This is a genomic window from Paenarthrobacter sp. A20, assembly GCF_024168825.1.
GTDB lineage: Bacteria > Actinomycetota > Actinomycetes > Actinomycetales > Micrococcaceae > Arthrobacter.
In genome coordinates, this window is sequence record NZ_JALJWH010000001.1 from 1 (window position 1) to 457,233 (window position 457,233).

The 457,233-nt window shown below is 63.1% G+C and carries 423 protein-coding genes, 1 tRNA gene, 6 rRNA genes, 2 pseudogenes and 3 riboswitches (1 of these 435 only partly in view); of the genes and pseudogenes, 242 read left to right on the forward strand and 190 right to left on the reverse strand.

The window, feature by feature from the left end:
- Positions 1-1,044, reverse strand: a 1,044-nt coding sequence (locus J3D46_RS00005) for an ABC transporter substrate-binding protein (protein WP_253464335.1), incomplete at its 3' end; no start/stop codon positions are given.
- A gap of 258 nt (positions 1,045-1,302) precedes the next feature.
- Here J3D46_RS00005 and J3D46_RS00010 point away from each other — a divergent pair.
- Positions 1,303-2,328 (forward strand): Gfo/Idh/MocA family protein, encoded by a 1,026-nt coding sequence (locus tag J3D46_RS00010; protein ID WP_253464338.1) that lies wholly within the window; start codon positions 1,303-1,305, stop codon positions 2,326-2,328.
- Here the strand turns inward: J3D46_RS00010 and J3D46_RS00015 are convergent.
- Complete coding sequence (locus tag J3D46_RS00015) at positions 2,325-3,824, reverse strand: sulfatase-like hydrolase/transferase (protein ID WP_253464341.1); 1,500 nt, start codon at positions 3,822-3,824, stop codon at positions 2,325-2,327. The two genes, J3D46_RS00010 and J3D46_RS00015, sit on opposite strands and share 4 nt — an antisense overlap.
- A 142-nt stretch (positions 3,825-3,966) precedes the next feature.
- Here J3D46_RS00015 and J3D46_RS00020 point away from each other — a divergent pair, with 142 nt between their 5' ends.
- The gene (locus J3D46_RS00020) at positions 3,967-5,151 is read left to right on the forward strand and encodes a substrate-binding domain-containing protein (protein WP_253464346.1); all 1,185 of its coding nucleotides are present in this window, start codon (positions 3,967-3,969) and stop codon (positions 5,149-5,151) included.
- 72 nt (positions 5,152-5,223) lie between these two features.
- Here the strand turns inward: J3D46_RS00020 and J3D46_RS00025 are convergent, their stop codons facing one another.
- Positions 5,224-7,596, reverse strand: a complete 2,373-nt coding sequence (locus tag J3D46_RS00025; protein ID WP_253464348.1) for a polysaccharide lyase 8 family protein — start codon at positions 7,594-7,596, stop codon at positions 5,224-5,226.
- 175 nt (positions 7,597-7,771) lie between these two features.
- Between J3D46_RS00025 and J3D46_RS00030 the strand changes: the two genes are divergently transcribed.
- From J3D46_RS00030 to J3D46_RS00070, 9 genes are all read left to right on the forward strand, one after another.
- Complete coding sequence (locus J3D46_RS00030) at positions 7,772-8,359, forward strand: DinB family protein (protein WP_253464349.1); 588 nt, start codon at positions 7,772-7,774, stop codon at positions 8,357-8,359.
- Positions 8,360-8,441: 82 nt separating this feature from the next.
- Positions 8,442-9,428: a phosphodiester glycosidase family protein gene (locus J3D46_RS00035; RefSeq protein ID WP_253464351.1), complete on the forward strand. Its 987-nt coding sequence runs from the start codon at positions 8,442-8,444 to the stop codon at positions 9,426-9,428.
- On the forward strand, positions 9,425-10,588 hold the full coding sequence (locus J3D46_RS00040; RefSeq protein ID WP_253464353.1) for a bifunctional glycosyltransferase family 2/GtrA family protein: 1,164 nt from the start codon (positions 9,425-9,427) through the stop codon (positions 10,586-10,588). The genes J3D46_RS00035 and J3D46_RS00040 overlap by 4 nt, the downstream gene beginning before the upstream one ends.
- Complete coding sequence (locus J3D46_RS00045) at positions 10,588-11,277, forward strand: DUF4956 domain-containing protein (protein ID WP_231341589.1); 690 nt, start codon at positions 10,588-10,590, stop codon at positions 11,275-11,277. Before J3D46_RS00040 ends, J3D46_RS00045 begins: the two co-directional genes overlap by 1 nt.
- A 23-nt stretch (positions 11,278-11,300) precedes the next feature.
- A complete protein-coding gene (locus J3D46_RS00050) occupies positions 11,301-12,062 on the forward strand; it encodes a polyphosphate polymerase domain-containing protein (protein WP_253469104.1) in 762 nt (253 codons plus the stop codon).
- A 30-nt stretch (positions 12,063-12,092) separates the two neighbouring features.
- Complete coding sequence (locus J3D46_RS00055; RefSeq protein ID WP_253464355.1) at positions 12,093-13,676, forward strand: carbohydrate-binding domain-containing protein; 1,584 nt, start codon at positions 12,093-12,095, stop codon at positions 13,674-13,676.
- A 203-nt stretch (positions 13,677-13,879) separates the two neighbouring features.
- The gene (locus J3D46_RS00060; RefSeq protein ID WP_253464356.1) at positions 13,880-14,380 is read left to right on the forward strand and encodes a sensor histidine kinase; all 501 of its coding nucleotides are present in this window, start codon (positions 13,880-13,882) and stop codon (positions 14,378-14,380) included.
- 106 nt (positions 14,381-14,486) lie between these two features.
- The gene (locus J3D46_RS00065) at positions 14,487-16,682 is read left to right on the forward strand and encodes a transglycosylase domain-containing protein (RefSeq protein ID WP_253464359.1); all 2,196 of its coding nucleotides are present in this window, start codon (positions 14,487-14,489) and stop codon (positions 16,680-16,682) included.
- Positions 16,683-16,818: 136 nt separating this feature from the next.
- A complete protein-coding gene (locus J3D46_RS00070; protein WP_253464362.1) occupies positions 16,819-18,885 on the forward strand; it encodes an FG-GAP-like repeat-containing protein in 2,067 nt (688 codons plus the stop codon).
- Positions 18,886-19,149: 264 nt separating this feature from the next.
- Here the strand turns inward: J3D46_RS00070 and J3D46_RS00080 are convergent, their stop codons facing one another.
- Positions 19,150-19,881: a glutamine amidotransferase gene (locus J3D46_RS00080; RefSeq protein WP_253464369.1), complete on the reverse strand. Its 732-nt coding sequence runs from the start codon at positions 19,879-19,881 to the stop codon at positions 19,150-19,152.
- 160 nt (positions 19,882-20,041) lie between these two features.
- Here J3D46_RS00080 and J3D46_RS00085 point away from each other — a divergent pair, with 160 nt between their 5' ends.
- Both J3D46_RS00085 and J3D46_RS00090 read left to right on the forward strand, forming a co-directional pair.
- On the forward strand, positions 20,042-21,268 hold the full coding sequence (locus J3D46_RS00085) for an MFS transporter (RefSeq protein WP_231341610.1): 1,227 nt from the start codon (positions 20,042-20,044) through the stop codon (positions 21,266-21,268).
- Positions 21,269-21,438: 170 nt separating this feature from the next.
- Positions 21,439-22,776: an ammonium transporter gene (locus J3D46_RS00090; protein ID WP_253464372.1), complete on the forward strand. Its 1,338-nt coding sequence runs from the start codon at positions 21,439-21,441 to the stop codon at positions 22,774-22,776.
- A gap of 81 nt (positions 22,777-22,857) precedes the next feature.
- On the opposite strand, the gene J3D46_RS00095 is transcribed toward J3D46_RS00090, so the two are convergent.
- Positions 22,858-23,454 (reverse strand): DUF1992 domain-containing protein, encoded by a 597-nt coding sequence (locus J3D46_RS00095; protein WP_253464375.1) that lies wholly within the window; start codon positions 23,452-23,454, stop codon positions 22,858-22,860.
- Between the two features lie 94 nt (positions 23,455-23,548).
- On the opposite strand from J3D46_RS00095, the gene J3D46_RS00100 reads away from it, so the two are divergent.
- On the forward strand, positions 23,549-24,133 hold the full coding sequence (locus tag J3D46_RS00100) for a hypothetical protein (RefSeq protein WP_253464378.1): 585 nt from the start codon (positions 23,549-23,551) through the stop codon (positions 24,131-24,133).
- A 116-nt stretch (positions 24,134-24,249) separates the two neighbouring features.
- Here J3D46_RS00100 and J3D46_RS00105 read toward each other — a convergent pair whose 3' ends face one another.
- A complete protein-coding gene (locus J3D46_RS00105) occupies positions 24,250-26,547 on the reverse strand; it encodes a bifunctional SulP family inorganic anion transporter/carbonic anhydrase (RefSeq protein ID WP_253464381.1) in 2,298 nt (765 codons plus the stop codon).
- 80 nt (positions 26,548-26,627) lie between these two features.
- Between J3D46_RS00105 and J3D46_RS00110 the strand changes: the two genes are divergently transcribed.
- From J3D46_RS00110 to J3D46_RS00125, 4 genes are read left to right on the forward strand one after another with little or no spacing between them, the layout of a single operon-like run.
- Entirely contained in the window at positions 26,628-26,774 is a 147-nt protein-coding gene (locus J3D46_RS00110) for a hypothetical protein (RefSeq protein WP_253464384.1), read from the forward strand.
- Between the two features lie 30 nt (positions 26,775-26,804).
- Positions 26,805-27,881 (forward strand): acyl-CoA dehydrogenase family protein, encoded by a 1,077-nt coding sequence (locus J3D46_RS00115; RefSeq protein WP_253464387.1) that lies wholly within the window; start codon positions 26,805-26,807, stop codon positions 27,879-27,881.
- Positions 27,875-29,233, forward strand: a complete 1,359-nt coding sequence (locus J3D46_RS00120) for a PIG-L family deacetylase (RefSeq protein WP_253464389.1) — start codon at positions 27,875-27,877, stop codon at positions 29,231-29,233. Before J3D46_RS00115 ends, J3D46_RS00120 begins: the two co-directional genes overlap by 7 nt.
- A complete protein-coding gene (locus J3D46_RS00125; protein WP_231343271.1) occupies positions 29,230-29,970 on the forward strand; it encodes a glycosyltransferase family 2 protein in 741 nt (246 codons plus the stop codon). Before J3D46_RS00120 ends, J3D46_RS00125 begins: the two co-directional genes overlap by 4 nt.
- Before the next feature lie 45 nt (positions 29,971-30,015).
- Here J3D46_RS00125 and J3D46_RS00130 read toward each other — a convergent pair whose 3' ends face one another.
- Positions 30,016-30,957 (reverse strand): LysR family transcriptional regulator, encoded by a 942-nt coding sequence (locus J3D46_RS00130; protein ID WP_231343272.1) that lies wholly within the window; start codon positions 30,955-30,957, stop codon positions 30,016-30,018.
- A gap of 120 nt (positions 30,958-31,077) precedes the next feature.
- Between J3D46_RS00130 and J3D46_RS00135 the strand changes: the two genes are divergently transcribed.
- Genes J3D46_RS00135 through J3D46_RS00145 form a run of 3 tightly spaced genes read left to right on the forward strand, consistent with a single transcriptional unit; the run spans position 31,078 to position 33,712 of the window.
- On the forward strand, positions 31,078-32,070 hold the full coding sequence (locus J3D46_RS00135) for a DUF1852 domain-containing protein (RefSeq protein ID WP_231343273.1): 993 nt from the start codon (positions 31,078-31,080) through the stop codon (positions 32,068-32,070).
- A 20-nt stretch (positions 32,071-32,090) separates the two neighbouring features.
- A complete protein-coding gene (locus J3D46_RS00140) occupies positions 32,091-33,137 on the forward strand; it encodes a methionine synthase (protein WP_253464391.1) in 1,047 nt (348 codons plus the stop codon).
- A 2-nt stretch (positions 33,138-33,139) separates the two neighbouring features.
- Positions 33,140-33,712: a flavin reductase family protein gene (locus tag J3D46_RS00145; protein ID WP_253464394.1), complete on the forward strand. Its 573-nt coding sequence runs from the start codon at positions 33,140-33,142 to the stop codon at positions 33,710-33,712.
- Between the two features lie 195 nt (positions 33,713-33,907).
- On the opposite strand, the gene J3D46_RS00150 is transcribed toward J3D46_RS00145, so the two are convergent.
- The 3 genes from J3D46_RS00150 to J3D46_RS00160 all read right to left on the reverse strand — a co-directional run bounded on the left by J3D46_RS00150 (position 33,908) and on the right by J3D46_RS00160 (position 35,448).
- Positions 33,908-34,486 (reverse strand): adenylate kinase, encoded by a 579-nt coding sequence (locus J3D46_RS00150; RefSeq protein WP_253464397.1) that lies wholly within the window; start codon positions 34,484-34,486, stop codon positions 33,908-33,910.
- A 102-nt stretch (positions 34,487-34,588) separates the two neighbouring features.
- Positions 34,589-35,086: an SRPBCC domain-containing protein gene (locus J3D46_RS00155; protein WP_253464402.1), complete on the reverse strand. Its 498-nt coding sequence runs from the start codon at positions 35,084-35,086 to the stop codon at positions 34,589-34,591.
- A complete protein-coding gene (locus tag J3D46_RS00160; protein ID WP_231341970.1) occupies positions 35,083-35,448 on the reverse strand; it encodes a metalloregulator ArsR/SmtB family transcription factor in 366 nt (121 codons plus the stop codon). Before J3D46_RS00160 ends, J3D46_RS00155 begins: the two co-directional genes overlap by 4 nt.
- A gap of 139 nt (positions 35,449-35,587) precedes the next feature.
- Here J3D46_RS00160 and J3D46_RS00165 point away from each other — a divergent pair, with 139 nt between their 5' ends.
- Positions 35,588-38,260 carry a Tat pathway signal sequence domain protein gene (locus J3D46_RS00165; RefSeq protein WP_253464405.1) on the forward strand — a complete coding sequence of 891 codons (2,673 nt, stop codon included), beginning with the start codon at positions 35,588-35,590 and terminating at the stop codon, positions 38,258-38,260.
- 19 nt (positions 38,261-38,279) lie between these two features.
- On the opposite strand, the gene J3D46_RS00170 is transcribed toward J3D46_RS00165, so the two are convergent.
- A complete protein-coding gene (locus tag J3D46_RS00170) occupies positions 38,280-39,158 on the reverse strand; it encodes a MurR/RpiR family transcriptional regulator (protein WP_159705853.1) in 879 nt (292 codons plus the stop codon).
- 108 nt (positions 39,159-39,266) lie between these two features.
- Between J3D46_RS00170 and J3D46_RS00175 the strand changes: the two genes are divergently transcribed.
- Genes J3D46_RS00175 through J3D46_RS00185 form a run of 3 tightly spaced genes read left to right on the forward strand, consistent with a single transcriptional unit; the run spans position 39,267 to position 42,388 of the window.
- Positions 39,267-40,655 carry an MFS transporter gene (locus tag J3D46_RS00175; protein ID WP_231341972.1) on the forward strand — a complete coding sequence of 463 codons (1,389 nt, stop codon included), beginning with the start codon at positions 39,267-39,269 and terminating at the stop codon, positions 40,653-40,655.
- A 5-nt stretch (positions 40,656-40,660) separates the two neighbouring features.
- Positions 40,661-41,155: a GAF domain-containing protein gene (locus J3D46_RS00180; RefSeq protein ID WP_253464409.1), complete on the forward strand. Its 495-nt coding sequence runs from the start codon at positions 40,661-40,663 to the stop codon at positions 41,153-41,155.
- On the forward strand, positions 41,156-42,388 hold the full coding sequence (locus tag J3D46_RS00185) for an amidohydrolase family protein (protein WP_253464412.1): 1,233 nt from the start codon (positions 41,156-41,158) through the stop codon (positions 42,386-42,388). It abuts the gene before it with no gap.
- An 83-nt stretch (positions 42,389-42,471) separates the two neighbouring features.
- Here J3D46_RS00185 and J3D46_RS00190 read toward each other — a convergent pair whose 3' ends face one another.
- A complete protein-coding gene (locus J3D46_RS00190; RefSeq protein WP_253464415.1) occupies positions 42,472-44,505 on the reverse strand; it encodes a rhamnogalacturonan lyase in 2,034 nt (677 codons plus the stop codon).
- A 586-nt stretch (positions 44,506-45,091) separates the two neighbouring features.
- Between J3D46_RS00190 and J3D46_RS00195 the strand changes: the two genes are divergently transcribed.
- The 3 genes from J3D46_RS00195 (at position 45,092) to J3D46_RS00205 (ending at position 46,826) form a co-directional block, all read left to right on the forward strand.
- Complete coding sequence (locus tag J3D46_RS00195) at positions 45,092-45,262, forward strand: hypothetical protein (protein WP_018778796.1); 171 nt, start codon at positions 45,092-45,094, stop codon at positions 45,260-45,262.
- A gap of 242 nt (positions 45,263-45,504) precedes the next feature.
- The gene (locus J3D46_RS00200; RefSeq protein ID WP_231342972.1) at positions 45,505-46,644 is read left to right on the forward strand and encodes a glycosyltransferase family 2 protein; all 1,140 of its coding nucleotides are present in this window, start codon (positions 45,505-45,507) and stop codon (positions 46,642-46,644) included.
- Positions 46,645-46,649: 5 nt separating this feature from the next.
- Positions 46,650-46,826, forward strand: a complete 177-nt coding sequence (locus tag J3D46_RS00205; RefSeq protein WP_200846855.1) for a hypothetical protein — start codon at positions 46,650-46,652, stop codon at positions 46,824-46,826.
- A 73-nt stretch (positions 46,827-46,899) separates the two neighbouring features.
- On the opposite strand, the gene J3D46_RS00210 is transcribed toward J3D46_RS00205, so the two are convergent.
- The gene (locus J3D46_RS00210; RefSeq protein ID WP_253464417.1) at positions 46,900-48,189 is read right to left on the reverse strand and encodes a hypothetical protein; all 1,290 of its coding nucleotides are present in this window, start codon (positions 48,187-48,189) and stop codon (positions 46,900-46,902) included.
- A 320-nt stretch (positions 48,190-48,509) separates the two neighbouring features.
- Between J3D46_RS00210 and J3D46_RS00215 the strand changes: the two genes are divergently transcribed.
- On the forward strand, positions 48,510-48,989 hold the full coding sequence (locus J3D46_RS00215; protein WP_253469106.1) for an NUDIX domain-containing protein: 480 nt from the start codon (positions 48,510-48,512) through the stop codon (positions 48,987-48,989).
- Here J3D46_RS00215 and J3D46_RS00220 read toward each other — a convergent pair.
- Positions 48,984-49,763 (reverse strand): SDR family NAD(P)-dependent oxidoreductase, encoded by a 780-nt coding sequence (locus J3D46_RS00220; RefSeq protein ID WP_253469108.1) that lies wholly within the window; start codon positions 49,761-49,763, stop codon positions 48,984-48,986. The genes J3D46_RS00215 and J3D46_RS00220 overlap by 6 nt on opposite strands.
- An 80-nt stretch (positions 49,764-49,843) precedes the next feature.
- On the opposite strand from J3D46_RS00220, the gene J3D46_RS00225 reads away from it, so the two are divergent.
- Positions 49,844-50,443 (forward strand): TetR family transcriptional regulator, encoded by a 600-nt coding sequence (locus J3D46_RS00225; protein WP_253464419.1) that lies wholly within the window; start codon positions 49,844-49,846, stop codon positions 50,441-50,443.
- On the opposite strand, the gene J3D46_RS00230 is transcribed toward J3D46_RS00225, so the two are convergent.
- Genes J3D46_RS00230 through J3D46_RS00240 form a run of 3 tightly spaced genes read right to left on the reverse strand, consistent with a single transcriptional unit; the run spans position 50,440 to position 51,899 of the window.
- On the reverse strand, positions 50,440-51,219 hold the full coding sequence (locus J3D46_RS00230) for an alpha/beta fold hydrolase (protein WP_253464422.1): 780 nt from the start codon (positions 51,217-51,219) through the stop codon (positions 50,440-50,442). The two genes, J3D46_RS00225 and J3D46_RS00230, sit on opposite strands and share 4 nt — an antisense overlap.
- Positions 51,220-51,273: 54 nt before the next feature.
- Positions 51,274-51,465, reverse strand: a complete 192-nt coding sequence (locus J3D46_RS00235; protein ID WP_231342967.1) for a helix-turn-helix transcriptional regulator — start codon at positions 51,463-51,465, stop codon at positions 51,274-51,276.
- The gene (locus tag J3D46_RS00240) at positions 51,462-51,899 is read right to left on the reverse strand and encodes a hypothetical protein (RefSeq protein ID WP_253464424.1); all 438 of its coding nucleotides are present in this window, start codon (positions 51,897-51,899) and stop codon (positions 51,462-51,464) included. Before J3D46_RS00240 ends, J3D46_RS00235 begins: the two co-directional genes overlap by 4 nt.
- Positions 51,900-51,963: 64 nt before the next feature.
- On the opposite strand from J3D46_RS00240, the gene J3D46_RS00245 reads away from it, so the two are divergent.
- Positions 51,964-52,536: an MOSC domain-containing protein gene (locus tag J3D46_RS00245; RefSeq protein WP_253464427.1), complete on the forward strand. Its 573-nt coding sequence runs from the start codon at positions 51,964-51,966 to the stop codon at positions 52,534-52,536.
- A gap of 98 nt (positions 52,537-52,634) precedes the next feature.
- Here the strand turns inward: J3D46_RS00245 and J3D46_RS00250 are convergent, their stop codons facing one another.
- Both J3D46_RS00250 and J3D46_RS00255 read right to left on the reverse strand, forming a co-directional pair.
- Complete coding sequence (locus J3D46_RS00250) at positions 52,635-54,605, reverse strand: ABC transporter ATP-binding protein (protein WP_305884635.1); 1,971 nt, start codon at positions 54,603-54,605, stop codon at positions 52,635-52,637.
- Complete coding sequence (locus J3D46_RS00255) at positions 54,602-56,335, reverse strand: ABC transporter ATP-binding protein (RefSeq protein WP_253464430.1); 1,734 nt, start codon at positions 56,333-56,335, stop codon at positions 54,602-54,604. Before J3D46_RS00255 ends, J3D46_RS00250 begins: the two co-directional genes overlap by 4 nt.
- Positions 56,336-56,598: 263 nt before the next feature.
- On the opposite strand from J3D46_RS00255, the gene J3D46_RS00260 reads away from it, so the two are divergent.
- A complete protein-coding gene (locus J3D46_RS00260; RefSeq protein WP_253464433.1) occupies positions 56,599-57,435 on the forward strand; it encodes an alpha/beta fold hydrolase in 837 nt (278 codons plus the stop codon).
- 50 nt (positions 57,436-57,485) lie between these two features.
- Here the strand turns inward: J3D46_RS00260 and J3D46_RS00265 are convergent, their stop codons facing one another.
- The 5 genes from J3D46_RS00265 to J3D46_RS00285 all read right to left on the reverse strand — a co-directional run bounded on the left by J3D46_RS00265 (position 57,486) and on the right by J3D46_RS00285 (position 62,043).
- Positions 57,486-59,012 carry a CYTH and CHAD domain-containing protein gene (locus J3D46_RS00265; RefSeq protein WP_253464435.1) on the reverse strand — a complete coding sequence of 509 codons (1,527 nt, stop codon included), beginning with the start codon at positions 59,010-59,012 and terminating at the stop codon, positions 57,486-57,488.
- 136 nt (positions 59,013-59,148) lie between these two features.
- The gene (locus J3D46_RS00270) at positions 59,149-59,652 is read right to left on the reverse strand and encodes an SRPBCC family protein (protein WP_231342956.1); all 504 of its coding nucleotides are present in this window, start codon (positions 59,650-59,652) and stop codon (positions 59,149-59,151) included.
- Positions 59,653-59,772: 120 nt separating this feature from the next.
- The gene (locus J3D46_RS00275) at positions 59,773-60,228 is read right to left on the reverse strand and encodes a hypothetical protein (RefSeq protein ID WP_231342954.1); all 456 of its coding nucleotides are present in this window, start codon (positions 60,226-60,228) and stop codon (positions 59,773-59,775) included.
- Positions 60,229-60,628: 400 nt separating this feature from the next.
- Positions 60,629-60,892 carry a hypothetical protein gene (locus J3D46_RS00280; protein WP_253464437.1) on the reverse strand — a complete coding sequence of 88 codons (264 nt, stop codon included), beginning with the start codon at positions 60,890-60,892 and terminating at the stop codon, positions 60,629-60,631.
- Between the two features lie 386 nt (positions 60,893-61,278).
- Positions 61,279-62,043 (reverse strand): IclR family transcriptional regulator, encoded by a 765-nt coding sequence (locus tag J3D46_RS00285; protein ID WP_253464441.1) that lies wholly within the window; start codon positions 62,041-62,043, stop codon positions 61,279-61,281.
- Between the two features lie 130 nt (positions 62,044-62,173).
- On the opposite strand from J3D46_RS00285, the gene J3D46_RS00290 reads away from it, so the two are divergent.
- The 4 genes from J3D46_RS00290 to J3D46_RS00305 all read left to right on the forward strand — a co-directional run bounded on the left by J3D46_RS00290 (position 62,174) and on the right by J3D46_RS00305 (position 65,546).
- A complete protein-coding gene (locus J3D46_RS00290; RefSeq protein ID WP_253464444.1) occupies positions 62,174-63,409 on the forward strand; it encodes a CaiB/BaiF CoA-transferase family protein in 1,236 nt (411 codons plus the stop codon).
- Complete coding sequence (locus tag J3D46_RS00295) at positions 63,406-64,239, forward strand: enoyl-CoA hydratase/isomerase family protein (protein WP_253464447.1); 834 nt, start codon at positions 63,406-63,408, stop codon at positions 64,237-64,239. Before J3D46_RS00290 ends, J3D46_RS00295 begins: the two co-directional genes overlap by 4 nt.
- Before the next feature lie 65 nt (positions 64,240-64,304).
- Entirely contained in the window at positions 64,305-64,901 is a 597-nt protein-coding gene (locus tag J3D46_RS00300) for an AAA family ATPase (RefSeq protein ID WP_253464450.1), read from the forward strand.
- 291 nt (positions 64,902-65,192) lie between these two features.
- Positions 65,193-65,546, forward strand: coding sequence for a hypothetical protein (locus J3D46_RS00305; protein WP_231343135.1), 354 nt, complete (start codon positions 65,193-65,195; stop codon positions 65,544-65,546).
- Here the strand turns inward: J3D46_RS00305 and J3D46_RS00310 are convergent.
- Positions 65,543-66,265, reverse strand: coding sequence for an NUDIX domain-containing protein (locus J3D46_RS00310; protein ID WP_253464453.1), 723 nt, complete (start codon positions 66,263-66,265; stop codon positions 65,543-65,545). The genes J3D46_RS00305 and J3D46_RS00310 overlap by 4 nt on opposite strands.
- A 106-nt stretch (positions 66,266-66,371) precedes the next feature.
- On the opposite strand from J3D46_RS00310, the gene J3D46_RS00315 reads away from it, so the two are divergent.
- The 5 genes and pseudogenes from J3D46_RS00315 to ggt all read left to right on the forward strand — a co-directional run bounded on the left by J3D46_RS00315 (position 66,372) and on the right by ggt (position 72,069).
- Complete coding sequence (locus tag J3D46_RS00315; RefSeq protein WP_253464455.1) at positions 66,372-67,388, forward strand: SPFH domain-containing protein; 1,017 nt, start codon at positions 66,372-66,374, stop codon at positions 67,386-67,388.
- Positions 67,389-67,397: 9 nt separating this feature from the next.
- Positions 67,398-68,300: a hypothetical protein gene (locus J3D46_RS00320; RefSeq protein WP_253464458.1), complete on the forward strand. Its 903-nt coding sequence runs from the start codon at positions 67,398-67,400 to the stop codon at positions 68,298-68,300.
- 158 nt (positions 68,301-68,458) lie between these two features.
- Positions 68,459-69,058, forward strand: a pseudogene (locus J3D46_RS00325) (restriction endonuclease); the annotation flags it as partial.
- A 126-nt stretch (positions 69,059-69,184) separates the two neighbouring features.
- On the forward strand, positions 69,185-70,126 hold the full coding sequence (locus tag J3D46_RS00330; protein ID WP_253464461.1) for a hypothetical protein: 942 nt from the start codon (positions 69,185-69,187) through the stop codon (positions 70,124-70,126).
- Between the two features lie 107 nt (positions 70,127-70,233).
- Entirely contained in the window at positions 70,234-72,069 is a 1,836-nt protein-coding gene (gene ggt / locus J3D46_RS00335; protein WP_253464463.1) for a gamma-glutamyltransferase, read from the forward strand.
- Between the two features lie 8 nt (positions 72,070-72,077).
- On the opposite strand, the gene J3D46_RS00340 is transcribed toward ggt, so the two are convergent.
- Positions 72,078-72,680, reverse strand: coding sequence for an NUDIX hydrolase (locus J3D46_RS00340; RefSeq protein WP_231343146.1), 603 nt, complete (start codon positions 72,678-72,680; stop codon positions 72,078-72,080).
- 339 nt (positions 72,681-73,019) lie between these two features.
- Here J3D46_RS00340 and J3D46_RS00345 point away from each other — a divergent pair, with 339 nt between their 5' ends.
- From J3D46_RS00345 to J3D46_RS00365, 5 genes are all read left to right on the forward strand, one after another.
- Positions 73,020-73,178 carry a hypothetical protein gene (locus J3D46_RS00345; RefSeq protein WP_231343151.1) on the forward strand — a complete coding sequence of 53 codons (159 nt, stop codon included), beginning with the start codon at positions 73,020-73,022 and terminating at the stop codon, positions 73,176-73,178.
- 7 nt (positions 73,179-73,185) lie between these two features.
- Entirely contained in the window at positions 73,186-73,335 is a 150-nt protein-coding gene (locus J3D46_RS00350; RefSeq protein ID WP_253464466.1) for a hypothetical protein, read from the forward strand.
- An 83-nt stretch (positions 73,336-73,418) separates the two neighbouring features.
- The gene (locus J3D46_RS00355; RefSeq protein ID WP_253464469.1) at positions 73,419-74,336 is read left to right on the forward strand and encodes an ABC transporter ATP-binding protein; all 918 of its coding nucleotides are present in this window, start codon (positions 73,419-73,421) and stop codon (positions 74,334-74,336) included.
- Between the two features lie 5 nt (positions 74,337-74,341).
- Positions 74,342-75,547 carry an ABC transporter permease gene (locus tag J3D46_RS00360; RefSeq protein WP_253464471.1) on the forward strand — a complete coding sequence of 402 codons (1,206 nt, stop codon included), beginning with the start codon at positions 74,342-74,344 and terminating at the stop codon, positions 75,545-75,547.
- A gap of 76 nt (positions 75,548-75,623) precedes the next feature.
- A complete protein-coding gene (locus J3D46_RS00365) occupies positions 75,624-76,022 on the forward strand; it encodes a hypothetical protein (protein WP_253464474.1) in 399 nt (132 codons plus the stop codon).
- A gap of 22 nt (positions 76,023-76,044) precedes the next feature.
- Here J3D46_RS00365 and J3D46_RS00370 read toward each other — a convergent pair whose 3' ends face one another.
- From J3D46_RS00370 to J3D46_RS00380, 3 genes are all read right to left on the reverse strand, one after another.
- On the reverse strand, positions 76,045-76,530 hold the full coding sequence (locus tag J3D46_RS00370; protein ID WP_253464476.1) for a DUF6301 family protein: 486 nt from the start codon (positions 76,528-76,530) through the stop codon (positions 76,045-76,047).
- Complete coding sequence (locus tag J3D46_RS00375; RefSeq protein ID WP_253464478.1) at positions 76,527-78,074, reverse strand: hypothetical protein; 1,548 nt, start codon at positions 78,072-78,074, stop codon at positions 76,527-76,529. The genes J3D46_RS00370 and J3D46_RS00375 overlap by 4 nt, the downstream gene beginning before the upstream one ends.
- Positions 78,075-78,518: 444 nt before the next feature.
- Positions 78,519-79,013, reverse strand: a complete 495-nt coding sequence (locus J3D46_RS00380; RefSeq protein ID WP_253464480.1) for a DUF6301 family protein — start codon at positions 79,011-79,013, stop codon at positions 78,519-78,521.
- Positions 79,014-79,221: 208 nt separating this feature from the next.
- Here J3D46_RS00380 and J3D46_RS00385 point away from each other — a divergent pair, with 208 nt between their 5' ends.
- Positions 79,222-79,548 carry a hypothetical protein gene (locus J3D46_RS00385; RefSeq protein WP_253464482.1) on the forward strand — a complete coding sequence of 109 codons (327 nt, stop codon included), beginning with the start codon at positions 79,222-79,224 and terminating at the stop codon, positions 79,546-79,548.
- Positions 79,549-79,690: 142 nt separating this feature from the next.
- Here the strand turns inward: J3D46_RS00385 and J3D46_RS00390 are convergent, their stop codons facing one another.
- Genes J3D46_RS00390 through J3D46_RS00400 form a run of 3 tightly spaced genes read right to left on the reverse strand, consistent with a single transcriptional unit; the run spans position 79,691 to position 83,384 of the window.
- Positions 79,691-81,013 (reverse strand): MFS transporter, encoded by a 1,323-nt coding sequence (locus tag J3D46_RS00390; RefSeq protein ID WP_253464484.1) that lies wholly within the window; start codon positions 81,011-81,013, stop codon positions 79,691-79,693.
- Complete coding sequence (locus tag J3D46_RS00395) at positions 81,010-82,602, reverse strand: acyl-CoA synthetase (protein ID WP_253464486.1); 1,593 nt, start codon at positions 82,600-82,602, stop codon at positions 81,010-81,012. The genes J3D46_RS00390 and J3D46_RS00395 overlap by 4 nt, the downstream gene beginning before the upstream one ends.
- 17 nt (positions 82,603-82,619) lie before the next feature.
- Positions 82,620-83,384, reverse strand: coding sequence for an enoyl-CoA hydratase/isomerase family protein (locus J3D46_RS00400; protein WP_253464488.1), 765 nt, complete (start codon positions 83,382-83,384; stop codon positions 82,620-82,622).
- A 116-nt stretch (positions 83,385-83,500) separates the two neighbouring features.
- On the opposite strand from J3D46_RS00400, the gene J3D46_RS00405 reads away from it, so the two are divergent.
- The 3 genes from J3D46_RS00405 (at position 83,501) to J3D46_RS00415 (ending at position 86,579) form a co-directional block, all read left to right on the forward strand.
- On the forward strand, positions 83,501-84,394 hold the full coding sequence (locus tag J3D46_RS00405; protein ID WP_231343090.1) for a LysR substrate-binding domain-containing protein: 894 nt from the start codon (positions 83,501-83,503) through the stop codon (positions 84,392-84,394).
- An 877-nt stretch (positions 84,395-85,271) separates the two neighbouring features.
- Complete coding sequence (locus tag J3D46_RS00410) at positions 85,272-85,709, forward strand: hypothetical protein (protein WP_253464502.1); 438 nt, start codon at positions 85,272-85,274, stop codon at positions 85,707-85,709.
- Positions 85,710-85,856: 147 nt separating this feature from the next.
- Positions 85,857-86,579: a hypothetical protein gene (locus J3D46_RS00415; protein ID WP_253464504.1), complete on the forward strand. Its 723-nt coding sequence runs from the start codon at positions 85,857-85,859 to the stop codon at positions 86,577-86,579.
- Positions 86,580-86,718: 139 nt separating this feature from the next.
- Here the strand turns inward: J3D46_RS00415 and J3D46_RS00420 are convergent, their stop codons facing one another.
- The 8 genes from J3D46_RS00420 to J3D46_RS00455 form a co-directional block, all read right to left on the reverse strand.
- A complete protein-coding gene (locus J3D46_RS00420; protein WP_253464506.1) occupies positions 86,719-86,904 on the reverse strand; it encodes a hypothetical protein in 186 nt (61 codons plus the stop codon).
- Positions 86,905-87,853: 949 nt separating this feature from the next.
- Positions 87,854-89,083, reverse strand: a complete 1,230-nt coding sequence (locus J3D46_RS00425; protein ID WP_231342697.1) for a Gfo/Idh/MocA family protein — start codon at positions 89,081-89,083, stop codon at positions 87,854-87,856.
- A 4-nt stretch (positions 89,084-89,087) separates the two neighbouring features.
- The gene (locus J3D46_RS00430; RefSeq protein ID WP_231342703.1) at positions 89,088-89,834 is read right to left on the reverse strand and encodes a ThuA domain-containing protein; all 747 of its coding nucleotides are present in this window, start codon (positions 89,832-89,834) and stop codon (positions 89,088-89,090) included.
- Between the two features lies 1 nt (position 89,835).
- Positions 89,836-90,939, reverse strand: coding sequence for a Gfo/Idh/MocA family protein (locus J3D46_RS00435; protein WP_253464508.1), 1,104 nt, complete (start codon positions 90,937-90,939; stop codon positions 89,836-89,838).
- Between the two features lie 59 nt (positions 90,940-90,998).
- A complete protein-coding gene (locus J3D46_RS00440; RefSeq protein WP_253464510.1) occupies positions 90,999-91,898 on the reverse strand; it encodes a carbohydrate ABC transporter permease in 900 nt (299 codons plus the stop codon).
- Positions 91,895-92,824: a carbohydrate ABC transporter permease gene (locus J3D46_RS00445; RefSeq protein ID WP_253464512.1), complete on the reverse strand. Its 930-nt coding sequence runs from the start codon at positions 92,822-92,824 to the stop codon at positions 91,895-91,897. The genes J3D46_RS00440 and J3D46_RS00445 overlap by 4 nt, the downstream gene beginning before the upstream one ends.
- 2 nt (positions 92,825-92,826) lie before the next feature.
- A complete protein-coding gene (locus tag J3D46_RS00450) occupies positions 92,827-94,155 on the reverse strand; it encodes an extracellular solute-binding protein (RefSeq protein ID WP_253464515.1) in 1,329 nt (442 codons plus the stop codon).
- A gap of 199 nt (positions 94,156-94,354) precedes the next feature.
- A complete protein-coding gene (locus J3D46_RS00455; protein WP_253464517.1) occupies positions 94,355-95,350 on the reverse strand; it encodes a LacI family DNA-binding transcriptional regulator in 996 nt (331 codons plus the stop codon).
- A 786-nt stretch (positions 95,351-96,136) separates the two neighbouring features.
- On the opposite strand from J3D46_RS00455, the gene J3D46_RS00460 reads away from it, so the two are divergent.
- Positions 96,137-97,156: a DUF262 domain-containing protein gene (locus J3D46_RS00460; protein WP_253464519.1), complete on the forward strand. Its 1,020-nt coding sequence runs from the start codon at positions 96,137-96,139 to the stop codon at positions 97,154-97,156.
- A 1-nt stretch (position 97,157) separates the two neighbouring features.
- The gene (locus J3D46_RS00465) at positions 97,158-98,168 is read left to right on the forward strand and encodes a GTP pyrophosphokinase family protein (RefSeq protein WP_253464521.1); all 1,011 of its coding nucleotides are present in this window, start codon (positions 97,158-97,160) and stop codon (positions 98,166-98,168) included.
- 53 nt (positions 98,169-98,221) lie between these two features.
- Here the strand turns inward: J3D46_RS00465 and J3D46_RS00470 are convergent, their stop codons facing one another.
- The 4 genes from J3D46_RS00470 to J3D46_RS00485 all read right to left on the reverse strand — a co-directional run bounded on the left by J3D46_RS00470 (position 98,222) and on the right by J3D46_RS00485 (position 101,393).
- On the reverse strand, positions 98,222-99,058 hold the full coding sequence (locus J3D46_RS00470; protein WP_253464524.1) for a hypothetical protein: 837 nt from the start codon (positions 99,056-99,058) through the stop codon (positions 98,222-98,224).
- Between the two features lie 28 nt (positions 99,059-99,086).
- Positions 99,087-100,478 (reverse strand): AAA family ATPase, encoded by a 1,392-nt coding sequence (locus tag J3D46_RS00475; RefSeq protein ID WP_253464527.1) that lies wholly within the window; start codon positions 100,476-100,478, stop codon positions 99,087-99,089.
- Between the two features lie 251 nt (positions 100,479-100,729).
- The gene (locus tag J3D46_RS00480) at positions 100,730-101,176 is read right to left on the reverse strand and encodes a hypothetical protein (RefSeq protein WP_253464530.1); all 447 of its coding nucleotides are present in this window, start codon (positions 101,174-101,176) and stop codon (positions 100,730-100,732) included.
- A 7-nt stretch (positions 101,177-101,183) separates the two neighbouring features.
- Positions 101,184-101,393 (reverse strand): hypothetical protein, encoded by a 210-nt coding sequence (locus J3D46_RS00485; RefSeq protein WP_253464533.1) that lies wholly within the window; start codon positions 101,391-101,393, stop codon positions 101,184-101,186.
- A gap of 508 nt (positions 101,394-101,901) precedes the next feature.
- Here J3D46_RS00485 and J3D46_RS00490 point away from each other — a divergent pair.
- The 14 genes from J3D46_RS00490 (at position 101,902) to J3D46_RS00555 (ending at position 115,678) form a co-directional block, all read left to right on the forward strand.
- Positions 101,902-102,705 (forward strand): hydroxypyruvate isomerase family protein, encoded by an 804-nt coding sequence (locus J3D46_RS00490; RefSeq protein ID WP_105692055.1) that lies wholly within the window; start codon positions 101,902-101,904, stop codon positions 102,703-102,705.
- 72 nt (positions 102,706-102,777) lie between these two features.
- On the forward strand, positions 102,778-103,713 hold the full coding sequence (locus J3D46_RS00495) for a 2-hydroxy-3-oxopropionate reductase (protein WP_256490917.1): 936 nt from the start codon (positions 102,778-102,780) through the stop codon (positions 103,711-103,713).
- A 132-nt stretch (positions 103,714-103,845) separates the two neighbouring features.
- Positions 103,846-105,621 carry a glyoxylate carboligase gene (gene gcl / locus J3D46_RS00500; protein WP_253464536.1) on the forward strand — a complete coding sequence of 592 codons (1,776 nt, stop codon included), beginning with the start codon at positions 103,846-103,848 and terminating at the stop codon, positions 105,619-105,621.
- A gap of 24 nt (positions 105,622-105,645) precedes the next feature.
- Entirely contained in the window at positions 105,646-106,815 is a 1,170-nt protein-coding gene (locus J3D46_RS00505; protein WP_253464538.1) for a glycerate kinase, read from the forward strand.
- Positions 106,808-108,157 (forward strand): allantoinase AllB, encoded by a 1,350-nt coding sequence (gene allB, locus J3D46_RS00510; protein WP_253464541.1) that lies wholly within the window; start codon positions 106,808-106,810, stop codon positions 108,155-108,157. The genes J3D46_RS00505 and allB overlap by 8 nt, the downstream gene beginning before the upstream one ends.
- Positions 108,158-108,167: 10 nt before the next feature.
- Positions 108,168-108,938, forward strand: coding sequence for a winged helix-turn-helix domain-containing protein (locus J3D46_RS00515; RefSeq protein ID WP_253464544.1), 771 nt, complete (start codon positions 108,168-108,170; stop codon positions 108,936-108,938).
- A 96-nt stretch (positions 108,939-109,034) separates the two neighbouring features.
- Entirely contained in the window at positions 109,035-109,502 is a 468-nt protein-coding gene (bcp, locus tag J3D46_RS00520) for a thioredoxin-dependent thiol peroxidase (RefSeq protein ID WP_253464546.1), read from the forward strand.
- Positions 109,503-109,648: 146 nt separating this feature from the next.
- On the forward strand, positions 109,649-110,767 hold the full coding sequence (locus J3D46_RS00525; RefSeq protein WP_253464548.1) for a PP2C family protein-serine/threonine phosphatase: 1,119 nt from the start codon (positions 109,649-109,651) through the stop codon (positions 110,765-110,767).
- Between the two features lie 18 nt (positions 110,768-110,785).
- Complete coding sequence (locus tag J3D46_RS00530; RefSeq protein WP_253464550.1) at positions 110,786-112,777, forward strand: glycosyltransferase family 2 protein; 1,992 nt, start codon at positions 110,786-110,788, stop codon at positions 112,775-112,777.
- On the forward strand, positions 112,767-113,099 hold the full coding sequence (locus J3D46_RS00535; RefSeq protein ID WP_159706254.1) for an STAS domain-containing protein: 333 nt from the start codon (positions 112,767-112,769) through the stop codon (positions 113,097-113,099). The genes J3D46_RS00530 and J3D46_RS00535 overlap by 11 nt, the downstream gene beginning before the upstream one ends.
- Complete coding sequence (locus J3D46_RS00540; RefSeq protein WP_231338313.1) at positions 113,092-113,511, forward strand: ATP-binding protein; 420 nt, start codon at positions 113,092-113,094, stop codon at positions 113,509-113,511. The genes J3D46_RS00535 and J3D46_RS00540 overlap by 8 nt, the downstream gene beginning before the upstream one ends.
- A 246-nt stretch (positions 113,512-113,757) precedes the next feature.
- A complete protein-coding gene (locus tag J3D46_RS00545) occupies positions 113,758-114,303 on the forward strand; it encodes a hypothetical protein (protein ID WP_253464552.1) in 546 nt (181 codons plus the stop codon).
- Positions 114,303-115,397: a C2 family cysteine protease gene (locus J3D46_RS00550; protein WP_253464554.1), complete on the forward strand. Its 1,095-nt coding sequence runs from the start codon at positions 114,303-114,305 to the stop codon at positions 115,395-115,397. Before J3D46_RS00545 ends, J3D46_RS00550 begins: the two co-directional genes overlap by 1 nt.
- Positions 115,398-115,405: 8 nt before the next feature.
- Positions 115,406-115,678: a hypothetical protein gene (locus J3D46_RS00555; protein WP_231338316.1), complete on the forward strand. Its 273-nt coding sequence runs from the start codon at positions 115,406-115,408 to the stop codon at positions 115,676-115,678.
- A gap of 99 nt (positions 115,679-115,777) precedes the next feature.
- Here the strand turns inward: J3D46_RS00555 and J3D46_RS00560 are convergent, their stop codons facing one another.
- A complete protein-coding gene (locus J3D46_RS00560; protein WP_253464556.1) occupies positions 115,778-116,872 on the reverse strand; it encodes an alanine--glyoxylate aminotransferase family protein in 1,095 nt (364 codons plus the stop codon).
- A 25-nt stretch (positions 116,873-116,897) separates the two neighbouring features.
- Complete coding sequence (locus J3D46_RS00565; protein ID WP_253464559.1) at positions 116,898-118,145, reverse strand: MFS transporter; 1,248 nt, start codon at positions 118,143-118,145, stop codon at positions 116,898-116,900.
- Between the two features lie 62 nt (positions 118,146-118,207).
- Between J3D46_RS00565 and J3D46_RS00570 the strand changes: the two genes are divergently transcribed.
- From J3D46_RS00570 to purM, 7 genes are all read left to right on the forward strand, one after another.
- Positions 118,208-118,669, forward strand: a complete 462-nt coding sequence (locus J3D46_RS00570) for a helix-turn-helix domain-containing protein (protein ID WP_253464562.1) — start codon at positions 118,208-118,210, stop codon at positions 118,667-118,669.
- Between the two features lie 86 nt (positions 118,670-118,755).
- Complete coding sequence (locus tag J3D46_RS00575; RefSeq protein ID WP_253464565.1) at positions 118,756-119,586, forward strand: phosphatase PAP2 family protein; 831 nt, start codon at positions 118,756-118,758, stop codon at positions 119,584-119,586.
- A 154-nt stretch (positions 119,587-119,740) separates the two neighbouring features.
- A complete protein-coding gene (uraD, locus tag J3D46_RS00580) occupies positions 119,741-120,250 on the forward strand; it encodes a 2-oxo-4-hydroxy-4-carboxy-5-ureidoimidazoline decarboxylase (protein ID WP_253464568.1) in 510 nt (169 codons plus the stop codon).
- On the forward strand, positions 120,247-120,588 hold the full coding sequence (gene uraH / locus J3D46_RS00585) for a hydroxyisourate hydrolase (RefSeq protein WP_017199951.1): 342 nt from the start codon (positions 120,247-120,249) through the stop codon (positions 120,586-120,588). The genes uraD and uraH overlap by 4 nt, the downstream gene beginning before the upstream one ends.
- An 89-nt stretch (positions 120,589-120,677) precedes the next feature.
- Entirely contained in the window at positions 120,678-121,010 is a 333-nt protein-coding gene (locus J3D46_RS00590; RefSeq protein WP_231338322.1) for a hypothetical protein, read from the forward strand.
- A gap of 135 nt (positions 121,011-121,145) precedes the next feature.
- Positions 121,146-122,777 (forward strand): amidophosphoribosyltransferase, encoded by a 1,632-nt coding sequence (gene purF / locus J3D46_RS00595; RefSeq protein WP_231338323.1) that lies wholly within the window; start codon positions 121,146-121,148, stop codon positions 122,775-122,777.
- Positions 122,774-123,922: a phosphoribosylformylglycinamidine cyclo-ligase gene (gene purM / locus J3D46_RS00600; protein ID WP_231338324.1), complete on the forward strand. Its 1,149-nt coding sequence runs from the start codon at positions 122,774-122,776 to the stop codon at positions 123,920-123,922. The genes purF and purM overlap by 4 nt, the downstream gene beginning before the upstream one ends.
- A 67-nt stretch (positions 123,923-123,989) precedes the next feature.
- Here purM and J3D46_RS00605 read toward each other — a convergent pair whose 3' ends face one another.
- The 3 genes from J3D46_RS00605 to J3D46_RS00615 form a co-directional block, all read right to left on the reverse strand.
- Positions 123,990-124,760 (reverse strand): VOC family protein, encoded by a 771-nt coding sequence (locus tag J3D46_RS00605; RefSeq protein WP_253464569.1) that lies wholly within the window; start codon positions 124,758-124,760, stop codon positions 123,990-123,992.
- A complete protein-coding gene (locus J3D46_RS00610) occupies positions 124,757-125,539 on the reverse strand; it encodes a VOC family protein (protein ID WP_253464571.1) in 783 nt (260 codons plus the stop codon). Before J3D46_RS00610 ends, J3D46_RS00605 begins: the two co-directional genes overlap by 4 nt.
- 184 nt (positions 125,540-125,723) lie before the next feature.
- Positions 125,724-125,948, reverse strand: coding sequence for a DUF3073 domain-containing protein (locus J3D46_RS00615; protein ID WP_024818182.1), 225 nt, complete (start codon positions 125,946-125,948; stop codon positions 125,724-125,726).
- Positions 125,949-126,190: 242 nt separating this feature from the next.
- On the opposite strand from J3D46_RS00615, the gene J3D46_RS00620 reads away from it, so the two are divergent.
- The gene (locus J3D46_RS00620) at positions 126,191-127,036 is read left to right on the forward strand and encodes a septum formation family protein (RefSeq protein ID WP_253464573.1); all 846 of its coding nucleotides are present in this window, start codon (positions 126,191-126,193) and stop codon (positions 127,034-127,036) included.
- Positions 127,037-127,050: 14 nt separating this feature from the next.
- Here the strand turns inward: J3D46_RS00620 and clpB are convergent, their stop codons facing one another.
- Positions 127,051-129,708: an ATP-dependent chaperone ClpB gene (clpB, locus tag J3D46_RS00625; protein WP_253464575.1), complete on the reverse strand. Its 2,658-nt coding sequence runs from the start codon at positions 129,706-129,708 to the stop codon at positions 127,051-127,053.
- 150 nt (positions 129,709-129,858) lie between these two features.
- On the opposite strand from clpB, the gene J3D46_RS00630 reads away from it, so the two are divergent.
- Positions 129,859-130,476 carry an MSMEG_1061 family FMN-dependent PPOX-type flavoprotein gene (locus J3D46_RS00630; protein ID WP_231338329.1) on the forward strand — a complete coding sequence of 206 codons (618 nt, stop codon included), beginning with the start codon at positions 129,859-129,861 and terminating at the stop codon, positions 130,474-130,476.
- 6 nt (positions 130,477-130,482) lie between these two features.
- Here J3D46_RS00630 and J3D46_RS00635 read toward each other — a convergent pair whose 3' ends face one another.
- From J3D46_RS00635 to J3D46_RS00650, 4 genes are read right to left on the reverse strand one after another with little or no spacing between them, the layout of a single operon-like run.
- A complete protein-coding gene (locus J3D46_RS00635) occupies positions 130,483-131,553 on the reverse strand; it encodes a sulfate/molybdate ABC transporter ATP-binding protein (RefSeq protein ID WP_231338330.1) in 1,071 nt (356 codons plus the stop codon).
- On the reverse strand, positions 131,550-132,362 hold the full coding sequence (locus tag J3D46_RS00640) for an ABC transporter permease (protein ID WP_253464576.1): 813 nt from the start codon (positions 132,360-132,362) through the stop codon (positions 131,550-131,552). The genes J3D46_RS00635 and J3D46_RS00640 overlap by 4 nt, the downstream gene beginning before the upstream one ends.
- A gap of 38 nt (positions 132,363-132,400) precedes the next feature.
- The gene (gene modA, locus J3D46_RS00645) at positions 132,401-133,207 is read right to left on the reverse strand and encodes a molybdate ABC transporter substrate-binding protein (RefSeq protein WP_253464578.1); all 807 of its coding nucleotides are present in this window, start codon (positions 133,205-133,207) and stop codon (positions 132,401-132,403) included.
- Positions 133,204-133,614 (reverse strand): molybdopterin-binding protein, encoded by a 411-nt coding sequence (locus tag J3D46_RS00650; RefSeq protein ID WP_231338333.1) that lies wholly within the window; start codon positions 133,612-133,614, stop codon positions 133,204-133,206. The genes modA and J3D46_RS00650 overlap by 4 nt, the downstream gene beginning before the upstream one ends.
- Before the next feature lie 231 nt (positions 133,615-133,845).
- On the opposite strand from J3D46_RS00650, the gene J3D46_RS00655 reads away from it, so the two are divergent.
- The 3 genes from J3D46_RS00655 (at position 133,846) to J3D46_RS00665 (ending at position 137,937) form a co-directional block, all read left to right on the forward strand.
- Positions 133,846-135,180, forward strand: a complete 1,335-nt coding sequence (locus tag J3D46_RS00655; protein WP_253464580.1) for an FAD-binding oxidoreductase — start codon at positions 133,846-133,848, stop codon at positions 135,178-135,180.
- 131 nt (positions 135,181-135,311) lie between these two features.
- Entirely contained in the window at positions 135,312-136,181 is an 870-nt protein-coding gene (locus J3D46_RS00660) for a DUF4031 domain-containing protein (protein WP_253464582.1), read from the forward strand.
- Between the two features lie 85 nt (positions 136,182-136,266).
- The gene (locus tag J3D46_RS00665) at positions 136,267-137,937 is read left to right on the forward strand and encodes an exo-alpha-sialidase (RefSeq protein WP_253464585.1); all 1,671 of its coding nucleotides are present in this window, start codon (positions 136,267-136,269) and stop codon (positions 137,935-137,937) included.
- Here J3D46_RS00665 and J3D46_RS00670 read toward each other — a convergent pair.
- The 3 genes from J3D46_RS00670 to J3D46_RS00680 form a co-directional block, all read right to left on the reverse strand.
- The gene (locus tag J3D46_RS00670) at positions 137,934-138,335 is read right to left on the reverse strand and encodes a YccF domain-containing protein (RefSeq protein ID WP_159706203.1); all 402 of its coding nucleotides are present in this window, start codon (positions 138,333-138,335) and stop codon (positions 137,934-137,936) included. The two genes, J3D46_RS00665 and J3D46_RS00670, sit on opposite strands and share 4 nt — an antisense overlap.
- 88 nt (positions 138,336-138,423) lie before the next feature.
- Positions 138,424-138,873, reverse strand: coding sequence for an SRPBCC domain-containing protein (locus tag J3D46_RS00675; RefSeq protein WP_231338337.1), 450 nt, complete (start codon positions 138,871-138,873; stop codon positions 138,424-138,426).
- Between the two features lie 234 nt (positions 138,874-139,107).
- Complete coding sequence (locus J3D46_RS00680) at positions 139,108-139,704, reverse strand: phosphoribosylanthranilate isomerase (protein ID WP_231338439.1); 597 nt, start codon at positions 139,702-139,704, stop codon at positions 139,108-139,110.
- A 97-nt stretch (positions 139,705-139,801) separates the two neighbouring features.
- On the opposite strand from J3D46_RS00680, the gene J3D46_RS00685 reads away from it, so the two are divergent.
- The 5 genes from J3D46_RS00685 to J3D46_RS00705 all read left to right on the forward strand — a co-directional run bounded on the left by J3D46_RS00685 (position 139,802) and on the right by J3D46_RS00705 (position 143,133).
- The gene (locus tag J3D46_RS00685; protein ID WP_231338338.1) at positions 139,802-140,428 is read left to right on the forward strand and encodes a HutD family protein; all 627 of its coding nucleotides are present in this window, start codon (positions 139,802-139,804) and stop codon (positions 140,426-140,428) included.
- Positions 140,429-140,485: 57 nt separating this feature from the next.
- Positions 140,486-140,551, forward strand: a riboswitch (guanidine-III (ykkC-III) riboswitch).
- A gap of 9 nt (positions 140,552-140,560) precedes the next feature.
- Positions 140,561-140,875, forward strand: coding sequence for a multidrug efflux SMR transporter (locus J3D46_RS00690; RefSeq protein ID WP_089596307.1), 315 nt, complete (start codon positions 140,561-140,563; stop codon positions 140,873-140,875).
- 2 nt (positions 140,876-140,877) lie between these two features.
- Complete coding sequence (locus tag J3D46_RS00695) at positions 140,878-141,252, forward strand: multidrug efflux SMR transporter (protein WP_256490918.1); 375 nt, start codon at positions 140,878-140,880, stop codon at positions 141,250-141,252.
- Positions 141,253-141,465: 213 nt separating this feature from the next.
- Positions 141,466-142,473, forward strand: a complete 1,008-nt coding sequence (locus J3D46_RS00700; RefSeq protein WP_231338339.1) for an aldo/keto reductase — start codon at positions 141,466-141,468, stop codon at positions 142,471-142,473.
- 9 nt (positions 142,474-142,482) lie between these two features.
- Entirely contained in the window at positions 142,483-143,133 is a 651-nt protein-coding gene (locus tag J3D46_RS00705) for an MBL fold metallo-hydrolase (RefSeq protein ID WP_231338340.1), read from the forward strand.
- 4 nt (positions 143,134-143,137) lie between these two features.
- On the opposite strand, the gene J3D46_RS00710 is transcribed toward J3D46_RS00705, so the two are convergent.
- Both J3D46_RS00710 and J3D46_RS00715 read right to left on the reverse strand, forming a co-directional pair.
- A complete protein-coding gene (locus tag J3D46_RS00710; RefSeq protein ID WP_231338341.1) occupies positions 143,138-144,859 on the reverse strand; it encodes a DEAD/DEAH box helicase in 1,722 nt (573 codons plus the stop codon).
- 351 nt (positions 144,860-145,210) lie between these two features.
- On the reverse strand, positions 145,211-146,611 hold the full coding sequence (locus tag J3D46_RS00715; RefSeq protein WP_231338342.1) for an MFS transporter: 1,401 nt from the start codon (positions 146,609-146,611) through the stop codon (positions 145,211-145,213).
- Positions 146,612-146,679: 68 nt separating this feature from the next.
- Here J3D46_RS00715 and soxR point away from each other — a divergent pair, with 68 nt between their 5' ends.
- Positions 146,680-147,135: a redox-sensitive transcriptional activator SoxR gene (gene soxR, locus J3D46_RS00720; RefSeq protein WP_231338343.1), complete on the forward strand. Its 456-nt coding sequence runs from the start codon at positions 146,680-146,682 to the stop codon at positions 147,133-147,135.
- Between the two features lie 45 nt (positions 147,136-147,180).
- Positions 147,181-147,891 (forward strand): cyclopropane-fatty-acyl-phospholipid synthase family protein, encoded by a 711-nt coding sequence (locus tag J3D46_RS00725; RefSeq protein ID WP_374110756.1) that lies wholly within the window; start codon positions 147,181-147,183, stop codon positions 147,889-147,891.
- Here J3D46_RS00725 and J3D46_RS00730 read toward each other — a convergent pair.
- Complete coding sequence (locus J3D46_RS00730; RefSeq protein ID WP_231338345.1) at positions 147,888-148,925, reverse strand: Lrp/AsnC family transcriptional regulator; 1,038 nt, start codon at positions 148,923-148,925, stop codon at positions 147,888-147,890. The genes J3D46_RS00725 and J3D46_RS00730 overlap by 4 nt on opposite strands.
- A 141-nt stretch (positions 148,926-149,066) precedes the next feature.
- Here J3D46_RS00730 and J3D46_RS00735 point away from each other — a divergent pair, with 141 nt between their 5' ends.
- Complete coding sequence (locus J3D46_RS00735) at positions 149,067-150,284, forward strand: M20 family metallopeptidase (RefSeq protein ID WP_231338346.1); 1,218 nt, start codon at positions 149,067-149,069, stop codon at positions 150,282-150,284.
- Positions 150,285-150,310: 26 nt separating this feature from the next.
- Complete coding sequence (locus J3D46_RS00740) at positions 150,311-151,603, forward strand: MFS transporter (protein ID WP_231338347.1); 1,293 nt, start codon at positions 150,311-150,313, stop codon at positions 151,601-151,603.
- Between the two features lie 76 nt (positions 151,604-151,679).
- Here the strand turns inward: J3D46_RS00740 and J3D46_RS00745 are convergent, their stop codons facing one another.
- Positions 151,680-152,957, reverse strand: coding sequence for an MFS transporter (locus tag J3D46_RS00745; RefSeq protein ID WP_231338348.1), 1,278 nt, complete (start codon positions 152,955-152,957; stop codon positions 151,680-151,682).
- A 549-nt stretch (positions 152,958-153,506) separates the two neighbouring features.
- Between J3D46_RS00745 and trmB the strand changes: the two genes are divergently transcribed.
- The 3 genes from trmB to J3D46_RS00760 are packed head-to-tail and all read left to right on the forward strand — an operon-like array spanning position 153,507 to position 155,335.
- Positions 153,507-154,412, forward strand: a complete 906-nt coding sequence (gene trmB, locus J3D46_RS00750; RefSeq protein WP_231338350.1) for a tRNA (guanosine(46)-N7)-methyltransferase TrmB — start codon at positions 153,507-153,509, stop codon at positions 154,410-154,412.
- A 21-nt stretch (positions 154,413-154,433) separates the two neighbouring features.
- The gene (locus J3D46_RS00755) at positions 154,434-154,826 is read left to right on the forward strand and encodes a hypothetical protein (protein WP_231338351.1); all 393 of its coding nucleotides are present in this window, start codon (positions 154,434-154,436) and stop codon (positions 154,824-154,826) included.
- Complete coding sequence (locus tag J3D46_RS00760) at positions 154,826-155,335, forward strand: type II toxin-antitoxin system RatA family toxin (RefSeq protein WP_231338352.1); 510 nt, start codon at positions 154,826-154,828, stop codon at positions 155,333-155,335. The genes J3D46_RS00755 and J3D46_RS00760 overlap by 1 nt, the downstream gene beginning before the upstream one ends.
- Before the next feature lie 5 nt (positions 155,336-155,340).
- On the opposite strand, the gene J3D46_RS00765 is transcribed toward J3D46_RS00760, so the two are convergent.
- Together J3D46_RS00765 and J3D46_RS00770 are read right to left on the reverse strand one after the other, a co-directional pair.
- Positions 155,341-156,015 carry a zf-HC2 domain-containing protein gene (locus tag J3D46_RS00765; RefSeq protein ID WP_231338353.1) on the reverse strand — a complete coding sequence of 225 codons (675 nt, stop codon included), beginning with the start codon at positions 156,013-156,015 and terminating at the stop codon, positions 155,341-155,343.
- Entirely contained in the window at positions 156,012-156,509 is a 498-nt protein-coding gene (locus tag J3D46_RS00770) for a sigma-70 family RNA polymerase sigma factor (RefSeq protein WP_231338354.1), read from the reverse strand. Before J3D46_RS00770 ends, J3D46_RS00765 begins: the two co-directional genes overlap by 4 nt.
- A 151-nt stretch (positions 156,510-156,660) precedes the next feature.
- Here J3D46_RS00770 and J3D46_RS00775 point away from each other — a divergent pair, with 151 nt between their 5' ends.
- Entirely contained in the window at positions 156,661-157,164 is a 504-nt protein-coding gene (locus J3D46_RS00775) for a hypothetical protein (protein ID WP_253464588.1), read from the forward strand.
- A gap of 105 nt (positions 157,165-157,269) precedes the next feature.
- Entirely contained in the window at positions 157,270-157,479 is a 210-nt protein-coding gene (locus tag J3D46_RS00780; protein ID WP_253464591.1) for a hypothetical protein, read from the forward strand.
- A gap of 84 nt (positions 157,480-157,563) precedes the next feature.
- On the opposite strand, the gene J3D46_RS00785 is transcribed toward J3D46_RS00780, so the two are convergent.
- Complete coding sequence (locus tag J3D46_RS00785; RefSeq protein ID WP_253464594.1) at positions 157,564-158,412, reverse strand: hypothetical protein; 849 nt, start codon at positions 158,410-158,412, stop codon at positions 157,564-157,566.
- Between the two features lie 165 nt (positions 158,413-158,577).
- Here J3D46_RS00785 and J3D46_RS00790 point away from each other — a divergent pair, with 165 nt between their 5' ends.
- The gene (locus J3D46_RS00790; RefSeq protein ID WP_253464597.1) at positions 158,578-162,027 is read left to right on the forward strand and encodes a DEAD/DEAH box helicase; all 3,450 of its coding nucleotides are present in this window, start codon (positions 158,578-158,580) and stop codon (positions 162,025-162,027) included.
- 24 nt (positions 162,028-162,051) lie between these two features.
- Here the strand turns inward: J3D46_RS00790 and J3D46_RS00795 are convergent, their stop codons facing one another.
- Positions 162,052-162,792 (reverse strand): alpha/beta fold hydrolase, encoded by a 741-nt coding sequence (locus J3D46_RS00795; RefSeq protein ID WP_253464600.1) that lies wholly within the window; start codon positions 162,790-162,792, stop codon positions 162,052-162,054.
- Positions 162,793-162,865: 73 nt separating this feature from the next.
- Here J3D46_RS00795 and J3D46_RS00800 point away from each other — a divergent pair, with 73 nt between their 5' ends.
- Positions 162,866-163,564, forward strand: coding sequence for a YafY family protein (locus J3D46_RS00800; protein WP_253464603.1), 699 nt, complete (start codon positions 162,866-162,868; stop codon positions 163,562-163,564).
- A 31-nt stretch (positions 163,565-163,595) separates the two neighbouring features.
- Here the strand turns inward: J3D46_RS00800 and J3D46_RS00805 are convergent, their stop codons facing one another.
- Positions 163,596-164,768: an MFS transporter gene (locus J3D46_RS00805; protein ID WP_231338361.1), complete on the reverse strand. Its 1,173-nt coding sequence runs from the start codon at positions 164,766-164,768 to the stop codon at positions 163,596-163,598.
- On the reverse strand, positions 164,765-165,430 hold the full coding sequence (locus J3D46_RS00810) for a GntR family transcriptional regulator (RefSeq protein ID WP_253464606.1): 666 nt from the start codon (positions 165,428-165,430) through the stop codon (positions 164,765-164,767). The genes J3D46_RS00805 and J3D46_RS00810 overlap by 4 nt, the downstream gene beginning before the upstream one ends.
- Positions 165,431-165,720: 290 nt before the next feature.
- Here J3D46_RS00810 and J3D46_RS00815 point away from each other — a divergent pair, with 290 nt between their 5' ends.
- Positions 165,721-169,239, forward strand: a complete 3,519-nt coding sequence (locus J3D46_RS00815) for a discoidin domain-containing protein (RefSeq protein ID WP_253464608.1) — start codon at positions 165,721-165,723, stop codon at positions 169,237-169,239.
- 124 nt (positions 169,240-169,363) lie between these two features.
- Here the strand turns inward: J3D46_RS00815 and J3D46_RS00820 are convergent, their stop codons facing one another.
- The 4 genes from J3D46_RS00820 to J3D46_RS00835 form a co-directional block, all read right to left on the reverse strand.
- The gene (locus J3D46_RS00820; RefSeq protein ID WP_253464611.1) at positions 169,364-170,164 is read right to left on the reverse strand and encodes a GNAT family N-acetyltransferase; all 801 of its coding nucleotides are present in this window, start codon (positions 170,162-170,164) and stop codon (positions 169,364-169,366) included.
- A gap of 82 nt (positions 170,165-170,246) precedes the next feature.
- A complete protein-coding gene (locus J3D46_RS00825; protein WP_253464614.1) occupies positions 170,247-172,154 on the reverse strand; it encodes a DUF2264 domain-containing protein in 1,908 nt (635 codons plus the stop codon).
- Complete coding sequence (locus J3D46_RS00830) at positions 172,154-173,302, reverse strand: LacI family DNA-binding transcriptional regulator (protein ID WP_253464617.1); 1,149 nt, start codon at positions 173,300-173,302, stop codon at positions 172,154-172,156. The genes J3D46_RS00825 and J3D46_RS00830 overlap by 1 nt, the downstream gene beginning before the upstream one ends.
- Positions 173,295-175,280 (reverse strand): heparinase II/III family protein, encoded by a 1,986-nt coding sequence (locus tag J3D46_RS00835; protein ID WP_253464620.1) that lies wholly within the window; start codon positions 175,278-175,280, stop codon positions 173,295-173,297. Before J3D46_RS00835 ends, J3D46_RS00830 begins: the two co-directional genes overlap by 8 nt.
- A gap of 162 nt (positions 175,281-175,442) precedes the next feature.
- On the opposite strand from J3D46_RS00835, the gene J3D46_RS00840 reads away from it, so the two are divergent.
- The 6 genes from J3D46_RS00840 (at position 175,443) to J3D46_RS00865 (ending at position 182,254) form a co-directional block, all read left to right on the forward strand.
- A complete protein-coding gene (locus tag J3D46_RS00840) occupies positions 175,443-176,456 on the forward strand; it encodes a hydroxyacid dehydrogenase (protein WP_253464623.1) in 1,014 nt (337 codons plus the stop codon).
- Between the two features lie 61 nt (positions 176,457-176,517).
- A complete protein-coding gene (locus J3D46_RS00845) occupies positions 176,518-177,798 on the forward strand; it encodes an ABC transporter substrate-binding protein (protein WP_231338369.1) in 1,281 nt (426 codons plus the stop codon).
- 114 nt (positions 177,799-177,912) lie between these two features.
- Positions 177,913-178,839, forward strand: a complete 927-nt coding sequence (locus tag J3D46_RS00850) for a carbohydrate ABC transporter permease (protein WP_089596338.1) — start codon at positions 177,913-177,915, stop codon at positions 178,837-178,839.
- A complete protein-coding gene (locus J3D46_RS00855; protein WP_231338370.1) occupies positions 178,839-179,780 on the forward strand; it encodes a carbohydrate ABC transporter permease in 942 nt (313 codons plus the stop codon). Before J3D46_RS00850 ends, J3D46_RS00855 begins: the two co-directional genes overlap by 1 nt.
- 5 nt (positions 179,781-179,785) lie before the next feature.
- Positions 179,786-180,484, forward strand: coding sequence for a DUF624 domain-containing protein (locus J3D46_RS00860; RefSeq protein WP_231338371.1), 699 nt, complete (start codon positions 179,786-179,788; stop codon positions 180,482-180,484).
- An 18-nt stretch (positions 180,485-180,502) separates the two neighbouring features.
- On the forward strand, positions 180,503-182,254 hold the full coding sequence (locus tag J3D46_RS00865) for a beta-galactosidase family protein (protein ID WP_231338372.1): 1,752 nt from the start codon (positions 180,503-180,505) through the stop codon (positions 182,252-182,254).
- A 217-nt stretch (positions 182,255-182,471) separates the two neighbouring features.
- Here J3D46_RS00865 and J3D46_RS00870 read toward each other — a convergent pair whose 3' ends face one another.
- From J3D46_RS00870 to J3D46_RS00880, 3 genes are all read right to left on the reverse strand, one after another.
- The gene (locus J3D46_RS00870) at positions 182,472-182,813 is read right to left on the reverse strand and encodes a hypothetical protein (protein ID WP_231338373.1); all 342 of its coding nucleotides are present in this window, start codon (positions 182,811-182,813) and stop codon (positions 182,472-182,474) included.
- A gap of 102 nt (positions 182,814-182,915) precedes the next feature.
- Entirely contained in the window at positions 182,916-184,634 is a 1,719-nt protein-coding gene (locus J3D46_RS00875; RefSeq protein ID WP_231338374.1) for an amidase, read from the reverse strand.
- Positions 184,634-185,692 (reverse strand): agmatine/peptidylarginine deiminase, encoded by a 1,059-nt coding sequence (locus J3D46_RS00880; protein ID WP_231338375.1) that lies wholly within the window; start codon positions 185,690-185,692, stop codon positions 184,634-184,636. Before J3D46_RS00880 ends, J3D46_RS00875 begins: the two co-directional genes overlap by 1 nt.
- 83 nt (positions 185,693-185,775) lie before the next feature.
- Between J3D46_RS00880 and J3D46_RS00885 the strand changes: the two genes are divergently transcribed.
- On the forward strand, positions 185,776-186,411 hold the full coding sequence (locus J3D46_RS00885) for a TetR/AcrR family transcriptional regulator (RefSeq protein WP_253464627.1): 636 nt from the start codon (positions 185,776-185,778) through the stop codon (positions 186,409-186,411).
- A gap of 17 nt (positions 186,412-186,428) precedes the next feature.
- Here J3D46_RS00885 and J3D46_RS00890 read toward each other — a convergent pair whose 3' ends face one another.
- Complete coding sequence (locus tag J3D46_RS00890; RefSeq protein ID WP_231338377.1) at positions 186,429-187,415, reverse strand: LacI family DNA-binding transcriptional regulator; 987 nt, start codon at positions 187,413-187,415, stop codon at positions 186,429-186,431.
- A 165-nt stretch (positions 187,416-187,580) separates the two neighbouring features.
- Between J3D46_RS00890 and J3D46_RS00895 the strand changes: the two genes are divergently transcribed.
- From J3D46_RS00895 to J3D46_RS00915, 5 genes are all read left to right on the forward strand, one after another.
- Entirely contained in the window at positions 187,581-187,796 is a 216-nt protein-coding gene (locus J3D46_RS00895; protein WP_231338378.1) for a hypothetical protein, read from the forward strand.
- Complete coding sequence (locus J3D46_RS00900) at positions 187,793-189,298, forward strand: sodium:solute symporter (protein ID WP_231338379.1); 1,506 nt, start codon at positions 187,793-187,795, stop codon at positions 189,296-189,298. Before J3D46_RS00895 ends, J3D46_RS00900 begins: the two co-directional genes overlap by 4 nt.
- A complete protein-coding gene (locus tag J3D46_RS00905; protein ID WP_231338380.1) occupies positions 189,295-190,899 on the forward strand; it encodes an amidohydrolase in 1,605 nt (534 codons plus the stop codon). The genes J3D46_RS00900 and J3D46_RS00905 overlap by 4 nt, the downstream gene beginning before the upstream one ends.
- 56 nt (positions 190,900-190,955) lie before the next feature.
- Positions 190,956-191,606, forward strand: coding sequence for a hypothetical protein (locus tag J3D46_RS00910; protein ID WP_231338381.1), 651 nt, complete (start codon positions 190,956-190,958; stop codon positions 191,604-191,606).
- A gap of 86 nt (positions 191,607-191,692) precedes the next feature.
- The gene (locus tag J3D46_RS00915) at positions 191,693-192,118 is read left to right on the forward strand and encodes a hypothetical protein (protein ID WP_231338382.1); all 426 of its coding nucleotides are present in this window, start codon (positions 191,693-191,695) and stop codon (positions 192,116-192,118) included.
- 53 nt (positions 192,119-192,171) lie between these two features.
- On the opposite strand, the gene J3D46_RS00920 is transcribed toward J3D46_RS00915, so the two are convergent.
- Positions 192,172-192,498: a DUF3040 domain-containing protein gene (locus tag J3D46_RS00920; protein WP_231338441.1), complete on the reverse strand. Its 327-nt coding sequence runs from the start codon at positions 192,496-192,498 to the stop codon at positions 192,172-192,174.
- A 230-nt stretch (positions 192,499-192,728) separates the two neighbouring features.
- Here J3D46_RS00920 and J3D46_RS00925 point away from each other — a divergent pair, with 230 nt between their 5' ends.
- Positions 192,729-193,130 carry a hypothetical protein gene (locus tag J3D46_RS00925; protein WP_231338383.1) on the forward strand — a complete coding sequence of 134 codons (402 nt, stop codon included), beginning with the start codon at positions 192,729-192,731 and terminating at the stop codon, positions 193,128-193,130.
- A gap of 9 nt (positions 193,131-193,139) precedes the next feature.
- On the opposite strand, the gene J3D46_RS00930 is transcribed toward J3D46_RS00925, so the two are convergent.
- The 9 genes from J3D46_RS00930 to J3D46_RS00970 all read right to left on the reverse strand — a co-directional run bounded on the left by J3D46_RS00930 (position 193,140) and on the right by J3D46_RS00970 (position 201,232).
- Positions 193,140-193,559, reverse strand: a complete 420-nt coding sequence (locus tag J3D46_RS00930) for a heat shock protein transcriptional repressor HspR (RefSeq protein ID WP_231338384.1) — start codon at positions 193,557-193,559, stop codon at positions 193,140-193,142.
- A gap of 10 nt (positions 193,560-193,569) precedes the next feature.
- Positions 193,570-194,550: a DnaJ C-terminal domain-containing protein gene (locus tag J3D46_RS00935; RefSeq protein WP_231338385.1), complete on the reverse strand. Its 981-nt coding sequence runs from the start codon at positions 194,548-194,550 to the stop codon at positions 193,570-193,572.
- Positions 194,551-194,739: 189 nt separating this feature from the next.
- Positions 194,740-195,399 carry a nucleotide exchange factor GrpE gene (locus J3D46_RS00940; RefSeq protein ID WP_231338386.1) on the reverse strand — a complete coding sequence of 220 codons (660 nt, stop codon included), beginning with the start codon at positions 195,397-195,399 and terminating at the stop codon, positions 194,740-194,742.
- Positions 195,400-195,401: 2 nt separating this feature from the next.
- A complete protein-coding gene (gene dnaK / locus J3D46_RS00945) occupies positions 195,402-197,267 on the reverse strand; it encodes a molecular chaperone DnaK (RefSeq protein ID WP_231338387.1) in 1,866 nt (621 codons plus the stop codon).
- Between the two features lie 356 nt (positions 197,268-197,623).
- Positions 197,624-197,854 carry a hypothetical protein gene (locus J3D46_RS00950; protein WP_024818250.1) on the reverse strand — a complete coding sequence of 77 codons (231 nt, stop codon included), beginning with the start codon at positions 197,852-197,854 and terminating at the stop codon, positions 197,624-197,626.
- 3 nt (positions 197,855-197,857) lie between these two features.
- Positions 197,858-198,664: a hypothetical protein gene (locus tag J3D46_RS00955; protein WP_231338388.1), complete on the reverse strand. Its 807-nt coding sequence runs from the start codon at positions 198,662-198,664 to the stop codon at positions 197,858-197,860.
- 136 nt (positions 198,665-198,800) lie between these two features.
- Positions 198,801-199,694, reverse strand: coding sequence for a DUF817 domain-containing protein (locus J3D46_RS00960; protein ID WP_231338389.1), 894 nt, complete (start codon positions 199,692-199,694; stop codon positions 198,801-198,803).
- Positions 199,687-200,478, reverse strand: a complete 792-nt coding sequence (locus J3D46_RS00965; RefSeq protein WP_231338390.1) for an oxygenase MpaB family protein — start codon at positions 200,476-200,478, stop codon at positions 199,687-199,689. Before J3D46_RS00965 ends, J3D46_RS00960 begins: the two co-directional genes overlap by 8 nt.
- A 16-nt stretch (positions 200,479-200,494) precedes the next feature.
- Positions 200,495-201,232: a TetR/AcrR family transcriptional regulator gene (locus tag J3D46_RS00970; protein WP_231338391.1), complete on the reverse strand. Its 738-nt coding sequence runs from the start codon at positions 201,230-201,232 to the stop codon at positions 200,495-200,497.
- 143 nt (positions 201,233-201,375) lie between these two features.
- Here J3D46_RS00970 and J3D46_RS00975 point away from each other — a divergent pair, with 143 nt between their 5' ends.
- On the forward strand, positions 201,376-202,314 hold the full coding sequence (locus J3D46_RS00975; RefSeq protein ID WP_231338392.1) for an NAD-dependent epimerase/dehydratase family protein: 939 nt from the start codon (positions 201,376-201,378) through the stop codon (positions 202,312-202,314).
- A 124-nt stretch (positions 202,315-202,438) separates the two neighbouring features.
- On the forward strand, positions 202,439-203,290 hold the full coding sequence (locus J3D46_RS00980; RefSeq protein WP_253464630.1) for a CPBP family intramembrane glutamic endopeptidase: 852 nt from the start codon (positions 202,439-202,441) through the stop codon (positions 203,288-203,290).
- Between the two features lie 19 nt (positions 203,291-203,309).
- On the opposite strand, the gene J3D46_RS00985 is transcribed toward J3D46_RS00980, so the two are convergent.
- On the reverse strand, positions 203,310-204,161 hold the full coding sequence (locus J3D46_RS00985; protein WP_231338394.1) for a phytanoyl-CoA dioxygenase family protein: 852 nt from the start codon (positions 204,159-204,161) through the stop codon (positions 203,310-203,312).
- 111 nt (positions 204,162-204,272) lie between these two features.
- Between J3D46_RS00985 and J3D46_RS00990 the strand changes: the two genes are divergently transcribed.
- Together J3D46_RS00990 and J3D46_RS00995 are read left to right on the forward strand one after the other, a co-directional pair.
- On the forward strand, positions 204,273-205,109 hold the full coding sequence (locus J3D46_RS00990) for an AraC family transcriptional regulator (RefSeq protein ID WP_231338395.1): 837 nt from the start codon (positions 204,273-204,275) through the stop codon (positions 205,107-205,109).
- Positions 205,110-205,278: 169 nt separating this feature from the next.
- A complete protein-coding gene (locus J3D46_RS00995) occupies positions 205,279-207,327 on the forward strand; it encodes a hypothetical protein (protein WP_231338396.1) in 2,049 nt (682 codons plus the stop codon).
- A 63-nt stretch (positions 207,328-207,390) separates the two neighbouring features.
- On the opposite strand, the gene J3D46_RS01000 is transcribed toward J3D46_RS00995, so the two are convergent.
- Positions 207,391-208,527, reverse strand: coding sequence for an ROK family transcriptional regulator (locus tag J3D46_RS01000; protein ID WP_231338397.1), 1,137 nt, complete (start codon positions 208,525-208,527; stop codon positions 207,391-207,393).
- Positions 208,528-208,661: 134 nt separating this feature from the next.
- Here J3D46_RS01000 and J3D46_RS01005 point away from each other — a divergent pair, with 134 nt between their 5' ends.
- The 8 genes from J3D46_RS01005 to J3D46_RS01040 all read left to right on the forward strand — a co-directional run bounded on the left by J3D46_RS01005 (position 208,662) and on the right by J3D46_RS01040 (position 216,989).
- On the forward strand, positions 208,662-209,708 hold the full coding sequence (locus tag J3D46_RS01005) for a hydroxyacid dehydrogenase (protein ID WP_231338398.1): 1,047 nt from the start codon (positions 208,662-208,664) through the stop codon (positions 209,706-209,708).
- A 2-nt stretch (positions 209,709-209,710) separates the two neighbouring features.
- Positions 209,711-211,057 carry a sulfatase gene (locus tag J3D46_RS01010; RefSeq protein WP_231338399.1) on the forward strand — a complete coding sequence of 449 codons (1,347 nt, stop codon included), beginning with the start codon at positions 209,711-209,713 and terminating at the stop codon, positions 211,055-211,057.
- Between the two features lie 5 nt (positions 211,058-211,062).
- A complete protein-coding gene (locus tag J3D46_RS01015; protein WP_231338400.1) occupies positions 211,063-212,349 on the forward strand; it encodes an extracellular solute-binding protein in 1,287 nt (428 codons plus the stop codon).
- Between the two features lie 29 nt (positions 212,350-212,378).
- Positions 212,379-213,335 carry a carbohydrate ABC transporter permease gene (locus J3D46_RS01020; RefSeq protein ID WP_231338401.1) on the forward strand — a complete coding sequence of 319 codons (957 nt, stop codon included), beginning with the start codon at positions 212,379-212,381 and terminating at the stop codon, positions 213,333-213,335.
- On the forward strand, positions 213,332-214,198 hold the full coding sequence (locus tag J3D46_RS01025) for a carbohydrate ABC transporter permease (protein ID WP_231338402.1): 867 nt from the start codon (positions 213,332-213,334) through the stop codon (positions 214,196-214,198). Before J3D46_RS01020 ends, J3D46_RS01025 begins: the two co-directional genes overlap by 4 nt.
- Positions 214,195-215,115, forward strand: coding sequence for a Gfo/Idh/MocA family protein (locus J3D46_RS01030; RefSeq protein WP_231338403.1), 921 nt, complete (start codon positions 214,195-214,197; stop codon positions 215,113-215,115). The genes J3D46_RS01025 and J3D46_RS01030 overlap by 4 nt, the downstream gene beginning before the upstream one ends.
- A gap of 79 nt (positions 215,116-215,194) precedes the next feature.
- On the forward strand, positions 215,195-216,163 hold the full coding sequence (locus tag J3D46_RS01035) for an ROK family protein (RefSeq protein WP_231338404.1): 969 nt from the start codon (positions 215,195-215,197) through the stop codon (positions 216,161-216,163).
- A gap of 34 nt (positions 216,164-216,197) precedes the next feature.
- Entirely contained in the window at positions 216,198-216,989 is a 792-nt protein-coding gene (locus J3D46_RS01040; RefSeq protein ID WP_231338405.1) for a glucosamine-6-phosphate deaminase, read from the forward strand.
- 245 nt (positions 216,990-217,234) lie between these two features.
- On the opposite strand, the gene J3D46_RS01045 is transcribed toward J3D46_RS01040, so the two are convergent.
- From J3D46_RS01045 to J3D46_RS01055, 3 genes are all read right to left on the reverse strand, one after another.
- Entirely contained in the window at positions 217,235-218,491 is a 1,257-nt protein-coding gene (locus tag J3D46_RS01045; RefSeq protein ID WP_231338406.1) for an AGE family epimerase/isomerase, read from the reverse strand.
- 189 nt (positions 218,492-218,680) lie between these two features.
- On the reverse strand, positions 218,681-219,463 hold the full coding sequence (locus J3D46_RS01050) for a DeoR/GlpR family DNA-binding transcription regulator (RefSeq protein ID WP_231338407.1): 783 nt from the start codon (positions 219,461-219,463) through the stop codon (positions 218,681-218,683).
- Between the two features lie 74 nt (positions 219,464-219,537).
- Positions 219,538-220,680: a Gfo/Idh/MocA family oxidoreductase gene (locus J3D46_RS01055; protein ID WP_308102684.1), complete on the reverse strand. Its 1,143-nt coding sequence runs from the start codon at positions 220,678-220,680 to the stop codon at positions 219,538-219,540.
- Positions 220,681-220,814: 134 nt separating this feature from the next.
- Here J3D46_RS01055 and J3D46_RS01060 point away from each other — a divergent pair, with 134 nt between their 5' ends.
- The 9 genes from J3D46_RS01060 (at position 220,815) to J3D46_RS01100 (ending at position 229,711) form a co-directional block, all read left to right on the forward strand.
- A complete protein-coding gene (locus J3D46_RS01060) occupies positions 220,815-221,714 on the forward strand; it encodes a PfkB family carbohydrate kinase (protein WP_231338409.1) in 900 nt (299 codons plus the stop codon).
- Between the two features lie 16 nt (positions 221,715-221,730).
- Positions 221,731-222,615, forward strand: a complete 885-nt coding sequence (locus tag J3D46_RS01065; RefSeq protein WP_231338410.1) for an aldolase — start codon at positions 221,731-221,733, stop codon at positions 222,613-222,615.
- A gap of 70 nt (positions 222,616-222,685) precedes the next feature.
- On the forward strand, positions 222,686-223,975 hold the full coding sequence (locus J3D46_RS01070; RefSeq protein WP_231338411.1) for an ABC transporter substrate-binding protein: 1,290 nt from the start codon (positions 222,686-222,688) through the stop codon (positions 223,973-223,975).
- Between the two features lie 47 nt (positions 223,976-224,022).
- Entirely contained in the window at positions 224,023-224,928 is a 906-nt protein-coding gene (locus tag J3D46_RS01075) for a carbohydrate ABC transporter permease (RefSeq protein ID WP_231338412.1), read from the forward strand.
- Positions 224,929-224,932: 4 nt separating this feature from the next.
- Positions 224,933-225,748, forward strand: coding sequence for a carbohydrate ABC transporter permease (locus J3D46_RS01080; protein ID WP_159706046.1), 816 nt, complete (start codon positions 224,933-224,935; stop codon positions 225,746-225,748).
- 58 nt (positions 225,749-225,806) lie between these two features.
- Positions 225,807-227,246, forward strand: coding sequence for an NAD-dependent succinate-semialdehyde dehydrogenase (locus J3D46_RS01085; protein WP_231338413.1), 1,440 nt, complete (start codon positions 225,807-225,809; stop codon positions 227,244-227,246).
- Positions 227,247-227,990: a sulfite exporter TauE/SafE family protein gene (locus tag J3D46_RS01090; protein WP_231338414.1), complete on the forward strand. Its 744-nt coding sequence runs from the start codon at positions 227,247-227,249 to the stop codon at positions 227,988-227,990. It begins immediately after the preceding gene.
- A 46-nt stretch (positions 227,991-228,036) separates the two neighbouring features.
- Positions 228,037-228,225: a hypothetical protein gene (locus J3D46_RS01095; protein WP_231338415.1), complete on the forward strand. Its 189-nt coding sequence runs from the start codon at positions 228,037-228,039 to the stop codon at positions 228,223-228,225.
- Positions 228,226-228,316: 91 nt separating this feature from the next.
- Positions 228,317-229,711: a phosphomannomutase/phosphoglucomutase gene (locus J3D46_RS01100; protein WP_231338416.1), complete on the forward strand. Its 1,395-nt coding sequence runs from the start codon at positions 228,317-228,319 to the stop codon at positions 229,709-229,711.
- A 70-nt stretch (positions 229,712-229,781) separates the two neighbouring features.
- Here J3D46_RS01100 and J3D46_RS01105 read toward each other — a convergent pair whose 3' ends face one another.
- The 5 genes from J3D46_RS01105 to J3D46_RS01125 all read right to left on the reverse strand — a co-directional run bounded on the left by J3D46_RS01105 (position 229,782) and on the right by J3D46_RS01125 (position 234,975).
- Entirely contained in the window at positions 229,782-230,978 is a 1,197-nt protein-coding gene (locus tag J3D46_RS01105; protein ID WP_231338417.1) for an amidohydrolase, read from the reverse strand.
- A 23-nt stretch (positions 230,979-231,001) separates the two neighbouring features.
- The gene (locus tag J3D46_RS01110; protein WP_253469112.1) at positions 231,002-231,754 is read right to left on the reverse strand and encodes an amino acid ABC transporter ATP-binding protein; all 753 of its coding nucleotides are present in this window, start codon (positions 231,752-231,754) and stop codon (positions 231,002-231,004) included.
- A 26-nt stretch (positions 231,755-231,780) separates the two neighbouring features.
- Positions 231,781-232,746, reverse strand: coding sequence for an amino acid ABC transporter permease (locus tag J3D46_RS01115; protein WP_231338418.1), 966 nt, complete (start codon positions 232,744-232,746; stop codon positions 231,781-231,783).
- 2 nt (positions 232,747-232,748) lie between these two features.
- A complete protein-coding gene (locus tag J3D46_RS01120; protein WP_231338419.1) occupies positions 232,749-233,684 on the reverse strand; it encodes an ABC transporter substrate-binding protein in 936 nt (311 codons plus the stop codon).
- Between the two features lie 88 nt (positions 233,685-233,772).
- Positions 233,773-234,975: an amidohydrolase gene (locus J3D46_RS01125; protein WP_253464633.1), complete on the reverse strand. Its 1,203-nt coding sequence runs from the start codon at positions 234,973-234,975 to the stop codon at positions 233,773-233,775.
- 411 nt (positions 234,976-235,386) lie between these two features.
- Here J3D46_RS01125 and J3D46_RS01130 point away from each other — a divergent pair, with 411 nt between their 5' ends.
- Positions 235,387-236,373, forward strand: a complete 987-nt coding sequence (locus J3D46_RS01130) for an ornithine cyclodeaminase family protein (protein ID WP_231338421.1) — start codon at positions 235,387-235,389, stop codon at positions 236,371-236,373.
- A gap of 22 nt (positions 236,374-236,395) precedes the next feature.
- Here the strand turns inward: J3D46_RS01130 and J3D46_RS01135 are convergent, their stop codons facing one another.
- Complete coding sequence (locus J3D46_RS01135) at positions 236,396-237,475, reverse strand: substrate-binding domain-containing protein (RefSeq protein ID WP_231338422.1); 1,080 nt, start codon at positions 237,473-237,475, stop codon at positions 236,396-236,398.
- A 129-nt stretch (positions 237,476-237,604) separates the two neighbouring features.
- Entirely contained in the window at positions 237,605-239,626 is a 2,022-nt protein-coding gene (locus J3D46_RS01140; RefSeq protein WP_231338423.1) for a PQQ-binding-like beta-propeller repeat protein, read from the reverse strand.
- Between the two features lie 288 nt (positions 239,627-239,914).
- On the opposite strand from J3D46_RS01140, the gene J3D46_RS01145 reads away from it, so the two are divergent.
- The 5 genes from J3D46_RS01145 (at position 239,915) to J3D46_RS01165 (ending at position 246,753) form a co-directional block, all read left to right on the forward strand.
- Positions 239,915-241,228 carry a sugar ABC transporter substrate-binding protein gene (locus J3D46_RS01145; RefSeq protein WP_231338424.1) on the forward strand — a complete coding sequence of 438 codons (1,314 nt, stop codon included), beginning with the start codon at positions 239,915-239,917 and terminating at the stop codon, positions 241,226-241,228.
- Between the two features lie 69 nt (positions 241,229-241,297).
- Positions 241,298-242,230 (forward strand): carbohydrate ABC transporter permease, encoded by a 933-nt coding sequence (locus J3D46_RS01150; RefSeq protein ID WP_231338425.1) that lies wholly within the window; start codon positions 241,298-241,300, stop codon positions 242,228-242,230.
- Positions 242,227-243,159, forward strand: coding sequence for a carbohydrate ABC transporter permease (locus tag J3D46_RS01155; RefSeq protein ID WP_231338426.1), 933 nt, complete (start codon positions 242,227-242,229; stop codon positions 243,157-243,159). The genes J3D46_RS01150 and J3D46_RS01155 overlap by 4 nt, the downstream gene beginning before the upstream one ends.
- Entirely contained in the window at positions 243,156-244,169 is a 1,014-nt protein-coding gene (locus J3D46_RS01160; RefSeq protein WP_231338427.1) for a hydroxyacid dehydrogenase, read from the forward strand. The genes J3D46_RS01155 and J3D46_RS01160 overlap by 4 nt, the downstream gene beginning before the upstream one ends.
- Positions 244,170-244,305: 136 nt before the next feature.
- The gene (locus J3D46_RS01165; RefSeq protein WP_231338428.1) at positions 244,306-246,753 is read left to right on the forward strand and encodes an HAD-IC family P-type ATPase; all 2,448 of its coding nucleotides are present in this window, start codon (positions 244,306-244,308) and stop codon (positions 246,751-246,753) included.
- Here the strand turns inward: J3D46_RS01165 and J3D46_RS01170 are convergent.
- The gene (locus J3D46_RS01170; protein ID WP_231338429.1) at positions 246,735-247,145 is read right to left on the reverse strand and encodes a hypothetical protein; all 411 of its coding nucleotides are present in this window, start codon (positions 247,143-247,145) and stop codon (positions 246,735-246,737) included. The two genes, J3D46_RS01165 and J3D46_RS01170, sit on opposite strands and share 19 nt — an antisense overlap.
- Positions 247,146-247,278: 133 nt before the next feature.
- Here J3D46_RS01170 and J3D46_RS01175 point away from each other — a divergent pair, with 133 nt between their 5' ends.
- The 3 genes from J3D46_RS01175 to J3D46_RS01185 all read left to right on the forward strand — a co-directional run bounded on the left by J3D46_RS01175 (position 247,279) and on the right by J3D46_RS01185 (position 250,899).
- Positions 247,279-248,859: an alkaline phosphatase gene (locus J3D46_RS01175; protein WP_231338430.1), complete on the forward strand. Its 1,581-nt coding sequence runs from the start codon at positions 247,279-247,281 to the stop codon at positions 248,857-248,859.
- A 476-nt stretch (positions 248,860-249,335) separates the two neighbouring features.
- Complete coding sequence (locus J3D46_RS01180; RefSeq protein ID WP_231338431.1) at positions 249,336-249,500, forward strand: putative toxin; 165 nt, start codon at positions 249,336-249,338, stop codon at positions 249,498-249,500.
- Positions 249,501-249,678: 178 nt separating this feature from the next.
- Positions 249,679-250,899, forward strand: a complete 1,221-nt coding sequence (locus J3D46_RS01185; RefSeq protein ID WP_231338432.1) for a hypothetical protein — start codon at positions 249,679-249,681, stop codon at positions 250,897-250,899.
- Between the two features lie 307 nt (positions 250,900-251,206).
- Here J3D46_RS01185 and J3D46_RS01190 read toward each other — a convergent pair whose 3' ends face one another.
- Together J3D46_RS01190 and J3D46_RS01195 are read right to left on the reverse strand one after the other, a co-directional pair.
- On the reverse strand, positions 251,207-251,980 hold the full coding sequence (locus J3D46_RS01190) for a hypothetical protein (protein ID WP_231338433.1): 774 nt from the start codon (positions 251,978-251,980) through the stop codon (positions 251,207-251,209).
- 502 nt (positions 251,981-252,482) lie between these two features.
- The gene (locus tag J3D46_RS01195; RefSeq protein ID WP_231338435.1) at positions 252,483-253,709 is read right to left on the reverse strand and encodes a hypothetical protein; all 1,227 of its coding nucleotides are present in this window, start codon (positions 253,707-253,709) and stop codon (positions 252,483-252,485) included.
- A 348-nt stretch (positions 253,710-254,057) separates the two neighbouring features.
- Between J3D46_RS01195 and J3D46_RS01200 the strand changes: the two genes are divergently transcribed.
- The 15 genes from J3D46_RS01200 (at position 254,058) to J3D46_RS01270 (ending at position 268,270) form a co-directional block, all read left to right on the forward strand.
- Positions 254,058-254,750, forward strand: coding sequence for a hypothetical protein (locus J3D46_RS01200; RefSeq protein WP_231338436.1), 693 nt, complete (start codon positions 254,058-254,060; stop codon positions 254,748-254,750).
- 29 nt (positions 254,751-254,779) lie between these two features.
- Positions 254,780-256,183 carry a phage tail sheath subtilisin-like domain-containing protein gene (locus tag J3D46_RS01205; RefSeq protein WP_231338437.1) on the forward strand — a complete coding sequence of 468 codons (1,404 nt, stop codon included), beginning with the start codon at positions 254,780-254,782 and terminating at the stop codon, positions 256,181-256,183.
- A 1-nt stretch (position 256,184) separates the two neighbouring features.
- On the forward strand, positions 256,185-256,664 hold the full coding sequence (locus J3D46_RS01210) for a phage tail protein (RefSeq protein ID WP_231338438.1): 480 nt from the start codon (positions 256,185-256,187) through the stop codon (positions 256,662-256,664).
- Positions 256,665-257,445: 781 nt separating this feature from the next.
- Positions 257,446-257,781, forward strand: coding sequence for a hypothetical protein (locus J3D46_RS01215; protein ID WP_253464636.1), 336 nt, complete (start codon positions 257,446-257,448; stop codon positions 257,779-257,781).
- Between the two features lies 1 nt (position 257,782).
- Entirely contained in the window at positions 257,783-258,541 is a 759-nt protein-coding gene (locus tag J3D46_RS01220; RefSeq protein WP_231338566.1) for a hypothetical protein, read from the forward strand.
- Positions 258,538-260,058: a phage baseplate assembly protein V gene (locus tag J3D46_RS01225; protein ID WP_231338565.1), complete on the forward strand. Its 1,521-nt coding sequence runs from the start codon at positions 258,538-258,540 to the stop codon at positions 260,056-260,058. Before J3D46_RS01220 ends, J3D46_RS01225 begins: the two co-directional genes overlap by 4 nt.
- A gap of 2 nt (positions 260,059-260,060) precedes the next feature.
- The gene (locus tag J3D46_RS01230; protein ID WP_231338564.1) at positions 260,061-260,399 is read left to right on the forward strand and encodes a hypothetical protein; all 339 of its coding nucleotides are present in this window, start codon (positions 260,061-260,063) and stop codon (positions 260,397-260,399) included.
- Positions 260,400-260,412: 13 nt separating this feature from the next.
- A complete protein-coding gene (locus J3D46_RS01235; protein ID WP_231338563.1) occupies positions 260,413-260,847 on the forward strand; it encodes a GPW/gp25 family protein in 435 nt (144 codons plus the stop codon).
- The gene (locus J3D46_RS01240; RefSeq protein ID WP_253464639.1) at positions 260,844-263,492 is read left to right on the forward strand and encodes a baseplate J/gp47 family protein; all 2,649 of its coding nucleotides are present in this window, start codon (positions 260,844-260,846) and stop codon (positions 263,490-263,492) included. The genes J3D46_RS01235 and J3D46_RS01240 overlap by 4 nt, the downstream gene beginning before the upstream one ends.
- Positions 263,485-264,021 carry a phage tail protein gene (locus J3D46_RS01245; protein WP_253464642.1) on the forward strand — a complete coding sequence of 179 codons (537 nt, stop codon included), beginning with the start codon at positions 263,485-263,487 and terminating at the stop codon, positions 264,019-264,021. The genes J3D46_RS01240 and J3D46_RS01245 overlap by 8 nt, the downstream gene beginning before the upstream one ends.
- Positions 264,014-264,490, forward strand: coding sequence for a hypothetical protein (locus tag J3D46_RS01250; RefSeq protein WP_231338560.1), 477 nt, complete (start codon positions 264,014-264,016; stop codon positions 264,488-264,490). The genes J3D46_RS01245 and J3D46_RS01250 overlap by 8 nt, the downstream gene beginning before the upstream one ends.
- A 54-nt stretch (positions 264,491-264,544) precedes the next feature.
- Entirely contained in the window at positions 264,545-265,480 is a 936-nt protein-coding gene (locus tag J3D46_RS01255; RefSeq protein ID WP_253464644.1) for a PASTA domain-containing protein, read from the forward strand.
- A gap of 43 nt (positions 265,481-265,523) precedes the next feature.
- Positions 265,524-266,759, forward strand: coding sequence for a pyridoxal phosphate-dependent aminotransferase (locus J3D46_RS01260; protein WP_231338558.1), 1,236 nt, complete (start codon positions 265,524-265,526; stop codon positions 266,757-266,759).
- Positions 266,760-266,897: 138 nt separating this feature from the next.
- On the forward strand, positions 266,898-267,356 hold the full coding sequence (locus J3D46_RS01265) for a carboxymuconolactone decarboxylase family protein (protein WP_253464647.1): 459 nt from the start codon (positions 266,898-266,900) through the stop codon (positions 267,354-267,356).
- A 17-nt stretch (positions 267,357-267,373) separates the two neighbouring features.
- The gene (locus J3D46_RS01270; protein WP_253464650.1) at positions 267,374-268,270 is read left to right on the forward strand and encodes a sigma-70 family RNA polymerase sigma factor; all 897 of its coding nucleotides are present in this window, start codon (positions 267,374-267,376) and stop codon (positions 268,268-268,270) included.
- Positions 268,271-268,273: 3 nt separating this feature from the next.
- Here J3D46_RS01270 and J3D46_RS01275 read toward each other — a convergent pair whose 3' ends face one another.
- The 3 genes from J3D46_RS01275 to J3D46_RS01285 form a co-directional block, all read right to left on the reverse strand.
- On the reverse strand, positions 268,274-269,086 hold the full coding sequence (locus J3D46_RS01275) for a hypothetical protein (RefSeq protein WP_253464653.1): 813 nt from the start codon (positions 269,084-269,086) through the stop codon (positions 268,274-268,276).
- Between the two features lie 130 nt (positions 269,087-269,216).
- Positions 269,217-269,654 carry a hypothetical protein gene (locus tag J3D46_RS01280; RefSeq protein ID WP_253464657.1) on the reverse strand — a complete coding sequence of 146 codons (438 nt, stop codon included), beginning with the start codon at positions 269,652-269,654 and terminating at the stop codon, positions 269,217-269,219.
- A gap of 2 nt (positions 269,655-269,656) precedes the next feature.
- Positions 269,657-271,636 carry a primary-amine oxidase gene (locus J3D46_RS01285; RefSeq protein WP_253464660.1) on the reverse strand — a complete coding sequence of 660 codons (1,980 nt, stop codon included), beginning with the start codon at positions 271,634-271,636 and terminating at the stop codon, positions 269,657-269,659.
- 122 nt (positions 271,637-271,758) lie between these two features.
- On the opposite strand from J3D46_RS01285, the gene J3D46_RS01290 reads away from it, so the two are divergent.
- From J3D46_RS01290 to J3D46_RS01300, 3 genes are all read left to right on the forward strand, one after another.
- Positions 271,759-272,349: a TetR/AcrR family transcriptional regulator gene (locus tag J3D46_RS01290; RefSeq protein ID WP_253464663.1), complete on the forward strand. Its 591-nt coding sequence runs from the start codon at positions 271,759-271,761 to the stop codon at positions 272,347-272,349.
- Positions 272,350-272,489: 140 nt separating this feature from the next.
- On the forward strand, positions 272,490-273,173 hold the full coding sequence (locus J3D46_RS01295) for a helix-turn-helix domain-containing protein (protein ID WP_253464666.1): 684 nt from the start codon (positions 272,490-272,492) through the stop codon (positions 273,171-273,173).
- A gap of 79 nt (positions 273,174-273,252) precedes the next feature.
- Positions 273,253-273,900 (forward strand): hypothetical protein, encoded by a 648-nt coding sequence (locus J3D46_RS01300; protein WP_253464669.1) that lies wholly within the window; start codon positions 273,253-273,255, stop codon positions 273,898-273,900.
- On the opposite strand, the gene J3D46_RS01305 is transcribed toward J3D46_RS01300, so the two are convergent.
- A complete protein-coding gene (locus J3D46_RS01305) occupies positions 273,890-274,531 on the reverse strand; it encodes a LysE family translocator (RefSeq protein WP_105692180.1) in 642 nt (213 codons plus the stop codon). The genes J3D46_RS01300 and J3D46_RS01305 overlap by 11 nt on opposite strands.
- 161 nt (positions 274,532-274,692) lie before the next feature.
- Here J3D46_RS01305 and J3D46_RS01310 point away from each other — a divergent pair, with 161 nt between their 5' ends.
- Complete coding sequence (locus tag J3D46_RS01310) at positions 274,693-276,105, forward strand: aldehyde dehydrogenase family protein (protein ID WP_253469114.1); 1,413 nt, start codon at positions 274,693-274,695, stop codon at positions 276,103-276,105.
- A gap of 42 nt (positions 276,106-276,147) precedes the next feature.
- On the opposite strand, the gene J3D46_RS01315 is transcribed toward J3D46_RS01310, so the two are convergent.
- Positions 276,148-276,393 (reverse strand): hypothetical protein, encoded by a 246-nt coding sequence (locus tag J3D46_RS01315; protein ID WP_253464672.1) that lies wholly within the window; start codon positions 276,391-276,393, stop codon positions 276,148-276,150.
- Between the two features lie 208 nt (positions 276,394-276,601).
- Here J3D46_RS01315 and J3D46_RS01320 point away from each other — a divergent pair, with 208 nt between their 5' ends.
- The 4 genes from J3D46_RS01320 (at position 276,602) to J3D46_RS01335 (ending at position 279,307) form a co-directional block, all read left to right on the forward strand.
- Positions 276,602-277,459 (forward strand): prephenate dehydratase, encoded by an 858-nt coding sequence (locus tag J3D46_RS01320; protein WP_231338547.1) that lies wholly within the window; start codon positions 276,602-276,604, stop codon positions 277,457-277,459.
- 82 nt (positions 277,460-277,541) lie between these two features.
- Entirely contained in the window at positions 277,542-277,868 is a 327-nt protein-coding gene (locus J3D46_RS01325) for a helix-turn-helix transcriptional regulator (protein ID WP_231338546.1), read from the forward strand.
- On the forward strand, positions 277,865-278,566 hold the full coding sequence (locus tag J3D46_RS01330) for a cation diffusion facilitator family transporter (protein ID WP_253464675.1): 702 nt from the start codon (positions 277,865-277,867) through the stop codon (positions 278,564-278,566). The genes J3D46_RS01325 and J3D46_RS01330 overlap by 4 nt, the downstream gene beginning before the upstream one ends.
- A 48-nt stretch (positions 278,567-278,614) precedes the next feature.
- Positions 278,615-279,307: a DsbA family protein gene (locus J3D46_RS01335; protein WP_253464678.1), complete on the forward strand. Its 693-nt coding sequence runs from the start codon at positions 278,615-278,617 to the stop codon at positions 279,305-279,307.
- A gap of 21 nt (positions 279,308-279,328) precedes the next feature.
- On the opposite strand, the gene J3D46_RS01340 is transcribed toward J3D46_RS01335, so the two are convergent.
- The 5 genes from J3D46_RS01340 to arsB form a co-directional block, all read right to left on the reverse strand.
- Positions 279,329-280,579, reverse strand: coding sequence for an Nramp family divalent metal transporter (locus tag J3D46_RS01340; RefSeq protein ID WP_231338543.1), 1,251 nt, complete (start codon positions 280,577-280,579; stop codon positions 279,329-279,331).
- A 105-nt stretch (positions 280,580-280,684) separates the two neighbouring features.
- A complete protein-coding gene (locus J3D46_RS01345; protein ID WP_253464680.1) occupies positions 280,685-282,073 on the reverse strand; it encodes an FAD-dependent oxidoreductase in 1,389 nt (462 codons plus the stop codon).
- Positions 282,074-282,117: 44 nt separating this feature from the next.
- A complete protein-coding gene (gene trxB / locus J3D46_RS01350) occupies positions 282,118-283,095 on the reverse strand; it encodes a thioredoxin-disulfide reductase (protein WP_231338541.1) in 978 nt (325 codons plus the stop codon).
- A gap of 23 nt (positions 283,096-283,118) precedes the next feature.
- The gene (locus J3D46_RS01355) at positions 283,119-283,541 is read right to left on the reverse strand and encodes an arsenate reductase ArsC (protein WP_253464683.1); all 423 of its coding nucleotides are present in this window, start codon (positions 283,539-283,541) and stop codon (positions 283,119-283,121) included.
- Between the two features lie 15 nt (positions 283,542-283,556).
- Positions 283,557-284,657 carry an ACR3 family arsenite efflux transporter gene (gene arsB, locus J3D46_RS01360; protein WP_308292014.1) on the reverse strand — a complete coding sequence of 367 codons (1,101 nt, stop codon included), beginning with the start codon at positions 284,655-284,657 and terminating at the stop codon, positions 283,557-283,559.
- Between the two features lie 113 nt (positions 284,658-284,770).
- Here arsB and J3D46_RS01365 point away from each other — a divergent pair, with 113 nt between their 5' ends.
- From J3D46_RS01365 to J3D46_RS01375, 3 genes are all read left to right on the forward strand, one after another.
- Complete coding sequence (locus J3D46_RS01365; protein WP_231338539.1) at positions 284,771-285,127, forward strand: metalloregulator ArsR/SmtB family transcription factor; 357 nt, start codon at positions 284,771-284,773, stop codon at positions 285,125-285,127.
- A 59-nt stretch (positions 285,128-285,186) separates the two neighbouring features.
- On the forward strand, positions 285,187-285,669 hold the full coding sequence (locus J3D46_RS01370; RefSeq protein ID WP_253469118.1) for a GNAT family N-acetyltransferase: 483 nt from the start codon (positions 285,187-285,189) through the stop codon (positions 285,667-285,669).
- A 156-nt stretch (positions 285,670-285,825) separates the two neighbouring features.
- Positions 285,826-287,376, forward strand: coding sequence for a PEP-utilizing enzyme (locus tag J3D46_RS01375; RefSeq protein ID WP_253464686.1), 1,551 nt, complete (start codon positions 285,826-285,828; stop codon positions 287,374-287,376).
- Here J3D46_RS01375 and J3D46_RS01380 read toward each other — a convergent pair.
- Positions 287,373-289,547: an MMPL family transporter gene (locus J3D46_RS01380; protein ID WP_253464689.1), complete on the reverse strand. Its 2,175-nt coding sequence runs from the start codon at positions 289,545-289,547 to the stop codon at positions 287,373-287,375. The genes J3D46_RS01375 and J3D46_RS01380 overlap by 4 nt on opposite strands.
- 167 nt (positions 289,548-289,714) lie before the next feature.
- Here J3D46_RS01380 and J3D46_RS01385 point away from each other — a divergent pair, with 167 nt between their 5' ends.
- From J3D46_RS01385 to J3D46_RS01405, 5 genes are all read left to right on the forward strand, one after another.
- Positions 289,715-290,239: a MarR family winged helix-turn-helix transcriptional regulator gene (locus tag J3D46_RS01385; protein WP_231338536.1), complete on the forward strand. Its 525-nt coding sequence runs from the start codon at positions 289,715-289,717 to the stop codon at positions 290,237-290,239.
- Positions 290,240-290,283: 44 nt separating this feature from the next.
- Complete coding sequence (locus J3D46_RS01390) at positions 290,284-291,099, forward strand: methyltransferase domain-containing protein (protein WP_231338535.1); 816 nt, start codon at positions 290,284-290,286, stop codon at positions 291,097-291,099.
- Between the two features lie 100 nt (positions 291,100-291,199).
- Positions 291,200-291,559, forward strand: a complete 360-nt coding sequence (locus J3D46_RS01395) for a YciI family protein (protein ID WP_105692194.1) — start codon at positions 291,200-291,202, stop codon at positions 291,557-291,559.
- A gap of 3 nt (positions 291,560-291,562) precedes the next feature.
- The gene (locus J3D46_RS01400; protein WP_253464692.1) at positions 291,563-292,789 is read left to right on the forward strand and encodes an RNA polymerase sigma factor; all 1,227 of its coding nucleotides are present in this window, start codon (positions 291,563-291,565) and stop codon (positions 292,787-292,789) included.
- Positions 292,790-292,807: 18 nt separating this feature from the next.
- Complete coding sequence (locus J3D46_RS01405; RefSeq protein WP_231338533.1) at positions 292,808-293,791, forward strand: aldo/keto reductase; 984 nt, start codon at positions 292,808-292,810, stop codon at positions 293,789-293,791.
- Positions 293,792-293,814: 23 nt separating this feature from the next.
- Here J3D46_RS01405 and J3D46_RS01410 read toward each other — a convergent pair whose 3' ends face one another.
- Positions 293,815-294,906: a DNA polymerase IV gene (locus J3D46_RS01410; protein ID WP_253469120.1), complete on the reverse strand. Its 1,092-nt coding sequence runs from the start codon at positions 294,904-294,906 to the stop codon at positions 293,815-293,817.
- 154 nt (positions 294,907-295,060) lie between these two features.
- Between J3D46_RS01410 and J3D46_RS01415 the strand changes: the two genes are divergently transcribed.
- Complete coding sequence (locus J3D46_RS01415) at positions 295,061-295,684, forward strand: LysE family transporter (RefSeq protein WP_253464695.1); 624 nt, start codon at positions 295,061-295,063, stop codon at positions 295,682-295,684.
- Between the two features lie 36 nt (positions 295,685-295,720).
- On the forward strand, positions 295,721-296,086 hold the full coding sequence (locus tag J3D46_RS01420; RefSeq protein ID WP_253464698.1) for a hypothetical protein: 366 nt from the start codon (positions 295,721-295,723) through the stop codon (positions 296,084-296,086).
- Here J3D46_RS01420 and J3D46_RS01425 read toward each other — a convergent pair.
- Entirely contained in the window at positions 296,070-297,104 is a 1,035-nt protein-coding gene (locus J3D46_RS01425; protein ID WP_253464700.1) for a LacI family DNA-binding transcriptional regulator, read from the reverse strand. The two genes, J3D46_RS01420 and J3D46_RS01425, sit on opposite strands and share 17 nt — an antisense overlap.
- Positions 297,105-297,265: 161 nt before the next feature.
- Between J3D46_RS01425 and J3D46_RS01430 the strand changes: the two genes are divergently transcribed.
- Genes J3D46_RS01430 through J3D46_RS01440 form a run of 3 tightly spaced genes read left to right on the forward strand, consistent with a single transcriptional unit; the run spans position 297,266 to position 300,710 of the window.
- Positions 297,266-298,315: a nucleoside hydrolase gene (locus tag J3D46_RS01430; protein ID WP_253464703.1), complete on the forward strand. Its 1,050-nt coding sequence runs from the start codon at positions 297,266-297,268 to the stop codon at positions 298,313-298,315.
- Positions 298,315-299,757, forward strand: a complete 1,443-nt coding sequence (locus J3D46_RS01435) for an MFS transporter (RefSeq protein ID WP_253464706.1) — start codon at positions 298,315-298,317, stop codon at positions 299,755-299,757. Before J3D46_RS01430 ends, J3D46_RS01435 begins: the two co-directional genes overlap by 1 nt.
- A complete protein-coding gene (locus tag J3D46_RS01440) occupies positions 299,754-300,710 on the forward strand; it encodes a ribokinase (RefSeq protein ID WP_253464709.1) in 957 nt (318 codons plus the stop codon). The genes J3D46_RS01435 and J3D46_RS01440 overlap by 4 nt, the downstream gene beginning before the upstream one ends.
- Before the next feature lie 79 nt (positions 300,711-300,789).
- Here the strand turns inward: J3D46_RS01440 and J3D46_RS01445 are convergent, their stop codons facing one another.
- Positions 300,790-301,089, reverse strand: a complete 300-nt coding sequence (locus J3D46_RS01445) for a hypothetical protein (RefSeq protein WP_231338527.1) — start codon at positions 301,087-301,089, stop codon at positions 300,790-300,792.
- A gap of 99 nt (positions 301,090-301,188) precedes the next feature.
- Here J3D46_RS01445 and J3D46_RS01450 point away from each other — a divergent pair, with 99 nt between their 5' ends.
- Positions 301,189-301,797, forward strand: coding sequence for a TetR/AcrR family transcriptional regulator (locus tag J3D46_RS01450; RefSeq protein ID WP_231338526.1), 609 nt, complete (start codon positions 301,189-301,191; stop codon positions 301,795-301,797).
- Between the two features lie 3 nt (positions 301,798-301,800).
- Here J3D46_RS01450 and J3D46_RS01455 read toward each other — a convergent pair whose 3' ends face one another.
- Positions 301,801-303,294, reverse strand: a complete 1,494-nt coding sequence (locus J3D46_RS01455; RefSeq protein WP_231338525.1) for a M60 family metallopeptidase — start codon at positions 303,292-303,294, stop codon at positions 301,801-301,803.
- 241 nt (positions 303,295-303,535) lie between these two features.
- Here J3D46_RS01455 and J3D46_RS01460 point away from each other — a divergent pair, with 241 nt between their 5' ends.
- Both J3D46_RS01460 and pabB read left to right on the forward strand, forming a co-directional pair.
- On the forward strand, positions 303,536-304,096 hold the full coding sequence (locus tag J3D46_RS01460) for a low molecular weight protein-tyrosine-phosphatase (protein ID WP_231338524.1): 561 nt from the start codon (positions 303,536-303,538) through the stop codon (positions 304,094-304,096).
- Entirely contained in the window at positions 304,093-306,129 is a 2,037-nt protein-coding gene (gene pabB / locus J3D46_RS01465; RefSeq protein ID WP_231338523.1) for an aminodeoxychorismate synthase component I, read from the forward strand. Before J3D46_RS01460 ends, pabB begins: the two co-directional genes overlap by 4 nt.
- Before the next feature lie 58 nt (positions 306,130-306,187).
- Here the strand turns inward: pabB and cls are convergent, their stop codons facing one another.
- Positions 306,188-307,660, reverse strand: coding sequence for a cardiolipin synthase (cls, locus tag J3D46_RS01470; RefSeq protein WP_253464711.1), 1,473 nt, complete (start codon positions 307,658-307,660; stop codon positions 306,188-306,190).
- 87 nt (positions 307,661-307,747) lie between these two features.
- On the opposite strand from cls, the gene J3D46_RS01475 reads away from it, so the two are divergent.
- Positions 307,748-308,689, forward strand: coding sequence for an aminodeoxychorismate lyase (locus tag J3D46_RS01475; RefSeq protein ID WP_231338521.1), 942 nt, complete (start codon positions 307,748-307,750; stop codon positions 308,687-308,689).
- A gap of 253 nt (positions 308,690-308,942) precedes the next feature.
- Positions 308,943-310,397: an amino acid permease gene (locus J3D46_RS01480; protein ID WP_231338520.1), complete on the forward strand. Its 1,455-nt coding sequence runs from the start codon at positions 308,943-308,945 to the stop codon at positions 310,395-310,397.
- On the opposite strand, the gene J3D46_RS01485 is transcribed toward J3D46_RS01480, so the two are convergent.
- The 4 genes from J3D46_RS01485 to J3D46_RS01500 all read right to left on the reverse strand — a co-directional run bounded on the left by J3D46_RS01485 (position 310,394) and on the right by J3D46_RS01500 (position 314,972).
- Complete coding sequence (locus J3D46_RS01485; protein ID WP_231338519.1) at positions 310,394-310,894, reverse strand: carboxymuconolactone decarboxylase family protein; 501 nt, start codon at positions 310,892-310,894, stop codon at positions 310,394-310,396. The genes J3D46_RS01480 and J3D46_RS01485 overlap by 4 nt on opposite strands.
- A 114-nt stretch (positions 310,895-311,008) precedes the next feature.
- Positions 311,009-312,070, reverse strand: coding sequence for a PLP-dependent cysteine synthase family protein (locus J3D46_RS01490; protein WP_253464714.1), 1,062 nt, complete (start codon positions 312,068-312,070; stop codon positions 311,009-311,011).
- Entirely contained in the window at positions 312,067-313,644 is a 1,578-nt protein-coding gene (locus J3D46_RS01495; RefSeq protein ID WP_231338517.1) for an aromatic amino acid ammonia-lyase, read from the reverse strand. The genes J3D46_RS01490 and J3D46_RS01495 overlap by 4 nt, the downstream gene beginning before the upstream one ends.
- The gene (locus J3D46_RS01500; RefSeq protein ID WP_308292036.1) at positions 313,644-314,972 is read right to left on the reverse strand and encodes an NtaA/DmoA family FMN-dependent monooxygenase; all 1,329 of its coding nucleotides are present in this window, start codon (positions 314,970-314,972) and stop codon (positions 313,644-313,646) included. Before J3D46_RS01500 ends, J3D46_RS01495 begins: the two co-directional genes overlap by 1 nt.
- A 152-nt stretch (positions 314,973-315,124) precedes the next feature.
- Here J3D46_RS01500 and J3D46_RS01505 point away from each other — a divergent pair, with 152 nt between their 5' ends.
- The 5 genes from J3D46_RS01505 (at position 315,125) to J3D46_RS01525 (ending at position 319,406) form a co-directional block, all read left to right on the forward strand.
- Positions 315,125-316,828, forward strand: coding sequence for a SulP family inorganic anion transporter (locus J3D46_RS01505; protein ID WP_253464721.1), 1,704 nt, complete (start codon positions 315,125-315,127; stop codon positions 316,826-316,828).
- Between the two features lie 86 nt (positions 316,829-316,914).
- A riboswitch (SAM riboswitch) is annotated at positions 316,915-317,026 on the forward strand.
- Positions 317,027-317,039: 13 nt separating this feature from the next.
- Positions 317,040-317,306, forward strand: a complete 267-nt coding sequence (locus tag J3D46_RS01510; protein WP_159708156.1) for a DUF1737 domain-containing protein — start codon at positions 317,040-317,042, stop codon at positions 317,304-317,306.
- Entirely contained in the window at positions 317,303-317,713 is a 411-nt protein-coding gene (locus J3D46_RS01515; RefSeq protein WP_231338514.1) for a rhodanese-like domain-containing protein, read from the forward strand. The genes J3D46_RS01510 and J3D46_RS01515 overlap by 4 nt, the downstream gene beginning before the upstream one ends.
- Positions 317,714-318,922, forward strand: a complete 1,209-nt coding sequence (locus J3D46_RS01520; RefSeq protein ID WP_231338513.1) for an O-succinylhomoserine sulfhydrylase — start codon at positions 317,714-317,716, stop codon at positions 318,920-318,922. It begins immediately after the preceding gene.
- A gap of 10 nt (positions 318,923-318,932) precedes the next feature.
- The gene (locus J3D46_RS01525) at positions 318,933-319,406 is read left to right on the forward strand and encodes a hypothetical protein (protein WP_231338512.1); all 474 of its coding nucleotides are present in this window, start codon (positions 318,933-318,935) and stop codon (positions 319,404-319,406) included.
- Here J3D46_RS01525 and J3D46_RS01530 read toward each other — a convergent pair.
- Together J3D46_RS01530 and J3D46_RS01535 are read right to left on the reverse strand one after the other, a co-directional pair.
- Positions 319,393-320,589: a glutamate--cysteine ligase gene (locus J3D46_RS01530; RefSeq protein ID WP_253464724.1), complete on the reverse strand. Its 1,197-nt coding sequence runs from the start codon at positions 320,587-320,589 to the stop codon at positions 319,393-319,395. The two genes, J3D46_RS01525 and J3D46_RS01530, sit on opposite strands and share 14 nt — an antisense overlap.
- Before the next feature lie 62 nt (positions 320,590-320,651).
- Entirely contained in the window at positions 320,652-322,175 is a 1,524-nt protein-coding gene (locus tag J3D46_RS01535) for a UDP-N-acetylglucosamine 1-carboxyvinyltransferase (protein ID WP_231338510.1), read from the reverse strand.
- Positions 322,176-322,385: 210 nt separating this feature from the next.
- Here J3D46_RS01535 and J3D46_RS01540 point away from each other — a divergent pair, with 210 nt between their 5' ends.
- Together J3D46_RS01540 and J3D46_RS01545 are read left to right on the forward strand one after the other, a co-directional pair.
- Complete coding sequence (locus J3D46_RS01540; RefSeq protein ID WP_231338509.1) at positions 322,386-323,330, forward strand: WXG100 family type VII secretion target; 945 nt, start codon at positions 322,386-322,388, stop codon at positions 323,328-323,330.
- 140 nt (positions 323,331-323,470) lie between these two features.
- Positions 323,471-323,821 carry a hypothetical protein gene (locus tag J3D46_RS01545; protein WP_231338508.1) on the forward strand — a complete coding sequence of 117 codons (351 nt, stop codon included), beginning with the start codon at positions 323,471-323,473 and terminating at the stop codon, positions 323,819-323,821.
- A gap of 30 nt (positions 323,822-323,851) precedes the next feature.
- Here J3D46_RS01545 and J3D46_RS01550 read toward each other — a convergent pair whose 3' ends face one another.
- A complete protein-coding gene (locus tag J3D46_RS01550) occupies positions 323,852-324,586 on the reverse strand; it encodes a siderophore-interacting protein (RefSeq protein WP_231338507.1) in 735 nt (244 codons plus the stop codon).
- Positions 324,587-324,687: 101 nt separating this feature from the next.
- Here J3D46_RS01550 and J3D46_RS01555 point away from each other — a divergent pair, with 101 nt between their 5' ends.
- Together J3D46_RS01555 and J3D46_RS01560 are read left to right on the forward strand one after the other, a co-directional pair.
- Positions 324,688-326,811, forward strand: coding sequence for a penicillin acylase family protein (locus tag J3D46_RS01555; protein WP_253464728.1), 2,124 nt, complete (start codon positions 324,688-324,690; stop codon positions 326,809-326,811).
- A 37-nt stretch (positions 326,812-326,848) separates the two neighbouring features.
- The gene (locus J3D46_RS01560) at positions 326,849-327,448 is read left to right on the forward strand and encodes a GNAT family N-acetyltransferase (protein WP_231338505.1); all 600 of its coding nucleotides are present in this window, start codon (positions 326,849-326,851) and stop codon (positions 327,446-327,448) included.
- An 86-nt stretch (positions 327,449-327,534) separates the two neighbouring features.
- On the opposite strand, the gene J3D46_RS01565 is transcribed toward J3D46_RS01560, so the two are convergent.
- From J3D46_RS01565 to J3D46_RS01575, 3 genes are read right to left on the reverse strand one after another with little or no spacing between them, the layout of a single operon-like run.
- The gene (locus J3D46_RS01565) at positions 327,535-328,329 is read right to left on the reverse strand and encodes an energy-coupling factor transporter transmembrane protein EcfT (protein ID WP_231338504.1); all 795 of its coding nucleotides are present in this window, start codon (positions 328,327-328,329) and stop codon (positions 327,535-327,537) included.
- Complete coding sequence (locus J3D46_RS01570; RefSeq protein ID WP_231338503.1) at positions 328,326-329,918, reverse strand: ABC transporter ATP-binding protein; 1,593 nt, start codon at positions 329,916-329,918, stop codon at positions 328,326-328,328. The genes J3D46_RS01565 and J3D46_RS01570 overlap by 4 nt, the downstream gene beginning before the upstream one ends.
- Positions 329,918-330,538: an ECF transporter S component gene (locus tag J3D46_RS01575; RefSeq protein WP_231338502.1), complete on the reverse strand. Its 621-nt coding sequence runs from the start codon at positions 330,536-330,538 to the stop codon at positions 329,918-329,920. Before J3D46_RS01575 ends, J3D46_RS01570 begins: the two co-directional genes overlap by 1 nt.
- 76 nt (positions 330,539-330,614) lie before the next feature.
- Positions 330,615-330,751: riboswitch (TPP riboswitch) on the reverse strand.
- A 233-nt stretch (positions 330,752-330,984) separates the two neighbouring features.
- Between J3D46_RS01575 and J3D46_RS01580 the strand changes: the two genes are divergently transcribed.
- Positions 330,985-331,677 carry an NUDIX hydrolase gene (locus J3D46_RS01580; protein ID WP_231338501.1) on the forward strand — a complete coding sequence of 231 codons (693 nt, stop codon included), beginning with the start codon at positions 330,985-330,987 and terminating at the stop codon, positions 331,675-331,677.
- 36 nt (positions 331,678-331,713) lie between these two features.
- Positions 331,714-331,974, forward strand: a complete 261-nt coding sequence (locus J3D46_RS01585) for a DUF4235 domain-containing protein (protein ID WP_231338500.1) — start codon at positions 331,714-331,716, stop codon at positions 331,972-331,974.
- Between the two features lie 85 nt (positions 331,975-332,059).
- Here the strand turns inward: J3D46_RS01585 and mnhG are convergent, their stop codons facing one another.
- From mnhG to J3D46_RS01615, 6 genes are read right to left on the reverse strand one after another with little or no spacing between them, the layout of a single operon-like run.
- Positions 332,060-332,452 (reverse strand): monovalent cation/H(+) antiporter subunit G, encoded by a 393-nt coding sequence (gene mnhG / locus J3D46_RS01590; protein ID WP_231338499.1) that lies wholly within the window; start codon positions 332,450-332,452, stop codon positions 332,060-332,062.
- Positions 332,442-332,720, reverse strand: coding sequence for a monovalent cation/H+ antiporter complex subunit F (locus tag J3D46_RS01595; RefSeq protein ID WP_159708190.1), 279 nt, complete (start codon positions 332,718-332,720; stop codon positions 332,442-332,444). Before J3D46_RS01595 ends, mnhG begins: the two co-directional genes overlap by 11 nt.
- Positions 332,717-333,283, reverse strand: coding sequence for a Na+/H+ antiporter subunit E (locus J3D46_RS01600; protein WP_231338498.1), 567 nt, complete (start codon positions 333,281-333,283; stop codon positions 332,717-332,719). Before J3D46_RS01600 ends, J3D46_RS01595 begins: the two co-directional genes overlap by 4 nt.
- Positions 333,280-334,863, reverse strand: coding sequence for a Na+/H+ antiporter subunit D (locus J3D46_RS01605; protein WP_231338497.1), 1,584 nt, complete (start codon positions 334,861-334,863; stop codon positions 333,280-333,282). The genes J3D46_RS01600 and J3D46_RS01605 overlap by 4 nt, the downstream gene beginning before the upstream one ends.
- Positions 334,860-335,360 carry a Na(+)/H(+) antiporter subunit C gene (locus J3D46_RS01610; RefSeq protein WP_231338496.1) on the reverse strand — a complete coding sequence of 167 codons (501 nt, stop codon included), beginning with the start codon at positions 335,358-335,360 and terminating at the stop codon, positions 334,860-334,862. The genes J3D46_RS01605 and J3D46_RS01610 overlap by 4 nt, the downstream gene beginning before the upstream one ends.
- Positions 335,357-338,374, reverse strand: a complete 3,018-nt coding sequence (locus J3D46_RS01615) for a Na+/H+ antiporter subunit A (protein ID WP_231338495.1) — start codon at positions 338,372-338,374, stop codon at positions 335,357-335,359. The genes J3D46_RS01610 and J3D46_RS01615 overlap by 4 nt, the downstream gene beginning before the upstream one ends.
- A gap of 203 nt (positions 338,375-338,577) precedes the next feature.
- Here J3D46_RS01615 and J3D46_RS01620 point away from each other — a divergent pair, with 203 nt between their 5' ends.
- The 3 genes from J3D46_RS01620 (at position 338,578) to J3D46_RS01630 (ending at position 341,735) form a co-directional block, all read left to right on the forward strand.
- The gene (locus J3D46_RS01620) at positions 338,578-339,981 is read left to right on the forward strand and encodes an MFS transporter (RefSeq protein WP_231338494.1); all 1,404 of its coding nucleotides are present in this window, start codon (positions 338,578-338,580) and stop codon (positions 339,979-339,981) included.
- A 66-nt stretch (positions 339,982-340,047) separates the two neighbouring features.
- Positions 340,048-340,530, forward strand: coding sequence for a cation:proton antiporter regulatory subunit (locus J3D46_RS01625; protein ID WP_089596429.1), 483 nt, complete (start codon positions 340,048-340,050; stop codon positions 340,528-340,530).
- Between the two features lie 5 nt (positions 340,531-340,535).
- Positions 340,536-341,735, forward strand: coding sequence for a cation:proton antiporter (locus J3D46_RS01630; RefSeq protein WP_231338493.1), 1,200 nt, complete (start codon positions 340,536-340,538; stop codon positions 341,733-341,735).
- An 82-nt stretch (positions 341,736-341,817) separates the two neighbouring features.
- Here the strand turns inward: J3D46_RS01630 and dcd are convergent, their stop codons facing one another.
- Positions 341,818-342,393, reverse strand: coding sequence for a dCTP deaminase (gene dcd / locus J3D46_RS01635; protein WP_011776299.1), 576 nt, complete (start codon positions 342,391-342,393; stop codon positions 341,818-341,820).
- Positions 342,394-342,533: 140 nt separating this feature from the next.
- Here dcd and J3D46_RS01640 point away from each other — a divergent pair, with 140 nt between their 5' ends.
- Positions 342,534-344,459, forward strand: a complete 1,926-nt coding sequence (locus J3D46_RS01640; protein WP_253464731.1) for a CAP domain-containing protein — start codon at positions 342,534-342,536, stop codon at positions 344,457-344,459.
- A gap of 4 nt (positions 344,460-344,463) precedes the next feature.
- On the opposite strand, the gene J3D46_RS01645 is transcribed toward J3D46_RS01640, so the two are convergent.
- On the reverse strand, positions 344,464-344,907 hold the full coding sequence (locus J3D46_RS01645) for a hypothetical protein (RefSeq protein WP_231338491.1): 444 nt from the start codon (positions 344,905-344,907) through the stop codon (positions 344,464-344,466).
- A gap of 262 nt (positions 344,908-345,169) precedes the next feature.
- On the opposite strand from J3D46_RS01645, the gene J3D46_RS01650 reads away from it, so the two are divergent.
- From J3D46_RS01650 to J3D46_RS01665, 5 genes are all read left to right on the forward strand, one after another.
- A complete protein-coding gene (locus tag J3D46_RS01650) occupies positions 345,170-346,624 on the forward strand; it encodes a D-alanyl-D-alanine carboxypeptidase family protein (RefSeq protein ID WP_253464734.1) in 1,455 nt (484 codons plus the stop codon).
- A gap of 79 nt (positions 346,625-346,703) precedes the next feature.
- Positions 346,704-346,774, forward strand: a tRNA-Gly gene (locus J3D46_RS01655).
- Positions 346,775-346,932: 158 nt separating this feature from the next.
- Positions 346,933-347,394 (forward strand): nuclear transport factor 2 family protein, encoded by a 462-nt coding sequence (locus J3D46_RS01660; protein WP_253464738.1) that lies wholly within the window; start codon positions 346,933-346,935, stop codon positions 347,392-347,394.
- 106 nt (positions 347,395-347,500) lie between these two features.
- Positions 347,501-347,635: a hypothetical protein gene (locus tag J3D46_RS24880; protein WP_011776304.1), complete on the forward strand. Its 135-nt coding sequence runs from the start codon at positions 347,501-347,503 to the stop codon at positions 347,633-347,635.
- Positions 347,632-348,789: a N(5)-(carboxyethyl)ornithine synthase gene (locus J3D46_RS01665; protein ID WP_253464741.1), complete on the forward strand. Its 1,158-nt coding sequence runs from the start codon at positions 347,632-347,634 to the stop codon at positions 348,787-348,789. Before J3D46_RS24880 ends, J3D46_RS01665 begins: the two co-directional genes overlap by 4 nt.
- A 68-nt stretch (positions 348,790-348,857) precedes the next feature.
- Here the strand turns inward: J3D46_RS01665 and J3D46_RS01670 are convergent, their stop codons facing one another.
- Complete coding sequence (locus J3D46_RS01670; protein ID WP_231338487.1) at positions 348,858-350,243, reverse strand: MFS transporter; 1,386 nt, start codon at positions 350,241-350,243, stop codon at positions 348,858-348,860.
- 166 nt (positions 350,244-350,409) lie between these two features.
- Between J3D46_RS01670 and J3D46_RS01675 the strand changes: the two genes are divergently transcribed.
- Positions 350,410-351,264 carry a LysR substrate-binding domain-containing protein gene (locus tag J3D46_RS01675; protein WP_024818365.1) on the forward strand — a complete coding sequence of 285 codons (855 nt, stop codon included), beginning with the start codon at positions 350,410-350,412 and terminating at the stop codon, positions 351,262-351,264.
- Here J3D46_RS01675 and J3D46_RS01680 read toward each other — a convergent pair.
- Positions 351,261-352,193 carry an SDR family oxidoreductase gene (locus tag J3D46_RS01680; RefSeq protein WP_253464743.1) on the reverse strand — a complete coding sequence of 311 codons (933 nt, stop codon included), beginning with the start codon at positions 352,191-352,193 and terminating at the stop codon, positions 351,261-351,263. The two genes, J3D46_RS01675 and J3D46_RS01680, sit on opposite strands and share 4 nt — an antisense overlap.
- 67 nt (positions 352,194-352,260) lie before the next feature.
- Between J3D46_RS01680 and J3D46_RS01685 the strand changes: the two genes are divergently transcribed.
- The gene (locus J3D46_RS01685; protein ID WP_231338485.1) at positions 352,261-352,617 is read left to right on the forward strand and encodes a metalloregulator ArsR/SmtB family transcription factor; all 357 of its coding nucleotides are present in this window, start codon (positions 352,261-352,263) and stop codon (positions 352,615-352,617) included.
- 160 nt (positions 352,618-352,777) lie between these two features.
- Positions 352,778-353,551, forward strand: a complete 774-nt coding sequence (locus J3D46_RS01690) for a sugar phosphate isomerase/epimerase (protein ID WP_253464746.1) — start codon at positions 352,778-352,780, stop codon at positions 353,549-353,551.
- Positions 353,552-353,563: 12 nt separating this feature from the next.
- Here J3D46_RS01690 and J3D46_RS01695 read toward each other — a convergent pair whose 3' ends face one another.
- Positions 353,564-354,328 carry an alpha/beta hydrolase gene (locus J3D46_RS01695; RefSeq protein WP_253464749.1) on the reverse strand — a complete coding sequence of 255 codons (765 nt, stop codon included), beginning with the start codon at positions 354,326-354,328 and terminating at the stop codon, positions 353,564-353,566.
- Positions 354,325-355,362, reverse strand: coding sequence for a LacI family DNA-binding transcriptional regulator (locus J3D46_RS01700; RefSeq protein ID WP_231338482.1), 1,038 nt, complete (start codon positions 355,360-355,362; stop codon positions 354,325-354,327). The genes J3D46_RS01695 and J3D46_RS01700 overlap by 4 nt, the downstream gene beginning before the upstream one ends.
- Positions 355,363-355,558: 196 nt before the next feature.
- Between J3D46_RS01700 and J3D46_RS01705 the strand changes: the two genes are divergently transcribed.
- The 4 genes from J3D46_RS01705 (at position 355,559) to J3D46_RS01720 (ending at position 359,908) form a co-directional block, all read left to right on the forward strand.
- Positions 355,559-356,728, forward strand: a complete 1,170-nt coding sequence (locus J3D46_RS01705; protein ID WP_253464751.1) for a Gfo/Idh/MocA family protein — start codon at positions 355,559-355,561, stop codon at positions 356,726-356,728.
- Positions 356,728-357,942 (forward strand): dihydrodipicolinate synthase family protein, encoded by a 1,215-nt coding sequence (locus J3D46_RS01710; protein ID WP_231338481.1) that lies wholly within the window; start codon positions 356,728-356,730, stop codon positions 357,940-357,942. The genes J3D46_RS01705 and J3D46_RS01710 overlap by 1 nt, the downstream gene beginning before the upstream one ends.
- Positions 357,939-358,781: a sugar phosphate isomerase/epimerase gene (locus J3D46_RS01715; RefSeq protein ID WP_253464753.1), complete on the forward strand. Its 843-nt coding sequence runs from the start codon at positions 357,939-357,941 to the stop codon at positions 358,779-358,781. The genes J3D46_RS01710 and J3D46_RS01715 overlap by 4 nt, the downstream gene beginning before the upstream one ends.
- A gap of 953 nt (positions 358,782-359,734) precedes the next feature.
- Positions 359,735-359,908 (forward strand): hypothetical protein, encoded by a 174-nt coding sequence (locus tag J3D46_RS01720; protein ID WP_231338479.1) that lies wholly within the window; start codon positions 359,735-359,737, stop codon positions 359,906-359,908.
- 4 nt (positions 359,909-359,912) lie between these two features.
- Here the strand turns inward: J3D46_RS01720 and J3D46_RS01725 are convergent, their stop codons facing one another.
- The 5 genes from J3D46_RS01725 to J3D46_RS01745 all read right to left on the reverse strand — a co-directional run bounded on the left by J3D46_RS01725 (position 359,913) and on the right by J3D46_RS01745 (position 363,434).
- Complete coding sequence (locus J3D46_RS01725) at positions 359,913-360,362, reverse strand: group II truncated hemoglobin (protein ID WP_231338478.1); 450 nt, start codon at positions 360,360-360,362, stop codon at positions 359,913-359,915.
- 78 nt (positions 360,363-360,440) lie between these two features.
- Complete coding sequence (locus tag J3D46_RS01730; RefSeq protein WP_253464757.1) at positions 360,441-360,665, reverse strand: hypothetical protein; 225 nt, start codon at positions 360,663-360,665, stop codon at positions 360,441-360,443.
- A 5-nt stretch (positions 360,666-360,670) separates the two neighbouring features.
- Positions 360,671-361,750: a YihY/virulence factor BrkB family protein gene (locus J3D46_RS01735; RefSeq protein ID WP_253464760.1), complete on the reverse strand. Its 1,080-nt coding sequence runs from the start codon at positions 361,748-361,750 to the stop codon at positions 360,671-360,673.
- 90 nt (positions 361,751-361,840) lie between these two features.
- Positions 361,841-362,272, reverse strand: a complete 432-nt coding sequence (locus J3D46_RS01740; RefSeq protein WP_374110757.1) for an ABC transporter permease — start codon at positions 362,270-362,272, stop codon at positions 361,841-361,843.
- Positions 362,229-363,434 (reverse strand): ROK family transcriptional regulator, encoded by a 1,206-nt coding sequence (locus tag J3D46_RS01745; RefSeq protein ID WP_231338473.1) that lies wholly within the window; start codon positions 363,432-363,434, stop codon positions 362,229-362,231. The genes J3D46_RS01740 and J3D46_RS01745 overlap by 44 nt, the downstream gene beginning before the upstream one ends.
- Before the next feature lie 143 nt (positions 363,435-363,577).
- Here J3D46_RS01745 and xylA point away from each other — a divergent pair, with 143 nt between their 5' ends.
- From xylA to J3D46_RS01780, 7 genes are all read left to right on the forward strand, one after another.
- Positions 363,578-364,765 (forward strand): xylose isomerase, encoded by a 1,188-nt coding sequence (xylA, locus tag J3D46_RS01750; RefSeq protein WP_231338472.1) that lies wholly within the window; start codon positions 363,578-363,580, stop codon positions 364,763-364,765.
- 89 nt (positions 364,766-364,854) lie between these two features.
- Positions 364,855-366,285, forward strand: a complete 1,431-nt coding sequence (locus J3D46_RS01755) for a xylulokinase (RefSeq protein ID WP_253464765.1) — start codon at positions 364,855-364,857, stop codon at positions 366,283-366,285.
- A 69-nt stretch (positions 366,286-366,354) separates the two neighbouring features.
- Positions 366,355-367,338 carry a LacI family DNA-binding transcriptional regulator gene (locus J3D46_RS01760; protein ID WP_253469123.1) on the forward strand — a complete coding sequence of 328 codons (984 nt, stop codon included), beginning with the start codon at positions 366,355-366,357 and terminating at the stop codon, positions 367,336-367,338.
- Between the two features lie 209 nt (positions 367,339-367,547).
- Positions 367,548-369,269 carry a ribulokinase gene (gene araB, locus J3D46_RS01765; RefSeq protein WP_231338470.1) on the forward strand — a complete coding sequence of 574 codons (1,722 nt, stop codon included), beginning with the start codon at positions 367,548-367,550 and terminating at the stop codon, positions 369,267-369,269.
- Complete coding sequence (locus J3D46_RS01770; protein WP_231338469.1) at positions 369,266-369,973, forward strand: L-ribulose-5-phosphate 4-epimerase; 708 nt, start codon at positions 369,266-369,268, stop codon at positions 369,971-369,973. Before araB ends, J3D46_RS01770 begins: the two co-directional genes overlap by 4 nt.
- 59 nt (positions 369,974-370,032) lie before the next feature.
- On the forward strand, positions 370,033-371,568 hold the full coding sequence (araA, locus tag J3D46_RS01775; protein ID WP_253469125.1) for an L-arabinose isomerase: 1,536 nt from the start codon (positions 370,033-370,035) through the stop codon (positions 371,566-371,568).
- Entirely contained in the window at positions 371,565-372,461 is an 897-nt protein-coding gene (locus J3D46_RS01780) for an aldose 1-epimerase family protein (RefSeq protein WP_253464768.1), read from the forward strand. Before araA ends, J3D46_RS01780 begins: the two co-directional genes overlap by 4 nt.
- Positions 372,462-372,541: 80 nt before the next feature.
- On the opposite strand, the gene J3D46_RS01785 is transcribed toward J3D46_RS01780, so the two are convergent.
- On the reverse strand, positions 372,542-373,558 hold the full coding sequence (locus J3D46_RS01785) for a LacI family DNA-binding transcriptional regulator (RefSeq protein ID WP_253464771.1): 1,017 nt from the start codon (positions 373,556-373,558) through the stop codon (positions 372,542-372,544).
- A 126-nt stretch (positions 373,559-373,684) separates the two neighbouring features.
- On the opposite strand from J3D46_RS01785, the gene J3D46_RS01790 reads away from it, so the two are divergent.
- The 7 genes from J3D46_RS01790 to J3D46_RS01820 all read left to right on the forward strand — a co-directional run bounded on the left by J3D46_RS01790 (position 373,685) and on the right by J3D46_RS01820 (position 381,986).
- Positions 373,685-374,092, forward strand: a complete 408-nt coding sequence (locus J3D46_RS01790) for an L-rhamnose mutarotase (RefSeq protein WP_253464774.1) — start codon at positions 373,685-373,687, stop codon at positions 374,090-374,092.
- Positions 374,089-375,255: an L-rhamnose isomerase gene (gene rhaI / locus J3D46_RS01795; RefSeq protein ID WP_253464776.1), complete on the forward strand. Its 1,167-nt coding sequence runs from the start codon at positions 374,089-374,091 to the stop codon at positions 375,253-375,255. The genes J3D46_RS01790 and rhaI overlap by 4 nt, the downstream gene beginning before the upstream one ends.
- A gap of 3 nt (positions 375,256-375,258) precedes the next feature.
- Positions 375,259-377,295 carry a bifunctional aldolase/short-chain dehydrogenase gene (locus J3D46_RS01800; RefSeq protein WP_253464779.1) on the forward strand — a complete coding sequence of 679 codons (2,037 nt, stop codon included), beginning with the start codon at positions 375,259-375,261 and terminating at the stop codon, positions 377,293-377,295.
- Between the two features lie 8 nt (positions 377,296-377,303).
- Positions 377,304-378,824, forward strand: a complete 1,521-nt coding sequence (locus tag J3D46_RS01805; RefSeq protein WP_253464780.1) for a rhamnulokinase family protein — start codon at positions 377,304-377,306, stop codon at positions 378,822-378,824.
- A gap of 173 nt (positions 378,825-378,997) precedes the next feature.
- Positions 378,998-380,350: an EAL domain-containing protein gene (locus tag J3D46_RS01810; RefSeq protein WP_253464782.1), complete on the forward strand. Its 1,353-nt coding sequence runs from the start codon at positions 378,998-379,000 to the stop codon at positions 380,348-380,350.
- Positions 380,351-380,443: 93 nt separating this feature from the next.
- Positions 380,444-380,875: an aspartate 1-decarboxylase gene (gene panD / locus J3D46_RS01815; RefSeq protein ID WP_024818390.1), complete on the forward strand. Its 432-nt coding sequence runs from the start codon at positions 380,444-380,446 to the stop codon at positions 380,873-380,875.
- Between the two features lie 184 nt (positions 380,876-381,059).
- Positions 381,060-381,986: an AEC family transporter gene (locus J3D46_RS01820; RefSeq protein ID WP_253464784.1), complete on the forward strand. Its 927-nt coding sequence runs from the start codon at positions 381,060-381,062 to the stop codon at positions 381,984-381,986.
- Between the two features lie 23 nt (positions 381,987-382,009).
- On the opposite strand, the gene J3D46_RS01825 is transcribed toward J3D46_RS01820, so the two are convergent.
- Together J3D46_RS01825 and J3D46_RS01830 are read right to left on the reverse strand one after the other, a co-directional pair.
- Entirely contained in the window at positions 382,010-384,646 is a 2,637-nt protein-coding gene (locus J3D46_RS01825; RefSeq protein ID WP_253464786.1) for a trehalase-like domain-containing protein, read from the reverse strand.
- 106 nt (positions 384,647-384,752) lie between these two features.
- Positions 384,753-385,742: an LLM class flavin-dependent oxidoreductase gene (locus J3D46_RS01830; protein ID WP_253464788.1), complete on the reverse strand. Its 990-nt coding sequence runs from the start codon at positions 385,740-385,742 to the stop codon at positions 384,753-384,755.
- Between the two features lie 281 nt (positions 385,743-386,023).
- On the opposite strand from J3D46_RS01830, the gene J3D46_RS01835 reads away from it, so the two are divergent.
- The gene (locus J3D46_RS01835) at positions 386,024-387,022 is read left to right on the forward strand and encodes an ABC transporter substrate-binding protein (RefSeq protein ID WP_231338458.1); all 999 of its coding nucleotides are present in this window, start codon (positions 386,024-386,026) and stop codon (positions 387,020-387,022) included.
- An 81-nt stretch (positions 387,023-387,103) separates the two neighbouring features.
- Here J3D46_RS01835 and J3D46_RS01840 read toward each other — a convergent pair whose 3' ends face one another.
- Positions 387,104-388,033 carry a threonine/serine dehydratase gene (locus tag J3D46_RS01840; protein ID WP_231338457.1) on the reverse strand — a complete coding sequence of 310 codons (930 nt, stop codon included), beginning with the start codon at positions 388,031-388,033 and terminating at the stop codon, positions 387,104-387,106.
- 79 nt (positions 388,034-388,112) lie between these two features.
- On the opposite strand from J3D46_RS01840, the gene J3D46_RS01845 reads away from it, so the two are divergent.
- On the forward strand, positions 388,113-388,562 hold the full coding sequence (locus J3D46_RS01845; RefSeq protein ID WP_231338456.1) for a GNAT family N-acetyltransferase: 450 nt from the start codon (positions 388,113-388,115) through the stop codon (positions 388,560-388,562).
- Between the two features lie 64 nt (positions 388,563-388,626).
- A complete protein-coding gene (locus tag J3D46_RS01850) occupies positions 388,627-389,829 on the forward strand; it encodes a VCBS repeat-containing protein (RefSeq protein ID WP_253464790.1) in 1,203 nt (400 codons plus the stop codon).
- Here the strand turns inward: J3D46_RS01850 and J3D46_RS01855 are convergent.
- From J3D46_RS01855 to J3D46_RS01890, 8 genes are read right to left on the reverse strand one after another with little or no spacing between them, the layout of a single operon-like run.
- Positions 389,826-389,987, reverse strand: a complete 162-nt coding sequence (locus tag J3D46_RS01855; protein WP_253464793.1) for a hypothetical protein — start codon at positions 389,985-389,987, stop codon at positions 389,826-389,828. The two genes, J3D46_RS01850 and J3D46_RS01855, sit on opposite strands and share 4 nt — an antisense overlap.
- Positions 389,984-391,330, reverse strand: a complete 1,347-nt coding sequence (locus tag J3D46_RS01860) for an NtaA/DmoA family FMN-dependent monooxygenase (protein ID WP_253464795.1) — start codon at positions 391,328-391,330, stop codon at positions 389,984-389,986. Before J3D46_RS01860 ends, J3D46_RS01855 begins: the two co-directional genes overlap by 4 nt.
- Positions 391,331-391,341: 11 nt before the next feature.
- Positions 391,342-392,400 (reverse strand): LLM class flavin-dependent oxidoreductase, encoded by a 1,059-nt coding sequence (locus J3D46_RS01865; protein ID WP_253464798.1) that lies wholly within the window; start codon positions 392,398-392,400, stop codon positions 391,342-391,344.
- Positions 392,397-393,224: a DUF1684 domain-containing protein gene (locus J3D46_RS01870; RefSeq protein ID WP_253464801.1), complete on the reverse strand. Its 828-nt coding sequence runs from the start codon at positions 393,222-393,224 to the stop codon at positions 392,397-392,399. Before J3D46_RS01870 ends, J3D46_RS01865 begins: the two co-directional genes overlap by 4 nt.
- Entirely contained in the window at positions 393,208-394,374 is a 1,167-nt protein-coding gene (locus J3D46_RS01875) for an LLM class flavin-dependent oxidoreductase (protein WP_253464803.1), read from the reverse strand. The genes J3D46_RS01870 and J3D46_RS01875 overlap by 17 nt, the downstream gene beginning before the upstream one ends.
- Positions 394,371-395,372 carry an ABC transporter substrate-binding protein gene (locus tag J3D46_RS01880; protein ID WP_231338449.1) on the reverse strand — a complete coding sequence of 334 codons (1,002 nt, stop codon included), beginning with the start codon at positions 395,370-395,372 and terminating at the stop codon, positions 394,371-394,373. Before J3D46_RS01880 ends, J3D46_RS01875 begins: the two co-directional genes overlap by 4 nt.
- Positions 395,373-395,380: 8 nt before the next feature.
- A complete protein-coding gene (locus tag J3D46_RS01885; RefSeq protein ID WP_253464805.1) occupies positions 395,381-396,310 on the reverse strand; it encodes an amino acid ABC transporter ATP-binding protein in 930 nt (309 codons plus the stop codon).
- On the reverse strand, positions 396,307-397,272 hold the full coding sequence (locus J3D46_RS01890) for an amino acid ABC transporter permease (protein ID WP_200846924.1): 966 nt from the start codon (positions 397,270-397,272) through the stop codon (positions 396,307-396,309). The genes J3D46_RS01885 and J3D46_RS01890 overlap by 4 nt, the downstream gene beginning before the upstream one ends.
- Before the next feature lie 289 nt (positions 397,273-397,561).
- Here J3D46_RS01890 and J3D46_RS01895 point away from each other — a divergent pair, with 289 nt between their 5' ends.
- The 4 genes from J3D46_RS01895 to J3D46_RS01910 all read left to right on the forward strand — a co-directional run bounded on the left by J3D46_RS01895 (position 397,562) and on the right by J3D46_RS01910 (position 402,926).
- Positions 397,562-399,499, forward strand: a complete 1,938-nt coding sequence (locus J3D46_RS01895; RefSeq protein ID WP_253464808.1) for an FAD/NAD(P)-binding domain-containing protein — start codon at positions 397,562-397,564, stop codon at positions 399,497-399,499.
- A gap of 57 nt (positions 399,500-399,556) precedes the next feature.
- Positions 399,557-400,075 carry a GNAT family N-acetyltransferase gene (locus J3D46_RS01900; protein WP_231338446.1) on the forward strand — a complete coding sequence of 173 codons (519 nt, stop codon included), beginning with the start codon at positions 399,557-399,559 and terminating at the stop codon, positions 400,073-400,075.
- 9 nt (positions 400,076-400,084) lie between these two features.
- A complete protein-coding gene (locus J3D46_RS01905) occupies positions 400,085-401,782 on the forward strand; it encodes a helicase HerA-like domain-containing protein (RefSeq protein ID WP_231338445.1) in 1,698 nt (565 codons plus the stop codon).
- Between the two features lie 115 nt (positions 401,783-401,897).
- Positions 401,898-402,926: a hypothetical protein gene (locus J3D46_RS01910; protein WP_253469128.1), complete on the forward strand. Its 1,029-nt coding sequence runs from the start codon at positions 401,898-401,900 to the stop codon at positions 402,924-402,926.
- Between the two features lie 115 nt (positions 402,927-403,041).
- On the opposite strand, the gene J3D46_RS01915 is transcribed toward J3D46_RS01910, so the two are convergent.
- The 3 genes from J3D46_RS01915 to J3D46_RS01925 form a co-directional block, all read right to left on the reverse strand.
- Complete coding sequence (locus tag J3D46_RS01915) at positions 403,042-405,015, reverse strand: NHL domain-containing thioredoxin family protein (RefSeq protein ID WP_253464838.1); 1,974 nt, start codon at positions 405,013-405,015, stop codon at positions 403,042-403,044.
- Positions 405,015-407,252, reverse strand: a complete 2,238-nt coding sequence (locus tag J3D46_RS01920) for a cytochrome c oxidase assembly protein (protein ID WP_374110758.1) — start codon at positions 407,250-407,252, stop codon at positions 405,015-405,017. The genes J3D46_RS01915 and J3D46_RS01920 overlap by 1 nt, the downstream gene beginning before the upstream one ends.
- 124 nt (positions 407,253-407,376) lie before the next feature.
- Entirely contained in the window at positions 407,377-407,664 is a 288-nt protein-coding gene (locus tag J3D46_RS01925; RefSeq protein WP_011776355.1) for an HU family DNA-binding protein, read from the reverse strand.
- A gap of 496 nt (positions 407,665-408,160) precedes the next feature.
- On the opposite strand from J3D46_RS01925, the gene J3D46_RS01930 reads away from it, so the two are divergent.
- Positions 408,161-409,150 carry a patatin-like phospholipase family protein gene (locus J3D46_RS01930; protein WP_231338443.1) on the forward strand — a complete coding sequence of 330 codons (990 nt, stop codon included), beginning with the start codon at positions 408,161-408,163 and terminating at the stop codon, positions 409,148-409,150.
- Between the two features lie 77 nt (positions 409,151-409,227).
- Here J3D46_RS01930 and rrf (J3D46_RS01935) read toward each other — a convergent pair.
- The 4 genes from rrf (J3D46_RS01935) to J3D46_RS01950 all read right to left on the reverse strand — a co-directional run bounded on the left by rrf (J3D46_RS01935) (position 409,228) and on the right by J3D46_RS01950 (position 416,130).
- Positions 409,228-409,344: ribosomal RNA gene (gene rrf, locus J3D46_RS01935) — 5S ribosomal RNA — on the reverse strand.
- Positions 409,345-409,489: 145 nt separating this feature from the next.
- Positions 409,490-412,634, reverse strand: a 23S ribosomal RNA gene (locus J3D46_RS01940).
- A 550-nt stretch (positions 412,635-413,184) separates the two neighbouring features.
- Positions 413,185-414,704, reverse strand: a 16S ribosomal RNA gene (locus tag J3D46_RS01945).
- Together the 16S, 23S and 5S rRNA genes form the textbook arrangement of a ribosomal RNA operon.
- Positions 414,705-415,179: 475 nt before the next feature.
- A complete protein-coding gene (locus J3D46_RS01950; protein ID WP_231343489.1) occupies positions 415,180-416,130 on the reverse strand; it encodes an RNA polymerase subunit sigma-70 in 951 nt (316 codons plus the stop codon).
- A gap of 91 nt (positions 416,131-416,221) precedes the next feature.
- On the opposite strand from J3D46_RS01950, the gene J3D46_RS01955 reads away from it, so the two are divergent.
- On the forward strand, positions 416,222-416,593 hold the full coding sequence (locus J3D46_RS01955) for a nuclear transport factor 2 family protein (RefSeq protein ID WP_231343488.1): 372 nt from the start codon (positions 416,222-416,224) through the stop codon (positions 416,591-416,593).
- Positions 416,594-416,723: 130 nt separating this feature from the next.
- Here J3D46_RS01955 and rrf (J3D46_RS01960) read toward each other — a convergent pair.
- The 6 genes from rrf (J3D46_RS01960) to rpmB form a co-directional block, all read right to left on the reverse strand.
- A 5S ribosomal RNA gene (gene rrf, locus J3D46_RS01960) occupies positions 416,724-416,840 on the reverse strand.
- Positions 416,841-416,985: 145 nt separating this feature from the next.
- Positions 416,986-420,130: ribosomal RNA gene (locus J3D46_RS01965) — 23S ribosomal RNA — on the reverse strand.
- Between the two features lie 550 nt (positions 420,131-420,680).
- Positions 420,681-422,200: ribosomal RNA gene (locus J3D46_RS01970) — 16S ribosomal RNA — on the reverse strand.
- 968 nt (positions 422,201-423,168) lie between these two features.
- Complete coding sequence (rpsN, locus tag J3D46_RS01975) at positions 423,169-423,474, reverse strand: 30S ribosomal protein S14 (RefSeq protein WP_011776360.1); 306 nt, start codon at positions 423,472-423,474, stop codon at positions 423,169-423,171.
- Positions 423,475-423,478: 4 nt separating this feature from the next.
- Entirely contained in the window at positions 423,479-423,646 is a 168-nt protein-coding gene (rpmG, locus tag J3D46_RS01980) for a 50S ribosomal protein L33 (protein WP_003798558.1), read from the reverse strand.
- A complete protein-coding gene (gene rpmB / locus J3D46_RS01985; RefSeq protein WP_011776361.1) occupies positions 423,646-423,882 on the reverse strand; it encodes a 50S ribosomal protein L28 in 237 nt (78 codons plus the stop codon). The genes rpmG and rpmB overlap by 1 nt, the downstream gene beginning before the upstream one ends.
- Before the next feature lie 395 nt (positions 423,883-424,277).
- Here rpmB and J3D46_RS01990 point away from each other — a divergent pair, with 395 nt between their 5' ends.
- The 3 genes from J3D46_RS01990 to J3D46_RS02000 are packed head-to-tail and all read left to right on the forward strand — an operon-like array spanning position 424,278 to position 427,022.
- Positions 424,278-425,738 (forward strand): ferric reductase-like transmembrane domain-containing protein, encoded by a 1,461-nt coding sequence (locus tag J3D46_RS01990; protein WP_231341724.1) that lies wholly within the window; start codon positions 424,278-424,280, stop codon positions 425,736-425,738.
- Complete coding sequence (locus tag J3D46_RS01995) at positions 425,735-426,247, forward strand: FMN-binding protein (RefSeq protein WP_231341725.1); 513 nt, start codon at positions 425,735-425,737, stop codon at positions 426,245-426,247. The genes J3D46_RS01990 and J3D46_RS01995 overlap by 4 nt, the downstream gene beginning before the upstream one ends.
- Positions 426,231-427,022 (forward strand): FAD:protein FMN transferase, encoded by a 792-nt coding sequence (locus tag J3D46_RS02000; protein ID WP_231341726.1) that lies wholly within the window; start codon positions 426,231-426,233, stop codon positions 427,020-427,022. The genes J3D46_RS01995 and J3D46_RS02000 overlap by 17 nt, the downstream gene beginning before the upstream one ends.
- On the opposite strand, the gene J3D46_RS02005 is transcribed toward J3D46_RS02000, so the two are convergent.
- The gene (locus tag J3D46_RS02005) at positions 427,019-427,783 is read right to left on the reverse strand and encodes an SGNH/GDSL hydrolase family protein (RefSeq protein WP_231341727.1); all 765 of its coding nucleotides are present in this window, start codon (positions 427,781-427,783) and stop codon (positions 427,019-427,021) included. The genes J3D46_RS02000 and J3D46_RS02005 overlap by 4 nt on opposite strands.
- A 53-nt stretch (positions 427,784-427,836) precedes the next feature.
- Positions 427,837-428,316, reverse strand: coding sequence for a MarR family winged helix-turn-helix transcriptional regulator (locus J3D46_RS02010; protein ID WP_091463442.1), 480 nt, complete (start codon positions 428,314-428,316; stop codon positions 427,837-427,839).
- 69 nt (positions 428,317-428,385) lie between these two features.
- On the opposite strand from J3D46_RS02010, the gene J3D46_RS02015 reads away from it, so the two are divergent.
- Complete coding sequence (locus J3D46_RS02015) at positions 428,386-428,673, forward strand: YciI family protein (protein WP_159708912.1); 288 nt, start codon at positions 428,386-428,388, stop codon at positions 428,671-428,673.
- On the opposite strand, the gene J3D46_RS02020 is transcribed toward J3D46_RS02015, so the two are convergent.
- The 7 genes from J3D46_RS02020 to J3D46_RS02050 form a co-directional block, all read right to left on the reverse strand.
- Positions 428,649-429,473, reverse strand: a complete 825-nt coding sequence (locus J3D46_RS02020; RefSeq protein ID WP_231341728.1) for an SGNH/GDSL hydrolase family protein — start codon at positions 429,471-429,473, stop codon at positions 428,649-428,651. The two genes, J3D46_RS02015 and J3D46_RS02020, sit on opposite strands and share 25 nt — an antisense overlap.
- Positions 429,470-430,300: an SGNH/GDSL hydrolase family protein gene (locus tag J3D46_RS02025; RefSeq protein ID WP_231341729.1), complete on the reverse strand. Its 831-nt coding sequence runs from the start codon at positions 430,298-430,300 to the stop codon at positions 429,470-429,472. The genes J3D46_RS02020 and J3D46_RS02025 overlap by 4 nt, the downstream gene beginning before the upstream one ends.
- Positions 430,301-430,502: 202 nt before the next feature.
- Positions 430,503-431,558, reverse strand: a complete 1,056-nt coding sequence (locus tag J3D46_RS02030) for a siderophore-interacting protein (RefSeq protein WP_231341730.1) — start codon at positions 431,556-431,558, stop codon at positions 430,503-430,505.
- Complete coding sequence (locus tag J3D46_RS02035) at positions 431,555-432,379, reverse strand: ABC transporter ATP-binding protein (RefSeq protein ID WP_231341731.1); 825 nt, start codon at positions 432,377-432,379, stop codon at positions 431,555-431,557. Before J3D46_RS02035 ends, J3D46_RS02030 begins: the two co-directional genes overlap by 4 nt.
- A 1-nt stretch (position 432,380) precedes the next feature.
- Positions 432,381-433,490, reverse strand: a complete 1,110-nt coding sequence (locus J3D46_RS02040) for an iron chelate uptake ABC transporter family permease subunit (protein ID WP_231341732.1) — start codon at positions 433,488-433,490, stop codon at positions 432,381-432,383.
- The gene (locus tag J3D46_RS02045) at positions 433,487-434,602 is read right to left on the reverse strand and encodes an iron ABC transporter permease (protein WP_231341733.1); all 1,116 of its coding nucleotides are present in this window, start codon (positions 434,600-434,602) and stop codon (positions 433,487-433,489) included. Before J3D46_RS02045 ends, J3D46_RS02040 begins: the two co-directional genes overlap by 4 nt.
- 5 nt (positions 434,603-434,607) lie before the next feature.
- Positions 434,608-435,678: an iron-siderophore ABC transporter substrate-binding protein gene (locus tag J3D46_RS02050; protein ID WP_231341734.1), complete on the reverse strand. Its 1,071-nt coding sequence runs from the start codon at positions 435,676-435,678 to the stop codon at positions 434,608-434,610.
- Positions 435,679-436,125: 447 nt separating this feature from the next.
- Here J3D46_RS02050 and J3D46_RS02055 point away from each other — a divergent pair, with 447 nt between their 5' ends.
- Positions 436,126-436,620: an FBP domain-containing protein gene (locus J3D46_RS02055; RefSeq protein ID WP_231341735.1), complete on the forward strand. Its 495-nt coding sequence runs from the start codon at positions 436,126-436,128 to the stop codon at positions 436,618-436,620.
- Between the two features lie 85 nt (positions 436,621-436,705).
- Here J3D46_RS02055 and J3D46_RS02060 read toward each other — a convergent pair whose 3' ends face one another.
- The 7 genes and pseudogenes from J3D46_RS02060 to J3D46_RS02090 all read right to left on the reverse strand — a co-directional run bounded on the left by J3D46_RS02060 (position 436,706) and on the right by J3D46_RS02090 (position 446,514).
- Positions 436,706-437,026 (reverse strand): 2Fe-2S iron-sulfur cluster-binding protein, encoded by a 321-nt coding sequence (locus J3D46_RS02060; protein WP_231341736.1) that lies wholly within the window; start codon positions 437,024-437,026, stop codon positions 436,706-436,708.
- A gap of 28 nt (positions 437,027-437,054) precedes the next feature.
- Complete coding sequence (locus J3D46_RS02065; protein WP_231341737.1) at positions 437,055-438,290, reverse strand: NAD(P)/FAD-dependent oxidoreductase; 1,236 nt, start codon at positions 438,288-438,290, stop codon at positions 437,055-437,057.
- Complete coding sequence (locus J3D46_RS02070) at positions 438,283-439,554, reverse strand: cytochrome P450 (RefSeq protein ID WP_231341738.1); 1,272 nt, start codon at positions 439,552-439,554, stop codon at positions 438,283-438,285. Before J3D46_RS02070 ends, J3D46_RS02065 begins: the two co-directional genes overlap by 8 nt.
- A 134-nt stretch (positions 439,555-439,688) precedes the next feature.
- Entirely contained in the window at positions 439,689-440,468 is a 780-nt protein-coding gene (locus J3D46_RS02075; RefSeq protein WP_231341739.1) for an IclR family transcriptional regulator, read from the reverse strand.
- Between the two features lie 22 nt (positions 440,469-440,490).
- On the reverse strand, positions 440,491-443,964 hold the full coding sequence (locus J3D46_RS02080; RefSeq protein WP_231341740.1) for an ATP-binding protein: 3,474 nt from the start codon (positions 443,962-443,964) through the stop codon (positions 440,491-440,493).
- 296 nt (positions 443,965-444,260) lie between these two features.
- Positions 444,261-445,064, reverse strand: a pseudogene (locus J3D46_RS02085) (DUF4194 domain-containing protein); the annotation flags it as partial.
- A complete protein-coding gene (locus tag J3D46_RS02090; RefSeq protein ID WP_231341741.1) occupies positions 445,057-446,514 on the reverse strand; it encodes a DUF3375 family protein in 1,458 nt (485 codons plus the stop codon). The gene J3D46_RS02090 and the pseudogene J3D46_RS02085, both read right to left, overlap by 8 nt.
- 247 nt (positions 446,515-446,761) lie before the next feature.
- Here J3D46_RS02090 and J3D46_RS02095 point away from each other — a divergent pair, with 247 nt between their 5' ends.
- Positions 446,762-447,064, forward strand: a complete 303-nt coding sequence (locus J3D46_RS02095; RefSeq protein ID WP_231341742.1) for a hypothetical protein — start codon at positions 446,762-446,764, stop codon at positions 447,062-447,064.
- A 62-nt stretch (positions 447,065-447,126) separates the two neighbouring features.
- Positions 447,127-449,091 carry an acyl-CoA dehydrogenase family protein gene (locus J3D46_RS02100; protein WP_231341743.1) on the forward strand — a complete coding sequence of 655 codons (1,965 nt, stop codon included), beginning with the start codon at positions 447,127-447,129 and terminating at the stop codon, positions 449,089-449,091.
- A 4-nt stretch (positions 449,092-449,095) separates the two neighbouring features.
- On the opposite strand, the gene J3D46_RS02105 is transcribed toward J3D46_RS02100, so the two are convergent.
- Positions 449,096-449,551: a YchJ family metal-binding protein gene (locus J3D46_RS02105; protein WP_231341744.1), complete on the reverse strand. Its 456-nt coding sequence runs from the start codon at positions 449,549-449,551 to the stop codon at positions 449,096-449,098.
- A gap of 135 nt (positions 449,552-449,686) precedes the next feature.
- Between J3D46_RS02105 and J3D46_RS02110 the strand changes: the two genes are divergently transcribed.
- On the forward strand, positions 449,687-450,580 hold the full coding sequence (locus J3D46_RS02110; protein ID WP_231341745.1) for a hypothetical protein: 894 nt from the start codon (positions 449,687-449,689) through the stop codon (positions 450,578-450,580).
- On the opposite strand, the gene J3D46_RS02115 is transcribed toward J3D46_RS02110, so the two are convergent.
- Both J3D46_RS02115 and J3D46_RS02120 read right to left on the reverse strand, forming a co-directional pair.
- Complete coding sequence (locus tag J3D46_RS02115; protein WP_231341746.1) at positions 450,577-451,092, reverse strand: hypothetical protein; 516 nt, start codon at positions 451,090-451,092, stop codon at positions 450,577-450,579. The genes J3D46_RS02110 and J3D46_RS02115 overlap by 4 nt on opposite strands.
- 64 nt (positions 451,093-451,156) lie before the next feature.
- Positions 451,157-451,648 (reverse strand): flavin reductase family protein, encoded by a 492-nt coding sequence (locus tag J3D46_RS02120; RefSeq protein ID WP_231341747.1) that lies wholly within the window; start codon positions 451,646-451,648, stop codon positions 451,157-451,159.
- 274 nt (positions 451,649-451,922) lie between these two features.
- Here J3D46_RS02120 and J3D46_RS02125 point away from each other — a divergent pair, with 274 nt between their 5' ends.
- The 3 genes from J3D46_RS02125 (at position 451,923) to J3D46_RS02135 (ending at position 454,681) form a co-directional block, all read left to right on the forward strand.
- Positions 451,923-452,957 (forward strand): aldo/keto reductase, encoded by a 1,035-nt coding sequence (locus J3D46_RS02125; protein ID WP_231341748.1) that lies wholly within the window; start codon positions 451,923-451,925, stop codon positions 452,955-452,957.
- Between the two features lie 164 nt (positions 452,958-453,121).
- The gene (locus J3D46_RS02130; protein WP_231341749.1) at positions 453,122-454,225 is read left to right on the forward strand and encodes a sulfite oxidase; all 1,104 of its coding nucleotides are present in this window, start codon (positions 453,122-453,124) and stop codon (positions 454,223-454,225) included.
- A gap of 78 nt (positions 454,226-454,303) precedes the next feature.
- Positions 454,304-454,681 (forward strand): RNA-binding S4 domain-containing protein, encoded by a 378-nt coding sequence (locus J3D46_RS02135; RefSeq protein ID WP_253464841.1) that lies wholly within the window; start codon positions 454,304-454,306, stop codon positions 454,679-454,681.
- A 199-nt stretch (positions 454,682-454,880) separates the two neighbouring features.
- On the opposite strand, the gene J3D46_RS24885 is transcribed toward J3D46_RS02135, so the two are convergent.
- Positions 454,881-455,015, reverse strand: a complete 135-nt coding sequence (locus J3D46_RS24885) for a hypothetical protein (RefSeq protein WP_256490922.1) — start codon at positions 455,013-455,015, stop codon at positions 454,881-454,883.
- 16 nt (positions 455,016-455,031) lie between these two features.
- Here J3D46_RS24885 and J3D46_RS02140 point away from each other — a divergent pair, with 16 nt between their 5' ends.
- A complete protein-coding gene (locus J3D46_RS02140; protein ID WP_253464843.1) occupies positions 455,032-455,460 on the forward strand; it encodes a DUF6318 family protein in 429 nt (142 codons plus the stop codon).
- 51 nt (positions 455,461-455,511) lie between these two features.
- A complete protein-coding gene (locus tag J3D46_RS02145; RefSeq protein WP_231343384.1) occupies positions 455,512-456,411 on the forward strand; it encodes a PKD domain-containing protein in 900 nt (299 codons plus the stop codon).
- Between the two features lie 22 nt (positions 456,412-456,433).
- Here the strand turns inward: J3D46_RS02145 and J3D46_RS02150 are convergent, their stop codons facing one another.
- Together J3D46_RS02150 and J3D46_RS02155 are read right to left on the reverse strand one after the other, a co-directional pair.
- Positions 456,434-456,895, reverse strand: a complete 462-nt coding sequence (locus J3D46_RS02150; RefSeq protein ID WP_231343383.1) for a DUF3817 domain-containing protein — start codon at positions 456,893-456,895, stop codon at positions 456,434-456,436.
- 37 nt (positions 456,896-456,932) lie between these two features.
- Positions 456,933-457,233: the final stretch of a hypothetical protein gene (locus J3D46_RS02155; RefSeq protein ID WP_231343382.1), read on the reverse strand. 335 nt of this gene lie beyond the right edge of the window; only the last 301 of its 636 coding nucleotides appear in the window; the start codon falls outside the window, past its right edge; it ends in the stop codon at positions 456,933-456,935.

A 457,233-nucleotide genomic window follows, 5' to 3' on the forward strand; every position in this document is an offset into this window, starting at 1 on the left:
CTGTGCGGGGACCTGGTTCTTGGACTTTGCCGGTACTGCGAAGCCGATGAAGTCCACACGGGCGCTGGCCGGCTTGTCGTCGATGGCCGGGAACTGGAAGGAAGAGTATTCGAATCCCGGGGCGGCGTAAGAACCGGTTTCGGTAGGCGTCCAGGAGCCGTTGAGGATCAGGGCCGCGTCGCCGTTTGCCCAAAGTTGCTGCTGCGCCGGAAACTTGCTCGCGTTGTAGCCACTGTTGAGGTATCCGCCGTTGACGAGGGTTTCAACCTTCCGGGCTGCTTCGAGCACTGAGGGGTCGTCCCAGCCTTCACCGGACTTGTCCTCAACAAGTGCCTTGAAACTGCCTGCACCCTTGAGCCGGAGCAGCGCCGTCACGAACCAGGTGGAGTTGTAGCCCGCAACGTCGCCGTCCGCCGCGATGGGAGCCGTTCCTCCAGCCTTCAGCTTGTCCAGGACCGCAATGAATTCATCCCAGGTAGCCGGCGGCTTGGCTTTGAGCTCCGGGTGCTTTGCGGCATCAAACCAGATGCCATCCGAGCTGACGCTGTAGGGAACCATCCACGGCTGTCCGTCTTCTCCCTTGAACACGCCATTGCTGGTGAACTTCTCCGGGATCACCGAACTGACCGTTTTGCCGTCCACCTCGTAGGAGTAGACCGACGTGAGCGGGCTCGCCTGGCCGGTTTCGCCAATCACGGGCGCTAGCTTTGCGAACGTTCCGTCCACCAGGTCCGGGACGTTGTTGGTGTTCAGCGCAGGGACGAGCTTCTCGGTGTTGCTGCGGCCCTGCCACTGGACACTGACTGTGGCTCCGGTTTCCTTTTCGAAATCGGCGATGGCGGCGGCGATGACCTTCTGCTGGGGCTCACCGTCTTTCCACATGGACCAGTAGTTGATGGTTTGGCCCGAAATGGAGCCGGAGATGTCCACGGCCTCGGCCGCGGTGGAGGCATCTGTGGCTCCACCGCATGCTGTGGTGGACAGGGCGAGTGCTGCACCCAACAGGGCGGCCAGCGGGCGAAGATGACGGGCTGTTTTGCCCATGGGAATCACCTTTCAAGTGAGGGGGAACCGGCCGGATGCGGTTCAGTGAGACGACTCTCACAGTCAGTGAAAGCAGGATTCAATGAGTACTTTTGAATGAGTCGGCACCGGTTACGGATCCCGGCGCGAACTGACCGAACCGGGGCCTGCAGTTCACTCCGATTAGGCATTTATTCCTCCTTTGGCGCTCCCCAACAATCAAGGTGATCAGCGCGGGCAGGCAGTGTCCGCGCTTCGGCTCCGAGCTAAAGAGGGAAATTGATACGACTGGGAATCATTGGCGCCGGTGCCGTGGCACACTTCCACGCCGAATCCGCTGGACGGATCAGCAACGTCCAACTGGCTGCAGTCTGCGACCTTCAAAGGGAACCGGCGGAAAGAGTTGCATCACCGTGGGGCGCCCAGGTCTATACCGACTATGTGGCGATGTTCGGCGAGGCTGGACTGGACGCAGTGATCATCAATACCCCGCATGCGCTGCATTTGGACATGGTGCTGGCCGCAGCCGAACACGGATTGCACGTCCTGGTGGAAAAACCCATGGCCACCACCGTGACCGACTGCGATCGCATGATCCAGGCCTGCCGCGACGCCGGAGTGTCCTTGGTCATCGGACAGATCCAGCATTTCCTGCCGGAGAAGCTGGCGGCCGAGGACGTGCTGGCTGGGGGCGAACTGGGCCAGGTCCGGATGATCCGCGACTACAGGACCACCGACTACCGCCCCGGCACCCGTCCGGAATGGTTCTTCAGCGAGGCCATGGCCGGCGGCGGGGCGCTGATGAACATCGGCGGCCATTGCCTTGACCGTTCCATCTGGTTCGGTGGGGCACCTGTCGAATCCCTCAATGCCTCCACTCTCAAACGCTTCGGTGTTCCGGTGGAAACGGACGGCGCCATCTCCCTGACGCTCCGCAATGGTGTCCATGTCAACGTCGTGGTTGTTTCCGACGCCACCCAGCGAATGGATGAGGTCCTCATCGTGTGCGAGCACGGCACAATTTCCTGCAGCCCGCACAGCGGAACGTTGGTCCGCAGCAACGGCACCACCCGCACCGTGTGGGAACCGCGGCCGCAGGATATCCAGGAGGGCTTCTTCCTGCAGTTGCAAGACTTCATCAGGGTGCTCGACGGCGGAACACCGAAAGTCAGCGTCGAACACGCCCGCCACATCGTGGAGGTGGTCCTGGCGTCCTACGCGGCCGCCGAGTCCGGTACCCCCTTGGTCATCAATGAGTCCGGCGACGCCACGAATGCCAAGAGGATCCTGAGCGAAGTTCCCTAGCCGGTGCTGCCGGCTGCGGCCGTGCCGTCCCAGTTAGGTGGCGTAAAGGCCCCCAAGGGATCCTCCAGCACGGACGCAGTCTGGCCTGCACCGGCCACCGGAAGCCAGCTTCCATCCAGCCCGGGGCCCGCATGGCGCTGGAACCACTCCTGGAGTTGGGCCCTCATCCCGGCCACACGCCCGGCGTGCGCCGGTTCATCCACAAGGTTTTCCCGTTCATCCGGATCAGCCGCAAGGTCGTACAGTTCGTGGGGGCCATGCGGGTACCGGTGCACATACTTCCACTCCGCACTGCGGATCATCCGGACCGGGCCGTATTCGTCAAAGACCACGACGGCGCGGTCCCCGGCAGCGGCGGGCCGCCCGCCGCCGTCGGGGTTCTCATCGCGCCCAGCCACTGCAGGGGCTGGCAGCCCGCGCAACAGCTCTGCGAAAGACTGCCCGGGACCGCGTTCGAAGGGCCGGACGTCCAGTCCTGCGAGTTCCAGAACGGTGGCGGCGACGTCGTAGGCGGACAGCAGCTCCGGGAGGACAACTCCTTCCTGGATCCGCCCCGGAAGCGCGAAGATCGCGGGGACTTTGACGGAGGAGTCGTAGACGTTCTGCGGGAAGGTCCCGTTGCCCTTTCCCCAGATGCCATGGTGGCCGCAGTTGAAGCCGTTGTCGCTGCTGAAGATGACAAGGGTGTTGTCCAGGATGCCCAGTCCTTCCAACCGGCGCAGGACCTCTCCGATCCCGGAGTCCATGGCGCTCACCGCCGCGAAGTAGCCCACCAAGGCGGCGCGGACGTCCGGCTCGCCGCCAATCGGCACACCATCCACGGTGGGCGTCCACGGGTGGAGGGGCTCCTGCGGACAGCTGGCGAACAGGCAGTCGCTGTAGAGCTCCTCGAATTCGGGCGGGTGCTGGTCCTTCCAGGGTTTGTGGGGTGCGGTGTAGTTGAGGGCGAGGAAGAAGGGCCCGGGCTCCCTCGAGGCTTCGTCAAGGAAGTCCAGTGCGTCGCGGGTAATCGCGTCCGTCAAGTATTCGGTGACGGACTCCCGGTGGCTGGTGCCGCCGTCGAACCTGTACATCACTGACCGGTCATAAGGGCTGCCGCCACCCTCCAAAGCGAACCAGTGGCTGAAGCCTTTCCTCGGCATATCGTTGGCGCCCAGGTGCCATTTTCCGGAGAGCCCCAAGGTGTAGCCGGCGTCCGCCAGGGCATCCGTGAAAAGGGGCTGCCCCCGCAGGTAATCCACTGCTTCGGGACCCGTTTCGACGCCCGCCAAATAATCGTGGACGCCGTGGCGTGAAGGGATATCACCGGTCATGAGGCTGGCGCGGGCCGGAGAACAGACAGGCGAAACGCAGAAGAAGTTCTCCAAACGCGTCCCGCGGGCGGCGAGGGCATCCAGGTTGGGAGTGTGGATCTCGGAGTTTCCGGCGCAACCCAGCGCCCAGGCACCTTGGTCGTCGCTGAGGATGAAGATGATGTTCGGCTTTTCGTTGGACACCCTATATTGCTACGCAGCCTCGAGGCGAGGAATCAATGAGCATTCCCCAGTACCTTGCAGATCGCCAAAATTAGTATCTAAATACTCCCTAAACAGTGGGGCAAGATGGGAGGAATCGTCCGTTCACAGGTGGAGTTTGATCATGCCAAGGAAGAACCTCGAGCCCGTCCAGGCTGAACCCGCCTCCGCAACCGTCCGCGACACGGCAAAGCAGAACCTGAAGTTCCAGAACCTCAGCGACAACCTGCGGCGTGGCATCCTGGCAGGGACGTGGGCTGTCGGAACCAAGTTGCCCACCGAGCAGCAACTGTCACTGGACACCGGGCTGTCGCTGACTACTGTGCGCCGGGCGTTCGAGGACCTGGTGGACAAAGGGCTGGTGGTCCGGCGGCAGGGTGCCGGAAGTTTCGTCGCCGCACCGCAGCGCTCGCAAAAGCGTTCCCGATACGTGATTGGTGTCCTCCTGCCGGACACCCAGCTTTACTACCCGCAGGTGCTGCAAGGCATCGAGGAACACCTGTCCTCCCGCGGCGCGAGCCTGCAGCTTTCCACCTACCACTACGACTTCACCCGGGAGAACGCCAGCATCGACTTCCTCCTGGACGCCGGCGTAGATGGGCTCATCCTGGTGCCTACGCTGACCGGCCTGGACAATCCCCAACAGCGGGTGGCCGAGCTCATGGCCCTGCCGGTCCCGGTGGTATTGCTGGAGCGGAGCCTGGACGATTTGGGGCCGGGAGACCGGACCGAACACGTCTGCTCGGATCACCAGGGCGGAGCGTACGACGCCGTGATGCACCTCCATCGCTTGGGTCACCGAAAGATTGGGCTGCTCACGCGGGCGAACGAGGCCGCGCGCAGCAGCAACCCAACCCAGGCCGCGGTGATCGCAGGGTATGCTGCCGCCGTCGAAGCGTTGGGACTGGACACAACCGGGCACTACGACATGGCGTTCAGCGCCACCAAGCCGGAATGGGAGGCGGATCAGGCCGAGCACATGTTCCGGCTTCTTGCAGGCAGCGGTGCAACGGCGGCTTTGGTGTTCGGCGACCGGGAAGCTGCCCTGTTGGAAGGGGCCGCGGGGAGGCACGGGATCCGCGTACCGGAGGACCTTGCGTTGGTTTCCTATGACGATGAAATGGCTGATCTCGCGCAGATTCCCCTCACTGCGGTGTCCCCTGCCAAGCATCGGCTCGGCGTGATGGCGGCCGATGTCCTGTTGCGCCGGTTGACCGAGGGCGACGCTTGCCCGCTGTACCAGATCCGTTTGCGGCCAAGGATCGTGGTTCGTGATTCCTGCGGGGCCAAGCTCGTTAGCCATCTCTAGTTCGTTGCGGGGCCTGCTCTGCATCCTTTTCAGGGCCAAATAGCTCGCAGAACAGGCCCCGCAACAAGGTTTCTAGCGGCGGAGCTTCACCACCCGTGCCTGCCCGCTGAGCCCGGTGGTGTCCAGCGTCAGGGTCGTCTTGCCCGCAGTGTCCGTTCCCAGCGTGCCCGCGCCTTCCAGCACGCTTGACCACGTGCCTTCCGGCAGGGTGAGCGTGAGGCTGGCCGCCTTTTGCGTTGGCTCGCTGACAGCCAGGCTCAGGACGTTGCCGTGCCGGGAAAACACCACGCATGCCGGGCCGGAGGCGCCAAGGTCGCCTGCCGTTCCGGGCTTCCAGAACGTCGCTGCGGTGGTCTTCTCGGCTGTGAATTCCACCGACTGCGCCGTGGCATCGTTGCGGATCACCACGTGCTTGTTCCCTTTCGCCAGCTTGCCGCACTCCTTCGCCGACGCCCCCGGGGCCACCAAGTAGGCGTAACTCTTCGGTCCAGCACCCGCACCGTGATCGACGTAGATGGTTGCGTAATTCCGCTGTTGCACGGTGGTGCTGCCGTTGATGTTCACTCCCGACCAGCTTCCGGAACGGCCTTCCCGGAGCACGGTGAGCTGCGAGGAATCGAGCACGGCATAGCCACCGAAACCTTCCAGGTGGACCCAGCGATCGTCACTCAGCACAGCAGCGTTGCCCGGCGTTGCCGCAATGGTGCCCGACGCCGTCGTGAGTGCATTGTTGCCTTGGTGGAGGTTGCGGTGGTCAACGATGCTTTCCACCCTGGCTCCGGAACTGGTGGTGATATCGGCGCCGAGGCAGACGGCGACGTCGCCGCTGACGAACCAGGACTTCCGGGCCGACAGGCCTGTGCGGCCGGGACCCACCAGGTGCTGTCCGACGGCGGCCACCTCACCAAGTGCGGCGGACCCGGTCCACTCATTGGCCGGGACGGCAGCACCCCATTCACCTTCCACCTTGTCCGGCAACGGGGTGGTGTCCACCGTGGTGCCGGGAAGGCGGTTGTAGTTGGCGGTGGCCCAGAAGGCGTCGTCGTACTGGCCCAGGTCCGCGGTGTGGAAGTAGGTCATGCCGGAACCGGTGTGATACCCGCGGTTGTTCTCCCCGTTGCCGCATTCGTACCAAGCGATGCGGTTACTGGCCATGGACAACGACAAAGCCCACCCGGTCCCCCGGTGGATGGTGCGGTCCATGGCCGGGAAGAGCCGGTGTCCCGGGGATTCAGGCACAGGCGCGACGCCGGCCGCCAGCAGCTCTTTGACCAGGGCCGTCCGGGGCACGCTCGCCCCAGTCAGGATGGGGCGATAAGTGTTGCGCGTGATCCAGCCGGCGCAGAGCCCCCGCCACCTGCTTGCCGTCGCGCTGTCCATGGCACGGGCCAGGAGCAGGATGGCTTCTATGCTGGTCGCGGCAAGGTCGTATCCCGTGTTCGCTTCGCGGCTGATGCTCCTGCCACGGACGGAATCGGCCATGGCTCCGTTGATGATGAGCGGCGCGAACGATCCCTCGACGGCGTCGAAGAAGATGCTGCGCGATGGGTCGGAGACCTCGAAGCCAGTGCCGCCAAGCAGTGCGAAGAGTTTGGACAGTCCGTTCAGCAGCACTACACCGTAGGAGCCCGTGTAAGGCGTAGTGCTGTGCTGGATGAAGGAGCCGTCCCGGAAGATTCCATCGCCGCTGGTGACGTACTGCCACACCTGGCTAAGGCCGGCGATGGCGTGCTGGAGCTTGGGCGTGTCCTCCCCGGCCAAGGACCGGATGATGATTCCCTGGCACAGGTCCACGCGGTTCGCTCCCACTGAGGTGATCTTGCCGCGCTTGGGCGGGAACTGCAGCCACGGGTCGGGGACAAAGTGATCGATCGCGGCAGAGTAGGCCTGGATCTCAGCGGCGGAGAGCTCGGCGTGAAGCAGCACCATGGTGTCGGCCAAGGCCCGGGGCACACCGATCTCCCACGACCACCAGTTGCCAACTTCTTCCTTGGCGTCGTTGTAGCAGAGCGTATTGGCGTCAGCGAGTCCCGCTTTGATGTCTGCCAGCACCGAGGCATCCCCAAACACCGCCGCGGTGGGTGTCGCCCAAGCCGTGGCGAGTTGGGAGAGGCGGGTGTACGTGGTGACCATTTCCGCGTCCTTGGCGAAGGACAGATCCGTGAAGACCGACGTCCGGCCGGGCGCACGGTTGAGCTTCGCCAAGGAGTCAGCTGCTTTGCTGTTCAGGGCCGTGATCGCTTTGGCGAAGTCCGGATCGCCGGCCTGGATGACATTTCGCCCGGTAATCTGGTCCACCCAGCGGGTTCGCAGCGCTGCGAATTGCGCGGCATCCGGTGCTGTTTCGGCCCATGCATTCCGGGCAAACATCGAGCTGACCACTGCTGCCAAAGACAGGGCACCGGCGCCCTGAAGAAGGGTCCTGCGAGGGAATTGAAGTGACAAGGAGTTGCTCCTAACACTCGTGGATGGGCATGGTCCGGCGTCTTTTGGCCGGTGCCCTCCACTGGCTTGCGTTGTAGTCAACGCGAGGTGGTAGGGAGGAATAAAGCAGTACCTTGCCTGCGCATCTGAACGTCGGGTCCCATTTCTGTCATGCCCCTTGGGTAGAGTGCTCCCCATGGATGACAAAGCGATGTTGCTCGGTTATTTGCGGCTCCGCAGGGCGGACCTGCTCGGAAAACTGGACGGCCTTGGCGAGTATGACGCCCGCAGGCCCATGACGCCCACGGGCACCAACCTGCTGGGCCTTGTGAAGCATGTGGCCAGCGTGGAGTTGGACTATTTCGGGGTGACCTTCGGGCGGCCAAGCGGCAGGGACATGCCCTGGCTGGCCGATGACGCCGAACCGGATTCCGATATGTGGGTACCCGTCACCGAGACGCGTGAGCAAATCCTGGAGCTGCACCACTTCTCGGCCAAGCACAGCGATGAGACCATCGAGTCCCTCCCCCTGGATGCTCCAGGTGTGGTGCCGTGGTGGTCGGAAGAGAAGAAGGACGTGACGCTCCACCAAATCCTGGTTCACATGTGCGTCGAGACAGCCCGCCACGCAGGACATGCAGACATCATCCGCGAGCTCATCGACGGCAGCATTGGGCAAAGGCCGGGGGATCCGAACATCCCGGGCCGTAACTCCGAAGAATGGGCAGCCCATCGCTACCGTATCGAGGAAGCAGCCCGGGAGGCTGACCGCCGCCACTACTGAACTTCCCGCCGCCCTGACCTTTCACAGCCCACGCTTATGTTGGGCAAACCTCCGGCGTAGCCTTGCTCCGTACAAATGAGGAATGACTCCTCCACAGACTGAAAACCGTAAGGGCGGCCGGACCCGGCGCGTCGTCGTCTCCGCCGTCCTGGCGGTCACTCTCTCTGCCGGGGGTGCCGCAGCCTGGGCCCTGGACCGTTTTGTTATTCCGCACGCACAGATCACCAACGTCTCCGAATACGAAGCCAGCCAGGCCGGCACTACGACAAACAGCTCGACCGATGAGACGTCCGCGGACACGTCCGCGAGCGCCGTGGTCACGGATACCTCCTACACCTCCGGCGATACGGGCGTCACCGTTTCCACGGTGACCACCGGCAGCGGCGACGACACCGTCACTTACTACGTTGCCGACGTCGTGCTTGATGACGCCACCACGCTGAAGTCGGCGTTCGCTGAGGATACCTACGGCGAAAACATCACGGAGAACACCTCTGCGATCGCCGAAGACCACAACGCTGTCTTCGCCATCAACGGCGACTACTACGGCTTCCGGGACACGGGCATCGTGATCCGCAACGGCGTGGTGTACCGGGACGAAGGTGCCCGACAGGGGCTCGCGTTCTACAAGGACGGCACCGTCAAGGTGTACGACGAAACCACCACCACTGCCGAGCAACTCATAGCCGACGGGGTCTGGAACACGCTCTCCTTCGGGCCGTCGCTGCTGGACAACGGCGAGATCGCTTCTGGCATCGAGGACGTGGAGGTGGATACCAACTTCGGCAACCACTCCATCCAGGGCGAGCAGCCACGCACCGCCGTGGGCGTCATCGACGACAACCACCTGGTGTTCGTGGTGGTCGATGGCCGCAGCCCGGGCTACTCCGCCGGTGTCACCATGACCGGCCTCGCGCAGATCATGAAGGACCTGGGCGCCACCACCGCGTACAACATCGACGGCGGCGGCTCCTCCACCATGTACTTCAACGGCTCGCTGGTGAACAACCCGCTCGGTGAGAACAAAGAGCGCGGCACCTCCGACATCCTCTACATCGCCCAGTCATGATCATCCTGATACCGGCCTACGAACCGGACCACCAGCTCATCAACCTCGTCCAAAAGCTCCAGGAAGCGGACCCGTGGCTGACCATCGTGGTGGTGGACGATGGCTCCGGACAGGACTTCCAGGACACGTTCGACGCCGCCGCCCGGCTGGGGTGCCATGTGCTCAGTTACGCCGTGAACGGCGGCAAGGGCCATGCGCTCAAGAGCGGTTTCGCCTTCATCGCGGAGCGCTTCCCGGGCCACGACGTTGTATGTGCCGACAGCGACGGACAACACGGGGTGGCCGATATCCTGGCCGTTGCCGACCGTGTCCGCCACGTCACGGCATCGATGGTCCTTGGCTGCCGGAACTTCAGCGGTGATGTGCCGGCCCGCAGCAAGTTTGGCAACACGGTGACCCGGGGGCTGTTCAGGCTCGCGACGGGTCAACGGATCACAGATACGCAAACCGGGCTCCGGGGCTACCGGGCTGACATGCTCCCGTGGCTTGTCTCGGTCCGCGGCCAGCGGTACGAGTACGAACTCAATCTGCTGCTCGAGGCTCAACAGGCCGGCTACGGCATCGACAGCGTGGAAATAGCCACGGTCTATCTGGACCACAACTCGGGATCGCACTTCAGGCCTGTGGCTGACTCGATCAGGATCTATGCGCCGTTGCTGAAGTTCCTCGGCTCGTCGCTGTCCGCGTTCGCGGTGGACCTGGCAATGTTCGTCATCCTCAGTGCCTTCACGGATTCGCTCCTGGTGGCGGTGGTGGGAGCCCGACTGGTCAGTGCCTCGGTGAATTTCATGGTCAACCGCCGGGTGGTGTTTGAGCACGGCAAGGACACCTCGCTCCGCGCCGCGGCTACGGGCTATGTGGCCTTGGTGATTGTCCTGCTGGCCGCCAACTACACCGCCATCTGGGCCCTCACCTCCATCTCGATTCCGGACCTGCCCGCCAAGATCCTCACGGAGGCCGCGCTGCTGTTTGTCAGCTATGCCGTGCAGCAGCGCTTCCTGTTCGTCCGCAAGTCCCGCGCCTCCGTAACGGCACGGGCCGTTCAGTCGGAGCCAGCCGCCCCTGAAACACATATCCCAGCCTTGGTCCCGGCACAGTTTCAGCACAGCATGACCGGGAAAAGTGGAAACCAATCCCCCAAGAGATTCCGGAGTAACTGATGAACACCATCATCCTCATCGCGGCAGACCTGGCCGCCATCACCATTTTGACGCTCGCCCTCTACCTCCGCCGGCACAGGCGTCGTGACTTGGTAGTTTCCTACCTCGGCATGAACGTCGGCGTCCTGGCAGTGGCAACGGCGTTGTCGGGTTCGGCCGCAGGGGTTGGCTTGGGACTTGGCTTGTTCGGTGTTCTCTCCATCATCCGGCTCCGTTCCACGGAACTCGCCCAGCACGAGGTGGCCTACTACTTCTCCGCTCTGGCACTGGGCTTGATCGCCGGCATCGGGGTGGAGCCGCTCTGGCTGACCCTGGCCCTCATGGCGCTGGTCCTCTTGGTGATGTTCGTCGGCGATAACCCACGGGTCCTCCCTGCCTACCGCCACCAGACCGTGGTCCTGGACCGTGCCATCAACAACGAACCAGAGCTTTACGCCCGGCTGGAGGAAGTCCTCAACGGTACGGTCCACTCGGCCACCATCCAGGAGCTGGACATGGTCAACGACAAGACGATCGTGGACGTCCGGTACGCTGTCCGCGCGCAGCAGCAGCCGCGACACGCAGAGCTTGGCTTCAACCAGCCCGCAGGCGCACTCTCCCCTGCACCCCAGGAACTGCCGGCACAGTCCACGCAGGAGCAGGCAACGCACGCCCAGCCGTCCGTGCCCACCTCGGCAGGTGTAGCGTGAGCCGCGTCGACGCCCAACCGATCATGCCGCAGCTGGGCGACCTGCCCGCCGTCGGACTTGAAGAACTCACCACGGAAGCCGCGCTGCTGACCCGGGTCGACCGAAAGTATCTGGTTCCGTCGGCGACTGCCCGCAAGATCCTCAGCACGTTCAGCGCTGAAGCCCGCGTCCTGGAAATGGACGGGAAGCGGACCTTCGACTACGACTCCGTGTACTTCGACACCCCCGGGTTGGACAGCTACATGCTGGCCGCCCATGGACGCCGCCGGCGGTTCAAGATCCGAACGCGGACCTATGTGGACAGCGCCGTCAGCTTCCTGGAGGTCAAGACCGAAGGCGCCCGGGAGGCAACGGTCAAGGAACGGATCCCCTATGAGTTGTCCGACCGGGACCGGTTGACCGAGGAAGGCCTGGCCTACATCAATGAAACCTTGGCAGCCACGATTGGCAATGTCAGGTTCGGACCGCTGGAGCCAGTCCTGTCCACGCGATACGACCGCACCACCTTGTTCCTTCCCGAATCAGGAAGCCGCGCGACCATCGATACCGACGTCACCTGGCAAAGCCCCGACGGCCACCCATGGATGTTGGACGACGCCGTAGTGGTGGAGACGAAGTCCGGCTCCGCCCCTGGCCCTTTAGACCGGCACTTGTGGGCACACGGCGTCCGGCCGTGCCGCATCTCGAAGTTCGCCACCGGCATGGCTGCACTCCATCCCGAGCTGCCGGCCAACCGCTGGAACCAAACCCTCCGGCGCCGGATGCCCCTGCGCCCCCTCCACTGATTTTCCCTCCACAGACTTAGGAATCCCACTATGCGCTCCTTCCGCACGTCCCTTTCCGTTGCCGCAGTCGCCTTGGCCATATCGTTGGCCGGCTGCTCCACGGCCGCCACCAACTCGACGTCCACCGGCATCACAGGCACGTCCACCACGACAACCACCACCCAGCAGGCAGTCACCGCAGCCACCATCGAAGAGGACACCCACTACGACAGCGACGACCTCACGTGGGACGCCGCAACGGAAGTGGCCATCAGCCTGGCCGACGGCGGCAGCAAAGTGACGTCGTCGTCCTCCACCGGCGTGGCGGTGGACGGCAACACCGTGACCATCAGCGCGGCCGGAACCTACCGCCTCAGCGGCTCGCTCAGCGACGGCCACATCGTGGTGGCCGCGGGAGAGGAAGATACGGTGCGGATCATTCTGGACGGCGTGGAACTGGGCAACTCCGCAGGTTCGCCTTTTGTAGTGCAGAGCGCGGACGAAGCAATCGTGTACTTGGAAGACGGCAGCACCAACACGTTGACCGATGCCACCACCTACGCCGACCAGGGCGAAGACGCCCCCAACGCGGCGCTCTATTCCACGGCCGACCTGACCATTGCCGGCACAGGATCCCTCACCGTCAACGGAAAATCCAACGACGGCATTGTCTCCAAGGACGGCCTGGTGCTGGCCGCCGGGAAAGTCACCGTTGACGCCGTGGACGACGGAATCCGCGGCAAGGACTACACGGTCCTGCTTGACGGCGCCTATCAGGTGACCGCCGGCGGGGACGGGGTGAAGGCGGACAACGACACGGACGAAGGCCGCGGTTGGCTGCTGGTGAGCGGTGGTTCCTTGACCGTCAACGCAGGCGACGACGGCGTGAAGGCCTTCAACACCCTGACCGTTTCCGGCGGTACCGTCACCGTGGCCGAATCCGAGGAAGGCTTGGAGGCGCAGCACATTTCCATCACCGGCGGCGACGTCACCGTCACAGCGAACGACGACGGCGTGAACGCCTCGGGCGGTTCGTCCACCAGTACCGATGGCGGCGCCGCGGCTGGTGGCGGCGGTCCCATGGGCGGCGGCGAGATGGCGGCCGGTGACTACACAGTGGACGTGTCCGGTGGAACGCTGACCATCAATTCCGAGGGCGATGGTTTGGACTCCAACGGCAGTGCCACCATTTCGGGCGGAACGGTGGTGGTCAATGGCCCCACCAAGGAAGGCAACGGCGCCTTGGACGTGAACGGCGAGCTGGTAGTCAGCGGCGGAACCGTGGCCGCAGCAGGCAGCGCGGGCATGGCGGTCACTCCGGGGACCTCGTCCACGCAGTCGGGCGTGCAACTGACCTTCAACTCCTCGGTATCGGCAGGCACTCCGGTGCACATTGTTGATTCCTCCGGCGCCGTAGTTGCCACTTTCGTCACCACCAAGACCATCGCGTCACTGGTGTACTCCTCCTCTGCCATCACCGATGGCGAAACGTACACGGTATATACGGGTGGCAGTGCCGATGCGAAGGCCGGTTTGACCACAGGATCCATCGACGGAGCCGAAGACCAGGGCACCGTAACGGCTGGTCAGTACACCCAGGCACAGGGCCCGGGCGGTGGCGGCGGCCGCTGGTAGGTCCGGTGGGCGGGGCGGAGCGCGATCAGCCCCGCCGTCGGGCGCTGCTGTGTCCCCCCGCACGAAGGTGGCCACCCCTGCAAGCCTCCCCCGCAAACTTGATGCGAACTTGAGCCAATCGAAAAGGTTCCTTGATATAGCGGCGCCACGCTGGAATCAGTCGAAGCACCAATACCGAGGGGTTTCGGCAACGAATCTCAAGTATGAAAGACATCGATGTGGGGGACGCAATGGAGCAGTCATCAGCACTAACCGAGGTGGTGTCCATCAAGGGCATCATCCAGGACCAGCACCCCGTGGACTTCTACGCATTGGGCGTCGCAGGATGCATCGACCGGCTCGCTGCACCGCTCCGCCTCAACGGAGTGAAGGTGCAATGGCACACCCCGCATCACGGCATCGAAATCTCATCCTCAGCCGCCGCGCTCCTGTATCACGTGGCGCAGGAGACCTTCAGCAACACCCTCAACTACGCCAACGCGAGCGAGCTCACTGTGCGCCTCAACGCCGTCTACCACGGCATCCAGCTCACCATCACGGACGACGGCAGCGGTTTTGAAATCCACGCCGCGCCCAGTGGCCGGCGGCACGGGTTTGGGCTGTTGCTGATGTCCATCGCAGTGCACGACGCCGGCGGGACAGTCGACATCGACTCTGCAGTCGGGCGGGGCACCAGCGTGAGGGTGACACTACCGCTGGATTGAGTCCGATTTGGGACCTGATTTGGGCTCCCAAGCATGGCCCAAGCGCGTTGCCGGACGTATTCTGTAGCTACTTTTCAGCCTGACATCCCGACGGAATGGCACGAAAATGGCGCAGAACAAGGGTCCCAAGCTCGGTCTCGGCAAGGTCCTCCTCAGGGTCTTCGGGTACTTCTTCATCAGCATTCTTTGCGGCGTGCTGATCTCCGGCCTGGTGGTGCCTGTCGTTGCTTTCACCAGCACCACTGTGGGCGGGTCGATCGGATTCTACGAGAGCCTGCCAAGCCAGCTGAACGTCGATTCGCCGTCGCTCTCCAGCACCGTGGTCACAGCGGACGGCCAGCACATCGCCACGTTTTACGCTGAGAACCGGGTAAAAGTTCCCCTTGATCAGATGTCTCCCTTCATCCGCGAGGCAATTGTCGCCATCGAAGACAACCGTTTCTATGACCATGCCGGTGTGGATGCGCAGGGCATTATCCGAGCGCTGAGCTCCAATCTGACCAAGGGAACCAGGCAAGGTGCCTCCACGCTGACACAGCAATACGTCACCAACGTGCTCAACGAATCGCGTCTGTCCGAGGGACGCCCTGAGGATGTGGTGCTCAGCGGCCAGAAGACCATGGGAGATAAGCTTCGCGAGGTCAAACTCGCACTGGAACTGGAGAAGCGGTTCAGCAAGGACCAGATCCTTGAGGGGTACCTGAATATTGTTTTCTTCAACCGGGACGCCTACGGCATTGAAGCGGCCTCCCGTTACTTCTTCAGCACGTCCGCAAAGGACCTGACCCTGCCGCAGGCCGCGCTCCTTGCCGGGCTGGTCAACGGGCCAAGCATCTACGACCCCACCGTTGACCCGGATGCGGCGTTGAACCGGCGCAACCTCGTCCTGGACCGGATGCTGGAGCAAGGCAAGATCACGGCGGTGGACCACGGTGTTGCGGTGGCCAGTCCTGTGGAGCTCAACATCACGCCTTCCTTGCAGGGTTGCGCGGGCGCGTCGATTGCCACCTACTTCTGCGACTATGTCTCCCACCTCATCCTCAATGACGAGACTTACGGTTCAACGGTCAATGAACGCGAGCGGTTGCTGTATCGCGGCGGACTCACCATCACCACCACTTTGGACAGCAGGCTCCAAGCCGCCGCGCAAGCTCAAGTGGACGCCTCCGCGGGCGACAATCCGGACAAGTGGGGCGCCGCCATGACGACTGTGCAGCCCGGCACCGGAAAGATCCTGGCGATGGCCCAGAACACGGTCTTCGTTCCACAAGAAGGAAAATACGATACCCAGCTGAACTTCAACGTGGATGCAAAGGACGGGAACGGCTACGACCTCAACGGCGCCGGAGGCTTCCAGCCAGGATCCACCATGAAGCCGTTCATCTATGCCGAGTGGCTCAACGAAGGCAAGAACCCAACCGCTGTCGTTGACGCTTCCCGCAGGGTTTACCCGGTAGGTTTCCCCTGGCGTTCCAGCTGCGGCAGGGTTTTGGGCGGTTACAGCAGCGCCCAGAAGGCCCAGAATCTCGGCGCAGACGATGACCTGCAGAACAACGATGCTGGCTACTACCGCCCGATGCCCATCAACTACGGCCTGTACAACTCCATCAACACCGCCACGTTCGCCACGGCCGCCCAGTTGGACTTCTGCGGCATCCAGAAAATGGTGGACACTGTCGGCCTGCACAGCGGGCTCGACAATGCTCCCGTGAACATGCACCAGATCGGCAACCTGCTGGGTTCCATCGGGGTTGCGCCGCTCGTCCTCGCGAGCGCCTACGCAACGTTCGCCAACGACGGGACCTACTGCGCACCCATCGCCATTACCGGGATCAGCGATGCCCAGGGCCGCCAGTTCGAAGCCCAGGCGCCCGAATGCCGTGAGGCCGTGAAACCGGCGGTGGCCAGGGGCGTCAATGCCGTTTTGCAGGACGTACTGAAGATGGGTTCCGGTGTGTGGATTGAGCCCAAGGTCCACACCAGGGTTCCCGTTGCCGCCAAGACCGGCACGTCCAACAACAACGGAGCCACGTGGGTGGCCGGCTACACCACCACCCTTGCAACGGCATCGTTCTTCGGGGATACGACGGCGGGGCAACAGCGTGCGGGACAAAACGTCACCATCAACGGCAGGTTCTACAAGTCCTTGGACGGTTACATGATCGCGGGCCCCCAGTGGGCGAACTACATGGTGGAAGCCACGGCCCTGTACCCGAGCGGGCCCTTCGCGGCGCCCGCTCCCCCGCCGGCGCCCGCGCCCGTCACCACGGTGCCCGCCGTCCCGCGCCTGACGGGACGGTAGCGCGAGCCCTGCGTTGCGCGGGGCCCACTCCACACGCAAATGGCTCAGGTAGACTTCGCGTGGGCCACGGCGGCCACATAATCCATGGGGGTAGACGGTGTATCGTTTCGGGACTTCTGTACGCGCTGGACTGTCTGTGACGATAGCTGTCAGTGCCGCACTTTTCGGATTCGCGGCACCAGCCTCAGCTGCCCTCCCGGTAACAGACGTAGCTACCGGCGATGGGCCCGAGCGTCTGGCAATCAATGAGGTGACCAACACGGTGTATGTTGCCAACCGCGGCGGCAACACCATCACGGTAATCGATGGAGCGAGCAACAACGCAAGCTCCATCACAGTAGGCGCCCATCCGTACGATGTTGCAGTCAACGAGGCCACCAACAAAATCTATGTTGCGAACTTCGGCGCAGACACTGTCTCAATAATTGATGGGATCACCGGTTCTGTCACGGCGGACATCGCTGTTGATGCGCCGTTGAGGCTAGCCGTCAACCCGAAGACCAACAAGATCTACGTATCGAACTACCAGAAGCCCTATGTCACAGTCATTGACGGCGGGACGGGGACCACCACCGTCATCCCAACGGCCGTGGGGCCGTCGAACATCGCGATCAACCAAGTGACCAACAAGATCTACGTAGCAAACTCCGGGGTTTCAAACGGCAAATCTGCCACCGTCATCGACGGAGCCACCAATATAGCTACTGATATCCCGATCCCCGGGAGCTACGCACCGGAGCTCATCGCAGTCAACCAGAAGACCAACAAGGTCTACGTGGCAGGTGGAGCCGGGCCCGTCGCCGTGATTGATGGGCAGACAAACGTTCCTTCCAACCTTGAGCAATACCGGATTGGCTTCGGCTTGGCGGTCAATGAGGTCACGAATAAGGCGTACGCCTCCATGGCCCATGTAGAGAGCCTCATGGTGGTTGGTGGCGAGGATGCCTTCTCGTACACAAAGCTTCCCACTTCCACCTATGCACTTGCCGTGGATGAGAAGCGGAACAAGATCTACGCGGCCGAGGCAAGCATGGGCGTGACCGTTGTGGACGGTGGAAGCGGCTACATCAGCCGTCTTGCCACCGGGGGATACTCGCCCACACAAATCGCGGTAAACGAAACTACCGGGCGGGTTTACGTCACCAACACGTACAGTGACAACGTCACGGTGATCGACGGCAACGACGCCGCGCCGTCCCTTACATCTGCACCTCCAGGCAAGGGCACGGTCGGCGTTCCGTACTCCCACACGTTCACAGCCACCGGCTCTCCTGAACCACGATTCACAGTTGCCGAAGGATCACTGCCCTTGGGCTTCAGACTGAACGATGAAACCGGCGAACTGACCGGCACACCTGAAGTTCCGGGGAACTACACTTTTCGCGTTTCTGCCGGCAACGGCATGACTCCGTCGGCAATATCGGACACGATTATGCTGCGCTTCGAGCGGGCAAAGAACGATTTCAACAGTGACCGGGCAGCGGACGTCCTGGTACGCAACGCCCGCGGTGAACTCAGCCTTTACACCGGTAACGGCAAGAGTGGATGGACCTGGGACTTCCGAACCGTTGGTTACGGCTGGAACGGCATGTCGGCCATGAACACCGGGGACTTCAATGCTGATGGCAATTCCGATGTCCTCGCAAGGGATACTTCGGGCACGCTGTGGATTTACCCGGGGGATGGAAAGGGCGGATGGGCGCCCCGGACCCAGGTTGGTCCCGGATGGAACGGCATGACAGCAGTTCTTGCCCCCGGTGACTTCAACCTGGACTCCAAGGAAGATCTCGTGGCCCGTGACTCGTCTGGAACCCTCTGGGAGTACAACCGCTCCTTTGACGGCACCTGGAGTGGCCCCTTCCAGATTGGTTCCGGTTGGAACAGCATGAATGCTATCGTGGCGCCAGGTGATTTCAACGGTGACAACTATCCCGACCTCTTGGGAAGGGACTCCTCCGGGAACCTCTGGCTCTACCCGAGGAAGGATGCCTACGGGTGGATGCCCCGGGTCCAGGTTGGCTCAGGATGGAACGGAATGACCACTATCCTCGGCGCCGGCGACTTCAACGGTGACGGCACCGCCGACGTTCACGCCATAGATGCTGCCGGCTCTCTATGGCTCTACCCAGGCAACGGGAAGGGTGGCTGGCTTCCGCGGGTACACCTCGGCACAGGCTGGAACTCGGTGACCGCTATCAGCTGACGTGCACGCCCACTCTTGAGTTGCTGGCCCGGGATCCGGGTGTAAGCCCCTCGGGGCTGGAGGCCACGGTGGCCCGGTTCAATTCCGACGCCGCCTTGGGCGTGGACACGGAGTTCGGCCGTGGCTCCACTCCTCAGGACCGTTTCCTCGGCGACGCCGGGAACACCCCCAATCCCTGCCTGGCACCTTTGCTGAGGGCACCGTTTTCGGCTGAAGTGGCCGCTCATCGGGAGACGCTGAACGCCCGGCGGCGCGACGTTATTGCTAGCGGGCGTAGCGCTCCGTGAAGTTCCTGAGCACGCGCATGGGCTCCGTCACGGACGACTGGCGTGCCGATTCTATGAGTTCATCGGCGGTGTGCGGGGGAAAGTAGCCGGAGTTCTTGTAGATGTTGATGCGGGTGATGAGACCGTCGGCATCCAATTCGGGGTGGAATTGCGTGGCGTAGAGGTTGTTCTTGATCCGGAACATATGCACGGGGCAGGCCGCCGAGCTGGCCAATAGCACGGCGTGTTCGGGTAGTTCGCTGCATGCTTCCTTGTGACCCACAAACGCCTCGAAGCTGTGCGGAACACCGCGAAGCATGGGGTCCCGCTCTCCCTCAGCAGTGAGCTTGATCTCCGTGGGCCCCACAGGTTCGCCAAAGCGACGATCGATCACAGCCCCCTGATGCACGCCAAGGGTCCCAACGCCGTAGCAGGCGCCCAGGAACGGGAAGTCCTCGGCCACAATCCGGTCCAGCAACGCCGAGAGCTCCGCTTCAACCCTTATCTGGGCTGCGCTCTTCTCCTCCACAGGATCGCTGGAGGTGTAAGGGCTGCCACCAACTATCACGCCTGAGTAGTCCAACAGATCCAGGGGCGGCAGCGGCCCGGATTCCAACCGAAGACGAACAAGCTCTTCCGGTTCCAGGCCGCAGTACCGGAGATAGGCCTGGTACTCGTCATCGGCTGCGGCGTCTTCAGCGCGGGTGGCCAGCAAAAGGAAGGGCTTCACAGGCCCAGTCTGCGCGAGGAATGCCTGACTGACAAAGTGTGTTGGAGCGAAGGGGGTTTCTGACAGAGACTCCCTCGCATCGCCGTGGCTGCATAACGTTGTAGGAACCCCCATGAAAAAATGACTCATCCTTGAGGAGCCACCTTTGAAGCAGGACCCTTTGGTCGTCGGTACGCAATCGCCCGAGGCGGCACCTGCTGCACCGCAACTCCCCAAGAAGATCCCGTGGGGTGGCCTTCTGGTCCTGGCTGCGGCCGGTTTCACCGCAGTGACAACCGAACTGCTCCCATCGGGACTGCTCCCCCAAATCAGCCGGGACCTCGGAGTGGACGAATCGGCGGTCGGTTCCCTGACTGCGGTGTACGCAGCAATCATCGTCTTCACCGCGCTGCCGTTGTCGCGCTTCCTCGCCGGAAGAGTGCCCCGGAAGACCCTGCTCATCGCTACCGTTCTGGCGTTTGCCCTCAGCAATGTCCTGCTCGCCCTGAGCCCCACCTTGGGTTGGGCGATTGGAGCCAGGCTCTTGGGCGGCATCGCCCACGGCATGCTGTGGTCCAGCATGGCGCCGTATGTGGCGCGCATCGTTCCCGCACACTCCGTGGGCAAGGCCATGGCCGTAGTCTTCAGCGGTAACAGCATCGCCCTGGCCGTCGGTGCTCCCATCGGAACGTTGATGGGTTCGCTCATGACCTGGCGGGCCTCGTTCCTGGTGCTCGCCGGGGTGGGTGCGCTCCTGGCAGTATTGGCCTTCTGGCTCCTCCCCGCCGCACACGATCCTGGCAACCAGAAGACCCCGTCGCTCCGCGCAGCCATGAAGCTGCCGGGGGTCATCGCCGTCGCCATCGCGTGGCCGCTTTTGCTGCTGGCCCACTTCACGCTCTTCACCTACGTTGCCCCATTCCTCCTCGCCTCCGGGCTGCCGGAATCCGCTACGAGCCTTTCCCTGTCAGTGGTGGGCATCGCCAGCCTGGTGGGAATCTGGATTGCCGGCATGACCGCGGATTCACGCCCGCGCTCCTCGGTGATTGCCGCCGTCGGACTCTTGACGCTTGCTTTCGCACTGCTGCCCGCGTTGGGCGGCACCTGGGTGGGCGCGTTCGGACTGATGACACTCTGGGGTATCGCATTCGGAGCGGTCGGCATCTACAACCAGGCGGCCATTCTCCGTGCCGGCGGTGAACATAAGGATGCCGCCAACGGCCTCACCGTGGTGACCATCCAACTGGGTATCGCCGTCGGGGCTGTGTACGGGGCCTTCGCCCTGACCACGGCGGGTGCCCAATGGGTGCCGTTGGCGGCCGCGATTCCCACTGCGATTGCCTTGGTGATCATCATCGCCAGCCGTCGCGGCGGCTATCCTGCCGGGGGTCGCGAGAAACGCCGTTAACATTCCCGAAACACGCTAGTGACGTGATCTTCACGAATCCGGGATTTCTGTAACTTACCTGCAACTTAGCTCTTCTGAGTCGGAAACATAGCTCACCGAATATTGATCGGGGGGCTAGCAAGGGCCGTGCAACAACGGCCCCGTTTCGGACACGCTTGAAGGGAACGCAGGTGGAGATCTCTGCGCAACACGTCTGGCTGATGTTGTCATCGGCAATGGTGCTATTCATGACCCCGGGCCTCGGCTTGTTCTACGGCGGCATGACCCGCGCCAAGGCAGCGCTCAACATGATCATGATGAGCTTCATCTCGGCGGGCATCGTGGGTGTCGTCTGGGTCCTGTGGGGCTACTCCATGACCACCGGCGACGGTTTCCTCGGCTTGTTCGGCAACCCGTTCGCGCACTTCGGGCTCCAGGACCTCATGGGCTCACCTGACCTCATCAAGGCAGGCTTCGCAGCAACGTTCGCCATCATCACCGTTGCCCTGATCAGCGGTGCGATCGCCGACCGCGCCAAGTTCGGCGCATGGGCACTGTTCGTGCCGATCTGGGTCACGGTGGTCTACTGCCCGCTGGCGTACATGATCTGGGGCGGTGGCCTGATGAGTGCAGGCGGCGCCCTCACTGAAATCTTCGGCCAGGTCATCGACTTCGCCGGTGGCGCAGTGGTTGAGGTCAGCTCCGGAACCGCCGCTTTCGTCCTCGCTTTGATCGTGGGAAAGCGTCACGGATTCGCCAAAGACCCCAACCACCGCCCGCACAACGTCCCGTTCATCATGATCGGCGCAGCCATTCTCTGGTTCGGCTGGTTCGGCTTCAACGGCGGTGCTGCCACCACGGTGGAGCAGGCAGGCCTCATCTGGGTCAACACCCTGGTCACCCCGGCCGCGGCTATGCTGAGCTGGCTCGTCGTAGAGAAGATCCGGCACGGACACCCGACTTCCCTTGGTGCGGCGTCCGGCGTAGTGGCCGGCCTCGTGGCGATCACCCCGTCCTGCGCCAACATCAGCCCGCTTGCCGCCCTGGGCTTGGGCCTCGTGGCCGGCGCCGCTTGCGCAGTGTTCGTTGACCTGAAATACAAGTTCGGCTTCGACGATTCCCTGGATGTTGTGGGCGTGCACTTCGGGGCCGGTGTCATAGGTACGTTGTCCTTGGGCTTCATCGCCCTGCCTGTGGACGGCGTTGGCGGCGGCCTCCTTTACGGTGGCGGTCCCCAGCAGCTCATTGCACAGACCATGGCCGTCCTGATCACCATTGCCCTCTCCGGCTTGGGCACCCTGGTCATCGGCCGGGCCATCCACAAGACCATCGGATTCCGCGTGGCCCACGAGCACGAAGTCACCGGTGTGGATCTCACCCAGCATGCCGAGTCCGCCTACGAGTTCGGCCTCACCGCGCACGGCCACTTCCGCCAGCAGCAGGCGCACCTGTACTCGATGCTGAGGCGGAAGCCAGAGCCCGTCTCCGAAGATACCCAGCCGAACGCCAAGGAAGACAGCTTCGCCTAACGGCACCATCAACAAACAGCAGCCGACGGCGGAACGTCAGTCCCGCCGTCGGCTGCTGTTGTGCGCCACCACCCAACTGGGTTAGCCGGAGCCGTTCCAAAGTCGCTGCCACCATGTTCGCTTGGTGTCCGGCGCGGGTTCGGGCTCAAGAGGAGCCACGGCTGCCCGGCGCTCACGCCAACGTTCCAGTTCACCGTCCACATCGCGGAGATTGGTGATCACCGGAGGGCCTCCCTGCAATTGCCGCCGTGCCTCGATCACGCGTTTGTTGAAATCCTCAAGAATGTCCCGGACCTGTTTGTCCGTGTACTGCTGGTCCAGCTTCGCGTCGAGTTCGGAGTCCTCGATCCGCAGCAAAATGGCCGGAGGGCCGATGCCGCTGAGCCGTTCGCGCTGGATGAGGCCTTTGACCCACCAGTCGGGATCGTAGTGCTCCCCCAGCCCTGGGATGGGTTTTCCCGCGTACTTGAGGTTGTCGAATTTGCCTTGCTGCATGGCGTCGCGGATCAGGTATTCAGCGCGGGCAGCGTCGTCCACCTTCCGGCGCTTGTCACGTTCCTCGGCATCCGCAGCTTCGAGCTCTGCGTCCTCCTGGGCACTGCCACCCCATCCACGCACTGCCCTTAGTTCCGCGCCACGCTCAAGCTTTCGCCTGAAGGCGTTGTTCCCGGCATTCACGTTCAGCCACCTCCCCGCCCGACAGCCCTCGCCTGCCGGACATCATGGATCTGGGTACAGTATTCCGCACGTTGGCGCCCGTTAGCATAGGGCGATGGAGTCCTTCACATGGTCCAAAGCCACCAACGAGTCCACAGAGACCAAGGTAGCCGTGCTCCTGCCGGGATCGGGGTACCCGGTTGAGGGCCCGGTCCTTTTCTGGGTTGGCGAAATGCTCGCGGCGTTGGGTTGGCATGTCCAAGCGGTCAGGTGGACTGCCGATGACGAGCCCGGAGTTGCCCCGCATGCTTTCGTGGCGCGGGCGGCGGAGCAGGCTTTTGCCGCCGCCCCCGCAGCAAGCCAGCGGTTGGTGGTTGCAAAGTCCTTCGGGACCTTGGCGATTCCTTGGGCCGAGGAAACACAGACGGCAGGTGTCTGGCTCACGCCGCTGCTGACAGACACGACTGTCCGGCAGACAATCAGCCACACGGACAAGGCCGACCTTTTCATCGGCGGATCCGAGGACAAACTCTGGGATGGTGGTCGAAAGTCGGAAACTACGGGGACGTTCGTGGAAATCCCGGGCGCAGACCATTCCCTCCAGATCCCGAATGACTGGCGGGCTTCGCAGGCGGCCCAAGCAAACGTGTTCGCGAAGATCGAGGAGTTTGTTAAGGGCCTACCGGACGCCGGCGCCTGAGCCCGTACCGCCACCACCCACTTTGAAGGCGAACCAGCCCCGACGCGCCGTCAGAGTGGCGTGTCGGGGCCTGTCCATAGCTCAAAGTTGGTGGTGGCGCACCGCAACCACAGGGTCTAACGGACAGCCATGCTCGGATCCAGCTGCTCGATTCCCTCAGGCGTCACCAGCACCACCCGGGCGGTGCAGATGTCATAGAACAACCCCGTGGCCTGCACGTGACCGGAAGCCAGGGCTGGACCGGTGACAGGGTGCTCCTCCAATTTGCGGAGCTGCAGAGCAATGTTCACCATGCTCAGTTGGTCGAGCCGGCTGTAGCCGTCGGCGTCGGTAGCGCGGGCAACAGGGTGGCCGGCGAGCAACGCCGAGTAGCTGGGACGCGCATGCTCCAGCCAGGAATCGAATCCCGCGCCCAGGGCAGGTGCAGAACCCTCAGCATCAGCAATGACGGCTTTCATCGCACCGCAATTGGAGTGCCCGCAGATCACGATCGAGTCCACGGACAACGCTTTGACTGCGAAGGACAGCGTTGAATCAATGGAGGCATCCCGGCCGTCGCTGCACACCACGTTGCCAATGTTGCGGAGCGTCAGGAGGTCACCCGGTCCGCTGCTGGTGATCAGGTTGGGGTTGACCCGTGAGTCGACGCAGGCAACAAACAGCGTGTCAGGGTTCTGTCCCTCGGTGAGGTCCTGAACCAGTGGCCTGACCTTGTCCGCGTGGCGACGGTGGTACTTGTCGATGCCCAGGAGGACTGACCGCAGCGGCAGCCGCCCGCCGTCGTCGTCCCCTGCCGGGGTGACCGCCTCAGCAGGCAGCCAGGACGTGCGCGGCGGCAGCGGGAATTCACGCGGATCCTGCCGCTGGGGAGTGTTGTCCTCAGCATCGGTGAAGGCGGTGGTTCCGTGTTCCTCCAGCACCACCGAGGCGCCGGTGTTGCGGTGCTGCTTCTGCCAGGCCACCAGCGCTTCGCGGAAGGCGTGGTCCAGGTAATCGGCGTTGAGTTCCACCACGGCGTCCTGGCCTTCGGGTATGGAATGGAGGACGCGGTTGAGCCGGGGCAGGGCGAAGAAGCTGCACGATCCGGCGATGGTGACGCGCCACGGCAGGGTCGAACCGGCGGGCGCGTGGGCATTGATCTGCGCCCGGAGAACGCGCCACAGCACACACAGGGCGGCGAGGGCCAGGCCGATCATGACGCCTTCGAGCAGGTTGAGGACCACGACGCACACCAGGGTGACGCTGTAAACCAGGAGCTCGCCGGTGCGGAGGCTGGTACGGATGTCGGCGACTTTGATGAGCTTCGCGCCGATGACCAGCAGGAGGCCGGCCAGCACGGACAGCGGAATGAGTTGGATGAGCCCGGCGAACAGGGCGGAGAAGACGAGGACCCAGACGCCGTGCAGGATGGCGGAGGTGCGGCTCGCGGCCCCGGCTTCAACATTGGTGGCGCTGCGGACGATCACGCCGGTCACCGGGAGGCCACCGAGCATGCCCGAGACAACGTTGGCGGAGCCTTGGCCCACCAGTTCGCGGTTGAGGTTGGTGCGCGCGCCGCCGTGCATTTTGTCGACGGCGACCGCTGACAGGAGCGATTCGATGCTCGCGATCAGGGCCACGGTAATGACGGCCATGCCCGCTGCGCGCCAGTTGCCGTCGGGCAGGCTTGGCAGTGCGATGGCGTCGAAGATGGAGCCGCTGAAACTGATGCGCTCAACGTTTGGAGCCACCGCCACGGACAGGGCAGTGACGGCGACGACGGCGGCCAGCGGGCCAGGCACTTTTCGCACCGCTGCCGGCAAGTACTTCCAGGCCATCAAGATGGCAACAACGGCAAGCCCCAGCAACGCCGAGTGCAGCTCCACGTTGGTGATGGCCGCTGGCAGGGCCGTTAGGTTTTCGACGGCGGACCCAGCAGCTTGGCCGCCGAGCAGCACGTGGAGTTGCTGCAGGATGATGGTGATGCCGATGCCGGCGAGCATCGCCTTGACCACCACGGGCGACACTGCCAGCGCGGCCCTGCCAATACGGCTGACACCCATGAGTAACTGCACGACGCCGGCGCCGACCGTGATGGCGCATGTCACCGCCCAGCCGAATTCGTCCACGAGACCGGCAACGACGACGGTCAGGCCGGCTGCGGGGCCGCTCACCTGCAGTGGGGAACCACCAAGGCTGCCTGCGACGATGCCGCCGACCGCTGCGGCGATGAGCCCGGCCATGACGGGGGCTCCGGAGGCGGCGGCAATGCCCAGGGAAAGAGGGAGTGCGACGAGGAAGACTACGAGGGATGCGGGAAGGTCCGCTCCGAGGTTGCTGAGGAAGCTTGGCTTGGCTGCAACATTGCCCGGGTTCTTTCCCGGCGGGCTGTGGGAGTCAGTGGGGACGGTTGCGGAATCGTTGGGCTGCGGCATGGTGATCCTTGAGCTTGGGAATGCTGACCCTTCCAAGCTACGGAACTTGTCACCGTTAATGACAACAAGATGTGACAAGCGTGACAAAAGCTGTGAAGATGCGCTTCATGTTGGGACCCACGGGAACTTTCGTGGGGGTGGAGCGCGTTGGGGCGTTCCGGGTCGTGAGCCAGGCTGACGACGGCGGGCACCTCCCGCCGTCGTTCATTTGCCTTCCGCACGCATAACCTAAGGTTACTTAGTTTAGGCTTGGCATCATGAGCAACACCGAATCCCAGTCCGTACGCATCAGTTCCGAGCCCGTTCAACTGCAGGCGCTCGAGCCCATGCTGGAAAAGGTGCGGGAAGCCGTGGGCGATGTCCCTGCACTGCTTGCCATCGCCAAGGAAATCGGGCTGACGGCCCCGAAGCCCGGCGAGGGAAACACCGCCAAGCTCTGGGAGCTCCTGGCATCAGTCACAGGCGTGGACGTGGCGGCCGGGCGGGTGCTTGAGCCTCACTTGGATGCCGTGGCGATTCTGGAGCAGGCCGGAAATCACAACCAGCCGGAGGGCGCCTGGGGTGTCTTCGCCGCCGAAGGCCCCGGCCTGAAGCTCGAGGCAAAACGCGACAACGCCGGGAATTACGTCCTCAACGGATCCAAACCGTGGTGCTCGCTCGCCGCCCAACTGGACGGTGCCGTGATCACAGCGCACACCGAGGACAACAACCGGGCCGCCTTCGCCGTGCACCTCAAAGACCCCGGAGTGTCCTGCGAAACACCGCCGTGGACCAGCCGCGGCCTCCAGGAAATTCCCAGCGGCACCGTCCACTTCGACCAAGTCCCCGCAACCCCTATTGGCGGAGAGAACTGGTATTTCAAGCGACCCGGCTTCGCGTGGGGAGGCATGGCCGTGGCCGCGTGCTGGCTGGGCGGAGCTGTCGCCGTGGCCCGTGACTTCAAGACCGCGCTGGCGAAGGGCGCCGACAACGGCAGGGAACCGGATCAAATCGCCCTCGCCTCCCTTGGCGAGGTGGACAGGATCATCACGTCCGTCACCGGGTACCTGGCCCAAGCGGCAGAGCGAATCGACGCCGGCGAACTGGACAGCGGCGCTGACACCAACGGCCCCAGCGCCTGGAGCGAAGCCCTGCGCATCCGCGGAACGGTAGCCGCCGCCGTCGAGCGTGTCCAAACAGTGGTGACGCAAAACCTCGGCCCCGCGCCGCTGGCGTTCAACGAAACGTACGGCAAGCGTATGGCAGACCTGTCCCTGTACATCCGGCAGCATCACGCCATGCGCGACGACGCCCAGCTGGGCGGGCTGACACTCAAGGGAGACCGGACATGGTGACGTTCTCGCACGCAGACACTGGTACGTCCGAGCAGCAATGGGCCGCGGCCGGGGTTGCTGCCCTCCCCGAATTACCGCTCGATACAGCCGAACTCGCGGCCCTGACCTTCGTGGTGGTGGCCGCGCATCCAGACGACGAAACGCTCGGCGCCGGCGGCTTTCTGGCCAGACTGCACGCGGCCGGGGCCGCGATCGAACTGGTCCTCTGCACCGCAGGCGAGGCATCGCATCCGGACTCGCAAACCACGACGCCGGAACAGCTTGCCGCTGTCAGGCTCACTGAATTCGACACGGCGGTGTCCGGGCTGGCACCCAGGGCGACCTGGCGGTTTCTGGAACTCCCGGATGGGCAATTGGCAGCAAACGCAGACCGCATAGAAGCGGCAGTTCGGGAGAACACCGCTGGGATACAGCCCGAAAACGTGGTCATCGTGGCCCCCTTTCGCGCCGACGGCCATACGGACCACGACACCCTTGGGACGGTCGCCGCGGACCTCGCAGCACAAGAAGGCTACGGACTTCTGGAATACCCCATTTGGTACTGGTTGTGGGCAGGAACTGGGGACACCGCCTGGAATGGTTGGGTACGCGTGCCCCTGAGCCAGGAAGAACAGCAAGCCAAGGCCAAAGCGATGCGCGCCCACGCCTCGCAAACGGAACCGCTGTCAGGGCGACCGGGCGATGAGACGCTGCTTTCCGGGACGTTCCTGGAGCACTTCGAACGGCCATGGGAAACGTTCGCCTGGCACCCCTCCCAGGCCGGCAACAACAGCGCCGCGGACGCCGAGCGGATCTTCGACGAGGTCCACCGCCGCGAAGAGGACCCTTGGAGCTACACCACCAGCTGGTACGAGCGCCGCAAACGGGCACTGACCCTGGCTGCCTTGCCCCGTGAAAGCTACGAGTCCGGATTGGAACTGGGCTGCTCCATCGGCACCCTCAGCGAAGAACTCGCCCGGCGTTGCCGGACATTCCTGGGAGTGGACGCCAGCAGTGCAGCCTTGGCCCAGGCAGCGGAGCGCCTCGCGACGTACCCGACAGCGGAGGTCAAACACCTGATTATGCCCCAGGAGTGGCCGGAGGGCTCGTTTGATCTGGTGGTCCTGTCAGAGACCGGCTACTACTTGTCACCGGAAGAACTCACCGAGCTCCTGGCTCGGATCCAGGCCTCCACCACGCCCGGCGGAACACTGCTTCTGTGCCATTGGCGGCATCCGATTTCCGGCTGGGAGTTGGACGCCGAGTCGGTGCATGCCATGGCCCGCACCCACCTCGGCTGGCCAACCCACGGGCTCTATCAGGAGAAGGACTTCATGCTGGAAGTCTTCACAGCACCGGACACTTCGCCATGACGGACCTTCAAACCATTACCAGCGTCATTGTGGTGATCCCGGCCCACAACGAGGACCGGCATATCGGCAAGGCCCTCGCGGCACTCAAGACAGCAGCGGACGCCTTGCAGCGGGAGCGACCGGGAACCAGCGTTTCCATCGTCGTGGTCCTGGACTGCTGCACGGACCGCTCCGCTGACATTACGGCAGCGTACGTTTCCGCCGACCCCCGTTTCGGCGCCGTGGACGTGAAAATGCGGAGTACCGGTGCCAGCCGCGACGCCGGCATCCGGGCCGCCTTGGACCGCATGCCCGGAGACGGAACAGCGACCACCTGGTTGGCGACCACCGATGCCGACTCCGCGGTCCCGGAACACTGGCTGGTGCGGCAAGTGGAGCTGGCCAACGCAGGAGCCGACGCCATCCTCGGCTCGGTTGAACCAGACCCCGACGACGTAGATCCGGCAGTACTGAGGCGCTGGCTGGAGCTACACCCGTTCCGCGAGGACCACCCCCACATCTATGGAGCCAACCTGGGCATCAGGGCTTCGGCGTATCTCGCGGCGGGCGGGTTCCCGAAGGTGCGGGCCCACGAAGACCGGGTCCTTGTGGAACAGCTCCGCGGCCAAAGATTCGTGGTCACCGCGACGGACACTACCAGGGTGGTGACCTCCGGGCGGATGCAGGCCCGCGCGCCGGAGGGTTTCGCGGCCTACCTTCGCACCTTGGGCGCGGAACTTCCGGCTGCGACGGGCTAAGTGTCCAATCACTGAAGGGGTAATGACCCGCCCGCTCAACTGCGGTCAGTCGAGCAGCGCTACGCCGAACTCAGCGACGACGGCCCGCAATTCCCTGAGGTAGTGCTGCGCTTGGTCGGTGAGCGGAATCGCTGCGTGGCCGATCCAGCCGATCTCGATGCGTTCGTCAACGTCGAGCGGGATGGCGACGATCTCCGGGTCGAGCTGCCCGCTGATGATGCCCGTCGAGATCGTGTAGCCGTGGAGCCCGATCATGAGGTTGAAGATCGTGGCACGGTCAGAGACCCGGATCTCCTGCTTACTGGACATGGTGGAGAGAATCTCCTCCGCGAAGTAAAAAGAGTTGTTCGCACCTTGATCGAAGGTTAGCCGCGGCAAGCCGGCGAGATCATCGAGGGTCGCACGCTCTTTTAAGGCGAGCGGGTTGTTTCGTGAAATGAAAATGTGCGGATCGGCGAGGAAAAGCGGAGTGAACGCGAGTCCGGATTCCCGGAGCAGCTTGTCGATGATCTTCCGGTTGAAATCGTTCCGGTAGAGGATGCCGATCTCGCTGCGCAGCGTTCGGACATCCTCGATGATGTCCCAGGTGCGGGACTCACGCAGCGAGAACTCGTATTCGGCCACATCAGAGGCCTTGACCATCCGGACGAAGGCGTCCACCGCGAACGAGTAGTGCTGCGTTGACACCCCGAGCAGGCGTCGCCTCGGTGGCCTGCCAAGGTAGCGCTGCTCGAGGAGAGCGAACTGCTCCACGACCTGCCTCGCGTAGCCGAGGAACTCTACCCCGTCGGCGGTGAGGGTTACCCCGCGGGCGGAGCGGACCAGGAGAGCACGGCCCACCCGGGCCTCAAGATCCTTCATCGCTGCGGACATTGTCGGCTGCGCAACGTAGAGAAGATCGGCAGCCGCGGAGATCGACCCCTCAGCGGCAACTTCAATAAAATAGCGGAGCTGCTGCAGGGTCAGTCCGCTCGAAAGCTGGGGCATAGGAAAAGTCTATATGAATGCATAGTAATGCCAAGTTACCCGATACCTTCGGGAAGGCTGCACCATGGATACATCACCTTCTGAAAGGCCGTCTCCGGCCCATCAACGGATTGGCAGCACATGGCAGACGACTTCACCTTCAGCATCAGCACGACCCGCTTCGACGAGGACTACTCCCCGTCGGAGGGCTCCCGGATCACGACGAATTTCGCCAACCTGGCGAGGGGCGAGCACCGCCAGGAGAACCTCCGCAACGCCTTGACCATGATTCGGCGCCGCTTCAACGATCTCGCAAGCTGGGACAACCCGGACCGGGACCGTTACACCCTCGAGCTTGAGATCGTTTCCGTGCAGATTGAGTTCACTGCGGAAGGTACGGATCAGCAGTTCCCGCTGTTCGAGGTTCTCGACATCCAGATCGTTGACCAGCTGAACGGGGTCCGCCACCAAGGGATCGTGGGGAACAACTTCTCCTCCTACGTCCGTGACTTCGACTTCAGCGTCGTGCTGCCAGCGGCAGCAGCGGAGTCAGGCAAACCCACCGTTCCCGGGGACTTCGGCGATCTTCACGGCAAACTGTTCCAGCAATTCCTCGATTCCCCGGCGTGCCAGGAACGCTTCCCGCAGCCGCCAGTGGTGTGCATCAGCGTCTCCACGAGCAAGACGTACCGGCGAACAGAGAACCGTCACCCGGTCCTGGGCGTCGAATACCAGCAGGACGAGTTCTCGCTGACGGACGCGTACTTCGCAAAGATGGGGCTGCAGGTCCGCTACTTCATGCCACGCGGCAGCGTAGCGCCGCTCGCCTTCTATTTCCGCGGCGACCTGCTCAACGACTACTCCAACCTCCAGCTCATCGGCACGATCAGCACCATGGAGACGTTCCAGAAGATCTACCGCCCGGAGGTCTACAACGCGAACTCCGCCGCCGCCGTCGTCTATCAGCCGAGCCTGGGAGAGCAGGATTACTCGCGGACCCAGATCGCCTACGACCGCGTCGAGCGCAGTCAGCTCGCGATCACTCAGGCGAAGTACACGGAGGAACACTTCATCACGCCCCACAAGGATCTATTGGACCAGTGGACCGCCAAATACCCCGCTCTCGTCAACTGACCCACGGAGAATCGTCAATCATGAACACACTTTTGCCCACCACCGTTGTCGGAAGCCTGCCGAAACCATCGTGGCTCGCACAGCCGGAAACTCTGTGGTCCCCGTGGAAGCTGGACGGAGATACGTTGATTGAGGGCAAGCAGGATGCGCTGCGCATTGCCATCCACGAGCAGAGCCGACGCGGCATCGACATCGTCAGCGACGGCGAGCAAACCCGCCAGCACTTCGTCACGACCTTCATCGAGCATCTCAGCGGGGTCGACTTTGAACAGCGCAAGACCGTGCGCATCCGCGATCGCTACGACGCAAGCGTGCCGACCGTCGTCGGAGCGGTGCGCCGTGAGCAGCCGGTATTCGTCGAAGACGCGAAGTTCCTCCGCGCAACCACAGATAGGCCGATCAAATGGACTCTTCCCGGTCCAATGACCATGGTGGACACGCTCTACGATGACCACTACAAGAGCCGCGAGAAGCTGGCCTGGGAGTTCGCTGCGATCCTGAACCAGGAAGCGAAAGAACTGGAGGCGGCCGGTGTGGACATCATCCAGTTCGACGAGCCCGCGTTCAATGTCTTCCTCGATGAGGTCAAGGACTGGGGCGTGGCTGCGCTTGAGAGAGCGGTAGAAGGGCTGCGTGTGGAGACAGCCGTGCATATCTGTTATGGCTACGGGATCAAGGCGAACACTGACTGGAAGGCGACGCTCGGCTCCCAGTGGCGGCAGTACGAGGAAACGTTCCCGCTGCTGCAGAGCTCCAGCATCGACATCATCTCGCTGGAATCCCAGAACTCCCACGTGCCCATGGACCTCATCGAGCTCCTCCGCGGCAAGAAAGTCATGCTCGGGGCAATCGACGTCGCAAGCGAGACCATCGAAACCCCGGAGGAAGTCGCTGACACCCTTCGCAAGGCCCTGCAGTTCGTCGATGCGGACAAGCTCATCCCCAGCTCCAACTGCGGCATGGCACCGTTCCCCCGGGACGTGGCACTGGCCAAACTGAGTGCCCTCAGCGCAGGGACGAGAATCGTTCGCGAGGAACTCGAGCGCTCCGCGCACAAGGTGTCCTAACGATGTTTCATGCCTATCCCACCGACACTTGGCTCGGGGCTCCGAAGAAAACCTTCCCGCAGTCCCTCTCGGCCGACGACTTCAAAGCACTGTTCCGTGGCCACCCGGGAGGTGTCGCCGTCATCACGGCGGATGCCGGCGAAGGACCGGTGGCTCTGACGGTGTCGTCGGTGGTTTCAGTGAGTGCGGAACCTCCGTTGCTGATTTTCTCGGTCTCGGCACTGTCCTCAGCGTCCGAGGTGCTTTCACGCGCCGAAACCGTCGTCGTGCACCTGCTGGACGCGCACGACGTCGACTTGGCGAAGTTTGGAGCGACCCCCGGCGCCGACCGCTTTGACCAGACGCACCGCTGGTCGACCCTTGAAACCGGCGAAGCGGTGTATGACGACGTCCGTGCCTGGGTGCGCTGCGCCGTCATCAATCGCATGGAGGTGGGGACCTCCACAATCATCGCCGTTCATGCCCTGGAGTCCCGCGTGATGCGTGACATCGAAGCGGGCGAACCCGGCGACGCCCTGGTCTACCACAACCGTTCATGGCACCGTCTGGGCGAGCATTCCAAGCATGGCGGCTGAGCGCCGCGCCAGCCATGCGATGCAGCAAGCCGAACGGGGCACGACGGCGGGAGGATACCTCCCGCCGTCGTCCTCGTTAACATTGGCGCGTCCATCGACTTCCTGAAGGGCCCGGATGCAACCCTGCTCTGCACGCATGCGACGCTTCGGTTCCCAACCCCGCACATTGGCCGCGGAACACATCCCTGCGACCGGCTAAGCCGCCAGAGCCCCTTCGACGGCGGCAATGGCGGCCTGCGTAATGGTTTCCCGCTCGCCGGATCCGTCCACGGTCAACAGAATCCCGCGCTTCGAATAAGCCGTCAGAACTGGCTGCGTCTCGTCCCGGTACAGCTCCAACCGACGCTGGATCACGGCTTCGGTGTCATCGCTGCGGCCTTGCTCTTGAGCACGGCGGAGCATACGCGCCAGCAGCTCGCTGTCCGAGGCCGTGAGCGCCAGGACCACTTCCAAGGGCTGCCCCCGAACCGCCAGCATCTCGTCCAGGGCTCCGATCTGAATCACCGTTCGCGGGTAGCCGTCCAGCAAAAACCCGTCGCCGGCATCGGCTTCTTCCATACGCTGCTTGAGCATGTCCGTGGTGACGTGGTCCGGCACGAACTCACCCCGATCCATATACTCGCCCGCCTCCAGGCCGAGATCCGTTTTGTCCCGGACGTGGGCGCGGAAAAGATCGCCTGTGGAAATAGCGGGGATCCCAAAATGCCTGGCGATGTGCTCCGCCTGAGTGCCTTTACCGGAACCCGGAGGGCCCATGATGATCAATCGCGCCATGACACTGGTCCGTTTCGAGAGGCAGCCGGGACTTAAACCATACGCCGACGACGGCGGGAGGCACCCGCCGTCGTCGGCTTCTTTTTGCTTTCGGTTCAGTCGTCAGACGTTGGCCGGTTCCGCAAGAACGGCATCGATCTGCTCCATCGCCTCACGCATTCCTTCGTCCATGCCCATCTCGGCCATCTTCTGCATCTGTTCCTCGGACTCGAAGCTGGAGGTGATGGTCATTCGCGTGCGGCTATCCACGGGCTCGAGCTTCACGACGGCGTGCGTGATGCCGAGGTCATCAACGGGCTCACCCTTCTCGTCAGCGAAGCCGTCGTCAAACTCCAGGTGGTCCGGGGCGTTGATGGCAGTGAACTCCCACCAACCGCGGGCTTTGGTACCGTCCGGGCCGGTCATGTAGTAGGCGGCCTTGCCCCCGGCAGTGAACTCGTGGGTTTCAAAAGTGGCGGGCCAGGTTGGCGGTCCCCACCAGCGTTCGAGCTGCCGGGGGTCCTCCCAGATCCTCCAGACGCGCGTCACCTCGGCATCGAATTCGGCCACGATGGTGAAGCTCAGGGCCTCAGCATCCTTGCTTAAGCTGACAACAGTCATGGCAGATCCCTTTCGTCATCTTCAGCGAGTATGTCCGCGATCCGGCTGGCCCGTTGCCGCCAGATTATTTCGAAGTGGTCCAACAGATGCCGGGCTTTTTGCAGTCCATCGTGATTCCCCCGCACAATCTGCTCCCTCCCACGCTTTTCCTTTGTCACCAGGGAGGCCCGTTCCAGGACCGCAACATGCTTCTGCACGGCCGCGAAACTCATGGCGTAGAGCGCAGCCAACCCGGAGACCGAGTACTCCCCTGCCGTCACCCTGGCCACGATGTCCCTGCGGGTGGCGTCGGACAATGCCTGGAACAGGCGGTCGAGTTCGAGGTCCCGTTCGGGTACTGGACTGAGCTGATCTACAACCATTTGGTTGTAGGATACGCCCGGGCTGGACGAGTGTCAATGGACCAGGGCTTGACCACCCCTTGCGGCCCCGCACCACCACGGGTAAGTTATTGAAACGTCTCAAGAAAGCGTTTTCCCAGACTCTTAGGTGGAATAGACCATGACTCAGCACGCCCCGATCACGTGGATCGATGGCGAACCGCCCGCCGGACTCAGCGGCGGCACGACGTGGGGAATGCCGTTCCAACGCGGCACCGTGCACGACGCGGCTGCACTCAAGGTTCTCGACTCCAACGGCAGCGCCGTCAACGCCCAAACCTGGCCCCTTGCCACCTGGCCCGATGGCTCGCTGAAGTGGGGCGGCATTGCCCTTGGCGCAACGGAACAGCCCGCTGACACCTACTTCGTCACCCACCCGACTGAAGCGAACGACGGCGGCGCGGCAGCCGCCGTCGAACGCTCCACCGAGGTGACGGTCACCGAAGAAGAAGGGACCATCACCGTGTCCACGGGCACACTGGAGATGGTCCTGCACAGGAGTGGCGACTCCCTGTTCAGCGAACTCCGCCGCACCAATGAAGTGGTGGCAAAAGACGGCCGCCTGGTGAGCCTGCTGCAGTCGGGGCTGGCCGAGGGTACAGGTACCACCACCCGCACGGGCTTCACCGGCCACACCACCAGCGTCACCGTGGAGCAGGCTGGTCCCGTCCGCGCGGTGGTCAAGGTGGAGGGCTCGCACCGCGCCGATGACGGCACCAAGGAATGGCTCCCGTTCACCGTCCGCTTCTACTTCTACGCGGGCGCCCGCAGCGTGAGAATGATGCACTCGTTCATCTGGGACGGCGACGCCGACCAGGATTTCCTTGCCGGGCTCGGCGTCCAATTCACGGTGCCCTTGGAAAGCGAACTGCATGATCGGCATGTCCGGATCGCCGGGGCCGACGACGGATTCCTGGTGGAGGCCGTCCGCGGGCTGACCGGGCTACGGCGGGATCCCGGCGAGGAAGTACGCGCCGCGCAGATCGCCGGCCGTCCAACGCCGCCACTGGGCGAATGGAGTCCGCTGGTTTCCGAGCGCCTCCATCTCATCCCGAGCTGGAACGACTACACCCTCACGCAACTGACAGCCGACGGCTTTGACCTGCGCAAACGGACTGCTCCCGGCCACGGCTGGGTGGGGATTTCGGGTGGCACCAGGGCGGCCGGGTTCTGCTCGTTGAGCGAGGCCCGTGGCGGCTTCGGTGTTGGCATCCGGGACTTCTGGCAGTCCCACCCTGGGCAGCTGGACATCCGCGGGGCAGCCACCGATCAGGCGACGGTCACTGCCTGGCTCTACTCACCCGAAGCCCAGCCGATGGACCTCCGCTTCTATCACGACGGCCTGGGCCAGGACACGTTCGAGGACCAGCTTGAGGGCCTCGAAATCACGTACGAGGACTACGAGCCGGGCTTTGGCAACCCCACGGGCATCGCGCGCACGCACGAACTGACGCTGTTCGCCTACGACTCGACCCCCAGTACGGAGAATCTCTCCGCGGATGCCCGGGCCGCGTCCACTCCCCCGCTGCTGCAGCCCTCGCCCGAGTACCTGCACGCGGCAGGCGTCTTTGGTGACTGGGCGCCGGTGGACCGCAGCACCCCGGCGAGGGCGGAGCTGGAAGACAAGCTGGACTTCCTGTTCGACTTCTACCAGGGCCAGACCGAACAGCGCCGCTGGTACGGATTCTGGAACTACGGCGACGTCATGCACACCTACGACACCGACCGGCACGTGTGGCGCTACGACGTGGGCGGCTACGCGTGGGACAACTCTGAGCTCTCCCCCGATCTCTGGCTCTGGTACATGTACCTGCGGACAGGCCGTGCGGACGTCTTCCGCTACGCCGAGGCCATGACCCGCCACACCGGTGAGGTGGATGTCTACCACTTGGGTCCGTGGCGCGGATTGGGTTCACGGCACAACGTCCAGCACTGGGGCTGCAGCGCCAAGCAGCTGCGCATCAGCACGCCGACCTACCGGCGCTTCTATTACTACCTGACCGCGGATGAGCGCACCGGCGATCTCCTCACCGAACTGGTGGACAGCGACCAGAACTTCCTCGGCTTGGACCCCGTCCGCAAAGTCAGGCCCGACGCCGATACGTACCGTCCGGACCGCGGCGCCTTGGGCGTCGGGCTGGGTACGGACTGGGGCTCCCTGGCCGCCACGTGGCTCACCGATTGGGAGCGTACCGGCAACCCGCGCTCACGGGATCGACTCCTCGGAACCATGGCAGACATCGGCGCACTGAAGTATGGCTTCTTGACGGGCGAGGCGCTGTACGACCTGGATGCAGGAAGGTTCGACGCCGGCAGGGAAGTCATCAGCGTCTCGCACCTGAGTGCCGTGTTCGGTTTGGTGGAAATCTGCAGCGAACTGATCAGCTTGGTGCCGGACAAGGACTTCGAGGAAGCCTGGATGCAGTATTGCCGGCTCTTCCTGGCCACCCCCGAGGAGCAGGTCGCAGAGGTGGGCCAACCTTTAGCGGGCATCTACCTCACCCAGGCGCACAGCCGGCTGACGGCCTATGCCGCGGCCCGGCTGGGTTCGCCGGAACTGGCGGAGTTGGCGTGGGAGAGCTTTGCCGAGGGCGGGGAGAACCTGAACCACACCGAGGCTTTCACGCTCAAGAAGATCCTGCCGCCATACGTGCTTCAGCCGGTCGATGAAGCCCCTACCGTGTCCACCAACGACACCGCCCAGTTCGGCCTGGCCGTTATCCAGAACCTGGCCCTGGTCGGCCACCACCTGCCGGCGGCGGCCGATGCACCGCAGGAGGTCCCGGCGTCGTAAGTCCTGCCTGGGCGCGGACCTAGGAACTGCTTCGCGGATGCATGATCCGCATCTGGTCCCAGGTCCGCTCCGAGGCGGCGATGTTCTGGTTGGAACGCTCACGGTCCAGGGAGGCAAGCTCGACGGCGATCGCCTGGACCGCGGACACCGCACCTGTCAGGGACGGGAAGAAGCCGGCGCCTTCAGTGGGCACCACAATCCTGTGATCAGCATGCACCGCGACAGGCGATCCCGCGCTGTCTGTGATGGAAACGATGGGCGTGCCCAGGTTGTGCGCGATCTCGACGGCCCGCATGGTGCTGTCGTAGACCCGCCAGAGGCTGATGGCGATGACCAGGTCTTCTGCACCAAGCCGTGCAATGGCGTTGGTGAGGGCGGCGACGTCGGCGTCGAGGAGCCGGACGTTGTAACCGGCGATGATCGCGTTGTGCTCCAGCGCTTTGCCCGGGATCGCGTAACTACCCGCGGCAACGATGTAAGTCTGCCGTGCGCCCGCGATCGCCTCCGCAATATTATGAAGAGTGTGGGCGTCCAAAGTGCGCTCGAAATGCGCCAGGTTCGCCCGGTCGGTGGACACCGCCGCCTGTGCAGGACTACTGATGTGGCCGTTGTGTTCGGCCGCAACCTCCACTGCGCTCAGCGACGCAAGAAACCGTGAACGCAGCTCAAATTGGAAGTCTGCCCACCCCTTGAATCCCAGTGTTTGCGCGGTTCTGGTCACGGTCGAGGCGTTCGAGGCGGCCACTGCGGCGATGTCGCTGACCGAGCCGTAGGAGGCAAGGCGGGGCTGGGATCGGAGGATGCCGATCACTTGCATTTGGCGTGCCGCGAGCTTCCGTCCCTGGACACGACTATCCAGCCACTCGGTCAACGTTGACGAGTCGAAATCTTCTTCCACCTATTGACCTACCTCACACTTTGGCCGTAACTTCGATACATCGCTTCTGCACAGATCCGTGCATATTCCTAAAAATGTACAACTTGGCCCACTTTGGCAGGAATCACCATGTCACTCACAGCACGCCTTGATCGTCTGGCTCTCAGTCGACCACACTACAAGCTTCTCCTCATAGGAGGCCTCGGCTACTCCTTCGACGGCATGGACGGTGCCGTGGTGGCCTTCCTCCTCCCCCGTATCCAGGAACTATGGGGCCTCAGCACCGCCAGCCTCGGGCTGGTGGGCTCAGCAGCCCCGTTCGGCTTCTTCTTCGGCGCGATCCTTGCCGGTTGGATGGGCGATCGCTTTGGCCGCAAGAAGGTCATGCTGTGGGCTCTGGCCTTCTACTGCCTCATGTCGGTAGTTGCTGCCATGGCCCCCAACTTCGAAATCTTCCTGATTGCACGGATCTTTGCAGGATTGGGCGCAGGCGCAGAAAGCGTGATCATCGCCCCGTTCCTGTCGGAGTTCATTCCCCCGAAGCGCCGCGGCTGGTTCATTGGAACCCTGGCCGGATTCTTCTCCTTTGGCTTCGTGGCTGCGGCACTGATCGGCCGGTTCGTTGTTCCCCTCGGCGAGGACGGCTGGCGCTGGGCGCAGGTCATCACCGCCGTTCCCATCCTTCTCCTGCTCTGGTGGCGTCGCAGCCTGCCCGAGTCCCCACGCTTCCTCATCAGCCGGGGCCGCATCGCAGAGGCAACCGAAGTGGTGGACCGGTTTGAGCAGAGTGTAGTGAAAGCCACGGGCAAACCACTCCCGGCCCTGCCACCCGCAGCGGAAGAGATCACCAAGCACGAACAAAAGATCAGCATCTGGAACGCCCTGAAGTTCATGTGGTCCAAGGCAATGCGTCGCCGGACCGCCGTGATCTGGCTGATCTGGTTCGTGATCACGTTCTCCTACTACGGCTTCTTCTCCTGGATTCCCACCCTGCTGGTAGGACGCGGCATCACCATCACCAAGAGCTTCGAGTTCTCCATCCTCATCTACCTGGCACAGATCCCCGGCTACTTCTCCGCCGCCTGGTTGTGTGACCGGATTGACCGCAAGAACACCATCGCCCTTTACTTGGCGGGATCGGCCATCAGCGCCTTCTGGCTGAGCCAGTCCAACGATTCCGGCATGATCCTGCTGGCCGCCGCAACGTTGTCCTTCTTCCTCAACGGCACCTACGCCGGCGTCTACGCCTACACTCCGGAACTCTTCCCCACATGGATGCGTGCCACCGGTGTTGGCCTGGCCAGCGCAGTGGGTCGCATCGGCAGCATCCTTGCACCGTCCATCATCGGCATCTTCGCCGCCTCCCTCGGCTTCGGTGGCGTGTTCACCATGACCACCGTGGTGCTGACCATCGGCGTCCTGGGCGTGGTCATCTTCGGCGCCTCCACCGCTGGCAAGTCGTTGGAGAACATCAACGCCCGCGCCGAGCATGACCCGGCAGCGGCAGAAAGCAAGTAAGAGTGATGAATACAGACGCAGTTTTCCAGCAGACCTTCGAGGCCATGCAGCAGGAACCAGGAGTCATTCTGTTTACTGCACTGCAGTGGATCCCGCAGCGTTCCAGTCTCAAACGCCTCTTCACCAGCCACCCGGACGAGTATCCGGTGGGGGCCGAGAAGACAGTGGAGATCTCACCGGGCTGGCTGGGGACGGTCATCGAGGACAAGAAGCCCTTCCTGGCCGCGGACCTGACAGCACTCCGGGACGTTTTCACAGATTCAGAACTCATCCAGCAACTGGGCTGCGGCGCCGTCATCAACGTGCCGGTCCTCGACCGGGAGCACAACGTGGTGGGCGTCTTGGCGCTCCTTGATGCAGAAGGCAAGTACACGCAGCAAAGTGTGGGAATCGCCGTCGACGTCGTCAGCTCCAACGTGGCCCACCTTGTTCAGGCCTTTGAAGCCCACCCCACCGAAGTCCCTGAAGGCACCGAAGAACCAGCGAAGGACAACGTTTAAATGAGCACCGCCCCAGAAAGCACTCCCCTGGTCATCCGCAACGCCAGCGTCCTGGACGTTGAAGCGGGCACCTACTCAACTGCCGACGTCGTCAGTGTTGACGGGAAGATCAGCAGCGTCGGGCTGAATGCCGAAGCGCCTTCCGGCGCGCGGGTCATCGACGGCACTGGCAAGTTTGTCATTCCCGGCTTGATTGATGCCCACGTCCATGTGGTCGCCTCGAGCGCTGACTTTCGGTCACTGACCTACACGCCGGCGTCGTATGTCTACGCGCAGACTGCCCGCATCATGGGAGAAATGCTGCGCCGCGGTTTCACCACCGTGCGCGATCTTTCCGGAGCGGATTTTGGGCTGGCCATGGCACAGGAGGAAGGGCTGCTGGAGGGACCGAAGATTCACTTCTGCGGCCATGCCCTCAGCCAGACCGGCGGTCACGGAGACATGCGCCTGCCGGGCGAAGACCACGATCCCAATGGTCGTGGATGCTGCGGCATCGGCCGCGTGGCGGACGGCGTTGACGCGGTCCGGGCAGCCGCCCGCGACGAGATCCGCAAGGGTGCCCACCACATCAAGATCATGGCCTCCGGCGGCGTATCCTCCCCCACGGACCGCATCGACTCCACGCAGTATTCCATGGAGGAGATGCGCGCAGCGGTCGAAGAAGCCGAGGCGGCAAACCGCTACGTCGCCGCCCACGCCTACACCGCCCGGGCGATCAACCGTGCGCTGGAGGCAGGCGTCCGCTCGATTGAACACGGCAACCTCCTGGACGACCAGAGCCTGAAGCTGTTCCTCGAAAAGGACGCGTTCCTGGTCCCCACGCTTGTCACGTACTGGGCGCTGAAGGAAGAGGGCAAGGAATTCGGGCTCACGGAGGAAATGTGGGCCAAGGTGGATTCCGTCCTCACCAGCGGCCTCGAAGCGATCTCGCGTGCCCACGAGGCCGGCGTCAAAATGGCCTTCGGCTCGGACCTCCTGGGTGGCATGCACCGCCACCAGAACGAGCAGTTCAGGCTGCTCGGCAAGGTCCAGCCCGCGATTGATGCCATCCGCTCGGCAACCACGACGGCGGCCCTGCTGCTTGAGCGCGAAGGCGAACTGGGTGTGATCGCAGCTGGGGCAGACGCTGACATGCTGGTCCTCGGAGCCGACCCGGTGGCGGATATCTCCGTGCTGGCCGACATTTCCGAACACCTGGAGTTCCTCGTCCAGAATGGTCGGGTTATCGACTGACCCCAGAAAGCAACGCGGGGTCACTTACGGCCCATAAAATGCGCCCGAATGGGCCGTAAGTGACCCCGCGTTGCTGCTGTGCGCTACTTCTTCGCGCCGGTGTAAACGACGGCGGGAATCGCCGGAGCCTGCATGCCCTCACCGATGAAGAAGCTCGGGTGCGGCGGCTGGTTGTAGGCAACATTCTCCCGGGCAACGGCCGTCCGGTACACGGTGTCGTGCATCAGCGTCCGCAGCCGCACCTCCGTGGGAGCCGTGGTGGTGTAGATCCGCAATTCGCTGCTGTCCGTGGACGGCCAGGCGATCTCTTCGCGCCAGTCACCCAGGATGTCGGCCTGAATGGAAGGGTTGCCCTTGGTGGTGTTGTTGCTGCGGGCACCTTCAGCGGTCAGGAGCCGGTCGCTGGTTTCCGTTTCCCAATTCCACTTGGAGATGGTGGGTACGCCGCGGGACACTGTGGCGTCGTAGTCGTGGTCCACGATTTCGCGGAGCAGGTCTCCATCCCACCAGGCCAGGAAGTTGGCAGCTGGGATCTTCTCCGCGATCAACTCACCGTTGGCGGACATGAGCTGGCCAACGGGTGAATCCCACGCCGCGGAACCGCCGATGGCCCACCCTTCAGCTCCCGCGTACCGCGGATCAATATCGCCTGCCGCGCCTCGGCCGGTGTCCTTGATGGCAGGGATGCTCCACAGCACCTCACCGGTGGCGGCATCACGGAACGTTGCCCCGCGATTACCGCTCTGGCTCATGCTTTCGTGGACGGCGAAAGTCTCGAGTCCGGGCCTGGACGGGTCGAGGTCTCCGGTGTGGATGGCATCGCCGTGGCCGAGCTTGGTGTTGTACAGCGGCTGGCCGTTGTCATCGATGGTCATGGAGCCGAAGACGAACTCGTCCTTGCCGTCCTGGTCAACGTCAGCGACGGACAAGTTGTGGTTCCCTTGCCCCTTGTACTCATCCCCGGCGAGGTTGGAATCGAAGCTCCAGCGCTTCACGAGCTTGCCATTGACGAGGTCGTACGTGACCAGCACCGTGCGGGTGTAGTAACCGCGGCTGAACATCATGGAGGGGTGTTCGCCGTCCAGGTAGGCCACGCCGGCCAGGAAACGATCCACGCGGTTACCGTAGTTATCGCCCCAGCTGGCCACTGTTCCGCGCTCGGGCTCATACGCGACCGTGTCCATGATGGTTCCGGTGTCGCCCTTGAAGACGGTAAGGAATTCAGGGCCGGCCAGGACATAACCCGCCGAGTTGCGGAAGTCGGCGTCGGCGTTTCCAATCACGGTACCTGCCGCGTCCCGGGTGCCATCAGCTGTCTTGAGGGACACCTCGGCCTTGCCGTCGCCGTCGAAGTCGTAGGCCAGTACCTGCGTGTAATGCGCGCCGGCGCGGATGTTTCGGCCCAGGTCGATGCGCCACAGCTTGGTGCCGTCCAACTTGTAGGCGTCCACGTAAACGTTGCCCGTATATCCAGACTGGGAGTTGTCCTTGGCGTTGGACGGCGACCATGTCTGGATGACCTCGTACTTGCCGTCGCCGTCGAGGTCCGCCACCGTGGCGTCGTTGGCGGAGTAGGAGTAGGCCTTGCCGTCCGGCGTGACGCCATCGGCAGGCTTGTCCAGCTTGATGGCCAGATAGTTCTGGGTCAGCGGCTTCACGGCTTCGGTCAGCTTGTCCTGCCCCTGTCCGTTGCCAACAGTCTTGATGACATAGCTCGACTCCGCAGTGCCATTGGGGTCCACGAACATGGTGGAGTTGCGCAGGGGTTCGGGAGTGATGTTGACGCCGTCGCGCAGGACCTGGAAGCCGATGCTGTCCTTGTCCAGGCCCAGCATGCGCCAGCTCACCGTGACACCGTGATCAGTCAGGACGGCAACCGGAGCGCGGTCAAGGTTTTCCACCTGGCGTTTCAGCGCGGCTGGATCTTTCGCGGCAGGCACGACGCCGGGAAGGTTGGCTTGCGCTGCCTGCGGGACTTGGGCAGGAGCAGCCTGCGCGAGCGGGACACCGGTCAGCGCCATGGCGGCGGCGGCGAGTGAAGCAGATGCTGCGAGGGGAACCGCCTTCCACGAACGAGCGCGGGAGTTGCGGTAGGAACATTTCGAGGGGTGAGTCAAAGAACATCTCCTTTGATGCTGGGCGGCAGTGGGTCTGCCCGCCCCGGATTGGAACGTTTCACTCATGCGCCGCATTGCCAATCAAGATTGATGCGCGATGGTGGGGTGGGTGAGAAAACGCTTTCCGCCAACAAGATTTACCAGCGGTTCCACAGCATCGTCAAGGGTTTGACGGGAAATGACTGGGAGATTTCGGTGCTAAATGTTCGCAGTTGTCCGTCTCTTCACCACCGGCTTTGGCCTCGCCTGAACGCGAAAACAACCACATCGGGCCACTTTCCGGGGAGTGGGCCGTCAAAGCAGGTGGGGAAGGTGCGCCGAAGGTCAGTTGGTGGCTTACGCGCTGGACTTGCCGGGTTGGACCGTTGGAGGAAACTGAGCGTGCGCTCCGGTTACACAGAGTAATCAGCAACGTGTAATCGGTCACACTTGGCCGGATTCGCTTGTCAACCGTGGTGGGCACCATGAACCATGAATGAGGGAATTCGTTTCCCATACAAGCTGAATCAGCAATCCTCACCGACGAGGATGCGGCCCCGGGCGAAGAGGCTTGGGGCTGTTAACGGCCTGAGTGAAAGTACTGACAATGACGACACATACTGACTCCATCACGCTGAAAATCTGGGACAAGTCGGCCATCGACCACACCATCGACGCCGCCATCCAATCCCTGTCACACCGGGCAGCTGCAGAAAACTGCGGAATCGCAGTCACCCTCAGCGGACCCAAAACCTTCACCGTGAGCCTGAGCCGCTAAGCAGCTCACCGCAAACGCAAGAGGACGACGCCGGTACTTACCGGCGTCGTCCTCTTGCGTTTAAGGCGCGTCCCCCGTGGCGCTCAAACCGCTCAAGTGGTCCTGAACCCCCGTTCGTGACGCCGTCAAGGAAGTCCTGAGCAAACCTTGAGACTTCCTTGACGGTTTCCCTCCCCTGATCTTGCGTTCGCGTTGGAACTCTAAGTGAGTCAACGCTTCAAGGCACGAACGGAGGGATCACAATGCTCACGGAAATCACGGAACTCACGGCCGACACAGCCGCAACGGACACTGCTGCTGCGCCACGCGGATCCCACCGTGCGGCCGGTGGCGTGGTCACCGTACTGGTTCCGGCCCACAACGAATCGGCCGGCATCACGGAAACCCTTACCTCGTTGAACAACCAGACCCGCCGTCCGGACCGCATTATCGTCGTGGCGGACAACTGCACCGACGACACCGAGACTCTCGCGCTTGCCCAGGGCGTCGAGGTCATGCGGACCGTCGGCAACAAGGACAAGAAGGCCGGTGCACTCAACTTCGCCCTCAGCGAGCTGCTTCCCGACGCCGACCCCGAGGATCTGGTCCTGGTTCAGGATGCCGACTCGCAGCTCGCCCTGGACTTCATCGAGAATGCAACGAAGAACCTCCTGACCGACGAACTGCTCGGCGCCGTGGGCGGCGTGTTCAGCGGCGGGCCTGGCGGAGGTTTCGTCGGGCACCTGCAGCGCAACGAATACGCCCGCTACGCCAGGGACGTCAAGCGCCTCCATGGCAAGTGCCTGGTAGTGACCGGAACGGCAGCCCTGTTCCGCGTCAAAACACTCCGAGACGTGGTCGCAGCCCGGCTGGAGGGCACACTTCCTCCCGGCAACGGCAAAGGCGGCGTCTACGACACGTCAGTCCTGACCGAAGACAACGAGCTCTCCTTTGCCCTGTTGACCTTGGGCTACCGCATCGCCTCTCCGTCCAACTGCACGCTGGTTACCGAGGTGATGCCCACATGGCGTGAACTGTGGGCCCAGCGGCTCCGCTGGAAGCGCGGCGCGGTGGAGAACTGCGTGCAGTACGGGTGGACGAAGATCACCAGGCCTTACTGGGGCCGTCAGTTCCTGTCCATGATCGGCGTCATTGTGACCCTAGCCTACTTCGGCTCCATCATCTTCGCCCTGACCACCGGAATGGGACTGAACCTTCACCCGTTCTGGATCGCAGTCACCGGCATCTTCGTCCTGGAGCGCATCGTCACGGTGCGGTTCCGGGGCTGGAGGTACATGCTGCTGGCCGCCACCATGTACGAAACCGTCATCGATATCTTCCTCCAGGCTGTCCATGCAAAGGCCTACCTGGATGCAGCACTCAACCGCAAGAAAGTTTGGTAGCAGTCATGTACAACAACCCAGTAGCTCCCCTCACCGGTGTCACCGCGGCCGGAATGGGCTCAGGCACACTCGCAGCGACCGGAGCCGGAGACCTCTTCTGGTTCGCGCTGGCGGCTTTCGCCATGCTGGCCCTGGGCCTCGCCATCAAGAGGATTGTGCCGGTCCGGGCACAGAAGAACTAACAAGCCCAACATGCCCGCAGTTGTGTCGCTTTTCCCCCAGCGCGACACAACTGCGGGTTTGTTGTATCCGCGCCTACGTCACTGGTGCTGTGCTTGCCGAGGTCTTGGCCACCGTGGTGTAACCAGCCTTGGCCCCCGTGACCCGAACGCTCATGGTGTCCGCCTGATCAGCGCTCACCAGCACGTAGTTCTTAGCCGTCGCCCCGGAGATGGCCACACCGGACCTGTACCACTGGTAGGTCAGGGTGGTTCCGGAGGTCCAGGTGCCAGGGTTGGCGGTCAGCGTGGAGCCAACTGTCAACGTTCCGGTGATGGTCGGAACGGGTGCCACCAGGGTGCCAGCTACCACTGTGGCCGTTTGGGCCGATTCCTTAGTGGCTGTTGCGTAGCCGGACTTGGTTCCCGTGACCCGCACTGTCAGTTTTGTGCCTTGGTCGGCAGCCGCGAGAACGCGGGTGGACCCAGTAGCTCCGGAGATCGCCGTTCCGTTCCGGTACCACTGATAAGTCAGCGCAGTTCCCGTGGTCCAGGTTCCCGGGTTTGCTGTCAGCGTTGAACCGACGGCTGCGGTGCCTGAGACCGTAGGAGTCGGAGCCACCAGCGGGATGCCCGGAACGAAGGAGAAATCGCGAATAGTGACGGTCTCAGGGGCAACGTGTGCCGCATCCCCGCCACCGCCACCGGTCACCCAGAGGTTGAAGTGAATTTGTTCATTGGCCGGCAGCGGAACGGTGGATCCCGTCAGGACGGTCCTTTTCAGAAGGGTCCCGCTGTAGCCCTCGCCGGCGAACGTCTCGAAGGTCAGCTTGCCTGGCTCCCAGACCATCCTGTGGGTGAGAATCGGGGCGTTAGTGACATCAAACGTGACGGTGTTGTTGCCCTGGCCCGGAGGTTTCGTGGCATCGAACCAGTACCCGTGACCCTGGGTTACCGGCCAGTCTTCACCGTAGGCGGCCCCTCCGCCCCACGCTGATGCTTCACAGAGGTCGATCTCCGTGTACCCCGGCTCCGCCGCGGGGTCGTAGGTGAACAAGCAACCCCACACAACTTCTTTTTGGAGCGCACTGACGTCCTTCTCCACCGTGGTGCTGTACGTGCCGTAGCCGAACCCTTCACGGGTGGACTGGAACTCTGCGCCCTTCGGAGCGGATCCGGTGGGGTTGGAGATGGAGAGTTTGACGTAGCCGTTGGCGTCGGGATTGCTTACGTTGTTGGCATCCCAACTCGCGTTGTACATGGGTGCCCCACCCCAAAAACGCTTCTGCCAGTTGAACCCTTTCCAAGCAAAGCTGCCCACAGGCCCAGGATCCTCGGCCATGGGAGTGGTATCCGCGGCTTGCGCGGAACCAATCCCAGTGAACATCGATAAACCTACCGCCATAACGACGGCCAAACCCATTACTTTTCTTCCCCCATGTGGAAGGAGCCTCACTGACAATGCCATAGCTGTGTCCTCCTGCTGATGCGCCCAGAACGCCTTCGGCAATTGCCGAAGACCGCAGTCACGTTCCACCCCCGAGGAACGTGCAACTCCTCGATTATCAATTAGGCGGGACGCTGCCGGAAGCGAAATGAACCAGCAACATCGGCAATTCAACGTCAATTCGATAACGGCACCGCGGGGCGGAGTAACCTTGACCTGTTCGTCCGACTCACCCGAAGCACCATCACCCGGGGGCTCTCATCGCCATTCGCAGCGCAGGCATACTCCTTTACCGACAGACCTCGGCTGGGCCATTGGAATTGTGGATCGCCCACATGGGTGGGCCGTTCTGGGCTCGGAAGGACCAGCATGCCTGGTCCATACCCAAGGGTGAATTCCCCGAAGATGAGGACCCTTTGGCCGCAGCGAAACGGGAATTTACGGAGGAAATAGGTTCCCCTCCCCCACCAACAGACTACGAATTGTTGGGAGTTTTTAAGCAGCCTTCCGGCAAACTCATCACCGCTTACGCCGCCGAGGCCAGCGACTTTCAGCCGGAGCAGATCGTCAGCAACACGTTCCCTATGGAATGGCCCAAAGGTTCAGGTGTCATCAAGGATTTCCCGGAAATTGACGACGCCCGTTGGTTTGAAGTGACCGAGGCGCGGACCAAACTCGTCAAAGGGCAACTGCCCATTGTGGACGCGCTGGTCCGGCACCTTGGCGGGCAAGCCCTATAGAGCCGACCAGCCGCCGTCGGACGCCAGAATGGCGCCGTTGACATTTGTGCCGTCCTCACTGAGCAAGAACGTGATGGACGCGGCCAGCTGTGCTGCGGTGGCAGGAGTCGGAACAGTCGCCTGCATCAAGGGGCCCAGCCGTTCGGCAGCGAGCTGCGATCCCCAATTGGCCACAATGTTGGTGATGGTGGGGCCGGGGGCCACGGCGTTGAACCGCAGACCCTTGGGTCCGTACATCACAGCGGAATTCTTGGTGAGGCCAACCACGGCGTGCTTGGACGCTGTATAGGCGGCACCGGCAGCAGAACCACGCAGGCCTGCCTCGGACGCAACGTTCACCACAGATCCGGTTCCGGCTTCCAGCATGAGCGGCACCACTGCGCGGGTCAGGCGCATGAGGGAGGTGACATTGATGCGGAATACACGTTCCCAGAGCTCGTCATCCACCTCATGGATGGGGGCGAAGTTGTCCATGATGCCGGCAACGTTGGCCAGGGCGTCCACTGGTCCGGCTGCGGCAGCCAGGACAGCGGCTACGGTTTCCTCAGTGGAGATATCACCCGCCACGGGCACCAGATCGAGGCCACTGTTCTGCTCCACCAAGGCGTCCAGACGTTCCTTGCTGATATCGGCCGCGACGACCCTGCCACCTTCCTTGGCGATGCGTAGGGCAGTAGCTTGGCCGATGCCCGAAGCCGCGCCCGTGACGATGATGGTCTTGCCGGCAAAGCGGCCAAAGGTGGTGGCCTCCTGCCATGAAGCGTCGTTGCCCATGATGTCCTTCCGATGATTGTTGGGTGGTTCAACCATCTTATGACACTCTGTGTCATTATGTAAGAGTGAATACTGGAGGGATGATTTCGGAAGATGCCAAGCCCGCACGCGCCAGCGGTCGTCCAGCCACCATCGACCCCGACGCTGTGGCGGGACTCGCCTTGGACTTATTCGCCGAGCACGGGTATGAGAACACCTCCATGGAAGACATCGCCCGTGCTGCCGGCATCGGCCGCAAGAGCCTCTACCGCTATTTCGCCAGCAAGGCGGATCTCGTCTGGGGCGGCACCGAACCTGTGATCGAGGCGTCGACGCTCGCCTTCGGCTCGTTCCACAAACAGGGAAAGTCCGACGGCGATGTGCTGGCCGGGTTGCGTGAAGCAGCGATCGCCGGAGTCGCCGTGATTCCGGATCTGTCGGTAACCCGCGGGCGCCTCCGCTTGATCGCCGAGCATGCCGAACTGACCAGCCGCAGTTACGAATCTTTGGCGCCACGGCGCGAAAGGGCCTTGGGCTTCCTCATCGAGAACGGCCTTTCCGATTCCGCGGCACGCTACTTGAGTGCCGCATACCTTGCCGCAACCTTCGAGGCGTGGATGCAATGGGCCGCCGGATCAGATCCGGATCCAGTGCCCTATTTGGTGGCTGCGCTTGAGGTGTTGCGGGTTCCTGCGCTTTAGCTGCTCTTTCGGGCGATGAACTGCCGGATCCATTCGATCGTCTCGGGGTGGTCCAGGTGCAGGCCGTGCCCCGCTCCGGGTACGCGGACCAGCACCGAGCGAGGGATGTGTTCACGAAGGATCAGGGCATTGGGCAAGGGAGTGAGTCGGTCGTCCGTACCGTGAAGGATCAGTGTGGGAGCCTTGATGGATCCGAGCTCGCTCCAGGCATCGTGATCACGACTGGCCTTGAAGTGTCGTGCTTTGGCCCACGCCGAAGCCTGGGAATTGAAGAACGTGTACGTCGCTTCGGGATTGGCGCGGACCCATGCAGGGTCGAAGAAGAGCTCTTCGAGCCGGGACATGTCGCCGCTGACCAGGGCCGCCAGGGCAGCTTTGTCCGGTTGGACACTGGCGTCCGGCCACCTTCCTCCACTCGTCGCCGCCAGAACCAGGGTCCGGACTTTCTGGGGGTAGTCGATGGCCAACCACTGGCCGATTCGCCCGCCCATCGAGTGGCCGTACACATGTGCTAAATCCGCATTCGCCGCTTTGAGGACGGCAGCAGCATCTTCGGCAAGGAGTCTGGTGGTGTAGCGCTCGGCGTCGCCCTTCCCACTCCGCCCTATCCCCCGGTGATCGAAGCGGATGACGCGGTAAGAGCGGGACAGTAGTTCCGCCGTCGGGCCCCAACCGTCCATGGCCGTGGCCTGCCCGGCGATCAGCAGCAGTGGCTCGCCGTCGCCGGACTCGGTCCAGGCGAGTTCGGCGCCGTCCGGGGCTTCCGCAAAGTACACCGTGCCACAGTATCGGGGCGGCGGCCAAAGCGCTGCGGCGTGGGCCACAGAGCATCAATCCGCGGTAAAGATATCTTCTATGGCGCAGCCGAACGTCCGCGCAATAAGGAACGCCAAGGGAAGCGAAGGGTCAAACTTCTCCCGCTCTATGGAGATCACCGTCTGCCGGGAAACACCGAGCGCAGCCGCCAGGTCGGCCTGGGTCCAGTTGCGTCCGGTCCGGCGCTCGGCGAGGTTGTTCTTCACTTCAACGCCCGGTAGCGAATTACCAAGTAACGAACTCCCGCATCCAAGGCACTCAACACAACGAGGCCGAGAAGGACCGGAAGCGCATCAACCGTGAACCGCCCGATGACCAGCACCAGGACAGCAACGATCGTGGCCACCAACACGTCCAGGAAGGCTCCGGCCCCGGCTTGGCGCATCCACTGCAACTCGACACTTTGCTCGCCGTGGGCATCGCGGGCCACGGTGTGGTTGGACACGAAGACCTTGGCTCCCAGCGACATGGCCGGGTAGACAGTACAGAGAGCGCCAATCCCTGCCGCGAGCCAGAAATCGCCCGGGTTTGAGGCTCCAACCAGGACGGAAACCGCGGTGGTCAGGATGGCGCCGAGGATGATCGCCAGCACATAGTGGTGGACCGGCGCACGCCTGGATGTAAAGGAAGCTTTACTCATATCTGAAGTAAAGCACCCTTTACATTCCCAAGCAATGGTTGCCTCCGAGGGCTAGCGTTAGGGAATGACCACCGAGTACAGGTACGACGTCGAGGTGCTGCACCTGTTGGTGTCGCCGGCCCATGCTTACTTTGGCCGTGCCCGCGAAGGAGCCGCGGATGTCCCCACCACCGACGCGGAGCAGGCGGAGCTGGTGACCGGCAAAGGGATTGTTGGCGACAGGTTTTTTGGCAAGGCCGCCCACATGGATGCCGCTGTGACGGTCTTTGCCATGGAGGCCCTGGAGTCCATCGCGGCGGAACTCGGGGCTGGGCCGTTCGATCCCCTGCTGACCCGACGGAACGTGGTGGTGCGGGGAGTCGAGCTGGCTCCCCTGCTTGGCCATGAATTCGCGCTGGAGTCCGGCGGGGACGTGGTGCGATTGAAGGCAGGACGACCTGCCCACCCCTGCGCCTGGATGGACGAAATGCTGGCTCCGGGTGCCCATAAGGCGATGCGCGGGCGCGGGGGCGTGCGCTGCCAAGTGGTTTCGGGAGGCCTGCTTCATCGCGGCCCGGCGGTGCTGGTCAGCCCAGTCCCTCTTGACCCAAGCAAGGCCGGTGAAGCGAAGGTGCTCCGGCCATCGCGGTTGCCGTAGTTTCCCTCAAAGGAAAAGCCCTGCAACCCACCCAGGTTGCAGACCGGCCTTCCTCACTCCAATCAAGGTCAGGAAGCCACGCCCCCCGGCGTCAGGGCTCAAACCTCTTCAGCCGCCGGCGCTGCGAATTGGGCCTCGTACAACCGGGAGTACGCCCCACCCTCGGCCAGCAGTTCCGAGTGGGTTCCCTGCTCCACGATCTGCCCGGCTTCCATCACCAGGATGAGGTCGGCGTCGCGGATGGTGGAGAGCCGGTGCGCAATCACAAAGCTGGTCCGGTCCGAGCGCAGGGCATTCATGGCTTTCTGCACCAACACTTCGGTCCGGGTGTCCACGGAGCTGGTGGCCTCGTCCAGTATCAGTACCGACGGCCGGGACAGGAAGGCCCGGGCAATGGTGAGCAGCTGCTTCTCACCTGCGGAAACATTGCCGCCCTCATCGTCGAGCAAGGTGTCATAGCCCTCCGGCAGCGACTTCACGAAACGGTCCACGTAGGTAGCCTGTGCGGCCTCCATGATCTCCGCCTCTGAAGCCAAAGGCCGTCCGTAAGCGATGTTGTCGTGGATCGTCCCGCCGAACAGCCACGTGTCCTGCAGGACCATCCCCATCCGTGAGCGCAGTTCCTGCCGCGAGAGCGAGGAGATGTCTACGCCGTCGAGCGTTATCCGCCCTGAGTCCAAGTCGTAGAAGCGCATCATCAGGTTCACCAGGGTGGTCTTGCCCGCACCTGTGGGCCCAACAATGGCGATGCTCTGCCCCGGTTCGGCCACCAAACTGAGGTCCGTGATGAGCGGTTTGTCCGGCGAGTAGCGGAAGGACACGTTCTCGAAAACGAGCCGCCCGCGGCCCACACCCGAACCGGAAGGAGCGGGTTCAGCCGACTCTTCCTCCTCATCCAGTAGATCGAACACCCGCTCCGCCGAGGCAACTCCGGACTGCAGCATGTTCGCCATTGACCCGAGTTGGGCCAGCGGCATGGTGAACTGCCTCGAGTACTGGATGAAGGCCTGGACGTCGCCCAGCTGCATGGAGCCTGAGGCCACCTGCAGGCCACCCACCACGGCGATCCCTACATAAACCAGGTTTCCGATGAACGTCATGGCCGGCATGATCAGCCCGCTCACGAACTGCGCCCCGAAGCTGGCCTGGTACAGCTCGCCGTTCTTCGCCCGGAACTTCTCCTGGACCTCGTTCTGCCGTCCGAACACTTTCACCAGGGCGTGCCCTGTGTAGGTTTCCTCGATCTGGCCGTTGAGTTCGCCGGTGTTCTTCCACTGCGCCACGAACAGTTTCTGCGAGCGTTTGGCGATGAACAGGGTGGTACCAAGGGTCAGCGGAATGGTCACCAGTGCGATCAGCGCCAGCAGTGGCGAGAGCAGGAACATCATCACCAGCACCCCCACCACCGTCAGAAGTGAAGACACCACCTGGCTGATGGATTGCTGGAGGCTTTGCGAGATGTTGTCTACATCGTTGGTCACCCGGCTCAGCAGCTCACCGCGCTGGATGGAGTCGAAATAGCGCAGGGGCAGCCGGTGGATTTTCGCTTCGATCCGCTCGCGGAGGCGGTAGACGGTCCGCTGCACGACGCCGTTGAGCACGTACGCCTGCATCCAACCGAACGCTGAGGCCAGGACATAAAGCGCCAGCGCCCACAGCAGCACCGAGGCCAGCGCACCAAAGTCGATTCCGACGCCGGGAGTCAGGGTCATGGCGCCCAGCATGTCCGCTTTGCTGTCATCACCGGAGGCGCGCAGCCCTGCGATGACGTCGGCTTTGGAGACCCCCGCGGGCAGCTGTTTGGACACGACGCCGGCGAAGATCAGGTTGGTGCCTTCCCCCAACAAGCGTGGGCCAATCACGGACAATGCCACGCTGACCACGGCGAACACCAGCACCAAGGTAAGCCAGAACCGCTCCGGACGAAGCGTTCCCAGCAAACGCCGGGCAGAGGGACCAAAGTTGGACGCCTTCTCCGCCGGAATATTCATCCCGGCGAACGGTCCTCCGCGGCCTGGTCCCATCGCTGGCCGCTGGGGACCGCGCGGGCCGGCTGATACGGCGCTCATGCGGCCTCCTCCGCAGCGAGCTGGGAGGACACGATTTCCCTATACGTCCCGGACGTCTCCAACAACTCCTCATGCGTTCCGCGCCCAACGATCCTGCCGTCGTCGAGCACCAGGATCTGGTCCGCGTCGGCGATGCTTGAGACCCGCTGGGCGACGATGACCAGGGTGGCTCCGTTGGTATGGCGCTTGAGGGCTTGCCGGAGCCTGGCGTCGGTGGCGGTGTCCAAGGAGGAGAAGGAGTCGTCAAAGATGTAGAGCTCCGGCTGCTTCACCAAGGCGCGGGCAATTGCAAGCCGCTGCCGCTGCCCGCCGGAAACGTTGGTGCCACCTTGCGAGATTGAGGCGTCCAGGCCGCCTTCCATTTCCTCAACAAAGTCCCGGGCCTGGGCCACGGAAAGTGCCTGCCAGAGTTCGTCGTCGGTGGCGTCGGGTTTGCCGTACTGGAGATTGCTGCGGACCGTGCCCGAGAACAGGTAGGGCCGCTGCGGCACCAGGCCGATGTGCCCCCACAACAGTTCCGGGTGCAGCTCCCGAACGTCCACGCCGTCCATCCGAACTGACCCGGACGTGGCGTCGAACAGCCGCGGCATGAGGTTCACCAAAGTGGTCTTGCCGGCTCCCGTGCTGCCGATGATCGCTGTGGTCCGGCCAGCGATGGCCGTGAAGGAAACCCCGCTCAACACAGGCTGTTCGGCACCCGGGTAGGCGAATCCGACGTCGCGCATTTCCAGTTCGCCGCGGCGGATGCCGCCGGTGACAGGGTTCGACGGCGGCTGGACACTTGAGTCGGTCTCCAGCACCTCGCCGATCCGGTCGGCAGAAACGGACGCACGAGGGATCATCACGGCCATGAACGTTGCCATCATGACCGACATGAGGATTTGCATGAGGTAACTCAGGAAAGCGATCAGGGTTCCCACCTGCATGGAGCCGTCCTCGATCCGGAACGAACCGAACCAGATCACCGCCACGCTGGACACGTTCATCACCAACATGACCACAGGGAACATGAGCGCCATCAAACGTCCGGCCCGCAGCGCAACGTCCGTGACGTCGTCGTTCGCTTTCGCGAACCGGGCGGCCTCCATGTCCTCCCGGACGAAGGCACGTACCACGCGGATGCCGGTGAGCTGCTCGCGAAGGACCCGGTTCACGGCGTCGATCCGGACCTGCATCTTGCGGAACAGCGGCACCATCCGGGTCACAATCAACCCAACAGCCACCAACAGCACCGGCACGCACACCGCGATCAGCCAGGACAATTGGGCGTCCTGCCGCACGGCCATGATCACGCCGCCGATACTCAGCATGGGTGCAGCGACCATGAGGGTGCAGGACATGAGGACCAGCTGCTGCACCTGCTGGACATCGTTGGTGGAGCGCGTGATCAGTGATGGCGCTCCAAACCTGGTGACCTCCTGCTCCGAGAACTCCCCCACCCGGCTGAAGATCGCGTCACGGAGATCCCGGCCCATCCCCATTGCGGCCTTCGCACCGAAATAGACCGCAACCACTGCGCACGCGATCTGCAGGAGGGTGATCAGCAGCATGAGGCCGCCCATGCGCAGGATGTAGTCCGTGTCCCCGGTGGCCACGCCGTGATCGATGATGTCGGCGTTCAGCGTCGGCAGGTACAGCGACGCGATGGATTGCGCCAACTGGAAGACGACGACGGCGATCAGCAGCCGCTGATGCGGCCGCAGGAAACGAACAAGTACCTTCCACAGCATGCGGACTCCGAGCCAAAGCGTTGTGAACCGAAGGCCAGTTTACGTCTGGTTGCTGCGGGCAACTAGAGGGAGATGAGGGGTAATGCCAGTGACTCCCCCTCTTGGCTGCGGACCCAGGCCGGGATAGCCCAGAGCAAGGCGCGACGCCGGGACAGGTCGCCTTGGCCTGGCTGCTGGCGCGGAAGCCCTGGCTCGTGCCGGCGTCGCAGCAGGACAGTAGGCTGGAAACGTTCGTGTTGAACCGCATCGAAGGGACTTGAGTTTTGGCTTACATCACCGTCGGAAACGAAAACAGCACTGAGATCGAGCTCTACTACGAGGACCACGGAACAGGCCAGGCGGTAGTCCTGATCCACGGCTACCCGTTGGATGGTTCATCCTGGGAGAAGCAGACCGCTGCCCTGCTCGACGCAGGCTACCGCGTGATCACCTACGACCGCCGCGGATTCGGCAAGTCCAGCCAGCCCACGGAGGGCTACGACTATGACACCTTCGCAGCCGATCTGAAGTCCGTCCTGGACACCCTGGACCTGAACGACGCCGTGCTGGTGGGCTTCTCCATGGGCACCGGCGAAGTTGCGCGCTACATCAGCACCTACGGCTCGGCCCGCGTTGCCAAGGCAGTCTTCCTCGGCTCGCTGGAACCGTTCCTCTTGAAGACCGATGACAACCCGGACGGGGTGCCGCAGGACGTGTTCGACGGCCTTGCCTCGGCAGTCAAGGCAGACCGGTACGCCTTCTTCACCGATTTCTTCAAGAACTTCTATAACAGCGACACCTTCCTGGGCACGGAACGCCTCAGCCAGGAAGCCGTGGACGCCAGCTGGAATCTCGCCAGCAAGTCCGGCGCGTTCGCATCGGTTGCCGCCCAGCCAACGTGGCTCACGGACTTCCGGGCCGACATCCCCAAGATCGACGTCCCGGCCTTGATCGTCCACGGCACGGCTGACAATATCCTGCCCATCGACGTCACCGGCCGGCGTTTCAAGGATGCACTGCCCAGTGCCGAATACTTGGAAATCGAGGGCGCGCCGCACGGCCTGCTCTGGACGCACGGCGCCGAGATCAACGACGCCCTGTTGGGCTTCCTCAAGAAGTAGCCGCTCCACCCTGATGGGCCCGACGCACGGTTGTTACGGCGTCGGGCCTGTCACTTCTTGAGCCGCAGCTTCCGCGCCATTCCGCCGTTCTGCAAGTAGTCCTGCTCCGTAGCATCGGCGGCGTTGCGTTCCATGGCGTGCAGCAGTCCGAAGGTGAAGGCACTGTTGCCGACATCCGACGCCGTGCCCAGCCTCAGCAGTTCAGCCCGGGCCATCACACTGTCCTGGTGCTCGCCCAGGATCGACTGGACCTTGTGGGCAGCCTCGCCCAACCGGGCGGCCCTCTTTCCATGAACTCTCTCCGCGGCCTCGGCGGCAAAGCGCAGCTTCTTGGCGGCTTTCCGTACTTCATGAAACGCCGTCTCGCGTTGGGGCCCGACGGCGGCACCCACCGCAGCGTTGTGGCGTTTGCCCAGCCGTTTGGCGGCTTTGTTGACGAGCTTCGCCGTGGTCTTTGTGGCCTTCCTCGTTGCCTTGCGTGTCAGCGGCGGGGCGTCGAGGAGGTCTTCCAACTCGTCCAGCAGCCGGAAATAGCGGGGGCTGTTCAACCGGTTCTTGACGGCCGACATAGCAGTGTCCGCCCTGACTGCCATGCGCTGATCGAGTTCATCGTGCAGTGGGCCGAGGACCAGCGTTCCGGGCAATTCATCAAGATCGTTCCTGAGGCGTTCGTGCAGGACTTCGGTGTCCCGGTACCGGCCCAGGGTCTTGGCCAATGATTTCAATCCGGTCTGGAGGTTCGCGGCTGCCCCCGCGTCGAAAAGCTTGCGGTACGTGTGCAGCACGGACCGGATGCGGCGGATTATTGATCGCATCTGATGAACTGAGTCGTCCCGGCCCAACCTCACATGGGCATCCTGCAGGAGCAGCTCGGCCACTTGTGTTGCGAGGTATTCGAGGACAGGAACCACAGCTGTGCTCTTGCCGCCCGGCGTTTCCCGGCCTGATCCGTTGGCCGCGGGCCAGGATTCACCCAACGCAGTGGCAAGCTTGGACGTCCGCTTGCTGGGCATGGCGCCTGCGTCTGAGAGCTGTCCGGCCAAGGTCTCCAGCACGGCGTCGTCGACGTTTCCGTCGTGGGCGGCCAGCTCGACTTCCCACTCACGCCACGCCAGCTGCCGGGGCTCACCGATGGCAACGTGGGCACGGACGTGGTCGTCCACGAATTCGGCTACTCGTTCGCCAGCGCTGCCATACAGGGCATAACTTGTTCGCTCGGTACTGAGGGTGGCAATTGCCGCCACGGCATGCCCGCGGGTGTAGGCGAGCACGCGGTCCATGATCTCCACGGGGACGGTCTCGGCACTGCCCAAGGGTGCATGGATCTCGGTCCGCTTACCGGGGCCGAGGGGTACTTTGAGGTGCCAGCCGGCATCCAGGCCGCCAGTCCGGCGTCGGAGAGTAATTCCGCGGGCAGCGAGGGACAAGAGGCGCGTATCAAAGTAGATGGCTTCCAGGCTGTGACGTGCCGGGTCACCCACCTTTCCGATGCCGCTGATCTTCTCCAGTGCAGGCAACGGAGTGGACTCCTCGGCGTCGAATTTCCGCTCGGCTTCCACGCTGCTGGACGTTCCCATTGCTGTCAGGACTCCCTTCCGGGTAAGGCGGAGGGCCGGCCCGTGATGGTGGCCGGCCCTCGTCGGACCTATCTCGTGGTGCTATGTCCAGTGTGAGTCAGTACGAAGCGCTGCGCTAGATGTCGATGGAGTCGCGCTAGATATCGACCGAACGCGGACGGGTGGACTCTCCGGTGTCATCAACGTCGCCGCCGGACACAGTGCCGCGCCAAGCGCCCGATGCATGGCCCTGCGCTTCGATGAACTTCTTGAATTTGTCCAGATCGGCACCTACCCGCATGCTGTCCACGCCAAGGGCTGATCCGGCCTTCTCTGCCAGGCCTTCCGGCTCCCAGACGATCTCCACGTCAACCCTCGTGCGGGATGGCTGGAGGGGTTCGAAGCGGACGGTGCCACCGTTGCGAGGACCGTCAACGCTTGCCCAACTCACCAGCGCGTCCGGAACCTGCTCAATGATCTGGGCGTTGTATTCGCGTTTCACACCGCCCACATTGGTGGAGAAGTGGAGGGCAGTCTCATCGATCTGTTCCACTGCCTCCACCCCGTTCATGAACTCGGGAAAGGCCTCGAATTGTGTCCATTGGTTGTAGGCGACAGATACGGGGACATCTACTTCGATTGATTTGATGACCGTGGCCATGGATTTCGCTCCTTCGATCGTGTCTCGGGTGCTCATGCAGTACTGCGGGGCGGGGCGGCGCGCCAGCCAGCTGGCTGCTTAACCAGTGGCGCGCCAGTCTTAGCGCGCCAGCCAAAGCTCTTAGCCGGCGTCGAAACTTTCTTCGTCATCGTCGTTGGGTGACTCTTCCTGGGGAAGGTCGTTTCCGCTGCCGTCCGGCAGCGAGTCGTCGTTGCCGTCGGGCTGCAAGGATTGCTCGGCGTGCGATTGCTCGTCTATCCCACCGAACCGGCCGGCCCCGGGCTCGCCCGCGCTGTCCGAGTTTTCCGGATCCAGATGGCTGAGGTTGGGAGCCCCTGTGGAATACGTCTCGCCGTCGGGGCTGTCCTGGCTCAAACCGGCTTCGGTGAGGTCCTCTTCGACGCGGGGCTGCGCCTGTCCTCCGCCTGCTTCCTGCTCGGCCGTAGGAGTGCCGTAGCCTCCTACTTCCTCTTCCGGTGCGGCATTGTGCGTGTCCATGCGACCTGTCCTTTCCTCAACGGTGAACGTGTTTATGGATCTCTTCGAACCTATAAGTGCAGCTGGCGGTGTGTCCATGCATCAACGAAATTAATCAGTAATCTTAGCAATTTTTGGATAAACGGGATAAAGTGCAGACTCGCATCCGGGTCATGAAGGCTGTGGAATTTCACAGCCACCCTGGGGATCCAACCCCGTGTAATTCAAAGGGCCTGCGACGATATTCAAGGCGATTGTTGCCAATTGCGAGCATTGCGCCGGCGGGGTGCCGAAGTAACCCCGCTGGCCAGCCGCCACGGCCCCAATGACGAGCCACACGACCACAAGCAACCCAATGATTGAACCAATTCGCATCACTACCCCAATCGCTGAACCGACAACCCCCAGCTATTAGTAAGCATACTGACAAAAGTGCCCATCACCAAAGAAGTGTGGCCGCGGACCGGGTGCCTCCCGTCCGCGGCCACACTTGGCCCGATCAATCCGTAGGACTGGTTTCGGTTGTCAGACCACGGCCGTCCGCAGTCTTTTCGTCCTTTTCTTCCGCCGGCCCAGGTGGGTTGGCTGACTCGCTGGGTCCAGCGTCGACGGCGTCGTCCGGACTTTCCGACGAGGCATCACCCACTGGAACCTGGCCACCCGACTGGGCGACTGCCGGGTCCCTCGGGATTGGATGTCCGGGGGTTGTCGTCCCATCGCGAACCTGCTCGAAACCGGCAACTTCACCAGGATCAGTCGTCATACGCGAGACCGCCCGCGGCCCAGAACCCAGCCGAGCACGGCCAGCACAAGCAGGATGATTCCCACCCATAGCAAGAAGCTGAGCGCCTGGTTAAGTCCGCCAACGAGGAGCAAGATGATCGCGATAACACCGGCGATTATTAAGAGTGTATTCATTGAGCTACGCATCCCTTCAATAACTGTTGTCTATTCAGGAAGGCGTCCGCTGGTACTCCACTGATGGAGCGCCACCCATGCCAACGGGCACCGATTGGAGAATTTCGTCTCCACATCGCTTGCGTACCCACCCGGGAAAGGCTCAAACGGAACGGTTGCCCGGGCGGAGCACGTTCACAGCCTCATAATAAGCACCCTTTGCGTCGCGGCGAAGTATTTTGGTCAGGAAACTTAGTATCCCTTGGTCGAGAAGGCTCCGAGGGCCCGGCTGATCTCGCGGGCAGTTCCGGCAGCAGCCTCTCCGTATTCCTGGTACTTGTCCGGAACAATCCGGCTTGAGGGGCCCGAGATGGAGATGGATCCCGCCGCCACGCCGCCCGGCCCCAGCAGCGGGACGCCGATCGAGGTGATGCCCGTACTGAGACCTTGCTCATTGATGGAGTATCCGCGGGCCCGGGTGTCCACGATCATCGCGCGAAGCTGCGTGGGATCCACAACGGTTTGTGGCGTCAACGCTTCAAGTGGTCCGGCAAGGTAATCGTTCACGAAGGCCTCATCAGCAGCCGACAAGTAGGCCATGCCCGTGGAAGAAGCATGCATGGGCAGCCTCGACCCCAGTGGGAGGAAGGCCCTCAAGACGTGCGGGGTGTCGAGGCGTTCGATGATGAGCATGTAGCCGCGGTCCGGCACTGCCAGGTGCACCGTCTCGGTGGTGTCCAACTGCAGTGCATTCAGCGGGCCCATGGCGGCATCGCGGATGGCCGAGCCGCTGCTTCCCCGGCTGGCAACGGCGAAGGCGTGGTTGGTCAGAACCCATTTGCTGGCTTGGACTTCGGACTGCGCCACCCAGCCCAGCTCGGCCAGCGTCCTCAGCATCCGGAGCACGGTTGCCTTGGGCACATCAACTTCCCGGCTGAGCTCCGATAATCCGGCGGGCTGGTTGTCCGAGACGGCCTCCAGCACCCTGATGGCCGTGACGACGCTCTGCGTACTCATGCACCCTCCCGCTTGACCGACTACCCCCAGTGCCCTACATTACAGGCGACTTCCCAAAATGAACCAACGGTTCATCTAGTGAACCGTTGCCGATTGCGCAAGTTTTTCCGTCGCACGAAAGGTGCCCTCCATGCTCAAACCACTTCGCGGAATCACCGTGATCGATCTCAGCCGAGCCCTCGCAGGCCCCTACTGCACAGCCCTGCTGGCCGATATGGGCGCCAGGATCATCAAAGTTGAAAGCGTCAACGGGGGTGATACCGCCCGGCAATGGCCTCCCTTCCAGGATGGCCACAGCCTCTATTTCGACTCCGTCAACCGCAACAAAGTGTCCGTGTGCATCGATTTCTATTCGGACGAGGGCCGCGACATCCTCTCCGGATTGATCGCCGACGCCGATGTCCTGGTGGAGAACTTCAAGCCCGGAACGCTGGACAAGATGGGGTTCACTGCCTCCCGGCTGGAAGAGCTCAACCCAGGCCTCGTGCTTGGATCCGTCACAGGTTTCGGCAACACCGGCCCCCTCAAGGACGACGCCGGACTGGACCAGGTCATCCAGGGCATGTCCGGGCTGATGTCGGTGACAGGTCCCGGGCCTGGCTCGGCCTACCGTGTTGGCGTGCCAATCGTGGACATCACCTCCGGAATGATCTGTGCGTTCGGCATCGTTTCAGCGCTCCTGGGAGTCCGGAACGGCGAACGACCCAGCCGAGTGTCCACCTCCTTGCTGGAGACCGCCCTGAACCTCTCCGCTTTCCAAGGGCAGAAAGCACTCAGCCTCGGCGAAGCACCCACGCCGCAGGGCAACAACCACCCCGTCATCGCGCCCTACGGAATGTTCGCTACGGCCACGGAATCCATCAACATCGCTGTAGGCAGCGACAAGCAATGGCGGGCCTTTTGTGGGCTCCTGGGCGCTGCCTCCGCCGTGGATGACCCCCGCTTCATCACTGGAGCGGACCGGTCGGCCAACAGGGACCAGCTGACGGAGCTTATTGAAACAGCGCTTTCTTCGAAGACCGCCGCCGAATGGGTTCCCCTGATCAGCCAGGCCGGCATCCCCTGCGGCCCCATCTACGACTACACGCAGGCCCTGGCATCGGAGCAGGTTGCCGCATTGGGACTCGTGCAGCAACGCCAGCGGCGGGACGGATCCCGCCTCCCCCTTCTTCGTGGGCCACTCAGCCTGGATGGCGAGGCCAGCGAAATCCTCTCACCGCCGCCACTGCTGGGCGAGCACACCGCAGAGGTACTGCTGGAACGCGGAATGACGCACGACGACGTCACCCGGCTCGAGCGCGAGGGCCGCGTTGTGTGCCAACCGGCTTCAGCCCAGGTTCCGGAAACGATGGGAGCACAGCAATGACCGTCGTATCCCCGGCCAACACTGCCCGCACCGAGGCTTCCCGTGCGGGCCGCATCTCCGTTTCAATCGCTGACGGCGTGGCCACCGTGGAAATCTGCAACCTTGCACAGCGCAACGCCCTGACCCGGGCCATGTGCCTGGAATTCCAAGAATTGATGCCGCGCCTGGACGCCGACGCCGACGTTGCCGTCGTTGTGCTGCGAGGTGCCGGCGGCACGTTCTGCGCGGGGGCAGCCATCAGCGAGCTTGCTTCGGTATTGGTGGACCAGCAGCCCGACGGATCGTCCATCGACCATCTCAGCCGCGCCGATGCCGCCATTTCCTCCCTTTCCAAGCCAACGGTGGCCTTGGTGGACGGCGCCTGCATGGGCGGCGGCTGGCAGATTGCAGCTGCCTGTGACTTCATCATCGCCAATGAGCGCGCCGTGATCGGACTGACTCCGGCCAAGATCGGAATCATCTACCCGCGTCCCGGCATGGAACGGCTTGTCAGGTTGGTGGGCCATGCCAATGCAAAGTACATCCTCCTCACCGGACAGACCTTCAGCGCAACCGAGGCCCGGGCACTTGGCCTGGTGGCCGACGTCGTACCTTCCGGGTCCTTTGAGGAAAAGTCCGCAGCGCTTGTCAGTTCGTTACGGAGCCGATCGCAGTTCTCCATGCATTCGATGAAGCGGCTGATTGACGCAACGGACACTGATCACTCAGACATCGATCACGAATGGGCCAACGCCTGGGGCGCCATGCCGGACAGCCCGGACATGGAGATCGGCATCAGCGCGTTCCTGAATCGCGAACGGCCCCGGTTCACGTGGCGGCCTGTGGGCTGACTCACGCCGCATCACGGCACAAGTTGGCACCTCACTTCGTTGGAAAGGAAACGAGGGGAGGCCTCATGCTCATTGTTCTGACTGGAATTGACGGTTCGGGAAAAACGACGGCGGCCCGCGCCTTGGTTGAATCGGCCCGCGCTGACGGGCGGAATGCCCTGCTGCTGGCCAACCACGCTGCCCGGCGGCGGCTGTCCCTGTTGTCCGAGCGGTTTGGGTGGACGTTGCCGCCACGGGTGGCCGACGTCATCGAGACCACAGTCCGGCTGTTCAACGTGCTGGTCAATCATGCGCGCGCCCACAGGTTCGACGGACTGGTGGTGATGGACCGGCACCTGCACTGCCAACTCGCGCTGCGCCAGGCCAACGGTTTACGCCGCGGCCGGCTGCTTCCGTGGCTGCTGGGAAAGCTCCCAGCGCCGGATCTCTCCCTCCATTTCGACGTCGACCCCCGACTCGCCCATCAACGGGTCACGGCACGCGGGACTGACAACGAAACCCTGGCTGACCTTAAGGCATTCCGCGCCGCATACCGTTCGCTGCCCGAGTTTGACGACTTTGTGGTGGTGGATGCTGGAGGGAGTCCGGAGCAGGTGTTTGCCCAGCTGAACCGGGTGGTCGCCGCCGGTGGACGCAAGGAACCCGCTGTCCCCTGTCCCTGAACCGGGCTTGACTTGCTCCCGCCCGCACGCCGGGTAGGCTCGCCACATGCCAACTACGGCGTTCTTGGGGGGATTCATGAGTGCCAAAACCAGACGCAGTCTTCTGATGTTCGTGTTCGGATTCGGGACGTACGTTGCTTCTTTGTCGACGTTGGGTCCGCTCCCATCTTTGGCATTGGGTTGTGTTGTGGCCGCCCTCGCTGTTTTCGTTGACCGGTGGATTCGGACGCGGCGGGGAACCCCTGCGACTCAGTCACCCGATAACGCCTCCACTCCGGGTCAAGGGCATCCTTGAGTCAGTCCGTTGAAGGCACGACGACGGACATCGCCTTAGCGGTCGCCGCTCGCCGGGGTGCCGGTCCGGTGACGCTGGCAGGAGCCGGGACCGAGTTCCTCTTTTTTGAAGCCGCCGGTGGCTTAGCTCGTGAGGGCTACCGGATTCCCCGTTCACGTGAATTCAACACGGCGAACAACAGGGGTGTCTCGGCCGAAACCCTACAACGTCAGGAAATGGCATTGGCACACTGGGCTTCGGGCCACGGCATCCCCAGCGCGGCCGCCATTGACCTTGTGATAGAGGCTGGAACCGCAGCCCTGACCGCCATTGGAGCGATAACTGCCCCAGATCAGTGTCACCCGCTTTAGTCCCTCGGTCGCATCAGCGGCGGGTTCAGTACCGCGCGGGTGGGTTGGCCCGGCGTCGGGCGTGCTTCGGGGGCGAGCCTGAACAGCGCAGCCGGCCTCCCGGCGTCGCCCGCTGACATTCGCCCGGTGTCCTCCAGAAAGCCTGGCGTTCCGGTCGCTTTTCTATGGAAGTTCCGCGGGTCCAGGCGGGTGCCCCACACCGCTTCGTAGACCGAGCGAAGCTGGGCAATAGTGAATTCGTCGCCGCAGAATGCAGCACCCAACGGCGAGTACTCGAGCTTCGACTTGGCCCGTTCCAGGGCGTCATCCAGAATTCGTGCGTGGTCGAAGGCCAACTCTGGAACCTCAGCAACCGGATACCAGGCAGCGTGCTCGGCATCGCTGCCAGCAGCCAACACCGGAAAATCCGGCGCGAGCAACAAATGCGCCACAGTAAGGACATCGCCACGGGGGTCGCGTCCCTTCGGGCCATAACTTCCCAATTGCTCCAAGTGGCCAGGAAGGCGCTCAACACCGGTCTCCTCCGCCAACTCCCTGGCAGCCGCTTCGAGCAGGTCCTCGCCCGCGAGGACGAAGCCGCCCGGGAGCGCGAGCTTGCCGCGGAAGGGCTCGATAAGTCTGGTGATGAGAAGGACGTTCAACTCGCCTTTACGCACAGTCAAGGCGACGACGTCGACGGTCACCGGGAAGCGCTCTGGCGCCGGATGGGATTCAGGCATGCATCAATCGTAGGTACTTATCGTCACGTTGACAATAATGCTCCAATGCCCCTACTGTTTAGTTATCGTCAAGTTGACGACAACTAAACGAAAGAGAGCGATCATCATGGCCACCATCAAGCGCTACCCCTGGATCAGCCACTTCCTTGGCAGCCCCACTGGCTACGTCGTCCACCTACAAAAGGGCGCCGTCAAGCACCAAGGAGTGGGCCAGGCCTTCTTCTTCCGCCCCGCCAACTCCGTGTTGAGCGAGGTCCCGGTGGACGATCAGGAACTGCCCACGCTGTTCCACGCCATCACCCGGGACCACCAGGACGTCAGCGTTCAAGCAAACGTGACGTACCGCTTCATCGATCCCGTTGCGGTGTCCACCCGCCTCGACTTCGGCCTGCAAAACGCCGGTTCCGCACCAGCAACGGGCCGCGAACAGGTGTCCACCATCATCGGGCAGCTCTGCCAAAGCCACGCGATCGATCAGATCGCCACCACCACGCTCGCCGAGGCACTCGAACGCGGCGTCAGCCAGCTCCGGCTGGTCCTCACCGAGGCGCTGCGTGCAGATGCCCGGCTGCAGTCCACCGGCATCGAGATCCTGGCTGTGCAGGTCCTCGCGGTGCGGCCTGAATCAGACGTCGAACGTGCGCTGCAGACTCCCGTCCGTGAACAGCTCCAAGCCGAAGCGGACCGGGCTGTGTACGAGAGGCGGGCAGTCGCCGTCGAACGTGAACGCACTATTTCCGAGAACGAGATGGCGAGCCAGATCGAACTGGCTGTACGCCGCGAAAACCTGGTGGCCCAGGAGGGCGCGAACGCCCGCCGCGCAGCCGAAGAGAAGGCAGCAGCAGGGCTCATCGAAGCACAAGGTTCAGCTGAGAGAAAGGGCATTGGCGCAGCGGCCGAGGCAAACCAGATTCGCCTTGTTGGTGAAGCAGCCGCCGCCCGCGAGGCCGCCACCATGGAGGTCTACCGCAATATGGAACAGGCCACGCTTTTGGCACTGGCCTTGAAGGACGCTGCCGGGAGCCTGCCGAACATCGGGAACCTGACCATCACTCCGGATCTGCTCAGCGGCGCACTGGCCGGGCTGTTCAAGGAACCCGCCACAACTGAAGTCAGCAAGTAAGGTTCCGTCATGGCAACCCCGCGCATCGTCATCGTCCACCGGCGGACCGAACTTCAGGAACTCCTGGACCGGCACGCCACCCGCGGTCAAGCGGAGTTCTTTCTCCGCACCCGCGGGCGCAGCATCCAAGACGTGCAGGACCGGCATGATCGGCTCACCGGCACCCTCGCAACCATTCGGGCGGCAGTGCCGGCCGAATGGCGCACAGCGGAAGTGGAACGCGCGGACCTCAGCCGCTTCCTGCTCACAACCGAGGACATCATCGCTGTTGTGGGACAGGACGGGCTGGTGGCAAACGTCGCGAAATACCTCAGTGGCCAGCCGGTTATTGGCATAGATCCGGAGCCTGGCGCGAACCCCGGCGTCCTGGTCCGACACACCCCGGCGGCGGTAGCTGCACTGCTTCGTGCAGGAGACGTGGGGCGGCTGCACTGCCAGGACCTCACCACAGTGACAGCAACGCTCGACGACGGTCAGCAGCTTTCGGCGCTCAACGAAGTTTTCGTCGGGCACGCCTCGCACCAGTCGGCGAAGTACTCCATCACTGCGCCAAGTTTCACCCAGCCCGGCGGGCAGACGGAGCGGCAATCGTCGTCAGGCCTTATCGTTTCCACCGGGACCGGAGCCACTGGATGGTGCGCTTCGATTGCCCTGGAACGCGGCGGACGCGCCTTGCCAGCACCCACTGATCCGCGGCTCGCTTGGTTCGTCCGCGAAGCCTGGCCTTCACCCATCACCGGCGCCTCGTTGACCGAAGGCGTTCTCGAAGCCGGCGAGGTGCTCCGGATCACCGTGGCGTCCGATCAGCTGGTGGTCTTCGGCGACGGCATGGAGGACGATCGGCTCACTGCCTCGTGGGGACAGGAGATCACAGTGCAGTTGGGGCAGAGGCCGCTGCGGCTGGTGGTTTAGGTGGCAGCCGCGTACCGCCACCACCTACTTTGATCCTGGGGGCCGTCCGACACACCGTTTCGCCGCGCGTCGAGGTGCTTCAGCACTCAAAGTTGGTGGTGACGGTACGGCGAAAGTCACCAAACGGCCGCGGCGCGTCCTAATCTTCGAAACCTCCGCTATGCGCTGCTGGGGAACTGAAGTACATCGGAGAACTTAAGAGGACGCTGGCGGCACAGTTCCGTGAGCCCGAAGACGAATGGGTAAAGTTCCTCACTTCCCGCGTCTACACCGGCCCTTACACGCAACGCGTTCGAGAGCAATTCACCGCATTGGTCACCAAGGCGACCAAGCAATTCCTGAATGATCAGGTCAACGAAAGGCTAAAAAAGGCCTTGGGTGCGCAAGCGTATCTACCGAATGATGACATCGCCGCGGTTGCCGTATCCAGCAAGCCCGTTGCCGAAGCTGACTTGGCAGACGCTGACGCATTAGAGACCACCCTGGAAGAAATCGAGGGGTACCAGATCGTCCGCGCAATTGTTTGCAGCGAAGTGAAGCCCAATCGTGTGGTTCAGCGGGATGCGAAGTCCTACTTTGCTGTCCTCTTGGATGACAACAACCGGAAGCCTATCGCGCGCCTTCATTTCAATCGGACTCAAAAATACATTGGGCTGTTCGACGCGAACAAGGAAGAGACCCGCGTTCCAATTACCTCATTGGAAGAGATCTACGAACATACGGAGGCCCTGCGCGCCAGCGTAAAGAGCTACCTCTGAAGTTGATCCCATGGGGTCGGTAGCCTCATAGATGCCGAGTTTATCCATTCGGCGTATTATTCATGGATCGTCCCTCCGCTCCATGACCAGGGCGCCCCACCCCGTGACTCAACCCTAGGAGCTTCCGTGAGCCACTCAGAGCCCGTTATGGGACAAGCCACATCCAGCAAACCTCCGCGGGCCTCCGTCAGTGACGCCGCGCTGGGATGGTTGCTCGGCATTGTTGCTGGAGCACTTGGTTTGGCCCCCTGGTGGATCACCGGCGCGACGTTGCCTTTGCAGAACCTATGGGCCACCGAGGTCCTGCCGGATCAGATGCCTGTGGGGCTGCTGCCCCTTAACCAGTATCAACTGACCAGCATCGTGGCACTCCTTGGCGTGGGCGGTGCTGCCGCCGGATTAACGGTGCGGATCTGGGCACCGGTGCGCCGGCGTTTGGTCACGTGGTGCGCAGCTGGGGGCGTTCTCGCAGTTCAGTTCACGGCGACGGCGCAGTCCTTCGCGGTGCTCAATGAAGGCCTCGCTGTCGGATCAATGTCCAGCGTCTACCTCGCTGGGCTGCTGGCAGGCGTGATCGGATCCATCATTGCCGCACTGATAGCTCTTCTGTTGATGGCCTCACCTTCAACGGTGAAGACGACCATCGGCGTGGGACTCATGGCTGTTCCCGTCACCTCTTGGGGAGTCGAATGGGTGGTCAGCGTTGCGGGATACACCAATCTCCCCACCGCTGTGCCCACCATTGCGCGCTGGCTCCCTGCCGCACTGATTGGCTGTGCGCTGGCTTGGTGCGGCAACAAGCCCGCCCGCCGCACCGTGGCTTGGGTGGCCAACCTTGCCTTCTTGTGGTTTGTTCCCGCGCTCTTCACCTCCGTCCAATATGTCCTGGGGACACGCGTAGTGGCGGGGGACGTCCCGGAAATGCTCTTGATGAGCCGACAAATACTGACAGCTACGCTTGGCCCCGATGGAGGCGCAGGACCTACCATCTTCCTGGCTTTGGCCATCGGATTGGCGGGGCTGGGCGTTCGAGCCATCCTTGCCCGCCGGGTTTCGAACCCTGCCTAGCACCCCATTCTGCTTCAACAATCAACCGTTGTTCCCCGCACAGCCCCGCGGTAGGGTAACCGGACCGTCCACCCACATCACCGTCTGGACCAACTCTGGGAGACACCATGACACATGTGAGACGTCAACTGGCTGCTGTCACGGCAGCCTTGGCACTAACCGTGACAAGCGGCGCGATGGCCAGTCCGGCCTTCGCAGATCCACGCGAAACTGAAAAGAAAGCCACGGCCACAGGCTACGGAGGCGCTGTCAGCACCGTGGATCCGGAAGCTTCCGCGGCCGCCATCGACGTATTGAAACGGGGTGGCAATGCCGCCGACGCAGCCGTCGCCGCCGCCGCAACCTTAGGCGTTACCGAACCCTACAGCGCAGGCATCGGGGGCGGCGGATACTTCGTCTTTTACGACGCGAAGACCAAACAAGTCAGCACCATTGACGGCCGTGAAACCGCTCCGGCGGGCATGCCAACTGACGCATTCATTGACCCGGCCACCAAGAAGCCGTACAACTTCACGCCTGAGCTCGTCACCAGCGGCGTGTCCGTCGGAGTCCCAGGCACACCTGCGACGTGGGAGCGTGCACTGGAACGTTGGGGCACGTTGGACCTCGGCGAAGCCCTGAAACCGGCCATCAAGGTGGCTAACCGCGGTTTCGTAGTGGACGAGACCTTCCGGCAACAAACACTGGACAATAAGCTCCGCTTTGACGCATTTACCCCCACAAGGGATCTGTTCCTTCCCGGCGGTGACGCTCCCGCCGTCGGAAGTGTCTTCCAGAACCATGACCTCGCGGCGACGTACAGGTTGCTCGCAAAGGAGGGCACCGACGCCTTCTACGGCGGTCGGCTCGCGGAGGAGATTGCCAAGACCGTCCAGGCCCCGCCGAAAACCGCGGAAACCAAACTTCCCGTTCCTGTCGGCTTCATGACCACGCAGGACCTTGCCAACTACAAGGTGTTGGACCAGGACGCCACCAAGGTGGAATACCGGGGTTACGACGTCTACGGCATGGCCCCTTCCAGCAGCGGCGGCACCACGGTGGGTGAGTCCCTGAACATCCTGGAGAACTACGACCTCAAGGACATGAAGCCGGTCGACGCCCTGCACCACTACTTCGAGGCCAGCTCGCTCGCCTTCGCGGACCGGGGCGCCTATGTGGGCGATCCCGCTTTCGTGAATGTCCCCACCCAAGCCCTGCTCGACCCAGTTTTCGCCAAGGAACGCGCCTGCGAAATCGATCCCACGGCGGCCGCCCCCAAGCCTGTTGCTGCGGGAAACATACAAACGTTCGACGGCGCGTGCCCGGCTGCCGTGGCACCACTCGCCAATGAGACGGATACAGAGAACATCTCCACGACGAATCTGACGGTCGCCGATAAGTGGGGCAACGTGGTGGAGTACACGCTGACGATCGAGCAGACCGGCGGTTCTGGAATTGTTGTTCCGGGCCGGGGCTTCCTGTTGAACAACGAGCTGACTGACTTCAGCACGGTCTATGACCCGAAGGATCCCAACCGGATCGAGCCGAACAAACGGCCGCGTTCCTCAATGTCGCCGACCATTATTTTGAAGGACCAGAAGCCATTCCTGGCACTGGGGTCCCCCGGCGGATCAACCATTATCACTACCGTGCTGCAGACGATCCTCAATCGCGTCGATTTGGGCATGACGGTCTCCGAAGCGCTCGCTGCGCCACGTGCTGCACCGCGGAATGGAGCGACGGTCAGTTCCGAGCCTGCCTTCATTGACGCCTATGGTCCGGAGCTGACGGCGCTTGGCCACACACTGGTGCCGGCGGGTGATGCCTTCACATCGGCGGCGGAGATAGGTGCTGCGACGGCCATCGAATTCGGTAAAGACGGAAAGATGACCGCAGCCGCCGAGCCGGTTCGTCGAGGCGGCGGTTCAGCGCTGGTGGTGAAACCGGTAAAACCCGGTAGGTAGCGGGCGCGTCAGTAACCTGACAGGAGGCTCCGGACCGTCACCTGAAGCTTCTCCAAGGCAGCGTCCTGCTGGGAGCTCAGAGCAAATTTCAACAAACCACGGCAAGCAAGTCCAGCGTCTGTCAGGTCACCGCTGAGAAGGAAATCGAGCAGTTCGTGGCTCGGGAGTAGCCGTACAAAGCCCGCCTCGGAGGCGTCCCACGATGGGTCTCCCCCGGGGCGGGCTTCTGCTGCAATAGCCACATGCTTTCGACTGGACGAGCGGGCGGACCTCCACTCGGATCCTGTGTAGTAGATCGCCGATGATTCGTAGCCGGTTTCCTCTGCCAACTCGCGTCTGGCAGCAGATTCCGGGGTCTCGCCCTGATTCACGTAGCCGCCGGGAAGTTCCAGTAGTGTCCGTCCCGGGCCCACGCGAAACTGTTCAAACATCACCACCTCGGCGCCACCCTCGGTGAAGGCGAGCATGGCAGCCGAATCTGGGCCGGCAATAACGTCCCATTCGGAGACAGATCCGTCGGCCTCCAGATACGTGTCCCTGTTGATGGTGACAAAGCCCTTGTAGGCCCGGGTGCTCCACAGTTTTCGCCACAGTTCATCCGGCTCGGTCAAGATGGGCGGTTGTTCCTGAGCTCCCGGCTGTATCTCCACACCATGACCAACGATGCAATGGCGACGATGATTCCGGAAACAGTAGACCACCAGTTCTGAGCTCCATTTCATGGCGGAGTCCTGGCATCCCCGTTAGGACCGGCGCCACCTAGACGACCCCAACAAACACTCAAATTTGGCCTATAGAGCACCTAGACGCCCTCGATCACCACTCATTCCTGCTATCCCCAACACCTAGTGCCTTTTTCATGTTGCAGGCTGAATCCGACGCGGTTCTCGATCTTGCCCATGGGGGAATCCGTTACAAAGAAATCTGTTCCCCACTCTCTAGGAGAAGAAATGAACTGGCAGCAAATTAGCTGTTTGGCTGGGTTTCTCGGGCATATCGTCGCTACAGGTTCACTGATTGCGGCGGCATTCACGGGCGGTGCGACACTCATTATCGGCGGTATTGCGTATTCATTGAGTGCGCTTGCAACGATGCTCGGCTGCGGTTAGGCCCAAAATGAAGTTACTGACGCTAACGGCAGCTTGCCTGTTCCTCATCACGGCTGTCATCGCGTTGTTCAGCAATCCCCCGATGGCCGCGCTCTCCTTCACGGCCTCAGTTGCGATGGTTGCAACTTGGGTCGTCTACAAGAAGCAGAGCAAGTAGTCGTTCATCACCGGAGCCGCGCCCGACGCTGAGTCAGGCCGGGCGCGGCTTCTCCAACGCGAAGTGACCCCTATTGAGGACGCATGAATTTCATCAACGTTGAGAACCTCTCCAAGAACTTCGGGCAATTCCAGGCCTTGAACGACGTCTCTTTCTCTGTGAAAGCCGGGGGATCGCTGGCGATCATAGGGCCGAATGGCTCGGGAAAGACCACACTGGTCCGCTGTCTCCTAGGACTGCTGAATGCCAGCGAAGGTACGGCAAACATAGCCGGCCAACCCTACGACGCCGGCCATCCATGCACCGTCGGCTACCTGCCGGAGGAACGTGGCAACTTCCAACGCGATACTCCTCTGGACGTGCTGCGGTTATTCGGGAAACTTCGCGGCCTCACACATCATGACGCCAGTTCGCAGGCGTACGAGTACCTCGACGACGTCGGGTTGGCCCCGCATGCACGATCACCAATCCAAACACTGTCCAACGGTCAGCAGCAGAAGATCCATCTGGGAATCACGTTCGTTGGCAACCCTGACCTCCTGGTCCTGGATGAGCCGACGCGCGGCTTCGACCCTGTAAACCAGGCCATCTTTAAAACCTACCTGGAACGGCATCTCCTCCGCGGTGCCACTCTTATTCTGGTGACAAACCAAATGCATGAAGTTGAAGAGCTCACAAACAATGTCCTCTTTCTCCGCAAGGGCAAGCAACACTTTGCAGGCGAAGTGGAGGAAGCCAAGCAGAAGCTCGGTGGGCGCCGTACCGCATTGAGCTACACAGGTGTTCTTCCGCCGCACGCCAGTGAGTGGAATGTAGAGATGCCAGAGAATGGCACCCTCCTGCTGGACTCACGGCACGGGATCGATTCGGCGAACCAGCTGTTGGGTCGGCTGCTCAATTCCGGAGTTAAGGTGACAGACTTCAGCACGCGGTTGTCGAGCCTCGACGAGATATTCGTGGGCGTATATGGCGATTCAGCACAGTTGGGATCCTTGAACTGATGGTCATGCCAAACTGGACCCTTCTCACTTTCGAACTCAAACGCCACTTCAAAAGGAAAAGCTACTGGGGAGCCACGTTAGCGGTTCCACTCGTTGTCATCGTTTTGGTGATTCTGGCACAGGTTGGCACTGCAGCCGCAGAAAAGAACGCCGCAAACAGCACGGTGGGCGTGATGGACTTCAACTACGTGGATCCCGGCTGCGTGATAGACGTAAAACTTGCCGAAGAGTCAGGTGGAACCCAGGTTTTTGATGTTGCTTCAGCCATCCATGACGTTGAGGAAGGAAGAACACAGACACTGCTGGTTTTCCCCGTCAATCCCGCAAATGGCCGCATTGACATCTACGAGAACAACAAAGGACTGGTAGGCGACCAACGGTCTACGCCCCTGGCCCGCCACCTGTTGCAAATTTCCACGATCAGAGGTGCCGCACTACCTGAGCTAGCCAAGCCTTTGACCGGCAGCATTGAGGTCAATCGTGTTGGCTACAGGAATGGCAGTGCCGATCCAGGGTTGTCTTCCGTGGTGCCTCCCCTGCTCTTCCTGCTCCTGTACTTCGTAGTGACCATTTTTCTTGGCAACCAGATCATGTCCAGCTTCGCTGAGGAGCGCGAACAGAAAATCCGTGAGGTGCTCTTTCTGGATACATCCCCGGCGAGTGTCTATGCAACCAAGATCCTGACCACCGCTGTCCTGGGACTGGTTCAGCTCCTGAGCATGTCTCTGCCGTTGGTAGTGGTCTATGTGGCCGTGGGCCGGGACCTCGGATTGCCCCTACCGGCATTCCAAACCTGGGTGTTGGATGGCTCCAAAATGGTTGTAGGGCTGCTAATCCTTCTGCTCGGCGTAGTGTTCATGGTCTCCATTCACGCAGCTATCGGCGCACGGCTTCGAAGCGTCCGTGAAGGTTCGGCCTTCGCCACGCTATTCGTCATTCTGATGTTCGCCCCGGGTTACGCCTTGGGCCTGCTATCTGAGGAGCCTGGATCCCAGATTGTTCAGCTGTTCACGTTCTTTCCACCGACGGCCCCCAGCACCCTGCTCTTCAGGAACGCTTTCGGAAACGTCTCGGCGGCCGAGCTGATTGTCAGCTGCGCAGTCCTCCTAGTTGCCAGTTCCTTGGCCTTCTTCATTGGGCGCCGCGTGTACGCGGGGAAGGGAGCAAGACGCGGTGTAGTCGGAAGCCTGGGAAGTAGCGGCGGCCGGTGACAGCGAGCCTTGTGACTACTGGTGTGATTCATCAGTGGCTATGCGGGGCACCCGATGATGGGGGCGTCGTAACACTATGAAGATCCATGGCAAGAGTGCCACCGGTTATTGGTTGATGTTGGCGGGTTGGTACGGACTGACAATCGGCATGGCGACGCTGGCCCCAATTCCCTGGCTCTTGGTGGCTGGCGGGGTCTGCATCGTTTTTCCCTTAGTTGTGGGCTTGCTCTATGGGCAGATCGGCCGGAAAGTTCAGTACAAGCCAGGTCCGGACAGCCCGGCGATTGTCATCATGGCTACCGTCTTCGCCGTGGTAGGCACACTTCTGCGCGGCTCCTCAATCGTTGGATGGGCGGGGCCGGTCCTGGGCTTTGTCACGTTCATCGGTATGTACCTTTGCCTACGCCGGTACGGTCACTTCCACGTAAGCGGCTATGAGGTTTCGCCCGACCAGCAAAGGGAAAACGCACGCTGATCAGCGAGCGCCCCTGCACACGTCATCGATCGCCGCTTTTCCGCTCCAGTTCTGCACCTTGCGGTGTCTCGTATTCAGCAGAGAGACCCCTGGGAAGGAAGCTGAAGGAGACTATTGCACCGCCGTCGACGTTCCATAGCGCTGTTGTGGTCTCTTCGAAGTGCTCCAGCTTCGGCTTTCCCCACCGTGCTTCGCCCTCACGGACCATGAGCGTATGGGCGTCGCCGAGGAATGCGGTGGACTCCGGTGTCACCTCCCGGATGGTGTCCGACGTGTCGAGGCTCAAATCCATCATCACGTTTTTGTAATCGATGGTCATGACATCAGCGGTGGTGAAGTTGGAGACTGTGTTCATTAGATATGGCGTGTCGTTCTCCACTTCGATGGTCCAACCGAACCGCTCCACAGCACGTTGCTGGGCCTCATCCTTCGACATCGGCCAAGGGGCTGCAATCCAAAAGTCCATGATGTCGCAGAGCTCAGCAGGGGGCATTGATTTCCATGTCATGTGTTTCGTCCTCTTCCGGGGGTCGCGTTCTTCGCTCGTTCGATCCAGACCCTCCACGCGGAATAGCTGAAAAAGTTGAAATCGTACCCGGCCGCGGCAGCGGCATCCTTCAACGTCTCACCCACGCGGAAAAGGGGTCTGCCGTCATCGGCCTCGATTGACTGGGCGATCTCGGCGTCCGTGGCGTTGAGCAAGTGAATCAGAGGGTAGGCCGCACGGAAGGTCTCGAAGCCGCCGATGAAATCCACCCAATGACCGCGTCCCCAACGAATCTCCGTACCATGGGGCCCGACTTTTACATCAACCCCAGGTGCATCCTCAAAGGTGGCTATCTGCTTCTCCGGCCAGAGCATCCCCTGCACCACGTCAAGGGCGAAGGGCCGCACAGAGTCAGCCCGGGCCACTACCTTTGTGCGGTTGAGGCCGGCATGGCGCAATTCCAGAGTGCCATCGTCGGTCACAGCGATGACCTTCGTCGTCGACAGGTTTCTCCATTCCAGAACCGCGTCGGGGTGGGTGAGCAGGCTGAGCTTCACGCGAGGGTTGATCGCCTTCATGGGCAGAGTATTGAGAATTTGCTCGACCAGAGGGTGGTCCAGGGCGCTGACGAACACGGTGGGTCGGCGCTCTCGTTCCACAGTCCCCAGTGCGTCGACGTGGTTCGAGTCGAGCCCCAGACCGGGGAGGTCCAAGGAAGCGGAACCGGGGTCCATCCGGGCCACCCGTTCTGCGGACCAGGTCTGTCCTACTGGTATCTGCTCTGCCTCCCGCCAGGCCCGATAGCTGAGCTCATCAGGACTCTTTAAGCCGTAGGAACTCCGCAATGCGGCGACGCACCGCTCTGCGAGCTCACGGTACTCCGAGGTCAACGCTGGAAGCGGCAGAACGGAGGACCAGTTCGGCTGCGCAAGGCCGGGTGCCTGCCAGCCGGCGTCCCTCAGCACGGACTCGTCGGCGTTAACCGCTACATCCTTTCCTGGAGCCTCGGCGTCAAGACGGTCGCCCTGCCCCGCGAATTGCACATACCGGTTGGGGTACACGTCAGAGGCGATGATCAGATAGGCGCGATCCGATACGGATCGGAGGGTGGCTGCGAGTCGATCGCGGAAGTCGTTCCAGTCGAACGCAGCCTGCTCGTTTGGCGTCCGCTCAGTCCACGGCATCGGCACCCGTCTTCTGACAGTGCTGAAATGGAGGTCCGGGTCATCATGTGGGATATTTTTGACCCGATCCGGGTCACGGGGATCAAGTCGTTCAAACCCCTCGTCACCAGCTGAGGGTTCCAGGGTGCTCACCATGAGTCCGTGTGGGCCACTCAGTCGGACTTCGACGATCAAGCCTCGATAAGTGCCACGACGAACGACTTCATGGCACTCCAACTGCTCCTCCCGACCGATCTCCCGGATGAATCCGCGCTTACCCAAAGGAGTGAATCCCGGCGTTGGCTGATCCGTCCACAGCACCCAAATATCTCCTCGGGGCTGGAGCTGATACTCAACGCCGTCAAGAACGGCATAACGTCCCGGTCTTATGAGGTCTTTCATGTGGTCTTCCTCCATGGCATGGGAAAGGGAGTTCGCGGGGTGGTGATACGGAGGTCGGGGTCGCCCAAGGGGATGGACTTCCTGTATTCACCACGATCGACCTGCCGAAACCCCTCAGCAACTGACGTCGAATCGTTCGTCCAGGCCATCACCGGCCCTTCAGGCGATTGGACCGCAATGGTGATGCCACGGTAGATGCCGTGATACTCGAGTCTGAAGCACTCCAACTCCAGCGGGTCCCCCACGGTGACTCGCCGCACATACCGGCCATACTCGTCTCTGGTGAAGCCCGCAGTTCGCTCGTTGCTCCAGAGCTCCCAGCCCTGGCCCTTTGTAGACAGTCGGATCTCGACGCCGTCCTACACGGCATAAGTGCCTGGGGCCAGAAACTTCGACGGCGGAGGTTCAGGAGAGCGGCGTTGGAGCCTTTTGGCGCGAGCCACCTCAGTTCCCCGACGTCCGGTCGAGCTCGACGCCCTGCGGCGTCTGGAACATTGCGCTGAGGCTCTTCGGATGGCAATTCAATGAGATGCGCGCACCGGAGGACAAGCACCAGCTCGCCGACTCCGAGCCCGCAGACGCTCGCATCAGCTGCTTTCCCCAGCGCTCCGTTCCTTCACGCACCATGAGCGCAAAGTTGTCCCCGAGGAATTCAGTTGATTCCGGCGTGATCCTACGGATTACGTCAGAGATCCGCAGGCTGATGTAGCTGAGAGCTCCCTCGCTACCAATCGTCGAAACGTCCGGGATAGTGAAGCCCGATACCGTGTTCATAAGGTAGGGAACGTCGTCTTCCACCTCGATGCTCCAGCCATAACGCTCGACGGCGAGGCGCTGCATTTCGTCCCGCGTCAGCGGCCACGCGGCGGCAGCCCAGAAGTCCATGAGGTCACAGACCTCGGCCGGGCTCATGGCTTTCCACGTCACGATTTCTGTCATTTGTCCTCCCCAGGGCCCAGGCCTCAGGACGCCATCGTCTGGGCATTTTCCCTAGTGTAGAAGACGTCTCGGACTGCTAATGACACGTAACTATCAATTCTTTTGCCCTTCCGGGGGCACTCGCCCGCGCCAAGAAGCATGCCTCGTGGAATCCTTCACCTGGGCAAGAAGCCTCCACGGCCGTCCGGGAAAAACCAAAATCGTCGCCATGTCGTTCAGTACTTTGTCTATCCTTTGGGCGGAGGAGACCCGTACCCCTGGAATCTGGCTGACCCCGCTGCTCACTGATGAGCGGCTCAGAAGCACCATCTGCGCATCGTCGAAGGACGACCTCTTTATCGGAGGTTCTCTGGACAAGCTCTGGGATGGAGGACGTGAATCTGAGAGTGCAGGAACGTTCTTTGAGGTGCCTGGGGCAGACCACTCTTTGCAGATCCCTGACGATTGGCGGGCCTCCCAGCAGGCCCAAGCCGAGGTATTCGCCAGGGTTGAAGAGTTCGTTGTGAGGCTGGGCGGTACACCTAGCTCTGCCTGAGATCCATCCGCCTGAGTTCGACCATGCGACCAACAACCGCGCATAAATCGCCGGGCGGGTACGCACTTTTTTCGTGCACCAGAAAGAGGTCGGGTGGGGCGCTGACGTGCGCCCGACCCGACCTCTCTCACAGGTGCAAGAACTACAGGACCGTGGTCCGCGACAGCGAGAGGTCCTTGGTCTCCCGGAAGAATAGGACAACCACCACAGCGGATACCAGCGCCATGCCCATCAGGTAGAAGGCCGGGGCCAGCGGGGTTCCGAAGCCGGCCACCAAGCCGGTGGCCACGAAGGGAGCGGTTCCACCGAACAGCACGTAGGCCAGGGTGTACCCGATCGCTGAGCCGGATGCACGGACGGATGACGGGAACATCTCCACCAAAGCAGGCACGTTTGATGTTCCGATCACGGCCACCAATGCACCCAGGACGCTGGTCCCCAGGATCGCGAAACCGAGACCCAGCGGCATGATGGAGAACGCCGGAATGGTCATCACCACGAAGCCCACACAGGCCACCAGCAGCATCCGCTTTCGGCCGTACCGGTCACTGGCACGAGCTGCCAACGGGCAAACCGCGGTGTAGACAAGCATGGTGATCACACTAGTGATCATGGATTCTGCCGAGGAATAGCCCAGGCTCGAGGTCATGTAGGCGATCATGTAGCTGCTCATCAGGTAGTACGCGATGGCGTTGGTGATGCTGTAGCCAAAGAGCGTGAAGATCTGGCGCGAGCACATCCGGATAGCGTCGCCCAGAGGCCGCTTGGCAACTTCGCCCGTCTTCTCCAGACCGCGGAACACCGGAGTGTCATCCACACGGGACCGGATATACAGGCCGATCAGACCCAGCGGTGCCGCGAGCAGGAACGGAATTCGCCAGCCCCACGCCTGCAAATCAGCAGGGCTCAACGTGGAAGTGATCGCGACACCCAGCAAAGCCCCCGCAACCGAAGCCAGCCCGACAGTGGCCGGGATAATGCTGGCGTACGTCGCCCGCTTACCTTCCGGGGCGTATTCAACGATGAACGCCGACGATCCCGTGTACTCACCGCCGGTGGTGAAGCCCTGCACGGCGCGGAACACGAACAATAGAATCGGAGCCCACACGCCGATCACCGCAAACGTCGGCAGGATTCCGATGCAGAACGTCGCCGCGCTCATGATCAGCACACACAGGCCCAGCATCTTGTTGCGGCCAATCCGGTCACCGTAGCGTCCGAAGAAAGCCGCCCCGAGCGGCCTGGCGATGAAACCGCCTGCGAAGATCGCCCACACGGCCAGGAGTGACGCCGTCGTGGAGTAATCCGGGAAGAAGAGTTTCGCGATGGTGACGGACATGACCGCATAAGCCGCGGAGTCGAACCATTCCACGAAATTCCCGACGGCGGCTGCCGCGGCGACGCGCTTCAGGCTGCGCCGGGGGGAAGACTCAGTGTCTGCAACTTTCTCGGTCATCGTATTCATGATTGTTGTCCTTCGAGGCGGGGAGAGGCTACAACGTGTGGGAGTTCGCGGAGCTGGGCCCGCTGGACTTTTCCAGTGGCGGACTTCGGCAGCGCGGTGACGTATTCGATGAATCGTGGGTAGGCGAAGCGGGAGAAGTTCTCCTTCACGTGCGCCACGATGGTTTCGCTCAGGTCCGCTCCCCCAGCGTGACCGGGCATCAGTTCGATCCATGCCTTGATGGACTGGCCGCGGAGCTCGTCGGGCACTCCGGTGACCGACACGTCCCTGACGGGATCGAGTTCGCGAATGACTGCCTCCAGCTCATAGGGCCCCACACGGTATCCGGACGTTTTAATGACGTCGTCGGTCCTCCCCAGGAACCAGAAGTAGCCGTCATCGTCCGTATAGGCCTGGTCCTTGGTGTGGTACCAACCGCCTCCGAATGCGGTGGCGGACGCCTCCGGCATGTTCCAGTATCCCAAGGGAAATTGCGGGTTGGATCGCGCGCGGAGGCAGATCTCGCCGGTCTCGCCCGTGGCTACTTCCTGCTCGTTGTCGTCCAGCAGGCGGACTTCCCATCCAGGAAGTGGACGCCCCATGGACCCGGGTTTCACGGGAACATCCGGATAGTTGCCCAGCAGCGGGTAGGACTCGGTGGAACCGTAGTAGTCCAGCAGCGTCACGCCGTATTGCGCTTCGAACCAGGTGATCAGGTCCGGCGTTAGCGGCTCATTGGACGAGCAAACTGTCCGCAGGTGCAGCGGGAAGCGGGTACCGGCGTCGGGCACGTCTTCGCGCATCTTCCGCAGGAAGGTCGGGTTCACCAGCGCGCTGGTGACGCGGTGGCGGCTCATGCTGTCTAGAAGGGCTGCCGGGTCGAAGCCGCCGTTGGGCCGGAAGACCAGGTGCGTTGCGCCGAGCCGGAGCGGGCCCATGAGCTTGGCCAGCGACCATGCCCAGTCCCCCGCACCGTAGAACACATCGCCGTCGCAGATCTGGTGGCAGTACTCGAACTCGTTGTGGCCAAGGAGGGTCCGATGCGCGTGGACGATTCCTTTCGCACGGCCGGTGGTGCCCGAAGTGTAGAAGATGAGGGCGGGATCTTCAGCTTTGGTTTCGACATCCTGGAATTCGGTGGTTGCCTCTTTGATGGCCGGGCTGTCGATGTCGATGAACGTACCCTCGAAGTCCTTGAACAAGGGCCGCGCTGACTCCTCGGCGATGATCACCGACGCGCCACTGTCCTCCAACCGGAACCGGATCGGTTCCGCTGCCCAGAGCAGGGACATCGTGACCAGGATGGCGCCGGTCCGCAGAACGCCCAAGTAGGCGGCCGGGGTGTCGGAACGCTGCGGCAGCAGGACGGCGACGCGGTCGCCCTTCTTGATGCCGGCCTTTTGGAGGGTGGCGGCGATCTGGCGGGACCGGTCCTGGATCTCGCCCCAGCTCACCTCACGTTGACCTTCGACGGCGGACTCCAGGATGAGTGCGCGTTTGTCCCTTGGGTGCCGGTCGGCGACGTCGACGGCCATGTTGTAGAGCTCAGGCACCTCCCAGCGGTGGCTGTTCCGCAGTTCGGTATAGCGGTCTTGGGTTGCGGTTTTCATGGTGTGATCCCGTCCGTTCAGCGGCGGCCAGCGAGGAAGCGGGCCATTTCGCGCTGCGGCTCGCCGGTGCCGTAGGCCTCGCGGTGCACGCGCTTGGCTTCTGCCATGGCGTCGCTGAGGTCGTCGTCTTCCAGGCTGCGCAGGCGGTTCTTGGTCAGGCGGACTGCGCCCGGGGGAAGGAGGCTCAAGCGGGCTGCGAGGTCCTTGGCGTAAGCCAGCACGCCGCCGTCGTCCGCCAGGTAGTTAAGGAGGCCGAGCCGCTGAGCCTCGGCAGCATCCACCAGCTCGCCGGTGAGGACGAACTGGGAGGTCTTGGACTTGCCCAGGATGCTCCACATGGCCCAGATGCCGGTGATGCTGGGGATGCCGGAGAGGACTTCGGGCTGGCCCATGCGGACTTTCGAGTCGCCAACGCGGAGGTCCGCGAGCAGCGAGTACTGGAAACCGGAGCCAGCGGCGACGCCGTTGACGGCAGCGATGGTGATCTGGTCGAGGTTGCGGACGGCGCGGTAGAGGCGGTCGAAACCGTCGATCCAAGCTTCCGCGGACTCGTGATCCTCAGGATTCATGGACGCGGTCTCTGCCAGGTCCTGCCCGGCGCAGAACGCCCGGCCGCTGCCGGTGAGGATGACCGTGCGGATCTCGTCGTTGCCTTTGAGGCCTTCGAGGTAGTCGATGAGTTCGCTGCGCATTGCCTCGGTCCATGCGTTGAGTTTGTCCGGGCGGTTGAGGGTGATGATGGCGGTGGGGCCGGTCTGTTCGAAGAGGACGTCCTGGGACATTGGGGAGTTTCCTTTGGTTCGTTGGGGTTTCTTGAGTCCCATCTGACCATCGGTGAATGTGACCCGTCTAACATCAATATCTACTCGGCTTGATATCAAACTGATATGGTGCGGCGATGGACCTCCACCATCTCAAGTACTTTGTGGTGCTCTCCGAGGAGCTTCATTTCGGCCGTGCGGCGCAGCGTTTGCACATGGCCCAGCCGCCGCTGTCGCAGCGGATCAAGGACTTGGAGAAAGAGCTCGGGGTGCTGCTTTTTCATCGGCGGCGCACTGGTGTGGAACTGTCCGAAGCCGGGGCTTTGCTGCTGGAGCATGCGCGTGGGGTGCTGGATCACGTGGCCATGGCGCAGGAATCGATGCGGCGGATCCGGCCTGGCGCGTCGGGCATCCTGCAGGTGGCCGTGCCGCCGGACACGAACCCTGTTGCCCTGTCCACCATGGTTTCTTCTTTTGCTGCGTCTGCGCCTGACGTTCTGCTGAATTTGCATGAGCTCACCACCGTTGAGCAGGTTGAGCGACTGCGCGACGGCGAACTGGACGTTGCGGTGGTCCGTCACCCTTTGAGCAGCGTGGGTTTTGAGTCGGGGCCGGTGTTCTCGCGGGCGCTGGGCGTGGTGATGAATGCTTCGCACCCGCTCGCTTCTGCTTCTTCCGTGCGGCTTGGCGATCTTGCCGGGAGCCCGTTGATCATCTTCCCGCGGCACATGGCGCCCACCCTGTACGACTCGTTCCTGCACACGTGCCGGGACGCCGGGTATCTTCCTGCCGCGATCGTGCACGCACGCAACCAGCACTTCACGCACGGGCTGATCATGGCTGGCCGCGGGGTGCATTTCAATGAGGAGCCGTGGACGCCGCTGCCTGCAGGGATTGTGTGGCGGCCATTGGTTGGTGATCCGTTGGCATGGCGGACCTCGGCGCTGTGGCTGAAGAGCAGGAGGTCAGCTGAGACGGATGCGTTTGTGGCGGCTGTTGGCGCGGGGCTGGAGGCGGGTGGACACGGGTGATTTCCTTGCCGGGGCTGACTTTGGCTTAGTCGGCGACCAGCTATTCAGTTGGAACGGCGACCTTCAAAAGTTGCGCTCCGGTCGGCGTGTAGGACACCGATTTGGACCGATGGCGTAGGGGCAACGAAGAAATACATCTCCACGGCCGTTTGCCCGACCCTCCACATGGCGGAGGTCATTCCGGGTTTCGCATTCGTCTCATCCACTGGGGGACCATATTTGGCCCTAAGAAAGGCAAAGATCAGGTCGTAGCCCAGTCTGGACGTGGCAGATCGGCCGGAAGACTCCTCGTATAAGGAGAGGTTTATGCAAAACAAGTCACCTCTATACGACATCCAAGAGCCTGCTGCAGGGGCTAAATAGGGACTCAACAGTTCGCCACTAAGGACTAATGGAGAGTCGGCATTCATTGCATGCTGCTGAAATCCGAGCCTTTGGAAGTACTCGGCCTGCTCCTGTTCCCCGTGAGGCCATTCTGAGGTCACGATCAGTTCGATGAGGGCAGCAATGGACTCTGCACTTGGCACAAGACCAGGCAATGGTTTAACCCTCCTCGGAGCGTGCCGCCCTCTTCAACTCAGCGATTCGCAGCCGTAAGAAGATAATGGTCAAGACCAAGGCATACACCGCCAGGACGGCAATCGCGATCACAAAGATAACGTATAGAATCCCGATGATTCCAAAGGCCGGACCTAAATTCATTGCTCCCCCAAAGAGTTGTTGGGCCCAATGCTACGCAGACCATCGGCAATTCTCGTGGACGTTGGGAGGTGTGCCAGATTCGCAACCGTGGCCGGGAATGTCCATGACATAGAATCGCGGTGAGGCGAATCTCAAGGCCGAAATTCCGGCACCGCTGTTGGGGGGAGAGGTCAGAATGTTCGGTTCGAAGAAGAAGCTCAACGACCTGATGGAGCAGCTCAGGCCGGACTTGAGTCGGGAGTCGCTCGGCGTCGGACCCAGCTTCCCGGGCGTCGCCCCAAATCCGCTCCTCAGCAGTGAAGGGCGGAAACGCAATGCGGAGCTGCGAAATGGGACGCTTGCGCTCGGTGTTCTCGTCGACTGGCGGGAGGTCAACAGCAACCCGCGCGTTGTCCTGATGCTCGACGTAGAAACCGCCGACGGTATCTCCTTTCGTGGCATCGCAGACGAAAGCCTAACGATCACCGCTCTCACCCGACTCGCCCCAGGACAGACTTTGCCAGTGCGCTACCGGCCAGCCGTCATGGACCACTACGTTGCACTGGCCACGGACGCGAACCTCGCCGATGTGCAGCACCTCTCTGACTTGATCGCGAGCCGCAAGCGAACCTGACTCAAAGCCGCAAAGGGACGCGGAGGCACGTTGGATGGCGAACTTCCCCCGTCTCAAGCCAGCGGCGCCCACACGTTGATGACCGATAGCGTTATCTCAACTGGGGACCACCCCGGCCGTAAAAGTAGACCCAATGGGAGAAATAGAGTGAAGAAGTTTGCGCTGCAGAGCGTCGGTATGTCGGCGTTGGTAGTGATGGCACTGACAGGATGTGGTGGGTCGGCCGGCTCCACTGGTAGCGCTTCGCAAGAGGCTACGGCGTCGCCCACGCCCACCACCGCCAAGCAGTACACCAACGACGAGCTCGTTGAACTGGTCAAGCAGATCAAGCCGAAGTCTGGCAAGGAATTGACCGTTGCTTCAAGTGAGGAACTCGCCCAGGAGAATCCCATGAAGGCGCTCATGAGCATGTTCACCATCGAACCGGCTGAGTGCAAGGACCTTGCAACGCTGGGTGGCAGTGAGACCCTCGCCGGTTCAACCACGGCGGCCGGCGCAGATCTGGACTCTGAATCGGGGGTCATGACGATGGTGACCCTGACCTCCGGGCTCGATAAGCAGAAGCTCCAGGACAGCATCGATAAGAGCGGCGCGCAGGCCGAGAAGTGCGCGAAAATGACGCTGTCCATGTCCGGCCAATCGATGAACGTCTCCACTGAAAAGTTCGACGGCATCAGCACGGTCCCCGGAACTGTGGCCTACAAGACCGAAATGTCCACAGCCAGCGGCTCGGCACAAACCACCTACATGGCCTACGCCATCAAGGATGGGGTGCTGATTTCCGCTACGGCATCCGGCAAGGGCGCTGACGCCAACGGCGTGGCCACGGCCAGCGACCTCATGGAGCAGGCAGCAGCACTGATCAAGTAGCAGCCCCGCCCGATCAGGGCCGCGACCCTCAAGGGTCGCGGCCCTCGCGGTCTGTACAGGTGCTGTTATTCGCAGCGCCACCGGACCAAAGGGGACCACGACGCCGGCACGCGCCTCTCGGACTATCCCGCCAAACGCTTTAGAGAAGTTCCGCAACCTTCTGGGAAGTCGCTTTGGCCGATCCAGGATTCTGGCCCGTGACGAGGTTACCGTCAGCAATGGCGTAGGAGACGAACGGGAGCAGGGCTTTCTCATAGAGTGCTCCGCGTTCTTTCATCTCTTCCTCCGCGTTGTACGGCACGAGCTTGTCGACCCGAGCCAGCACTTCTTCCTGCCACGCGAAGCCGGTTACTTTCCGGCCCTCCTGGTAGGAGGCTGCCGTCCGAAAGCCTGGTGTTGAGCAATCCGAGGTATCCGTGGCAGACCGAGGACACGATGGCGTCCTGTTCGGAGACGTGTCACCTCCCGTCAATGCCGAGCGGCTGACCTACCTACAAAACACCACAATCGATTCAGCGCCGCGAAACTCACCTCGCGATTCCCGGACTTCGCCTGAACTTCACATCGGCACAGCCTGGCAATCATTCGCCGCGAAGCGGACTCAACGCGACCGGGTTCACACTAGGGGTCTCAAGCATCTGCTAAACCCGCCATCGTGGTCGAGGAAGGCGTCGGCGAGCCAGCGAGCAGCTTTCAGGCCGCACGGCTGCGGCTGGTTCATGGTTTCAGTATGCCGAGAACTTACCCTAATCAGACTTCCGTTGCTGGAATGGGGATTTAGTGCTGGCAGGCGAATCCACTTCCAATAAGTCGAGCAGCGCAGCCCTCAATTCTTTCCAAGTTGGCTCCGTCAATATGGTGCAGCTGGTCGCTGACCAACCCCCGCGAACTGAGCTTGACCTCAACCAGTGGTGCAGCGACAACTCCTTCTACTGCGCGATGGCGGTAGGCGGGTTCTGGGCGTTCGTCAGCGGCGTCTGGGGCGCGGCCACTAGCTGAAATTGAACCGATATGGCGCTACCACGACAAAACTGCCGTGGTAGCGTCATCCCATGAAAGTGACTCCTCGAATGCGTCGCACTATCATCATCTTCCTGGCCGGATTCATCTCTTTCGCTGTATTCTGGCCGATCTACGGCGTATTGCCTGCACTCGGTATCGGTTTCGTTGTAGCGGCAGCCGCTATGGCTATCGATGCTGGAATAACTTCTCGCCGCAATTCCCGACGGGCTTAGATACTGTCCGGGCTCCCCTTAATACTCCAACGCGGGTCCCTAGCCTGAGACCTCTAGACAACCCTGTTTCTCTAAATAACTCTGGTTACGAGGGCATCTGGGGTCGCTGATCTCGCCCGTAGATCGAACCTCCGTCACGGTGCTCCTGTTCCGTGCCGACTCTTCGACGGCAGCCAACACCCGCTGGATCTGCAGCCCGTCATCGAACGACGGCGACGGCTCGCTGCCGTCGCGAACGGCAAGCAGGAAGTCCCGGATCTGGTGCGTGAACGTGTGCTCCCAACCGATGACGTGGCCCTGTGGCCACCACGCATCGACGTACGGGTGTTCGGGCTCGTTGACCAGGATCCGCCGGAAGCCCTGCTCCCGCACGGGAAGCGTCGCGTCCAGGAAACCGAGCTCGTTCAGGTTCTCCAGATCAAACGTCAACGAACCCAAAGACCCGTAGATCTCAATCTTCAAAGAGTTCTTCTGCCCGGTAGCCACTCGTGACGCTTCTACCGACGCGCTGAGGCCGCCGGTCAGACCCAAGGTGGCCCACGCGGCGTCGTCGACTGTCACTTTCTCCAGCCCAGCGGCACCGGGGCGTTCGGTCACAAAGGTCCGCAGCGTCCCCGTCACTTCAGTGACGGTCTGCCCGGTGAGGTGCTGGACCTGGTCGATGGCGTGGGAGGCGATATCGCCCAGCGCTCCGGAGCCGGCCGTCTCCTTGCGGAGCCGCCAGCTCATGGGGGTTTCGACGTCGGAAAGCCAGTCCTGCAGGTAGGCGGCACGGACGTGCCGCACAGTTCCGAGACGTCCTTCGGCAATCAGTTCGCGGGCCAATGCGAGTGCAGGGACGCGGCGGTAGTTGAAGCCGATCATCGATTGCACACCACGGTCCCGCGCCGACACTGCGGCGGTAGCCATCAACTCGGCCTCTTCCAGAGTGTTGGCGAGCGGCTTCTCCACGAGCACATGCTTCCCGGCAGCCAGAGCTTCCAGAGCGATCTCCGCGTGCATCCAGCCCGGTGCGCAGATGTCCACAATGTCGATGTCGTCCCGCGCAATCACGGAACGCCAGTCCGTGGCTGACTCGGCCCAACCGTACTTGGCAGCGGCCTCGGCCACCGCCAAGGCGTCCCGGCCAACCAGCACTTTCTGTTCGACGGCCGGGACGTCGAAGAAGCTGGCCACGTTCCGCCACGCGTTCGAGTGGGCCTTCCCCATGAAGGCGTAACCGATGGCAGCCACGCCCAACGGACGTCCACTAGGAAGAGGAGTGTTCATCGTCTTAGGCCTCGAACCAGCCCCGCGAAGGGTTCGACACCTCGGGAGCCTCCCGGAACACACCAGGCTGCGCCACCCAACCAACACCGTTGGCGATGACCTTCTGGATCTGCGGCTGGTGGTACACGGGGTATTCCTGGTCGCCGGGGCTGAAGTAGAAAATCCGGCCCTTGCCACGGGAGAACGTCACGCCTGAGCGGAACACCTCTCCCCCGGTGAACGAGCTGATGAAGATCAGGTCATCGGGTTCCGGAATGTCGAACAGTTCGCCGTACATTTCCTGCTGCGGAATCACGATGGGGCTTTCAATTCCAGCGGCGATCGGGTGCGAAGGCTTGACCGTCCATACGAGCTCGCGTTCGCCCTCGTTGCGCCACTTCAGCGAGCAGGTGGTCCCTAGCAATCGGGTGAAGATCTTGGCGAAGTGCCCCGAGTGCAGGACCACCAGGCCCATGCCGCCGAGGACGTGGCGCTGCACGCGCTCCACCACTTCATCACTGACTTCCTGATGCGCGATATGCCCCCACCACAGCAGCACGTCGGCCTGCTCCAGGACTTCCTCGGAGAGTCCGTGCTCGGGATCGGCCAGCGTTGCTGTCGAGATTTCGGAGTCCGGGTAGTACCCCCGGAGCCCGGCCGCAATAGCGCCGTGAATCCCTGCCGGGTACATCTCGCCGATGGTCGCAGGCTCGTTGCGGGCCTCGTGGACGGCTTCGTTCCAGACGACGACCTTCAGTTTTGAATCAGACATTTCAGAGCACCACTTCACGTTGTTCGAGGGCGGATTTGTAGCAGGCATCGAGCACGAGCGCGCGGCTAAGGGCAAGCGAACCGTCGTGGCTTCCCCACACGGTCTCGCCACCGCGGACGGCGGCAATGAAATCATCGACGACGGCCTGGTGGGCTCGCCCGGGTTCGGCCACCACTTCAAAGTCGGCGTTTTCGCCGTCCTTCTCGGTAAAGACATGGACGTCCGCAACCGGATTCTCGGAGGCGCCGACCGAGCGCAAGTCCGCGCCGCCGTCGGTCCCGTAAACCGTGAAGTCCATCAGGTCCCGCTCGTCGCGGTAGGTGGCCCATCCCGCTTCCAGGATCAAGGTACCGCCGCCTTCCAGCCGGATGAACGCGGATGCGAAGTCTTCCACTTCAAACTTGTGGCTGGAGTTCGACGCCGTGTAGCGGGCGTTGCCGCCGAGGCCGCGCGGGCCGAGTTCGGAGTGGGTCGACGCCGAAACGGCCAGCACCTTGGGCTCGCCCAACAGGTGCAGCGAGTAGTCCAGCACGTGCACGCCGATGTCAGCCAGCGGACCGCCACCGGCGAGTTCCGGGTTGGTGAACCAGCTGCCGAGCATCGGAATGCCCTGCCTGCGGAGCCACGACGCCTTGGCGTAATAAGGGCGACCCAGCGTGCCGGCGTCGATCACTTCCTTCAGTGCCTGAATGTCGCCGCGGCGGCGGTGGTTGAACGCGACGTCCAGGACGCGGCCGGCTTTGCGGGCGGCGTCCACCATCTGTTGACCTTCGACGGCGTTGCGCGCCAACGGCTTTTCGCTCAGCACATGCAGTCCCCGCTCGAGCGACGCAATCGCGATGGGCGCGTGCAGGAACGTCGGCACGGCGACGCTGACGGCGTCGAGACCTTCGAGCTCGATCATGTCTTCCCAACGGGCGAAGGCGTGGGGAATGCTGTATTCCTCCTTCAGCTGGGCGAGAAGGTCAGCTTCCATGCCCGCGACGGCGACAATCTCGACGCCGGGAATGGTGCTGTACGCCTTGAGGTGCTGCTGGCCGGCCCAACCGATGCCCACAACTCCCACCTTGAGGGTTGTGGACGGGGCCTGCTGCTGAATGCTCACGTTGTTCCTGTTCTTTCTGTGTTCTGAATGAGTGGTCTGAATGGGTGATCTGGAAAGGATTAGCCCTTGACGGCGCCGGCCGTCATGCCCGAAACAATGCGCTTCTGGCACAGCAACACGAGAATGACCAACGGAATGGTGATGATCACCGACGCGGCGCTGATGGTGCCCAATGGTTGCTCGAACTCGCTGGTTCCGCTGAAGAACGCAATAGCCACCGGGACTGGGCGGGCTTCGGGTGAGGTGGTCAGCGTGACGGCCAGGAGGAATTCGTTCCAGACCGAGATGAACACCAGGATCGCCGTCGTCGCCAAGCCCGGGACCGCCAGCGGCAGGATCACTTTGCGGAAGGCGACAAACGGTGTGGCGCCGTCCATGTATGCGGATTCCTCCAGCTCGCGGGGGATCTCCTTGAAGAACGACGTCAGTGTGTAGATAGCCAGCGGCAACGCGAACGTCAGCTTCGGGATGATGAGGCCGAGCAGTGTGTCGTACAGGCCGATTTCGCGCCAGATGGAGAACATCGGGGCTGCGATGGCGATGGCCGGGAACGTGGTGACCGAGAGGATCAGCGTCAGGATCATCGCCTTGCGGCGCATCTTCAACCGGGCCAGCGCGTACGCGGCGAAGGACGCGAACACCAGCGCGACTGTTGTAGTCACGACGGCGATAATCACCGAGTTGCGCAAGGCCAGGAGGAACTCGGGGTTCTGGAAAACAACCAGATAGTTCTCGAGGGTCGGCTGACTCGGGAAGAGCTCGCCCTGGGACAGGCTCGCACCCTTCTTAAGGGAGGTGTTCACCAGCCAGTAGAACGGGATGAGCGAGAAGCCCATCACGGCAATGACGAACACCCACACCAGGGGATGCAGTTTCGATTCCCCACGCAAGCGACGCTTCGGCGCCTTGGGGCGCGTGGCGAGTTCCGCCGTCGGGCGTTCTGCAGTCAACGTGCTCATTGTTCCTCCTTCGCGACGTCGCGGATGTTGCCGCCGGCGAAGCGGACGTAGATGACCGAGACCACCATGACGGTGAGGAAGGTCAGGATGGACAGCGCCGATCCTTCGCCCACCAGCCGGTTTTCGCGCAGCTGGGTGTAGGCGAGCATGGACATGGATTCGGTGCCGTTGGCGCCGCGGGTGAGGACGAACGGCAGGTCGAAGACGCGGAGGGCGTCCATGGTGCGGAAGATCGCGGCGAGGACGATTGCCGGGCGCAGGAGCGGCAGGGTGATGTTGACGAAGGTCTGCCATTTGCTGGCGCCGTCGAGTTCCGCGGCCTCGTATGTTTCGGCGGAGATGACCTGCAGGCCGGCCAGGATGATGAGTGCCGCGAAAGGCGTGGTTTTCCAGACGTCGGCCATGACGATCACGGCCATCGCATAGCCGTGCTCACCGAGCCACACGACGTCGCCGCCCGGCAGCCCCAGCGTGGAGAGGACGTTGGTGACCAGGCCCATGTTGGGCTGGAACATCGTTTGCCAGGTGATGGCGCTGACCACGGTGATGATCGCGTACGGCAACAGCACCACGGTGCGCAGGACGGAGCGGCCCTTGAACGCGAGATTGAGCAGGAGCGCCATGGCCGTGCCGAGGATGAGTTCCAGGCTCACGGAGAGACCCGCGAAGAGGAAGGTCTGGCCGAAAGCCGCCCACCATTCGTTGCTGGTGAGCGCGGCGATGTAGTTGTCCAGCCCGACGAAGCGTGAGAGTCCGGCGGTGCGGACGCTGTACTGGTTCAGCGAGAGCCAGATCGCGTACCCGATGGGGACCGCCGCCACCAGCGCCATGATGACCAGCGACGGCGCGGTCATGCGGAACGCGAGCTTGCGCTCGGCGCGGTCGCGTCCGCTTGTGCGGCTTGGCGGGATTGTTTTGATGGCCATAGCTAGAAGCTCGCCTTAGCGGTGGTGATTTCCTCGGCCATCTTCTGCACGGCTTCTTCCATGGAGGCGGTACCGGAGAGGACGGCGTAGACGTTCTTGTAGATCGCCTGCGAGATCTGCGGGTAGACCGGGGAGATCGGGCGCGGCTTGGCACCCTTTACCGAGGCGAGGAGTTCCGTGGCGAACGGCATCTTCTGGAGTACCGCCGGATCAGAGTAGGCAGCTTCGTTCACCGGGGCCTGTGAGTAGTCCATGGCCACGTGCTTCTGCCAGTCCGGGGTGGTGGCGAAGTCGATGAATGCGACGGCTCCGGCCTGGTTGGTGGAGTGGGCCGAGATCGCCAGGTTCCAGCCGCCCAGCACGCCGGAGGCCTTGCCGCCTTCCCATGCGGGCAGCGGCGCGACCGCGAAGCTGGACGCCAGCGGTGTCGCGTTCAACAGCCGATACACGTGCGGCCAGTTGCGCTGGTATCCGAAGTCGCCGGACTCGTAGGCGAGGCGGGCCGGGTCTTCGTTGTAAGTCAGGACGGCGCGGTCGGCGGAACCGCTCTTGAGTCCGTCGCTCATGAAGTTGAGGACGTCGCGGGTTTCCTTGGAGTCGATTTTGACGTCGCCCTGTTCGTTGAGGACTTCGCCGCCTGCGCTGTAGAGCATTTCGAGGAAGTTCACCGTGAGGCCCTCGTACTGCTTGCCCTGGTAGACGTAGCCGTTGCCCGGAGCTTTGGCGGCTTCCGCGTAGAGCTGCTGCCAGGACTCGGGCTTGGCTACCTTGTCCTTCTGGTAGTAGATCAAGCCGGCGTTAGTGAAGAACGGCGAGCCCCAGTACTTGTCCTGATACTTGGTGGTTTCCACAGTGGAGGGAATGAGCCGGTCCTTGTTCGCTTCGACCAGCTTGGTCTGGTCCAGCAGCCAGCCTTGGGAGGCGAACTCGGAGGTCCAGATAACGTCTGTGACGAAGAGGTCGCACTCGGTGGACTTGCCCTCGAGTCGCTGCACGATCTGCGTGCGGGCCTCGTCCGTAGTGGCGCCGATCTCGGTGTACTTGGCCGTGACCTTGCCGTTCGCCTTCGTGAATGCCTCTGCCGTGCCCTTGTAGATGCCGCTCGCGTCCTTGACGCCGCAGATGTTGACGGCACCGCTGGCATTAGCGCCCGACGCCGGATCGGCAGCTGCCGCTTGCTCGGCACCTTGGGGTGCGGCTCCCCCGCCGCACGCGCTGAGGATGAGGGCTGCGGCTGCGATTGCGGTCGCCGCTGCGAGGCCCTTGCGGTTTCGGGGTGTTGCGGCGTTGTTCTGGCTCTGGAGCGGGGAAGCAGGTCGGTTCAAGTCCACAAGTGGCTCCTTTGGTGTCTGTGGGCGGTGGGGTTCAGCCCGCGTTCTGGCTGTCCCGCGTGCTGAGGGTGGCTTCTTTGCCATGGTTCTTTTTTGGTCTGTGGAATCGATTCCAAATACGCTCAAAGAATCGGCCTTGCGGCCATGGAATCGATTCCAAAATAGTGTGACAGGGACCACTCGGGAATGTCAACCCTTCTTATTTGGTGGAGTCCCGGATGACGAGTTCGTGCGGGAGGAAGGTTCTTCCCTTGCGGTGTGAGCCCTCGACGGTCATCCGCTCCAGAAGCTCCGCGAAGGCTACACGGCCCATTTCATAGGCTGGCTGGCGGACCGTGGTCAGCTCCGGGACGCACATTTCTGCCTGAGCTGAGTCATCGAAACCGGCTACGGCGATGTCATCTGGTACCCGTAGCCCTGCATCGGTGAGTTCGCGGACGCACCCGGCCGCGACGATGTCGGTGCCGCAGAAGACAGCGTCAGGAAGGTGTTTTGCTTTGAGGAGCTGCCTTGCGAGGGTGCGCCCGGAGTGGAAGCCGAAGTTGCCTTCGCCGAGCAGGATCTGGTCTGATTCCAAGCCCGACTCAGTGAGCGCCTGACGGAAGCCTTCTTCGCGGAGCCGTCCCGAGCGGGCACCCCTGTGGGCGAGCATGGCCAGCTTCTTGGCCCCCGTGTCGATTAGGTGTTTGGTGATGTCGTAGGCGGCCTGACGGTCATCGATGGACACTCCGAACGCGGCCTCGGCGTCGACGATTTCACAAACCTGGATCACGCTGAGTTGCTCGGCGACTGTGTTGACGTCGTCGTCCGGCATCGTGGGCGAAAAGATCACCAGTCCGTCCACGGAGCCATTGCGCAGCATGTCCACGAGTTGCTGTTCGCGATCCAGATCCCCGTCGGTCGCTGCGATGAGGCTGACGTATCCTGAGTCCGCTGCAGCGTCGCCGACACCCCGGAAGACTTCGCTGATCACGAGCGAGTCCAGGTTCTTGGCGAGAGCGAGGACGCGCATCGTCCGGTCGCGACGAAGGTCCCTCGCTGAGGCGAGAGGCCGGTAGCTGAGCGTCCTGATGGCGGCGTTGACCTTCTCCTTGGCCGCCTCGCTGACGGCCGGGCTCCCGTTTAGGACGCGCGACACCGTCCCAACGGACACACCAGCAGTCCTGGCGACGTCCTGAACTGTCGGCCGAGCCATTAGATTGTCCTTCCGCGAGCAGTGACGACGGTCCTTGCCGCCACGCCCGTACCGTGCCCACCGGCGGTTCCCAGCTTAGCTCGCTAGTCAACGGCAGTACTGATGACGCACAGGTATCGGCGACTAAAGGCGACAGCTCGCGGCTGCTCATGTGAACTGGCATATAGGTCACGTGGTTCCACGACCGACGCAGCAGTGTGTAAAGCGTTCAACGCCGGCTCCTCACCACTCCCGCACAAACGCCGGATCCTGGACCATGTGGCAATGGCAGAGGAGCTGAGGAGGCTGAAGCAACCGAGGGGCTGTGGCCAATACCATTTCCGTCAGAGACAAGTTGGATATCTTGTTGCGGCACCCTATATATCGACGTCCCGAACACTGGACAAGTAGTGACAACGAACGATGCTGGCGCAGATGGCGATCAATACTTTGCGACTGCGGGCACGACGATGGGCTGATAAGCCACACCTGCAGCGTCAGGGTTCGAATAACAGTAAGTGGCCTCGCCTGTCCTTGGCGCGTCAAGCCCGAATCGAATGCGCTTCCCCTCTCAGCCAGCCGAGCTGCCACTCCGTTCTCCACGCCTTCGACCCTCGAACACCGTTAGACTGAAAAGCAGCTGCCTTGCACGTGACAAATCATAAGAGCACAAATGATAGGGCATGAAATTCGGGTATGTAGCTTCAATCAGATATCATCAACATCAAGCCCACTGGAACATAGATCTATCTGATCCCGGGTTATAGAATTCTGCAAAGACGACAATGACGGTGAAATGAGGACTGCATGAGCGGACGATTTGCTACAACTACCAAAGACATCGGTCTATTAAAGCAATTATATGATGATGGCCAGTTACAGATAAGTGCCGAGTTCCAGCGCAATGCTATATGGCCGCGACCAGCAAAGTCTTTTCTAATCGACACAATTCTAACTGATAATCCCATTCCAGTTCTCTATTTCCAAAAAGGGATCAGCGCCCAGACAAAGCGCGTTGAATACACGGTAGTAGACGGGCAACAACGTCTTAATGCCGTTTTTCAGTTCCTAGAAAATAGGTTTGCGCTCACTGAATCCGATCCGAGCAGTCCGTGGTACCGCCAGCGGTGGAAGAGTCTTGATGAAGAACATCGCTTACAAATTCTTTCTTACGACTTTGTAATTCAGGAGCTAGTGGGATACAGCTCTAACCATATCCGCGATATGTTCAAGCGAATGAATCGATACGTCGTAGCACTCAACCCCCAGGAACTTCGACATGCAACCGAAGACGGAGCATTCAAACGACTAGTTGAGTCCATAGGAAAATGGCCCTTCTGGACCGAAAACGGCGTTGTGACGCGACAAGCGGCCAATCGCATGAAAAATGATGAACTCGTTGCTGAGCTTCTAATTCTTCTTAGCGAAGGCCCACAAGATAAGAAGGAGTCCGTGGACCTCTACTACGACTCGTTCCGTCAGGATTTCCCTCAAGGTCCGGAACTGCAAACTCAGCTAGCCTCCGTCCTGGAAGAGATTCAAGCTGCTCTACCAAATCTTAAAAAATCACTTCTTCGTCGCCCCGCGAATATATATGCCTTGATAGGTGCCATGAACGAACTGCAAGCAGAAGAGGAACAGTTACCTCCGACGGCAATTCTTGGTCAGCGCATTTCGGATTTCAATGAAGAGCTGGCCGCGTCCGAGGATGAACGAACACCTCGCGCGTCGCGGTACTTCGTCGCGCAGAGTCGGCAAACGGACAATATTAGGCCTCGGCGTGCAAGAATCGACGAGCTTAAGCGCGTCATACTAAATAGAGGGTGATATGGGTACGCTTTCCGAGCGCTGGCTTGCCGCCTACCGGACGAACTTCAGCGACTACGAACTGGCCGCATCGGAAGTCAAATCGCAGATCGAGGACGCACTACGAGGATCGGCCCTAAATATTCATCTTATTGAAGCTCGGGCAAAGGAACCCGATTCAGTGGCTGAAAAAGTTGAACGGAGAGGTTACGGACGCCCTGGTCAACAATTTGATGATCTTATTGGTATTCGAATCATCACACTGTTTGATCACTCGGTGGATGAGGTTGCCAAAAAAATTCGAAATAGATTTAGTGTCGACGAGGAACGATCCTCTGATAAGACTTCTAAGTTGATTCTGCGTCAAGTTGGTTACAGAAGCAATCACCTTGTTATAAAGGCTTCGTCTTCCGGCCTAGAACCCGTCTCAACAGTACTGAGAAAAACTTTTGTAGAAATCCAAATACGAAGTGTCATTGCGCACGCATGGGCAGAGATCGAGCACTCTCTACGGTATAAAATTGGCGAGGGAATTCCCCCCGGCTTAGCACGACGCTTTGATGCTTTAGCTGGCACACTTGAACTCGTTGATCGTGAGTTCTCCGGAATCGAGCAGGCGACCGTTCAACTAGTTCTTGACAAGTCATTAAGGTATCTGTCGGGGCAAGACCTGGACGATTCACTGAGCACGATTCAGGTATTGGCCGCTCTTATCGCAAGACGTCCTGAGATGGAGGCACTGGGACCAGATGGCCTGCCACTACCCATTGAGGACGGCTTCAAGTTTGCCAAGATCCTAGTCAAATGCGGGCTTATGACCGTTCAGGATCTACTGAATGCTCTCATCAACAACGATATCCTGGCTGTAATTCGTCGGTTTGCAAACACCCAGAACTACCCGCTGGAGCCTGAGAAAGCTTCGGGAATCGTCGTGATCGGTTCCATCGTGGGCACTTGGAACAAATCCGAGTTCCAAAAAGTCGCAGTTTTTCAGGACCCGAAACTAGTGGCTGCGTTCGAGAAGGGAGTTTGAGTCCGAGAGCTGAGGGGTGAACGGACTGGCATTCAGGGGGTACGGCTGGGACTCTAGTTATAAGATCTAGGTCCCCCACTGGTCAGAATCCAAGCAGCTAGACTCTTGAATAATGGGAGCCGGACGAATGAACCTTCCAGAAGAATTGACATGCGTATGCAGTTCTCCAAGGCCTTCTCATCTCGGATTCCACACTGATTTTTTATTTGATTTCCATAAATGCTTAGCAGCAAGAGGGCCAAATCATGGCCGTAGACGACTTCACGAGCATCGGAGTATGTAGGCGGCGTGTAGTCATCAATTCTTCCGGCGACGTCGGGAGACACAGCTTTCCTAACATCGTATCCAGCATAGTCTTGGCCGGTTTTGAGCACGCCCTTGTTGACGGATGGACTTGTCATATGTGGGTTCTGCATACGAACCACGTAAAGATCGGCGAAGGCATCTTTCAACATCTCAACGAGCACAGTTCCCGATGGGAGCTTGTCGGACAAGATGTTGCGATTAAGAACATCGAGAACGCTGGGACTGAACCCGTAGCTCTCAAGTGCAGGGAAATCTGTCCATAGAAGGATCCTGGAAGCGAACTGCTCGCGATACTCGCCGCAATCGAGATCCGCAACGCAACGAACGCGCTCGGGAAAGTCGCTCAGCGTTTCGGATAGATGAAGAACACGGCTGCGATGTCCAACTGCTACATTCTGAGACAGTAGTACTTCGTCTGGGACGTCAATGTCACTGACGGCCAGAATATAGGGTTCTTGATAAGATTCCTCCCAGCGGACATCGATCGTGCGAATCCATTCCCTATAGAAGCGTCGATCCGAGTGGCCCTCGACTATGAGGTATTTACTGCGAGTGAGTGTCACCTCCCTCGCAAGCTCTGACACCGCTAGCCTCGGTTTTCCGCTGTTGCTGCTAATAGATGGCACGCGGACTAACGACCTCATTAATATCCGTCATAATCTGCACGGAGTGCGATGCAATTAGAAATTGCACCGAACTCCCAGCTGAACACCGGAGTAGTTCACCTATAAGCTTTCTCTGCCATTCAATTCCCAATGACAACTCCGGTTCATCAATGATGAATAAACATCCGATTCTACTCGCGATAACTGCATTACTCAACAGCAGAAGTAAATGCTTCTCACCACTGGAAAGCTTTTCAGGACTAAGAATCTCGTTCTTCTTATTCCGCAAAGTAATTCCCGATAGCGTTTGGAACGATACGCTTTTTCGGTCGAGAAAGCTATTGACCGACGTCACAAACGTATCAATAATGCCTTTTGTCTTTTCAAGAGCATCCATTTGATCAAGTAGATTTGTAAGGTAAGGGTCAATGACTGCATGAAGGCTCTTCAGTTTAGTATTGTTCGACCGTGTGTCATTAATCTCTAGGCGAATCCTCTTCACCTGTTTCAGATTAATCAGGCCATACTTTTCAAAGCTCAGTCCCCGCAGAAGAATGTGATTAATCTTTCTAAGAAGCAGAGCCCTTGCTTCCGCCGCTAGCGGCCCCTGCTTCTTACCATGAAGAACGTGGCGCGTGATCTCCGCATAGGCCCCACCCCCTTGACCTGCATCCGTTGAGATATCCGCAAATGCCATTCGACTGAAGATCTCTTCAATTCGTTTGAGTGATTCTTGCACTTCTAAAGTGTGGGCACTGGCTATTACCGCAGAGCGCGTGGCTATTCGGTCATACTCTCTAAATGACTTTACAAAAGACTCTTGTTGCTCAAATATTGGCACAGCGGACTGCACGGAGCGGTCGTCCCCCACAAAGATTGTGTGACTCTGCACGAGCTGCAGGTTATTGAGATAGTCTTCGTAGTCGGCCCTCTTTGCCAAGACGCGCTTGTACATTCTAGAGCCGAAGTCACCGGGATCCACGGCCAGCCTGCACGGCCGTGCCATCCCCTCGTAACCTTCCGGAGGGACTGTGACTTCCAGGCCAAGTGACCCATCCCGCCAATCAGACCGGTCCATGCGGATACAAACGCCAGATCGAAATGTGACCTGAAGCGACTTCATCGGGATGTCGATAAGTGACTGCAAGCTGTCGACTTCCGGCGTCAGTATGTGGTAAACAGCGCGGAGCAGATTTGTCTTCCCGCTTCCGTTTTGCGCGTAGATGACTCGAACGCGCTCGGATATGACGTCGTCTTCGGCTCCCCTGAATTCGAACGAGTAGTCATATTCACCCAGTACTTCAGTTGCTTCGATCTTCTCGATCTGTGGGAATCTGACTGTGCTCACATCGGCTTGCAGCAAATCAACGTCGATCCCGTCAGGTGCCACATCACTCATACTGCTGAGCGTATCAGCGTGGACCCCTCCTACGTGTGGGGCTAACTATTACCCAACCTGTGGTACGCGCTTGAGCGGAACGTGTATCGAGGCTCACCGCGGGGTCCTGTTCTTTTCCAGACTGGCATCCCGCCCCGTTTCCCCCCAGATGACTCATGTCAAGATGCTCGCGTTGAGCGTTGTGGGCCCCTCAGTTCTTGCTGCTCCCGTGGTTGAGGCTTCCCTAGCTTGTGCATATGCGGCTGCGAGGCCTATGAACTGGATTTTGATTCGGGTGATGCTGCGCGTGAGTTCAGCTGGGTCACGGCCCCAATGAGGTCGGCGAGTTCGGTCGCTTTGGCCTCGGTGAGGATTCCGGAGTCGATACCGCGGTGGTAAGGGATCCGTGGCTTGTCATAGATCCAGGTCTTTTTGCCGTGTTTGTTTGAACGCCAGCCGATGGCTTTGGTGGTCGCGGTGAAGAGGTTTAGCCGGACCCGGATGAGGGCGTAGAAGGCGTTGAGGAGCTTCAGTTCAGCGGTGGTGTAGCACCGGTAGTGGAAGGCATGGCGACGCACGACGTCACCGTTTTTCTGTTCGACGTGGGCGTTGTCGTTGGACTTATAGGGCCGTGCATGGGTGAAGTAAATATCTTTGTCACCTGCTAGGCGATGACGGCGTAGTTGATGAACTCCCCGGCGTTGTGCGATTCGGACCATTACGTTCTCAGTCCAGCCAGGGTGGGACCGCAATGGACGACCGGTCCGTTTCGATGAAGCCGGGGACCTGTTCGTGTTCGTCGCCGGCGTTTCGGACCGTAATCGAATTACGCAGCAGCGGCCTGCCTGCCTTCGTCGCGGAGAGACCTTTGGGCTTCCCCGAGTCCCTGGTGGGCTCGAGGAGCCGGTTGATCGTGGCCCCGGAGATCTGCAGCAACTGTGCCCTGACCGCTACACACCGATCAGGATCTTGAGCGTGTCATGACCATAAGTTCGTCCCCGAGGCTTCCGAACCGCCGCTCGCGGGGCCTTTGTGCTTGCGCGCTGCGGAAAGCGCCCGGCGTGCGTTGGGCCCTGGACCAGCCCGTGACGGCGACCAGTCCGTCCAGAACCAACCCCTTGGCGTTCTTCGATGACTTCCCGTAATCGGCTGCGTACTTCTTCGTGATTTCCCTACGCGTTTGCCATCGACAGGTCCATCCCTCATCGTCACCGCCGTGCCCACGGCGTCCCGTGATTTCGCGAGCATTTCCCAAATGAGGCACGCACCCCGTTCCGCGAGCACTATTCATGAGTCTCGTCGCCCCTTGACTCCCACCCCCACCTTCCCTAAACTTTTCATAAAGCAGAATCTAAATTCCACAAAGCGGAAACTGAGGCCAAGCATCAAGGCCCAGCCGAAGCAAGCGAAGATAGATCCAAGCCCCTCCTCGGAAGGACCTACGATGACGTACACAGTGAACTGCTCCATCCTCCTGACGGAGCTGCCCTTGCTCGAGCGCCCCGCCGCCGCGAAGGCAGCCGGTTTTGACGCCGTCGAGTTCTGGTGGCCCTTCGCCACTTCGGTTCCCACCGACAAAGAGACCACAGAGTTTGAAACAGCCATCAAGGACGCCGGCGTTCAGCTCACAGGCCTGAACTTCAACGCCGGCAACATGCCCGGCGGCGACCGCGGCCTTGTTTCCTGGAAGGGACGTTGCTCCGAGTTCAAGGACAACATCGACGTCGTAGCCGGCATCGGTGAGCGCCTCGGCTGCAAGGCGTTCAACGCCCTCTACGGCAACCGCCAGGACGAGTTCACCCCTGAAGAGCAGGACGAACTCGCGGCAAAGAACCTCGCCGCAGCAGCCGAAGGCGTCGCCCGCATCGGCGGCACCGTCCTCCTCGAACCGGTCAGCGGCGCACCCAAGTACCCGCTCCTCACCGCCGAAGACGCACTCAAGGTCATCGCCCGCGTCAAGGCAGAATCCGGCGCACAGAACATCAAGCTTCTCGCCGACTTCTACCACCTGGCAGTCAACGGCGACGACGTCGAATCTGTCATCGAGAACCACGCCAAGGACTTCGGCCACATCCAGATCGCCGACAACCCCGGCCGCGGCGCTCCCGGAACCGGCACCCTCCCCCTCGGCGAATGGATCGCCCGCAGCCGCGAACTCGGCTACGACGGCTACATCGGCCTCGAGTACAAGGAACCGCAGGAATCGGCTTTCAGCTGGGCCATCCGCCAGCGCGCCAACGCCAACTAAGCACCGCGTAACCCAAGTAGGTAGCAGATCAGGGCGCTACGAGCGCTGAGAACGACGCGAACTGCGACCTAGTTGGGTAAGCACACCCGGGTTAAAACACACACACAGACTTTCAGAAAGAGAACCACAATGAGCAACGTTGCAGTCATCGGACTCGGAATCATGGGCCTCCCCATGGCCATCAACCTCGTCAAGGCCGGCCACACGGTCACCGGTTTCAACCGCAGCCAGGACAAGATCGACAAGCTCGTCTCAGAAGGCGGCCAGGGTGCCACCAGCATCGCGGACGCAGTCAAGGACGCCGACGTCGTTATCACCATGGTCCCGGACTCCCCCGATGTTGAGGGTGTAGTCAGCGGCAAGGACGGCGTCTTCGCCAACGCGAAGAAGGGCACCCTCTGGATCGACGCATCCAGCATCCGCCCGGACGTCGCCAAGCGCCTCTCGGACGACGCAGTAGCAGCAGGCATCCGCCCGCTCGACGCTCCCGTATCCGGTGGCGAACAGGGCGCAATCGACGCCGTCCTGTCCATCATGGTCGGCGGCGAAGCTGCAGACTTCGAGGCAGCACAGGATGTCCTCAACGCAGTGGGCAAGACCATCGTCCATGTCGGCCCGTCCGGCTCCGGCCAGACCGTCAAGGCAGCCAACCAGCTGATCGTAGCCGTCAACATCCAGGTCCTCGGCGAGGCCATCGCCTTCCTTGAGGCCTATGGCGTAGACACCGACGCAGCACTGAAGGTCCTGGGCGGCGGCTTGGCCGGCTCCAAGGTCCTCGACCAGAAGGGTCAGAAGATGCTGGACCGCAACTTCGACCCCGGCTTCCGCCTGGCCCTCCACCACAAGGACCTGGGCATCGTCACCTCCGCAGCCCGCGAAGCCAACGTCGCTGTCCCGCTCGGCGCAGTCGTCGCCCAGCTCGTCGCCGCAACCGTCAACCAGGGCGACGGCGGCCTCGACCACTCGGGCCTCTTCAAGCAGGTCCTTCAGCTCAGCGGCCGGAAGTAAGCACCCCCGGCAAAAGCCGGACAGCAACACAAGGAGGGAACCCGCCGTCGTACTTAAACGACGGCGGCTCCCTCACCACACCCAAAAACACCACAGACTTCGCCCGAAAGGGCAAAAAACAAGGAGTACACCATGGCAAAGATGCGCACCGTTGATGCGGCCGTAGCCATCCTGGAAAAGGAAGGCGCAACCGAAGCTTTCGGTCTGCCCGGCGCAGCGATCAACCCCTTCTACTCAGCAATGCGTGCCCACGGCGGCATCCGCCACACGCTGGCCCGCCACGTTGAAGGCGCCAGCCACATGGCTGACGGCTACAGCCGCGCAGCCGATGGCAACATCGGCATCTGCATCGGCACCTCGGGCCCCGCAGGCACGGACATGATCACTGGCCTGTACGCAGCCCAGGCTGATTCCATCCCCATGCTCTGCATCACCGGCCAGGCACCCGTTGCCAAGCTGCACAAGGAAGACTTCCAGGCTGTGGACATCGAGTCCATCGCCAAGCCGTTGACCAAGTTCGCCATGACCATCCTGGAACCGGGCCAGGTTCCCGGCGCGTTCCAGAAGGCGTTCCAGCTGATGCGCTCGGGTCGCCCGGGCCCGGTCCTGCTGGACCTGCCCATCGATGTTCAGATGGCCGAGATCGAGTTCGACATCGACGCCTACGAGCCCTTGCCGGTGGAGAAGCCCAAGGCTTCCCGCAAGCAGCTGGAAAAAGCTCTGGACCTGCTGACCGCTGCCAAGCACCCGCTGATCGTTGCCGGTGGCGGCATCATCAACGCCGGTGCTTCGGCCCAGCTGGTTGAGCTGGCCGAGATCCTGAACGTTCCCGTTATCCCCACGCTGATGGGCTGGGGCGCCATCCCGGACGACCACCAGCTGATGGCCGGCATGGTTGGCCTGCAGACCTCGCACCGCTACGGCAACGAGACGTTCCTTCAGAGCGACTTCGTGATCGGCATCGGCAACCGTTGGGCCAACCGCCACACCGGCGGCCTGGACACCTACACGGCCGGCCGTAAGTTCGTGCACATCGACATCGAGCCGACGCAGATCGGTCGCGTTTTCTCGCCGGACTTGGGCATTGCGTCCGACGCCGGTGCGGCGCTGGACGGTCTGTTGGAACTGGCCCGCGAACGCCAGGCAGCAAAGACCCTGCCGGACTACTCGGGTTGGGTTGCCGAGTGCCAGGAGCGCAAGGGCTCCCTGCACCGCAAAACCAACTTCGACAACGTGCCCATCAAGCCGCAGCGTGTGTACCAGGAGATGAACAAGGCCTTCGGCCGCGACACCACCTACGTGTCCACCATTGGCCTGTCGCAGATCGCCGGCGCACAGATGCTGCACGTCTTCGGTGCCCGCAAGTGGATCAACGCAGGCCAGGCCGGCCCGCTGGGTTGGACCGCTCCCGCCGCTCTGGGCGTTGTTCGTGGAACCCCGGACGCCACCGTTGTTGCCCTGTCCGGCGACTACGACTTCCAGTTCATGATCGAGGAACTGGCAGTGGGCGCACAGTTCAACCTGCCGTACATCCACGTTGTGGTGAACAACAGCTACCTGGGCCTGATCCGTCAGAGCCAGCGCGGCTTCAACATGGAACAGAACGTTTCCCTGGCCTTCGAGAACATCAACAGCCCGGAGACCAACGGCTACGGCGTGGACCACATCAAGGTTGCCGAGGGCTTGGGCGTCAAGGCCATCCGCGTTGAGGACCCCAACGATCTGCCTGCCGCTTTCGACAAGGCCAAGGCACTGATGGGCGAGTTCAAGGTTCCCGTGGTTGTTGAAGTGATCCTGGAAAAGATCACCAACATCTCCATGGGCGTTGAGATCAACGGCGTGAACGAGTTCGAAGAGTTGGCAGAAACCGCGGCGGACGCACCCACCGCGATCCTGACCAAGGCCTAGAGAAAACAGTAAGGAGGCACCGGAATGCGTGTTGTCATCGCCCCGGACAAATTCAAGGGCTCGCTGTCCGCACCCGACGTCGCCGAGCACCTGGCAACAGGACTCCTGGCGGGGTACGGACAGACGAACTTTGAAGTAACACGCATTCCGGTGGCCGACGGCGGCGAAGGAACCATCGACGCCGCCATCGGCTCCGGCTTCACCCGCCGGACCACCACCGTCACCGGCCCGCTCGGCGAGCCAGTGCAGGCCGACTTCGCGGTGCGGGACCAGGAAGCTGTCATCGAAATGGCGGCAGCTTCCGGTCTCGCCCTCCTGCCGGACGGCCCCACGTCCCAGACGGCCAAAACCGCAACCAGCATCGGCACGGGCGAACTCATCCGCGCCGCGCTGGACCTCGGCTGCCGCAAGATCATCCTGGGTGTCGGCGGCAGCGCCAACACCGACGCCGGCGCGGGAGTCCTGCAGGGCCTCGGCGCCGTCTTCCTGGACGAGAACGGCAACGAGCTCCCCGGCGGCGGTGCCGCCTTGGCACAGCTGAATAGCATCGACTTCTCCAACTTCGACGTCCGCGTTGAGGCAACGGAGTTCGTGTTGGCGTCCGACGTCGACAATCCCCTTTTGGGGGCCAGCGGAGCCCCAGCCATCTTCGGTCCGCAGAAGGGCGCGACGCCGGACGACGTCACCGAACTGGACGCCGCAGCAAGCCACTTCGTCGACGTCCTCGCGGCAACAACCGGGCAGCATGCCAAGTACGCCGCCAAGGCAGAAGGTGCTGGAGCGGCAGGCGGCGTTGGCTACATTGCCATCGCGGCACTGAAGGCAGAGCGGCGGCCGGGTATCGACGTCGTGCTTGAGTTCACTGAACTGGAGCGCAGGCTCAAGGGCGCCGATCTGGTGATTACCGGAGAAGGCAGCCTGGACGAGCAAAGCCTGCTCGGCAAGACCCCCATGGGAGTCTCGCGGGCGGCACAGAGGAACGGGGTTCCCGTGATCGCAGTCTGCGGCCGGAGTACCCTGAGCCGTGAACAACTCACGGACGCCGGCTTCCACACGGTCCATGCACTGACCGATCTGGAAAAAGATGTCCAAAAATGTATCGCTGAAGCAGGTCCGTTGCTTGAACAATTAGGTAAGCACATAGGCGTGTACCTGGCGGAACGGACCGAAAACAAGGAGTACCTCAATGTCTGAAGCAATCGGCGCCTATGACCTCGTTATCCGGGGCCAGCGCATCCTGACCACCGCCGGCCTCGCAGCCCGCGAAGTTGGCATCCGCGACGGCGTCATCGTCGCCATCGAACCCCTGGGCAACGGCCTCACGGGCAACGAGGTCATCGAACTCGCAGACGACGAAACCCTCATCCCCGGCCTGGTGGACACCCACGTCCACGTCAACGAGCCCGGCCGCACCGAGTGGGAAGGCTTCGCCTCCGCCACCCGTGCCGCAGCAGCCGGTGGCGTGACCACCATCATCGATATGCCGCTGAACAGCATCCCGCCCACCACCAGCGTGGACGGCCTGGAGCAGAAGCGCGTGGTCGCCAAGGACCAGGCGTTCGTGGACGTCGGATTCTGGGGCGGTGCCATCCCGGGCAACAAGAGCGACCTCCGCCCGCTGCACGACGAAGGCGTGTTCGGCTTCAAGTGCTTCCTCCTGCACTCCGGCGTGGACGAGTTCCCGCACCTGGACGCGGACGAGATGGAAGAGGACATGGCTGAGCTCAAGTCCTTCGACTCGCTCATGATCGTGCACGCCGAGGACTCCCACGCTATTGACCGCGCCCCGCACCCCGGCGGCGACCACTACGAAACCTTCCTCGCTTCCCGCCCCCGCGGTGCTGAGAACAAGGCCATCGCCGAGGTCATCGAACGAGCCCGCTGGACCGGCGCCCGCGCCCACATCCTGCACCTCTCCTCCTCAGACGCGCTGCCCATGATCGCCTCAGCAAAGCGCGACGGCGTCAACCTCACCGTTGAGACGTGCCCGCACTACCTGACACTCATGGCCGAAGAAATCCCCGACGGCGCCACGGCTTACAAGTGCTGCCCGCCCATCCGTGAGGCCTCCAACCGCGAGCTCCTCTGGAAGGGCCTGCAGGACGGCACCATCGACTGCATCGTCTCGGACCACTCCCCCTCCACACTGGATTTGAAGGACCTGGAAAACGGCGACTTCGCCGTGGCCTGGGGCGGAGTTTCCTCGCTCCAACTGGGCCTGTCCCTGATCTGGACCGAAGCCCGCCACCGCGGCATCCCGCTGGAACAGGTCGTGTCCTGGATGGCCGAGAAGCCTGCCGCCCTGGCCCGCCTGCACAACAAGGGCCAGCTCGCCCTGGGCTACGACGCCGACTTCTCCATCTTCGCCCCGGACGAAGCCTTCGTTGTGGACGTCACCAAGCTCAAGCACAAGAACCCGATCACGCCATACGACGGCCGCCCCTTGGCCGGCGTCGTCCGCAAGACCTACCTGCGCGGCACCGCGATCGACGGCCAGAACCCCGGCGGCAAGCTGCTCCGCCGCGGCAACGTTTAGGCCTACCGCCATGGCAGTCAATGCCTACGGGCCGCCGCCGTCGCGAGGACCCGCAGCACGCGGAGCTTCCTCGGGACGACGGAACGGCCTGACCACACCTGGCCTGACCGCGCACGGGTTGGCTCTCTGGGTCAACCCGGCCGAGGGTGACGAGATCGATCCTGAGGTCTGGGAACGGGCAGCACGCCTTGTGCTGGCCCGTGCCATGAAACTTGCCCCGGAGGCGGAAGTCCGCATCTGGCCCGCCACCGGGGCAGAGCACTCCGGCGTCGGCGATTCATCCTGGGGCGGCACTCCGCAGGACATCGCCGACGCCGGTACCAACGGCACACTTTCGCTCGCCGATGCCCTCGCGGAGGCGCGTTCGGTGTCCCGTTCTGAAGCCGTTTCCGACGGCGGCGACCGCACCGAAGCGGGCGGCAGCACCGCCGTCGAGCCCGTAACGTTGGCGAGCCGCCGCAGCCAACTTGCGGTGGACCTCGCTGCTGAAGTAGTGCTGTTGGACGGCGAGCCGGTTTCCTTTACTGGCATGGAATACAAGCTGCTGCGCTACCTCGTGGTCAACTGCTCACGGGCCATCAGTCGTGAAGAATTGCAACGTTTTTTGGAGTCATTTGACCTCCCCGGCGCGGCATTTCGCTCGATCGACGTTTATGTTGGAAGGGTGCGGCGGAAGCTAGGCTCCGCCCGACACACCGTCGCCACCGTCCGTGGTGGCGGCTACCAGTTCGTGCCAGGGCCCTATGCCACAGTGCGCGGACCTGCGGAATACAGCATCTAAGTTCGCTGTTGTAAAAGATCAACGCCCGCAATTTGTATGACCGCTGTTGTTTGAAATGAAGGCCGGCTTTTTGCCGGTGAAACGTAAAGGATCGCCATGACCCAGAAACTCCTCGTCGGAACGCAAGCACCTGACTTCGCGCTTCTCGACGCCGACGGCACCAAGGTCTCGCTGTCCGATTACCGCGGACGCAACGTCATTGTGTACTTCTACCCGAAGGCAGCCACCCCCGGCTGCACCACCGAGGCCTGCGACTTCCGCGACAACCTCGCCAGCCTGCAGGGCAAGGGTTACGACGTCATCGGGATCTCCCCGGACGCCCCGGAAGCCCTCTCCAAGTTCACTGGTGAATTTGCCCTGACCTTCCCTCTGCTCTCCGACGAAGACCACGCTGTGGCCCTCTCCTACGGCGCATGGGGCGAGAAGCTGGTTGACGGCGAAATCGTCGAAGGCCTGGTCCGCTCCACGGTGGTCCTCGACGGCGAAGGCACCGTCAAGCTCACCCAGTACCAGGTTGCTGCGCAGGGCCACGTCCAGGCGCTCAAGGAAGAGCTGGGCGTCTAACCCACTCTCACCTCCAGCGTGTTTGAGCGGATCGCTCTCTCACCTAACTGCACAATTCTTGTAACGCCCGCTCACTCTTGTGAGCGGGCGTTTCATATGCCTTGACTAAACGTGACAAATCTTCAGCAGCAGTAGTTAATGGAGCCATGGTCTCTTCCACCCCCGTACGCCACGCTGTCGTCGTCGAAGATGACGCCGACATCCGCGGACTCCTCGTCCTCGTCCTCGAGCAGCTCGACTTTGTGGTGACCGAAGCACCTGACGGCCTGTCCGGCGTCGAAGCAGTCCGCAGTACGAACGCAGAACTTGTGACCCTCGATGTGAACCTCCCAGACATCGACGGCATGGAAGTTTGCAAGCGACTTCGCGAATTTTCGGACGCCTACATCCTCATGCTGACGGCGCGGGCCGACGAGATCGACCGACTCAACGGCCTGGACATCGGCGCCGACGACTACATCAACAAGCCCTTCAGCCCCAAGGAACTCCAAGCCCGCATCCGCGCACTGTTCCGCCGGGCCCGCACGCCGGCCGCGGCAGCCGAAGACACCGGCCAAACGGACGAGCTGGCCCGTGCAGCAGTGGTGCAGCAAAGCCTGCTCCCGCGGGAAACAGTCCGCCTCGAGGGATACGACGTCGCCGGCGCCTTCCGCCCGACCCGCAGCGTTGGCGGGGACTTCTACGACTGGTACCAGACCCGCGACGGCATGCACCTGACGTTCGCGGACGCCATGGGCAAAGGCATGGGCGCGGCCCTGATCGCGGCCACCGTCCGCGCGGTAATGCGGTCGGTGGCGGACACCCCGGCCATCGATGCCGCCTTCGCCTCAGCCAGCGCCACTATCGCGTCGGACCTGGACCAGTCCGGCTCATTCGCAACCATGTTCCACGCGCGGCTGGACGCTCTGTCCGGAAAGCTCAGCTATATCGACGCCGGTCACGGCCTCGCGCTGCACATCCCGGCCGAGGGGGCGGCGCAGAGGCTTGTGTCCGCCGGACCTCCCGTGGGCATCCTCGACGGACAGCACTGGGCCGCCGCCGAGCTTCAGCTGGAGCCCGGCGACTCGCTGGTTATTGTCAGCGACGGCGTACTGGACGCCCATGCTTCACTGGAGGATTTCATCCGGAACGTGGAAAAGGCCGCGCGGAGCGAGGGCACGTCGGACGGAGTGTGCGCCGCCCTTCTTGAGTTGGCACCTGCTGCAACAGCGGAAGACGACGTGACCGCCGTCGTGGTTCACCGCAAACCGGACATCGGGCGCTAATTACACAAGAGGGGGATTGTGACACGTTTCTGGACCCGGCTGCTGGTTCTCCTGACAGTCATTCTGGGCGTCAACTATGTGGCGTGGCGTTGGATGGCGTCCCTGAACTGGGATGCGTGGTGGATCGCGGTTCCGTTGGTGATCGCTGAAACGTACAGCCTCATCGACGTGATGCTGTTCGGGCTGACGGTGTGGAACCTCAAAATCCGGAAGCCGCCGCCCGCGCCCCCGGAGACGGCCACTGTGGACGTCTTCATCACCACCTATAACGAGCCCTTGGACCTGGTCATGACCACGGCCCTGGCGGCCAAGGACATCCGCTGGCCGCACAGCACCTGGATACTCGACGACGGCGATCGGCCCGAGATGCGCCAACTCGCCGAGTCGAACGGGATTGGCTACGTCACCCGCGGCGCTGATTGGACGCCGGACATGCCGCGGCACGCCAAAGCAGGCAACCTGAACAACGCCCTGATGGTGACCGCGGGCGAGTACCTGTTGATTCTCGACGCCGATCAGATCCCCGAGCCGGACATCCTGGACAAGACGCTGGGCTACTTCAACGACGACCGTGTGGCGCTGGTCCAGACTCCGCAGTACTTCATCAACGTCCCCGCCGACGATCCCCTGGGCAGCCAGGCACCCCTGTTCTACGGCCCCATCCAGCAAGGGAAGGACGGCTGGAACGCAGCGTTCTTCTGCGGCTCCAACGCGATCCTGCGCCGGGAAGCCCTCATGCAGTTGGGCCTGGTGGGCTACGTCAAAGCCACGGAGAAGAGCGTCCGCCGCGCGCTGGCTGCGTCCCGCTCGGCCATCAAGAAGGCACGGCGCTCGGAAGAGGCCCGCAACCCGCTGGTGGAGCAGATGCTGAACCAGGTTGAAGCGGCCACGGAAACCGCCCAGACCGAACTGGATGCCGGCGCATCCCTCAGCGAGATCACGTACCGGGTGCGCCGCAAAGTGGACGAAGCCGTCCGCACCCTGGTGGCCGCCGATTTCTCCGCGCTGCAGGCCGACCTCGAAGAGATCGCTGCGATGGAACTCGCCCACGTCGGTGAGTCCGGCGTGACCACGGTGGCGAGTGACGCCGTCGACCGTATGTCCGGACGCGATTGGTCCCCCCTGGGTGCGCTCGAGTCGGTCCACGCTGTCCTGGACGCCATCTCCGTGGAACGCACCGACGAAGCCCAACCGATCATGCCCCTGGCCACCATCTCGGTCACCGAGGACATGGCCACGGCCATGCGTATTCACTCCCTCGGCTGGAAGAGCGTCTACCACCACGAAATCCTCGCCAACGGCTTGGCACCCGAAGACCTCAAAACCATGCTCACCCAGCGCCTCCGCTGGGCCCAGGGCACCATGCAGGTCCTCCTTCGCGAAAATCCACTGGTCCAGCCTCGGCTCTCCTGGGGCCAGCGGCTCATGTACTTCTCCACCATGTGGAGCTACCTGAGCGGCTTCGCGGCCGTGGTGTACTTCGCGGCTCCCATCATTTACCTGACGCTCGGTATCCTGCCGGTGAGCAGCCTCAGTTGGGACTTCTTCATCCGCTTCATCCCGTTCATGGTGGTGAACCAACTGCTGTTTGTGGTGGCCGGGCACGGTATCCCCACCTGGCGCGGACAGCAGTACAGCCTTGCGCTGTTCCCCACCTGGATCAAGGCATGTACGACGGCGGCGCGGAACGTTTGGTTCGGACGTCCCCTCGGGTTCGCCGTCACCCCCAAGGCCAGGCAGAGCGGCGGCCCGAGCTGGAGCCTGATCCGGCCGCAGATCATCGTGGCAGTGTTGTTGGCTATTGCGCTGGTTGTGGGGATCGCCCGGCTTTTGACTGGTCTTTCGGAGCCTCTCGGCACGCTGGTGAACGTTGCCTGGGTGGCCTTCGACCTGGTGGTCCTGAGCGTGCTGGTCAAGGCAGTTTTGTACAAGGGATTCGTACCTGAAGGTGCTGGCCCTGAGGATGTTGGGCCGGAGCGCCCCGAAGAGAGGAATGCAGATGCAGTTTAGCTATGAGGTCAAGGACTCCTACGCGGAAGTGAAGAGCGTAGGACGCTTGAACATGGTGGCGGCACCCAAGCTCCGCGAAGTAGTGAACGAAGTTGTGGCCGGCGGGTCCAGCCGGGTTGTGGTCAACCTGGCCGAAACCGACTTCATGGACTCCTCAGGCCTCGGAGCGCTCATCGGTTGCCTCAAAGCAACCCGGCAGGCAGGCGGCGACCTCCGCATCTCCGGTGTTCAGCCACAGGTCAAGATGGTGCTGGAACTGACCAACATGGATCGGGTGCTCACGGCGTATCCGTCGGCCGAGGAGGCGTTCGGAGATGACTGAGGTGATTGCACGCCGGGGTTTCCACGGGCCATCGAATGAGGAAGCGATCGAGGCCATCCACAATGAGCTGGACGCCCTGTGGGACGACGCTGCCTTTGTGCCGGACATGGACCGGATGACGTTCGCAACCGCGGTGATCGAGGCAGCGGCGAACATCGTCCAGCATGCCCTCCCAGTGGCAGAGAAGCCCGTGGAGATCGACGTGGACATCAGCGTCCGCCCCACCCGGTTGGTGGCACAGGTCAGCGCGTACAACGCCCGGGAGCCGTTCGCCGGTGACATGCAGGCTTCGATGCCCGACTCCGACGCCGAATCCGGCCGCGGGTTGGCACTCATCGAGGCGCTGGTGACCACGGTGACCTTCGAGCGCCAGGACGGCACCAACACCTGGATCCTCACCCGCGACACCTGATCCTCTCTCACCCCTGACGCCCTTCCGACCGATCCTCTCTCACCCCTGACGCCCATCCGACCGATCCGCTCTCACCCCTGACGCCCATCCGACCGATCCGCTCTCACCCCTGACGCCCATCCGACCGATCCGCTCTCACCTTCACGGGTTGTTCTACCCATCGCTAAGCGCAACGCAACCGTGAAAGCATTCGGTGAGATCCGCCGTCGGACATTAACTGAACCTGGGGACGATATGAACCGCCGCATGCACCGTAAACTTTGGGCGCTGGCCGCTGCCCTGACGGTGGTGACTCTTGCTGCAGGATGCAGCAGTACCCCCGACGGACCCACCCGCGAACCCAGCAGCGCGCCAGCAGTCACCGCCAGCCCGGCTCCACTGGCCGAGAGCACCGCCAAGTACGACTCCCTGCGTGCCGAGCTGATTGCGGCCTTGGAAAAACAAATGCCCGACATCACTTGGGCTGCGGACGATCCTGCCTCGGTGACCCAAAGCAAAGATGGTAAGTGCGTCTTCCATCCACAAACCATGAAAAGCAGCGCGGACATCGTTGAGCCGTCCAAGAACTTTGAAGAGGTCTTCGCCGCTGCCGACCCCGTCCTCAAGCAGCACGGATTCCCTGCCTTCGACGGCACGGACCCAGTCCCGGGCGGCTGGGTGGTCACGCGCAGTACTGATGGCGTAGGCGCCACGGTCACCATCGAATCAAAGAGCCCGGCGTACCTGCGGATGACAGTCCCAGTGCAGTCCGAGAGCTGCGACACCGACGAGCTATCTCAGGGGGCCAAGTAATGCCGGGATTTTACGGTGCTGACATTGAACAGTTGCGTGCACTCGCCAAGACGATGTCCCGGCACTCGGAGCGAATGACGTCGCTGTCTACGGAGCTGGGTCACCTCATCAGCAATGCGCGGTGGGATGGCCGGGACGCCGCGATATTCCGGGCCTCTTGGGACTCCGAACACCGGCCCATGCTGAAGAAGATCTCCAGCGAGCTGCAGAATCAGGCCAAGGAACTGACCCGCAACGCTGACGAGCAGGACAAGTCCAGTTCGGGAGCGTCGGGGTCCTCGGGCTCCGATCTTTCGGGACGAGGAGATTCGAACCCGCCCGGCGACCCTGGCCCCCTGGACCCGGACGCTCCCGACGTCGATGTTCCCGGCGATGTTCGCGACGATCCCAACGCTGGCGACCCCAGCGACATCAACCAAGGACAGATCGGCGACTGCTGGCTGCTGGCCGGAATCGGCTCGGTGGCCCAGGTGCTGGAGCGCGAAGGCAAGCTGGACGAGTTCCTTGAGGAGCACATGCGTCCCGTCGGCGACCCACCGACGCATTGGGTGGTCACGCTCTACGAAGACGGCGAACCCGTGGAAGTCACAGTGGAGGCCAAGTCCACTGAAGGCGGCGTCCGCGGCGCCGACGGCGAACCCAACTGGCTGTCCATCTACGAGCGAGCGGCAGCTGAGCACCGCGGTGGGTCCTATGACGACATCGACGGCGGGTTCAGCAACGAGGCCATGGAACTGATGACCGGCCAGTCTGCCGATAAGGACGGCGAGCTGAACTTTGATGACATCGAGGACAAACTCTCCGACGGCCAAGCCATTTCCGTGGGCACCGAAGACGTCAAGGACGACGACTTCGACTGGGTGTGGGAGTCTGACGAAGTCAACCGCACTGACGTTGTCCCCAACCATGCGTACGTGGTCGTGGACGTGAAAACCAACGACGACGGCGAGCGCGTTGTGGTGCTGGCCAACCCGTGGGGACCGTCGGGCGGCTACTTGGAAGACGACGACGACCACAAGTCCGGCACGCTGGAACTGACCGAAGATGAGTACAAGGAAAACTTCGACTCCGTGTACTCCGTGGACGTGAAGTAAGGATGGCCGTGGAACAGCTCGTAACAGTGAAGCAAGGGATGCAGCCCACCTTCGATGGCGTCAAAGTGGGCGTGGTCAAAATCGGCATCGCCGACGGCGCCCCCGCAATCCAGTTCTGGATCCGGACCTCAGAGCAGCAGCGGAAGCAGGCCTTCCGCGAAGGCCAGTCGGTCACGCTGCCTGGCGCGGGTTTGCTGACCATCACTTCGATCCAGCCCGCGGACGGCAGTACCGCCGCCTCCGCGACGTTGACGTACGACGCCGGTCACGTCACCGATTGACGGTCGGCGCGGAACGGTGAGAGAGCGACACCAAAAACCCGACGTTAGGTGAGAGAGCGACACCAAAAACCCGACGTTAGGTGAGAGGGCGTCCAGGGGTTAGGCCTTCGCGATGGCCTCTTTCAGCGCGCCCAGCACCAGGGTGACCGAGGCACTGTTGGCGTTCGGGCCCATCATGCCGATACGCCACACGGTGTCCGCGAACTCCCCTACGCCCGAGCCAATCTCCATACTGAAGTTCTCCAGAAGGTAAGCCCGGACGGCGGCCGAGTTGACGCCGTCGGGCACTCTCACCGTGGTGAGGCTCGGCAACCGGGCGCCTTCGGCAGCTAAGAGTTCCAGGCCCATCTCCTGCAGGCCATCTTGCAAGGACGTGCCCGCTGCCCGGTGCCGGGCCTGCACAACGTCCAGGCCCTCGGCGAGAATACGGTCGAGGGCTGCTTCGAGGCCGGCGATCATGGTGACGGGCGCGGTGTGGTGGTAGGTCCGGGCGCCGCTGGCCGCGCCAACGTACCCGCCGAGCAGGCCGATATCGAGATACCAGGACCGGGGATCCCTCACGCGGCGCTCGAACGCCCGGTCTGACACCGTGAACGGCGATAATCCCGGCGGGACACCCAGGCACTTCTGCGTTCCGGCATACCCGACGTCGATCCCCCAGTCGTCCGCCAACAGCTCGAGTCCACCGATGGATGTGACGGCATCGGTGATAAGGAGGGCATCGCCCTTGCCGGCGCCAAGGGCAGCGATGTCGGAGATGACGCCTACGGAGGTCTCAGCGTGGACCGCCGCGATGACCTTGGGATGGGGGTGCGCGGACAGAACCCGGTCGGCGTCGACGGGCTGGCCCCACTCGTGGTCGACGCGAACGACAGTCGCCCCGCACCTCCTGGCCACCTCACACATCCGGGCTCCAAAGAGTCCATTGACAGCAATGACTGCCACGTCGCCGTCGGACACGGTGTTCACGAAAGCCGCTTCCATCCCGCCGGAACCGGTGGCACTCAGCGGGAGTGTTCGCGCGTTGGAGGTACCCCAGACGGTCCGGAGTCCTTCGCACGTGTGATCAAGGCGTTCGATGAACACAGGATCAAGATGCCCCAGCACGGGGTAGGCGAGGGCGGCCATGGCCTCGGGGTAGCAATTGCTGGGGCCGGGACCGAACAGGAACCTGGACGTCAGAATCTCTGGCATGTGCGAACTCCTTAGCTGGTTGAGGTCATTCTGCCCCAGCATGCTGTGCGGTGCGAGCCAAGCGTGCTCCAGCAGGCTTCTTGGGGCGTCGGAGCCGGTCCGTCCCCCAGATGGCCAACGCGCCGAGTGCGAAAAATGCCCCCAGAGCACTGGCCCCGGTCCAGCCCCATACGTCGTACACAGGCGCGACCGTAGCGGCACCTGCAGCACTTCCCACGGAATAGAACACCATGTAGCTGCCAATGATGCTGCTGGCCGACTCCTCGGCTCCCGCCACGATCAGTGTTTGGCTGCTGACGTGGACAGCCTGTACAGCTGCGTCCAGCATGATGATGCCTGCGATGAGCCAGAGCAATGACCAATCCCCTAAGGACAACGCGAACCACGAGCCCAGCAGCAAGGCAAGGCTGAGGCCTGTGACCCGTTCGCCCCATCCCCTGTCTGCCGCCGCTCCCGCCTTGGACGCGGCCAGTATCCCCACCAGGCCAGCCAGCCCGAAGAAGCCAATCAGGCTTGGCGGAAGGTTCCAAGCCGGCCCACTCAGCACTAGGGACATACCGCTCCACAGCACACCGAAAGACCCGAAAAGCAGCATGGTGATGAGCGCCCGCGTGCGGAACACGGGATTGCTCCGGGTCAGGACCACCACAGACCCAACGGTCCGCCAGTAACGAACCTCCCCCCGGACCTGGCGGTCTGACGGCAGGGCCCGAAAAACTGCGACGGCGAGGACGGCACCGGCCGCCGCTGCGAGCACGTAAACAGAGCGCCACCCCCACAGCTCCGTCATCCCACCGGCCACGGTCCGCGCAAGGATGATGCCGCTGACGACGCCGGCCGTAACGGTACCGATGCTTCGACCCCTTTCCGCCGGGGTACTGGATGCGGCGGTGTACGCCACGATGGTCTGCACGACGGACGAGGCCACACCCAGGAGCACGAAGCCCATGAGCAGAGCCGCCTGCGATGACGCGAAGCTCACGACGGACGCTCCCACGGCCGTAGCACCAACTTGGAGGGCGATCAGTGCGCGACGGTCAACCACGTCTCCCAATGGCACCAAAAGAACCAGCCCCAGGAGATACCCGGCCTGCGCTGATGCCACCACCGAACCGACGCCCGCCACAGGGATTCCCAGGTCAGTCCCGATCCGGTCGAGGAGTGGCTGCCCGTAATAGAGGTTCGAGACCATGAAACCCGCCACGACGGCGAGCAACAGCAGGAGGCGTCGGCGTACTCCCTGTCCGGATCTTGTCAGCTCGGTAATGCCCATGGCACGGTTTCCTCTGCTTGGTTTCAATATGCAACCAAATCAGCCTATGACAGAATGGTTTCATGTTGCAACCAACCGAGATGGACTGGACAGATCCCGAATGCCCCGTCGCGAGGGCGGCCGATCTTGTCGGAGACAAATGGACGCTGCTGATCATCAGGGATTCGTTGGACGGAAAACGTCGCTTCTCGGAATTTGAGAAGTCCCTGGGCGTAGCCAAGAACATCCTGTCGGACCGGCTGCGACTACTGGTGGAAAGGGGTGTCCTGACCCGGATTCCCAATGACCGCGGCACCCGCAGCGAGTACGAACTCACGGGCGCCGGACGCGACCTCTTCACCCTGATCCTCAGCCTCCGGCAGTGGGGCGAGCGCAACGCCTTCGCCACCGACGAAAAGCACTCCATCCTGGTCACCAAGGCAACGGGACAGCCGCTTGCACAGCTTCAACCCTTCGCCACTGATGGCAAGGAACTCGACCCGGAGGACACCCTGCTGGTCAAAGTGGGCCAGCCCCTCCCCTGAAGGAACAGCGCCTCTTCAGGATCACCCAAGCCCAAACTGCTAAGGTTACTCACCAACGCGGAGGCCGCCACGGATAGGGGACAAGAGTGACGACTGAAGGAAAAGAGGCGCCGGAGCAAGGCGTCCGTGGCGAAGTAAGCCAGGACAGATTCGTTGCCGGGCAGGATCTGACCCACTGGAAATCACCGGTTGGCCGAACAATGGCGCGGGGCGCGGAATGGGTGACCAAACTCCTTGGCCCATACGCAGCGCTGATCATCACCCTCGTCGTCGGGCTTGCCGCAGCACTCTCCCTGGCTTTGGTCTTCGGCGAAGTCTACGAGTCCGTGACGGAAGCCGACGGCGTAGCGGGCTTGGACGATCCCGTCCTGGCCGCTGCGAAAAGCGTCCGCTCCCCGGCATTGGATGTTGCGGTCACCGCCTACACGAATATTGGCGGCACCGTGGGCATGCCCATCATTGCCGTCGGCATCATGATTTTCCTTGCCGCCAAACGGCGGTCATGGACACCTGTCATCCTGATGCTTGCCGCCGGGCTGGGTTCACTGCTCATCACCATCCTGGGTAAGCCGATCTTCGGCCGTTCACGTCCGGACCTTGCGGACGCCATTCCTCCCTACGAGCATTCCGCGTCGTTTCCCAGCGGCCATTCCCTGAACTCCATAGTGATCGCCGGCATCGTGGCCTACCTGATCATCCTGCGGCTCAAGACCATGCGGGCACGGATCATTACCGTGCTGGTGGCAGGGGTCTTCGCTTTCACCATGGGCCTGAGCCGCGTCTACCTCGGCCACCATTGGCTGACTGACGTGTTGGCGGCGTGGGCCATCGGCGTCGCCTGGTTGGCGCTGGTCATCACCGCGCACCGCCTGTACCTCACCTCGCGAACGAGGCGTCGGAGCGCGGTAGTCTCTTGACACCGGGGCAATGACTCGGCTTAACTGAATTACGTATGCTGAAATAACAGTTCCATGATGCGGAAGCTTGAAGCAAAGGCTTCCTCTTGCAAGAGCAGGAGTTCCGCATAGCCCACACCATGGATGCCAGCATTTGCACGAGGATGTCACAAGCATGGAGCTTGCAGAATTCAACAGTGTTGACCGGGACGAGGCCATCAGGATCCTGACCCCCTGCCTGGATATCAGCCGCTGGGTAGAGGCCGTCGTAGACGCGCGGCCCTTCACCAACGTCGACGAATTGCTGGGCCAGGCCCAGCGCGCCGCCGATCCGTTCACTCCCGCGGAGGTGGAGTCTGCCATGGCGCACCATCCCCGGATCGGCGAACGCCCCAAGGCCCAAACCACCGAGGCCGCGATGTCGCGGTCGGAACAGGCTGGAGTGGACCCGGGAGACAACCAGACCACGGCCGCCCTGGCTGAGGGAAACCTGGCCTACGAGGAGAAGTTCGGCAGGGTATTCCTGATCCGCGCCGCAGGCCGCAGCGCGCAGGAAATGCTCAGCGCCCTCCAGGAACGCATCACCCACACACCCGAAGAAGAAGACACGATCGTGGCTGGCCAATTGCGGGAGATCGCACTGTTGCGCCTCTCCGGATTGATCAGCGAAGGAGTCAACGCATGAGCGTTTCACAAGTAACCACACACATCCTGGACACAGGTTCCGGCCGCCCGGCGGCGGGTGTCGCCGTCGTACTCTACGTCCGCGAAGGTGACGACTGGACCCTTGTGGCGAAGGGCGAAACCGACGCCGACGGTCGCATCAAGACGCTCGGCCCGGAGCGGATTCCCGGCGGCGCCTACCGTCTCAATTTCGCTACCGGCGCCTACTACGAGGGCCTCGGCACAGAGACCTTCTTCCCGGAAGTGGACCTGAACTTCACAGTTTCCGATGCCGGGGAGCACTACCACGTGCCGCTGCTGCTCAGCCCGTTCGCGTTCTCGACGTACCGCGGCAGCTAACTCAACGCCGACCTGACAGTTAATGCCAATGTTCTTGAAGGACATTGGCATTAACTGTCACTTGGGCGGGGAACGGTAGGCTTTAACGCATGGCTTCAGAGGACACCACCCCCAACTCCGCCCGCCGCGAAATCACGGTTCGCAGGGCACCCAAGTTCGTACCCTTCATGATTCTGGGCGCGGTGGTGGGCGCAATCGTGGCCGCGATCATTGCGTACGGCCGCCAGGCCGACCCCGCCTTCGACGCCGGCACAGTCTTCGGTTTCTTCCTGATCGTCTGCGCCGGCGGCGGCGTGATCCTCTTCTCGATCCTCGCCCTGGTCCTCGACCGCATCAGCATCAAACGCTCGCAGCGGGCCGTGGTGGAAGCCGTGCCGGATTCGGTTCCGGACGAGGGGCCAGAGCACGACGACGTCCGCTAAGCCGGGCGCCCGGCCCACCTCTTTTGAGGGGGGCCAGTGTGATACACGCCGCATTTTTGCAGGAACACGCCCAATACCGGGGTCACATAGGCCGCGAGGGAACTTACCACGGCCACAACATGAGACAATCGACCAGTGGCACGTGGCGACGGAAAACTTTCTCATGATCTTCTCCCCGGCGAAAAAGGCCCCCAGGACGCTTGTGGCGTCTTCGGGGTTTGGGCTCCCGGTGAAGAAGTAGCAAAACTCACCTATTACGGGCTGTATGCGCTGCAGCACCGCGGACAAGAATCGGCTGGTATTGCTACCAGTGACGGCAAGCGCATCAATGTCTATAAGGACATGGGCCTTGTGTCCCAAGTCTTCGATGAGACAACCCTGAATACCCTTACCGGGCACCTGGCCGTTGGCCACTGCCGGTATTCCACCACCGGTGCAAGCCACTGGGCCAACGCGCAGCCAACCCTGGGTGCGACAGCAACCGGCACGGTTGCCTTGGCCCACAACGGCAACCTGACCAACACCGCTGAGCTCCGGGAAATGATCCTTGAGCGCAACGATGGCCAGCTGACCGGTGAAATGAAGCAGGGCAACACCTCTGACACCGCATTGGTGACCGCACTCCTTGAGGGCGAAGAGGGCAAGACCCTGGAGCAGACCGCACTGGAGCTGCTGCCCAAGATCAAGGGTGGCTTCTGCTTCGTCTTCATGGATGAGGGAACCCTCTACGCAGCCCGCGACACCTACGGCATCCGTCCGTTGTGCCTTGGCCGCCTGGACCGCGGTTGGGTGGTAGCGTCCGAGCAAGCCGGCCTGGCCACCGTTGGTGCGAGCTTCATCCGCGAAATCGAGCCCGGCGAGTTCATCGCCATCGACGAGGACGGCGTCCGTTCGCAGCGCTTCGCCGAGGCAACACCGGCTGGCTGTGTCTTCGAATACGTTTACCTCGCCCGCCCGGACGCTGCCATTGCCGGCCGCTCCGTGTACGAGGCCCGCGTTGAGATGGGCCGCCAGTTGGCCCGCGAAAACACGCATGAGGCAGACCTGGTCATTCCCGTTCCCGAGTCCGGTACCCCAGCGGCTGTTGGTTACGCCGAACAGTCGGGTATCCCGTTCGCACACGGCTTCGTCAAGAACGCCTACGTGGGCCGTACCTTCATCCAGCCGTCGCAGACCCTGCGCCAGCTGGGTATCCGGCTCAAGCTCAACGCCTTGGAATCCGTCATCCGCGGCAAGCGCATCGTTGTGGTGGATGACTCGATCGTCCGTGGCAACACGCAGCGCGCCATCGTGCGAATGCTCCGCGAAGCCGGTGCCGCTGCGGTGCACGTGAAGATCTCCTCTCCCCCGGTTCAGTGGCCCTGCTTCTACGGCATCGATTTCGCGTCCCGTGCGGAACTCATCGCCAACGGCGCCACCATCGAGGAGATCTCCCAGGCAATCGGTGCTGACTCGCTGGCCTACATCTCCGAAGACGGCATGATCGGCGCTACCCAGCAGCCGCGCGAACGTCTCTGCACTGCCTGCTTCACCGGCAAGTACCCCATCGAGCTCCCGCACGCGGACAAGCTGGGCAAGAACCTGCTGGAGCGCACCGACCTTGGCGGCCTGGAACCGGCCGCAGAGTCCGACTCAGTGGACGATTCCGAGGACCCCGCCGAGAAGCCGGGCGCCACGGGCTGCGATCCCGGACCCGACGCCGAATTCGAAAACCTGCTTACCGACGCTGATCGTTTGACCGACGCCGACAAGAAAGAGTCTGTATGAGCTCCGCTACCCCCGCCGCTGAGAACAACTCCGGCATCACCTACGCTTCTGCCGGCGTCGACGTTGAAGCGGGCGACCGCGCAGTCGAACTCATGAAGGGCGCCATCAAGGCGACGCACAACTCTTCGGTGATTGGCGGCGTCGGCGGTTTCGCTGGCCTGTACGACGTCTCGAAGCTCCTGACCTACAAGAAGCCGCTACTCGCCACCTCCACTGATGGCGTGGGCACCAAGGTTGCCATCGCGCAGGCCATGGACATCCACGACACCATCGGTTTCGACCTGGTGGGCATGGTGGTGGACGACATCGTTGTGGTGGGTGCTGAGCCGCTCTACATGACCGACTACATCGCTTGCGGCAAGGTCGTGCCGGAGCGCATCGCAGACATCGTCCGCGGTATCGCTGCTGCCTGCTCCGTTGCCGGTACTGCCCTTGTGGGTGGCGAAACTGCTGAGCACCCGGGCCTTCTGGGTGAGCACGAGTACGACGTCGCAGGTGCCGCCACAGGCATCGTCGAGGCCGACGCCCTGCTCGGCCCGGACCGCGTCCGTGCCGGCGATGTCGTCATCGGCATGGCTTCCTCCGGCCTGCACTCCAACGGTTACTCCTTGGTCCGCCGCGTCATCAACCACGCCGGCTGGGCACTGGACCGCCAGGTTTCCGAGCTCGGCCGCACGCTGGGCGAAGAGCTCCTGGAGCCCACCCGCGTTTACGCAGCCGACTGCCTGGACCTCGCCCGCGCCTTCCCCGTCACCGGCGGCGCAGCGGTTCATGGCTTCAGCCACGTCACCGGTGGTGGCCTGGCCGCCAACCTGGCACGTGTCCTTCCGCAGGGCCTCGTGGCCACGGTTGACCGCAATACCTGGGAACTGCCCGCGATCTTCAAGCTGGTCTCCGAGCTCGGCAACGTTCCGCTGGCCGACCTGGAGCGCACGCTGAACCTCGGCGTGGGCATGGTGGCCATCGTTTCCGCGGAAGCAGCCGACGCCGCTGTTGCCCGCCTCAACGACCGCGGACTTCCGTCCTGGGTCATGGGTACCGTGTCGGCTGACAGCGACTCGATCGACAAGACCGGGCCGGACTACGTCCAGGGCGCCAAGGGCGTCGACGGCGGCGCTGTCCGTTTGGTGAACGCCTACGCCTAAGCGGTTTATCGCCTCTTAAAGAGAGCGGCCGGACAGTTTCGACTGCCCGGCCGCTCTTTTGCTCTTCCTAGACCTGGATCAGGCTCAGGACTCCGCCTTGTGGGTCCTGGATGGTAGCGAGGGAGCCCGTCTCGGGATGGTCTTCCGCTTCCACCAGGACCTCTCCCCCGGCAGCTGCCGCGGCTTCCACCGCCTTGCGCAGGTCCGCGACAGCAAAGTAGATCTGCCAGCCGGGCTCGTCCCCTTCGCCGGCAGGAACGACGCCGGCCACCTCGTCACCGTTGACCATCAGCGTGCTGTAGCTGCCGCCGTCGTCCTGGGGATATTCAGTGACCTCGTGCGCGAAGAGCTCTTGGAAAAAGCCGACGGCGGCCTGTGGCTCAGGCGTCAACAGTTCAGCCCACGCCAACGCACCGGGCTCGTTGAACAAGTGGCTCCCTCTATGCGTTCCAGCCTGCCAGATTCCAGTGGTTCCGCCGCCAGGTGGTTCGATGAACGCCAGGACCCCAGTGTCCGCGACAGCCTCGGGGCCGAACTGGAGCTTCCCTCCAGCATGGACCGCGTCGTCAGCAATCTCTTCAGTATCCGTAGCCGCGATGTACACGTTCCACTGGCCGTGCGTTCCGGCAGCTTCCTGCATGGGGTTCTGCGGGGCGATCACGGCCACCAGCTGATCCTTTACGAAGGCCTGCGCGTAGCTTCGGCCATCCGGCGTGGGCAGGTCCTGGTAGCTCCAGCCGAACACGTGCTGATAGAAATCCTTGGCCGCAGCAACATCCCTTGTCTGCAGGTCCGCCCAGCATGGCTCACCGCTGGCGTACCGCTTCCGTGACGTCATGCTGCGAGGCCAGACATGATGCTGAAGGCTGCACCCGCCGGGTCCATGAGGACTGCCATGCGCCCCACCCCCGGAACGTCAAAAGCCGGTGCAATGACATGGCTGCCCAACTCAACTGCCTGCGCAACCGTGGCATCGATGTCCACCACGTTGAAATATGTCATCCAGAACGGCGACAACCCCTCGATGGGAAGCTTCAGCGCGCCCGCCACAGCCCTCCCGTCCACCAGCAGATTCGTGTATTCTTGCAGGTCCCCCGCAGGCGCCGTGTTGCTGGTGCAGCCAGTGACGGCCTCATAGAAAGCCACTGCCTTGGGGACGTCATTGGTCTGGAGTTCATTCCAAACCATGGTGCCGGGCTCGTTGAACAGGCCCGATCCGGGGTGGTTGCCGGCCTCCCAGAACCCGATCTGGGCTCCGGTGGGATCTGTGGCGAAGAACATACGCCCTGAGCCGTTGGGGACGGAGTCAGGAGGGAACACAAGGGCACCGCCCGCGGCCTCCACACGCCGGGCGGCCTCGTCAGCCGAATCAACTGCAAGGTAGTTTGCCCAGTACGAAGGCATTCCTTCTGGAGCATCTGGCAGCTGTTGCATCATGCCGGCGACGTATCGGCCCTTGAGCTTGGCCATGTAATAGGTCATGCCGTTCCCGGCGTCCATGGCGTCCAGCTCCCATCCGAAGAGGTCGCTGTAGAACTTCCTGGAAACGTCAATGTCGGTGGAGGAAAGGTCCACCCAACATGGTGTCCCTTGCTTGTAGCTGTCGGCCTCCGGCATGGTGTTCCTTTCGATGCGCTCGAAACTCCAGCCTACGCAAAAAAGGGCCCTCAGGGTACGCCAATGAATGACGTGCCCTGAGGTCCCTTTTTCAAAGATATACGGCATCCGAAAATGCGCGATGACCTTGAAGTACGATGGCGGTCCGCAACTCAGTGCCTACGGCACCTGTTGGTTGCGACAGCTATCCGATTCGGCGGGTGTCAACCTCGTCGTCATCGTCTTCCGCGTACTTGTCCTCATAAGCCGAATAGTCCGGCTCCGGGGGATCTTCGGGGAAGTGGCTCTTTACACGACTGGACGGACCCGTGAGCTCCCGCTCAAGTGCCGAATAGTCAGTGTTCGGGGAGTAGTACTTAATGTCCCGAGCCTGCTTGGTAGCTTTTGCCTTTTGACGGCCGCGCCCCATGGCGTGACCCCCTTTTGTACTTGGACCGGAGGTGGTCACCTTGGCTATCGGTGAGGCCCCGGAATGTTTGGTCAATTTGTCGTATGTCTAGATTACATGCTTTCAGGGGTGCCTGCGCGCCACCTCAGCCCCGCGTCCGGGCCGACTCCTGCCAAATCCAAGCCCGAACACCTCCCAGGGACCCGAAAATTGGGTAGAGTCTGCCTCAATGCGGCGTCACAGCAGGAAGGCACACCCCGGAAATGAGCCAGGACAACACTCCGCCACGCGATGGTTCACCACGCGACAAGGACGATGATAAGACTCCACCCGCGCCCGAATCTCCACCGCTGGCAGCCGGTGAGCAACCGCCTGCAGCTCCGTGGGCGCCGCCTTCGGGCCTCCAACCGGACCCTGCTCCCGAGCTCGACCCTGACTTTGTGCCGGACCCCGCGGCCCAGCCCGATCCCGCCCTACCGCCCACCGAAGCGCAGGCGCCCTCTTATCCCAGCGCTTATCCAGGGCAAGAGGGCCAGCCACCCTACCCGGGCCAGCCGCCCTACCCGGACCAGGAGCTGCCCCCGGAAGCCCAAGGCGATCCAGTTAAGCGCCAGCGCCTGGTCATCGGCGGCATCGTGGTGGGCGTGCTGGTCCTTATTGGTGTTGTGATCTGGGTGCTGCTCAACCTGCTGGGAACCCGTCCCGAGGCCAATGTCACCACTCCGAGCGCCACGGCAACCCCGGGACCCCTCCCCCGGGATGCGAATTCCAAAGACTTCCAGGTGGGCGACTGCTTCGCCGACTTTGATCCCAATGCCAGCGAAGCACGGGCCGTCGCCTGCGATACCGAACACTCGGCCCAACTCATTGGAGTCCACGTGTACCCGGGCGACGATTCGTTCCCGGGAACCAATGCCCTGCGGGACAAGGGACGCGAGGTGTGCAAGGCCTCAGTGGCGAATCTCAACGCGGCAGCCGACAACTACGTGCTGCTTCAACAGAACGTCTACCCGAGCACCACAAGCTGGGATCGGGGCGACCGCCGCGTTGATTGCTTCATCGTGGTGGACTCAGGAAACTCCATCAAGGAAGACCTCCTTCAGAAGTAGTCCACCAACCATCGCTATTTCCTACGGACTGTGAGCCCGGCACCCACCGGTATACCGCCGTCGGGACCTGCCAGTGCTTCCAGGCCGTCAATGGTGAGCTCGTCCAGGTCAGCTGCGGTGTCCACCAGCACGGTGTCGCCATCGCTGATCTCGCCCGCAAGGATCTCCTTGGCCAGGCGATCACCGATCTCACGCTGAACCAGCCTGCGCAGCGGCCGGGCGCCGTAGGCGGGGTCGAATCCGGACATGGCCAACCACGCCCGCGCCCCCTCGGTCACCTCAAGGCTCAGGCGACGATCCCGGAGCCGGTTGCTCAGCTCGGCCACGTGCAGCTCCACGATTCGCGCGAGTTCCTCCACGGACAACGGATCGAAGAGCACGATCTCGTCCAGGCGGTTCAGGAACTCCGGCTTGAACGATGCCTGCACCACAGCCATCACAGCCTCACGCTTGGCTCTGGCATCCATTGTCGGGTCAACCAGGAACTGGCTTCCGGAGTTTGAGGTCAGCACCAGGATGGTGTTGCGGAAGTCCACGGTCCGGCCCTGGCCGTCGGTGAGCCGACCGTCGTCGAGGACCTGCAGGAGGATATCGAAGACCTCCGGGTGCGCCTTCTCAACCTCGTCCAGCAACACCACGGAGTACGGCCTGCGGCGAACAGCCTCAGTCAGCTGGCCGCCCTCCTCATAGCCCACGTATCCCGGAGGGGCTCCCACCAGGCGGGCTACCGAGTGCTTCTCGCTGTACTCGGACATGTCGATCCGGATCATGGCGCGTTCGTCGTCAAAGAGGAAGTCAGCCAAGGCCTTGGCCAGTTCCGTCTTGCCAACGCCGGTGGGACCCAGGAACAGGAACGAACCTGTGGGGCGGTTGGGGTCGCTGATCCCGGCACGGGCACGACGCACAGCGTCGGACACGGCCTGGACAGCCTTTGACTGCCCGATCAAGCGCTTGCCCAGCTCTTCCTCCATGTGGAGGAGTTTCTGGGATTCGCCTTGCAGCATTCGCCCGGCAGGGATACCCGTCCACGCGGAGATGACCTCGGCGATGTCATCGGCAGTCACGTCCTCAGCCACCATGAGCTCGGGCTTCGAATCACTCCGTGCCGATTCCTCCTCAGCGGCGGCGCTCAGTTCCCGTTCCAGGGCGGGCAGCTCGCCATAGAGGATCCGCGACGCCGATTCGAGGTCGCCTTCGCGCTGGGCCTTGTCCGCAACCGAACGCAGTTCGTCGATCTTGGCCTTGAGGTCACCGACGCGGTTGAGGCCGGCTTTCTCAGCCTCCCAGCGCGCGTTCAAGGCACTGAGTTCCTCGTTCTTGTCGGCTTTATCCGCGCGCAGGGCAGCCAGGCGTTCCACCGACGCTGGATCGGTCTCGCCCTGCAGGGCCAGCTCTTCCATGGTCAAACGGTCGACGGCGCGGCGGAGCTGGTCGATCTCCTCCGGCGCGGAGTCGATCTCCATGCGGAGCCGGGACGCTGCCTCGTCCACGAGGTCGATGGCCTTGTCCGGCAGCTGGCGGCCGGAGATGTAGCGGTTGGATAGAGTCGCCGCAGCCACAAGGGCGGAGTCAGCGATGGCCACCTTGTGGTGGGCCTCGTAACGCTCCTTCAAGCCACGAAGAATACCGATGGTGTCCTCGACGCTGGGTTCACCGACGTAGACCTGCTGGAACCGGCGCTCCAAGGCAGGGTCCTTCTCGATGTTCTCGCGGTATTCGTCCAGCGTGGTGGCACCGATGAGGCGGAGCTCGCCACGTGCCAGCATGGGCTTGAGCATGTTGCCGGCATCCATGGCGCTGTCCCCCGTGGCCCCCGCACCAACTACCGTGTGGATTTCGTCAATGAACGTGACGATCTGGCCGTTGGAGTTCTTGATTTCCTCCAGCACGGCCTTCAGGCGTTCTTCGAACTCGCCGCGGTACTTGGCGCCGGCCACCATGGAGGCGAGGTCCAGCGCAATGAGCGTCTTGCCCCGGAGGCTCTCCGGGACATCGCCGGCGACCATGCGCTGGGCGAGTCCTTCCACCACGGCGGTCTTGCCGACGCCGGGCTCGCCAATCAGCACAGGGTTGTTCTTGGTGCGGCGGCTCAGGACCTGGACCACGCGCCGGATCTCGCTGTCACGGCCAATGACCGGGTCCAGCTTGCCGGATCGGGCCACTGCAGTGAGGTCCGTACCGAACTTCTCCAAGGCCTGGAAGGTGTTTTCCGGATCCGGAGAGTTGACGTTCCGGTCGCCCCGGACACCCGGCAGGGCGGCGAGCAGCGCTTCATGGGAGGCACCGGCGTCGCGCATTAACTTGCCAACGGCGTCGCTTCCGGCCGAGAGGCCCAACAACAGGTGCTCGGTGGACACGAAGGAATCGCCGAGCTTGTCGGCTTCGTTCTGGGCGGCCTGGATGGCCTGCATGGACTGGCGCGAGAGCTGTGCCTGCTGGACAGAACTCCCCGAGGAAGAAGGCAGCGCTTTGATGGCCGAACTTGCCTGCACGCTCACGGCGTCCGGATCCGCACCGGTGGCACGCAGCAGGGCCACGGCCACGCCATCACGCTGGTCCATGAGGGCCTTCAAGAGGTGTGCCGGTTCAAGCTGCGGGTTACCGGCAGTTGAGGCGTTCATGGCGGCCGCAGAAAGGGCCTCCTGGCTTTTGGTGGTGAATTTGACGTCCAAAGAGTGCTCCCTTTCTGGAGTTGAACCAATACTTTCAAAGTTGAGTCTACTACGCTCAACTTTGATTTTTGGCCCACTGTGTTCCATGTTTGCCCACGGCGAAACAGGTGTCCAGAGCCACCGGCTTGGCAAGCAGCTTAGGCTGGGGGCATGGACGCCATTTCAAGTGCTGACGAACTCGAAGAATTGATCGGACTGCCGCTTGAACGCGTGCGCCGGAAGGTGCGAACAGCGCTCAGCGATTTCGACAGGCAATGGCTGGCCGCCAGCCCCTTCTGCGTGATCTCGACGACGGACGCACAGGGGCGCGTTGACGCCTCACCCAAAGGCGACCCCGCTGGATTTATCCTCGTCCTGGACCAGCACACTATTGCCATCCCGGAACGGCCGGGCAACAAGCTCGCCTTCGGCTTCCACAACATCCTGGAGAACCCGAACGTCGGCATTCTCTCCGTGGTCCCGGGCCGCACGGATACCCTGCGGATCAACGGGACCGCGCAAATTGTCCGCGACGCCGACTTCTTCGACCTGATGGTGGTCAAAGGCCACCGGCCGCGCGCCGCCGTCGTGGTCTCAGTGGAGGAAGTGTTCACGCACTGCGGCAAGGCCTTCATGCGAAGCGGACTCTGGCAACCCGAGACCTGGGAGACCGGCGACCTGCCGAGCATCGCGGTGCTTTCACAGGCCTACACGCAACCGGAAACTCCGCTGGAAGAGCTGGAGACCTATTACGGACCGTCCTACGCGGAGAAGATGTATCGGGAGTAGACAGGCTCAGGCCGGATAGACCGCAACCAGCGCAGACTTGACCACAAACCGCACGTCCATGCCCGGGACAAGTCCAAGGTCGGCGGACGCCGCGGGGGTGATGTCGGCGGACAATGCTTGGGCCGGACCGCCCGCGGCGCGGACCCGGATCTGGTCCCCATGCGGCTCAAGGTCCGTGATGGTGACGGCAAACGAATTGCGGGGGCTTCCGTGCACCTCGCCAAGGAAGACGGAAACGCTCGACGGCGGGAACGCCGCCACGCCTGCCTGTCCGGGCAGGGGTGACCAGCCCGGATCATGCTGGCCGGCGAAAACCCGGCCATCCGGCGTCGTGATTCCCTCCTCGGTGATGGTGCCGGTGACGAGGTTCAGGCCCGCCAAACCAGCTGCGAAATGGCTCCTGGGCCGTTCAAGGACCTGACGGGTGGGGCCTTCCTCTGCGATCCGGCCCTTTTCCACCACGATGACACGGTCGGCCAGCATGTAGGCGTCCAGGACATCGTGGGTGACGATGATGGCCTTCCGATCCTTCAAAACGCGTTTGAGCACGCGGCGAAGCAACGGTGCCGCATGGATATCGAGGGCGGCCATGGGCTCATCGAGAAGGAGGAGCTCGGGCTCGGCGGCCAAAGCGCGGGCCACTGCCACACGTTGGGCCTGCCCGCCGGATAGTTGCGAGGGCTTTCGGTTGGCCAGGGGCAGGGCGTCCACTTCGGCAAGCCAGTGCTGCGCGGTTTCCCGTGCCGCCACTTTGGAAGCTCCGGCACTCCGCGGACCGAACGCCACGTTGTCCAGGGCGTTCAGGTGCGGAAACAGCAGCGCCTCCTGGGCCAGCAGCGCAGTCCCGCGGAGGTGGGGCGGGCTCCAATGGCGAGTACCGGCGTCGAGGTTGAACAGCTGTTTGTCTGCGATCCGTGCCGAACCGGAATCCGGTCGCAACAGCCCGGAAATCACACCCAGCAAAGTGGATTTGCCCGCACCGTTGGGACCGAGGATGGCCACAGTTTCGCCGTCGGCGAGGCTGAGTGACATGTCGAAGTCCCTGGCGCGGAGGCTGGCTTGCAGTTCGAAGCTCATGCTGGGACCTCCGAAGGTGTGCTGCTGCGCCGGCGTCCATAACTGAGCCCCACCACAGCCACCGCGACAGCCACCAGGACCAGGGACAGCGCGACGGCAGCGTCGGCGTCGGTCTCCCGTTGAAGATAAATCTCCAGCGGCAGCGTGCGCGTCACCCCTTCAAGGCTTCCGGCAAACGTCAGCGTCGCGCCGAACTCCCCCAGGCTGCGCGCGAACGACAACACGGCTCCCGACGCCAGCCCCGGCAGGACCAGCGGAAGCGTGACACGGCGCAGGACCGTGGTGGGTCGGGCCCCGAGTGTCGCCGCGACGGCCTCATATTTGTTTCCAGCTGATCGCAGGGCACCCTCCAAGCTGACCACCAGGAAGGGCAAGGCTACGAACGTTTGGGCCAACACCACCGCGGTGGTGGAAAACGCAATCTGGATGCCCGCTACCTCCAGGGACTTCCCCAGGAGGCCCTGCCGCCCAAACGTGTACAGGAGCGCGATGCCGCCGACGACGGGTGGCAGCACCAGCGGCAAGAGGACGAAGGCCCTCAGGAGCCGCTGGCCCCGGAACTCGCCCCGGGCCAGCACCAACGCCAATGGAACTCCCAGCACGACGCACAGCAGAGTACTGGCGGCCGAGGTTCGCAAGCTCAATCCCAGGGCGGCCAGCGAGGATTCGGACGTGACGAGCGGGATGAACTGCGGCCAGTTCACCTTGGCGAGCATTGCCGCCAACGGGAGGACAACCAGGAGTCCACCCACGGCTGCAATGGCGTAGATCCAACGCGGGATGCCTTGATAGCCGGTGGTGCTCTTCATGTTCCCCTTACAGCTGTGCGTTCAGTGGCAAAGCCAGGCTACGGTGCGCCAAATCCGGCGTCGCCCAGAACCTTCTTGCCTGCTTCACTGGTGACCGCGGCGATGAAGGCCGCTGCCAGTTCCTTGTTCTGGCTGGAGCTTACCGTGGCGATCGGATACGTATTGACGGCCTTGTCCGACTCCGGGAAGGGCACACCCTTGACCTTGTCGCCGGCCCCCTTGATGTCCGTGACGTAGACCAGACCGGCATCGGCCTCGCCCGAGGTGACTTTGCCGAGGACATCGGTCACCGAAGATTCCTCACTGACGGGGGTCAGCGTGATGCCGCTGGCCTTCGCAACCGTGTCTGTTGCCGCGCCGCAAGGAACCTGGCTGGCGCAGGTGACGACTTTAACGCCGGGCTTGGCGAGGTCTGCGAAGGAAGAGATCGACGCCGGGTTGCTGGGCGGGACTGCGATCTCCAGGACGTTGGTGGCGAAGTTCGTAGCGGCACCGTCCAGCAGTTTGGCGTCGGCCAGCTTTGTCATGTTCTTGGTGTCGGCGGAAGCGAAGATGTCGGCAGGAGCGCCCTGGCTGATCTGCGTGACCAGGTCGGAGGAGCCGGCAAAGCTCAGGGTTACCTTGGTGCCGGGGTTCCTGGCTTCGAAGTCCTTGGCCAGTTGAGTAAAGGTTGACTTGAGGGAGGCTGCCGCAAAGACGGTCACTGTTCCGCTCAACTGGGACGTGCTGCCGGTGCTCGATGGTGTTGCGGCGGGTGCCGTGGTGCCGCAGGCCGCGAGCGCGCTGGCCAACCCGACCGCAACCGATATGGCCAGAATGCTCTTCTTCAGGTGGAGGGTCCTCATATGATGCTCTTTCCCTGCGGAGTTTCGATAATGACGGTGGTGGCCTTAACCACGGCGGTGGCGACTGAACCGAGTTCCAGCCCGAGTTCCCGGACGGCTTCGCTGCTCATGAGGGACACCACCCGGAACGGACCACACTGCAGCTCTACTTGGGCCATGACCTTGTCCGCGGTGATTCCTGTGACCAGGCCGACGAAACGGTTCCGCGCCGAACTTCCCGACCGCGAGGGGTCGTCAGGGAGGTGGGACTGGTCGCGGGCAAGCGTGGCGAGTTCCAATCCGTCCACGGCGAGGCGTCCAGCTGGGTCCTTCTGGGCGGTCAGCGTTCCGTTTTCCGTCCAACGCCTCACGGTGTCGTCGCTGACACCTAGGAAGCGGGCGGCTTCGGAAATTCGTATTTGCGGCATGGAATGAGTGTAGTTCCGTGTTTGCGGTTCTGATGCCTTGTTTGTTCCGCATACGAAATATGACTTGATGCCCGGATTCAAGTTATTGCGCCCCGTCGCACCGGTCAGCATGGGTGCGTCAGGCGCGAACGGCGCGGCCGCCGTCGTACTTCTTTGCGCTACCCATGGTTCACAGGGACCCGCCGCCGTACCCTGTTCTGGGGGAGAGTTTCACATTCAAAGGAACGTCCCATGGAATGGATTCGTCCGGACAACCCGGACTATGACGAAGCCCGTAAACTCTTCAATGCGATGATCGACCGCAAGCCTGCCGTCATTGCAAAATGTTCCGGTCCCGGCGAGGTTGCCGAGGCCCTCAGCTACGCGCGGAACCACAATTTGGACGTAGCGGTGCGATCAGGCGGACACTCGGTGGCCGGTATGTCCACCAACGACAACGGGTTGGTCATTGACGTCCGCCCCATGAAATCGATCAGCGTCAACCCAGAAGCGAAGACCGCCACCGCCGGCGCCGGACTCACGTGGGGCGAATTCGACCGCGCAACGCAACAGTACGGCCTGGCCGTCACCGGCGGCCGCGCGTCCACCACCGGACTCTCCGGATTCACGTTGGGCGGCGGCTCGGGATGGCTGGAGCGTTCGTACGGTTTCGCGTGCGACAACCTGCTCGCCGTGGACCTGGTCACCGCCTCCGGCGATCGTGTGACCGCAAGCGCCGGAGAAAACCCGGAGCTGTTTTGGGCACTCCATGGCGGCGGCGGGAACTTCGGAGTGGCCACGTCCTTGACCTTCAAACTGCACGATCTTGGGCCCACCGTCATGGCCGGCCTGATGCTGTTTCCCGGTGAGGATGCCACGGATTTGTCCCGGGCCTACCGACAGCTTGCCCTTGACGCGCCCGACGCCGTCGGAACAGCGCTCGTGTACCTCACCGCACCCCCGGAAGAGTTCGTCCCGGAAAACATGGTGGGCAAGCTCGCCGTCGGCATGGCCTATCTTTACGCCGGGGATATGGAGGCCGGTGAAGAGCACGCGAAGCCGTTCCGCGATCTTGGCCCCGCTGTGGACCTGGTCTCTCCCATGGGCTACGCGGACTTCCAGTGCATGATCGATGACCCTCCGGACCTCTACAACTACTGGAGCGCCGACTACCACAACGAGCTCAGCGATGATGCGCTCGATCTCCTGGTTGATTCGGCGCAGCGGCTCCCTGGTCCCCATTCGCAGCAACTGGTGGCCCGTTGGGGCGGGGCTGTTTCCGGGCCTGCCGCGGCTGAGACGCCCTTGCAGCACCGCGGAGCGGCATGGGTCAGCCATCCCTTCGGTTTATCCGAGACACGGGAGGGCGGCCAGGACGCCAAAGCATGGGTCAAGCAGTTCCGGCAGGACATCGCCCCGCACACCACAGGCGGAGTGTGGCTGAACTTCATCGGCGACGAAGGCCAGGACCGGATCATGGCGGCCTATGGGGAGCAGAACTATCGCCGGCTGTCCTTGGTGAAACGTGAGTTCGATCCTGACAACGTGTTCCGCGGCAACCAGAACATCCTGCCCGCGGAACGCTGATTCTCCTACGCTCCTTCCCAGTTGCCGTGAACAGCGCGGGCAGTGAAGCCCGTATTTCCGGGGCGCAGCACGGCGGTAGACGCCCCGATGGCCGGCAACTGGGAAGGATCGCCTGGGACTACACTTTGGCAATGGCCATCTACGTCGATCCGCCCCTGTGGCCAGCGCACGGGACCGTATTTTCGCACCTGGTTTCGGACACGTCGCTGGACGAGCTCCACGCGTTCGCAGCCGCCGCGGGGGTTCCGGAGCGAGCCTTCGACGGGGACCACTACGACGTTCCGGAACGCCGCTATGACGATCTCGTGCTCGCCGGTGCAATCCCGGTGGAGGCTCGGGTGCTGGTCCGAAAACTCATCGCCAGCGGCCTGCGGATTCCTGCGAGGGAGCGGAGTAAAGCCTTGACAGTTCCTCTGATGGAGCGTTGGAACAGTATCTTCCCCGGCCATGAGGAGCTGGGGCTTGAGCTGTTGGAGCGGTGGGGCGAGGACGGCAGGAAGTATCACAGCCGCACACATCTCCTGGCAGTTCTGGAAGCACTGGACGTCCTGACCGAACCGGCGCTGCCTGCGCGGACCGTCTCCTTGGCGGCGTGGTTCCACGATGCCGTTTATGAAGGTGTTGCCGGGAAGGATGAGGAGGACTCAGCCCTGCTGGCCGAGGACCGTCTCATGGCTGCCGGTTTGGCTCCCGCCGATGTGGCCGAGGTGGCGCGGCTGGTCCGGCTCACGTCCAGCCACTCCCCAGAGCCTGGCGACCACGCCGGGGCACTCCTCTGCGACGCCGACCTCTCCGTCCTCGGCGGCGACGAACAGGCCTACGCACGCTACCTGGCCGCCGTCCGGGAAGACTACGCCTACGTCAGCGACGACGACTTCGCGACCGGTCGCGCCGCCGTCGTACGCCATCTCCAAAGCCTTGACCCGCTGTTCCACGGCGAACGCGCCAAGGATCTGTGGCTGGACGCTGCCCGGCGCAACCTCGCCGGCGAAATGGCGTGAGCAGTCCGCCACCGGCTTGCAGCCGGGCTCTGTTGGTCACCCGCCAAGGCTATCGGCGCGTGTGGCTTCGGGCTAGCATGGAGGTGTGACCTCCTACCTCTTGAGCTCTTCCCGCCCTGGAATGCCCTTGGCCGTCCCCGACATTGAGCATGTTCTGGCTCTCCGGGGCATCGGCGGTTACCGTCAGTACCGCATCCCGGCGCTTGCCGTCAGCACGCGGGGCACCGTGTTGGCCGCCTACGACGGCCGGCCCAACTTGGACGATCTCCCCAATCCCATCGATCTCCTCCTGCGCCGCAGCTACGACAACGGGGTCACCTGGGAGTCGCAGCAGCTGGTCCGCGCAGGATCGGGACTCCACGGCTTCGGGGACCCGAGCCTGCTGGTGGACGCCGAAACCGGCCGCATCTTCATGTTCCATTCCGCCGGGACGCACGCGGGCTTCTTCGAGGCCGTCTCCGGTTTGGAGCCCGATGACGACGTCCAGCACGCAGATGTCAGCTTCTCCGACGACGACGGCGACACCTGGCAGCACCGTCGGCTCACCTCGCAGCTCAAAGTGCGCGGAGCAACAGGCCTTTTCGCCGCGGCGGGACAAGGAATCCAGATGCATGCCGGGCCGTACAGGGGACGGTTGGTGCAGCAGTTTGTGCTGTTAGTGGACGGCGACATCATGGCTGCATCTGCATTCAGCGACGACCATGGCGATACCTGGGCCCTGGGTGACCTGATTGGAGCGGGTCCCGCCGGGATAGGGCCCAACGAAAACAAAGTTGTGTGCTTGGACGATGGCCGGCTGCTCCTGCATTCACGGGCCACGCCCTGCAGATTGTCCGCCGAGTCCGAGGACGGCGGTCAGACGTGGAGCCCGCTGCAGGCTATTCCGGATTTGCCGGACCCCAGCGACAACGGTTCCTTGGCGCGCTTCGACGGTCTGCCAAGTGTTGCTGCCCTTGCCACGCCGGAGACTTCATCCTGGCTGCTCGCGAGCAACAACCACGACCCGCATCTGCGTCGCAACACCGTCCTAGGCCTCTCCCCCGACAACGGCGCCACCTGGCCCGCCAAGCTGTTGCTCTGCGGCGGCAGTTCGGCGTACTCGACGGTGACGCGGCTACCGGATGGGAACATCGGGGTTCTCTATGAAAGGCAGGGGTACCGGGAGATCGTGTTCGCATCGATCCCTGCCGAGCAGCTCACTAAGCAGCTTTCCGCTCCACCCCGGGCTGTTCCGGATGCTTCGGAACCGGCCGGCTTGGTCTTTGACATGGAGTTACGCTCTGTCACCCCAGGCAGGCCCGCGGTGTGGCAGAACGCCGGCGACTTCCACGTGATCCCCTCCAACAGCGACGGTGAATGGGATGTGCAGACCTGGAAGGAAATCGGCCAAGGCTACGCTGGGGACCAGGTTCTTGGCACGCGGGAGGCGCAGGACCTCAACTACGGCCCCATCGTCCCCGGCTACAAGGCCGGGGACATCCTTGCCTTCACCGGGCGAGTCCGCAATGTCGGCACCGGGACGGCTACCGGCGTCGTACTACTCGGACCGCACGACAACCCCGGTGACTTCCCACCCGCGGACCTGCCGCCCGGCGAGCACGTTCTCTACTTCACGCCGACGTACACCATCACGGCGTCGGACAACGGGCACAGCACGCTGGAACTCGCGTTCACTGCAGAGGCCGACGGCGGGACGGTGCGAAGGGATCGGACGTTCAGTCTCGATCTGCGCACCGGCGCGGTTTCTGCTTCTTAGCGGTAGGTGCTGACGAACGGCTGGCTGGTAGGGACAATCTGCTTGCCGAGCGGCATCAGCGACACCGGGATCAGCTTCAGGTTGGCGATCGCCAGCGGGATGCCAATGATGGTGATGGCCATTGCAACTGCGGTGACCACGTGACCGATAGCGATCCAGATGCCCGCCACCAGCAACCAGATAACGTTGCCGAGAAGCGCGAAGACACCTGTGCCGCCCGGCTTCTCAACCACCATCCGACCGAAGGGCCACAGGCAATATGCGCCAATCCGGAACGAAGCTATGCCCCACGGGATGGTCACGATGAGCACGCAGCAAATGATGCCGGCCGCGAAATAACCCAAGGCCAGCCAAAACCCACCGAAGACAAGCCAGATGACGTTAAGGATCGTTTTCATAGTCCCCATTCTCCCCTGCGGGCCCGACAAAAAGCGTAGGGGTCTGCCCTGATTCTTCCCTGACTCATCGCCGGGTTCGTACGCAGGGCTAGGCCAGGAGCGCGTCCAGCTTGTCGAACGAAGTGCCCCAGCCATCGCGGGTCATGTCTACCCACTCTTCCGATTCGAACGGACCCTGAGTGACGTTCATGCGTGTACGGCCGTTGAGGTCTTCGAATTCAAGGCGCATTTCTTCGAATTCGTGATCGGCGTCCGGAGCAGCTTTGGCTGTTGCGACCAAGAGGGCCGGCGTGTCCAACTCGGTGATCACGGCTTCAATGGGGGCCGACTGCTCGCCATTCTCGTCCGACCACACCATGACGACCTGCCAGATACCGCCCACCCGGGGCTCGACGATGATCTTGTCGCGGGGAGCGTCCACTTCCACGGGTCCGAACCACTGGGTGAGCTTGTCCGGCTCCATCCACGCTTCGAAAACCTTCTCACGGGGGGCGTCGAACTCGCGGCTCATGGTCAGGGTGAAGTGTTCCGTGCTCATGCTTGGCTCCTGGTTTCCGTGGTTCTCGATGCGTTTCAGCGGTGGACCTGCTGTTGGGAGCGATTCTAGGGGGTGCCAGTGACAAGTCCGATGCTCTCTCACCTAATCACCCGTTTTCATCAACCATCTCTCACCTGATCACCGCAGGGACGGCTGGAGGTGAGAGAGCGACCACCGAAAGCTAACGGAAGGTGAGAGAGGAACGGCCTTAAACCCGCGGAAGGTGAGAGAGGATCAGGCTTTGGCGGCGTGGACGAAGGCGCGGATTTTGGCCAGGTCCTTCACTCCGCGCGATGCCTCGACGCCAGAAGAAACGTCCACTCCCCAAGCTCCGGCAACAGCGGCAGCGAAGGCGACGTTGCCGGGTTCAAGTCCACCTGCCAGCAGCCACTCCCTGCCGTCGAGGCCCTTCTCCCGCACGGACGCGTAGTCCCAGGACTCCCCCGAACCCGGCACGGCGGCGTCGATCAGGAACACTTCCTCGCCCAGGTCAGCGAACTCGTCCCGGGCGGCTCCCATGGTGACTGCGCGGATGAGCCGCATCCCGGCGTCGTGCACGGTTTTGACGTCGTTGGCAGTCCGGTGACCATGGAGCTGTACCCACCCAAGCCCTGCGTCACGGGCGATGGCGACGGCATCAGCTGCGGCCTCGTGCCGGAAGACACCCACTGCCTGAACACCCGGCGGCACCAAGGGCAGCAGGATACGCACCTGTTCAGGGCTGACTTCACGGGGGCTGGTGGTGAGGACGAAGCCGACGGCGTCCGCACCGGCGTCGACGGCTTCCCGCACGGATTCGGGCGTGCTCAATCCGCACACTTTGACGAACATTCCCGTGCCTCCAGCCATACTCACAACGTTTTCCACATATGACGTTAGCAAGCCGCAATGCCAACGCAGAACCGGTGTCCACCACTAGGCTGGTCGGATGGAGATCATCCGCTTTGCCGACATCCATCCTGAACCATGGCGCAATGGGGGCGGGGTGACCCGTGAACTGGCCAGCCATCCGAAAGCCGCTTCGGCCCAGGACGGGGCATGGGATTGGCGCGTCAGCATCGCCGACGTCTCCAAAGCCGGAGAATTCTCCACCTTCCCGGGCATGGAGCGCGTGATCACCATCATCGAAGGCGAACTGCTGCTCCTCACTGTGGACGGAGCCGAGCACCCTCTGGAGAAGTACCGGCCGTTCCGGTTCTCGGGCGAGGCCGCATCGGGAGCCACCCTCCCTACTGGTGACATCCGGGATCTCAACGTCATTGCGCGCAAAGGCGCGTTCAAGGGCTACACCTCCATCGTGGAGATCTCCAAGAAGCGCGCACACCCGGTTTTCGAGGGCCAGCTTGCCATCCTGCTCGAGGGCAAAGCCACAGTTGCGCCGGGCGCCGCTGTGGAGGAAGAGTCCGACGGCGACGCCCCGGCACCCAGCGCGGCCGAACCCGTCGAGCTGTCACGGTACGACGCCGTAGTCGGCTCCGATACCCGGAGTCCGGAGATCTCGGGCCGCGGATTCATCGCTGTCATCTCGATCGACCACGTGGAGGCCCACGCCTGAGGTGGTGACGTTAACCACCAGAGGTGGCCACCCCGCGCGGGAGTTGCTAGCCTGAAATGAAGGTTCCGCTCTGGAACCTCCGGACGACGGTTCAGTACCCGGAATGCGACAAGACTGGCCAAAGGAAATGTCATGTCGTGGATAATTCTCATTCTTTCCGGAGCACTCGAGGCCGTCTGGGCCGCAGCGCTCCACCGGTCCAAGGGCTTCCGTAAACCCGTCCCCACAGTCGTTTTCCTGGTGTCGGTCGTCGCCAGCATGGCCGGACTCGCCATCGCGATGCAGTCCATCCCCACGGGCACGGCTTATGCAGTGTGGGTTGGCGTCGGTGTCGTACTGACCGCAACGTACGCGATGGTCACCAAGGTTGAACGTGCGACGACGGCCCGGCTGCTCCTGCTTGCTGGAATCGGCGCGTGTGTGGTCGGCCTGAAGGTGGTGGCATAGCCATGACTGCTAAGACAAAGAACACCGGCAACGGCATCTCCTGGGCAATCCTCTTGGCATCGGCACTGCTCGAAGCCGTGTGGGCCACCGCTTTGGGCCTCTCCAATGGTTTCACGCAGCTCATGCCCACCGTGGTCTTCACGATTACTGCGGTGTTGAGCATGCTCGGACTGGGCATCGCGGTCAAACGAATCCCCTTGGGAACTGCCTACGCGGTGTGGGTGGGCATCGGCGCAGCTCTCACTGTTGGCTGGGCCATGATCACGGGCGTGGAGTCCGCGAGCCCGCTGAAGCTGCTCTTCATCGCGGGAATCGTGGGCTGTGCTGCCGGTTTGAAGGCCTTGCCTGCCGATAAGTCCGTGGCCAAAGCCGAGTAGCGAACACCCCACCGCGGTCGCTGGTCCATTTCGATGGCCCGCTGCGCATGAGACGTCTCCTACCATCGAATGCGCAGCAAGCCGTCGAATTGGGGCAGGGCAACACCGCACACTTACTCCAAGTCGGGGGGCCCAGCAGGAATACCCACCGCGGCCACAGAGTTCACGCCAACAAAGGGCCCTCTGGAACACCTACGCGCATTGGAGAAGTTCATGACTGCAGTTCAACTCGGCGATGGCCTCAAGGTAAGCCCCCTCGGTTTCGGCGGGATGGCCCTGACCCCTGTCTACGGCGGCATCGATCCCCAGGAAGGGCTCAAAACGCTGAGGCACGCCGTGGATGCGGGCATCACGTTCATCGACACCGCCGATGTATACGGCGCCGGAAGCAACGAGGAACTCGTGGGCAAGCTCCTGAAAGAGCGCCGTGACGAAATCCAAGTGGCCACGAAATTCGGAATTGAGGGCAACCCCGCGGACGGGTACACGGGAGTCCGCGGGGATGCGCCCTACGTCAGGCAAGCGGCAGAAGCGAGCCTCCGCCGCCTGGACACTGACGTGATTGACCTCTACTACCTGCACCGCCGCGACCTCCGCGTTCCGATAGTGGAAACCGTGGAGGCCATGGCGGAGCTGGTCCGTGAGGGCAAGGTCCGGCACCTCGGACTGTCCGAAGTGACAGCCGAGGAGCTCAGGCAGGCCAACGCCGTCCATCCCATTGCCGCAGTCCAGAGTGAATGGTCAATCTGGAGCAGGGATGTTGAGCTCAACGTTGTTCCTGCAGCCAAGGAACTTGGCGTTGGGTTCGTGCCGTATTCGCCGCTGGGCCGAGGGTTCCTCACGGGAACCGTCAGCGCGGGTGACCTCGGCGAGAATGACTTCCGCCATAAGATCCCCCGTTTTGGCGACGAGGCACTTGATGCAAACCAGGCCGTCGTGGCCGCGGTTCGCGAGGTAGCCAGCGGGCTGGATGCAACTCCTGCCCAGGTAGCCCTGGCTTGGCTGTTCACCCAAGGTCAGCGCCTCGGGATTTCCGTGGTTCCCATCCCCGGCACGCGCAAAACGCACCGGATCGACGAGAACCTGGGGGCACTGTCCCTGCAACTGGGGACAGCACAACGTGAGGTGCTCGACCAAGCCGCGGCCGCCGTCGTGGGTTCACGCTCGGCCGACCCCAACTGGGTATCGCAGGGCCGCGAAGGCAACCCGGCAACTGCATAGACTGACACGATGGATTCGCTTATTCACTCATTGCGTGACGTCACTATCCGCAGCATTTCGGTCAGCGAGATGAACAACAACGTCTACCTGTTGACCTCAAAGTCCACAGGTGGGCAGCTGCTGATCGACGCAGCAGACGACCTCCCGGCTATTCAGCAAATGCTGGAAGACAGTGCTGCCGATTCGTCGGCCCCCACCAAACTGGTCAGGATCGCCACCACTCACCAGCACTGGGACCACGTCCGGGCCCTGCCGGAATTGGTCGCCGTTACCGGCGCGACCACCTCAGCCGGAGCGGACGACGCCGATGCGTTGCCGGTTCCAGTGGACGTCCGGCTTAGTCATGGCGACGTTGAGCGCTTTGACGACTTCGAGATCTCAGCAGTCCACTTGCGTGGACACACCCCGGGCTCGATCGCTTTCGTGTACCAGGATCCAGACGGGCCTGCCCACATTTTCAGTGGAGACTCGCTGTTTCCGGGAGGCGTCGGCAACACACAGAAAGATCCTGCACGCTTCACTTCACTGTTGAACGACGTGTCGGAACGACTGTTCGACGCCTATCCGGACGAAACCGTGGTGCACCCTGGCCATGGATTGCCCACGACCCTTGGCGCCGAGCGGCCACACCTTGAGGAGTGGCGCGCCCGAGGCTGGTGAGTCGTTAGCGGCCGCGACGCTCGTTGGAAGCGGGAGCCGATGCACGACGCGGGCCACTGCGGGCCGGACGACCTGCGCCGGAGCCACCGCGACCGGAGTTGCCGGAGGCACCCGAACCGTAGGATCCACCGGACGTAGCGCCCGTGGCGGAAGACCATACGGCCTTGTTTCCACCGGTGCGGGTGCTCGTGGTGGATGCCGTGCGCGGAGCCGAAGCTGAGCGCTGGCCGGTAGCCGGACGACCGCTGCGGCCGTTCTGCCCCTGCGAGCCGGGAACGTCGTTGCGGTGCGTGGAAGCTGCCTTGCCGCGACCACGTGAGCTGCGGGCGACGTCGTCGTTCGCTGCTGCGCGGCGATCGGCACGGTTGGTGTCCGTACGAACCGGCTCAGCCCCAACCTTGCCGCGTCCGCCGCGACCGCCACGGCCACCCGCGGTGGGAGCAGCCTGCGTGGAACGGCGTGCGCGCTTGCGCTGGGCGTTGGCGCCGGTGGACGTGCCGCCACCCTGCGGGGCTTTCGCCGCGAGGAGAGCTGCACGGGTGCGGGGGTCAACCTTGTCCGCGATGTCGCCCACCAGGTCAGCAACCAACGGGGAGTTGGCGGTCACGCGTTCAAACGAAACGTCAACGCCGGCAGCCTTCATGAGCTTCTTGACGTCGCTCTGCTGCTCGGGGAGCGTCAGGGTGACCACGGTGCCATCGGAACCTGCGCGGGCCGTACGGCCTGAGCGGTGCAGGTACGCCTTGTGCTCTGTGGGCGGGTCCACGTGGATAACGAGTTCGACGTCGTCAACGTGCACGCCGCGGGCTGCGACGTCGGTGGCCACCAGGACGCGGACGTCACCGTTGGAGAACTCGGCAAGGTTACGGTCGCGGGCGTTCTGCGACAGGTTGCCGTGGAGGTCGACGGCGGGGATGCCGGCGTCGGTCAGGGTCTTGGCAAGCTTGCGGGCGTGGTGCTTGGTCCGCATGAAGAGGACGCGGCGGCCGGCGCCGGAGGCCAGTTCGACGATGAGCTGCTTCTTGACGGTCTGGTCGTTGACCACCAGGACGTGGTGCTCCATGGTGGTGACAGCGGCCTGGGGATCGTCCACGGAGTGCGTCAGCGGGTTGGACAGGTAACGGTTGACCAGCTTGTCAACACCGTTGTCCAGCGTTGCGGAGAAGAGCAGGCGCTGACCCTGGGTGGGGGTCATGTCCATAAGCTTCTTGACGACCGGGAGGAAGCCGAGGTCGGCCATGTGGTCGGCCTCGTCCAGCACGGTGACCTCAACGGCTTCGAGGGTCAGGATGCGCTGGCGGATCAGGTCTTCGAGGCGGCCCGGGCAGGCGATGACGATGTCGACGCCGGCGCGCAGCGCCTTTTCCTGGCGTGCCTGGGAGATGCCACCGTAGATGACCGTGGTGTTCAGGCCCATGGCCTTGGCCAGCGGTTCAATGGTGGCGTTGATCTGGGTTGCCAGTTCACGGGTCGGTGCAAGGACCAGGCCCATGGGGCGGCCCGGCTTGCGGAAGTGCTTTGCTTCGCGCTCGGCCAAGCGGGCCACGAGCGGGATGGCGAAAGCAATGGTCTTACCGGAGCCGGTGCGGCCACGGCCCAGGACGTCGCGGCCTGCGAGGGTGTCCGGGAGGGTCTTCACCTGGATGGGGAATGCCTCTTCGATGCCATCTGCGGCGAGGGATTCAGCAATGGGCTTGGGCGTGCCAAGGGCAGCAAAAGTAGTCATAAACTTCATGTCTTTCGGGCGGTGTCCAAGTGCGGACATCGGCCCCCGACGCCGGTTGGGCCAGGGGTTCGCCGAGGAAAAGTCAGGTGATCTACCGGTTCGCTGCAACAGCGGTGGCCGGGACCAAATAGAACGCGTTCATCGACGCAGGATGTGCCTCTCACATGAAAAATGCCCCGTCGCGCAGCCTTTCAGGCCACCTGCTTCAGGGCGTCACCGCACATCAAGTGTTCCTAGCTTAGCAGTGTTTCCACGATGGACCCTCATCGGGGCAGCTCGGGGCCCTTCTTGTGGGGCCCGCTTTGCGCCCTTCCGGGCTCGCGAAGCGCGCAGAGCAGGCCCCACAACGGGTCAGGAGTGGCGCGTGAGCTCGGGTTCAGCGCTCGAGGCGTCGGATTCGGATGCGGCAGCCCGGGCGGCGACGCGCGGCGCAATCAGAACCCCGACGACGGCGATCACCGCCGTCAGCGCGAAGACCCCCGCAAACGAGTTCGTCGTCGTAAATGCAGCGAAGACGAGTCCCGTGGCGGCGAGGGACAGCGCGCCGCCGAGGGAATCGGAGATGGACATGGCGGCGCTGTTGAAACCTTGGTTTTCCGGGGTGGAAAGGGCCAACGTCATCACAGACAGCCTTGGGTACATGAGCCCCATGCCGCCACCAGCCAGGATCCAACCAGCAATGGCCACGGACGCGGGCAGAGCGAACGCTGCGGTCACCAGGGTGGAGATCACGGCAATCAGCACCAGGGCAGCACCGACTTTCACGGCAAGGTCGTCGGCCAGCTTGGCGCCCAACCGCCCTTGGATGGCCGACGCTCCGGCCCACGCCAGCGCGGCACCGGTCAGTGTGAGCCCGGCGAACGTCGGCGTGAACGCGTAGCGCTCCGTCAGCAGGTACGGCAGGTACACCTCGGCCCCGAAGAATGCTGCCGAGGCAAGCCCGCGAACCAGGATCACGCTGGGAAGGCCGCGACGTGCAGTCAACGTTCCGCGCGGCACCAGCGGGCGGACAGCCACCAACGCAATGACAAGGGCGACGACGGCGATCACCCCGCCCACGCCCGGCACCTCCGCGGACAGGTTCAGTCCCAGGACGGCCAAGGCTGCCAGCGCTGCCCATCCCATGCGACCGAAGGCCCAGGGGACGGGTTCGGCAGCGGGTTCGGAGTCCATTCCCCGCACAGCCGGAACCACCATCAGCAATGCCGGAACAACCAGCCCAACAACACCCAGGAACACCCAATGCCAGCTGCTGAGCTGGGCAACAACACCTGCCGCAAACGGGCCAACCAGGGAAGGGACCACCCAGGACGCGGCAAAGGCGGCAAAGATTTTAGGGTGCAGCGCCGGCGGGTACACGCGTGCCACCAACACGTAGAGGGCCACGGTCATCGCGCCGCCGCCCAGTCCCTGCACCAACCGTCCGAGCACCAGGATTTCCATGGTTCCTGCCGTGCCAGCGATCAGCAGTCCCGCCACAAACAACGCCACGGAGGAGTACAGGGGCGCCGCCGGACCACGACGATCGGACCAGTTGCCCGCCGCCACCATGCCCATCACACCCGTTGCCAGCGGGCCCGCGAAGGCCAGTGCATACAGGCTGGCGCCGTCCAGGTCGCGGCTCACGAGCGGCATGATGGTGGTCACCGCGAGGGACTCGAACGCGCTGAGGAATACGAGCGCGCAAGCCCCCACGGTGGCGAGCAAGTATGGGCGGCGCAGTATCCCGGCCGTTGAGGTGTCAGAGGTCATGGACGTCAGCCTAGAACCTCAACTAATGTTGAGGTCAATCCACCACCCCTGCCAACGGAGGCAACGCCATGCCGCCAGTCGATACCCACCGGCCCCTCACTATCGGTGAGCTGTCCGAGCGGAGTGGAGTGTCGCCGTCGGCCCTCCATTTCTACGAACGCAACGGACTCATCGAAGCGGAGCGGACAGCAGGCAACCAGCGGCGGTATCGCCGCGACACGCTGCGGCGCGTCGCATTCATCAAGACCTCGCAGCGCGTCGGCCTGCCGCTCAAGGACATCCGCGAGGCCTTGGACTCCTTGCCCGACGGGCGAACCCCTACCAAGCGCGACTGGACCAAATTGTCCCTGCGGTGGCGCAAGGAACTCGACGAGCGGATCGCGGCCTTGCAGCACCTCCGCAACGACCTGGACGGATGCATCGGCTGTGGTTGCCTGAGCCTGAAGTCGTGCACGTTGCAGAACCCGTCGGACGAGCTGGGCGCTTCAGGGGCCGGAGCCCAGCGGTGGAACTTGCCGGAATAGCAACAAGCGTTGCCTTTCGCACGCGGCTCACGGCACGCTTGGCTTATGACTGAACACACTCACGACGCCGGCACTCACCAACGCGGACACCAGCACGAGGGAGCCCAGCAGGGCGGCCTGAACCTCCATGAGGACGCGGACAATGCCGTGGACATGTGGGACGGAATGTATCGGGAGCGGTCAAGGGTGTGGAGCGGGAATCCGAACCCGCAACTCGTGGCAGAAGCGGAGGGCCTGAAGCCGGGCAAGGCACTGGACCTGGGCTGCGGAGAGGGCGGTGATGCCCTGTGGCTCGCAGGGCAGGGCTGGACGGTCACCGCGTTGGATGTGTCCGCCGTCGCGCTTGAACGGGCAGCCGCACACGCAACGGAGACCGATCATGCGGACCGGATCACCTGGCAGCAGCAGGACCTTACTGAGTGGGAACCGGAGCCGGTCTTCGATCTGGTCTCGGCGCAGTTCCTGCACTCGCCCCTGCTGCCATGGCGCGAGTCCGTGGCAATGGCAGCGGCCGCTGTGGCACCGGGCGGCACTTTGCTGGTGGTGGGGCATCACCCACACGGGCTGCCGTCGTGGAGCCACCACCACGACTCCGGCATGTTCTTCACGCCCGAGCAGTTGGCCGGCGAGCTGCGCCTGGATCGCGAGCCGTGGTTCGTCAATATCCTCACTGACCGCGAACGTACGATTACCGGTCCCAACGGCGAGTCCGGCACCACCTTGGACACCGTCCTGAGGGCAACCAAGCACGCCTAGATACCATCGGGCAGCAGCTCCCCGTAGGGCGGAACCACTGTTCCGGTGGCGGTCGAGTCCGGGTTCAGCATCCACCCGACGCGCTTTGCCGTGTTCAACATGACCACGCTCTCCACCAGGACTATGCCCGGAATGCGCTGCTGGATGGTGAGCTCCATTTCCATGACATCGGCCAGCGAGCGCAGCCACATGATCATGGTGAAGTTGGTGCGGCCCGTGGTGGACGCGGAGAAGCGTATGTTCCGGATAGCTCTCAGTTCCGTGGCGGCGGCTTCGTGTTCGCCCGCAGGAACGTTCGCGAACCATTGGACTGTGATGGGGAAGCCGGAAAACTGCTGGGCAATTTCGCAGCGGAAGGACAGCATCCGGCTGTTGAGGACCCGCCCCAGTTGGCGCTGAACCGTGGCGGGGTTGCGTCCCAGCGCGCGGGCGATCTCCGCCGCCGTTGCGCGGCCGTCACGCGCCAGGAACGGGATCAGCGCCAGGTGGCTTTCCGGGAGCGGGACCACGATGGTGTCGGGCGCTGAAGGGTTGGCCGACTCGGGTCCGGCGAGCGCCCGCAGTGCCTGTTGTTCCGTCTTGGTCAGGAGGTTGAGCCGCCAGGCGTAGCCGCTGGTGTGGATCCGCGTGCAGAGTGCCGTGTGGTACTTGATGAGGCCCCGGATTTCCTTGAGCCTCGGCAACAAATGCGTGCTGAACTGTTCAAGGTCCTGGGTGATGACCGTCAGGGTGAGGTCGCGGTTGCTGGCGGCTTCCTCCACGGTGATGACCTCGGGAAGTTGGGCAACCGCGGCCGTGACGTCCGGCCTGAGGTGCATTTCGCAGTCGATATCCACCATGGCCAGGCACATGTCCTTCGGATCCCCCATGAGGTGGGCCGTTGTCCACGCCGCTCCGGCCGCCCGCAAGCGCTCCCATCGGGACGCCAGGGTGGTGGCGTGGACGCCGAGGACTTCGCCGGCGTCGGACCAGCTGATCCGGGGTGATATCTGCAAGGCGTTGATCAGCCGCAGATCTTCTTCACTGAGCTCCATGAGCCGATTCTCTCAGAGTGCTGCATGATTCCTGTCATATCCATAGGTCATGCGCATATTTCCAGATGTTTTGAGCAGTGTGAAACAGGTCACCCCAGAATGGCCTAAGGAACATATTCACCGGATAGACCAGGAGCACAGATGACCATCGCTGCCGACGCCAAGGAACTACGGGACGACATCGTCCGCCTCCGCCACGACCTCCACCGCGAACCGGAAATCGGCCTGCAGCTCCCCCGGACCCAGGAGAAGGTACTCAAGGCGCTGGACGGACTGCCGTACGAGATCACCCTGGGCCAGGAAACGACGTCGGTCACCGCGGTTCTGCGGGGCGGCGCGGCTCACGCTTCAGCTGAGACGCCCGTGGTGCTGCTGCGTGCCGACATGGACGGACTTCCGGTACAGGAAACCACCGGCGTGGACTACACCTCCCGTGTGGATGGCGCCATGCACGCTTGCGGGCATGACCTCCACACCTCCATGCTCGCTGGCGCTGCCACCCTCCTGGCTGAACGCCGCGATCAGTTGGCCGGCGATGTGATCCTCATGTTCCAGCCCGGCGAAGAGGGCTTCGACGGCGCGAGCTACATGATCAAGGAAGGTGTCCTTGACGCTGCCGGTCGCCGCGCGGACACCGCCTACGGAATGCACGTGTTCTCCTCGCTGGAACCGCACGGCCAGTTCGTCACCAAGCCGGGTGTGATGCTCAGTTCTTCGGACGGACTCGTGGTGACAGTGCTGGGCGCCGGAGGCCACGGCTCTGCCCCCTACTCGGCAAAGGACCCCGTCACGGCAGCCGCCGAGATGGTCACCGCCCTGCAGGTCATGGTCACGCGCCAGTTCAACATGTTCGATCCCGTCGTCCTGACCGTCGGCGTTCTGCACGCAGGAACAAAGCGCAACGTGATTCCTGAGACCGCCCGCATCGAAGCCACCATCAGGACCTTCTCCGAAGAGTCCCGCCGGAAGATGATGGAAGCAGTACCCCGGCTGCTGCACGGCATTGCCGCAGCCCACGGTTTGGAGGCGGACGTGCACTACCAGGAGGAATACCCCCTCACCATCAACGACGAGGACGAGACCACCACCGCCGAGAAGGTGATCGCCGGAATGTTCGGCGAGTCCAGGCACACTCGGATGGCCACTCCGCTCAGCGGTTCCGAGGACTTCTCCCGCGTCCTGGCCGAAGTTCCCGGCACGTTTGTGGGCCTCAGCGCCGTTGCCCCCGGCGCCGACCACACGACGTCGCCGTTCAACCACTCGCCCTACGCACTGTTCGACGACGGCGTCCTCACCGACGGCGCCGCACTGTATGCAGAGCTCGCCGTATCCCGTATCGCCGCCCTCGCCGGCAACTAACTCCCCTCCCCACTTTGGAGAACCACATGACCACCACCGTAGGAACGTCCCCCGACGTCAAGGTCCACAAGTCGCACATGCGCACGCTGGTCGGCACCGGCATCGGCAACGCCGTTGAATGGTACGACTGGGCAATCTACGCCACGTTCTCGCCATTCATCGCGAGTGCCCTGTTCAGCCAGGCAGACCCAACGTCAGCTGTGCTGTCCACCTTGGCGATCTTCGCCGTCGGGTTCGTTGCCCGTCCGTTCGGCGGGTTCGTGTTCGGCTGGATCGGCGACCGGATCGGGCGCAAGACGTCCATGACCGTCGCCGTTGCACTGGGCGCGGTGGGCAGCCTCCTCATCGGTATCGCACCGACCTTCGCTGCAGTTGGTGCCTTCGCCTCGGTAATGCTGCTGGTGGCCCGGCTCATCCAGGGCCTCGCCCACGGTGGTGAGTTGCCGTCGTCGCAAACGTACTTGTCCGAGATGGCACCCAAGGAACACCGCGGCTTCTGGGCGACCCTCATCTACACCTCCGGCACGGCAGGCATCCTGGCCGGCACCCTGCTGGGCGCGATCCTGACCAACGTCCTGAGCAAGGACGAAATGAACGCCTGGGGCTGGCGTATCCCGTTCCTGATCGGCGGCGCACTGGGCATCTACGCGTTGTTCATGCGGGCCAAGATGAAGGAAACCGAGGCTTTCGAGGCCGAGGCTCCGAACGAGAAGCGCCTGCCGATCCTGCCGCAGATCATCAAGTACCGCAAGCAGGCTTTCCAGGTCATCGGCCTCACTGTGGGCCTGACCGTTGTCTACTACATCTGGGGCGTGGTGGCGCCGAGCTACGCAGCAACATCCTTGAAGATGGACCGCGGTGAAGCCCTGTGGGCCGGTGTGATCGCCAACGTGGTATTCATCGCTGCCCTTCCCTTCTGGGGCAAGCTGTCGGACCGCATCGGCCGCAAGCCCGTGATCATCGTCTCTGCCGCCGGCGCCGCCCTGCTGCACTTCCCCATGACGTGGCTGCTCAAGGACTCGCCGTGGCAGCTCGCAGTGTCCATGTCCGTGATGCTGTTCTTCATCGCCGGCAGCGCTGCAATCGTCCCGGCGGTCTACGCAGAACTGTTCCCGACGCACATCCGCACCATCGGCGTCGGCGTTCCGTACTCCATCTGCGTCGCTGTCTTCGGTGGCACGGCTCCGTACCTGCAGACGTGGCTCGGCACCATCGGGCAGGGCTACCTGTTCAACGTCTATGCGGTGATCCTGCTGCTGGTGGGCATCGCGTTCGCCTTCTCCATCCCGGAGACGAAGGGCAAGGACCTGACCGTCTAGCTACTCCGGCTTTCGTTGCGAGGCCCGCTCTGCGCTCTTCCCTGGGTTTTTGGGATGCAGAGTGGGCCTCACAACGTTAAACGAAGCGGTCGCGGCCTGCCCGGTATCCGAAGAACGCGGCCAAGGATCCCACCACCAGGAACAGGATCCCGGCTGCCGCGAATCCGCCCGTTGCCTGGTGCAGTTGGCCTACCATCAACGTGCCCAGTGAACCCACCCCGTAGCCAACTCCCTGCATCATCCCGGACAGGTGCGCGGCAGTGTGGGCGTCGCGGGTGCGGACCATGATCATGGTCAAGGCCACGGCAGTCAGCGATCCTTGTCCCAGCCCGTTCAACCCGGTCCATACCCAGATGAGCTCGGTGGGGCCAAAGATCGTGAGCGCGAAACCACCGCCGGTCATGAGGGCCACCACCATGTTGATGATGCGCTGGTCCTTGAAACGCGTGGCCAGCGCCGGGGCAAACAGTGAGCCGAGCATCTGCAGCACAATCGACACCGAGACGATCAGCCCGGCCGTGCTCCCGTCGATCCCCCGGTCGCGCAGGATGGGCGCCATCCAGGCGAACACGCTGAACGACATCATGGCCTGCAGCACCATAAACAGGGTCACCTGCCAGGCCACGGCTGACCGCCACACGTTCACGCCGCCGTGGACTGCCTGGTGCCTGACCGACGGCTGGCGGATTGCCAACGGCAGGAAAAGCAGAAGTACGACGGCGGCCGGCACCGCCCAGAACCACAGCGCCGAGGTCCAGTGGCCGGTTGCCGTAAACACCGGATACGTGAACCCCGCGCCAAGGGCAGCCGAAGCGCAGATCGCAGTGGTGTACAGGCCGCCCATCAAGCCAAGCCGGTGCGGGAAGTCCCTTTTGACGACACCCGGAAGGAGGACGTTGCAAAGCGCTATTGCGGCACCGCAGGCAGCTGTTCCGGCCAGAAGTGCGGGCAAGTGACCCATGCCCGGGAACTCCACGGGCCGCAGCAGCAAGCCCATCGTGAGGACTGCCATGGCCCCCAAAAGCACGCGTTCAGCACCGAACCTCCGGGCGAGGATGGGGGCAAGCGGCGCGAAGACGCCCAGCAAGGTGACCGGCACCGTGGTGAGGACCACCAGCGACCAGCCCGGCAGGCCGGCGTCGGACGTTATTTCCGGAAGGACGGCGGAGAAGCTCGAGAAGACCGTGCGGAGATTCAGGCCGATCAGGACCAGACAGATGCCGAGGTACACGAGCCCGCGCTTGCCCCGTAGTTGCGTGGGGTCCGCGGCTGGCTCGTCGTCGATCTCGGCGTCCACCGCAATGTCAGGGAGCACGGATTTCTCCGGGTAGCCGGGGGTCTTGGAGGAGGTCACACGTCCTATTCTGTCAGCCACGGGTCTGGGATGCCTGATGGGGTCATCTCTGCGAGCATGCACTGCGTTCCCAGCCCGTGGTGGACAGCAATACGGGGGCATCCTCGTGGGCAGTAGACCATGCCGCGATGGCCCAGATACCTGGGCCATTCGGGGAGGGGAATCTATAGTTGTTTCACAAAGGGGGCGCCATGGAGTTGCTAGGGGTGGCAATTGCGGCAGGATTGCTGATCGTTGCGTCGATCGCGGTTTATCTGCGGAGGAGGACGAAGCAGCGGCGGCCGGTCGATTCGGATCCGGAGTCGGAACGTGCACTCCGGGATTTCCGCCGTGGAAAGACCCTTGGTCAGTCCCAGTACGGCGGGCTGGATAACACGGGCCACTGGAGGTAGCCGGGTATAGACCGGAAACGGAGCGAAAGCGCGAAGGCGTTGGTGTCATCACTGGACGCCATCAGCGAGATGGAGCCCAGCGTGCATTGCGGCGTACCGGGCACTCAGCGGCGGGCTCTGCAGAGCCGCCAGCCGGAACCAAAGTATTCTGGAAGCGATGAGTGAAACCCCAGATTCCCCGCGACCAGTCACGCCCGGCAGCCAGGCCTCCTTCGGCACCTACGGTGGCCGCCCGGTGAGCTTCGTGCGCCGAGGCACCCGTTTGCAGGGCCGCAGGCAGGCAGCGTGGGAAGAGCACGCCGAGCGCTGGGCCATCCAAGTTCCCCGGCACGTCGCCAACACCTCCGTACACCCGGACTACACCTTCGACGCCGAGGCCGTCTTCGGGCGCAAGGCACCCCTCATTGTGGAGATCGGTTCGGGTTTAGGTGACGCCGTGGTTCACGCTGCCGAGCAGAACCCGGACAAGGACTTCCTCGCGGTCGAGGTCTACACGCCCGGTTTGGCCAACACCATCATCAAGATCAACAGCCGCGGGCTGACCAATGTGCGTGTGGTGGAAGCCAACGCTCCCGAGGTTCTGGAGTCGATGCTCCCCGAAGGTTCGGTCAGCGAACTCTGGGTGTTCTTCCCGGATCCTTGGCACAAGGCCCGTCACCACAAGCGCCGGCTCATCCAGCCGGCTTTCGCTTCCGTCGCAGCCAAGGCCCTGGAAAAGGGTGGCTACTGGCGAATTGCCACGGACTGGTCCAATTACGCAGTGCACGTCCGCGAAGTGCTGGCGGATTCCACTGAGTTCGAGAACATGCATGAAGGCGAGCGCAGCGGCGAGGAAAGCCCGCTGACGCAAGTGTGGCAATCCGGCGTCGAATCCGTAGTCGGCGGTGCCCCGGTCAGGGAAGGCCGTGCGCCCGTCAGCACCGAACACACTGGCCCGAACGAAGGTGTGGACCAGGAAGGCGGCTGGGCTCCACGATTCGAAGGCCGCATTCGGACGAGTTTCGAAAACAAAGCCCACGAGGCCGGACGCATGATCTTCGACCTTACCTACCGCAAGATCTAGCCACGGACTTTTGGGGGAACCATGAGCTACCAGCCACCGATCGACTACTACCAGCAGCCCCAACGAACGGGTAATCGCGGCTTGGGTGCCGGCATCACGAGCATCATTGCCGCTGTCCTTTCACCCATCGCGGCTGTCGTCAGCATTCCCCTGGGCATCGCGGCCATCGCTTCGGCTATGAGCCGCTACAACCAGGGCAACGACGCGTGGTGGGTCGGTGCGCTGGTGCTGGCGGGCGTCGCGGTGGTGCTCGCCGTCCTTGCTGTGGTCTGTGGGCTGATCGCCGTATTTCGCGCCGGGCGCATGAACGCGGGGCGCATCACGGGCATCATCGGACTGGCGATTATGGCGGTCAACATCTTTGGCATCGTGTTCATGGTGTTCCTGGTGCTTGGCTCGGGCCAGGGGTTCTGATGCCGCAAGTCCGCGCGGAGCGTTTCATTCGGCTTGACCCTGAAACCGCCTTTGCCCTCTCCCAGACCACAGGCGAATTCCGGCTCACATGGGACCCATTCATCTCCGCGCAGGGTTTCCTGGACGGAGCCACGTCAGCTGGCAAAGGCGTGCGGACCCGGACTGTTTCACGCATGGGCTTGAAGATGGTCAGCGAGTACGTCTCCTACACACCGCCCAGGAACGTCGGCATGACTATGGTCTCCGGGCCGTGGTTCTTCGAGAACTTCGGCGGTGGCTGGCGGTTCACACCAGACGACGGCGGCACACGGGCAGTCTGGAAGTACACCTTTTCCTGCCGCCCGGCTTTCCTGAAGCCCGTGGCTGAGAGGATTGGGAGCTGGCTGCTGGGCCGGGAGATCGAGCGGCGTATTGAAGCGTTCGCCCGGGCCTGCGAGAACCCGGCGCTGGTGGCAGAACTCCGCTCGCAAGGCGAAGGCGTGCCCGGCAACGGAGTCACAGAGCACTAAGCCCTCTACGGCACCGAAATCGAGGCCACCGTCTTCTCTGCCTCGTCGCGAAGCTCAACGCCGGCAATCCCAGCCAATTGCACCGGAGTGGCGCCGGTGATCTTGATCCGGCCACTCGCGGTGGCCGTCCAGCCACAAGTGCGTTCCTCGGCGCCATCCCTGCCCTTCACCCAAAGGTAAAGTGTCCCTTCCAGCGGCATGGACCGGCCCTCGACCTCGAGCTCGGTGCCCCAATTCTTCTTCACCATGCCCACGGTCAGTTGCAATCCACTGTCCGACTGCACCGAGTAGCTCGCATCCGGTTTCGGTGGCTGGTTCAACAGCGGCCCGGCGAGGAAACCAACAGCCAGGCAGGCAGCGGCCACTGCACCCACCAAAGCCGCCCACCGGCGTCGTGATTTCCGCCTGCGGACGGACAAGTCCACCAGGACGTTCTCGGGAAGCACCTCGGGTTTCGGCTCCAGAGGCGAGAGCCCGTTCGGACCCCCAGCGACAGTGAGGGCAACCGCGTCAGCGGCAGGAACGGCGTCGAGCAATGCAGGCAGGCTTTCGAGTTCCTCGAGTTCGCGTCGGCACTCTGCGCAGGTGGCGAGGTGGTCCTCAAACGTGCGGGCTTCCTCGGGCTCGAGCCCACCCAGCAGGTAGGCGCCCAGTAATTGGTGGACGGAGTTGCCGTTCATCGTTCCACCCCCATTTCATCAAGGATTGTTCGGAGGGCTTTCACAGCATAGAAAGCCCGGGATTTCACGGTTCCCGCCGGGATGTTCAGCTGCAGCGCTGCCTCGCTGACGGTGAATCGTTGGTAGTGAAGGGCCACCAGGACCTCACGGTGCTCGTGACTGAGCCGGAGCAACGCCTCTTCCATGAGCACCCGGTTCAGGAGTTCGTCGACGCGTTCCCTCGCCGCATGATCCGGAAGGTCCTGCTCACCGGCTTCGACAGGGCGACGCTGCGCTTTCCGATAGTTGTCGATGATGACGTTCCGCGCCGTCCGGAAGAGGTAGCTTCGCAAGCTTCCCGTGATTTGCGGGGCGTGCTGCCACACCTTGAGGATGGTTTCCTGCACGACGTCGTCGGCCTGGTGGGCATCGGATGTGCAGCTGAGAACGAAGCGTTTCAGTGCAGTGCCGTGGTCACGATAGATCGCTGCCACGACGTCCTCGTCCAACGGCATAGACACCTCCCTCGCACTCTTTCCGCTGTCCCTTCGCCTATACGACGACGCGCATCCGGAAAAGGTTCAGGTCCATGAACCATTCTTCCCCCCTCGGCGTCGTAGGGGTTAGCGCCGGCCCATCCCGGCCGGCTCGTCAAAGGAGCTGGACATGAAGAAACCACTTAGCTTTGGATTCGCAGCATTGGTCCTGACTGCCGCATTGGCGGGGTGCGGCGGAAGCCCGGGAACCACCACGTCCACTCCTCCCGCAGCTACCTCCTCCGCGGCACCTCCCTCCAGCGCACCGGCCACCGCGGCCGCCGGAGCCGAAATGACGGTTGCATCCTCCAGCGCAGGTCAGATTGTGGTGGACAGCAAAGGCATGAGCCTCTACTTCTTCACCAAGGACGTCAAGGACTCGGGAACCAGCGCGTGCACGGAAGCCTGCCTGGCGGCTTGGCCTATTTTCACCACGACGTCGGACGCCCCCACTGTTGATGGCGTCACCGGCACAGTGGGAACCATCTCTTCGCCGGACGGCAAGGAGCACGTGACGCTCAACGGCATGCCCCTGTACTACTACGCCAAGGACAAGGCGCCCGGCGACGTCACGGGCCAGGGCGTGGGCGGCGTCTGGTACTTGGTGAGCCCGGCTGGGGAGATGATCAAATAGCCCTTTGCCGTTGCGGTCTGCCCCAACGGTCGCCGTCTTCAGGCGAAGTCGCGCGAACGACGAACCATCTCAGCTAGACTGCAAAGCCACTCAGTGGGGAGAGAAATGGCAGAACAGAAAGCAAACGTCCGACGCCCGACCCTGGCGGCCCTCATCACGCAGGAGGTCGCCTGGCTCCTCGGGTTCCTGGCCATGATGCTCAATGCAGCCGACCATGGTCCCAACTGGATTTGGATCGGCCTGCTTACCTTGTGGCAGGCCATGATCGTCTGGCAGTTGGTCAAACTCCGGCGCGGTCAGCGCCGATCCACGTAGCCTGAAATCGCCGGAAACGCGTCGAGACCGCCGGAACGCTACGGCGATTCCGCAGCGTTCCGGCGATCAGCCGCGGCGAAAGGTTTAAGCGTCCGCGAATTCCTCGGACTCTTCGAACTCCACGGCTGCGATGATTTCCTTCGTTTCCGGGTGGATCATGAAGGCCTCGTCGTCGTCCTCCACCATGATGTAGTCGCCGTGGTCCGTGGCGAAGTGCCAGGCCAGGGTCTTCACGCCGTCGTGCTCGTAGTTGGGATCGCCCATGGTGATCTTTTCCAAGGCATATCCGGCCACGTCGCACAGTTCGCGGATGATGACCTCAAACTCGGGGGCGTTGGCGAGGGCTTCTTCCTCGGCCTCGACCTGGCGCTCGGCGAGGTCCGGAATCAACGCGACGCGCTCGGCGATGTGCAATTCGATTTCTTCGTCTGTCAGGACCAGCAGGCCCGACTGGTCGCGGAGGTACGCAGCGTTGAGGTCGATGATGTCCTCTTCCTCGAGCAGGGCTTCGAACTCGCCGTCGAGCTCGTCCAGCACAACCACCGAAGAAGGCGGAGTTTCGGACTCGTCCAGTTCGCCGTCGAGGTATGCCTCTGCTTCGTCCTCTGTCAGCGCATCGAACGTGGCCGCGGTGCGGTTGAAAAGGTCAAGGTGCCGGGTGGCCCCCATCCCTTCGAGACCGGCGCGGACATAGGCGTCCACTTCTTCACGCTCCGGCGCGGTGAAGACGTATTGGGCAAATCCGCCGGACAGCGCCTGCGTCAGGTAGAAATCCACAAAGAAACTGTTGAGCGCAGCGGGTGCGATTTCGTCGCTGTTGAGGAGCTCCTGATACATCTGGTTCACGACGTTGACGTTGGAATCCACAACATCCGCATTGCCGGCTTCGAAGCTGGTCTTGTTCAGGACGACGGGGTACTCGTTGGTAGTCATGGGGAATCCTCACTGCTGAAAGCTGATGGTGCTCCGGACACTTTCAACGTACGCGTGGGAGCGGCGCGGCAATCGAGGATGAGGTTAACGGAGGGCGAAGTTTGGGAGCCGTTTTCTGCTGACTAAGATTGAACAGATAACCTCCTGCCGAAAGTAGCCCTACGCATGCCGTCCCACACAGACGAAAACTGGGAACTGGCCATTCAGACTCCTGCCATAACGGACCGCTCGCTCGCGGCCGGACTGGCCTATGCCATGGGCAGCCGCGTGAACGGGATTTCTTTCGACGCCGCCACGGGCCTCCTGATGGGCAAAGTCCGCGGCACCGGCCCACAGCCGTATTCGACGTCGGCGAAACTGGTCCGTAAGCCCAGCGGCTGGAGCTGCACCGTGGGTATCTGCAGTTGCCCGGTCCGCAAGGATTGCAAGCACGTCGCCGCACTGCTCTTCACGGCCGAAGACCACCCCACCATTCGTGCCCAGCTCCTGTCACAGGCTCCCGGGATCCAGACGTCGCGGGTGGGTTCGGGCCAGCAGGGAGGCTCGGCACGTCCCGCTTGGGAACAAGCCCTCAACAGGCTGATCGCGAAACCCGGCACGGCCCCCAGCGCTGCAGGTATCCAGCTTGCGCTGCAGTTCGAAGTGGAAGAGCCCGCCGCCCACTTCTCCTACACAGGCCGCCGTGACCCCATGCGCAGCGTCCGCCAGCTCAAAGCCCGTCCCGTCATGATGGGTGCCAAGGGCAAATGGATCCGGGGCGACGTCTCCTGGAACAACCTCAGCTACGTCAGCTTCCGGCGCGAATTCAATGAAGTCCACGTCGAATGGCTTCAGACTTTCCTCGCCGCACACGGTTCCAGCAACGGCCGGCAACAACCGTCCGGGGCCATGTGGCTGAGCCTGAACGACTTCGCGGCCAAGAATCTTTGGACCCTCCTTTCCGATGCCACCAAGGCGGGCATTCCGCTCATTCACTCGGCTGGTAGCGAACCCGTCCGCGTTGAGTCGCAGGCCGCCGTCGTCGGACTGAGTCTGGCGCGCCTGGACGCGAACGGGACGGAAAGCACAACCCCCGACGGCGGCCTGCAGCTCGCGCCGTCAGTCACCGTAGCCGGGGAGCCGGTTGATGCCGCGACCGTGGGCTTCCTTGGCAAGCCGGCCAACGGAATCTTCTTCACGCATTCCGGGGAAACGTTGCCGGGAGTACCGCAGCAGAAGAACCTCATCACGCTGGCCCCGATCGAGGGCGGCATCACTGACGAACTGCTCGAGTTCGTCATGGACGGCCAGACACTTCAGATTCCGGCCGAGGACGAAAGCCGGTTCCTGACCTCGTTCTACCCCAAACTGCGGCAGTCCACACCGGTCCAGGCCGCTGATGAATCCGTTGAGCTGCCCACCTTGGCGGTCCCCACGCTGTCCCTGCTGGCCAATTACGGCAACGACCACAAGGTCCGGCTGCACTGGGAGTGGCACTACAAGTCCGGCACGCTGGTCACGGCACAGCCCCTATGGCGGCACCCCGATGACCGCGGCTACCGCGACGATCCTGAGGAAGCCCGCATCCTGGAATCGCTGGGCCGGCCGTGGGACGTTGTTTCAGCGCTGGCCGAGTCTGCCACGGGCGGTTGGGGTACACCGCGCCTCGCTGCATCGGTGGAACTTGGTGGTCTGGACACCCTGGCGTTCACCGAAGAGGTGCTGCCCGCACTCAGGGAACTGCCCGACGTCGTGGTCGAAACCTCCGGTGACATCGCTGATTACCGTGAGGCCGCCGAGGCACCCGTGGTGTCCATTTCCACCAAGGAAACGGCCAGCGGCGACTGGTTCGACCTCGGCATCGTGATCACCCTCGAAGGCGAACCCGTCTCCTTCGCCGCAGTGTTCTCAGCCCTTGCAGCCGGGATGAGCCGCATGCTGCTGCCCAGCGGCGCGTACTTCTCGCTGGACCTGCCCGAGCTGCACCAGCTGCGCGCACTGATCGACGAAGCCCGCTCCCTGCAGGACAACCCGGACAACAAGGACGGCACCCTGCAGATCAGCCGCTTCCAGGCCGGGCTCTGGGACGAGCTCGCCCAGCTGGGGATCGTGGACGAACAAGCGGCCGCGTGGCGTGAGGCTGTGGGCGGATTGCTCGACGACGGCGTGACCGGCCTGCCGCTGCCGGCCGGCCTTAACGCTGAGCTGCGTCCGTACCAGTTGGAGGGTTTCAACTGGCTGAGCTTCCTGTACAAGCACAGCCTCGGCGGTGTGCTTGCTGACGACATGGGCCTGGGTAAGACTGTGCAGGCCATTGCGCTGATTTGCGCGGCGAAGGACCTGGCAGCGGAGACTGCCGCTGCCGCCCAGGGTGACTCTGTTGAGGTAACTCCGCGCGCTCCCTTCCTGGTGGTTGCCCCGACGAGTGTCGTGAGCAACTGGGCGTTGGAAGCGCAGCGGTTCGCTCCCGGGCTCGTGGTGCGGACCGTCGGTGAAACTTTCGCCAAGAGTGGCCAGTCCCCTGTCGAAGCTCTGGCGGGCGCCGACGTCGTTATTACGTCTTATGCCCTGTTCCGCATTGATTACGATGCCTACGCGTCGTTCCACTGGGCAGGACTGATGCTGGACGAGGCGCAGTTCGTCAAGAACCACCAGTCCAAGGCCTACCAGTGCGCGCGCAAACTGCCAGCCCGTTTCAAGCTGGCCATCACGGGCACGCCGCTGGAGAACAACCTCATGGAGTTCTGGGCGCTGACGTCCATCGTGGCGCCGGGACTGTTCCCGAGCCCCAAGCGGTTCGCCGAGAACTACCAAAAGCCGGTCGAGAAAAACGGTGACTCGGCGCAGCTGGGCAAGCTCCGCCGTCGTGTCCGTCCACTCATGATGCGCCGCACCAAAGAGCAGGTCATCAAGGACCTGCCGCCCAAGCAGGAACAGATCCTTGAGGTGGTGCTGAACCCGCGGCACCAGAAGGTCTACCAGACGCACCTGCAACGCGAGCGGCAGAAGATCCTGGGGCTGATCGATGACGTGAACAAGAACCGCTTCACGATTTTCCAGTCGTTGACGTTGCTGCGGCAGCTGAGTCTGGACGCGTCACTAGTGGATTCTTCGTTGTCCGGCGTGCGGTCCTCGAAGCTCGATGTGTTGTTCGAGCAACTGGAGGACGTCATTTCCGAGGGCCACCGGACGCTGATCTTCAGCCAATTCACGGGGTTCCTTGGGAAGGTCCGCGAGCGCCTGGACGAAGAGGGCGTGGAGTACTGCTACCTCGATGGCAGCACCCGGAACCGTGGTGATGTGGTGAGCGAGTTCAAGAACGGTGCCGCTCCGGTGTTCCTGATCTCGCTGAAGGCCGGTGGCTTCGGGCTCAACCTGACCGAGGCCGACTACGTGTTCCTGCTGGATCCTTGGTGGAACCCGGCGTCGGAGGCACAGGCTGTGGACCGCACGCACCGCATCGGGCAGGCCCGGAACGTCATGGTCTACCGGCTGGTTGCCAAGGACACCATCGAGGAGAAGGTCATGGCGTTGAAGGCCAAGAAGTCGCAGCTGTTTGCAGATGTGATGGAGGGCGACGCGCTTGCCGGTGGCTCGTTGACGGCGGATGACCTGGCGGCGCTGTTCGCGGAGTGACCTCCCCGAACAGCGCGCGCTGGTTCAGTCGACCCGTGTGGAAGCTGACTGAATGATCTTGGCGAGGTCGCGGGGGCGGCTCCACATGGGCCAGTGCCCCGTGGGGAGGTCAATGACGTCGAGATTTTCGATGTTCGCGACTTCAGCAAACATGGGATGGCCCGTTCTGGCTAGTTCCAGCACCTGCGCGCCAGGGATCGAGCAGCACACCAGGGTGGTCCGGATCTGGCGACGGGCATCGTTCATGAGTTCGACGGGCTGACGCAGCACGGGGCCAGGCTCCGGGACGGCCCGGGCACGAAAACGCTCGAGGACTTCCATGCTCAGGCCTTCGAGACTTGCCTGCTGTGCGAGGACTTCGAAGGACGGCAGCGGGAGCTCCATCACCCCTTCCGGGAGATCCGGGGCGAACACGCTCCCTGTTGCCAGAGGACCTGAGTCGACCCACACCACCCGATGAACAAGCTCAGGGTGTCGGTCAAGGACAAGGCTGACAGGGCCGTTCGCCCCACTGTGAGCCACGATAGTAGCGGGCCGATCTTCGGAAACCCCGTAGTGCGCAAGAATTTCCAGGACGGCCGCAGCTTGATCGTCGAGGGTCTTCGTATCCCGCTCAGGATCGTCCCCATCGAGACCGGGGAGCGTCACCGCAACTGCGCGGGAGTGGTCCGTTTCCAAATGTTCAAGGACTTCATCCCACGCCCAAGCGCCCAGCCAGTGGCCGGCGATAAGGATGATGCCCGGACTGCTTGTAGTAGTTGTCATGTCACTACCCTCGCAGGCGCTACGGACAAAGGTATGTCACTATTTATGTCATGAATTTGATGCGGGCTGACAGGTGAAGCGTGCAGAACGCCTCCATGCTCTCTCCGAGTTGCTGCGTCGCAGCGGAGCGCGGGGGGTCTCCGCCGAGCGGCTGGCCGGAGAGTTCGAGGTATCCGTGCGCACAGTCAAGAGGGACCTGGATGCGTTGGAGAGCAGCGGTGCGCCCGTATGGTCGCGCCCAGGACCTGGTGGTGGGTACGGGTTGGCCGCTGGCGCTTCCCTGCCGCCTGTCAGCCTGTCCCCAGCGCAGGCCGTTGCGCTCATGGCAGCCGTGTCCGCTGCACCCGACGCCCCTTATGCCGATCTGGCAGCAGCCGGGATCCGGAAGATCGTAGATGTCCTCGATCCCAAGACCCGGGCAAGAGCCGACGAACTGGCGGGCCGGGTCTGGGTGAATGCGGCTGCCGCTTCTTCGCGCACCATCAGGTCGGCTCTGGAGGAGGCGATGTCCGAGCAACGAGTCATCCGCATGCGCTACACCTCGGGAGATGGGAGCACCACCACCCGCGACGTCGAACCCGTGCTGTTCGCCTCAACGAACGGCCAGTGGTACTTGGTTGGATGGTGTCGACTTCGCGACGCCATGCGGTGGTTCACCGTAGCCCGCATCGAGCGAGCCAGCGTCACCAAGACGGCTTGCAGCGGCCACACCATCCACGAGGTCGGGGAACCTCCCGCGAACGCCAGACCTGTGCGCGGTCGGGGCGTGTGAGTCGCTCCATCAATCCCTCAGGTCAGTTCAGTCAGTCGTCCAGCCGTACTCCCCGTAGCAGGAGCATCGTTCCGCCCACTGCGACGGCCGATGCCAGGAACACGCCTGCGGCGCCGAGCCCTACCGCCACCACGCCGATGACGCTGGGCAGCACCACTTGGCCCACCCTGTTCCCGGCAAGCCGCAAGGCAAGCGCCCGCCCGCGCTGGCCTTCCGGCGCTTGGGCTGAGAGCCAGGACATCGTCAGGGGCTGGCCGATTCCCAGCCCCAATCCGAGGAACGCCATCACGACGAAGAGCAACCACTCGGGCATCGGTATGGCGGCCACCCCCAGGGCTGCTGTGGAGATGGCCAGGCTCAGGATCAGCAACTTCATGCGCCCCAGCTTGCGGGACATGCTGCCGAGCCCCAGCCGGGACACCATGGAGAACACCGCCCTGACAGTGAGCAGGAGGCCCACAGTTGCAGCCGTGAGGCCTCGTTCGGCGCCAAGTGCAGGCAGGTAGACAACTGTCAGGTCCACGACAGCCAGAACGGTGGCGCTCGTTGCCAGGGCACGGACAACGCCCGGAGTTCTGAGGAGCGATACGGCGCTGCCCTTTGGGCCGCCCTTGGGTGTGCGCCTACCTCGGCTGACCTTTGAAGAGATCACGAACGTGGTCAGGAACATCACCAGGCTCATCGCCGCCGCGAGCAGGAAGATCGCCTGCGTATTCGGCCGAACGGAAGCACCGCCCACCACGGAAATGGCCAACGGACCGAGAGCCTGGCCCAGGGATGCGGCAAAGGTCAGGTACCCGAAAGCAGAATCCAGACGAGACGACGCCGCGTTGTTCGCGACCACCGCTTGCTGCCCCACCACACAGGCCAACTGACCTGCGCCAAGGAGCGCTGTGCCGGCCACGAGCGCCGGAACCGAGGTCCCCCAGAACAACAGAAACGCAGAACAACCCAGTACGACGGCGGCCCCGATCGCCATGAGCCGGCGCTCACCAAGGCGGTCCACCAGTCCGCCGATGGGCAGGGCGAGCAGCAGGGGAAACACAGCGTAGCTGGCGGCGAGCAGGCCCAGTGCGAAGCCGGGAACATCAAGTTCCAGTGCGCGGTAGGTGGTGGCCGGCCGGACCAGGAACGTGACGGCCTGGATGAGCGTCGAGTGGATCAGGAGGGCCGTGGAGGAACGCCTTCCGAGTTCGCCGATCATTCGACCAGGAGGCCGGAGCTGGAGATGACCCGCAAGGTCTCATCCCGTGCGCCGATGACATGGTGGAAGGCGACTTTGGCTGCCTTCTCCGCATCCTTTGAAGCGATCGCCTCGACCAAAAGCCGGTGATTGGAGAGTGCTTCGTCGCGGCGTTCGGGAGCGTTGTTGGTGAAGTATCGGTAGCGCTCAACTTGGCTGGCGATCTGCTCATGGAAGCGCTGGGCCCAGGAGTTCCCGGCGATCCTGGCGATCGCAGCATGCAGGGCAACCCCGTACTTCATGGCTTCGTCGGCAAACTCCACCATCGCAGCGTTGCGGGCCAGAATCCCGCGGAGTTCTTCAAGGTCCGCTGCGGTGGCATTGGCGCAGGCCTCCCGTGCCATCAGGGATTCCAACGCAGCGCGAACGTCGTACAGCTCGGAAATCACCTTCTCATCCAGCGCGGGAACCAGGACTCCTCCGGTGGATTGCTGTTCCAGCAGGCTCTCGGAGATCAGGCGACGGATGGCTTCGCGAAGCGGCGTGCGGCTGACTTGCAAGGCAGTGGCCATGGCGGGCTCATAGATGCGCTCACCCGGTTTCAGCTCGAGGCTGAGGATCCGGCGCTTCAACTCGCCATAGACAAGGTGCGCCCCCGTGTTTCGTGGTTGTGGATCTGCCATGTGGTGCCGCCCTGCCGAGGAAAGAAGGTGTACTTGTATACATCTATACACTCCCGGATGAGCAGCACACAACAAAAGCAACGCGGGGTCACTTACGGCCGCTTCAAGCGCCAAAAAGGGGCCGTAAGTGACCCCGCGTTGCTTGAATGCAGGTGACCACTTCCGACCAACCCCGTTCGAGCCTGTTCGAGTGCCTTGTGACGCTCCTAGCCGCCTCATAGTGTCGGCTTGCCCGGCCTTCCCGGAAGTCAGGCAAGCACCCAATGACACCCCGACGATGAGGTCCACCCATGGCGTTTTCCGCACGAAGAATCCGAAGGCCAGTGGCAGTCCTGGCAGCAGCTGTGACTGCAGCCGCCGGCCTGGCACTCATGCCCGCAACCACACCCCAGGCACAAGCAGACGATGCAACAGCGGTCACCATCACCCCGAACCCCGCCACCCGAGGCGAAGCCTTCGAAGGGTGGGGAACCAGCCTGGTCTGGTTCGCGAATGCGACGGCGGGCTACTCCCCCGAGCTACGTGAGGAGCTGTACCAGAAAGTTTTCGGGGAGGACGGACTCAACCTCAACATCGCCCGTTACAACGTGGGCGGCGGCAATGCGTCAGACGTAGCCAACTACCTCAACGATGGCAGCGCTGTGGAGGGATGGTGGAAGCCGGTGGCTGAGGCGCAACCCGGCCAGCCGACGTCGAACCTTTACAACCCGGACGGAACCGTGGACAAGACGCAGGCCAACAAGCTCGCGTTCTTGAGCGAGTGGGATCCGGACGATCCCGCGTCCTACAACCCCGACGCCGATAAGAACCAGCGTTGGTGGGTGGAACGCCTCGCCGCAGACCAGCAGATCACGCATTGGGAAGCGTTCAGCAATTCCCCTCCCTGGTTCATGACCAAGAGCGGCTACGTCTCCGGCCAGGTGAACACCGCCAAGGGCGAAAACCTGCTCCCCGAAGCGGAAGCCAAGTTCGCCGCCTACATGAGGAACGCCGTCGAGCTCCTCGAAAAAGGCAGCGGCATCACAGTGGACACCATCGATCCGTTCAACGAGCCGAACTCCGGCTACTGGGGCACGGACATCAACGCAGCCACCGGCAAGCCGCCCACCACGTACACCCAAAAGCAGGAGGGTGCGCTGATCTACCCGGCCGCCCAGGACCGCGTGACCAAGCTGCTGGCCGCCGAACTGGAAAAGGGCAGCACGGACGCCGTCATCTCCGCGATGGACGAGACGGATCCCACCAAGTTCATGACCAACTGGAACGGCTACAGCCAGGAAGCCAAGGACGCTGTTGCGCAGCTCAACGTCCACACCTACGGCACCAACGATCGTCGTCGTGTCCGCGACCTCGCCAGCTCCACGGATAAGCCGCTGTGGATGAGCGAAGTGGGCGGATTCTGGACCGGCAACCCGGTGCTCGGCGACTCCACCAGTGGCTGGGACCGTTCCAACATCACCAACGGCCTGGGCATCGCCGGCCGGATGGTCAACGATCTCCGTGAACTCGACCCCAACGCGTGGGTCTTCTGGCAGCCCGTGGAGGACACGTACAAGCAGGAGAAGGCAGACAAGGGCTGGGGCTCCATCTACATCGACTTCGACTGCAACTACGAAGGCCGCGAAGGATTCTCCAACCGCCGCATCAACGACGGCGCGTCCCAGGAACAAGCCAAGTGCAAGGTCCTGACCAACCAGAAATACAACACCACCAGGAACTTCACCCACTACATCCGGCCCGGCGACTTCCTCATCCAGAACGACAACGCCAAGACCGCCAGCGCCCTCCGCGCCGACGGCAACGGCGCAACGCTGGTCCACTTCAATGACACCCCGACGGCGGAAAAGGTCACCATCGACCTCAGCCGCTTCGGCAGCATCGCACCCGGCGCCAAAGTCACACCCGTGGTCACCACGAAATCGCCGCTGGACGATATCGAGAAGAATGCACTGGTAGCCGGCGCACCTGTCGCCGTTGACACGGTAGCCAAGTCCGCCACGCTCGAGGTTCCCGCCGCGTCTGTGGTGACGTTCGTCGTCGACGGCGTCAGTGGAGTTTCAGAGGATGCCGCACCTGTGCAGGACGGCCACAGCTACCACCTCAGCGGTGAGGCGAGCAGCAAGTACCTGACCGGGCGTGCGAACGGAACTGCCTCGATCGAGGAACTGGGCACCGACGCGGCAGGCGTGGCGCCGCAGATGTGGACGTTCAACGCCGTGAGTGCAGACGAGTTCGCGAACGATCGTCGATGGGTAGTTTCCAGTGCGGACGGACGGGTCCTTACAGGCAATGGAGGCGTGCTGAACGGCGGCCAGTCCGGTGCCGCTTCCCTTGCTTCCCTGACGTTGGATGAAGCTAAGGCGACTCCTTCTGCACAGTGGATCGTCACGACTGAGAACGGCAAGCAGTGGTCCCTGGTCAACGCCGGTGCCGCGATTGCCCTGCAGGTTTCGGGCAACCAGACCGCTGCTGGAACGTCAGTGGCACTTGCTTCATCTACCGGCACCACCGCAACCGCCTCGGCAAGCCCGCATCAAGCGTGGGCCTTCACGGACATCGCTGACTTGAAGCTCCTGGGTGTTTCGCCCGTTGAACTGAGTACGCTCACAGGTGTTGCGCCCACCCTCCCTTCTACAGTGACTCCGCTGTATGAGGCGGGTCCGGGCAAGCCGCTGACCGTTACGTGGTCCGCAGTTGACCCCTCGGCCTGGCAGAAGGATGGGAAGGTGACGCTTCGCGGCTCCGGCGTAGATCCCTACGGCCAGGCTTTTGACGACGCGCTCCTCACTGTGACGGTTGGGCAGTACGTCGCCACAGATCCCGCATCCGTGACCGTGGGTGTTGGTTCCACGCTCGCTTCGGTGCAGGCGGCTGCCCCGGTGACAGTCCCCGGCCAAATCGGCGACGGGCCCGCCCGCAACCCGATTCCTGTTACGTGGGACTGGGCTTCGCTGTCTGAATCTGCACTGCAAACGGTCGGCTCGGTGACCATTCCTGGCAAGGCCGGCTCACTGTCCGCGACCCTCACTGTCGTGGTGGTGGATAGGGTCCCGAGCGGCAACATCTGCAAGGACGATCCCGCCACCGTCGCGACGGCCAGCTACACCGAGGGCTCGTACATCGCGAAGAACACTTGCGATGCCAACGCCTCCACCCGTTGGTCCAACTGGGTGAGTGGCGGCCGTGCGGGTGACAGTCTCAGCTACGCTTTCAGCCGTGACTACACCGTTTCATCCGTGACCGTCACGTCCGCGGAGAAAGCTGCTGCGAGCCTCAAGGTGCAGTACCAGGACGCCTCCGGAGCGTGGAAGGACACTTCGGCCGGGACCATCACTGGACTCTCGACTTCTGCGCCCACGACAGTTCGATTCGACCCCGTGACCACCCGCGGCATCCGCGTCTCGTTCGTGACCACGGCTTCATACACCAAGGTCGCCGAGGTAGCCATCGCGGGTTCACGTTTGGCTGACGGCGGACTCGCCGACCTCGGCAGGCTCCTCGTCAACCAAGCGTCCGTCGTCGGATTCTCCCCGGCGACCACCGACTACCGGGTGCTGACCGCGACGGCGACCCCCGCCGTCGTCGGCTACCCGCTGGACACGAACGCGAAGGTGACGGTCCAGCAGCCCACCGCTGGGAACCCGACGGCGGTAGTCACCGTGACGGCGCCGGACGGCACCACGAAGGAATATCGCGTGACTGTTTCTACCGGCAAGGACGCGTGCAAGAACGGCGGCTGGAAGACGAGCCCGTCGCCCGTGTTCACGAATCAGGGGCAGTGCGTGAGCTTCTTCGCGGCTGGGAAGTAGGGAATTCTGAGATAGTGAGGCCCCTCGGGATTTCGATCCTGAGGGGCCTCGCTGTGTTTTCACCGACGTGGGATGAGTACGCTCAAATGAACAAGCGGTTGGCCGCCAAAGCCGTCTGAGCTACTCAGCCGCGCACCCAGCGGTACGGCGTCGTGGTGGAGACCTTGAGCAGCCCGGAGCGTTCCAGGATTGGCCGGGAGAATTCGGTGGAGTCGCTGTGGATGAGGGTCTTTCCCATCTCGAGTGCGGCTTGCGCGCGGCGGGCCGTCAACGCCCTGTAGATCCCCCGGCCGCGCCATACTTCTCTGGTGGCACCACCCCAGATACCGGCGAAGGCCGTGCCGGGCACTGGCTCCAAGCGTCCTGCGCTGACGATTTGTCCGTCCACCTCCGCCACCCACAACTGCATCCCGTCATCGAGGGAGAGTCTGCGAAGCAGGGCATCGGCCATCTCATCTGAGACCGGCTCACCGAAGACCTCGTCCTGCATGGCGCTCATCGCCCGCACGTCCGGCTCGTCCGTGATCTGCCGTAACGTCACGCCCTCGGGAAGTGGCACAGCTGTGCTCAAAGCCTTCGCTTCCCCGATCATGATTGATTCGGGGTCGTCCTGGGTAAAGCCGTTTGCGATGAGGGCCTCGTGCAGACCCGGCGCGTGATCATGCCCGCGGGATTTCCATTCCACCCTGGTGATGCCAGGTTCCGCGCGGAAGTAGGCGGTTGCCTCGGCAACGAGCCGTCTGACGGTTTGTGCATCCGCGTCGCCCAGATCCTTGTACGTGACGAAACCCCGCCCCTTCATAAAAGTCACCAAGCGCACGGGTCCGTGCTGGGTCACTTTGAGGGCACTTGGGGTCTCTGCGTCGGTGCGGAGGTCCTGGTCATAGGCCGCGAGGAAGCGTTCTCGATCGTCGGTTTGGCTCATCCCGCGAGCCTACTGCAGGGGTGGGCTCGCCCGATTCGATGGCTCGCTGCACACAAGACGGTAGGAGCCGTCTAACCCGTAGCTAGGCGTCGAATTGGGCACGCCACAGCCGGGAGCGCTCCACGGAGGTGCCGTCCGAGAAAACGAACCGGCCGCCTCCTTCGTCGGCAATGAACGTGACACCCGCATCCGTCGAAGCACCTCCGTCATCGGCGAGGACGACGACGGCGGCGTAGTCGCCGTCGTGCGCGGTGCCCGAGGTCCCCACCCACGGAATGGTGAGCTCTGAACCCATGGGGTGCGCGCCGGAGCGGACGAACGTCCCGGACGAATCCAACGCCAGGCCGAAACCTGGGACCGGCAGCACAGAGCTCATCACCGAAGACGCAGCATCCACCGGCCAACCGCCGATCCGAAGCGCGCTACCCGAGGAAGAACCGGAAGCCCCGGAAACACGCACCAACCTAAGCTCAACGGCCCCCCGCGTCACCGACACCACGGTGACCGACGGTCCGGGAGTCGCAACGCCGGCCACGCCGCTGCCGTGATCAGGGCCGGCGTCGGGGTCGGGTTCAATCCAGTGAGCGGTGAACCGGGAAGCTCCCACCTGAACCCCGCCCTCGGAGTAGGACCCGAGGTACTCAAAACCCGTCCGATGCGTCAGCCGACCAGAAGCGTCAACGAAGGCCACCGCATTGTCCATTGACTCTGCCGTGAGGTCCGGGAACGTGTGCGTCGAGTACCCCATCCGCGCGTACAGCGGTGAGTCAGCCACCAAGGCACCAACAACGGCGTGGTCCGTGGCATGGTTCCTGATCCGGACCACGCCGTCGGCTCGAGTCCCGTCAACCTGCCAACCCGGCGCCTCGATGAGCCGCTGGGTCTCGGCCACTTCAACGGGCAGCGGAGCCTCAACGGAAGTCCACGCCGGGTGATCCGCGGGCAGCGCCAGGCCGAGCATCCCCTTCGCGGCCCAGTACGGTGAGCCCGCCCCGGAGTAGGCCTGCTTCATGCCGGCGAACTCGCCGTGCCAGCCGATGGACAGCAACCCGTCCTCCGTGATGGAGCCGTGCCGTACAAAGTAGTCGAGCATCCCGGATGCTGCCCGGCGCGCCATGCCTGGGGCCAAGCGGGTGTGCCCGGACAACTCCCCTACCCAGAACGGCGCTGCGGCCGCGAACCGGTAGATCAAACTCCGGCCTTGAATGAGCGGGGCACCGTTCGCGCCAACAAGGTAGGCGGCGTCGTCCAGGAAATCCGCCAGCCGATCGCCGTCGAGCGCCTTGCGGGCAGCAACCCGGGGATCCGAAGGCGCCATCAAGGCCCAGAGCTGCGGATACACCTGGAAGGCCCAGCCGACGTAGTGGTCGTACGCCCGCTCCGGCCCGTCCGCGAACCAGCCACCGCCCCGGTAGAGCGAGTCGTGGACGGCGAGTCCGGCGTCGATGTCCTCATCCGAATACCGGCCACCAACTGAAGCCAGGAATGTCTCCACCACAATCTGGAACCACACCCAGTTGATGGGCGGATATTCCTCGCCAATGACGGTCTCGAACCACGCGATAAGTTGCTCCTGGACGCGTTCGGGCAGCTTGTCCCAGAGAACGTCGCGGGTCAGCGCCAAACCAACAGCCAACGACGCCGCCTCGACCTTCGCCTGCCCCAGCTCGCCTGGCGTCGGCCAGCGGTCGGGATTCGCGGGGTTGGTCCCGGCATCGAGACCGGCGGCATACCACTCGGCGATCCACCCGGTGCTGGCCGGGTCGCCCGCAATCCGGAAGGAAGCCAGCAGGAAGGTCCGGGCGAAGGCCTCCAGCGAATCGCTCCGCGGGCCGTACCGGCTGTTGGCGCCGGGCAGGTGGATGTTGGCGTGGTCCCCGGTGCCAAAGCGGTGAGCCGAACGCAGGAGGTAGTCCGCGTAGGCGCACCAGTGCTCGCGGGTCAGGCCGGTGAAAGGGGAGAGATCGTGATCCAGGGGTGGCAGGAGCATCAGAGCGAATCCTCCAGGACCACTCCAGCGAACCCTCGCGGTGCGCCCACGGATGATTCCCGGACAATGAGCTCCGGGTTCAAGTCAATGCGATGCACGGGGCGCATCCTTCCTTCGGCCAAGCGTGCCGCCATGAGCTGCACCGCCACCTTGCCGACGTAGCTTTTGGGAGGCCGAACCGCGGAGATGGCGGGCTCGGCAAGGTAGGCAACTTCGTCGTCGTATCCCACGATCGCCATGCTGCCGGGAACGTCCACGCCGCGGTCCACGCAGTGCTGCACGAACGCCACGGCCTGGGTGTCCGAATGCACCAGCATGGCGGTGGTCCCTGTGGAGCGGCACAGCTCCAGGACATGATCAAAGTGTTTCGAACGGTCCCCGTTGTCCAGCTTGGCCGAGTCCTCATGGATGGACTTTTCCAGCGGGATCTTCAACGCAGCGAGGGCCTGCTTCCAGCCACGGACCACATGCGGGCTGGTGGGACTGCTGGAATCGGTGAGGCAGCCAATCATCCGGTGCCCCTCCTGCCAGAGATGCCGCACGGCCATCCCTGCGCCGAACGAGTGATCGGTCGCGACCCACTCGAGCCGGTGCGACGGGATCTCCAACGGCGCCCGGCGTTCGGCCATGATCACCGGAATGGGCAGGGCATTGAGCCACCTCAGCAACTCCTTGCCGTGCGTTCCACCCATGTCCGGGGCCACGATCAGCCCGTCGATGTTCTGGGTATCCAGCAGCGCCTGTACCTGGCGGCGGTTGTCGGCGGCGTCGTACGCGGAGCCCCGGACCAGGATGCGGAGGTTCTGCACTTCGGCCTCGCCGCGGGCACCGGAAATCACTTGCGGCCAGTAGTAATCCAGCGAGGGCACCACCATGCCGATGGAGTAACTGTGTGCCGCCGGCCTCCCCACAGCCACCGAGCGATCCAACGGGCTGGGGAGCGTCGCGCCGCCGTGGACACGGGAGACCAATCCTTCGTCGGCGAGGGTGTTCACGTCGCGTCGGATGGTCAGCTCGCTGACGCCCAGTTTCGCCGCGATATCGCGGACGGTGATGGCTCCGTGTGCCCGCAACTCCTCCATGAGCCGTTCCCGCCGCTGCAGCGAAAACAACGATTTCCCGGCTTCCGGGCTTGATTCGTTAGTCATTTGTGGCCTCCACTGTGAGGGTGAATGCGCCTGAAGCGCGGGTTTCTTCGGGCATGCGGAACCGGAGTCGGGTGAGCTTTTGGCCCCAGATGTCGCTGAGGAGCGGATCGTCCAGGTGCCATTCGTCTACGAGCACGACGGCGGTTGCCGGCTTCCAGCGCAGGTGCAGCCCCACGTGGCTGCTGACTGTCGGAATTCCGACAGAGGTGATGGTCGCCGTCGCGTCTGTACCCACGCGGACGGTGCCGGCAACCAGGTAGGTGATGTCGACGTCGTGGGTTCCTGCAGACTGGTGGGTTCCTACAGGCGGGGGCGCTGGCAGGTTCCAACGATCATCAATCACTACGGACCCGGGTTCGCGGTTCATCACTGAGGTGCGGATCCATTGCTCGGCGTCACCCAGTCCGTAGGCGGCGCCGAGACCCAAAGCGAGAGTGGGCTCCTCTGTGGTGGGCTCCTGAAGGAGGACTGCGGCGAAGGAAGATCCTGTCCCCTGTTCCAGCCCGAAGGGTGCGGGGACGCTGTGCCAAGCGCTCTGCATCGCGCGGATCTGGTAGCGATCAGGTCCGAACGTTTGCGCCGTGTACGTGGGTTGGCCGGCATCGACGAGCAGGGGCACTCCGTCCACGGCGACCACGACGGAGCCGACGTCCCGGTGGTTGTGGTGCTCGCCGTTGTGCCCGCCCTTGGCCGCGAGGGTGAGCCCGTCCGTGGAACCGGGGTTCTGGCGGGCGACCATGATCTGCACCGAGGGCAGGTACGTCCCCCAACTAGGTCGCAGTAAACGTCCCAATGGACCCTCAGTGCGACGTTTCCTGTCACCTAGTTGGGTGCGGGAGGCGAGTTGGGTGAGGACGCGGCCCAGGCCCGCCGCGGCGTTGGGTTCGGGTTCGACGGCGGCAAAGGCGGCGGCGTGCGCGGCGGCCTCGGAGTCGCCCAGCCGGACGGCCCAGCGATGCAGCATGCCCCACGGGAGTCCTTCATGCGCCCGGGCGGGGCCATCAGCGACGTTGAGGAACCAGCGGCCACCAAGGTGCATCCGGCTCGGGAAGGCAACCAGCGCGCGGATCACCGGCAGGTCCGGATTCAGGGCACCGCCGCTTGCTTCCTCCAACAGCGCAAGGCCTTCCAGCGCCCGGCCGGCCCCGTTCCACCAGTAAGCGAACCCTTCGTCGATGGCACCGTCTGCGGGAATGGAGGCGAGGAAGCGGTCCAGTCCCTCGATGCAGCGGGCAATAACCTGGGCCTGCCCATCAGGGTCATCAACCAGCAGCAAGGCCGCGGCGATGATGTTCGAGTGGATCCATGGGTTCCAGTTGTGGACGTCGCCGTGCAACCCCAGCCAGTGCCAGTCGAGCCGGTCCAGGAAGGGCCGAATGACGCGTTCGTTCGTCTCAAGCCGGATGCGCTTGCGGAGGCCAGGCGCCCTGTCATCAAGGGCATCTCCCAGCACCAGGTCCAGCCACGCGAGTTGGGCCACGACTTCCCCGGCGCCGAGGTCCAGATAGGAACGCGTGCGGTCCGGGACTACTTCGCCGTTGCGGGTGAACACGTCGTCGTGCGCCGCCCAGCTCCACGAGCTCTGCTCACAGAGAAGGTAGGCGCCGTCAATCACCTCGTCGAGCCAACCCGGCTCGCCCAGGGCTGCCATGACGACGGCGCGCGTCAGGCGCTGCTGCCGGCTCGCCACGAGCCCCTCGTACGCCGTGCGGTTGCCGTCGCGGAAGTACCGGGCGTAGTGGGACACGAGCGGTTGGGGCCAGGGTGTCCCCCGCTCCACGTCCGCTTGGGTGCGCAGCTCCGAGAGGGAACGTGAAGCAGCGAGCCGCCATCCGGCGTCGGACGCTGGACGAACGGTGAGCCGGTCCCGGGAGCCGCGGAGCGACTCGACCAGGGAGGGCTCGTTGGCCAACAGGCCCCAAGCGCTCCGTAGCGGGCGACGAGGTGGCGCTACAACGGCAGCGTTGCCGGTTGCCATAGGGATTCTTCTCTCAGTTGTTCGAGTTTGAACGTTTCAGATCAAGCTCGATTGAGTTGAATGAACTGTCTTGTTTATGAGTATGTACTGATTATTAGATGTGATGCAACACATAAATCACGGTCGAACAGACCAACGAAATCCGAAGGGAGGATCCCCTCAATGTCGCTCAAGCCCCAGGCACTGCTGGTCATGAATAGCGGAACCTTTGCTGACCAGTTCGATTCCACGCGACTGGAGCGGCTGGCTGGACTGGTCGATCTTGGTGACGAACCCTGGACGGATTCCCTGGACGCCCCCAAGCTTGCGGGCCGCTTGGAAGAGGTGGAAATCCTCCTTACCAGCTGGGGAGTTCCGCAGCTCAATGCAGAGCGTCTGGAGCGCATGCCCAAGCTCCGGGCGGTCTTCCACTGTGCAGGTACAGTGCGCAGCTTCGTGAGCGAAGAACTCTGGGATCGCGGCATTACAGTGACCAACGGCGCCGACGCCAACGCCATCCCGGTCGCCGAATTCACGTTCGCGTCGATCGTCCTGGCAGGCAAAAAGGCCCACGTACTGGCCAACGATGCCCGCACCTTCCGCGCTGACTGGAGCTACATCGGAGATCGCGGCGAACTGGGCAACATCGGCCGCGTAGTGGGCGTCATCGGCTTCTCCCGGATTGGACGTCGGGTGGTTCAACTGGTCCAGCAACTCCAGGACGTGACGTGCCTGGTCAGCGATCCCTACGCCGATCCTCTTGAGGTGGCGGCTGCGGGCGGCACATTGGTCACGCTCGAAGAACTCCTGCCGGTCTCGGACGTGGTCACCATCCACGCCCCTGCGCTGCCGGAAACCCGCAACATGATCAGCACGGCAGAGCTCAGCGCCATGAAGGACCACGCAACGCTCATCAACACTGCGCGCGGCTCATTGATTGACACGGCCGCCCTCGAGAAAGAGTGCGCCACCGGACGAATCACAGCCCTGTTGGACGTCACGGAGCCCGAGCCGCTGCCGGCAGAGTCCACGCTGTACGACCTCCCCAATGTGATCCTCACACCGCATATCGCCGGCTCACTCGGAACTGAAACCCGGCGGATGTCCGATGCCGCACTGGACGACCTCGAACGATACCTCGCCGGCAAGGACCTCCAGGCCCAAGTAGTCCACGCGGACCTCGGCCTCAGCGCCTAGCCCCGTCAAACCCACAGCCGCAGCCGCGGCAGACTTAAGAACCCCCACTAAGGAGAACGCAATGAAGCGCACAACCCTCGCCGCAATCGCCCTTGCGGTGACTGCAGGGCTTGGACTCACTGGCTGTGCAGGCGCAGCCGGTCCGGCCGAACAACCGGCAGCCAACGGCAAGACCAAGCTGACCGTCTCGGTCTGGAACTACGAGGGCACCCCCGAGTTCAAGGCCCTCTTCGACGGCTACGAGGCCGCCAACCCCACCGTGGACATTGAACCCGTGGACATCCTGGCTGATGACTACCCGCAGAAGGTGACCACCATGCTTGCCGGTGGCGACACCACTGACGTCCTCACCATGAAGAACGTGATCGACTACTCCCGCTACGCCAATAACGGCCAGCTTCAGGAGATCAACAGCGTGGTGGACAAGGTGGGCAAGGACAACCTCGCCGGCCTGGACGCCTTCGACATGGACGGCAAATACTTCGCGGCTCCCTACCGCCAGGACTTCTGGCTCCTGTACTACAACAAGGACCTGTTCAAGGCTGCCGGTATCGAAGAGCCCAAGGACCTGACGTGGGAGAAGTACACGGAGATCGCCAAGAAACTCACCACCGAAGCTGAAGGCAAGAAGGTCTACGGCACCTACCACCACATCTGGCGTTCCGTGGTCCAGGCCATCGCAGCGGCCCAGAACGGTGCTGACCAGAACAGCGGCGACTACGGCTTCATGGAGGACCAGTACAACACCGCCTTGGACCTCCAGAAGTCCGGCACCACCCTGGACTTCGGCACCGCCAAGAGCCAGAAGACCAGCTACCGCACCATGTTCGAGACCGGCCAGGCTGCCATGATGCCCATGGGCACCTGGTACACGGCAGGCATCCTGCAGGCCAAGAAGGACGGCAAGACCAACGTCAACTGGGGCCTGGCTCCACTGCCGCAGAAGAACGACGACGGCAAGGTCACCACGTTCGGTTCGCCCACGGCCTTCGCCGTGAACAAGAACGCCACCCACTCCGATGAGGCCAAGAAGTTCATCGAGTGGGCTGCCGGTGAAGAGGGCGCCAAGGCCATCTCCAAGATCGGTGTCGTCCCTGCCCTGCAAAACGAGTCAGTCACCGCCGAGTACTTCAAGCTGGACGGCCTGCCTACCGACGAGCTCTCCAAGAAGGCTTTCGCCCCGGATCAGACCGCCCTGGAAATGCCCGTCAGCGACAAGTCTGCCGCTACGGACAAGATCCTCAACCAGGAGCACGACCTCATCATGGTCGGCGAGCGCTCCGTCACTGATGGCATCGCAGAGATGGGCAAGCGCGTCACCAGCGAAGTCCTGGGCAAGTAAGGCCAGGCAAGCATCTGGTTCCGGTGCTGCGTCCCTGGACGCCGCACCGGAACTGGACCCGAATTCTCCGGATCCTGAAATGGAGGAACGCCCCCGTCCCGGGGAGCGGTCATCATGACTACAGAAACAATCACCCAGGCGCCTGCCCCCGTGCACAGCCGCGGCAACAGGAAGCAAGCCAGGCGTAACACGCTGATCGGCTGGACGTTCATCCTTCCGAACTTCCTTGGCTTCCTGGCCTTCACCCTCATTCCAGTCGTGGCCGCTTTCGCGCTCTCCTTCATGGAATGGACCTCGTTCAGCGCTCCCAAGTGGGTTGGCCTGGCCAACTTCGAGCGGATGTTCGCGTCCGACTCCTTCTGGATCGCGCTGCGGAACACCTTGGTCTACGCCTTGGGCCACGTCCCGCTCACCATGGCACTCGCGCTCATCCTGGCGATGCTGCTGAACCGCAAGCTCAAGGGCATCGGTTTCTTCCGGGTAGCCATCTTCTTCCCCTACATCACCTCCTTGGTGGCTGTCGCCGTCGTCTGGAACATGCTGTTCAGCCCCGACAGCGGCCCCATCAACCAGTTCCTCGGCGCCATCGGTATCGCCAACCCGCCGGGCTGGACGTCCAGTTCCGACTGGGCCATGCCGGCTGTCATCATCACCAGCGTGTGGCGGGACATGGGCTACTACATGGTCCTGTACTTGGCCGGCCTGCAGGCGATCCCCACCGAGCTGTACGAAGCCGCCGAAGTTGACGGCGCCAGTGCTTGGCAGCGTTTCTGGAACGTCACCATCCCATCGCTGCGTCCCACCACGTTCTTTGTGGTGGTCATGCTGACGGTCTCCAGCTTCAAGGTGTTCGACCTGATCGTGGTCATGACCAACGGTGGCCCCGGACGTTCCACCACAGTGCTGTCCCAGCTGATCTACCAGGAGGGCATCGGCGAAGGTAAGTTCGGCTACTCCTCGGCCATTTCGCTGGTCCTGTTCATCATCGTGCTGACGGTTACCGTCCTGCAGTTCAAGATCCAACAGCGGAGGGAACGCTGATGACCAACATGGCCGAAGACCTCAAAGCCACTCACGTGACGGACGCAGCAGCGTTCCCGGACGGGGCACCTACTGCGGAAGACCGCCGTCGAACCGACCGCAAACGCTCCCCGCGCGAACAGAAGAAGCGGACCGCGAACATCGTGATCTACGGTGTGCTGGTGGTCCTGGTGGCGGCGCTCATGGTGCCGTTCATCTGGATGCTTTCCTCGTCGTTGAAGGAGAACAACCAAGTCCTTACCGTTCCCATCCAGTGGATTCCGCAGGAGTTCGTGTGGAGCAACTACACGGACATCTGGACCCGCATCCCCATGATGGGCTACCTGCAGAATTCGTTGTACCTTGCCGTAATCATCACCTGTCTGCAGGTCCTCACGGGCTCGCTGGCCGCCTACGGCTTCTCGAAGGTCCGCTTCCCGGGCCGCGATGTCCTGTTCCTGGCCTACATCGGCACCATTGCTGTTCCGTGGCAGGCCTACATGGTGCCGCAGTACATCATGATGCAGAACCTTGGCCTCACCAACAGCTTCAACGCGTTGATTCTCCTGCAGGCATTCGGTGCCTTCGGCGTGTTCCTGATGCGCCAGTACTACATGACCATCCCGGACGAACTCTGCGAAGCGGCCCGCATCGATGGCCTGAGCGAATACGGCATCTGGGCACGCGTCATCCTGCCACTGTCCAAGCCCGCCCTCGCCAGCCTGGCGTTGCTCACGTTCGTGAACACGTGGAACGACTACATGGGTCCGTTCATCTACCTCACGTCCAACCGCCTCTGGACCGTCCAACTGGGCCTGCGGTCCTTCGTGGGCCAGTTCGACGCTGAGTACGCCATGATCATGACCGGCTCCGTGATCTCCGTGATCCCGATCCTCATCATCTTCCTCATCGGCCAGCGTTACTTCATCCAAGGCATCGCGACGAGCGGAATGAAAGGATGAGTAGTGTGAGCGCTAAACCGCGGCGATGGGCCGGGCCAGGATTTGAAACCTTCGGGAGCATTTTCGGGTTCATTTACACCTTCCTGGCCGGCAACGCACTGCTCGCCGTGGCCAACGCGCCGCTGGTCCTCAGCCTCTCCCTGGTGGCCGACCCCGCCGCTGCGTGGCCGTTCTTCCTGGCCCTCTCGGTCACCATCGCACCGTCGCTCGCCGGCATCTTCGCCGCGTTCAAGGCATTGAACGACGACGGCGGCGCGGTCAAGCCGGTGGCCGCTTTCCTTCGGGGATACAAGCGCAGTTTCGCGAAAGCCGCACTGCTCGGCGTGGGTGCCGTGGCCCTGCTGATGTTCCTTGGCGTGGACCTTGCCGTCCTCCAGAACAATGTCCAGACCATTCCAGGCGCCGCCCTGCTGGTGCCGCTGATCGTCGTAGCGGCCGCCGTGACGGTGAGCCTTACCGTCACGGCGATTGCCGGCGTCGTACTTCTGCCTGAGGCGAAGCTGAAAAGCGTCCTCAAGGCTTCGCTTTATCTGGTGGCGCAGCGCTGGTACCTCAGCCTGGCCATGCTGGTCCTGCTGGGGATCATCGTGTCCGCCGCCGTGATGCAGCCGGTGCTGGGTATCGCGTTGGCGCCGGCACCGCTGCTGTTCGTGACCTGGAGCAATGCCTCGTACGCTTTCCACGCCGTGCTGCGTTCCGCGTAGACCCTGTTAGGACCTTTCTTGAGCAACTTCGCAATCGGCGATCAGGACTTCCTCCTGGACGATCAGCCGTTCCGCATCCTCTCCGGAGCCATCCACTACTTCCGGGTTCACCCCGACCTGTGGGCCGACCGGATCCATAAGGCCCGGCTGATGGGGTTGAACACCATCGAGACGTATGTGCCGTGGAATGAGCACTCGCCCGAGCCGGGTGTCTTTTTGGCCGACGGCGGGCTGGATCTTGGGCGCTTCCTGGACCTGGTGGCCGCTTCCGGGATGCACGCCATTGTCCGGCCCGGCCCCTACATTTGCGCCGAGTGGGACAACGGAGGGTTGCCCGCGTGGCTGTTCACCGACCCCACTGTGGGCGTCCGCAGCAGCGAACCCGGCTACTTGGCGGCTGTCTCTTCCTACATGGAGTCCGTGCTGGCTTTGGTGGTGCCCCGGCAGATCACGCGGGGCGGTCCGGTGATCATGTTCCAGATTGAGAACGAGTACGGCGCCTACGGGAACGACAAGGAGTACCTGCAGCATCTGGTGGACCTGTCCAAGCGCTCGGGTGTTGATGTTCCGCTGTTCACCTGCGACCAGCCGTTCGGGACCATGATCGAGGACGGTTCATTGCCCGAACTGCATAAGACCGGGACGTTTGGTTCACGTTCCCTTGAGCGGCTTGGGTTTTTGCGGGAGCGGCAGCCCACGGGACCGCTGATGTGCGCCGAGTTCTGGAACGGCTGGTTCGACAACTGGGGAACGCACCACCACACCACCGACGCCGCTGCTTCCGCCGCCGAACTGGATGCCCTGCTCACTGCCGGGGCTTCAGTGAACATCTACATGTTCCACGGCGGGACGAACTTCGGCTTCACCAACGGCGCTAACGACAAGGGCATTTACGAGCCCACCATCACGTCCTATGACTATGACGCTCCCCTCTCTGAGGACGGGTACCCGACGGCCAAGTACTTCGCGTTCCGGGACGTGATCGCCAAGCACTTCCCGGTTCCTTCTGAGGTGCCTGCCGTGAGGGTTCCGGTTCCCGCTTCTTCGCTCACTGTGTCCGAATCCGTATCCTTGCTGGATGTTCCGGTTGCCACGCAGCTGGTTCCTGGCTCCGTTCCACCTGTGGAAATCACTGGCCAGTACCGGGGCTTCTACCTCTATGAGAAGTCCTTGGAAACCGGTGGCGTCCTGTCCTTTGCTGAAATCCGGGACCGCGCGCAGTTCTTCCTGGATGGAGTGCCCGTCGGTGTCCTGAGCCGGGAATTGGGTGAGCTCTCTGTTGCCATCCCCGCTGGTGGCCGCTTGCAGGTTCTCCTGGAGGATCAAGGCCGGGTGAACTACGGGCAGAGGATCGGCGAGGCCAAGGGGTTGATGGGGCCCGCGCTGCTGAACGGCGTGGAGGTACTGGACTGGGTGGTCGGCGCTGTTGACTTGGCTTCGCTTGATGCGTTCCGATCAGCAGCGGCTGACCTGCCGCCCGGTGTCGTCTCCGCCGGCGTAGCTGGTCCGTCGGTTTCGTTCGCGACCTTCGACGCCGATGGCCCCGGGGATAGATTCATTCGTTTGGACGGCTGGACCAAGGGAAATGCCTTCATCAACGGCTTCAACCTGGGCCGTTACTGGAGCCGCGGACCACAGCGCACGCTGTACGTTCCCGGTCCCCTGATCCGCAAAGGCGCCAACGAGCTCGCCATCCTGGAACTGCATGGAAGCGCGACGCGCGAGGTAAGTTTCGCCGTCGAGCCTGACCTGGGCCCCGACGAAAAGTAGCCCTCTCTCACCTAATGCGCCCTTGGCGCGGACCGTCTCTCACCTCCAGCGCCCATCCCCCAAACCCTCTATCACTTGCTTGAAAGAAGGGAGAGAGGGCCCGGCATAAACGGCCCAACGGTGAGAGAGGGTCGATCGGGGGACGCGAAAAGGGACCGGTTCTTCAACCGGTCCCTTCTGCGAGTTCAGCGACTGCGTGTTCAGCGCGCGGGCGTCATTAGCCGCGGCAGAGCTCGCCGTACTTGGTGCCTGCTTCCTGATAGGCAGCGCCGAGCTCGCCCAGCTTTGCTTCATCCGGGGTTTCCTTGGCCTGCTCATCCAGGAACTCCAGGATGGCCGTGACAACCGGCTTCATGTCGGTGGAAGCCACGGGCTCGATAGGCCGGATTGCGTTGGCCACGCGGATGGTGGCGGTCTTGCTCGCGTTCTGGGGAATGCCGGCTGCGGCGACGCCAACGCGGTCACAGGTTTCCGCGGTGGTCAGCTGCTGCTGGGCGGAACAAGCGGATGCCGAGGCGATGAGCCCGGCGGCGATCAGGACAGTGGTGAGTTTCTTCATGATTCCCTCAGTGGTCGACGTCCCTTTGATTGTAATCAGAGCCGGGGCCCAGCAACGCATTAGGTCCGGCTTGCCCGCCATCGAATCCGCCGTCGAATCCCTTTACAGCGCCGGCGTCCGGGGCGGAGCCGTGCGCCGCGAACCCGTTGCTTCGAAGGCGGCAGCCAGCGTCAGCAGTGCCGTGTCGTCGTAGGCGCGGCCTGCGAAAGTGAGGCCCACGGGCATGCCGATATCCGCCATCGTTCCCATCGGCACGGTGACCGTGGGGATGCCCAAGTGCCTCGGGGCGAGGTTGCCGTTGGCCACCCACACACCGTTGCGCCAACCGAGGTCCGCGGAGGCCGGGTTGACGTCCATGTCGGCAGGTCCGACGTCGGCCGCTGCCGGGAACAGGACCGCGTCCAGTCCGAGCCCGTCCATCCAGTCCTCCAGGTCAACGCGCCGGGTCTCCTCCAGGCCGCGCACTCCGCCTTCCAGCTCGGGGATCTCGGTGAATCGGGAGACACCGTACTCACGGACCTGCCGGGGATAGCCGGAAATATGGTCGTCGAATCCGGTGTAACGGTCCGCCAGCGCGCCCTTCGGGTGCGGGAAGATCCTAGCGCCGTCCACGTCGGCCAGCCGGTTAAGGGAGGGATCACCGTTGGCCTGCAGAAAGTCGTCCCATGCCCAGGCCGACAGGTCCTCGATCTCACGCTTGAGGTACTCGGAGCTGACCAGGCCGCGGGTGGCGATGGTGGGCGCGCCGGGTCGGTCGCCTTCATAGTTGGAGACCACAGGGAAGTCCACCAGCACAACTTCAGCCCCGGCAGCTTCAAGGTCGCCCTTCGCGGCCTCCCACAGGGCTATCACCGAAGCCCGCGTCTCAATGCGTTGCCCGGTGGGCCCGCCGATCCCCGGCTGCTCGCTGGTCCCGGCGTCCGGGTCTGCGTTGATATACATGCGCGGCACACCGAAGCGCTTGCCCCGCAAAGCCAGCCCTCCGCCGTCGACCGTTTCCGGAGACAGCGCAACATACGACTCCGGCCGGACCTCGGACGACTTCGGGAGCTGAACCCAAGGCTGCGCCCGCCAGAAGTCGCCGCGCGTCTCTGCGTCGTCGGCCACGATCACGTCCAGCAGTTCCAGCATGTCGGCCATCGTGCGCGTGTGCGGCACCACGACGTCCATGGTGGGAACCAGCGGCCAGTTTCCGCGCACCGAGATGACGCCGCGCGAGGGCGTGTAAGCGCACAAAGCATTGTTCGACGCCGGTGCGCGGCCACTTGACCATGTCTCCTCACCAAGGCCGAAGGCTCCGAAGCTGGCCGCTGTCGCGGTGCCGGAACCGTTGGAGGAGCCGGAGCCGAAAGCCGCCGTCAGGAACTCTGCGTTATAGGGGCTCTCGGCGCGCCCGTACACACCACGCTGCATGCCGCCGTTGGCCATGGGCGGCATGTTGGTCAGGCCAATCAGCACCGCCCCGGCATCGCGGAGCCGCTCGATGGTGAACGCATCACGCTGCGCCACCAGATGCTCAAAAGCGGGCGAACCTGCCGCGGCAGTGAGTCCCTTGGCCAGGTAACTGTCCTTGGCCGTGTACGGGATGCCGTCCAAGGGACCCCTCACAGCGCCCTGGGCCCGGCGTTCGTCCGAGGCCCGAGCATCCGCCATCGCATCGGGGTTCATGACCACCATTGAGTTGAGCTTGATGCCGTTGCGGTCGAAGGCCTCGATGCGGTCAAGGTACGCCTGGGTCAGTTCCTCGCTGGTCACCTCGCCCGACTCAAGTGCCCCGCGCAGTTGCGCGATGGATGCCTCAACGACGTCGAAGCGGGCCATTACGCGGCACCTCCGGTGAACGGCGCTCCGCTGAGACGCGGCTGCTGCTGGGTGATGCAGTGGATACCGCCACCGCGGGCCAGGATGGGCCGGGCGTCCACAGTGACCACGCGGCGGCCAGGGTAAGCCTCAGCCAAAATTTCTGCCGCAAGGGAATCAGCACGTTCTTCTCCATAGCCGCAGGCGATCACGCCGCCATTAACCACCAAGTGGTTGACGTAGCTCCAGTCCACAAAGCCGTCGTCGTCGCGCAGCGTTTCCGGAGCCGGCAGCGGCACAATCTCGAACGGCTTGTCCGCCGCATCTGTCTGGGTTTCCAGGAATGCCTGGAGCGTGCGGCTGACCTCGTAGTCCGGGTGCTCGGGGTTGGTCTGGGAGTGCAGCAGGATACGGCCGGGAGTGGGGAGGGTGGCCACCATGTCGATGTGACCGCGCGTGCCCAGGTCCTCATAGTCGCGGGTCAGTCCCCGGGGTACCCAAATGACCTTGGTGGCTCCGATGGTGCGGGCCAGTTCGGCTTCGACCGCCGCTTTGTCGGCATAGGGATTCCGGCCCGGATCCAGCTGGACCGTTTCGGTGATCAGCACAGTTCCTTCGCCGTCCACGTGGATGGCGCCGCCCTCGTTGACCAGCAGCGAGCTGACCAGTTCGGCGCCCGACTGCTCCGCGACGAAGCGGGCCATTCCGGCGCTCTTCTGCCATTCAGACCACGCCGGGGCACCCCACCCGTTGAAGATCCAGTCCACAGCGCCGAGCACGCCGGGACGTTCGTCGTCCAGCACAAAGGTGGGTCCGACGTCGCGCATCCAGAACTCATCCAACGGCGCCTCAACCTGTTCGATTCCGTTGCCCAGCATGCGGGCAGCGCGCTCGCGCTCGCTCGGGTCCACCACCATGGTGACAGGTTCGAATTCGGCCACGGCATGGGCGACGGCGGTCCAGGCCTCGTAGGCCTCTTCGGCCGAGGCGGCGTCGTCGCCAAGGGTCAGGCCGGTGCGGGGAAACGCCATCCAGGTGCGTTCATGCGGTGCGGTTTCGGCCGGCATTCTCCAAGCCATGGGTGACTCCTTCGTCCTTAGTGCAATTCTCTTGTTGATCACACGATCAACAATGCTGAAAAGGTAATCTAGACTGGTCCTTGATGTCAAGCACTCCACAGAAGCGCGCGGTCCGGAAGTCACCGGCAGAACGCGCCGCAGAAATCACTGAAGCCGCCCGCGGGATCGCACTCGAGACGGGTCTCACAGCCCTGACGCTGCGCAATGTAGCCGCCCGGGTGGGGGTCGCTTCAGGCTTGGTGGCGCACTATCAGCCCAACATGGAAGCGCTCGTCTCCAGCACGTTCGCCACCATCGTGGCCGCGGAAACACAGGAAATCGCAGGCTTGTTGAGTCAGCTCCCCGGCCCGTCCGAGCGGCTCAGCTTGCTGGTGGACACGCTCCTGGACAACAGCAGGCTGGACGTCACGGCCATTTGGGTTGAAGCGTGGACGCTGGGACGCCGCAACGAAGCCCTGGCCGCGTCCGTCCGCGAACAAATGGACGCCTGGCAAAAGGTCTTCCGGGGAGTCGTGGAAGACGGGAACGCGACCGGAGCATTCAACGTTTCCGATGCCGCCGCCGTAGCCTGGCAGATCCTCGGCATGGTGGATGGCCTGAACGCGCAGGCCCTGGTCCGCTGGGACGGCGTCAACGACCGCGGCAGCCACCTCGCCCGCGCGGTGGAGGGAATGGTGGGGGCGGCTCCAGGATCCCTCGTCGCCAATCCCGCCCAGTAAGCGGTGCCGGGCTTCGCTCAGCGCGCCAGGTGCACGCTGGCCCCTTCGAACCAACGATGAACAGGCGGGGCGTCAGGATCCTGGATGATGGCGTCCAAAAGTTCCGTGGCAGCCTTCCCGTAAGCACGCGGCGCCAGGTCAATTGAGCTGATCAGCGGATTGCCGGTTTCCAACGCGGCCGCACCGGCAAAGGAGACCACATCCAAGTCCTTGCCCAGTGACAGGCCCCGGCTTTCCAGGACAATCTGACTTTGCGCAGCCTGTCCTTGCGCACCGCACACCAGCGCATCGGCACGGCCAATGTCCACGGCTTGGGTGATGGCGGCTATCAGATCCCGCGGATTGGCATTGGCCCCGACCTCATGAACGAGCGGCTCCATGCCATTCCGAATGCACCAGTCGGTGTAAGTCCGGCGGGTATCGACAGCCCAGGATGATCCAATGGCGTCGTCAATGGCGAGCAGCGCCGGACGTCGCCGGCCCCGGGCCAGCAGGTGGTCCAGCACCTGGGTCTGCAGTTCTGCGTGATGGGCTTCCAAGGTTCCTTGCACCCGCTCCTCGCCAGGACCGCCGTAGCGGCCGACACTCACCGTCGGGATGCCACTGGCAAGGAGAGCAGCCACAAGCGGCTCCCCCGGGGCGGGGTCGATGGCTATCACCCCATCCACCTGAAAAGCCATGCGCGGCGTGAGTTCGCGGGCAAAAAGGGTGACGTCGTAGTCAGCGGCAGCAGCGCCTTCCGTGACGCCAAAGGCGAAGTCCATGTAGAAGGCGAGGCTTCGGGCCACCGGAGGAATGTGGAGGCCGATAGTACCGATCCGGTTGACGCGCAGGCTGCGGGCGGCTCGATTGGTGACGTAGCCAAGGCGGTCAGCGGTTTCCTGGATCAGCTCGCGCTTCTCATCGGAGATACGGCCGGAGCCGCCCAATGCGCTGGACACTGTGGTCTTGGACAGGCCGAGCTCGCGCGCGATGTCCATGATGGTTGCCCGGGTTCTCGCCATGACCTCATCCTAGGCGGCGCCCGGGCGACGCCGCTTCCCGGATCTTGGGGAAGCCCTTGACATCAACCCTGTGACGTCCCACACTTTTATTTGCGGGAACGTTCCCGCACATCGTCTCCTTCGCTTACATCCGGCCAACGACGCCCGGAGGAATGGATCCCCCCAATGTCCCAAGCTGTCCTGACTTCGGACCGCCGAAGCCACCTACGCAGGACGATCTTCGTGGTCGATATCCTGCTCCTGCTTGCCCCACCCGTGCACTGGTTGTTCAGCGATGGCCAAGCCACCATTTGGTACTTCCTCGTAGCCAACGCGCTGGTGACCTTGTCACTCTTCGGCCTGTGGATGACGCGGGATGCTGACGACGAGGAAACGCCATGAACATGCTGATCGGTTACGGCGCCATCCTTCTGTTCACCGTGCTGGTGGTGGTTGTCATGAGCCGCGGCAGGCGCGTGGACAAATCCATGAGCGAATACGCCACCGGTGGCCGCTCCTTCAGTTCCTGGTTCGGCACGATGGCGTTCCTCAACACCTGGCTTGCCGGCACGATGTTCATTTCCTTTGCCGGGTTGACTGCCAGTGCCGGTGCCATCGGCTTCTACTCCTTGTCCTATTCACTGCTCAGCGTGGTGCTGATGTTCTTCCTCGGCACACCTGTGAACAAGTGGGGCCGGATCCACGATCTGCGGACCCAGGCAGACCTGCTTGGCCTGAGGTACAACTCGCGCTCGGTACGGGTCATCGCAGCGCTCATCGGCGTCCTTGCCTCAATTCCGTGGGTCGTCCTGGGCATGCAGTCCCTTGGCCTCGTCTTCTCCACGCTGTCCTTCGGGCAGGTCTCCCCCTACGTCGCCGTGGTGATTGGTGTGCTCTTCATCGCCGCACGCCAGATCTGGACCGTCAAGCTTGGCACCCGCGGGCTCATCATCAGCGACATGGTTCAAGGGATTTTTGCCTACGGCGTCGGCTTCCTGGTGATCCTCGGACTCATGGTGTGGCTCATCACCAACGGTCACGGGTTCAACGAGGTTTCGCCCAGCTTGCTCCAACTTCCCGGTCCCGGCAGCGCCGCGGGCCCGTTCTACCTGTTCTCCCTGATTTTTACGGGCATGATGGGCGCTTGGTGCTGGCCGGACCTGTTTGTCCGGATGTTCAGCGTCAAGACCCCGAAGACGGTCCAGAAGTCCGCCGTCCAGGCAGCACCGATCATGTTCCTGTTCTCTGCCGCGCTCACCACAGTGTGCCTGCTGGCCACCAGCATCCCGAGTGTTTCCGACGCACCCGATACTGTGTGGTTCATCCTGGCTGGAGTCGGCGGAGTGGGCATGGTTGCCATTGCCGGCGTGTGTGTTGTGGCCGCCACCATGGGCAACGTGGGAGCCAATCTGCAGGCCGTGGGAACGCAGCTGGCCAACGACGTGATCGGCGTTCACAAGCATGAGCGGATTGAGTCCGCGAAGGGTGCAAAGATCGCCGTCGCTGCCATCACGCTCATCTCCGCCGGCGCCGCGCTTCTGATGGCAAACCAGGTCTCCGGCCTGATCGTGGTGGCCTTCGTGTCCTACCAGGCCATCTGCCAGCTGGCGCCCACGCTCCTGCTCGGCATCTTCTGGCGCCGGGGCACTGCTGCCGCAGCCAACGCCGCGATGGTCTCGGGGATCCTGGTGGCAGCCGTCCTGGAACTCATGTACCCAAGCCCCCTTTCGATTCCATGGCTGGGTGGGCTGACCTCCGGAGTGGCCGGCTTGATGGTCAACCTGGCCGTCTACCTGCTGGTCTCCGTCCTCAAGCCGGCTCCCACCGCAGAACAGGCGCGCGTAGACGCGCTGTTCGCGGGCCTGAAGAAGAAAGAACCCATGAGCGAAGGAGCACTGACGTGACGGTCGCAGACACCATCGTCCTGGCACAACGAATCCACACCCTGGACCCGGAAACGCCAACCGCCACCGCCCTTGCGATCAAAGACGGCCTGATTGCCGCCGTCGGGAGTCCTGCGGACGTTGAGCCGTTCCGTGGAACCGGCACCGTGATCCGCGACTACGGCGACGCCACAATTGTCCCTGGCCTGAACGACAGCCATACACATGTGGTTTTTGGCCTGGACCTGGCCCGTGGCTTGCAGTTGACGGACTTCGGCCCCCTGTCAGAGGTCCAACGGATCATCGGAGACGCCGCCGCGGTTGCCGGCCCGGGTGAGTGGGTGATCGGTTGGGGCCTGGACCCTAATCTGTTCACCGGCATCAGTTTCAGCGGCCGCCTTTTCGACCAGGCCACCGGTTCCGTGCCGATGTTCCTGCGAATGCGCGACGGCCACTCGGCGATCGTCAATTCTGCGGCCTTGGCCGCGGCTGGGATAACGGGGCCAGTGGACTTTCCGGACGAGTCGCTGATAGACGTCGACGACGACGGCACCCCCACCGGCTACCTCGTCGAGTTCAGTGCCATGGACCTGGTGACGAAAGTCCTCCCGCAGGAGAGCTTCGAAATCCGCGTCGAAAGGCTGGGCGAACTGCTGAACGGGATGGCCGCCGTCGGAATCACCTCCACGCATGTCATGGACTACGCCGAAGGGTCGGGGGAACTTGCCTCCCAGCTTGAGGCCACAGGCGAGCTCCCGATCCGGCTGCGCTTCTCCCCCATGGTCAATGCCGGCGCATCATTGCACGAGCTTGAGGAAGCTGCCGCATTGCAGGGCACGGGCGGCAGGAGATGGCGAGTGGAAGGCGTGAAGTTCTTCATCGACGGCACCATCGACAACGGCTCGGCATGGCTGGAACAACCTGATGCCTACGGCGAGAACCATGAATCGGTGTGGACCGACCCCGAGGACTTCCAGAAAGCGCTGAGGTTCTTTGTGGAGCGCGGCATTCCCACGGCCACGCATGCCATCGGGGACCAGGGGGTTAGGTACGTTCTCGAAGGGCTGGAGGCTGCCGGGGACGCGCGGTATTTGGCTGCTCACAGGATCGAGCACATCGAGACCATCCCCGACGATCTGGTGGCCCGCTTCGCCGAACTCGGCGTCGCAGCCAGCATGCAGCCGGTCCATGGGACCCACCACACCCGTGCAGACCGCACGGACAACTGGTCCGTACGGCTGGGTGGCGAGCGGGCCGCCCGCGGCTGGCGGTGCCGGGATCTGCGGGAGGCTGGAGTGACCTTGGCCCTCGGCTCCGACTGGCCCATCACGCCTTACGATCCCCGGGCCATGATGGCTGATTCCATCCTGCGCCGGCCGGTTGAGCGGCCGGACGTTGAGCCGGTCCAACCGGCGCAGGCCCTCACTGCGCTGATGGCCTTGGAAGGCTATACCAGCCACGCCGCAGCCGCTGCCGGCCTGGCTGCGGAAACGGGCACCATCAGTGTTGGGAAGTTGGCCGACCTCACGGTTTTCGAGCAGGATCCACTGCTGGTCACGCCTGAAGAGCTAGCCAGGACGTCCGTTGTGGCGACTTTCGTGGAGGGGGTACCTTCACGCTAGCTGGTGGCAGGGTGCCCGTCTTCGGGACCGCGGCACCCTGCCCTAGGCTGGAGTCCATGGCGATCATTCACAAGGCAACCCTGTCCCCGTCCAAGCTCGAACTCATCGCTGACTACTTGCCGAAGCAACCCTGGTTCATCCAGGACGGCACCCCGGAACTCATCGGCGCCTACCGTTTTGACGATCCCGCTGGAGAAGTGGGTATCGAGACCCACGTCGTCACCGCCGGCGAGCGCATCTACCAGGTTCCCCTCAGCTACCGCGGCTTCGAGCTGGCCGGTGCCGAGGACTGGCTCATAGGCACCATGGATCACTCGGTCCTGGGCAAGCGCTATGTCTACGACGCCTGCGCCGACCCCATTTACGTCAAAGCCCTCGCTACAGCCATCTTGACCGGCCAGGAAGAGGCGGAACTGATCGTCGACGGCGAGCCGGAACCGCGGCCCAGTACGGTCACGGTGAAAGGCAGCGGAAAGCTCGACGGCGGTGTTCCCACCTTGAGTGCCTCGGCGCCGGTATCGGGCAGCGGCGTGACGATCATCGACGCGGGCGAGCTGCGGTTGAAAGTGGCGCGGGTCCTGGATGTGGCCGCGGACGCTTCTGCCAGCACCGCGGCAGCTCCTGAGCTCCACAACCAGTTGACCCTCAATGGCCAGTGGGCCGGCCTGGAGAACCCGGTGGAGTTGGCGGCAGTGGTCCGCGACTGACCCTACGACGCCGGGGCGCCCTGTTGGTCGCAGGGGCTCCGGCGTAGGCTGGCAAACGGGGCCATCTACTCCGATAGGGGTGCACCATGTACAAACCACAGAACATCATTCCCGCCGTGCAGGATCTTGCACGGGAGTGGGTGACGCATGCGGCGGACGGCACATCGTCCCAAGCTGATGCGGTGGTGAAGTGGGCGTTGACCCGGATCGATCACGCTGACGTCCCGGCCGTGGTTCACGGTGTCATGCTCACGCTGACCGGCAACAAGAAAGCGGCCAAGGACGCCCAACGGACCGCTGCCAGCGCTGTCAAGAGGACCACCCAGGCCCTGAAGCGCAAGAGCCCACAGCGTGCTCCACGCCTGTCCGGGTGGCTTGTCGGCCTCCTCGTTGGGGCAGTGGTTGGCGCGGGCGCAGTCCTGGCGTGGCGCATGATGATGCCCCCGGGCGAGCCGGAACCCGTGAAGCAGCCGGAGACTCCGATCCAGCCTCCCGTACCCCCGGTTCCCTAAGAAGCGTCCGTCTCACCGGCGTCGGGGGCCGCGCCCGCGGTGCCGTATTCCCATTAAGGTGCCGGTTCGCCGTCGTGCCGTCCGATCCGGCGCCATCCGATCCGCACCCGGAGCGAAGACCCGGCAAGAAGCCAGTAGGCCCCGGCGCTGGCCAGCAGGAAACCCACGACACCCAGGACTACCAACTGGGTGATAATCCCGGCGATCACCATGACGAAGCCGGACAGAACAGCCAGGCCGCCAAGAATTGTGCGGGCCGTTGCTCCGCGTGGGCGGCCAGTCTTCAGTTCAGAGGCGAGCCCGGGATCCGTTGACGCGAGTTCCTGCTCCAGCTCTTCCAAGCTCCTGCGTTCTTCTTCGGACAACGACACCGGAATCATCCTCACGATGCTCAGGTCATCAGCACGAGCGCTGCTTGCCGTGCCATGCCTTCATTATCTTCCCGTTTCACCCATCTAGCCACAGGTACAACCGGCGCTGGACGGCTAGGTGGTTTCGGCGGACGCGGCGCGCGGCTTACCAAGGGTTCTAAGGATGCTTACGATGGAGGGGCGGGTTGCGGCCCGCAGATGCACGGACCACCGAACGCCGACTGGAAAGTTGAACTCCCATGGCACGACGAAGCTCCAAAAAGGCAGCAAACCTGATCGGAACCAGTTCCAAACGGCGCGGACCAGGACGCGCCATCTGGCTCATCGCAGCGGGTTTGGCGGCTGGCATAGCCGGCGGCGCGTTCGCCTTCCGGATGCTGGCGCCGCAGGCTTCCCCGACGCCGGAACCCTTAGCGACCGAACAGCCCGACGAGATTCTTGTCCGGGAGGAACCAGTGGAGATTTCCACGAGGATGCGCCCCGGCGAGTGGACCGAAGAGTCGTTGCAGGAGCACCTCGAGAATTACAAGCAGCAGATCCGGGATATGGGTGCAACGGACTCGCAGATCGTGGTCAACGTGGAGCGCACCGAGGGGGGAGCTGCCCGTGTGGTGGTGAGTTGGGACCGCAGCCGGGACTAGCTCGAGGAATTAATCCCCGCGGGGCCTCCACACCACAACAGCCTGCGACCTCGCCCGGGGCCGCTGCCCGCGTGCCAGGCTGACGACGTCGCCGGCCGCGCCTGCAGCGAAGATGCGCGCGCCGGCCGGTGTGCGGCGGCGGGTCAGTTCTTCCGTCAGCTCAGCCACCCGGTACTGGAGCGCGGCGACCTGGTTTTCAAGGTCAAGGATTCGCTTGATGCCCTCAAGGGAGACGCCTGACTGCGAGAGGCGCTGGACCTCCCGCAGCTTGTTGACGTCGTTCTGCGAGTAGCGGCGGGACTTGCCGGGCGCACGGCTGGGCGAGACGATGCCCAAGCGGTCGTACTGGCGCAACGTCTGCGGATGCATGTCGGCAAGCTCCGCGGCTACGGAGATGACAAAGATCGGCTGGTTGACGTCGATGCCCATGACCGCCTCCTTACAACCGGGCCTTCGCGGCCAGGTCGTGACGCGGGTTGGCGTCAGTGGTGGCAGCAGCGAAGGCCTTCACGGCTTCCTCCGCTTCCTTGCTCAGGTTTTGGGGAACCGCGACGTCGATAGTCACCAACAGGTCGCCGGTCGCCTTGGACGTTTTCACGCCGCGGCCCTTGACCCGGAGGGTGCGACCCGACGGTGTTCCGGCCGGGACGCGCACCTTGACGGTGTCGCCGTCGAGCGTTGGAACCTCAATGGTGGCGCCAAGCGCCGCCTCAGCGAACGTGACCGGCACGTGGATGCGGATGTTGTCGCCGTCGCGGTGGAAGAAGTCGTGCGGCTTCACGTTCACCGTGATGATGAGGTCGCCGTTTCCGGCCGGGCCAACATTGCCCTTGCCGCGCTGACGGACTTTCTGCCCGTCCTTGATGCCGGCGGGGATCTTGACGTCGATGACGTTGCCATTGCTTTCTCGCAGGCTCACGGTGGTGCCCTTGATGGAACCGGCAAACGAGATGGACGTCGTCGCGGTCCGGTCCGAGCCCTTCTGCGGAGCCCGTTGGAACCCGGTCTGGTTGCCACCGCCAAAGCCGCCACCAAACAGGTCAGCGAACTCCGGAGGGATACCGCCGCCTGCAGGCTGACGCGCCCCGGGCCCGCCACCAAACAAGCCACCGAACAGGTCCTCAAACCCACCGTTGGCTCCAGCACCACCACGTCCAGCGCCCGCACCCGGAGCAAACCGGGCACCACCCATGGCACGGATGGCGTCATACTGCTGCCGGTCCTCAGGACTCGACAACACCGAGTATGCCTCGGAAATGTCCTTGAACTTCTTCTCCGCGGCAGCATCCCCAGCGTTGGTATCCGGGTGGTACTGCCGGGCGAGCTTGCGGTAAGCCTTCTTAATATCCGCGTCGGACGCGTCCTTGGCGATACCAAGGATCGCGTAAAAATCCTTTTCAACCCAGTCCTGGCTGGCCAAGAGCGTTTCCTTTCAAATCAATAAATAAGCACCTGCGTCCACCCACCTTAGGCGAGCCGACCGCCGGAGCGGAGCGAGACAAGGGGCCCGGGAGTGGCTTCGGGCCTACCGGAGCGTGGCGGCTAAGTCCGTAGGACTAAAGCCGCCACGCGTAGGGGCGGGGCCCCTTGTCTCGCTTCGCGGTGGAACCTACACCGGGACAGCCACGATGACCTGGGCTGCACGCAGGACCCGCTCACCGGAGCGGTATCCGGAGCGCAGCACCTGGCTGACCGTGTCAACCTCGATGTCCTCGCCGGGCTGCTGGATGAGTGCCTCGTGGATGGTGGGGTCGAATTCGACGCCCGTGTCCGCGATGCGTTCCAGTCCGTACGTCTTCAACGCGTTCTCCAGCTTGGTGGCGATGGCGGCGAAGGGGCCGCCATCGAGGTCACCGTGCTGGCGTGCGGCGTCGACGTCGTCCAGTACCGGGAGCAGGGAGTTGAGGACGCCGATGACGGCCATCTCTCCTGCTACGGCACGGTCGCGTTCGACGCGCTTGCGGTAGTTGACGTACTCGGCCTGAAGGCGGAGGAGGTCGTTGCGGAGCTCCGCTGCCTGGGCTTCAGCCGCGGCACCGGAGGCTACCGACTCTTCAGCCGGCACCTCTACCCCGTTGAGGATTTCCTCAGCCTGGGAGAGGGCGTCGCCGTCCGTGGGAGCGGCGTTGCCTTCGGTGGGAGCCGCAGCTTCGCTTTCAGGGTGACGGGCTGCGCCGGTCTCCGGGTCAACCTTGCGGTTGTCCCGAATCACGGGCTTGCGCGGCTCGTTGCCTTCAGAGTGCTCTGCTTCGTTGCCGTGGTGAGGCATGGCTACTTCTTCGCTTCGTCTTCGTCGATGATTTCGGCATCGACGATGTCTTCATCGTCCGCAGCCTTTTCACCGGCGGGAGCACCTTCTGCACCGGCACCCGGAGCGTCAGCTGCGGCGGCCTGCGAGTAGATGGCTTCGCCGAGCTTGGTCTGGGAAGCCTGGAGCTTCTCGAACGCAGTCTTCACGGCGGCGTCGTCGGTGCCTTCCAGCGCGGACTTGAGGGCGTCGACGTCGGCCTTGACCTCGGTCTTGACTTCCTCGGGCAGCTTGTCGTCGTTGTCGGCGATCAGCTTCTCGACGGAGTAGGCGAGCTGCTCAGCGGAGTTACGGGTGTCCGTAGCTTCGCGGCGGGCCTTGTCCTCAGCGGCGTGCTCTTCGGCTTCACGGACCATGCGGTCAATGTCGTCCTTGGAGAGCGCCGTGCCACCGGTGATGGTCATGGACTGTTCCGTACCGGTGCCCTTGTCCTTGGCGGACACGTGGACGATGCCGTTGGCGTCGATGTCGAAGGTGACCTCGACCTGCGGAACACCACGCGGTGCCGGGGCGATGCCGGTCAGTTCGAACGTGCCCAGCGGCTTGTTGTCGCGGGTGAACTCACGCTCGCCCTGGAAGACCTGGATAGCCACGGACGGCTGGTTGTCGTCAGCGGTGGTGAAGGTCTCGGAACGCTTGGTGGGGATAGCGGTGTTGCGCTCGATGAGGTGCGTCATGACGCCACCCTTGGTTTCGATGCCGAGGGACAGCGGGGTGACGTCGATGAGGAGGACGTCCTTGCGCTCGCCCTTCAGGACACCGGCCTGGAGTGCGGCGCCCACGGCCACAACTTCGTCCGGGTTGACGCCCTTGTTGGGCTCCTTGCCACCGGCGAGTTCCTTGACGAGCTCGGAGACCGCAGGCATACGGGTGGAGCCACCGACGAGGACGATGTGGTCGATGTCGGCAACCTTGATGCCAGCTTCTGCGATGACGTCCTGGAACGGCTTCTTGGTGCGGTCCAGCAGGTCCTTGGTGAGGTCCTGGAACTTGGCACGGGTCAGCTGCTCGTCCAGGTGGACCGGGCCGTCGGGGGTGACGGAGAGGTACTGGAGGGAGATGTTGGTGCTGGTGGAGGAGGACAGTTCCTTCTTGGCCTGCTCTGCAGCTTCACGCAAACGCTGGAGGGCGATCTTGTCCTTGGAGAGGTCGATGCCCTTGACCTTGAGCTGACTCAGGAGCCACTCGACGACGCGGTTGTCCCAGTCGTCGCCACCGAGGCGGTTGTCACCGGCGGTTGCGCGGACCTGGATGGTGGAGAAGTTGTCTTCGTCCTTGCCAACCTCGAGGAGGGAGACGTCGAAGGTTCCGCCACCGAGGTCGAAGACCAGGATGAGTTCGTCTTCTTTGCCCTTGTCCAGGCCGTAGGCCAGTGCCGCTGCGGTGGGCTCGTTGACGATGCGGAGGACGTTGAGGCCTGCGATTTCGCCGGCTTCCTTGGTGGACTGGCGCTCGGCGTCGTTGAAGTAGGCCGGAACGGTGATCACAGCGTCGGTGACCTTTTCGCCCAAGTAGCTCTCGGCGTCGTTCTTGAGCTTCATGAGGATACGCGCGGAGATTTCCTGCGGCGTGTACTTCTTGTCATCGATGGCGACGTTCCAGTCTGTGCCCATGTGGCGCTTGACGGAAGCGATGGTGCGGTCGATGTTGTTGACGGCCTGGCGCTTGGCGATTTCGCCGACCAGGACTTCGCCGGACTTGGAGAACGCAACGACCGACGGCGTGGTGCGGCCGCCTTCTGCGTTGGCGATGACGGTGGGCTCGCCACCTTCGAGAACAGAGACCACGGAGTTGGTGGTTCCGAGGTCGATACCTACTGCACGTGACATATCTTGTTTTCCTTTCAATGGCCGATGTTGGAGATTGCACCTGACAGCGGTCCGCTGGGCGGTCTACGTGCCGGAAGCCTGCTCAACAATCGGCTAGTTGAGCGTTCTGCACTCAACTGTACTCAGCCTCAGAATTAAGTCAATCCAAAGTTGAGTCAAGTGCGCTCAACTTTGTTTTTCGGGCATAGAGAAACCCCGGAATCACGCGGCTGGAGGGCTGGTTTCGCCCACGGTGAACTGGCAAGCCCAGGTCAGGTTGGCACTCGGGTTCAGAACGTTCTACATGAGCAGTGGAAACGAAAGAAGGACTCGGCCAGTCTCCTGACTGACCGAGTCCTTCCTCTACGAGGCGTGTTTCAGGCGCTTAAAGCGTGAACCTCTTTGCCTGTGAAGTAACGCGAATGAGTCTTCTGGACGGTCTCCAAAGAGTCGCTGTTCAGCGAGACAACTTCCCAGTCGTCGCTGGGGCGTAATTTCTCCAGTCGCAGACGCTCTAAGAGGGCTGCTTTATGACCATCGGCTCCAGGAAATGCCGTAACCAGCCGATCGCCGGTAATGCGGTTGTACTCGATAACATAGCCAGGCATGTCTCATTCCTTCCTAGTAAGCCGCATGGTATCAAACGAAGCTTTGAGGTTCGCCAGTCCTTCCAAGACGACATTCTCCGTCTCGTCCATGTCTCTTTCCGCTTGAGTGAATTCTCTCAGCTTGCGCTTGGACGGCTGTTTTTTGGCCTCTTCCAAGCTGCGAAGCGTGCGGACTTTGCTACGGCGCCGCTCAAGGGTAGAGAGGCCAGTGGTGGAGATGTCTTGTAGGTCAACGACGAACTGTTTCTCCCTGTCGTCCGTGGGCAACTCATCATATCGGATCCCCCTGCCCAGCACGTCTGCTGCTGCTTCGTAGGTGTTCGCCCATCGGCCTTGGAGGTGGGTTCTGATTTGGACTTCAACTCGCGCCGGGAGTTTTAGCCAGAGGTGAAGCGCACGGTATCCACTATGCGGACTGTCCCGCATGTCGCGACAGCACACCTGCAGATCGTGGCCGAACAGACCAGCGATAGCATTCGCCACCCCGTCCTGCTCATCAAGGGTCATTTCTGCTTCAAACCGCACACCAGCGACGTCCTGCACGCTTTGCAAGGGCGTCGAGTGGTCGCGCTGAAGCTTCTGCCGGAGGGTATCGATGGTCTTAGGGCGGGATGTGACCTCCGGTACGCGCTCACCAAGTAACGGAGTCCAATCCAACGCTTTGATCTTTGATTGGGTGTCAGCAGCTACGTCGTTGTAGTACACCATTACGGCGTCGTAGGTGGGGAGTGATTCGGGAATTGGCCGGGAGTCCCTGATGCAGATGCCCAATTTACGCAACTGATTGGTGGTCCACGGTAAGTCCGGCATTCTGTGATCATATGCGACCCGTCTGCCATGGACCGCCGCTGAACTGCAGGTGCCACCACAAAGCTTCACCTAACGACACAGCGCCCTCACATTTCAACCTCCGCCCCGGAACAAACTCACGCGCGCCGCGCGGCCCTCAAGGCGCTACGCGGCGAAGCCTAGGGACCTTAGCGGCGCCAAGGGCATCCAGCGGCTCCGGCTTGTACACCCACGCCACCAGCACCACGGAGATGATCATCAGCAGGAACCACGCCAGCAGCTTGTCGATGGAGACGGCCTGCCAGCCGTTCAGTTGGTTCGGATACAGCCACGCACGGGACCAAGTGCCGATGTTCTCCGCGAACCAAATGAACAGCGCCACCAGCAGGAACGAGACCAGGATGGGCATGCGGAAACGACGCCGGAACACCCGAAAGTGCATCACGCACCGCCCGTAGACCAGCACGACGGCGGCCAGCAGCACCCAGCGTGCGTCGAAGATGTAGTGGTGCGAGAAGAAATTGACGTAGATCGCACCCGCCACGAGGGCAGTGATCCAGCGCCTCGGGTACCTGTCGAAGCGGAGGTCGAACAGCCGGAAAACACGCACCATGTAGGACCCCACGGCCGCGTACATGAACCCGCTGAACAAGGGAACTGCCCCAACCCGAAGGAACCCCTCCGCCTCGTACGCCCAGGATCCGACGTCCGTCTTGAACAGTTCCATCACCGTCCCCACCACGTGGAAGAGCAGGATGACCCGCAATTCCCGCAGCGTCTCCAGTTTGAAGCTGATCATCAGAATTTGGATGACGACGGCGGCAAGGGTCAGGAAATCGTTACGGGCAAGCCCTGCGTTATCCGGATACCAAAGGCGGGCCCCGATAATCACGGCGAGCAGTGCGGCCCCAAAAACACATGCCCAGGCCTGCTTCAGCCCGAAGACTACGAACTCGGTGAGCCCGGATTGCAGGCGACTTCCCCGGACGCGGTCCAGATACCGATGCGCAAGGGCATCGATGGACTCTTCCACCGACGTGGAGTTACGCATGCAGCACCTTTGAGTCCACCACCAGCTGGCCCAGGTAGTGATCGCGGGGCCAATGCCGGATCCGCTGTGGCAGCCGTGGATAAACACGTCCCATCAGGCGCATGGTCCGTTCGAAGCGGCGCGCATGGCCCGGGCCCCACTCAAAGCCGAAGCCTTCACGCAGGTGGTCGGGCAGCAGTCCTGCGGTGAGGAACCGCGCCAGCGGCATGGCCAGGCGCAACAGCCGCGGTCCACCAGCTGGATGGAGCAGGTCCCGCGCAACCCCCAGCGCCTTCTCGTCCGGCTGGAGTCCTTGCACGTGGGCGTCCCAATAGGCAGCGAAAGCGTCACGGTCGGCCGGCCACATGCCCGCCGGAAGCTGCAGGGCTGTCCCGATCCGCGCATACTCGCGGTAAATACGTTCGGCGGTCTCGCCGTCGAGCGTTCCGTGCACCTGCTCATAGACGGTGACGGCGGTGTCGTAGAGGGTCGCGACCACCCACAGCTGGGATTCGGCATCGAAGGCACTGTAGCCCTTGGAGTCGCCGTCAGGTTCGCGGCGGACCGGCGCGTGGGCACGGTTGACGGCGCGGCGGACGGCCTTGAGTTGCTCCTCCGAGCCGTAAACCACCGCATATACGTACGTCATGGTCGCGCGGAGGCGGTCCATGGGGCGCTCGGCGAAATTGCTGTGCTCGGCCACGCCATGGCCCACTTTGGGGTCGGCGATTTGCAGCAGTATGGCGCGGCCTGCACCGGCGAGCAGGACGCCCTCCGCACCGATGTCTGCAAGCCCTCGAACCATCTGAATACTTTAGCGCCTAGCCTTGGAGCCCCACGACGCCCTGCAGCACGCTGAGCTGATGCGCGAACAGTTCGTCGCGGGCGGCGAAGGTGCCGGCGCCATACTGCCCAAAAACCTCGAAGCTGATGGCCCCGAACACCGACGTCCACGCCAGGACACCCCGCGCAAGCGACGGGTCGGGGGCCCCGAGATTCATCTCGGCGCGAATGGCCGCCAGGTCTGCGGCCAAGGCCGGAGGAATCACGACGGCGGGGGTCACCTCGGCGTTGAGCGCACCCGCACGGTAGGCGGCATCGAAGATACCGACGAGGCGGACGATGACCCGGGTTCCCGGGACGGTGGTGCGCTCCCCCGGCGCTTGATACCCGGGGACGGGACTTCCGAACAACAGGGCGTAGCTGGCCGGCTCGCGGATGGCCCACGCACGGACAGCATTGCCGAGGGCCCTGAACTGCCCGGCGAAATCCTGTTGCGGGACCGCTCCGACGGCCGCATCCACGTGGTCGCCGAGCTCGTTGTAGGCATCGATGAGCAGGAGGGTGAGGAGTTCGTCGCGGTTCTCGACGTAGCGGTATACGGCCGAGGATACGACGCCGAGATCCCTCGCCACGGCGCGCAGGGACAGGGCAGCCGCACCGTGGACAGCCAAGTGCTCCCGGCCGAGGCGGATGATGTCGGCGATTGTCTGGGTGCGGGCGCGTTCCCGCGGCGTTGTTCCCTTGGTCTTGGTTGCACTGGAGCCGGCGGACGTCATGCCAATAGCTTGCCACAACAGAGAGCGCTGTCAACAAACGAGAGCAGTGCTCTTGACATGGTCGACATTCACCCTCATGCTGATTTAGAGAGCACTGCTCTCGCTTTTGATTTCACGGATACAGACCCGAAAGAAGGCACACTATGTACGTCGTCACAGGAGCAGGTCCCGTTGGCTACGCCGTCGCGGAACAACTGGCCCGGCAAGGCCATCAGGTGCGCGTTTTGACGCGGTCCGGCAGCGGCCCGGAGCATCCCTTGGTGGAACGGGTCCAGGCCGACGTCTCGGACGCCTCGCAGCTGGATCAGGCGATTCAGGGAGCAACCGCCGTCTTCCATTGCATCCATGGATCCGCATACCGCGCCTCCGCCTGGGCTGCCGAACTCCCCCAAGCCGAGCAAGTGGTGATGGATGCAGCGGCAGCCGCGGGCGCCGTCGTCGTCTTCCCCGAAAGCCTCTATTCGTACAGCGAGCCGGACAACGTCATGACCGAAGCCGGCCCACGTACGGCTACCGGTGGCAAGCGCGGAGTGCGGACCGCGCTGCTGACGGCGAGGAAAACGCATGCCGCCGACACCGTAAGTGTCGTCGCCGGAGACTTCTTCGGACCACGCGTGAAGATGGCACATGCCGGAGAGCGCATGGTGGCGCCCATCCTGGCAGGCAAGGCAGTGCAGTTCATCGGAAGCACACGCCAGCCGCACTCGTTCACCTACGTCCCGGACCTCGCCGCAGCCATGATTGCGGCCGCGCAGAAGCCCAAACTGTGGAACACGGTGCTGCACGCCCCCACAGGCGCAGCCGTCACCCAGGGAGACATGGCCGCAGCACACGCATCGGCCGCAGGGGTTGCTGTGCCCAAGGTGAGCGCCGTGCCCGGATGGGTGCTGCGGGTGGCGGGTGTTTTCTCCACGGACATGCGCGAGATTGCCGAATTGCTGTACCAGTTCGAACGCCCGTTCGTGATGGATTCCTCGGAAAGCCAGAAGCTCCTGGGCCTGGAACCGACACCCCTGATGGAAGCTGCAACTGCAACGATGACGTGGTGGAAGGAAGCTGCGCGGATGCCACAGCGTTCCTGAAACAGCAGCCACATCAATCCCGCACCGCAAAAACCGCAGCGGCGCACCTTTCACACGCCGGCATCACCTAGGCTTATCAGGATGGCCCCGGCCTAAAGGGGGAACAAGCAGGAAGGTGCTGGGCATGCATGAAAGTGACTCTGGATGGATCCGTTTTTGGAACCGTGGGACGTGGTGGAAAGCACTTCTGTTCGTTGCCCTCTACTGGGGCGTCTATGAACTGATCGGCTTTGGTATCGGCACCCTGTTCGGGGGCTTCATCAACCTGGAAAACCCGTTGGCTGATCCGCTCACCGCGTTCCTTACGCTGGCGCTGCCCATCCTGGTCGCCGGAATATTGCTGCTCCTGTTTGCACGCTCGCTCGGTTGGGTCAAGGAGATTTTCGGCCCCCAGCCCCTCCGGGGGAAGGCTTGGATGTGGGTTGTGATCCCCCTGCTCATCATCCCTATCGTCCTGCGGCTGGTAGCGACCAACTGGTCCTCGTACTCGGTGGGACTTGTCTTGGTCATGGCCTTCTTCGGCCTATGCGTGGGATTCACCGAAGAACTTGCCACACGAGGAATCGTTGTCAACATGCTCCGTAACGGTGGCTACGGTGAACGGCTCGTCTTCGTTTTGTCCACCGCGTATTTCGCCTTGCTGCACAGTGGAAACATTCTCACAATGGAGCCACTGGTTGTCGCCGTGACCGTGGTCTACACCTTCGGATTTGGTGCCATGATGTACCTCTCCATGCGGGTCACAGGCAGCATCACCTGGGCGATCCTGCTGCACGCCGCCACGGATCCCACCACGTTCCTGGCCACAGGTGGGATCGATGCTGCCACCGAATCAGCCGGAGCGGCCGGCCTGATTTCCCTCGCCGGGATCTTCAACTGGGTCTACATCCTTTTGGCATTGCTGGCCATCTTCTTCGTCAAGGGACATGCCACCCGAAAGAAGCTCAACTCCCCCGCTTCCATCGACGCAGCCTGATCCCGTGAGCGGCGGCGGGTTAGAGCCCGTCGTCGTAATTCCAATGCTCCTGCCAGCGCCAATCAATTGGTTCGCTGAGCCGCTGGTAGCGGATATCGGTAGACAGGCGCATGGTGCCGTTGCGGTCGGTGTTATCCAATGCGGCGTGCACAATATGCGCCGAGTGGACCACCACATCGCCCACCTCATAATCCGTCACGAGCCAGCGGGCATCGCGTTCGTCCGCCAGCCCCGGAAGGTCAGCCGTAATGGAGGCAGCGGGCATTTTCAGGGTTCCCTCCCGCTCCTCGGCCATCACCCAGTGGTGGCTGCCCTCCAGGTAGGCCAGGCCTCCCCGCTCGCGTGGGCAATCACCTAGCGGAATCCACATGGAAAGCACACGATCGCTGCCTTCGCGCAGATAGACCAGATCGTAGTGGGCCTGCGTGGCGGTGCCGATCCCGCTTTCGCCGGGCTTGGTGTGGCGAATGATCTTCCGACGGTGCAAATGGACATCATCTTCCAGGAACCAAGCGAACCAGCCGGCAATGCCTTCCGCAGTGCACAGCGCCTGGTACTCCCGCCCGGGAACGATGTGGTCGAAGAGGCCCCGCCGCAACGCAGCACGGTCAACCGCACCCGGCGCTGCAATGCCCTCCCGCGGATCCGTACCCGTCGCGTACACATTGGCTTCGCTGAGGGAAGCAAAGTAGAACTCACGGAAATCCATCAGATGGTCCGGATTAAGCTGCCCCTTCAGGTAAAGGTATCCGTCGCGGCGGAGCCTTGCCCACAATGCGTCACGATCCCGGCGCTCGGAAGGGGGTACAGGCTCAAGCTCCGCGAGGCGGGATACCGATTCATCCAGGACGTAGCCATTCGAGGTCAACATGATGTCCAGCCTGGCAGCGGTGTGCAACGAAGTGAATGGACTCCCGTGTCCTGGGACTTGGACTTTTGTGCGACTTGTTTCCACGTGCTGGTAAGGGCAGCATTGAGGTTCATGGACGATTGGTCAACGTACCGCCATCCGGGCTCTCCCCTCCGTAACCTGGGCTTGGCTTGCCTGGGTGCAGGTGAGCAAAGCGGGACTTTGCCTTCCTTTTCCGGACGGACCCTGAGCAGCCACGCCATGGTGCTGGTATCCGAAGGCTCCGGGCACTTCTCCGTGGACGGCAGGCGGTACACGGTCCAAGCTCCGGCGATCATCTGGCTCTTCCCCGGCGTAAGCCACGGGTATGGTCCAGGACCGGCGGGGTGGAAGGAACACTGGGTGTTGTTCACCGGTCCTACGGCGAGGGCATTGGAGGAACTGGGATGCTTTGCACGGGACCGCCCAATGGTGGAGCTGGATGCCTCTTCGGACGCCCGCCCCGCGGAAGCACTTGGACTTTTCCCAGCCCTTCGATCAACACTCGCGACAGGCGGTCACCGCGGTGATGTGGAGGCTTCCATACTCTGCCAACGGGTGCTCGTCGACGCCGGCAACCACGGAGTCGCGAGCACCGGAGAATCCCAAGGAGAGCTGCTCGGCAGACTCCAGGAGATGGCCCATCTCCCGCTCAGCCTGCCGCAACTGGCTGCTGCATTGAAGGTTTCCGTTTCCGAACTCCGGCATTCGGTCCAGGCAGCCACCGGCGTGGGCCCTAAAGAGCTCATCATCCAACTCCGGATGTCACGCGCCCAATCGCTCCTGGCCGACACAGCCCTGCCCGTGCAGAGGATCGCGTCACTGACCGGTTATGACGATCCCGCCTACTTCAGCCGACTCTTTACCAGGAAGACCGGCTATTCACCGAGCCAGTTCCGGCGCGTGCACCACAGGGAAGCGCCGCACTGACCGAACGGCCTCCCACACATCGAATGTCTGAAAATGTTCGAATCATGGATTTCCCGCCCCCAGGCTGAAACCCTGAATGAAGTGCACAGGACGTATCCGGAACGCCCCTGGCGGCACCAAACCACCCCACGATATATGCCCCACGGGATACTCAATGAGGAGATCTTCCATGTCCACATTCGCCATCAATCGTCGTCAGTTGCTGCAGACCGGGGGCGTCGGCGGACTCGCCGTAGCACTGTCAGCAATGTCCTCCGGCGCTGCCCAGGCCGCACCGAAAAAGCAAACCGCAGGCGTCCCGCATATCACCGACCTTGGACCCGCCGTCGTTCAGTTTTCCCTGATGAGTTCGCTGCTGGTGGGCGACACCGTCTACATCGGGTCCCGCAACCTCAACCCTGTGCGTATCATCGGGTTCCATCTCCCCACTGGCACCATCACTTCGCGGACAGACCTCGGCTCCGGGTACAGCATCCAGGCCCTGGCTGCAGACTCCACCGGCCGCTACCTGTACGCAGGCGTACTGCGCGACGGAATTGACGGCAAGCCGAACCTCTACCGCTGGGACCTCAGCACACCCAACGTTCCCGCGGTCGGCGTCGGCGAAACCGGCGACCGCGATATCCGGGCCCTGGCCGTGGCCCCCGATGGAAAGGTCTACCTTGCCGGTGGCGGGTTGACCACCAATGCACCTTCCCTGTGGGAATACGATCCCGCCACGAATGCCATGACCAGCTGGGGCATCCCGGACGCCGGAGCCACGATTGCCCAGGCCGTGGCCGCCACCGCCAGCCACGTGTACTTCGGCACGGGCAGCACGCTGGGCGGCGGCAACGGATCAAGTCCCGGCCGCCTGTTCGCTTTCGACCGGACCACCAAAGCCTCCACCAACATCCTCCCGGCAGAAGTAGCCACCGGCGTCTCTGTCACGTCACTCAGCGTGCTGAACGGGCAGTTGGGAGTGGGGGTCAAGGGCCCGGGCAAGTCCGTGCTGATCAACCTTGCCAACCACGCCCAGTACACCATCATTGCCAAGACCGGCGTGATGTTCAGGCAGTTGGGCAACGACGTCTTCTTCGTCAAGGAACCGGGCGTGTGGTCCTACAACATGGTCACCAAGAAGATCACCCAGATCCTCACCGAAGATGTCGGCGCCATGTGGGGCCTGGACGTCTACGGCAACAAGGCACTGACGGTCTCCTCCTACGACGTCATTGAAGTGGACCCGGTAGCGAAGACAGCCGTCAAGCATGACCTGCAACAGGCCGGGGCGCCGGGCGGACCGCAGCTATGCATGGGCCTGGCTGCCGGTGCGGGCGACGTCTACGTGGGTGGCACCGGGACAATCGCCCGCCACCAACTTGCCACGGAACAGGTGTCCTATCTCCGGGCGACGGGTGAAGCCAAGGACGCAGTGATTGTGGGCGGAATTCTCTACACAGGCCAGTACAACTCCAGGGGGATCTACGCCTACGACCCCGCTACCGGTCAACTTCCGTACCAGGTAGCCGCATTGCCCGCAGGGCAGAACCGCCCGTTGGACGTCTGTTGGGATGCAGTCAACGGATTGGTCATTGCCGGCGCCCAGAACGACACCGGCGGTGGCGGCTGTTTCGCTGCCTACAAGCCCTCAACCACCCAGGTAATCGCCCAGGTCAACCCGATCGATGCCCTCCAAATGGTCCGGGCCGTAGCCACCAAGGACGGCGTGGCCTACCTCGGCGGCGACAACATCTACCCCACGGGCCCCCGGAGCACCGTAGTTGCCTGGGACCCGGTAGCTAACCAGGAGCTGTGGCGCCTGGATCCCGGCCAGACCCAAGGCATCGCTGCGATGGCAATCCACGGCAACTACCTTTTTGGCATGTCCCGGAAGGCGGCCGGCCTGTTCGTTGTGGACCTCACCACCCGCCAAGTGGTCCATACCGGAGACCTGAGCGCGGTATGCACTGATTTCGGAGCCCTGGTGGCCACCGAGGAGAAGGTCTACGGCGTCTCTGACACCACGGTCTTCAGCATCGACCCCACCACGTTCGAGGTCACCGTGGTGGCCCCGGCGATCAACGGCGGCTGGTACAGCGGCCCGCACATCACAGCGGACGAAGACGGCCTGCTCTACACGTTGCAGGGCCCCAACCTGGTCCGGATTGATGACCTGTCCCCCGAGGGGAAGCTCAAGAAAGAAAAGAAAGACAAGAAGCCCAAGAAAGAAAAGTAGGCCCTCCAAGCCCATGTAAGTAGCAGCAGATGCCGTTCTGAGCCCTCACAACGGCAGCTGCTGCTACCCAGTTGGGCTGGCCGTAAACAGTCCCGCCAGCACCGAGCATGCAGCACCCCGGGCGAGGGCTACGGGATCTGCAATCGCTGCATCAAATGACGGAGACGGAGTGTTCGCGTGGCGGTACTGATTCAAGAACGCGCGCTTGGTCTGCTCGGCGAAGGACCCCAGATCGGCCTCGGGCGCGAAACCCACCACGACTTGTTCGGGGCCCATGACCTTGGCCGTGTTCGCCATTCCGATACCCAGGTGCAGGGCGGCGTCGGCAATCAGGCCGGAATCGACGTCGGGGTCCATGCCCCGGTCCTGGCCACTTCGCGCCAACTCCTGCTGCATGCCCCACAGGCTGCCGCGGGTTTCGAAGCAGTCTTCCGCGCCGCAGTGACAGGGCCGGGCCGGCCCCGGCCCGGTGATGGCCCGCGAATGGGCGAAGCCCCCAGCTGCACCGTTGAAGCCGCGCTGGATGCGGCCTTCAATCACGACGGCGGCACCCAGGCTGGTTCCGACGCTGAAGATGAGCATCTCCCGGCCTTTGAAAACGTCATCGAACAGCAGCCCGCGAGCATAGGCATTGACGTAACTGTCAACGATGACCGGTTGCCCGGAAATCTCTTCAAGGAGCATTTGGAACTTGATGTCAGCCCAGCCCATCGCCCCGCTGTGCCGCACCAGGCCACTGACTTGGTCAACCACGCCGGAAACGGCAACCCCCACCCCAATAAGCCGGGAGTCCACCGGGCCGGCCGCCGCGCGCACGGCCCGCTCCACGGCCGCTGCTGCTTCGTCAGGCCCGGTGGACGCCAACGGCTCGCTGTGGGTGGCCACCACGTCACCGCGCAAATCGACGACGACGGCGTGGGCTTCCGTAGCGGACAGCCTCACCCCCGCCGCGAAAACACCTTCGCGTCCGAGCTCAAGCAGTCGTGCGGGCCTGCCACCCGTGCTGGGCGCAATCTCGGTCTCAACCAGCAGTCCGGATTGGATGAGCTTGCCGGTAATCCCCGTGACGCTGGCCGCGCTCAAACCGGTTTGAACCGTGATTTTGGCGCGCGATACCGGCGCCTGTGTCCGGACAATGTCCAGCACCAGGGCCTCATTGATCTCGCGGATCAGGGCCTTGCTGCCTGCGCGTGGCTTCATTGCTGGTGGCTCCTGTTGTCGCGTCGCATGGGATCTCCCCCATTCTGGCATCCGCAGTCCGGATGCCTTCACACTCTCCATTGTACTTACTTTAGTCATTGACAAAAGATATTGAAACTGGCAATCTCGGTCCCATGAACAACAACAAAGGCGTTGCATCGACATCCTCGCCACCCACAGCAACCCGGCTGCAGATCCTGCTGAGCATCCCGGATGCGGAACGGGCGGCCTTCATCTCCCCCGAAACCCGCGCTGCCCTGGACGGACTCGGCGAGGTCACCCAAGTCGCCCCCGCCGAACTCCAGTCCCTGGGTGCTTTCTCCGCCGCTGCCGCAGGCAAGGACGCGTTCATCACCGCCTGGGGTTTCCCCCGCCTCGACGCCGAACACCTGGCAGCGGCGCCGAACCTCAAGTGCGTGGTCCACGCCGCCTCATCACTGCACGCCCTGGTCAGCGACGATTTCTGGGCCGCAGGCATCCCCATCTCCCAGGCCGGCGCAGCCATGGCACCGGCCGTCGCGGAACTCTCGCTCACCTTCACGCTGAACCTGCTGCGACGCGTGCACCGGCTCGATCACGGCCTCCGTTCCGGAGCCAACTGGGACGACGCCCGCAACGTCCAACGCGCCCGTGAAATCTCCGGTGCCCGCGTTGGAGTCGTTGGAGCCTCACGGACAGGCCGCCGCTACATCGAGGCCTGCCGGTCCCTCGGCGCGAAAGTAGCCGTGTTCGATCCGTACATCCCCACGGGAGATCCCCTCGCGGCCAGCTCCGCCACGTTGGATGACCTCATGACCCACAGCGATGTGGTCGCTGTCCATGCTCCGGCCACCCCCGAAACCGCAGGACTCATCGGTGCTGCCGAACTCGCGCTACTCCCGGACGGGGCCGCGTTCGTGAACACGGCCCGTTCCACCATCGTGGACATGGAAGCCCTCTATAAGGAGGTGCACTCGGGCCGGATTGATGCCGCATTGGACGTCTTCGACGAAGAACCCCTGCCGGCAGGCGATCCCTGGCGCTCCCTGCCCAACGTGCTCCTCACTCCCCACCTCGGCGGAGCAACCGTCGACTCCCGGCGCAGGGCCGGCGGGATCGTGGTTGATGAACTCCGCCGCTTCATCGGCGGCCAGCCCATGGAACACGCCCTCACCCGCGCCGACCTCGAAAGGATGGGCTGAACGTGCAAAACATTCTCCTGATCCACTGCCACGACCTCGGCCGCTTCCTGGGCACGTACGGGGTGGAAACAGTGTCCACCCCCAACCTGGACGCCTTGGCCGATGAATCAGTACTCTTCGAGCAGGCTTTCGCAACTGCTCCCCACTGCAGCCCTGCCCGGGCCTCGCTCTTCACGGGCACGTATCCGCAGACCAACGGTGTCCTCGGGCTGACGCACGAGCCCTTCAGCTGGGATCTCAAAGAACCGAAGGACCACATCGCCTACAGGCTGAAGTCCGTCGGCTACCAAACCGAGCTGGTGGGCGTGCACCACGAATCGCGTGTTTTGGCGGACGACGTCGTGGCCGGCAGGCTCGGTTTCGACCACGCCCGGACGGGTGGTGCGCGGGACGTCGTCGTGGATCGCGCCACCGACGCCTTGCGTCGCATGTCCGGCAGCGACCGGCCCTTCTACCTGCAGGTCGGCTTCACGGAGCCGCACCGGGTGCCCTCCGAAAGGGACCGTCCGGGGGTGATGGGCTTCCTGGCCGACGGCGTGGAACCGGACGTCTCCCTGGGCCACACCGTTCCAGCCCACTTGGTGGACGACGTCGGCGCCCGCGAGGAGATCGCCGAACTGCAGGGCGCCGTCAAACATATGGACGAAGGCGTCGGGAGCATTCTCGCCGAACTCGATTCGCTCGGCCTCCGCGACCAGACGCTGGTGCTGTTCACCACCGACCACGGGCTCGCGCTGCCCCGCGCCAAATGCACCCTGTACGACGCCGGACTGGGAGTTGCGCTGATGCTCCGCCATCCGGGCAACCCGGCGTGGTCCGGGCGACGAGTGGGGGACATCGTCAGTCACGTGGATGTCCTGCCCACCTTGATGGACCTGGCAGGACTGACAACTCCTGACGGCCTCGCCGGAACCACCCTGCGGCCGGCCGTGGAAGCGGGAGATGCTCCGCGAAGCCACTGTTTCAGCCAATTGAGCCACCACACGTATTACGACCCCAAACGATCAGTGCGGACATCCACGCACAAGCTGATCGTCAACTTCTCCAACGCGCCCCGCGCCATGGATCCCACCCAATCCTGGATTCACCGCAGCCTGCCCGCAGACCTTGGCGGGCCAACCATCGGTACCAGTCCGGCGCTGGAACTCTACGACCTGACGATGGATCCAGAGGAACTGGACAACATCGCCGGCCATCCGGAGCAATCGGAGATCCTCAGGGATCTCTCCGCAATCCTCTTCGACTGGATGCGCGAATGCGGCGATCCCCTCCTCACCGCACCCGTAGCAGCCAGCCGCCACGAGCTCGCGCTCAGCGCAATCCACGAAGCCACCCTCACCCGAAAGTAGCCACCATGTTCACACGCAAGATGCACCGCGCCGCTTTGGCAACTGCCGCCGTCGTCACCGCCGCTTTGACGCTCACCGCCTGCGGTTCCACCGGTTCGCCAACGTCCGACGGCGGCCAGGCCACCGGCAAGGTGACGCTCTGGATGTACCCGGTCATCAAGGACGAGACCGCCAGCAAGAAGTTCTGGCAGGACACCGAGGCCAGCTTCGAGAAGGCGAACCCTGGGATTGACCTGAGTATCGAACTCCAGACGTTCGACAAGCGGGACGCCCAGATCTCGGCGGCGCTGGCCGCGGGCTCGGGACCCGACGTCGTGCTCATTACGCCCGACCAGGCAGCAACCTACCGCAACGTGCGCGGACTGCTGCCGGTGGACAAGGCCGTTGAGCAGGACAAGGACAGCTTCTATCCCGGCACACTGGAAGCGGCGACGTTCGACAAAGAGGTGTTCGGCGTTCCGCTGTTCCAGAACATCAACACCACCGCCTACAACACCAAGATCTTCGCGGACGCCGGGATTCCACTGCCCAAGACCTGGGACGATCTCCGCAGTGCTGCGCCGGTCCTTGCGGAGAAGGGCATCGCGGTGATGGACTACGCCGGCAGCCCCGAACAGACGCTCAACCTGTCCTTCTATCCGCTGCTGTGGCAGGCCGGCGGAACCGTGTTCACCGATGATGCCAAGGACATCGCTTTCGACTCGGAGGCCGGCGTTTCGGCGCTGCAGTTGCTGATGGACCTCAAGAAGCTCGGCGGGCTGCCCGCGGATGCCGCCACCGACGGCCCCAAAGTTGAAGGGGCGCCGATCGCCACCGGCAAGGCAGCAATGCGGGCCACCACCTCGCTGCCGGAGCTGAAGCAGATGCGCGCCGCCCTCGGCGCCGACAACGTTGCCTTGGGTGCTCCTTTGCAGGGCAAGGTCCAGGCGACGTACGGCAACCCCGGATTGCTGGCGCTGACTTCCATCAACAAGAAGGAAAACCGCGAAGCCGCTTACAAGGTGATGAGCTACCTGAGCTCCGCTGAGTCCCAGAAGGCCCTCAACGCCGCCGCAGGCAACCTGCCCACACGCAGCGACGCCGCAGCCCTTGGCACGGACCCCGATTCCATCGCCATGGCAGAGGCTTTGAAGTCCGCCAACCCCGGCGAACCGTCCCCCGTTGCGCGCCAGGTCATGGGCGCCCTCGCGCCGAACATCCAGGCGGCCCTGCGCGGCGATGTCAGCGCAAAGGAAGCCCTTGACCGTGCTGCCAAAGAAGCCCGCGGCATCCTGCAGCGCTCAGCATCCTGAGTCCAGCCCAACCACCGATTGGTCACCCCATGTCTGTAAACACCCGCACCAGAAGCACACTGGCCGGCCGACATCCAGAGCTGACGGCACCACCGCTCAAGCCTTTTGGGGCCAGGAAAGCCCGTAGCCGCGAGGCACTGGCCGGCATCCTCTTCGTCCTGCCCACCCTGGTCATTTTCGGTCTCTTCAAATTCCTCCCCATCTTCGGGGCCGGAGCCATGAGCATGACCGAATACAGCCTCAACGGCGACTTCGAATTCCTGGGCGCAGACAACTACACCCGCTTGGCTGCTGATCCCAACTTCTGGCAAAGCCTCAAGGTGACGTTCCTGTACGTGGCGATCTTCGTCCCGTTCATCATCGCCGTGTCACTGGCCGGAGCTGTCCTCCTGGACAAACTGGTCAGGTTCACCGGGACTTTCCGGGCGTTGCTGTTCATTCCGTACCTCAGCTCGTTCGTCATGGCCGGCATCATCTGGACGTGGATCTTCTCCACGGATGGCCCACTGAATGCGGCCTTGGGCGGCCTGGGCATGGGCCCCGTCCCCTTCACCTCCGGACCCCAGCTGCTGGTACTGCTGTCCCTGGCCGTGGTGTCCGTGTGGAAAGGCTTCGGCTACTCCATGCTGATCTTCCTGGCCGGGCTGAAGGCACAGCCGGCCGAAGTCCACGAGGCTGCCCGCATCGACGGGGCAGGCGCCTGGAAATCGTTCTGGTACGTCACACTGCCGCTGCTGAAGCCCGTGGTGTTCTTCGTCCTGGTCATTGAGACCATCGTCGGATTCCAGGTCTTCGACACCATCTATGTCATGACCGGAGGCGGACCCGCCCGGGCCAGCCACAGCCTCATCTACTTCTTGTTCGATGAGGGCTTCAAGTTCTTCGACTTCGGCTATGCCTCGGCCATTGGCGTGGTGCTGTTCGTCATTGTGCTCATCCTCTCGCTCATCCAGCAGCGCTTCTTCGAAGGTAAGGACTCCAAGTGACTGCCACCGTCTCCACTCCAACTGTTGGCCGGATCCCCAGCCCCCGTCGCAGCACCGAGAAGCGCCGGCAGCGCACGCTGACCTGGGTGTTGGCAGTGATCTCACTGTTCACAGTGGCGCCCCTGATTGCCGTCGCCGTGCTGGCCCTCTCCCCCGAGGACGCACCCACGCTGCCCTACGCGTTGCCGTCGTCGCTGACGCTGGACAACATCATCCGCATCTTCAACGTGGGCGAATTCCCGCTCTGGCTGTGGAACTCGTTCCTGTACTCGGCGGTGTCCGTGGTGGTTGTCCTGCTGACCGCATCCATGGCCGCCTACGCCTTGGCCCGCAAGAGGTTCCCCGGCCGTAATGCGCTGCTGTGGGCCATCATCGCCACCATGATGGTGCCCGTCCAGGCCACGCTGATTCCTACGTTCATCCTCATCTCCAAGATGGGCGGGGTGAACACCCTCTGGGGCCTGATCCTGCCCACGCTGGCCAACGCCCAGGCGATCTTCCTCATCCGGCAGTTCGTGCGGGACATGCCGGAGGAACTGTTCGACGCCGCCCGCATCGACGGCGCCGGCGAATGGCGGACCTTCTGGCAGATCGTGCTTCCGCTGATCCGTCCCGTCCTGGCAACCCTGGCCATCTTCGTCTTTCTCTGGCATTGGAACGACCTCCTCTGGCCGTTGGTGGTGGGCCAGTCGGACGCAGCACGGACACTCACTGTGGGCTTGGCAACGTTGAACACCGAGACCGCGTCCACGTCCAACGTCATGGCCGCAACGCTGGTCAGTTTCATCCCTTGCCTGGTGATCTTCGCCCTCCTGCAGAAGCACATCGTCGCCAGCATCACGCACAGCGGGGTGAAGGGATGACGCTTATTGCGCCCCTCCGTTTCGGTCTCATCGGCGTCGACTCCCCGCACGCGCCGTCGTTTACGCGGCTCTTCGGGAACGGCTTCGACGGCGTGGTCCCCGGCGGCGTGGTGACGCACGCGTGGAAGGGGGAACCGGCGTCGGACTTTCCGTTGAGCCGCGACCGCATCGATGACTTCGCCGAAGAAGTGAGCGGGCTGGGTGTCGTCATGTGCGATTCGCCCGAGGCCGTGGCCGAGGCCTGCGACGCGCTGCTCATCGTGTCTTCCGATGCACGGACGCACCCGCGCTACTTTCAGCGCGTGGTGCGGTTCGGCAAGCCGATCTATGTGGACACGCGTTTCGCCCCCACCCTGGCTGAGGCCCGGACCATGCTCGCCCAGGCGCAAGCCTCCGGCGCTTTGGTCCTGGCGGGGTCCCCCAAGAGGTTCACGCCGGAATTCCAAGCGGCCCTGACGGGAGGGCCCTGTCAGTCCGTTTCCCTGGACGGGCCCCTGCCTACCCAGCCCGGCCACCCGGGACTGGCCTGGTATGGCGTGCATTTGGTAGACCTCGCAGTGGCAGCGCTCGGTGCCGGCCCGGAGGCACTAACGGTCGACGCCGGGAGGCCCGGTTCCGACGGAGACGCCACCACGGTGACGGTGAGGTGGGGTGACGGACGCGTGGTCGCCATGAAGGGCGAGGCGGACTGGAGTCCGTTCACTACCGGGCGCATCGAATCCGATGGCGGCTGCGCGGAGTTCTCGATCGAAGCCGGCCCTCCCATGCTGGTTGGCCTCTTGGAGGGGATCGTGAAATCCATCCGGAGCGGGACACCGAACGTACCCCTGCGGGAGATCCTCAGCATCGTCGCAATCGTCGAAGCCGCCAACCGAAGCCTCGAAGCCGGACTCCCCGTCCCCCTCCCACCCAACTAAGTAGCAGCAGATGCCCGATTGAGCCCTCGTTGGAACATCTGCTGCGACCTGCTTGGGTGCCAACCCCGAAAGATCACTGATGACACTGAGCTCCACTCCCGTTTTGCCTGCCCCGCGCATATCCGGCCCCTCCGCCACGCGCACGGTGAGGATCGGCGTCGACATCGGCGGCACCAAGATTGAGGCCGTCGCCGTGGACCAGGACTGCACCGTCCTGCACACGGTCCGGCGTCCCACCGGGTTCGGAAACGGTGCCCTGCTCAGCTCGCTCTTCGGCGTCCTCGAGGAGCTGCGCAGCGCGGAAACCCTGGCGGAGTGCACCGTGTCCGGGCTGGGCATTGGAATCCCAGGAACGGTGGATACGGAGTCCGGGTATGTGGCCAATGCCGTCAATGTTGGTGTTGCCGGGTTGGACCTCGGCAGCCTGGTGGAGGCTGAGCAGGGGCTGCCGGTCGTGGTGGAAAACGACGTCAATGCCGCCGCCATCGGAGCCCACTATTTGCTGGCCGACGGCGATGCCTCCGGTTCCAGCGCATACCTGAACCTCGGCACCGGATTGGCGGCGGGCTACGTCAGCAACGGCGTTGTGGTCCGGGGCACGTCCGGAGCGGCGGGCGAAATCGGCCACCTCCCCCTCGGGATGCAGGGCGAGGAATGCCCCTGCGGCCAAAAGGGCTGCCTGGAGCTCATCGCTTCGGGGTCGGGCATTGCCCGACAGTGGAAGGGCCCCGGCCGGTGGCCGGCCGTCTCGCTTTTTGAGGCAGTGCTCGACGGCGATCCGGTCGCCAAAGTTGTTCAGCAGCGGTTCTTCGAAGGTGCTGCCACAGCCATCCGAATCCTCGGACTGACCTACGACCCCGCTTCCATCTACATTGGCGGCGGCCTGAACGCCCTCGGACAGCCACTACTCAACGGTATCCAGCGGGAGCTTGCCCGGTTCGGCGCTCCCTCCCCATTCCTTTCCGGCTTGGCCCTTGGCGATCGCGTCCAGTTGGTCCCGCCGGGGCTTTCCATCGGCTCTGTCGGCGCGGCGATCACCGCCGACTAGCAACGTCCCCCAGCAGTTATTCAAAGGAAGACCCATGGCAGAAATCATCATTGTCCGCGACCACACCGAGGCCGGAAGTGTCGCCGCGTCGATCTTCGCACAGCAGATCATCGCCAACCCCGCCACCGTGCTGGGGCTGGCCACAGGTTCAACACCACTGTCCACGTACGCGGCATTGGCGAGGACCGTCCGCCGCGACCGGATCGATGTTTCCGGCGTACGCGGCTTCGCGCTGGACGAGTATCTGGGCGTCCCTCCGCAGCACCCTGAGAGCTACCGCTCGGTGATCACCCGCGAGGTGGTTGAGCCTTTGGGATTGAACCCGAATCAGGTGTTCACGCCGCGGGGCACTGGCAGCGGCATCACCCAGGCCGGAGCGGAGTACGAAGCAATGATCGCGGACGCCGGCGGAGTGGACATCCAGATCCTGGGCATCGGTTCCAACGGCCATGTGGGATTCAACGAGCCCGGGTCCTCCCTGGCATCGTCCACCCGGATCAAGGCACTGGCCGCCCAAACGCGCAAGGACAACGCCAGGTTCTTCAGTTCTCCGGACGAGGTCCCGACCCACTGCATCACCCAGGGCCTGGGAACCATACTCCGGGCACGGCGCTTGGTGCTCCTCGCCTTCGGAGCGAACAAGGCCCAGGCCGTTGCCGCTGCATTGGAAGGGCCGGTTTCCTCGGCCGTGCCGGGCTCGGTCATTCAGCAGCACGCACGGGCCACTGTGATCATCGACGAGGACGCCGCCGCAGGGTTGGCACACGCCGAGTACTACCGGCACGCCTGGCAGTCGGCACAGGACCTGGGTGCAGGAGTTCTGTAGAGCGGGCACTATCTGGTCCTTGCCGCGTGCGGGGACGGTCCCAGCGCGCGCCTTTGTCCGAACCGACCGTCTGTAGTTCCACCACAACAGAAGCGTTCGACGGCGGGTTCCCACCCGCCGTCGAACGCTTCTGTTGTTGCCGCGCAGGTCGTCCCCTAACAGGGGTAAGTCAAAAAGATCCCCCGGTACGCCTTCCCCTTATTGATGTCAGTGCTCGGAGTTGACGCGGCAGTCTCGGTGATTCCTCAGTTTCCTTGGCCGGCACGGAGATGGGCGTCCAGCAACCCTGCCGCAACTGCCGGAGCGAGGCCGGGTGCCAGCGGAAGTCGCGGAACCACAAGGCAGTGCCAAAGGTGATAGATGTCGGCCTTTCCGGACCAGACGGTGGAGGCGACGTTGCCGTGCTCGTCCAACTCCTGCTTCCAGGAACCGTGCTCGTAGTCAATGAACCAGTCGCGGGCGTGGTCCCAGATCCGCTCGTACCAGTCCGCGTATTTCTGGTCCCCTGTGGCCATGTACAGCGCGGCCGCACCCCCGATTGCTTCGACCGGCACCCAGCGAATGCGGGAGGTGACAATTGGCTTCCCGTCCCAATCCACCGAGTACACGAATCCGGGATGGCCGTCCGGCTCCCATGCGTCGCGGATGGCGGCGTCGAACAGGCCTTTTGCGTCTTCCATGAGCCACGCAGGAACGTCCATACCGCGGGCCTCAAGGCCGGCGCGGAGGTGCAAGAGCAGCCGGGCCCACTCGACCCAGTGGCCAGGCGTTCCACCATAGGCACGGAACTGGCTGGCCCGGTCATCGGTGTTGTACTCCGGAAGCGGGGTCCAGTCCGGGTCGAAGTGCTCGAAGACCCGGTAGTTGTTGTTGCGCGCAAACTGGTGGATGAGCACCTCAGCGATGTGGAGTGCGCGCTCGAGCCAGCGATTCTCGCCCGTCACATCAGCGACGATGAGGTACGCCTCCACCGAGTGCATGCTGGCATTCCCGCCCCGGTAGGCTTCGGTTTCCGAAAAATCCCGATTCCATGAGTCGAAGCACATATTGGCTTCGTGGTCCCAGAATTTCGAGTCAGCTATATGCAGTGCCTCGTCCAGCAATTCTTGGGCACCGGGCCGGCGGGCCGCGACGGCACTCGCCGCGGCCAGAAGCACGAACGAATGCTGGTAACCGGACTTCGTGTCGTTCACGGGCCCGTTTTCGTCGACCTCCGCGTACCAGCCGCCGAATTCGTTATCGCGGAAGGCTCCGTTGAGCGCCGCAATGCCATGGTCCACCATGGACGCGGCACCGGGGCGCCCCATCAACGCAGCAACTGCAAAACTATGGACCATTCGGGCGGTGATCCAGAGATGGGTCGGTTTGTCGGCAAGGACCTTGCCGTAGTTGTCGAGCCAGCCGAAGCCTGTGGGGACCTTGGAACCGGCAGCGAAGTTAATGAGCCTGTCTGTCTCTACTTCGAGCCAACGTGCGTGAGCGGCGCTGTTCAGCCACGTCATATGGATCTCCTCAAAAATTTGCGGCCGCCGAAGGGAAGCCTGTTCTCATCTTATTGCCTGATGATTGAATTCCACCAGATAAAGTTTGTTTTCGGACATTGATAACGCAGAGTCCTAGCCTCAAAGGCCGACTGCCAGGAGTCGGTTATACGATTCGACGCGGCGTTGACTACTCCCGCGGGCAGGCGGCTATTCCGCTACGATCAGCCTGACGCTGCATGCCGCCAACGCCTCTGCCACTTCCCGGGGCGGCGGCGCGTCGGTGACAAGAATGTCCACCGCCTCAAAAGAAGCCAGGCGAGCGAGCGCATACCGAAGCATTTTCTGGTGGGTGGCAACCACTACAACTTGCTCCGCAGATCCCATCAGGGCCAACTTCGTGGCCCGTTCCACGTCCCGTTCAATGTAGAAACCCTCATCGTGGATCCCACTCACACCAATAAAGGCTGTCTTCGCGCGAAGCCCTTGGACTGCGTTGACCGTCATGGGTCCGTTGAACGCCTGGCTGTCCAACAACAGCTCACCACCCAGGCAAATGGTGCGTGCGGATGTCAGCTGCAGGCACCGTTGTATGGCGGGAGCAGAGTGGGTGATGATCGTGCCCATGAAGGCAGCCGGCAGCTCCTGTGCGATCTGGTAGGTAGTGGTGCCAGCGTCCAGGATGATCGCATCACGTTCGGCGATGAGGTCCACGCACGCTTTTGCCACCCTCTGCTTCGCGTCAGCGTCCTCCCGGACGCGCGCAGCGAAGTCAGCATTTTGGCCGTGACCTTCGACAGCGCTGACCCCACCGTGGACCACCTTGACCAGCCCCAGCTTGGACAAGGCACGCGTGTCACGGCGGACCGTCATGTCCGACACGTCGAATGTGCCGGCAAGGTCTGCGGTGGAAAGGAACCCCCGCCTGCCAAGCTCGTCCAGAATGGTCTGCTGCCGCGGTGTCAGCGGCGCCTCTTCTCGTGCGATGCTCATGGCTTCCCCTCGTTTGACGCCCCCCGGACCGATCATCGGTGTGGGAAAGTGTTGTAATTCCAACACAATCTTACTTACTTCTGCGCACCAACATGGGTAGCGAGGAGTCCAATGGGGCGTCCTTCCACGATGGAGCGCTCCGCTGCGAGGCCCATCCGCACGGATTGAAGGCCGTCAGCGACAGTCACTTCCACGGGTCCTTCGCCCAGAATGGCCTTCCGGTAGCCGAGGTGCTCGTAGTAAGTCGAACCGTGGTGGGCCCCGGCAGCCAAAACCGCTTCGTCCACGGGAACTTCATGCTTTTCAGGGCCAAGCGGCGAACGCGGGCTGAATTCGACGGTGGCTTCGGTTTCGTCCCCCTCAATCCAATGGTTGGCGGCGACGGGAATCAGGGTTTCAATCTTGGCAGCGTCACCCACGACGGAGATTCTTTCCTGGAACTGGGACCCCTCGGCGAACATGGACAACTCCAGCATGGCGCGGCGCCCGCCCTTGAAGTCCACGATCACGTAGGCATTGTCGACCATGTCCGATACCCGGCCGTCGTAGACCTCGTCCATATGGTTGACGTCGTGTCCTCCACTGGCGTAGACGCGGGTGGGTTCGTCCTGCAGGATCAGGCGCATCAGATCGAAGAAGTGACAGCACTTTTCCACCAGGGTCCCGCCGGTGCGCTCGGCGAACCTGTTCCAGGCGTCCACTTTGTGCAGGAACGGGAAGCGGTGCTCAACGATTGAGAGCATGTGGATGGTGCCGAGCTTGCCGCCATGAGCGGCCTGGATGATTTCCTGCACTGGAGGCATGTAGCGGTATTCCATTGCGACCCAGACGGGGGCCGGGTAACCAGCTGCAAGTATCTCAAGCTCATCTGCCTGCTCCGCGCTGGTGCACACCGGCTTTTCCACCAGGACGGGGAGGTTGGTTCCACTGGCAAAGATGTCCTTGAGGATTCCCAGATGTGTGTCGTTGGGGCTTGCGATCACCAAGGCGTCCACAAGCCCTGATGCCAGCAGTTCCTGATGCGTGGAGTAGGTCTGCACCCCGTAGCCAATTTCACGCGAGGTCTCCGCAAGGGAGGAAGGTGTGGGATCAGAAACCGCGGTGATGCGGCTTCCCGGTATCAGTGCGAGGTTCCGGACATGTTCGCGGGCCATGTGGCCGGCGCCGATCAGGCCGTAGCGAATGGTTTGAACCATCTCTCCAGAAGGCAATGACATGAATTGCTCCGTTTCTCTGCGTTGAGTAAGGGATCGACGTTGCATCCCGAACATCACTATACCGAATGTGTTGTTTTTCACACATAGCGTGTGTATATTTTTTCACTACCAGTCCAACTACAACGAGGTGGAACGTGCCCCAACCGAAATCCGGAACCCTGCTTTTTGTCGGGTGTGCCACTCTGGACTCCATTGCCCTCGTGCAGGATTATCCTGCCGCCGACAGCCGCACGGTCGCCGCCGATTTCGTTACGGCAGGTGGTGGGCCGGCCGCCACGGCAGCCGTGGCAGCGGCCCGGGCCGGTGCCAGGACTGCTTTCGCGGGCGTCCTCGGCACGGACGAAGAAGGCGACCGGATCATCACGGGACTCGACGCCGAGGGCGTGGACACTTCCGCTGTCATCCGTGACCCTGAGGTCGCCACGGGCGCGAGCGTCATTATCGTCAGCAAGGCCAGCGAGAGCCGGGCCATCGTCACCCGGCCAGTGCCGCCAGTCCGTTTTCCGGCCGGCAGCCGCTTTCATGAACTGCTGCGCACTGCAGCATGGGTCCATGTGGATCACTTGGGCTGGAATGCGGTAGCAGATCTGCCCGGATTACGGATCAGCGTGGATGCCGGAAACCCCATTCCCTCCTTCAGCCCTCAGGGTGTCGAGCTGTATGTCCCCACCATCGAACGCCTGCGGGCCGAGTACGGCGACGACCTTGCCCCTGAGGTCCTCCTGCAAAGGGCCATAGATGGGGGCGCCTCGGCCGTGGTCGCCACGGCGGGGTCGGATGGAGCCTGGGGCCTTGAACGGGATGGCATTCCGTTCCACGTCCCGTCGACCCCCGCCGACATCGTCTCCACACTGGGCGCCGGCGACGTCTATCACGGCGCCATCCTGGCAGCCGTGGCAGCAGGGCTTCCCCTTGTGGAGGCTGCGTCATTCGCAGGCCGCACCGCCTCCGCATCCTGCGCAGGTTTGGATGGCCGTTCCATGATTCCACGCCAGACCGTCACCTCAGTTCTTACCGCCAATCCCACTCTCTAGCCGAAAGAAGCAGCCAATGAGCACCATCGACCTTTCTTCACTCCAGCGCCCGTCGGGTGCCTTCGCCATGCTCGCCGTTGACCAGCGCGAAGCCATGCGGAACATGTTTGCCGAGCACACCGACCAACCCGTAACTGACGAGGACCTCCGCGACTTCAAGCTCGCAGCTGCCCGCATTCTCACTCCCTACGCCTCCGGAGTTCTCATTGACCGCCAGTTCGCGCTGGATCAGGCCATTGAGGCCAACGTCGTTGACCCAAGCTGCGGGCTCATCGCCTCAGCCGACCATTTCGAGTCTGCCCATGGCGAGCTTGTGGGCGAAGTGACCATCGACAAACTTGTTGAACCGAAGAAATATGCCGCCCTGGGCGCGAAGGCCCTCAAGCTGCTGGTTCTCTACCGACCGGATGAGCCCGCCGAAGGGCGGGTGGCGATGGTCCGCGAATTCGTGGAAAGCTGCAAGTCCGCCGGGCTGATCAGCATCATCGAACCTGTTTCCCGCAAACCCCTGGCAGGAGGCGACTTCGACTGGAACGCCGGCATTCTGGCTGCGGCCAAGGAACTCGGCAGCCTGGGAGCTGACCTCTATAAAGCGGAGGTCCCGTTCAAGGGCCAGGCTTCTGAAGCCGAAGTCCGTGCAGCTTGCGCCGAACTCACCAAGGCCATCGACGGTCCCTGGGTAGTCCTCTCCTCGGGCGTACCGGAGGAGATTTTCCCGGACGCCGTCCGATGGGCTTGCCTGGAAGGTGCCAGCGGGTTCCTGTCCGGTCGCGCCGTGTGGGCGTCCTGCATCGGCTCGTCCGACGTCGTCGAATCCTTGTCCACGGACGCAGTCCGTCGTCTGCAGCGACTCTGCGCTGTGGTCGACGAGGTGGTCTCGGCCCAGCGAACCACCGCCTGATCCTTCAGGGCACCATGTGTGCCCGATTCCCCAACAACTAGGCACAGCAACACTCAACGAGGAGATTATTGTGAGTCAGATTTCACGCAGGCAGGCCATGGCCGTTCTCGGAGCTCTGGGTCTCGGCGCGACCGCCGCAGCATGCGCCGGCCCCGGCGGCTCCACTGCCCCAGGTGGCGCCACAGGTCCTTCCGCGCCTGCCACCGGTGCCATCACAGGTAGGGTGTCCTTCGCCCACTGGCGTGGCGAGGACAAGGCAGTCTTCGACGAACTCATCAAACGTTTCGCTGCAAAGAACGCCGGCGTGGAGGTGGCCCAGGATATCTCCACGTCCAACGACTACAACGCCCAGGGTTTGCAAAAGGTGCGTGGCGCGGCCATCGGTGACGCGTTTGCCACCTTCCGCGGTGCCCAGTTCAACAATTTCAGTGAAGCCGGAATCTACACCGAGCTGAAGAACAGCAAAGCTGTTGGCAATTACCAGAAGGGCCTTCTGACGGCCGGACAGTCGGGCGACAGCCAATTGGGCCTGCCGTATCAGGTGGTCTTCCCCATGCCGATGGCCAACATGGACCTGTTCGACAAAGCCGGCGCCGAACTGGCGCCAAAAGACTGGGACGCCTTCCTGGGCATGTGCGAAAAGTTGGCTGCATCCGGCGTCGTCCCCATCTCCTGGCCCGGCGGCGACGTTGGAAATGGTGGCCAGCTCTTCAACTGCATGATTGCCAACAACGCCCCGGTGGATGACATGTGTGCCCAAATCGAACAGGGCAAGCTCAAGTGCACGGATGACTGGTTCATCAGGATGTTGAACCAGTACAAGGATCTGGTCCCCTACCTCCAGCCCAATGCCACAGGTACTGCTGTGGAGCCTGCACAGAATCTCTTCTCCCAAGGCAAGGCCGCGATGCTGGCCACGGGCTCGTACCACATCGCAGCTGTCCGCAACCTGGGTGCGACGTTCCCCATCGAGCTGGTCTTCCCCAACACGTCCACGGACGGCAACGCCAAGTATGAGGGCGCCTACAATGCCACGTTCATCCTGGGCGTCAACTCCGCCAGCAAGAACCAGGCGGCCGCCGCAGCATGGATTGACTTCCTGTCCGAACCTGCCAACGCTGGCTACTACGCCAACCAGACGGCCCAGCATGTGTCCGTCAAGGACGTCGAATACACCAACTCGGACCTCAAGCGTTTGAGCCCGTGGCTGGACAAGAAGACGGCCTTGGCCGCCCGGTTCCAGTTCCAGAACCTGGACGTCCGCAACGCCGTTGAAGCCAGCGCAACGGCTGTCATTTCAGGCACCAGCCCTGAACAAGCAGCCGAGGCAGCCCAGAAGATTGTCGACGAACGGCTGTGAGTACCCATACCGGAACGGCTCCCAAGCGAAAGGCGCCGGACAGCACTATGGAAGCCGCATCGAAGAAGCGCCGGTCCCCAACCCGCGTGAATCCTGCCCTCTACCTCTTCCCGCTGCCAGCGGTGGCCATCATCGCCGTGTTCCTGGTGATGCCCACGCTGCAGGCGTTCCAGTACGCCATCACGGACTGGAATGGATTCTCGGCAGCCTTCAATTACGTGGGTGTGGACAATTTCGTCCGGGCCTTCACCAAGGATTCACTGTTCACCAACGCCCTGACCAACAACCTGAAGTTCGTTTTGCTGGTGGTCATTGCACAAACGCTGTTCTCCTTACTGCTCGCGCTGCTGCTGACAAAGAATTCCCGGGGGAACGTGGTGCTTCGCGCTTTGTTCTTCTTCCCCACCATCCTGTCCTCAGTATCGGTGGCCTTCATCTGGAAGTTCATCTACGATCCCAACTTCGGTCTCGCCAACTCGGCACTGGGCGCCATCGGCTTGGAGGGGCTTCAAGGTTCCTACCTGGGCAACAATTCCCAGGCACTGTACTGGGTAGCCGTCACGCAAGTCTGGTTCCATGCGGGCCAGATGATGGTGGTCTACATCGCAGGTCTTCAGGCCATTCCCCGCGAACTGTACGAAGCGGCCGAGATGGACGGAGCCAACAAATGGCAGCAGTTCAAGTCCATCACCTGGCCGTTCGTAGCCCCGGCCACGTCCATCGTCGTCGCTTACACCACGGTGCAATCGTTCAAGGCCTTCGACCTGATCCTGGGTATCGCGGGCAACCCACCCAAAGGGTCCCTGGACATTCTCTCCACCCGCATTTACAGCACTTTTGCCAACTCGGAGTTCGGATATGCCGCCGCTCAGTCAATCATCTTCATGGGGATGATCGCCTTGGTTACCTGGCTGCAGCGCCGGTTGCTCCGTCTGACCCCGAAGGGGGAATGACAGCATGCTTGCATCAATCAGCCGCCGCGGAATCCTTGCCATCTATGCGGTCATCATTATCGTCCCCATCACCGTTGTGCTGTTCGGCAGCTTCAAGTCCACACAGGAACTTTTCGAGGGTCCCTTCAGCCTGCCCCAGTCCCTGGCGCCCGATAATTTCGCGGAAGTCATTGGCGGCCAGGACCTGGGCTCGTCCTTCCTGAACAGCGTCATCGTCACCGGCATCTCCGTTCCCATCACACTCTTCATTGCCAGCCTCGCTGGTTATGCGGTCGCCCGGCTGAGGGGCTTCGCATCCTGGGCCATCTTCGGATTCCTGGTTCTGGGAATGGCCATCCCCGCCCAAGCCAACATGGTGCCGTTGTATGTCTTGTTCGGCCGCATGGGCCTTCTGGACAACCTCACCGGCCTCATCGTGGCCAACATCGTCTCCACACTGCCCATCGCCGTCTTCATCCTCGGCGGTTTCATGCGCACACTGCCCAAAGAACTCTACGAAGCATGCTCCATAGATGGCACCGGACCTTGGCGGACCTACGTATCCATCGCACTCCCGCTCTCGGCGCCCTCGATAGCCGCTGCTGCCATCTTCCTGTTCGTCATCCATTGGAATGAACTGCTGTACCCCCTCTTGTTCATCCAGTCCCCCGGTAACCGCACCCTGCCGCTGGCCCTGCTGAGCTTCCAGGGAGAATTCCAAACCAACTACCCGTTGCTGTTCGCCGGAGTCATCCTTGCCTCCCTGCCTGTGGTGGTGGCCTACGTCTTCCTTCAGCGCTACTTCGTCGCGGGCATCACCGCAGGCGCCAGCAAGGGATGAGGCACCGTTCCGCGCGCCGGACAGCGCACCCCTCCCAGCCAACGAAAGGCAACACAAAGTGAACCTGAAATCAGCACAACACCTGATTAACGGAACCTGGCACTCAGCAGGAACGTCCAAGGACGTGACAGACCCCGGGAACGGGAGCACCGTAGGCGAGGTGGCCTGGGGAACTGCCGAGGACGCAACCAAAGCCGCTGACGCTGCCGCCGAATCATTTGGTGACTGGTCTCGCTCCACGGCCCGCACCCGCGCCGACCTCCTCCACAATGCCGCTGCGCTGTTGTCCGAACGCCGCGACGAACTGGCGCTCACCCTGGCGTTGGAAGCCGGCAAGCGACTCCCCGAGGCGCAAGGCGAAGTGGACTTCTCAGTGGAATACTTCCGCTGGTTCGCCGAGGAAGTACGCCGCACCACTGGCACCGTCAGCCCACCCGAGCTCCGCGGCCGCCGGCACCTCAGCACTCGCAGGCCCATCGGAGTCGCACTTAGCCTCACCCCATGGAATTTTCCCGTTTCCATCCAAGCCCGCAAACTCGCTGCCATGCTCGCCGCCGGCTGCACTGTGGTGGGCCGGGTCTCTGAGAAGGCACCGCTGGCTGCGACCGGGCTGTTTGAGATCCTGCACGATGCCGGGTTCCCCGCCGGCGTCGTCAATCTGGTCCACGGCCCTTCACGCGAAATCACCGGCGCCCTGCTCAAGCATCCCGCTGTCCGCGCCGTCAGCTTTACGGGGTCCACCGGGGTGGGCCGCCAGATCATGGCCTCGGCATCCGAACGTGTAGTGAGGCCGTTGCTGGAGCTCGGCGGCAACGCGCCGTTCATCGTCTTCGAAGACGCAGACCTCGACGCCGCCGTCGAGGGGGCTGTACTCGGAAGGCTCCGCAACACAGGACAGTCCTGCGTCGCCGCAAACCGATTCCTGGTCCAAGACAGCATCGCGGACGAATTCGCCCGGAAACTTGCTGCCAAATTTGATGCGATGACCATTGGGCATGGTGTTCCCGACGGCGGGACACCCGTACCGGATCTTGGTCCCGTCATCGACGCCGAGCGCGTGGCCGCTGTCCAGGCCCTGGTGGACGATGCCCTCAGCCGTGGAGCCCGCCGGGTCACCGAACGGACCCAGGTTCCTACCCAGGGTTCCTTCGTGGCCCCCACACTCCTGGCCGATGTTCCCGACGACGCGCCCTTGGTGAGCGAGGAAGTCTTCGGCCCCGCAGCAGGCGTGGTGACCTTCTCCTCGGAAGAGGAAGCGATCCGCAAGGCGAACGCCACCGAAATGGGTCTGGCCGCGTACGTCTGGAGCAGCAGTTCCAAGCGCGCCTGGGATATCCCCGAACAGCTGGAGGCAGGCATTGTTGGAGTCAACGATCCCCTCCCTTCCGTGGCCTTTACACCCATGGGCGGCGCCAAGCAGTCCGGCCTGGGCAGGGAAGGATCAAGTCTGGGCCTGGAGGAGTTCGAGGAGGTCCAGTACGTAGCCTGGAGGCCATAAATGCTGACCACAGGACTTGTTCTGGGAGCAGTCGTCATGGGTGCCGGGATGCAGCGCGTCACCGGCATGGGATTCGCTTTGGTGGCGGCCCCGTTCCTGGTCCTGCTCCTGGGCCCTGTTGAAGGCGTGGTGCTGGTCAATGTCTGCGGAGCCGTGACGGCCGGAGCGATCATCTTCCGCGTCAGGCGGGACATTGACTGGAAAAGATACCTGGCACTGGCCGCGTCAGCCCTCCTGGGCATTGTCCCCGCGGCGATCCTCATCCGCTATCTGCCACCGTCGGTGCTGGAGATCTCGATCGGAGTGACCCTTGCCGTGGGCCTGACAGTCCTGCTGGTCATGAAGTCAGCCGTCCTGCCCCAGCGTCGTCGCTACCTCTTCACCGCAGGTGGGCTCAGCGGCTTCATGAATACTGCGGCAGGGGTGGGCGGACCGGCGGTAAGTATGTACTCCATCGCCACCCGGTGGCAGCACAAGTCGTTCGCTGCCACAATGCAACCCTACTTTTTCACCATCGGCTCGCTGTCCCTGATCTCCAAGGCGGTCACCGCACCAGCCTCGTTTCCTGTCCTGCCGATGACAATGTGGCTCGCGGTCGCCGCCGCCTGCCTGGTCGGACTGGTTCTGGGTGACCTCGCATCCAAGCGGGTTTCCACCAGGGCCGCCCAGATTCTCCTGATCATCCTGGCCTATGTCGGAGCAGCCGCCACCATTATTCGCGGTGTGCTGGACGCTATGGGCTGAAACCCGCCCAACAAACTCAAGATCCCCAACCATCGAAAGGACTCTCATGTCCATCACTTCATCAAAAGAAGGCACCCTCCGCGTTTCCACAACCAAGGGCGAACCTGTTGAACTCAGGATTGATGCTTCCGACCCTGTGGCCGTTCGGCTAGAAGTTGATAACACCTGCGGCTGTGCCGAGGGTTCTGGTCGACGCGTCGGTGCCTACACAGATACGGACTTCGGCATTCGCTAGGTGAAGGCCCGCCGCTAGCTACCTGATAGTGTTGCTTTTCCAACACAATTCGTTCGCTTCCTGTCATTGATGCGTGCGCGCAAGGAGAAATATGGATCTTTCCACGTCTTTCAAGGCCTACGACGTCCGTGGCATAGTCGGCTCTTCGCTGACCGATCACGTCGCAGAGGCCATCGGGGCAGCTTTTGTGGATGTCTTGGACCTTGCGGGCAAGACAGTGTTCTGCGGGGGTGACATGCGCCCTTCGTCCCGCGGGTTCGTCTCGGCGTTCTCACAAGGTGCAGCAACCCGGGGCGCCAACGTTTACGACCTCGGGCTCATCGCCACCGACGAGCTCTACTTTGCCTGCGGCGCCCTGAACGCGGCGGGTGCTATCTTCACAGCAAGCCATAACCCAGCCCAGTACAACGGGATCAAGATGGCCAAGGCCGGAGCAGTCCCCATCTCCTCGGACTCAGGGCTGTTCGACATCCGGGACCTCGCCCAGCGCTATCTGGACCACGGCTTCCTTGGGGCCGAAACAGTTGGGACCGTGGCCCCGCTCGACGTCCTTGCGGACTACGCACGCAAGCTGCGTTCGCTCGTGGACCTAAGCGCCGTGCGACCTCTCAAAGTCGTCGTCGACGCCGGAAACGGCATGGCCGGGCTGACCGTTCCCGCAGTGTTGGGCAGCCAGATATTGGAAGCTTTACCGCTGGCCATCGTTCCGCTCTACTTTGAGTTGGACGGCACGTTCCCCAACCATCCAGCCAATCCCTTGGAGCCGGATAATCTCAGGGATCTGCAGGCTGCCGTGCTGGAGCACGGCGCCGACCTTGGACTGGCATTCGACGGCGACGCTGACCGCTGTTTCGTGGTCGACGAGACCGGACAACCAGTCACGCCGTCGGCGATTACCTCCATGATCGCGGTACGCGAGATTTCAAGGGTCCAAGCAGCGGGCCAGGCCGATCCAGTGGTCATCCACAACGTGATAACGTCCCGGTCAGTGCCCGAATTTGTTCAGGCTGCAGGTGGCCGGCCGGTCCGTACCCGAGTAGGCCACTCGTTCATCAAGGCGCAAATGGCCGAAGAGGACGCCGTGTTCGGTGGAGAACATTCGGCCCACTACTACTTCCGTGACTTCTATAACGCGGACACCGGGATGCTGGCAGCGATGCACGTCCTCGCCGCCCTGGGCGGGCAGCCCGCGCCTCTTTCCAAGCTTGTAAGGCAATACGAGCCGTACTCTGCCAGCGGCGAAATCAACTCAACTGTGGTGGATGTCGCCCAAGCCATTGCGGACGTGCGCCAAACCTACGATCAATCAACCAGTGTCCGCATTGATGACCTGGATGGACTGAGCGTGATCGCAGAGTCGGGAGAGTGGTGGTTCAACCTCCGGGCGTCGAACACCGAAGAATTGCTTCGGCTCAATGTCGAAGCCAAGGATGCAAAGACCATGGGCCGCATGCGGGATGCTGTCCTGGACATGATCCGGAAGTAGTCGTCAGCGGACTACCCCACGGTGCCCGCAGCGGCCAGGATCGTAACGATCAGGTGCTGCGGGCGTGGCGTCAGACCAGCACTTCGCCGTCGCGGGCGACGACGCGGCCTGCCGAGACCACGAGCCGCCGCTGGGGGCAGCGCACGAGCGCGTCCGGCACGTTCTCGGCGTCGAGGAGCACGATGTCCGCGTGTGCACCGGCGACGAGGTCGTGCTGCTCCCGACCGACGAAAGGCGCGCCGTATTTGGTCGCGTACTCGACCGCGTTGGTGAGCTTATCGTCATGGCGGAACCCATGCAGGCGCGCGAAGGCGAATGCCACGCGCAGCAGGTCCCCGTCGCCGAACGGCGACCACAGGTCGCGGATGCCGTCGGTGCCGAGGCCCAGCGGAACGCCGCGATCCCTCAGCTGCTGCCAGGGCAGCGGCGCGGTGCCGCTCATCGCGACGGTGGTCCACGAGATGCCCGCCTCGGCAAGCCCCTCGATGATCTCCTCCTGCACGCCCTTCTGCAATGAGCCCATGGCGAAACCGTGGGAGATGTTCACCCTGCCCTGGAGGCCGGCGTCGATGGTGCGGCGGATCACCTGACGGTACTCGTAGGCGCCGAGCGAGCCGAAGTCATGCAGATGCAGGTCAAGGCCAACGCCGCGCTCCACGGCAATCTGGAACAACCCGTCGAGCTGGCCTTCGACGTCGCCGTCGATGGTGCCCGGATCGAGGCCGCCAATGGCATCCGCCCCGGCCTGGGCAGCCTCGTCGAGCAGCCGCAGCACGCCCGGCCTGCGAAGAACGCCGTCTTGCGGGAAAGCGACCGTCTCGACCTGGATCGCCCCATCCAGCTCAGCGACCGCGGCTTGCACGGTCTCGAGGCCCTTCAGCCCGATGCCGAGGTCGACGTCGATGTGCGTACGGGTCGCTGTGGTGCCGTGACGGAGGAACTCGCGCAGCACCGCTACGGCCGAATTCACGTTCGGGATGTCGTAATTCCCGCGCTCTGCGCGCTCGTTCGCGATCCAGCCCTCGACGGTCGGGTGGTCGGAATAGGTGTACGACACCCACGGCTTGCCCCACCAGCTTTTGTCGACGTGGGCGTGTGCGTTAATGAACCCGGGCACAGCCAGCAAACCGCCACCGTCAAGGTCACCGGCGTCGAACGTGCCCCCGGCGAGTGCCACCTCCGTGATGACGCCACCACTGATCGTGATGTCCGCAGCCTCGGCGCCCCACGGGCGCACGTTCCTCAGGGTAAATTTCTTGTCAGTCATTCTGTTCCTCTATCTATTCGGACTCAGTGCACGCGGCTCAGGAAGGACGCTGTGCGTTCGTGCTGCGGGTTGTCGAGCACGTCGCGTGCCGGTCCGTCCTCAAGCACACGGCCTTGGTCCATGAAGACCACCCGGTCAGCGACCTCGCGGGCAAAGCCGATCTCGTGGGTGACAACGATCATCGTCATGCCCTCCTCAGCCACCTGCCTCATCGTCTGCAGCACCTCGCCGACGAGCTCAGGGTCGAGCGCACTGGCCGGTTCGTCGAACATCATGAGTCGAGGCTCCATGGCGAGCGCCCTGGCGATCGCCACACGCTGCTGCTGGCCGCCCGAGAGCTGGCTGGGGTACGAGTCGTCTTTATCTGCCAGGCCGACCTTGGCCAGCAGCTGCCGCGCGTTCGCGACTGCCTCCCGACGCGGGCGGCCCAGGACCCGGGCCGGGCCATAGGTGACGTTGTCGAGGGCTGTCATGTGACCGAACAGGTTGAAGTGCTGGAACACCATGCCGATGTGCTGGCGTGCCTTGGCCACGCGGCGTTCGCTCTGTTCGTAGAGCTGCCCGTCGTGCAGTTGGTAGCCGACGCGCTCCCCGTTCACCTCGATGACGCCACCGTCGACGGGGTCAAGGTGGTTGATGCACCGCAGCAACGTACTCTTGCCAGAGCCCGACGGCCCAAGGATGCAGACGATCTCCCCGGTTCGCACCTCGAGGTCCACGCCTCGGAGCACATGGTTGTGCCCGAGCCACTTGTGCACGCCGTCGATACGCAGCATGGTGTCGGTCGACGGTCCTGCGGGAGCTACTTGCGCCACAGCGCACCTCCGATGATGGTCCGAATATTCGTGGTCTTCGCCGGCCTCGCGCTCTTGGAGGAACGCCGTGACCCGGGCTGCGAGGCGTTGAAGCGACGCTCAAGGAAATGCTGCCCGGTGCCGGCGATGGTCACCAAGATCAGGTACCAGAGCACCCCAACAATCAGCAGGGGCAGGATCTTGAAGTTCTGCCCATAGATGAGCTGGACACGGGTCAGCAGGTCGCTGCCGCCGATCACTGACACGAGCGAGGTTGCCTTCAGCATGCCGATGAACTGGTTGCCGGTGGGCGGGATGATGACCCTGATCGACTGGGGCAGCACGATGCGGGCCAGGGCCTGGTTGCGGGTGAGGCCGATGCTCACGCCCGCGTCGGTCTGGCCAGTCGGCACCGAGATGATGCCGCCCCGGATGATCTCGGCCATGTAGCCCGACTCGGCGAGTGAGAGGGCGATGAGGCCTGCCGTGAAGCCCGAGATGAGGGCGTTCGTATCCTGTCCGAGGATCACGGGAAAGAGCACTGCAAGGTTGAACCAGAGCAGAACCTGAACAAGCATCGGGACTCCGCGGAAAAACCAAACGTAAGCGCGTCCGATAACACTGACCACCTTGTTGTTGCTCTGGATCATCAATGCGATGCCGAAGGCGAGCACGATGGAGATGAGCATGGCGAAGATCGCCAACTGGATCGTTACGCCGACGCCCTGGAGCACCACCGGGTTGAACATGTACTCCCAGGTGACGTTCCACTCCATATTGGGGTTCTGGGCCTGGGACTGGATGAAGAGGACCAGCAGCGCGATGGCAACGAAGCCCGTGACGATCTGGCCGTACTGGGGTCGCCGCTTCGCACGGATCGGTGCGTCCTGCACGGGTGGCTCGTCGCCGGCCCTGCGTACAAAGTGCGACGGCATCGTCGAGGTCGGGAGTGGTGACTGAGTGATGTCGGGCATGATCACTTCTTCGCCAGGTTGATGCCCGGGGTGTCGAGGTCGATGACCTCAACGTGCCACTTCTTCAGGATTCCGTCGTATGAGCCGTCCTCGTGGATTGCTTTGAGGGCGGTGAGGAAAGCGTCGCGAAGGTCGGTCTGTGCCTTGTTGAAAGTCATGCCAAGGTAGACCTTCTCCTCGAAATCTACGGGGAGCGACTCCAGTTTGTCGCCGGTCTCGCGCTGGATGACCGAGACCGCCATATCGGGCCAGAAGATGGCGTCGATGCGGCCGGAGGTTAGCGCCAGATTCTTATCGCTCGAGTTCGGGAAGGAGATGAGCTCGGTGGCAGGCTTCCCGATCGCGGTGCAGGCTGCGGCCATCAGGTCGACGAGGCGGTGGGCGTCGGAGCCCTTTACGTCGCCGATCTTGACGCCGCAGCCGCCGTCGACGGCGCTCGTGATGCCCTTGGGATTGCCCTTCTGCACCATGAAGACCGTGCCGGCCCACTGGTAATCGATGAAGTCGACCTGTTCCTGCCGCTTCTTGCGGTCGGTCATACCGGCGATCGCCGCGTCGAACTTTCCGCTCTGCATGCCGATCAGGATCTGGTCGAATGGCACTTTCTCCCACTTGACCGGGATACCGAGCTGCTTCGCCATCGACTCCATGAGATCGACGTTGTAGCCTTGGATGCCGGTCTCGCCGGCCGGGGTGAAGTTGGCCGGCTCGAAGTCGGGCTGTGTGGCGACGGTAAGCACCCCCTTGTCTTTGACCTTCTGCGGCAGCAGGTCAAAGAGGGGCGCCTTCTCATCGAGGACGGCAGTTTTCTCCGATGGCCCGGCGGCCGTGGCCGTGGAGCCTGAGACGCCGCAGCCGGTCATGGCGAGCACGGCGAGGCCGCCTGCCACGATGATGGCCGCAGCGCGGCGTGCGTAGGTGTTGCGGTAGAACGACATTGTTCTTGCCTTTCGGGGCGGAGTTCCGCGGGATGCGGAACTGGTTGGGGGGAGCAAGCGAGCGGGATCCCGCTCGCCGGGGCCTGGGTCATCCCGCGCGCAGGGGGTTCCCCTGGCGCGCGACGACCTTGCCGCGTTTCAGCACGAGCCGCCGTGGCGTCCGGGCTGCTACTGCCTCGCCGATGCTCGCTGCATCGATGAGGAAGAGATCGGCGGGTGCGCCGGGTTCGATCCGGGCGGGTTCGCGCCCGAGGGCGAGGGCCCCGCCGGTGACTGCGACGTCGAATGCCGAGTAGATCTGTTCGTCCGTGCGAAAACCGTTGCGATATGCCAGGTGAAAGGTGCGGTCGAGCATGTCGCCGTTACCGTACGGTCCCCAGTGATCCCGCACGCCGTCATTGCCTGCGCCGATGTTGACACCCCGCCCTCGCAGCTCGGCAATCGGCAGCACCGGCGTGTTGTAGACCGTTGCCGTCAGCAGGGAGATCCTTGCTTCCGCGAGGCCCTCCGAGATCCGCTCGGACTGGGCTTGGTCGACCTCGATGACGGCTACGCCGTGCGAGATGGCGACCCTGCCCTCGAGCCCGTGCCGCAGCACTCGCTCGATGATGAGTTCCATCGTGTGCGCGCCCAGAGTGCCACGCTCGTGCAGGTGGATGTCGAGCCGTGTGCCGTAGGTTTTGGCGAGCCCAAAGATCAGATCGAGGTGACGCACCGAGTCACGCTCCAGCGCGGCGGGGTCGATGCCTCCCAGGCATCCGACAAGCCCTTGTTGAAGAGCCGACTCAAGCAGCTCGGCCGTGCCGGGACGGGTCAGCAGTCCGCCCTGCGGGAAAGCGACCTGTTCGACGTCGATCACGTCGGCCAGCTCTTCGGCGACGCCGGCGACGAGCTTGAGACCGCGGAGCCCGATGTCGGGATCGACATCGGTGTGGGTGCGGGCGAGGGTCGTCCCCGCGGCGGCCATCTGCCCGAGCAGCGCGTACACACTGTCGCGGCTCGGCAGGCCGAACTCCGCGCGGCCCCGCTCGCCGTTGGCGATGCGGTCCTCGAGCGCGGGCCCCGCGGAATGCGGAACCCAGCTGCGGCCCCAGAGGGTCTTATCGATGTGGCAATGGGCGTCGACCATTCCGGGCAGGGCGAGCGCACCAGCACCGTCCTCGCGCACCGCCGTAGCGGGGTCAATGATGCCAGCTGGCTGAATCTGTGCGATGAGGCCGTCCTGGACGAGCAGGTCCACTGGCCGCGATCCATGAGCCAGCCGTACGCGCTCGATAATCATGTCCTGCATCCCAAATCTCCCACTTTCATGACGATCGTCACGTGAACTAGATAGGCACACAGTAGATTCATTTGGTATCCCATGGCAATAGTCAAGGCAAAAGATTCCGAATATTTTCTAGGCAACCAGGGGATTCAGCTATCAATTGAGATATGGGAGTTGCCACTTGGCATACCAAACAGAATTTTTGATGCGCGAAGGTCCCACATCGCTCCCTAGATGGAGAGGGCCCGCCTGCATCTCGGGTCCGGATAGCTGGTATACCAAGTAGAGTTATCTATATGAGTTGGTGTCGTTGGGTGACTAATTAACACCGTGATCCAGCGAGTTATCCAGCGGATCATTGACGGGGATTTCAAGCTTGGTATACCTTGAGCGCAGTCGACTCCGATTCATAGCGCTCAACCTCCGAAGGTGCCCATGACACTCATTCTCACCGCTTCAGCCCTTGAAGATCTGGCCAGCATGTCCGAAACGATATCCGCCGTCGAACGTGGATTCGTCGATATCGCCCGAGGCACCGCCCAGCAGCCAGCTCCGCTGTCCCTTCACCTGCCGTCTTCGGACGCACGGTATCTGCTCATGTCCGGACTGGCCGATACACAGCGACTCGCGGCCGTGAAGCTGCTGTCCGATATTCCCGCCAACCGCGAGGCCGGACTCCCCACGCAGCGTTCAAGCATCCTGCTGGCGGACCAGCTCACTGGGGAAACCCTCGCCCTTCTCGACGGCAGAGTTCCCACGCGGGTCCGGACGGCTGCGGCAAGCGCTGTGGCGAGCAAGTACCTTGCCCGGCCCGACAGTTCAACACTCGGCCTGATCGGCGCAGGCGCCCTTGCGATTGCCCATGTCGAGGCCATGCTGCACGTGCTACCCATCAGGAAGGTAGTCGTCTGGTCCCGCACCAACGCCACTGTCCAAGCCTTCCAGGCGAGGACCACGCATCGCGCCATCGAGATCGTGGCAGCATCCAGTGTCCAGGAAACGGTGGAGGCCGCTGATGTCCTCTGCACGCTTACACCGTCCGTAGAGCCGCTGGTCCACGGCGAATGGTTCCGTCCGGGGCTTCACATCAACGCGGTGGGGGCCCGCCCCCGGCCCACCCACCGTGAAATAGATGCGGACGGGATGGGCCGCTCCAGGGTTTTCGTCGACAACATGGAAACCGCCGTCCAGAAGTCAGGCGACCTCATGCTGGCCGTGTCCGAAGGATTCATGTCGCTCGACGACGTGCGGGGTGAGCTCGGCGCGGTCATTACCGGTCAGTTGGCCGGGCGTGACAACGACGACGACGTCACTCTTTTCAATTCAGTCGGCATCGGCATGCAGGACCTGGCCATCGGCCGGCTGCTCTATGACGCGGCCCTCCGGAACGGTCTCGGAACGGCCATTGACATGTCCCGCTGAAGTCCGCGAGTCGAGTGGCTCCCTACTCCGCGTCCTCCCCTATCACCGTTGACTCCCGGATGATCAGCTTCGGGGCAAGGCTCACGCGACGGAGGGCAGGCGACACCACAGACCCTGTCTTTCCCGCGAGGCGTTCCATGCACATGGTCACCGCCGCGTATCCGACGTCGCGTTTTGGCGGGGCGATCGAGGTCAGGGGTACGGGAGCGAGGTCGGCCACTTCGTCGTCATAGGCGACGATCGCCAGGTCCTCAGGCACGTCGACGCCGGACTCCTCAGCGAGGTTGATCAGGGTGATGGCTTCCTCATCGGGAAGGACCAGGACAGCGTGCGTCCCAGTGCGCCGGCAATCTTTCAGGAATTTTGCGAACTCCTTTTGGTTGTTGCCTGCGCCCACTACTGACCGTACATATTCCATGATGGGAGCATCAGTTTCCAGTCCCAACTTAGCTACCATGCGCTCATGGCTTTCACGGAGCCAAGGGGCCGTGGGGCTGGTGGCGATGGCCAGCCCGATCCGGCGGTGGCCCAAGGAAGCAAGGTGCTCGATGGCAAGCTCGGCGCCGTAACTGTGATCGGACATCACTGATTCGAAAACCCGGCTTGAGCGTTCCACGAGCACCACGGGGATGCGCAGTCCGGACAGCAATTCGAACGTCGGCGAACCGGGCTCAAGGGGTCCAGCGGTTGCCAGGAGTATGCCGTCGACGGCGTTGGCCACCATGCGCTGGAGCTGCCGGAACTCGTCTTCCTCGGAGTAGTTGCTGACACCCAGGATGAGGCGCGCATTCAGCGCCCTGGCTGCGGCTTCAGCGCCACGAATGACTTCCGGGAAGTAGTAGCCGGTGGTGGGAACGATCAGTCCAAGGGTAGCCAGCGGCTGGCGCGGCCTTCTGTGGACAGTGTCACCGGGGCGCTCCACGACTATCCGGACTGCCCCGCCATGGACCCTTCGCAGCAGGCCCTGGGCAGCAAGCTGCGTCAGGTCCCGGCGGATGGTCATGGTGGACTGGCCGCTCTTTTCGGCAAAGTCGTTCACGGTCAGGGTCCCGCGCAGCTCCAACTCACGGAGTATCTTCTCGTGGCGTTCCCCGCTGAGCATGCCAATCCTCTTCCGGAATCCCAATGTTCAAACAAGCATAAATGACCGAATACAAACAACGTTGTGGGGCCCGCTCTGCGCGTAAAACACTCGCCAGAGCGCGCAGAGCAGGCCCCGCAACGCCAGCCACTACCGCCGGGGGTGGTCGTCGATCCGCACGAGGTTCCGGCCCCGCATCGTATAAAGGTAACCGTCCTCATCGTTGTTGATATGTGCGCCGCTGTACCAGGCGCCGTCGATATCAGTTACCACGGTGGCTACCTCGAAGGTCTTGGGATCGAAGCGGAAGACGTGCGTATTCGAGACGCCGTAGACAGCACCGCGGTTTGTCACCAAGGCGGCGAAGCCGGAACTCACGGCGCTGATGTCCGAGCGGTGCACAATCTTGCGTTTGGGGAGGTCCATGACAAAAAGACCGCCCTTGCGCGTCACACCGTAGAGGTACTTACCCTGTACGGCGAGGGCCGCGATGCCTGCCCCTTCCCCGGCATCCAGTCGCCACAATTCCTTCCCTGCCACAGGGTTGAATGCCACCACGGTTCCTGCGCCATCGAGACCTGGATTGCCGCCCCCCAAATAGGCCACGCCGTCGCGGGATGCCACCGCCCGGAGCAACTGCACGTTGTCGATCGGATTCAGGAAGAAGCCCTTCTTACCGGTGCGCGGGTCATAAGTCCACAGCGAACCACCGCCCTCGGTGTCCGCCTGCGCCGCCACGAGGACCAGTTTGTTGCGCTCGTCCCAGCAGACGTCCAGGGGTCGGTTCTGTTCCTTGGGGAATTCCGCCACCTGCGTGATCGGCTTCCCATTCCGGGGGTCGTAGCTCCAAATGCCCTGGCCACTGTACTGCCCTGTATACAGGGCACCGTTGACCACGATCGCATCTTTCGCTTCACCAGGGGCGAGCATATTGGCAACGTCCCCTGTCCGGAGCGAGCGGCGCGCAATGACGCCGTTGCCTCCCACATAGACGTAGCCTGCTCCGGCAGCAATTCCCATCACCGATTGCGGATCAGAGGGTGCGCCGGCTTCGCCGAGGTCGGTAGTTCTGGTGGTTCCGGTTGCCGGGTCAATTTCAGCGACGAAGCCGTAGCCCGAGGTGACCAGCAGCTTGCCGCCCAAGGCGTCGACGCCCCAGATTTCACCCAACGAAGGCCCTTGGTACGGCACAGCCGATATTGCGTTGGCGGACAAGCTGTAGGCCACCAGCCCGGTCTCGTTGGCGAAGTAGACCTTATCCCCGATGGCCGCAAAGTTCTTGGCAGTCTTCCCCTCGGACAGGGCCTGCACATACGTCTTCGGGTTGCTGAGGTTCACAGCGGCAATCTTGGAGTTCTCCAGTGAACCGGCGGAGCTCACCATCAGTTTGTCTCCCACGATGCCAAGGTCGCGGATGCTGGGATCCTTCAGCATTTCAGCCGGAGTGACGTTGGTGAAGGTCTTGGCAGCGCGGTCGTAAGCAAACAAACAGGCCCGGCTGGCGCCGCTGCCACCATTGAGCGTGCTGCCGGCACCGAAGAAGATCGTGGAGTCGGTAGCGGCCACGGCACGGGCAAGAGTGGCGCCGGCATCGGGGATGCCGAGGCTGGTGATCTGATTGGTTGCGGGGTCGAACTCCCACAGCGCCGGCGCCGTGGGGCTTCCGCCACCGACAATATAGAGGCGTCCGTTGGGCGCCACGCTGAGGTCACGGACATCCCGGTCGCCGATGTAGCCAATCGCCGCGGCCTTGGTGCCAAGGCTGTTGAGGTCCCAGCGGAAGAGGTTCGGCTGCGTGCCGGTCGACTTCTGCAGAACACCGGCGTAGAGGTAACGGCCCGAGGCGTCAGCAGCCAGGGTCTGGATGGAGTGCCCGTTGGTGAGCTCGGTCTGGCCGATGACCTTTCCGGTGGGGACATGGAAGGCGATGATCCGGACCGGCTCCAGGTTGCGGGAACCGATGTAAAGAACGTCGCCCACCAGCAGCCCGCTCATCAGCGAGAACTGCACGACGGCGGGACCCAGGTCCAGGATTTCCGTCGCCTTCGGCTTGGACGCAAGGAAGGCGGACGCCGACGCCGGTTGGCCGGCTGCCATGCCGATGGCGGCGGCGAGGGACGCAGCACCGCCGACCTGTAGGACTGCCCGCCTGCTGATGTTCGATTTCTCCATTGGAATCCCTGTTCTTAGGTAGTGACTTTTTCAGTAGTCGCCGTTCGGGTGTCCAGAATTCATAGCAGCGTCGAGCGAACGTCGTCCAGCGTTTCTGTTCGTTCAAACACAAACGGTTGCAGATTCTTTGGCCTCATCTGCCCCTGACGGCGATTTTTCCCCAGCAGAATGTTTGAATTTGTTTGAAATATTGAAGATGTTCGAACTTGCGGATTACATGGATCCATCGCCTGTGGCCCCAACCACATGTTCCCTCTTCGCATCGCACAGTCTTCAAAGGAGAACACCATGAAGCGTCGTCACCTATTTACAGGGGTGGCCGGCCTGGCCGCCAGCACCCTGCTGCTCGCAGCCTGCGGCACGGGCCCCAGCACTTCCTCTGCTCCCACGCCCACGGAAGATCCGTCAGGATCCATCACCTTCTGGTCCTCCTTGGCAGGCATGGACAAAGTGGCTGACGCGTTCAACGCCAGCCAGGACAAGATCAAGGTCAGCTTCGAAACCATCCCCAACGGCGCCAACGGCGGCTACGCCAAACTTTCCACCGCCATCACGGCAGGTAACGGCCCGGACGTCGCCACCATCGAATACCCGCAGTTGCCGCAGTTCGTCAGCAACAGCCAGGTCATCCCGCTCGATGGCCTGATCAACAAGGCCGAAACAGTGGACAAACTCACGGACGAAACCAAGGCTTTGGTCCAGTTCGGTGAGAAGACCTACGCACTTCCGTACGACGCGGCCCCCATGCTCATGTGGTACCGCAAAGACATGCTGGACAAGGCCGGCGTCGAGGTCCCTAAAACCTGGGACGAATTCGAAGAGGCAGGCAAAAAACTCAAGGCCGTAGCGCCAGACTCCTACCTGGCCAGCTTCAACCCCAACGAGGTAGCGGCGAGCGCCGGTCTGGCCTGGCAGGCAGGTGCCAAGTGGTTCGGCACCGAAGGCGACAGCTGGAAGGTGGGAGTCAACGACGAAGCTACGCAGAAGGTGGCCAGCTACTGGCAGAAGCTGATCGACCAGAAGATCGTCAAGGTCACCCAGGCTTACAGCGACGAGTGGAGCCTGGACCTCGCCAATAGCACTGTTGTTGGCGTGGTTGGCGCAAACTGGAGCGCCACGGGTATCCAGAAGCGCACTGAAGCCAGCGGACAGAAGGGCCAGTGGATCGCTGCCGAACTGCCCAACTGGGGCAACGAATCGGGCGCTTTCTATGGCGGCTCCAGCTTCAACGTGACCAAGAGCAGCAAGAACCCGGCAGCGGCCGCCAAGTTCGTCGAGTTCCTCACTACCAACCAGGAAGCCATCAAAGCCCGCGGCAACACCGGCTCCGCGTTCCTTGCCTTCCCGGGCCTGACGCCGGTAGCACAGCAGGCCTACGACGCCAGCTACTTCGGCAACGACATCTACTCGGTCTTCACCAAGGCCTACGGCACCATCACCCCGGGCTGGCAGTGGGGACCCAACTGGGACATCACCAACACAGCCCTCAAGGACGCCTACGGCAAGCTGACCACCGGCGGCACCATTCATGACGCCGTCGATACCGCCCAGGAGGCCACCGTGGCCAGCCTGAAGCAAAACGGCCTCTCCGTCACGGAATAGCCACTCACCGAGTAGCCACACAGGCAGGGGGCCTCGTTGAGGGGCCCCCTCCCAAGCTAGGAGAATCCCATGGCCACCCAGGCCCTCACCACCACAGTGCGCCGCCGAGGCCGCGCACTGGCGGGAACCGGCGGACGGACTGCCGCATTGTTCCTGGTCCCCTTCTTCGCGGTCTTCGCGATCGCCATGATCGCACCGGTGATCTACTCACTGGTGCTGAGTTTCCACTCGCAGCAGAAGTCCGGGCTGGGCTTCGGTGAAGCCAAGACGGTCTTCGTTGGAGTCGAGAACTACGTTCAGGTCTTCCAGTCCGAAACGTTCATGGAAGGCATCGCCCGCCTTGGCCTGTACTGCCTGATCTACATTCCCTGCATGGTGGGCGGTGCCGTGGTCTTCGCCCTCCTCCTGGACGCTACGGTGGCCAAAGCACGCAAACTTTTCCAGCTTCTTGTCTTTCTTCCCCACGCGGTTCCGGGCGTCATCGCCGCCCTCATTTGGGCCTACCTTTACACCCCTGGGATCAGCCCGCTGGTCCAAGCACTCCAGGGCGGCGGGATCCAGATCAACTTCCTGGACGCACACATGGTGCTCCCGTCCATCGTGAACATCGGCGTCTGGGAATGGACCGGCTACAACGTGATCATCCTGTTCACCGCTTTGCAGGCCGTTCCCCGGGAAATCCTGGAAGCCGCCCGCGTGGATGGGGCCGGCGAAATCCGGGCAGCTATCAGCATCAAGTTCCCGCTGATCCTGCCGGCGCTGAGCGTCATCATGCTCTTCACCATCATTGGCACCCTGCAGCTGTTCACGGAGCCGAACATCATTTCCAAGGCCACCGCCTCCGTGACCAGTACGTGGGTTCCCAACCTGTGGGCCTATGACGCAGCCTTCATCCGCCACAACCTCAACCAGGCCGCGGCGGCCTCCATCATCATCGCCGGGCTGGCCGCAATCCTGTCCCTGGCCGTCACCCGCCTTAGCTCCAGGATGAACAAATCATGAGCTCCTCAACACTCTCCCGTCCCCACACGGCCCCGCCGAAACCAGCGAGCCGCCGCCCCGGATCCCGTTCCAACCGTGGCAGTTCCAACCGCGGAGGCGGTTTCGCCAGCAAGTTCACCGTCAACGGACTCCTGATCATCGGTTCGGCCTACATGGTGGTCCCGGTCCTGTGGCTGGTGTTCGCCTCCACCAAGAACGCTGCAGACCTGTACGGCACCAGCGCCTATGCCTTGGGCAACTTCTCCTTGTTCGAGAACATCGCCAACGTGGCCAAGCAGGACGGCGGGCTGTTCTTCCGTTGGCTGGGCAACTCAGTGATGTACGCCGGCGTTGGTGCCGTGTTCGGCAGCCTGATTTCGGTCATGGCCGGGTACGCGTTCGACAAGTTCCAGTTCCGGTGGAAGGACTCACTGTTCGGCTTCGTCCTGGTGGGCGTGCTGATTCCGAACACCGCCACTGTGCTGCCCATGTACCTGTTGGCTTCCTTGGTGGGCATGACCAACACCATTTGGGCCATCCTCATCCCGGTGCTCTGCAACCCCTTCGGCGTGTACCTGGCCAGGGTCTATTCCGCCAGCTACGTCCCGGCAGAGACACTCGAGGCTGCCCGCATGGACGGTGCCGGGCCCATCCGGTCCTTCTTCTCCCTGGGGCTACCCATGATGATGCCCGGCTACATCACCATCGCCTTGTTCCAGTTCGTGGGTGTCTGGAACAACTTCATGCTTCCGCTGGTAATGCTCCAGGACCAGCAACTGCTGCCGGTCAGTGTCGGCATCTCCATCTGGCAGGGCTATTCAGTTCCGCAGCCTGAGTTCACGCCCATGGTCATCACCGGCTCATTGCTCTCGATCATCCCGTTGCTGCTGGCCTTCATCATGCTGCAGCGGTTCTGGAAGTCCGGCCTCACCGCAGGGAGCGTCAAGTGACCACAACCCCACTGAACGTCGCACTCGCCATGGGTCCCGGCGTCGTATCCCGGGTCTTTCCCCAACGCAGGTTGGAGACCATGCCCTCCGGCCTGCGGCTGCTCAGCCCGGAGCCCATGGAGGACTTCACCTCCCCACGTTCAGTGGAACTCCTGGCGGAGACGGACATCCTCATCACGGGGTGGAACTGCCCGAAGCTCGACGCAGCCGCCCTGGCTGCGGCCCCGCGCCTGACCCATGTCCTTCACGCTGGCGGCACGGTCAAGCATCATGTGGGCGAGGAGTGCTGGGACAGGGGCATCGAAATCAGCACGGCAGCCGATGCCAATTCAATCCCCGTAGCCGAATACACGGTGGCCATGATCCTGCTGGCCAACAAAAGGGTCCTGCAGATCGCCCGGAAGCTGCACTCGGAGAAGACCGAAATTGAGCCAGACAACGTGTTCCCGGACATGGGCAACTTCGGCAAACGCGTGGGCATCATCGGAGCATCCAGGATCGGCAAGCACGTCATCCGCCTCCTGAAGTCCTACGACGTCGAGGTCGTCGTCTCCGACCCCTTCCTGGACCAGCCAGCGGCAGCCGCGCTCGGCGTCGAACTTCTCAGCCTTGAGGAACTGGTGGCCAGTTGCGACGTCGTCAGCCTCCACGCGCCGTCGCTCCCGTCCACCTACAACCTGATCCACCAAGGGCTGGTGGCCAGCTTCAAGCCGGGGGCTACTTTCATCAATACCGCCCGCGGTGAACTGGTGGACCAGGACGCCCTGCTCCGACGCATCGAAGAAGGCGACCTGTACGCGGTCCTGGACGTCACCACACCCTGGGTGCTCCCGGCCGATTCAGGCTTCTACACGCATCCCAACGTGCTGCTCACACCGCACTTGGCGGGCTCACTGGGCATGGAACTTGAGCGGATGGCGGTCAGCACCATTGAGGAAGCCGCGCGGATCTCACGGGGCGAACCACTCCTCCACAGGCTCCAAGCGAAGGACCTCGCCTTCACGGCATGACCTTCACGCCACAACACTGACGACGGCGACTTAACGCCCCGCGGCTGGCATACTCAGACGCATCGCTCCACCCGTCCTTGGACAGACTCAGTTCCTGGGATCGATGTTGGATCGGCTCGACAGCAGGGGGCTTTGGGTGCCGGAAAACGAGAAGGATCATTCAGGGGCCGCGGTCCGTTTCGTCGGGTCATCGGTGCAGGGATTGAGCTCCGCCGAGGTAGCCGAAAGGGTGGCCGCGGGACAAACCAACGCGTTTGTCCAGGACACCAGCCGCAGCGTGTGGAGCATTGTCCGCGCCAACGTGCTCACGTTGTTCAACGGCATCATCCTGGCCTGCTTCATCGTCCTTTTTGCGATCGGCCGCTGGCAGGATGCCCTGTTCGGCTTCAGCGCCATCGCCAACGCGGTGATCGGCAGCGTCCAGGAGTACCGGGCCAAACGTGCCCTGGACCGCCTCGCCCTCCTGAACGCCCCGCACGCCAGGGTGATGCGCGACGGTTCCGAGGCCGAAATCGACCTGGACGCCGTGGTGCTGGACGACACCCTTGTCCTGCGGGCCGGTGACCAGGTGCCCGCCGACGGACTGGTGTCCGCATCCCGCGGCCTCCAAGTGGACGAGTCCATGCTCACCGGCGAATCCGATGCCGTGGAAAAGGCCGACGGCGACCGCGTCCTGTCCGGGTCCGTGGTGGTCGCAGGAGAAGGCACCGCAGTAGTGGACCGGGTGGGCGCGGATTCCTTCGCCAATTCACTCGCGGCCGAGGCCAAGCGGTTCTCGCTGGTGGCCTCGGAACTCCGGTCCTCGATCGACCGCGTTCTCAAGTGGGTCACCTGGTTCGTGGGTCCCGTGGCTTTGTTGGTCCTGAACGCGCAGATGATTGCGCAGGGCGGGTGGGCCGAGGCCTCCGCAAGCGGCGCCTGGCGGGACGCAGCGACGGCGACCATCGCCTCCGTCGTCGCCATGGTCCCCCTCGGATTGGTGCTGATGACCAGCATCACCTTCGCCGTGGGGGCGGTGAAACTCGCCCGCCAGCAAGTGCTGGTGCAGGAGCTTCCGGCCGTCGAGGGACTGGCACGCGTGGACATCATCTGCCTGGACAAGACCGGCACACTCACCCAAGGCGACATCGTTTTCGACGCCGCGCATCCCCTGAGCGCCCGTGAAGGGTGGGAGTCTGTGCTCTCCTGGTACGGAGTGCAGAAGGATGCCAACGCAACGGCCCGGAGCCTCGCCGGGCACTTCACTGAGCCGTCTGGCGCCCCACTTGACCGGGTGCCCTTCTCGTCCGCCCGCAAGTGGAGCGCGGTAATTTTCGACGACGGAATGTGGATCCTGGGCGGCCCCGAAATGGTCTTTCCAGCACGCAACTCGGCTGATCCCGTGCTTCAGCAGCTCGCCATCCAGGCCGCCGAGTTGGCGACGACGGGCCGACGCACGCTGGTCCTTGCCCACGGCACACCCACCGACGACGAGACCGTCCCAGCAGACGCCGTCCCGGTGGTGCTTTTGACGTTCAAGGAGAACATCCGTCCCGATGCTGCGGAGACGCTCACGTACTTCGCCGCCCAGGATGTTGACGTCCGGATCATTTCGGGTGACAACCCGCAGACCGTGGCTGCGATCGCCCGCGAGGTTGGCCTGGATGCACCGCATGGCTTTGATGCCCGCGAGTTGCCGGACGATGACCAGGAATTCCTGGAGGTCATCAACAACAACGTTGTTTTCGGCCGGGTCACCCCGGACCAGAAGAAGCGGATCGTGGTGGCGTTGAAGGCGGCCGGCCATACGGTGGCCATGACCGGCGACGGGGTGAACGACGCCTTGGCCATCAAGGAGGCCGATATCGGTGTCGCCATGAACTCAGGTGCCGCCGCTACCAAGGCTGTTGCCCGTTTGGTACTCCTTGATGGGAAGTTCTCACACCTGCCCAGCGTCGTGGCTGAAGGCCGGCAGGTCATCGCCAACATCGAGCGCGTCTCCATGCTGTTCCTCACCAAGACCGCCTACGCAACCTTCCTTGCCATCTCCTTCGGCATCCTCCTGCTGCCGTTCCCGTTCCTTCCACGGCAGCTCTCGGTAACGGACGGCCTGACCATCGGCATTCCGGCGTTCTTCCTGGCATTGCTGCCCAACGCCCAGCGTTATATTCCGGGTTTCCTCCGGCGATCCCTGACCTTCGCCGTGCCGGCGGGTGTATCAGTGACCCTGGGCCTTGCCTCCTACGCCCGGCTCGCGGCCAATCTGCAGATTCCGGAAGCCGAGATCAGGACCGGGTCCACCCTCATCCTGGCGATCATCGGTATCTGGATCCTCGTGGTGCTGTCGCGCCCTGTCACCCGGTTCAAGGGGCTGGTGATCGGCGCCATGATGATCGGGCTGGTCCTGGTCTACTCAGTACCGATCGCCCGCGACTTCCTGCAGTTCACCGATCCGACGCTGCCCACGGCGCTACTGGTCCTGGGAACATCGGCGGCCTGTATCGCGCTGATCGAGATCGTCCGCTTTGTTCACCGCCGGGTTGCGTACCGGGACGCCCAGGAAGCCCTGCATCAGCGGGTCTCAAATCAGCGCGTCCCGAAGTAGCGGCGTCCCCGGCCGAACCACAAGGGAACCAGCACGGCCACAGTAGCGATGGATTGCGAGATCACAGCTGACCAGTCACCGTCAGCGGCAACGATAAGGTCCAGCACGGCAAAAACCAGTCCCAGCAGCATGACCGCTGTCGCACCACGGCGAGCCGCGCTGCTTCCCCGGGCTACCCCGGACGCCAGCCCGATCACCAACAAGCCGAACAGGATCATGCCGGCGCCGAGCAGCGTAATAGGCAAGGCAATGCCGCCGGACTGGGCCTCCGGTGTGTACCGCAGGAAAATCGTCAGGATCCCCAGAAGGATCTGCGCGATGCCGCCGATATACATCAGCACCACCGAGAACGTCACCGCACCAGGCCGTTTAGGGCTCTCCCCCGTAGTCATGGTCTGAGCATAGACGAGCCCTCCTCGAGGCCGGCACCGGCTCAGCCCGGGATAACAGCTTTTGTCACACAATTAACCACTCATTCATGCCATTCTTGAGTCCAGTCAACCCGGGCTTCCTAGGGTCGGACGTATGGAAAACATCTCCCGCAGGTCCCTCATCTCAGCCGGGCTCGGGGCTGGACTCGTCGCCGCGTTGCCGCAGACCGCCGTCGCGGTTTCAACAGCGGACGACGCCGGTCTCCGCACCGATCCGTTCACGCTTGGCATCGCGTCGGGCGAACCGTGGCCCGACGGCTTCGTGATCTGGACGCGCCTGGCGGTGAATCCCGTGGCCGAAGACGGCTTGGGCAGCATGCCTTCCCGCAACGTCGCCGTCGCGTGGGAGGTCGCAGAAGACCCCGCGATGCGCCGGGTAGTAGCCCGCGGCGTCGAACATGCCAGGATCGAAACCGCCCACTCGGTGCACGTCGAACTGAAGGGCCTCCGGCCGGGCCGGGAGTACTTCTACCGTTTCCGCACCGGACGGCACGTGAGCGAAATTGGCCGCACGCTGACAAGCCCAGCGCCCGGCGAGACGCCCGCCGCGCTGGCCATGGCATTCGCCAGCTGCGCCCAGTACGAGCACGGCTACTTCACTGCGTACAAACGCCTGGCCGAGGACCACCCGGACCTGGTGCTGCACTTGGGCGACTACCTCTACGAATACAAGAAGGACAGTTACGTGATCGGCGGCGGCAACCCCCGCGATCATGAGGGACCGGAGACCGTCAGCCTCGCGGGCTACCGACAGCGGCACGCACAGTACAAGGCCGACGCCGATCTGCAGGCTGCGCATGCCATCGCGCCGTGGCTGGTGGTGTGGGACGACCACGAGGTGGACAACAACTGGGCCGATGACATCCCCGAGAACAGCGATCCCGGCCAACTCAATGACACCACGGAGCATTTCCGTCAGCGTCGATCGGCAGCATTCCAGGCGTACTACGAGAACATGCCCCTGCGAGCGTCCTCGGTCCCTGCCGGGTTCGACATGAAGATCTACCGCACCATCCAATGGGGCCAGCTGGCCAACTTCCACATGATGGACACCCGCCAGTACCGGGACGACCAGCTGGCAGGTGACGGCTGGCGGAAGAACGTCGCCGAGCGCCTGGCCGAAAACCGCACCATCACCGGCGCCGAGCAGGAGAAGTGGCTGCTGGACGGCTTCAAGAACTCCACTCAGCGCTGGGACATCCTGGGCCAGCAGGTCTTCTTCGCCGAACGGGACCGCGACAAGGCGCCGGAGATCGACGACGTCTCCATGGATGGCTGGGACGGTTACGCCGCCTCCCGCCGCCGCATCACCCAAGGCTGGGTGGACGCCAAGGTGCGCAACGCCGTCGTACTTACCGGCGACGTCCACCGCCACTGGGCCACCGACCTCAAAGTGGACTACAAGGACCCGGCGGGGGCGGTGGTCGGCTCGGAACTGGTGTGCTCGTCCATCACCTCCACCGGCGACGGCAATGGCTCCACCACCGACCCCACCATGGCGTGGAACCCGCACCTGAAGTTCTACAACGACAACCGCGGCTACGTGAACACGCGCATCACCAGGGACGCCATGACCGCGGACTTCCGTGTGCTGGACTACGTCACCACACCGGGGGCACCGGTCAGCACAAGGAAGTCCTTCACGATCACCGACGGCGTGCCGGGGCTCGCCTGATTCACCCAAGTAGGTAACAGCACGTGCTTGGCTCGGCGGGTGATCCCTGCGGCGCGGCCGGTCATCGGGCAGAGGATCGAGTGGGGCCTATTTTGGCACGGCTTGAGACAGGCCTCGATGTTGCCGTAAACCCCAGCAGTCCCCCCATCAGGTGCCAGCAGTCCTCGAAAAAAGCTTGGGAGTCGATATCTTAGGACGCGGCGTAGGAACCTTTGGTCGTGAAGGCTTCCACGATGGCTTCGCAATCGCGGAGAACGTCGTCCCACTTACTGAGGCAGGACTGTAATTCGGAATAACCCACCTCTACGTCAACTGCGTCCAAACTTCCCGCGCCAATCAACAGGAGACTTCCTGACGCTGACGTAGCCCCATAGTGAGGGCGCGCCGTTGACCCGCTCTCCATTTCCGATCCGCAGTTTGCATTTTCCATCGCACGGATCAGGCCGACGGGCAAGACCGGTGTCAAGGTCCCGGGAATGAGCAAATTGCGGTTCCCGGACTCCATGGAACGAGTGAACGGTGTCCTCACCGGAAACGTAGTTGAAGTCAAGAACGTTAAAGAGTTCAGGATGACACCGCAGATCCGAGATTTCATGACGTACTCCAAGCATGGCGATGCCACTAAGCCAGCGGGAACGTAGGTAGTCATTCACGTTCGGTACAACACGATTGGGACGAAGCTTTCTGATCCCCGGACTAGCCCGGAGGTAGCTGCCGCTATCCGTAACGCCAGTATCGAGTTCAAAGATCTCCCCTACGCCTTGGACGGCACGCCCCCTCCTGCCCCATAGAGCTACGGAATGTGAAGAGAATAGACGTATGTCCTACGACCTCTCCGTTTACTGCCCTGACACGCCATCGATGGAGCGGGTGTTGTTACTAATCGATAACACCCGCGGCCTGAGTTGGAACAAAGGAACCGGCCTGTTCGATGAACCGTCAAGCGGAGTGCTTGTGCAGCGCGGAGCGAAGGCCACTTACAGCTTCACCGTTGATGGCCCATTCAACGTCATCAGGGAGGACCTCCCCGATGAGGTTGCTGCCGCACTCCCATCGGCTTCGACGCTCTTTCAGGTGCTCGTAGAGGGAAACGACGAATCTGAGATTGCCCATGGAATCCGATTCGCCAAAAAGCTGGCCAAGGCATGTCACGGCGTTGCGTTCGACGAACAACGGCAGGAAATGTGGCCCAAATCCGGAATGGGGGCGACCGACGTCTCCCCGTCCCACCAACATGGCGACGTAGTGGAGTTCGCTTGGTACTGCCTCGCCGATGAATTGCCCGAAGATCTTCCAGAGATCTATGTAAATCTTGCGCGGGAATACATTCCCGAAGCACTGCCCATACGCTTTGGATCCTTCTATCCCTATCAAGGAGACTTTGCTAGAGACGGCATCGACGGACTCAAACGAGAATGGGAAGGCTCCGCGGCAGCAACGCTCGTTCTCAAAACAGCGCTGCCTGTGAAAAGCGCGTCGCTCAAGTACATAACGGACCCTTTGATGGGTGACGTGCGCGTGATGAGCATGACCATCCAGCGCAGTGCCCTTGAATCAGGGGAATTTCGTGCCAGAACAAAGGACTTCTTCGTCCAGTTTGCGATAGAGATAGGCGCCTTCCATGCGCACGCAGAAGTAATACCCGTTCTGCCCAACGGATTCTACGCAGACATATTTCGTTACTCGTCAACCACGTGCACCTCGCCCAGTGCCCGCTACCAATGGGTCGGCCTGAAAGCTCATCCACAGTGGTGGATGTGGTTTGGGCCACTTTATGTAGACATGATTCGACCCTACCTGACGGGCCACGTAAAGGAGTATCCCGAAGGTATTTTCCATTCCTGGACCGAAAGCCCGTCGGACCGCCGCCAACTCAGCAGCCTGCTCCCAGGACCGGCCCACGCATGGATCCCAAACGAATACAGCGGTGTTTACGAAAATGACCACACCATAGAGCCCACCGAGCTCGCCCAGAACGTGCCTCCCCGCCTCCGGGAGGCTCGAATGCCAGTAAACACCCCGAACAACCTAGGCGAATAGCAGTTCAGGTCTCCACCATGAAACCGACGACGTGGCGGGAAATGATAGGCCTCGAAAGTCACAATGAACTGCGCCCTGGGTAATCAGTGCCTAGGTGTAACACCACTAAACAAGCCGATGCGGCTATTCCACTTCCTTAGAAGTGGGACACTCCCCCTGGGACGCTCCCCCACCTGTGGAGTTCAGCGCTAAATGGCGGTGTTTCTGCAGCGCTATCTGTCGCGTACGCTGTCCGCAAGGGTTTAGCCGAGCGTGTGATTTCTGAATTTCTGCAGCCGGTTAAGCCTGCCCTCTAGGGCCTCGTAGTTCAGTGTTTCCTCGGTGGGTTGTAGGTGTCTGGTGGTAGGTCGAGGGGTTCGCGGTTGCGGAGGACTTCAGGGATCACGGACGCGACAGCGAGTGGCGCCATTTGTTGGTCGGAGTAGGTTGCGGAGTATTCGGCAGGGACCCACGGTAGGTTCTGAGCTCCGAGCTTTTCGGCGAGCTCACAGCGGTCGAGGGGTTGGTCGCTGAAAGCGCGAAAAAGGCCACCGGCGTGTTCGGAAGCCTCGGGCCCAAGAAATTGCCCAATCTCGGGTACGAGCCGGGGGCCGGCCCAAACCCACCAGAGTGGGTAGGGCGGGAATCCTACCCACTGATCAGGTGGAAGCCGAAAGAACGGACGCCGCTGCATGTCTTGCCCGCGAACCATTTCGGCAGATGCATAGACCGCGCCGAGCTCGGTGGTCACCGCAAGGAAGTACCGGCGCAGTGCGCTCCTGAGCGCACTCTCGGCAAGAGCATGGCCGTCCACGACTAGGGTGATTCGGGTGAACGGGATACCCCAGGCACGCTCCGCGGCTTCGATGCTGCCGTACCGAACCGGTGGCGGGTTCTTGTAGTAGATGTCCCAGCCATTGGATTCGTCGTTGTAGTACTCGTCGATGAAGCCTTTTTCGCCGCTCGAATCGAACCTGAATTGAAGGGGTTCGTACTTGCCGAAACGCACGGGGACAGCTTCGGGAAGTAGCTCTCGGGCTATCCGGAGATAGCCCTCCAGATAGTCTGCCGGGAGGTCGTCTTGGAGGAGAAACCAGCTCATCCAGACGTCCTTATATTCCTTTTGTGGTTCCGTCCGTGGTGGTTGTTCCTTTTCCGTCTTGGGTTGCGGCCATACTTCCGAGGTTTGCTCGTCCATAACGAGACCTTGGCAGGCTTTGGCTAGTTTCCGTGCGAAGCGGACCCCATGTGGGATCTCTGCCCCTGGGGGTTCCCTCCACCAGGACCTGGAACATCGTCGTGGCCTCAGGTAGGACCGCGATGGTTTCCTCCGGGACGTCCTCGGTTTCGATGGAGAACGGGCCATCGACGGTGAAGCTGTAGCCACGCTTCACACCTCGAAGCACCACTACACCGGTGCCATCGGAATTCTCCGGATCGGCATGCAGTCCACGGGTATTTCCCACGAGCACCCGCACTTGATCAACGGTGGGGGAACCAGGACAGTAGAGCGTCGGGTCATAAGACAAATGAGGTCCTCTGGTTAGTATGGTGGGCGGGCCGCAAGTGACGGATTCTGCTGGACAAGATTTTTCTGTATGTTTCTATGTCCAGTCCGGCTTCGGCGGCGGCACGAGCATCCGGGTGAGCCGTTCGGGCATGGTCTCAGCGAACCGGTCTTCTTCGTTGGGGTTCGGAACGGCGGTCAGCTCAACCGGTACCCACTGGGAGGCTTCCGGCCAACGTTCCATGATTTGTTCGCGATCCAAGGGCCCATCCCCTACGTGGTGCAACAGCCCTTCGGGATATTCCTGAACGGCTCCTTGCAGGTGGGGTCGGACAAGATCGGTGTACAGCGGGGAGAACCAGGCCATCCACGTCGGATGAGCGGTGAGGCCCTTCCAGCGGCCCCAAGCTGTTTTTTGATAGTAGAGAGTGAGGGGCGAGGGAAGTGACCAAAGCGTACGCCCTGTCCATTCCCAGCGTCCCGGGTCGACTTCGGCCGTTGCGTAGAAGCTGCGAAGCTCTGCGGCCACAGCAACAAAGAACCGCTGGAATCCGTCCCGCCACTGCGGGTCCTCGAGGACGTCGCGATGGATAGTGAGTGACACAGCTTGCACGTCGCCTTGGCGGATGGGGCGGTCCTGGTTCCAGTTGCCGCCGTAGACGCCGCTGAAGTAAGCGCCGGTAACAGGGAAGGTCCCGGTTGTGGATACTCTCTCATTTTCAGCGAAGGCGCGGACAAATGCCTGGTCACCGTCACGGGCCAGGTTTCCCTGATGGGGTTCATAGCTGCCGAAGCGCTTCGGTACTGCCTCCGGTAAATACTGTCGCGCGAGATCGAGGTAGCGCTGCGGGAAATTGTCTCGAACCTCATTTATGAGGTGGTACCAGCGGACTTCAACCATGTCGACTATGGTTCTCGGTTCGGGTTTTGCCGCCCCGCGATTGCTGGTCTTGGGCCAGACCTCTTCGGTCTGGAGGTCCTGCGCTGCTCCGTTGGCTTCCTTGGCCAGGCGTTTAGTGAATCGGACAGCGTGCGGGATGGATCCCGGATCGGAGCCTTCAACCAGGATGCTGTACATGACGCCCGCGCCGAGGACGGCGGCTGTGACCTCATACGGAACGTCTTCGGGCTCGACCAGGTACGGGCCTTCCAGGGTGAAGCAGTACGCGGCTTTCTTGCCGCGCAGGATGTGCCGGTTCTGCGGGCCGTCAGCGCTTCCGTCGACGATTTCTTCCAACTGCAAACCTGGTGAAGCGTCCACGAGAGCGGCAAGGACTTCTGCGTCCAGGGCTTCGGGCAGGTACACAGCAAGGTCATATGACATGACCACAGGCTAGATGTGTTCGCTCCTCCATCAAACCTGCCCCAAGAGTGTGTGAAGCGAAGTCGGTAATCGACATGGCACCGGTTTACTGGTCGTCTTGGAAAAGTACAGGTTTTCAAGACGCCCGCCCCGAGTCGAAGGTGCCAGCGGACTACCGCATCCTTTCGGCATGGTTCTTGTCTTGGAAAGTCGTCTCGATGAATACCGTCTTAGCCGAGTGCTTTTGTGGACTTTCTGAGGCAATGGGCGGGTGAGGCACCTAGGGTCCACCATCAATCGAATGGAATTACCCCTGAAACCCCAGTGACTACGCGCAACAGCGGGAGTACCCTAGTCCCAGTTGCATTAGTGGTCACCTTTCGAGTTCTGGGTTCTGCCGTGGGCTATGTGCGTTCGTCGTTGACCGACCTTCTGGGTGTACTTTCCGACGCCATCTCTCCCCAACGCGTGCGGTTCGACGACGGCTCCCCCGATGCAGATGTTCCCCCTCCGGACACCCCCGTGACCGTCCACGCCATCACCTTGAACCGCGTGGGAAGGTCACGCCGCGACGGCCCGGTCCTGGACTTGGAACTCCGGGTTGCGGTCGAATGCCATGGTCCGGAACAACTCGACACCATGGAAAAGCTCCTGCTGGCAGTAGAGCACCACAGCCAGTATTCAGTGGTGTCCACCGGGGAATTCCGTCCCGAGGAATACTCCGGCGCCATCCGACAAGGACTGGGCTTCCTTGTCCGTATCCCTGTTGCCCTCCGCTTCGAAGAACCCTCCGGGCCTCCCGTCCTGGAGTCGCTCATCGCCAAGACAGGCGTTGCCCGCCGAATCCACGGACGCCTCGTGGACGCCCACAACAAAGGCATCCCCGACGCCTACATCCACGCCCATTCCTCCGCCACGGCCGTGGTCAGCGATGCCACCGGCCACTTTGAGGTCCTGGCCTCGACGGATGAACTCCAGCACTTTGCCGTGGCTGTCCTCGGCACCGAACGGGAAGTCTCGGCCAGCACCAGCAGCCTGCCGGTCATCATCCGGTGGACGTGAACCGTCCATAAAGTAAGAGGGAGCGCACCATGGCGAACTATCAGGCGCCAGGCGTTTATGTACAGGAAGTTCCCAGTGGCGCACGCGCGATTGGGCAGGTCAACACCAGCATCGCCGGGTTCGTGGGCCTCGCTCCCAACCGGGACGCCCTGGTCGACGAGCTCCGGGTCCTGGACAACTGGACCCAGTTCGTGGACCAATACGTCGGCAACGCGACAGCGGGCACACCGCTTTCGAACGCTGTGTACGGCTTCTTCTCCAACGGAGGAAGCCGTTGCTATGTGGTGAACATTGGCGAGGACGGCAGCCTCACAGGAACCGCCGCAAAGCCTACCGGACTGACGCTCTTCGAAGCGGTGGACGACATCTCCATGGTGGCCGCTCCTGGCTTCGCCACCGCCGAAGCCTACGCCGCCCTCCAGGCACACGTTGAGCATCCGCTACGCCAGGACCGCATGGCCATCCTGGACACGGTGGAAAAGGTGGACGACGTCGGCGCGCTCACACGGGCGGCGACATCGGGCGTTCCAGAAGGTGCCCGGGCTGCGGACTCGGCTGAAGACACGACGGCGGACGCGGACTCGGATGACGACCCTGAAGGAGCCGGGGACTCAACGGAGGAGACGGACGACGCCGGCGGCAACCCGCCGTCGTCGTCCTCCTCTTCGGTAGCCTCCGATGCACCTGACTGGCCCGACTCAACGCGACCCGCTGCGTCCGCCTCTGCCGGCCCCACAGCGGAGGCCGGTGAGCAGCAGGACCTCGGCGCCCCGCAATCCCCCGGCGGCTACACGGCCCTGTACTACCCGTGGATCGTGATGATCGATCCCGTGTCGGGCAAGAAGGTGACCCAACCGCCGTCGGGCCATATCGCTGGTGTGTGGGCGCGCGTTGACGCGACCCGCGGCGTCCACAAGGCACCTGCCAACGAGCCCATCCAGGGCGCCATCGATCTGGTGCGGCGGGTGAGCCGCGGCGAGCAGGAGGTCCTGAACCCTGCGGGGGTGAACTGCATCCGCTACTTCCCCGGTGAGGGCATCCGGATCTGGGGCGCACGGACCAAGGCACCTGAGGCCAGCGAATACAGATATGTGAACGTGCGGAGGCTGACCAACATGATCAAGGAATCCGTGGCGGACGGGACGCGCTGGGTGGTGTTCGAGCCCAACGACCACACCTTGTGGAAGTCGATCCGCCGCGACATCGGCGCGTTCCTGACGAATGTCTGGCGGGATGGAGCGTTGCTCGGGACTACTCCTCAACAAGCGTTCTTCGTGAAATGCGACGAGGAAACCAACCCGCCCGAGGTCCGCGACGCTGGGCAAGTGGTCACGCTGATCGGGATCGCGCCCGTGAAACCGGCCGAATTCGTGATCTTCAAGCTCATGCAGTCGGCGGACAACACCAGCGAGACAGAGAGCGCAGGAGCCTGACATGACAACCCCAACACCTGCCGCCCAGCCCGGAAACGTGGTGGACCCGTATCGGGCCTACAACTTCAAGCTCGTCATCCAAGGCGTCGTCCAAGGGCATTTCACCAAAGTGGAGGGCCTCGGACTGAAGATCGACCGCATCCTCTACCGCTCCGGCGGCGAGAACAGCACCGTCCGAGTCATCCCCGGCCAGGTGGAGTACACGCCAGTGACCCTCAAGTACGGGCTCACCGATTCCACCGAAATGCTCCAATGGCTCTTCAAGGCAGTGGACGGAAAAGTGGAGCGGCGTAACGTGTCCGTCGCAATGCTCAACGACGCCGGATCCGTGGAAGTACGGCGCTGGAACCTCCTGGGCGCCTGGCCGTGCGACTGGTTCGGCGCGCCCCTTGACGCCCTGGGCAAGGACCTCGCCATCGAATCCCTCAGCATCGCGTACGACCGCCTGGAGCTCGACGATGCCCGCGCTCCCGTCGCCTGAGCCTGCGTTTTCCTGGCGCCGGGCGGCAGCGCGACGGTTGCGGGGCGTGGCGGGGTGGCTGGATGGTGGGCCGCGTGAGTCTTTTGAATCTGTGGGGCCTGTTTCGCCGGAAGGGACGACGCCGGTGCGAGGGTTTGAGCTGGATGGCGCACCCGAGCATTGGGTCCAGTTACTCCGCGACGCCGGGCTGGCCCCGCCCGTTGCGAGGCCCGCTCTACGCCCTTGGACCCGTTTCAGGCGAGCACAGCGGGCCCCACAAGTTCCTCGCCGCGATTCCCCACCCGTTGCGAGGCCCGCTCTACACGCATTCACACCACCAAACCCTGCAGAACAGGCCCCACAACGCACCCCACCCGTTGCGAGGCCCGGTATGCGCCCTTTGGCTCCCCAAGACCGCGCAGAGCAGGCCCCACAACAAATGCCCGTGTTACGGCTCCGCCCTTTTCGACATGGGTCCCCTGCCAGCCCACCCCCCAACGTTGCGAGGCCCGCTCTACACCCGTCCACACCACCAAACCCTGCAGAACAGGCCCCACAACGCACCCCTCCCATTGGGAGGCCCGGCGTGCACCCTTCGGCTCCCCGTGAAGGCGAAGAACAGGCCCCACAACACATACCCGCGCTGAGGCTCCGCCCGGTTCGGCCGGGACCCGTTCCCGTTCCCGTTGCACCACCCCCCAACGTTGCGAGGCCCGCTCTACACGCATCCACACCACCAAACCCTGCAGAACAGGCCCCGCAACGTACCCCGGGCGAGGCACCACCCGTTGCGGGGCCCGATATGCGTGACTCGAGCGCACCCAAGCGCGCAGAGCAGGCCCCGCAATACACCCCCCGACACTACGAACCCCAACGCGCAGAGCACGCCCCACAACACACCCCGCAACGCAACGAACCCCGACACTACGAACCCCGCCCGATCCCCCAAGCCCAACCCCAAGGACACCCAAGCGCCGTCGGGGTTCACACGCCCGCGCCGCCCGTCAACGGCACGTGGCCCGAGCTCACCCCACGCCCCGCCCACACCACTACGAACACCCAGCCCGCCCCACTGACACCCCTGGAAAACGCGATGTCCCGCCAGGCACGCCTCCACGACGAACACTTGGCGGTCTGAGATGGAACGTGTCGCTTTCCTGATCGAGGACACCGGGGAACACCTTGGCTGCCTGCTCAACCCTGAAACCGTGGTGATGCAGCGGTCGGCCGGTGTCGAGGCACGAAGGAGTGCGGGCGGCAAACTGAGCGGCAGCGGGTTGGCGGACGACCCCCTGCTCTTCACCGGTGGCGGACACACGGAGCTGCGGCTGGATCTGTTGTTTGACGTCGACCTCGCGCCGGCGTCGCTGCATGTCCAGGACGTTCGGCAGATGACCCGCCCCATTTGGGCGCTCGCGGAGAACAGCGCCGAAGTCGAAAGGCAGCGCAGGCCGCCGTCGGTCCGGTTTGTGTGGGGCCGCGCCTGGAACGTGCCGGGCATCGTGACGGAGGTGGCGGAGCGTTTCGACCGGTTCGCACCCGACGGATCACCCCTCAGGTCCTGGATGCGCATGGTCTTCGTCAGGGTGGGGCAGGCAGCTGATGAGGAAGGCGGCGAGAACTACGAACTCGCCCGGCGCCTTCCCGCCGTCGACCTGACAGCGCCTCCCGTGGACACGCTCCCCGTCACCGGTGACGGCAGCACGGACCGGGATGCCTTAATGCCCGACGGCGGCGAACTGCTTCCCGAGGTACCCCCGGCTGAGCTGGGGCGACTGTCCGTGGAAGCGTTCGGCACGCCCCTGCTCTGGAAGCTGCTCCTGGAGTACAACAACATTGACGATCCCGCACATTTCACCGGCCCACTCGCCGTTCCGCCCATGGGTGATACACCATGAGGCAACTGCAAGGCCTCCCCGAACTCATCGTCACCCTCGGCCGGCGCAGGCTCAGCACTGCCGAAACCGCCGCGATAGTTTCCGTCCAGGTGCTCAGCTCACTCGCACGCCCGGCCCAGTGCCTCATCAGTTGGCGTCCCGGCCCCGGCCGGACGGCCGCGGCCAGGGGAGGCGTGGATCCGGCACCGGGAGATGCCCTCAGGGTAGAGCTCGGCGGCCAGCGGACACCGCTTTTCGTGGGCGAGGTGACAGTCGTGGAGTACAGCTACGGCGCAGACCTCGGCCAGGAAATCCGGATCAGGGCCTACGACGCACTGCATCGCCTGAGGAAGCGCCAATTCACCCGGCTCCACGACGACGTGGATCTCGCAGGATTAGCAAGGAAACTCTGCGAAGGCACCGGCCTGGACGTGGTGGGCGGCGGTGATCGGCTCGGCCAGGTCTACCAGTGCGCGCGGACGGACCTCAGCCTCCTCGTGGAACAAAGCGCCCGCGTGGGCGCCTACCCCGTGGTGCACGACGGTGCCCTCAGGCTCACAGGACTCGACGGCGAAGGCGAACCTTTGGAGCTGACCCTCGGTGCCACGCTTCATTCCGCCGACATCGAACTCAGCCAAGAGCCGGCCTATGCAGGAGCCAGGACCAACGGGTGGCGCAGCGACGACGCTTCCATCCACCAAGCCGACACCACAAGCAGCGACGCCAAAGCCCAGGTCACGGCCGATCCGGCGCTGGCAAGTGTAGGGGCGGGCGGCGACCTCAGGCGGGACAACGAAGTCCTCGACTCAGGGGCGCTCGCCGACGCTCTGGCCAAGGCCGAGCTGGACACCAAGACCGCAGGCCAGGTCACGGCCGTCTTTGTCGCCGAAGGCAACCCACGGCTGAGGGCAGGCGGCCGGGTAAGGATCAAGGGAGTGGCGCCGAGCATTGAGGGAACGTACCTGATCGCGAGCGCCTCGCACCGCTTGGACGGAACCGGCTACGAAACCACCCTGACCACCCGGCCCCCGGGTTCCGTACCGGAACGTCGCCCGGACGTTTTTACCCTGGGGACCATCGTGGATGTGGATGATCCCGAGTCACGGGGCCGTGCCCGGGTCAGGCTCCCCGCCTATCCCGACCTCGAAAGCAACTGGGCCCCTGTGCTGACCGCGGGAGCAGGTCCGGGCAAGGGACTCGTTGTCCCGCCGGCTCCCGGGGACAACGTCCTGGTCCTCCTCCCCGCCACAGATCCTGCTCAGGCCATCATCCTTGGCGGCCTCTATGGCAGCGAGCAGCCGCCGGACAGCCGGATCGGCACCGAGAGGGAGAGCCGTTACACCTTCCGCAGCGCGGACGGTCAACAGATCATGCTCGACGGCGGTGCCCACACCATCAGCTTCACGGACGGTCACGGCTCCTCCGTAGAGCTGGGACCGGACAAACTCAGGATCACGGCGGCCACGGACCTGGTGCTCGAGGCCCCGGGCAAGGCCATGAAGATCCGCGCCAAATCCGTCGACTTCGAGGAGGCCTAGGTATGAGGATCCTCGTCAAGGAAGCCATCCTGCGCTGCGGGCACGACGGCAAGGTGGAGAACGTGCCGTCCCAGGAGTGGGTCCGGGTCAAGGATTCCCCCATTCTAGTGGACAGTGATCCCCAGGGCAGGGACATCAGCATGTGCCCGCATATCGGTATCAACATCAAGCCGTGCAACAAGACCTTGCCTGTGACCAGGGGTTATTCGACGTTCATCTCGATTGGCGGCAAGGCGGTCTGCCTGGACACGGTGGAGGGCTTCACCGACGGAACTCCCCCGGGTGCGGTCAAGTACAACGTCCGCAGGCCCGGGCAAACGCTGGTGGGAGCCACTTCATGAAAAGGCACCAGCCATGAGCGCCCCACGGTATAAGTCGGTGGCCTTCATCCACCCGGATTTCGACGCCACCGCCGGCATTCCCGGGCTCAGGCTCACGGCGTCGGGCATGCTGGCTACCGTCACGGACGCGGCGTCGGTGAGGCAAGCCCTGCTCCTCCTGTTGAGCACCCGGCCCGGCGAGCGCGTGAACCGTCCAACGTACGGGTGTCATCTGTTCCGCTTGGCCTTCGCGCCGGCCGACGACACCACGGCCGGCCTCGCCATCCACTATGTGGCAAGGGCGGTAGAGCAGTGGGAGCGCCGCATCACGGTCCTTTCCCTGGATGCCTCGAGGTCGCCGGAGGAGCCTGAAGTACTTGAGGTCAGGCTGAAATACCGTGTGCGGGCCACCCAGCTTGAGGACCAGATCACGATCGCCCTGCCTGTGGAATCCGGAGGTGCAACATGAGTATCCCCGTGCCCAACCTGGACGACCGCAGTTTCGCGGATCTGGTGGCCGGTGCCCGCGAGCGCATCCAGCAGATCGCCCCGGAATGGACCGATCTCTCCGTCCACGACCCCGGCATCACCATCGTGGAGGCCTTCGCCTACCTCACGGACACGCTGATGTACCGGCTCAACCGCGTGCCGGAGAAGCTTTACGCCGTGTACCTGAACCTGCTGGGCACGTCCCTTTATCCGCCCAGCACGGCCGAGACAATGCTGGAGTTCAGCCGCGCCTCTTCCACAGGTCCAGCAACAGAGCAGGAAATCCATATCCCGCGCGGCACCCAGGTCAGCTGCCCACCCGGCGTCCCGGGTTCACCGCAGCCTGTATTTACGACGACGGCGGCAGCCACGTTGGCGCCCGGCAAGACAACCGTCCTGGTCCCTGCAGCCGATGTCGCCTTATACGACGCCATCCCTATCGGTACGGGAACTGGCAGACCCGGCCAGGGCCTGGTGATCCCCAACGCTCCGATCGTCTCAGGCGCCGGTCTGGCAATCGCCGTCGAGGTTCCGGCAGGGACGAGGCTCAGCAGCGGCGAGGCGGTGCTGGTGGACGGGAAGACATTCAGGTACTGCCAGGAGGTGGAGGCGTTCGCCGACGCGAGGCCCGGGGAGATGCCGGTGCGGATAGACCGGAGTGCCGGCGTCGCCATGTTCGCGTGGTGGGACGAGGAGTCCACAGGGCGGACAGGCCAAAACCAGGTACCTGCCCCGGGCGCCCAAGTGCGTGCCTGGTATCGCAGCGGCGGGGGCGCTGGCGGGAACGTCGGCGCCGGCCAGCTCACAGTGTTGCGCTCCCCTGTTCCGGGCGCCAAGGTCACCAATCCGGAACCGGCCACCGGCGGCCGCGATGGCGAATCCTTGGAGAACGCGCTGAGGCGTGCCCCGCAGGATTTCCATGCCCGCGACCGGGCTGTCACCGTCCGCGACTACGAGGTCCTGGCCCTGCGGCACGGCGGTGTGGGGCGTGCGCGCGCCTTCACTCGAAAGGAGCTGTGGGCGTTCGCCCGACCCGGCGAAGTGGAAGTCGTGCTGGTGCCGTTCGTCCCGGGAAGTGGGGCAGCGGGAAGCGGGGCAGCGGGCAGCCGGACAGCGGCACAAAAGCCCCTCAGGGCTGCCGAACTCGTCGCCCATGCCCGCGACGAAGTACGGCTGGAGGTGGAACAGTACCTCCGCAGGCGCTCCACGGTCGGCGCCGAACCCGTGGTGCGCTGGGGGCTCTACAAGCAGGTGCTGGTGGACGCGAGGGTCGTTGTCCGGCCTGACGAAGATGCCGAGGCCGTCAAGGCCCGGATCGTAGGCCGCCTCTCTGAAGGAATCAGCCCGTTGAGCCCGGATCCTTCAAGCTACGGGTCGGGGTTCGGCAAGCCCTTGCGCGTTTCCAACCTGTACCGGGCCATGGAGGAAGCCGAGCCCGGGGTGCAGTACGTGGACCGGGTGACGCTGGAAGTGGACAAGGTTCCGGACACCGATGCCATAGCACTGGTGCAGGCCGAAGGCCAGGACAACACATGGTTCGTGGCCCAGGGCAGCACGCTGTTCCGCACCACGAACGCCGCCGACGGCTGGGAAGCCTGCGCAGAGTTCGGGGACACAGCCGACACAGAGGAAACAGTCCGCTCCATCGCGCCGTTCCGTTCGCCCGCGCCGGGTCGTCTCGGTCCCGAGAAGCACCCTGGAATGGTGGCCGTCAGCACCGTCACGGCCACGGGCTCCCGTGTTTATATCAGCGATGACCTCGGCGAATCCTGGCGCAGGGCAGCAGAGCTGGGTTTCGTCGTCGCCGATTTGTGCTGGGTGGATCGGCAAGGCGAGCCGCTGTTGCTGCTGGCCGGCGAGCGGGGTCTCTATGAACTTCCCGTGAGCCCGGGTGCCATTCCGGTGCAAAACGTGGTGGACACGAGCCAGCCAGACCGCGGTTTCTACGCCGTCGACGCCCTGGTGGATGTGCGCGGCAGGACCGGAGTGGTGGTGGCCGCCGAGGCCTCCGCCGGTGTGTGGCTCTCCCCCGACGCCGGAACGGCCGGAACGTTCAAGCAGGTGAAGGCGGCCGGCGAGGACATCCGCTGCATGACAGTCCAGTACGACGGCGGCGCGAGCTATGTGTGGCTCGGCCGCGCAGTGCCGGAGGGCACCGGGACGGGATGCCTGCGGCTGAAGATCGACGAACTGGGCCGAACGGATTTTGACGAATCGTTCATGGACTCCTGGGAGCAGTTCAGCGGCGGGTGGACCGGTGGCAGCTGTTGGGGCGTGCACGTGATGGGCAAGGCCGCCTATGCCGCGACGCAAAGCGGCGGCGTCCTGCGGTTGCAACTTGGTCAGGCGTCGGCGCAATGGAGTGTGCCTGATGTGAACTGCAAGCTGCCGTTGCGGGACCGGACCCGGTTTGAGCCGGTCCGCTCAGTGTCGGGCGCTGTTCTGGACGGCGGCCAGGTCTTGGTGCTGGCCGCCGGGCCCAAAGGTGTCTACAGAAGCAAGGACGACGCCGTCACCTGGGAAAGCTGCACGCGGCGGGTGGTGGACGATCTGGTGACGCTGCCGGATACGTGGCTGTTCTGCTCCGGCGACCACAGGATCGAGGTGGTCCACGGACATGGCTAACACCTCCGACGTCCAGGCATCAAAGCTCCTCAAAGTCCTCCCCGAAGTGTTCCAGGTAGCCGCCGATACCAGCGCCCCCATGCAGGCACTTCTTGCCGTGGCAGAGGACATGCACCAGCCCGTCCGGCAGGTCTTGGACCGGCTCCATACCGTTCCGGATCCTGGGCGGGCACCGGCGTCGTTGATTCCGTTCCTGTCGCGCTGGGTGGACCTTGACTGGTTGACGCTCCCCGGGGCAGAAGGTGCCGCCGGGGGGTCCGGCGCGGTTCCCATCACACGCCAGCGGGACCTGATCGCCGCCGCAGCGCAGCTCTCCTCGCGGCGGGGAACCGTCGACGGGCTCACCCGGTTCCTGCACCTTGCCACGGGAGTGGCTGGTTTCGACGTCGAATCCGTCCCGGGTGCGTTCCACATCAAGGTGCTGGTCCCCGCGGACGCAGCCGGGCAGCTGGAACTGATCGGGAGGATCGTCAAAGGCGTGAAACCGGCGCACATAACCGACGAGATCGAGGTGCGGACCGGTGAATAAGGAGAACCGGACACCCATCATGGTGGTGATCGCTTGTGGCGTGGTGGCGGTCCTGGTGCTGGTGTTCGGTGTCAGCTGTGGCGGAGGCAACGATGACGCCGCCGCAGATTGGCAGGGCGGATTCTCCGGTACGGCGGTGGCAGCGAAGCTCACTGCGGCGGACTTGTCGGTGCAGAGCGGCTCGTGTTCGGCGTCCGATACGCAGCTGGTGGTGACCGGCGCCTGCGTGTTCGAGGTGAAGGAATTCGGCGGAGGCTGGTTCTCCTTCGGACCGCCTACCAAGCGGGCCAGGCTGGCGCCCCAACAGCTGGTGAGGGTCTCATTGTTCATCCAAGGCACCCGTGCCGAGCAGGACTCCGGCCCGGGCAAGACAGTGGACGTGACCTTCGGGACCTCCGGTGGACAGCTGGGAATCGCTTGCCTGGCCATAGGGGCCTGCGTACTGCAACTCCAGGAAGCCGGAGGCTGAGATGAACCTTTGCACGCCGAATCCATCAACCGCCATCCCAGGAGTTGTTGTGCCATGACTACCATCACCATGACGTTGAGCTCCCCGGACGTTGTCCTCAAGGATGGCAAGGGATCGCTGACTGCGTCCGTCACCAACGGCTCCGCCGAAGCCGAGCGGGTAGTGCTCGGCGCGTTCCCCGGGCAGGTGACCAATCCGCCGTCGACAACGTACGCCACCATCCCCAACCCGCTGCGGACCATCGCAGCCGGGGCCACGGAGCAGTACGTGGTCAGTTTCGACACCGCCGGCGCTGCAGCGGGGAGCTACCCCGTGAAGCTGATTGCGTACTCCGCCGACGACGCCCCGGAGGACTACGCGGACCAGGCGCATGTCGTCACGTTGAGCGTTCCCGCTGCGGAGGCACCCAAACCACCGGCGCCCTTCCCATGGTTGTGGGTGATCATCGGCGGCGTGGTGCTGCTGGCCGTCGTAGGCCTGATCCTGTTCTTCATCTTCAAGGACGCCAACGTTCCCGATGTGAAAACCAAGCCGCAGGCCGAAGCGGTGAAGATCATCACCGATGCGGGCTTCACAGCCACCACTTCGCAGACTGAGAGCACTGAGGCGGAGGGAACGGTGGTGAACCAGACCCCGGCCGGCGGCGAGAAAGTGGGCCGCGGCAGCACGGTGAACCTGGAAATCGCGGTGCCGGTAAGGGCCACCGTGCCGGACGTGCTGGGGCAGCGCATCGAGGATGCGCGGGCGGCTTTCCAGGCCGCCAAGCTGCAACTGGACTTCACGCAAGGATCCCAGTGTTTCTCGTCCGCCTTTGAGCCGCTCTTCAGGCCCTGCATCGTGGTGGGGGTGAACCCTGACGTCGGCAGCAAGGTCAACCAGAACGCGTTGGTCCTGGTGCGGACGGAGCCACGGCTGAGCCCCATCTTCGATCCCCTGCCAAACATCTGCATGACCAATCCGCAGGCCTGTGTGCTGAGGCTGCAACGGTGAGACGGTTTTGCCTGCTGGGGCCGACGCTATGAAAAGATCAACCATGCGTCCGATGCAGCACTCCAGCAAACTCCAGAACGTCCGCTATGAACTCCGCGGTCCCATCCTCCAGGCTGCCAAGGCCATGGAGGCCGAGGGACACCGCATCCTCAAGATGAACCTTGGGGACACCGCGCCGTTCGGTTTGGAGGCGCCGGAGTCTGTTGTGGTGGACATGATTCACCACCTCCGCGGCGCGCAGGGCTACAGCGATTCGAAGGGCATCTTCTCCGCCCGCACCGCCATCTCGCAGTACTACCAAACCCGCGGGCTGATGACCATCGGCGTCGAGGACGTCTTTATTGGCAACGGCGTCAGCGAGCTCATTTCCATGACCCTGCAGGCGTTCATGGAGAACGGCGACGAGATCCTCATCCCTGCCCCGGACTACCCGCTCTGGACTGCTGCCGTGACGCTCACCGGTGGCCAGGCAGTGCACTACCTCTGTGATGAAGACGAGAACTGGTGGCCGAATATGGCCGATGTCGAAGCGAAGATCACCCCGCGCACGCGTGGGATTGTCATCATCAACCCGAACAACCCCACGGGCGCCGTGTATCCGCGGCATATCCTGGAGCAGTTCGCAGCCCTTGCCCGGAAACACGACCTTGTCCTGTTCTCCGATGAGATCTACGAAAAGATCCGCTACGTCGATGCTCCCCATATCCACACCGCCGCCGTGGCAGAGGACGTGTGCGTCCTGACATTCAGCGGGCTGTCCAAGGCGTACCGCATGCCCGGCTACCGGGCCGGATGGGTTGCCGTCACCGGGCCGTTGACAGCGACGGCGGCCTACCGGGAGTCCCTGGAACTACTGGCTTCACTACGGTTATGCGCCAACGTCCCGGCGCAGCACGCCATCCAAACCTGCCTTGGCGGGTATCAAAGCATCGAAGCCCTCATCCGTCCCGGTGGGCGGCTTCGCGAGCAACGGGATCTCGCCTGGAAATTGTTGACGGCGATCCCGGGCGTCAGCTGCGTTCCGGCTGCCGGCGCCATGTACCTCTTTCCCCGCCTTGACCCGGAGATCTACCCCATCGAGAGCGACGAGAAGTTCGTGCTGCAGCTCCTCCAGGAGCAGAAGATCCTGGTCTCGCACGGCACGGCCTTCAACTGGCCAACGCCCGACCATTTCCGTTTCGTGATCCTGCCGGACGTGGGAGACATCGAGGAAGCGGTGCGCCGCATCTCCACCTACCTCGCCGCGTACCGGAACCGCCCCACGGACGAGCCCAACTGAGTCGCAGCACATGCCGTTTTGAGCGCTCACAACGCCCTGATCTGCGACCTACTTGGGTGGGGCCGGTCGAAAGTGTCACACTTCCCGCGTCGGATCCGACATCCCTGACGTAAGACTCCATCGCTGAAGGGAAACATCATGCCCCGCATCAACATCGGCCGCAGCAACAAACTCGGCTACGCCGCCGTCATCGGGCTGGAAGGCTACGCCCGCAAGTCAGTCGACCCGGATCTGTATGAACTGATCAAGCTCCGCGCCTCCATCCTGAACGGCTGCGGTTTCTGCGTGGACATGCACGCCACGGACGGCGGCAAGCGCGGAATTCCCGCCCGCAAACTGCATGCCGTCGCAGCGTGGCAGCATTCGAAAGTGTTCTTCGATGCCCGCGAGCAAGCGGTACTGGCCCTCACGGACGCCGTGACTCAGCTCGGCCCTGAGACGGTCACCGACGAAATCTGGAACGCGGCGGCCACCCATTTCGACGACGGCCAGATGGGCGGCCTCATTCTGGCCATCTCCACCATCAACGTCTGGAACCGGGTTGCCATCAGCACCCAGATGGAGCCGCCGTTGGATGAGAAGAACCCACTGGTCTGAGCGGTAGCGTTGGCAGCATGACTCTTGGGGTGTCGGCCACTGCGGCGTGGCAGAGCGAACGGAACCGGCTGCTGGGGATCGCGTACCGGATGCTGGGCGACTTCGGCCATGCCGAGGACGTCGTCTCTGAGGTTGCGATCGACGCCGTACGGCAGGAGCGGAAAGCGGAGTCCCGGGTGGATTCCTGGCCCGCGTGGCTGACCACCGTGTGCGTCCGGCGATCCGTGGATCGCGTCCGCCAACTCGCCGCAGTGAGGGAAGACTACATTGGCCCATGGCTGCCCGAGCCGCTGGATATGGCCACACTCCCAGAGGAAGCGGTGGCCAACCGCGAGCTCTTGTCATTGACCTTGCTGCACCTCGCCGAGCAATTGGCCCCGGAGGCGCGGGCAGCTTTGGTGCTGCACCGCGCCTTCGGGATGTCCGCCCCGGAAATCGCGGAAATCCTGGAGAAAACACCCGCCGCTGTGCGGCAGATGATTTCCCGCGCCGAACGCCGTCTGGACATCGACCCGGAAGCCCCCGCTCCCCGGGCGAAGGACCGGGCAGCGTTGGACAAACTGGTACACGCCATTGAACAGGGCGAACTGGAGACCGTGGTGGCCATGCTTGATCGGGACGCTATCCTATGGGCCGACGGCGGCGGCAAGGTAAAGAGCGCCATGAACCCGCTCTTCGGGGCGGCAAGGATCTCACGCTTCTTTGCGGGCATTTTCGGCAAAGCGGTGGTTTTCGATCCCGTGCGGCCGGTCCGGGCCGAAATCGTCGAGGTGAACGGCGAAGCGGCCCTGGTGCTCAGGCATCACGGCCGTGCAGACATCGTGACGATCAATTGCGGACCGGACGGGACCATCCGGGAGCTGCGCCAGCTTTCCAACCCGGACAAGCTGACGCGGCTTTCGCTTGTTCGTTAGTTCCTAGTCCCCCGCAGAGCCACTCACGCGAAGGGCGTTGATGATCGCCGGGATGGAGGCGATCAGCATGATCACCGCCCACACCAGCGCCACCACCACGGTGATCAGGGCCCAGAATTGATCCCCGATGGACACCAGCGGTCCAGGCAAGAAACCGTGAATGACGCCCAGAATGATCTGGAGCAGCACGGACACCGCCAGGAGCACCACCAAGCCCGTGACCTTGAGGAACTTCGGCTGGCTGAGGATCAGCAGCACGGCGAATACGATCTTGAGCAGCAACAGCAGGCCCAGAATGGCCGCGGCCTGGCCCTTGGGAAAGCTCCCCCACAGGGCCAGGTACGCGATGGTTCCAAACGGAGCTGCCACGAAGAGCCCGATCATGAGGAACAGTTTCGCCAACGCCAGCATCGCCGTGATGAATGCAGCGATAACCCACAGCAGCGTCACGATCAGGGTGGCAAGGCCCTGAACACGCCCATAGGTCCGAAGGTCCATGATCAGGCTGAGCCCCAGCATCACCACCGTGAACAGCACAAGTCCATCCAGGAATGCCAGAAAACCAATACCGGCACCCGGTGGATCGGAGTCCGCGCGCTGTGTCTTGAGGAAGAGTTCCAGCGGAACGCCCAGTTTGTTGGCGTCGGCGGCGGAGACGGGCTCGACGGCGGCCTGGCCCAGCAGCAGCGACATGCCCACCTCGGCCAGGACTACTACGGCGAAGACAACCAGTGCCGCGTAGAAGAAGGGACGGCGCAGGGCATCCGGGTCAGGCCCGCTGCGGAACCCCTCGCGAATTGACCACGCTGCGGCCATGGGTCAATTGTGGCACTGGGGGTTTCAAATACAAGGTTCGTCCCGTGGGCTCCTGACCTTCTTTGGATCCGGGGGTGTCCGGCTGCAACCACCACGGGTTGATCCCCGGTTGTGGTGGCGGGAATGAGGGTCAGGATGCCACGGCCGACCGGCGCCGAAGCCGCGCTACCAGCGTGGCGGCGAGTAACGCCGTCGTGATTTCCAGTCCGATGACCAGCAACAGTCCGGCGGCGCCGGATGAAGCAACAGCGTTCGACGCCGGTCCCCCGCCGTGCGCGTGGCCGGAACCGCCTGCTGCCAGCAGCAGGACAGCATGCAGACCCACCATTGCCAGGGCTGAAATGGTCACTTGATGCAGCGCGCCGACCCGGCTGTGGCGCCAGATGTGAACAGTGCACGGGATGCACACGGCGGCCAGGCCGATCATGAGGATGCCCAGCCAGGCGTCGTGGTGTCCCGAGGCCGCGAGCCAGAGATGCACTGCGCAGGAAACGGCTGTCAGCGCTGCGCAGAGGCGGGGATGGAGGACGGGCCCGCGTGAACGGACCCGTCCTGCAGTGATTGTCATGGCTAGTGGCACTGCCCGGAGGCTTCGCCGTGCGCGTCATCGGCTGCTTCACCGGAGGCAACGGACCCACTGTGGCAGCTCGATCCCGAGGTGTTGGCCGGCACATCCAGGACGGGGCTGCGGTCGAAGAAGCCCTCGGGACGCAGCTTGAAGCCAACAGTGTCCACGGGCATGATGGGCCAGTCTTCCACGCGCGGGAAGTGCGTGAGGCCAAAAGTGTGCCACACGACAATGTCCTGGCCGTCGATGTCGCGGTCCTGGGCAATGTACGCGGGCAGGCCAGCGCCTCCGGAGTGCTGGTTGACGAAGTCGCCGGTGGGGTAGCGCTCCTCGTCGGAGTAGCGCGTGACCCACACGTCCTTGGTGGCGAAGGCTGCCCGCTTCGCAATGGAGGAACCCGGGTCTGCCAGCAATGTGGGCTGGTTTTCTGCGTGGAGCTTGTAGCCGACCGGTTCGCCGAGCCGGTTGCGGGACTCCGGGTTGGAGATGATCCAAGTCCGGCCCGCCCGGGCATCGGCTTCACGGACGCCATCGGACTCCTTGGCCAGGAGCGTGCGCTTGCGGGAGAACGCGTTGCCACGTTCGTTGCCTTCGCCCATGGCCTGGCGAACCACGTCTTCTTCCTCCACGCGGTTGGTGAAGCCATCAATAGCCATATCCAAGCGGGCGCTGAAGAGGTGCTGGTGGAACGGGGCTCCTAGGCCGGGGGCCAGCTGGGAGATGTTGTCCGAGCCGCCTTCGGGGAAGGCACTGGTGAAGACGACGCCGGTGGCCTTGGCTTCGAACTCGATGGTGCCGTCCAGGTAGAGGTACCAGTAGAAGCCGTAGTCGTAGTTGCCAATGGTGGTGAAGAAGGAGATCACCAAGCGGCGGTTGCGGCGGGTGTAGTTGATGCCGCTCCAGAGGTCGGAGTGCTTGGAGAGGATGCCCCAGTCTTCCTCATGCATGCAGATGCCGTTGCGGATTTCGCGGGGGTTGCCGAAAGCGTCGCTGATGACCGGGCTGAGGTAGGTGATGTCACCCAGGCAGTCACAGCCCAGTTCCAGGGAGTTGGCGTACTGGCCCACGAGGTATTCGCCGGTGTCGAAGTAGTTCTGCCAGGACCGGATGGGCGAGGGATCGCCGTACGGCACCACCATCTCGGCGATCGAGGCGCGGTTGATGATGGGCCGCTTCGTGTCGCCATCCTGGAAGGCAAGGTTGTGGAGGACAACTCCTTCGCGGACATCGAAGCCGACATCCACGCTCCACTTTTCCCACTCCACGTGGTTGTTGCCGGTGACGGTGAAACTCGGTCCCTCCGGCTGGGTGATGCTGATGGGCTTCTGGGTGGTGCGGAGTGGGCCGGTGAGTTCCGGATCGGTGTAGTTTCCGTGTTCCGCCGGGATCGGCATCACGCCAAGGTCAATGACCTGGGTGACTTCCTTATTCACCACGTCCACGTAGGCCACCAGCCCGTCCACGGGGTGGGCCCAGGCGCTGTCCTCCGGGAAGTCCTGCACAAAGGCCAGACCACGGAGGATGCGGCGGCCGCGTTCTTCTTCATATTCAAAGTAGCCGGCGGACAGCGGAGCAACGCGTACTTTTTCCACCTCCAGGTCCCGGGCCGCAAGGGCAGCCAGCCAGCGCTCATCCGTGGCCAGGAGCGACTCGACTACCTCGAATTCCTCTTCCAGCACAGGGAGTTCGCCGGATACTTTGGTGTCCAGTTCCGTTGCCGAAAGGACCTCGCTGCGGGTGACGGAGACCAGGACGTCGGTGGGAGCACCACCGGAAATGTCGTGGAGGAAGACCCGGAAGCGGCGGTCCAGCTCCGTGGCGCTGCGGGAGGGATCCACCAGGCCAAGGTAGGCGATCCGCTTCTCCGTGCCCAGATGTCCGGCGGCCTGCAGGATTCCCTGCACCAGGGAGATTTCGGCGCCCGTTGCCAGGCTGTACTGCGTTTCCTCGATGGCGACTGTCTCAGTTGCTGTGGGCGTCATGGCTGCCTCTTGTCCGGGACCTATGATGGTCAGGATTTATTTTCTATAGGTGTAGAGAATAACCAAAACGTAAGATGGGTCACAAGACCTGTCCACCATTTATTTTTCCGGGAGCCCACACAGTGCCAAAGATTGTGGACCACGATCAACGACGCCTCGAACTGGTGGACGCAACCTGGCGGATCATCGCAAGGCTGGGCATGGAAGGCGCCACCATGCGGGAAATCGCCGAAGAAGCCGGCTTCGCCAACGGTGCGCTCAAACCATACTTCCCCACCAAGGACCTACTGCTGACCTCGGCCTTCGGGCACGTGTTCAACCGCACCAACCAGCGCATCGCCACCATGACGGAAGGACTCTCAGGAGTCGCAGCGCTCCGGGCCTTCTGCACCGAAGTCCTGCCGCTGGATGAGGAACGCGTCAACGAAGCCCGCCTCGTCATCCCGTTCTGGCAGAAGGCACTCAACGACGCCCACATGGCAGCCCTCCACAGCGAGTCCATGAACCAGTGGCACACCACCATCACCGCGCATACGGCAGCAGCCCGGGCGGCCGGCGAGATCGCCACCCCCATTGGGGACGCCGCCGTCGCCGATCACCTGCTCAACATGATGCTCGGCGCGCAGATCGTGGCGGCACTGTCCCCAGCGGAACACTTTTCGCAGGACTTGGCAGGGCAGTTGGACAACTACTTGGTCCTGCTGGCGGGTTAGACAGCGAGTAGCGACCCGTGCTTACTGTCAGCATTGGCTCGATTTACCGTTTACAGATTGGTAGCGGAATCGCCAGGAATCTGTAATCTCTACAGGAATGACCAATTACATATTCATAGCGATACCGATATGATTATGAAATGGCCTTGAGTATCCCCGAGTTGGCGAAGCGCCTCAACGTCAACGAGAGCCGAGCGCGGCAGCTCGTCCAGTCCGGACGTATACGCGGTCAACGAGTCGGTGGACGCTGGATCGTTGAGGAAGCCGACGCCGCCCAGTACCGGCCGGGTAAGCCCGCCGGCCGGCCATTGTCCGAACGCAGCGCATGGCAACTCATGTCCTGTTTCTGGGACGACAGCCCCCGGCACTCCCTCCTTGAACACCTGGCCCCCTCGCCGGTCGAGAAACATCGCCTAAAAGAACGCATCAGCCGGCTGCAGGACTCCCCCGACTTGCCAGAGCTTCTCGCTTGGCTGGCCAATCGCGCCGAAAAGTTCGAGTTCTCTTCCAGCCCGTCCGACATCGCCGAACTTCGGGAGGACAAACGAATCCACCTCTCGGGAGTCTCTCACCCGCGCTCTGGGCTGCTGGCGAACTCAGAGGTTGAAGCCTACGTGCAACGCGATGACCTCAGAGACGTCGTCAAGGACTGGTTCCTAGTCGAGCCCTATCCTGGGAAGAGACCAAATGTCATCCTCCGCGCCGCCGAGCGAGTCCCCAGCGAACTTCCCCCACTAGTGGTGGCGGCAGACTTGGCCGAACGGCCCGGTGTCCGCGAACAGCAGGCAGCACGCGAAATCCTCAGGGGTATCCATGCCCATTGAACTTCCCGCAATGCTCACCGAACAGCAGGAAGCCTGGCAAGCTGTCTTCGAAATCCATAACGCGATGCCGCAGGGGTAGGTGCTGGTCGGCGGACAAGCCGTCTTCCTCCACGCTATCGAGCGTGGCGCCCCGTACGTGCGCCCCACCAAGGACGCCGATATGGCGCTGGACATCCGGGCATACCCGACCATGCTGCACGATTTCACTGAGCTCCTCGTGAAGCTCGGCTTCGAATCCGCCGGAGAATCCCTCGAGGGCTACCAGCATCGATGGCAGCGCGGCGAGGCCTTGGTGGACGTCCTCATCCCGCGCCATTTAGGTGAACGCGCCGAGAAGAGACGTGGAATTACCGGCGGGACCACAATTGCCGCCCCCGCCAGCCAACAAGCGCTCGACCGCTCCGAAACCGTCGAAGTTCAAGCCGGGTCAGCGTCTGGTCATGTGAACCGGCCCAGCATCATTGGCAGCCTCATCGGCAAAGCGGGAGCGCTGACCATCATCAACGACCCCCTCCGGCAGCGACACATCGACGATTTCCTCACTTTGGCCTCTGCCGTCCGGGCCTCCGACCTTCGTGGCGTCACCTACAAGCGCGCCGAACGGGACCACTTGGCAAATATGCTTGGTCATCTTGCCAATGAACCGGAACTCATGGAACAAGTGCCTGAAGGTGCCGAGGGCGTAGAACGTCTGCGAATCTCGCTGAACCAGCGCCTTAGCTCGTAGCGCCCGACGCCACCACGCCGACACCCAGCCCGGCAATCACGCCACTGCTGACACGCTCGACGACGGTGCTCACCTTCGGGCGCTTGAGCCAGCGCATCGCCTTGAAAGCGACGACGGCGATCATCGAGAGATACGCGAAGGCAATGACGGCAACAACTACGCCCAGAATCAGGGAAGTGCCCATGGTGTCCCCGCCGTGCGGGATGAACTGCGGAACGACAGCCAGGTAGAACAAGCCCACCTTCGGGTTGAGGAGCGTAGACAGGGCACCTGCTCCCAGGGCGGAGAGCCGGCTGTACGGGAGCGGCGCCTCCGCAGCGGACCCGTCCGCGCCTGCTTTCGCCGCCTTCCGGGACTTGATGAACGAAGATACGCCCAGGTACAGCAAGTACAGGCCACCGGCGATCTTGACCCAGCGGAACAATTCCGCGGACTGTTCGAGGATGGCGGCCAAACCGACGCCCACCAGCGCCGCCCACATGATCGCGCCCGCCGCTGAACCGGCCGCCGCCGCAATTCCCGCACTGGGTCGGTTCAATGCAATGCGCAGCACCAGGAACGTATCCGGACCGGGAGTGACGGACAGGACAAGGCAGAGGCCAGCGAAGGCAGCAAGGGAAGCAAGAGTCACAAGACCGATTATCAGGCAGGACACCCGGAACAGAAAGCGTTCGCTTCCCGTCAAGGACTGTTCGTCCAACGACAAGGCCCTGGCGCGTGACGCCGACCACACTGGAAACATCGCCGCGTGCCTCACTGGCCGCCAAGACTTACTACCCGAGCGGAGTACCAATGGAGACTTACGACGCCCTGCTGGCCTCGATCACCCCGGCCGACGGCCAGAACAGCCGCACCATCCTTGACCCGGCGACGGGCGAGGCTGTCGGCGAAGCACCTGTTCACACTGTCGAAGACCTCGAAGCCGCCATCACCGCCGCCGCTGCCGCGCAACCGTCGTGGGCCGCCCTGGGCCACGACGCCCGGTCCGCTGCGCTCATGAAGGCGGCCGACGCCGTCGAACGCTCTGCCGAAGAACTCGCCCAACTCCTCTCCCGCGAGCAGGGCAAGCCCCTGAACGGGCCGAACGCCCGCTTCGAAGTCGGCGCTTGCGCGGCCTGGCTCCGTGCCACGGCCGCAACCCCGCTGGATCCCGAAACCGTGGTGGACGACGGCGAAACCCGCGCCGAACTGCACTACCGGCCCATCGGCGTCGTGGGTGCCATTGGCCCGTGGAACTGGCCCATGATGATCACTGTCTGGCAGATCGCCCCGGCCCTGCGCATGGGCAACGCCGTGGTGGTCAAGCCTTCCGAATACACCCCGCTGTCCGTGCTGGCGCTGGCCGCGATCATCAATGAAGAACTGCCCGCGGGCCTGCTGTCCGTGGTCTCCGGCGGCCGCGACGTCGGCGAAGCACTGGCATCGCACGACGCTATCGGCAAGGTCATGTTCACCGGCTCCACCGCTACAGGCAAGGCGATCATTCGCTCGTCGGCCGATACCGTCAAACGCCTCACACTGGAGCTCGGCGGCAATGACGCAGGCATCGTCCTGCCCGATTCGGATCCCAAGGCCATCGCCGAGGGCTTGTTCTGGGGCGCGTTCATCAACACCGGCCAGACCTGCGCCGCCCTCAAGCGCCTGTACGTGCACGAATCCCAGTACGAGGCCGTATGTTCCGAGCTCACCGCTGTTGCTGCAGCGATGCCGATGGGCAACGGCCTGGATGAGAACAACGTGCTTGGACCGCTGCAGAACCGACAGCAGTACGACATCGTGGCCAGGCTGGTTGAAGCGGCCCGCGGGTCCGGTGCGCGGGTGCTGATCGGCGGCAACCCCGACGCCGACCAGCCGGGCAACTTCTACCCCACCACGCTGGTGGCCGACATCGACAACGACAACCCGCTCGTGGCCGAGGAACAGTTCGGACCCGCCCTGCCGATCATCAAATACAGCACCGTAGACGAGGCGGTCGCCAAGGCGAACGCGCTCGACGTCGGACTGGGCGCCTCGGTCTGGTCCTCGGACTTGGGTGCCGCCCGCGAAGTCGCATCCCGCATCCAGGCCGGCACCGTGTGGATCAACAAGCACGGTGCCGTGGACCCGCGCATCCCGTTCGGCGGCGCAAAGCAGTCCGGCTATGGCCTGGAGTTCGGTGCCGAGGGCCTCAAGGCCTTGGGTGTCCCGCAGATCATCAACGGCTAACTCCTTTCCCAACTGAGTCGCAGCAGAGCGCGTTTTGAGCCCTCAAGACGCGCTCTGCTGCGACATAGATGGGTTCTTGGGGCGCATGGCGAGTGCTGCCGCGAGGATCATGACGCCGGCCCCGCCTATCGCGATGACGCCGAACTCGTGCTCGACCCTGGCGACAATGGCTGCGCCGATGGCGAGGACTCCCGTCCCGGCCAGGATTGCAAGGCATGCGGGAGAGCATGCCAGGGGCCGGGCGTCAGCACATGCTCGCCAACTGTGCCTGAAAGTAGGACCGCCCAAAGCAGGGTGCTCAGTCCGATGACGGTGGCCGCAAACCTTGCAATCCGCTGCCCCTTGAAAGCCATGTTGTGCGTTTGGAACACTTTTGCAGTCGTCACCGGCCGCCCCCAATCCTTGCCCTGAACCTAGAGAAGGCGGTTCCCACTTGTCCAGTCACAGGGTGGACGCGGTTGGGAGGCCGGGCGCTCCGCATGTAAGCATGGGCACCATGGCCCAGAAGATTGCGTACCAAGGTGAGCCCGGAGCCAATTCGGATCTCGCGTGCAAGGAAATGTTCCCCGACCTCGAAAGCGTCCCCTGCGCGAGCTTTGAGGACGCCTTTGAATTGGTGTCCACCGGCGAAGTCGATCTGGCCATGATTCCGATTGAGAACTCCATCGCTGGACGCGTGGCCGACATCCACGTCCTGCTTCCGCAGTCGAAGCTCCAGATTGTTGGCGAGTACTTCCTTCCGATCCGATTCGACCTCCTTGGCATTCCGGGCAGCACCATCGAAGGCGCTACGGAAGTCCACAGCCATATCCACGCGCTGGGTCAGTGCCGCCGGATCATCCGCGAAGCCGGTCTCAAGCCGGTCATTGCCGGCGACACCGCCGGCTCGGCCCGCGAAGTCAGGGACTGGAACGATCCCCGCAAGCTCTCCCTCGCTCCGCCGCTCGCCGCCCAACTTTACGGGTTGGACGTCCTGGCCTCCGGCGTCGAGGATGACCCTACCAACACCACCCGCTTTGTTGTCCTGGCCCGTGAACGTGAGCTTCCAACGAAGGAAGAACTTCCGGGTCCGGCGATCACCAGCTTCGTTTTCCGGGTCCGCAACGTCCCGTCCGCCCTCTACAAGGCACTCGGCGGCTTCGCGACCAACGGTCTCAACATGACCCGGCTGGAGAGCTACATGGTGGGCGACGAATTTGCCGCCACGATGTTCCTTTCCGACGTCGAAGGTCACCCCGAGGACGCCCGTCTCCGCAGGGCGCTGGAGGAGCTGGAATTCTTCACCACGGAGGTCAGGGTACTGGGCGTCTATGCCGCGGACGGATACCGCGAACGGAACACTGTCAGCGCCTGACGATTTCACGGGGCTGGGACAACCGTCTGCGATCTTTAGTACACGATTGCGTGAATACATCTGCGCATGTACTTTGGTTTTCATGGAGACACTCACGCATGCGCCAGTCCTGGCCCGCTTTGGCTACGCCGTCTCAGACCCCACCCGCGCGCAGGTCCTGCTGGCCCTCACCGAAGCGCCGTCATACCCGTCTGACCTGGCGGACTCTGTCGGGGTATCGCGTCAAAGCATGTCCAACCACCTGACCTGCCTGCGCGGCTGCGGTTTGGTTGTTGCAGTCCCGGACGGCAGGCGCACCCGCTACGAATTGGCCGACGCCCGCTTGGGTCACGCGATCAAGGACTTGCTGGGCGTCGTCTTGGCCGTGGACCCTGCTTGCTGCGCGCCGGACGGAACCTGCGTGGCATGAGCGGTCCGCTGCTACTCCTCACAGCGGATCGCCGGCTGGTTTTGATGCGTCGGATCCGGCTGTTCGCCGCCGCGACCATCACATATAACGTCCTCGAAGCCATCGCGGCCCTCTGGGCTGGTGGAGTGGCAGACTCTTCAGCCCTGATTGGCTTTGGGCTGGACTCCGTGGTGGAAGTCGCTTCCGCAGTGGCCCTGTCCTGGCAGTTCTCCTCCAAGGATCCCGAACGTCGCGAACACCTGACGCTGCGTATCATCGCCGTCTCATTCTTCGCACTGGCAGCGTTCGTCACTGTGGACGCAATCCGGTCGCTCACCGGAGGGGGTGAAGCCCAGCATTCCACGCCAGGCATTGTGATAGCGACTTTGAGCCTTGCGATCATGCCGGCCCTTTCCTACTACCAACGCCGGACGGGCAGGGAACTTGGCTCCAAGACCGCAGTGGCGGATTCCAAACAGACCCTGCTCTGCACGTACCTCTCAGGCGTGCTGCTGATCGGACTGGTACTGAACAGCACCCTTGGTTGGTGGTGGGCCGATGCCAGCGCAGCACTGGTGATTGCCGCCATCGCCGTTCGTGAAGGCGTGAACGCCTGGCGCGGGGACGTTTGCTGCACCGCCCCCAGCGCAAACACGCAAACCCATTTCGTGTCAGACGACGACTGCTGCAAAACGGTGGAAGCAAAGCCGCCGGCGTAGAACAGCCCTCCCTTTCAAACCAGTCACCCCCGCGACCAGAAAGCAGACATGACGCAAGCACCGCCCCGCCCCCAGCCCACCGTAGACACCGCCAAAAAGGTCCGCATCATCGTGTGGATCGTCATCGCGGCTGTCGTGGCGGCAGGGGTCATCTGGTTCGCAGTGTTCACGGCCACCAAGCCGGCCCCCAGCACCGCTGTGCCGGCGGGCGGAGCGCAGTTGGTCCGCGAAGACAGCCACAGGATCACCACTCCTGCCACCGAAAAGGCCCAACTGGTGGAGTTCCTGGACTTCGAATGCGAGTCCTGCCGTGCCGCTTACCCGTTGGTGGAGGAATTGAAGAAGGAATACGGCGACCGGATCACGTTCGTCCAGCGCTACTTTCCCCTCGCCGGGCACAGGAATTCCGGAACTGCCGCCTTGGCCGTTGAAGCCGCAGCCCAGCAGGGCAAGTACGAGGTGATGGCGGCCAAGTTGTTCGAAACCCAGCCGCAATGGGGAGAAAAATCGGACTCCCAGGCCGCGACTTTCCGCAGTTACGCACAGGAACTCGGCCTGGACATGGTGCGATACGACGCAGCCGTCGCAGACGAAAAGACCCAGGCGCGAATCCGAAAGGACGCAAGTGACGGCAGCGCACTCGGCGTCACAGGTACCCCGACGTTCTTCCTCGATGGCAAGAAGCTCACCTTGGACACCGAGGAGCAGTTCCGCGGGCTGCTTGACGAAGCCGCCAAATAGGCTCGCCTGCGGTCCGGTGGATCAGGACTGGCCGGAGAGCGTCAGGGTGATAAGCACGATGTTCAGTCCCACGATCAGGGTGGCGCTGGTCCAGCCAGCGACCTTCAAGGCCATGGAATCCGCGTGGATGCCCATGACGTCACGCTTGCCGGTGAGGCGGATCAGCGGGATCAAGGCGAAGGGGATGCCGAAGCTCAAGAGCACCTGGCTCAGGACCAAGGCCAGGGTCGGCTCGATGCCCGCACCAAGGATGATCAGGGCCGGAATGAGCGTGATCACCCGGCGCGTCAGAAGGGGGATGCGGATTTTCAGCAGGCCGCCCATGATGGTGGCGCCTGCATAGCAGCCAACCGAGGTTGAGGCCAGGCCCGAGGCAAGCAAGCCGATGGCGAAGATAACGCCGATGGCCGGACCTAGAGCTGACGTCACTGCAGCGTGTGCTCCGGCGATAGTGTCCGTTCCCTCGATGCCGCGCAGGCTGGACGCGGCAAGCAGCAGCATCGAAATGTTCACCACGCCCGCCAACAGCAGGGCGCCTGCAACGTCGAACCGCGTTGCACGGATCAGCCGCGTCCGCACGGCGGGGTCCTCCGAAAAACCATGACGGTCGCGGGCCAGGGCCGAGTGGAGATAAATCGCATGGGGCATGACGGTGGCCCCGAGCATGCTCGCCGCCAACAGGACCGTATCCGTCCCCTCGAATCGGGGCACCAGGCCAGCCATGGCGCTGCCTGCATCCGGCGGGTTCACGAACAGACCGGAGACGAACCCAACGGCAATGACGCCCAGCAGCACCAGGATTGCGTACTCGAAGGACCGCTGCCCGCGGTGTGACTGCAGCGCCAGCAGCAACATCGAAGCCACGCCAATGATGACGCCACCGGCAAGCAACGGGAGTCCGAAAAGCAGGTTCAAGGCCACTGCCCCACCGATCACCTCGGCCATGTCCGTGGCACCAGCAACGATCTCAGCTTGGGCCCAATAGAGTCGCCGCCGCTTGGTACCCAGCCGCTTGCCCAGGATTTCCGGGAGGCTCATTCCCGTCGCCAAACCCAGTTTGGCCGATTGGTACTGCACCAAGACAGCCATGGCGTTGGCTACCACCAGCACCCACACCAACAAATACCCGTAGTTGGCACCAGCGGTGAGGTTAGCAGCTACGTTGCCCGGATCCACATAGGCGATCGCGGCGACGAAGGCCGGGCCCAGCAGCAGGAGCCGTGACCACGCCCTGCTGGGCGCACGACGGGTTTCGAGAGTAGGCGCAGCCATGGTCATCCTCATCATCGGGGCGTTCTGCTACGAGGATAGCCGAAATTTAGGCGTACCGAAAAGTATGTTTTAGGCACTCCGGCGATGCTACGTGATACTCGTGCCCTAGGGGCGCCCGTACTCACTTGAACGGCCATGGGCCAACCCGGTGGGTATACCGATCAGTACAGGTTCAGGAGTGCCGCAGCAGCCACCGGCCTCCTCGACCACTTCCGTCAAAGACAGGGTGGCCGGAACGTCGCAACTGGTACCGGCGTCGGAAGAGCAAACACCCGTTTCCGGCAGTTCAAGGTGCACAGTATCCGCCGCCACGTGGTCCCCGGCGAGCGCCGCCGCCACGGACCGGACCTGCTCATAGCCGGTGGCCATCAGGAAGGTAGGCGCCCGGCCGTACGACTTCATGCCCACAATGTAGAAGTCCTTGTCCGGGTGGGCCAGCAGTTTGGCCCCGTGCGGCTGAACGGTGCCGCAGGAGTGGAACTCGGGATCGATCAGCGGCCCCAGTTCCATCGGGGCTTCAACGGCAGGGTCCAGGTTGAGGCGCAGCTCGCGGAGCATCTCAAGATCGGGTCGGAAGCCAGTACAAGGCACGACGACGTCCGTCACCACCGCACGGCCGTCACCGGAGATGACGGTGACGCCGCCTTCGGAATCGGTCAGCGAACTGATGCCGAAGCTTCTGTGCAGTTCGATCTTGCCGGCTTCTACCAGCCGACGGAGTCGGGATCCGAGTTGTCCCCGGGCAGGCAGCCCATCGGCGTCACCGCCTCCGTAGACCTTGTCTGCCGAAGCACCGCGCACGGCCCATAGAATCCTGGTTTCGGGCTCTTCCTTCGCCAGTTCAGCAAGGTTGATCAGGGTGTTGGCTGCTGAGTGCCCAGCGCCGACCACCAGGACACGGCGGCCCGCGAATGAGGCGCGGTCCCGACCAACGACATCCGGCAGAGGTGACGAAATCCGGCGTGTTGCCTTCAACTCGCCGATGGCGGGCAACCCCGAAGTCCCCAAAGGGTTGCGGGTTGACCAGGTTCCTGAGGCATCGATGACAGCTGCCACGACATGGTCGCGGACTTCGCCCGAAAAGTACTCAACGCGAACGATAAACGGCGTCGTGTCACGGCTGCGGGTATGTGTCTTGTCCATGCCCTGCCGGGTCACGGCGAGGACGCGGGCTCCTGTCTGGAGCCGGGACGAGATCTCCGGCGTTGCAGCCAGCGGTGCCAAATAGTGGTCGATGAGTTCCCCGCCATAAGGGAGCGCCGTGAACCGAGGCGGCTCCCAGCCCGTGGGTTCGAGCAGCCGGACGCCCGCGGCGTCGAGGTTGAACCGCCAGGGGGAGAACAACCGGATGTGGCGCCACTGCTCAATGGCTGCACCCGCCGTGGGGCCGGCTTCGAAGATCACGGGCTCCAGCCCGCGTTCCAGTAATTGGGCCGCAGCAGCCAAACCGATAGGGCCGGCACCGATCACGGCGACAGGAAGGTTCTCATCCATGGGTTACTCATACCTCCGTTGGGTAAGGATCCGTTGGGTAATTCTCAGAAATGGGTGGGCTCTTCAACCAATGCCGTGGCGATGCTGTCTGCATCGTCCAGTGCCGCCAGGTACCGCTCGGCGTCCAAGGCCGCCGAGCACCCCGTACCTGCGGCTGTAATGGCTTGGCGGTAGCGATGGTCCACGGCGTCGCCGCACGCGAAGACACCGGAAATATTGGTGCAGGTGGTGGGCGCGTCCACTTTGATGTAGCCCTCATCATCGAGGTCAACTTGTCCTTCAACCAGCTCAGTACGCGGCAAATGACCGATGGCGACGAAGATTCCGGTGGCCGCCTGCTCCCGCGTTTCACCCGTCCGCGTGTCCTTGAGCGTCACTCCGGTGACCTTGGTGTCACCATGGATGGCCGTAATAGCCGAGTTCCATGCGAACGTGATCTTGGGATTGTCCTTGGCCCGCTGGGCCATGATCCGGGAGGCCCGCAACTCCCCCTTACGCACGACCACCGTTACGGACTTTCCGAAGCGCGTCAGGAAGGTCGCTTCCTCCATGGCGGAGTCCCCACCGCCCACCACGATGATGTCCTGCTCACGGAAGAAGAAGCCGTCGCACGTGGCACACCAGGACACACCGTGCCCGCTGAGCTTCTTCTCTTCCGGCAGCCCGAGTTCCTTATAGGCGGATCCCGTGGCGAGGATAACCGCAGGAGCCTCGTGAGTCTCGCCTGCTCCGGTGACCACGCGCTTGAGGTGACCCTTCAGATCAACCTCAGTGACGTCGTCGAACACTATGCGGGCACCGAATTTCTCAGCCTGTTCCTGGAGTCCGTCCATCAGCTCAGGCCCCTGGATACCAGCGGGGAACCCCGGAAAGTTCTCCACTTCCGTGGTGTTCATGAGGGCTCCACCGGCGGTAACCGAACCGGCCAGTACCAAAGGATTGAGCCCGGCGCGGGCGGCGTAGATGGCCGCCGTGTAGCCGGCAGGGCCGGACCCGATGATGATCAGTTGTTCGTTGCTCATGGGACTCGCTCCTGGTGGTTGGATTATTTGCCGGCGGGGGTCAACGAGGCGATCAGGTTCTCGATGCGGCTCTTGATTTCGTCGCGAATGGGCCGGACAGCGTCGACTCCCTGTCCGGCGGGATCTTCAAGGACCCAGTCCTCGTAGCGTTTTCCGGGGAAGTAGGGGCATTCGTCGCCGCAACCCATGGTGATTACTACGTCCGACTCCTTGACGGCCTCTGTCGTGAGGACCTTGGGGATCTCGGCCGACATATCGATGCCGAGTTCAGACATGGCTTCAACGGCAGCCGGATTGACCTTGTCGGCCGGCTGGGAGCCGGCAGACCGAACCTCGATGGCACCCTGGGAGAGAGTGGTGAGGAACGCAGCGGCCATCTGCGAGCGCCCCGCGTTGTGGACGCAGACGAAAAGGACGGAAGGCTTCTTTACGGCATCGGTGGTCATGAATTTCCTCAAAGATCAGGCGGCGATATGGGCGGGGGTGAAATAGCGCTTGCGCGCCCAGAGGGCTACATACACAAGTGCAACAAGGACGGGAACTTCAATCAAGGGTCCGACGACACCGGCGAGGGCCTGACCTGAGGTAACACCGAAGGTTCCGATCGCCACAGCGATGGCGAGCTCGAAGTTGTTGCCCGCAGCGGTAAATGCCAAGGTCGTCGTCTTGGCGTAGCCGAGATTCAGAAAACGGCCAATCACCATTCCGGCGCTGAAGACCACAACGAAGTAGACCAACAACGGCAAAGCGATGCGGAGGACGTCCATCGGCTTGGAAATGATGGTCCCGCCTTGGAGCGCAAACAGGAGCGTGATGGTGAAAAGGAGTCCGTAGAGCGCCCAGGGACCAATCCTTGGCAGGAACTTCTGCTCGTACCAGCCGCGACCCTTGACCTTCTCACCGACAACGCGGGTGAGAAGGCCGGCGAGCAGCGGGATACCCAGGAAGATCAGCACGGAGAGCGTTATGGCCCAGAAGGAAAAGTCGGCGGACGTGGTGGGAAGTCCCAGGAGGGATGGCAGCCACTGGAGGTAGAACCAGCCCAAAGCGCCGAACGCGATCACTTGGAAGACAGAGTTGATGAAAACCAGAACGGCGGCAGATTCGCGGTCTCCACAGGCGAGGTCGTTCCAGATCATCACCATGGCGATGCATCGGGCCAAGCCGACGATGATCAGCCCGGTTCGGTACTCCGGCAGGTCGGGGATGAAGACCCAAGCCAGCGCGAACATGAAAGCTGGAGCAAGTACCCAATTGATCACCAAGGACGTGACCAGCAGCTTTCGATCAGCCAGCACGCGGGGTGCCTGGTCGTAGCGCACCTTGGCAAGGACCGGGTACATCATCACCAGAAGGCCTATGGCGATAGGCAAGGAGACTTCGCCGATCTTCACGGCTTCCAGCGCGGTGTTCAGGCCGGGAACCAGGCCGCCCAGCAGCAGACCCAAAGCCATGGCGGCGATGATCCAGACGGGCAGGAATCGATCCACAGCGGAGAGCTTTCGCACGACGACGGACACTGGGGTGTCCTCTCGGGCTGCGGTTTGCGTCGGGGTGCTCACAAGACTCCTGGCTCTGACGCCCAGCCAACAGGCCGGGCTCATGGATTGATGAACTTCGATATGAGTATGTCCGGCTATATCGATGATTGTCAATGTATGTGCATAATGGATGCATGAACTCCGGGGAAACACTTGAGCTGACACCAGTGGACGCAGAAGCTTGCTGCGAGCCGTCGGGACAACCATCCATCGACGACTACGAGGCACAATTGAGGGCATCCGTGTTCAAGGCCCTCGCGGACCCCAACAGGCTGCGCCTCTTGTCCATCGTCAAGAGTTCAGAGGGCGGCGAAGCATGCGTCTGCGACCTCACCGAGCCCTTGAGTCTCGGGCAGCCAACGGTGTCCCACCATCTGAAGATCCTGGTGGACGCCGGCCTCCTCCACCGCGAAAAACGTGGCACGTGGGCGTACTACTCCTTGGTCCCCGGCGCCATTGAGCGGACCACCGGCCTGCTGGAGAGCCTGTGACCAGTCACGCGCCAACCGGTCCACGCCCCAAGGACGCCAACGAAGTCCGCATTCGCCCCATGACAAGGACGGACTGGCCCCGTGTCAGGGAGATCTTCACCGCAGGTATCGAATCCGGGCACGCCACTTTTGAAGCCGCCACGCCAGAGTGGGAACAATTCGACGCAACGCGACTCAAGGATCACCGGCTCGTCGCTGAAAAGGCGGGCCAGGTTCTGGGCTGGACCGCCGTTTCCCCGGTGTCTTCGCGAGCCGCATACTCCGGTGTCGTGGAGCATTCCATCTACGTCGCAGGAGATGCCCAAGGGCTCGGCCTTGGCAAGAGCCTCCTCCGTGCCCTCATCGCGTCCACCGAGAATGCGGGTATTTGGACGATCCAGGCCAGCGTCTTCCCCGAGAATGTAGCCAGCCTCAGGCTCCACGACCATGAGGGGTTCAATGTTGTCGGCCGGCGAACCCGAATCGCCCGCATGCCGCATGGACCCCTCGCCGGGCAGTGGCGGGACACCGTCCTGATTGAGCGCAGATCTTCCGTGCTGTAGGCCCCGGAGCCTCGACCACGATGATGCACCGGAGTAGCGTCTCCGCATAAGGCCACCACTCTTGGGAGAATCCATGGGCATCACCGAGCCGGCCCTCACGGCCATGAATGGGCCCTGGAGCAATTCGGCCAGATCCATGTCCTCCAGGTCCAAATCATGATGGCCCGGCCAGCGCCAGTGAATTGGACGGCGCCCGGCAAGGGCGTATGGGCCCGCAATTTCCGACTCGGTGAGTGGCTCCCGGACCCGACGACACCACTGTTCGCGGACTGGCTCATTCCCCGGATCGAGGCCGGATTCCTCGACGGCATGGAGGAGGATGTTCGCGTCCGTGTGCCGTTTCGATACGGCTTCGTGAACGGCTGGTATTTCAACTCCCCGCCCATTCCCAAACCGTGGACTGTGGCACCGCTGATAGTCCGCAGCCGGGGTCGTTTGCCTTGGTTCCTGATCAACGTCCTTCTCCGAACCTCAAGCAACCCGGCCGATGCGCATCGGGCAGTCCTCCACAGGCTGGAACTGAAATGGCGTGAGCAGTTGCTTCCTGGGTATCGGAAGCTCGTCCGGGAAGCGGAGCGGGATGTCGAGTCAGCATCGCAGGCCAGGCTCATCGAGTTGGTCAACGCCATCAGTCGGCAGGCCGGGATACAACTATGGTCCCTGGCCGTGGTTGGCGGGTCTGCTTGGAAGATGGAATCGGCACTGGCCAGCTTTTGGCGCAAGGAACTGGCCGGACCCCTCAGCGGGACACCAGCGGGCTTGCTCGGCCACCAAGTACTTCTCCGTGGACTGACCGGAACCCTGCCCGGACCGTCTCCGCATGCTGTGTACTCCCTCGACTGGTATCACCCCACGGCCAGCGAGATGGGACCCGCGGGTCGGGCAGCGGCAGCGGAGTCTCCCATCGACATAGCTTCAAGGCTGGACAATCAGCGCTCCCAGGTCGAGGCCGCAGCCCGCACCTCCCTGATTGACTCCCGGGGAAAGCTGACGCGGTTCGACTCCCTCCTCACGATGGCCCGCTATTACGCTGCCGTGCGGGAAGAGCAAGCCATGCACCTGAGCCTGGGGTGGCCGGTCCTGCGTCGCTGCGCCCAAGGGCTGGGCGGGAACCTCGTCTCCACAGGAACCATTGCCGATCCCCAGGACATGCACTTCCTCACTTTGGACGAGATGTTGGACGGGGTCCGGCACCCGGGAAAGGACTACCGTGCCCAAGTGGAAAGCCGCCGCGACACTTGGCACCGGCAAAGGCAACTGGACGCACCACTCACCATCGGCAAAGCTGCGAAGTTTGGAGGGGAACCGGGCAGGTCCGGATATGATCCCGTCGCAAACGCCGTGGAAGCAGCCAGAACGTCTTCCGAATACCCGAAGGATGCCATCATCGGCCACCCGGCCAGCACCGGGCGCGCAAGCGGCAGGGTGCGGATCTTGGAAGGACTGGAGGACGCGGACAGCTTCCAGGCAGGCGAAATCCTGGTTGCCCGCTCCACCGCTCCGGCGTGGACACCGCTCTTCGCCAGGGCAGCCGCTGTGGTTACCGACGGAGGAACCCTGGCGGCCCACGCTTCAATCATTGCCCGCGAGTACGGAATCCCCGCCGTCGTCGGGACGCGCGACGCAACCCGGCGCCTCCACACCGGCCAACTGGTGACCGTGGATGGCGGCGCCGGTTACGTCGACACGGGAGTCCAACAGGACTAACGCCCCACCGGGGCTTCTTCCTCCTCGAGAGACCCAACCGAGGCTGCGGAAGACTCACGCCCCAGCTTGCCCGGCCACCAGATCTTGCTGCCGATGTCGTAGGCCAGCGCGGGAACCAGCAGCGAGCGCACCAGCACGGTATCCAGGAGCACACCGAACGCCACGATGAACGCGAGCTGCACCAGGAACATGATGGGGATGACGCCGAGCGCAGCGAACGTGGCGGCCAGCACGACACCGGCGGACGTGATGACACCACCAGTAACAGCGAGCCCCCGCAGGATACCGGGCCGCGTCCCGTGCTTCAGCGACTCTTCACGGACCCGGCTCATCAGGAAGATGTTGTAGTCCACGCCGAGGGCCACCAGGAACACGAACCCGAACAGCGGCACTGTGGCGTCTGCCCCGGAGAATCCGAAGATCCCGTTGAAGACCCATGCCGAGACACCCATTGCAGCCCCATAGGACAGAACCACGGACAACACCAGCAGCACCGGAGCCACCACTGAACGCAGCAGGAGCATCAGGATGAAGAGGATGACCACGAGCACGATCGGGATGATGACCACCAAGTCGCGTTGCGCGGTGGTGTTGGTGTCCAGCGCGGTAGCCGTCACTCCACCCACCAAGGCTCCGGAATCAACGTCGCGGACAGCCACCCGCAGCGACTTCACCGCTTCTTCGGCCTCGATCGAATCGGCGGCGGAGTTCAAGGTCGCGTTGATGAGGACCTTGCCGTCGCGGACAGCAGGCTCTGCAGGCGCGCCGGGAGCGCCGGTGACGGGAACGTTGCCTTCAGCCAGCAGGTAGGCGTCACCTACGCCGTCGGCTGCTTTGACCTTGTCCAGGACCTGCTGCGCGGCGCTTTGGGAGGCGACCACGACGGCGGGGCTGCCGCTGCCGGCGTCGAAGTGGCGCGCCAGTGCGTCCTGGCCGTCAACGGCGTCGGACTGGGACAAAATCACGTCAGTTTGCGGGACGCCGTTGGCCTTCAATTGCAGGATTCCGGTGGATGCCACCAGGAGCAGCAGCACGGAAGCTACCCACACAACGCGCGGCCGCTTGGAAACCAGGCGGGCCGTGGCACGCCACAGACCCTTTTGCCCCTCAAGCCCGGTGACAATCTCCGGTTCGCGTTCGTCGGCGGGAAGCAGCTTGGGCCGGAAAGGCCAGAAAGCGGCACGGCCCAGCAAAGCCATCAGCGCGGGCAGCAGCGTGAGGGCGGCGAAGAGCGAGCAGAGGATGCCGGCCGCCGCGACGGGACCGAGCGCCTTGTTGGAGTTCAGATCGGAGAAGAGCAGGCACAGCAGGGCGATGATCACCGTCGCGCCCGAGGCAAGGATCGGTTCGAACGATGCCTTCCAGGCCGTGATGACGGCCTGCGTGCGGTTGGTGGTGTGGGTCAGCGCCTCACGGAAACGCGCCACGAACAGCAGCGCATAGTCGGTCGCTGCGCCGATCACCAGAATGGACAGGATGCCTTGGCTTTGGCCGTTGAGCTGGATCCAATCCATCTTGGCCATGCCGAACACCAGCAAAATGGCGGCGCAGAGAGCGAACACCGAGGTGAAGAGCACTGCGATAGGCAGCACCACTGAGCGGTAAACCAGCAGAAGGATCACGAACACCGCGCCCAAGGCAACCAGCAGCAGAATGCCGTCGATACCGCCGAACGCATTGACGAGGTCGGCGGTCAGGCCGGCCGGACCCGTCACGAATGCCTGCATGCCATCGGGTGCGCCGGGCTGGACCACATCCCGCAGCTCCTGGACTTTTTCGCGCAGCTCGTCGGAGGACGCCATGGGAACAATGAACTGGACCGCTTTGCCGTCTTCCGACGGAATAGGCCCGACGACGGCGCTGCCCAGCTTCAGTGCCTCGATGTCGGCTTTCAGCTGGGCTGCTTCGCCCAGCTGCGCGGGAGTAAATGCGGTGTCGTTCTCCACGACCACCACCGCGGGTATTTCATCGGAGTCCCTGAACTTGGCCTGCCAGTCGGCCGCCTCGGTGGCTTCGGCGCCGGCAGGGAGGAACGAGGCCTGGTCGTTGGACGAAACTTCCTCCAACCGACCAAAAGTAGGGCCGCCAATGCCAGCAATGCCCAGCCAGGTGATGACCAGTACCACTGGTATCAGCCAGCGCAGCCAGAACGGTACCTTCTGCGAGTTCATGAGTCCTTCTTCTCCGGGGGATGCGTCGTGGTGTTTATTCCACCATAGATTATCTCTATCATGGAACCATTCCAAGAGTGCTGTGAAGTGAATGCCGGTTTCCCGGACTGCTGGGAGTAATATCCGGAAGGCAGTAAACAAGAGACAACGCATGCAGGAGGGCGGACATGTCGGACCCAACAGTCCCGCGCCCTGACGCGGGCCAGCCCGAACAGGGACGCCCCGATAACGCGGCTCCCCAGGAACTTGTCCGGCTCCTCCAGGACTTCACGCTGGAAGCCAACCACTATGTTGACGCGGCCGGTGGCCGGAACGACATGCACCGCACGGACCTCAATGCGCTCGCTGTGATCATGCGCCACTCCGCAGCCGGCCGGGTGGTCACGCCCGGCGTCCTGCGCACTGAACTCCGGCTCAGCTCCCCCGCCACCACGGCCTTGGTGGACCGGTTGCATGCCAGCGGACATGTGGTGCGCGAACGCCTTGGCACGGACCGGCGCCAGGTCCAGCTCCACATGACACCCAAGGCCTACAGCGACGGAAGCGCCATGTTCATGCCACTCGCCATCCGCATGGGCAAGGCCATGGCGGCATACAGCGCCGAGGAGTTGGACCTCGTCCAACGCTTCATGACGGACATGGTGGAGGCCACCCTCGCCGCCCGCGAAGAAGCCACGCGCAAGAGTGACTAGCCGCAAGGCGCCTAAATTCATCTTCCAAGTTGTAGCGTTTCCCTATGAACGCGCAGCAGCCTGAAGATGTCTACACCCACGGACACCACGAGTCGGTTGTCAGGGCCCATGCCTCACGGACGGTCGAGAATTCGGCCGCGTTTGTGATCCCCCATCTCACCGCTGGGACTTCAGTGCTCGACGTCGGCTGCGGGCCGGGCAGCATCACCTGCGATTTCGCGGGGCTGGTTGCGCCCGCGCAAGTGATCGGTTTGGACCGGTCAGCGGACATCGTCGCGCAAGCCACCGAGCTGGCCGCCGAGCGTGGCGCGGACAACGTGACCTTCCAGACCGGCAATATCTACGATCTCGACTTCGAGGACGAGTCCTTCGACCTCGTCCACGCCCACCAGGTGCTCCAGCACCTCACCGACCCCGTCGCGGCTTTACGCGAGATGCGCCGCGTAGCCAAGCCCGGCGCCATCGTTGCCGTGCGCGACGCCGATTTCCACGGCATGAGTTGGTACCCGGAAGTCCCGGAGCTGGACGACTGGATGGAGCTCTACCAAAAGATCGCCCGCCGCAACGGAGCAGAACCCGATGCCGGCCGCCGCTTGGTTTCGTGGGCCCAGCAGGCAGGTTTCACCCAGGTAGCTCCCACCAGCAGCAACTGGCTTTACGCCACAGCCCAACAGCGCGCCTGGCAGTCCAGGGTCTGGAGCGAACGGGTGCTGCACTCTGCCTTTGCCGAACAGGCGTTGGAGTACGGCTTCGCCAACGAGGCCGACCTCGCCCGGATTGCCGCGGGTTGGCACCGCTGGGGAGCCACCGATGACGGCTACTTCCTGATTCCCAACGGCGAAGTCATTGCCCGGGCGTAGTTTCCAAAAAAATTTCCCGAACCATGTAGAAAAGCCCACCGCAGTTCCGACCCATGAGTGAAAGCGCCCACAAAGGGCGCCCCTCACAAGGAGTTTTGAGATGAAATACATGATCATGATGTTCGGGTCGGCCGAGGGCATGATGGAAACCGCAGATCCGGAGTGGATCAAGGAAATGATCGGGTTCATGATCCAGATCGACAAGGACCTGACCGAATCCGGTGAACTCGTTTTCAATGCCGGCCTGGCCGATGGCAGCACCGCGAAGCTCGTCAAGCAGACCCCGGACGGCGTCATCACCACAGACGGTCCCTACGCCGAATCCAAGGAGTCCTTGGTGGGCTACTGGGTGGTTGATGTCGCAAGTGAGGAACGCGCCGTCGAGATCTGTTCAAGCATTGTGAAGTACTCGCAGGTTGTTGAGCTTCGCGCCATCCCGGACGGGCCGCCCGAGGTCTAGCCTTTGGCCGAGTCTTCACCGGAAGCACGGATCGAGGACCTGCTGCGCACTTTGGCGCCGCAGGTCCTCGGCGTGCTGGCACGGACGCATGGGCAGTTCGATGCCTGCGAGGATGCCGTCCAGGAAGCACTCCTTGAGGCCTCCCTTCAGTGGCCAACCGCCCTGCCGGACCATCCGAGGGCCTGGCTGATGGCAGTCGCGTCCCGTCGGCTGGTGGATTTTTATCGACGCGATAGCGCCCGACGTGCACGGGAGGAACGCGTCGCGGCCATGAATGGTGATTTCTCCTACAGCTCCGCATCAGAAGCCGACGACACCCTCACCCTGATGTTCCTCTGCTGCCACCCGGCGTTGTCAGCACCGTCGCAACTCGCCTTGACGTTGCGGGCAATTGGAGGACTCACGACGGCGGAAATCGCCTCTGCTTTCCTGGTCCCCGAAGCGACCATGGGACAGCGCATCAGCCGCGCGAAACAAGGGATCCAGAAGGCGGGAGCCACGTTCAGCATGCCGCCGGCTTCCGAGCGCAAGGCGAGGCTCGGCGTCGTACTTCACGTCCTGTACCTGATCTTTAACGAAGGTTACGCGGCAAGCTCAGGTGAGTCCCTGCAGCGTGAGGAGCTCACTACGGAGGCCATCCGGCTGACGCGCATGCTGCTGGCTGTTGTTCCGCGTGAGTTGGAGGCGGCTGGCCTGCTGGCGCTGATGCTGCTCACTGATTCCCGCCGCTCCGCCCGGGCAACAGCCGACGGCATGCCGGTGCCGCTTGCGGAGCAGGACCGCAGTCTGTGGAACCACGGGCAGATTGACGAGGGCATCGCGCTCCTGTCTTCCGTGTTGGGACGGGGCGCGGCCGGGCCGTACCAACTCCAAGCAGCAATCGCCGCCGTTCATGCGGAGGCCGCCTCCAACGATGACACTGATTGGCCGCAGATTCTTGCCCTGTACACAGTCCTTGAAGCCGTAGCGCCAAGTCCGGTGGTCACACTGAACCGTGCGGTCGCAGTGGCCATGGTGAACGGTCCCTTAGCCGGACTTGAGTTGCTGGCTGGACTGGATTCGGTGCTCGGGCGTTCTCATCGTTTGGACGCCGTGAAGGGTCACTTGCTGGAGATGGCAGGATCCATTCCAGAGGCCCGCGCAGCGTATCTGGCCGCTGCAAAAAAGACTGCAAGCTTGCAGGAGCGGCGATACTTGCTGGGCAAAGTGACGCGAATGGACAAGCTGTAGACCCCATATAGTCGAACCATGGAACAGCGCATACTTGGCAAGACCGGCCGATCCGTCTCAACTGTAGGTCTGGGCACCTGGCAACTCGGGGCCGACTGGGGTGACGTCACTGAAGACGACGCCTTCGCCGTGCTGGACGCCTCAGTCGAGGCCGGGGTCAATTTCTTCGACACCGCTGACGTCTACGGCGATGGCCGGAGCGAGCAGTTCATCGGACGCTTCCTGCGTGCAAATCCGGATCTGGACATCACGGTAGCCACCAAGATGGGCCGCCGCGTGGATCAGCTGCACGGGAATTACACGCTGGACAATTTCCGGGCCTGGACCGACCGTTCACGCCGCAACCTGCAGCAGGAGACCCTGGACCTCGTCCAGTTGCACTGCCCACCCACGTCCGTCTACAGCAGCGCCGAAGTGTACGACGCCTTGGACACGCTGGTCAGCGAAGGCGCGATCCGCAACTATGGCGTCAGCGTCGAACGAACCGATGAAGCACTCGAAGCCATCAAACGTGGCAACACCGCATCCGTGCAGATCATCCTGAATGCCTTCCGGCTCAAGCCCCTCGATGAAGTGCTGCCGGCAGCCAAGGAAGCAGGCGTCGGCATCATCGCCCGCGTGCCGCTGGCCTCCGGTTTGCTGTCCGGGAAATACACGGCTGAAACGGAATTCCCCGCCGACGACCACCGGAACTACAACCGCGACGGGTCCTCCTTCGACGTCGGCGAGACCTTCTCCGGCGTCGATTTCGCCACCGGCGTCAAGGCCGCGCAGGAATTCAGCCAGTTAGTGCCCGACGGCGTCACCACAGCGCAGGCGGCCCTCGCCTGGGTCATCGCCCAGGACGGCGTCACTGCGGTCATTCCCGGTGCCCGTTCGGCTGGGCAAGCACGGGCCAATGCTGAAGCTGGAGAGCTGCAGGTCGTCGGAGCCGGGTTGGCTGCCGGAGTCCGGGACATCTACGACCGTCACTTCCGCGAAGCGATCCACCCGCGCTGGTAGCCGGCCGGCCGCCGTCGAGCGCCTTACCAACCGCTGCGCGTCGGTGTGTGTCCTTTTCGGGCTTCTTCGGGCATCGCCATTTCGGCACGCAAACCCAAAAGCCGGATGGGGCGTTCCGGCTCCATTTTGGCCGTAAGGTCCAAGGCCTGTGCAAGGACTTCCTCCCGGTTGAAAGTCTCAGGAATCTTCCTCGCGTAGGTCTTGGTGAAGAACGGTGCGTATCGCACTTTGAGGGTCAGCCCGATCACCGGACGTCCTTCCGCCGCTACGTCTTCCAGGACGCGCGCAGTCAACTCCTTGAGAGCGTCACTGATCTGGGAGGGCTCGGTCAGGTCCTGCTGAAAGGTGGTTTCGCGGCCGTGTGCGCGGGCGACCCACGGAGTGTCATCCACTTCGCTGGAACCTTCCCCGCGTCCCAATTGCGCGTACCAAGGTCCCATCTTGGGGCCGAACTCCGGGACCAGCTCCTGTGGATCGACCGCTGCGAGCTCCGCCACCGTGGTGATGTCATGCTTCGCCAACCGCTGGGACACTTTGGGCCCGACGCCCCACAACTCCTTGGTGGGCCGGGTACCCATAACCTCCAACCAGTTCTCTTTGGTCAGCCGAAAGATGCCAGCGGGTTTGCCGAAATCCGTCGCGTTCTTAGCGCGGACCAAGGTGTCCCCGATGCCCACGCTGCAGTGGAGTTGGGTTTGCTCAAGGACTGCGGCCTGTATTTGCCGGGCGTAGGCGTCCGGGTCCTCGGTTTCGACACCCACAAACGCCTCATCCCACCCCAGCACCTGGACGGTAGCCGCCGGCTGGGCACGGAGGGTGGCCATCACAACGTCGGAGGCCGCCAGGTACGCCTCCTGATCGACGGGCAGGATGATGGCGTCCGGCACTTTGCGGGCCGCTATTCGGAGGGGCATTCCGGAGCCAACGCCGAACGCCCGGGCTTCGTAAGAGGCGGTGGAAACCACAGCCCGTTCCGTAGGATCTCCCCGGCCACCCACAATGACGGGCTTGCCCGCGAGCTCGGGCCGCCGGAGTATCTCGACAGCGGCAATGAACTGGTCCAGATCGACGTGCAGCACCCACGGGATTCCGCTCACGGCACCAGTTTGCCCCATTGGCGGGGGCATTGGCTGTACCTTCACCACCTACTTTGAACTGGGCGGCCACAGAAATCAACCCATTCCGGGTGCATTTGGGTAGGTCAACCGCCAAAGAGGGTGGTGGAGGAACGCGTCCTGAGCACCTGCCTCACCGACATAAGCTGAGGTGGTGCAGTTTTCACTTTGGCTGGCCCTGGTTGGCGCCGGCACCCTGATCAGTTTCACTCCCGGCGCCGGTGCCATCTTCACCATGAGCAACTCGCTCAATTCCGGCTTCCGGCGCTCCATCTGGGGCATCCTCGGCCAACAGGTAGCCTTGGTCATCCATATCGTGATCGTCGCTTTGGGCGTGGGCGTACTGGTGTCCAACTCGCCGGTGATCTTCAACGTCATCCGATACGCTGGCGCGGCCTATTTGGTCTACCTGGGCATCCGGCAGTTCCTGCACAAACCGGACCTGGACAAAGAAGAGGTTGCGGACAAAAAGAACGAGTCCGCCGTCTCCATGTTCCAACGCGGCATTTGGGTGAACCTGTTGAACCCGAAGGCTATCGTCTTCTTCCTGGCCTTCATGCCGCAGTTCATCCGGCCGGACCAGCCCTTGCTCCAGCAATACGCCGTGCTGACCGCCACAGTCTTGTTCATCGACATCATGGTGATGTGGTTCTTCTTCGCTCTGGCGGCCCGGTCCTTCCAGCGGTTCACCCACGACCAACGGGGCCAAACCATTCTCAACCGGATTTTCGGCTGCCTGTTCGTGCTTGTAGGCATCCTGCTGGCCGTCATCCACTAACCACGGCAGCCAGGCACGCGGTGCTACCGTCGAGGCATGGAAGCTGACTGGATCGAGCACCGGCGATCGGACGATGGCGAGCACGTGGGCTGGATGAAGCCCGCAGGTGACGGATTCATCGCAATCGACATGCTGGGGCGCCCACGCACGGACGTGGTGGATTGGTTCACCGCCGAGGAAACGCTCGATGACCTCGGCCTGCGATACCTCGCCGACCCCCACGAATTACTGCTCGACGACGGCGCTTGGCTGCGCGTCCGGATCGCCGAAGTCACACCTGACACGGTCCGGGTGAAGAAGGAAGACTGGGGTGATATGACGGCGCCCCAGATCTATTTCACGGTGCCCAACCCCGTTCCGGAAGACCAGCTTCGCCCGCTTGCCCCTAAGCAGGCGACGTAGATCCCCGCACCACCAGCGAGCTCTCCAGCGTCACATGCGGTTCGTCCAGCGCCAGTCCTTCCATCAGTCCGCGCAATTGCTCCCCCGCCTTGCGTCCCAGCGGGGTTGCGGGCAGGTGCACCGTGGTGAGGCTGGGGTTGCTCGTGGCCGAATAGGGCAGGTCATCGAAGCCCGCCACGGCAAGCTCTTCAGGGATCCGGACACCCTCAACGCGGGCTTCCTGCAACACGCCGTAAGCGTGCGTGTCAGTGCCGCAGACGACGGCGGTCACCCCCTCACGCTGCCAGCCCGGCCAGGCGTCGGCGAACGCGGAAGCGGCGGCACCGACGTCGATCGGGGTGCTGATGACGTGCCCATCGGCCACCAAAAGACCGCATGCTGCCGCCTCCTCCAGGAACGCTTCCCTGCGCAATTGGAAGGTCGCGGTTCCGGTAACGCCGTCCACGTAGGCAGCCCGCGTATGACCGGACGACGCCAAATGACGGGCCAGCTCACGGGCTCCTTGGGCAACATCAAGGTTCACGGACGGCGCGTAGGACTCAAGCCCTGGCGCATCCAGCAGCACCAGCGGTCCGGCCGCGGACAAATCTTCCAGGAACTCTGCACTGGGGGCACCCACCAGCAGACCAGCCGGCCGAAGGGCGAGCAGTTTGCGGACGTCGTCGGCCTGCGGTGACTCACCGGCGTCGGTGACGGAGAGCAGCAGCTGGTACTGGGAGCCCAGCGACTCCCGCACGCCTGCAATGACGTTGGCAAAGAACGGGTTGGACACATCCGGCGTCACCAGAATGACAATGGAACTGACTCCTCGAGCCAACGAACTCCCGATGCTGTCCACGACGTACCCCAGCTCGGAGATGGCGGAACGGACGCGGGAGATGTTGTCGTCGGACACCCGACCCTGCGTCTTGCCGTTGGCCACCAAGGAAACCGTGGCCGTGGAAACGCCGGCGCGCGCCGCCACCATCGCAGCAGTGACGCGGGGCGCACGGGTGTTCCGCCGATCCAGGGATTCCATGCATCGATCGTAGCGTTGTTACACCGCCCTGAGCTGCGACAAAGCATCAAGCGCTTGACGCGATCCACGTTAAGCGTTTGACGTAACCGAAAACCGATGCCAGAATTCCCTTGAATGCTTAGCGCCCTGCCCCGGGCAAGTACCAGGCAGGCCCCAATGACGTGGAGAGAAACGTGGACCCCAAACCCATAACAGCACGCAAGAAGATCATTCTTGACTGCGACCCTGGCCATGACGACGCAGTGGCCCTGCTGCTGGCACACGGCAACCCGGACATCGAACTGCTGGCCGTGACCACCGTGGTGGGAAACCAGACCCTCGAGAAGGTCACCCGCAACGCCCTCTCGGTCGCCACGATCGCCGGCATCACCGGCGTCCCGTTTGCAGCCGGTTGCGACCGCCCCTTGGTCCGCACCATCGAAACGGCCCCCAGCATTCATGGCGATTCCGGCATGGACGGCCCGGAGCAGCCCGAGTCCGCCATCGAGCTGGACCCGCGCCACGCCGTCGACCTCATCATTGAAACCGTCATGGCACACGAGCCGGGCACCGTCACCCTGGTCCCCACCGCCGGCCTCACCAATATCGCCATGGCCGCCCGCAAGGAGCCCCGCATAGTGGAGCGGGTCAAGGAAGTTGTGCTCATGGGCGGCGGCTACCACGTGGGTAACTGGAGCGCCGTGGCGGAGTTCAACATCATCATCGATCCCGAAGCCGCGCACATCGTCTTCAACGAGAAGTGGCCCGTGGTGATGGTCGGCCTGGACCTCACGCACCAGGCGCTGGCCACGGACGAGGTGGTGAACCGCATAGCAAAAATCGGCACCAAGCCTGCCAAGTTCGTCATGGAACTCATGGACTTCTTCCAGAAGACCTACAAGGACGCGCAGGGCTTCGACTTCCCGCCGGTCCACGATCCGTGCGCCGTCGCCTACGTCATCGACCCCACCGTGATGACCACCCGCAAGGTCCCCGTGGACATCGAACTCCAGGGCAAGCTCACCCTCGGCATGACCGTTGCCGACTTCCGTGCCCCTGCCCCCGAGGACTGCCACACGTCCGTCGCCGTGGACCTGGACCACCAGAAGTTCTGGGACCTGGTCACCGACGCGATCGAACGGATCGGCGAACCAACGCTCGACGGCGGCGCTGACGCCACCGCTGAAGTCAACGCCACCGCAGAGGCCATCCTGGCGGGAGAAGCCAAGTAATGTCGACCCTCGCAGAAACCAAGTCGTCCCGAGGCAACGTCACTGCCCTCATGGTCGCCCTGTTGGCCGCCTGTGTGGCCTTCCAGCTCAACGCCTCCATGCTCAGCCCCGCGCTGGTCACCATGGGCAACGAGCTCAACACGGACCAAGCAACCATCGGCCTGTCCCAGACCTGGTTCTTCACAGCCGCGGCCCTCTTCTCGCTCTTCCTCCCCCGGCTCAGCGACATCGTGGGCCGCAAGAAGATCCTTGTGGGCATGATGCTCCTGATGGCTGTCGGCTCGGTCATCGCCGCACTGGCTCCGGACGTCACGTGGCTCTTCGTGGGCCGCATCATCCAGGGCGTCAGCGGCCCAACGGTTCCGCTCTGCCTGATCATGCTTCGCTCCGCCGTCAGCAACCCCCGCAAGTACGGCACTCTCATGGGCCTCATCACGGCGGTCAACGGTGGCGTGGCCGGCGTCGACTCGTTCGTTGGCGGCTACTTTGCTGAGAACTTCGGTTTCCGCAGCATCTTCTGGCTCATGGTGGCACTGGCCCTGGTTGCCACCGTGTTGATCGCCGTCCTGGCCGGGGAAAGCAAGCCTGCCGCCGGCACCACCATGGACTGGCTGGGCGTGTTCTTCATCGTGATCGCCGTGGGCGCACTCCTGACGGCACTGAACGAGGGCGCCAAGCTGGCCACGGCTTTCGACGCCGGCACCCTGACGCTCGCGATCGTGCTCACGGTGATTGCCGTCGTCGCGTTCTTTGCCTTCTGGACTGTAGAGAAGCGTGCCAAGCAGCCCATGGTGGAAACAGTGCACCTGCGCCAACGCTCCACCTGGGCACCGCTGCTGACCACCACCCTGACCATGACGGGCATCTTCGCTGTCATCAACGGCATCGTCCCGGCCTATGTGCAGGCAGCGGATCCGGGCTTCGGCGTTGGTCCCACGGAGATGTCGCTTATCATCCTGACTCCTTACGCACTGCTCGGTTGGCTGTTCGGCCCGATCAGTGGCCGCCTTGCACCGGTTCTTGGCTACACAAAAGTCCTGCGCATCGGCTTGGTCGGCAGCCTTGTTGCACTGGCCATCATCGCGTTCTTCGGGCTCAACAGCCTGCCCATGATGATCGTGGGCACGGCATTGCTGGGCATCATGTACGCCGGTACCGTCAACATCATGCTGAACGGACTGGGCGTTGTCCTCTCGCCGCAGGGCAACCCGGGCTTCCTCCCCGGGATGAACGCGGGCGCCTTCAACCTTGGCGCCGGGTTGAGCTTCCTGGTTCTTCCCGCCGTCCTCGTCGCGACAGCATCATTGAATGACGCCAAGGCCTCCTACCTGACCGTTGTAGTAGTGGGTCTCGCCATCACGTTGGCTGCCTTCGCAGCATCGCTCCTGATTCCGAAGCCTGTCGACGCAGAAGTGACCGACGCTGAAAAGGTGACCGCATGACCAGCGCACCCAAGGCGGGAATCGTCGTCGTCGGCTCCCTCAACGCCGACCTCACCATCTACTGCGACCGACTCCCCCAGCCCGGGGAGACGGTTCACGGCAATGGATTTGCCGTGAACCCCGGCGGAAAGAGCGCCAACCAGGCCGTTGCCGCGAGCAAGCTCGGCGGCCAGGTCAGCCTGATCGGCGCCGTGGGAGATGACCCCAACGGCACCATGCTCTTGGACTCGACCGCCAGCGCCGGCGTGGACGTATCCCGCGTCCGACGCTCTGATAAAGCCACAGGTGTCGCAGTCATCTCCGTGGATGCGAGTGGCGAGAACAGCATCATCATTTCAGCCGGCGCCAATGGCACGCTCAGGCCCGCGGACGTTACGCCCGACGCCTTCCGGGATGCGGCCGTAGTGTGCCTCTGCCTGGAGGTGGGGATCGATACCGTGATTGCCGCCGCCCAAGCAGGGCACGACGCCGGAGCGACGGTTCTTCTGAACCTCTCGCCGTACGCTGAGGTGCCGGAGCTTTTGGCCGGGTTGAGCGACGTACTGCTGGTGAACGCGCACGAAGCTTCGCTGTTCCTTGGCACCGAAGCTGACATTCCCGACGTCGAGGCAGAAGCCGAAGCCTGGGAGCCAGTCCGGAGCCAGTTCGCCGACCGTGGATTGCAGCGTGTGCTGGTCACCCTCGGCGCGCGGGGATCCGTGGTCTTGGATTCGCTTGCCCGCGGCGCGGAGGATCACGTCACCCGCATCGCCCCGACACGCGTCAGCGCCGTGGACACCACGGGCGCCGGCGACGCGTTCACGGGGGCAGTTGCCGCACGTCTTGCTGCCGGGGAATCCCTGGCCGATGCCGCAGCGTTTGCCTCGGTAGCCGCAGCATTGGCGGCCACGAAGAAGGGTACGCAAGCCGCGTACCCAAGCACCGCCGACGTCGAGCAGCTGCGGGACGCTTAGTCCCAGCCTCCCACCCAACTGGGTCGCAGTTACGGGCGTTCTGAGCTCTCGGAACGCCCGCAACTGCGACCTACTTGGGTTAAGCGGACTTCCGGGCGGCGCGTCGGGCGGCGCGCTCCACGGCCTTGCGGGATAGAGCGCCGTGGCCGGCCATGAGCCGCGGGACCACGACGTAGACCGCAGCCGGTACCACCACCGCGGTCAGCAGGAGTGCCCGCAGGACGGGGTGCCACGGCTCCATGATCGGGCCGAGCAGCAGCATGCCCAGGGACACAAGCGGGAAGATCGCCAACCAGGTGATGAGCGCCCGGGTGTGCACGGATGGCATGTGCGGGCGGGCTGCGGACGTCGTTGCTTCGGGGGCGGCTTGGGCAGTCATGGCATTCTCCAACCAGATAGTTGCAATTGGCTTGGAAACACCATAACCAAGCCCGCCAACAATTACAACTACTTAGTTGGAAACTGGTAATATGACCCTATGGCGTGGGACACAGAGCGAACAAAGGGACTGCTGCTCGAGGCAGCGACGTCGGAGTTTTGCGCGCGTGGACTGGCCGGTGCCCGCATCGACCGCATCGCGGCTGAGGCAGGCGTTAACAAGGAGCGGATCTACCAGTACTTCGGCAATAAGAACGCACTCTTCGACGCCGTGATCGTTGCCGCACTGAGCACCCTCATGGACGAAGTTCCCATCGAGGGCAGTGGGCCCGAGGCCATGGCGGACTACGCCGGACGCCTCTTCGACCACCACCAAACCGATGCCACGGCACCCCGCCTCCTCTTCTGGGAGGGCCTGGAACGGGGCACGGACGTTGTGGGCCTGCCCAAGCGGATGGCCAACTGTGCGTCAAAGGTCAACAGCACCATCGCCGCCCTGCCCGGCATCTCCAGGGAAGACGCCGGAGACCTGCTCATCACCATCGTGAGCCTCTGCGACGCCGCACCCGTACTGCCCGCGCTCGACGGACTGATGGCCGGCGACAGGCCAGGCCGGACCGAAAGGCGACGTGCCGCCGTCGTACGCACCGTTCACCTGGCCGCCGCAGCGCTGGCCGCCGAAGCCAACGCTCCAGCGACCACCGCTTAAGCTCTACTGAGCACCGGCCTCCTCAAACTGCGAGCGCGCGGCGAGGGATTTTTGCGACTGGATCTGCTTCGCCAGCATGAGCTGCGCTTCGTCGCGGATCAGCGTGGGATCGCTCGACGGCGGCACTAGCCCTGCCGCTGCGATCTGGGCACGCGCGTCGTCGTCCACGGTGAAGCCCCATTTGAGGAAGAAGTCGCTCAAGTCAGTGTTCGCGGCCTTGCTGGCCCACACCACAAAGTTGCGCAGACGGTAAACCTCATCCCAGTAGTCACCCTTGGGAGGTCGCTGCTCCCTGATGATCTTGTGCAGCGTCGGCCAGAAGTTCTTGAAGCCCAGGCGGAGCTGTTCGAACATGACCAAACGTTCCATGCCGTCGAACGTGGTCCCGTACACCACCCCATCGCTGCCGATCATGGGCACGGCCGATTCCCACGGCGTCAGGCCGGTGGTCCCATCGGGGACGTGAAGCCGAGGCTGCTGGCCGTACTTCCTGGCGAAGCTGGCATTCACGGCGAGGGAGTAGATGTTCACCGTGACCTCTGTCAGTGACGTTGGCTTGTAGGTCACCTGCTGGTGTTGGTGACCCAGCTCGTGATAGATCCCCCAACCCCGCATGCGCAGGCCCTCCACCGTCAGGAGGCGGTCCTGAATGGGCGGCGGAAAGGACGTATGCCCATGCGTGGCGTAGGCGCCAACGTTGGCAATCGCCGAGGGATACCCCACCAGGTGATACGGGTGGGGTTGGCGGGCATGGACTGGACTTGAGCCGTCGTACCCGCTGGTCACGTCCTCGATGGAGATCAGGTCCTCGAACGTGAACATCAAGTCTGAATGGTTCTCTGAGCGATACCGCAGTGCCGACGCGCGCTCTACGGTGACTGTTGCATGCGCACTGACCAGTTCCACGAACGGGGTTGGACGCTCATCGAGCTGCCGCTGGAACTCAAGTTCACTGGTGCGGCCATACACGAAGTAGGGCATAGGCTGCGCGGCGGCGTCGAGCGTGGCGTTGACGTATCCGCCGTCGCCGATCACCTTGTAGTAGATCACTCCGCCGCCGGCATCAGTAATCACGTTCTTTCCCCGCTTAAGTGGGTACTCACGGGACTTCTTGAACTCAGGGCGGGCATCGGCGTCGGGGGCCCCAATCACCAGAACGGCATCCGCGGTCATCGCCTTCACAGAAACGATCAAGGACGCGTTTGCCGGGAGGTGGAACCCGGTGGATTGAAGGTTGGTGGTGCACAGGGAGATCTGCAGCCTATCCTCCTCCGAGCCATGTGAATCCGGCATTGCTGTGACGATTTGGCTGCGCGACTGGCTGGTTCGGGTATCAGCCGCAGCCGGACCGGCAGCCCACGGCACCATCAGGCCACCGGCAACCACCGCCATGGCGCCCAAGGCACCACGCCTGCTGATGGCGTGACGCCCCAGGGCCGCTGTTCCGGCATTATCGGCTTTATGGGAAACGGGGACGGGGCTATGGCTTTCAGTCATGGATCATCCTTTTGTCCGTGCCGATCACTATGACCGGCCTCACGGGTTAAAATGAAAGCGCTTACTATCGATTAAGGCAATAGTCTCAGCGAAATAGCAGAAAAGAATCGCTCACGCCACAAGAAATAGAAAGCGTTTACTAACCTCTTCCACCACTATGTGACAGATTCGACACATAAAATGACTTTCCTGTGGAGTGGCCCCCTAGCCAAGAAGGGGTGCCATGAATCATGCTTGCTGCATGTACTCAACGACGAGCCCATACCGCATCATCACGGTCTGCACTGGAAACATCTGCCGCTCACCCATGGCAGCGCTCATGCTCACCGAAGCCTTCGAAGCGGAAGGGCTCGGCCAGCTCGTTGCAGTGGACTCTGCGGGCACCACCGGGTACGAGGTCGGGCATCCCATCGATCCCCGCGCAGCCCGGGTCCTCACAGCCCAGCACATCGCGTCAGAGGATCATGTAGCCAGGGAATGGCGGCATGACTGGTTCGCCGAACGGGAGCTGATCCTCGCACTCGACGTGGACCACTTCGGCTGGCTGCAGCAAGGCGCCCCGGACCGCCCGTCACTGGAGAAGGTTCGAATGCTGCGCAGCTTCGATCCCCACATGGCAGGGCGCAGCTCCCTGGACCTGGGCATCGAGGACCCTTGGTACGGCGGCCACACTGACTTCGACAACACCTGGACGCTCGTCAAGGCGTCCATCCCCGGAATCGTGCAGTACGTCAAGACAGCGATCGCTGCGGTTGACGACGCCCAAGCCCACGAGCACCAGCAGGTAACCTCTATGTCATGACCCCTGCACCCGTGATCATCGCTGTTGACGGCAGGTCCGGCGCAGGAAAAACCACACTGGCCGTTGAACTGGCGGCCCGCCTTCGGCAGCACCACAAGGTTTCGCTTTTCCATCTGGAGGACATCTACCCCGGCTGGAACGGCCTCCGGACAGGCATTGAACGTTACATCGCCACAGTCCTGACGCCGCTGAGCTCCGGCCAGGCCGCCGAATGGACCAGCTGGGACTGGGAACGGCACTACGACGGCGGACTGAACGTCACACTGCCCGCCGAGATCGTGATTGTTGAAGGCGTTGGCGCTGCGGCAGCTGCTGCCCGTTCCATGCTGGACGCCGTGGTGTGGGTCGAATCCCCCGGTGATGACCGCCGTCGTCGTGCCTTGGCGCGGGACGGAAGCACCTACGAACCGTACTGGGACGCCTGGGCTGCCCAGGAGGATGAGTGGCTTGAAACGGATGCCGTGGCAGGCGCCGCCGACATCCGCGTGCAAAACCCTGCGGACGGAAGCGCTCCTGACAACGTATTGCAGGCCCTTATGTACTTGGCGCCGCTCGCGGCGATCCTCTCGCCCGAACTCAGTGGCCGCCGCGGACTGCAGCTGCGCTCCGAACGGCTGGACATGATGCCCGATGCGGCGCAGCTCTTCCAGTCGCTTTATGGCCGCTCCACGAACGCAGTATGGCTGGATTCCTCAAACGCCTCGGCGGTGGCCGGCAGGTCCCAGGCTGCTGCCCGCAGCCGCTTCAGCATCCTTGCCGACGACGGCGGCACCTACGGTCAGTCGGTCCTTCACCGGGCCGGGGCTACCGAAGTGACCGCCGGGTCCGCCACAGTGACCACGTCGGGACCGTTCTTCCGCTGGCTCGACTCCGTGTGGGGTCGGCGGGCTGTCCGTGCACCCCGCGGCTACGACGGCCAGTTCACGCTGGGCTGGCTGGGATACCTGGGCTACGAACTCAAACGGGAAACCGGCGGCAACGACGTCACCTCGCCCACTCCGGACGCAGCCTTGCTTTTCGCCGGCCGAGCCGTGGTGCTGGACCATCGGGAACAGACTGCCTGGCTGCTCGCCCTGGAAGCGCCCGACGCCGATGCGTGGTTGCGCGAGGCCCGCACCGCCGTCGGGGCTGCTGTGGTCCCGGCTGCCGCGGTCCCTGACTCCGGGACCGCTCCCTCTGGACTCGAGTTCCTCAGCCGCGACTCCGCCACGGACTACAAACGCAAGATCGCAGACTCCCAGCACGAAATCAGTGAAGGCAATTCCTACGAGATTTGCCTGACCACCACCCTTGAAGCCCCAGCCGGGAACCTGGATCCGTGGCGCAGTTACCTGAACCTTCGACGCCGGAACCCGGCACCGTTCGCCAGTTACCTGCGGTTCGGCGAACTGGTGGTCGCGAGTACGTCGCCCGAGCGGTTCCTTCGCATCCTGTCCGATGGGGGCATGCGCGCCGAGCCGATCAAGGGCACCCGACGCCGTTCCCCGGACGCAGCCGAAGACTCGGCGCTGCGGCACGAGCTGGAGACGTCGCCGAAGGACCGCGCCGAGAACATCATGATCGTGGACTTGCTGCGCAACGACCTGAGCCACTTCGCCATCCCCGGTTCGGTGACAGTGAGCCGACTGTGCGCCATTGAAAGCTACGCCACGGTCCACCAAATGGTCAGTACCATCGACGCCCACCTGAAGCCGGGCGCACCACGTGCCGAAGCCCTGGCCGCTGCCTTCCCGGCCGGCTCCATGACGGGTGCGCCGAAGATCAGCACCATGGACATCCTGGACCAGCTGGAGGCTGGGCCACGGGGCATCTACTCGGGCGCCATTGGGTACTTCTCGCTGAACGCTGCCACGGACCTCGCTGTCGTCATCCGCACGTTGGTGGTGAACCCCGACGGCGACGGCGGGCGCACGCTGTCCCTCGGGGTGGGCGGGGCCATCACCGCGGATTCCGTGGCCGATGACGAGTACGAAGAGATCCGCACCAAGGCGTTCGGTGTCCTGTCGACGTTGGGCGCCGAATTCCCGGGCTGAGTTTTTGTACAGCTAATGCCCCTAAGAGCACCCCTAAAGGGCATTAGCTGCACTAAAACTACTGGAGCGTCGCCGTCAATCGGGCCACGTTATCCACATACTTGGCCAACGGGGGTCTGTGCATCCAGTCATCCAACATAAGCTCACGGGACACCTCGCGATATGTGGATTCCACGGCCCGCATGAGGTCCACGGTTTCGGCGCCGAGGAGCATCACCGAGACCTCCATGTTCAGGGAGAAGGAGCGCATGTCCATGTTGCTGGAACCGAGAACGGCCACTTCGTCGTCGATGGTGAAGTGCTTGCCGTGGAGGACGTACGGCGCCCGGTACAGGTAGATACGGACACCGGCACCCAGCAGGGCTTCATAGTAGGAGCGTTGGGCATGGTGGACCAGGAACTGGTCGCCCTTTTCGGAGACGAAGAGCTCAACGTCCACTCCACGCTGCGCTGCGGTAGTGATGGCGTAGAGCAGGGAATCGTCCGGGACGAAGTAGGGGCTGCAGATGGAGATCCGGTGCTGCGCCGAGTAGATCAGGGTGTTGAACAAGCGCAGGTTGTTTTCGGTGGCGAATCCTGGACCGCTCGGCACTACCTGGGCAGTGACTCGGCCCGGAGGCGGCTGGGTTGGCAGGCGCAGCTGGTCCTCCAGTGATTCGTCCGTTTCGCTGAGCCAGTCCGTTGCGAACACCACGTTGAGCGTGGCCACGATCGGGCCCTCGAGCCGGGACATGAGCTCAACCCATTTGCGGCCCACTTTGTGGTGCTTGGGGTTGTTGTAGGAGGGTTCGATCAAATTCTGTGAGCCGGTGAACGCAACTTCGCCGTCGATGACCATGATCTTGCGGTGGTTCCTGAGGTCGGGCCGGCGCCATTGACCGTGGATGGGCAGCAGCGGCAGCATTCGCTTCCACTGGATCTTTCCTGCCTTGAGCCGCCTGATCAGGCGGCGGTACCCTTTGACGCGCAATGTTCCGATGTGGTCGAAGAGCAGCCTGACGGTGACACCGCGGTCAGCCGCGTTTTCCAGCTCGGTGAGCAGTTCGTCCGTCACGGAGTCGCTGCTCATGATGTAGAACTCGGCGTTGACGTAGCTCTTGGCGCCCTTGACTGCCTGGGCCATGGCTTTGATGGACTCTTCGTAGCCGGGAATCAACTCAACTTTGTTGCCGTCGACCATGGGCAATGAGCCGAGCCGGTGGTTCAGCTCTCCGGCCGACTTCACCCATTCCGGCCCGGAGTACACGCTCACGGGATCGGACAGATCGGAGGTCACCGCACGAACACGGCGATTGACCTCTTCCTGCTGCTCACGCCTGCGCCGGGACAACTTGAAGTTGCCGAAAAGCAGGAACAGGACGAACCCCACAGATGGGATGAGAAACACAGCCAAAAGCCAAGCCATGGCGGTGGTGGGACGGCGGTTGCCGGGGATGATGCCCAGCAACACGATGCGCATGACGACTTCCGCAATGGCCCACGCTCCAAGCAACCAGGTCCACTCCTGGCCAAACGGAAAAGGAAAGAGCACCCGACAAACCCCCACAGTTCATGAACAACAGTGAGCACAGCCTATCCGGCAAAGTCCCCTCCACCGGGTCCGCACTAAGCTGGGAGCATGACTTCACCTGCCCCGACGGTCCTTGTTTTCCTGGACCCGGCCTTCGAAAACGGACGCATCGCCGATTCCAGCCAGCCTCAGCTCATGGCAACGGACCTGGGTGCCACCCGCGGCGACGGCGTGTTCGAATCGCTCCTCGCTGTCCAAGGACGTGCCCGCAAAGTCCAGGCCCACCTGAACCGGCTGGGCAGTTCCGCGGCGGCCTTGGACTTGGCGGTCCCCGAGCAGGATGTGTGGCGCAAGGCGATCGAGACCGCCATCAACGAATTCCGCGACATCCACCCCGCACCCACGCCCGAAGAGGACGAAGTCGTCGTCAAGCTGATCGTGACACGCGGTGTTGAAGGTGCCGCCAGCCCCACATGCTGGGTACAGGCTTCGCCCTCGCCCGCGGGCAGTCGCCGGCAGCGCGAGACGGGCATCGACGTCGTACTTTTGGACCGTGGCTTCGATACCGAAGCCGGCGAACGCGCGCCATGGCTGCTCCTTGGCGCCAAGACGCTCTCCTACGCGGTCAATATGGCGGCGCTGCGCTACGCGCACAAACAGGGCGCTGACGATGCGATCTTCACATCCACTGATGGGCGTGTCCTGGAAGGCCCGACGTCCACTGTGCTGCTGGCGCATCTGGAAACGGTCGACGACGGCGAAGGTTCCGTCAGGACTGTTCGCCGCCTCATCACGCCCCAACATGACAGCGGCATTCTCCCGGGCACGTCGCAGGGTGCGCTGTTTGCCGCCGCGAAGGCTGCCGGCTGGGAGCTTGGCTACGGGCCGCTGGTACCCCAGGACCTGTTCGATGCTGATGCTGTGTGGCTCATCTCCAGCATCCGCCTGATCGCACCCGTGAACCACATCAACGGCAAGGAAATCGGCACCCCCTCCGTGCGGAAGCAGCTCACCGCCGAACTGAACGAATTGTTCGCGGGGATCGAATAGGCGCTCCGATCCACAGGCATTCGCCGACGGAGCTCCGCATGGAACCTAGCAGATAACAAGTAGAGTAATTGCTCGCGTGACTCAATGATTAGGAATTCTTGGTCTCAGCCAAGAGCAATTTGTGCGTCCAATCGCATTCCTTATCCTCCTTGAAATGGTCATTACGCATGTGATGAATCTTGTTGTCGTGTTAGTTGGATCACGTCCGGCTGGTACTACTTCAGACTTTGACGGCTAACTTCCCGGAGGGAATATGGGACTCAGCTCCCCCACAAAAGCCGAAGCATCGGCAACCGAGGCGCAGTCCCGGACTGATGCCTCAAACACAGGACTGCGCCGGTCCATGGAGGCCCGGCACCTGGTGATGATCGCCATGGGCGGCGTCATCGGCTCAGGCCTGTTCGTTAGTTCCGGATACACCATCGCCACGGCAGGGCCCCTTGGTGCGGTGCTGGCATTCCTCATCGGCGCCGTGGTGGTCTACCTGGTGATGGCCTGCCTCGGGGAGCTCGCTGTTGCGTTCCCCGTCTCAGGCGCCTTCCACATCTACGCAGCCCGGACGATCGGCCCGGCCACTGGATTCGCCACCGCCTGGCTCTATTGGCTCTGCTGGGCCGTCGCGCTAGGGTCTGAATTCACCGCAGCGGGGTTACTCATGCAGCGTTGGTTCCCTGGCGTCGACGTCTGGATCTGGTGTTTCGTGTTCGCCACCGTACTGTTTACGCTGAACGCCATTTCATCGCGTGTCTTTGGTGAATCGGAGTTCTGGTTCGCGCTCATCAAGGTCGCCGCCGTCGTCGGCCTGATCATCCTGGGTGGCGCCGCGTTGGCAGGCTTCCACCCCCTCGCTGCGGGCGACTACCCCTCCTTTGGCGAGAACTTCACCACGCCGGACGGGCTGTTCCCGAACGGCTTCACGGGAGTCTTTGTCACCTGCCTGGCAGTGTTCTATGCGTTCTCCGGCTCCGAACTGATCGGTGTCGCCGCAGGCGAAACGGCCAACCCCGGCGCGAACATCCCCAAAGCCATGCGGACCACGGTCATCCGGCTCATGATCTTCTTTGTTGGCGCGATCGTGGTTATCGCAGCCACCATTCCCTACGAGCAAGTCAGCGTGGACGAAAGCCCGTTCGTCACCGTCTTTTCCATGCTGGGTATCCCGTACGCCGCCGACATCATGAACTTCGTGATCATCACGGCTCTTCTCTCCGCGGGCAACTGCGGGCTCTTCTCGTGTGCCCGGATGCTGTTCTCGTTGGCCGACGAAGGCCACGCGCCCAAGGCGTTCCGCAAGTTGACCAAGCGCGGCATCCCGATGGTGGCCCTTTGCGTGAGCATGCTCGGCGGCCTGGCATCCCTGATCAGCAGCGTGGTCGCCCCGGCAACGGTCTACCTGGTTCTTGTCTCGGTGGCCGGTTTCGCGACGGTTGGTGTCTGGATGTCCATCGTCGCTTCACACTTCATCTACCGCCGGACCTTCGTCAAAAACGGTGGCGACCTCAGCACCCTCCCCTACAAGGCGCCGTTGTTCCCCCTGGTTCCGATCCTCGCGTTCGCACTGTGCGTGGTGTCGCTGATCGGTATCGCGTTCGATCCCAACCAAGTGGCGGCACTCTTGTTCGGTGTTCCCTTCGTGGGGGCCTGCTACGCCGTCTTCTACTTCAAATACGGGCGACGGCGGTCGCTCAAGAAAGCGGTGGACGCTTAGGGCTGCGGTGGCGCCTGCTTCTTGGCCGCCCGCACCGGGTGCTCGCTCAGAATGGACAGGCGGTTGAAGGCGTTGATTCCGATGGCAGCCATGCAGAGAACACTGATCTGCTCGTCGCTGTAGTGCTGTCGTGCCTGGTCGAATAGCTCGGGGCTGGGCCGCGAGGAGCTCATCCGGGTGATCTGCTCGGCGATTTCCATGGCCACCACTTCGGCGGGCTCGAAGAGCTGGACTTCCTTGTAGACAGCCACCAGGGACAGCCGCTGTTCAGTCTCGCCGTACTTCAGGGCCCGGCGATGGTGAAGGTCCAGGCAGAATGCGCAGCCGTTGATCTGTGAGCAGCGATAGTTGATGAGTTCAAGGGTCCGGCGCGAAATACCGAGCCGGTCGGCCTCTTCAACAAGTTGCTGTGAATAGTGGCTCAGGGTGGCGTAGAGATCCGGCTGCTGCTTGTCCAAATAGCCGGCAAGGCGCGGCTGTGTTTCCTGTTCGGGCATGTTTGGAGCCTAACGCAAAGGGGCCGAGCACCCTCAAGTGAGCGAGCGTCGGCCAAAACCCGACAGGAAGTGAGCGAGCGTCGGCCAAAACCCGACGGGAGGTGAGAGAGGATCCTACTCGCGGGCGGAGGGGGTGTCGGCGGCGAGGCGGATGCCGTGCTCCGCCAGCCACACCGGGTTGAAGGCTTTGCTCAGGTAGTTCGTACCGGCGTCGGGGGCTATGGCCACCACCACCGAGCCGTGGGGTGCGGCGCGCGCCACCCGCAGGGCCGCAGCCACTGCGAGCCCCGACGACGGACCCAGCGCAAGCCCTTCCTCATCGAGGAGCCGGTGCACGGTGGTGTAGACCTCATCGTTGGGGATCCGGAGGAACCGGTCCACAATGGCGCGGTCGAAGGCCTTGGGCCACTCCGGTTCCGGCCAGGAGTTGCCCACGCCGTCCACCAGGATTTCGCCGGGATGCCCGCCACTGTAGGCAGAGCCATAGGGATCAGCCCCGACGACTTCCAGATGTCCGCCAGGCCGCAGGGCAGCCACACGTTCCTTCAAGAACCGGCCATTCCCGCTGATGGTCCCACCAGTCCCGATGCCCGCAACGAAATGCGTCACCAAGCCGCCGGTCTGCTCCCAGATCTCCGGGCCAGTGGCTTCGTAGTGTGCAAGAGGATTGGCGGGGTTGTCGAACTGCATGGGCCGCCACGCACCGGGCGTCTCGGCCGTAATCCGCGCAGCCACTGCCCGGGCGTTCTCCGGCGACTCGGACGGCGCATTCCAGTCGGTCAGGATCACGCGGGCGCCGTAGTTGTGCAGCGCGGCGAGCTTCTCCTCGGAGATCGTGTCGCCCGTGACCACCACCACCGGATGCCCCGTCAGGTGGCCAATGAGCGCCAGGCCAATCCCGGTATTGCCGGACGTGCTCTCCACGATGGTGGCCCCGGGTTTCAGCTCGCCCGACCTTTCAGCCGCCCGCACCATGCTCAGCGCGGTCCGGTCCTTGATGGAGCCGCCGGGGTTTTCGGACTCGAGCTTGACGCGGATGGCGCTGCCCAGTCCGCGGCTGAGCGCCTCCAACGTCACCAGCGGAGTGTTTCCCACCTTGTCCAGAACCGAAGCATCCAGCCCGTCCGGAACAGTGGAAGCCGCATGTACACCATGTTTGCGAAACGCCGTGCTCACTGCGCATCCTCCCCGTCCGCTGCTGGGAAAACCTGGTCAATGACGTCGTGCAATTCAACCCGCGCCCGCTCCACGAGGTCCGGTGCCGACGGCCTGTCGGCCAGCACGTCCGCGAGCCGACCCACGACGGCGCCCGTCCCCTTCCCGAGAGGTTGCGCGGCTCCGGCTTCAAGCAGCAAATAGGACGCTGTCAGGGCCTCGATCGTCAGGAGCTTTTCCAGAACACCCAACGACTTTTCGAGTTGCTGCAAGGCGAGCGGGGCAAGGGTTGAATGGTCCTCGACGTCGGCGGACAGGGTTGGTGCGCCGAGGGTTGCCGGGGCGGCCAGGAACTTGAGTTCGGCCAGCAGTCCGGCTGCGGAGTACCACAGCAGCCCGGGCAGTTCCTCCTGGGCAAGGCCCGGCGCACCCGCCTCAGAGGACGCAGCCTCCAGATGCCTTGCCCGGATGGCCCGTTGGGGTGGATACAACTTGGCGATGCGCCGTTCACTGGAAATTCCCACATGCGCCAAGGCCAGCCGCAGGCTTTCGAACGCAAGAGCCAGTTGCATCGGTTGGAAGTTTCCGCCGGAGACCATGTAACCGGATTCAACGTCCACCAAGGGATTGTCGCCGCGGCCGTTGAGCTCGACTTCCAACGCAACACCGAGCTGTGTCACCAAGGACCGGAATGCCCCGTGCGTTTGCGGCGCAGCCCGGAAAGACAGCGCGTCCTGCACTGAGACCTCGGGACGGACGTCCTCCAGCCATCCACCCCTCAACAGGTGACGCACAGCAGCAGCCGAGTCCCGCTGCCCGTCCACCGCCTTGGCCCCCTGGATAGCCGGCGAAAACGGGCTGAGGTTCCCGCCGCCGTCGTACCTTGCGATGGTCTCCAGCGAGAGGGAAAGCGCGACGTCGGCCAGTTCGGCTATGCGTTGCAAACGCACCAGGGCGAGGGTTCCTACGCCCACGGAATACGCGTTGGCGCTAACCAGCGCGAGCGCTTCGCCCGGCGCGAGGACCAATGGTTGGAGGCCGGCGCCTGCGAGCGCTTTGGCCCCCGGCACCAAGGTTCCATCGGCATCGAAGGCTTCACCCTCACCTATTGCGACGGCAGCGACGGCGGCGAGCTGGGTCAGGTCGGACGAGCCCACCGAGCCTTCACGTGGGATGGCGGGAAGGACTCCGCGGTTGATCATCTCGACGTAGAAACCAGCTGTTTCCGGACGGACACCGGAGCCGCCCCGGCTGAAACCTATGAGCCGGGCAAGGATCACTGCCCGGGCAGAAGCACGGTCCAGATACGAGCCCACACCGCTGTTGTGATACCTGACGACTTGGATTTGGTACGCCAGGAGGGACTTCTCCTCCACAGCGGTGTCGCGGCCGGATCCGAGTAAGGTGTTGAGCCCGTAGACACGCTGCCCCGACGTGGCGGCACGTTCAAGCACATCCCGGGATCGGGCCAGCAAAGACAACGTATCTTGGTTGAGTTTCACGTGAAACGTCGGGTCTGCAGCAGCCACGGCCACACTCCACGCAGATACCGGCGCCGTTCCCAAGAGTAGGGTCCGCGGCTCAGCTGACGCCATCAGAAGTCCAGGAGATTCTGCCGGAAACCACCGTTGCCGTAAGTCTTCCTCAACAACCCGCGACGCCTCAGTTCGGGAGTGAGCTTGTCCAGCACACCATGCACCGTTACGGGATCAACGAAGCCCGAGAAGAGGAACCCGTCGCCACCCACCTCAGACCCTGTCGACTCGAGGTAGTCGGCAATTTCGCCGACCGTGCCGATGATCGAGTCTCCCGCTCCGCCACTGCGCGCCTGCAGGATCTGGCGCAGCGTGGACCCCGGAGGCGCCGCTTTGGCGAAGTGTTCCAGTGTCCCTTGGTTGCTGTTGGTGCTCAGTTCCGGAAGGGGTGCGTCGAGGTCGAACTGTTTGAAGTCGATCACGGACAGGTAGGAGATGGAGTTGAGCTGGCTGTCGATGTCGCGCTGGGTAAGCTCACGACGCCGGGCCCGCAATTCCCCGGCCTCGGCCGCAGAACCAACCACGGTGGGCTTCAGGACGAAAAGCACCTTGACGTCGTCGGGGTTCCTGCCGGCTTTGGCAGCCTCCGCACGGATCGAGTCACGGTAGGACTTCATCCCGTCAACGCCACGGGCCAGGGCAATGGCCACATCAGCGTGTCCGCCCGCGAACGCCTTGCCCCGGGGAGAGGCACCGGCCTGCACCAGCACGGGTTCCTCCGGCAGCGGCGCCGTGTTCAGCGGACCGCGGACTTTGAAGAAGTCGCCCTGGTGGTTGATCGGGTGAACTTTGCTGTGGTCCGCGAATACTCCGGCGTCCACATCCTCAAGAACAGCGCCAGGCTCCCAGCTCCGCCAAAGCCGCCTGACGACGTCAACGAACTCCTCCGCCTTTTCGTAGCGAAGATCGTGCTCGATCTGCTGGTCCAGCCCGTAATTCTGCGCGGCGAGGTCACTGCCCGAGGTAACGACGTTCCACCCCAGCTGCCCCTCGGAAAAATGCTGCAACGTCGCGAGGAGACGGGCGGCCGTGAAGGGCGGGTAGAAGGAAGCGCTGACCGTCGGCACGATGCCCAGGTGTTCGGTGGCGGCGAGAAGGTACGGGACCAATGCCAGCGGATCATGTTTGGGCGCGAAGGACGCGTGGGCCAAGGACACCTCGGCCGAACCGCCATACGTATCAGGAACCGTGAGCGAGTCCTCGATGATGAACAGGTCCAGGCCGGATCGTTCAAACGCCCGGACGGCCTCCTGGTACAGGGCGGGTTTTTTCCAGTCGTAGCCCAGGCCGTAGCCGGGCGTACCCCAGCCCTGGACACCGAATCCGTGGCCCACAAACCATCCAAAGTGCAGCATGGGCTTGAGTGTAGAACTGCTCTGTCCGTTCACCACGACCTGATTTCATGCGAAGTTACAGGGGGTCGTACTGGGTCAATTATGCTCCCGGGACGTCACAATTGGACGTGCCCCGGCCCCTCCCGGTTTCCACATACAGCGGTCACCTTGTTCCGCAGACAGGAGGCGTCGGGAATGATCGCTGTATGAGTGCATCAACCGCCCGCCCTTCGGCCAAAGACAGGCTGTCCAGCGTCTGGGCCCTCAAGGGTTACAAGCGTGAATGGCTGCGGCATGACATCATCGCGGGCGCCGCGCTGTTTGCCCTGCTGGTGCCCGCCGGGATGGCTTATGCGCAGGCAGCCGGGCTTCCACCTGTTACCGGACTCTACGCGACCGTTGTGCCGTTGCTCGCCTACGCCGTCGTTGGGCCTTCCCGCATCCTTGTCCTGGGACCCGACTCGGCCCTGGCCCCGCTGATCGCCGCGGCGATTGTGCCGCTGGCGGCGGGAAGCAGCGGGAAGTCGGTGGCATTGGCAGGACTCTTGGCCGTCCTGGTGGGTGCCTTCATGCTCGCGGGCTCAGCCTTGAAGCTCGGGGCAGTCACGGGCCTGCTGTCCAAACCGATCCGGCTTGGGTACCTCAACGGGATCGCCCTTTTGGTAGCGCTCTCGCAGCTGCCGGCGTTCCTGGGGATTGAGGCCGACGGCGACATCTGGCACAAGCTCGCGAAGGTCACCACTGGGGTGCTGGGCGGCGAGGTCAACATCACCGCGCTGCTGCTGGGCGTGGCCTCGCTGGCATTGACCTGGGTCCCAAGGGTCCTGAAATGGAAGGTTCCGGGCGTCCTGCTGGCGGTGGTTGGCTCCTGCGTTGCGACGGCGGTCTGGGGCCTCAACGACGACGTCAAGGTCACCGGGGAATTGCCCCAGGGCCTGCCGATGCCCGCGCTTGGCGGCATTGGCTGGGCAGACGCGTTAACGTTGCTGCCCGCCGCTGCCGGCATTGCGCTCATGGTCTTCGCGGATACGGGAGTGCTGTCCCAAACCCTGGCCGCGAAGGAAGGCAAGCGGGTGTCCGGCAACCGGGAGATGGCAGCGCTCGGGGCGGCCAATGCTGCCACCGGCTTGCTGGGGGGATTCCCGATCTCCGGCAGCGCCTCCCGAACCCCTGTCGCCGTGGACGCTGGTGCCAAGTCCCAGATGACCGGCGTTGTGGGAGCGGTGCTGGTGCTGGCCTTCATGCTGTTGGCTCCGGGCGTGACCGCGTATCTGCCTTCGGCAACTCTGGCCGCCGTCGTGATTGCGGCGGCGATTGCCTTGGCCGATCCAGCAGGCGTCCGGCGGCTCCTGAGCATGAGCCGGAGTGAATCCGTAGTAATGCTCGCCGCGTTCCTGGGAGTTCTCACAGTGGGCGTTCTCCAGGGCATCGTCGTAGCCGTAGCCTTGGCGCTCCTGGATTTCGTACGCAGGGCGTGGGACCCGTATCGAACAGAGCTCGGCTCCGAGGAGGGCCTGCCCGGCTACCACGACCTCGAGAGGCACCCTGGTGCCGAACGCATCCCCGGCCTCCTGATTTTGCGCTTCGATGCGCCCCTGTTCTTCGGGAACGGACAGGTCCTGGCAACCTTCGTTCGCGAGCAACTGGACGAATCCCTTGACGAGGGCGAACATCCCATTACCCACGTCGTCCTCGCCGCTGAGCCCATCACCGGGATCGACACCACAGCCCTGGACGATCTGGTCACGCTGGACGAATGGCTCGCAAGCAAAGGCGTGGACTTGGTGTTCGCCGAGCTCAAAGGACCGGTGAAGGACAAGTTGATCCGCTTGGGCACAGCGGCCCGTTTCACACCCGCCCATTTCTTCCCCACTGTCGGGGCTGCGGTGCGCGCGCTCAGGCGCGAATAGCTCCAGCCTCTCCGATTACGCAACATGACGAGGGTGCAGGTACGTGCAAGTGCAGCCCGACGCCCGCGGATGTTACGTTTTTCTTGAGTAATGAGTACCAGCGCAAAGCCCTGACTTGCTGGTCGGCAACCCTCTCTCCGGCGGGGTGCCTCAGGTGACTACTCGGCGTATCGACAACTCGAACTGCAAGCGTGACTGAGGAGCACCAGCAATGCCTGAACCCACTGAAGAAAAACTCTCTTACCGCCTGATTACAGGCCCGGATACCCGTGATTTCTGCGAGCGTATCCACAACTCGCTGGCAGAAGGCTACGTACTCCACGGCAGCCCGGCCGCCACATTCAATGGCACCGACGTCATCGTTGCCCAGGCCGTCGTCCTTCCGGCCGCGATTGCCACTGCGGATGCCGCCGTCGCCAACGCCGTTGACCAGTTGGAGAACTACGACGACGAAGAAGCATTCGAGGGCCACGCATGAGCTACGCAGGTGACCTGACCCCGCAGGACGCGTGGGCCAAGCTTGAAGAAGGCGCCATCCTGGTGGATGTACGCACCGAGGGCGAGTGGGCCCACATCGGTATCCCGGACACCAAGGCAACCGAGAACGATCCCCTGTTCATCCAGTGGAACCTCGCTGGCGGCATCCCCAATTCCCGTTTCATCGAGGACCTGCAGCAGCAGGCGCCCGAGGACGACACCGTGGAGCTCGTCTTCATTTGCCGCTCGGGCCAGCGCTCAATCTCCGCCGCCATCGCTGCAACGCAGGCCGGTTTCACTGCCTATAACGTCCTTGAGGGCTTCGAAGGCGAACCGGACCGCTACGGGGAGCGCACGGTCAATGGTTGGAAGAACCGTGGCCTGCCGACGAATCTGGGGACCGAGTAAGTGACGTTCAATCCCGACGCCGCCGGCTGGAGCCCTGACACCCAGGCCGTCCGCGGCGGCCTTGACCGCACAAATTTCCAGGAAACGGCCGAACCCGTGTTCCTGAACTCCGGCTTCGTTTACGAATCCGCCGCAGCTGCCGAACGGGCCTTCACCGGTGAGGACGAACGTTTCGTCTACTCCCGCTATGGCAACCCTTCCGTGGCCACGTTCCAGGAGCGCTTGCGCCTGCTCGAAGGAACCGAGGCATGCTTCGCCACCGCGTCCGGTATGTCCGCAGTCTTCACCGCCTTGGGTGCGCTGTTGGCTGCCGGTGACCGCGTTGTTGCTGCCCGTTCCTTGTTCGGCTCCTGCTTCGTGATCCTGAACGAGATCCTCCCGCGGTGGGGCGTCGAGACCGTTTTTGTGGACGGCCCGGACCTGGACCAGTGGCGTGAGGCCCTCTCGGAACCGACCACCGCGGTCTTCTTCGAATCGCCGTCCAACCCCATGCAGGAGATCGTCGACATCGCTGCCGTCAGCGAACTGGCGCATGCCGCAGGGGCGACGGTCGTCGTCGACAATGTCTTTGCCACTCCCCTGCTGCAGCGCTGCGGTGAGCTGGGCGCGGACGTGATCGTCTATTCCGGCACCAAGCACATCGATGGCCAGGGACGTGTCCTCGGCGGCGCGATCCTGGGCACCAAGGAATTCATCGATGGCCCGGTCAAGCAGCTCATGCGACACACCGGTCCTTCGCTTTCCGCCTTCAACGCCTGGGTCCTCACCAAAGGCCTGGAGACCATCGGGCTGCGCGTAAACCACAGCTCGGCGTCCGCTTTGAAGATCGCGGAGTGGCTTGAGCAGCAGCCCGCCATCAGCTGGGTCAAGTACCCCCTGTTGAAGTCACACCCGCAATACGAGCTGGCCGCGAAGCAGATGAAGGCCGGCGGTACGGTGCTGACGTTCGAGCTGCTCCCTTCCGCGGGACGTTCTGCCAAGGATTCCGCGTTCGCGCTGCTCGATGGCCTCCGCGTCATCGACATCTCCAACAACCTTGGCGACTCCAAGTCCCTCATCACCCACCCGGCCACCACCACCCACCGGGCCATGGGTCCGGAGGGCCGCGCGGCCATCGGACTCAGCGACGGCGTTGTCCGTTTGTCTGTGGGCCTGGAGGACGTGGACGACCTCATCCTGGATCTGGAGAAGGCCCTCAAACAGGTCTAACCTTGCTGCCATGAGCGGGAACCATCCCTATCGCCGTGCCGGAGCGGTCATCGTTGCCGGCACGGTGGTGTGGTTCGTTGGAATCTCGCCGGTCTCCCGCGTCTACATCACCCCGGACAACGCCGCACGCCTGCGCATGCTGACAGCCAGCCAGCGCAGCTGGATTGCGGGGCAGCATCTGACCGCTGTGGGAACCGTCGCAGTCCCGGTGGGATTCGCCTACCGCCGGGGATCCAACACGCCGTTCCTCACGTACTCCGCGCTGCACGTTGTGGCGTTGGCAGCCCTCGGCGGGAGCCTTCTCTCCCTGCCCGTCCAACGGTGGATCGGTGTCACGGCCGCGGCCAGCGCACCTGTCTATGGCGCCATCTTGGTAGCTAAGAAGGACATCCCGCCGTTCTTCTTCTACTTGGTGGAGGGACTGACCGGCGCCTACCTGATGACATGGGAGGAATCCGAAGCCGACAAGCCTAGGGCCGCCTGACCCGGGTCAGCATGGGCGCCGGCTCCCTACGCGCGTCAGCGGCGCAGCCGCGCACCGTCACCTTCGCAGCATGCCCGACGACGGCGGCCAAGGCTTGGTTGGTGGGCGGACTGCCCGGCTGGCTTTGCCGATCCCGCTGCCTTTTGTTGTAACGCACCGCGGCTTCGCGTTGTTCATGGGCCCCGTTGCCTCGTTCAAGCAAGGCCGAGATCCCCGCTTTGACCAGCTCCAATTCGCTGTGGTCATCCAGGACCGGGCTCACGTAGTCCACCAGCGCCCACACAACCTCCGACGCCGGCCGGGGACGGAAATCACCGAAGTCCAGGAGATCTCCGCGCAGCCCTGAATTACTGGCTTGCCAGCTCGCCATCCGCAGGAGTGCCGTGGGCACCGCTGTGGGCTCAACGCCGTCGAGCATTTCCAAAGAAGCCGTCTCCACCAAAGCCCGCACCAGCACGGCAATCAAGGCCGCGTCCTCGGCGCGGAGGCAGACATCGGCCACGCGGACCTCCACGGTGGGGTGGTTCATGGAAATGCGGGCGTCAAAGTAGATCATGCCCTCATCCAGGATGACGCCTGTTTCCAGGAGTCGTTTCACGATGCGTCGATAGGCGGTGGGCGAACCGAAAATGGCCGACGGTCCGGAAGTGGGCCACCGGTTCCATGCCTGCGTGCGGTAGCTGTCGAAACCCGTAGGAAGTCCGCGCCAGTACGGCGAGTTGGCGGTGAGGGCCGTGAGCACAGCGAGTTTGTCGCGGATGTGGTCCAGCACCACCACACCTTCCTCGGGTGACTCCACTGACGTGTGAACATGGAATCCGCACGTCAGTTGTTCCGTGGCAACGATCCCGAAGCGATCCAGCATCGCGGCATAGCGGGGATGAGGAGTGGTGTGCGTGTTCGAGGCCAAGGGAGACGTGGCGATCGCGGCCACCCGGGCTCCGTGCTGGCGGGCGGTCTCGTTGGCCATTGCCCTGCCACGGTGGATCTGCTGCAGGAGCTCGGTGTAGCTGTGGCAGGGACGGGTCTGGGTTTCGATTTGCTCCAGCTTGAGTTCGTGGCTGAGGCCCGTGGCGGTTGTGGGCTCTTCGTGGCCTGCCAGCAGCGCATCCGCGAGGGCCAAGGGCTCGCCCGTCACAGGATCGACGATGAGCAGCTCTTCCTCAACCCCGAAAGTCCGCATGCTCCATTCTGCGCCCGGCGGCCGGTGGAGGACAGGGCTTGCATGCCTCCACCGGGTGGAGCCTAGTCCTGGAAGTACTCGATCTTCGCGCCGATGGTGTTCAGTCGCTCGGCCAGGTCCTCATAGCCGCGCTCGATCACGTAGATGTTGCGAAGTTCGGAGGTTCCCCTGGCTGCCAGCATCGCCAAGAGCAAGCAGGCGGCAGGGCGCAGGGCCGGCGGGCAGCCGATTTCCGCGGCACGCCACTTGGTGGGCCCGTTGACGTAGATCCGGTGCGGATCGAGCAACTGAACCTGGGCGCCCAGCTTGTTGAGCTCCGTCAAATAAATGGCACGGTTCTCATAGACCCAGTCGTGGATCATGGTCTGGCCCTCGGCATTGCCCGCAATCACGGCGAAGAACGGCAGGTTGTCGATGTTCAGGCCCGGGAATGGCATGGGGTGGATCTTGTCCTGCGGTGCGCGGAGCTCGGAGGGCTTGGTTGTGACGTCCACCAAGCGTGTCCGGCCGTTGCGGGCCATGTACTCACCGGAGATTTCGAGGTTCTGGCCCATCTGCTCCAAAGTGGCGAGCTCGATTTCCATGAACTCGATGGGAACCCGGCGGATGGTGACCTCGGAGTTGGTGACGATGCCTGCGGTAATCAGGCTCATGGCCTCGATGGGGTCCTCGGACGGGAAGTACTCAATATCGACGTCAATGGCGGAGCGTCCGGTGATCTTCAGCGTCGTGGTTCCGACGCCGTCAATCGCCACTCCAAGCCCCTGCAGGTAGAAGCAGAGGTCCTGGACCATGTAGTTGGGGCTGGCGTTGCGGATCACGGTGGTACCTTCGCGGTGCGCGGCGGCCATGATGGCGTTCTCGGTAACGGTGTCACCGCGCTCGGTCAGGACGAAGGAACGGTCATGGGCGTCAGCCGGAGGCGCAGAAACAGAGTAGAAGCCGGACTTCGCTTCAACCTCAAGTCCGAACTGGCGAAGCGCCTGCATGTGGGGCTCCACGGTCCGCGTGCCGAGGTCGCAGCCACCGGCGTAGGGCAGCAGGTATTCGCTGGTCTCGTCCAGCAGCGGACCGAGCAGCATGATGACGCTGCGGGTGCGTCGGGCGGCATCGACGTCCATTGATCCAAGATCCAGGACCTCGGGGCGGCGGATACGGAGATCGCTGCCGTTGAGCCATGTACATTCCATGCCGATGGACGTCAGTACCTCGACGATCCTGTTGACTTCCTCGATGCGTGCCAAGCGGCGCAGCGTGGTGGTGCCACGGTTGATCAGGCTCGCGCACAACAGTGCGACGCCTGCATTCTTACTGCTGTTGACGTCCACTTCGCCCGAAAGGGTTCGGCCACCCTCGACGCGGAGGTGGGTCATCTGCGGCTTGCCTACTTTGACGATGGAACGCCCGAAAATGGCCTCGAGCCGTTCGATCATCCGGAGGCTCAGATTCTGTTTACCTTGCTCCATCCGGGCGATTGCGCTCTGGCTGGTTCCCAGCTCGGTAGCCAGCTGCCCCTGCGTCCACCCTTTTTCGCCACGGGCGTTGCGGAGCAGAAGGCCTACGTGTTCAGCGGTAGGTTGAGTCATATCCAAGAAATATCACAGGTGAGCTAGAACTCTCGAACAAAACGCCGTTTGAGCGGCTAACGTCACACCATACCCGTGCCGTGAGATATAGGGCTCGACGGCGGCCACTCATCGCAGGCGAACGCTTTCCCTCAGTCGCCATCGGGCAGTAGTACCCATTGCGGTCCGCGGAGCAATACCAAACCATGGAGGGAAAGCTCAGGGGGAAACATGCCTTTCTACGGCGCCGACGTCGACCAACTCAAAGCACTTTCGAAGGCTTTGGCCAACGGTGCGTCACTGCTGACCAGCCGGGCCCGGGAGCTCGACTCGTTGATCGCCCAAGGCATGACCGGCCAAGGCGGCGGTTGGCAGGGCCAGGATGCCAAGCGTTTTGCCGCAGATTGGCAGGGCCGCCTGAGGCCGTTGCTGCAGACAACCACGCGGGGCCTGGAAGAGGCGTCACAGTCCGTGCTCACCAACGCCGACCAGCAGTCCTCCGCATCCACGGAAGGTGCGGGCAGCGAGGCCACCACCAAGACCACCGCGGCCAATCCGAACCCTGGCCAGCCCACACCGCAGGAAATCCTGGACGAATACCAGGTCAGCGACGCGGAGACCACCAAGTGGCCCGGAGACTGGGATCCCCTGCGCTTCGTCGTTGACCAACGGGAGGTCACCGAGAAGGAAGCGGAACTCCTCAACGGCTTGGGTCCTTTCGAGATGAACGCCTTCAAAGACATTCATGATGACGCTTTCAGCACTGCCGATGACCGCTTCCCCAGCGCCGATCGCAACGATGACCAGAACGACGCCTTCCGCCACGCGTACTGGAACGCGCTCATGGTCAAGGAGTTCGGCGCGGACTGGGCGGAGGACTACGCCACGGCGCACGAGCAGCTCCCCGGCAATCCTGCGCCCCGCGAAGCCATGGATCTGTACAACAATGAGGTGGGCCGCAATGTGGCCATAGCCAACCCGGATGCCAGCGCTGAGGAGCTTGCGGATTTGATCGAGGAAGCCGTGAACAACGGCGACACCGTGGTGGTGGGACAGGACCTGCTGCCCCACCCGTCCAATGAGGTCCCCATGGACCAGACCGGCGACGCCAACAATGCCGAGCCCGCCCCGGGCGAGGATCCGGAGTTTAACGACGAGTCGAGGACCACCTCATGAGGTTCCCCCACCAAACACAGGCACGACGACGGCCGAGGGCTTCCGCCGGCCGCGCCACCCTGGCCGGCCTGCTCACCGTTATTCTGGCCTGCGCCCTGGCCGCCTGTTCACTGGCCGCCTGTTCACTAGGAGGATCCGTCATGCCCGAATCGAACGAGAAGCTTAACAGCCAGGTGCTTGAGTCCGCGAGGAACGGCACGGCCTTGAAACTGGCTGACGCCACGGACTTCGAGTGGGACCAGGCGGGTTTCGTGACGGAGGGAACGCCGGCCAAGGACATCGAAGCAGCCTTCGGCGAGCCGCTGACCAAGGAGAACCGCTACACGGCCTCGCCCACGTTGTTCGTCTTCCTGAAGGACGGGAAGGTGGCCAAGGCAATCCGCATCGTCCCGGATGCCTTTTTCGGCGCTGACGCACAGAAGAAGTACGGCCGGGACGTGGTCCTCACCCCACCGGAGGGGAAAAAGGGCTTCCTCAACTGGCGCGAGTAACGCCTGAAGGCCGCAGAAACGCTGCGATTCCTAGACGCGCCAGTACCCCAGGGCATCGATCCGGTGTTTGTCCACGCCCAGCGTCTTCCGCAGGTGTTTCACGATTGCCCGGGTGCTGGAGGCTTCGCAGGCAATCCAGAAGAAGTCGCTATCCACGGAAACAGTCTCCGCAGTGAGCGCACCACAGACCTCCTCCACCAAAGCGGCACCGTCGCGTTTGCGCGGAATCCAGGTGACGACGTCGGAATCCGACGTCCGCACTTCAAGCGAGGGGTCGGCGTCGTGCTGGTATTCAAGCCAGGCACTCACCGGAGCCCCGCCCGCCGCAGAAAGCTGCCGCTCGTCCAGCAACGAATTGATGGCCGGGATGGAGGCGGGGTCGCCCACCACCCAGATCCGGCGCGGAGACGGTTGCGGGAAGGTGAAGGAACTCCCCTGGACGGTGGCATCGATGGTGTCGCCGGCACTGGCGGAACGGGCCCAATCCGCCGCAACACCGTTATGCATCGCGAAGTCCATGCTGAACGTGCCTGCCGCCGGGGAGGCATTGACCAAGGTGTAAGCGCGCTGGTGTGCCTTGCCGGAATCGTCGAACCACAGCCGGATCCACATGGTGGGATGCAGGCCGCTGCGCTCCAGGAGGCCGCCGTCGCGGACGTGGACGCGGAGGAAATCCGGGGTGATCTCTTCCTTCCCTGTGACTTCCAAGGTGAAGTCCTTGGCGCCCATGACTTTGAGGACGACGCCTTCCCAATTGCGCTTCAAGCAACACTCCTTCACGAACGGCCACGATTTGTGAACGGGGCCAAAGCCATTTATCTTGAGCTTAAGTAAGCCTAACCTAAGCTCGAAAGCGGCCAGAGATTATGACGCCTGCCCCGACGCACAATTCCGCCCCGGCAGGCGGCCCCGGAATCTACCGAGACTCGTGGGGAATCCCGCACTTGTGGGCCGATTCCGCCGACGACCTTGCTTTCCTCCAGGGCATGAATGCGGCCACTGACCGCTCCTGGCAGATCGAACTGGAACGGTGGCGCTCCGAGGGACGCACCGCCGAGGTGCTGGGCCCGGATGCGGTGGTCTGGGACAGGTTCGCCCGCCAAGCCCGGCTTGACGACACCGCGCGGCGCTGCTTTGAAAACCTCGATGCCGCCACCCAGCGTTGGTGCGGACAGTATGTGGCCGGCGTCAACCAGGCCCTGGTGGACGGGCTCCGCGGCGGCCCCGAGTTCGACGAGTCCGCCAGTACCCCGGAGCCATGGAATCCGTGGACGCCGATGGGTGTCTTCCTGGTGCATCACATCCTCTTCTCAACGTTCCCCAACAAGCTCTTCAGGGCCCACGTCGCGCGAACACTTGGCGATGAAGCCGTGAGCCTGTTCAGCATCGAAGCCCCGGTCTGGTCCGGCAGCAACGCATGGGCCGCGCACGGCTCGACCACGGCCAGCGGCCTCCCCCTGATCGCAGGCGACCCCCACCGCCTCATGGAACTCCCCGGCGTGTACCAGCAAGTTCGGCTGGCCTGCCCGGAGTTCGACGCGATCGGCTTCGCATTCCCCGGCGTTCCCGGCCTCCCGCACTTCGCGCAGACCGGCCATACTGCTTGGGCAATCACCAATGCCATGGCCGACTACCAGGACCTCTTCGAGGAAGAACTGCGCCGGGTCACCGATGCGGGCGGCGAGCGCGTTGAGGCGCGTGGAGCGGAAGGCTGGGAAACCGCCGTCGTCAGCACCGAAACCATGAGCGTCCGCGATGGTGAGGCGGTGACCGTCGAGGTCATCGGGACGGGGCGCGGTTCGGTGATCTCTGAAGCGTCCGACGGCGACGCCCTGAGCCTGCGTTTCCCGGCCCGGGTTGAAGGGCGGCTGGGTTTCGAGGCCCTCCTGCCGCTTCTGCGGAGCCGGAGCGTCTCCGAAGTCGAGGTCGCCTTCGATGCCTGGGTGGAGCCGGTCAACAGCGTGGTGGCCGCGGACGATTCCGGGGCCGTACGGCATTTCGTTGCCGGGCTCGTTCCGCAACGGAATCCCGCAAACCGTCGCCTCCCGGCTCCGGCGTTCTCCGCACGCAATGAGTGGGACGGCCAGTATGTGATCCTGCCCCGCACCGAGGTCCAGCAGTTTGCGGTGAGCGCGAACGACCGCGCGGCGGGAGGCGGCGACGCCGTAGCCATGGAGTTCGCGCCGGCGCACCGGGCCTTGCGGATCCGCGATTTGCTGGAGGCCGCCCCGTCCGGGACCTTGACCGTGGATGACATGCAGGCTATCCACACGGACACCTTGCTGGGTCCGTGGCCATTCTTCCGGTCACTGCTTGAGGGGATCGATGCCGACGATTTGTCCCGTGAGGCCAAGGTGTTGCGTTCGCTGCTGTTCGAGTGGGATGGCCGCATGGATGCCGGGAGCCACCGCGCTGCCGTTTTCGCAGCGTGGCGGGGCGCGTTGGTACAGCGCCTCGCGCGGCACTCCGCCCTTGCTCCGCTGAACGAGCCCACCGGCTACTCCCCTTTGTTCGGGCCGTGGTTGTCCGTGGTATCCCGCGTTGGTTTTGCCCTGGAGACCCTCCTGCTCCGCGGCTCCGAGCTTGGCATCAACGTTGGCGTGGAAGCTGCGGCCGGGCTTGAAGACGTTGCGTTGGAGGAAGCCATGCTCAATGGCTCTACCTGGGGCGACCGGCACAAGCTCCTGCCCGTTCACGTCCTCCCCGGCGCCCTCGCGTCACCGGCACCAACGGCCGACCTGAGCGGAGACACCGGGTGCGTCCTCTGCACCGAAAGCCTCCCCGGAGTAGACGACCGAAGTTTCCGTGGGCCCGTGGCCCGTTACGTTTGGGACCTGTCCGATCGGCGAAACAGCCGATGGATTGTCCCCTTCGGCGCCTCGGGTACGCCGGACCACCAGCATTTTGCCGACCAACTCCCCCTGTGGACCGCCGGGCAACTCGCCCCTGTGGTCACTGACTGGTCGGCCCTGGCCACAGACATTCCCTAACCAACCCCGTTCACCGCATCAGCCCCCGAAGGAAATCATGACCACCACCACCGAGGACTACTCCGTCCGTACCACCGTCTACTCAGAAGACCTCGAAGGATGGGGTGAGCTGCGCCTGGTTCCGCTGGTTCCCGGCGAGGACATCGACCTCATCTTCGAGTGGGTTACCCAGCCCCGCGCCAAGTTCTGGGGAATGACCGAAAACTCCCGTGAGGAAGTCCTGGGGATCTACGAGTTCCTTGACTCGTTGGAGACCCACCACGCGTTCCTTGCCGTCCTTGACGGAGAGCCGTTGGCACTCTTCCAAACGTACGAGCCCCTGCACGATCCCGTCGGCGAGGCCTATCCCGCCCGGGAGGCCGACATCGGCATGCACTTGCTGCTCGCTCCGGCCACGCGGCCCATTCCGCACTTCACGCCAAAGCTCGGCACTGCCCTCATCCAGTACATGTTCACCTTGCCGGGCAAGGACCGGATCGTGGTGGAGCCGGACTCCCGCAACGCCAAAGCCCTGCGCCGTCTGGAAGCCACCTGCTTTGAGCTGGGACCTATCATCCAGCTTGCGGAGAAGGAGGCCCAGTTGGGGTTCCTGACACGGGCAGGCTTTGACGAGATCCAGGAACAGAAGGCTCCCTAGTCCCCCATCACACAAGGCGAAGTGCCGCCGGCGCCCCCAACAGGCCGGCGGCACGCTTGTGCCCAGCTCGTTAGCGCGTGAAAGCGCTAGCGCCAGACAAAACTCCAGGTTCCAGCGCCTACAGCCGTGAGCACTGCACCCGCTGCGATGATCACACCGCCAAGGACCACCCAGGCATCCAGCATCGAATACGTGGATTCGCGCGCCCACGTTCGCTGACCTCCGCCGAAGCCGCGCGCTTCCATGGTTACTGCCAGCCGCGAAGCCCTCCTTACGGCCTGGACCAAGAGCCCGAAGCTCTGGCCCAGCGTGGCCTTCAGCCGCTGGAGGGGGCTGCCCTGCGAACCCACGCCGCGGGCACGGCGGGCCATGCCGATGGTCTGCCACTCCTCCGCCATCAGGCCCACCAGCCGCATTGCTGCCAGGGAGCCCAGGACAAAGCGGTGCGGCAGCTTTGCTTTCTGCGCCAGCGCATCGGCCAGGTCAGTCGGATCCGTGCAGGTCATCAGCAGGATCGCCGGGAGGGCAATCGCCAAACCGCGCAGCATGAAACCCAGCCCCAGCTCCAGCGAACCTTCGCTGATGGACCAGAGTCCGACGTCGAGCAGTACAGCGCCGCTGTCCGCCGCCACAATCGCCGTGCTCCAGCCGCCGATCGCCGCCGCGATGATCAGGGGCCAAGCGCGCTGCCACAAGAGCCGCAGGGTAAGCCCGGCCAGCGGGAACAATGCCAGTTCCGCAACCAGCGCCGTGGACGCCGACACCCAGTCGATGGACAGGGCCAGTACCAGGGAAATCAGGAAAACCGATACGAACTTCGCCAAGGGGTTTGCACGCGTCAGCAGGGCATGATTTCCGCGGATGTTCAGTGCGTCCCTCATGCCGCACCCGCTTCCTGATGTGCAACATTGCCCTGTGCCACCGGTCCGAGCTGCAGCTCGGTTCCCCCGAGTACTGCGCTGAATTCCTGGTCGTGGGTCACCGAGACCACTGCCGTTCCGGCGTCCAACAACTCCGAAAGGAATGACGCCAGCTCAGCCCAGGTGTTGGCATCCTGGCCGAATGTGGGCTCATCCAGCACCAGGACCTTCGGATGCGCCGCCAGAACCGTGGCCACCGAAAGCCGCCGCTTTTCCCCACCGGACAACGTGTAGGGATTGGCGTCCACAAGGTGCGTCAGCCTCAGCCGCTCCAGCAGTTCATCCACGCGTTCCTCGCCATGGCCCAGATGCTTGGGGCCAAACATGAGCTCGTCCAGGACCTTGCCCGTGACAAACTGGTGCTCCGGTTCCTGGAACACCGTCCCGATGCGGGAAATCAACTGGTCAGCTTTCCACATGAACGGGTCAATACCCGCCCCCTCGGAAAGCTCGACGGCGGCACTCACCGCACCGTCCACCGGCGCCAAAAGGCCGGCCAACGTGAGAGCGAAAGTGGATTTGCCGGCACCGTTCGGTCCCGTGATGGTCAGGGCCTGGCCAGCCCTGACCTGTGCGCTGATGCCCGTTTGCACGGGAACAGGCGGGATGGTCTTGAAGCCTTTGCGCCGCGGTTTTTCCCGGGATACTGCGAGGTCCTGGGCTGCCAGGAGAAGCGTGGAAGTCTGGGGCCGGTTCTGCCGCGTCCGGGTTGCCGGAACGTATCCCGGCACCCACACGCCAGCCGCCATCAGCATGGTGCGTGCCTCGGACAGGACCTGCTCCGGAGGGCCGTCCAAGAGGACTCCGCCCGCGGCCTGCCCGGCGCCCGCAGCCGCGCTCGACCCCGCCACCCACCCTGGCTGCAGGACCACGATCCTGTCCACCAGGTCTTTCCACACAGAAACGCGGTGTTCCACCACAACCAGGGTGGCACCGGTCTTATCGAGGCAGCGCTTCACCGCATCACGGACCTCCAGCACACCCGCCGGATCCAAGTTGGCCGTCGGCTCGTCCAACAGGATCAGCCCGGGTCGCATCGCCAAAATGCCCGCAAGCGCAAGCCGTTGCTTCTGCCCTCCGGAGAGTGCCGCCGTTGGGTGATCCAGGGCCAAACCGCCGCCGGCAGCGGTGCGCAGCCCGACGTCGTCGAGCGCTTCATGGACGCGGGACCAGATCTCGTCCCGCGGCACGGCCAGGTTCTCGGCGCCGAAGGCGACGTCGTCACCCACGCGGGAGAGGACCACCTGGGTTTCGGGGTCTTGCTGCATCAGGCCGGCGCGGCCACGCTGTTCGCGGGGAGCAACGCCGTCGATCAGCAGGGAGCCGGTCTCGTCCGAGTCGTCTTCCTCATCACCCAGCACGCCGGCCAAGGCATGCAGGAGGGTCGACTTACCGGCGCCCGAAGGACCCAGCAGCAACACCCGTTCGCCGGGTTCGATCCGAAGGTCCAGACCCTCAATGGCAGGCTGGGCCCGGCCGGCATGCCGCCACCCCCAGCCCTCGGCTGAGATGGCGGCAGGCCTGACCGTGCCGCTTTGAGTCGCGGACATCAGCTGAAGACTGGCTCCGAAGCGGCCTTGCGCGACGCGAAGGAGCTCAGGACGCCGGTCTTCGCCAGGCCGCGGGTGGCGACCCAGGACAGTGCGCCTGCGATGATCGCGCCGGAAATGGTGGTGAAGGTGATGTAGGCAAGCTTGTCGATTGCCTCGTACGCGATGTTCCAGCCCCACGGAAGGAAGGAGTCGTTCAGGCCGCAGAAGAGGCCTGCGCCCGCGCCGGCGAGGAGGGCCGTGGGCAGGTTGAACTTCTTGTAGCGGAAAGCGGCGAAGATGAGCTCGGCGCCGAGTCCCTGCAGGACTCCGGAGATCAGCACTGTGGTGCCGTACTGCGAGCCCATGATGAGCTCACCGGTGGCAGCGACGGCTTCGCAGAACAACGCTGCGCCCGGCTTGCGGATAATGAGCATGCCCAGGACCGCGGGGATCATCCAGCCACCGGCGATCAGGCCTGTGAGGGGAGGGTACGTCGCGTTCAGGGGAATGGATACCAACGCAGCGCCCTGGGACCAGGCCCAGAAGATCACGCCGCCGGCGATGGCGATCAGAGCCGCCACAACGATGTCTACAACACGCCAGTTATAACTGGTCTTCTTCACGTTTACCGTGGTCATTTTCTGCCTCCTGAGGTACAGGAGGGGAAAGTGCTACCCGGATTCTCCAGCCGGCCTGCGCCGCCCGGATCCGGACACTCTGAGAAGCTCGACTCCCTTGCGCCGGTACTAACCGGATCAGGTTCGAGGGTCTGCGGCTGTCCGCACTCTCAGCGCCCTCGCGTCTCCTGCATCTCTGCAGGGTCCGACGGCGGCGCTCCCCTGTCGTTATCAAATCTGCCCTGATGGGCGGGTTCAGTTTACACCTGCGTCCATGGCGGGCGCTGGCCTGTTGCCCGCCTATGGTCACAATCGGATCAGCGCGCCCCGGGCCGGACGCGTTCCAGGCGTGCGTTGCGAGGCCCGCCCTACACCCCTCCCGCCGGTTTTGGCCTGCACACCAGGCCCCACAACGAGACCTGAGAGAATGATCCAGCAGACTCGACCGCGGCAAAGGGGCATATCTCATGACGGACCTACCCAAGCAGGATCACGCTGCAAGCGACACCACGGCGCCGGAACCTCGCCTTGCCGCCAGCGTCATCCTGCTCCGCAACGCCCCCGGCGGTCTCGAAGCCTTCGTCCAGCACAGGGTCAGCACCATGGACTTCGCTGCCGGAATGGTGGTGTTCCCGGGAGGCCGGGTGGATGCTGCGGACACGTCCGGCTGGGACTACCCCGCGGAGCTGCTTCAACACCACGCGGCCCAGTGGCGCCAAAGCTCCATCGGCGCTAATCCTGCGCAGGCGACCACGAGCGCGGGTACGGTCCTCACAGCCGCACTCCGGGAAGTCCAGGAGGAGGCGGGCCTGAGCATCCACTCCGCCGACCTCCGTCCATGGGCCAACTGGATCACCCCGACGGACATGCCCAAGCGCTTCGACACCTACTTCTACATCGCCAAGCCTGCGCCAGGGGCTGAGCCCCAGCACCAAACCACTGAGGCCTGGCAGTCTCTGTGGATGCCAGTGGACGGAATTCTGGCGGCAGAGGCGGCCGGAACACTGAAACTGATGCCGCCCACCTATTACCTGCTGAAGGAAATCGCAGGGTTCGGCTCAGTGGAAGCGGTGTGGTCCGCGGAGCACACCGTCGTTCCGGTGCTCGCCCCGGTGGGTTCCATGGCCGCGTTCCTCAAGGAACGGGAAAACCGCCGGTAACAGCGTCCGCCCGGCCTTTACGGCTAGGCTGGGGACATGAACCTCTTCTTCAAGCTGCTGGGTACCGGAGTGAGCCTCGGAGCAGGCTTCGTCGGAACCAAACTCGTCAATAAAGGGTGGGAAAAGGCCACTGGCAACAAGCCACCCACAGGCAACGATGACTTGGAGACGAGCCTGCGCTCGGCCCTGACATTCGCCTTGATCTCTGCGTTCGTGAGCACCCTCATCCAGGTACTCGCCAGCCGCGGGACGCAGCGTGCCATCGCCCGCTTCGCCAAATCCAAGGACATCGTCTAGGCACCACCCGGACAACATGCAAGCGCGGGGCCACCATCAGTGGCCCCGCGCTTTTTGCCTATCAGTCGTTCAGATGAGCAGCCGTTCAGCGGTCGTTGCCAGGCTCTTGCCCGGCGGCCGCCCGTTGAACCACTGCCTCGAGTTCATCTTTGGTGAGCATCTCGCGGTGACCGTGCTTGGTGCGGTAGGCGGAGCGACCCACCATGTGGGCAGAAACGGGCGCCGTCAGAAGCTGGAAGATCCATGCCACCAGCAGGACCGGCCACACCCACCAGGTGCGCATCTGCAGGCCGATGGCGGCAAGCATGAGGAACAAACCCAGTACCTGCGGCTTGGTGGCAGCGTGCATGCGGCTCATAAGGTCCGGAAAACGGAGCAAGCCGATAGCAGCACCCAGGGACATCAGGGCGCCCACCACCAGGAACACGGCGGTCACACCATCGATCACGACATCGACGCCGGTGGGATCAGGACTCATTGTTCTGTTCCCTCCGCTCCGCCACAAACCGGGCAACTGTCACCGATCCGATAAAACCAATCACGGCCAGGGCTACCAGCAGCATCAGGTTGTTGAGGTGCCTGTTCATCGCCATGTCGATCGCGAGTGCAGCACCCAGGATTGCGAGCAGGACGTCTGACGCCAGCACTCGGTCCAGCAAGGACGGGCCGATGGCTATGCGGACGATCGCACCTGCGGCAGCCAGGCTGAGGATTACAGCCGTGACCACGAGAATGGTTTCCTTCATCGCGTTGCCCCTTCCATTCCCGGACGTATTTCGGCCTTCAATGCTTCGACTTCTTCGCGCGTGCCCATGATCCTGATGAGCCGCGCTTCGATGGTTTGGACTTCGTCGCGAATTTTGTCGATGTCCGCTTCTTCATAGATGTTGAGCGCGTGCAGGTAGAGCGTGGATGTCGACCGGTCCACCTCCACCACAAGGGAGCCCGGTATCAGCGAGATGACGTGCCCGGTGGCCGTCACCATCAGGTCCGAATGGCTCCGCAACGGGACAGCGACGACGGCGCTGCGCACCTTGGGACCTTTTGCCACAGCCAGGAACAGGACCAGGAAGCTCGCTGCCACCACTTTGGCGAGGAACATCAGCGCGAAGGGAATGGCGCGCAGTATGTTGAACCGGCCGCTCAACTCCACGGGCGGGAGGTAGAACAGCTTGGCTACCAACACGGCGATCAGGGCACCGAACAGGAGGTTGCCAGGGCTGAAGTCCCGCCACAGCGCACCCCAGACGATGACCAACCAAATGAGCAGCGGCAGCTCGGTGCGGAACGAAATCGGTTTGCGGCTCATTTGGAACCACCCGTCTGCACTTCATCCGGTTGCGCAAGGGGCGGCACCTCAACGGAATCGCCCAGGACGGAGTGGATATAGGCCGAGCGGTCCAGCATGATTCCCGCGGAACCGTCCGCCACCCGGAAAAGCGGGCCGGCGAAGACCGTCAGGGCGACGCCGAACACCACAAGGCCTGCCGTCGAGCCGACCATGGTCCGCGGCAGAACCCCTACGTTGCCCGGGGTCTGAAGCACGGGATCCGGGTACTCAGCGTCCTCGGGCTTGCGCCAGAAGGCCCTGTTCCAGACACGGGCGATGGCCAGCAGCGTCAGAAGGCTGGTGACCACGCCACCCACCACCAGGGTGATGGCCAGGGGTGTTCCCAGCTCCACGCCGGCCTGCAGGAGGCCCAGCTTTCCCAGGAAGCCCGAGAACGGTGGAATGCCCGCGAGGTTCATCGCCGGAACAAAGAACAGCAGGGCAAGCAGCGGTGAGAGTTTGGCCAGTCCACCCAGGCGGTCAATGGAGGAGCTTCCGCCCCTGCGTTCTATGAGACCTGTGACCAGGAACAGGCTGGTCTGCACGGTGATGTGGTGGGCAACGTAGAAGACTGCAGCGCCCAACCCGGCAACCGAACTCATCGCCAGGCCAAACACCATGTATCCGATGTGGCTCACGAGGGTGAAGGACAGGAGACGTTTGATGTCGCTCTGGGCCAAGGCACCCAATATGCCCACCACCATGGTCAGTAATGCCACCACCATGAGCGGAACATTCAGGGTGTCCCCCGGGAACAAGAGTGTCTCCGTGCGGACCATGGCGTAGACACCTACTTTGGTCAGCAACCCGGCGAACACGGCAGTGACAGGAGCCGGCGCGGTGGGATAGGAGTCAGGGAGCCAGAAGGACAACGGGAACACAGCGGCCTTGATGCCGAAGGCCACCAGCAGCATCACGTGCAGGAGGTTTTGGGTGCCTTGGTCCAGTTCGGCCAGTTTGATGGCAAGGTCGGCCATGGTGATGGTCCCGGTGGCCCCGTAGATCATGGCGATGGCAATGAGGAACAGCACGGACGACACCACGGAAACCACAACGTAGGTGACCCCGGCGCGGATGCGTGGTCCTGTCCCACCCAAGGTCATCAGGACGTAGCTTGCCGTCAGCAGGATCTCGAAGCCTACGTAAAGGTTGAAGAGGTCGCCTGTAAGGAAGGCATTGGACACGCCGGCCACCAGGATCAGGTAGGTCGGGTGGAAGATCGAGACAGGTGCTTCCTGGTCGCCGTCGGCCATGCCCTGGCCGGTCGCATAGATCAACACCGCAAGGCTTACCACGGTGGAGACAACCAGCATGAGCGAGGAGAACTGGTCCACCACCAAGACCACACCCCACGGCGGCAGCCAGCCGCCAAGCGTGACTGACGTTGTGCCGCCATCCCACACTGACATCAGGAGCAGGCATTCGAGCAGAAGTGTTGCACTCAGGATCCCGATGCTCACCACGCGCTGCGCGGTGTGGTGCCGGATCAGCAGGAACGCCAGCGCGGCACCCAGAATCGGTAGGAGGACAGCTAGCGGCGACAGGTTTGCGAGATTCACGCGCTGCCTCCTTCCTGGCTTGGTGCCTTGCTGGGGGTCTCGGTGGCTTCGGGGTGAGTGTGGTCCGAGGTATTGGCAGGGGTGACGGCGAACTCCGAGGTTTCCAACGGCACAATGGCGTCGTCCTCGGCGTCGAAGCTCGGCGTCTCGGCAACGCGGCGGTCCTCAAGGTCGTCCTGGATCTCGTCTTGCCTTGCCAGGACCCAGGTCCGGTAGATGATGCCCAGCATGAAGGCCGTGACTGCGAAGGAAATGACGATCGAGGTAAGGATCAGCGCTTGGGGCAGAGGATCGCTATAGGCGTCCGGGCTGGTTTCCTTGGTGAACAAGGGCGCCAACCCGGCGTATCCGCCGGTGGTCAGGATCAGGATGTTGGTGGCGTTGGCCAACAGCATCAAACCCAACAGCACCCGGGTCAGGCTACGCTCCAGGATCAAGTAGATGCCGCAGGCGTAGAGGACGCCCATGACGATCAGCAGGGTCAGGTTGATGCTCATGCGGTACCTTTCCCGGACGCAGCGGATTCAGCGGCTTCTTCGGCAAGATCGGCGTGCCCGGCGGCATCTTCCTCTGCGAGGGGCGCCCCTTGGCCTTCAAAATGCTCATCGATTTCGGCACCGAGGCTGCGGAGGACGTCGAGCGCCAGGCCCACCACCACGATGTATACGCCGATGTCGAAGATGGTGGAGGTGACAAATTTGACGTCCCCGAAGACCGGCAGCCAGAACTCGATGATCGCGCTCTGGAACACCTGTCCGCCGAGGAAGAGCGGCACCAGGCCCGAGGCGGCCGCCGTCGCAAGTCCCGTCCCCAAGAGGGTTCCGGCACTGACTGTCGCTGCTTCGCTCAACTCGAACCGACCGCCCGCGAGGTAGCGGATTGTCAGGGCGAGGCCCGCGGTCAGGCCGCCTGCGAAGCCACCGCCTGGGAGGTTATGGCCAGCGAGGAGCAGGTAGATGGAGAAGACGATCATCGAGTGGAAGATCAGCCTTGTCACCACTTCGAAGATGATGGAGCGTCGTTCGGGCGCCAGCGTGCGACCTGCCACCAGCCACGCGTCGCGGCTGACGTCAGTGAACTTTTTGGCCACGGCCAGCGTGGCACCGTCCCGGGAGTCACGGTCGACGCCGGTGCGGCGCCCCACGCTGCCTTCCGGCACTGCCTCTGAGGTCTTGATGCGGTCGCCACGGCTGCGGACGAAAATCAAGCTGGCGACACCGGTGGCGGCGATCGCGAGGACTGAAATCTCCCCGAAGGTATCCCAGGCGCGGATGTCCACGAGGGTCACGTTGACCACGTTCAGGCCACCGCCGCCTTCGTAGGCCAGACGCGGGAAGTCCAGTGAGATCGGCGTGGCTACGCGGGCACCCATGGCGTAAATCGCCACGAAAATCATGGTGATGCCGAAGGCCGCGCCGATGATCACCCGGATGACCCGGAGCCTGCCGCCTGTCCTGTCCCTCAGCTCAGCGGGGAGGCTGCGCATGGCGAGGACGAACGCCACCAGCACGATGGTTTCCACCAGCATCTGGGTCAGCGCAAGGTCCGGAGCGCCCTGCAAAGCGAACATGAGGGCAATGCCGTAGCCGGTCACGGACACCATGAGCACAGCGAGGAAACGCTTGTTGGCTCGTACGGCGGCCAAGGCGCCCACCACAATTCCCGCCCCGGCAACCATCTGCAAAGGGGAGTTCGGGTCGATGAAGTAGATGCCTTCCGGCAGTGGCTTGTTGGCCGCGATCAATGCCGCCAGCGGCACCGCGAAGGCAACGGTCAGGATCACCGTGAGGTAGAAGTACAGCGAACCACGCTGCGTACGGCCCGTGACCCAGACCGCGATGTCGTCCAAGGCGCCGATGGTGTGTTGGTAGGCGCGGTCCCCATCCACCCAATCGGGTACCAGGCTCTGCGCCCGCGAAACCAGGTTCCGCCCGTAGAACATCGCAGCACCGGCCGCGAACGTCACCGCAGTCAGGCCCAACGCCGGGGTGATGCCGTGCCACAAAGCCAGGTGTCCGGCGTCGACGGCGTCCGGACGATCGGCGAACAACGCCGCGTAAGGCTGGATCCAGGTGTCCACCGGCGCGGGCCACACACCGTAAGCGATGGTGAGGACGCTCAAAACGGCCGGCGCGGCAAGGAAAGCGGGCTTAATGGGTTTGAACGGCGTGGGCTCCACGCCGGGTTTGGTGGCGAACGCGCCCCACATGAAGCGGGCGCTATAGGCGAAGGTCAGGATGGATCCGATCACCAGGCCTACCAGGATCCAGATGCCCCAGGCAGGTGCGTCATGGCCAGTGCCGTAGTGGACGAACGCTTCGAAGACTGATTCCTTGGCGACAAAGCCAGCCAAGGGAGGCACCCCGGCCATGGACGCTGCGGCGATCGCTGCAACTACTCCAAGGGCGCGAGATGAGCGGAAGACGCCGGAGAGCTTGCGGATATCGCGCGTTCCGGACTGGTGGTCAATGATGCCCACTACGAGGAACAGCGCGGCCTTGAACAAGCCGTGGGCAAGCAGCAGCCCCAGCCCGGCAAGGGCGGCATCCGGTCGGCCGAGGCCCACCACCATGGTGAGGAAACCGAGCTGGCTGACCGTTCCATAGGCAAGGATGAGCTTGATGTCAGTCTGTCGAAGAGCGCGGTAACCGCCCACGAGCATGGTGGCCAACCCGAGTCCCAGGACCACCGGCAACCAGAAGTCCGACTCGGAAAAGCCCGGCGCAAGGCGCGCGACGATGTAGATGCCGGCCTTCACCATGGCCGCAGCATGCAGGTAGGCGCTCACCGGCGTGGGAGCGGCCATCGCTCCGGGCAGCCAGAAATGGAACGGGACAAGCGCCGATTTGGTCACCGCACCTGCCAGGACAAGCACGACGGCGGCAGTCACCGCTCCCTGCATGGGTCCTGCCATGAGTGTCCCGGCTTGGTCCAGGATGGCCGAAATGCGGTAGGTCCCGGCTGCCTGGCCAAGGATGATGAGGCCAACAAGCATCGCGAGGCCACCGGCGGTGGTGACCATCAGCGCCTGCAGCGCCGAGCGGCGTGCGGCCAAACGGGTGCGGGCATAGCCGATCAGCAGGTAGGACAGGATAGTGGTGAGTTCCCAGAAGATGAACAGCATCATGAGGTCATCGGAAGTCACCAGGCCGAACATGGCTCCGGCAAAGGCGAGGAGTTGGGCACCGAAGCCGCCAAGGTCCGCGTCTGTGTTCTTGAAGTACCGGGCACAATAGACCAGCACCAGTGAGCCCACTCCGAGGATCAGGAGGGACATGACCCACGCCAACGGATCCATGCGGAAGGCCAGCTCCAGCTTCAGGCTGGGGATCCACGGCAGGACTTCTTCTATGCCGCCACCGGAATATACGGGTCCGTACTGGAAGAGGAGCCAAATGAATGCGCCCGCCGGGACTGCTGCCAGTGCGTAGAACGCGTTCCTGCCCAGTTTGCTGAAGATCAAGGGCGCCACAGTTGCCGCAACAAAGGTGATGGCGAGAACTGTGATCACTGTTATCTCCGCAAAGTCAGGAACGAATTGTCAAAAGTTGGAGCAGGCGGTCATACGTTGGGTTCGGTTTAGCTAGTTTATCAAGGGGGACGGACAGTTTTTGGCCAAAAGAAGCGGGCTGGAGGTTACGTTTCAATCCCTCTTCTACACAACGCGCTCCGTCATCTGCACGCCGTTCTCCCCGCCGCTATAGCATTCAAGCTATGAACGCGGCCGCAGTTCCCGAAGCCTCCCACCCGACGTCCGAGCTCGCCTCAGGACCTGTTGCCTCCAAGAAGGGCCAGATCCTTGCGTGGGCCTCCTGGGACTGGGGCTCGGCTGCGTTCAATGCGGTCATGACCACCTTCGTGTTCACGGTCTACCTCACCTCCAACGCATTTGGCGGAGAAGATGCCGCCTCGGCCGCACTCGGCGCCGCCCTGGCCATCGCAGGCCTGGCCATTGCGCTGCTTGCTCCGGTCACCGGGCAGCGTTCGGACGCCGGAGGCCGGCGCAAATTGTGGCTCGGGGTCAATACAGCCGCTACGGCCGTGCTCACGGCGCTCTGCTTCTTTGTCTTTCCCCAGCCCGAGTTCCTGTTGCTGGGTGTTTGCCTCATAGCGCTCGGCAATGTCTTCTTTGAGTTCGCCGGCGTCAACTACAACGCCATGCTGGCGCAGATCTCCACACCGAAGAACATCGGCAAGGTCAGCGGCTTTGGCTGGGCCATGGGATACCTGGGCGGAATAGTTGCCCTTCTGCTGGTTCTGCAACTGTTCGTCCAGCCTTCCTTCGACTGGTTTGGCGCCTCGACACAGGATTCCCTCAACATCAGGCTCGTGGCAGTCTTCTCTGCACTGTGGTTCTTCATTTTTGCCCTGCCAGTAATGTTCGCTGTCCCTGAGGTTCCGGCGAAGAAGGCCACCGCTTCCTTGGGGTTCCTGGCCTCCTACAAGTTACTGATCCGGCGTATCGGCGCCATCTACCGGACCAGCCCACACACCATCTACTTCCTGCTCTCCAGCGCCATCTTCCGTGACGGCCTCGCGGCTGTTTTCACTTTCGGCGGTGTCATCGCCGCAGGTACGTTCGGATTCGAGCTCAAGGAAGTCATCTTCTTCGCCATCTTCGGCAACGTGGTCGCTGCTGTCGGCGCAATCATCGGCGGATTCCTGGACGACAGGATCGGACCCAAGTCCGTCATCGTCCTCTCGCTGGTGGGCCTCCTCATCGCAGGCACCTTCATTCTGGTGCTGGGCAACGGTGACTATGTCTTCCTCGGTAATGAGTGGCCCGCGAGCAACACGTTCTGGATCTTCGGCCTGCTGCTCTGCTTGTTCGTAGGCCCTGCGCAATCGTCCTCGCGGGCCTACCTCGCCAGGCTCGCACCGGAAGGCGAGGCTGGCGAACTCTTCGGCTTGTACGCCACAACCGGTCGGGCCGTCAGTTTCCTTGCTCCCACCCTCTTCACCCTGTGCATCGCCATCGCCTCTCCCCTGGTTGCCGAGGGCGAAGCCCAGCGGTGGGGCATCCTCGGAATCATGGTGGTTCTCCTTGCAGGCCTCTTGGTGATCCTGCCCGTCAAGCCGCCGGCGAAAGTGGAAATAGCTGTGGTCCCCGAGCGTTAACTACTAAGGACCGGTTGAAGTGCGAGGGTCGTACCGGACCGGTTCAGGACAGTTTAGGGTGGAGCTATGAACGTGGATGAGACCGAACTCCCGGGCCTTGGGGTCCGCAAGGACTTCGTCACGGCCTCGGGCCGTCGCATCGGTGTAGTGGAGCTGCGGGAAGGCGAAACAGAGCTTTTCGTCTCAACGTGGGACGACCCCGATACCTGTCAGGCGTCCATTCCCTTGACTGCCGACGAAGCCTCGACGCTGGGCAACCTGCTGGGCGGGCAGCACATTGCCATGCGCCTGGCAGAAGAGCATCGCGAGATACCAGGCATTGTCACCCGCCAGTTCTCCATCACTCCTGATTCGCCCTTCGTCAACCAGCCCATGGGCAAGGCGCAGATCCGCACGCGAAGTGGTGTCTCCATCGTGGCCATCATGCGCGAAGGCGAGGTAGTCCCCTCGCCCGCACCCGACGTCGTACTTCACACCGGTGATTTGCTCGTAGCGGTCGGCACCCAGGAAGGTCTTGACTCGGCAGCCGACATCCTTCGCAACGGCTGAGCGGGATGGACCCGCTCGCTCTAGCCCTCGTTGAACTGGGGGCCGTCGTCTTCTGCCTCGGCCTCCTGGCTCGATTGGCGGGTCGAATTGGCATGTCCCCCATCCCTCTTTACCTGGTGGGTGGCTTGGCGTTCGGTGCCGGCGGCTTCGTCAAGTTGGACGGGATGCACGAGTTCGCCCATCTCTCCGGCGAAATCGGCGTCATTCTTCTGCTGCTTATGCTCGGATTGGAATATACGGCCTCGGAGCTGGTCACTGGCCTGCGGCGATCATGGCAGGCAGGTGTCATGGATTTCGTCCTCAACTTCCTCCCTGGCGCAGGGTTGGCAGTCCTTCTCGGTTGGGGACTTGTGGGGGCCATCGTCATGGGTGGCGTTACTTATATCTCGTCGTCAGGCATCGCAGCGAAAGTCATCACCGACCTCGGGCGTATCGGTAACCGCGAAACGCCTGTGGTGCTGTCCATCCTTGTTTTCGAAGATCTGGCCATGGCCATCTACCTGCCGATCCTCACGGCCATCCTGGCGGGCGTTGGCTTCCTCGGCGGTCTGCAGACGGTAGGAATTGCCCTTGCGGTGGTCACCGTGGTACTGGTCATCGCCCTCAAGCACGGCCACCGGGTTTCGCAGGCTGTTCATAGCGAGAACTCCGAGGTCTTCCTGCTGAACGTGCTCGGGCTCGCCCTGCTGGTGGCCGGTATCGCTTCTGCCCTTCAGGTTTCCGCTGCCGTCGGTGCCTTCATGCTGGGCATCGCCATCTCCGGCGCGACGGCCCACAACGCGACGCGGATCCTCGAGCCATTGCGGGATCTCTTCGCCGCGATCTTCTTTGTGGCCTTCGGTCTCAACACCGACCCCACGTCCATCCCGCCCGTCCTGGGCTGGGCCCTTGTGCTGGCCGTCCTCACATCAGCTACCAAGATGATCACGGGGTTCTGGGCTGCAAAGCGGGCAGGCATCGCCGTGCCCGGACGCTTCCGCGCAGGAGCTGCACTTATTGCCCGCGGTGAATTTTCCATCGTCATCGCCGGCCTTGCTGTTGCTTCGGGCGCTGTTCCGGACGAGCTCGCCGCGCTTGCCACGGCCTACGTCCTCATCATGGCCATCCTTGGTCCCCTGGCCGCCCGGTTTGTGGAACCCGTGGTCAAGGCCCTCCGGAAGACCCCCGGCGCCCCACCGCGGACATCTGAGCGGGCCCCAGCCTAACCCTCGCCGAGGGGCGACATCCCAACCCAAAAGGGCCCACCGAAAAGGGTGAGACCTACCCCCTCGGCGAACAGAAGAAGCGCTAGATGGACGTCCGGTGGAAATTCTGGTGGCTACGGCTGGCCGTCGGACCGCGCTGGCCTTGGTAACGGTTGCCGTATTCACCGGAACCATAGGGGTGCTCGGCCGAGGACGTCAGCCGGAAGAAGCACAACTGGCCGATCTTCATGCCAGGCCACAGCTTGATGGGCAGGGTAGCTACGTTCGACAGCTCCAACGTCACGTGGCCGGAGAACCCGGGGTCGATGAATCCCGCCGTGGAGTGGGTCAGCAAACCGAGACGCCCCAAGGACGACTTTCCTTCAAGACGCGCGGCAATATCGTCGGCAAGGCTGACAGTCTCGTACGTGGAGCCCAGGACGAACTCGCCCGGGTGCAGGATGAAGGGCTCGTCGCCTTCCACTTCCACCAACCGGGTCAGCTCAGGCTGTTCCTCGGCGGGGTCGATGTGGGCGTATTTGTGGTTGTCGAACAGCCGGAAGAACCGGTCGATCCGGACGTCCACGGAGGACGGCTGCACCATCGCGGGGTCGTACGGCTCAAGAACAATCCGTTGGGAGTCTATTTCGGCACGTATGTCGCGGTCAGAGATCAGCACAGCATCAAAAATACCCCATGCGTCCAACACCCCATGCATTGTCCGGGCCGCCCCGTGGGACTATAGTTCCCGGACATGTAGAACCGCGCCCGTACCTGGGGGCAACGAGCATTCGCGGGGTAATTGTGAAAAAACTGGCAGTGCCGGCCTCTATTGTGCTGGCCGGAGCGCTGGCCCTCTGTGTGGCCGCCTCCAGCCAGATCCTGCCGGCAAAGGAGGCAGGTCCGGGTGGCAACACCACTCCATCCGCCAGCGTCGAGTCTGGCCTGACCGCGCCTGAGTCAAGTACGACGCCGGACCCCTCACCTTCCGCGGGCGCCCCCGCGGCCGGCCAAGCGTCCGACCCCACCTCAGTGCCGGCCCTGGAACCGGGGACGGAAAGCGAAGCGCCGAGCAGACCCATCGCCGTGGACCCGGTCATCGAGACGCCGCCGCCCGTGCCGAATATCGGGCCGTCGTGGGGGCCTGACGATCCTTCCTCGGAAGACCCGGGCACCAGCAACCCGGCTGTTCCCGATCCCGTGGCCCCGGCGCCCTCGCAGACTGCGTCACCGTCCGCTATCCCGACGCCGTCAGCACCCGCTGTGGGACCACGCCCGTCAGGCACGTCGTCAGGCACACCCTCGGAGTCGCCGACCATCACGCCGACACCGTCGCCCACGGCTTCACCGACCCTCACGCCCACGCCGTCGGCAACACCAACCGTCACCCCGAGCACAGCCCCCAGCCCGACAGCGAGCTCAACCCCCTTCCCCGGCAAAACCCCGAGCGGCGACACCAACCCGGATAACGGCGCCCTCGCGCTCCTCCCGGACAGCAACACAGCGGCAATCCTGACGGTATTCAACGCGATCAACAGCTACCGTGCGTCCCTCGGCCTGGCACCGGTGAAGTACCACGCAACAGTCGCGGGCCTGGCCCAGGAGTGGTCCAACAACATAGCGACGCGCGAGGTGATCCAGCACCGCGCGAATTTCTGGACAGATCCGCGCGCGCTCAATCCGAACAACGGCGCGGGCGAAGTCATTGCCGTCCGCTGGGACCGTGACGCTGCCCAGCTCGTTGAGTGGTGGAAGGGGTCCCCGGGGCACGATGCCCTGCTGCGTGATCCCCGCTTCAACGTCATGGGCATCGGCATCACGTACACGGACGGTAACTGGCAGACCACGCCCAACCGCTACACGCTGTGGGGTGTGGTGAACTTCTTTGGCTACACCACCCTGCCGGCCGGAACCACCACGGCGCCGGGCGGAACGGTCACTCCTCCCACGGATCCTGTGGGAGCCTGCCAACCAGGCGATAAATTCCAACCGCCCACCGTCAACCTCAGCAGCGCCTCGATCAGGAGCGCGGCTGACATCGTCTCCATCGGGGCGGATGGAACGGTGTATTCCTACCCATCACTGGGGAACGCGAAGTACGGCGCAGCGCGCAAGATCGGCATCGGTTTCACCGGGCTCAAGGAGCTGTTCGTTTCCGATTGGGATCGCGACGGCGTCTTCGATCTCATCGCCCAACGCACCGACGGGGCACTTCTGGTGTACCCGGGCAGGCTATCAGGCGGCTTCGGTTCACCTGGGGTGTTGGGCCACGGCTGGCAGTCCTTGAACATCGCCGTCGGCAACTGGTGTGCCAACAACCGCCTACCGCAGATTGTCGCGATGGATGCATCCGGCGGTCTTTGGTTATACAAGAACGCAGGGATGACGTACATCCGCTCGCAGGCCGCGATTGGTACCGGCAACAGGGCGGTCAGGCTCAACATGGTGGACTACAACGCGGATGGTTTCCAGGATCTCCTGACCGTGGAGCCCAACGGATCCCTGCGGTTGTACCGTGGCAGCGGGCTGGCGACGCCGAAGCAGGAAGCCAGGCCGGTAGTGGGTGCGGCGTGGACGGACTATTCCGGGCTACGTTCCCTCCAGGGCGTGACGGGCGCGAGCACCACCGGCATCGCCGGCCTGGGCACCAATGGCGTACTGGAGTACTGGGACCTTACCTCTGGAAGGCTGACGACGCCTGTCGCTGTCGGCGGCGGGTGGAGCGGCTTCAAGCTCGCCCAATAACGGCTCACACCACCGAGCGCGACTCCATTACGGTCTTCAACTGCTCCAGCTGTGCCACTTCGCTTTCCATGGTCTTCTGGATCATGCTGTTCATCAGCTTCTGCAGGCCCTTGGGATGGTATTCGAGGGCGAACCGGAGGCGGGTGGTTTGGCCTTCGGTGCTGAGGTAGTAGCCACCGGTGGGCCGGGCCGGTCCTGCGACGACGGCGAAGCGTACTTCCGCGCCTGGCCGGGCTTCGGTGATCTGGAAATCGGCGGCGATGGGGCGGCCGCCAGGGCCGTTGATGGTCTGCTGGTACAGCGCGCCCTTATGCCCACGGATCCCGGACCGCAATGAGATGCTGCGGATTCCGGAGCGCCAGAGGGAGTTGTTCATGCCGTCCATGAGGAATCCGTAGACGGTCATGGCGTCCCTGCCTATCACCACTTCGTAGTCTGCAAATGCCACGGAAACCTCTTTCGGCGTACGGTTCGAATGTCGTAGCCCGGTTCCCCATACGCTGCAGCTAACACCTTCAGAATAGTCAGCGGGGGCGTTCGGGAACACATCGCGCACGAGCCTTGACCGAATGGTTATCTGGCTCTTCATAAAGTTACGGCTGACACAGTTCTGCCCGCGGGGTAGAGTTCCCGAGGCTGGCAAAAACCGAGTTGGGGGCGTTATGCGGGTTCTGGAACACCAAACTTTTGCAGGGAAAGCACGACGGCGGATGGCGGCGTGCGCTCTTTTCCTCGCCATGGCGGTGGCTGGCGGCGTCGTCGCTGCGGTGCCCGCTGCAGCTGCAGCGCCCATGGCGAAGGCAGCTGCCACCCCGAAGGCAGCTATCCCGGCAACGGTGAATCCGCTGCCGGGCGTGGACCCGATCGGGGACCCGGCCAGCTTCTCCGTCCTGGTCAACAAGTCGCGACCGCTGAACCCGGCGGGCTACGCGCCGTCGGACCTTATCAATGCGCGCGGCTCGGGCCAGTACATGCGGGCTGAAGCCGCCGCATGGCTCAATGGACTGTTCCAGGGCGCGGCTGACGCCGGCACGGGCGGCCTGTCGATCGTGAGTGGCTACCGTTCCTATGACACCCAAAGCCAGGTCTATTGGGGCTACGTCAATGCCTACGGCCAGGCCTATGCCGACACCATCTCGGCCCGTCCCGGTTACAGCGAGCACCAGACCGGCCTCGCCATGGACATTGGCAACGCCGCGGGCTCGTGTGGACTCAGCACCTGCTTCGGCGACACCGTAGCGGGCAAGTGGGTGGCCGCGAATGCCCACAAATACGGTTTCATTGTCCGTTACCCCAACGGCTATACGGGCACCACGGGCTACAGCTACGAGCCATGGCACTTGCGCTATGTGGGCGTTGCCTTGGCCACCGATATGAACAGGCGCGGCTTCCCAACCCTGGAGCATTACTTCGCGGGCAACACGGCGGCCGCGGCCAGCATCAAGTCCGGCGCGGACCTGGTGGCTGCCGACGCCTCGGGCCGCCTGCTGCGCTACCCTGCGACGGCGGCCGGCGGCTATGCGGGTGCTGTCCAGATTGGTTCGGGCTGGTCCGGCTTGAAGCAGGGTTTCGTGGTGGACTGGGACATTGATGGGGTGTACGACATCCTTGCGCAGTGGAACAACGGCGTCCTCGGCGTGTACCGGGGCCTCCCGGGCGGCGGTTTCGCCAACCAGGTTGTGGTGGGCAACGGCGGCTGGGATCGCATGACCATCACCGTGGGTAAGTGGACGCACGCGCACGGCCGTCCCGGCGTCGTCGGATACTTCCCGGACGGTGTCCTGCGCTACTACCCCAACACCTTTGGTGGTGCGCTCAGTGCACCGCAGATTATTGGCAAGGGCTGGAACGGCATGGAGCTCACCATCGCCGACTGGGAAGGCGACGGCGCCAACGACATTCTTGCGAGGACGGGTTCCGGCTCGCTCATCAACTACCGCGGCGACGGTTGGGCCGGCTTCTACGGACCGGCCACCACCGTTGGCACTGGCTGGCAGTACATGCGTGTCCTGGCCCCGAGCTTTGGTCTGATGGGGGCCGGTACCCGCGGCATCACGGCACAGACGGCCGATGGCAACCTCTATAACTATGGCCTGGGCCGCGGTCAGTGGACAACGTACCGTCAGGTGGGCTCCGGCTGGAACAGCCTGCAACTGTTCAAGTAGGTGGCCGACGCGCCTGTCATGAGCACCCCCGCAACTGCGCTAAGCTAGGACTCGCTCGGGGCGAATTTTCCCGGGCAGCGCGGGCGTAGCTCAATGGTAGAGCGCTAGCTTCCCAAGCTCGATACGCGGGTTCGATTCCCGTCGCCCGCTCAAGGAAAACCCCGGATCCAAGGATCCGGGGTTTCTTTGCGTCCAAGGCATGAAACGTCCGACGGCGGTACTCGCCAAACAGGGCCGCGCACCCGTCGACCGGGAGGCTTCCCGAGCCTACACTCGTACGTACATCCACCTATCCGGGAGGTCCTCCAATGACTCTCACCGACGATGGTGAGGCGGGTCCACTCGCCGTCATCAACCGCCTGCTGGAAGCCACGAACAAACACGATCTGGAAAGCCTGGCGGCGTGCTTCGCGCCCGGCTACGTCAATGAAACACCGGCGCACCCCACCCGGGGATTCACTGGCCGGGACACCATCCGCAGCAACTGGGAACAACTGTTCACAGGCGTTCCGGACATCAAAGCGCATCTTCTCTCGCACAGCGTCAACGGCGGCACGATCTGGACCGAACTGCACTTGAAGGGCGCCTGGCGCGACGGCACCCCGCACGAGATGACCGGCGTCATCATCTTCGGCGTGGGCGAGGGCATCATCAGCAGCGCCCGTTTCTACTTGGAGCCGGTGGAGAAGGTTGTGACGGTGGACGACACTGCCGATCGCGTGACTCACCGGGTGACGCATGGACGTCCGGCGGCAGAGCCTGCGAAATGAAGCCGGCCCGCTGACCCCGGCGCAGTGATCAAGGCCACTGCGCCTCGTTGCGAGGTGTATCGTCAGGAGTCAGGAGCCATTTCGGCTCCGCTCTAAGGGAGCCATCATGGGCGACAAATCACCGCGCCAAACCGCATCGAAGAAATCCAGTAAGTCCATCAAGGAAAAGCGAGCGGATAAGCGGGCTTCCGAGTCCTCCGCCACCGAGGCCGCAAAGCCCTCTACCGGCAACAAGAAGTGACCGCGCCAACTGGCCAGCTGAGCATAGGCGTCCTTGCTACCTCGCTGAAACCCAACGAGCGGCGTCTGCCGATCCACCCGCAACACTTGGAGCGGATCGCTCCGGACGTGCGCCAGCAACTACATTTTGAGTTCGGCTACGGCGAACGCTTCGGTGTTCCGGACAGCAAGCTCGAATCGTTGGTGGGCGGGCTTGGCACGCGCCAGGAGTTGATTGCCACCAACGACGTCATTCTGCTGCCCAAGCCGCAGGCCCAGGATCTTGCCGAGCTCCGTGACGGCCAAACACTGTGGGGCTGGCCGCACTGCGTCCAGGACCGGGCCATCACCCAGTTGGCCATCGACAAGAAGCTCACGCTCATCGCCTTCGAGGCCATGAACCACTGGGCCGGTGATGGCGGATTCGGCCTGCACGTTTTCCACAAGAACAATGAGCTCGCGGGGTACTGCTCCGTGCTGCACGCCTTGGCGTTGACTGGTTCCACCGGCGATTACGGCCGCCGCCTGAGCGCTGTGGTGATTGGTTTCGGGGCAACTGCCCGCGGTGCCGTCACGGCCTTGAACGCGCATGGCGTCCATGACGTCCAGGTCCTGACCAACCGGGGTGTGGCAGCAGTCGGGTCTCCGATCCATTCGGTACGGATCGTGCAGTTCGACCATGACAGCAAAGCGCCGTTCCTTAGCGAAGTCATCACGAACAACGGGCGCAAGCCGCTGGCGCCGTTCCTCGCGGCGGCAGACATCGTGGTCAATTGCACCCTGCAAGACCCGAACGCTCCGCTGACGTACCTGCGGACCGAGGACTTGGCGGAGTTCAAGCCGGACAGCCTGATCGTGGACGTTTCCTGTGACGAAGGAATGGGGTTCAGCTGGGCCCGGACCACCACGTTCGACGAGCCGATGTTCCGTGTGGGCGGGCACGTCAACTACTACGCCGTGGACCACAGCCCGTCATACCTGTGGAATTCAGCCAGCTGGGAGATCAGCGAAGCCCTGCTTCCGTTCCTGGACACCGTGGTGGCAGGACCGGCCGGGTGGGATGCCAACGAGACCGTATCCCGCGCCATCGAAATACGCGACGGCGTCATCCGAAACCCGGACGTCCTGGAATTCCAAGGCCGCTCAGCGGAGTACCCGCACCTGGCTACCGTTTAACGGACGCCATCGGCCTAACCAACCCCACATTGCAGCGCCCGCGGTGCCTCCGCGGGCGCTGTCTGTGTCTAGGCCGCCTGCGCCCGGTCCACGATCCGCAGTACCCGCCGCCGGTCGCGCAGGTCCACCTTGAGGTGGAGGGAGGACTTCCGGGCCAAGACCACGGCGACCACCGCAGCTGCGATGGCCGGCACGCCACCGGAGATCAGGACAGCAAGGTGCGGACCAAAGTGCTCTGCCAACCAACCCATCATGGGACCACCAATGGCTTGGCCACCAATGAGCACTACGAGGTAAAGGCTCATGACACGGCCGCGGATGCTCATGTTGGAACTGGTCTGCACCATTTGGTTGGCCGCGGTGAGGAACATGAGGCACCAGAATCCGGCGAGGACCATGGTGACGCTGAACCACACCATGGACGGCATCAGAGACGACGCGCAGAGCATGAGCCCGTACAACCCCGCCGACGTCACCACCGAGCGCAACCGAAGCTGACGACGCCGGGTGGACGCAACTGCTCCCGCGAGTGCACCGAGCGCGACCATGGCGTTGAGGAGGCCGTAGCCTCCGGCGCCGGCGTCGTACACGTGGTCTGCAAAGGCGGCCAGCAGCACTGGCAGGCTCATCGCGAAAACTGCAACGAAGCCGGCCATGAGCCACGGCCAGTAGATAGTGGGCTTGCTGAGCGCATAATTGAGGCCCTCACGCAGCATCCCCTTCTTGCGGGGTGTCGGCTGGCTGAGGTGCAACTGGTCCTTGCGGAGGATCAGCAGCATGGCCACAGTGGAGCAGCATGCCACCGCGTTCGCGGCGAAAGCCCATCCGGCGCCCACAGCCGTCAGAAGTACGCCGGCAAGCGCCGGACCGATCAAGCCTCCCAGCTGGAAGGTTGTGGAGTTCACGCTGATGGCGTTCCGCAGGTACTTGGGGCCGACGAGTTCGTTGACGAAGACCTGGCGGGCCGGCTGGTCCAGGACCGTCACGAAGCCCAGGGCAAGTGCGATGACGTAGACGTGCCACACTTCGACGCGGCCGCTCAAGGAAAGCACTGCCAACAGGGCTGCCAGCACAGCTGCCGCCGATTGGCAGATGATGAGGATCTTGCGCTTGGCAAAACGGTCGGCAATCATGCCGCCCCACGGACCCAGGAACAGTGAAGGCATGAACTGCAGCGCCACGGTAATGCCGACGGCGGTGACGGAACCGGACAGCTGGAGCACCATCCAGTCCTGGGCGATGCGCTGCATCCAGATGGCGATCACGGCAATGAAGTGGCCGATCGCGAAAATCCTGAAGTTGGGGACCTTCAGCGAGATGAAAGTGTGACGCCAGGGCAGCTTTTCACTCACGACGGCGAGTGGCTGGGTGACGGTGTCCGGAGCCGGAGGGGCGGACAGGGAATCGATGACGGGCTGGCTGACGTTTGCCGCTGAAGGCGGTGGGGGTGCCAAAAGTAATCCTCGGATCGAGAGTTTCGGTGGGATACGTTTAACGCTATGGTTGCCAGCAGCAATTATGGAAGCGTATTGCGCCTATAACTAGCATTGCGGAATGCAATGAGCCCTCTTCATCGGCGTAGTACTCCGGCCCGGCGCTGACCTGCGCTTTAGGAGTTCCGTGTTCGAACCTGTCCAGCTCCGTTCCTTTTTGGCCGTCGCGGAAACCCTGAGTTTCACCAAGGCTGCTGAGCGCCTTGGGCTGGCCCAGCCCACCGTCAGCCAGCACGTCCGCAAGCTGGAAGCCGCCGCCAAACGGGTGCTGGTGGCCCGTGATACCCGCGAAGTCAGGTTGACGGACAACGGTGATGCAATGGCCGGTTTTGCCCGCAGCATCCTTGCTGCCCACGATTCCGCTGCCCGGTATTTTTCCGGCTCGGCCATGCGCGGACGGCTCCGTTTTGGCACCGCAGACGACCTCGCCATCACGGGCCTCCCCCGGATTCTCCGCGAGTTCCGGCAGTTGTACCCGCAGATCAACCTTGAGCTCACTGTCAGCCAAAGCGATCAGCTGTATAAGCGGCTCAACGCCGGTCAACTGGACCTGGTGTTCGTGAAATGGGTGGCCGGCGCCAAGGAGGGCACGGTGGTCCGGCACGACAACTTCGCTTGGGTGGGCGTCGAGCAGACCGTGCTGGAACCGGGCGCGCCTGTGCCTCTGATTGCGTACCCGGCACCGAGTTTGAGCCGGAAGCTCGCCATCGATGCTCTGGAAGCGGAGGGCCGGACATGGCGGATCACCTGCAGCACCAAACAGATCAGTGGAGTGCTGGCGGCCGTCCGGGCCGGGATTGGAGTCGCCGTCATGCCGGCATCGCTGGTACCCGAGGACCTGAAGGTCATCACCCAGCGATTCGGGCTGCCGCCGGTGGGCGACGTGGACTTCACGCTGATCCGGAATCCGCTGGCCAACGCCGAGGTGATCGACGCCCTGACGCAGGCCATCATGGGCAGGACGCTCAGTAAGTCGAACTAGTGGACCGGGCGGCTTGACCGCCTGCGGTCCATGCGCCCGTTCCACCACCTCACTACCCGAAGATCGTCCGAAGCGAAGCGGCCTTCCGGTACGGCGGCCCGGATGCGTTCGTCGTCGAAAGGAAGACTGGGACGCAGCTCCGCGGGAAGCCACGGCGCATACGGTAAAGGCTCACTGACCCCCTCGGCGAGCATCTGCGCCTGGGCTTTGGCGACGAGGGGCACCACCATGGTCCACTCTGTCAGCTGCGCCAGCGCGCGAATGGACCAGATGGGGGCTCGGACGTAAACAGGGTGGCCACCCGCCATCCGGGCGATCCTGCGGACAGCCGCTCCAAGTTCGAGCTCTTCGGCTCCGACAACCGCGACGGTCGGGGTGGGCACGCGACCTTCGAGGGCGGCGATCAGGGTGTTGACGGCCTCTTCCACCGGTATGGGTCGAACAGTGCGCTCCCGATATCCGACCGTTGCGAAAACCGGGAAGCTGCGCACCGCGCGGGTCACATGGTCCACCATATGGTCTCCCTTGCCGTAGATCATCCCCGCCTTGAGAATCGTGTGCTCGATGCCCGACTGCCGCAGGAGTTCCTCGGCGGCCCATTTGGTCTCGTGATAGGCGGAGCCACAATCCGGACGGGCGCGAAGGAAGCTCAGCATGACGATTCTTTGGACGCCCGCCCGCCGGGCAGCTTCAATGACGGCGCGGGTGCCTTCAACGTGAACCCGCTGGAAGGTCTGGTCACCGATCTCCCGGTTGATCCCCGCGCAGTGGGCTACGGCGTCGCAACCTGCGAAGGCCTCCGTTAAGGCTTCGACGTCGGTGATTGCGGTCCCTGTCCGACGCGAAATGATGACGGTATCCGGCCTATTGAGTCGTTCCGCGAGGTGACGCCCTACAAAGCCGGTACCGCCGGTAATAGCCACACGCATGATCTAGCTCCTTCGCTTATTAGCAATTAAGCTAAACTGTATATAGCAATTGTGCTATATTGCAAACATGGCAGATGCAGCATCGGATATCTTCGCAGCGTTGGCGCACCCCACCAGGCGGCAAATACTTCAAGACCTCAAGGACGGCGAGTTGGCTGCGGGTGAGATAGCTGCGCGATTCAACGCCACCGGACCCACCATTTCCCGACACTTGAGCGTGCTGCGCCAGGCCGGCCTGGTCGCGGAACGGCGGGACGCTAACCGTATTCTCTACTCGCTCGTGGGTGAGCGCCTGGCCCTGTCGGTGGGAGACTTCCTTTCCACGGTGTGTCCCGAGCAGATCGTATTGCGGGAAGTCCGGAAGCGGAATCCATCCCGCCCCTCAACCAGGACGCCGAAAACGGCCAGGACATCTGAAGCCTGAACCGACGGCCGTAGTACGCTCGCCCAATATTTCAGCCCGGACCTGGGTGTCGCTGAGCCGATCCGTCGCTACTGGATCAATCTGTAGATAGTGGCGTTCATTTCTGTTCAGCAGGCGATACGCACTTACCGGGTAAGCGCATTCCCGGTATCCTGTAAGCATGATCGACCTCACCACGCTGGCTGACCTCACGCCTGGCATCTGTTCCGTGACTCTCCGCTCCCACGGGATCGACGACGTCGTGCGAATTTCCTCCGACGCCGGCCTTGCCGGCATCGAGTGGGGCACCGATGTCCACGTCAGCGACGCGGAATCCGCCGGCCTTGCCAAGGCCGCTACGCATGCCGCGGGACTCACGGTCCTCTCCATGGGCTCGTACTACAGGTGCGGGGCCTTCGGGGATTTCGATCATGTCCTGGACCTGGCCACAGGCCTCGGTGCTCCGAGAATCCGGGTGTGGGCCGGGGAACTCGGGTCGGCGGGCGCCAGCCAGGAACACTGGGACGCAGTGGTGAAGGACACGCAGCGGATTGCGGATCTCGCAGCCGCCCGTGGCGTCTCCATCGCGTTTGAGTATCACGGCAACACTCTCACCGACTCCCCCGCCACCACCCTGGAGCTACTGACCCGGGTGAACCACGCCAACGTCGGCACCTACTGGCAGCCCGCCGTCGGACTTTCAGACCAGCAGGCGCTTGAGTCCCTCCACGAAGTACTCCCCCACGTGGTGGGCGTCCACTGCTTCTCCTGGGGGCCCGTTGCCGAACGCTTCCCGCTGCGGAACCGGAAATTGTTGTGGCAGACCGTCACGGACGTCCTGCGGGGCAACGGCAAGGACCTGGACATCATGCTGGAGTTCGTCGAGGACGACCTTCCGGACAACGTCATCAACGACGCCTCCTTCCTCCACACCATCACCCTCGGCGAGGACTAAGCGGGACGAGGACTAAGCCCACATTCGGCTGAGCCAAGCGGCGCACAGTCCAGTCCACTGATCAGCGCCGGCCGTTCCCGAAGCCAGACCAATACCGTGGACGCCGTGCGGGAAGACGTGCAGTTCCACCGGGACCCCGGCCCGACTGAGCGCGCTGGCATAGGCGAGGCTGTGGCCGACCGGGACCGAGTGGTCGTCGGCAGTGTGCCAGAGGAAAGCGGGCGGCGTGGCAGGGGTAACGTGCAGTTCCGCTGACAGCTCCCGCAGTACCTCCGGTTCGGCGCCTGCTCCGGCAAGATTGTCCACGGACCCCTGATGCACCGAGTCCACAAACGAAATCACGGGATAGCAGAGGACACTGAGGTTCGGCAGGGCCCCTGCAACGTCCAGTGAGGGGTCGCCGGTGGACACCCCGACGGACAACGTTGATGCCACGTGTCCGCCGGCCGAAAAGCCCAGGACGCCTACGCGCGATGGGTCAAGGTTCAGGCCATGGTCACCACGACGAATCCACAACATGGCCTGTTTCGCGGCGGCGAGCGGAGCCGGATGCCTGTCCGGAGCCACCGGATATCGCAGGACGAACGCATGGATCCCCAGTGAGGCAAGCCATTCAGCCACCGGTTCCGCTTCGTGGTCGGCCGTTTTGGCGTAGCCTCCGCCGGGAAGGACCAGGACGGCGGGCGCCGCTTCAGTGGAAGGCCCCGCCACACCGGAATGTCCGACGGCGGGAATCACCGTGAGCGCCCGGGGCGCCTGTCCGCGCCGTGGTGTCATACCTGCGATTCAACCGGAGTTTCAGTGCTGCGGCGGAGCTTGACCGCACCGCTGACGGGAGGAGTATCGGGATCGCCTGCAGCGAGCCGTCCAATGTCTTCAAGCGGCAGGTGCACGGTGGAGAGGGCCGGGCGGAAATCGCGCAGGGTTTCGATGTCATCAAAGCCGGCGATGGTGGCGTCGCGGGGAATCCACACGCCCTCCGGTCGAAGGGCGGCAGTGACTCCAATGGCCATGACGTCATTGACGGCGAAGATGCAGAGCCGCTCCTTTGATGCCTTGATCCGGTCCGCAAGCGCCAGGCCGGCCTCGTACCCTCCGGCACGGTTGAAGCCGGTGCGGATAACCTCAGCCTGCGGCCTGCCGGCATCCGCGAGCCCTCGTTGGAAGCCGCGGACCCGATCATCTGAGGTGTACAGGCCTTCAGGGCCGGCGACGATCAGGAATGCACCTTCGTGCGCGGCTGCCAATTCAGCCGCAAGGCCGGCAGAGAGTTCCTCGTTGGGGACTTTCACCACGTGGTAACCCTCCTCCGTGGAGACACCAACAACCGGGTGACCAACCACCCCCACGTGCCCACCATTGCGGCAGTAGCGGTCCAGCTCTGCGGCCAGCTCAGTATTTCCTTGCTTATCCTCGGTCCGTACCGAACGTGAACCGGCAATGACGATCGAGTCTGCGCGACGGGCGGCGAACGCTGCCACGGCCTCTTTTTCATCCGCCGGAGCACCGGACGTGCTGGCCAGGAGAACCATGCGGTTCTGCTGGCGGGCCGCTTCCTGGACGCCGCGGGCAATAGCGGAGAAGTAGGGATCGGCGATGTCGTGGACAATGAGGCCGATCAAGCCCGAACTCGACTTCGCGAGGGCCTGCGCCTGCGCGTTGGGTACGTAGCCGAGTTTGTCTGCCGCCTCGCGGACGCGCTCGGCAATGTCCTCCGCCGGCTTACGGGTGGAGCCGTTGAGTACCCGGGAGGCAGTGGCCAGGGAAACCCCGGCCAAACGGGCAACTTCACTCAGTGTGCTGGCGGCCACGTGGGCCCTCCTTTTCTGCAAGCGTCGGGACTGGCGCTAAGGAAATTATGTCAGTCTTCCGAGAGTTTTGGGAAAGCGCTTGCCAATCCGGCGCGCCATAGTGCATGATCGAATGCAATGGGAATGCGCTTTCCCACATGAACCGTCAAACACCGGTATCCGCAGAGCGACCGGCACACAAGGCACTGGAGAAAACATGGGCTTCGAAACAAAGACGATCCGCATCGCCATGAACGGCATCACTGGCCGTATGGGCTACCGCCAGCACCTGCTGCGGTCCATCCTCCCCATTCGCGACGCCGGCGGCTTCACTCTGGAAGACGGCACCAAGGTTCAGGTTGAGCCCATCCTCGTCGGCCGTAACGAAGCCAAGATCCGCGAGCTCGCCGAGCTCCACAAGGTCTCCGAATGGACCACCGACCTGGACGCAGTCATCGCCGATCCCACTGTGGACGTCATCTTCGACGCTTCCATGACCAGCCTCCGTGCCGCCACGTTGAAGAAGGCCATGCGCGCCGGCAAGCACATCTTCACCGAGAAGCCCACGGCTGAGACCCTCGAAGAGGCAATCGAACTCGCGCAGATCGGCAAGGAAGCCGGCGTCACCGCAGGCGTCGTGCACGACAAGCTCTACCTCCCGGGCCTGGTCAAGCTCCGCCGCCTGGTGGACGAAGGCTTCTTCGGCCGCATCCTCTCCATCCGTGGCGAATTCGGCTACTGGGTCTTCGAAGGCGATGTCCAGGCTGCACAGCGTCCGTCCTGGAACTACCGCAAGGAAGACGGCGGTGGAATGACCACGGACATGTTCTGCCACTGGAACTACGTCCTCGAAGGCATCATCGGCAAGGTCAAGAGCGTCAACGCCAAGACCGCCACGCACATCCCCGCACGTTGGGACGAGGCCGGCAAGGAATACAAGGCCACCGCGGACGACGCTTCCTACGGCATCTTCGAGCTCGAAACCCCGGGCGGCGACGACGTCATCGGCCAGATCAACTCCTCCTGGGCCGTCCGCGTCTACCGCGACGAACTGGTTGAGTTCCAGATCGACGGCACGCACGGTTCCGCCGTCGCCGGCTTGAACAGGTGCGTTGCGCAGCAGCGCGCCCACACCCCCAAGCCCGTCTGGAACCCGGACCTGCCCGTCACGGAATCCTTCCGCAGCCAGTGGCAGGAAGTCCCCGCCAACGCTGAACTGGACAACGGCTTCAAGCTGCAGTGGGAAGAATTCCTGCGCGACGTCGTCGCCGGTCGCGAGCACCGCTTTGGCCTGCTCTCCGCCGCCCGCGGCGTGCAGCTGGCCGAGCTTGGCCTCCAGTCCTCGGCCGAGCGCCGCACCATCGACATCCCGGAGATCACCCTCTAATGACGTCACTCATTCTTCCCACCGACGACGGCGGCACCCGCGAGTACCGCCTTCAGCCCGCCACTGCGTGGGTCAAGCCGACCGCACCACTGACCGCCCGCCGCGCTTACGCCGCTGCGCACGTCATCCCTGAGGTCGCCGCCGACAACACACCCGGCGCTCCGGCGCAGCTCGACTGGGATGCCACCCTGGCGTACCGGCACGAGCTGTGGTCCTACGGTTTGGGCGTGGCCGATGCCATGGACACAGCACAGCGCGGCATGGGCCTTGACTGGGCAGCCACCCAGCAGCTCATCAAGCGCACGGGTGCCGAGGCCGCTTCCGTCGTGGCTGGCAGCAACGCGGCGACGGCAGGCAAATCCGTCCGCGACCTCGTATCCTGCGGCGCAGGCACTGATCAGTTGGACATCGCCACGCTTCCCGAGGGTGCGGCCGGTATCCAGGCCGTCATCGACGCCTACCGTGAGCAGATCGCCGTCGTCAGCGAAGCCGGCCCCAAGGTCATCCTCATGGCCTCCCGCGCGCTGGCCAAGGTTGCCAACGGCGCCGACGACTACCTGCACGTCTACTCGACGCTCCTGCAGGAAGTTGACCAGCCCGTCATCCTGCACTGGCTCGGCACTATGTTCGACCCCGCGCTGGCCGGCTATTGGGGTTCCGACGACGTCTCTGTCGCTACGGAAACGTTCCTCAGCCTCATCCGCGAGCACTCGGACAAGGTTGACGGCGTGAAGGTTTCGCTGTTGGACGCCTCGCATGAGGTCGCCCTCCGGGCTGCGTTGCCCTCGGGCGTCCGTCTCTACACGGGCGACGACTTCAACTACCCGGAATTGATCGACGGCGACGAAACCCACCACTCGGACGCCCTGCTGGGCATCTTCGCGGCGATCTACCCGGCCGCTTCGGTGGCGTTGCAGAAGTACGACGCCGGCCAAGGCGCCGAAGGACGCGCCATCCTGGACTCCACCCGTGAGCTCGGAAAGCACATCTTCAGCGCTCCGACGTTCTACTACAAGACCGGTATCGCGTTCATGTCCTGGCTCAACGGCAAGCAGCCCGGTTTCCAGATGGTGGGTGGCCTGCACTCCGGCCGTTCCGTCCTGCACCTGGCCAAGACCTTCGAACTGGCCGATCAGGCCGGCCTGCTGAAGGATCCGTCGCTGGCAGCCTTCAGGATGTCGGACTTCCTGCGGATCAACGGGGTAGGCGCATGAGCGCGGACTTCTCCCGGCTTTCGCTGAACAACGCCACCACCAAGAAGTGGACGCTTGCTGAAGCCGTGGATGGTTGTGCCCGTGCCGGTATCCCCGCAATCGGGCCTTGGCGTGACCGTGTTGCCGAGGCCGGCCTGGACAAGGCAGCCAAGCTGATCAAGGACGCCGGCCTTCGGGTTTCGTCCCTGTGCCGCGGTGGATTCCTTACGGCAGCCGACGCCGAGGGACAGGCCGCTGCGCTGGCCGACAACTTCGAGGCCGTCCGTGAAGCAGTAGCCCTGGACACGCAGGAACTGTTCCTGGTGGTCGGTGGACTCGCTCCCGGTGAGAAGGACGTCGTCGCTGCCCGCCAGCGCGTCGCCGACCGGCTCGAGGAACTGGTTCCGTTCGCTTCCGAGAACGGTGTGCGCCTGGTGCTGGAACCGCTGCACCCGATGTACGCAGCAGACCGCGCACTCATCTCCACCCTCGGCCAGGCACTCGATCTCGCCGCGCCGTACGACGCAAAGGCTGTTGGCGTCGCCGTCGACACTTTCCACGTCTGGTGGGATCCGGAACTGAAGGCCCAGATCGACCGCGCCGGTCGCGAAGACCGCATTGCCTCCTACCAGGTATGCGACTTCAACCTGCCGATCGCCGCGGACGCGCTGTTGTCCCGCGGCATGATGGGCGACGGCGTCATCGACTTCGCGACCATCGGCACCTGGGTCCGGGACGCCGGATACAAGGGCGACATCGAGGTTGAAATCTTCAACCAGGAAATCTGGGACGCAGATGGCGACACCGTTCTGGAGACCATGAAGCAGCGCTACGCGGAGCTCGTCCTCCCGTTCGCCTAACAACGTGATCCTCCCGCGGATGCCCTAAGCTCCGCGGGAGGATCACTCCAAAACCAGCGGGTCCCTGCCAAGGTCACGGCGGGGGCCCGCTTTTGTGTCCTGGTTGCGTGTTCGTCTTGGCTGGGCGTACGGCTGACACCTGCTTTGATTTCCGAACCGGCCTGACACGCCGCATTGTGGGTGTGTCGCAGGGGCCGTGGCTTCCAAAGTAGGTGGTGGCGGTACACCCTGTTTGCAGCATCGCTCAGCCGCGCCTTGTCTTCGGCCTCACCGCCGCTCAATGCCGATGACACCCGGATTTCAGTGGCTTGCCTCGGCTTCTGGGGCTCAACGGACTTGCGCGGCGCCGTCCCGTCCCGGCAGGGGGAACAGGCTCGACGACGGCGGCCCGCCAGTCCCGCCGTCGGGCGCGTTTCACCGGGCTGGCTGGCCTGGGCGTACGTCTGACACCCACTTTGATTTCCGAACCGGCCTGACACGCCGCATTGTGGGTGTGTCGCAGGGGCCGTGGCTTCCAAAGTAGGTGGTGGCGGTACACTCGGGCGTTTCATTGGGCTTGCTGGCCTGGGCGTACGGCTATCACCCACTTTGATTTCCGAACCGGCCTGACGCGCCGCATTGTGGGCGTGTCGCAGGGGCCGTGGCTTCCAAAGTAGGTGGTGGCGGTACACTCGGGCGTTTCACCGCGCTGGCTGGCCTGGGCGTACGGCTGACACCCACTTTGATTTCCGAACCGGCCTGACACGCCGCATTGTGGGTGTGTCGCGGGGGCCGTGGCTTCCAAAGTAGGTGGTGGCGGTACACCCTGTTTGTGTCAGCTGTACGTCCTCGAATGCGCAGGTGAGATAAGTGGTACACAGCTGAAACATTGCGTCGATGCGAGGAAACAATGGCCACTTACATTGGTTCTACCTGGACAAAGACGTCCACGAAACCATTGAAGGGACACCACTATGATGCTCTTGAAGACCCTGACCTTTTTCCTCGACGCCAGCGGCAGCCACAGCGGCCCCACCGGTGATTCCAGCCCCGAGCACGCCCCAGTTTTCGCCACCGAGCGCCTGACCTCCAGCGCTTGGGAGGGCTGGTGGGACGACGCCGACCAAGGCTTCCCAGCCGAAGCCTGAGCTGTCACGCGGCGACGAGTCCACCCCAGGACCACTTGGGAATCAGCAGTCCTGGAGGGACATCATCTGCTGAGCGTTCGTAGCGGGCCATGGTGTTGGTAGTGGCCCAGGCAAAGTAATCGTGAAGTATTCCGCGGAGTCGGGCATCCTCTGGGCCGACGTCCGCCAACGCCTGATCGAAGCACTCAATGGCCCGGAGGTTCATCTCTTCATGGGGACCGTTTCCACTGTGCATCCTCACCACGGATGTTTCGTCACCGTAGGCGCCCGAGTACAGCGGTGGGCCGCCCAGGGCCTCGCTCCAGTAGGCGGCCAGTCGCTGCGTGTGCTCGGGGTGAACGCCGTGCCGGAACGCGTGCCCCACCACCTCGTCCGCCACCACCCTGACATGCCATGCAGCGGCCAGCGCCAGGAAATAGTCGCTTCCACCGGACGCCTCATACACCGTCTCCATGCTGAAACGATGCCACGACGACGGCCGGGCGTGAAGTGCCGAGGGACGGGCCGGCGGGCTGAGGAAGTCCGCGCAGGCTCAGGAAGCTCGGGCAGCGAGCTGCACGCGGGCCTTCGGCAGACCAATAAAGGTGACTGACCCGCCGTCGTGCGCTTGAAGTTCCAGGCTGATGTTCCGCGAGCCGTCCTGTGGCAGCACGGCTCTGACCTGAAAGATTTCACCCTGGATCTGCACCGTGTCGCCGTTCTTGATGGACTTGAGCTTGGCCTTGCGGGTGATGTCACCCCTTGCTGGGATATCCATTCCGGCTACTTGCCCTTGCGCGGTTCGTCGCCGTGGGTCTCGCGGATTTCCTCGCCGTCCCGCATGACTTCGTCTTCTTTTTCCTGCATTTTGTCGCTCTTCTTGGTGTCTCGCGGGGGCAATTGGATGGTCTCTTCGGCCTCAATGCCGCCCTGCAGTTGGCGTCCCCGCTCCATCTCGGCGTCGAATTCCGCGCCGAACAGCAAGGACATATTCAAGATCCAGAGCCACAGCAGCATGATGATGACGCCCGCGAGGGCACCGTATGTCTTGTTGTAATTGCTGAAGTTCGCCACATAGAAGCCGAAACCAAACGATGCCAGGGCGAAAATTACCAGCGCAATGAGCGAACCCATGCTCATCCAGCGGAACTTGGGCTGTTTGACGTTGGGCGTGAAGTAGTAGAGCACAGCGATGATGGCCACCACGACGACAATGAGGATCGGCCACTTGGCGATGTTCCAGACAGTCATGAACGCCTCCGACAAGCCGATTGCGCCGCCAATCGCCTCCGCCACAGGGCCGCTCAAAACCAGCATGGCCGCTGCGAGCGCGGCACCGACGACGGCGACAACTGTTACGGCGAGCATCGTTCCACGGAGTTTGATGAAGCCGCGGCCCTCGTCCACTTCGTAGACACGGTTCATGGCGCGGCTGAATGCGGTGACATAGCCGGAGGCTGACCACAGCGCCACGACGATGCCGAAGACCAGCGCAAAGCCGGCCGCATTGGATTGGGTGAGTTCCTCGATGGGCTGCCGCAGCGTGTCAACGCCCGGGCCCGGCGCGAACTGCTGAGCCATGTCCAGGAGGGCCGACGTAGTCTTCCCCGCGTCCCCGAAGATTCCCAGCAGTGAAACCAACGCCAGGAGTGCCGGGAAGAGGGCAAGGACAGCGTAGTAGGTGAGGCCAGCCGCCGCGTCCGGACATTGATCCTTGATGAATTCGCGCTGGGTCCGCTTGGCGATGTACACCCAGGTGGGCTTCGCGAGGTCGTTTGGGCTGTCAGGTTTACGCGAATCTTCAGGGGACGGAGCGGTCTGCGATTTGGCCGTGCTGGTCTGGGCTGAGTCTTGTGTAGTCATGGGGCACTCGTTCGTGGGGATGGTTTGCGCGAACAACTGATCCATCAATAGTAAGCATACTGATGAATTAATCGAAAGGCCCACGCCGATTTATAGCCTGCGACCCCGGAACACTATCGCGGAACCCACCCATCCAGCGAAACCGAGGCCAAGGCACCACGCTGCAGCGAGCCACCCGGAAGCTCCTGCATCCCCGCCCAGCAGGAAAGCCCGCAACGCCTCGGTGACCGGCGTGAATGGCTGGTGCTCAGCGAAGCCCCGCAACCAGGACGGCATGGTTTCCGGCCGCACGAAGGCGCTGCTGACGTAAGGAAGGAAAATCGTGATGCTGGTGAGGCCACTGGCAGCTTCCGGACTAAGGAGCAGCCCCGCCAAAGTGGACAACCAGGTGAAGGCAAGGATGAAGGCCACAAGCAGCCCCACAGCCGCGATGGTCCGCCGGGATTCCAGCGCCGGCCGCGGCTGAGCGCTGACGGCACTAGGCCAGTTTGCTCGCCAACAGAAACTCAAAAGGCGACTCAATGACGGAACGAATCACCTGGCCGGCAGCGCCGAGGAGCGTGCCCGAATGCTCGAGGCCGGACACTGTCAGGTTGCCCGGCTCCAACAACCCCGGCGCATAACGCTCCAGGCTTGCCAGCAACGCCGGCCTGAGCCACTCCGCCAGCAGGGCGAAATGCCCACCGAGGACCACTGCTTCAATATCCATCAACCGGGCAGAAGAGGCGAGCGCGACACCCAAGTACCGTCCGGCGTCGTGAACTGCCTTGGTAGCCCCCGGATCCTGCACGGCCAAGGCCGCAAGCAGTAGTTCCGTGCGCTCGCCCAGCGAACCTTCCGGGATTCCGGCCGCTTCGAAAATGGCTTCCTGGCCGGCAAAAGTCTCCAGGCACCCGGCCCCACCGCAGGAACAGGCCGGGCCCTCCGGGTGCACCACGATGTGGCCCAGTTCGCCAGCCGAGCCTCCTGGTCCGGTGTAAAGCTCGGAGCCGATGATGACTCCACCACCAACGCCCACTTCGCCCGAGACGTAGAGGAAGTCAGGCCTCCCGCCTCCGTACCAAAGTTCGCCCAAGGCTGCACTGTTGGCCTCGTTGGACAGCCGGACGCCGAGCGGAGCGCCTTCCAGCAGTGACCGTGGATGCAGTTGCACATTCTCCCAATGGAGGTTCGGGGCGGAGAGCACCAGATTGCGCTGCCCGTCCACCAGCCCCGGCACCGCCAGTCCGCCACCCATGATGGCGATTTTTTCGGCCGCCGCAGCGGCCTTCGCTTCGGCGGCCAAGCCTCCAAGGCGTTGCATGACCTTTTCGGGCGCCAATCCCCGGTTTCGAGACTCCACCGATGAATGGAACCGAAGGTTGCCGCCAAGGTCCACCAGCCCTACGGCCAGGTAGTCGACATTGATCTCCATGCCAATGACGCCCCGGCGTGAGCTGAGTTCGAGCCCTTGGCCAGGCCGCCCCCGCTCCCCGTCGCGGTAAAGGCCCACTTCCGAAACCAGCCCCGACTCTACGAGGTCGGCCACCAGGCTGGACACTGCCGCCTTGGTCAGTCCCGTACCGGCGGCAAGCTGCGCGCGGCTGGGCTTGGCATCGCCGGTCCGGGCGATGGAGTCCAGGACCAGCGAAAGATTTCGACGGCGGACATCGCCGACGCGGCCGGGCGCTGTTGACTCGTTCACTGGCGTGGGACTCCCTGCGGATTCGAAGAATTATTGCTGGCTTCCATTGACCATGATCCATCATCCACCATATAGTTCAGATTGAAAACTAATTGGAGGGTTTTTCTTGGCCTTCCTCCCCCAGTGCTTTGCAAAGGAGCAAAATGACCCCGCAGCCCACCCCGCAGGACCGCTTCACCTTTGGCCTTTGGACCGTCGGCTGGACCGGCGCCGACCCCTTCGGTGTTGCCACCCGCCCGGCCCTGGACCCGGTTGAGGCCGTGCACAAGCTCAGCGAGCTCGGCGCCTATGGCATCACGTTCCACGACAATGACCTGATTCCTTTTGACGCCACCGCATCCGAGCGCGACCTCATCCTCAAGAACTTCAAGGCGGCTTTGGCTGAGACCGGCCTGAAGACCCCGATGGTCACCACCAACCTGTTCAGCCACCCGGTGTTCAAGGACGGCGGATTCACGTCAAACGACCGCTCGATCCGTCGCTTCGCCCTGAGCAAGATCCTGCGCAACATCGACCTCGCAGCCGAACTTGGCGCAGAGACCTTCGTAATGTGGGGCGGCCGTGAAGGCAGCGAATACGACGGCTCCAAGGATTTGTCGGCCGCGCTGGACCGCATGAAGGAAGGCGTAGACACCGCAGCCGGTTACATCAAGGAAAAGGGCTACGACCTCCGGATCGCCCTTGAACCCAAGCCGAACGAACCCCGCGGCGACATCTTCCTCCCCACCGTCGGCCACGGCCTGGCGTTCATCGCCCAGCTGGAACACGGCGACATCGTGGGCCTCAACCCGGAGACCGGCCACGAGCAGATGGCCGGGCTGAACTTCACCCACGGCATCGCACAGGCGCTGTGGGCCGGCAAGCTCTTCCACATCGACCTCAACGGCCAGCGTGGAATCAAGTACGACCAAGACCTGGTCTTCGGCCACGGCGACCTCACCAGTGCCTTCTTCACGGTAGACCTGCTGGAGAACGGCTTCCCCAACGGTGGACCCAGGTACGACGGCCCGCGCCACTTCGACTACAAGCCGTCCCGCACCGATGGCTACGACGGCGTCTGGGAATCAGCCAAGTCCAACATGTCCATGTACCTGTTGCTGAAGGAACGCGCCCTCGCTTTCCGGGCGGATCCGGAAGTCCAGGAAGCCCTCGCCACGTCGGGTGTCTTCGAATTGGGCGAGTCCACCTTGAACGCCGGTGAGACCACTGCGGACCTGCTGGCTGACGCCAGCGCGTTCGAAACGTTCGACGCCGACAAGGCCGCCGAGCGTTCATTCGCCTTCGTCCGCCTCAACCAGCTGGCCATCGAGCACCTGCTCGGCTCCCGCTAGATCACTCCCACCCACCACAGTCCCATCGCCGGGCTCTGCGAGGTTCGCCCTGCAGGGCCCGGCCACGGTTCGCCAAAGGAACAAAACGCATGCCTCTCGTAGCCGGGATCGACAGCTCCACCCAGTCGTGCAAAGTGGTTATCCGGGACTCAGTCACGGGCGCCTTGGTGCGTCAGGGCAGGGCACCCCATCCAGAAGGGACGGAAGTACACCCTGATCACTGGTGGACGGCCCTCCAGGAAGCGATCCAAAAGGCAGGCGGGCTGGACGACGTCGACGCCGTTTCCATTGGTGGCCAACAGCACGGCATGGTGTGCCTGGACGAGTCCGGGAATGTTGTACGCCCAGCCCTGCTCTGGAACGACACCCGCTCCGCGCCGAACGCCGAGGAATTGATTCTTGAAGCCGGTGACGGCGATGCCCTGGCCGGAGCCGCGTACTGGGCAACCAGCACCGGCACCGTACCGGTGGCATCGTTGACTGCCACAAAACTCCACTGGCTGGCCCGGAACGAACCGGAGAATGCTCGACTCACTGCCGCGGTTTGCCTGCCCCACGACTGGCTTTCCTGGCGGCTTGCCGGTCATGGGCCCGGAAGCGGGCCGGCATCGTTGGAGCTCCTCCGCACCGACAGGTCGGACGCATCAGGGACGGGCTACTTCTCGGCGAGCAGTGGCAACTACTTGCCGGAGGTGCTCGAAAGCACCCTCGGGCATATTCCGGTCCTGCCTGTCGTCGTGGGACCTTTGGAAGCTGCCGGCAAGACGCCCGGCGGCGCCTTCATCGGCCCCGGTGCCGGCGACAACGCCGCAGCAGGCCTGGGCGTCAGCGCCGCCGTCGGGGATGTTGTCATTTCCATCGGAACGTCCGGGACCGTGTTTGCGGTGTCGGACGTGCCGGCACGGGATGCCAGTGGTCTGGTAGCCGGCTTCGCAGATGCCACCGGCAACTTCCTTCCCCTTGCCTGCACGCTCAACGCGACACGGATCTTCGATGCCACGGCCGCGTTGCTGGGAGTGGATTTGGGGGAAATGGGTGCCCTGGCGTTATCCGCTCCCGAGGGGGCGGAGGGGCTGACCCTGGTCCCGTATTTCGACGGCGAACGGACACCCAACCTCCCTGATGCCACTGGATCGCTCCACGGCATCACGGTCTCCAACTACACGCCGGCCAACCTGGCGCGGGCCGCGGTGGAGGGCGTGCTGTGTTCGCTCGCGGACGGTCTCTCCGCGCTGCAAGCCCAAGGCGTGGCTGCCCGGCGCATCATCTTGGTGGGCGGGGGCGCACAATCGGAGGCCGTCCAGCAGGTTGCTGCTTCGGTCTTTGGACTACCGGTATTCGTACCCCACCCCGGGGAATATGTTGCTGACGGCGCTGCACGACAGGCTGCCGGCGTGCTGACTGGGCAACTGCCTGAGTGGTCATTGGAAGGCGTGGATGTGACGCCCGGGGACGTCGCCGGGCCCGCGCCGTTCCTGACGAGATACCGTCAGTACGCCGCCAAGGTGGCTATGGGCTGATCATGGCCGCGGGTGCTCTATCGTGACAGGGTGAGCTCTGATCAATCTGCACCAGCCCGTCCTCCTGTCATGGAGGACGTCGCCCGCGTGGCGGGGGTCTCCCACCAGACTGTTTCCCGGGTCCTGAACAACCACCCCAACGTGAGTTCCAAAACCCGCGAGCGTGTGGAACAAGCCATCACCGAGCTGGGTTATCGGCGAAACACCGCTGCACGCAGCCTGGTGACCCGACGCTCCCAAACCATCGGAGTGCTCGGCAGCGAAATGGCGCAGTACGGGCCGTCCCACACGCTTCTGGGCGTCCAGCAGGCGGCACGGGATGCGGGCTATTTCGTCAGCGTGGCAGGCCTGCGGGAAGTTACCCCGGAGACCATCAAGGACGCTATCGCGCACTTCATGGATCAGGGGGTGGACGGCATTGTCGTCACGGTTCCCCACCCTGGGACATTTGATGTCCTCAAAGACATCACCGCCCAAGTGCCATTGGTTGCTGTCGGGTCCATTGGCGATGAGCACCTCACAGGTGCCACCGTGGACCAGAAGCAGGGAGCCAAGCTCGCCGTCGAACACCTCTTGAGTCTCGGCCACCAGCGGATCGGCCACCTGTCCGGGCCGGCCGATTGGATTGATGCCGCTGCCCGCATTGATGGCTGGCAGGAGGCATTGGCCGAGGCCGGACTTGAACCGGGGACCTTGATCGAGGGCGATTGGAGTGCCGAATGCGGCTACCGCGAAGGCCTTAAAATCGCAGCGGACCGTTCCATGACGGCCCTGTTCGTAGCCAATGACCAGATGGCCCTTGGCGTCCTGCGCGCGTTCAACGAGACAGGCGTGCAGGTGCCGGCAGACGTCAGCGTTGTGGGCTTTGATGACCAGCCGGAGTCGGCCTACTTCATTCCTCCGCTGACTACGGTGGCGCAAGACTTTGAAGAGCTCGGCCAGCGCTGTATCGGTTTGCTCCTGGATCGCTTGGAGAGCGGCAGCACCGTCTCAGCTGCCACGGTCATGCCGGACCTTGTCATCCGCTCCACCACGGCGCCCCTCGCCGACTAAGTAGCAGCAGATGCCGTTTTGAGTGCTCAGAACGGCAGCTATTGCGACCTACTTGGGAGCGTTCGGGGCCCGCTTCCTTCGTAAGTGCCCATTCCACGCGAACAGCTCTTGACATCAAAGTTGTGAGCGCTAACAATTACAGCAGACCTTCTTTACTTTTCCACCCCGACCCCCGGCAATGAGGCCCTGGCCAGCCGGATGGAGACCCCATGAATACCTCTGAAAACCTCCCGCTCGATGAGCAGTTCGTCATCGGCGTGGACTATGGCACTTTGTCCGGGCGCGCCGTCGTCGTGCGTGTTTCGGACGGTGCCGAAATCGGCAGCGGGGTGTTCGATTATCCCCACGCAGTCGTGACGGAAAAGCTCCCCGGCACCGGCCAACGCCTGCCGGCCGACTGGGCGCTTCAGGTCCCCAACGACTACCGCGATGTCCTGCGCAATGCTGTACCGGCCGCCGTCGCCGACGCCGGCATCGACCCGGAGAACGTGGTGGGCATCGCCACCGACTTCACGGCCTGCACCATGGTTCCGACGACGGCAGACGGCACGCCGCTGAACGAACTGGATCGGTTCGCGGACCGGCCGCACGCCTTCGTGAAACTCTGGCGACACCACGCGGCCCAGCCCCAGGCTGACCGCATCAACCAACTCGCCGAGCAACGCGGCGAGTCCTGGCTTCCCCGCTACGGCGGCCTGATTTCCTCGGAATGGGAATTCGCCAAGGGGCTGCAGCTCCTGGAGGAGGACCCTGAGGTCTACGGCGCCATGGACCACTGGGTCGAGGCAGCCGACTGGATCGTCTGGCAGCTCTGCGGAAACTACATCCGCAATGCGTGCACCGCCGGCTACAAAGGCATCTACCAGGACGGAAAGTACCCGTCCGAGGACTTCCTGGCAGCACTGAACTCCGGGTTCAAGGGCTTCGTGTCAGAGAAGCTGGACCATACCATCGGGCGATTGGGCGACGCCGCGGGCTACCTCACTGAAGAAGCTGCCTCCTGGACGGGACTCCCAGCTGGGATCGCCGTGGCAGTGGGCAATGTGGACGCCCACGTTACCGCTCCGGCGGCCAACGCCGTCGAACCCGGCCAACTGGTCGCGATCATGGGTACGTCCACCTGCCATGTCATGAACGGCGACGTCCTCCGCGAAGTGCCCGGCATGTGCGGCGTTGTCGACGGCGGCATCGTGGACGGCCTTTGGGGTTATGAGGCCGGACAGTCCGGGGTGGGCGATATCTTCGGTTGGTTCACCAAGAACGGCGTTCCGCCGGAGTACCACCAAGCCGCCAAGGACCAAGGCCTGGGCATCCACGAGTACCTCACCGAGCTCGCCGGGAAGCAAACCATTGGTGAGCACGGCCTTATCGCGCTGGACTGGCACTCCGGCAACCGCTCAGTGCTGGTGGACCACGAACTTTCCGGAGTGGTGGTGGGCCAGACCTTGGCCACCAAGCCCGAGGACACGTACCGGGCGTTGCTGGAAGCGACGGCGTTCGGCACGCGCACCATCGTGGACGCCTTCCGCGATTCCGGAGTCCCGGTCAAGGAATTCATCGTGGCCGGAGGATTGCTGAAGAACAAGTTCCTCATGCAGGTCTATGCCGACATCACGGGCCTGCAGCTCTCCACGATCGGATCCGAACAAGGTCCGGCGCTTGGCTCGGCGATCCACGCAGCAGTCGCAGCCGGGAAGTACAAAGACATCCGGGAAGCCGCCGCGTCCATGGCAGCCGCTCCCGGCGCGGTCTACACGCCAATCCCGGAAAACGTCGCCGCCTACGAGGTCCTCTTCCAGGAATACCGCACCTTGCACGACTACTTCGGCCGCGGCACGAACAACCTCATGCACCGCCTCAAGGCGATCCAACGTGCAGCTATCCAGGGATCGGCGAAGCAGGCCACCATCCTCGAAGGAGCCTCCGCATGAGCACCCTCCTGGAATCCATCGCGAGGGTCCGCACGGAAGTCTGCGAACTGCACGCCGAACTGACCCGCTACGAACTGGTGGTCTGGACGGCGGGCAACGTCTCGGGCCGCATCCCCGGGCACGATCTCATGGTCATCAAGCCATCGGGCGTCTCGTATGACGACCTGACCCCGGACCTCATGGTGGTCACGGACCTTTACGGCACACCCGTCAGGGGCACCAACACCGGCAGCGCAGGCACCGTGGACTGGGGCAACCCGGACCTCTCACCATCCTCGGACACCGCCGCGCACGCCTACGTCTACCGGCACATGCCCGAGGTGGGCGGCGTAGTCCACACGCACTCCACCTACGCCACTGCCTGGGCTGCCCGCGGCGAAGAGATCCCTTGTGTCCTGACCATGATGGGTGACGAGTTCGGCGGATCCATCCCTGTTGGGCCGTTCGCGCTGATTGGGGACGACTCGATCGGCCAGGGAATTGTGGAGACGCTGAAGAACTCCAATTCCCCCGCCGTCCTCATGCAGAACCACGGCCCGTTCACCATCGGCAAGTCCCCCCGCGAAGCCGTCAAAGCAGCCGTGATGTGCGAGGAAGTGGCCAGGACGGTCCACATCTCGCGCCAACTTGGCAATCCGCTGCCCATTGATCAAGCCAAGATCGAGTCGCTCTACGACCGATATCAAAACGTCTACGGCCGCTGACGCGGACCGCCTCAACCCGCCAGCGTCCCAACCCCGGATCACACCCAGGAGCCATGAAAATGCCCAGCGCCACCAACACATCCGCCAGCAGCACATCCCTTGATCAGTACGAGGTCTGGTTCCTCACCGGCAGCCAGCACCTCTACGGCGAGGATGTCCTCAAGCAGGTCGCAGCGCAGTCGCAGGAGATTGCCAATGCCCTGAACGCCAACAGCGACGTCCCCGTCAAGCTCGTCTGGAAGCCGGTCCTCACCGATTCCGACGCCATCCGCCGCACCGCACTGGAGGCCAACTCGGATGACTCCGTGATCGGCGTGACCGCCTGGATGCACACGTTCAGCCCTGCCAAGATGTGGATCCAGGGCCTCGACGCGCTCCGCAAGCCGTTGCTGCACCTGCACACGCAGGCCAACCGGGACCTGCCTTGGGCTGACATCGACTTCGACTTCATGAACCTGAACCAGGCAGCCCACGGCGACCGCGAATTCGGGTACATCCAGTCGCGCCTCGGCGTGCCGCGGAAGACCGTCGTCGGGCATGTCAGCAATCCTGAGGTCGCCCGCCAGGTGGGCGCCTGGCAGCGCGCATCGGCCGGTTGGGCCGCCGTCCGCACGCTGAAGCTGACCCGTTTCGGCGACAACATGCGCAACGTCGCCGTCACGGAAGGCGACAAGACCGAAGCCGAGCTGCGCTTCGGCGTCTCAGTAAATACCTGGTCCGTCAACGAACTCGCCGCCGCCGTCCACGCGGCCAGCGAGTCCGACGTCGACGCCTTGGTTGCCGAGTACGAGCGCCTTTACGAGGTGGCCGAGGAGCTAAGAGCAGCCGGCGCCCGCCACGAATCACTGCGCTACAGCGCCAAGATCGAGCTGGGCCTCCGCAGCTTCCTGGAAGCCAACGGTTCTGCAGCGTTCACCACTTCCTTCGAGGACTTGGGCGAGCTGCGCCAGCTCCCCGGCATGGCCGTCCAGCGCCTGATGGCCGACGGTTACGGCTTCGGCGCCGAGGGTGACTGGAAGACTGCCATCCTGGTGCGCGCAGCCAAGGTCATGGGCGGAGACCTTCCTGGCGGCGCGTCGCTCATGGAGGACTACACCTATCACCTGGAGCCGGGCTCGGAGAAGATCCTGGGTGCGCACATGCTGGAGGTCTGCCCATCGCTGACCGCCAAGAAGCCGCGCGTTGAGATCCACCCGTTGGGCATCGGCGGAAAGGAAGACCCCGTCCGCATGGTGTTCGACACCGACGCCGGCCCTGGCATCGTCGTCGCTCTGTCCGATATGCGCGATCGGTTCCGCCTGGTCGCCAACGTGGTGGACGTCGTCGACCTCGACCAGCCGCTCCCCAATCTGCCGGTTGCCCGCGCGCTCTGGGAGCCAAAGCCCAACTTCGCTACCTCGGCCGCCGCGTGGCTCACTGCCGGCGCCGCACACCACACGGTATTGTCCACGCAGGTGGGCCTGGACGTGTTCGAGGACTTCGCCGAAATCGCCAAGACCGAACTCCTCACCATCGACGAAGGCACCACCATCAAACAGTTCAAGAAGGAACTCAACTGGAACGCCGCCTACTACAAGCTGGCCGGCGGCCTGTGAGCACTGAATACACGCTGAGCGCGGGCGGTTACACGGCCGTTGTCACCGCCCAGGCCGCCGCCTTGCGCGTACTGCAGTTCGACGACCGGGACCTTGTTGTCCCCTTCGCTGCCGGCGGTCCGATCCCGGATTACCGTGGCATCATCGCCGCTCCGTGGCCGAACAGGATCGCCGACGGCGGGTACACCTTCGACGGCGCTGCGTACCACTTGCCGATCAACGAACCTGAGCGGGCCACTGCGTTGCATGGGCTCACCTTCCCGCTCGACTGGACCCTGAAGGAGTCCGACGCCGGTTCGCTCACCTTGACGTGCACCGTGGGCCCGACGCCGGGCTACCCCTTCGTCCTGGAACTTGAGGCGCGGTACACGCTGGACGACACAGGACTGCACACCTCCGTCACGGCCCGGAACGCTGCCGACGTCGCCGCCCCCTATGGCGTGTGCCCCCACCCCTACCTGGTCGCAGGGCCCTCACCGCTGGACGAGTGGGTCCTCGAGTTTTCCGCGGAGTCGTTCCTTGAAGTCACGCCCGACAGGTTGCTGCCCGTCGGCACCGTGCCAGTGGAAGGTCACGCTTTCGACTTCCGCCCAGCGCGGGCCATTGGCAGCACCGAAATCGACCACGCCTTCACGGACATAGCGTTCGACGGCGGGCTGGCGCGGCTTTCCGTGCGGGACCCGGCGGGCACCGGCGTCGGGATGTCATGGGACGAAAGCTGCCCGTGGCTTCAGATCCATACGGCAGACAAACCGGCACCGGTTCCGGGACGGCTTGGCTTGGCCGTGGAACCCATGACCTGCCCGCCGGATGCGTTCAACAGCGGGACGGACCTGATCCGGTTGGAGCCCGGCGACCAACACACGGCGTCGTGGAGCATCTACGCCCTGTAGCTACCCAACTAAGTAACAGCACATGTCGCTATGGGCGTCCATTGGGACATGTGCTGTTACTCAGTTGGGTGCGCGGGGACTTAACTGCCAGCGCCCGCAGTGCTTTGGCGGACCACCAGCTCGGGAGTGAACACCACAGACCGGTGCTTGGTTCCGCCGCTGTCCTGCTCCTCCGCGAGCAACTCGATGGCCGTCCGGCCAAGAGCCTCGGTGGGCTGGCGAATGGAGGACAACGGCACCACGGCGGAGACAGCGAAGTCGATGTCGTCATAGCCAATCAGGGCGATGTCCTCGGGAATCCGGACGGTCCGCAGCATGGTCAGCGACTGCATGACTCCGAGGGCCAGGAGGTCGTTGGAGCAGAAGACGGCTTCGGGCCGTTCGTCGGGAGTGCGCTCCACCAGGCCGTTACCGACTTGCCGGCCTGCAAGGACCGTCTGCCCGGCGGAGTCCAGAACCTCGACACTCGCCCCCGGCACCTCGGCCACGGCACGCTGCGCGCCCTTGAGTCGGCTGGCCACCTGGCGGATGGACGGCGTTCCAACAAAAGCCAGACGACGGCGGCCCGTGTCCAGCAGGTGCTTGGCGGCCAAATAGCCGCCTTCCTGGTCATCCACGGAGACTGAGCTGCAACGCTCGGTGTCTGCAAGTTCGTCCACCAGGACCGTGGGCACGCCGCGTTCGCGGAGGGTGTCGATCCGTTCCCCCACATCACCCACCGGAGAGATCAGCAGGCCTTGGACCCGCTGCTCCTGGAACAGGTCCATGTAATGGGCTTCGCGGGAAGCGTCCTGGCCGCTGTCCCCCACCAGCACGACACTTCCCAGGGCGGTGGCAGCATCCTCCGCGGCACGCGCTACTGAGGAGAAGAAGGGGTTTCCGACGTCCAACACGATCAGGCCGATCGTCCTGCTTTGGCCGGCGCGGAGCTGGCGGGCGGCGTCGTTGCGCACGAAGCCGAGTTCGGCGATGGATTTCAGGACGCGTTCCTTGGTCCTCTGCGAGACCCGATCCGGATAGTTCAGCACGTTGGAAACAGTTCCCACTGCTACTTGGGCGTGGGTGGCAACGTCTTTGATGCTGGCTGTCTGGGACATGCTTTCCGATCTCCGCTGGCTGACGTCAATGTGTTGGAAACGCCTTGACACCCTCCCGTTTACGAGGGTAATTTGAATCGTAACAAATGAAACGATTCAAAGACGAGTAACCCTGGAGATCCGCACATGAGGGTTTGTTTCCGCTCTTCAGTCCAGCCGGAACTGATGGCCGAGTACAAGCAGCGCCACGCCGCCGTATGGCCGGAGATGCTGTCCGCGCTGAAGAACGCCGGGTGGAACAACTATTCCCTGTTCCTCGCTCCCGACGGCCAATTGATCGGTTACCTGGAGTGCGACGACTACGAGGCAGCCCAGGCCCGCATGGCAGTCACAGAGGTCAACGCACGCTGGCAGGCCGACATGGCCGCCCTCTTCGCGAACAGCGACGTCCCCCCGGACCAAGGCTTTGAGATCGTCGAGGAAGTTTTCAACCTTGAGGACCAGCTCGCAGCTGCCGGCCTCGTCACAGACGCCACCGGCCCCACACACATAGACAAAGACTCCGCCCACGAATACCAGAAGGAACAAGCATGAACACCACAGAATCGGCCCTGGGCCGTCTAGGGGAACTGGCCATTGAAGTGCCGTCCTGGGCCTACGGGAATTCCGGGACCCGGTTCAAGGTCTTCGGCACTCCGGGTACACCGCGCACCGTTCAGGAAAAGATCGCCGACGCCGCCAAGGTCCACGAACTCACGGGGCTGGCTCCCACCGTTGCCCTGCACATTCCGTGGGACAAGGTGGAGGACTATGCCGCGCTTCGCGAGTACGCCGCAGGACTGGGCGTTGGGCTGGGCACCATCAACTCCAACACCTTCCAGGACGACGAGTACAAGTTCGGTTCCCTGACATCGTCCAACGAGTCTGTGCGCCGCCGCGCGATCGATCACCACTTGGAATGCATCGGGATTATGCACGCCACCGGTTCCAAGGACCTGAAGATCTGGCTGGCTGATGGCACCAACTACCCGGGCCAGGATGATATCCGCGGCCGCCAGGACCGCCTCGCGGAGTCCCTTCAGGAGATCTACGCGGGTCTCGGCGACGAGCAGCGCCTGGTGCTGGAGTACAAGTTCTTCGAGCCGGCTTTCTATCACACCGATGTTCCGGACTGGGGTACCTCCTACGCCCAGACCCTTGCCCTCGGTGAGAAGGCCTTCGTCTGCCTGGACACCGGCCACCACGCCCCGGGCACCAACATCGAGTTCATCGTCATGCAGCTCCTGCGGCTGGGCAAGCTGGGTTCCTTCGACTTCAACTCCCGCTTCTACGCCGATGACGACCTCATTGTTGGCGCAGCTGATCCGTTCCAGCTGTTCCGCATCATGCACGAAGTCATCCGCGGCGGCGGTTTCGGCAAGGATTCCGGCGTCGCGCTGATGCTGGACCAGTGCCACAACCTCGAAGAGAAGATCCCGGGCCAGATCCGCTCGGTCCTCAACGTCCAGGAAATGACGGCCCGCGCCCTGCTCATCGACACCGCGGCGCTCTCCGAAGCCCAGCGTGCAGGGGATGTCCTGGCCGCCAACGGCATTTTCAACGATGCCTTCTACACCGACGTCCGCCCGGTCCTGGCCGAGTGGCGCGAATCCCGCGGGCTGCCCGCCGACCCGATGGCCGCCTACAAGGCCAGCGGCTACCAGAAGAAGATCAACGAGGACCGCGCAGGCGGCCAGCAAGCCGGATGGGGCGCGTAAAAGATGACCAGCAAGACTGTTGAAGAGCTCATTTCCCGTTCCAACCGCCTCGGTGCGGACAAGCGGAACACCAACTTCGCCGGCGGCAACACCTCCGCCAAGGGCACCGAGAAGGACCCGGTTACCGGCCAGGACGTCGAGCTCCTCTGGGTCAAAGGCTCCGGCGGCGACCTCGGCACACTGAAAGCTGAGAACCTCGCAGTACTCCGGCTGGACCGGCTGCAGGCACTCAAGTCCGTTTACCCCGGCGTCGAGCGTGAAGACGAAATGGTGGCCGCGTTCGATTACTGCCTCCACGGCAAAGGCGGCGCCGCGCCGTCGATCGATACCGCCATGCACGGCTTGGTGGACGCTGCGCACGTTGACCACCTGCACCCGGACTCGGGCATCGCGATCGCGACGGCGGTTGACGGCGAAGCGCTGACCTCAAAGGTCTTCGGCGACAAGGTTGTCTGGGTTCCGTGGCGTCGGCCCGGTTTCCAGCTCGGCTTGGACATCGCGGCGATCAAGGAAGCCAACCCCCAGGCCATCGGCACCATCCTGGGCGGCCACGGCATCACCGCGTGGGGCGCCACCAGCGAAGAGGCCGAGGCCAACTCGCTCTGGATCATTGACCAGGCCGAGAACTACATCAAGGAAAACGGCAAGACCGAGCCCTTCGGCGCGCAGCTCCCCGGCTACGCCGCGCTTCCCGAGGCTGAGCGCAAAGCCAAGGCAGCCGCCCTCGCACCGGTGATCCGCGGCTTGGCTTCCACGGACAAGCCGCAGCTGGGGCACTTCAGTGATGACGCCGTCGTCCTTGAATTCCTTGAGTCGGCGGAACACCCGCGGCTCGGCGCACTGGGTACGTCCTGCCCGGACCACTTCCTGCGCACCAAGGTCAAGCCGCTGGTCCTGGACCTGCCGGCTGACGCTCCTCTGGAACAAGCAGTGGAACGGTTGAAGGAACTGCACGCCGCCTACCGCGAGGACTACCAGGCGTACTACGACCGCCATGCAGACGAGAACAGCCCGGCCCTGCGCGGCGCGGACCCTGCCATCGTGCTGATCCCGGGCGTGGGCATGTTCTCCTTCGGCAAGGACAAGCAGACCGCACGCGTGGCCGGCGAGTTCTACCTCAACGCCATCAACGTGATGCGCGGCGCCGAGGCCATCTCCACCTACGCCCCCATCGAGGAATCCGAGAAGTTCCGCATCGAGTACTGGGCATTGGAGGAGGCCAAGCTCGCCCGGATGCCCAAGCCCAAGTCCCACGCCACCCGTATCGCACTGGTGACCGGAGCGGCGTCGGGCATTGGCAAGGCGATCGCCACCCGTTTGGCGTCCGACGGCGCGTGCGTCGTCATTGCCGACCTGAACCTTGAGAACGCCCAAAAGGTCGCCGAGGAACTGGGCGGATCCGACGTCGCCATCGGCGTCCAGGCGGACGTGACCGACGAAGCCCAGATCGCCTCCGCCATACAGGAAGCCGTGCTCGCGTTCGGCGGCCTGGACCTGGTGGTCAACAACGCCGGCCTGTCCATCTCCAAGCCGTTGCTGGAAACCACCGAGAAGGACTGGGACCTCCAGCACAACGTCATGGCCAAGGGCTCGTTCCTGGTGTCCAAGGCCGCGGCCAAGGTCATGATCGATCAGGGCCTGGGCGGGGACATCATCTACATCTCCTCCAAGAACTCTGTGTTCGCCGGCCCGAACAACATCGCGTACTCCGCCACCAAGGCTGACCAGGCCCACCAGGTCCGCCTGCTCGCCGCTGAACTGGGCGAATACGGTGTCCGCGTCAACGGCATCAACCCCGACGGCGTGGTCCGCGGCTCCGGCATCTTTGCCGGCGGCTGGGGCGCCAAGCGTGCCGCGGTATACGGCGTGGACGAGCAGGAACTGGGCAAGTACTACGCCCAGCGCACGCTCCTCAAGCGCGAAGTCCTCCCGGAACACGTGGCCAACGCCGCCGCCGTGCTCACCAGCAACGAGCTATCGCACACCACTGGCCTCCACATCCCCGTGGACGCCGGCGTGGCGGCAGCCTTCCTCCGCTAGGACCGACAGTGACCAACGGAACCATCGCGAGCACCGTCCCGGCACACGCCGGGGCGGTGTCCGCTCCCGCGGGCCGCAACGCCGTGTTCGCCGCCATCGACATCGGGGCCTCCTCCGGCCGCGTCATGCTGGGCCGCGTCTCCTCGGTATCCGGTGTGTCGCTCGAGACCATCCACCGCTTCCCCAACGGGGTGGTGGAGCTCGACGGCGGCCTCCACTGGGACTTCGACGCCCTCTTCGCCGAGGTACTCAAGGGTTTGGCTGCGGCAGCTTCCGTGGCGGCCACGAACGGCGAGCGCATCGTCAGCATCGGCATCGACACGTGGGCCGTGGACTACGGCCTGGTGAACGACGCCGGCGACCTCACCTCGGTACCGTTCAGCTACCGGGACGAGCGCAGCCGGGCGACGGTGCAGCGCGTGCATGCAGCAATTCCCCCGGAGAGGCTGTATGCCACCACCGGCCTGCAGTTTTTGCAGTTCAACACCCTCTACCAGCTCGCAGCGGAGCCCACCCTGGACGGGCTGCAGGCCCTCCTGATCCCGGACCTGATCGCGTTCCTGCTGACGGGTGAACGCCGGACCGAGGCCACGAACGCCTCCACTACCGGGCTGTTCGACGCTGTTGCCGGTGAATGGGCCGTCGAGTTCCTTGATGCCCTCGGCTTGCCCCGGAACCTTTTCCCGCCGCTCATCCAGCCCGGCGAAACCGTCGGAACGCTGCTGCCGGCAATCCTTGAACTGACGGGCCTCCCGGCGGACACCACCGTGGTTGCCGTGGGTTCGCACGACACCGCATCAGCCGTTGCCGCAGTCCCAGCAGAGGACCAGGATTTCGCGTATATCTCCTCCGGCACCTGGTCCTTGGTAGGCGTGGAACTCCCCCGCCCCGTGCTCAGCGAAGCGAGCCGACAGGCCAACTTCACCAACGAACGCGGCGTGGACGGAACCGTCCGGTACCTCCGCAATGTCGGTGGCCTCTGGTTGCTCAGCGAATGCCAACGTGCGTGGGCCGCTGAAGGCTACACGCAAGCACTCACGGCACTGCTCGACTCGGCGGCAGCACTTCCTGCCGGCGGACCTCAGATCAACGCCGACGACCCCAGCTTCACGGCACCGGACAACATGCCGGACCGGATCCGCTCAGCCGTGCGCAACACTGGCGCGGTGCTCCCGGACCGGCCCGCCGCCGTCGTGCGTTGCATCATGGACAGCCTCGCGGCCGGGTATGCACGGACCTTGGCCGATGCCGAGCGGCTCACCGGCCGCGCTACCGGCGTAGTGCACATTGTCGGTGGCGGTTCGCAGAACCGGCTCCTGTGCCAGCTCACCGCCGATGCCACTGGCAAACCCGTGATCGCCGGACCCGTTGAGGCGACAGCCCAGGGCAATGTCCTGGTCCAGGCACGGGCCGCTGGAGTGGTGAGCGGAGGGCTGGCTGAGCTGCGTGAACTCGTGGCTGCAGGAACGGATCTGGTGCGGTACCAGAGCTCCAGGGAACTGGTGCCACAGGAGTCCGGCATGTCCTAGGGAACAGGAGGCCGATGGAAGTACGCTGAGGAATCATGGCCTGATGCCGACAGTCCGGGATGGCCAGACGAAGGGGGACAGATTCGTTGCAGGAGAAAACACTGCCTGAAGGTGGCCAGCACGGCACATTCCACCCAATCGCCTCTGGGTCGGCATAAGACTCCGGGCGCCTGATGTTGTTCAGGAAAGTGCCGGTATGGGCGTGGTTGGCTGCCGCCGCCCTGGTCAACGTGCTCCTGGTACTAATGGTGCGCGTCCCGTCGTGGTTTAACAGGGAACCGAGCAGGCAGTCACTTCCGCAACTGTGGCTGCTTGACCCGCTGATAGTCATGTCGGCAGTAGTACTTCTGTTCTTGCTCGTTCGTGCGGTGACGAAGAAGCTGCCGAAGAAGAGGTCCAGCGAACCACCTCGAAACGCTTCCGAACCAGGCTCCCGGACCATGATGGTGACCAGCAAGGAGTGGCTCTGGGCGGTGGACGCAGCGGGCATCATCACCCACTCCAGTCCAATGTGCCAACAACTGACTGGATATACCCCGGAAGAACTCACGGGAAGCCCCATCAGCCTCGTCCTGGATCCTCGGGACCTTGCCTCGGTGTGGCGTCCCGACGCCGATAACGGTGCCGAATCGTACTTCGACGGCGTGACGTTGGCTTGCAGGCACCGGGACGGCACCCGGGTTGTCATGGACGTCAGCGGGCACACGGTCTATGACGCTTCGGGCTTGGCGATCGGATTCGAAGGCCTGGCCCGTCCGAGCACCGCAACCGGCGGCACAGCTCTGGACGCTGAACGCTCCCTTGTCCTGGGCGTCATATCCTCGCAGGCCCTTGTCACCGCTTTTCAACCACTTCTGTGCATCAAGACCGGGCGGACCTTGGGGGTCGAGGCACTATCCCGCTTTCCTGATGCGGCCACGACGTCCCCCGAAGCCTGGTTCACCAGAGCTGAAACCGTGGGGCTGGGAATAGACCTGGAACTGTTGGCCCTGAGAACAGCCCTTCACACCGCCACCAAATTGCCCGGCGAGTTCAGCTTGGCCGTTAATTTGTCTCCCAGCGCCTGCCTCGACCAGCGGATCCAGGACGCACTTGCTGGCGCAGCGATCAACCCGGACAGGCTCAGTTTGGAGCTCACTGAGCGGCAGGAAGTGCTCGACTACGAGCAACTGGCCGCAGCCGTGGCACCACTGCGCGCCAAGGGCGTCCACCTGGTGGTCGATGATGCCGGCGCCGGGTTCGCCTCCATGAGGCACATCATGAAGCTTGACCCGGAAGTGATCAAAGTGGACCGCAGCATCATCAAAGGGATTGATCGCCAAGCATCCAACCGTGCCCTCGCTGCTTCCATGGTCAGCTTTGCCACGGAGATCGGCGCATCGGTGACAGCCGAAGGCGTGGAGACAGCGGCGGAGCTTCAGGTCATTACGGAATTGGGCATGTCGGCGGCTCAAGGCTACTTCCTGGGCAAACCTTCCACGCAACCGACGGATTGGATCAAATGGGCGGGGCTGCCTGGAAGCTGACTCCGCCAAGGCGAGCGACGCCCCGCAGACGTCCCGCGAACGTCTTGTACGTCACAGCGCTGGATGAGGCTGCCGCGCTAAACTGATCGCATTATGATCCGCACAATGTTCAAGTCCAAGATCCACCGCGCAACGGTGACCCACGCCGACCTCCACTACGTCGGTTCGGTCACTGTCGACCTGGACCTCCTGGACGCGGCCGATATCCTTCCCGGCGAACTCGTCTCCATTGTGGACGTCACCAACGGCGCCCGGCTGGAGACCTACACCATCGCCGGCGAGCGCGGTTCCGGCGTGATAGGGATCAACGGAGCGGCTGCCCACATGGTCCATGTTGGCGACACCGTCATCCTCATCACCTACGCGGAGATGACCACCGAGGAGGCCCGGAGCTACGAGCCCAGGGTGGTTCACGTGGGCAAGGACAACAAGATCCTGCAGCTCGGCAACGACCCCGCCGAGGGCCATACCCCCGGGCTCATGCGCCCGCCGCACGCGCTGAGTAACGCAGCGCACCTCAGCTAAGTCTCCACAGCAACGAACGCGTTTTTGTACAGTTAATGCCGCTAAGACGGCCCTATAAGGTCATTAGCTGTACAAAAACTCCAGTGTCCGCATGCCGGAACTCTGGCGAGAAAACGCTTACTCGCGTGGCAGCGTTGGCTAGGCTGGTGTTCGTGATCCTACGAGACCCCACCCGCACGCTGTCATGATTGGCGTCCTGTCGGGGTTCTTCGTTGTCTGGGCCATCATCCTGGTGGGCATGTTCGTGGGGCGTCGGGAGATCCTCGGCGAGAACGCCCGATCCGTCCTGAGCTCTCTAACCTTTTTCGTAGCAAGCCCGGCGCTCCTGTTCGAGACGTTGAGCAAGGCCAAGCTGCACGATGTCTTCGCAGCGCCTCTCCTGGTCACCGCGGTGGGCGCCATCATCACCGGCCTTTTGTTCTTCCTGATCGTGAAGTTTTGGCTGAAGCGCGCCATGCCGGAAGCCCTCATGTCGTCCATGAGCTCGTCCCTGGCCAACTCCGCGAACCTCGGTATCCCCATTGCCGTGTTTGTGCTGGGCGATGCGAGCTATGTGGCGCCGCTGCTGATCTTCCAACTGGCCTTCTTCACACCCATGTACCTGATGGCCCTCGATGCCAGCACCAGCACACACCGCACCACTCCACTGCGCTTCCTGCTGATGATCGTGAAGAATCCCATGATCGTGGGCTCGGCACTCGGCCTGCTGGTGGCCGGTACCGGATTCCAGGTGCCAACGCTGATCCTGGAGCCCATCCACCTGATCGGCGGAGCGGCGATTCCGGCCATGCTGATGGCTTTCGGCATGAGCCTCAATGGATCCAAGCCGCTGCAGAAATCCGCTGGACGCAGGGTGGATACGTTGCTGGCGAGCGGCTTTAAACTGGTTGTGCACCCGTTGATCGCCTACCTGTTCGCCCGTTTTGCCTTGGGCATGGACGGGCATGCGCTGTTCGCCGTGGTGGTCACGTCCGCGCTGCCGACGGCCCAGAATGTGTTCGTTGCGGCCAACCGGTACCAGGCAGGAATCACCGTGGCCAAGGACACCGTGCTGATAACCACTATCGTGGCCGTGCCTGCAATGATCGCCGTGGCGCTGCTGCTCGCGTAGCGCTGCCTTACCCAAGGAGGGGTTTACTCCACGTCTGCGCTGGCCAGGTAATGGTCCAGGAGTTGCGCACAGCGTATGAAGCCCAGGTGCGAGTAAGCCTGCGGATGGTTGCCCAGGTGCGTTTCCGTTCCGGGATCGTACTCTTCCGGCAGGAGGCCTGTGGGGCCAAACAGTGCCACCAACTGGTTGAACAGCTCCAGGGCATCGTCCAGGCGGCCAACAGCGAGGTATGCCTCGATCAGCCAGGTGGTGCAGATGTGGAAGCCGCCCTCCAAACCCGGCAGGCCGTCGTCGTACCTGTAACGGAAAACCGTGGGCCCCACCCGCAACTCGCGCTCAACGGCAGTAACGGTGTCCAGGAACCGCTGGTCCTGGGCGTCCAACAGGCCGGACAAACCGATATGCAGGACCGCGGCGTCAAGGTCCGGGCTGTCGTAGGCAACGCTGTAGGAAGCGGCGGACTCGTCCCACCCCTCCCGGAGAACTTCCTCCCGGATGGTTTGGGCATTGGGCGCCCAGTCCGCATGCGCCACCCGCCCATGCAGGGCCGCAGTCCGGAGGGCACGATCCAGCGTCACCCAACACATGACCTTGGTGTACACGTGGTGCCGCGGCGGTCGGCGGGCTTCCCAGATCCCGTGGTCCGGCTCATGCCAGCGGGCAAGCACGGCGTGAGCCATCTGCTCCATGAGGTACCAGTGTTCGTCCGGCAAAAAGCCGCGCCGCTCCGCAAGATCGTGGATGAGCTCGGCGATTGGCCCAAACACGTCCAACTGCACTTGGTGGTCCGCGGCGTTGCCGATCCGCACCGGGCGCGATCCTGCATAACCTGGCAGGCTCTCCACGATGGCTTCAGTGGACAGCGGTGACCCTGTCACCGAATACAAGGGGTGCAGCCATTCGGGCCCGGGAGCGTTCTCCAGGATGCGCCCCAGCCAGCTGAGGAAACCGTCAGCTTCTTCCGTGGATCCCAAAGACACCAACGAGTTCACCGTCATGGACCCGTCCCGGAGCCAGCAATACCGGTAGTCCCAGTTCCTTGTTCCGCCGATGCCCTCGGGCAGGGACGTGGTGGGCGCGGCCAGTACCGCGCCCGTGGGCTCGTGGACGAGCGACTTGAGCACCAGCGCCGAGCGCCGCACCAGCGACGTTTTGATGGTTGGCAGTTGCAAGGCCTTGACCCACTCCCGCGATACCTGCCCGACGGCGGCACGCCGCTGGGGTTCGCCGGTCGGGTCCGGGGGTGGCGGTTCAGTGTCACCGCAGCGCAGATTCAGGACCACGGGCCCGGACTGAAGGGCGACCTGAGCTGTCGCCGTCGCATACTTTCCGTCGCTGGTGATGGTGAAATCAACGCCCGGCGCCGAAAGAATGATCGGATCCGAGGTGCCGATGATGTGGACCTCATCGCCGCGGATCTCCATATTGAAAGGAGCATTGGCGTAGTCGGGCCGTGGTGCGAACACGACGCGCGCATCACCCGTCCCGGACAGGACGCGAACCAGGCTGGTGATGCCCTCCGGTGCGGGCTCCAGATAATCGGTCACCGTGACATCGGCCCAGCGGGTTTCGACGATCATGGTGTTATCCACGTAGCGCTGCGCCAGCACCTGCGAGGGCTTCACCGGCTCAATACTGAAGTGGCCGGCGGGGTCGCCGCCCAGGATGTGCGCAAACAGGGATCCGGAATCGGGCAAAGGGTGGCTCATCCAGCAGACCTTGGCATCCGGAGTGAGCAGCGCCGTGGAACTTCCGTTGCCGATCATCGAATGCCGTTCCAGTCCTACTGCGTCCTCGCCGAACAGCCACGCCCGCCGTAGTTCGAACAACAAAGCCAGCACACGCGCAAAGGACTCCGGGTCCGGAATGGTGTGTGCCGCCGTCGTATCCCCCGCGCCGACATGCAACCCAAGGTCCGGGCCGCGCAGGGTGGCGAGCGCCTTTTCATCACTCTCGGCGTCTCCCGCGTACAGCGCAGCGCTGACCCCAAGCCTTGACCGGAGCTGTTCCAGGGCTTGTCCCTTGGCTGGTTCTTCGACGGTCAGGTCCAGGACCGTTCCGTCAATGATGAAGTACAGACCAAACTCGATGGCGATCTTCTGCGAAGCGAAAATCACCCGGTCCACTACTTCAGGGGTCGCCGGCCGGGTATGCACCGCGACGCCCACTGGTTTGCGGACAATGCTGATGCCTTTTTCGAACCCGACGGCTTCCGTCAGGGCGGTGGCCGCCTGCTGGAGCAGTTGTTCCGTGGCAAGCGAGAGCGTGTAGGCGTAGCCCATGTCGAACTCAACCCCGTGGGACCCCACCAAGTGCACCTCGGCCGGCAGCCGCGACACTGCGGCCAGATCCCTGAGGGACCGCCCGGAAATGATGGCGGTGTGGGTGTTGGGTAGGGCGGCGAGCGCCCGGAGGGCAACGGCGGCACTGTCCAGGGGCAAGGTCTCTGTGGAAACGCCCTCCGCCGAACACAGGGTGCCCCCATAGTTGCAGGCCACCAACAAACCAGGGACCCGGGCGAGGACCCTGAGCTCCGCGAACAACTGCGGGGAGATGCCATTCTCCGCGTCGGACTGGAGCACTGTCCGGAGCAGGCCAAGCGGGAGCGACTTCATCAGCAGCGCGGAATCGGCGACTGATTGGTTCAAATGCGTAGGCATGGCGAATCCTTCCGAAGCGGATAGCTACAGTCTCCGCCCGGACGGTTTCGCTTGACTACCTAGTAGATTGCAAATGCGTAAAGCTATTCCTTGGATTTATGCAGGGTTACGCAGGAACCAGTCCTGCGACCTCGGCCACGAGCTCCACGGACCGCAGGCGTTCTTCGGTTCCGATGCTCTGGTGCGCCACGATCAGCTCGTCGGCATCGGCGAACGCCGCGAACTCATCAAGGTAGTCACGCACCACGTCCTTGGTTCCTACAGCGGAGAACTTCATCATCTGGGCGATGTGCTGGCCTTGCGGCGAGTCGAGAACCATGTCGGCCTCGTCATCGGTGAACTCGCGTCCGCCGCCGAAGAACAGGGACACCCGGGCGCGCTTCACGGCGAGGTGGATGGCTTGTGCCTCGGCATTGGAGTCCGCCGCTGTGACGTTCACGCCCGCGATGACGTGCGGCTGGGACAACTGCTCGGACGGCTTGAATTCGCGTCGGTAGACCGCAACAGCGTCCTGCAGGGCAGCAGGAGCGAAGTGTGAAGCAAACGCGTAGGGAAGGCCCAACTGGGCGGCCAGCTGCGCACCGAACAGCGAGGAGCCCAGGATGTACAGCGGCACGTTGGTGCCCTTGCCCGGCGTCGCTTCAACGCCTTGGATGCGCGTGGGACCAGTGAGGTATCCCTGAAGTTCCAGGACGTCCTGCGGGAACCTGTCCGAGGACGTGTGGTCGCGACGCAAGGCGCGCATGGTGTTCTGGTCACTGCCGGGCGCGCGTCCCAGCCCGAGGTCGATTCGTCCCGGGTGCAGGGTCTCGAGTGTGCCGAATTGCTCCGCGATGGTCAGAGGCGAGTGGTTGGGCAGCATGACGCCACCTGCCCCGAGGCGGATGGTGTTGGTGTGCGCGGCGACGTGCGCAATCAGCACGCTGGTAGCCGAGGAGGCAATGGCGGACATGTTGTGGTGCTCCGCATACCAAACGCGGCGGTAGCCCAGCTCTTCAGCCTTCTGCGCCATCGCGACGCTGCCCGCGAGGCTGTCCGCTACCGTCTGGCCCTTGCCGATTGTTGCCAGGTCGAGGATGGAAAGAGGAACAGTCACGGGGAGGCCTTTCGGTACGTTTGCGGTGCCCGCACTGTTGGTTGCCGGGCACTCTAGCGACAACGACGGCGGCACCCGGCTTATTTCTGTGAGTTGCGTCGCGCTCGGTTTTCCGAAGGTCCCGGGGCAGTTTTGTGACCCCGTTGTACGCCCGATTAACCGCCGTGAACCCCTGTATCCCAGCGTTTCAGGGGGCTTTGACCTGTATCAGCGGGCTGCCGGATAGTTGCAGCCACAAGTACGCATCAGACTTCCCGATTCGGGCAATCCAAGGAGAACAAATGGCACGTTTCGCAGCCAAATCCGGCGTGACCGCGGCGCTGGCCGCTACCGCCCTGTTGGGGCTCGCGGCCTGCTCCGATCCTGGGGCGACAGCGGCAAGCAACGCGTCCGCTCCACAAGGGTCGGCAAGCGCGAACGCCTCATCAAGCACCAAGGAATTCAACCTGACCCCGCAGCAGGACCGCATCAAGGTGAGCGTGGACTCCGCGGCGGCCGCACTGGTTCCGGACGCCATCAAGGCCGACGGCAAGCTCACAGTGGTCACCACCGGCGGCACTCCCCCGCTGAGCACCTTCGCTACGGATAACAAGACCCTCATCGGCAGCGAAGTGGATATTGCCTATGCTGTGGGCGAGAGCCTGGGACTGCAGGTCGAGGTGCTGCCGGTGGCGTGGGCTGACTGGCCGTTGGGCGTCGAATCAGGCAAGTACGAGGCCGTCCTGTCCAACGTGACAGTCACCGAAGCACGCAAGGAGAAGTTCGACTTCGCCACGTACCGCAACGACCTCCTGGGTTTCTACGCCAAGACGGACTCGGACATTTCAAGCATCAAGGAAGCGAAGGACGTGGCCGGCAAACGCATCATCGTCGGCTCGGGCACCAACCAGGAAGCCATCCTGGTGCGCTGGGACGAGGAGAACAAGAAGAACGGCTTGAAGCCGGTTGAGTTCCAGTATTACGACGACGACTCCGCCTCCCAGCTCGCCCTCCAGTCAGGCCGCGCGGACCTCACGTTCGGGCCAAACGCTTCGGCCGCTTACAAGGCGGCCAAGGACGGCAAGACCAAGGAGGTGGGCACGCTGGAAGGTGGCTGGCCGCTGAAGGCCGAGATCGCGTTCACCACCCAGAAGGGCAACGGCTTGGCCGTGGCCGCCCAGGCTGCGCTCAATACCCTGATCAAGGACGGCAACTACGGAAAGATCCTGGACCGTTGGGGTCTCTCTTCCGAGGCCATCCCCGCGTCCGAACTGAACCCGGCAGGCCTGCCCAAAAAGTAGGAACCGCTGACCCGACTGAGTAGCAGCAGATGCCCTTTTGAAACCTCAGGAGGGCATCTGCTGCGACCTACTTGGGTGCGGTTAGAAGTGGGCGGGGTCCGTGTTGGCCCCGCAGAGGATCACTGCCACGGTTTCGCCCGCCCGTGGAGTGTAGGCGCCGGACAGCAACGCCGCGTACGCTGCGGCAGCACCGTGTTCCACGACGATCCGGTGCTTCTCCCAGAGGGCACGGCGTGCCTGGACGATGTCCTCATCCGTGACCAGCACGCTCTGGACACCCGTGCGGCTGGCGACTCCGAAGCCAATCTCGCCGATCCGGCGGGCGCCGAGGGAATCGGCCGCGATCCCGGAGACCGCCACATCCACTGGTTCGCCTTGGGCCAGCGCGGTGTGCAGGGTGGGAACCGTTTCCGGTTCGACGCCCACAACACGCGCCCTGCCCTCTGCCGCCGCCGCGATGCCGCCCATCAGGCCGCCGCCGCCAACAGCAACGAGGATGGTGTCGACGTCGGGCAGTTCATCCAGCAGCTCAAGCCCTACCCCGCCGGCGCCCGCCACGATCTCCGGCTGGTCGTAGGCGTGGCAGTAGACCGCGCCCTTCTCCTCGGCGAACCGTACTGCGGCCGCGTAGGCCTCGGCGTACTCGGCGCCACCCTGGACCACGGTGGCACCAATGGCGTAGAGCTTATGGACCTTGTTTGCCGGGGCAGACTCGGGAACAAAGACGGTGGCGGGGACTCCCAGCTTGGCTGCGGCATAGGCGTTGGCCAGGCCCGCGTTGCCACCGGAAGCCACCACGACGCCGACTGCCGGGTCCAGCTCGCCGTTTTCCTTCGCTGTGAGCAGGCGGTTGAACGCGCCACGGGCTTTGAAAGAGCCTGTGTGCTGCATGTATTCGCATTTGAACCACAGGTGGTAGGGCTCCTGGTCGCCGCTCTCGGCAAGGGGCGTATGGCGGACCCAACCCGCTGTCCGTGAGTACGCTGCTTCTACTTCTTCGCGTGTGACCATCGTGGCTGCACCTTTCCGTCCGTTTCATCCTATGGTTTGCGAAGACGTCCTGACCGACTGTGCAGCATAGGCTGGATCCATGCCTGCCGATTTTGCCCTCCGCCCTGCCGTTGCCTCCGACGCTGCCTGGATCGCGGAACTCAGGGCCGTGGTGATGCGCCCTGACCTGGAACGGTTGCAGCGGTTCGATCCCGTCCGTGTCCGCGAGCGCTTCCTGAACGGTTTCCAGCCGGAGTACACGTACATCATCCATACCGACGGCGTGGATGCCGGTGTCATTGCCGTTCGTCCCGAGCCGGACGCGCGGTGGATTGAGCACTTCTACGTTGCCCCGACCCATCAAGGCAGGGGCCTGGGCGGTGCCGTGCTCCGACACGTCTTGGCGGGTTCCGTTGACGAACGCCCGTTCCGTTTGAACGTGCTTCAAGGCAGCGCCGCCCGCCACTTGTATGAGCGGCATGGCTTTGTGCTGGAGTCCGAGGGCCCGATCGATGTGTTCATGGTGGCCCCAAACCCCAGCGCCTCCTGACTGCCAGCCGCCTGTGCGGTAACGTCAGCACAAACATCAATGCCGGCTTCCGGGGGGGAACATCATGGGGAACGTTCGAGCGCGCACCAAGCGGTTTTCAACGCTTTCAGCAATGGCCCTGGCGGCCGGGCTCTTGGCTACCGGCGCACCGCCAGCCACTGCGGACAACCAACCAACGCCCATCATCGACGGCGCCGCGTACGTGGGTGCCGAACTGCGCCGACAGTACGACTACAGCTATTGGGGCTGCAGGGATGCGGACGGCTCGGGCGACGCCATTACTTTGGAGTGGTTGCGCGACGGCGAGGCGCTCCCCGAGGAACGGCAAGGGGAAACCTTGCGGATCCTCCCGGAGGACCAGGGCAGCCGCATTTCGATGCGGGTGCACCCTCTGACACCGGGGAGCCAGGGCTGCCCCACCGGCACGCAACTGAGCGCGGAGTCCCTGCCCATCAAGGCATCCAGCCGGGCGATGGGCTGGACCGGACGGGGCAACTTTGAACCGCTCGCCCGGACCAACGACGGCCGGCTCATCCTGTACCCGCGGACATATACCTATTACAAGGGCGCCTGCGAGGGACCCTGTCCTGCGTACTGGGGTTCGTGGGACGAGCCCCAGCAGGTAGGCCAAGGGTGGAACGTCTTCAATATCGTCTTCTCCCCCGGAGACTTCGACGGGGACGGCTTCAATGATCTCCTCGGCAGGGACGCGGCGGGCAACCTGTTCCTCTACCCCGGCGACGGCGAGGGCGGCTGGCTCGAACGCGAGCAAGTTGGCCAGGGCTGGAACGTCTTCAACACCATTGTCGGTCCGGGCGACTTCAACGGCGACGGCACCAACGATGTGCTGGCACGCGACGCCGCGGGCGGACTTTTCCTTTACCCCGGCGACGGCGAGGGCGGCTGGCTCGACCCGGAGCAGGTGGGCTGGGGCTGGCAGGTCATGAACAAGATCATCACCGGTGGCGACATGAACGCCGACGGTGCCGTGGATATTTTCGGACGCGACCAGCATGGCGATCTGCACCAGTACCCCTCCGACGGCGAGGGTGGCTGGGAGGAGCCTGCACACGTCGGCGTCGGGTGGGCGGCGTTCACCGACGTGGCCGGGCTCGGCAGTTCCGGCCACTCGAAATACAACGAGCTCTCTGCCGTTGACGCCAACGGCAACCTTCTCAGTTACATCACCGGCGCATCAAACACGGCGCTGTACGGCCCTTACGGGCCTATCGGCCGGGGTTGGAACGTCTTCAAGGAACTGCTCTAAAGCGGTTGCCCCAACACCGTCAGCTGCAGGCTGACGGTCCCACGCGAACCGTCGACGACGGCGGCACCCGGCCCGCCGCCGTCGGGCGCTCCGCCGTGCTGGTCCGGCATGAAGCCAAACCAGCGCCGGCAGAGCTGCACCAGGCGGCCCGTACTCATGAGACCCGCACCGACTCAGCGGAGCGCACCGGGGTCTCCAGCCCAAGGTTTTCGCGGAGGGTGGTGCCCCGGTATTCCGTGGGATAAACGCCGCGTTCCTGGAGCTCGGGCACCAGGTGGTTCACGATGTCATCCAGGCCAGTGGGGATGAGCCATGGCGAGATGTTGAACCCGTCCACCGCACCAACGCGTGCGTATTCCGCGAGGTGGTCGGCCACGGCGGTGTAGGAGCCGGTGAACGTGGCGTCGACGCGTGCCGTCTTGGACGTGACGAACTGGCGGATGGACAGGCCCTTGTCCTTGGCCTCGGCCCTCCACTGATCGGCGAGCTGCCGGGCCTTGGCGCCGTGGAACCCGCTGCCCCGGGTCTCGGAGGTTTCTTCCACGACGGGATCGATCTCCGGAAGGGGACCATCGGGATCATAGGAGGTGAGCTCGCGGCCCCAGAATTGCTCCAGGTAGGCAATAGCCTGCTGCGGGCCGATCTGCAGGCTGCGGACCCATGCTTTCTTGTCCTGTGCTTCCTGGTCTGTGGCTGCGAGGATGAATTCGCTGGCCGGCATGATCTGCACGGCGTTGGCACCGCGGCCGGCTGCGATGGAGCGGGCAACGATGTCGCGGCGGAATTCCACGGCGTTGTCGAACTTGGGGTGCGCGGAGAAGATCACGTCTGCCTGGCGGGCTGCGAAGTCACGGCCGTCCGGGGAGTCGCCGGCCTGGAAAAGCACGGGGCGGTACTGGGCGCTGCGGGGCAACAACGGGGTGACGTCCACGGTGTAGTGCTGACCCTCGTGAAGAACGCGTCGTGCCGGGCCGGAAGGTGTTTCCCACGAATCCCAGATTCGCTTGGCAGTCTCAACGAAGGCTTCTGCATGCTTGTAACGGTCCGCATGGTCCAGGTAGCCGCCGCGGCGGAAGTTTGCCCCTGTCCAGGCGTTGTCCGTGGTGACGATGTTCCAAGCAGCCCTGCCGCCGGAGATCAGGTCCAGCGACGCCAAACGGTGCGCGAGGTCTGCGGGATCGTTGTACGTGGTGTTCTGGGTGGCCACCAAGCCGATGTTGGAGGTCACGGCAGCCAAGGCGGCCAGCATGGTTTGCGCGTCCGGACGGCCCACCACGTCCAGGGCGTGGGGCCGGCCAAGGTGCTCGCGGAGCCGGAGTCCTTCGCCCAGGAAGAACGCGGCGAACTTGCCGCGCTCGGCGGTCTGGACGATCCGGCGGAACGACTCAAAGTCGGTCTGCGAACCGGATTCGGCGGCTTTCCAAATAGTGCCGGAGTTGACGCCCTGGAAGAAGATGCCGAACTGGATCTGGCCGCTCGGCTGGAAAATGTCGCGTGTCATGGTGTGTTCCTTTACTTTGCCGCGCCGGAAGCGGTGGTTGCATAGCGGTTTTCCGCCGGTCCGAGGCCCAGCAGGTCGCGGAACGTACTGTCCTGGATGGGCGGCCGAAGGGAACCGCGGCGACGAAGTTCCGGCAGGACAAGCCGTGACAGTTCGTCCAACCCGGCATCCAGAACATCAGGGTGGAGGCGAACGCCGTCGGCCTCCTGGAGCAGTGCATCGAGAAGGTCGGTGAGACGCTCGGCAGAGCCGACAAACCGCGCCCGTCCGGTTTCCGCATCGGACAAGGACCGCGAGGCCGCAGCTTCGCCACGCGAGTCCAGGACGACGTCGAGCTCCGCAACAACTGCCACGGAAGCACCCAGGCGGGCACGCACGTCACGAACCTCGGCAGCGAGCAGTTCGGGCGTGGGCGCGGACACCAGGACAGCATCCACGGCGTCGGCCGGAACCAAACCATCGCCTACCAAGGATGCAGCAGCGATCACCGGCAACTGTCCCTGCAGGGGCCTCGGAATAATGGAGGGGCCCTTCACGGAATACCCGGCACCTGCAAAATCAGAGGGCGTTTCGAAATCCGCGTAGTGCAGCTTGTCCACGTCGATGTACCGGCCGGTGGCGACGTCGCGGATCACGGCGTCGTCCTCCCAGGAGTCCCACAAACGGCGCCCGACCTCGATGGACGCGGCAGCCTCCTGGGCCAGCGCGGCACCTTCAACCGAAGAACGTCCGACGGCGGCAGCGGCCTCGGGCGACTCGGCCGCAGTCACGATCCACCCGGCCCGGCCACCGGATACGTAGTCCAGGCTGGCGAGCTGCGTGGAGACGTGGAACGGTTCCGTGTAGACGGTGTCCACCTCGGGGACCACGGCGATGGTACGGGTGACGGGGCCGGCAAAGGCTGCGCGCTGCAGGGCGTTGGTCCGTCCGGCTTCCGGAGTGTCCGTGAAGGTTGCCGCGTGGAAACCGGCGGACTCGGCTGCGAGGACAGCACGGGCAAGGTTCTGGTACCCGGCACCATCGAGTTCAATGGCCAGGAACCCGGCCTTGTTGTCTTGAGGGGAACTCACTTCTGGTCCTGACGTTCGTAGGGGATCTTTTCGCCGGCTTCGATAGCCACGGTCAGCCGATTTTCGGCCGGCGGGAGTGGGCAGGTAGCGAGGTCGGTATAGGCGCAGGGCAGGTTGACGGCCCGGTTGAAGTCGAGCTCAACCGAGCCATCAGCGGCAGGGACCACGGACAGGGAGCGGTTGGCGGCGTAAGTGGTCTTGCCGGAGGTCTGGTCCGTGAACAGCACCGACAGGGAACCAGGAGCGTGGCCGTTGAACGCGGTCAGCGCCAGTTCCTCGCCGGCCAGCTTGAAGCGGATCTCACCGGGAGCTTCGTACACGTGCTGGATACCCTCGACGGCGGCACCCACGGTGGTGGGGCGGGGCGCCTCGAAAGGTACGAAAGTCCCGGCCACGGCAAACGCCGCGTTGGGTGTGTAGGCGGGCGTGCCCTGGTACTCCTGCAACAAGGCATTCGACGGGTTCCGTGGCCGAACGATGTACTCGCCGCCGCGCTTGGCAACCTCGATCACGGTGTCGCCCGAGACCAGGTTGATCCCGCCACGTTCCTCGATCGGCCCAAGCTCCACAGGAGTGCCGTTGTTCAGTTCCACCCCGTCCTGCTGCAGGCTTTCGCCCGGTTCCAGGACAACACGCACGACGTCGGCATCCGCACTCCAGGTGCCCGGCGCGCCTTCCAGCCGAGTTGCGTCGCTGCTGAGCCAGTGCAGGTGGGTCACGGCGAGGAAGCCATGCGGGTGGGCACGGTGCCGCTCGTGGGCGTCATGCCACTCCTGCCATTCCTCGTCGAAGGATTCGAGTGCTGTTTCAGTGTGCGTAGACATGTGCGGTATCACTCCTGTTCAATGCATGGTCTGCTGTGACGGTTGCTGCAGCGTCGGCTTCGGTTTTCCCGGCGAATTCGGGTCGGCCCGCGAAGGGATCCCCGGCGGCCCACAGCGTGCTGGGTGCCGCCGCCCGGATGGCCGGGATAACTTCCAGCGCGAAGCGTTCCAGGATCTCGAGCTGCTGTTCGAACGGCAGCGTAGTAGGCAGGGAGATTGACTGAAGATCGTGGCCGTACAGCGAGTGGTAGCTGAGGATCTTGTCGATGACCTGCTCCGGGCTGCCTACCAAGGCCGGCCCCTCGGCCACTGCGTGCTGGATGTCCCTGAACGGCGAGTTGTTGCCGGGAACGTTGCGACCGGCAGTCAGGCCTTCGTAGACCGGACCGTACTGGCGGATGGCTTCCTGCGTGGTGTCCGCGATGAACACTCCACCGGCACCGCTGCCCGAGCCGAGGTACTGGTGCCGGGGATCATGTCCGTGGCGCTCGTACTCTTCGCGGTAGTGGTCGATCAGGACCTTGTAGTTCTCCCGCGGCTGGATAGCGTTGGCCGTGAACAGCGGATCTCCCCACTTGGCGGCGAGCGCAGCGGAGGTCAGGGTTGTAGCCGAGCCGTGCCAAATCCGCGGCGAGCCTGCGAAGGGGCGCGGCGTCGTCGTGGTCGGCTCCGTGAGGGCGGGCCTGAAGCGGCCGGACCACGTGACGCTTTCCTTGCGCCACAGCGTGCGCAGCAGTGCGTACTTTTCGGCGAGCAGTTCCCATTGCTCGTCCAGGGACAGGCCAAACAAGGGGTACTGGAGCACCTCGTTGCCCTTGCCGATCACGAGTTCCAGTCGGCCACGGCTCAGTTGGTCGATGGTGGCGTAGTCCTCGGCCACGCGCACGGGATCCAGCACGGAGAGCACGGTGACACCGGTCTGCAGGCGGATGCGGCTGGTGACGGCGGCAATCGCGGCGAGGACCGTCGTCGGAGAGGACGACACGAACTCGCCCGCGTGGCGTTCCCCCACGGAGAAGCTGTCATAGCCAAGCTCCTCCGCCCGCCGGGCTGTCTCCACCACCTGGTTCAGGCGGTCAGCGGTGGAGACAATTTTCCCTGTGACCGGGTTCTTCACATGGGGAATGATGTCCAGGACCTGGAACTTCATTTGCCGGCACCAAAGGTTGCTTCAGTGACAGTCTTCGATTCCGTCAAGGCTTCCTCGGAAAGGCCCCAGCGTTCCAGGACCTTGCCGTACGAGCCGTCCTTGATGGTGGAATTCAGCGCGTCGGTAATGGCCGGAGCCAATCCGTTGCCCTTGAGAGTGGTGGCGGCGACCAGCGTTTCAGCCGGCCAGCCGGCATTGACCTTGCCCACTACTTTGAGGTCGTCACGGGTGTTCTCGCGGTAGGTGACCGACGGGTACGGCGCCAGGTTCAGGTCGGTGCGGCCGGAGGACAAAGCCAGGATGGTGTCGGCGTCCGCGGAGTAGTACTGCAGCGTCGCCGGCGCCTTGCCCTTTTCTTCGAGTTCCTTGTTCCACGCCAGCAGGATCTTCTCCTGGTTGGTGCCCGAGCCCACGGAAATCTTCAGGCCGGAAATATCGTCCGAGCCCTTGATGTCGTAGTTGGAGCTCTTCTTCGCTTCGAAACCCATGTACGCGGCACGGTAGGTGGAGAAGTCGAACAGCTTCACGCGGGCCGCGTTGATGCCCACGTTGGAGAACACGGCCTCAAAGTCACCGGACTGGGTCTTCAGCGGCCAGTTCTCCCACGACGTCACTTGGAGGTCCAGTTCCAACCCCAGTTTGTCGGCCACGAGCTGGGCAATGTCCACCTCCACACCAATGGGAGTCTTATCGTCCGTGGCGTGGAAGGACAGCGGGATGGAACCGGCAGTGGTAGCAACCGTCAGTTTCCCGTCCTTGGCGATGGCTGCCGGAACGGCCCCCGCTGCGGCAGCGTCTTTCTCGCCACGGATCCGGTTCTGGTCGACAGAGGTGTTGTAGACGATGCCATTCCTGGCAGCCTCCGACTCGGGCTTGGCGGCCGATGCCCCGGGATCGGAGCACCCGGCCAGCACGGGAAGCACGACGGCGGGAAGTACAGCGAGTGCCAAAAGCTTGGTTTTGGAAGTGGCGGCGAAAGCGCGGGTAGTGCGAAGCATGGGGTTTCCTAGATGTTGAAAGCTGGTTCGATGACTTTGGAGAAGAAGCTGCGGGTGCGTTCCTCGCGGGGGTTGGCGAAGATGTCCTGGGGTGTGCCGGACTCGACGATCTGGCCTTGGTCCATGAAGACCACGGTGTCCGCAACGTCCCGGGCAAAGCCCATCTCGTGGGTCACGATGATCAGCGTTGTGCCGGACTTGGCGAGCTCCCGGATGACGTCCAGGACCTCGTTGACGAGCTCAGGGTCCAGCGCGGAGGTGGGCTCGTCGAAGAGCAGGATCTTGGGATCAAGTGCCAGCGCCCGGGCTATCGCCACCCGCTGCTGCTGGCCCCCGGAGAGCTGGCGGGGGTAAGCATCGGCGCGGTCCTTCAGGCCCACCCGGTCCAGCAGTTCCAGCCCACGCTTCCGGGCCTCCGCCTTGGAACGTTTTTGGGCCACGATGGGCGCTTCAATGACGTTCTCCAAGGCGGTGAGGTGCGGGAACAAGTTGAAGCTTTGGAACACCATGCCGATGTTGGTGCGCTGCTTGAGGATGTCTTTCTCACGCAGTTCGTGGAGCTTGTTCCCGCGGACCTCGTAACCCACCAGTTCGCCATCGATGGTGATGTAACCGCCGTCGACTTTTTCCAAGTGGTTGATGGTGCGCAGGAGCGTGGATTTCCCGGACCCGGAAGGCCCGACGATCACGGCAACGCCGCCCGGCCGAACGGACAAGGAGACGCCCTTGAGCACCTCGGTGGCGCCGAAGGACTTCCGGACGTTGGTGATGTCCACCTGGCCGCGGGTGACTTTCGTGTCCGCAGCGGCGGGTCGGGCCGTCGTCGTGCGTTCCCGCTGGGGAGCACCACCTTGGGGAGCTGACGGTTCCTCGGCCAGTTTGGCCTCTGCGAGGTGGGCGGCGGCAGCGGCTTCGGAGGAAGAGAAGACGGTGGTCATCGGGTTTCCTTCGTGGGTGTGGCGGCAACGTGGGTGGTGAAGAACTTGCGAGCCTTCTGCAACGGGGTGAGCGGCAGTGTCCTGAGGGCGCCCTTGGAGAAGTGGCGTTCGATGTAGTACTGGAAGACGCTCAGCACGGAGGTGATCACCACGTACCAGAGCGTGGCGACGAGCAGGAGCGGCAGCACCTGCTGGGTCCGGTTGTAGATGACTTGGACCGTGTAGAACAGCTCGGAGTAGGCCAGGACGTAGACGATCGAGGTGCCCTTGACCAAGCCGATGATCTCGTTGAACGCATTGGGCAAAATGGCGCGCATCGCTTGGGGCAGCACGATCCTGGTGGAACGCTTCCACGCCGGGATGCCCAGGGCCGAGGCAGCTTCCAGCTGGCCCTGGTCCACGGAGAGGATGCCGCCGCGGATGATTTCTGCGGAGTAGGCTGCCTGGTTCAGGGTGAGGCCCAGGACGGCTGCAGCGAACTGGCTGATGAGCGTGGTGGTCTGGGCCTCGAAGAAGCGGACGTCCGTGAACGGGATGCCGAGGCTGATCTTTTCGTACAGGTAGCCCAGGTTGTACCAAAGCAGGAGCTGGACCAGCAGCGGCGTGGAGCGGAAGATCCAGGAGAACGTCCAGGAAACCGAGACCAGCAGTGGCGAAGCGGACAGCCGCATGAGGGCAAGGATAAATCCGAGGACGAACCCCAGGACACCGGAGATGGCCGTGAGCTTGAGGGTCTCGATGAGTCCGTTGACTACCGACTGGGCGGTGAACCACTCGGCCACCACGCCCCACTCCCAGCGGGGGTTGGTGACCAGGGACCAGGCAATGGCGGCGACGCCGGCGGCAACCAGCACGGTGCCCACCCATCGCCAGGGATGCCGGGCCGGAACCAGCTTGTACTCGGAGTAATCCGGGGTGGGCGGTGCAGTGTCCGCCGTGGCAGGCGGTGCGATTGCACTCATGCGCCACCTCATTTCATATCGGTTGTTGCCTATCGGATGGCTGCCAATCTAGGGCCGCGCGAAACCCGGCAGCAAGGCAGGAATTTGCACTTCTTCACTGGACTTCGCGGGGCTTCGCAGGAGTTCGCACAGCGTCACAATCACGTTCATGAGCCGCCATATGAGTCGGGATCTTGCGCGGCTTAACGCTCCATGACGCATGGTGAACGGCCGTTACCACCGCCTCGACCGGCGGCCTGCTTCGTCCTTAGATTGGGCATCACCAACCACTGCCGTTTCAGGAGATCCCATGCCGTCACGAGTTCCCGCCACCGCCTTCATTGGCGGCGGCCCGCGCACGGCCGGCGTCCTTGAACGGCTTGCTGCCAACCGTCCGGCATTGTTTCAGGGCCCCCTGCACATCCACGTCGTCGAGCCTCATGAGCCCGGCTCCGGGAGGATCTGGCGATATGACCAGGATCCCGGCCTGCTGCTCAACTCCACCGCCGCCGATGTCACCATGTTCACTGACGCCTCGGTGGCCTGCGATGGGCCCTCTGTTGAAGGCCCAGGCCTCTCCACCTGGGCCGCCGGCGTGTTGGACGGCACCATCCGGGACGTCCCTGCGCTGGAGCCGCACCTTCTCGCGCAACTTCGCTCCCTGACGCCCGCGTCCTTTCCCACCCGGCAACTCCAGAGCAAGTACCTTGAGTGGTTCTTCGGCCGGGCCGTCAACACCCTCGGCCCTGAGGTCACGGTGACGGTGCATCGCGAAACGGCCACCGCGGTCTCAGCTGCGTCCGGCGGCGGGCACGACGACGGTCCGCACCGCGTGCGGCTGGCGTCCGGCGCCGAGGTGCTTGCCGACGTCGTGGTGTACGCGGTGGGCCACACCGATTCCCTGCCGGACCCCGAATCCGTCCGCCTCAGTGAGTTCGCTGCACGGCACGGCGGGTTCCACGCGCCGCCGTCGTACACCACGGACGTTGACTACTCCGGCCTCCAGGCCGGCCAGGACGTGATCGTCTCCGGCATGGGCCTGGCATTTGTGGACCTGCTGGTGCTGCTGTTCGAGGGCCGCGGCGGCCGTTTCGAAGAAAGGCCCGACGGCGAACTGGACTATGTGCCCTCCGGCGCCGAACCCCGGGTCTGGGCCGGTTCACGGCGCGGCGTGCCGTTCCACTCCAAGATCTCCTCCGTTCTCCGCGGCGAGCCGATCACCCGTCCGCGATACTTCACCGCAGAGGCCGTTGATGCGCTCCTCACCGAGCACCAGGAACTCGACTTCCGCACGCACCTGTGGCCGCTGATCGCCAAGGATGCCGGCTACGCCTACTATCGGGAACTGTTCACCGGATACCCGTCGCGGGTTCTGGGAACATGGACCAGCTTCGAGTCGCGTTTTGACGCCGTCGATTGGTACAGCACTGCCCGGGAAGAACTGGCGGCCTTCTCCATACCGGATCCTGCCTTGCGCCTGGACCTCGAGAAACTGGACCACCCGCTCAGTGGTTGCGCGTTCGCCGACCATGACACGGTGCAGCGCTCCGTTGCCGCGTACATCCAGAACGACCTCAACCTCCGCACAAGCCCGGACCATTCCGAGACCCTCGCCCTCTTTACGGCTTTGTTGTTCGTCTACATGGACCTCGGCCGGCTGGTCCCGCAGGAGCGACTCAACGCACGCTCCCAGCAGGCGATCCACGGATGGTGGCACGGCTTCTTCAGCTTTGTGGACTCCGGACCGCCGTCGCACCGCCTCCGCGAGATGCTGGCGCTGCACAGGGCCGGGCTCCTGAAGTTCCTGGGTCCTGGCATGTGGGTCCGTGCCGATGATTCCCTCGGTCGGTTCGTAGCCGGCTCATTCCAGTCCCCCGTGGTGGTGGACGCCGCCGCGTACATTGAGGCGCGGCTGCCGTCCGCTTCCGTGGAGCGTTCCGCCAATCCCGCACTGGCCGACCTGCACGACGCCGGATGGGGCACCGAACAACGGCTCCTCACCTCCGAAGGCGCACACTCCACCGGGAAACTCCTGGTCTCCGGGAATCACGAGGTACTCTCCCCTGTTGGTACTCCTCAGAAGGGTTTGTTCGCGGTGGGTCCGTGGACGTCCGGCTGGGGCGCAGGGGCGTTTGCCCGTCCCAACACCAACGCAGCACCCTTCCGGGAGAACGACGCCCTGGCGCGCCGGATCCTGTCCACCGTTGCTGCCGCCCGCCCAACTGAGTCGCAGTTGATGCCGTTTTGAGCCCTCACAACGGCATTAACTGCTACCTACTTGGGTTCCACCTACGAAAGGCCTGACATGACCACCACCCCAACCCTGCCGACGTCGGGCCTTACCGTCCTCAGCCTGCCCATGCGCGATCCCCGCGTCCGTCCGCTCCTGGACGAGCTCGCCGTCGAATACGAAACCCGCTACGGGAACCTGTTCGGCACCGGGGGCGCAGCCGAGGAACTGAACAGGTACCCGGCAGAGGAATTCGAAGCCCCGCACGGCGCGCTGGTCATCATCCAGGAGAACGGCGAGTCCGTGGCCGGCGGCGCGTTCCGCCGCTATGACGACCACACAGCCGAGCTCAAAAGGATCTGGACCCACTCGGCCCACCGACGCCGTGGGCTGGCCCGCTTGGTCCTGACGGAACTGGAGAATGAGGCCCGACGGCGGGGCTACCGGAAGCTCTACCTCACCACTGGCCCGCGCCAGCCGGAGGCCAGGAACCTGTATCTGGCCACAGGCTACAAAGCGCTGTTCGACCTCGCCGCAGACCCCGAGGAAATCAAGCATTTGGCGTTCAGCAAGGATCTTGCCGTGCACAGCTAAGCTATGCGCATGGCCAACAAATCCACTGCCGAAAAAATCGCCACCATCCAGCAGGGGTACGCCCTGGAAGGTGCCACCATCGAACTCGGCGCCGCGATCGTTGACGGCGAGATCCACAAGGAAGCGCAGGTCAGGCTTCCACTGGCCATGATGAACCGGCACGGACTGGTGGCCGGGGCCACGGGTACCGGCAAGACGGTCACGCTGCATATGATCGCCGAACAGCTTTCGACGGCGGGTGTTCCGGTTTTCCTTGCGGACATCAAGGGTGATCTGTCCGGACTGGCGACGCCGGCCACTGGCAGTGAGAAGTTGACTGCCCGCACGTCGGCGCTGGGGCAGGACTGGCAGGCCAAAAACTTCCCCGTCGAGTTCCTGAGCCTCGGCGGCGACGGCCACGGAATCCCGGTCCGCGCCACCATTACCTCCTTTGGACCCATCCTGCTCTCACGCATCATGGACCTCAACGACACCCAGGAGTCCAGCCTCCAGCTGATCTTCCACTTCGCGGACAAGAACAACCTGGAGCTCATCGACCTCAAGGACCTTCGAGCTGTCATCCAGTTCCTCACCTCGGACGAAGGCAAGGCCGAACTCGCCGACCTCGGTGGGCTGTCCAAAGCCACCGCAGGGGTGATCCTGCGTGAGCTGGTCACCCTTGAAGCCCAGGGCATGGAGAAGTTCTTCGGTGAGCCCGAGTTCGATACCGCAGAGCTCCTCCGCACAGCCCCGGATGGCCGCGGTGTGATCAGCTGCCTGGAGCTCCCCACCCTGCAGACCAAGCCGCTGCTGTTCTCCACGTTCCTCATGTGGCTCCTCGCGGATCTCTTCGAGGAACTCCCCGAAGCCGGCGACCTGGACAAACCCAAACTCGTGTTTTTCCTGGACGAGGCACACCTGCTGTTCAACGGCGCGTCCAAGGCCTTCCTCGAAGCAATCACCACCACGGTGCGGCTCATCCGTTCCAAGGGTGTGGGCATATTCTTCGTCACCCAGACCCCCAAGGATGTTCCCGCCGATGTCCTCGGCCAACTCGCCAACCGAGTGCAGCACGCCTTGCGCGCTTTCACCCCCGAGGATGCCAAGGCGCTGAAGGCCACCGTCTCCACGTTCCCGGTCAGCGACTACGACCTCGAGGAGACGCTCACCTCGGCCGGCATCGGCGAGGCCGTCATCACCGTCATGAACGAGAAAGGCGCGCCCACGCCCGTTGCTCTGACCCGGCTCCGCGCACCCGAGTCCGTGATGGGTCCCAGCACCGACGAGCTGGTTCTCAGCACCGTAGCCGCGTCCTCTTTGTTGGTGAAATACGGAACCGCAGTGGACAACCTTTCCGCCTACGAGAAGTTGAACGGCCAGGCAGCCGTCCCTACGGGCGATGCTGCACCGGGGCAGCCACCAGTGCCCGCTTCGGGCGGCTCCTCCCAGGCCGACATCGACGCCGAAGCCCGCCGCATCGAGGAGGAAATCCTCGGCCGCCCCAGTTCGCGGCCAGCCTCCACACCTGAGTCCTACCCGGCGCCGCCGGCGCCAACTCCCGCTCCGCAATCGTCCCAGCAACAGGACGGCATGTTCGGTGACATCGCCGGCGCCCTTGGTGGGGCGCTGGGCGGAGGGCTCAAGAGCATGGTCCGGTCCATGGGCACGCAGCTGGGCCGCGACCTGCTGCGCGGCGTCTTCGGCACCTCCTCACGGCGGCGCCGCTAGTCCTGGTTGGCTGTCCAAAGCACGACGCCGGGTGGCGGCAAGGCCTGCTGCCACCCGCCGTCGAGCCTTCTCCAATCGGTGGACATACGTCATAACGCGGCCTTCATGCACGGTGATCGCTGCCGCGACAGGTAACGTAAAGGGCGTGCAGTTGAGTCAAGCGTTCGTCAAGACCGCAGCCGGGTGGCTGCTCGGTCTGATGCTTGCTGCCGCCGGGGCGATCGTCTGCATCAACCTGGTGAGCTCTTCCGTGGCCAGTCCCCAACGGCCCGTCAAGGAGTATTTGGCGGCGCTGCAGAAGGGTGAGGGCGAAGAGGCGCTGGGCCTGCTCCGCGCCAAAGTGCCCAGCTCAAACGCATCCATGCTCGATGGCACAGCCCTGCAGACCGCCGCTTCCAAGATGACCGACGTCAAGGTGGGAAACCCTGAATCACGCGGCAGCAACCGCGTCGCAGTGCCCGTTGACTACACCTTGGACGGCAGTAAGCTCCACACCGAGTTCCTGATGGAACGGACCGGGACGCAGTGGTTGTTCTTCGCGAAGTGGGCGTTCGTGCCCACCACCCTGCCCACCATTGAAGTCACCGTGGTCAACGCCAGCGAAGCCACCCTCAATGGCGTCCCAGTGAACATGCCCAACGGCCGCAACACCTTCGCCGTGTTCTTCCCCGGCAAGTACGAAGCAAGCCTCAACGGGACATTCTTCGAAGCCCCTGCCGCCTCAGCCCTTGTGTCAACGCGCGACGGCGGCCAAGCACCCTTGAACCTGCAGACCCGCTCCACGAAGTCCATGAACGAGGCGGTCGCAGGGAAGGTCCGGGAGTTCCTGGACAACTGCGCCGCCCAGGCCACCGAGCAGCAGCGGCTCCAGCCGGATTGCCCGTTCTACCACGCCAGCAATGCCCGTGTCGTTGACGGGACCATCAAATGGGCCATCACCGAGTACCCCAAAATCACCATCGAACCCTTTGGCGGCAAGTGGGTGGTAGCTCCCCTCAACGGCAAGGCCACGCTGACCGCCAGGGAGATCAACCTGTTCAGCGGGTTCGTCAACGACCTCAACGTGGAGCACGACTTCAGCTTCACCACCCAGTTGGACGTGGGCAGCGACACCGTGACGGTTACTCCCCTGCTGACCTTCTGAGCTTTCCGCCGACACGGCTGGGCCACACGGGCGGGCTGGGCCGCACGGGGTCGACACGGAAATGGCCCGGGCCGTCCCCCGAAGGAGCAACCCGGGCCATCCCTGTCAATCTGATTTAGTCCATGCCACGCAGGTCCAGCACCAGCTCGGACTCACCGTCCGCTTGCAGGACCACCGGAATGCCCCAATCCTGCTGGTAGAGGTGGCAGGCTGCATGGTCCGGGATTTCGCCGTCTTCAGTCTCAGGTCCATCGCATGCGGCCGCGCGGGCGGTGATGTGCAGGATTCCCTCGGGCACATCAGCGGACAGCTCCAGGGTGCGCAGCAGCCCCACAGACGTTCCGCCTCCGGAGACCAGCAGTTCCGGCGGGGTGGAGGAGATCTTCAACTGCGTGGGGTCGCCCCAGCGGTCATCCAGCTTCTGGCCGGTCGGCGCCTTGAAACGGACGGCGAGTTCCAACGCGCCGGGGGTCACCGGACTCTTGGGGCGGTGCGTCTGCGACGCACCTTCATCCACTTGCTGGGCTTCTTTGGGAATCGGTACCAGGACCAGCTGGTGCTTGTTCGACTCCACCACTACAAGCAGCGGCTCGCTGCCTTCAACCTGGACCACGACGACGTCACTCGGCTCCGCGAGGCCCCTCGCCAACGTGGACACGGACTTGGTGGCGGGGTCGTACCGGCGAACGGCACCGTTGTAGGTGTCGGCGATGGCTACGGAACCATCCGGCAGGACAGTAACGCCGAGTGGGTGCTGCAGGCGGGCTTCAGCGGCGTCGCCGTCACGGAACCCGAAATCGAACAGGCCCTTGCCCACGGCGGTTTCGACGGTCACGCCGGAATCGGTGACCACCAGGCGACGCAGCGACGATGTCTCCGAGTCAGCGACCCAGATGTTGCCGTCGGCGTCGATTGCCAACCCTGAGGACTGGGCGAACCAGGCTTCCTCGGCTTTGCCGTCCAACAAGCCTTCAAGCCCGGAACCGGCCAGGATGGAGACCTCATTGCTGAGGGGGTCAAAGGCGAAGATCTGGTGGGTACCAGCCATGGCGATGACAACACGCTGCAGCTTCCCGCTCCACACAACATCCCACGGCGAGGACAAGGACACCCCGGTGCCGAGGCCAAGCGCCCCAACATCGATCGCGTCGGCGGCGAAGTCAGCCGGACCGGCGTCGTGGTGTTCAGACCACGTACCGGCGCCGGTGTCCGTCACGCGGGCTGGACCGGCGTCGAGCAGTCGCTGCACGCCATTGCCCGCAACCGTCTGCACATAACCCGAGCTCAGCGTCACACCGCGGAGTCGGTGGTTGACGGTGTCGGCTACAACAGCGTCGTAGCCAAGCTTCCACGCCAGCTCCGAGGGGAGCAGCGCGACGCCCTGCGGTTCGTTGAACTGTGCGATCTCGGCTTGCCCGTCCAAGTACCCCTTGGTGCCGGAGCCGATGACGCGCTCTACGGTTTCAAGGTCGGGGCGGAGTTCCACGAGCCTGTGGTGGCCGGAGTCCACTACAAGGTAATTGCCGTTGGCCAGCTGCGTGGCTTTACCCGGGAACCGCAAAGTGCCCGACGTCGGCACGGGAGCCACGTACGGGCCGTTACCGCGGTGGAGGGTTCCCTTGGCCTCATGCTCGGCAACGAGTTCTTCCAGCAGGACAGCTAGGCCGTCGGCATGGCCCTCGCCCGAAAGGTGGGCCACGATGTAGCCCTCGGGGTCGACGACCACCAGGGTGGGCCAGGCACGGGCCGTGTACGCCTTCCAGGTGGCCAGCTCCGGGTCGTCCAGGACCGGGTGATGGATTTCGTAGCGCTCAACGGCGGATGCCAGGGCGACGGGATCTGCCTCGTGCTCAAACTTGGGCGAGTGCACGCCGACCGTCACCAGGACGTCCGAGTACTTTTCCTCGAGCGGGCGCAACTCGTCCAGGACGTGCAGGCAGTTGATGCAGCAGAAGGTCCAGAAGTCGAGCAGCACGATCTTGCCCCGCAAGGACTCGAGGTCCAAGGATTTGCCGCCCGTGTTGAGCCAGCCGCGGCCCTCCAGTTCGGAGGCCCGGACCCGGAGTTGGGTGCGTACGGTTTCGCTCATCAGCGTCCTTCCAGCTTGGTATTTGTTTCAGTCTGCCCGGCAGGGTCTGTGGTGGGGCGTTCGGCGTTGGTGCGTTCGGCCTGGGCCGTCCTGGATGGCTGGGCAGTGCGGTTCGCCATCTTGGCGTCGCGGTCGGCGAGCCGGGCAAACATATCGTTGTAAGCGCTGAGGTCGGCGTCGTTATTCCTGTCAGCGGCACGATCAACGCGGCGGGTTTCCCGCTCGTCCGACCTGGACCACATCACGGCCACCCCGATCGCCACCAGCAGCGTGGGAACCTCGCCGATCCCCCATGCCACGGCGCCGCCCAATTGCTGGTCTCCAATCGCCGACGGCCCCCAGGCCCGGCCCAGGTTCCCGAAGTAGTCAGCAGCGAGCAGCCCGGTTCCACCCATGATGGCGACGCCGAAGAAGGCATGGAAGCCCATGGTGGCCAGCAGCAGGAGCAGGCGCATCGGGTACGGAGCACGGCGCGGCAGAGGATCGCTTCCGATCATGCTCAGCACGAAGATGTAGCCCGTCAGGAGGAAGTGGACGTTCATGAGCTCGTGGCCCACGTGCTCGCGCATTGCCAGGCCGAAGAGGTCAGAGTAGTAGAAGAGAACGATCGATCCCGCGAAATTCGCTGCGGCGAACAGCGGGTGCGTCACGATCTGCGAGAACCTCGAGTGCACGAACAGCAGCAACCATTCGCGGAGGCCCCGTGAGCCGTGGGCGCCTTCGCCCCTGGACGGCAGAGCCCGCAGCGCCAGCGTCACGGGTGCGCCCAGGACCAGGAAGATCGGTGCCACCATGGTCAGTGCCATGTGGTCCACCATGTGCGCAGAGAACAGCACACGGCCGTACACAGCGGGCGGGCCCGAGGTGATGTACGTCAGCACCACCAGGCCGATCAGCCAGTTTACGGCCCGGAACCATGACCATTTGTCTCCACGCTTGCGGACCTTGATGATGCCCATGATGTAGGTAACCGCGCCGAACAACGCCACTCCCACCCACAGCCAGTCAAAGCGCCATTCGGTCAGCCAGCGTTCCGGAGTGAGCTCCGGTGGGAGCTCGTAGCCGGAGAGGATGAACGACGGCGATGCATCAGGTGCGTAAGTGGTGGGCTGCGGCGGAGCCGAGCGTCCGAGCGCCACGGCAAGTCCCGACGTCGCGCCCATGACCAGCAGCTCAACCAGAACCAGCTGCCACAGCACGCGGCGGGCAGACATGGAACCGTTTTTGCCAAGCTGCGGGATGACCCACTGCCGATGCATGAAGCCGATGCCACCCAGCACCAGCGTGGCCAGCGACTTCGCGACGATGAGCTGACCATACGGGGAGCCGAACAGGTCGGCAGGGTTGGTCACCCGGATGGCGGCGTTGATAACACCCGAGGCAAACACCAGGACAAAGGCGAAGCCGGCAAGGGACGAGAAACGCCGGAGGGTTTGCTCAGTGATGTCAGGGGTTCCTTTACTCCGGGACCCCGTAAGGATGCCGGAGAGGACCGCGAGCATGATGATTCCACCCACCCATGTGGAGACCCCCACCAAGTGGAGTCCCAAGGAGTTGATTGCACCTTCGTGGTCGCTTGAGCTTGAAGAGTGCCCGATCAACGCTGTGGGAACAAGGCCAATCAATGCCAGCAGGAGAGTGAAGGCAAGACCGGTCAGGGATCGGACGCCGAACAGGGCCGTAGTCACCACCGCGGCGATGATGGTAACGGCGAGCCAGGCCTTGCCGGTCTCGATGTCCGTCATGAAGTACACCAGCGAACGGGTGAACTCGGCGTCGCCGGAGAGCCCCTGTCCCGCGACGTCTGCGTAGGTGAGGACGAGGACGGCCACAGCGGATAGGGTCCACGCCGCACCCGCTGCGGCGGCAACGGCGAGGGCCCGGGCGAAGGCGGGATGTTCGGGTGCGTCGAGGTCCTTCTCGCGGGAACGCGACCCACCGAGGTTCTTGGGCAGGATGCCGACGGCGAAGATCAAGCCGCCCACCACCGTGGCCACCGAGACGTTGTGGATGGCCTTGGCGAACGGAAGGCCCCACCGGACCAAGGCGCCTGGGTCCGAAACCTGTCGGGCTGCGGAAGCACCGGAGAAAATGAGTGCCGCTGCCAGCGCGAGGAACAGCGCCGCCAGGCCAGCTAGTTGCCAAGGCAGGGAAATCCCCGCGACTGTAGTGCCTCCCCGCGCTCCCGGCTTGGGAACAGGCGAAGGGGCAGTTGCGGAACTTCTTGCTGATGGCACTTATCCATTGTCCGCTACCTGTCGCCGGGCTGCGAATCGGGACGGCGCTATGTGGATTAACCCAAAGCAAAAGGGACGGCAACCATCAGGTTGCCGTCCCTTCAAGGCATTCGCCGAAGAGTTATTACTTCTTCTTGGCGACAGCAGCCTTCAGCTTGGAGCCAGCGGTCAGCTTGACGCTGTGGCCGGCTGCGATCTGGATGGTTTCGCCGGTCTGCGGGTTACGGCCGGTGCGGGCTGCACGGTCGGTGCGCTCAACTGCGAGCCAGCCCGGGATGGTGATCTTTTCGCCGGCGGCGACAGAAGTCTCGAAAACTTCGAACAGTGCATCGAGCACGGAGTTGACTGCTGCCTGGCTGGTGCCAGCCTTGCCTGCTACCTCTGCAACGAGTTCACTACGGTTCTTAGCCATTTACGTCCTCCTGGACTCATACGTTTTTGAGCTTTCAAGCGGAATGCGAGCAAGCCACTGTTCGAAAACTTACCAGCTTGGACTGGCATGGCCAGCAAATTCCGCGTGTTTCCGCGCCTTTTTGACCAAAATCACCGGATTTTCGGGGTTTTTTGGGGTGCTTTACGCCCTTGGCGTACCCTTCGGCGGTGATCCCGACCTGCGGCCGGGCCCGGGTGGGAACAGAATCCGCAGGACAGTATGTGTGCCTGCCACTCTTTCGGGGACCATTCTTACGGAGCCGCAGTTCATTCCGCCGACCCAACCGGCACACGTTGCGACAATTGCGTAGAGGGTCAGCGGGGTGATACTTTTCCGGTGATCGTGAACTTTTGGCAGGAGGTGAGACCCATGAACGCAGTATCCACAGTGGGCGCTCCCCTGCAGTCCACGATCTCGCGACTGACCTAGTCGCCATTGGGAGCGCCCGTCACGCACTTCGCGAAAGGCGACTCCCATGAACTCATCATCTTCTTCACCTCTGCACAGCACACCGACGACGGTCACTGAGGGGCCGGGCTCAGACGAGCCTTCGCCTGGAGTCGACGCTTCCACCCGGCTCCACCCCACGGGGCAGCGGGCATTGGTCCTCGGCGGCGGCGGTTCCACAGGCAACGCATGGCTGATCGGCGTGATCGCAGGACTGTTCGACGCCGGGCTGGATGCAACCACGGCCGACCTCACCATAGGAACATCAGCTGGCGCGACGGCCGCCGCCCAGCTGGCCGGTGCGACGCCGGCGGAACTATTTGCTGCCGCCCTTGCACCTGTCCCGCAGCGGGCCGGAGCTCCAGCTGTCACCAACCCACGGAATCCGGCCAAGCCCGTGGTGGACCACTTGGACAGAACGGCCAGGATCATCGATGCTTCCGAGGATATGCCTGATATGCGCCGCAGAATGGGAGCGGCGGCTATCGACATGGCTGAGGCGATGGACGGTGCCAGTGCCCGGTGGCGGGCCACCGTCGCAACCCGGCTGCCCCAACAGTCGTGGCCGGAACGAGCAGTGCTTCTCACCGCAGTTGACGCCCAAACAGGTGAACCGGTGGTATTCGACCGTCACAGCGGCGTGGAGTTGGTGGACGCCGTGGCCGCCAGCTGTGCCAGTGGCTTCGCTTACAGCATTGGCAATGGCCGCTACATCGATGGTGGATACCGAACCAACGCTGAGAATGCCGACCTGGCCGCCGGGCACGCACGGGTGCTGGTGCTGTCACCCTTTGGTGGCCAAACACGGACACCTACAAAATGGCATATGCACCTCGCAGCCCAGATAGACACTCTAAGGGGCAACGGCAGCCGCGTGGAAACGGTGTTCCCGGAAGGGGAGTCGGAGCACATGTTCGGCATCAATGCCATGGATCTGTCCCTGCGACCGGCCGCAGCCCGAGCCGGGTTCGACCAAGGCAGAGCCCTCGCCGGTCAGCTGCGCGAGTTCTGGCAATAACGGCACCAAGGCGGCCGTGGTGGGTGGTTAAATGTGAAGAGCCCCGACCGTCGTGGTCGGGGCTCTTCTTAATGGTTGTCCGGCGGTGTCCTACTCTCCCACACCCTCCCGGGTGCAGTACCATCGGCGCTGTGGGTCTTAGCTTCCGGGTTCGGAATGGGACCGGGCGTTTCCCCCACGCTATGACCGCCGTAACTTTGTTACCCGTCCGCGCCCCGGTGGTGGGGTGGGTGGGAAGCGTGGTTACAACTGTGGTGTTGTTATTTTGTTGTGTTTTTGTTCCTGGAACAAGCGGGTTGTTGTTCGGGAACCACATAGTGGACGCGTGCAGTGTGTTGTGTGGTGTAAGTTGTTGGCCTATTAGTACCGGTCAGCTTCACGAGTCTTTAGTCCTCGCTTCCACATCCGGCCTATCAACCCAGTGGTCTGGCTGGGGGCCTCTCACACATAAATGTGTATGGAAATCTCATCTTGAAGCGAGCTTCCCGCTTAGATGCTTTCAGCGGTTATCCCATCCGAACGTAGCTAATCAGCGATGCACTTGGCAGTACAACTGACACACCAGAGGTTCGTCCGTCCCGGTCCTCTCGTACTAAGGACAGCCCTTCTCAAATTTCCTGCGCGCGCAGCGGATAGGGACCGAACTGTCTCACGACGTTCTAAACCCAGCTCGCGTACCGCTTTAATGGGCGAACAGCCCAACCCTTGGGACCTACTCCAGCCCCAGGATGCGACGAGCCGACATCGAGGTGCCAAACCATGCCGTCGATATGGACTCTTGGGCAAGATCAGCCTGTTATCCCCGAGGTACCTTTTATCCGTTGAGCGACGGCCATTCCACAATGTACCGCCGGATCACTAGTCCCGACTTTCGTCCCTGCTTGAGATGTCTCTCTCACAGTCAAGCTCCCTTGTGCACTTACACTCGACACCTGATTGCCAACCAGGCTGAGGGAACCTTTGGGCGCCTCCGTTACTTTTTAGGAGGCAACCGCCCCAGTTAAACTACCCATCAGGCACTGTCCCTGACCCGGATCACGGGCCGAAGTTAGATGTCCAAAGTGACCAGAGTGGTATTTCAACGATGACTCCACCCGAACTGGCGTCCAGGTTTCAACGTCTCCCACCTATCCTACACAAGCCACTCCGAACACCAATACCAAACTATAGTAAAGGTCTCGGGGTCTTTCCGTCCTGCTGCGCGTAACGAGCATCTTTACTCGTACTGCAATTTCGCCGAGTTTATGGTTGAGACAGCGGGGAAGTCGTTACTCCATTCGTGCAGGTCGGAACTTACCCGACAAGGAATTTCGCTACCTTAGGATGGTTATAGTTACCACCGCCGTTTACTGGGGCTTAAATTCTCAGCTTCGCCACAAGTGGCTAACCGGTCCTCTTAACCTTCCAGCACCGGGCAGGAGTCAGTCCGTATACATCGTCTTGCGACTTCGCACGGACCTGTGTTTTTAGTAAACAGTCGCTTCCCCCTGGTCTCTGCGGCCCACACCCGCTCACGGAGAGCAAGTCTCCATCACGGGGCAGGCCCCCCTTCTCCCGAAGTTACGGGGGCATTTTGCCGAGTTCCTTAACCATAATTCTCTCGATCGCCTTGGTATTCTCTACCTGATCACCTGTGTCGGTTTGGGGTACGGGCGGCTAAAACCTCGCGTCGATGCTTTTCTTGGCAGCATAGGATCACCGGATCCCCCCAAACGGGAGTCCCATCAGATCTCAGGATTGTGCTCGAAACACACAGGAACGGATTTGCCTATCCCTGACCCTACATCCTTAGACCGGGGCAACCATCGCCCGGCCCGGCTACCTTCCTGCGTCACACCTGTTAATACGCTTACCTCCCGGGATCAGGTCCCGCGCTCGGCCAAAACCCACAACACCACAAGGGTGAGCGGGCAGGCTCCGGGCGGTTAGTATCCCCCGCTTGGCATGGGCGGTTTTTCGCCGGTACGGGAATATCAACCCGTTGTCCATCGACTACGCCTGTCGGCCTCGCCTTAGGTCCCGACTTACCCAGGGCAGATTAGCTTGACCCTGGAACCCTTGATCATTCGGCGGACGGGTTTCTCACCCGTCTTTCGCTACTCATGCCTGCATTCTCACTCGTGTAGGCTCCACCGCTGGTTTCCACCGCGACTTCACTGCCCACACGACGCTCCCCTACCACTCCACACCCCTGAACCACGAAGGCTAGGGCAATGTGTGAAATCCACAACTTCGGCGGTGTACTTGAGCCCCGCTACATTGTCGGCGCGGAATCACTTGACCAGTGAGCTATTACGCACTCTTTCAAGGATGGCTGCTTCTAAGCCAACCTCCTGGTTGTCTTCGCAACTCCACATCCTTTCCCACTTAGCACACGCTTAGGGGCCTTAGTTGGTGGTCTGGGCTGTTTCCCTCTCGACTATGAAGCTTATCCCCCACAGTCTCACTGCTGCGCTCTCACTTACCGGCATTCGGAGTTTGGCTGACGTCAGTAACCTTGTAGGGCCCATCGGCCATCCAGTAGCTCTACCTCCGGCAAGAAACACGCAACGCTGCACCTAAATGCATTTCGGGGAGAACCAGCTATCACGGAGTTTGATTGGCCTTTCACCCCTACCCACAGCTCATCCCCTCCATTTTCAACTGAAGTGGGTTCGGTCCTCCACGACGTCTTACCGTCGCTTCAACCTGGCCATGGGTAGATCACTCCGCTTCGGGTCTAGATCACGCCACTACACTCGCCCTATTCAGACTCGCTTTCGCTACGGCTACCCCACACGGGTTAACCTCGCGACGTAACACTAACTCGCAGGCTCATTCTTCAAAAGGCACGCCGTCACCAGAATCAGACTGGCTCCGACGGATTGTAAGCACACGGTTTCAGGTACTGTTTCACTCCCCTCCCGGGGTACTTTTCACCTTTCCCTCACGGTACTGGTCCGCTATCGGTCATTAGGAAGTATTTAGGCTTATCAGGTGGTCCTGACAGATTCGCACGGGATTTCTCGGGCCCCGTGCTACTTGGGATCCTCTCCAGGCGGCACACAACATTACGGTTACGGGGCTCACACCCTCTCTGGCCGGCCTTTCAAGACCGTTCACCTATGCTCATGCTCTCACCCCATTGGTCCGGCAGAACCAAAACGGAAAGTCCCACAACCCCGCCCATGCAACGCCCGCCGGCTATCACACATGGAACGGTTTAGCCTCATCCGCGTTCGCTCGCCACTACTAACGGAATCACTCTTGTTTTCTCTTCCTGCGGGTACTGAGATGTTTCACTTCCCCGCGTTCCCCCCACGCACCCTATGTGTTCAGATGCGGGTCACACAATCACCATGACAGCGTTGTGCGGGGTTTCCCCATTCGGACATCCTGGGATCAACGCTCGGTTATCAACTCCCCCAGGCTTATCGCAGATTCCTACGTCCTTCTTCGGCTCCTAATGCCAAGGCATCCACCGTGTGCCCTTAAAAACTTGACCACACAAAGATCAAAAACTTACTCGAGAGAACCACGACCACAAGGGCCAGGTTCATTCATAAGAAATTGCTGTAAGAACACACACACCAACCCCCAAAAGGATCAGCCACGTGCGTGCTCTAGATGCTCGCGTCCACTATGTAGTTCTCAAACAACAACCCCATCAACCAGACCACCACCCACCACAACCCACACAGGGCTGAAAACAGTGACCAGCAGTACCGGAAGCAGGAACAAAAGAAACACCAGAAGTGCCCCCCTGCATTGCTGCAAAAAGGTCCTGTTGCCTCAGGACCCAACAGTGCGCCAAACACAACCCCCACAAACCGCACGCCCCGGCCACGTTCCAAACAACACCACACCCCAAAGAGGCACAGGTCGCCGTACTGGCACCAGGACACAACCGGTAAAGGCCATGCCAAACAAGTTTGATTCGTTGATATTCCACCCATGAGCACCCACCCCAGAACAGACGCCTGCGCAATGGGCAACACTGACAACCACCACCACACCCATGCAGGCGCAGCAACCAGTTGCTAGCAGCTCCTTAGAAAGGAGGTGATCCAGCCGCACCTTCCGGTACGGCTACCTTGTTACGACTTAGTCCCAATCGCCGGTCCCACCTTCGACGGCTCCCCCCACAAGGGTTAGGCCACCGGCTTCGGGTGTTACCAACTTTCGTGACTTGACGGGCGGTGTGTACAAGGCCCGGGAACGTATTCACCGCAGCGTTGCTGATCTGCGATTACTAGCGACTCCGACTTCATGGGGTCGAGTTGCAGACCCCAATCCGAACTGAGACCGGCTTTTTGGGATTAGCTCCACCTCACAGTATCGCAACCCTTTGTACCGGCCATTGTAGCATGCGTGAAGCCCAAGACATAAGGGGCATGATGATTTGACGTCGTCCCCACCTTCCTCCGAGTTGACCCCGGCAGTCTCCTATGAGTCCCCGCCATAACGCGCTGGCAACATAGAACGAGGGTTGCGCTCGTTGCGGGACTTAACCCAACATCTCACGACACGAGCTGACGACAACCATGCACCACCTGTAAACCGACCGCAAGCGGGGCACCTGTTTCCAGGTATTACCGGTTCATGTCAAGCCTTGGTAAGGTTCTTCGCGTTGCATCGAATTAATCCGCATGCTCCGCCGCTTGTGCGGGCCCCCGTCAATTCCTTTGAGTTTTAGCCTTGCGGCCGTACTCCCCAGGCGGGGCACTTAATGCGTTAGCTACGGCGCGGAAAACGTGGAATGTCCCCCACACCTAGTGCCCAACGTTTACGGCATGGACTACCAGGGTATCTAATCCTGTTCGCTCCCCATGCTTTCGCTCCTCAGCGTCAGTTAATGCCCAGAGACCTGCCTTCGCCATCGGTGTTCCTCCTGATATCTGCGCATTTCACCGCTACACCAGGAATTCCAGTCTCCCCTACATCACTCTAGTCTGCCCGTACCCACTGCAGAACCGGAGTTGAGCCCCGGTCTTTCACAGCAGACGCGACAAACCGCCTACGAGCTCTTTACGCCCAATAATTCCGGATAACGCTTGCGCCCTACGTATTACCGCGGCTGCTGGCACGTAGTTAGCCGGCGCTTCTTCTGCAGGTACCGTCACTTTCGCTTCTTCCCTACTGAAAGAGGTTTACAACCCGAAGGCCGTCATCCCTCACGCGGCGTCGCTGCATCAGGCTTGCGCCCATTGTGCAATATTCCCCACTGCTGCCTCCCGTAGGAGTCTGGGCCGTGTCTCAGTCCCAGTGTGGCCGGTCACCCTCTCAGGCCGGCTACCCGTCGTCGCCTTGGTAGGCCATTACCCCACCAACAAGCTGATAGGCCGCGAGTCCATCCAAAACCACAAAAGCTTTCCACCCCCCACCATGCGATGAGGAGTCATATCCGGTATTAGACCCAGTTTCCCAGGCTTATCCCAGAGTCAAGGGCAGGTTACTCACGTGTTACTCACCCGTTCGCCACTAATCCCCCAGCAAGCTGGGATCATCGTTCGACTTGCATGTGTTAAGCACGCCGCCAGCGTTCATCCTGAGCCAGGATCAAACTCTCCGTTGAAGTAAAACAAATCAAACAGACACAACCACACCCACCGGAAATAACGGTAGAACGCGGCTGCACAAAATTCGAAACCAGCTGAAAACCAGCCCACCACACACGGGGGTGCATGACAGAACTGGCATAAATTTCAACCAATCAATAAAACAATCGGTATCAACAAACTTGGCACACTATTGAGTTCTCAAACAACAGACCCCCCAAAACATCACCCCGCAGCACACCACAAAAGCAGCACACCAACAAAGGCCATTGGAAAAGAAGAGTTATTTTTGGCCGCCTACCGAACCGTACACACCTTCCGGCTTTCCGTTTCGCACCCGGCGACTCAGAAAACAATACACGCCCCCAACCCCCAACGCAAATCCACCCCAAACCCCCACCCCACACCACCCAAACCCCACCCCAAAACCAAGCGACAGCACGCCGTCGAGCGCCACGAACAGCGGCGCCCCAATCCAGGCAGGACCGAACGTCACCTGCGGGAGTCCGGCATCCCGAAATGCCGATGCAACCCGTCGTCGAGGAACCGCAGGATCGACGAGATCCTGTGCCCTTCCGGGGTCGGTTCAATGACCAGCAGCCCCCGGGGCCGGCCTTCGAGGTAGCAGACGAACCCCGGCCTCCCACCAGCGGTGACAGCCTTCAGCACATAGTGGCCTCCCGGCCGGCCGGCCGCACTAGCGCGCAGGAAACTGCCTACGGCATTCCGACCTGCGTAGCGTTCGCTGGCCGGAGGCATGGCCAACCAGCATTGGTCGGTAAGGAGTTCCAGGACTGCATCGACGTCATCCCGGGAGAAGGCGTCAGCGAACTTACGGGCAAGATCGGAGTGGTCCGCGCCCGGCACCGGCGGCACTGTCGCGGGTCTGGCAGAGCGGGCGCGCTGGAGGAGTCCCTTGGCCGCCGTCGGACCTATCGAGAGCATCTGCGCAGCTTCACTGACGGTGAAGTCCAATACGTCACAAAGCATCAGCACCGCGGCTTGGCGCGGCGGCATCCGCTGGAGGGCAACCACAAGGGCGAGCTCGATGCTTTCGCGGGCAATAGCTTGTAAAGCAGGGTCCAGCTCGTTGACCAGCTGGTCCGGGTAGGGCTGTAAATGCGGTTGGTCGAATCGGTCAGTCGGAACCGGTGGCGTGAACGGGGGAACGGGACGAGGACGGCGGCTTTGGTCACGTCGTGCATTGAGCGAACGAGTCGTGGCGATCCGATAGAGCCACGTCCGCAAAGATGACCGCCCGGAAAATCCAGGCAAGCCTTTCCATGCGGCAAGTAAGACCTCCTGCATCACATCGTCTGCGTCGTCAACTGATCCTGTGATCCTGTAGCAGTGCAGATGAAGCTCCCGGCGAAAGGGCGCGACGAGCGACGCAAATGCCTCTTCATCACCGGCCCTGGCGGCCTTCAACCCCGTGGACGTCACGGTTCAATCTTGGCACGCGCCCATCCGGGCGTTCCGATTCTCTTCGTTGTGGTGTCTACATAGACATAACCATCTACGAGAGGAACAGACCATGACTGGGAAAGAGGCCGGCGCAGTGGAGATCGGCGTGGCATACCACCGTGCGTGGACCAACGGCGACCTGGATTCAGCGGCAGAGCACCTGGCCGAAAGCGTTACCTGCCATGCGCCTTCGGGCACCTTCAATGGCAGGGCAGCTGTCCGGGCGTTCATGGAACCATTCGCTGCGTCGCTTACAAGTTCAAGGCTCCTGGCCGTCCACGGCCAGGACAACGAAGCAATCCTTATGTACGACACCGCCAGTAGGGCAGTGCAGAGCGCCCCCGGTGCGGAGCTGTACCGCGTTCAGGATGGTCAGATCGTGGAAATCCACATTATCTTCGATCGCCTGCCGTTCGCCTTGGCACGTGGCGACGTCCGTTAGGGCGTGACGGCGATGACCATCCGGCAAAGGCTCCACAGCCAGGTCTCGAGTGGACTCGGTCGGCCGTGGTGTGTGGGTGGTTAAATGTGAAGAGCCCCGACCGTCGTGGTCGGGGCTCTTCTTAATGGTTGTCCGGCGGTGTCCTACTCTCCCACACCCTCCCGGGTGCAGTACCATCGGCGCTGTGGGTCTTAGCTTCCGGGTTCGGAATGGGACCGGGCGTTTCCCCCACGCTATGACCGCCGTAACTTTGTTACCCGTCCGCGCCCCGGTGGTGGGGTGGGTGGGAAGCGTGGTTACAACTGTGGTGTTGTTATTTTGTTGTGTTTTTGTTCCTGGAACAAGCGGGTTGTTGTTCGGGAACCACATAGTGGACGCGTGCAGTGTGTTGTGTGGTGTAAGTTGTTGGCCTATTAGTACCGGTCAGCTTCACGAGTCTTTAGTCCTCGCTTCCACATCCGGCCTATCAACCCAGTGGTCTGGCTGGGGGCCTCTCACACATAAATGTGTATGGAAATCTCATCTTGAAGCGAGCTTCCCGCTTAGATGCTTTCAGCGGTTATCCCATCCGAACGTAGCTAATCAGCGATGCACTTGGCAGTACAACTGACACACCAGAGGTTCGTCCGTCCCGGTCCTCTCGTACTAAGGACAGCCCTTCTCAAATTTCCTGCGCGCGCAGCGGATAGGGACCGAACTGTCTCACGACGTTCTAAACCCAGCTCGCGTACCGCTTTAATGGGCGAACAGCCCAACCCTTGGGACCTACTCCAGCCCCAGGATGCGACGAGCCGACATCGAGGTGCCAAACCATGCCGTCGATATGGACTCTTGGGCAAGATCAGCCTGTTATCCCCGAGGTACCTTTTATCCGTTGAGCGACGGCCATTCCACAATGTACCGCCGGATCACTAGTCCCGACTTTCGTCCCTGCTTGAGATGTCTCTCTCACAGTCAAGCTCCCTTGTGCACTTACACTCGACACCTGATTGCCAACCAGGCTGAGGGAACCTTTGGGCGCCTCCGTTACTTTTTAGGAGGCAACCGCCCCAGTTAAACTACCCATCAGGCACTGTCCCTGACCCGGATCACGGGCCGAAGTTAGATGTCCAAAGTGACCAGAGTGGTATTTCAACGATGACTCCACCCGAACTGGCGTCCAGGTTTCAACGTCTCCCACCTATCCTACACAAGCCACTCCGAACACCAATACCAAACTATAGTAAAGGTCTCGGGGTCTTTCCGTCCTGCTGCGCGTAACGAGCATCTTTACTCGTACTGCAATTTCGCCGAGTTTATGGTTGAGACAGCGGGGAAGTCGTTACTCCATTCGTGCAGGTCGGAACTTACCCGACAAGGAATTTCGCTACCTTAGGATGGTTATAGTTACCACCGCCGTTTACTGGGGCTTAAATTCTCAGCTTCGCCACAAGTGGCTAACCGGTCCTCTTAACCTTCCAGCACCGGGCAGGAGTCAGTCCGTATACATCGTCTTGCGACTTCGCACGGACCTGTGTTTTTAGTAAACAGTCGCTTCCCCCTGGTCTCTGCGGCCCACACCCGCTCACGGAGAGCAAGTCTCCATCACGGGGCAGGCCCCCCTTCTCCCGAAGTTACGGGGGCATTTTGCCGAGTTCCTTAACCATAATTCTCTCGATCGCCTTGGTATTCTCTACCTGATCACCTGTGTCGGTTTGGGGTACGGGCGGCTAAAACCTCGCGTCGATGCTTTTCTTGGCAGCATAGGATCACCGGATCCCCCCAAACGGGAGTCCCATCAGATCTCAGGATTGTGCTCGAAACACACAGGAACGGATTTGCCTATCCCTGACCCTACATCCTTAGACCGGGGCAACCATCGCCCGGCCCGGCTACCTTCCTGCGTCACACCTGTTAATACGCTTACCTCCCGGGATCAGGTCCCGCGCTCGGCCAAAACCCACAACACCACAAGGGTGAGCGGGCAGGCTCCGGGCGGTTAGTATCCCCCGCTTGGCATGGGCGGTTTTTCGCCGGTACGGGAATATCAACCCGTTGTCCATCGACTACGCCTGTCGGCCTCGCCTTAGGTCCCGACTTACCCAGGGCAGATTAGCTTGACCCTGGAACCCTTGATCATTCGGCGGACGGGTTTCTCACCCGTCTTTCGCTACTCATGCCTGCATTCTCACTCGTGTAGGCTCCACCGCTGGTTTCCACCGCGACTTCACTGCCCACACGACGCTCCCCTACCACTCCACACCCCTGAACCACGAAGGCTAGGGCAATGTGTGAAATCCACAACTTCGGCGGTGTACTTGAGCCCCGCTACATTGTCGGCGCGGAATCACTTGACCAGTGAGCTATTACGCACTCTTTCAAGGATGGCTGCTTCTAAGCCAACCTCCTGGTTGTCTTCGCAACTCCACATCCTTTCCCACTTAGCACACGCTTAGGGGCCTTAGTTGGTGGTCTGGGCTGTTTCCCTCTCGACTATGAAGCTTATCCCCCACAGTCTCACTGCTGCGCTCTCACTTACCGGCATTCGGAGTTTGGCTGACGTCAGTAACCTTGTAGGGCCCATCGGCCATCCAGTAGCTCTACCTCCGGCAAGAAACACGCAACGCTGCACCTAAATGCATTTCGGGGAGAACCAGCTATCACGGAGTTTGATTGGCCTTTCACCCCTACCCACAGCTCATCCCCTCCATTTTCAACTGAAGTGGGTTCGGTCCTCCACGACGTCTTACCGTCGCTTCAACCTGGCCATGGGTAGATCACTCCGCTTCGGGTCTAGATCACGCCACTACACTCGCCCTATTCAGACTCGCTTTCGCTACGGCTACCCCACACGGGTTAACCTCGCGACGTAACACTAACTCGCAGGCTCATTCTTCAAAAGGCACGCCGTCACCAGAATCAGACTGGCTCCGACGGATTGTAAGCACACGGTTTCAGGTACTGTTTCACTCCCCTCCCGGGGTACTTTTCACCTTTCCCTCACGGTACTGGTCCGCTATCGGTCATTAGGAAGTATTTAGGCTTATCAGGTGGTCCTGACAGATTCGCACGGGATTTCTCGGGCCCCGTGCTACTTGGGATCCTCTCCAGGCGGCACACAACATTACGGTTACGGGGCTCACACCCTCTCTGGCCGGCCTTTCAAGACCGTTCACCTATGCTCATGCTCTCACCCCATTGGTCCGGCAGAACCAAAACGGAAAGTCCCACAACCCCGCCCATGCAACGCCCGCCGGCTATCACACATGGAACGGTTTAGCCTCATCCGCGTTCGCTCGCCACTACTAACGGAATCACTCTTGTTTTCTCTTCCTGCGGGTACTGAGATGTTTCACTTCCCCGCGTTCCCCCCACGCACCCTATGTGTTCAGATGCGGGTCACACAATCACCATGACAGCGTTGTGCGGGGTTTCCCCATTCGGACATCCTGGGATCAACGCTCGGTTATCAACTCCCCCAGGCTTATCGCAGATTCCTACGTCCTTCTTCGGCTCCTAATGCCAAGGCATCCACCGTGTGCCCTTAAAAACTTGACCACACAAAGATCAAAAACTTACTCGAGAGAACCACGACCACAAGGGCCAGGTTCATTCATAAGAAATTGCTGTAAGAACACACACACCAACCCCCAAAAGGATCAGCCACGTGCGTGCTCTAGATGCTCGCGTCCACTATGTAGTTCTCAAACAACAACCCCATCAACCAGACCACCACCCACCACAACCCACACAGGGCTGAAAACAGTGACCAGCAGTACCGGAAGCAGGAACAAAAGAAACACCAGAAGTGCCCCCCTGCATTGCTGCAAAAAGGTCCTGTTGCCTCAGGACCCAACAGTGCGCCAAACACAACCCCCACAAACCGCACGCCCCGGCCACGTTCCAAACAACACCACACCCCAAAGAGGCACAGGTCGCCGTACTGGCACCAGGACACAACCGGTAAAGGCCATGCCAAACAAGTTTGATTCGTTGATATTCCACCCATGAGCACCCACCGCAGAACAGACGCCTGCGCAATGGGCAACACTGACAACCACCACCACACCCATGCAGGCGCAGCAACCAGTTGCTAGCAGCTCCTTAGAAAGGAGGTGATCCAGCCGCACCTTCCGGTACGGCTACCTTGTTACGACTTAGTCCCAATCGCCGGTCCCACCTTCGACGGCTCCCCCCACAAGGGTTAGGCCACCGGCTTCGGGTGTTACCAACTTTCGTGACTTGACGGGCGGTGTGTACAAGGCCCGGGAACGTATTCACCGCAGCGTTGCTGATCTGCGATTACTAGCGACTCCGACTTCATGGGGTCGAGTTGCAGACCCCAATCCGAACTGAGACCGGCTTTTTGGGATTAGCTCCACCTCACAGTATCGCAACCCTTTGTACCGGCCATTGTAGCATGCGTGAAGCCCAAGACATAAGGGGCATGATGATTTGACGTCGTCCCCACCTTCCTCCGAGTTGACCCCGGCAGTCTCCTATGAGTCCCCGCCATAACGCGCTGGCAACATAGAACGAGGGTTGCGCTCGTTGCGGGACTTAACCCAACATCTCACGACACGAGCTGACGACAACCATGCACCACCTGTAAACCGACCGCAAGCGGGGCACCTGTTTCCAGGTATTACCGGTTCATGTCAAGCCTTGGTAAGGTTCTTCGCGTTGCATCGAATTAATCCGCATGCTCCGCCGCTTGTGCGGGCCCCCGTCAATTCCTTTGAGTTTTAGCCTTGCGGCCGTACTCCCCAGGCGGGGCACTTAATGCGTTAGCTACGGCGCGGAAAACGTGGAATGTCCCCCACACCTAGTGCCCAACGTTTACGGCATGGACTACCAGGGTATCTAATCCTGTTCGCTCCCCATGCTTTCGCTCCTCAGCGTCAGTTAATGCCCAGAGACCTGCCTTCGCCATCGGTGTTCCTCCTGATATCTGCGCATTTCACCGCTACACCAGGAATTCCAGTCTCCCCTACATCACTCTAGTCTGCCCGTACCCACTGCAGAACCGGAGTTGAGCCCCGGTCTTTCACAGCAGACGCGACAAACCGCCTACGAGCTCTTTACGCCCAATAATTCCGGATAACGCTTGCGCCCTACGTATTACCGCGGCTGCTGGCACGTAGTTAGCCGGCGCTTCTTCTGCAGGTACCGTCACTTTCGCTTCTTCCCTACTGAAAGAGGTTTACAACCCGAAGGCCGTCATCCCTCACGCGGCGTCGCTGCATCAGGCTTGCGCCCATTGTGCAATATTCCCCACTGCTGCCTCCCGTAGGAGTCTGGGCCGTGTCTCAGTCCCAGTGTGGCCGGTCACCCTCTCAGGCCGGCTACCCGTCGTCGCCTTGGTAGGCCATTACCCCACCAACAAGCTGATAGGCCGCGAGTCCATCCAAAACCACAAAAGCTTTCCACCCCCCACCATGCGATGAGGAGTCATATCCGGTATTAGACCCAGTTTCCCAGGCTTATCCCAGAGTCAAGGGCAGGTTACTCACGTGTTACTCACCCGTTCGCCACTAATCCCCCAGCAAGCTGGGATCATCGTTCGACTTGCATGTGTTAAGCACGCCGCCAGCGTTCATCCTGAGCCAGGATCAAACTCTCCGTTGAAGTAAAACAAATCAAACAGACACAACCACACCCACCGGAAATAACGGTAGAACGCGGCTGCACAAAATTCGAAACCAGCTGAAAACCAGCCCACCACACACGGGGGTGCATGACAGAACTGGCATAAATTTCAACCAATCAATAAAACAATCGGTATCAACAAACTTGGCACACTATTGAGTTCTCAAACAACAGACACAACCGGCACCACCCACACCCCACAGGGTCCAGGATCGCTCCGGAGCAACTTTCCAAACTTACCCGATCAACTGGATCTTGGCAAATCATCGTTTCCGCGATTTTCGATCCAATCTTCGGCCCCACCCTGCACAGGCACGCTCAAAAGCGGGCCGTTTTTCAGGCTGTTATCAAGGGGGTCGGCCTCCGCGGTTCTCAGCTCCAGGCTGTCTCACTCGCGGCGACTCAGAAGACATTACACGTCCCCAAGCCTCGGCACAAATCCACCCCAACACCACCCAAAAACCCCACAAACACAGGCCAAACGGTGTCACAACGCGGTCGAATCACTCTCAATCGAACGAAATTGGGCGAAGTGAAGCCCATCACAGAGTGACTGCGGGCGGGGGCCGACGGGATCTTCCAGGGCGACCGCCCCCCACACACATGCGGGTAAGTGCCGTCGTCGAGGGTGCGCCAAGGAGCGTTGCCGCAAGGGGTGAGAGAGCGTCGACCCCAAGCGTGGAATACGTGAGAGAAGGTTGCTTGAAAACGGCGAAAAGATGAGAGAGCGTCAGAAGCGGGCTGCGGTTTTCCGGCGGCGCGTCCACAGTAGGAACGACCGAGCGCGCAGAGGATGACCGCGGCAACCACACGCGCCAACCACACGCGCCAACCACACGAACCAACCACACGAACCAACCACACGCGCCCCGGCTGACGGTAAGCACGCTTTAACGCAGAAAGGGCCGGCAACCATAACGGTTGCCGGCCCTTTCAGAGCTTCGTGATTACCAGGAAGACTTGGTGATGCCCGGGAGCTCACCGCGGTGAGCCATGTCGCGGAAGCGAACACGGGAGATACCGAACTTCTGGAGCGTGCCGCGGGGACGGCCGTCGATCTGGTCGCGGTTACGCAGACGGATCGGGGAGGCGTTGCGGGGCAGCTTCTGCAGGCCGAGGCGTGCAGCTTCGCGTGCTTCGTCAGTCGCGTTGGGGTCAACCAGGGTCTTCTTCAGTTCGAGACGCTTGGCAGCGTAACGCTCAACAATGACCTTGCGCTGCTCGTTGCGAGCAATCTTGGACTTCTTTGCCATGTGTTTAGCGCTCCTCTCGGAATTCGACGTGCTGGCGGATCTTGGGGTCGTACTTCTTCAGGACCAGGCGGTCCGGGTCGTTACGACGGTTCTTGCGGGTTACGTAGGTGTAACCCGTGCCCGCGGTGGACTTCAGCTTGATGATCGGACGTACGTCCTTGTCCTTTGCCATTAGAGCTTTACTCCTCGTGCCAGGATGTCGGCGACGACTGAGTCGATGCCGCGTACGTCGATGGTCTTGATGCCACGGGCTGACAGGGTCAGCGTGACATTACGGCGCAGGGACGGAACCCAGTAGCGCTTCTTCTGAATGTTCGGGTCGAACCGACGCTTGTTGCGACGGTGCGAGTGCGAAATGCTGTGTCCAAAGCCCGGCTCGGCTCCGGTCACTTGGCAGTGTGCTGCCATGACTCTCCTCCAAAGATTGAATGTAACGGCGTGCAGATGTTCCTGCGTTACCGTGCGACAGGCAGCGTCCGCATCCGGGTCCAGACCATTTCGGTAGTTTCCGCAGCAAGTGCGGCGAAGAAGGTTGGCCTCAGGACCGGGCAGTGATCAACACTGGAACAAGTCCTGGGATACCGGGCGAATACAGGAATGCACGCAACTTGAGCCCCTAACTACCGGCCAACGGGATGTCGGAAAACCGACAGTCACCACCAACCGGAGCAATTGCACACGAACCGCACTACCTAGCGCCTAACTATTCTACGGGCCAGGCCAAATTAAGACCAATCCGGCATCATACGCCCCTTAAAGCTCTTTCACAGCAGAACGAAAGGATGCTCGGTGAGTCTTAGGTCATGACCTCGTTATTGACCCCGGATTCGCCGGTGGAAACCGCCCCGGCAACGGCCTCGCGAAAGCGGCCACCCGCCGTCGAACGCTTCCGTCCCCAGGCACGACGGCGACTTGCCCGGGCAGATTTGCTCGGGGCCGTGGGGTGGTTGTCGGGTGTGGCGGCGGTGGCACTGTGGCTGGCCGACGGCGGTGCCAGCGGCTTCTCAAGCTTCGCGGGGACCATGACTGCCCTTGGCATCGTCGCCGGACTGATCGGCATGGATCTGGTTCTGCTGATGCTGCTGCTGGCGGCAAGAATTCCGGTGGTCGACAACGCGATCGGACACGATCGTGCCTTGGAGATCCACAAATCCCTCGGGAAGCCGGCACTGTATCTGCTCCTGGCGCACGGGCTGTTCTTAGCTATTGGATACGGCGCCGCGGAGGGACTGGACCCGTTGAGCGAGTCCATCTCACTCTGGGTCAACGTGCCTGACATGTGGTTGGCATTTGTGTCCATGGCACTGTTTATTGCCGTGGTGGTGACGTCCCTGGTTGCAGTCCGCCGCAAGTTCCCTTACGAGTTCTGGTATGTGGTGCATTTGCTGACGTACGCGGCCGTTGGGACGGCTATCCCGCACCAGTTCAGCGTAGGCGGGCTATTCGCCGAAGGAACGTGGCAGCGCTGGTATTGGCTGGCCCTGTGCATCGGCACGGGCGTGGCGCTGGCCTGGTTCCGCATATACCAGCCCCTCGCGGCAAGCTTCAGGCATCAACTCACCGTCAGCCGGGTGGTCCGTGTGGCACCGGGTGTCTTCAGTATCGAAATGACGGGACGGAACCTTGAACGGTTGGCCGGCTCTGGCGGGAGGTTCTTCTTGTGGCGATTCCTGGCACCTGGCCAATGGTGGCGGCCGCACCCGTTCAGCCTTTCCGCGGAACCAGTTCCCGGAGGCCGGAACCGACCCGGCAAGCTGCGCATCACTGTCCGCAACCTGGGGGAGGGTTCTGCCAGCCTGGCCCACATCAGGCCAGGCACCAAGGTGGCGATCGAAGGTCCCTACGGCTTGTTCAGCACAGCCGCCCGATCCCGCGAAGACGTGGTCATGATTGGTGCCGGCATCGGGATCACGCCCTTGCGGTCGCTGTTGGAAACCACGCCGTTTGACCCTGGTCACGCGATCGTCCTGCTCCGCGGCCATGACGAATCCGAACTCTTCCTTGGCCAGGAAATCATGGCCCTCTGCCAGGCGCGCGGTGTCACGCTCTACCACCTGACCGGGCCAAGGTCCTCCGGAGACCATTCCTGGCTACCCCGCAACGCGGTCAACGACGGCTTCACGCTCAGCTCCTACGCACCCGCAATTGCCAATGCCGACGTCTACGTTTGCGGCCCTGCCCTCTGGGCCTCCTCCGTGATCCGGGACGTACAGGCGGCCGGCGTCCCGGCGGAACAACTCCACAACGAAAGGTTTGACTGGTGAGAATTCGACCAGCACTGGCAACCGCCGTCGCGTCGGCCGGTATCCTTCTGGCCGGCTGGCAGTCAGGCGCGCATATCGCCGAGACCGGCACGGCGACCACCACCAGCCTGGGCAGCAGCGCAACGAGCGGCGGCACCGCCTCCGGCGGTACAAGTTCCGGCGGAGGCACCACTACCGGGTCTTCTTCCGCAGGGTCCGGAAGCAGTTCCGGCAGCAGCACGGGAAGCACGACGGCGGCAACGTACGACGGCGCGTCCGTCCAGACCCGCTTCGGTACAGTCCAAGTGCAAGTGACGATCCAGGGCGGCAAAATCACGGAAGTCACGGCGTTGCAGCTCACCGATGCTGAACGGAAGTCGGCTCAGATCAGCAGCCGCGCGGCACCGGTTTTGCGGTCCGAAGTACTCCAAGCCCAGTCCGCCAACGTCCAGACCATCGGCGGCGCGACCGTCACCAGCGACGCCTACCTCACCTCGCTTCAGGCAGCCCTCGATGCAGCCAACTTCTAACGGACAACAGCTCCGTGCCCGCACCTTCCGCAGCATGGGCACGGTGGTGAGCCTGACAGTGGCGAGCAACACCTACGCCGATACCGCCGTGGACGAGCTCGAGTCCGCCGTCGAGGTTGTTGAGGGCGTCTTCGTGAAACTGGACCACGCGTTCAGCCTGTACCGTCTCGGCTCCGAAGCGAGTCGACTGGCCCGCGGCGAGCTGACGTTGGCCTATGCCTCGGAGACCATGCGGGACCTTTACGCTGAGGCATCCGAGTGGCGGCTCGCGACAGAAGGTGCCTTCACTGCGGAGCGCCCGGACGGCCGACTGGACCTGTCCGGGATCGTTAAAGCCCATGCCGTGCGGGAAGCGGCGCTGTCCCTGCGGGCACTCGGGCTTCAGGACTGGTGCGTGAATGCGGGCGGTGACGTGCTGGTAAGCGGGTCACCCGGGCCCGCCACGAATGACCCCTGGCTCGCCGGCATCCTGGACCCCCTGGATCGCCAGGCGTTGCTGGGCGCGTTCCCGCTGCAATCCATGAAGGCACTGGCAACGTCCGGGTCTGCCGAACGCGGCGACCATATTTGGGCCGTAGGAGGGGCCAGGCCGGAGTTTGTCCAAGTCTCCGTCGCGGCAGCGGACATCGTCACGGCTGACGTCCTGGCAACGGCCATTGTCGCCGGCGGAACCCGGACGTTGGATCAGGCCGTTGCCGGATGGGGCGTTGAGGTGCTCGCTGTGCGGCCCGACGGTGAACTGCTGGCCACACCGGAATTCCGGTCCGCCGCCTAGAGCGGCCTGATCAGTTCGGGGTATTTAGGACTCAAGCCGTCGCCGGAGGACACGCCGCGTACACGGCGGGCAACCCACGGCGCCGCTGATTCCCGGAACCAGCGGGCGTTGGACTTCAGGACCTCCACGCGGTTCATCAAACGGACGGGCGCGAGTTCGGGAATCTCGATCACGTGCTCATGCTCGAGGACGTCGAGCACGCGCTTTGCCATGTTGACGTGGCCGGCGGTGGACATGTGCATCCGGTCCTCACCCCAGAGGCGCCAATCGTCGTACTCGTCGAACCGCCAGTAATCCACCAGCAAAGCGCCATGGTTCTCGGCAATTTCCCGCACCAGTTCGTTGTAGATCGCAGTCCGGCCGCGCATGGCGCTGAAGACCTTGGAGCTCTTGGCATCAAAGCCTGTGAAGAGGACCACGGTGGCGCCCGTCGCGCTCAACTTGGCGATGCCGGCGTCGTAATCCCCAAGAAGGGAGTCAATATCGATCTTGGGCCGCAGGATGTCGTTCGCCCCTGCATACAGCGTCACCAAGGTTGGCTTCATCGCGACGGCGGCATCCACCTGTTCGGCCATGATCTGGCGTAGCTTCCGGCCACGGATTGCGAGGTTGGCGTAGCCGAAGTCGGCATTGCTGCGAGCCAGTTGCCCGGCCACCACATCAGCCCAGCCTCGAACGCCATTGGGACGGTGGGGATCGTCGTCGCCGACGCCCTCAGTGAACGAGTCCCCCAGGGCAACGTAACGGGCAGAAAAATCCATGCCGCCAGTCTGCCACTTGAACGCTCAGGGCCACAAAGCCCGCGGCGGGAGCGCTACGAGTCGCGAAGGATCCAGTGGTTGTTGTCCAGGCGGGCAACGATCTTCTCTCCGATGCGTGCGAGGTCGGACACGTCTTCCGGGCTCAACGAATCCAGCATCAGGGTTCGCACGGATTCCACGTGTCCCGGAGCGAGGGAAACGATGGTGGACATACCGGCGTCGGTCAGGTGGGCCACCGTGACACGGGCATCACCGGGGTGTGCCTGCCGTTCAACCCAGCCACGTTTCTGCAGCTTGGTGACCACGTGCGAAAGGCGCGACAAGGAGGCACTCGTGCGCGCAGCAAGCTCACTCATGGGAAGGTAACGGCCCTCGGTTTCGGAGAGCATCGCCAGTACGTTGTAGTCGAACAGGGACAATTTTCCGGCCGACTGAAGCTGGGTATCCAGAGCCGAGGGAAGCAGGGTGTTGATGCTCAGCAGGGCCAGCCAAGCACGTCGTTCGTCGGCGTTCAGCCAGCGGGGTTGAGTCATGCATCCATCTTATGAGAATCCGCTGCTTCATTTGGGTGCCGGCCACGGCACAGGCGATAGGCTGGCGGCATGTTTGTCGTCTCATTGACCTACAAGGTTCCCGACGAAATTGTCGACTTCCACCGCCCGGGCCACATGGCTTGGCTTAAGGACGCGTTCGACGCCGGGATCTTCCTTGCGTCGGGACGTCGCGTTCCAGCCACCGGAGGCGTGCTGCTCTCCAAAGTGGACAGGGCCGCGCTGGATGCCTCGCTGGCCGAGGACCCGTTCTACAGCAACGGAGTGGCCGAGTTCGAGATCATCGAGTTCACGGCCACGAGTGTCGCCGAGGGCTACGAAAACCTGCTGGACAGCTGAGGCTTCTGCGCTTTAGCAGTTCCCAGCCTCTCAGGCAGCACCACCGGCATGAGCCCGGGCCAGCGCGCCCCCAGGTGGTCTCCGCTCGAAACGCCGCGGAGCCGGCGCGAAAGCCAAGGTCCGACGTCGCGCCTGAGCCAGGCGACGTCGTCGGCGATGTTTTCGGTGCGGGTCCGTGGACGGGGAGCTGCAAGCGTGGGCGACTGGAGTGAATGCGGCTCCCTCAGCACCTCCATGACCTTCTTGGCCATATAGCCATGCCCCGGAGTGGACATGTGCAGGCGATCCGGAGCCCACATCCGCGGGTCCTGGAACTTCTCGAAGCACCAATAGTCCACCAAGAGCGTTTGGTACTTCGCCGCAATCCGCCGGATGGTGCGGTTGTAGATTGCCGTGCGAACTTTGAGCGGCTCAAGCAGGGGCGACAAGGGAACGTTGTAGCCCGTGAACAGCAGGATCGTGGCACCGCTCGCTTTGAGGCGCCTGACCGCATCCTCGTAGTCCCTCATGAGCTTGGCCATGTCCAGCCGTGCCATGAGGAGATCGTTGCCGCCTGCGTAGAAGCTGACCAAGGTGGGGTCCATGGCCAAGGCCTGCTCGATTTGTTCGTCCATGATCCGTTGAAGGCGCCGGCCGCGGACGGCGAGGTTGGCGTAGCGCGTTGCGGCATCATTCCGCGCCATTTCTTCTGCAACACGATCAGCCCAGCCCCGGCAGTTGTTGGGGAGCCTGAGATCGTTGTCGCCCACACCTTCGGTGAAGGAATCGCCGAGGGCAACGAACCGGACCGGCTTCATCATTGCGTCGCCTCTTCCATGAGTTTCTTCAAACCACCCTTGCGGGGCACCTTCACGGGCTCCGGCCAGCGGGGGGTGAGCGTATCGCCGAGTGTGACCCCGCGCAGCTTGCGCCCAAACAGAGGAACCACCCAGTCGTTCACCCAGCGGCGCTGCCGGCGTTCCCATTCGCGCATGGACATTCGGGAGGGCGGGTCCCATTCCTTGGGCGAGATCTTGTGCGGGACGTCGAGGTGATCCAACACTTGGGCGGCCAAGTACTTGTGGCCTGCCTTGGACATATGCAGCCGGTCCGGGGCCCACATCCGCGAGTCTTTGTAGGCATCGAAACACCAATAGTCCACCAAGACGGCGCCGTATTTGGCTGCGATGTCGCGGACCCTTTGGTTGTACAAGGTGTTGCGCTTCTTGAAGGGTTCCAGCACGGCTGAAACCTTAACGTCGAACCCGGTGAACAGGACCAGGGTGGCGCCGGTTTCGCTCAGGCGTGCGACGAGCAGCTCGTAATCGTTGAGGAGCGCATCCATGTCAGTACCAAAGTCCAGGATGTCGTTGCCGCCCGCGTAGAGCGTGATCAGCGTTGGTTCCATGGCCAACGCAGGCCCAAGCTGTTCGTCGATGATGTGCCGGAGCCTTTTGCTGCGTACTGCCAGATTGGCGTACTCCCAGCCCGACTGTGCCTTGGCCAACTTCTCGGCAACCCGGTCGGCCCATCCGCGGACCCCGTTGGGCAGCACCTTACTGGGGTCCCCCACGCCCTCGGTGAACGAATCCCCGATGGCGACAAACCGCCGTCGAACGTTGTTCCCATCCCCGAAGTCGTCCCGCACCCCACCGAAGCTACCCGCCCCCGGTTAAGCCCGGACCAACCCAAAGTGAACACAGAAACCACCCCAAACCTGACGGAGAAGGAGAGGCAACGAAAGGTGCGGCACGGCCGGTTGGCGGGCATCCGGCAGCGTGCGTCAAAGCGACGAAGGAGCAGCACGCCGAGGATGGCCGACAATCGGCCACCCAACGGTAGAGCTGGACTTAGCCCTCTGCCTTGCCTCGTCGCCAGTAGCCCATGAAAGCAACTTGCTTACGGTCAATACCAACGTCCCGGACCAGGTAGCGCCGCATTTCCTTGATCACGAACGCTTCGCCGGCGATCCAGGCGTAGAACGGCAGGGCACCGGCGGGAAGGGTGGGGTTCTTGCTTGCTTCGATGGCGGCGGTGTCCATGCGCTGCGGGGTTTCCCAGAGGATGTCCTGGTCCACGTTGACGTCTTCGGGCTCGGGTCCGGCTGCGGTCCCATCGCCCTTGATGCCAACCCAGCCCGGCACGGGAACGGCCTTGGCCACGGCTTCCTTGAGGAGTTCACCGTGGGGGCGCGAGCGTCCGATGGCGGCACCTCGTGCGAGCCACGTGATTTCGATGTCAGCTGCGGTGTTGATGTCCTGGAAGTCGGCGGCTTCGGGGACTTCGAGGAAGGCATGGCCGGTCATGTCGGCGGGCAAGCTTTCGAGGATGGCGCTGATCGCGGGGACGGCGGTTTCGTCGCCGGCCAGCAGGATGCGCTGGGCCAGGCCCGGACGCCATTCAATACCGCCGTATGCGCCGGCCGTGGTGCACTGGGCTGCGCGGTTGTTGGGGCCGATGATGGTGAGCGCGTCGCCTGGTTTCGCTCCAAGTGCCCAGTTGGCTGCGGGTCCACCATGGCCGGCGTCGTCGAAGTGCATGACGAAGTCGATGTCGATTTCCGGGTACACAGCGTCAAGACGCTCGGACCGGACGGTGTACGTACGCATGTCACCACGGACGGACGGGTCCATGGCCAGCCATTCCTGGTACCAACCGGCCTCTTCCATCCTGAAGGCAGGCAGCGGGATCTGCTGTCCGGCGGCGTCGAAGGACGGAATCATCAGCTTCACGCGCAGGTCCAGGGTGTCGCCTGCTACGCCGAAGTCGCGCAGCGAGTAGCCGCCGAACGTGATCCGGCGGAAGTTGGGGCTGAGCTCCTGCACCGCAGTGACCGTGACGTCGAAGGCAAGGGTCATGGGTTCCACTGCGGCACTTGCTTTGGCCTGGGTCGGTTGTGCACTCATGAGGCGATCTCCAGTTCGTTGGTTGAAGCGGGGCGTGCGTGGTGGCGTCCGATGGGGACGATCAGCGGTGTACCTGAGATGGGGTCCGGAACCACACGGGATTCCAGGCCGAAGACGTTGAAGACCAGCTCTTCGGTCACTACGACGGGAGCGGGACCTTCGGCCACGATGCACCCGCCCTTCATGGCGATGACGTGGTCTGCATACCGGGCTGCCAGGTTGAGGTCGTGGAGCACGATCGCCACCGTGGTGCCGCGGCTGCGGTTGAGGTCGGTGACCAGGTCCAGGACTTCCACTTGGTGTGCGAGGTCGAGGTAGGTGGTCGGCTCGTCCAGCAGCAGGACCTCGGTTTCCTGGGCCAGGGCCATGGCAATCCACACGCGCTGGCGCTGGCCGCCGGACAGTTCGTCGATGCTCCGCTCAGCGAGTTCCAACGTGGCGGTGGCGTCGAGCGCGCGCTGCACCGCGGCGTCGTCGGCTGCGCTCCAGCTGCGGAAGAAGCCTTGGTGCGGGTAGCGGCCGCGCCCCACAAGATCCCGGACGGTGATGCCGTCGGGAGCAGTCGGGTGCTGCGGGAGCAGGCCGAGCGTCCGTGCTAGTTCGCGGGCGGGACGGGTGTGGATGTCCTTGCCGTCGAGTGTCACCGAGCCGCCAGCCGGCTTGAGCAGGCGGGAGAGGCCTCGCAGGAGCGTGGATTTTCCGCAGGCGTTGGCGCCCACGATCATGGTCACTTTGCCCTCGGGGATTTCGGTGGAGAGCCCCTCCACCACCTTGCGCTGCTCGTATTGGAGCGTCAGGTCCTGGGCATTAAGGATGGCCATGTCAGGCCTCCTTTCGGTTCGACGTGACCAGCAGCCACAGCAGGAAGGGTGCACCGAGGGCGCCGGTGATGACGCCGACCGGGAGGACGGTTCCGTCGAGGATGACGGGGGCGATGTTGGAGGCGAAGAAGTCAGCGAGGAGCACGATCAGCGCACCGGTAAGGGCCGACGCCGGGAGGCTGGGTTTGCGGACGATACGACGCGCGATGGGTCCGGCGAGGAAAGCGACGAACGCCACCGGACCGGCAGCAGCAGTTGCGACGGCGGCGAGTCCGACGGCGGTCAGAACCAGTCCCAGCCGGGCGGCGTTGACCTTAATGCCGAGGCCTGCGGCGGCGTCGTCCCCGAGTTCGAGGATGCGCAGCGGGCCGGCCAAGGCAATGACGGCAGGAATCAGGACCAGCAGGGAGGCCGCAAGGACGCCTGCCCGGTCCCAGGTGGAGGAGTTCAAGGATCCGTTGAGCCAGATGAGGGCGTCGGCGGCGGTGCGGATATCGGCGCGGGTCATGAGGAAGTTGACCACCGCATGGAGGGCTGCGGCGATGCCCACGCCCGCCAGGATGAGACGGTTGCCGGCGGCATTGCCGCGGCTGCCTCCGCCCGCGCCCGAACCGGTACCGCGGGAGATCGCGTAGATGATGGCTGCGACGCCGAGCGCACCGCCAAGTGCGGCTCCGGAAACCACTGCTCCGGAAGCTCCGAAAATCACGATGGCCGTCACGGCAGCAGCGCTGGCGCCGTAGCTGATGCCGATGATGTCCGGGCTTGCGAGGGGGTTGCGCAACATGGTTTGGAAGAGCGCCCCTGCCAAACCGAAGGCGACGCCGATCATCGTGCCAACCACTGCACGGGGCAGCTTGTGCTCCATGACGATGAAGCTGGCCCCCGGGATCTTCTCGCCGCCGGTCAGGTGGTTGATGACGATCGTGAAGAAGTCCGGGATGGTGACGGTGTAGCTGCCCAGGAGCACGTACACCGCGAACATGACGACTACAGCGAGCCCGAGGAAGAAGGTGGGGCCCAGCACGCGCCGAAGTGACAATTGATGGCCATGTTTGCCGGGATTATTGGTGCTATGTGCCATCTCGGGAGCGGCTTTGAGGGCGGTCATAGTCCGGCCCCCTTTCCACGACGGATGAGCCAAATGAAGACCGGGGCCCCGATGAGCGCGGTCATGATGCCGGCGGGCACTTCGCCCGGGAGCAGGATGACACGGCCAACGATGTCGGCGCTGATCAGGAGGATGGGGGCCGCAACCGCGGAGAACGGCAGGATCCAGCGGTAGTCCGGCCCGGTCAGCGAGCGGACTGCGTGGGGGATGACAAGCCCCAGGAAGGCAATCGGTCCGGCCACAGCCGTGGCAGATCCGCAAAGCAACACGATGCCCAGCCCGGTGATGGCACGGGAGAGTGCGACGTTCTGGCCGAGGCCACGGGCAATGTCGTCGCCGAGTGCCAGGCTGTTCAGAATGCGGCCGCCGGCCAGGACAATCACGGCCCCGATGGCAAGGAACGGCAGCGCAGGAAGGAGGACGGACCAATCACGTCCACCAATGGTGCCCACCTGCCAAAAGCGGAAACGGTCGAAAGTGTCCTGGCTCGAAACCAGGATGACGTTCATCAGGGAGAACAGTCCGGCGCTCAGGGCCGCACCCGCGAGGGCGAGCTTGACCGGCGTCGCACCGTCCCGTCCACGGGACGCAATGGCGTAAACGACGACGGCGGCCGCTGCGGCGCCGATGAAGGCGAACCAGATGTACCCGGACAGGGACGTGATGCCGAAAACGTAGATGCCCACTACCACTGCGAGGGCGGCACCGGCATTAAGTCCCAGGATGCCGGGATCGGCCAGCGGGTTGCGGGCCACACCCTGCATGGCTGCGCCGGCCAGGCCAAGGGCAGCACCGGCCAGCAGGCCCAGGACAGTTCGGGGAATCCGGGCGATGACCACAGCATGGTTACCGTCGGCCGGATTGAAGTTGGTGAGTGCTTCCCACACGGTGTTGAGGGGAAGTCCGCGCGCGCCGATCGCCAAGGAGGCGGCGCTCACTGCGGCGAGTACGACGACGGCCACCAACAGCCAAGCAGTGCGCTTGCCTGCGGTGCCCCGGGAACCGGTTCCCCCTCCGGTTCCCACGGCGCCAGGGGTGATGCCTCCCGGGCCAGCCGGCACCGAAGTGCCGTTGCCCCGCCCCTGGACCGCCGTCGTCGTACTCAGTTTCATTGCAGTTACTTGCCCGCTGCGTCAGCGGCCTTACCCAGCTGCGGCAGGAACGTGTCCAGTGCCCACGGCAGGCTCAGCGGCGAGGAAGCAGAGATGGAGAGAGTCAGTGTCTGGTCGGAATCAGCAACCAGGGCGCCCTTCTTGATGGCCGGGATCTGGCCAAGCAGCGGGTCGGCCTTGATGGCGTCAGCAGTGGTGGCATCCGGAACCCAAGTGACGAAAACGTCGGATTCGAGCTCATTGGCCTTTTCAGCAGACCACGGGATGAAGAATTCCGTAGCGCTCTTGGTGTTCTGCTCCACCACGGGAGCCAGCTTCATGCCGATTTCGGAGAGGAAGCGGGGGCGGTTGTCGATCGCGGTGTAGACATTGACGCCGTCGCCCTTGGCAGGTTCAAGGTTGCCGTAAATGAAGGTCTTGTCCTTTAGCTGCGGGAACTTGGAAACCTTGTCCTTGACAGTGGTTTCGGTGTCCTCGATCAGCTTCTTGGCTTCGGCTTCCTTGCCCAGTGCCTTGCCGATGAGGGTGGTGCTTTCCTGCCACGGCGTACCGTAGGCGAGCTCCGGCTGCGCCACAACGGGGGCGATTTCGCTGAGCTTCTTGTAGTCAGCCTCTTCCAGGCCGGAGTACGCGGCCAGGATAACGTCCGGGCTGAGCTTGGCGATCTCGGTGAAGTTGATGCCGTCCGCCTCGGAGAACTGGACCGGAGCCTTGTCGGTGCCAAAGCCGGCGCCAAGCTTCTCCAGTGCTGCGTCCTTCCAAGGGGTAGAGCCCTTGTCGTTATTGCCCCACTCGTTCTTCGGAACACCCACGGGAACAACGCCCAGTGCGATCGCGACGTCGTCATTGACCCACGAGACGGTGACTACGCGCTTGGGCTGTTCCTTGATGGTGGTCTCACCAAAGACGTTCTTGATGGTCACGGGGAAAGCTGAGGATGCGGCCTGCTCAGATGCCGGAGCGGAAGTTGCCGGACCAGTGGAGCAGCCGGTGAGGGTAAGAGCGACGGCGGCAAGGGCGGCCGTCGCGGTTCCTGCTGTTTTCAGCAGGGCGCGGCGTGGGAGAAGGGAAGCCACGGGACTCCTTAAGTAAGTGATGCGAACCTAAGTAAGGCTAGCCTAGCCTGCCGATAATTAAGAAACGTTTGCGTCACGTAATCCTCCCATCGTGGCCCCTTTTGCGCCCAGTGAGAGGCAGATCACACCCTCGATCACCTCCCGGTGGACAGCATCACCGCAATTTTGGGAGGATAGCGGCAGCGGACTACCGCTTCCAAGGAATACGACGAGGGGTTGAGCATGCGCGCTGTTTCAGTTGCCGCTGCCACGGTTGGCGAGGTGGCCACTTTGGCCTGCTTGGCACTCCCCCTTACGTCGGCATCTTCCTGAGCTCACCAGGCACCCTGGTTTAAGGGGTCTTGTCGCTGTGCCCTGCAGCTCGCAAGATGACCGACGGCTTCTGCCATTCCGCGCGCTCCCACTGTGGCCGCGCGGACGTCGACCATTCCCGAAAGAAGCTTTGCCATGCAGAAAATCACTGCCCAACAGATCCGTTCGTCCTTCATCAACGCCAGCCGCTCCGAGGCCGCCAAGCTCAACCTTCCGCGCAACTTCGAAACCCTCGACTGGGACAACCTCGAATTCCTTGGTTGGCGCGACGAGAAAATGCCCCAGCGCGGCTACCTCGTGGTTCCGCACCGGGGCAAGCTCACCGGACTCCTGCTCCGGGCTCCTGAAGGCGGGTCCGGGAAGAGGCGCGTAGTCCTCTGCGAACTGTGCCGCGACGTTTTCTCCAAGGACGACGTTTACCTGTGGGTCGCCAAGAAAGCCGGGCAATCCGGCAAGGACGGCAACACCGTGGGAACACTGATCTGCGCCGAGTTCGGCTGCAGCACCAACGTGCGCAAGGAACCGCCCGTCAACGAGATCAACCCGGACCCGGCCGCCGTCGTGGTTCGGCAAATCGCCGGACTGGAATCCAGGACCGGACAGTTCCTGGACCGGGTCCGGGCCAAGTAACCAACTAGTCCCAAGTAGGTAGCAGCAAGCGCCGTTTAGAACCCTCAAAACGGCATGACCTGCTACCTACTTGGGCGCGCCGGACCTACTCCGGTGCGATGGTGACAGTGGCCCCTTCGCAGGAGCTCTCGAAACCCAACTGGCAGGACAACCGGGACCGATCCTCGACGTACGTGTCCGTTTCGACGAGTAATTCCAACTCGTCCTCGCTGCGCTCCCCGGCGGAAGGGAATGCTTCCTTCTCAAGAAACACGTGGCACGTGGCGCAGGACGCGGTGCCGCCGCAGGACGCGAGGATGGGGAAATCGTTATCCCGCAGGACTTCCATGAGGGACTGATCGGCTGACCACTCGACGGCGTGTTCCTGGCCTTCACGGTCAATGACGTTGATGTTCTTGGTGCTCATTGCAGGATCCCTTTCCTGGATCGAAAAATCAGATTGCGGCTTCTGCCAATGGGGTGCCCGGGACGGATGCGAGAACCGGGTCGACGGCTGCCCCGGCGGCGATCAGCTTCTTGGCAGCCATGAAGTCCTTGAGGGAATCAACTGTGTCCACCGCGGACAACCTGCCGCCGCGGAGGTAGACCACAGAGAATTTCCTGTCCTCCACGTTCCCCCGCACAATCACGTCATCGTCCGGGTGCCGTACGCCGGCGGTCTGGAGGCGAACGCCGTGCTGGACGGTCCAAAACCACGGAATGTCTGCGTCCTTCCTCGGTTTCTCCACGATGTGGTGGACGATGCTGTCGGCCTGGGCCTGCGCGTTCTGGATGCATTCCAGGCGGAGGCTCGATCCGTCGAAAGGACTCGTAAAGCGGGTGACGTCGCCTGCGGCATAGACCGACGGACGCGACGTCCGCCCGTGCTCGTCCACCAGGATGCCGTCGTTGCACTCCAGCCCGGCAGCTTCGGCCAACTGTTGGTTGGGCACCACGCCTATTCCGGCAATCACGACGTCGGCTGGGTAGCTTTCGCCGTCGGCCGTCACTACCCGCTCGACCCGGTCGCCGCCCTCGACTGCTGTTACAGCGGCACCGAAAACGAAGCGCACCCCGTGTTTCTCGTGGTGCTGCTCGAAGAACCGTGAAACAGGCTCGGACGTCACGCGGCTCATGACACGGTCCTGGAATTCAAGGACAGTAACGTCACATCCGAGCGCAGCCGCGGCGCCGGCCACTTCAAGGCCGATGTAGCCTGCCCCGATGACAACTACTTTGGCACCAGGGGCGAGCCGGGCACGGAGGCGGGTGGCGTCGTCGAACGTTTTCAGCGTTTGCACGCCCGGAAGGTCACCGCCCGGGATCCGCAACGCCCGCGCCGTGGAACCTGTGGCGATCACCAGCCGGTGATAGGCCCGGCTCGTCCCGTTGGACAGCGTGACTGAGCAATTTTCGACGTCGACCTCCCGGACTTCCAGCCCCAGCAACGTCTCGATGCCCCGTTCCCCGTAGTATCCAGCACGGCGCAAGGGTGTGACCTGGTCCGTGGCGCCGGCCTTCAGCAATTCCTTGGACAACGGGGGCCGCTCGTAGGGAAGCCGGTCATCGGCGTCGACCAGCAGGACTCCGCCTTCCCAACCTTGGCTGCGAAGCCCCGCTGCGACGGAGACACCTGCGTGGCCGGCCCCCAGGATGATGATCGGTTCTTCAGGGACGTGCGGCTCATGCATTGGACTTCTCCATCGTGACGAACAGGTGCTCCGGACCGGAGTTGGTGAGGTTGTTGCCGCGGACATACTCGATCGGCTTGTTGGGATCCAGCACCATAGTGGCGAGCCTCTGCGCCAAAAGCCCGATGGTCACGGTGGTTTCCAGGCGGGCCAGCGGGGCTCCGAGGCAGCTGTGCACGCCATGGCCGAAACCAAGGTGTCCTTCCGGCCTGCGGTCGATGTCGAATACTGCCGCGTTGGGATACTTCCGGTCATCCCAGTTGGCGGCAGCGGGCATGAGGCGAACCACTGAGCCCTTGGGGAGGGTGACTCCGGAGACCTCAACGTCCTCGGTAGTGATGCGGCTAACCCGCTGCACCGTTCCGCGGTACCGCGCTAGTTCCTCCATGAACAGTTCGGCGTCCTCCGGTGTTTCCCGGATGCGCTCCAGAAGTTCCGGATTCTCAGCGAACACACGGAAGGCGTTGGCGATCAGGATGGTGGTGGTGTCATGACCGGCCACGAAGACGAAGGCGCACAACTCCTTGGCTTCCTTCTCGCTGAGCAGCCCGTCCTTCCACATCCGCGCGATTTGCCCACCGACAGACTGGTTCTCCTCCGCATGCAGCCGCTCGAGGTTCTCCTTGAGGAAGTCGAAGAAGGCGAAAGCGCTCTGTTCGTCGGTTCCTGTGCCATTGGCGTTGCGGGCGAGACGGCCGAAGTAGCTGAACGTCTCGTCGGACCAGAATTTGAGCTTGTCGAAGTCCGGGTTGGGGACGTCCAGGAGCGCGCTGATGGTGGACATGCTCAGGGGAATCGCGTAATCGTCAACGGCGTCACCACCACCGGCGGCGAGCATGTCGTCCAAGTACATGGTGGCGTTCTCCCGCACCCTTTCTTCAAAGGTCGCTACGGCCTTGGGTGTAAACGCCTGGGCCACCACCTGACGCAGCCGGCCGTGGTTGGGAGCATCGAACAAGGTCAGGAAGGTCAGCGGGATCGGGTCCACCACCTGGGACGAGAACATCTTGGGTGCACGGAGGCCTTTCCTCACGTCGTCGTAGCGGGTAATGAACCAGACATCGGACTGCGGCGTGAAGCAACGCAACACGGGAGCGTTCTCCAGCATCCACTGGTAGTGCGCGTACGGGTCGCCCTGGCTTCCGTCGTCCACCACCTTGAACGGCTCCAGCCCTTCGGGCCATTCCAGTTCATGGGAGTACGGCGGCAACTCGCGCGGTTCGTGCTCGACGGCGGCGACGGGGCACGTCAAAGGCTCAGACATCGTTGTCCTACTTTCGGGCTGGTGGCGGGATCTGCGAGGTCACCGCCGGGTTGATGTGATGCAGGTCTCCAGTCTGTGGATCTGCGATCAGCGAATGAACAGCCCTTCCGCTCAGCGGAATGAGTCGCGTTAAATCAGAGCCTGCGCGAGCCCGGAAGCCTGTTGTCGGCACCAAGGCTCCGCGAGATGCCGTGGGCCGCCGTCAGCAGCGACGGGATGATGGCCGGTACGTTGGCCTCATCGCGGGGGACGATCGCATTCAGCGAGGCCGCAATTTTGCCCGATGCTCCGAAAACCGGAACCGCGATGCCAATCCAATCCATGTGACCGATGCCAGGGATGGCAACGTGCCCGCGCTGCCGGATCTCGGCCAAGTGCTTCCGGATGAGGGTTGGATCGGTGATGGTATCCGGGGTGACGGCTTCGAGGGGCTGCGAAAGAATCCCATCCTGGTAGGCTTTGTCGGAAAAAGCGAGGAGAACCAAACCGGACGATGCCGCGTGGATCGGCATGCGTTGGGCAATGTGGGCAGCATCCAGCGGAGATTCAGGATCCGACAACCGTTCGACGTAAAGGACCGATCCCCTGTCCAGCACGGCCAACGTGGTGTGTTGCCGGACGGTGGCCTGGACGTCTTCCATGTAGGGCAGCGCCACTTCCTGCAGGCCCAACGCCTTGGATCCCCGGGCCCCGAGTTCCCACATCCGCATGCCGACGCGGAGCTCATCCCCGGAGACCTTCTCGATCAAGCCATGACGGGCCAACTCCTGGACAAGCCGATGGGTAGTCGTCAGTGGAAGGTCTGCCCTCCGGGCCAAACCCGACAAAGTCATGGTGGGCAGGGCCCGGTCGAAGGCCGACATCAACCGGACCACCCGGCTGATGACGGATTCCCCTGGAGTGGATTCGGTCATGCAGCGAGTTTGCCACGGACCTCTACCGCAGGACGATGTCCACCGGGTTGGCCTCCGACCGCCACGCGCCGGGCTCGCCCGGTCCGGCGATCACCGGTGCCGTGAGCACGCCCGAACGGTTGGTGCGCTTGTCCCTCAGGATTTCCGTGACGGACCCGAGGTGCCTGGACAAGTCGATCACGTTTTCAGGAGCAGCCAGCAGGAGCTGGAACCCGAACTCGTGAAGGGCCTTGATCCCGGCGCCGGCGAATTCCTCGGAAGCCAACACGAACGCTTCGTCCATCATCACGGTGCCGTACGTCGTGAAGCCCTGCTCGGCGATCCCCAGCTGGTAACTGAGTGCGGCGGCCATGATGAACGCGGTGAAACGCTGGCGCTCACCGCCGGACATGGAGCCAGTATCGGCATGCATGAAGACTTCGGTCTTCCGCTTGGCTGCCTTGCCGGTGCCGGCTTTGCCCGATTTCGAAGCAACCTCGCGGTGCTCCTTGCACTGGATGAACAGGTGCCCGCGAACGTCCAGCACCTCGGCCCGCCAGCGACGATCCTCCGGGGTCTGGGAGCCAAGACGCTTGACCAGGGTTTCCAGTGACTTATAGCGCGCGGTGAGCTCGGCGTCGTCGTCCATGTCTGTTGGTGAAACGGCAGTGCCGCGGGACGGACGCGTGTGCTTCGCCTTCAGGGCGTTCTGGATCGCATCCTTGAACTGCTTGGCCGTGGCCGGGAGCGTCTGCTTGATGTCCAATTCCAGGAAGCTGCCCTCGTGGAAGTTCACCTCGGATAGGATCCCGTTGAGGGGCAGGATACGGCTGGTGATGCTGCGCCGTTCCTCATCGAGCAAGTGCAAAAGCGTGCTGAAGGACTCGTGCGTGCGCTGGTTGAAGAACAGCCGGAACTCGGCCTCCTGCGCGGGCAGGCCGTCGCTGACGATTGCGTGGTACCGGGATTCGAAATCCCCCGCGGCCCCGATCGACGTGCCGTGGTCGGCGCTGATGGCGCTGCCCCAGTCGCGAACGAAGGCCTCGAACATGCGGGTCAACCGTTCGGCCGTTGCCTGTCCACGCGATTCCGCGGCATGCAGTTCGTCGAGCAGTTTGTTGCGGACACTGTTGGCGAGGTTGTCGAGTTCGTACAACTCGGAGACCTCGCCGACGCCCGAGAAGTACGGCTCAAGCGCAGTGACGGTGGAGCCCGACGGCGGTGCTTGCTCAAGCTTCAGCCTCGCGGCATCGAGCAGGCCGTCAGCTGTGGTCATCTTGTGGTCGAGCGCCTTGTATTCGCTCTGCAGCACCGCGGCCGCCCCTGTGGAGGACTGGTGCTTCTCGCGCACGGTCTCGATGTTTGCACGCAATGGCTCAAGGTCCGCCTGTGCGGCCAGGGCATCCGTGAGGCGCTGTTCGATCCGTGCGAGCTCCTCGGCTGCGACGGCAGCGGAGACCTGCTCCCACGGGCGCTCATCTTCTGCGACCCGACGGAGTGCTTCCAACTGCCGGGCCATGCCCTGGTGCGAATCCTCGCGGCTTTGGGCCAGCTCCGCGGCTTTGGCCAGCTCGTTCTCCAACTCGCCCACGCGGGCCGCCACAAGCTCCAGCTTGGAGGCGTTGTCGAAACCGAGAACGTAATCCTGGCGGCCCGTGAAACGGTCGTCCTTCTCCACGGTGTGCCGGTTGCGCTTGACCACGCCGCCCAGGCTCAAACCCTTGTCCATCCCGGCGAGCTCGTCGGGATCTTCGACACACGGGTAAGCGAAGTCCAACGCGATCCGCTCGCGGATCCATTGCCCGGCGTCGGCATTGGCACCTGAGGTGAGGATGCTCAACTTAGTCAAGAGGTCGCCGTCGGACACGTCCTCCACAGCCAGCGCGCCACCGGCGAGCGGCTTGGACACGTCGACCGCCCGGAGGGCACCGCGGACGGTGTTGTCATTGAGGTAGCGCGTCACAGCAGCAAAGTGCTCGCCCGGAACCAGCAACGTGGTGGCAAGGTTACGCAAGGCACGTTCGGCAGCCGGGCGCCAGTGATCCTGCCCCTCGTCGAGGTCAATCAACTCACCGCCAAACGGCATCCGCTCTTCCGGGACACCTGTTGCGGCCGCGATGGCAGCACGGTTTTCAATGCTCGAGGGCGGCAGCAAGGACTTGCGCGACCGCAACGACAGCAACTCCTGCTGGGCTGCTGCGAGTTCACGCTTCTTGGTCGCGTGGCCGTCGAAAGCCTCGAACCGAAGCTCCTTCAGGGCCTCCGAATCGTCCTTCAGTTCGGCCGATCGGGCCGCCGCCTGCTCATGTGCCTGGTCCCAGCCCTCGGCGGACCATTCGAGGTTCAAACCGGCCTCGGCCAAAGCCTTCCTCGCCGAATCCTCCACCTGCTGGCGCAGCTTCAGGCCAACTTTGGCGTTCTCCAACGACTGCTCAATCGCCGAAATCGCGTTGCCGCCGCGGTTGTTGTAATCCAGTTCAAGGTCGCGGAGGTCCTTGGCCAAGGCATCCCGCACGGTGCGCTCGGCCGCCAGTTCCTGGGCCTTGGACTGCGCCAACTCCTTGAAACGGGCCAACGTCTTGGCGTGGACCGTGACCGCAAGCTGCTGTTTGTAGGCCTCGAACTCCCCGCCGGCCAACTCGCGGAGGCGGTTCGCATCCAGCAATGCCTGCGCGTACTCCTTGTTCAGCCCTGGAACCGGAGCCAATTGGTCGCGCTGTTGCCGCACGTCCTCCAGCCGTTGACGGATCGACATCAGGTTGCTGAACTCTTCCACCACGTCATCCGCGGCAGCCAGCGTAGCCGGAGCGTCGAGCACCTGGTCGCGGAAGAACGTGTTTACACTGCCACCCAGGCCCTTACCGGCCTGGATCACGCGAAGCAGCGGCAGCGCCTGGTCGGAGTTGATTCCCAAGAGCCTCCGGAAACGCTCCGCGAACGCCTTGTGGACGTCGAAAACCTGGCCATCCGGGAAGATCGACTCCAACGCGCCCTTGGTAAACCGCTTCTGCGCGATCCCCTCAATGGCCTCAAGGTCCAACGGTTTGCTGTCGATCACATAGAAACGCCCGACACTCGACTCCGTGCCGTTCTTCGGCAAATCGAACAACGCCGACACCGTCACCTTCGTGCCGGCAGCGTTATCAAACGTCAGCGCGACGGCGGACCAGGTGGCACCCGGGCGTTGGAAGGCACTCGCCGAGCTATCCCCCACCGCCTTATCACCCACCTTGCCGCGCATGTAGGTGAACGTGGTCCTCTTGTCCTCCACAGCGCCGCCGGACCGCTGGGCTGCAGCCTCATTCGAGCGCGGACGGGCATCGAAAACACGGAGCATCGCATCAAAGAGGGTCGACTTGCCGACGCCCGAGTTGCCAGTGAGCAGGGTGCCCTTGCGGTCCACGTGCATGGTGTGGGCGCCGTGGAAGGTGCCCCAGTTGACCACCTGCACGAGCGCCAAACGCATCTGGCCGGGGTTCGTGAGCTCGCCGAGCGGGAGCATGCTTGCGATGGTCACTTCTGTGTCCCTTCAGCGTCGGTTGTGTCCGCAGCGGTACCGTCCGCACTTGGGTCGCCTATCGCGGCGGTACCGGACACATGCTCTGCATGCTCCCTCGTACCTCGCTTAGACGCATGCTGCCGCATGTCCCCGGCATCGCCGCTCGCTTCGGTGAGGTGCTCGCGCGAGGTAGACGACGCCGATGCCGCCCCGGGAGTGGCTTCGGGCCTGTCGGAGCCGGCAGCATCGTCCGCAGGACGAGTGCTGTCCGGCGAAGGGGCGGGGGCGGCATCGGCGTCGTCGTCCCCATCCGCGGAGGATTCAGAGGGGTCCAGGTCCAGGAGGGGTTCTGTTCCGGATTCGTCGGCTGCTACTGCTATCAGGGCCTCTATTTGGGCTGGGATGTCGCCGATGTTTTCGAAAGGGAGTGCCAGGGGAAGGGCGTTGCTGATGGTGTAGCTATCGTCCAGCGGGGTGGGGAGGATGAGCTGGCGGGCAAGGAGCTTGGTGATGGTGCGGGTGACCACGTCGGAGTCGCGCAGGGCGTCTTGCTGGCCCGCGGGAGTGTAGTTGGCCACGAGGTCCGAGATTTCCTCGCGGGTGATCGTTGGGTCCGTCTGGGCGGTGACGTGGCGGTCCAGCAGCAGGCGAAGGCGGAGCAGGACGATGGTTTCCACTCGGCTCAGGGCTCGCTGCTGGCGGAGGATGCTGGACCGGGAGCTTGCTCCGATGATGTCGGGATCGACCGGGCGGAGAACTGCGATCTTGCGGTCGTGATCGAGCTGGAGGGTGAGGAACAGCTCGGAGAGTCGGCTGCGGAGGATCAGCTGGTTGTCCAGGAGCGTGGTCCACAGTTTCTCGTCCCGGCCACCGTCGATGTACGGGCCTTTCAGGAGCTTCACCAGTGCATGCCGCACCTTCATGGGGAGCACCCCGGTGTCACCGGGGAACAGCGCCGCACCGTCCACGAACGAGTCGCGCGGTGTGACCCGGAAGGGATCCGCATGAGTGATTTCAGCAGCGGGCTCGGCCACCGGTTCGGCCGCGGCGGCCTCAACCACCTCTTCGGTGGCCTCATCCGCGTCGGTGACGTCCGTCGTCGTGATTTCCTCAGTCATCAGAATCCTCATTCAGCGTGACGACGGGCAGGTACGCCGTGCGGATGCTGCCGTCGATTTGTTCGAAGTCAATGTGTTCCCAGGCTGCCCGGTCGAAGCCAGCGCCCGATTGCAGAGCGATGGACAACAGGGTGCGGACCGTGTTGATGTGCCGTTCCTCGGCGGGCAGGTTGTCCCAGGCATCGCCCAAGGTAGCGGCACCCGCCATGGCAGCCCGCACAACAGCGGGTTTGGCTTTGCCCGTGCGGGCGGAGCGCACCCGGTCCGAGTCGCTGAAAGCGATAGGGTCCGCGAGGCGCGGAGGCGTGGCGAATTCGTCGGGGTCGAAGAGTTTGACCATGGCCAATGACTCGAACCCGGCGTTGAACAGGACGGGCCCGCGGACCAGTCCGGGACGGTCGCGTTCGTACGGCAAGGAGCGGATCGCCTGCTCGGCCTCTGCCAGCACCTTGCGCAGGCTGACGGATTGCCGGACGTCGTCGCTTTGGATGTACGTGTTCAGGCTCTCGGAGAGTTTGCCGTAGATCCTCTGGATGTGGCTGTGCTGCGTGCGCAGTTCGGCCACCAGGTTTTTCAGCGTCTCGCGGTCCTCGTGGGAGAGGTCATCCGCGAACTGCCGGCTCAGCACCTCACCGATCGCCGAGCGGAAGCGCAACTGCTGCTGCGGATCCTCCAGAAAGGCAGTGAAGGAGCGGAAGGTTCGCCCTTCGGGGCTCTGGCGCAGGCGCTTGTCGGCCTCCAAAACCTGGGCCATCGTAGCGCCCTTGCTCAGCGACTCCTCGATGATCTGGTTGCGGAGCTCGCCCACCAGTTCCTCGATGCGGTCACGCATCTTCTTGTAGTCCGCGGGCAGGCTGGCGGCGAGATCCAGGATGTTGCCGGCCGCTTCAACAGCTTCCTCGTCGTCCAGGAGACCGTCGAACTCCCCGGAGCTGATGTCCTCCACCAGCTGCTGGCGCTCGTGGATTTCCTCCTCCAGGGCCTCCAGGCGCGCGCTTTGGTCCGGGTTGGTTTCGTTGGCGAGCTTCTCCACATCGCCCAGAAGTGTGCCGAGCCGCGAACCGTTCAGCGTGGAACGTTCGCTGGACAGGCTGTCCAGGAAGGCGAGCACGCGGGCCGCGGGTTCTGTGACTTCGTAGACGATGTGGCCGGACTGGTTCCTTCGCGTCAGGAACTGCTTGCGCGTCCATTCATCTCCGAACAGCTTGCCGTTCTGCTGTCCACCGAGGGTGGGATCCTGGCGGCGGAGCTGCTCAAGGAAAGCGTCGACGTCGGCATGGAACTCTTCGAGCGGAAGCTGCGGCCGGGTGCGGGTGAAGGATGCTTGCAGCACTGCGATGACCCACGGCGCCGAACGCGTCAGGGCCCACGCTGGGCCCTTGGTCAGCTGTTCGAGGTCGCGAAGCCTCGCGCTGATGGCGTCGGCGGAGGACATGGCTGAACGGGACAACTACTCTCCTTCAGCTGCTGCGAAACCTGGCTGGCAGCGGAAACTGCCCCGTACAAGGTTAACGCAGAGCGTCAGAACCTCCCCACCGCAACCATTTCGTAACCTACCGCGCGGTATGGTTTCGATCCCATATCAACGGAGCCGCGACGCGTTTCCGCTCTGGCCCGAAGGCACCCCCACCCCTAGTGTCAGAACATCGACGCAGCCACGCCGCGCCGACCCACGCACCGTCGCTCCGGGGGGAACCATGGATTTCGATTTCACTGCGCTGGAAACAGGCACATACGTAGTTATTGGAACGCTGCTGTTTGCTGCACTCTTGGTGGCCTTCATCGCAGCAGCAGCAATGGCAACAATCATTCTTATCGGGGCCATGGGCATGGCCTGGTACGCCGTTAAAGGCGTCCTCGGGGGCCTGGTCCACGGCATTAACTTTGCGTGGGAACGCCTTGTTCACCACGCTGGACAAGTGGAAATTCCGGCCGAATTCCAGCCGCAGATTTCCCCTAGCACGGGTAGCTACTCGCGGGTAGCATTGAGGGACAGCTGAAGGGTTCCCACCCAAGGCGGACCCTGGCTCCATCCGGCACAACCGGCTAGAGGAGTTACCCCATGACGTCCGCCACTGACAACAGCCTCGCCGCAGCAAGCGTCAATGCCACCGCAGAGGAAGCCCGCGCCGTCGCCGAAGCCGCGCGCGAAACCGAGTGGAACCGGCCCAGCTTCGCCAAGGGCCTCTACCTGGGCAGCTTCGACCTCAGCCTGATCCACCCATGGCCACAAGCGCGGGCGGACGATGTGGAGCGGGGCGAGGAGTTCATGGCCCGCTTGCTGACGTTCGCCAAAACCATGTCCGGCCGCACCATTGAAAAAGACGCCAGGATTCCGGATGAGTACCTCAAAGGGCTCGCGGACCTCGGCGTTTTCGGCATGAAAATCCCACGTGAATACGGCGGCTTGGGGTTGTCCCTGGTCTACTACGGCCGTGCGCTTGCCCTGCTGGGGTCGGTGCATCCAAGCCTCGGGGCCCTCATTTCCGCACACCAGTCCATCGGTGTCCCGGAGCCCGTGAAGGAATTCGGCACACCCGAGCAGAAGAAGGAATACCTGCCGCGTTGCGCCGCCGGAGCCATCACTGCCTTCCTCCTGACAGAGCCCGACGTCGGCAGCGACCCAGCGCGGATGGGCGCCACTGCCGTACTGTCGGACGACGGCGGTTCTTACGTTCTGGACGGCGTGAAACTTTGGACCACCAACGGCGTGATCGCTGAGCTCGTGGTGGTCATGGCCAGGGTTCCCGCACATACCGACGTTGACGGGACCGAGCACAAGGGCGGAATCTCCGCGTTCGTGGTGGAGATGGACTCCCCCGGCATCACCGTGGAGAACCGCAACGCCTTCATGGGCCTGCGCGGGATTGAAAACGGCGTGACCCGTTTCCACCAGGTGCGGGTACCTGTTGCCAACCGGCTCGGCCGCGAGGGCCAAGGACTCAAGATCGCCCTCACCACCCTTAATACCGGCCGGCTTTCCATTCCCGGTCTCTGCGTTGCCGCTGGGAAGTGGAGCCTGAAGATTTCCCGCGAATGGTCCAACGCCCGGACCCAATGGGGTCGACCGGTAGGCAAGCACGAAGCCGTGGGAAAGAAGATCGCCTTCATCGCCGCGACGACTTTTGCCCTGGAGGCCGTGTTTGAACTATCCGCCGAGATGGCCGACGCGGGCCAAAAGGACGTTCGCATCGAAGCGGCTCTTGCCAAGTTGTGGTCTACGGAGTTGAGCTGCCGGATCGCCGATGAGCTTGTCCAGATCCGTGGCGGCCGTGGGTTCGAAACCGCAGAGTCCCTTGAAGCCCGCGGCGAACGCGCCGTCCCGGCCGAGCAACTGCTCCGGGACCTCCGTATCAACCGGATCTTTGAAGGTTCCAGCGAGATCATGAAACTCCTGATCGCCCGCGAGGCAGTGGACGCGCACCTTGCCGCTGCGGGCGACCTCGCCTCAGCGGACGCGAGCTTGCAGGACAAGGCGAGGGCCGCCGTCGGGGCCTCTGGCTTCTATGCCAAATGGCTGCCGAAGCTTGTGGCCGGAGCCGGGATGGATCCCCGGTCCTACGCGGAGTTCGGGCGTCTGGCCAAGCAGCTGCGGTTCGTTGAGAGGTCCTCGCGGCGGCTTGCCCGGCAGACCTTCTACGGCATGGGCAGGTGGCAGGCAAAGCTGGAATATAAGCAGGCGTTCCTGGGCAGGATCGTGGATATCGGCGCCGAACTGTTCGCCATGGCGGCCTGCTGCTCCCGGGCCGAAATGCTACTCCGCAAGCACCCGGAGCAAGGTGCCGCCGCCTTTGAGCTGGCCGAAGCATTCTGCGAGCAGGCGCGCGTGCGGGTGGACGAATACTTCGACCAGTTGTGGAGAAACACGGACGACGTCGATCATGACCTGTCACGCAAGGTCCTCACCGGCGACTACGCGTGGTTGGAGGCCGGGGTCCTGGACCAGTCCGAGGGAACCGGGCCGTGGATCGGCGATGCTGCCCCGGGCGCGTCAACCAAGGAAAACCTGCACCGCAAGTATCGGTGAGGCGCTAGCGAACGTCCCCGTCGACGTAAAACCAGCGTTTGCCTTCCCGAACAAAACGGCTGGCTTCGCGCTGGACGCCGCGTTCGCCGTCGAGCCTGTAGTGTGCGGCGAATTCCACGGTGCCCGTCGTGTCCAAAGGTCCGCCGTTGGCGGTGCCGACGATGTCCAACCGGCGCCACTGCATGTCCGGATCGAGATCCATGGATTTCGGTCGCGTTGAGGCGTGCCAGGTGCGCAGGAGGTAGTCGGGGGCCAGGACAACGAAGGCCGAATACCGGGAGCGCATCAATTGCTCCGCAGTGGGCGCGTCGGCGTCGCCGCGGTGGAAGCGTGCGCAGCAATCGTCATACTGCTCCCCGGAGAGGCAGGGGCACATGCCGTTGCGGAGTCGGGCAGGTTCAGGGGTCACGAGTTCCCAATCTAAGGCTGTAAATGAGAGCTGGGCAACATATTTTCCCACGCCATATAACAGCTTTGAAACAACCCCGCCAGAGTAGGGGGCGGGGCGTGATTCCGTTGGTGCTGGACCTTAGGCTAGATACGCAAGCTGGGTGGGCAATGCGCGCATCACAAAACGACAGCCAGGGGAGGCTACGTGGAGGATCCGACAACACTCGCCATCAACCTGACGTATTTGGGAACACTGGGGCTCGCCGTCCTGATGTTCCTGGGTCTCGGGTTGATCATCATCATCACCCTGGTGGTGGCTGGAGTTGGGCGACTGCTGTCGATTGTCCTCCTGGCGATGGTGGGAATCTTCCCCAAGAAGGAAACCACTCCCATCGTCCAGTTGCCCCCGCGTCCCGCCCGCGTTCCAGTCCCGGTAACGGGCGACGTCGAGTCTGTCGATTCTCCGCTGGATGACCTCGCCTACCTCGAAACGGGATCCACCGCGCAGGTGCAGGCTGCGACAACTGTCGCACCGGCTTCAGCCCCGGCCAAGGAGCCTGCTGCCACGCCATCGACGCCCGCGGCACCCAAGCGAGACCTCCTTGGAGACGTTCGACGGCGGCTCTCGGGTACGGCGGCCGCACTCAAGGAAGGCGCCTGGAAGTCCAAGGTTGACCCCCGAAAACTGCCCAAACCGGCAGAGGTCAAGTCAGTGGTGGGAAACCAGACCGCGCATCATCCAATCGTTGTGGCAGCAACCAAGGAACCCCCTGTCCTGTCCAAGGACTGGGCCGAAGCGGTTGCCAAAGCAGACGAACGGGCAGCCGCCCGCGCAAAGTCCGAGCAACCGCCCGCCATCAAGGTCACAGTCCGCGACCTTGACGAGCCCACTCCCTCCTCCAACGGGAAAACGCCCGGACCGAAGCGGCCGGATGCCCCGGCCAAGAAGCCTGACGGCGGTCCCGCCAAGCCAACCGATGCCAAGACCCCGGTTCAAGGCAACGACGCACGGAAATCGGGCCCGAACACTTCCAAGAATGGGAAGTCTCCGAGCCCGATCCGAAAAGGGTCCCTCAGCAGCGCCAGCCGCAACTCCTAGGCGGGCTTCTGGGCGGTGCGTGGTCGGGCCCTCCCCTGGAGCGCCCACCTGTCAGCAACCCAAGCACCCATCGCAGCGCCGAGGACGAGTCCGGGTAGCCACACAATCACATGACCTATCCACATCCCAGTCGTGAAAATGTTCACCATGATATCGGCGGAGTTTACTGACCCACGGGGCGAATCGCCGTCGAGCATGAACACACCGTGGCGGTCCATCCAGACTGCTCCCTCAACTGCGAGCACAGCCAACAGGGCAACAGTGCTGGACAAGAAGGCGAAGGATCCGGTCATGAGCCCAACGCGGAATGAGCCAGCCAGGAAGGCTGCTGTTACAGCGGCAAGAAAGATGATGACGGCCGGCACGGGAACAGTCACCAAGAGGACTCCGGGACCGCCGTCGCCCAGTTGAAACCGCGAGGTTACGAACACAATCGCAGCGACCAAAACGCCGGCGCCCAGCGGCAAGGTCACGGCCAAACTCCAGGCGGCGGGCCGAGGATTGCTCTCCATAAAACAACTCTAGGTACGGAGCCTCCGGGTGGCCAGAGTATCCGCCGGGGCTTTGTGGGAACGGCTACGCGGCCAACTGCCGGAACGACGCGCCGTGGTAGATGAGCGGCTTGGATTCGAGGTTGATGGTGGTCGCTTTGACCTCCAGGACCACGATCGCGTGGTCCCCTGCAGGCGTCTCCGAGACAACTTCGCATTCAAAGCCCAGCACGGCGCCATCGATCAGGACCGCGCCTGAGTCGCTGACGCTCGTGTCCAGCCCCGCGAACCGGTCCCTCGTTTTGGAGGCCAGCTGCAGCGCGGCACCTTCCTGGCCCTCGGCAAGGACCGAGACACCCAATCGTTGAGCCTGGCGGAGCTTCGGCCAGGTGGTGGAGGAGTTCTGCACGGCGAACATCACCAACGGCGGTTCCAATGAAACGCCCACTGTGAAGGACGATGCCACCAAAGCTTCCGGCGTGAAATCCACCATCGCGCTGAACGCTGCGACTCCGGACGGGAACTGCGCAAATGCAGCCTTGATGGCTGCCGTTTCTTCCACTGTGGTCTGTGTCATTCCGCTGTCCCCTTCGTGCGTTGCTTGAGTTCCTTTCCCATAATTCACCTGCATTCGGGAACGGCAATATTTGTTGATCCGGAAGACATTTGTGTTGCCGTGTGTCAAGAAATGTCGCGAAGTAAGGCCTCCTCCATTACCTCCCAAGACGAAAAGCCAAGAAGTTCTACCGCTTGCGTTCATGCCTCCGGCGGCCGTGTGTAGCCTCGATTGAACATCCAGGCCACCGACTCAGGCCTGGACCCCCAGCACTGTCCCACCACAGGAAGCCGACATGAGCCTCAACGAGCTACGAACGCTTGGACGCACTGGCGCCCTGATCAGCCCCCTCACGCTGGGCACCCTCAATTTCGGCACCGGCGCCGCACCCACGGGGCCCGCCGAGAGCATCCGCATCATCAAAGCAGCGCTCGACGCCGGTATCACCAGCGTGGACACCGCGGACATCTACTCCCAGGGCGAGGCCGAGACCGTGGTTGGCCAGGCTATCCACGGCCGGCGCGATGACGTTTTCCTCGCCACCAAGTTCCACGGCCAAATGGGTTCCAACCCGGCGCACGCCGGCAATTCCCGCCGGTGGATCGTCCGGGCTGTGGAGGACAGCTTGCGGCGCCTGAACACAGACCGGATCGACCTCTACCAGGCGCACCGTCCGGACTACAACACCGATCTTCTTGAGACCATCACCGCCCTGAACGATCTCATCCGGCAGGGCAAGATCCTGTACTACGGCACGTCCGTGTTCAGCCCGGCCCAGCTTGTTGAGGCGCAGTGGATCGCCAACACCAACCACCTGACCCCGCCGGTAGTTGACCAGGTACCTTATTCCCTTCTGGTGCGCGCCAACGAACGCGACGTTTTCCCCATCACCCAGCAGTACGGCGTCGGGGTTCTGAGTTACGGACCGCTCGACGGCGGGTGGCTGGCCGGTGGCTACCGCGTCGGCGCCGGCCAGCCTGAAAGCTCTCGATCGGCTGCCGTTCCGGGGCGTTTCGATGTCAACGCGCCCTTCAACCAGGGCAAGCTGCACGCGGTCGACGCCTTGTCACAGTTGGCGGCCCGCCACGGGTTGACCCTCATTCAGCTGGCTGTGGGCTTCGCCCTGAACCACCCGGCGGTGACCAGCGTGGTCATCGGGCCACGCACCGAAGACCACCTGACTGACTACCTGAAGGCCGCAGACGTGGTGCTGAGCGAGGCCATCCTCGACGAAATCGACGACATCGTTGCCCCGGCTGTGAACTTCCTCGAGCGCGACGCCGGCACCGTGGCACCCCACCTTGAGTACCCGGAATTACGACGCCGGTAGTCGCCTTCCGTTGTGAGGCCCGGTTTGCGCGTTACGTGCTTCCGTGAGGGCGCAGAGCAGGCCTCACAACGAGCTATTGACGCAGGTTCGCCCGTGGCGTGATCCTTGTCCTAAGTGCTGCGGCACTCCGCAGCGATTAGCTTCCAGTAGAACGCCGCCGTCCCATGTCCAAACACCATGTCAAGCAAAGAGCAGCGAAAGCCGCCACCCCCGGACAGCCGACCGAAGGTCCCCTGACCCACGAAGAACTGCAACTTTCAGGGCGGAACCATTCCATGCCGCTGGAAGCCCTGCACGACGACATCACGCCGGCAGGCCTTCATTACTTACTCATCCATTTCGACATTCCGCACGTTTCCGTTGAGACATGGAGGCTGCGGTTGGGCGGGGCTGTTGAACACGGTCTTGATTTGAGTCTTGAGGACATCAAAGCCAGACCGGCTGTCACCCTGCCTGTGACCATGGAATGCGCAGGCAACGGGAGGTCGCTCCTGGCACCGCGACCCCTGAGCCAGCCTTGGGTCCTTGGTGCGGTGGGCACAGCCGAGTGGACCGGAACTCCCTTGGCACCCCTGCTGGAGGAGGCAGGGTTGGCGAGTGACGCCGTCGAACTTGTCTTTACCGGTGCCGACAACGGTATCCAAGGCGGCGTCGAAGAGCCGTATGCCCGCAGCCTGACCGTCGCTGAGGCGATGCATCCCGAAGTGATGCTGGTCTACGCCATGAACGGGAATCCCCTGCCGATCCAGCACGGATTCCCCCTGCGGCTGCTGGTGCCGGGTTGGTACGGCATGGCGAGCGTGAAGTGGTTGACGTCGATTGAAGCCGTGACATCCCGGTTCATGGGGTTCCAGCAGGCGGTCGCTTACCACTATCTGCAAGGTCCCGACGGCCCAGGCCTGCCCGTGACGCACATCCGTGTTCGCTCGCTGATGATTCCTCCCGGGATTCCTGATTTCTTCACCCGACGCCGCATCGTTGACGCCGGTCCCGTAATGCTGCACGGCCGCGCGTGGTCCGGACACGGCGAAGTGGAACGGGTGGAGGTGGGGATCGACGGCGAATGGATGCCTGCACATGTAGATCCGCCGCTGGGTGATTTCGCGTGGCGGTCGTGGTCCATGGTGTGGGTAGCCAGTGCGGGCGAGCATGTGCTGCGCTGCCGGGCGATGGATACCTCGGGCGCACTGCAGCCCACCGACCAGGTGTGGAATTACCAAGGCATCGGGAACAACATGGCGCAGCGTGTTGAGGTGACGGTGCGGTAGGTGTCTTTTGGGGATCTGCCGCGCTGCTTTCCGGCGTTCTCGCCTGCCCGCTCCGCCGCGGTTAGACTCGTTCCAATCATGAGCATCCCGTCTTCTTCCCCAGCCAACGTCCGAGTCGACGCCTGGTTGTGGGCGATACGCGCCTACAAGACCCGCTCCGCTGCCACGGCCGCCTGCCGTGCCGGGCACATCCGCATCAACGGAAACCCGGTGAAGGCTTCGCAAAGCGTGATCATCGGCGACACCATCCGGGTCCGCGAATCCGGGTGGGAACGGATCTTCGAGGTGCGGCGCCTGATCGCCAAGCGCGTCGGAGCCGAAGCCGCCTCCCACTGCTTCACCGACCACACTCCCCCGCGCCCCGTCGCCCCCAAACTCGGACTCCCCCAACGCGACCGCGGCGCTGGCCGACCCACCAAGAAGGACCGTAGGGATATGGAGAAGCTGCGGGGGTAGGTTGTGGTGGCGGGCACTTATCCACAGGCCGCCATTTCTGACATGAAACCTTCTCCGACCCCGGCCTAGACTGACCGGCACACCGCCAAACAGCTGCTGGGGAGCCTGTCATGCCACGCCTTTCGTCTGCCACTTTTCGTATCTTGAATGCCGGGAAACTGGTCACGGGAGTGGCATTGGCGCTCCTTCTCAGCGGTTGTCAGGGCGTTTCCACGCCCAGCGCCTCACCCTCAGAAACAAGTTCGACGACGGCGTCGCCCACCACGAGCGCTACGGTCCCGGCGGCTTCGGCTACTCCTTCAGCGGCGGCCGCGTACAAGCCCGCGGATGCCAAGGGAAAGGCACAGAATGTGCCGGTTCCCGTGATGCCCGACCTGGCGAAGGAGAACTCGAAGGTTGGGCTGGAGGCGTTTATTGGGTACTACTATGCCCAGTTGAGCTACAGCTACGAAACCGGGTCAACAGAACAATTAGCGCCCCTTAGTAGTCCCACCTGCACCCTATGTACTTCCCTCCGCAAAGGCATTGAGGCTGGTTGGCAAGACGGTCGGTGGATCGCCGGGGCCACAATCAGATCGGCAACGGTTGAAACTACCTTTGATCTATCCGCGTCAACTCAAGTCGCCGCCGTGCAGGTCATCCAGGAGCCAATCGAAATCAGGGATAAAGAAGGATCTCTGTATCAGGAGCCGACAGTTGCAACGAACTCCGCGAGTCGAGCGGAGCTGCGGTTTGCGGATCAGCGCTGGCTACTGGTCGACCTTGGTCTGATCCGTTAGTCCATGCATAAATTCACGCGAAGCATCAGCGTTCTTATGATTTCTGTCTGCATGTCATTTCTGTTTCAGAGCGCACTCGCCGAAGCGAAAGAGCCAAAAATTGACATCGGCTACGTCGAGAATGGTTTGGAACTGGCCGGCACTCAATGGACAAGGGACCCCGTCACCGGCGAGTTCATTCCGAAAATCGACGGTTCGCCGGCCGCCGAGGACCCGAACCAGTACATGGCTGACGTTCACTGCCGGTCTGGCGGAACGGATACACCAGACAAGGGTTGCCTGACGATGGAATGCCCGGCCAAGACACCTGACGGAGAAGAAGGCACCCCGGTGATCTGGAGGCAGGCACCGAAATCCATCACTAGTCCCACATGGACGGACTACCCAGCCGTCAGCGGACCGACGTGCCTATACGACCCTGAACCTGAGAACGTCCTGGCCAACATCGCCGCCCGCATCCTCACCGACTTCCGACAACTACCCGTCAGCCCCGGAACCCTCGAAGCCCAGCCGTTCCCGCACACCCTCAAAGGCGGCCCCACCAACTTCTACGCCACCGCTGGAGAGCAAGGCTTCGACGTCACCATCCTCGGCCAAGCCGTCCACCTGACGGCAACACCGGCGAGCTACACCTACGCCTTCGGCGACGGAACAACCCTCGGACCAACACCGGTGGCCGGCTACTCCATCCCCGAGGCAGAGTGGCTCAGCAACAAGACGCGCACCAGCCACATCTACACCGAAACAGGCAACTACCAAGCCACCCTCACGGCAAGCTTCACCGGCACCTACTCCGTCAACAACGGCCCACCACTACCCATCAACGGAACACTCGACATCACCACACCGGCCAAAACCATCCACGTCTGGAAAACAGAAAGAGCACTCGTAGCCGACACCTGCCAGGAAAACCCCAAGTCATGGGGCTGCCCCGGCGCAGAGAGCGGATAACCCGTGAGCGGCTCGGCGGAGCTTAGGAGAACCAGGTGTCCGGAGGGCCCATGAACAGCAGGAAGCTAAACACTGCGCCCACGGCCACGAGTGTCACAACAACGGCAAGGATGGGATTCCTCAACACCCAGGCCTGGGCTTTTTCGAATCCTCCCTTAGGCGCATCGCCACCGGCGGCCAAGCGCCAGTCGCCGGCGAGGAGGCCGCGACGGTCGAGGGATTTCTCCATGGGGATGGTGGCGTAGGGAATGACAGCCGACGCAATGGCAAGGAGTCCTGTGCGGGTTGTCCACTTCTGGTTGATCCAGGTGAAAGCGGCAGTCGCTGCATAGCAAAGGAACACGAAGCCGTGGATGCCTCCGGCGATACTCACCCCCACGTCGGTGGTCCGCGTGACGTACTTGAGGAACAGCCCGATCAGCAACAACGTCCATGTCACGGCCTCGGCAAAAGCGACGGTACGGAACAAGGTGCGGGGCTGCATGGAAGTCCTCAGGTAGAAAACGGGAGACACATCCAATTTACCGTGGTGGACGGACTCTTGAGGAATCACCCGGTATGGGAAGCGCCTGCCGGTTGCGGATGCGGGAATCACCGAATTCGATGGCAACCGGAGCGATTTCGACCACGGGCTCGTGCCGCGTACGGGCTTTACCCACAGCAATATGTGGAACCCACCGCGGCGACCTATAGCCAAGGGCGGGTGAGCTCAGGATGAAGTCGTCAACGTTGTCGAGACCCAATTCGTCCAGCAAAAGGTGCAGACCCTGCAGCAAGAGAGCCTGATAGTCGTGAACTTCCAGCGGAACATCCACTTCGAGA

What these genes read in the sequence shown, in the direction of transcription:
- J3D46_RS00020 (WP_253464346.1), top strand. Translation starts at nt 3,967, where the DNA reads ATGCCAAGGAAGAACCTCGAGCCCGTCCAGGCTGAACCCGCCTCCGCA.
- J3D46_RS00030 (WP_253464349.1), top strand. Translation starts at nt 7,772, where the DNA reads ATGGATGACAAAGCGATGTTGCTCGGTTATTTGCGGCTCCGCAGGGCG.
- J3D46_RS00035 (WP_253464351.1), top strand. Translation starts at nt 8,442, where the DNA reads ATGACTCCTCCACAGACTGAAAACCGTAAGGGCGGCCGGACCCGGCGC.
- J3D46_RS00040 (WP_253464353.1), top strand. Translation starts at nt 9,425, where the DNA reads ATGATCATCCTGATACCGGCCTACGAACCGGACCACCAGCTCATCAAC.
- J3D46_RS00045 (WP_231341589.1), top strand. Translation starts at nt 10,588, where the DNA reads ATGAACACCATCATCCTCATCGCGGCAGACCTGGCCGCCATCACCATT.
- J3D46_RS00050 (WP_253469104.1), top strand. Translation starts at nt 11,301, where the DNA reads ATGCCGCAGCTGGGCGACCTGCCCGCCGTCGGACTTGAAGAACTCACC.
- J3D46_RS00055 (WP_253464355.1), top strand. Translation starts at nt 12,093, where the DNA reads ATGCGCTCCTTCCGCACGTCCCTTTCCGTTGCCGCAGTCGCCTTGGCC.
- J3D46_RS00060 (WP_253464356.1), top strand. Translation starts at nt 13,880, where the DNA reads ATGAAAGACATCGATGTGGGGGACGCAATGGAGCAGTCATCAGCACTA.
- J3D46_RS00065 (WP_253464359.1), top strand. Translation starts at nt 14,487, where the DNA reads ATGGCGCAGAACAAGGGTCCCAAGCTCGGTCTCGGCAAGGTCCTCCTC.
- J3D46_RS00100 (WP_253464378.1), top strand. Translation starts at nt 23,549, where the DNA reads ATGGAGTCCTTCACATGGTCCAAAGCCACCAACGAGTCCACAGAGACC.
- J3D46_RS00105 (WP_253464381.1), bottom strand. Translation starts at nt 26,547, where the DNA reads ATGCCGCAGCCCAACGATTCCGCAACCGTCCCCACTGACTCCCACAGC.
- J3D46_RS00115 (WP_253464387.1), top strand. Translation starts at nt 26,805, where the DNA reads ATGAGCAACACCGAATCCCAGTCCGTACGCATCAGTTCCGAGCCCGTT.
- J3D46_RS00120 (WP_253464389.1), top strand. Translation starts at nt 27,875, where the DNA reads ATGGTGACGTTCTCGCACGCAGACACTGGTACGTCCGAGCAGCAATGG.
- J3D46_RS00125 (WP_231343271.1), top strand. Translation starts at nt 29,230, where the DNA reads ATGACGGACCTTCAAACCATTACCAGCGTCATTGTGGTGATCCCGGCC.
- J3D46_RS00130 (WP_231343272.1), bottom strand. Translation starts at nt 30,957, where the DNA reads ATGCCCCAGCTTTCGAGCGGACTGACCCTGCAGCAGCTCCGCTATTTT.
- J3D46_RS00135 (WP_231343273.1), top strand. Translation starts at nt 31,078, where the DNA reads ATGGCAGACGACTTCACCTTCAGCATCAGCACGACCCGCTTCGACGAG.
- J3D46_RS00140 (WP_253464391.1), top strand. Translation starts at nt 32,091, where the DNA reads ATGAACACACTTTTGCCCACCACCGTTGTCGGAAGCCTGCCGAAACCA.
- J3D46_RS00145 (WP_253464394.1), top strand. Translation starts at nt 33,140, where the DNA reads ATGTTTCATGCCTATCCCACCGACACTTGGCTCGGGGCTCCGAAGAAA.
- J3D46_RS00150 (WP_253464397.1), bottom strand. Translation starts at nt 34,486, where the DNA reads ATGGCGCGATTGATCATCATGGGCCCTCCGGGTTCCGGTAAAGGCACT.
- J3D46_RS00155 (WP_253464402.1), bottom strand. Translation starts at nt 35,086, where the DNA reads ATGACTGTTGTCAGCTTAAGCAAGGATGCTGAGGCCCTGAGCTTCACC.
- J3D46_RS00160 (WP_231341970.1), bottom strand. Translation starts at nt 35,448, where the DNA reads ATGGTTGTAGATCAGCTCAGTCCAGTACCCGAACGGGACCTCGAACTC.
- J3D46_RS00165 (WP_253464405.1), top strand. Translation starts at nt 35,588, where the DNA reads ATGACTCAGCACGCCCCGATCACGTGGATCGATGGCGAACCGCCCGCC.
- J3D46_RS00175 (WP_231341972.1), top strand. Translation starts at nt 39,267, where the DNA reads ATGTCACTCACAGCACGCCTTGATCGTCTGGCTCTCAGTCGACCACAC.
- J3D46_RS00180 (WP_253464409.1), top strand. Translation starts at nt 40,661, where the DNA reads ATGAATACAGACGCAGTTTTCCAGCAGACCTTCGAGGCCATGCAGCAG.
- J3D46_RS00185 (WP_253464412.1), top strand. Translation starts at nt 41,156, where the DNA reads ATGAGCACCGCCCCAGAAAGCACTCCCCTGGTCATCCGCAACGCCAGC.
- J3D46_RS00195 (WP_018778796.1), top strand. Translation starts at nt 45,092, where the DNA reads ATGACGACACATACTGACTCCATCACGCTGAAAATCTGGGACAAGTCG.
- J3D46_RS00200 (WP_231342972.1), top strand. Translation starts at nt 45,505, where the DNA reads ATGCTCACGGAAATCACGGAACTCACGGCCGACACAGCCGCAACGGAC.
- J3D46_RS00205 (WP_200846855.1), top strand. Translation starts at nt 46,650, where the DNA reads ATGTACAACAACCCAGTAGCTCCCCTCACCGGTGTCACCGCGGCCGGA.
- J3D46_RS00210 (WP_253464417.1), bottom strand. Translation starts at nt 48,189, where the DNA reads ATGTTCACTGGGATTGGTTCCGCGCAAGCCGCGGATACCACTCCCATG.
- J3D46_RS00220 (WP_253469108.1), bottom strand. Translation starts at nt 49,763, where the DNA reads ATGGGCAACGACGCTTCATGGCAGGAGGCCACCACCTTTGGCCGCTTT.
- J3D46_RS00225 (WP_253464419.1), top strand. Translation starts at nt 49,844, where the DNA reads ATGATTTCGGAAGATGCCAAGCCCGCACGCGCCAGCGGTCGTCCAGCC.
- J3D46_RS00240 (WP_253464424.1), bottom strand. Translation starts at nt 51,899, where the DNA reads ATGAGTAAAGCTTCCTTTACATCCAGGCGTGCGCCGGTCCACCACTAT.
- J3D46_RS00245 (WP_253464427.1), top strand. Translation starts at nt 51,964, where the DNA reads ATGACCACCGAGTACAGGTACGACGTCGAGGTGCTGCACCTGTTGGTG.
- J3D46_RS00250 (WP_305884635.1), bottom strand. Translation starts at nt 54,605, where the DNA reads ATGAGCGCCGTATCAGCCGGCCCGCGCGGTCCCCAGCGGCCAGCGATG.
- J3D46_RS00255 (WP_253464430.1), bottom strand. Translation starts at nt 56,335, where the DNA reads ATGCTGTGGAAGGTACTTGTTCGTTTCCTGCGGCCGCATCAGCGGCTG.
- J3D46_RS00265 (WP_253464435.1), bottom strand. Translation starts at nt 59,012, where the DNA reads ATGGGAACGTCCAGCAGCGTGGAAGCCGAGCGGAAATTCGACGCCGAG.
- J3D46_RS00270 (WP_231342956.1), bottom strand. Translation starts at nt 59,652, where the DNA reads ATGGCCACGGTCATCAAATCAATCGAAGTAGATGTCCCCGTATCTGTC.
- J3D46_RS00275 (WP_231342954.1), bottom strand. Translation starts at nt 60,228, where the DNA reads ATGGACACACCGCCAGCTGCACTTATAGGTTCGAAGAGATCCATAAAC.
- J3D46_RS00280 (WP_253464437.1), bottom strand. Translation starts at nt 60,892, where the DNA reads ATGACGACTGATCCTGGTGAAGTTGCCGGTTTCGAGCAGGTTCGCGAT.
- J3D46_RS00285 (WP_253464441.1), bottom strand. Translation starts at nt 62,043, where the DNA reads ATGAGTACGCAGAGCGTCGTCACGGCCATCAGGGTGCTGGAGGCCGTC.
- J3D46_RS00290 (WP_253464444.1), top strand. Translation starts at nt 62,174, where the DNA reads ATGCTCAAACCACTTCGCGGAATCACCGTGATCGATCTCAGCCGAGCC.
- J3D46_RS00295 (WP_253464447.1), top strand. Translation starts at nt 63,406, where the DNA reads ATGACCGTCGTATCCCCGGCCAACACTGCCCGCACCGAGGCTTCCCGT.
- J3D46_RS00300 (WP_253464450.1), top strand. Translation starts at nt 64,305, where the DNA reads ATGCTCATTGTTCTGACTGGAATTGACGGTTCGGGAAAAACGACGGCG.
- J3D46_RS00310 (WP_253464453.1), bottom strand. Translation starts at nt 66,265, where the DNA reads ATGCCTGAATCCCATCCGGCGCCAGAGCGCTTCCCGGTGACCGTCGAC.
- J3D46_RS00315 (WP_253464455.1), top strand. Translation starts at nt 66,372, where the DNA reads ATGGCCACCATCAAGCGCTACCCCTGGATCAGCCACTTCCTTGGCAGC.
- J3D46_RS00320 (WP_253464458.1), top strand. Translation starts at nt 67,398, where the DNA reads ATGGCAACCCCGCGCATCGTCATCGTCCACCGGCGGACCGAACTTCAG.
- ggt (WP_253464463.1), top strand. Translation starts at nt 70,234, where the DNA reads ATGACACATGTGAGACGTCAACTGGCTGCTGTCACGGCAGCCTTGGCA.
- J3D46_RS00345 (WP_231343151.1), top strand. Translation starts at nt 73,020, where the DNA reads ATGAACTGGCAGCAAATTAGCTGTTTGGCTGGGTTTCTCGGGCATATC.
- J3D46_RS00350 (WP_253464466.1), top strand. Translation starts at nt 73,186, where the DNA reads ATGAAGTTACTGACGCTAACGGCAGCTTGCCTGTTCCTCATCACGGCT.
- J3D46_RS00355 (WP_253464469.1), top strand. Translation starts at nt 73,419, where the DNA reads ATGAATTTCATCAACGTTGAGAACCTCTCCAAGAACTTCGGGCAATTC.
- J3D46_RS00360 (WP_253464471.1), top strand. Translation starts at nt 74,342, where the DNA reads ATGCCAAACTGGACCCTTCTCACTTTCGAACTCAAACGCCACTTCAAA.
- J3D46_RS00365 (WP_253464474.1), top strand. Translation starts at nt 75,624, where the DNA reads ATGAAGATCCATGGCAAGAGTGCCACCGGTTATTGGTTGATGTTGGCG.
- J3D46_RS00370 (WP_253464476.1), bottom strand. Translation starts at nt 76,530, where the DNA reads ATGACATGGAAATCAATGCCCCCTGCTGAGCTCTGCGACATCATGGAC.
- J3D46_RS00375 (WP_253464478.1), bottom strand. Translation starts at nt 78,074, where the DNA reads ATGAAAGACCTCATAAGACCGGGACGTTATGCCGTTCTTGACGGCGTT.
- J3D46_RS00380 (WP_253464480.1), bottom strand. Translation starts at nt 79,013, where the DNA reads ATGACAGAAATCGTGACGTGGAAAGCCATGAGCCCGGCCGAGGTCTGT.
- J3D46_RS00385 (WP_253464482.1), top strand. Translation starts at nt 79,222, where the DNA reads ATGTCGTTCAGTACTTTGTCTATCCTTTGGGCGGAGGAGACCCGTACC.
- J3D46_RS00390 (WP_253464484.1), bottom strand. Translation starts at nt 81,013, where the DNA reads ATGAATACGATGACCGAGAAAGTTGCAGACACTGAGTCTTCCCCCCGG.
- J3D46_RS00395 (WP_253464486.1), bottom strand. Translation starts at nt 82,602, where the DNA reads ATGAAAACCGCAACCCAAGACCGCTATACCGAACTGCGGAACAGCCAC.
- J3D46_RS00400 (WP_253464488.1), bottom strand. Translation starts at nt 83,384, where the DNA reads ATGTCCCAGGACGTCCTCTTCGAACAGACCGGCCCCACCGCCATCATC.
- J3D46_RS00405 (WP_231343090.1), top strand. Translation starts at nt 83,501, where the DNA reads ATGGACCTCCACCATCTCAAGTACTTTGTGGTGCTCTCCGAGGAGCTT.
- J3D46_RS00410 (WP_253464502.1), top strand. Translation starts at nt 85,272, where the DNA reads ATGTTCGGTTCGAAGAAGAAGCTCAACGACCTGATGGAGCAGCTCAGG.
- J3D46_RS00425 (WP_231342697.1), bottom strand. Translation starts at nt 89,083, where the DNA reads ATGAACACTCCTCTTCCTAGTGGACGTCCGTTGGGCGTGGCTGCCATC.
- J3D46_RS00430 (WP_231342703.1), bottom strand. Translation starts at nt 89,834, where the DNA reads ATGTCTGATTCAAAACTGAAGGTCGTCGTCTGGAACGAAGCCGTCCAC.
- J3D46_RS00440 (WP_253464510.1), bottom strand. Translation starts at nt 91,898, where the DNA reads ATGAGCACGTTGACTGCAGAACGCCCGACGGCGGAACTCGCCACGCGC.
- J3D46_RS00445 (WP_253464512.1), bottom strand. Translation starts at nt 92,824, where the DNA reads ATGGCCATCAAAACAATCCCGCCAAGCCGCACAAGCGGACGCGACCGC.
- J3D46_RS00455 (WP_253464517.1), bottom strand. Translation starts at nt 95,350, where the DNA reads ATGGCTCGGCCGACAGTTCAGGACGTCGCCAGGACTGCTGGTGTGTCC.
- J3D46_RS00460 (WP_253464519.1), top strand. Translation starts at nt 96,137, where the DNA reads ATGAGCGGACGATTTGCTACAACTACCAAAGACATCGGTCTATTAAAG.
- J3D46_RS00465 (WP_253464521.1), top strand. Translation starts at nt 97,158, where the DNA reads ATGGGTACGCTTTCCGAGCGCTGGCTTGCCGCCTACCGGACGAACTTC.
- J3D46_RS00475 (WP_253464527.1), bottom strand. Translation starts at nt 100,478, where the DNA reads ATGAGTGATGTGGCACCTGACGGGATCGACGTTGATTTGCTGCAAGCC.
- J3D46_RS00480 (WP_253464530.1), bottom strand. Translation starts at nt 101,176, where the DNA reads ATGGTCCGAATCGCACAACGCCGGGGAGTTCATCAACTACGCCGTCAT.
- J3D46_RS00490 (WP_105692055.1), top strand. Translation starts at nt 101,902, where the DNA reads ATGACGTACACAGTGAACTGCTCCATCCTCCTGACGGAGCTGCCCTTG.
- gcl (WP_253464536.1), top strand. Translation starts at nt 103,846, where the DNA reads ATGGCAAAGATGCGCACCGTTGATGCGGCCGTAGCCATCCTGGAAAAG.
- J3D46_RS00505 (WP_253464538.1), top strand. Translation starts at nt 105,646, where the DNA reads ATGCGTGTTGTCATCGCCCCGGACAAATTCAAGGGCTCGCTGTCCGCA.
- allB (WP_253464541.1), top strand. Translation starts at nt 106,808, where the DNA reads ATGTCTGAAGCAATCGGCGCCTATGACCTCGTTATCCGGGGCCAGCGC.
- J3D46_RS00515 (WP_253464544.1), top strand. Translation starts at nt 108,168, where the DNA reads ATGGCAGTCAATGCCTACGGGCCGCCGCCGTCGCGAGGACCCGCAGCA.
- bcp (WP_253464546.1), top strand. Translation starts at nt 109,035, where the DNA reads ATGACCCAGAAACTCCTCGTCGGAACGCAAGCACCTGACTTCGCGCTT.
- J3D46_RS00525 (WP_253464548.1), top strand. Translation starts at nt 109,649, where the DNA reads ATGGTCTCTTCCACCCCCGTACGCCACGCTGTCGTCGTCGAAGATGAC.
- J3D46_RS00535 (WP_159706254.1), top strand. Translation starts at nt 112,767, where the DNA reads ATGCAGTTTAGCTATGAGGTCAAGGACTCCTACGCGGAAGTGAAGAGC.
- J3D46_RS00540 (WP_231338313.1), top strand. Translation starts at nt 113,092, where the DNA reads ATGACTGAGGTGATTGCACGCCGGGGTTTCCACGGGCCATCGAATGAG.
- J3D46_RS00545 (WP_253464552.1), top strand. Translation starts at nt 113,758, where the DNA reads ATGCACCGTAAACTTTGGGCGCTGGCCGCTGCCCTGACGGTGGTGACT.
- J3D46_RS00550 (WP_253464554.1), top strand. Translation starts at nt 114,303, where the DNA reads ATGCCGGGATTTTACGGTGCTGACATTGAACAGTTGCGTGCACTCGCC.
- J3D46_RS00560 (WP_253464556.1), bottom strand. Translation starts at nt 116,872, where the DNA reads ATGCCAGAGATTCTGACGTCCAGGTTCCTGTTCGGTCCCGGCCCCAGC.
- J3D46_RS00565 (WP_253464559.1), bottom strand. Translation starts at nt 118,145, where the DNA reads ATGGGCATTACCGAGCTGACAAGATCCGGACAGGGAGTACGCCGACGC.
- J3D46_RS00570 (WP_253464562.1), top strand. Translation starts at nt 118,208, where the DNA reads ATGTTGCAACCAACCGAGATGGACTGGACAGATCCCGAATGCCCCGTC.
- uraD (WP_253464568.1), top strand. Translation starts at nt 119,741, where the DNA reads ATGGAGCTTGCAGAATTCAACAGTGTTGACCGGGACGAGGCCATCAGG.
- uraH (WP_017199951.1), top strand. Translation starts at nt 120,247, where the DNA reads ATGAGCGTTTCACAAGTAACCACACACATCCTGGACACAGGTTCCGGC.
- J3D46_RS00590 (WP_231338322.1), top strand. Translation starts at nt 120,678, where the DNA reads ATGGCTTCAGAGGACACCACCCCCAACTCCGCCCGCCGCGAAATCACG.
- purM (WP_231338324.1), top strand. Translation starts at nt 122,774, where the DNA reads ATGAGCTCCGCTACCCCCGCCGCTGAGAACAACTCCGGCATCACCTAC.
- J3D46_RS00605 (WP_253464569.1), bottom strand. Translation starts at nt 124,760, where the DNA reads ATGACGTCACGGAAGCGGTACGCCAGCGGTGAGCCATGCTGGGCGGAC.
- J3D46_RS00610 (WP_253464571.1), bottom strand. Translation starts at nt 125,539, where the DNA reads ATGCCGGAGGCCGACAGCTACAAGCAAGGGACACCATGTTGGGTGGAC.
- J3D46_RS00615 (WP_024818182.1), bottom strand. Translation starts at nt 125,948, where the DNA reads ATGGGGCGCGGCCGTCAAAAGGCAAAAGCTACCAAGCAGGCTCGGGAC.
- J3D46_RS00620 (WP_253464573.1), top strand. Translation starts at nt 126,191, where the DNA reads ATGAGCCAGGACAACACTCCGCCACGCGATGGTTCACCACGCGACAAG.
- J3D46_RS00630 (WP_231338329.1), top strand. Translation starts at nt 129,859, where the DNA reads ATGGACGCCATTTCAAGTGCTGACGAACTCGAAGAATTGATCGGACTG.
- J3D46_RS00635 (WP_231338330.1), bottom strand. Translation starts at nt 131,553, where the DNA reads ATGAGCTTCGAACTGCAAGCCAGCCTCCGCGCCAGGGACTTCGACATG.
- J3D46_RS00640 (WP_253464576.1), bottom strand. Translation starts at nt 132,362, where the DNA reads ATGAAGAGCACCACCGGCTATCAAGGCATCCCGCGTTGGATCTACGCC.
- modA (WP_253464578.1), bottom strand. Translation starts at nt 133,207, where the DNA reads ATGAGGACCCTCCACCTGAAGAAGAGCATTCTGGCCATATCGGTTGCG.
- J3D46_RS00650 (WP_231338333.1), bottom strand. Translation starts at nt 133,614, where the DNA reads ATGCCGCAAATACGAATTTCCGAAGCCGCCCGCTTCCTAGGTGTCAGC.
- J3D46_RS00655 (WP_253464580.1), top strand. Translation starts at nt 133,846, where the DNA reads ATGGAATGGATTCGTCCGGACAACCCGGACTATGACGAAGCCCGTAAA.
- J3D46_RS00660 (WP_253464582.1), top strand. Translation starts at nt 135,312, where the DNA reads ATGGCCATCTACGTCGATCCGCCCCTGTGGCCAGCGCACGGGACCGTA.
- J3D46_RS00670 (WP_159706203.1), bottom strand. Translation starts at nt 138,335, where the DNA reads ATGAAAACGATCCTTAACGTCATCTGGCTTGTCTTCGGTGGGTTTTGG.
- J3D46_RS00675 (WP_231338337.1), bottom strand. Translation starts at nt 138,873, where the DNA reads ATGAGCACGGAACACTTCACCCTGACCATGAGCCGCGAGTTCGACGCC.
- J3D46_RS00680 (WP_231338439.1), bottom strand. Translation starts at nt 139,704, where the DNA reads ATGTTCGTCAAAGTGTGCGGATTGAGCACGCCCGAATCCGTGCGGGAA.
- J3D46_RS00685 (WP_231338338.1), top strand. Translation starts at nt 139,802, where the DNA reads ATGGAGATCATCCGCTTTGCCGACATCCATCCTGAACCATGGCGCAAT.
- J3D46_RS00690 (WP_089596307.1), top strand. Translation starts at nt 140,561, where the DNA reads ATGTCGTGGATAATTCTCATTCTTTCCGGAGCACTCGAGGCCGTCTGG.
- J3D46_RS00695 (WP_256490918.1), top strand. Translation starts at nt 140,878, where the DNA reads ATGACTGCTAAGACAAAGAACACCGGCAACGGCATCTCCTGGGCAATC.
- J3D46_RS00700 (WP_231338339.1), top strand. Translation starts at nt 141,466, where the DNA reads ATGACTGCAGTTCAACTCGGCGATGGCCTCAAGGTAAGCCCCCTCGGT.
- J3D46_RS00705 (WP_231338340.1), top strand. Translation starts at nt 142,483, where the DNA reads ATGGATTCGCTTATTCACTCATTGCGTGACGTCACTATCCGCAGCATT.
- J3D46_RS00710 (WP_231338341.1), bottom strand. Translation starts at nt 144,859, where the DNA reads ATGACTACTTTTGCTGCCCTTGGCACGCCCAAGCCCATTGCTGAATCC.
- J3D46_RS00715 (WP_231338342.1), bottom strand. Translation starts at nt 146,611, where the DNA reads ATGACCTCTGACACCTCAACGGCCGGGATACTGCGCCGCCCATACTTG.
- soxR (WP_231338343.1), top strand. Translation starts at nt 146,680, where the DNA reads ATGCCGCCAGTCGATACCCACCGGCCCCTCACTATCGGTGAGCTGTCC.
- J3D46_RS00725 (WP_374110756.1), top strand. Translation starts at nt 147,181, where the DNA reads ATGACTGAACACACTCACGACGCCGGCACTCACCAACGCGGACACCAG.
- J3D46_RS00730 (WP_231338345.1), bottom strand. Translation starts at nt 148,925, where the DNA reads ATGGAGCTCAGTGAAGAAGATCTGCGGCTGATCAACGCCTTGCAGATA.
- J3D46_RS00735 (WP_231338346.1), top strand. Translation starts at nt 149,067, where the DNA reads ATGACCATCGCTGCCGACGCCAAGGAACTACGGGACGACATCGTCCGC.
- J3D46_RS00740 (WP_231338347.1), top strand. Translation starts at nt 150,311, where the DNA reads ATGACCACCACCGTAGGAACGTCCCCCGACGTCAAGGTCCACAAGTCG.
- trmB (WP_231338350.1), top strand. Translation starts at nt 153,507, where the DNA reads ATGAGTGAAACCCCAGATTCCCCGCGACCAGTCACGCCCGGCAGCCAG.
- J3D46_RS00755 (WP_231338351.1), top strand. Translation starts at nt 154,434, where the DNA reads ATGAGCTACCAGCCACCGATCGACTACTACCAGCAGCCCCAACGAACG.
- J3D46_RS00760 (WP_231338352.1), top strand. Translation starts at nt 154,826, where the DNA reads ATGCCGCAAGTCCGCGCGGAGCGTTTCATTCGGCTTGACCCTGAAACC.
- J3D46_RS00765 (WP_231338353.1), bottom strand. Translation starts at nt 156,015, where the DNA reads ATGAACGGCAACTCCGTCCACCAATTACTGGGCGCCTACCTGCTGGGT.
- J3D46_RS00770 (WP_231338354.1), bottom strand. Translation starts at nt 156,509, where the DNA reads ATGCCGTTGGACGAGGACGTCGTGGCAGCGATCTATCGTGACCACGGC.
- J3D46_RS00775 (WP_253464588.1), top strand. Translation starts at nt 156,661, where the DNA reads ATGAAGAAACCACTTAGCTTTGGATTCGCAGCATTGGTCCTGACTGCC.
- J3D46_RS00780 (WP_253464591.1), top strand. Translation starts at nt 157,270, where the DNA reads ATGGCAGAACAGAAAGCAAACGTCCGACGCCCGACCCTGGCGGCCCTC.
- J3D46_RS00785 (WP_253464594.1), bottom strand. Translation starts at nt 158,412, where the DNA reads ATGACTACCAACGAGTACCCCGTCGTCCTGAACAAGACCAGCTTCGAA.
- J3D46_RS00790 (WP_253464597.1), top strand. Translation starts at nt 158,578, where the DNA reads ATGCCGTCCCACACAGACGAAAACTGGGAACTGGCCATTCAGACTCCT.
- J3D46_RS00795 (WP_253464600.1), bottom strand. Translation starts at nt 162,792, where the DNA reads ATGACAACTACTACAAGCAGTCCGGGCATCATCCTTATCGCCGGCCAC.
- J3D46_RS00805 (WP_231338361.1), bottom strand. Translation starts at nt 164,768, where the DNA reads ATGATCGGCGAACTCGGAAGGCGTTCCTCCACGGCCCTCCTGATCCAC.
- J3D46_RS00810 (WP_253464606.1), bottom strand. Translation starts at nt 165,430, where the DNA reads ATGGCAGATCCACAACCACGAAACACGGGGGCGCACCTTGTCTATGGC.
- J3D46_RS00815 (WP_253464608.1), top strand. Translation starts at nt 165,721, where the DNA reads ATGGCGTTTTCCGCACGAAGAATCCGAAGGCCAGTGGCAGTCCTGGCA.
- J3D46_RS00820 (WP_253464611.1), bottom strand. Translation starts at nt 170,164, where the DNA reads ATGAGCCAAACCGACGATCGAGAACGCTTCCTCGCGGCCTATGACCAG.
- J3D46_RS00825 (WP_253464614.1), bottom strand. Translation starts at nt 172,154, where the DNA reads ATGCTCCTGCCACCCCTGGATCACGATCTCTCCCCTTTCACCGGCCTG.
- J3D46_RS00830 (WP_253464617.1), bottom strand. Translation starts at nt 173,302, where the DNA reads ATGACTAACGAATCAAGCCCGGAAGCCGGGAAATCGTTGTTTTCGCTG.
- J3D46_RS00835 (WP_253464620.1), bottom strand. Translation starts at nt 175,280, where the DNA reads ATGGCAACCGGCAACGCTGCCGTTGTAGCGCCACCTCGTCGCCCGCTA.
- J3D46_RS00840 (WP_253464623.1), top strand. Translation starts at nt 175,443, where the DNA reads ATGTCGCTCAAGCCCCAGGCACTGCTGGTCATGAATAGCGGAACCTTT.
- J3D46_RS00845 (WP_231338369.1), top strand. Translation starts at nt 176,518, where the DNA reads ATGAAGCGCACAACCCTCGCCGCAATCGCCCTTGCGGTGACTGCAGGG.
- J3D46_RS00850 (WP_089596338.1), top strand. Translation starts at nt 177,913, where the DNA reads ATGACTACAGAAACAATCACCCAGGCGCCTGCCCCCGTGCACAGCCGC.
- J3D46_RS00855 (WP_231338370.1), top strand. Translation starts at nt 178,839, where the DNA reads ATGACCAACATGGCCGAAGACCTCAAAGCCACTCACGTGACGGACGCA.
- J3D46_RS00870 (WP_231338373.1), bottom strand. Translation starts at nt 182,813, where the DNA reads ATGAAGAAACTCACCACTGTCCTGATCGCCGCCGGGCTCATCGCCTCG.
- J3D46_RS00875 (WP_231338374.1), bottom strand. Translation starts at nt 184,634, where the DNA reads ATGGCCCGCTTCGACGTCGTTGAGGCATCCATCGCGCAACTGCGCGGG.
- J3D46_RS00880 (WP_231338375.1), bottom strand. Translation starts at nt 185,692, where the DNA reads ATGGCTTGGAGAATGCCGGCCGAAACCGCACCGCATGAACGCACCTGG.
- J3D46_RS00885 (WP_253464627.1), top strand. Translation starts at nt 185,776, where the DNA reads ATGTCAAGCACTCCACAGAAGCGCGCGGTCCGGAAGTCACCGGCAGAA.
- J3D46_RS00890 (WP_231338377.1), bottom strand. Translation starts at nt 187,415, where the DNA reads ATGGCGAGAACCCGGGCAACCATCATGGACATCGCGCGCGAGCTCGGC.
- J3D46_RS00895 (WP_231338378.1), top strand. Translation starts at nt 187,581, where the DNA reads ATGTCCCAAGCTGTCCTGACTTCGGACCGCCGAAGCCACCTACGCAGG.
- J3D46_RS00900 (WP_231338379.1), top strand. Translation starts at nt 187,793, where the DNA reads ATGAACATGCTGATCGGTTACGGCGCCATCCTTCTGTTCACCGTGCTG.
- J3D46_RS00910 (WP_231338381.1), top strand. Translation starts at nt 190,956, where the DNA reads ATGGCGATCATTCACAAGGCAACCCTGTCCCCGTCCAAGCTCGAACTC.
- J3D46_RS00915 (WP_231338382.1), top strand. Translation starts at nt 191,693, where the DNA reads ATGTACAAACCACAGAACATCATTCCCGCCGTGCAGGATCTTGCACGG.
- J3D46_RS00920 (WP_231338441.1), bottom strand. Translation starts at nt 192,498, where the DNA reads ATGATTCCGGTGTCGTTGTCCGAAGAAGAACGCAGGAGCTTGGAAGAG.
- J3D46_RS00925 (WP_231338383.1), top strand. Translation starts at nt 192,729, where the DNA reads ATGGCACGACGAAGCTCCAAAAAGGCAGCAAACCTGATCGGAACCAGT.
- J3D46_RS00930 (WP_231338384.1), bottom strand. Translation starts at nt 193,559, where the DNA reads ATGGGCATCGACGTCAACCAGCCGATCTTTGTCATCTCCGTAGCCGCG.
- J3D46_RS00940 (WP_231338386.1), bottom strand. Translation starts at nt 195,399, where the DNA reads ATGCCTCACCACGGCAACGAAGCAGAGCACTCTGAAGGCAACGAGCCG.
- dnaK (WP_231338387.1), bottom strand. Translation starts at nt 197,267, where the DNA reads ATGTCACGTGCAGTAGGTATCGACCTCGGAACCACCAACTCCGTGGTC.
- J3D46_RS00950 (WP_024818250.1), bottom strand. Translation starts at nt 197,854, where the DNA reads ATGCCTGGCTATGTTATCGAGTACAACCGCATTACCGGCGATCGGCTG.
- J3D46_RS00955 (WP_231338388.1), bottom strand. Translation starts at nt 198,664, where the DNA reads ATGCCGGACTTACCGTGGACCACCAATCAGTTGCGTAAATTGGGCATC.
- J3D46_RS00960 (WP_231338389.1), bottom strand. Translation starts at nt 199,694, where the DNA reads ATGCGTAACTCCACGTCGGTGGAAGAGTCCATCGATGCCCTTGCGCAT.
- J3D46_RS00965 (WP_231338390.1), bottom strand. Translation starts at nt 200,478, where the DNA reads ATGGTTCGAGGGCTTGCAGACATCGGTGCGGAGGGCGTCCTGCTCGCC.
- J3D46_RS00970 (WP_231338391.1), bottom strand. Translation starts at nt 201,232, where the DNA reads ATGACGTCCGCCGGCTCCAGTGCAACCAAGACCAAGGGAACAACGCCG.
- J3D46_RS00975 (WP_231338392.1), top strand. Translation starts at nt 201,376, where the DNA reads ATGTACGTCGTCACAGGAGCAGGTCCCGTTGGCTACGCCGTCGCGGAA.
- J3D46_RS00980 (WP_253464630.1), top strand. Translation starts at nt 202,439, where the DNA reads ATGCATGAAAGTGACTCTGGATGGATCCGTTTTTGGAACCGTGGGACG.
- J3D46_RS00985 (WP_231338394.1), bottom strand. Translation starts at nt 204,161, where the DNA reads ATGTTGACCTCGAATGGCTACGTCCTGGATGAATCGGTATCCCGCCTC.
- J3D46_RS00990 (WP_231338395.1), top strand. Translation starts at nt 204,273, where the DNA reads ATGGACGATTGGTCAACGTACCGCCATCCGGGCTCTCCCCTCCGTAAC.
- J3D46_RS00995 (WP_231338396.1), top strand. Translation starts at nt 205,279, where the DNA reads ATGTCCACATTCGCCATCAATCGTCGTCAGTTGCTGCAGACCGGGGGC.
- J3D46_RS01000 (WP_231338397.1), bottom strand. Translation starts at nt 208,527, where the DNA reads ATGAAGCCACGCGCAGGCAGCAAGGCCCTGATCCGCGAGATCAATGAG.
- J3D46_RS01005 (WP_231338398.1), top strand. Translation starts at nt 208,662, where the DNA reads ATGAACAACAACAAAGGCGTTGCATCGACATCCTCGCCACCCACAGCA.
- J3D46_RS01015 (WP_231338400.1), top strand. Translation starts at nt 211,063, where the DNA reads ATGTTCACACGCAAGATGCACCGCGCCGCTTTGGCAACTGCCGCCGTC.
- J3D46_RS01020 (WP_231338401.1), top strand. Translation starts at nt 212,379, where the DNA reads ATGTCTGTAAACACCCGCACCAGAAGCACACTGGCCGGCCGACATCCA.
- J3D46_RS01030 (WP_231338403.1), top strand. Translation starts at nt 214,195, where the DNA reads ATGACGCTTATTGCGCCCCTCCGTTTCGGTCTCATCGGCGTCGACTCC.
- J3D46_RS01035 (WP_231338404.1), top strand. Translation starts at nt 215,195, where the DNA reads ATGACACTGAGCTCCACTCCCGTTTTGCCTGCCCCGCGCATATCCGGC.
- J3D46_RS01040 (WP_231338405.1), top strand. Translation starts at nt 216,198, where the DNA reads ATGGCAGAAATCATCATTGTCCGCGACCACACCGAGGCCGGAAGTGTC.
- J3D46_RS01045 (WP_231338406.1), bottom strand. Translation starts at nt 218,491, where the DNA reads ATGACGTGGCTGAACAGCGCCGCTCACGCACGTTGGCTCGAAGTAGAG.
- J3D46_RS01050 (WP_231338407.1), bottom strand. Translation starts at nt 219,463, where the DNA reads ATGAGCATCGCACGAGAAGAGGCGCCGCTGACACCGCGGCAGCAGACC.
- J3D46_RS01055 (WP_308102684.1), bottom strand. Translation starts at nt 220,680, where the DNA reads ATGTCATTGCCTTCTGGAGAGATGGTTCAAACCATTCGCTACGGCCTG.
- J3D46_RS01065 (WP_231338410.1), top strand. Translation starts at nt 221,731, where the DNA reads ATGAGCACCATCGACCTTTCTTCACTCCAGCGCCCGTCGGGTGCCTTC.
- J3D46_RS01075 (WP_231338412.1), top strand. Translation starts at nt 224,023, where the DNA reads ATGGAAGCCGCATCGAAGAAGCGCCGGTCCCCAACCCGCGTGAATCCT.
- J3D46_RS01080 (WP_159706046.1), top strand. Translation starts at nt 224,933, where the DNA reads ATGCTTGCATCAATCAGCCGCCGCGGAATCCTTGCCATCTATGCGGTC.
- J3D46_RS01090 (WP_231338414.1), top strand. Translation starts at nt 227,247, where the DNA reads ATGCTGACCACAGGACTTGTTCTGGGAGCAGTCGTCATGGGTGCCGGG.
- J3D46_RS01095 (WP_231338415.1), top strand. Translation starts at nt 228,037, where the DNA reads ATGTCCATCACTTCATCAAAAGAAGGCACCCTCCGCGTTTCCACAACC.
- J3D46_RS01100 (WP_231338416.1), top strand. Translation starts at nt 228,317, where the DNA reads ATGGATCTTTCCACGTCTTTCAAGGCCTACGACGTCCGTGGCATAGTC.
- J3D46_RS01105 (WP_231338417.1), bottom strand. Translation starts at nt 230,978, where the DNA reads ATGACTGACAAGAAATTTACCCTGAGGAACGTGCGCCCGTGGGGCGCC.
- J3D46_RS01110 (WP_253469112.1), bottom strand. Translation starts at nt 231,754, where the DNA reads ATGCTGCGTATCGACGGCGTGCACAAGTGGCTCGGGCACAACCATGTG.
- J3D46_RS01115 (WP_231338418.1), bottom strand. Translation starts at nt 232,746, where the DNA reads ATGCCCGACATCACTCAGTCACCACTCCCGACCTCGACGATGCCGTCG.
- J3D46_RS01120 (WP_231338419.1), bottom strand. Translation starts at nt 233,684, where the DNA reads ATGTCGTTCTACCGCAACACCTACGCACGCCGCGCTGCGGCCATCATC.
- J3D46_RS01125 (WP_253464633.1), bottom strand. Translation starts at nt 234,975, where the DNA reads ATGCAGGACATGATTATCGAGCGCGTACGGCTGGCTCATGGATCGCGG.
- J3D46_RS01130 (WP_231338421.1), top strand. Translation starts at nt 235,387, where the DNA reads ATGACACTCATTCTCACCGCTTCAGCCCTTGAAGATCTGGCCAGCATG.
- J3D46_RS01135 (WP_231338422.1), bottom strand. Translation starts at nt 237,475, where the DNA reads ATGCTCAGCGGGGAACGCCACGAGAAGATACTCCGTGAGTTGGAGCTG.
- J3D46_RS01140 (WP_231338423.1), bottom strand. Translation starts at nt 239,626, where the DNA reads ATGGAGAAATCGAACATCAGCAGGCGGGCAGTCCTACAGGTCGGCGGT.
- J3D46_RS01145 (WP_231338424.1), top strand. Translation starts at nt 239,915, where the DNA reads ATGAAGCGTCGTCACCTATTTACAGGGGTGGCCGGCCTGGCCGCCAGC.
- J3D46_RS01150 (WP_231338425.1), top strand. Translation starts at nt 241,298, where the DNA reads ATGGCCACCCAGGCCCTCACCACCACAGTGCGCCGCCGAGGCCGCGCA.
- J3D46_RS01155 (WP_231338426.1), top strand. Translation starts at nt 242,227, where the DNA reads ATGAGCTCCTCAACACTCTCCCGTCCCCACACGGCCCCGCCGAAACCA.
- J3D46_RS01170 (WP_231338429.1), bottom strand. Translation starts at nt 247,145, where the DNA reads ATGACTACGGGGGAGAGCCCTAAACGGCCTGGTGCGGTGACGTTCTCG.
- J3D46_RS01175 (WP_231338430.1), top strand. Translation starts at nt 247,279, where the DNA reads ATGGAAAACATCTCCCGCAGGTCCCTCATCTCAGCCGGGCTCGGGGCT.
- J3D46_RS01180 (WP_231338431.1), top strand. Translation starts at nt 249,336, where the DNA reads ATGAGCAAATTGCGGTTCCCGGACTCCATGGAACGAGTGAACGGTGTC.
- J3D46_RS01185 (WP_231338432.1), top strand. Translation starts at nt 249,679, where the DNA reads ATGTCCTACGACCTCTCCGTTTACTGCCCTGACACGCCATCGATGGAG.
- J3D46_RS01190 (WP_231338433.1), bottom strand. Translation starts at nt 251,980, where the DNA reads ATGAGCTGGTTTCTCCTCCAAGACGACCTCCCGGCAGACTATCTGGAG.
- J3D46_RS01195 (WP_231338435.1), bottom strand. Translation starts at nt 253,709, where the DNA reads ATGTCATATGACCTTGCTGTGTACCTGCCCGAAGCCCTGGACGCAGAA.
- J3D46_RS01205 (WP_231338437.1), top strand. Translation starts at nt 254,780, where the DNA reads ATGGCGAACTATCAGGCGCCAGGCGTTTATGTACAGGAAGTTCCCAGT.
- J3D46_RS01210 (WP_231338438.1), top strand. Translation starts at nt 256,185, where the DNA reads ATGACAACCCCAACACCTGCCGCCCAGCCCGGAAACGTGGTGGACCCG.
- J3D46_RS01215 (WP_253464636.1), top strand. Translation starts at nt 257,446, where the DNA reads ATGCGTGACTCGAGCGCACCCAAGCGCGCAGAGCAGGCCCCGCAATAC.
- J3D46_RS01220 (WP_231338566.1), top strand. Translation starts at nt 257,783, where the DNA reads ATGGAACGTGTCGCTTTCCTGATCGAGGACACCGGGGAACACCTTGGC.
- J3D46_RS01225 (WP_231338565.1), top strand. Translation starts at nt 258,538, where the DNA reads ATGAGGCAACTGCAAGGCCTCCCCGAACTCATCGTCACCCTCGGCCGG.
- J3D46_RS01230 (WP_231338564.1), top strand. Translation starts at nt 260,061, where the DNA reads ATGAGGATCCTCGTCAAGGAAGCCATCCTGCGCTGCGGGCACGACGGC.
- J3D46_RS01235 (WP_231338563.1), top strand. Translation starts at nt 260,413, where the DNA reads ATGAGCGCCCCACGGTATAAGTCGGTGGCCTTCATCCACCCGGATTTC.
- J3D46_RS01240 (WP_253464639.1), top strand. Translation starts at nt 260,844, where the DNA reads ATGAGTATCCCCGTGCCCAACCTGGACGACCGCAGTTTCGCGGATCTG.
- J3D46_RS01245 (WP_253464642.1), top strand. Translation starts at nt 263,485, where the DNA reads ATGGCTAACACCTCCGACGTCCAGGCATCAAAGCTCCTCAAAGTCCTC.
- J3D46_RS01255 (WP_253464644.1), top strand. Translation starts at nt 264,545, where the DNA reads ATGACTACCATCACCATGACGTTGAGCTCCCCGGACGTTGTCCTCAAG.
- J3D46_RS01260 (WP_231338558.1), top strand. Translation starts at nt 265,524, where the DNA reads ATGCGTCCGATGCAGCACTCCAGCAAACTCCAGAACGTCCGCTATGAA.
- J3D46_RS01265 (WP_253464647.1), top strand. Translation starts at nt 266,898, where the DNA reads ATGCCCCGCATCAACATCGGCCGCAGCAACAAACTCGGCTACGCCGCC.
- J3D46_RS01270 (WP_253464650.1), top strand. Translation starts at nt 267,374, where the DNA reads ATGACTCTTGGGGTGTCGGCCACTGCGGCGTGGCAGAGCGAACGGAAC.
- J3D46_RS01275 (WP_253464653.1), bottom strand. Translation starts at nt 269,086, where the DNA reads ATGGCCGCAGCGTGGTCAATTCGCGAGGGGTTCCGCAGCGGGCCTGAC.
- J3D46_RS01280 (WP_253464657.1), bottom strand. Translation starts at nt 269,654, where the DNA reads ATGACAATCACTGCAGGACGGGTCCGTTCACGCGGGCCCGTCCTCCAT.
- J3D46_RS01285 (WP_253464660.1), bottom strand. Translation starts at nt 271,636, where the DNA reads ATGACGCCCACAGCAACTGAGACAGTCGCCATCGAGGAAACGCAGTAC.
- J3D46_RS01295 (WP_253464666.1), top strand. Translation starts at nt 272,490, where the DNA reads ATGGCCTTGAGTATCCCCGAGTTGGCGAAGCGCCTCAACGTCAACGAG.
- J3D46_RS01310 (WP_253469114.1), top strand. Translation starts at nt 274,693, where the DNA reads ATGGAGACTTACGACGCCCTGCTGGCCTCGATCACCCCGGCCGACGGC.
- J3D46_RS01320 (WP_231338547.1), top strand. Translation starts at nt 276,602, where the DNA reads ATGGCCCAGAAGATTGCGTACCAAGGTGAGCCCGGAGCCAATTCGGAT.
- J3D46_RS01325 (WP_231338546.1), top strand. Translation starts at nt 277,542, where the DNA reads ATGGAGACACTCACGCATGCGCCAGTCCTGGCCCGCTTTGGCTACGCC.
- J3D46_RS01330 (WP_253464675.1), top strand. Translation starts at nt 277,865, where the DNA reads ATGAGCGGTCCGCTGCTACTCCTCACAGCGGATCGCCGGCTGGTTTTG.
- J3D46_RS01335 (WP_253464678.1), top strand. Translation starts at nt 278,615, where the DNA reads ATGACGCAAGCACCGCCCCGCCCCCAGCCCACCGTAGACACCGCCAAA.
- J3D46_RS01340 (WP_231338543.1), bottom strand. Translation starts at nt 280,579, where the DNA reads ATGGCTGCGCCTACTCTCGAAACCCGTCGTGCGCCCAGCAGGGCGTGG.
- J3D46_RS01345 (WP_253464680.1), bottom strand. Translation starts at nt 282,073, where the DNA reads ATGGATGAGAACCTTCCTGTCGCCGTGATCGGTGCCGGCCCTATCGGT.
- trxB (WP_231338541.1), bottom strand. Translation starts at nt 283,095, where the DNA reads ATGAGCAACGAACAACTGATCATCATCGGGTCCGGCCCTGCCGGCTAC.
- J3D46_RS01355 (WP_253464683.1), bottom strand. Translation starts at nt 283,541, where the DNA reads ATGACCACCGATGCCGTAAAGAAGCCTTCCGTCCTTTTCGTCTGCGTC.
- J3D46_RS01365 (WP_231338539.1), top strand. Translation starts at nt 284,771, where the DNA reads ATGAACTCCGGGGAAACACTTGAGCTGACACCAGTGGACGCAGAAGCT.
- J3D46_RS01370 (WP_253469118.1), top strand. Translation starts at nt 285,187, where the DNA reads ATGACAAGGACGGACTGGCCCCGTGTCAGGGAGATCTTCACCGCAGGT.
- J3D46_RS01375 (WP_253464686.1), top strand. Translation starts at nt 285,826, where the DNA reads ATGATGGCCCGGCCAGCGCCAGTGAATTGGACGGCGCCCGGCAAGGGC.
- J3D46_RS01380 (WP_253464689.1), bottom strand. Translation starts at nt 289,547, where the DNA reads ATGAACTCGCAGAAGGTACCGTTCTGGCTGCGCTGGCTGATACCAGTG.
- J3D46_RS01385 (WP_231338536.1), top strand. Translation starts at nt 289,715, where the DNA reads ATGTCGGACCCAACAGTCCCGCGCCCTGACGCGGGCCAGCCCGAACAG.
- J3D46_RS01390 (WP_231338535.1), top strand. Translation starts at nt 290,284, where the DNA reads ATGAACGCGCAGCAGCCTGAAGATGTCTACACCCACGGACACCACGAG.
- J3D46_RS01395 (WP_105692194.1), top strand. Translation starts at nt 291,200, where the DNA reads ATGAAATACATGATCATGATGTTCGGGTCGGCCGAGGGCATGATGGAA.
- J3D46_RS01405 (WP_231338533.1), top strand. Translation starts at nt 292,808, where the DNA reads ATGGAACAGCGCATACTTGGCAAGACCGGCCGATCCGTCTCAACTGTA.
- J3D46_RS01410 (WP_253469120.1), bottom strand. Translation starts at nt 294,906, where the DNA reads ATGGGGCAAACTGGTGCCGTGAGCGGAATCCCGTGGGTGCTGCACGTC.
- J3D46_RS01420 (WP_253464698.1), top strand. Translation starts at nt 295,721, where the DNA reads ATGGAAGCTGACTGGATCGAGCACCGGCGATCGGACGATGGCGAGCAC.
- J3D46_RS01425 (WP_253464700.1), bottom strand. Translation starts at nt 297,104, where the DNA reads ATGGAATCCCTGGATCGGCGGAACACCCGTGCGCCCCGCGTCACTGCT.
- J3D46_RS01435 (WP_253464706.1), top strand. Translation starts at nt 298,315, where the DNA reads ATGTCGACCCTCGCAGAAACCAAGTCGTCCCGAGGCAACGTCACTGCC.
- J3D46_RS01440 (WP_253464709.1), top strand. Translation starts at nt 299,754, where the DNA reads ATGACCAGCGCACCCAAGGCGGGAATCGTCGTCGTCGGCTCCCTCAAC.
- J3D46_RS01445 (WP_231338527.1), bottom strand. Translation starts at nt 301,089, where the DNA reads ATGACTGCCCAAGCCGCCCCCGAAGCAACGACGTCCGCAGCCCGCCCG.
- J3D46_RS01450 (WP_231338526.1), top strand. Translation starts at nt 301,189, where the DNA reads ATGGCGTGGGACACAGAGCGAACAAAGGGACTGCTGCTCGAGGCAGCG.
- J3D46_RS01455 (WP_231338525.1), bottom strand. Translation starts at nt 303,294, where the DNA reads ATGACTGAAAGCCATAGCCCCGTCCCCGTTTCCCATAAAGCCGATAAT.
- J3D46_RS01460 (WP_231338524.1), top strand. Translation starts at nt 303,536, where the DNA reads ATGTACTCAACGACGAGCCCATACCGCATCATCACGGTCTGCACTGGA.
- pabB (WP_231338523.1), top strand. Translation starts at nt 304,093, where the DNA reads ATGACCCCTGCACCCGTGATCATCGCTGTTGACGGCAGGTCCGGCGCA.
- J3D46_RS01475 (WP_231338521.1), top strand. Translation starts at nt 307,748, where the DNA reads ATGACTTCACCTGCCCCGACGGTCCTTGTTTTCCTGGACCCGGCCTTC.
- J3D46_RS01480 (WP_231338520.1), top strand. Translation starts at nt 308,943, where the DNA reads ATGGGACTCAGCTCCCCCACAAAAGCCGAAGCATCGGCAACCGAGGCG.
- J3D46_RS01485 (WP_231338519.1), bottom strand. Translation starts at nt 310,894, where the DNA reads ATGCCCGAACAGGAAACACAGCCGCGCCTTGCCGGCTATTTGGACAAG.
- J3D46_RS01495 (WP_231338517.1), bottom strand. Translation starts at nt 313,644, where the DNA reads ATGGCGTCAGCTGAGCCGCGGACCCTACTCTTGGGAACGGCGCCGGTA.
- J3D46_RS01505 (WP_253464721.1), top strand. Translation starts at nt 315,125, where the DNA reads ATGAGTGCATCAACCGCCCGCCCTTCGGCCAAAGACAGGCTGTCCAGC.
- J3D46_RS01510 (WP_159708156.1), top strand. Translation starts at nt 317,040, where the DNA reads ATGCCTGAACCCACTGAAGAAAAACTCTCTTACCGCCTGATTACAGGC.
- J3D46_RS01515 (WP_231338514.1), top strand. Translation starts at nt 317,303, where the DNA reads ATGAGCTACGCAGGTGACCTGACCCCGCAGGACGCGTGGGCCAAGCTT.
- J3D46_RS01525 (WP_231338512.1), top strand. Translation starts at nt 318,933, where the DNA reads ATGAGCGGGAACCATCCCTATCGCCGTGCCGGAGCGGTCATCGTTGCC.
- J3D46_RS01530 (WP_253464724.1), bottom strand. Translation starts at nt 320,589, where the DNA reads ATGCGGACTTTCGGGGTTGAGGAAGAGCTGCTCATCGTCGATCCTGTG.
- J3D46_RS01535 (WP_231338510.1), bottom strand. Translation starts at nt 322,175, where the DNA reads ATGACTCAACCTACCGCTGAACACGTAGGCCTTCTGCTCCGCAACGCC.
- J3D46_RS01540 (WP_231338509.1), top strand. Translation starts at nt 322,386, where the DNA reads ATGCCTTTCTACGGCGCCGACGTCGACCAACTCAAAGCACTTTCGAAG.
- J3D46_RS01545 (WP_231338508.1), top strand. Translation starts at nt 323,471, where the DNA reads ATGCCCGAATCGAACGAGAAGCTTAACAGCCAGGTGCTTGAGTCCGCG.
- J3D46_RS01555 (WP_253464728.1), top strand. Translation starts at nt 324,688, where the DNA reads ATGACGCCTGCCCCGACGCACAATTCCGCCCCGGCAGGCGGCCCCGGA.
- J3D46_RS01560 (WP_231338505.1), top strand. Translation starts at nt 326,849, where the DNA reads ATGACCACCACCACCGAGGACTACTCCGTCCGTACCACCGTCTACTCA.
- J3D46_RS01565 (WP_231338504.1), bottom strand. Translation starts at nt 328,329, where the DNA reads ATGAGGGACGCACTGAACATCCGCGGAAATCATGCCCTGCTGACGCGT.
- J3D46_RS01570 (WP_231338503.1), bottom strand. Translation starts at nt 329,918, where the DNA reads ATGTCCGCGACTCAAAGCGGCACGGTCAGGCCTGCCGCCATCTCAGCC.
- J3D46_RS01575 (WP_231338502.1), bottom strand. Translation starts at nt 330,538, where the DNA reads ATGACCACGGTAAACGTGAAGAAGACCAGTTATAACTGGCGTGTTGTA.
- J3D46_RS01580 (WP_231338501.1), top strand. Translation starts at nt 330,985, where the DNA reads ATGACGGACCTACCCAAGCAGGATCACGCTGCAAGCGACACCACGGCG.
- J3D46_RS01585 (WP_231338500.1), top strand. Translation starts at nt 331,714, where the DNA reads ATGAACCTCTTCTTCAAGCTGCTGGGTACCGGAGTGAGCCTCGGAGCA.
- mnhG (WP_231338499.1), bottom strand. Translation starts at nt 332,452, where the DNA reads ATGAGTCCTGATCCCACCGGCGTCGATGTCGTGATCGATGGTGTGACC.
- J3D46_RS01595 (WP_159708190.1), bottom strand. Translation starts at nt 332,720, where the DNA reads ATGAAGGAAACCATTCTCGTGGTCACGGCTGTAATCCTCAGCCTGGCT.
- J3D46_RS01600 (WP_231338498.1), bottom strand. Translation starts at nt 333,283, where the DNA reads ATGAGCCGCAAACCGATTTCGTTCCGCACCGAGCTGCCGCTGCTCATT.
- J3D46_RS01610 (WP_231338496.1), bottom strand. Translation starts at nt 335,360, where the DNA reads ATGAGCATCAACCTGACCCTGCTGATCGTCATGGGCGTCCTCTACGCC.
- J3D46_RS01620 (WP_231338494.1), top strand. Translation starts at nt 338,578, where the DNA reads ATGAACGCGGCCGCAGTTCCCGAAGCCTCCCACCCGACGTCCGAGCTC.
- J3D46_RS01625 (WP_089596429.1), top strand. Translation starts at nt 340,048, where the DNA reads ATGAACGTGGATGAGACCGAACTCCCGGGCCTTGGGGTCCGCAAGGAC.
- J3D46_RS01630 (WP_231338493.1), top strand. Translation starts at nt 340,536, where the DNA reads ATGGACCCGCTCGCTCTAGCCCTCGTTGAACTGGGGGCCGTCGTCTTC.
- J3D46_RS01650 (WP_253464734.1), top strand. Translation starts at nt 345,170, where the DNA reads ATGGCGGCGTGCGCTCTTTTCCTCGCCATGGCGGTGGCTGGCGGCGTC.
- J3D46_RS01660 (WP_253464738.1), top strand. Translation starts at nt 346,933, where the DNA reads ATGACTCTCACCGACGATGGTGAGGCGGGTCCACTCGCCGTCATCAAC.
- J3D46_RS24880 (WP_011776304.1), top strand. Translation starts at nt 347,501, where the DNA reads ATGGGCGACAAATCACCGCGCCAAACCGCATCGAAGAAATCCAGTAAG.
- J3D46_RS01680 (WP_253464743.1), bottom strand. Translation starts at nt 352,193, where the DNA reads ATGCGTGTGGCTATTACCGGCGGTACCGGCTTTGTAGGGCGTCACCTC.
- J3D46_RS01685 (WP_231338485.1), top strand. Translation starts at nt 352,261, where the DNA reads ATGGCAGATGCAGCATCGGATATCTTCGCAGCGTTGGCGCACCCCACC.
- J3D46_RS01690 (WP_253464746.1), top strand. Translation starts at nt 352,778, where the DNA reads ATGATCGACCTCACCACGCTGGCTGACCTCACGCCTGGCATCTGTTCC.
- J3D46_RS01695 (WP_253464749.1), bottom strand. Translation starts at nt 354,328, where the DNA reads ATGACACCACGGCGCGGACAGGCGCCCCGGGCGCTCACGGTGATTCCC.
- J3D46_RS01705 (WP_253464751.1), top strand. Translation starts at nt 355,559, where the DNA reads ATGGGCTTCGAAACAAAGACGATCCGCATCGCCATGAACGGCATCACT.
- J3D46_RS01710 (WP_231338481.1), top strand. Translation starts at nt 356,728, where the DNA reads ATGACGTCACTCATTCTTCCCACCGACGACGGCGGCACCCGCGAGTAC.
- J3D46_RS01715 (WP_253464753.1), top strand. Translation starts at nt 357,939, where the DNA reads ATGAGCGCGGACTTCTCCCGGCTTTCGCTGAACAACGCCACCACCAAG.
- J3D46_RS01720 (WP_231338479.1), top strand. Translation starts at nt 359,735, where the DNA reads ATGATGCTCTTGAAGACCCTGACCTTTTTCCTCGACGCCAGCGGCAGC.
- J3D46_RS01725 (WP_231338478.1), bottom strand. Translation starts at nt 360,362, where the DNA reads ATGGAGACGGTGTATGAGGCGTCCGGTGGAAGCGACTATTTCCTGGCG.
- J3D46_RS01730 (WP_253464757.1), bottom strand. Translation starts at nt 360,665, where the DNA reads ATGGATATCCCAGCAAGGGGTGACATCACCCGCAAGGCCAAGCTCAAG.
- J3D46_RS01735 (WP_253464760.1), bottom strand. Translation starts at nt 361,750, where the DNA reads ATGACTACACAAGACTCAGCCCAGACCAGCACGGCCAAATCGCAGACC.
- xylA (WP_231338472.1), top strand. Translation starts at nt 363,578, where the DNA reads ATGACCCCGCAGCCCACCCCGCAGGACCGCTTCACCTTTGGCCTTTGG.
- J3D46_RS01755 (WP_253464765.1), top strand. Translation starts at nt 364,855, where the DNA reads ATGCCTCTCGTAGCCGGGATCGACAGCTCCACCCAGTCGTGCAAAGTG.
- J3D46_RS01760 (WP_253469123.1), top strand. Translation starts at nt 366,355, where the DNA reads ATGGAGGACGTCGCCCGCGTGGCGGGGGTCTCCCACCAGACTGTTTCC.
- araB (WP_231338470.1), top strand. Translation starts at nt 367,548, where the DNA reads ATGAATACCTCTGAAAACCTCCCGCTCGATGAGCAGTTCGTCATCGGC.
- J3D46_RS01770 (WP_231338469.1), top strand. Translation starts at nt 369,266, where the DNA reads ATGAGCACCCTCCTGGAATCCATCGCGAGGGTCCGCACGGAAGTCTGC.
- araA (WP_253469125.1), top strand. Translation starts at nt 370,033, where the DNA reads ATGCCCAGCGCCACCAACACATCCGCCAGCAGCACATCCCTTGATCAG.
- J3D46_RS01785 (WP_253464771.1), bottom strand. Translation starts at nt 373,558, where the DNA reads ATGTCCCAGACAGCCAGCATCAAAGACGTTGCCACCCACGCCCAAGTA.
- J3D46_RS01790 (WP_253464774.1), top strand. Translation starts at nt 373,685, where the DNA reads ATGAGGGTTTGTTTCCGCTCTTCAGTCCAGCCGGAACTGATGGCCGAG.
- rhaI (WP_253464776.1), top strand. Translation starts at nt 374,089, where the DNA reads ATGAACACCACAGAATCGGCCCTGGGCCGTCTAGGGGAACTGGCCATT.
- J3D46_RS01800 (WP_253464779.1), top strand. Translation starts at nt 375,259, where the DNA reads ATGACCAGCAAGACTGTTGAAGAGCTCATTTCCCGTTCCAACCGCCTC.
- J3D46_RS01810 (WP_253464782.1), top strand. Translation starts at nt 378,998, where the DNA reads ATGTTGTTCAGGAAAGTGCCGGTATGGGCGTGGTTGGCTGCCGCCGCC.
- panD (WP_024818390.1), top strand. Translation starts at nt 380,444, where the DNA reads ATGATCCGCACAATGTTCAAGTCCAAGATCCACCGCGCAACGGTGACC.
- J3D46_RS01820 (WP_253464784.1), top strand. Translation starts at nt 381,060, where the DNA reads ATGATTGGCGTCCTGTCGGGGTTCTTCGTTGTCTGGGCCATCATCCTG.
- J3D46_RS01825 (WP_253464786.1), bottom strand. Translation starts at nt 384,646, where the DNA reads ATGCCTACGCATTTGAACCAATCAGTCGCCGATTCCGCGCTGCTGATG.
- J3D46_RS01835 (WP_231338458.1), top strand. Translation starts at nt 386,024, where the DNA reads ATGGCACGTTTCGCAGCCAAATCCGGCGTGACCGCGGCGCTGGCCGCT.
- J3D46_RS01840 (WP_231338457.1), bottom strand. Translation starts at nt 388,033, where the DNA reads ATGGTCACACGCGAAGAAGTAGAAGCAGCGTACTCACGGACAGCGGGT.
- J3D46_RS01845 (WP_231338456.1), top strand. Translation starts at nt 388,113, where the DNA reads ATGCCTGCCGATTTTGCCCTCCGCCCTGCCGTTGCCTCCGACGCTGCC.
- J3D46_RS01850 (WP_253464790.1), top strand. Translation starts at nt 388,627, where the DNA reads ATGGGGAACGTTCGAGCGCGCACCAAGCGGTTTTCAACGCTTTCAGCA.
- J3D46_RS01855 (WP_253464793.1), bottom strand. Translation starts at nt 389,987, where the DNA reads ATGAGTACGGGCCGCCTGGTGCAGCTCTGCCGGCGCTGGTTTGGCTTC.
- J3D46_RS01860 (WP_253464795.1), bottom strand. Translation starts at nt 391,330, where the DNA reads ATGACACGCGACATTTTCCAGCCGAGCGGCCAGATCCAGTTCGGCATC.
- J3D46_RS01870 (WP_253464801.1), bottom strand. Translation starts at nt 393,224, where the DNA reads ATGTCTACGCACACTGAAACAGCACTCGAATCCTTCGACGAGGAATGG.
- J3D46_RS01875 (WP_253464803.1), bottom strand. Translation starts at nt 394,374, where the DNA reads ATGAAGTTCCAGGTCCTGGACATCATTCCCCATGTGAAGAACCCGGTC.
- J3D46_RS01880 (WP_231338449.1), bottom strand. Translation starts at nt 395,372, where the DNA reads ATGCTTCGCACTACCCGCGCTTTCGCCGCCACTTCCAAAACCAAGCTT.
- J3D46_RS01885 (WP_253464805.1), bottom strand. Translation starts at nt 396,310, where the DNA reads ATGACCACCGTCTTCTCTTCCTCCGAAGCCGCTGCCGCCGCCCACCTC.
- J3D46_RS01890 (WP_200846924.1), bottom strand. Translation starts at nt 397,272, where the DNA reads ATGAGTGCAATCGCACCGCCTGCCACGGCGGACACTGCACCGCCCACC.
- J3D46_RS01895 (WP_253464808.1), top strand. Translation starts at nt 397,562, where the DNA reads ATGCCGTCACGAGTTCCCGCCACCGCCTTCATTGGCGGCGGCCCGCGC.
- J3D46_RS01900 (WP_231338446.1), top strand. Translation starts at nt 399,557, where the DNA reads ATGACCACCACCCCAACCCTGCCGACGTCGGGCCTTACCGTCCTCAGC.
- J3D46_RS01905 (WP_231338445.1), top strand. Translation starts at nt 400,085, where the DNA reads ATGGCCAACAAATCCACTGCCGAAAAAATCGCCACCATCCAGCAGGGG.
- J3D46_RS01915 (WP_253464838.1), bottom strand. Translation starts at nt 405,015, where the DNA reads ATGAGCGAAACCGTACGCACCCAACTCCGGGTCCGGGCCTCCGAACTG.
- J3D46_RS01925 (WP_011776355.1), bottom strand. Translation starts at nt 407,664, where the DNA reads ATGGCTAAGAACCGTAGTGAACTCGTTGCAGAGGTAGCAGGCAAGGCT.
- J3D46_RS01930 (WP_231338443.1), top strand. Translation starts at nt 408,161, where the DNA reads ATGAACTCATCATCTTCTTCACCTCTGCACAGCACACCGACGACGGTC.
- J3D46_RS01955 (WP_231343488.1), top strand. Translation starts at nt 416,222, where the DNA reads ATGACTGGGAAAGAGGCCGGCGCAGTGGAGATCGGCGTGGCATACCAC.
- rpsN (WP_011776360.1), bottom strand. Translation starts at nt 423,474, where the DNA reads ATGGCAAAGAAGTCCAAGATTGCTCGCAACGAGCAGCGCAAGGTCATT.
- rpmG (WP_003798558.1), bottom strand. Translation starts at nt 423,646, where the DNA reads ATGGCAAAGGACAAGGACGTACGTCCGATCATCAAGCTGAAGTCCACC.
- rpmB (WP_011776361.1), bottom strand. Translation starts at nt 423,882, where the DNA reads ATGGCAGCACACTGCCAAGTGACCGGAGCCGAGCCGGGCTTTGGACAC.
- J3D46_RS01990 (WP_231341724.1), top strand. Translation starts at nt 424,278, where the DNA reads ATGACCTCGTTATTGACCCCGGATTCGCCGGTGGAAACCGCCCCGGCA.
- J3D46_RS02000 (WP_231341726.1), top strand. Translation starts at nt 426,231, where the DNA reads ATGCAGCCAACTTCTAACGGACAACAGCTCCGTGCCCGCACCTTCCGC.
- J3D46_RS02005 (WP_231341727.1), bottom strand. Translation starts at nt 427,783, where the DNA reads ATGGATTTTTCTGCCCGTTACGTTGCCCTGGGGGACTCGTTCACTGAG.
- J3D46_RS02010 (WP_091463442.1), bottom strand. Translation starts at nt 428,316, where the DNA reads ATGACTCAACCCCGCTGGCTGAACGCCGACGAACGACGTGCTTGGCTG.
- J3D46_RS02015 (WP_159708912.1), top strand. Translation starts at nt 428,386, where the DNA reads ATGTTTGTCGTCTCATTGACCTACAAGGTTCCCGACGAAATTGTCGAC.
- J3D46_RS02020 (WP_231341728.1), bottom strand. Translation starts at nt 429,473, where the DNA reads ATGATGAAGCCGGTCCGGTTCGTTGCCCTCGGCGATTCCTTCACCGAA.
- J3D46_RS02030 (WP_231341730.1), bottom strand. Translation starts at nt 431,558, where the DNA reads ATGAGTGCACAACCGACCCAGGCCAAAGCAAGTGCCGCAGTGGAACCC.
- J3D46_RS02035 (WP_231341731.1), bottom strand. Translation starts at nt 432,379, where the DNA reads ATGGCCATCCTTAATGCCCAGGACCTGACGCTCCAATACGAGCAGCGC.
- J3D46_RS02040 (WP_231341732.1), bottom strand. Translation starts at nt 433,490, where the DNA reads ATGACCGCCCTCAAAGCCGCTCCCGAGATGGCACATAGCACCAATAAT.
- J3D46_RS02045 (WP_231341733.1), bottom strand. Translation starts at nt 434,602, where the DNA reads ATGAAACTGAGTACGACGACGGCGGTCCAGGGGCGGGGCAACGGCACT.
- J3D46_RS02055 (WP_231341735.1), top strand. Translation starts at nt 436,126, where the DNA reads ATGCAGAAAATCACTGCCCAACAGATCCGTTCGTCCTTCATCAACGCC.
- J3D46_RS02060 (WP_231341736.1), bottom strand. Translation starts at nt 437,026, where the DNA reads ATGAGCACCAAGAACATCAACGTCATTGACCGTGAAGGCCAGGAACAC.
- J3D46_RS02065 (WP_231341737.1), bottom strand. Translation starts at nt 438,290, where the DNA reads ATGCATGAGCCGCACGTCCCTGAAGAACCGATCATCATCCTGGGGGCC.
- J3D46_RS02070 (WP_231341738.1), bottom strand. Translation starts at nt 439,554, where the DNA reads ATGTCTGAGCCTTTGACGTGCCCCGTCGCCGCCGTCGAGCACGAACCG.
- J3D46_RS02075 (WP_231341739.1), bottom strand. Translation starts at nt 440,468, where the DNA reads ATGACCGAATCCACTCCAGGGGAATCCGTCATCAGCCGGGTGGTCCGG.
- J3D46_RS02095 (WP_231341742.1), top strand. Translation starts at nt 446,762, where the DNA reads ATGGATTTCGATTTCACTGCGCTGGAAACAGGCACATACGTAGTTATT.
- J3D46_RS02100 (WP_231341743.1), top strand. Translation starts at nt 447,127, where the DNA reads ATGACGTCCGCCACTGACAACAGCCTCGCCGCAGCAAGCGTCAATGCC.
- J3D46_RS02115 (WP_231341746.1), bottom strand. Translation starts at nt 451,092, where the DNA reads ATGGAGAGCAATCCTCGGCCCGCCGCCTGGAGTTTGGCCGTGACCTTG.
- J3D46_RS02120 (WP_231341747.1), bottom strand. Translation starts at nt 451,648, where the DNA reads ATGACACAGACCACAGTGGAAGAAACGGCAGCCATCAAGGCTGCATTT.
- J3D46_RS02125 (WP_231341748.1), top strand. Translation starts at nt 451,923, where the DNA reads ATGAGCCTCAACGAGCTACGAACGCTTGGACGCACTGGCGCCCTGATC.
- J3D46_RS02130 (WP_231341749.1), top strand. Translation starts at nt 453,122, where the DNA reads ATGTCCAAACACCATGTCAAGCAAAGAGCAGCGAAAGCCGCCACCCCC.
- J3D46_RS02135 (WP_253464841.1), top strand. Translation starts at nt 454,304, where the DNA reads ATGAGCATCCCGTCTTCTTCCCCAGCCAACGTCCGAGTCGACGCCTGG.
- J3D46_RS02145 (WP_231343384.1), top strand. Translation starts at nt 455,512, where the DNA reads ATGTCATTTCTGTTTCAGAGCGCACTCGCCGAAGCGAAAGAGCCAAAA.
- J3D46_RS02150 (WP_231343383.1), bottom strand. Translation starts at nt 456,895, where the DNA reads ATGCAGCCCCGCACCTTGTTCCGTACCGTCGCTTTTGCCGAGGCCGTG.